Origin of the sequence: Streptomyces sp. NBC_01551, assembly GCF_026339935.1 — a bacterium.
Taxonomy (GTDB): domain Bacteria; phylum Actinomycetota; class Actinomycetes; order Streptomycetales; family Streptomycetaceae; genus Streptomyces.
The window spans coordinates 1,388,315-1,843,345 of record NZ_JAPEPX010000001.1; the positions used below are offsets into that span (position 1 = coordinate 1,388,315).

408 protein-coding genes, 2 tRNA genes, 1 other RNA gene, 3 pseudogenes and 3 riboswitches (2 of these 417 only partly in view) are annotated in these 455,031 nt (G+C 72.7%); of the genes and pseudogenes, 186 read left to right on the forward strand and 228 right to left on the reverse strand.

Annotated features, from left to right (window positions below; genetic code table 11):
* Nucleotides 1-758: the 3' portion of a GntR family transcriptional regulator gene (locus OG982_RS06200; protein ID WP_266948076.1), read on the forward strand. The gene continues 13 nt to the left of window position 1, outside the view; only the last 758 of its 771 coding nucleotides appear in the window; the start codon falls outside the window, past its left edge; its stop codon occupies nt 756-758.
* 117 nt (nt 759-875) lie between these two features.
* On the opposite strand, the gene OG982_RS06205 is transcribed toward OG982_RS06200, so the two are convergent.
* The 5 genes from OG982_RS06205 to OG982_RS06225 all read right to left on the reverse strand — a co-directional run bounded on the left by OG982_RS06205 (nt 876) and on the right by OG982_RS06225 (nt 4,593).
* Nucleotides 876-1,367 (reverse strand): hypothetical protein, encoded by a 492-nt coding sequence (locus OG982_RS06205; RefSeq protein ID WP_266948077.1) that lies wholly within the window; start codon nt 1,365-1,367, stop codon nt 876-878.
* A complete protein-coding gene (locus OG982_RS06210; RefSeq protein ID WP_266948078.1) occupies nt 1,364-2,140 on the reverse strand; it encodes a hypothetical protein in 777 nt (258 codons plus the stop codon). The genes OG982_RS06205 and OG982_RS06210 overlap by 4 nt, the downstream gene beginning before the upstream one ends.
* Before the next feature lie 171 nt (nt 2,141-2,311).
* Nucleotides 2,312-3,922 (reverse strand): hypothetical protein, encoded by a 1,611-nt coding sequence (locus tag OG982_RS06215; protein WP_266948079.1) that lies wholly within the window; start codon nt 3,920-3,922, stop codon nt 2,312-2,314.
* Between the two features lie 273 nt (nt 3,923-4,195).
* Nucleotides 4,196-4,396, reverse strand: a complete 201-nt coding sequence (locus OG982_RS06220) for a hypothetical protein (RefSeq protein ID WP_266948080.1) — start codon at nt 4,394-4,396, stop codon at nt 4,196-4,198.
* Nucleotides 4,393-4,593, reverse strand: coding sequence for a helix-turn-helix domain-containing protein (locus OG982_RS06225; protein ID WP_266948081.1), 201 nt, complete (start codon nt 4,591-4,593; stop codon nt 4,393-4,395). The genes OG982_RS06220 and OG982_RS06225 overlap by 4 nt, the downstream gene beginning before the upstream one ends.
* A gap of 129 nt (nt 4,594-4,722) precedes the next feature.
* On the opposite strand from OG982_RS06225, the gene OG982_RS06230 reads away from it, so the two are divergent.
* The gene (locus OG982_RS06230; RefSeq protein WP_266948082.1) at nt 4,723-5,232 is read left to right on the forward strand and encodes a hypothetical protein; all 510 of its coding nucleotides are present in this window, start codon (nt 4,723-4,725) and stop codon (nt 5,230-5,232) included.
* Nucleotides 5,233-5,362: 130 nt separating this feature from the next.
* Here the strand turns inward: OG982_RS06230 and OG982_RS06235 are convergent, their stop codons facing one another.
* Nucleotides 5,363-6,865, reverse strand: a complete 1,503-nt coding sequence (locus OG982_RS06235; protein ID WP_266948083.1) for a recombinase family protein — start codon at nt 6,863-6,865, stop codon at nt 5,363-5,365.
* A gap of 18 nt (nt 6,866-6,883) precedes the next feature.
* On the opposite strand from OG982_RS06235, the pseudogene OG982_RS06240 reads away from it, so the two are divergent.
* Both OG982_RS06240 and OG982_RS06245 read left to right on the forward strand, forming a co-directional pair.
* Nucleotides 6,884-7,069 (forward strand): annotated as a pseudogene (locus OG982_RS06240) (MBL fold metallo-hydrolase); the annotation flags it as partial.
* A gap of 169 nt (nt 7,070-7,238) precedes the next feature.
* Nucleotides 7,239-8,546 carry an MFS transporter gene (locus tag OG982_RS06245; protein ID WP_266949861.1) on the forward strand — a complete coding sequence of 436 codons (1,308 nt, stop codon included), beginning with the start codon at nt 7,239-7,241 and terminating at the stop codon, nt 8,544-8,546.
* Between the two features lie 16 nt (nt 8,547-8,562).
* Here the strand turns inward: OG982_RS06245 and OG982_RS06250 are convergent, their stop codons facing one another.
* The 4 genes from OG982_RS06250 to uvrB form a co-directional block, all read right to left on the reverse strand.
* On the reverse strand, nt 8,563-9,549 hold the full coding sequence (locus OG982_RS06250) for a TerC family protein (RefSeq protein WP_266948085.1): 987 nt from the start codon (nt 9,547-9,549) through the stop codon (nt 8,563-8,565).
* Nucleotides 9,550-9,845: 296 nt separating this feature from the next.
* Nucleotides 9,846-11,813: a TerD family protein gene (locus OG982_RS06255; protein WP_266948086.1), complete on the reverse strand. Its 1,968-nt coding sequence runs from the start codon at nt 11,811-11,813 to the stop codon at nt 9,846-9,848.
* Nucleotides 11,814-11,859: 46 nt separating this feature from the next.
* Entirely contained in the window at nt 11,860-12,438 is a 579-nt protein-coding gene (locus tag OG982_RS06260; protein WP_266789031.1) for a TerD family protein, read from the reverse strand.
* 84 nt (nt 12,439-12,522) lie between these two features.
* Nucleotides 12,523-14,676: an excinuclease ABC subunit UvrB gene (uvrB, locus tag OG982_RS06265; RefSeq protein WP_266789029.1), complete on the reverse strand. Its 2,154-nt coding sequence runs from the start codon at nt 14,674-14,676 to the stop codon at nt 12,523-12,525.
* Between the two features lie 272 nt (nt 14,677-14,948).
* Here uvrB and OG982_RS06270 point away from each other — a divergent pair, with 272 nt between their 5' ends.
* The 3 genes from OG982_RS06270 to OG982_RS06280 all read left to right on the forward strand — a co-directional run bounded on the left by OG982_RS06270 (nt 14,949) and on the right by OG982_RS06280 (nt 18,177).
* A complete protein-coding gene (locus OG982_RS06270; RefSeq protein ID WP_266789027.1) occupies nt 14,949-15,863 on the forward strand; it encodes a glycerophosphodiester phosphodiesterase family protein in 915 nt (304 codons plus the stop codon).
* Between the two features lie 75 nt (nt 15,864-15,938).
* Nucleotides 15,939-16,502, forward strand: coding sequence for a methylated-DNA--[protein]-cysteine S-methyltransferase (locus OG982_RS06275; protein WP_266948087.1), 564 nt, complete (start codon nt 15,939-15,941; stop codon nt 16,500-16,502).
* Between the two features lie 388 nt (nt 16,503-16,890).
* Nucleotides 16,891-18,177 carry an MFS transporter gene (locus OG982_RS06280; RefSeq protein ID WP_266789023.1) on the forward strand — a complete coding sequence of 429 codons (1,287 nt, stop codon included), beginning with the start codon at nt 16,891-16,893 and terminating at the stop codon, nt 18,175-18,177.
* Nucleotides 18,178-18,192: 15 nt separating this feature from the next.
* On the opposite strand, the gene OG982_RS06285 is transcribed toward OG982_RS06280, so the two are convergent.
* On the reverse strand, nt 18,193-18,579 hold the full coding sequence (locus OG982_RS06285) for a cupin domain-containing protein (RefSeq protein WP_266789021.1): 387 nt from the start codon (nt 18,577-18,579) through the stop codon (nt 18,193-18,195).
* An 11-nt stretch (nt 18,580-18,590) separates the two neighbouring features.
* Entirely contained in the window at nt 18,591-19,316 is a 726-nt protein-coding gene (locus OG982_RS06290) for a methyltransferase domain-containing protein (protein ID WP_323139231.1), read from the reverse strand.
* On the opposite strand from OG982_RS06290, the gene OG982_RS06295 reads away from it, so the two are divergent.
* Nucleotides 19,305-20,249, forward strand: a complete 945-nt coding sequence (locus OG982_RS06295; RefSeq protein WP_266789020.1) for a pseudouridine-5'-phosphate glycosidase — start codon at nt 19,305-19,307, stop codon at nt 20,247-20,249. The two genes, OG982_RS06290 and OG982_RS06295, sit on opposite strands and share 12 nt — an antisense overlap.
* Nucleotides 20,246-21,157 (forward strand): carbohydrate kinase family protein, encoded by a 912-nt coding sequence (locus tag OG982_RS06300; RefSeq protein ID WP_266789018.1) that lies wholly within the window; start codon nt 20,246-20,248, stop codon nt 21,155-21,157. The genes OG982_RS06295 and OG982_RS06300 overlap by 4 nt, the downstream gene beginning before the upstream one ends.
* A 33-nt stretch (nt 21,158-21,190) precedes the next feature.
* Here OG982_RS06300 and OG982_RS06305 read toward each other — a convergent pair whose 3' ends face one another.
* Nucleotides 21,191-21,865, reverse strand: coding sequence for a hypothetical protein (locus OG982_RS06305; protein WP_266789016.1), 675 nt, complete (start codon nt 21,863-21,865; stop codon nt 21,191-21,193).
* 195 nt (nt 21,866-22,060) lie between these two features.
* Complete coding sequence (locus OG982_RS06310) at nt 22,061-22,705, reverse strand: uridine kinase (RefSeq protein WP_266789014.1); 645 nt, start codon at nt 22,703-22,705, stop codon at nt 22,061-22,063.
* Nucleotides 22,706-22,797: 92 nt separating this feature from the next.
* Here OG982_RS06310 and OG982_RS06315 point away from each other — a divergent pair, with 92 nt between their 5' ends.
* Nucleotides 22,798-24,243, forward strand: a complete 1,446-nt coding sequence (locus OG982_RS06315) for a WGR domain-containing protein (RefSeq protein WP_266789012.1) — start codon at nt 22,798-22,800, stop codon at nt 24,241-24,243.
* 46 nt (nt 24,244-24,289) lie between these two features.
* Here the strand turns inward: OG982_RS06315 and OG982_RS06320 are convergent.
* A pseudogene (locus OG982_RS06320) lies at nt 24,290-24,619 on the reverse strand (cupin domain-containing protein); the annotation flags it as partial.
* A 182-nt stretch (nt 24,620-24,801) separates the two neighbouring features.
* Here OG982_RS06320 and OG982_RS06325 point away from each other — a divergent pair.
* Complete coding sequence (locus tag OG982_RS06325) at nt 24,802-25,464, forward strand: DUF2293 domain-containing protein (protein ID WP_266789011.1); 663 nt, start codon at nt 24,802-24,804, stop codon at nt 25,462-25,464.
* On the opposite strand, the gene OG982_RS30950 is transcribed toward OG982_RS06325, so the two are convergent.
* The 4 genes from OG982_RS30950 to OG982_RS06350 all read right to left on the reverse strand — a co-directional run bounded on the left by OG982_RS30950 (nt 25,461) and on the right by OG982_RS06350 (nt 31,751).
* Nucleotides 25,461-26,147 carry a chaplin family protein gene (locus OG982_RS30950; RefSeq protein ID WP_323139232.1) on the reverse strand — a complete coding sequence of 229 codons (687 nt, stop codon included), beginning with the start codon at nt 26,145-26,147 and terminating at the stop codon, nt 25,461-25,463. The two genes, OG982_RS06325 and OG982_RS30950, sit on opposite strands and share 4 nt — an antisense overlap.
* Before the next feature lie 143 nt (nt 26,148-26,290).
* Nucleotides 26,291-27,496 (reverse strand): SWIM zinc finger family protein, encoded by a 1,206-nt coding sequence (locus OG982_RS06340; RefSeq protein WP_323139233.1) that lies wholly within the window; start codon nt 27,494-27,496, stop codon nt 26,291-26,293.
* A complete protein-coding gene (locus tag OG982_RS06345) occupies nt 27,493-30,315 on the reverse strand; it encodes a DEAD/DEAH box helicase (RefSeq protein ID WP_266789009.1) in 2,823 nt (940 codons plus the stop codon). Before OG982_RS06345 ends, OG982_RS06340 begins: the two co-directional genes overlap by 4 nt.
* A gap of 131 nt (nt 30,316-30,446) precedes the next feature.
* Nucleotides 30,447-31,751, reverse strand: a complete 1,305-nt coding sequence (locus OG982_RS06350) for a transcriptional regulator (protein ID WP_266789007.1) — start codon at nt 31,749-31,751, stop codon at nt 30,447-30,449.
* A gap of 143 nt (nt 31,752-31,894) precedes the next feature.
* On the opposite strand from OG982_RS06350, the gene OG982_RS06355 reads away from it, so the two are divergent.
* Nucleotides 31,895-32,518, forward strand: coding sequence for a hypothetical protein (locus OG982_RS06355; RefSeq protein WP_266789005.1), 624 nt, complete (start codon nt 31,895-31,897; stop codon nt 32,516-32,518).
* A gap of 68 nt (nt 32,519-32,586) precedes the next feature.
* The gene (locus OG982_RS06360; protein WP_266948089.1) at nt 32,587-32,847 is read left to right on the forward strand and encodes a DUF6343 family protein; all 261 of its coding nucleotides are present in this window, start codon (nt 32,587-32,589) and stop codon (nt 32,845-32,847) included.
* A 64-nt stretch (nt 32,848-32,911) separates the two neighbouring features.
* Here OG982_RS06360 and OG982_RS06365 read toward each other — a convergent pair whose 3' ends face one another.
* The 4 genes from OG982_RS06365 to rpsA form a co-directional block, all read right to left on the reverse strand.
* Nucleotides 32,912-33,319: a tetratricopeptide repeat protein gene (locus tag OG982_RS06365; protein ID WP_266789001.1), complete on the reverse strand. Its 408-nt coding sequence runs from the start codon at nt 33,317-33,319 to the stop codon at nt 32,912-32,914.
* 69 nt (nt 33,320-33,388) lie between these two features.
* Nucleotides 33,389-33,997: a dephospho-CoA kinase gene (gene coaE, locus OG982_RS06370; protein WP_266788999.1), complete on the reverse strand. Its 609-nt coding sequence runs from the start codon at nt 33,995-33,997 to the stop codon at nt 33,389-33,391.
* 81 nt (nt 33,998-34,078) lie between these two features.
* Entirely contained in the window at nt 34,079-35,017 is a 939-nt protein-coding gene (locus tag OG982_RS06375; RefSeq protein ID WP_266788997.1) for a PAC2 family protein, read from the reverse strand.
* A gap of 233 nt (nt 35,018-35,250) precedes the next feature.
* Nucleotides 35,251-36,759, reverse strand: coding sequence for a 30S ribosomal protein S1 (gene rpsA / locus OG982_RS06380; protein WP_266788996.1), 1,509 nt, complete (start codon nt 36,757-36,759; stop codon nt 35,251-35,253).
* Nucleotides 36,760-37,128: 369 nt separating this feature from the next.
* On the opposite strand from rpsA, the gene OG982_RS06385 reads away from it, so the two are divergent.
* Complete coding sequence (locus tag OG982_RS06385; RefSeq protein WP_266788994.1) at nt 37,129-37,977, forward strand: class I SAM-dependent methyltransferase; 849 nt, start codon at nt 37,129-37,131, stop codon at nt 37,975-37,977.
* A gap of 7 nt (nt 37,978-37,984) precedes the next feature.
* Nucleotides 37,985-40,741, forward strand: a complete 2,757-nt coding sequence (locus OG982_RS06390) for an ATP-dependent RNA helicase (protein WP_266788992.1) — start codon at nt 37,985-37,987, stop codon at nt 40,739-40,741.
* Here the strand turns inward: OG982_RS06390 and OG982_RS06395 are convergent.
* The 3 genes from OG982_RS06395 to OG982_RS06405 all read right to left on the reverse strand — a co-directional run bounded on the left by OG982_RS06395 (nt 40,731) and on the right by OG982_RS06405 (nt 43,328).
* Entirely contained in the window at nt 40,731-41,756 is a 1,026-nt protein-coding gene (locus tag OG982_RS06395; RefSeq protein WP_266788990.1) for a DUF3068 domain-containing protein, read from the reverse strand. The genes OG982_RS06390 and OG982_RS06395 overlap by 11 nt on opposite strands.
* A 13-nt stretch (nt 41,757-41,769) precedes the next feature.
* Nucleotides 41,770-41,910: an SPW_0924 family protein gene (locus OG982_RS06400; RefSeq protein WP_266788988.1), complete on the reverse strand. Its 141-nt coding sequence runs from the start codon at nt 41,908-41,910 to the stop codon at nt 41,770-41,772.
* A gap of 230 nt (nt 41,911-42,140) precedes the next feature.
* Nucleotides 42,141-43,328: a lytic transglycosylase domain-containing protein gene (locus OG982_RS06405; protein ID WP_266788986.1), complete on the reverse strand. Its 1,188-nt coding sequence runs from the start codon at nt 43,326-43,328 to the stop codon at nt 42,141-42,143.
* 302 nt (nt 43,329-43,630) lie between these two features.
* On the opposite strand from OG982_RS06405, the gene OG982_RS06410 reads away from it, so the two are divergent.
* The gene (locus tag OG982_RS06410; protein ID WP_266788985.1) at nt 43,631-44,497 is read left to right on the forward strand and encodes a DUF4184 family protein; all 867 of its coding nucleotides are present in this window, start codon (nt 43,631-43,633) and stop codon (nt 44,495-44,497) included.
* A 38-nt stretch (nt 44,498-44,535) separates the two neighbouring features.
* Here the strand turns inward: OG982_RS06410 and polA are convergent, their stop codons facing one another.
* Nucleotides 44,536-47,256: a DNA polymerase I gene (polA, locus tag OG982_RS06415; RefSeq protein ID WP_266948091.1), complete on the reverse strand. Its 2,721-nt coding sequence runs from the start codon at nt 47,254-47,256 to the stop codon at nt 44,536-44,538.
* 136 nt (nt 47,257-47,392) lie between these two features.
* On the opposite strand from polA, the gene OG982_RS06420 reads away from it, so the two are divergent.
* The 8 genes from OG982_RS06420 (at nt 47,393) to OG982_RS06455 (ending at nt 57,090) form a co-directional block, all read left to right on the forward strand.
* The gene (locus OG982_RS06420; protein ID WP_266788981.1) at nt 47,393-49,663 is read left to right on the forward strand and encodes an FdhF/YdeP family oxidoreductase; all 2,271 of its coding nucleotides are present in this window, start codon (nt 47,393-47,395) and stop codon (nt 49,661-49,663) included.
* A gap of 55 nt (nt 49,664-49,718) precedes the next feature.
* Nucleotides 49,719-50,198 (forward strand): PaaI family thioesterase, encoded by a 480-nt coding sequence (locus tag OG982_RS06425; RefSeq protein ID WP_266788979.1) that lies wholly within the window; start codon nt 49,719-49,721, stop codon nt 50,196-50,198.
* A gap of 323 nt (nt 50,199-50,521) precedes the next feature.
* Nucleotides 50,522-50,764: a hypothetical protein gene (locus tag OG982_RS06430; protein ID WP_266948092.1), complete on the forward strand. Its 243-nt coding sequence runs from the start codon at nt 50,522-50,524 to the stop codon at nt 50,762-50,764.
* 546 nt (nt 50,765-51,310) lie between these two features.
* Nucleotides 51,311-52,546 carry a branched-chain amino acid ABC transporter substrate-binding protein gene (locus OG982_RS06435; protein WP_266788975.1) on the forward strand — a complete coding sequence of 412 codons (1,236 nt, stop codon included), beginning with the start codon at nt 51,311-51,313 and terminating at the stop codon, nt 52,544-52,546.
* Between the two features lie 110 nt (nt 52,547-52,656).
* Entirely contained in the window at nt 52,657-53,589 is a 933-nt protein-coding gene (locus OG982_RS06440; RefSeq protein WP_266788973.1) for a branched-chain amino acid ABC transporter permease, read from the forward strand.
* A gap of 5 nt (nt 53,590-53,594) precedes the next feature.
* Complete coding sequence (locus OG982_RS06445; RefSeq protein ID WP_266788971.1) at nt 53,595-55,319, forward strand: branched-chain amino acid ABC transporter permease; 1,725 nt, start codon at nt 53,595-53,597, stop codon at nt 55,317-55,319.
* A gap of 5 nt (nt 55,320-55,324) precedes the next feature.
* Entirely contained in the window at nt 55,325-56,377 is a 1,053-nt protein-coding gene (locus OG982_RS06450; RefSeq protein ID WP_266948094.1) for an ABC transporter ATP-binding protein, read from the forward strand.
* On the forward strand, nt 56,374-57,090 hold the full coding sequence (locus OG982_RS06455) for an ABC transporter ATP-binding protein (protein ID WP_266788969.1): 717 nt from the start codon (nt 56,374-56,376) through the stop codon (nt 57,088-57,090). The genes OG982_RS06450 and OG982_RS06455 overlap by 4 nt, the downstream gene beginning before the upstream one ends.
* Before the next feature lie 68 nt (nt 57,091-57,158).
* Here OG982_RS06455 and OG982_RS06460 read toward each other — a convergent pair whose 3' ends face one another.
* Nucleotides 57,159-57,812, reverse strand: a complete 654-nt coding sequence (locus tag OG982_RS06460) for an ANTAR domain-containing response regulator (RefSeq protein WP_266948096.1) — start codon at nt 57,810-57,812, stop codon at nt 57,159-57,161.
* Between the two features lie 98 nt (nt 57,813-57,910).
* Here OG982_RS06460 and OG982_RS06465 point away from each other — a divergent pair.
* The 3 genes from OG982_RS06465 (at nt 57,911) to OG982_RS06475 (ending at nt 59,382) form a co-directional block, all read left to right on the forward strand.
* Nucleotides 57,911-57,985 (forward strand) — tRNA-Leu (locus OG982_RS06465).
* A 109-nt stretch (nt 57,986-58,094) separates the two neighbouring features.
* Nucleotides 58,095-58,844 (forward strand): helix-turn-helix domain-containing protein, encoded by a 750-nt coding sequence (locus tag OG982_RS06470; protein WP_266948098.1) that lies wholly within the window; start codon nt 58,095-58,097, stop codon nt 58,842-58,844.
* 16 nt (nt 58,845-58,860) lie between these two features.
* A complete protein-coding gene (locus OG982_RS06475) occupies nt 58,861-59,382 on the forward strand; it encodes a GNAT family N-acetyltransferase (protein ID WP_266948100.1) in 522 nt (173 codons plus the stop codon).
* A 102-nt stretch (nt 59,383-59,484) separates the two neighbouring features.
* Here OG982_RS06475 and OG982_RS06480 read toward each other — a convergent pair whose 3' ends face one another.
* The 3 genes from OG982_RS06480 to OG982_RS06490 all read right to left on the reverse strand — a co-directional run bounded on the left by OG982_RS06480 (nt 59,485) and on the right by OG982_RS06490 (nt 62,333).
* Nucleotides 59,485-59,940 (reverse strand): MarR family transcriptional regulator, encoded by a 456-nt coding sequence (locus OG982_RS06480; protein ID WP_266948102.1) that lies wholly within the window; start codon nt 59,938-59,940, stop codon nt 59,485-59,487.
* 115 nt (nt 59,941-60,055) lie between these two features.
* Nucleotides 60,056-61,483 (reverse strand): pyruvate kinase, encoded by a 1,428-nt coding sequence (gene pyk, locus OG982_RS06485; protein ID WP_266788961.1) that lies wholly within the window; start codon nt 61,481-61,483, stop codon nt 60,056-60,058.
* A 145-nt stretch (nt 61,484-61,628) separates the two neighbouring features.
* Nucleotides 61,629-62,333: an SIMPL domain-containing protein gene (locus OG982_RS06490; RefSeq protein WP_266788959.1), complete on the reverse strand. Its 705-nt coding sequence runs from the start codon at nt 62,331-62,333 to the stop codon at nt 61,629-61,631.
* Nucleotides 62,334-62,501: 168 nt separating this feature from the next.
* On the opposite strand from OG982_RS06490, the gene OG982_RS06495 reads away from it, so the two are divergent.
* Nucleotides 62,502-64,292, forward strand: coding sequence for a bifunctional UDP-sugar hydrolase/5'-nucleotidase (locus OG982_RS06495; protein ID WP_266948104.1), 1,791 nt, complete (start codon nt 62,502-62,504; stop codon nt 64,290-64,292).
* Between the two features lie 115 nt (nt 64,293-64,407).
* Here the strand turns inward: OG982_RS06495 and OG982_RS06500 are convergent, their stop codons facing one another.
* The 7 genes and pseudogenes from OG982_RS06500 to OG982_RS06530 form a co-directional block, all read right to left on the reverse strand.
* Entirely contained in the window at nt 64,408-65,817 is a 1,410-nt protein-coding gene (locus tag OG982_RS06500; RefSeq protein ID WP_266788957.1) for a lysine N(6)-hydroxylase/L-ornithine N(5)-oxygenase family protein, read from the reverse strand.
* The gene (locus OG982_RS06505) at nt 65,814-67,229 is read right to left on the reverse strand and encodes an aminotransferase class V-fold PLP-dependent enzyme (RefSeq protein WP_266948106.1); all 1,416 of its coding nucleotides are present in this window, start codon (nt 67,227-67,229) and stop codon (nt 65,814-65,816) included. The genes OG982_RS06500 and OG982_RS06505 overlap by 4 nt, the downstream gene beginning before the upstream one ends.
* A 372-nt stretch (nt 67,230-67,601) precedes the next feature.
* Nucleotides 67,602-70,115, reverse strand: coding sequence for an aminopeptidase N (pepN, locus tag OG982_RS06510; protein ID WP_266948108.1), 2,514 nt, complete (start codon nt 70,113-70,115; stop codon nt 67,602-67,604).
* 43 nt (nt 70,116-70,158) lie between these two features.
* Nucleotides 70,159-70,479 (reverse strand): chorismate mutase, encoded by a 321-nt coding sequence (locus tag OG982_RS06515; protein WP_266788951.1) that lies wholly within the window; start codon nt 70,477-70,479, stop codon nt 70,159-70,161.
* Nucleotides 70,480-70,589: 110 nt separating this feature from the next.
* Nucleotides 70,590-70,712 (reverse strand): annotated as a pseudogene (locus OG982_RS06520) (two-component sensor histidine kinase); the annotation flags it as partial.
* Between the two features lie 49 nt (nt 70,713-70,761).
* On the reverse strand, nt 70,762-71,430 hold the full coding sequence (locus OG982_RS06525; RefSeq protein WP_266948110.1) for a response regulator transcription factor: 669 nt from the start codon (nt 71,428-71,430) through the stop codon (nt 70,762-70,764).
* 208 nt (nt 71,431-71,638) lie between these two features.
* Nucleotides 71,639-72,457 carry a serine protease gene (locus OG982_RS06530; RefSeq protein WP_266788949.1) on the reverse strand — a complete coding sequence of 273 codons (819 nt, stop codon included), beginning with the start codon at nt 72,455-72,457 and terminating at the stop codon, nt 71,639-71,641.
* 86 nt (nt 72,458-72,543) lie between these two features.
* On the opposite strand from OG982_RS06530, the gene OG982_RS06535 reads away from it, so the two are divergent.
* Nucleotides 72,544-73,431 carry a hypothetical protein gene (locus OG982_RS06535; protein WP_266948112.1) on the forward strand — a complete coding sequence of 296 codons (888 nt, stop codon included), beginning with the start codon at nt 72,544-72,546 and terminating at the stop codon, nt 73,429-73,431.
* Nucleotides 73,432-73,561: 130 nt separating this feature from the next.
* Here the strand turns inward: OG982_RS06535 and OG982_RS06540 are convergent, their stop codons facing one another.
* Together OG982_RS06540 and OG982_RS06545 are read right to left on the reverse strand one after the other, a co-directional pair.
* Complete coding sequence (locus tag OG982_RS06540) at nt 73,562-74,473, reverse strand: SDR family oxidoreductase (protein ID WP_266788947.1); 912 nt, start codon at nt 74,471-74,473, stop codon at nt 73,562-73,564.
* 1 nt (nt 74,474) lies between these two features.
* Nucleotides 74,475-75,332, reverse strand: coding sequence for an SDR family oxidoreductase (locus OG982_RS06545; RefSeq protein ID WP_266788946.1), 858 nt, complete (start codon nt 75,330-75,332; stop codon nt 74,475-74,477).
* Nucleotides 75,333-75,388: 56 nt separating this feature from the next.
* Between OG982_RS06545 and OG982_RS06550 the strand changes: the two genes are divergently transcribed.
* The 5 genes from OG982_RS06550 to OG982_RS06570 are packed head-to-tail and all read left to right on the forward strand — an operon-like array spanning nt 75,389 to nt 79,830.
* Nucleotides 75,389-76,153 (forward strand): enoyl-CoA hydratase family protein, encoded by a 765-nt coding sequence (locus OG982_RS06550; RefSeq protein ID WP_266788944.1) that lies wholly within the window; start codon nt 75,389-75,391, stop codon nt 76,151-76,153.
* Nucleotides 76,150-77,001: a CoA transferase subunit A gene (locus OG982_RS06555; RefSeq protein ID WP_266948114.1), complete on the forward strand. Its 852-nt coding sequence runs from the start codon at nt 76,150-76,152 to the stop codon at nt 76,999-77,001. Before OG982_RS06550 ends, OG982_RS06555 begins: the two co-directional genes overlap by 4 nt.
* Nucleotides 76,998-77,759: a CoA-transferase subunit beta gene (locus tag OG982_RS06560; protein WP_266788941.1), complete on the forward strand. Its 762-nt coding sequence runs from the start codon at nt 76,998-77,000 to the stop codon at nt 77,757-77,759. Before OG982_RS06555 ends, OG982_RS06560 begins: the two co-directional genes overlap by 4 nt.
* 4 nt (nt 77,760-77,763) lie before the next feature.
* Nucleotides 77,764-78,867 (forward strand): nitronate monooxygenase family protein, encoded by a 1,104-nt coding sequence (locus OG982_RS06565; protein WP_266948116.1) that lies wholly within the window; start codon nt 77,764-77,766, stop codon nt 78,865-78,867.
* A gap of 30 nt (nt 78,868-78,897) precedes the next feature.
* Nucleotides 78,898-79,830: a tyrosine-protein phosphatase gene (locus OG982_RS06570; protein WP_266948118.1), complete on the forward strand. Its 933-nt coding sequence runs from the start codon at nt 78,898-78,900 to the stop codon at nt 79,828-79,830.
* A gap of 79 nt (nt 79,831-79,909) precedes the next feature.
* Here the strand turns inward: OG982_RS06570 and OG982_RS06575 are convergent, their stop codons facing one another.
* The 5 genes from OG982_RS06575 to OG982_RS06595 all read right to left on the reverse strand — a co-directional run bounded on the left by OG982_RS06575 (nt 79,910) and on the right by OG982_RS06595 (nt 84,710).
* Nucleotides 79,910-81,592, reverse strand: a complete 1,683-nt coding sequence (locus OG982_RS06575) for a DEAD/DEAH box helicase (protein WP_266788937.1) — start codon at nt 81,590-81,592, stop codon at nt 79,910-79,912.
* A 109-nt stretch (nt 81,593-81,701) separates the two neighbouring features.
* Nucleotides 81,702-81,905, reverse strand: a complete 204-nt coding sequence (locus OG982_RS06580; RefSeq protein ID WP_052872633.1) for a cold-shock protein — start codon at nt 81,903-81,905, stop codon at nt 81,702-81,704.
* A gap of 211 nt (nt 81,906-82,116) precedes the next feature.
* On the reverse strand, nt 82,117-83,274 hold the full coding sequence (locus tag OG982_RS06585) for an acetyl-CoA C-acetyltransferase (RefSeq protein WP_266788935.1): 1,158 nt from the start codon (nt 83,272-83,274) through the stop codon (nt 82,117-82,119).
* A gap of 23 nt (nt 83,275-83,297) precedes the next feature.
* Nucleotides 83,298-83,912, reverse strand: coding sequence for a TetR/AcrR family transcriptional regulator (locus tag OG982_RS06590; RefSeq protein WP_266788933.1), 615 nt, complete (start codon nt 83,910-83,912; stop codon nt 83,298-83,300).
* A gap of 15 nt (nt 83,913-83,927) precedes the next feature.
* Nucleotides 83,928-84,710: an SDR family oxidoreductase gene (locus OG982_RS06595; protein ID WP_266792163.1), complete on the reverse strand. Its 783-nt coding sequence runs from the start codon at nt 84,708-84,710 to the stop codon at nt 83,928-83,930.
* 93 nt (nt 84,711-84,803) lie between these two features.
* On the opposite strand from OG982_RS06595, the gene OG982_RS06600 reads away from it, so the two are divergent.
* Nucleotides 84,804-85,949, forward strand: a complete 1,146-nt coding sequence (locus OG982_RS06600) for an acyl-CoA dehydrogenase family protein (RefSeq protein WP_266948120.1) — start codon at nt 84,804-84,806, stop codon at nt 85,947-85,949.
* Entirely contained in the window at nt 85,949-86,932 is a 984-nt protein-coding gene (locus OG982_RS06605; protein ID WP_266948122.1) for an acyl-CoA dehydrogenase family protein, read from the forward strand. The genes OG982_RS06600 and OG982_RS06605 overlap by 1 nt, the downstream gene beginning before the upstream one ends.
* 9 nt (nt 86,933-86,941) lie before the next feature.
* Here the strand turns inward: OG982_RS06605 and OG982_RS06610 are convergent, their stop codons facing one another.
* The 4 genes from OG982_RS06610 to OG982_RS06625 all read right to left on the reverse strand — a co-directional run bounded on the left by OG982_RS06610 (nt 86,942) and on the right by OG982_RS06625 (nt 89,106).
* Nucleotides 86,942-87,688 carry a class I SAM-dependent methyltransferase gene (locus OG982_RS06610; protein ID WP_266788927.1) on the reverse strand — a complete coding sequence of 249 codons (747 nt, stop codon included), beginning with the start codon at nt 87,686-87,688 and terminating at the stop codon, nt 86,942-86,944.
* A gap of 58 nt (nt 87,689-87,746) precedes the next feature.
* The gene (locus OG982_RS06615) at nt 87,747-87,926 is read right to left on the reverse strand and encodes a hypothetical protein (RefSeq protein ID WP_266948124.1); all 180 of its coding nucleotides are present in this window, start codon (nt 87,924-87,926) and stop codon (nt 87,747-87,749) included.
* A gap of 9 nt (nt 87,927-87,935) precedes the next feature.
* Entirely contained in the window at nt 87,936-88,241 is a 306-nt protein-coding gene (locus tag OG982_RS06620; protein ID WP_266788925.1) for a hypothetical protein, read from the reverse strand.
* 136 nt (nt 88,242-88,377) lie between these two features.
* Nucleotides 88,378-89,106 carry an SDR family NAD(P)-dependent oxidoreductase gene (locus OG982_RS06625; protein WP_266788923.1) on the reverse strand — a complete coding sequence of 243 codons (729 nt, stop codon included), beginning with the start codon at nt 89,104-89,106 and terminating at the stop codon, nt 88,378-88,380.
* A gap of 106 nt (nt 89,107-89,212) precedes the next feature.
* Here OG982_RS06625 and OG982_RS06630 point away from each other — a divergent pair, with 106 nt between their 5' ends.
* From OG982_RS06630 to OG982_RS06640, 3 genes are read left to right on the forward strand one after another with little or no spacing between them, the layout of a single operon-like run.
* Entirely contained in the window at nt 89,213-89,818 is a 606-nt protein-coding gene (locus OG982_RS06630) for a PadR family transcriptional regulator (protein WP_266948126.1), read from the forward strand.
* 14 nt (nt 89,819-89,832) lie between these two features.
* Nucleotides 89,833-90,561, forward strand: a complete 729-nt coding sequence (locus OG982_RS06635; protein WP_266788920.1) for a VWA domain-containing protein — start codon at nt 89,833-89,835, stop codon at nt 90,559-90,561.
* Nucleotides 90,562-90,597: 36 nt separating this feature from the next.
* Complete coding sequence (locus OG982_RS06640; RefSeq protein WP_266788918.1) at nt 90,598-91,110, forward strand: pyridoxamine 5'-phosphate oxidase family protein; 513 nt, start codon at nt 90,598-90,600, stop codon at nt 91,108-91,110.
* 10 nt (nt 91,111-91,120) lie between these two features.
* Here the strand turns inward: OG982_RS06640 and OG982_RS06645 are convergent, their stop codons facing one another.
* Nucleotides 91,121-92,392 carry a DUF1906 domain-containing protein gene (locus OG982_RS06645; protein ID WP_266948128.1) on the reverse strand — a complete coding sequence of 424 codons (1,272 nt, stop codon included), beginning with the start codon at nt 92,390-92,392 and terminating at the stop codon, nt 91,121-91,123.
* Nucleotides 92,393-92,624: 232 nt separating this feature from the next.
* Nucleotides 92,625-93,311: a hypothetical protein gene (locus OG982_RS06650; RefSeq protein WP_266788914.1), complete on the reverse strand. Its 687-nt coding sequence runs from the start codon at nt 93,309-93,311 to the stop codon at nt 92,625-92,627.
* Nucleotides 93,312-93,440: 129 nt separating this feature from the next.
* Here OG982_RS06650 and OG982_RS06655 point away from each other — a divergent pair, with 129 nt between their 5' ends.
* Nucleotides 93,441-96,452: a LuxR family transcriptional regulator gene (locus OG982_RS06655; RefSeq protein ID WP_266948130.1), complete on the forward strand. Its 3,012-nt coding sequence runs from the start codon at nt 93,441-93,443 to the stop codon at nt 96,450-96,452.
* A 70-nt stretch (nt 96,453-96,522) separates the two neighbouring features.
* Here the strand turns inward: OG982_RS06655 and OG982_RS06660 are convergent, their stop codons facing one another.
* Nucleotides 96,523-96,912, reverse strand: a complete 390-nt coding sequence (locus tag OG982_RS06660; RefSeq protein ID WP_266948132.1) for an ATP-binding protein — start codon at nt 96,910-96,912, stop codon at nt 96,523-96,525.
* A 146-nt stretch (nt 96,913-97,058) separates the two neighbouring features.
* Between OG982_RS06660 and OG982_RS06665 the strand changes: the two genes are divergently transcribed.
* Nucleotides 97,059-97,601: a GntR family transcriptional regulator gene (locus tag OG982_RS06665; RefSeq protein WP_266788909.1), complete on the forward strand. Its 543-nt coding sequence runs from the start codon at nt 97,059-97,061 to the stop codon at nt 97,599-97,601.
* Entirely contained in the window at nt 97,598-98,380 is a 783-nt protein-coding gene (locus OG982_RS06670; RefSeq protein ID WP_266788907.1) for a GntR family transcriptional regulator, read from the forward strand. The genes OG982_RS06665 and OG982_RS06670 overlap by 4 nt, the downstream gene beginning before the upstream one ends.
* Before the next feature lie 132 nt (nt 98,381-98,512).
* Here OG982_RS06670 and OG982_RS06675 read toward each other — a convergent pair whose 3' ends face one another.
* The 3 genes from OG982_RS06675 to OG982_RS06685 form a co-directional block, all read right to left on the reverse strand.
* A complete protein-coding gene (locus OG982_RS06675; protein WP_266788905.1) occupies nt 98,513-99,973 on the reverse strand; it encodes a glutamate synthase subunit beta in 1,461 nt (486 codons plus the stop codon).
* Nucleotides 99,966-104,573, reverse strand: coding sequence for a glutamate synthase large subunit (gltB, locus tag OG982_RS06680; protein ID WP_266948134.1), 4,608 nt, complete (start codon nt 104,571-104,573; stop codon nt 99,966-99,968). Before gltB ends, OG982_RS06675 begins: the two co-directional genes overlap by 8 nt.
* Nucleotides 104,574-104,935: 362 nt before the next feature.
* Entirely contained in the window at nt 104,936-105,667 is a 732-nt protein-coding gene (locus OG982_RS06685; RefSeq protein ID WP_266788901.1) for a VIT1/CCC1 transporter family protein, read from the reverse strand.
* 247 nt (nt 105,668-105,914) lie between these two features.
* On the opposite strand from OG982_RS06685, the gene OG982_RS06690 reads away from it, so the two are divergent.
* The 8 genes from OG982_RS06690 to OG982_RS06725 all read left to right on the forward strand — a co-directional run bounded on the left by OG982_RS06690 (nt 105,915) and on the right by OG982_RS06725 (nt 115,063).
* Nucleotides 105,915-106,901, forward strand: a complete 987-nt coding sequence (locus OG982_RS06690; RefSeq protein ID WP_266788899.1) for an ADP-ribosylglycohydrolase family protein — start codon at nt 105,915-105,917, stop codon at nt 106,899-106,901.
* Between the two features lie 446 nt (nt 106,902-107,347).
* Complete coding sequence (locus OG982_RS06695; RefSeq protein ID WP_323139234.1) at nt 107,348-108,586, forward strand: ADP-ribosylglycohydrolase family protein; 1,239 nt, start codon at nt 107,348-107,350, stop codon at nt 108,584-108,586.
* Nucleotides 108,583-109,737 (forward strand): ADP-ribosylglycohydrolase family protein, encoded by a 1,155-nt coding sequence (locus OG982_RS06700; RefSeq protein WP_266788897.1) that lies wholly within the window; start codon nt 108,583-108,585, stop codon nt 109,735-109,737. The genes OG982_RS06695 and OG982_RS06700 overlap by 4 nt, the downstream gene beginning before the upstream one ends.
* On the forward strand, nt 109,734-111,239 hold the full coding sequence (locus OG982_RS06705; protein ID WP_266948136.1) for an ADP-ribosylglycohydrolase family protein: 1,506 nt from the start codon (nt 109,734-109,736) through the stop codon (nt 111,237-111,239). Before OG982_RS06700 ends, OG982_RS06705 begins: the two co-directional genes overlap by 4 nt.
* Complete coding sequence (gene rbsK, locus OG982_RS06710) at nt 111,236-112,204, forward strand: ribokinase (protein ID WP_266948138.1); 969 nt, start codon at nt 111,236-111,238, stop codon at nt 112,202-112,204. The genes OG982_RS06705 and rbsK overlap by 4 nt, the downstream gene beginning before the upstream one ends.
* A gap of 32 nt (nt 112,205-112,236) precedes the next feature.
* A complete protein-coding gene (locus OG982_RS06715; RefSeq protein WP_266948140.1) occupies nt 112,237-113,448 on the forward strand; it encodes a CaiB/BaiF CoA-transferase family protein in 1,212 nt (403 codons plus the stop codon).
* On the forward strand, nt 113,445-114,263 hold the full coding sequence (locus OG982_RS06720) for a CoA ester lyase (protein WP_266788891.1): 819 nt from the start codon (nt 113,445-113,447) through the stop codon (nt 114,261-114,263). The genes OG982_RS06715 and OG982_RS06720 overlap by 4 nt, the downstream gene beginning before the upstream one ends.
* Before the next feature lie 257 nt (nt 114,264-114,520).
* Entirely contained in the window at nt 114,521-115,063 is a 543-nt protein-coding gene (locus OG982_RS06725; protein ID WP_266788890.1) for a hypothetical protein, read from the forward strand.
* A 63-nt stretch (nt 115,064-115,126) separates the two neighbouring features.
* Here the strand turns inward: OG982_RS06725 and lgt are convergent, their stop codons facing one another.
* The 11 genes from lgt to hisI form a co-directional block, all read right to left on the reverse strand.
* Nucleotides 115,127-116,197, reverse strand: coding sequence for a prolipoprotein diacylglyceryl transferase (gene lgt / locus OG982_RS06730; RefSeq protein WP_266788888.1), 1,071 nt, complete (start codon nt 116,195-116,197; stop codon nt 115,127-115,129).
* A 78-nt stretch (nt 116,198-116,275) separates the two neighbouring features.
* Nucleotides 116,276-117,196, reverse strand: coding sequence for a thioredoxin domain-containing protein (locus OG982_RS06735; protein ID WP_266788886.1), 921 nt, complete (start codon nt 117,194-117,196; stop codon nt 116,276-116,278).
* A 95-nt stretch (nt 117,197-117,291) separates the two neighbouring features.
* Nucleotides 117,292-118,131: a tryptophan synthase subunit alpha gene (trpA, locus tag OG982_RS06740; protein ID WP_266788885.1), complete on the reverse strand. Its 840-nt coding sequence runs from the start codon at nt 118,129-118,131 to the stop codon at nt 117,292-117,294.
* A complete protein-coding gene (gene trpB / locus OG982_RS06745; protein ID WP_266948142.1) occupies nt 118,128-119,372 on the reverse strand; it encodes a tryptophan synthase subunit beta in 1,245 nt (414 codons plus the stop codon). Before trpB ends, trpA begins: the two co-directional genes overlap by 4 nt.
* 202 nt (nt 119,373-119,574) lie before the next feature.
* Nucleotides 119,575-119,784, reverse strand: coding sequence for a tryptophan biosynthesis modulator TrpM (gene trpM, locus OG982_RS06750; protein WP_266788881.1), 210 nt, complete (start codon nt 119,782-119,784; stop codon nt 119,575-119,577).
* An 8-nt stretch (nt 119,785-119,792) separates the two neighbouring features.
* Nucleotides 119,793-120,602, reverse strand: a complete 810-nt coding sequence (gene trpC, locus OG982_RS06755) for an indole-3-glycerol phosphate synthase TrpC (protein WP_266788879.1) — start codon at nt 120,600-120,602, stop codon at nt 119,793-119,795.
* A gap of 175 nt (nt 120,603-120,777) precedes the next feature.
* Entirely contained in the window at nt 120,778-121,296 is a 519-nt protein-coding gene (locus OG982_RS06760; RefSeq protein ID WP_266788877.1) for a DUF2752 domain-containing protein, read from the reverse strand.
* Nucleotides 121,297-121,341: 45 nt separating this feature from the next.
* On the reverse strand, nt 121,342-121,593 hold the full coding sequence (locus OG982_RS06765; protein ID WP_266788876.1) for an HGxxPAAW family protein: 252 nt from the start codon (nt 121,591-121,593) through the stop codon (nt 121,342-121,344).
* A 99-nt stretch (nt 121,594-121,692) separates the two neighbouring features.
* Nucleotides 121,693-122,376, reverse strand: a complete 684-nt coding sequence (locus OG982_RS06770; protein WP_266788874.1) for a TIGR02234 family membrane protein — start codon at nt 122,374-122,376, stop codon at nt 121,693-121,695.
* A gap of 23 nt (nt 122,377-122,399) precedes the next feature.
* Nucleotides 122,400-123,890 carry an anthranilate synthase component I gene (locus OG982_RS06775; RefSeq protein WP_266948144.1) on the reverse strand — a complete coding sequence of 497 codons (1,491 nt, stop codon included), beginning with the start codon at nt 123,888-123,890 and terminating at the stop codon, nt 122,400-122,402.
* Nucleotides 123,891-123,904: 14 nt separating this feature from the next.
* Entirely contained in the window at nt 123,905-124,270 is a 366-nt protein-coding gene (gene hisI / locus OG982_RS06780) for a phosphoribosyl-AMP cyclohydrolase (protein WP_266948145.1), read from the reverse strand.
* Between the two features lie 84 nt (nt 124,271-124,354).
* Here hisI and OG982_RS06785 point away from each other — a divergent pair, with 84 nt between their 5' ends.
* Entirely contained in the window at nt 124,355-124,987 is a 633-nt protein-coding gene (locus tag OG982_RS06785; RefSeq protein WP_266788869.1) for a TIGR03085 family metal-binding protein, read from the forward strand.
* A gap of 163 nt (nt 124,988-125,150) precedes the next feature.
* Here the strand turns inward: OG982_RS06785 and hisF are convergent, their stop codons facing one another.
* From hisF to hisD, 8 genes are read right to left on the reverse strand one after another with little or no spacing between them, the layout of a single operon-like run.
* On the reverse strand, nt 125,151-125,906 hold the full coding sequence (gene hisF, locus OG982_RS06790; RefSeq protein ID WP_266948147.1) for an imidazole glycerol phosphate synthase subunit HisF: 756 nt from the start codon (nt 125,904-125,906) through the stop codon (nt 125,151-125,153).
* A complete protein-coding gene (locus OG982_RS06795) occupies nt 125,906-126,310 on the reverse strand; it encodes a RidA family protein (RefSeq protein ID WP_266788866.1) in 405 nt (134 codons plus the stop codon). Before OG982_RS06795 ends, hisF begins: the two co-directional genes overlap by 1 nt.
* The gene (gene priA, locus OG982_RS06800) at nt 126,307-127,038 is read right to left on the reverse strand and encodes a bifunctional 1-(5-phosphoribosyl)-5-((5-phosphoribosylamino)methylideneamino)imidazole-4-carboxamide isomerase/phosphoribosylanthranilate isomerase PriA (protein ID WP_266948149.1); all 732 of its coding nucleotides are present in this window, start codon (nt 127,036-127,038) and stop codon (nt 126,307-126,309) included. The genes OG982_RS06795 and priA overlap by 4 nt, the downstream gene beginning before the upstream one ends.
* Entirely contained in the window at nt 127,038-127,688 is a 651-nt protein-coding gene (hisH, locus tag OG982_RS06805) for an imidazole glycerol phosphate synthase subunit HisH (RefSeq protein WP_266788862.1), read from the reverse strand. The genes priA and hisH overlap by 1 nt, the downstream gene beginning before the upstream one ends.
* Nucleotides 127,685-127,852 carry a hypothetical protein gene (locus tag OG982_RS06810; protein WP_037791482.1) on the reverse strand — a complete coding sequence of 56 codons (168 nt, stop codon included), beginning with the start codon at nt 127,850-127,852 and terminating at the stop codon, nt 127,685-127,687. The genes hisH and OG982_RS06810 overlap by 4 nt, the downstream gene beginning before the upstream one ends.
* Before the next feature lie 2 nt (nt 127,853-127,854).
* Nucleotides 127,855-128,448, reverse strand: coding sequence for an imidazoleglycerol-phosphate dehydratase HisB (gene hisB / locus OG982_RS06815; RefSeq protein WP_008738630.1), 594 nt, complete (start codon nt 128,446-128,448; stop codon nt 127,855-127,857).
* On the reverse strand, nt 128,445-129,563 hold the full coding sequence (locus OG982_RS06820) for a histidinol-phosphate transaminase (RefSeq protein WP_266788857.1): 1,119 nt from the start codon (nt 129,561-129,563) through the stop codon (nt 128,445-128,447). Before OG982_RS06820 ends, hisB begins: the two co-directional genes overlap by 4 nt.
* A complete protein-coding gene (gene hisD / locus OG982_RS06825; protein ID WP_266788855.1) occupies nt 129,560-130,882 on the reverse strand; it encodes a histidinol dehydrogenase in 1,323 nt (440 codons plus the stop codon). The genes OG982_RS06820 and hisD overlap by 4 nt, the downstream gene beginning before the upstream one ends.
* A 125-nt stretch (nt 130,883-131,007) precedes the next feature.
* Between hisD and OG982_RS06830 the strand changes: the two genes are divergently transcribed.
* From OG982_RS06830 to ybaK, 3 genes are read left to right on the forward strand one after another with little or no spacing between them, the layout of a single operon-like run.
* A complete protein-coding gene (locus OG982_RS06830) occupies nt 131,008-132,642 on the forward strand; it encodes an oxidoreductase (RefSeq protein WP_266788853.1) in 1,635 nt (544 codons plus the stop codon).
* 34 nt (nt 132,643-132,676) lie between these two features.
* Nucleotides 132,677-133,417, forward strand: a complete 741-nt coding sequence (locus OG982_RS06835) for an LON peptidase substrate-binding domain-containing protein (RefSeq protein ID WP_266788851.1) — start codon at nt 132,677-132,679, stop codon at nt 133,415-133,417.
* Between the two features lie 16 nt (nt 133,418-133,433).
* On the forward strand, nt 133,434-133,922 hold the full coding sequence (gene ybaK, locus OG982_RS06840) for a Cys-tRNA(Pro) deacylase (protein WP_266788849.1): 489 nt from the start codon (nt 133,434-133,436) through the stop codon (nt 133,920-133,922).
* Between the two features lie 136 nt (nt 133,923-134,058).
* On the opposite strand, the gene OG982_RS06845 is transcribed toward ybaK, so the two are convergent.
* The 4 genes from OG982_RS06845 to OG982_RS06860 all read right to left on the reverse strand — a co-directional run bounded on the left by OG982_RS06845 (nt 134,059) and on the right by OG982_RS06860 (nt 137,893).
* Nucleotides 134,059-134,709 carry a hypothetical protein gene (locus OG982_RS06845; RefSeq protein WP_266948150.1) on the reverse strand — a complete coding sequence of 217 codons (651 nt, stop codon included), beginning with the start codon at nt 134,707-134,709 and terminating at the stop codon, nt 134,059-134,061.
* Nucleotides 134,710-134,758: 49 nt separating this feature from the next.
* Nucleotides 134,759-135,544, reverse strand: a complete 786-nt coding sequence (locus OG982_RS06850) for an ABC transporter permease (RefSeq protein WP_266788845.1) — start codon at nt 135,542-135,544, stop codon at nt 134,759-134,761.
* Nucleotides 135,541-136,512, reverse strand: a complete 972-nt coding sequence (locus tag OG982_RS06855; RefSeq protein WP_266792158.1) for an ABC transporter ATP-binding protein — start codon at nt 136,510-136,512, stop codon at nt 135,541-135,543. The genes OG982_RS06850 and OG982_RS06855 overlap by 4 nt, the downstream gene beginning before the upstream one ends.
* A gap of 94 nt (nt 136,513-136,606) precedes the next feature.
* Nucleotides 136,607-137,893, reverse strand: coding sequence for an NYN domain-containing protein (locus OG982_RS06860; RefSeq protein ID WP_266788843.1), 1,287 nt, complete (start codon nt 137,891-137,893; stop codon nt 136,607-136,609).
* A 213-nt stretch (nt 137,894-138,106) separates the two neighbouring features.
* On the opposite strand from OG982_RS06860, the gene OG982_RS06865 reads away from it, so the two are divergent.
* A complete protein-coding gene (locus tag OG982_RS06865; RefSeq protein ID WP_266788842.1) occupies nt 138,107-138,271 on the forward strand; it encodes a hypothetical protein in 165 nt (54 codons plus the stop codon).
* 66 nt (nt 138,272-138,337) lie between these two features.
* On the opposite strand, the gene dnaE is transcribed toward OG982_RS06865, so the two are convergent.
* Nucleotides 138,338-141,880, reverse strand: a complete 3,543-nt coding sequence (dnaE, locus tag OG982_RS06870) for a DNA polymerase III subunit alpha (protein WP_266788840.1) — start codon at nt 141,878-141,880, stop codon at nt 138,338-138,340.
* 168 nt (nt 141,881-142,048) lie between these two features.
* Here dnaE and OG982_RS06875 point away from each other — a divergent pair, with 168 nt between their 5' ends.
* The 5 genes from OG982_RS06875 (at nt 142,049) to OG982_RS06895 (ending at nt 147,960) form a co-directional block, all read left to right on the forward strand.
* Nucleotides 142,049-143,404, forward strand: a complete 1,356-nt coding sequence (locus OG982_RS06875; RefSeq protein WP_266788838.1) for a DUF2252 domain-containing protein — start codon at nt 142,049-142,051, stop codon at nt 143,402-143,404.
* A 61-nt stretch (nt 143,405-143,465) separates the two neighbouring features.
* Entirely contained in the window at nt 143,466-144,146 is a 681-nt protein-coding gene (locus OG982_RS06880; RefSeq protein WP_266948151.1) for a hypothetical protein, read from the forward strand.
* Between the two features lie 48 nt (nt 144,147-144,194).
* Complete coding sequence (locus tag OG982_RS06885; RefSeq protein ID WP_266948153.1) at nt 144,195-144,989, forward strand: DsbA family protein; 795 nt, start codon at nt 144,195-144,197, stop codon at nt 144,987-144,989.
* A gap of 138 nt (nt 144,990-145,127) precedes the next feature.
* Nucleotides 145,128-146,795, forward strand: a complete 1,668-nt coding sequence (locus tag OG982_RS06890) for an alkaline phosphatase (protein WP_266948154.1) — start codon at nt 145,128-145,130, stop codon at nt 146,793-146,795.
* 223 nt (nt 146,796-147,018) lie between these two features.
* The gene (locus tag OG982_RS06895) at nt 147,019-147,960 is read left to right on the forward strand and encodes a zinc metalloprotease (protein ID WP_266792156.1); all 942 of its coding nucleotides are present in this window, start codon (nt 147,019-147,021) and stop codon (nt 147,958-147,960) included.
* 121 nt (nt 147,961-148,081) lie between these two features.
* On the opposite strand, the gene OG982_RS06900 is transcribed toward OG982_RS06895, so the two are convergent.
* A complete protein-coding gene (locus OG982_RS06900) occupies nt 148,082-148,651 on the reverse strand; it encodes a dienelactone hydrolase family protein (protein ID WP_266788830.1) in 570 nt (189 codons plus the stop codon).
* Between the two features lie 56 nt (nt 148,652-148,707).
* Between OG982_RS06900 and OG982_RS06905 the strand changes: the two genes are divergently transcribed.
* Nucleotides 148,708-149,757 carry a mechanosensitive ion channel family protein gene (locus OG982_RS06905; RefSeq protein WP_266792154.1) on the forward strand — a complete coding sequence of 350 codons (1,050 nt, stop codon included), beginning with the start codon at nt 148,708-148,710 and terminating at the stop codon, nt 149,755-149,757.
* 10 nt (nt 149,758-149,767) lie between these two features.
* Here OG982_RS06905 and OG982_RS06910 read toward each other — a convergent pair whose 3' ends face one another.
* The 5 genes from OG982_RS06910 to OG982_RS06930 all read right to left on the reverse strand — a co-directional run bounded on the left by OG982_RS06910 (nt 149,768) and on the right by OG982_RS06930 (nt 154,444).
* The gene (locus OG982_RS06910; RefSeq protein ID WP_266788828.1) at nt 149,768-151,357 is read right to left on the reverse strand and encodes a Na+/H+ antiporter; all 1,590 of its coding nucleotides are present in this window, start codon (nt 151,355-151,357) and stop codon (nt 149,768-149,770) included.
* A gap of 95 nt (nt 151,358-151,452) precedes the next feature.
* Nucleotides 151,453-151,875 carry a GNAT family N-acetyltransferase gene (locus tag OG982_RS06915; protein ID WP_266792152.1) on the reverse strand — a complete coding sequence of 141 codons (423 nt, stop codon included), beginning with the start codon at nt 151,873-151,875 and terminating at the stop codon, nt 151,453-151,455.
* A gap of 65 nt (nt 151,876-151,940) precedes the next feature.
* Nucleotides 151,941-152,882 carry an RluA family pseudouridine synthase gene (locus OG982_RS06920; protein WP_266788827.1) on the reverse strand — a complete coding sequence of 314 codons (942 nt, stop codon included), beginning with the start codon at nt 152,880-152,882 and terminating at the stop codon, nt 151,941-151,943.
* Nucleotides 152,883-152,934: 52 nt separating this feature from the next.
* Nucleotides 152,935-153,501: a signal peptidase II gene (gene lspA / locus OG982_RS06925; protein ID WP_266788826.1), complete on the reverse strand. Its 567-nt coding sequence runs from the start codon at nt 153,499-153,501 to the stop codon at nt 152,935-152,937.
* 142 nt (nt 153,502-153,643) lie between these two features.
* Complete coding sequence (locus tag OG982_RS06930; protein WP_323139235.1) at nt 153,644-154,444, reverse strand: TraR/DksA family transcriptional regulator; 801 nt, start codon at nt 154,442-154,444, stop codon at nt 153,644-153,646.
* 696 nt (nt 154,445-155,140) lie between these two features.
* On the opposite strand from OG982_RS06930, the gene ileS reads away from it, so the two are divergent.
* The gene (gene ileS, locus OG982_RS06935; RefSeq protein WP_266788823.1) at nt 155,141-158,293 is read left to right on the forward strand and encodes an isoleucine--tRNA ligase; all 3,153 of its coding nucleotides are present in this window, start codon (nt 155,141-155,143) and stop codon (nt 158,291-158,293) included.
* A 278-nt stretch (nt 158,294-158,571) separates the two neighbouring features.
* Here ileS and OG982_RS06940 read toward each other — a convergent pair whose 3' ends face one another.
* From OG982_RS06940 to rsmH, 16 genes are all read right to left on the reverse strand, one after another.
* Nucleotides 158,572-159,777 carry a DivIVA domain-containing protein gene (locus tag OG982_RS06940; protein WP_266788821.1) on the reverse strand — a complete coding sequence of 402 codons (1,206 nt, stop codon included), beginning with the start codon at nt 159,775-159,777 and terminating at the stop codon, nt 158,572-158,574.
* Nucleotides 159,778-159,859: 82 nt separating this feature from the next.
* Nucleotides 159,860-160,156 carry a YggT family protein gene (locus tag OG982_RS06945; RefSeq protein ID WP_073774433.1) on the reverse strand — a complete coding sequence of 99 codons (297 nt, stop codon included), beginning with the start codon at nt 160,154-160,156 and terminating at the stop codon, nt 159,860-159,862.
* Nucleotides 160,157-160,216: 60 nt separating this feature from the next.
* Nucleotides 160,217-160,825, reverse strand: coding sequence for a cell division protein SepF (locus tag OG982_RS06950; RefSeq protein WP_266788817.1), 609 nt, complete (start codon nt 160,823-160,825; stop codon nt 160,217-160,219).
* Nucleotides 160,826-160,976: 151 nt separating this feature from the next.
* The gene (locus OG982_RS06955) at nt 160,977-161,696 is read right to left on the reverse strand and encodes a YggS family pyridoxal phosphate-dependent enzyme (RefSeq protein WP_266788815.1); all 720 of its coding nucleotides are present in this window, start codon (nt 161,694-161,696) and stop codon (nt 160,977-160,979) included.
* A 3-nt stretch (nt 161,697-161,699) separates the two neighbouring features.
* Nucleotides 161,700-162,431 (reverse strand): peptidoglycan editing factor PgeF, encoded by a 732-nt coding sequence (gene pgeF, locus OG982_RS06960; protein ID WP_266788813.1) that lies wholly within the window; start codon nt 162,429-162,431, stop codon nt 161,700-161,702.
* Nucleotides 162,428-163,636 carry a cell division protein FtsZ gene (gene ftsZ / locus OG982_RS06965; RefSeq protein ID WP_266788811.1) on the reverse strand — a complete coding sequence of 403 codons (1,209 nt, stop codon included), beginning with the start codon at nt 163,634-163,636 and terminating at the stop codon, nt 162,428-162,430. Before ftsZ ends, pgeF begins: the two co-directional genes overlap by 4 nt.
* A gap of 279 nt (nt 163,637-163,915) precedes the next feature.
* Entirely contained in the window at nt 163,916-164,737 is an 822-nt protein-coding gene (locus OG982_RS06970) for an FtsQ-type POTRA domain-containing protein (RefSeq protein WP_323139236.1), read from the reverse strand.
* Between the two features lie 16 nt (nt 164,738-164,753).
* Nucleotides 164,754-165,848: an undecaprenyldiphospho-muramoylpentapeptide beta-N-acetylglucosaminyltransferase gene (gene murG / locus OG982_RS06975; protein ID WP_266788809.1), complete on the reverse strand. Its 1,095-nt coding sequence runs from the start codon at nt 165,846-165,848 to the stop codon at nt 164,754-164,756.
* Between the two features lie 6 nt (nt 165,849-165,854).
* A complete protein-coding gene (gene ftsW / locus OG982_RS06980) occupies nt 165,855-167,216 on the reverse strand; it encodes a putative lipid II flippase FtsW (RefSeq protein ID WP_266788808.1) in 1,362 nt (453 codons plus the stop codon).
* A gap of 70 nt (nt 167,217-167,286) precedes the next feature.
* Nucleotides 167,287-168,714 (reverse strand): UDP-N-acetylmuramoyl-L-alanine--D-glutamate ligase, encoded by a 1,428-nt coding sequence (murD, locus tag OG982_RS06985; protein WP_266788806.1) that lies wholly within the window; start codon nt 168,712-168,714, stop codon nt 167,287-167,289.
* Complete coding sequence (gene mraY / locus OG982_RS06990; RefSeq protein ID WP_266788804.1) at nt 168,696-169,766, reverse strand: phospho-N-acetylmuramoyl-pentapeptide-transferase; 1,071 nt, start codon at nt 169,764-169,766, stop codon at nt 168,696-168,698. Before mraY ends, murD begins: the two co-directional genes overlap by 19 nt.
* The gene (murF, locus tag OG982_RS06995; RefSeq protein WP_266788803.1) at nt 169,763-171,187 is read right to left on the reverse strand and encodes a UDP-N-acetylmuramoyl-tripeptide--D-alanyl-D-alanine ligase; all 1,425 of its coding nucleotides are present in this window, start codon (nt 171,185-171,187) and stop codon (nt 169,763-169,765) included. The genes mraY and murF overlap by 4 nt, the downstream gene beginning before the upstream one ends.
* Nucleotides 171,184-172,887, reverse strand: a complete 1,704-nt coding sequence (locus OG982_RS07000; protein WP_266788801.1) for a UDP-N-acetylmuramoyl-L-alanyl-D-glutamate--2,6-diaminopimelate ligase — start codon at nt 172,885-172,887, stop codon at nt 171,184-171,186. The genes murF and OG982_RS07000 overlap by 4 nt, the downstream gene beginning before the upstream one ends.
* A gap of 60 nt (nt 172,888-172,947) precedes the next feature.
* On the reverse strand, nt 172,948-174,870 hold the full coding sequence (locus tag OG982_RS07005; RefSeq protein WP_266788800.1) for a penicillin-binding protein 2: 1,923 nt from the start codon (nt 174,868-174,870) through the stop codon (nt 172,948-172,950).
* 186 nt (nt 174,871-175,056) lie between these two features.
* The gene (locus OG982_RS07010; protein WP_266948156.1) at nt 175,057-175,449 is read right to left on the reverse strand and encodes a hypothetical protein; all 393 of its coding nucleotides are present in this window, start codon (nt 175,447-175,449) and stop codon (nt 175,057-175,059) included.
* 53 nt (nt 175,450-175,502) lie between these two features.
* Nucleotides 175,503-176,462 carry a 16S rRNA (cytosine(1402)-N(4))-methyltransferase RsmH gene (gene rsmH / locus OG982_RS07015; protein ID WP_266788796.1) on the reverse strand — a complete coding sequence of 320 codons (960 nt, stop codon included), beginning with the start codon at nt 176,460-176,462 and terminating at the stop codon, nt 175,503-175,505.
* Nucleotides 176,463-176,780: 318 nt separating this feature from the next.
* Here rsmH and OG982_RS07020 point away from each other — a divergent pair, with 318 nt between their 5' ends.
* The 4 genes from OG982_RS07020 to OG982_RS07035 all read left to right on the forward strand — a co-directional run bounded on the left by OG982_RS07020 (nt 176,781) and on the right by OG982_RS07035 (nt 182,286).
* Nucleotides 176,781-177,332 carry a carbonic anhydrase gene (locus tag OG982_RS07020; protein ID WP_266788794.1) on the forward strand — a complete coding sequence of 184 codons (552 nt, stop codon included), beginning with the start codon at nt 176,781-176,783 and terminating at the stop codon, nt 177,330-177,332.
* Between the two features lie 147 nt (nt 177,333-177,479).
* Entirely contained in the window at nt 177,480-178,490 is a 1,011-nt protein-coding gene (locus OG982_RS07025) for a MoxR family ATPase (protein ID WP_266948158.1), read from the forward strand.
* A complete protein-coding gene (locus OG982_RS07030; protein ID WP_266948159.1) occupies nt 178,490-179,866 on the forward strand; it encodes a DUF58 domain-containing protein in 1,377 nt (458 codons plus the stop codon). The genes OG982_RS07025 and OG982_RS07030 overlap by 1 nt, the downstream gene beginning before the upstream one ends.
* On the forward strand, nt 179,863-182,286 hold the full coding sequence (locus tag OG982_RS07035; RefSeq protein WP_266948160.1) for a DUF3488 and transglutaminase-like domain-containing protein: 2,424 nt from the start codon (nt 179,863-179,865) through the stop codon (nt 182,284-182,286). The genes OG982_RS07030 and OG982_RS07035 overlap by 4 nt, the downstream gene beginning before the upstream one ends.
* A 350-nt stretch (nt 182,287-182,636) precedes the next feature.
* Here the strand turns inward: OG982_RS07035 and OG982_RS07040 are convergent, their stop codons facing one another.
* Genes OG982_RS07040 through OG982_RS07050 form a run of 3 tightly spaced genes read right to left on the reverse strand, consistent with a single transcriptional unit; the run spans nt 182,637 to nt 186,296 of the window.
* On the reverse strand, nt 182,637-183,269 hold the full coding sequence (locus OG982_RS07040) for a TetR/AcrR family transcriptional regulator (protein WP_266788787.1): 633 nt from the start codon (nt 183,267-183,269) through the stop codon (nt 182,637-182,639).
* Between the two features lie 29 nt (nt 183,270-183,298).
* Nucleotides 183,299-185,389 (reverse strand): YhgE/Pip domain-containing protein, encoded by a 2,091-nt coding sequence (locus tag OG982_RS07045; RefSeq protein ID WP_266788785.1) that lies wholly within the window; start codon nt 185,387-185,389, stop codon nt 183,299-183,301.
* Entirely contained in the window at nt 185,361-186,296 is a 936-nt protein-coding gene (locus tag OG982_RS07050; protein WP_266948161.1) for an ATP-binding cassette domain-containing protein, read from the reverse strand. Before OG982_RS07050 ends, OG982_RS07045 begins: the two co-directional genes overlap by 29 nt.
* Before the next feature lie 215 nt (nt 186,297-186,511).
* On the opposite strand from OG982_RS07050, the gene OG982_RS07055 reads away from it, so the two are divergent.
* The 5 genes from OG982_RS07055 (at nt 186,512) to OG982_RS07075 (ending at nt 190,844) form a co-directional block, all read left to right on the forward strand.
* The gene (locus OG982_RS07055; protein WP_266788781.1) at nt 186,512-186,997 is read left to right on the forward strand and encodes an SAV_6107 family HEPN domain-containing protein; all 486 of its coding nucleotides are present in this window, start codon (nt 186,512-186,514) and stop codon (nt 186,995-186,997) included.
* Between the two features lie 127 nt (nt 186,998-187,124).
* Nucleotides 187,125-187,883 carry a methyltransferase gene (locus OG982_RS07060; RefSeq protein WP_266788779.1) on the forward strand — a complete coding sequence of 253 codons (759 nt, stop codon included), beginning with the start codon at nt 187,125-187,127 and terminating at the stop codon, nt 187,881-187,883.
* Nucleotides 187,884-188,148: 265 nt separating this feature from the next.
* On the forward strand, nt 188,149-188,550 hold the full coding sequence (locus OG982_RS07065) for a DUF3040 domain-containing protein (RefSeq protein ID WP_266948163.1): 402 nt from the start codon (nt 188,149-188,151) through the stop codon (nt 188,548-188,550).
* 121 nt (nt 188,551-188,671) lie between these two features.
* On the forward strand, nt 188,672-189,307 hold the full coding sequence (locus OG982_RS07070; protein ID WP_266788775.1) for a DUF4126 domain-containing protein: 636 nt from the start codon (nt 188,672-188,674) through the stop codon (nt 189,305-189,307).
* A gap of 43 nt (nt 189,308-189,350) precedes the next feature.
* Nucleotides 189,351-190,844: an NAD(P)/FAD-dependent oxidoreductase gene (locus tag OG982_RS07075; RefSeq protein WP_266788773.1), complete on the forward strand. Its 1,494-nt coding sequence runs from the start codon at nt 189,351-189,353 to the stop codon at nt 190,842-190,844.
* Between the two features lie 71 nt (nt 190,845-190,915).
* Here the strand turns inward: OG982_RS07075 and OG982_RS07080 are convergent, their stop codons facing one another.
* The 5 genes from OG982_RS07080 to OG982_RS07100 form a co-directional block, all read right to left on the reverse strand.
* Complete coding sequence (locus tag OG982_RS07080) at nt 190,916-191,869, reverse strand: hypothetical protein (RefSeq protein WP_266788771.1); 954 nt, start codon at nt 191,867-191,869, stop codon at nt 190,916-190,918.
* 51 nt (nt 191,870-191,920) lie between these two features.
* Entirely contained in the window at nt 191,921-192,835 is a 915-nt protein-coding gene (gene metF / locus OG982_RS07085; RefSeq protein WP_266788769.1) for a methylenetetrahydrofolate reductase [NAD(P)H], read from the reverse strand.
* A 94-nt stretch (nt 192,836-192,929) separates the two neighbouring features.
* Entirely contained in the window at nt 192,930-193,568 is a 639-nt protein-coding gene (gene thiE, locus OG982_RS07090) for a thiamine phosphate synthase (RefSeq protein ID WP_266788767.1), read from the reverse strand.
* Between the two features lie 80 nt (nt 193,569-193,648).
* Nucleotides 193,649-194,014 (reverse strand): Rv2175c family DNA-binding protein, encoded by a 366-nt coding sequence (locus tag OG982_RS07095; RefSeq protein ID WP_266788765.1) that lies wholly within the window; start codon nt 194,012-194,014, stop codon nt 193,649-193,651.
* Between the two features lie 148 nt (nt 194,015-194,162).
* A complete protein-coding gene (locus tag OG982_RS07100) occupies nt 194,163-195,383 on the reverse strand; it encodes an NAD(P)/FAD-dependent oxidoreductase (RefSeq protein WP_266948165.1) in 1,221 nt (406 codons plus the stop codon).
* Between the two features lie 92 nt (nt 195,384-195,475).
* A riboswitch (TPP riboswitch) is annotated at nt 195,476-195,588 on the forward strand.
* Here OG982_RS07100 and thiO point away from each other — a divergent pair.
* The 6 genes from thiO (at nt 195,586) to OG982_RS07130 (ending at nt 201,378) form a co-directional block, all read left to right on the forward strand.
* Nucleotides 195,586-196,767 carry a glycine oxidase ThiO gene (gene thiO, locus OG982_RS07105; protein ID WP_266788761.1) on the forward strand — a complete coding sequence of 394 codons (1,182 nt, stop codon included), beginning with the start codon at nt 195,586-195,588 and terminating at the stop codon, nt 196,765-196,767. (Overlaps the previous riboswitch by 3 nt.)
* A complete protein-coding gene (thiS, locus tag OG982_RS07110) occupies nt 196,764-196,964 on the forward strand; it encodes a sulfur carrier protein ThiS (protein ID WP_266788759.1) in 201 nt (66 codons plus the stop codon). Before thiO ends, thiS begins: the two co-directional genes overlap by 4 nt.
* A 5-nt stretch (nt 196,965-196,969) precedes the next feature.
* A complete protein-coding gene (locus tag OG982_RS07115; RefSeq protein WP_266948167.1) occupies nt 196,970-197,764 on the forward strand; it encodes a thiazole synthase in 795 nt (264 codons plus the stop codon).
* 184 nt (nt 197,765-197,948) lie between these two features.
* Nucleotides 197,949-199,871, forward strand: coding sequence for a Stk1 family PASTA domain-containing Ser/Thr kinase (gene pknB, locus OG982_RS07120; protein ID WP_266788755.1), 1,923 nt, complete (start codon nt 197,949-197,951; stop codon nt 199,869-199,871).
* A gap of 6 nt (nt 199,872-199,877) precedes the next feature.
* A complete protein-coding gene (locus OG982_RS07125; protein ID WP_266948169.1) occupies nt 199,878-200,765 on the forward strand; it encodes a deoxyribonuclease IV in 888 nt (295 codons plus the stop codon).
* A 79-nt stretch (nt 200,766-200,844) separates the two neighbouring features.
* The gene (locus OG982_RS07130) at nt 200,845-201,378 is read left to right on the forward strand and encodes a DUF4396 domain-containing protein (protein WP_266948170.1); all 534 of its coding nucleotides are present in this window, start codon (nt 200,845-200,847) and stop codon (nt 201,376-201,378) included.
* 21 nt (nt 201,379-201,399) lie between these two features.
* Here OG982_RS07130 and OG982_RS07135 read toward each other — a convergent pair whose 3' ends face one another.
* Nucleotides 201,400-202,032, reverse strand: coding sequence for a sulfite oxidase-like oxidoreductase (locus OG982_RS07135; RefSeq protein WP_266788750.1), 633 nt, complete (start codon nt 202,030-202,032; stop codon nt 201,400-201,402).
* Between the two features lie 173 nt (nt 202,033-202,205).
* Between OG982_RS07135 and bfr the strand changes: the two genes are divergently transcribed.
* On the forward strand, nt 202,206-202,682 hold the full coding sequence (bfr, locus tag OG982_RS07140; protein WP_266788748.1) for a bacterioferritin: 477 nt from the start codon (nt 202,206-202,208) through the stop codon (nt 202,680-202,682).
* Nucleotides 202,683-202,717: 35 nt separating this feature from the next.
* Here the strand turns inward: bfr and OG982_RS07145 are convergent, their stop codons facing one another.
* Complete coding sequence (locus OG982_RS07145) at nt 202,718-202,957, reverse strand: bacterioferritin-associated ferredoxin (RefSeq protein WP_266788746.1); 240 nt, start codon at nt 202,955-202,957, stop codon at nt 202,718-202,720.
* A gap of 170 nt (nt 202,958-203,127) precedes the next feature.
* Nucleotides 203,128-204,483: a class II 3-deoxy-7-phosphoheptulonate synthase gene (locus tag OG982_RS07150; protein WP_266788744.1), complete on the reverse strand. Its 1,356-nt coding sequence runs from the start codon at nt 204,481-204,483 to the stop codon at nt 203,128-203,130.
* 313 nt (nt 204,484-204,796) lie between these two features.
* Between OG982_RS07150 and OG982_RS07155 the strand changes: the two genes are divergently transcribed.
* Entirely contained in the window at nt 204,797-206,680 is a 1,884-nt protein-coding gene (locus OG982_RS07155) for a chorismate-binding protein (protein WP_266948172.1), read from the forward strand.
* Nucleotides 206,681-206,766: 86 nt separating this feature from the next.
* Here the strand turns inward: OG982_RS07155 and OG982_RS07160 are convergent, their stop codons facing one another.
* From OG982_RS07160 to OG982_RS07180, 5 genes are all read right to left on the reverse strand, one after another.
* Complete coding sequence (locus tag OG982_RS07160) at nt 206,767-207,054, reverse strand: hypothetical protein (protein WP_266788741.1); 288 nt, start codon at nt 207,052-207,054, stop codon at nt 206,767-206,769.
* A 193-nt stretch (nt 207,055-207,247) separates the two neighbouring features.
* A complete protein-coding gene (locus OG982_RS07165; RefSeq protein WP_266788739.1) occupies nt 207,248-208,276 on the reverse strand; it encodes a 6-phosphofructokinase in 1,029 nt (342 codons plus the stop codon).
* A 185-nt stretch (nt 208,277-208,461) separates the two neighbouring features.
* A complete protein-coding gene (locus OG982_RS07170) occupies nt 208,462-209,106 on the reverse strand; it encodes a response regulator transcription factor (RefSeq protein ID WP_266792149.1) in 645 nt (214 codons plus the stop codon).
* A 59-nt stretch (nt 209,107-209,165) separates the two neighbouring features.
* The gene (locus OG982_RS07175) at nt 209,166-210,377 is read right to left on the reverse strand and encodes a MacS family sensor histidine kinase (protein WP_266948174.1); all 1,212 of its coding nucleotides are present in this window, start codon (nt 210,375-210,377) and stop codon (nt 209,166-209,168) included.
* A 33-nt stretch (nt 210,378-210,410) separates the two neighbouring features.
* Nucleotides 210,411-211,154: a 1-acyl-sn-glycerol-3-phosphate acyltransferase gene (locus OG982_RS07180; protein ID WP_266792147.1), complete on the reverse strand. Its 744-nt coding sequence runs from the start codon at nt 211,152-211,154 to the stop codon at nt 210,411-210,413.
* Nucleotides 211,155-211,316: 162 nt separating this feature from the next.
* Here OG982_RS07180 and OG982_RS07185 point away from each other — a divergent pair, with 162 nt between their 5' ends.
* A complete protein-coding gene (locus OG982_RS07185; protein WP_266788735.1) occupies nt 211,317-212,096 on the forward strand; it encodes a carboxylesterase in 780 nt (259 codons plus the stop codon).
* Nucleotides 212,089-212,652 carry a hypothetical protein gene (locus OG982_RS07190; RefSeq protein ID WP_266788733.1) on the forward strand — a complete coding sequence of 188 codons (564 nt, stop codon included), beginning with the start codon at nt 212,089-212,091 and terminating at the stop codon, nt 212,650-212,652. Before OG982_RS07185 ends, OG982_RS07190 begins: the two co-directional genes overlap by 8 nt.
* A gap of 676 nt (nt 212,653-213,328) precedes the next feature.
* Here the strand turns inward: OG982_RS07190 and OG982_RS07195 are convergent.
* The 6 genes from OG982_RS07195 to OG982_RS07220 form a co-directional block, all read right to left on the reverse strand.
* Entirely contained in the window at nt 213,329-214,090 is a 762-nt protein-coding gene (locus tag OG982_RS07195; RefSeq protein ID WP_266788731.1) for an endonuclease/exonuclease/phosphatase family protein, read from the reverse strand.
* 74 nt (nt 214,091-214,164) lie between these two features.
* On the reverse strand, nt 214,165-215,106 hold the full coding sequence (locus OG982_RS07200) for an ROK family glucokinase (protein ID WP_266948176.1): 942 nt from the start codon (nt 215,104-215,106) through the stop codon (nt 214,165-214,167).
* 61 nt (nt 215,107-215,167) lie between these two features.
* On the reverse strand, nt 215,168-215,665 hold the full coding sequence (locus OG982_RS07205) for a DUF5304 domain-containing protein (protein ID WP_266948179.1): 498 nt from the start codon (nt 215,663-215,665) through the stop codon (nt 215,168-215,170).
* A gap of 76 nt (nt 215,666-215,741) precedes the next feature.
* A complete protein-coding gene (locus OG982_RS07210; protein WP_266948181.1) occupies nt 215,742-216,956 on the reverse strand; it encodes an ArsA family ATPase in 1,215 nt (404 codons plus the stop codon).
* 259 nt (nt 216,957-217,215) lie between these two features.
* The gene (locus tag OG982_RS07215) at nt 217,216-217,659 is read right to left on the reverse strand and encodes an SRPBCC family protein (protein ID WP_266788723.1); all 444 of its coding nucleotides are present in this window, start codon (nt 217,657-217,659) and stop codon (nt 217,216-217,218) included.
* Nucleotides 217,660-217,821: 162 nt separating this feature from the next.
* Nucleotides 217,822-218,613: a metallophosphoesterase gene (locus OG982_RS07220; protein ID WP_266788721.1), complete on the reverse strand. Its 792-nt coding sequence runs from the start codon at nt 218,611-218,613 to the stop codon at nt 217,822-217,824.
* Between the two features lie 229 nt (nt 218,614-218,842).
* Between OG982_RS07220 and OG982_RS07225 the strand changes: the two genes are divergently transcribed.
* Entirely contained in the window at nt 218,843-220,639 is a 1,797-nt protein-coding gene (locus tag OG982_RS07225) for a long-chain fatty acid--CoA ligase (RefSeq protein ID WP_266788719.1), read from the forward strand.
* Nucleotides 220,640-220,706: 67 nt separating this feature from the next.
* On the opposite strand, the gene OG982_RS07230 is transcribed toward OG982_RS07225, so the two are convergent.
* From OG982_RS07230 to OG982_RS07260, 7 genes are all read right to left on the reverse strand, one after another.
* Complete coding sequence (locus tag OG982_RS07230) at nt 220,707-222,323, reverse strand: GMC oxidoreductase (RefSeq protein ID WP_266948183.1); 1,617 nt, start codon at nt 222,321-222,323, stop codon at nt 220,707-220,709.
* A 246-nt stretch (nt 222,324-222,569) separates the two neighbouring features.
* Nucleotides 222,570-223,712, reverse strand: a complete 1,143-nt coding sequence (locus tag OG982_RS07235) for a glycosyltransferase family 4 protein (RefSeq protein WP_266788715.1) — start codon at nt 223,710-223,712, stop codon at nt 222,570-222,572.
* Nucleotides 223,713-223,869: 157 nt separating this feature from the next.
* Complete coding sequence (locus tag OG982_RS07240) at nt 223,870-225,012, reverse strand: hypothetical protein (protein ID WP_266948185.1); 1,143 nt, start codon at nt 225,010-225,012, stop codon at nt 223,870-223,872.
* A 28-nt stretch (nt 225,013-225,040) separates the two neighbouring features.
* Nucleotides 225,041-226,090 carry an NlpC/P60 family protein gene (locus OG982_RS07245; RefSeq protein ID WP_266788711.1) on the reverse strand — a complete coding sequence of 350 codons (1,050 nt, stop codon included), beginning with the start codon at nt 226,088-226,090 and terminating at the stop codon, nt 225,041-225,043.
* Nucleotides 226,091-226,368: 278 nt separating this feature from the next.
* Complete coding sequence (locus OG982_RS07250) at nt 226,369-227,409, reverse strand: C40 family peptidase (protein ID WP_266788710.1); 1,041 nt, start codon at nt 227,407-227,409, stop codon at nt 226,369-226,371.
* 265 nt (nt 227,410-227,674) lie between these two features.
* Nucleotides 227,675-229,039 (reverse strand): NYN domain-containing protein, encoded by a 1,365-nt coding sequence (locus OG982_RS07255; protein ID WP_266792145.1) that lies wholly within the window; start codon nt 229,037-229,039, stop codon nt 227,675-227,677.
* Nucleotides 229,040-229,078: 39 nt separating this feature from the next.
* A complete protein-coding gene (locus OG982_RS07260; RefSeq protein WP_030036330.1) occupies nt 229,079-229,318 on the reverse strand; it encodes a hypothetical protein in 240 nt (79 codons plus the stop codon).
* Between the two features lie 137 nt (nt 229,319-229,455).
* Here OG982_RS07260 and OG982_RS07265 point away from each other — a divergent pair, with 137 nt between their 5' ends.
* Both OG982_RS07265 and OG982_RS07270 read left to right on the forward strand, forming a co-directional pair.
* Nucleotides 229,456-230,178: a rhomboid family intramembrane serine protease gene (locus tag OG982_RS07265; protein ID WP_266788708.1), complete on the forward strand. Its 723-nt coding sequence runs from the start codon at nt 229,456-229,458 to the stop codon at nt 230,176-230,178.
* Entirely contained in the window at nt 230,175-230,456 is a 282-nt protein-coding gene (locus OG982_RS07270; RefSeq protein WP_008738815.1) for an Lrp/AsnC family transcriptional regulator, read from the forward strand. The genes OG982_RS07265 and OG982_RS07270 overlap by 4 nt, the downstream gene beginning before the upstream one ends.
* A 32-nt stretch (nt 230,457-230,488) precedes the next feature.
* On the opposite strand, the gene OG982_RS07275 is transcribed toward OG982_RS07270, so the two are convergent.
* From OG982_RS07275 to OG982_RS07305, 7 genes are all read right to left on the reverse strand, one after another.
* A complete protein-coding gene (locus tag OG982_RS07275) occupies nt 230,489-231,064 on the reverse strand; it encodes a ferredoxin (RefSeq protein ID WP_266788707.1) in 576 nt (191 codons plus the stop codon).
* Nucleotides 231,065-231,076: 12 nt separating this feature from the next.
* Entirely contained in the window at nt 231,077-232,474 is a 1,398-nt protein-coding gene (locus OG982_RS07280; RefSeq protein WP_266948187.1) for an aminotransferase class V-fold PLP-dependent enzyme, read from the reverse strand.
* Between the two features lie 217 nt (nt 232,475-232,691).
* A riboswitch (SAM riboswitch) is annotated at nt 232,692-232,808 on the reverse strand.
* A 110-nt stretch (nt 232,809-232,918) separates the two neighbouring features.
* Nucleotides 232,919-233,983: an anthranilate phosphoribosyltransferase gene (gene trpD, locus OG982_RS07285; protein ID WP_266788703.1), complete on the reverse strand. Its 1,065-nt coding sequence runs from the start codon at nt 233,981-233,983 to the stop codon at nt 232,919-232,921.
* Between the two features lie 156 nt (nt 233,984-234,139).
* A complete protein-coding gene (locus tag OG982_RS07290; RefSeq protein ID WP_266788701.1) occupies nt 234,140-235,768 on the reverse strand; it encodes a cytochrome bc complex cytochrome b subunit in 1,629 nt (542 codons plus the stop codon).
* Nucleotides 235,765-236,823, reverse strand: a complete 1,059-nt coding sequence (locus tag OG982_RS07295) for a ubiquinol-cytochrome c reductase iron-sulfur subunit (RefSeq protein ID WP_266788699.1) — start codon at nt 236,821-236,823, stop codon at nt 235,765-235,767. Before OG982_RS07295 ends, OG982_RS07290 begins: the two co-directional genes overlap by 4 nt.
* Nucleotides 236,820-237,629, reverse strand: coding sequence for a c-type cytochrome (locus tag OG982_RS07300; protein ID WP_266788697.1), 810 nt, complete (start codon nt 237,627-237,629; stop codon nt 236,820-236,822). Before OG982_RS07300 ends, OG982_RS07295 begins: the two co-directional genes overlap by 4 nt.
* 76 nt (nt 237,630-237,705) lie before the next feature.
* Nucleotides 237,706-238,326, reverse strand: a complete 621-nt coding sequence (locus OG982_RS07305) for a heme-copper oxidase subunit III (protein ID WP_008738823.1) — start codon at nt 238,324-238,326, stop codon at nt 237,706-237,708.
* A 187-nt stretch (nt 238,327-238,513) separates the two neighbouring features.
* On the opposite strand from OG982_RS07305, the gene OG982_RS07310 reads away from it, so the two are divergent.
* Complete coding sequence (locus OG982_RS07310; RefSeq protein ID WP_266788694.1) at nt 238,514-238,918, forward strand: hypothetical protein; 405 nt, start codon at nt 238,514-238,516, stop codon at nt 238,916-238,918.
* A gap of 160 nt (nt 238,919-239,078) precedes the next feature.
* On the opposite strand, the gene OG982_RS07315 is transcribed toward OG982_RS07310, so the two are convergent.
* The 4 genes from OG982_RS07315 to coxB form a co-directional block, all read right to left on the reverse strand.
* The gene (locus OG982_RS07315; protein WP_266788692.1) at nt 239,079-240,326 is read right to left on the reverse strand and encodes an Ig-like domain-containing protein; all 1,248 of its coding nucleotides are present in this window, start codon (nt 240,324-240,326) and stop codon (nt 239,079-239,081) included.
* A 123-nt stretch (nt 240,327-240,449) separates the two neighbouring features.
* Entirely contained in the window at nt 240,450-240,848 is a 399-nt protein-coding gene (locus OG982_RS07320; RefSeq protein ID WP_266788690.1) for a cytochrome c oxidase subunit 4, read from the reverse strand.
* Nucleotides 240,845-242,575, reverse strand: coding sequence for a cytochrome c oxidase subunit I (ctaD, locus tag OG982_RS07325; RefSeq protein ID WP_266788688.1), 1,731 nt, complete (start codon nt 242,573-242,575; stop codon nt 240,845-240,847). The genes OG982_RS07320 and ctaD overlap by 4 nt, the downstream gene beginning before the upstream one ends.
* Entirely contained in the window at nt 242,572-243,546 is a 975-nt protein-coding gene (coxB, locus tag OG982_RS07330; RefSeq protein WP_266788687.1) for a cytochrome c oxidase subunit II, read from the reverse strand. The genes ctaD and coxB overlap by 4 nt, the downstream gene beginning before the upstream one ends.
* A 283-nt stretch (nt 243,547-243,829) precedes the next feature.
* Between coxB and OG982_RS07335 the strand changes: the two genes are divergently transcribed.
* Entirely contained in the window at nt 243,830-245,209 is a 1,380-nt protein-coding gene (locus tag OG982_RS07335) for a cysteine desulfurase/sulfurtransferase TusA family protein (RefSeq protein WP_266788685.1), read from the forward strand.
* A gap of 94 nt (nt 245,210-245,303) precedes the next feature.
* On the opposite strand, the gene OG982_RS07340 is transcribed toward OG982_RS07335, so the two are convergent.
* A complete protein-coding gene (locus OG982_RS07340) occupies nt 245,304-246,278 on the reverse strand; it encodes a carbohydrate kinase family protein (protein WP_266948189.1) in 975 nt (324 codons plus the stop codon).
* Between the two features lie 133 nt (nt 246,279-246,411).
* On the opposite strand from OG982_RS07340, the gene OG982_RS07345 reads away from it, so the two are divergent.
* Entirely contained in the window at nt 246,412-246,639 is a 228-nt protein-coding gene (locus tag OG982_RS07345; protein ID WP_266788681.1) for a hypothetical protein, read from the forward strand.
* Nucleotides 246,640-246,728: 89 nt separating this feature from the next.
* Nucleotides 246,729-248,192: a hypothetical protein gene (locus OG982_RS07350; protein ID WP_266948191.1), complete on the forward strand. Its 1,464-nt coding sequence runs from the start codon at nt 246,729-246,731 to the stop codon at nt 248,190-248,192.
* Nucleotides 248,193-248,298: 106 nt separating this feature from the next.
* Here OG982_RS07350 and erpA read toward each other — a convergent pair whose 3' ends face one another.
* Nucleotides 248,299-248,655 (reverse strand): iron-sulfur cluster insertion protein ErpA, encoded by a 357-nt coding sequence (erpA, locus tag OG982_RS07355; RefSeq protein WP_008738845.1) that lies wholly within the window; start codon nt 248,653-248,655, stop codon nt 248,299-248,301.
* Nucleotides 248,656-248,959: 304 nt separating this feature from the next.
* On the opposite strand from erpA, the gene nadA reads away from it, so the two are divergent.
* Complete coding sequence (gene nadA / locus OG982_RS07360; RefSeq protein WP_266948193.1) at nt 248,960-250,147, forward strand: quinolinate synthase NadA; 1,188 nt, start codon at nt 248,960-248,962, stop codon at nt 250,145-250,147.
* Nucleotides 250,148-250,235: 88 nt separating this feature from the next.
* On the opposite strand, the gene OG982_RS07365 is transcribed toward nadA, so the two are convergent.
* The 3 genes from OG982_RS07365 to OG982_RS07375 form a co-directional block, all read right to left on the reverse strand.
* Nucleotides 250,236-253,364 (reverse strand): efflux RND transporter permease subunit, encoded by a 3,129-nt coding sequence (locus OG982_RS07365; protein WP_266788675.1) that lies wholly within the window; start codon nt 253,362-253,364, stop codon nt 250,236-250,238.
* Nucleotides 253,365-253,486: 122 nt separating this feature from the next.
* Nucleotides 253,487-254,188 (reverse strand): response regulator transcription factor, encoded by a 702-nt coding sequence (locus OG982_RS07370; protein ID WP_266788673.1) that lies wholly within the window; start codon nt 254,186-254,188, stop codon nt 253,487-253,489.
* 46 nt (nt 254,189-254,234) lie between these two features.
* Nucleotides 254,235-255,056 (reverse strand): adenosylcobinamide-GDP ribazoletransferase, encoded by an 822-nt coding sequence (locus OG982_RS07375; RefSeq protein ID WP_266948195.1) that lies wholly within the window; start codon nt 255,054-255,056, stop codon nt 254,235-254,237.
* An 85-nt stretch (nt 255,057-255,141) separates the two neighbouring features.
* Between OG982_RS07375 and OG982_RS07380 the strand changes: the two genes are divergently transcribed.
* Complete coding sequence (locus OG982_RS07380) at nt 255,142-255,939, forward strand: hypothetical protein (RefSeq protein ID WP_266788670.1); 798 nt, start codon at nt 255,142-255,144, stop codon at nt 255,937-255,939.
* Nucleotides 255,940-256,023: 84 nt separating this feature from the next.
* On the opposite strand, the gene OG982_RS07385 is transcribed toward OG982_RS07380, so the two are convergent.
* Together OG982_RS07385 and OG982_RS07390 are read right to left on the reverse strand one after the other, a co-directional pair.
* Nucleotides 256,024-256,302 carry a hypothetical protein gene (locus OG982_RS07385; protein ID WP_266788668.1) on the reverse strand — a complete coding sequence of 93 codons (279 nt, stop codon included), beginning with the start codon at nt 256,300-256,302 and terminating at the stop codon, nt 256,024-256,026.
* A gap of 13 nt (nt 256,303-256,315) precedes the next feature.
* Nucleotides 256,316-257,110, reverse strand: coding sequence for a PspA/IM30 family protein (locus OG982_RS07390; RefSeq protein WP_266788666.1), 795 nt, complete (start codon nt 257,108-257,110; stop codon nt 256,316-256,318).
* A gap of 314 nt (nt 257,111-257,424) precedes the next feature.
* Between OG982_RS07390 and OG982_RS07395 the strand changes: the two genes are divergently transcribed.
* Nucleotides 257,425-258,033 (forward strand): DUF3043 domain-containing protein, encoded by a 609-nt coding sequence (locus OG982_RS07395; protein ID WP_266788664.1) that lies wholly within the window; start codon nt 257,425-257,427, stop codon nt 258,031-258,033.
* 113 nt (nt 258,034-258,146) lie between these two features.
* A complete protein-coding gene (locus tag OG982_RS07400) occupies nt 258,147-258,857 on the forward strand; it encodes a bifunctional 2-polyprenyl-6-hydroxyphenol methylase/3-demethylubiquinol 3-O-methyltransferase UbiG (protein WP_266788662.1) in 711 nt (236 codons plus the stop codon).
* A 176-nt stretch (nt 258,858-259,033) separates the two neighbouring features.
* Here OG982_RS07400 and OG982_RS07405 read toward each other — a convergent pair whose 3' ends face one another.
* Nucleotides 259,034-259,246, reverse strand: coding sequence for a hypothetical protein (locus OG982_RS07405; protein WP_266788660.1), 213 nt, complete (start codon nt 259,244-259,246; stop codon nt 259,034-259,036).
* Between the two features lie 116 nt (nt 259,247-259,362).
* Between OG982_RS07405 and OG982_RS07410 the strand changes: the two genes are divergently transcribed.
* From OG982_RS07410 to OG982_RS07430, 5 genes are all read left to right on the forward strand, one after another.
* The gene (locus OG982_RS07410; RefSeq protein WP_266788658.1) at nt 259,363-260,568 is read left to right on the forward strand and encodes a bifunctional adenosylcobinamide kinase/adenosylcobinamide-phosphate guanylyltransferase; all 1,206 of its coding nucleotides are present in this window, start codon (nt 259,363-259,365) and stop codon (nt 260,566-260,568) included.
* A 141-nt stretch (nt 260,569-260,709) separates the two neighbouring features.
* Nucleotides 260,710-261,774, forward strand: coding sequence for a nicotinate-nucleotide--dimethylbenzimidazole phosphoribosyltransferase (gene cobT / locus OG982_RS07415; RefSeq protein ID WP_266788657.1), 1,065 nt, complete (start codon nt 260,710-260,712; stop codon nt 261,772-261,774).
* Between the two features lie 150 nt (nt 261,775-261,924).
* Nucleotides 261,925-263,718: a phosphatidylglycerol lysyltransferase domain-containing protein gene (locus OG982_RS07420; RefSeq protein ID WP_266792143.1), complete on the forward strand. Its 1,794-nt coding sequence runs from the start codon at nt 261,925-261,927 to the stop codon at nt 263,716-263,718.
* Nucleotides 263,715-264,446 (forward strand): hypothetical protein, encoded by a 732-nt coding sequence (locus tag OG982_RS07425; RefSeq protein ID WP_266788655.1) that lies wholly within the window; start codon nt 263,715-263,717, stop codon nt 264,444-264,446. Before OG982_RS07420 ends, OG982_RS07425 begins: the two co-directional genes overlap by 4 nt.
* Before the next feature lie 41 nt (nt 264,447-264,487).
* Nucleotides 264,488-265,675, forward strand: coding sequence for a sensor histidine kinase (locus OG982_RS07430; RefSeq protein WP_266792141.1), 1,188 nt, complete (start codon nt 264,488-264,490; stop codon nt 265,673-265,675).
* Nucleotides 265,676-265,684: 9 nt separating this feature from the next.
* Here the strand turns inward: OG982_RS07430 and OG982_RS07435 are convergent, their stop codons facing one another.
* The 5 genes from OG982_RS07435 to OG982_RS07455 all read right to left on the reverse strand — a co-directional run bounded on the left by OG982_RS07435 (nt 265,685) and on the right by OG982_RS07455 (nt 272,393).
* Nucleotides 265,685-266,509, reverse strand: coding sequence for an endo alpha-1,4 polygalactosaminidase (locus OG982_RS07435; RefSeq protein WP_266788653.1), 825 nt, complete (start codon nt 266,507-266,509; stop codon nt 265,685-265,687).
* Nucleotides 266,506-267,186 carry a spherulation-specific family 4 protein gene (locus OG982_RS07440; protein WP_266788651.1) on the reverse strand — a complete coding sequence of 227 codons (681 nt, stop codon included), beginning with the start codon at nt 267,184-267,186 and terminating at the stop codon, nt 266,506-266,508. The genes OG982_RS07435 and OG982_RS07440 overlap by 4 nt, the downstream gene beginning before the upstream one ends.
* 16 nt (nt 267,187-267,202) lie before the next feature.
* Complete coding sequence (locus OG982_RS07445; protein WP_266788649.1) at nt 267,203-268,744, reverse strand: hypothetical protein; 1,542 nt, start codon at nt 268,742-268,744, stop codon at nt 267,203-267,205.
* Nucleotides 268,741-270,255, reverse strand: coding sequence for a GT4 family glycosyltransferase PelF (gene pelF / locus OG982_RS07450; RefSeq protein ID WP_266788648.1), 1,515 nt, complete (start codon nt 270,253-270,255; stop codon nt 268,741-268,743). Before pelF ends, OG982_RS07445 begins: the two co-directional genes overlap by 4 nt.
* Before the next feature lie 107 nt (nt 270,256-270,362).
* Nucleotides 270,363-272,393 (reverse strand): hypothetical protein, encoded by a 2,031-nt coding sequence (locus OG982_RS07455; protein WP_266788646.1) that lies wholly within the window; start codon nt 272,391-272,393, stop codon nt 270,363-270,365.
* A 359-nt stretch (nt 272,394-272,752) separates the two neighbouring features.
* On the opposite strand from OG982_RS07455, the gene OG982_RS07460 reads away from it, so the two are divergent.
* The 6 genes from OG982_RS07460 to OG982_RS07485 all read left to right on the forward strand — a co-directional run bounded on the left by OG982_RS07460 (nt 272,753) and on the right by OG982_RS07485 (nt 282,217).
* The gene (locus OG982_RS07460) at nt 272,753-274,303 is read left to right on the forward strand and encodes a leucyl aminopeptidase (RefSeq protein WP_266788645.1); all 1,551 of its coding nucleotides are present in this window, start codon (nt 272,753-272,755) and stop codon (nt 274,301-274,303) included.
* A gap of 296 nt (nt 274,304-274,599) precedes the next feature.
* Nucleotides 274,600-275,988 (forward strand): dihydrolipoyl dehydrogenase, encoded by a 1,389-nt coding sequence (lpdA, locus tag OG982_RS07465; protein ID WP_266788643.1) that lies wholly within the window; start codon nt 274,600-274,602, stop codon nt 275,986-275,988.
* Nucleotides 275,989-276,042: 54 nt separating this feature from the next.
* Nucleotides 276,043-277,803: a 2-oxoglutarate dehydrogenase, E2 component, dihydrolipoamide succinyltransferase gene (gene sucB, locus OG982_RS07470; protein ID WP_266788641.1), complete on the forward strand. Its 1,761-nt coding sequence runs from the start codon at nt 276,043-276,045 to the stop codon at nt 277,801-277,803.
* A gap of 232 nt (nt 277,804-278,035) precedes the next feature.
* On the forward strand, nt 278,036-278,659 hold the full coding sequence (locus tag OG982_RS07475) for a GntR family transcriptional regulator (RefSeq protein ID WP_266792139.1): 624 nt from the start codon (nt 278,036-278,038) through the stop codon (nt 278,657-278,659).
* Between the two features lie 231 nt (nt 278,660-278,890).
* On the forward strand, nt 278,891-281,575 hold the full coding sequence (aceE, locus tag OG982_RS07480; protein ID WP_266788639.1) for a pyruvate dehydrogenase (acetyl-transferring), homodimeric type: 2,685 nt from the start codon (nt 278,891-278,893) through the stop codon (nt 281,573-281,575).
* A gap of 123 nt (nt 281,576-281,698) precedes the next feature.
* Nucleotides 281,699-282,217, forward strand: a complete 519-nt coding sequence (locus tag OG982_RS07485; RefSeq protein ID WP_266788637.1) for a DUF4240 domain-containing protein — start codon at nt 281,699-281,701, stop codon at nt 282,215-282,217.
* Nucleotides 282,218-282,229: 12 nt separating this feature from the next.
* Here the strand turns inward: OG982_RS07485 and OG982_RS07490 are convergent, their stop codons facing one another.
* The gene (locus OG982_RS07490; RefSeq protein ID WP_266788635.1) at nt 282,230-283,000 is read right to left on the reverse strand and encodes an SDR family NAD(P)-dependent oxidoreductase; all 771 of its coding nucleotides are present in this window, start codon (nt 282,998-283,000) and stop codon (nt 282,230-282,232) included.
* An 85-nt stretch (nt 283,001-283,085) separates the two neighbouring features.
* Here OG982_RS07490 and OG982_RS07495 point away from each other — a divergent pair, with 85 nt between their 5' ends.
* Nucleotides 283,086-283,748 carry a TetR/AcrR family transcriptional regulator gene (locus OG982_RS07495; RefSeq protein WP_266788633.1) on the forward strand — a complete coding sequence of 221 codons (663 nt, stop codon included), beginning with the start codon at nt 283,086-283,088 and terminating at the stop codon, nt 283,746-283,748.
* A gap of 2 nt (nt 283,749-283,750) precedes the next feature.
* Here the strand turns inward: OG982_RS07495 and OG982_RS07500 are convergent, their stop codons facing one another.
* The gene (locus tag OG982_RS07500; RefSeq protein ID WP_266788631.1) at nt 283,751-284,068 is read right to left on the reverse strand and encodes a MazG-like family protein; all 318 of its coding nucleotides are present in this window, start codon (nt 284,066-284,068) and stop codon (nt 283,751-283,753) included.
* A gap of 107 nt (nt 284,069-284,175) precedes the next feature.
* The gene (gene glnA / locus OG982_RS07505; protein WP_266788629.1) at nt 284,176-285,585 is read right to left on the reverse strand and encodes a type I glutamate--ammonia ligase; all 1,410 of its coding nucleotides are present in this window, start codon (nt 285,583-285,585) and stop codon (nt 284,176-284,178) included.
* A gap of 184 nt (nt 285,586-285,769) precedes the next feature.
* On the opposite strand from glnA, the gene OG982_RS07510 reads away from it, so the two are divergent.
* Nucleotides 285,770-286,237, forward strand: coding sequence for an RDD family protein (locus tag OG982_RS07510; protein WP_266788628.1), 468 nt, complete (start codon nt 285,770-285,772; stop codon nt 286,235-286,237).
* A gap of 123 nt (nt 286,238-286,360) precedes the next feature.
* Here the strand turns inward: OG982_RS07510 and OG982_RS07515 are convergent, their stop codons facing one another.
* The 5 genes from OG982_RS07515 to OG982_RS07535 form a co-directional block, all read right to left on the reverse strand.
* The gene (locus OG982_RS07515; RefSeq protein WP_266788626.1) at nt 286,361-287,059 is read right to left on the reverse strand and encodes a DUF4191 domain-containing protein; all 699 of its coding nucleotides are present in this window, start codon (nt 287,057-287,059) and stop codon (nt 286,361-286,363) included.
* A gap of 10 nt (nt 287,060-287,069) precedes the next feature.
* Entirely contained in the window at nt 287,070-287,267 is a 198-nt protein-coding gene (locus tag OG982_RS07520; protein ID WP_214937012.1) for a hypothetical protein, read from the reverse strand.
* A gap of 265 nt (nt 287,268-287,532) precedes the next feature.
* Nucleotides 287,533-288,480, reverse strand: a complete 948-nt coding sequence (gene lipA, locus OG982_RS07525) for a lipoyl synthase (protein ID WP_266788621.1) — start codon at nt 288,478-288,480, stop codon at nt 287,533-287,535.
* 110 nt (nt 288,481-288,590) lie between these two features.
* Entirely contained in the window at nt 288,591-289,388 is a 798-nt protein-coding gene (gene lipB, locus OG982_RS07530; protein ID WP_266788620.1) for a lipoyl(octanoyl) transferase LipB, read from the reverse strand.
* A 77-nt stretch (nt 289,389-289,465) separates the two neighbouring features.
* The gene (locus OG982_RS07535; RefSeq protein ID WP_266788618.1) at nt 289,466-289,777 is read right to left on the reverse strand and encodes a hypothetical protein; all 312 of its coding nucleotides are present in this window, start codon (nt 289,775-289,777) and stop codon (nt 289,466-289,468) included.
* Between the two features lie 173 nt (nt 289,778-289,950).
* Here OG982_RS07535 and OG982_RS07540 point away from each other — a divergent pair, with 173 nt between their 5' ends.
* On the forward strand, nt 289,951-291,390 hold the full coding sequence (locus OG982_RS07540) for a regulator (protein ID WP_266788616.1): 1,440 nt from the start codon (nt 289,951-289,953) through the stop codon (nt 291,388-291,390).
* Between the two features lie 111 nt (nt 291,391-291,501).
* Here the strand turns inward: OG982_RS07540 and OG982_RS07545 are convergent, their stop codons facing one another.
* The 3 genes from OG982_RS07545 to OG982_RS07555 form a co-directional block, all read right to left on the reverse strand.
* Nucleotides 291,502-292,764: an NAD(P)/FAD-dependent oxidoreductase gene (locus OG982_RS07545; RefSeq protein ID WP_266788614.1), complete on the reverse strand. Its 1,263-nt coding sequence runs from the start codon at nt 292,762-292,764 to the stop codon at nt 291,502-291,504.
* Between the two features lie 157 nt (nt 292,765-292,921).
* Nucleotides 292,922-293,842, reverse strand: a complete 921-nt coding sequence (locus OG982_RS07550; RefSeq protein WP_266788613.1) for a TIGR01777 family oxidoreductase — start codon at nt 293,840-293,842, stop codon at nt 292,922-292,924.
* 124 nt (nt 293,843-293,966) lie between these two features.
* Nucleotides 293,967-294,671 carry a VIT family protein gene (locus OG982_RS07555; protein ID WP_266788611.1) on the reverse strand — a complete coding sequence of 235 codons (705 nt, stop codon included), beginning with the start codon at nt 294,669-294,671 and terminating at the stop codon, nt 293,967-293,969.
* A gap of 157 nt (nt 294,672-294,828) precedes the next feature.
* Here OG982_RS07555 and OG982_RS07560 point away from each other — a divergent pair, with 157 nt between their 5' ends.
* Nucleotides 294,829-295,866, forward strand: coding sequence for a PP2C family protein-serine/threonine phosphatase (locus OG982_RS07560; RefSeq protein ID WP_266792137.1), 1,038 nt, complete (start codon nt 294,829-294,831; stop codon nt 295,864-295,866).
* A 74-nt stretch (nt 295,867-295,940) separates the two neighbouring features.
* Here the strand turns inward: OG982_RS07560 and OG982_RS07565 are convergent, their stop codons facing one another.
* Nucleotides 295,941-296,201 carry a hypothetical protein gene (locus OG982_RS07565; protein ID WP_266788609.1) on the reverse strand — a complete coding sequence of 87 codons (261 nt, stop codon included), beginning with the start codon at nt 296,199-296,201 and terminating at the stop codon, nt 295,941-295,943.
* Between the two features lie 143 nt (nt 296,202-296,344).
* On the opposite strand from OG982_RS07565, the gene OG982_RS07570 reads away from it, so the two are divergent.
* Both OG982_RS07570 and OG982_RS07575 read left to right on the forward strand, forming a co-directional pair.
* Nucleotides 296,345-296,716, forward strand: coding sequence for an ArsC/Spx/MgsR family protein (locus OG982_RS07570; RefSeq protein ID WP_266788608.1), 372 nt, complete (start codon nt 296,345-296,347; stop codon nt 296,714-296,716).
* Nucleotides 296,717-296,833: 117 nt separating this feature from the next.
* Nucleotides 296,834-297,379 carry a hypothetical protein gene (locus OG982_RS07575; protein WP_266788606.1) on the forward strand — a complete coding sequence of 182 codons (546 nt, stop codon included), beginning with the start codon at nt 296,834-296,836 and terminating at the stop codon, nt 297,377-297,379.
* Between the two features lie 97 nt (nt 297,380-297,476).
* Here OG982_RS07575 and OG982_RS07580 read toward each other — a convergent pair whose 3' ends face one another.
* Nucleotides 297,477-298,421: a Gfo/Idh/MocA family protein gene (locus OG982_RS07580; RefSeq protein WP_266792135.1), complete on the reverse strand. Its 945-nt coding sequence runs from the start codon at nt 298,419-298,421 to the stop codon at nt 297,477-297,479.
* Between the two features lie 226 nt (nt 298,422-298,647).
* On the opposite strand from OG982_RS07580, the gene glnII reads away from it, so the two are divergent.
* Together glnII and OG982_RS07590 are read left to right on the forward strand one after the other, a co-directional pair.
* Nucleotides 298,648-299,667, forward strand: coding sequence for a glutamine synthetase (gene glnII / locus OG982_RS07585; RefSeq protein ID WP_266788604.1), 1,020 nt, complete (start codon nt 298,648-298,650; stop codon nt 299,665-299,667).
* A gap of 535 nt (nt 299,668-300,202) precedes the next feature.
* The gene (locus OG982_RS07590; protein ID WP_266788603.1) at nt 300,203-300,796 is read left to right on the forward strand and encodes a winged helix-turn-helix domain-containing protein; all 594 of its coding nucleotides are present in this window, start codon (nt 300,203-300,205) and stop codon (nt 300,794-300,796) included.
* A 55-nt stretch (nt 300,797-300,851) separates the two neighbouring features.
* Here the strand turns inward: OG982_RS07590 and OG982_RS07595 are convergent, their stop codons facing one another.
* Nucleotides 300,852-302,369 (reverse strand): PepSY domain-containing protein, encoded by a 1,518-nt coding sequence (locus OG982_RS07595; RefSeq protein ID WP_266788601.1) that lies wholly within the window; start codon nt 302,367-302,369, stop codon nt 300,852-300,854.
* 81 nt (nt 302,370-302,450) lie between these two features.
* On the reverse strand, nt 302,451-303,401 hold the full coding sequence (locus tag OG982_RS07600) for a hypothetical protein (protein WP_266788600.1): 951 nt from the start codon (nt 303,399-303,401) through the stop codon (nt 302,451-302,453).
* 66 nt (nt 303,402-303,467) lie between these two features.
* Between OG982_RS07600 and OG982_RS07605 the strand changes: the two genes are divergently transcribed.
* The 8 genes from OG982_RS07605 (at nt 303,468) to OG982_RS07640 (ending at nt 311,047) form a co-directional block, all read left to right on the forward strand.
* Entirely contained in the window at nt 303,468-304,076 is a 609-nt protein-coding gene (locus OG982_RS07605; protein ID WP_266788598.1) for a rhomboid-like protein, read from the forward strand.
* Between the two features lie 39 nt (nt 304,077-304,115).
* Nucleotides 304,116-304,910 (forward strand): tyrosine-protein phosphatase, encoded by a 795-nt coding sequence (locus OG982_RS07610; RefSeq protein WP_266792133.1) that lies wholly within the window; start codon nt 304,116-304,118, stop codon nt 304,908-304,910.
* Nucleotides 304,911-304,980: 70 nt separating this feature from the next.
* Nucleotides 304,981-306,915: a hypothetical protein gene (locus tag OG982_RS07615; protein ID WP_266792131.1), complete on the forward strand. Its 1,935-nt coding sequence runs from the start codon at nt 304,981-304,983 to the stop codon at nt 306,913-306,915.
* Between the two features lie 93 nt (nt 306,916-307,008).
* The gene (locus tag OG982_RS07620; RefSeq protein WP_266948198.1) at nt 307,009-307,905 is read left to right on the forward strand and encodes a metal-dependent hydrolase; all 897 of its coding nucleotides are present in this window, start codon (nt 307,009-307,011) and stop codon (nt 307,903-307,905) included.
* Nucleotides 307,902-308,948, forward strand: coding sequence for a PDR/VanB family oxidoreductase (locus OG982_RS07625; RefSeq protein ID WP_266788594.1), 1,047 nt, complete (start codon nt 307,902-307,904; stop codon nt 308,946-308,948). Before OG982_RS07620 ends, OG982_RS07625 begins: the two co-directional genes overlap by 4 nt.
* A 74-nt stretch (nt 308,949-309,022) precedes the next feature.
* Nucleotides 309,023-309,721 (forward strand): TetR/AcrR family transcriptional regulator, encoded by a 699-nt coding sequence (locus OG982_RS07630; protein ID WP_266788593.1) that lies wholly within the window; start codon nt 309,023-309,025, stop codon nt 309,719-309,721.
* Nucleotides 309,722-309,745: 24 nt separating this feature from the next.
* Entirely contained in the window at nt 309,746-310,270 is a 525-nt protein-coding gene (locus tag OG982_RS07635; RefSeq protein WP_266788592.1) for a GNAT family N-acetyltransferase, read from the forward strand.
* 156 nt (nt 310,271-310,426) lie between these two features.
* Nucleotides 310,427-311,047, forward strand: coding sequence for a polysaccharide deacetylase (locus tag OG982_RS07640; RefSeq protein WP_266948200.1), 621 nt, complete (start codon nt 310,427-310,429; stop codon nt 311,045-311,047).
* 102 nt (nt 311,048-311,149) lie between these two features.
* Here the strand turns inward: OG982_RS07640 and pulA are convergent, their stop codons facing one another.
* The 7 genes from pulA to OG982_RS07675 all read right to left on the reverse strand — a co-directional run bounded on the left by pulA (nt 311,150) and on the right by OG982_RS07675 (nt 325,701).
* On the reverse strand, nt 311,150-316,516 hold the full coding sequence (gene pulA, locus OG982_RS07645) for a pullulanase-type alpha-1,6-glucosidase (protein WP_266788588.1): 5,367 nt from the start codon (nt 316,514-316,516) through the stop codon (nt 311,150-311,152).
* A 103-nt stretch (nt 316,517-316,619) separates the two neighbouring features.
* Nucleotides 316,620-318,323 carry a carbohydrate-binding module family 20 domain-containing protein gene (locus tag OG982_RS07650; protein WP_266788586.1) on the reverse strand — a complete coding sequence of 568 codons (1,704 nt, stop codon included), beginning with the start codon at nt 318,321-318,323 and terminating at the stop codon, nt 316,620-316,622.
* 1,442 nt (nt 318,324-319,765) lie between these two features.
* A complete protein-coding gene (locus OG982_RS07655; protein ID WP_266788584.1) occupies nt 319,766-320,785 on the reverse strand; it encodes a LacI family DNA-binding transcriptional regulator in 1,020 nt (339 codons plus the stop codon).
* Nucleotides 320,773-322,401 carry a glycoside hydrolase family 13 protein gene (locus tag OG982_RS07660; protein ID WP_266788582.1) on the reverse strand — a complete coding sequence of 543 codons (1,629 nt, stop codon included), beginning with the start codon at nt 322,399-322,401 and terminating at the stop codon, nt 320,773-320,775. The genes OG982_RS07655 and OG982_RS07660 overlap by 13 nt, the downstream gene beginning before the upstream one ends.
* Before the next feature lie 75 nt (nt 322,402-322,476).
* Complete coding sequence (locus OG982_RS07665) at nt 322,477-323,385, reverse strand: sugar ABC transporter permease (RefSeq protein WP_266788580.1); 909 nt, start codon at nt 323,383-323,385, stop codon at nt 322,477-322,479.
* Entirely contained in the window at nt 323,382-324,419 is a 1,038-nt protein-coding gene (locus OG982_RS07670) for a carbohydrate ABC transporter permease (protein WP_266788578.1), read from the reverse strand. Before OG982_RS07670 ends, OG982_RS07665 begins: the two co-directional genes overlap by 4 nt.
* 7 nt (nt 324,420-324,426) lie before the next feature.
* Complete coding sequence (locus tag OG982_RS07675; protein WP_266788576.1) at nt 324,427-325,701, reverse strand: extracellular solute-binding protein; 1,275 nt, start codon at nt 325,699-325,701, stop codon at nt 324,427-324,429.
* A 222-nt stretch (nt 325,702-325,923) separates the two neighbouring features.
* On the opposite strand from OG982_RS07675, the gene OG982_RS07680 reads away from it, so the two are divergent.
* From OG982_RS07680 to OG982_RS07690, 3 genes are all read left to right on the forward strand, one after another.
* Entirely contained in the window at nt 325,924-327,546 is a 1,623-nt protein-coding gene (locus tag OG982_RS07680; protein WP_266792129.1) for a glycoside hydrolase family 13 protein, read from the forward strand.
* A 26-nt stretch (nt 327,547-327,572) separates the two neighbouring features.
* On the forward strand, nt 327,573-328,604 hold the full coding sequence (locus OG982_RS07685) for a LacI family DNA-binding transcriptional regulator (protein WP_266788574.1): 1,032 nt from the start codon (nt 327,573-327,575) through the stop codon (nt 328,602-328,604).
* 94 nt (nt 328,605-328,698) lie between these two features.
* The gene (locus OG982_RS07690) at nt 328,699-329,595 is read left to right on the forward strand and encodes a phosphatase PAP2 family protein (RefSeq protein WP_266788573.1); all 897 of its coding nucleotides are present in this window, start codon (nt 328,699-328,701) and stop codon (nt 329,593-329,595) included.
* A 35-nt stretch (nt 329,596-329,630) separates the two neighbouring features.
* Here the strand turns inward: OG982_RS07690 and OG982_RS07695 are convergent, their stop codons facing one another.
* Both OG982_RS07695 and OG982_RS07700 read right to left on the reverse strand, forming a co-directional pair.
* Nucleotides 329,631-331,211: an amidohydrolase gene (locus OG982_RS07695; protein ID WP_266788571.1), complete on the reverse strand. Its 1,581-nt coding sequence runs from the start codon at nt 331,209-331,211 to the stop codon at nt 329,631-329,633.
* A complete protein-coding gene (locus OG982_RS07700; protein ID WP_266788569.1) occupies nt 331,133-332,752 on the reverse strand; it encodes an amino acid permease in 1,620 nt (539 codons plus the stop codon). The genes OG982_RS07695 and OG982_RS07700 overlap by 79 nt, the downstream gene beginning before the upstream one ends.
* 120 nt (nt 332,753-332,872) lie before the next feature.
* Here OG982_RS07700 and OG982_RS07705 point away from each other — a divergent pair, with 120 nt between their 5' ends.
* Nucleotides 332,873-333,472, forward strand: coding sequence for a TetR/AcrR family transcriptional regulator (locus OG982_RS07705; protein WP_266788568.1), 600 nt, complete (start codon nt 332,873-332,875; stop codon nt 333,470-333,472).
* Nucleotides 333,473-333,659: 187 nt separating this feature from the next.
* Nucleotides 333,660-334,331, forward strand: a complete 672-nt coding sequence (locus OG982_RS07710) for a TetR/AcrR family transcriptional regulator (protein WP_266788566.1) — start codon at nt 333,660-333,662, stop codon at nt 334,329-334,331.
* A gap of 63 nt (nt 334,332-334,394) precedes the next feature.
* On the opposite strand, the gene OG982_RS07715 is transcribed toward OG982_RS07710, so the two are convergent.
* Nucleotides 334,395-337,382, reverse strand: coding sequence for a bifunctional [glutamine synthetase] adenylyltransferase/[glutamine synthetase]-adenylyl-L-tyrosine phosphorylase (locus tag OG982_RS07715; protein WP_266788564.1), 2,988 nt, complete (start codon nt 337,380-337,382; stop codon nt 334,395-334,397).
* Between the two features lie 244 nt (nt 337,383-337,626).
* On the opposite strand from OG982_RS07715, the gene OG982_RS07720 reads away from it, so the two are divergent.
* From OG982_RS07720 to OG982_RS07735, 4 genes are all read left to right on the forward strand, one after another.
* Nucleotides 337,627-339,855, forward strand: a complete 2,229-nt coding sequence (locus OG982_RS07720; protein ID WP_266788562.1) for a PIG-L family deacetylase — start codon at nt 337,627-337,629, stop codon at nt 339,853-339,855.
* A gap of 259 nt (nt 339,856-340,114) precedes the next feature.
* On the forward strand, nt 340,115-342,184 hold the full coding sequence (locus OG982_RS07725) for a PIG-L family deacetylase (protein ID WP_266788560.1): 2,070 nt from the start codon (nt 340,115-340,117) through the stop codon (nt 342,182-342,184).
* Nucleotides 342,185-342,286: 102 nt separating this feature from the next.
* Nucleotides 342,287-342,949 carry a response regulator gene (locus OG982_RS07730; protein WP_266788558.1) on the forward strand — a complete coding sequence of 221 codons (663 nt, stop codon included), beginning with the start codon at nt 342,287-342,289 and terminating at the stop codon, nt 342,947-342,949.
* A gap of 37 nt (nt 342,950-342,986) precedes the next feature.
* Nucleotides 342,987-344,114, forward strand: coding sequence for a tetratricopeptide repeat protein (locus OG982_RS07735; RefSeq protein ID WP_266788556.1), 1,128 nt, complete (start codon nt 342,987-342,989; stop codon nt 344,112-344,114).
* A gap of 70 nt (nt 344,115-344,184) precedes the next feature.
* On the opposite strand, the gene OG982_RS07740 is transcribed toward OG982_RS07735, so the two are convergent.
* Nucleotides 344,185-345,546 carry a glutamine synthetase family protein gene (locus OG982_RS07740; RefSeq protein ID WP_266788554.1) on the reverse strand — a complete coding sequence of 454 codons (1,362 nt, stop codon included), beginning with the start codon at nt 345,544-345,546 and terminating at the stop codon, nt 344,185-344,187.
* 172 nt (nt 345,547-345,718) lie between these two features.
* On the opposite strand from OG982_RS07740, the gene OG982_RS07745 reads away from it, so the two are divergent.
* The 4 genes from OG982_RS07745 to OG982_RS07760 all read left to right on the forward strand — a co-directional run bounded on the left by OG982_RS07745 (nt 345,719) and on the right by OG982_RS07760 (nt 348,142).
* Nucleotides 345,719-346,108 (forward strand): hypothetical protein, encoded by a 390-nt coding sequence (locus OG982_RS07745; protein ID WP_266788553.1) that lies wholly within the window; start codon nt 345,719-345,721, stop codon nt 346,106-346,108.
* Between the two features lie 71 nt (nt 346,109-346,179).
* Entirely contained in the window at nt 346,180-346,830 is a 651-nt protein-coding gene (locus tag OG982_RS07750) for a DUF3105 domain-containing protein (protein WP_266788551.1), read from the forward strand.
* Nucleotides 346,831-346,928: 98 nt separating this feature from the next.
* Nucleotides 346,929-347,594, forward strand: coding sequence for a DUF305 domain-containing protein (locus tag OG982_RS07755; protein ID WP_266792127.1), 666 nt, complete (start codon nt 346,929-346,931; stop codon nt 347,592-347,594).
* Nucleotides 347,595-347,722: 128 nt separating this feature from the next.
* Nucleotides 347,723-348,142 (forward strand): CBS domain-containing protein, encoded by a 420-nt coding sequence (locus OG982_RS07760; RefSeq protein ID WP_266788550.1) that lies wholly within the window; start codon nt 347,723-347,725, stop codon nt 348,140-348,142.
* Here OG982_RS07760 and OG982_RS07765 read toward each other — a convergent pair.
* Together OG982_RS07765 and OG982_RS07770 are read right to left on the reverse strand one after the other, a co-directional pair.
* Complete coding sequence (locus tag OG982_RS07765; RefSeq protein WP_266788548.1) at nt 348,127-349,080, reverse strand: alpha/beta fold hydrolase; 954 nt, start codon at nt 349,078-349,080, stop codon at nt 348,127-348,129. The two genes, OG982_RS07760 and OG982_RS07765, sit on opposite strands and share 16 nt — an antisense overlap.
* Nucleotides 349,077-349,730, reverse strand: coding sequence for a DUF998 domain-containing protein (locus OG982_RS07770; protein ID WP_266792125.1), 654 nt, complete (start codon nt 349,728-349,730; stop codon nt 349,077-349,079). Before OG982_RS07770 ends, OG982_RS07765 begins: the two co-directional genes overlap by 4 nt.
* 156 nt (nt 349,731-349,886) lie before the next feature.
* On the opposite strand from OG982_RS07770, the gene OG982_RS07775 reads away from it, so the two are divergent.
* The 4 genes from OG982_RS07775 to OG982_RS07790 all read left to right on the forward strand — a co-directional run bounded on the left by OG982_RS07775 (nt 349,887) and on the right by OG982_RS07790 (nt 355,356).
* Nucleotides 349,887-350,363 (forward strand): hypothetical protein, encoded by a 477-nt coding sequence (locus OG982_RS07775; RefSeq protein WP_266788547.1) that lies wholly within the window; start codon nt 349,887-349,889, stop codon nt 350,361-350,363.
* 148 nt (nt 350,364-350,511) lie between these two features.
* A complete protein-coding gene (locus OG982_RS07780; RefSeq protein ID WP_266788545.1) occupies nt 350,512-352,137 on the forward strand; it encodes a multicopper oxidase family protein in 1,626 nt (541 codons plus the stop codon).
* A 146-nt stretch (nt 352,138-352,283) separates the two neighbouring features.
* A complete protein-coding gene (locus OG982_RS07785) occupies nt 352,284-353,525 on the forward strand; it encodes a DUF4352 domain-containing protein (protein WP_266788543.1) in 1,242 nt (413 codons plus the stop codon).
* A 76-nt stretch (nt 353,526-353,601) separates the two neighbouring features.
* Nucleotides 353,602-355,356, forward strand: a complete 1,755-nt coding sequence (locus tag OG982_RS07790; protein ID WP_266788541.1) for an NAD+ synthase — start codon at nt 353,602-353,604, stop codon at nt 355,354-355,356.
* Nucleotides 355,357-355,431: 75 nt separating this feature from the next.
* Here OG982_RS07790 and OG982_RS07795 read toward each other — a convergent pair whose 3' ends face one another.
* The gene (locus tag OG982_RS07795; protein WP_266788539.1) at nt 355,432-356,460 is read right to left on the reverse strand and encodes an endonuclease/exonuclease/phosphatase family protein; all 1,029 of its coding nucleotides are present in this window, start codon (nt 356,458-356,460) and stop codon (nt 355,432-355,434) included.
* Between the two features lie 296 nt (nt 356,461-356,756).
* Here OG982_RS07795 and panB point away from each other — a divergent pair, with 296 nt between their 5' ends.
* The 3 genes from panB (at nt 356,757) to OG982_RS07810 (ending at nt 359,646) form a co-directional block, all read left to right on the forward strand.
* Nucleotides 356,757-357,617 carry a 3-methyl-2-oxobutanoate hydroxymethyltransferase gene (gene panB, locus OG982_RS07800; RefSeq protein ID WP_266788537.1) on the forward strand — a complete coding sequence of 287 codons (861 nt, stop codon included), beginning with the start codon at nt 356,757-356,759 and terminating at the stop codon, nt 357,615-357,617.
* Between the two features lie 164 nt (nt 357,618-357,781).
* Nucleotides 357,782-358,795: an ATP-binding cassette domain-containing protein gene (locus OG982_RS07805; RefSeq protein WP_266788535.1), complete on the forward strand. Its 1,014-nt coding sequence runs from the start codon at nt 357,782-357,784 to the stop codon at nt 358,793-358,795.
* Nucleotides 358,792-359,646: an ABC transporter permease gene (locus tag OG982_RS07810; RefSeq protein WP_266788533.1), complete on the forward strand. Its 855-nt coding sequence runs from the start codon at nt 358,792-358,794 to the stop codon at nt 359,644-359,646. Before OG982_RS07805 ends, OG982_RS07810 begins: the two co-directional genes overlap by 4 nt.
* Nucleotides 359,647-359,706: 60 nt before the next feature.
* Here OG982_RS07810 and OG982_RS07815 read toward each other — a convergent pair whose 3' ends face one another.
* Nucleotides 359,707-363,141, reverse strand: a complete 3,435-nt coding sequence (locus tag OG982_RS07815; RefSeq protein WP_266788531.1) for a BTAD domain-containing putative transcriptional regulator — start codon at nt 363,139-363,141, stop codon at nt 359,707-359,709.
* 61 nt (nt 363,142-363,202) lie between these two features.
* On the opposite strand from OG982_RS07815, the gene OG982_RS07820 reads away from it, so the two are divergent.
* A complete protein-coding gene (locus OG982_RS07820; protein ID WP_266788529.1) occupies nt 363,203-364,006 on the forward strand; it encodes a site-2 protease family protein in 804 nt (267 codons plus the stop codon).
* A 238-nt stretch (nt 364,007-364,244) separates the two neighbouring features.
* A complete protein-coding gene (locus OG982_RS07825; RefSeq protein ID WP_266788527.1) occupies nt 364,245-364,904 on the forward strand; it encodes a hypothetical protein in 660 nt (219 codons plus the stop codon).
* Here the strand turns inward: OG982_RS07825 and OG982_RS07830 are convergent.
* A complete protein-coding gene (locus tag OG982_RS07830) occupies nt 364,901-365,095 on the reverse strand; it encodes a hypothetical protein (protein WP_266788525.1) in 195 nt (64 codons plus the stop codon). The genes OG982_RS07825 and OG982_RS07830 overlap by 4 nt on opposite strands.
* Before the next feature lie 205 nt (nt 365,096-365,300).
* Here OG982_RS07830 and OG982_RS07835 point away from each other — a divergent pair, with 205 nt between their 5' ends.
* Nucleotides 365,301-367,451: a TerD family protein gene (locus OG982_RS07835; protein ID WP_266948202.1), complete on the forward strand. Its 2,151-nt coding sequence runs from the start codon at nt 365,301-365,303 to the stop codon at nt 367,449-367,451.
* 34 nt (nt 367,452-367,485) lie between these two features.
* Here OG982_RS07835 and npdG read toward each other — a convergent pair whose 3' ends face one another.
* Complete coding sequence (gene npdG, locus OG982_RS07840) at nt 367,486-368,205, reverse strand: NADPH-dependent F420 reductase (protein ID WP_266788521.1); 720 nt, start codon at nt 368,203-368,205, stop codon at nt 367,486-367,488.
* 96 nt (nt 368,206-368,301) lie between these two features.
* Here npdG and OG982_RS07845 point away from each other — a divergent pair, with 96 nt between their 5' ends.
* Nucleotides 368,302-368,910 (forward strand): hypothetical protein, encoded by a 609-nt coding sequence (locus OG982_RS07845; RefSeq protein ID WP_266788520.1) that lies wholly within the window; start codon nt 368,302-368,304, stop codon nt 368,908-368,910.
* A 57-nt stretch (nt 368,911-368,967) separates the two neighbouring features.
* Here the strand turns inward: OG982_RS07845 and OG982_RS07850 are convergent, their stop codons facing one another.
* Entirely contained in the window at nt 368,968-369,219 is a 252-nt protein-coding gene (locus OG982_RS07850) for a hypothetical protein (RefSeq protein WP_266788519.1), read from the reverse strand.
* A gap of 73 nt (nt 369,220-369,292) precedes the next feature.
* Here OG982_RS07850 and map point away from each other — a divergent pair, with 73 nt between their 5' ends.
* Nucleotides 369,293-370,150 (forward strand): type I methionyl aminopeptidase, encoded by an 858-nt coding sequence (gene map / locus OG982_RS07855; RefSeq protein ID WP_266788518.1) that lies wholly within the window; start codon nt 369,293-369,295, stop codon nt 370,148-370,150.
* 149 nt (nt 370,151-370,299) lie between these two features.
* The gene (locus OG982_RS07860) at nt 370,300-370,947 is read left to right on the forward strand and encodes a heme oxygenase (biliverdin-producing) (protein ID WP_266788517.1); all 648 of its coding nucleotides are present in this window, start codon (nt 370,300-370,302) and stop codon (nt 370,945-370,947) included.
* Nucleotides 370,948-371,020: 73 nt separating this feature from the next.
* Here OG982_RS07860 and OG982_RS07865 read toward each other — a convergent pair whose 3' ends face one another.
* The 3 genes from OG982_RS07865 to OG982_RS07875 are packed head-to-tail and all read right to left on the reverse strand — an operon-like array spanning nt 371,021 to nt 374,772.
* The gene (locus tag OG982_RS07865; protein ID WP_266788515.1) at nt 371,021-371,671 is read right to left on the reverse strand and encodes a PhzF family phenazine biosynthesis protein; all 651 of its coding nucleotides are present in this window, start codon (nt 371,669-371,671) and stop codon (nt 371,021-371,023) included.
* Between the two features lie 19 nt (nt 371,672-371,690).
* A complete protein-coding gene (locus tag OG982_RS07870; RefSeq protein WP_266788514.1) occupies nt 371,691-373,160 on the reverse strand; it encodes an HtaA domain-containing protein in 1,470 nt (489 codons plus the stop codon).
* A 58-nt stretch (nt 373,161-373,218) separates the two neighbouring features.
* Nucleotides 373,219-374,772, reverse strand: coding sequence for an HtaA domain-containing protein (locus OG982_RS07875; RefSeq protein ID WP_266788513.1), 1,554 nt, complete (start codon nt 374,770-374,772; stop codon nt 373,219-373,221).
* A 177-nt stretch (nt 374,773-374,949) separates the two neighbouring features.
* On the opposite strand from OG982_RS07875, the gene OG982_RS07880 reads away from it, so the two are divergent.
* The 6 genes from OG982_RS07880 (at nt 374,950) to efeU (ending at nt 381,448) form a co-directional block, all read left to right on the forward strand.
* The gene (locus tag OG982_RS07880; protein WP_266788512.1) at nt 374,950-375,972 is read left to right on the forward strand and encodes a hemin ABC transporter substrate-binding protein; all 1,023 of its coding nucleotides are present in this window, start codon (nt 374,950-374,952) and stop codon (nt 375,970-375,972) included.
* Nucleotides 375,973-376,063: 91 nt separating this feature from the next.
* Nucleotides 376,064-377,074 (forward strand): iron ABC transporter permease, encoded by a 1,011-nt coding sequence (locus OG982_RS07885; protein WP_266792124.1) that lies wholly within the window; start codon nt 376,064-376,066, stop codon nt 377,072-377,074.
* Nucleotides 377,071-377,898 carry a heme ABC transporter ATP-binding protein gene (locus tag OG982_RS07890; RefSeq protein WP_266788510.1) on the forward strand — a complete coding sequence of 276 codons (828 nt, stop codon included), beginning with the start codon at nt 377,071-377,073 and terminating at the stop codon, nt 377,896-377,898. The genes OG982_RS07885 and OG982_RS07890 overlap by 4 nt, the downstream gene beginning before the upstream one ends.
* A 187-nt stretch (nt 377,899-378,085) precedes the next feature.
* A complete protein-coding gene (gene efeO / locus OG982_RS07895; protein ID WP_266788508.1) occupies nt 378,086-379,240 on the forward strand; it encodes an iron uptake system protein EfeO in 1,155 nt (384 codons plus the stop codon).
* A gap of 30 nt (nt 379,241-379,270) precedes the next feature.
* Nucleotides 379,271-380,566: an iron uptake transporter deferrochelatase/peroxidase subunit gene (gene efeB, locus OG982_RS07900; RefSeq protein WP_266788506.1), complete on the forward strand. Its 1,296-nt coding sequence runs from the start codon at nt 379,271-379,273 to the stop codon at nt 380,564-380,566.
* A 21-nt stretch (nt 380,567-380,587) separates the two neighbouring features.
* Complete coding sequence (gene efeU, locus OG982_RS07905) at nt 380,588-381,448, forward strand: iron uptake transporter permease EfeU (RefSeq protein ID WP_266788504.1); 861 nt, start codon at nt 380,588-380,590, stop codon at nt 381,446-381,448.
* 82 nt (nt 381,449-381,530) lie between these two features.
* Here efeU and OG982_RS07910 read toward each other — a convergent pair whose 3' ends face one another.
* The 3 genes from OG982_RS07910 to OG982_RS07920 form a co-directional block, all read right to left on the reverse strand.
* Entirely contained in the window at nt 381,531-382,154 is a 624-nt protein-coding gene (locus OG982_RS07910) for a GNAT family N-acetyltransferase (RefSeq protein ID WP_266788502.1), read from the reverse strand.
* Nucleotides 382,151-383,011, reverse strand: coding sequence for a PhzF family phenazine biosynthesis protein (locus OG982_RS07915; protein ID WP_266788500.1), 861 nt, complete (start codon nt 383,009-383,011; stop codon nt 382,151-382,153). Before OG982_RS07915 ends, OG982_RS07910 begins: the two co-directional genes overlap by 4 nt.
* A 76-nt stretch (nt 383,012-383,087) precedes the next feature.
* Entirely contained in the window at nt 383,088-383,849 is a 762-nt protein-coding gene (locus tag OG982_RS07920) for an SDR family oxidoreductase (RefSeq protein ID WP_266788498.1), read from the reverse strand.
* A 105-nt stretch (nt 383,850-383,954) separates the two neighbouring features.
* On the opposite strand from OG982_RS07920, the gene OG982_RS07925 reads away from it, so the two are divergent.
* Both OG982_RS07925 and OG982_RS07930 read left to right on the forward strand, forming a co-directional pair.
* The gene (locus OG982_RS07925) at nt 383,955-385,259 is read left to right on the forward strand and encodes a Bcr/CflA family multidrug efflux MFS transporter (protein ID WP_266788496.1); all 1,305 of its coding nucleotides are present in this window, start codon (nt 383,955-383,957) and stop codon (nt 385,257-385,259) included.
* Between the two features lie 32 nt (nt 385,260-385,291).
* Complete coding sequence (locus tag OG982_RS07930) at nt 385,292-386,317, forward strand: small ribosomal subunit Rsm22 family protein (RefSeq protein WP_266788494.1); 1,026 nt, start codon at nt 385,292-385,294, stop codon at nt 386,315-386,317.
* A 3-nt stretch (nt 386,318-386,320) separates the two neighbouring features.
* On the opposite strand, the gene ddaH is transcribed toward OG982_RS07930, so the two are convergent.
* On the reverse strand, nt 386,321-387,130 hold the full coding sequence (gene ddaH, locus OG982_RS07935) for a dimethylargininase (protein ID WP_266788492.1): 810 nt from the start codon (nt 387,128-387,130) through the stop codon (nt 386,321-386,323).
* A 131-nt stretch (nt 387,131-387,261) separates the two neighbouring features.
* Here ddaH and OG982_RS07940 point away from each other — a divergent pair, with 131 nt between their 5' ends.
* A complete protein-coding gene (locus OG982_RS07940) occupies nt 387,262-387,912 on the forward strand; it encodes a TetR/AcrR family transcriptional regulator (protein WP_266788490.1) in 651 nt (216 codons plus the stop codon).
* A 195-nt stretch (nt 387,913-388,107) separates the two neighbouring features.
* Nucleotides 388,108-388,851: a bifunctional DNA primase/polymerase gene (locus OG982_RS07945; RefSeq protein ID WP_266788488.1), complete on the forward strand. Its 744-nt coding sequence runs from the start codon at nt 388,108-388,110 to the stop codon at nt 388,849-388,851.
* Nucleotides 388,852-388,918: 67 nt separating this feature from the next.
* Here OG982_RS07945 and yaaA read toward each other — a convergent pair whose 3' ends face one another.
* Nucleotides 388,919-389,719 carry a peroxide stress protein YaaA gene (gene yaaA, locus OG982_RS07950; RefSeq protein ID WP_266788486.1) on the reverse strand — a complete coding sequence of 267 codons (801 nt, stop codon included), beginning with the start codon at nt 389,717-389,719 and terminating at the stop codon, nt 388,919-388,921.
* Between the two features lie 103 nt (nt 389,720-389,822).
* Here yaaA and OG982_RS07955 point away from each other — a divergent pair, with 103 nt between their 5' ends.
* Nucleotides 389,823-391,265 carry an RNB domain-containing ribonuclease gene (locus OG982_RS07955; protein ID WP_266948204.1) on the forward strand — a complete coding sequence of 481 codons (1,443 nt, stop codon included), beginning with the start codon at nt 389,823-389,825 and terminating at the stop codon, nt 391,263-391,265.
* A gap of 174 nt (nt 391,266-391,439) precedes the next feature.
* Nucleotides 391,440-392,363 carry an AraC family transcriptional regulator gene (locus OG982_RS07960; protein ID WP_266788482.1) on the forward strand — a complete coding sequence of 308 codons (924 nt, stop codon included), beginning with the start codon at nt 391,440-391,442 and terminating at the stop codon, nt 392,361-392,363.
* A gap of 86 nt (nt 392,364-392,449) precedes the next feature.
* Here the strand turns inward: OG982_RS07960 and OG982_RS07965 are convergent, their stop codons facing one another.
* Both OG982_RS07965 and OG982_RS07970 read right to left on the reverse strand, forming a co-directional pair.
* Nucleotides 392,450-393,091 (reverse strand): hypothetical protein, encoded by a 642-nt coding sequence (locus tag OG982_RS07965; protein ID WP_266788480.1) that lies wholly within the window; start codon nt 393,089-393,091, stop codon nt 392,450-392,452.
* Nucleotides 393,088-393,828, reverse strand: coding sequence for a MerR family transcriptional regulator (locus OG982_RS07970; protein ID WP_266788478.1), 741 nt, complete (start codon nt 393,826-393,828; stop codon nt 393,088-393,090). The genes OG982_RS07965 and OG982_RS07970 overlap by 4 nt, the downstream gene beginning before the upstream one ends.
* Nucleotides 393,829-393,905: 77 nt before the next feature.
* On the opposite strand from OG982_RS07970, the gene rnpB reads away from it, so the two are divergent.
* Nucleotides 393,906-394,307, forward strand: an RNA gene (gene rnpB / locus OG982_RS07975) — RNase P RNA component class A.
* 73 nt (nt 394,308-394,380) lie between these two features.
* Here rnpB and OG982_RS07980 read toward each other — a convergent pair.
* Genes OG982_RS07980 through OG982_RS07990 form a run of 3 tightly spaced genes read right to left on the reverse strand, consistent with a single transcriptional unit; the run spans nt 394,381 to nt 397,336 of the window.
* Nucleotides 394,381-395,730 (reverse strand): bifunctional RNase H/acid phosphatase, encoded by a 1,350-nt coding sequence (locus tag OG982_RS07980; protein WP_266788476.1) that lies wholly within the window; start codon nt 395,728-395,730, stop codon nt 394,381-394,383.
* Nucleotides 395,730-396,473 carry a zinc ribbon domain-containing protein gene (locus OG982_RS07985; RefSeq protein WP_266792122.1) on the reverse strand — a complete coding sequence of 248 codons (744 nt, stop codon included), beginning with the start codon at nt 396,471-396,473 and terminating at the stop codon, nt 395,730-395,732. The genes OG982_RS07980 and OG982_RS07985 overlap by 1 nt, the downstream gene beginning before the upstream one ends.
* Nucleotides 396,470-397,336, reverse strand: a complete 867-nt coding sequence (locus OG982_RS07990; protein WP_266788474.1) for a Nif3-like dinuclear metal center hexameric protein — start codon at nt 397,334-397,336, stop codon at nt 396,470-396,472. Before OG982_RS07990 ends, OG982_RS07985 begins: the two co-directional genes overlap by 4 nt.
* Before the next feature lie 208 nt (nt 397,337-397,544).
* Here OG982_RS07990 and OG982_RS07995 point away from each other — a divergent pair, with 208 nt between their 5' ends.
* Nucleotides 397,545-398,702: a hypothetical protein gene (locus tag OG982_RS07995; RefSeq protein WP_266788472.1), complete on the forward strand. Its 1,158-nt coding sequence runs from the start codon at nt 397,545-397,547 to the stop codon at nt 398,700-398,702.
* A gap of 4 nt (nt 398,703-398,706) precedes the next feature.
* On the opposite strand, the gene OG982_RS08000 is transcribed toward OG982_RS07995, so the two are convergent.
* Genes OG982_RS08000 through OG982_RS08010 form a run of 3 tightly spaced genes read right to left on the reverse strand, consistent with a single transcriptional unit; the run spans nt 398,707 to nt 401,626 of the window.
* Nucleotides 398,707-399,648, reverse strand: coding sequence for a 3-oxoacyl-ACP reductase (locus OG982_RS08000; protein ID WP_266788470.1), 942 nt, complete (start codon nt 399,646-399,648; stop codon nt 398,707-398,709).
* A gap of 14 nt (nt 399,649-399,662) precedes the next feature.
* Nucleotides 399,663-400,739, reverse strand: a complete 1,077-nt coding sequence (locus tag OG982_RS08005; protein WP_266788468.1) for a Zn-dependent alcohol dehydrogenase — start codon at nt 400,737-400,739, stop codon at nt 399,663-399,665.
* A gap of 32 nt (nt 400,740-400,771) precedes the next feature.
* Nucleotides 400,772-401,626: a MaoC/PaaZ C-terminal domain-containing protein gene (locus OG982_RS08010; RefSeq protein ID WP_266788466.1), complete on the reverse strand. Its 855-nt coding sequence runs from the start codon at nt 401,624-401,626 to the stop codon at nt 400,772-400,774.
* A gap of 232 nt (nt 401,627-401,858) precedes the next feature.
* Between OG982_RS08010 and OG982_RS08015 the strand changes: the two genes are divergently transcribed.
* Nucleotides 401,859-402,218 carry a DNA-binding response regulator gene (locus OG982_RS08015; RefSeq protein WP_266792120.1) on the forward strand — a complete coding sequence of 120 codons (360 nt, stop codon included), beginning with the start codon at nt 401,859-401,861 and terminating at the stop codon, nt 402,216-402,218.
* Between the two features lie 76 nt (nt 402,219-402,294).
* Here OG982_RS08015 and OG982_RS08020 read toward each other — a convergent pair whose 3' ends face one another.
* Both OG982_RS08020 and OG982_RS08025 read right to left on the reverse strand, forming a co-directional pair.
* Entirely contained in the window at nt 402,295-403,482 is a 1,188-nt protein-coding gene (locus OG982_RS08020) for a lipid-transfer protein (RefSeq protein WP_266792118.1), read from the reverse strand.
* Nucleotides 403,483-403,503: 21 nt separating this feature from the next.
* On the reverse strand, nt 403,504-405,636 hold the full coding sequence (locus OG982_RS08025; RefSeq protein WP_266788464.1) for an acyl-CoA dehydrogenase: 2,133 nt from the start codon (nt 405,634-405,636) through the stop codon (nt 403,504-403,506).
* Between the two features lie 345 nt (nt 405,637-405,981).
* Here OG982_RS08025 and OG982_RS08030 point away from each other — a divergent pair, with 345 nt between their 5' ends.
* The 5 genes from OG982_RS08030 to OG982_RS08050 all read left to right on the forward strand — a co-directional run bounded on the left by OG982_RS08030 (nt 405,982) and on the right by OG982_RS08050 (nt 410,870).
* Nucleotides 405,982-406,926 carry a polyprenyl synthetase family protein gene (locus OG982_RS08030; protein ID WP_266788462.1) on the forward strand — a complete coding sequence of 315 codons (945 nt, stop codon included), beginning with the start codon at nt 405,982-405,984 and terminating at the stop codon, nt 406,924-406,926.
* A 115-nt stretch (nt 406,927-407,041) separates the two neighbouring features.
* Nucleotides 407,042-407,689, forward strand: a complete 648-nt coding sequence (locus OG982_RS08035; RefSeq protein WP_266788460.1) for a class I SAM-dependent methyltransferase — start codon at nt 407,042-407,044, stop codon at nt 407,687-407,689.
* Between the two features lie 115 nt (nt 407,690-407,804).
* Nucleotides 407,805-408,800 (forward strand): N-acetylmuramoyl-L-alanine amidase, encoded by a 996-nt coding sequence (locus OG982_RS08040; protein WP_266788458.1) that lies wholly within the window; start codon nt 407,805-407,807, stop codon nt 408,798-408,800.
* 136 nt (nt 408,801-408,936) lie between these two features.
* Complete coding sequence (locus OG982_RS08045; protein WP_266788456.1) at nt 408,937-409,749, forward strand: DUF5336 domain-containing protein; 813 nt, start codon at nt 408,937-408,939, stop codon at nt 409,747-409,749.
* Between the two features lie 110 nt (nt 409,750-409,859).
* Nucleotides 409,860-410,870: an LLM class F420-dependent oxidoreductase gene (locus tag OG982_RS08050; RefSeq protein WP_266788454.1), complete on the forward strand. Its 1,011-nt coding sequence runs from the start codon at nt 409,860-409,862 to the stop codon at nt 410,868-410,870.
* Nucleotides 410,871-410,905: 35 nt separating this feature from the next.
* Here OG982_RS08050 and OG982_RS08055 read toward each other — a convergent pair whose 3' ends face one another.
* The 5 genes from OG982_RS08055 to OG982_RS08075 form a co-directional block, all read right to left on the reverse strand.
* The gene (locus OG982_RS08055) at nt 410,906-411,310 is read right to left on the reverse strand and encodes a hypothetical protein (RefSeq protein WP_266788452.1); all 405 of its coding nucleotides are present in this window, start codon (nt 411,308-411,310) and stop codon (nt 410,906-410,908) included.
* Between the two features lie 34 nt (nt 411,311-411,344).
* Entirely contained in the window at nt 411,345-411,995 is a 651-nt protein-coding gene (locus OG982_RS08060) for a hypothetical protein (protein ID WP_266792116.1), read from the reverse strand.
* A gap of 172 nt (nt 411,996-412,167) precedes the next feature.
* Nucleotides 412,168-413,250: a prenyltransferase gene (locus tag OG982_RS08065; protein ID WP_266788450.1), complete on the reverse strand. Its 1,083-nt coding sequence runs from the start codon at nt 413,248-413,250 to the stop codon at nt 412,168-412,170.
* Nucleotides 413,247-413,984: a class I SAM-dependent methyltransferase gene (locus tag OG982_RS08070; RefSeq protein ID WP_266788448.1), complete on the reverse strand. Its 738-nt coding sequence runs from the start codon at nt 413,982-413,984 to the stop codon at nt 413,247-413,249. The genes OG982_RS08065 and OG982_RS08070 overlap by 4 nt, the downstream gene beginning before the upstream one ends.
* Before the next feature lie 73 nt (nt 413,985-414,057).
* Nucleotides 414,058-415,371: a glycosyltransferase family 4 protein gene (locus OG982_RS08075; protein ID WP_266788447.1), complete on the reverse strand. Its 1,314-nt coding sequence runs from the start codon at nt 415,369-415,371 to the stop codon at nt 414,058-414,060.
* A 241-nt stretch (nt 415,372-415,612) separates the two neighbouring features.
* Between OG982_RS08075 and OG982_RS08080 the strand changes: the two genes are divergently transcribed.
* Complete coding sequence (locus OG982_RS08080; protein ID WP_266788445.1) at nt 415,613-416,266, forward strand: TetR family transcriptional regulator; 654 nt, start codon at nt 415,613-415,615, stop codon at nt 416,264-416,266.
* Between the two features lie 47 nt (nt 416,267-416,313).
* Here OG982_RS08080 and OG982_RS08085 read toward each other — a convergent pair whose 3' ends face one another.
* The 3 genes from OG982_RS08085 to OG982_RS08095 form a co-directional block, all read right to left on the reverse strand.
* Nucleotides 416,314-416,715 carry a hypothetical protein gene (locus tag OG982_RS08085; RefSeq protein WP_266788443.1) on the reverse strand — a complete coding sequence of 134 codons (402 nt, stop codon included), beginning with the start codon at nt 416,713-416,715 and terminating at the stop codon, nt 416,314-416,316.
* Nucleotides 416,716-416,882: 167 nt separating this feature from the next.
* Nucleotides 416,883-417,116, reverse strand: a complete 234-nt coding sequence (locus OG982_RS08090) for a ferredoxin (protein ID WP_266788441.1) — start codon at nt 417,114-417,116, stop codon at nt 416,883-416,885.
* Nucleotides 417,116-418,588, reverse strand: a complete 1,473-nt coding sequence (locus OG982_RS08095; protein ID WP_266788439.1) for an aldehyde dehydrogenase — start codon at nt 418,586-418,588, stop codon at nt 417,116-417,118. Before OG982_RS08095 ends, OG982_RS08090 begins: the two co-directional genes overlap by 1 nt.
* Nucleotides 418,589-418,783: 195 nt before the next feature.
* On the opposite strand from OG982_RS08095, the gene OG982_RS08100 reads away from it, so the two are divergent.
* From OG982_RS08100 to OG982_RS08130, 7 genes are all read left to right on the forward strand, one after another.
* A complete protein-coding gene (locus OG982_RS08100; protein ID WP_266788437.1) occupies nt 418,784-419,857 on the forward strand; it encodes an MBL fold metallo-hydrolase in 1,074 nt (357 codons plus the stop codon).
* A 98-nt stretch (nt 419,858-419,955) separates the two neighbouring features.
* A riboswitch (cobalamin riboswitch) is annotated at nt 419,956-420,036 on the forward strand.
* Nucleotides 420,037-420,167: 131 nt separating this feature from the next.
* Complete coding sequence (locus tag OG982_RS08105; protein WP_266788435.1) at nt 420,168-421,415, forward strand: prenyltransferase/squalene oxidase repeat-containing protein; 1,248 nt, start codon at nt 420,168-420,170, stop codon at nt 421,413-421,415.
* Nucleotides 421,415-422,104, forward strand: coding sequence for an SCO2322 family protein (locus tag OG982_RS08110; protein WP_266948207.1), 690 nt, complete (start codon nt 421,415-421,417; stop codon nt 422,102-422,104). The genes OG982_RS08105 and OG982_RS08110 overlap by 1 nt, the downstream gene beginning before the upstream one ends.
* The gene (locus OG982_RS08115) at nt 422,101-423,435 is read left to right on the forward strand and encodes an energy-coupling factor transporter transmembrane component T (protein WP_266792114.1); all 1,335 of its coding nucleotides are present in this window, start codon (nt 422,101-422,103) and stop codon (nt 423,433-423,435) included. Before OG982_RS08110 ends, OG982_RS08115 begins: the two co-directional genes overlap by 4 nt.
* Nucleotides 423,432-425,543, forward strand: a complete 2,112-nt coding sequence (locus OG982_RS08120; protein WP_266948209.1) for an ABC transporter ATP-binding protein — start codon at nt 423,432-423,434, stop codon at nt 425,541-425,543. The genes OG982_RS08115 and OG982_RS08120 overlap by 4 nt, the downstream gene beginning before the upstream one ends.
* Nucleotides 425,540-426,400 carry an ECF transporter S component gene (locus OG982_RS08125; RefSeq protein WP_266788431.1) on the forward strand — a complete coding sequence of 287 codons (861 nt, stop codon included), beginning with the start codon at nt 425,540-425,542 and terminating at the stop codon, nt 426,398-426,400. Before OG982_RS08120 ends, OG982_RS08125 begins: the two co-directional genes overlap by 4 nt.
* Nucleotides 426,401-426,688: 288 nt before the next feature.
* Nucleotides 426,689-427,132, forward strand: a complete 444-nt coding sequence (locus tag OG982_RS08130; RefSeq protein ID WP_266788429.1) for a transglycosylase SLT domain-containing protein — start codon at nt 426,689-426,691, stop codon at nt 427,130-427,132.
* Between the two features lie 194 nt (nt 427,133-427,326).
* Here the strand turns inward: OG982_RS08130 and OG982_RS08135 are convergent, their stop codons facing one another.
* Nucleotides 427,327-428,496: a steroid 3-ketoacyl-CoA thiolase gene (locus OG982_RS08135; protein ID WP_266788427.1), complete on the reverse strand. Its 1,170-nt coding sequence runs from the start codon at nt 428,494-428,496 to the stop codon at nt 427,327-427,329.
* Between the two features lie 245 nt (nt 428,497-428,741).
* Here OG982_RS08135 and OG982_RS08140 point away from each other — a divergent pair, with 245 nt between their 5' ends.
* Nucleotides 428,742-429,986: a cytochrome P450 gene (locus OG982_RS08140; protein WP_266788425.1), complete on the forward strand. Its 1,245-nt coding sequence runs from the start codon at nt 428,742-428,744 to the stop codon at nt 429,984-429,986.
* A gap of 84 nt (nt 429,987-430,070) precedes the next feature.
* Here the strand turns inward: OG982_RS08140 and OG982_RS08145 are convergent, their stop codons facing one another.
* Nucleotides 430,071-430,931 (reverse strand): hypothetical protein, encoded by an 861-nt coding sequence (locus tag OG982_RS08145; protein WP_266788423.1) that lies wholly within the window; start codon nt 430,929-430,931, stop codon nt 430,071-430,073.
* A gap of 148 nt (nt 430,932-431,079) precedes the next feature.
* The gene (locus tag OG982_RS08150) at nt 431,080-433,113 is read right to left on the reverse strand and encodes a bifunctional glycosyltransferase 87/phosphatase PAP2 family protein (protein WP_266788421.1); all 2,034 of its coding nucleotides are present in this window, start codon (nt 433,111-433,113) and stop codon (nt 431,080-431,082) included.
* Nucleotides 433,114-433,233: 120 nt separating this feature from the next.
* Between OG982_RS08150 and OG982_RS08155 the strand changes: the two genes are divergently transcribed.
* Nucleotides 433,234-433,566, forward strand: a complete 333-nt coding sequence (locus tag OG982_RS08155; protein ID WP_266948211.1) for an antibiotic biosynthesis monooxygenase — start codon at nt 433,234-433,236, stop codon at nt 433,564-433,566.
* A gap of 85 nt (nt 433,567-433,651) precedes the next feature.
* Here the strand turns inward: OG982_RS08155 and OG982_RS08160 are convergent, their stop codons facing one another.
* Nucleotides 433,652-434,047, reverse strand: coding sequence for a nuclear transport factor 2 family protein (locus OG982_RS08160; protein ID WP_266788411.1), 396 nt, complete (start codon nt 434,045-434,047; stop codon nt 433,652-433,654).
* Between the two features lie 107 nt (nt 434,048-434,154).
* Between OG982_RS08160 and OG982_RS08165 the strand changes: the two genes are divergently transcribed.
* Nucleotides 434,155-434,697, forward strand: coding sequence for a GNAT family N-acetyltransferase (locus OG982_RS08165; RefSeq protein WP_266948213.1), 543 nt, complete (start codon nt 434,155-434,157; stop codon nt 434,695-434,697).
* A 61-nt stretch (nt 434,698-434,758) separates the two neighbouring features.
* Here the strand turns inward: OG982_RS08165 and OG982_RS08170 are convergent, their stop codons facing one another.
* Nucleotides 434,759-436,828 (reverse strand): MDR family MFS transporter, encoded by a 2,070-nt coding sequence (locus OG982_RS08170; RefSeq protein WP_266948215.1) that lies wholly within the window; start codon nt 436,826-436,828, stop codon nt 434,759-434,761.
* A gap of 482 nt (nt 436,829-437,310) precedes the next feature.
* Nucleotides 437,311-437,754, reverse strand: coding sequence for a hypothetical protein (locus tag OG982_RS08175; RefSeq protein ID WP_266948217.1), 444 nt, complete (start codon nt 437,752-437,754; stop codon nt 437,311-437,313).
* Here OG982_RS08175 and OG982_RS08180 point away from each other — a divergent pair.
* Complete coding sequence (locus tag OG982_RS08180) at nt 437,744-437,992, forward strand: peptidoglycan-binding protein (RefSeq protein ID WP_266788404.1); 249 nt, start codon at nt 437,744-437,746, stop codon at nt 437,990-437,992. The two genes, OG982_RS08175 and OG982_RS08180, sit on opposite strands and share 11 nt — an antisense overlap.
* A 168-nt stretch (nt 437,993-438,160) precedes the next feature.
* Entirely contained in the window at nt 438,161-438,847 is a 687-nt protein-coding gene (locus OG982_RS08185; RefSeq protein ID WP_266788402.1) for an HAD-IA family hydrolase, read from the forward strand.
* A 340-nt stretch (nt 438,848-439,187) separates the two neighbouring features.
* Here OG982_RS08185 and OG982_RS08190 read toward each other — a convergent pair whose 3' ends face one another.
* Nucleotides 439,188-439,709 (reverse strand): DinB family protein, encoded by a 522-nt coding sequence (locus OG982_RS08190; protein WP_266792110.1) that lies wholly within the window; start codon nt 439,707-439,709, stop codon nt 439,188-439,190.
* Between the two features lie 141 nt (nt 439,710-439,850).
* A complete protein-coding gene (locus tag OG982_RS08195; RefSeq protein WP_266788400.1) occupies nt 439,851-440,432 on the reverse strand; it encodes a TMEM165/GDT1 family protein in 582 nt (193 codons plus the stop codon).
* A 531-nt stretch (nt 440,433-440,963) separates the two neighbouring features.
* On the opposite strand from OG982_RS08195, the gene OG982_RS08200 reads away from it, so the two are divergent.
* The 4 genes from OG982_RS08200 to OG982_RS08215 all read left to right on the forward strand — a co-directional run bounded on the left by OG982_RS08200 (nt 440,964) and on the right by OG982_RS08215 (nt 444,904).
* The gene (locus OG982_RS08200; protein WP_266949862.1) at nt 440,964-441,608 is read left to right on the forward strand and encodes an HNH endonuclease family protein; all 645 of its coding nucleotides are present in this window, start codon (nt 440,964-440,966) and stop codon (nt 441,606-441,608) included.
* A 109-nt stretch (nt 441,609-441,717) separates the two neighbouring features.
* The gene (locus OG982_RS08205; RefSeq protein WP_266788399.1) at nt 441,718-443,376 is read left to right on the forward strand and encodes an alkaline phosphatase D family protein; all 1,659 of its coding nucleotides are present in this window, start codon (nt 441,718-441,720) and stop codon (nt 443,374-443,376) included.
* A 209-nt stretch (nt 443,377-443,585) separates the two neighbouring features.
* A complete protein-coding gene (locus OG982_RS08210; RefSeq protein ID WP_266788397.1) occupies nt 443,586-444,215 on the forward strand; it encodes a DedA family protein in 630 nt (209 codons plus the stop codon).
* A 194-nt stretch (nt 444,216-444,409) separates the two neighbouring features.
* Nucleotides 444,410-444,904 carry a hypothetical protein gene (locus OG982_RS08215; protein WP_266788395.1) on the forward strand — a complete coding sequence of 165 codons (495 nt, stop codon included), beginning with the start codon at nt 444,410-444,412 and terminating at the stop codon, nt 444,902-444,904.
* Here OG982_RS08215 and OG982_RS08220 read toward each other — a convergent pair.
* Complete coding sequence (locus OG982_RS08220) at nt 444,901-445,149, reverse strand: DUF2277 domain-containing protein (RefSeq protein ID WP_266788393.1); 249 nt, start codon at nt 445,147-445,149, stop codon at nt 444,901-444,903. The genes OG982_RS08215 and OG982_RS08220 overlap by 4 nt on opposite strands.
* Nucleotides 445,150-445,164: 15 nt before the next feature.
* Nucleotides 445,165-445,557: a hypothetical protein gene (locus tag OG982_RS08225; RefSeq protein ID WP_266788391.1), complete on the reverse strand. Its 393-nt coding sequence runs from the start codon at nt 445,555-445,557 to the stop codon at nt 445,165-445,167.
* Nucleotides 445,558-446,072: 515 nt separating this feature from the next.
* On the opposite strand from OG982_RS08225, the gene OG982_RS08230 reads away from it, so the two are divergent.
* Nucleotides 446,073-446,786 (forward strand): hypothetical protein, encoded by a 714-nt coding sequence (locus tag OG982_RS08230; RefSeq protein WP_323139237.1) that lies wholly within the window; start codon nt 446,073-446,075, stop codon nt 446,784-446,786.
* A gap of 436 nt (nt 446,787-447,222) precedes the next feature.
* On the opposite strand, the gene OG982_RS08235 is transcribed toward OG982_RS08230, so the two are convergent.
* On the reverse strand, nt 447,223-447,996 hold the full coding sequence (locus tag OG982_RS08235; RefSeq protein ID WP_266948219.1) for a DUF6193 family natural product biosynthesis protein: 774 nt from the start codon (nt 447,994-447,996) through the stop codon (nt 447,223-447,225).
* Between the two features lie 484 nt (nt 447,997-448,480).
* Nucleotides 448,481-448,555: transfer RNA gene (locus OG982_RS08240), tRNA-Val, on the reverse strand.
* Nucleotides 448,556-448,660: 105 nt separating this feature from the next.
* Here OG982_RS08240 and OG982_RS08245 point away from each other — a divergent pair.
* The 3 genes from OG982_RS08245 to OG982_RS08255 all read left to right on the forward strand — a co-directional run bounded on the left by OG982_RS08245 (nt 448,661) and on the right by OG982_RS08255 (nt 451,233).
* Nucleotides 448,661-449,905 carry a hypothetical protein gene (locus OG982_RS08245; protein ID WP_266948221.1) on the forward strand — a complete coding sequence of 415 codons (1,245 nt, stop codon included), beginning with the start codon at nt 448,661-448,663 and terminating at the stop codon, nt 449,903-449,905.
* 406 nt (nt 449,906-450,311) lie between these two features.
* On the forward strand, nt 450,312-451,022 hold the full coding sequence (locus OG982_RS08250) for a DUF4383 domain-containing protein (protein WP_266788247.1): 711 nt from the start codon (nt 450,312-450,314) through the stop codon (nt 451,020-451,022).
* 10 nt (nt 451,023-451,032) lie between these two features.
* Complete coding sequence (locus OG982_RS08255; RefSeq protein WP_266788246.1) at nt 451,033-451,233, forward strand: zinc ribbon domain-containing protein; 201 nt, start codon at nt 451,033-451,035, stop codon at nt 451,231-451,233.
* Nucleotides 451,234-451,307: 74 nt separating this feature from the next.
* Here the strand turns inward: OG982_RS08255 and OG982_RS08260 are convergent, their stop codons facing one another.
* The 3 genes in view from OG982_RS08260 to OG982_RS08270 are tightly spaced (at most 17 nt apart) and all read right to left on the reverse strand, a layout consistent with a single transcriptional unit that may run on beyond the window.
* Nucleotides 451,308-451,967: an O-methyltransferase gene (locus OG982_RS08260; protein ID WP_266788245.1), complete on the reverse strand. Its 660-nt coding sequence runs from the start codon at nt 451,965-451,967 to the stop codon at nt 451,308-451,310.
* A gap of 17 nt (nt 451,968-451,984) precedes the next feature.
* Nucleotides 451,985-452,806: an HAD family hydrolase gene (locus OG982_RS08265; protein ID WP_266788244.1), complete on the reverse strand. Its 822-nt coding sequence runs from the start codon at nt 452,804-452,806 to the stop codon at nt 451,985-451,987.
* Nucleotides 452,803-455,031: the 3' portion of a phosphoribosyltransferase gene (locus OG982_RS08270; protein WP_266949863.1), read on the reverse strand. 312 nt of this gene lie beyond the right edge of the window; the window shows 2,229 of its 2,541 coding nt (coding positions 313-2,541); its start codon lies off the right edge, out of view; the stop codon is at nt 452,803-452,805. Before OG982_RS08270 ends, OG982_RS08265 begins: the two co-directional genes overlap by 4 nt.

Here is a 455,031-nt window from a genome sequence, read left to right on the forward strand (position 1 = left end):
AGCGGCCGACCACGAACGGGATCGCGGCCGCGATCCGGGAAGGGATCAGCGCCGGCCGCTACCCGTACGGGAGCAGGCTGCCGAGCGTGAAGGACGGGGCGGCCGAGTGGGGTTGCTCGCAGCAGACCGTTGCGTCGGCGTACTCGCAGCTCCAGGGGCTCGGCCTGGTCCGCATCGACCGAGGTAACGGCACGATCGTGACGGCCGGCCGTCAGGCTGACGCCCACCTGGGCACCTACTCGCCTCCGCACCTCGCCGAGGCGGTGCCGTGGAAGGCGACCGGCGGCGGCGTCGAGACCTCGGAGACCACCCTGGTTCGTCAGCTGACGGCCACGAAGGTGATGACCGCGTGGGGCATCCCGGACGGGGAGGACGTGATCGAGCGGACGCGGATCCGTCGGCTCGACGGCGTGCCGGTGCAGCACAAGCTGACGGTGATCCCGTACGCGCTGGCGTCGCGCATGCCGGAGGGTCACCAGGGCACGCCGCCGATGATGACTCCGGTCGGCGCGCCGGACATCACGCCCCCGGAGGGGGTCCGCGTCGCGGACTGGCTCGGGTGGGAGGTGATCGGTACGCAGTGCGCGATCACGGCGGAGCCGATGGACGCGGCCGCCGCCGAGGCCCTCGGCGTCCCGGAGGGCACGCCCGGGTTCCGGGTGGTCGCCATCGCGAGGGACTCTGAGAACCGCGTCGTGTCCGCGACGGTGACGACCGCTCCCCTGCACCACCGGATCACGCTCGACATCATCGGGTGACCCCCGCGCCAGCGGCCCGACAGATGGCCCCTGCCTCACCGCGTCGGCCCCGGGCAGCACAGCGCCCCCCGTCCCAGGCCAGGGACGGGGGGCGCTGTCGTGCGTCCGCTCCGGTAGTCACCACTCCTGATAGGGCGGCAGGTTCTGCACCGCCCGGGCCTCGACGTCCCGCAGGGCGTCCGTGATGTCCTCGCCCCGGGCGAACCGCCCCACCAGGGCCGCCACCCCCGCCAACGGGTTGTAGAGCAGCACCTCCACCGCATCGGCGGCGGGCAGCGGGTCCGGGAAGGAGCACAGGTTCACCGTGGACAGGGGCCGGCCTCCCATCGCGGCCCGCACCTCCCCGGCCGCCACGGCGAGGAAGCCGTTCCCCTCGTACGAGACCCGCCGCATCAGGTCCACGGAGGGGATCCCGGAGTCGGGGCGCGGCCCGGCCGCGCCCTGGTGGAGCGGGAACGAGTACCGGTACTGGAGGATCCCGGCGGCGGCCGCGAGCTCGGCGGCCCGGCCTCCTTCCGCGGCGTGGACGGCGGCGAGGGACTGGACTGCCCACAGCACGTCTGCGCTGTCCATGTCCCGGTACTGGGCCCGCATGTCAGGAGTCGTCATCGCTGCGCCCCCGGCTGATGGCCGGTGAGGGCCGTCAGGGCCGCCGTCCTGTACGCGGTGACGTGCCCGCACGGCCACGGGTCCCACCGGTGGGACGCCGGGGCCGGGGACACCTCCGCCCTGTACTCGCCGCCGCCCGTGACGCGCCCCTCCGCCGCGGCCTGGTGCTCCGGGCATGCGTAGATCACACCGTGGAGCGTCCCGAGGCGGCCGGGCCCGGGCGTCGTCGCTTCCACGTGCAGTGAGGCGCCCGCCGTGCACTCCCATCCGGTGTGTCCGTCGCTGGAGGCGGTGCCGGGGTTCGCCCGGAGTTCCTCGGCGTACCGCGCAGCCTCGGGCCGCACGACCGGCGCGGGGACGGAGGCCGGCCCCGGCCGCGCCGTGCCGGTGCACTTCGCCGCCCCGTGGCAGTCCAGCGCGCAGTTGTCGCCCTCCTCCTCGGCGTCCAGGGCGGGGCGTACGGTCGCGCGGAGGCACCCGCGCACCAACCCGTCCACCCCTCCCTTCCACCCGGCGTACAGGTGCTGGACGCCGTCCGCGTCGGTACGGGTGTCCACCTCGGCGGCGAGGTGTGCCGCCCACCCGCGCACGGCCTCCTGCTGCTCGGCGGCGCTGTAACTCAGGCTGTCCGCCTCGCCGGTCACGGCCCCGCTGGTGGCGAGCGTCCAGACCAGCGGCGGGAGGTCGAGGCGGCGGCCGGCGGCGAGGAGGTCGCCGAGGAATGCGTACGCGCGGGCCTGCCAGCGGTGCAGGTCGGCGGTGGGTGTGGTCACGTGCTGCTCCTTCGTTGTGCGGCCGTGTGCGGGCCGCGTAGGGGTGGGTGGGTGTTCGGGGGGCCGGGTGGACCCGGTAGGGCCGCGTACGGCCCGTGTGCGGCCGCGTTCGGGCAGTGACGGCCGGAGGGTGCCCGGCACCCCGTGGTCGAGGTGCCGGGCGAGGTGGGGCTAGAACGGGGCGTCGACCAGGACGGCGGCGGCCCTGCGCTCCATCTCCGCGTCGATCCGGCACCGGAGGCACAGGCCGAGGACGGTCCCGGGCTGCGCCCGGCCGTCGCACGGTTCACCCCTGCGGCCGGGGCACTTGCCGTCATCGGTCGGCGGCGCGGTGACTCCGGCGGCGGCCCATGCCGCCGCGCAGGTGTCGCACATCTCGCCCTCGTCCGGGGCGCGGCGGCCGCAACCGGTAGCGCAGTCCGGCAGCTCGGCGCAGTCCTCGCACAGGTCGAACCCGGGGATGGGCTCACGGGAGCACACGGTGCACTCGTAGTGCACGCGGTGGTTCTTGGCTTCCTCGACGGTGCGGCCGGCCACGGCGGTGCTGGAGTGGTCGACGGGGCTGTACTCCTCCGCCCGGGCCTGTGCCGGGACGGGGCCCCACGTGGCCGTGGGCGACGGCGGCGGGTTCTTCGCGGCCTCCTTGAGACGGGCGGAGACGATCGCGCCGACGGTGCGGGTCAGCGGTTCCGGGAGCGGCCGCCCCACGATGACCTGACGGAGGGTCGACTCCTTCCAGCCGATGGCGAGCATGCCGGTCACCATCCGGCCCTGATCGGTAAAGGTCTTGCCGGTCAGGAGGAACTCCGGGTGCCATGCGCCGATCTCCCGGAGCAGCCGCTCCCCGGGGGTGTCCGACGCCGGCGGGCTGTCAGCGGCCGGACCTCCGCCCGGGGTGGCCTCCGCTGCTGCTGCGCTGTTGTCCGGCGCGGCGTCAGCCGCCGCCGGTCCCCGGAGGCCGGCCTGCGGCTGCTCGGGCACCTGCTCCTCCTCGACCTCGCCGCCTCCGTCCGTCCGTCCATCCGTGTCGTTCGCGCGCACGCCACTACCTACAGATACGGACGGACGGACGGGGGGCTCGTTCTCGGATGGTGACTGAGAGGGTCCCTCGGAAGGTGACTCAGAAGGTTGTGGGACTTCAAGTCCCCGGGGTGGGGACTTCAAGTCCCCGGGGGTAGGGACTTCAAGTCCGGGGGGTGGGGATTTGAAGTCTCTGGGGGTGGGGATTTGAAGTCCCTGGGGGTGGGGACTTGAAGTCCCCGGGGTGGCGCCCTCGGTGTCCGTTTCGCCCTGGGGACTCGAAGTTCCTGGGGCGGCGGCCGGTGCGGTGCTCGCGGCCTTCCTCGGGCGCTTTGAGCCCTTGTCCACCCGGGCCTTCTTCGGCGGCGCGGGCGCCAGCGGAGGCCTGTTCTCCGGCGTGATCGGCGGCCGGCCGAGGTTCGCCCGCTGCTCGTTGATGCTCTTCAACTGTTCCGCGCTCCACCACTCAGCGGGGATCATCACCTCCCAGATGACGGGCCGCATCTCCTCGTGGATCCTCAGCCACACCGCCGACTGGTGCGAGGTCTGGCGGCGCAGGATGCCGCGCGACTCCATCGCGCGGCACTTGACCCCGGCCGTCTTCTTGTCGATCCGGGCGGCGTTGCCGAGGGTGGTGTACGACCGGAAGCAGTTCATTCCGTCGAAGTCGCCTTTGACGACGAGGGCCACCAGGACAGCGCGCTCCTCGGCGTCGGCGATGGGGGCGTGGTCGATGGCCCACAGGACCGGGTACAGGCTCATCGGGCACCCCCGGCAGCCAGGAGGCCAGCGTGCGCGGCTGCGGGACGGGGAGCGGGCAGGGACGGCATCATGGCCTCCGTGGTGAGGCCGCCCGGCGTGCTCGCGGCACAGTGCCGGGCGGTGTGCGTACCGGCGGCCCAGAACCAGCCCGGGTAGTTGGCGCGGGCTGCGGGGCCCGCTAGGGTGTGGCGCATTGCAGGCGCTCCTGAGGAGTGCTGAGAGAGGCCCGGCGACTGTGAGAGGGAGCCGGGCCTTTCGCATGTCTGGGGACGGTTAGGCGGCATCCGTGCTCGTCTCGGTGAGCCGGTCCGCGGCCTCCGCCATGACCTTCGCCACGGCCGGCCGGAAGATGGCGCGCAGTTCGGCGATCTCCGCGCCGGTGAGCGGGGCCCGCGACTCGACGAACTCGTCCAGAAACGCGTCGATGTTCTGTCCGGGGGACGGCCTGCACCGTCCGCGCGCGTCGACGATCACTTCTTGTGCTCCAGCACGTAGGGCGCCAGCTCGCGCTCCAGCGCCTCAAGACCGATGGCCTTAGCCAGCCGGTACAGCGCGGGGAGGCTCACGTGCTCCTGACCGCGCTCGAAGCGCGAGAGCGCTCCGGTGTCGACGCCAGCCATCGCGGCGGCGTCCTTGAGCATGAGTCCGCGTGCGAGTCGTGCCTCACGCATCGGCGTCATGGTTCCCTCCCGGGTGCATCGTCATCGCTGAACGATCCTTAAAGTTCCATGGTGGAACTTGAGTGATCCGCAACGTACACATCGGTTGAGCGTTCCGCAAGTGATCAATAGGGTTCCCTCATGGAACACGAGGCATCTCCCCCAGATGGACCAGTCGCGACCGTCGCTCGCCGCGTCCGCGAGGTGCGCAAGCGCCGCGACCTCACCGCCGAGCAGCTCGCGCAGCGGCTCCAGGCCGTCGGATTGCCCTGGGAGCGGGGGACCGTGGTCAAGCTCGAAGCTGGCTACCGGCAGAACGTCGGCGTCGCCGAGGTGTTCGCCCTCGCGGTCGCACTCGACATGAGCCCGCTGCACCTACTGGTCCCGCTCGATGACCGGCCGTGCCAGGTCACACCGAACCGAGTCGAGTCCGCGAACACCGTTCGCGCGTGGGTCCGCGGTGAGGAGCCGCTGCCTGGCATGGACGCCCACGCCTACGGAACTGAGGTCTCGGTTCAGGACATGCGTCGGCAGGTCCTTGGGCGCCGCGGCCACCTCGCAGAGCGCAGCGAGGACGAGCAGAGCGCCGCCAATGAGGCATTCGCCGCGCAGCTCGAAGAGATGGCCCGCCGGATGCGCGGGCAGTTCTGACCACCCCGCCGCCTATATCGCCGCCGGTGCGGGCAGGCCCCACGCGCCCTCTGCGGCCCCGACAACGCCGAAGCGGCCCCGGGGATACCCCCGGAGCCGCTTCCGCCCGCGTGTCACACCCTGTCGGCCGTCACGACCACTCCAGGTCGATGGTGGTCTCATCGAACCCCGGACCGCGCCGCGCGACCGGTTGCACCGTCAGGCGCAGCCCGAGGCCGTCCAGGACCCGCCGCTTCTGAGGCACCAGGAGTGCCTTCCACGCCTCCTCGGATCCAGGCCCCACAAGCCCTTTGAACGCGTCGAGGTCGAAGGCCGGCCGCAACCTGCGCGCCTCGTTCTGCGCGTCCGTGATCTGCTTCGCCAGCTTCGCCGTGATCCGTCGTAGCTGCTCGCGGGTAATGATCCCGTCCGCGTAGTCGTCCGCCGCCGCCTCCTGCCGGGCCTTCAACCCCTCCGCCCGTTCCAGGGCCGCCAAAGCCGCCGAGTCGTCACCGCGGAACACGTCAGCCGCCGCAGGCTTCGACAGCAGCTTCACCACCACCGTGCCGACGTACCTGTCGAGGGCTTCCTCATTCCGGCCGACGCATCCGCTCGCGTCGCAGACGTACGTCGACTGCTTCCGGCCGCGCGTCGCGTTCCCCTTCAGGGCGACCCGGAGGACCGACCCGCACGGCCCGCACGTCGCGACCTCGCCCCACGTCAGCAGGTGTTTCCGCGCCCCTGGCAGCTCACGCACGACGGCCCGCTCCGCGAACAGGTTCCGGAGCTGCGCGTACTGCTCGTCCGTGATGAGCGCCGGCCATGCCGCTTTGTACTCCACGCCCTGGTGGACGCGGAGCCCCACGTTCGCCGGGCGCAGCGCGAGCTTCTTGACGCTGGTCTTGTTCCACAGCGACCCGTCAGCGTTCTGTCCGACCGCCCGCCGCTTGAGTCGCATCCCCGCACCGGGCGCCGGCACCCCGCGCTCGTTCAGGTCGGCCGTGATGCTGATGAGGCTGGCTCCGGACAGCAGGCGGGTGACGATGTCGCGGACGACGGCGGCCTGTTCGGGGTCCTCGACGTCATGGAACCCGTCGACCTGGCCGCGGGCGTCGTACTCGTACTGGCGCCTCCACCCGTACGCCACGGGCCCGTTCGCCCGGCCCTCCTGTGCGCGCTCCAGGGCTGCGCGGGCGACGCGTTCCGACTTCACCTCGGACTCGGCGGTGTCGGACTCGCCGAGGTTGGCGAGCTGCGACCGGTCCGACGCCTTCGCCATGTTGAACAGGCCGCCCGACTCGAACGCCACCCAGCACTTCGCGTGCCTCAGGTCCTCGATGGCCTGCGCCCGCTCGACACGGCGCCGCCAGACGCGGGACGGGTGGTATCCGACCACGATGACGCGCACCCCCGGCTCTTGAGCGGCCTCGATGGCGTCGGCCATCAGCCGGTCGTACTCGGGGCGCTCCTCCCCCGAGTGGGCGGAGACGTCGTTCTCGATGTACTCCCCGCCGACCTCCCAATCGTTCTCCTCGGAGAACGTGCGCAGGTCGCTCATCTGCCGGTTGACGCCCCGTCGCCGGTCGCGCGGGTCCTCGGAGATCCGGGCGTACAGGAAGGCGACGGTACGGCGCGGCAGCGTCTTAGTGTTCACGGGACAGGACCCTAGGGCTTCCCGGGCGGCGTCGGCAACACCTGGGGCGACCCCAAGGCCTTCGAGCGGCTGATCGACGACGTCGAGCAGAAGCTCTTCGAGCGGCTTCCCGACGAGACCTGGGTCTACCCGGGCCACGGCGACGACACCACGCTCGGCGCCGAGCGGCCGCATCTGGCCGAGTGGCGCGAACGCGGCTGGTAGGTCCCGGCGGTTCCCGGTCAACCCATCGGTCAACGCCCTGAAGGGATGAACTCCTTCCGGTCGAGCCTGACCGAACGCACGTCCTGGGGGTGCGGGGCGGGGTAATTGCTGCACCATGCAACAAGACCCCTCCCTGCCCTCCCCGTCCTCCCCGTCCCGCTCCCCCTCGATGCTGCGGCTCGCCTCGGCCTCCCTCGCCGGCACCGCCATCGAGTTCTACGACTTCTTCGTCTACGGCACGGCCGCCGCCCTGGTGCTCGGCCCGCTGTTCTTCCCGTCCTTCTCCCCGCTCGCCGGCACCCTCGCCGCCTTCGCGACCTTCGGCGTCGGCTTCCTCGCCCGCCCCCTCGGCTCGGCCGTCTTCGGCCACATCGGCGACCGCTACGGACGGCGCCCGGTGCTGCTGGGCTCCCTGCTGCTCACCGGCCTGGCCACCGTCGCGGTGGGCTGCGTGCCCTCGTACGCCTCGATCGGGGTGGCCGCGCCCCTCCTGCTGCTCCTGCTCCGCTTCCTGCAGGGGCTCGGCCTCGGCGGCGAATGGGGCGGCGCGGTGCTGCTGACCGCCGAGCACGCCCCCGAGGGCCGGCGCGGGCTGTGGTCCAGCTTCCCGCAGGCCGGCCCGGCGGTGGGCTTCCTGCTGGCCAACGGGCTGATGCTGGGCCTGTCCGCGTCCCTGACCGACGCGCAGTTCACCGCCTGGGGCTGGCGGGTGCCGTTCTGGGCCGCCGGACTGCTGGCCCTGGCCGGGCTGTGGCTGCGGCGATCGGTCGAGGAGACCCCCGAGTTCCGGGCGCTCGCCGAGACCGGCCGGCGCGCCGAGGCACCCCTGGCCGAGGTGGTACGGGGCCACTGGCGGCTGCTCCTGCTGACCGGCGGGGCCCTCGCCGTCGGATACGCCGTCTTCTACGCGGTCACCACCTGGTCCCTCGCCTACGCGACCGAGCACCTGCGGGTGGAGCGCACCGTGATGCTCGCCTGCGTCATGGCGGCCGTCGCCCTAAAGGGCCTGGCGACCCCGCTGATGGCGCTGCTCGGCGACCGCTACGGGCGGCGGCCGGTGTCCCTGGCGGGGTGCACGGCCTGCGCCCTGTGGATGTTCCCCTTCGTGGCGCTGCTGCGCACGGCGGACCCGCTGCTGATGACGCTGGGCTGCGTCGGGGCGCTGCTGGGCATGGTGGCGATGTTCGCGGTGGTGGGCGCGTACCTCCCGGAGCTGTACGCCCCTCGGATCCGCTGTACGGGCGCGGCCGTCGGCTACAACCTCGGCGGGGTGCTGGGCGGGGCGCTGACCCCGATCGTGGCGACGGCGCTGGCGGACGGCTCGGGTCCGCCGTGGGGCGTCGCGGTGTACCTGACCGGCGTGGCCCTGGTCAGCCTGGTGTGCTTCGCGCTGCTGCCGGAGACGAACCCGGTGCTGGTACGGGCGAAGGCGCCGGGCACGGAAACGGGGGCGGCCGAAGCGGCCGCCCCCGCGTAGTCCCCGAGGGACCGCGTTACGCGTCGATGCTCTCCTGGCGGGCGGCCTCCGCCTCGGCGGCTGCCTGCTTCTTCGAGGCGATCAGGCTGGTGATGGTGGTGATCACCAGGACACCGCAGATGACACCCAGCGAGACCGGGATGGAGATCTGCGGGACGTGCACCCCGGACTCGTGCAGGGCGTGCAGCACCAGCTTGATCCCGATGAAGCCGAGGATGACGGACAGGCCGTAGCTGAGGTGGACCAGCTTCTTGAGCAGGCCGCCGATGAGGAAGTACAGCTGGCGCAGACCCATCAGGGCGAAGGCGTTGGCGGTGAAGACGATGTACGGGTCCTGGGTGAGGCCGAAGATCGCGGGGATCGAGTCCAGGGCGAACAGCACGTCGGTGGTGCCGATGGCCAGCATCACGATCATCAGCGGGGTCAGGATCCGCTTGCCGTTGTTCCGGATGAAGAGCTTGGTGCCGTGGTACTGGTCGGCGACGCCGAACTTCTTCTCGATCGACTTCAGCAGACGGTTCTCCTCGAACTCGTCTTCCTCTTCGTCCTGGCGCGCCTCCTGGATGAGCTTCCAGGCGGTGTAGATCAGGAACGCGCCGAAGATGTAGAAGACCCACGAGAAGTTGGTGATGATCGCGGCGCCGGCGGCGATGAAGATCGCGCGGAGCACCAGGGCGATCAGCACGCCCACGAGCAGCACGCGCTGCTGGAGCTGGGAGGGCACCGCGAACTTCGCCATGATCAGGACGAAGACGAACAGGTTGTCCACGCTCAGGGACTTCTCGGTGATGAAGCCGGCGAAGAACTCCTGGGAGGCCTGGCCGTGACCGAAGAACATCAGGCCGAGGCCGAAGAGCACGGCGAGGACGATCCAGACGACCGTCCAGATGCCGGCTTCCTTCACCGACACGTCATGGGGTTTGCGGCCGATGAAGAAATCGGCGCCGATCAGGATGCCCAGACCGAGAATGGTCAGCACCCAGAGGTACAACGAAACGTCCACTGTTTTCACGCCTCCGGCAGATGGCTCAGCACTTCGTCAGCGTCATCGCTGCCGGAGGTCTCTTCCACCCGTGCGGCCTGGAGACCGTGGGCCGACGCCCCGGGACCGACCGCGTTCGTACAGCCGCAGTGGTGGTCCGTATTGACGGGCACGCCGTAGCAGGAAAGCAGGAATACTCCCCTCCGCGGTCACCAGGGTACCGGCAAGGGAGTGAAAAGGTAAAGGGAACCCCAAGGACTGGTCAGCGGCAGGTCAGTGAACGGTCATCGACCGGCCAGGACCCGCCGCCGCCGTCATCAGGGGCGGGACCCGCGCCGGGCCGCCGCGATCCGGTCGAGTGCCTGGTCCAGGACCTGACTGCCCCGCGGCGGCAGATCCGGCTCGAAGGTCCAGTGGTGCCCGACCCAGGGGTCGGCGAGGTGGTTGTCCGGGACCGGCGACAGCCGCATGAGCGAGCGCCAGAGCGGATCCAGCAGCGGCCCGTACGCCGAGGCCTCGTCCCGGTCCGCGACCATCAGCAGGTGCACGCCGACCGCCGGGCCCTCGTCGGCCAGGTACCGCAGCCGGGTGACCGCGCGGTCGTCGAACCCGTGCGGGAAGTCGTGGACGATCAGCAGCTGCCCGGCCGTGTCCACGTCCGGCGGCAGGTCCTCCGGCGCCCCGGCCCGCAGCGCCATCTGTACGAGGTCCACCCGTCGGGTCAGCGCCTCCAGCGTCCGGGTCACTCCCTCGGCCCCGGCGGCGGGCGGCCCGGCCAGCACCCCGGAGCGCACCAGCGGGGCCAGCGAGGCCGCGCCGGCCCCGGCCGCGTCGATGACGTGGACGGAGAGCTTGTCGCAGGGGTGGACCGCGAGCAGCCGCACGGCGTGCGCGACGGCCATGTCCATGGCGGCCCGGCGCAGCCGGTCGGTGTCCATGGCCATGGCGGCCTCGGAACCGGTGCGGCCGTTGTCGATCCAGATCCCGCGCTCCAGCGGGAGCCGCATCAGCATCGGGATGCGCAGGCCGGGCCGCTCGGGCAGGTGCAGGTCGCCGAGGCGCAGGGCCAGCGGGTTCTCCTCGGGCAGCCCGGCGGAGCGGCCGCCGTGCCAGACGGGGTTGTCCCAGCGGGCGTACGGGGCCGGCAGCGCGGGCTCGACCACCTCGGTCTCCGCGACCAGCTGGGCGAGGTCCCGGTCGAGCACGGCCTGGGCCCGCTCGACCAGCTCGTCGCGGCGCCCGCGCGCGGCGTCCCGGGCGGCGTCGCCGGCCCCTCCGATGCGGTGCCGGGGGTCGGACAGGGCCTCGTCGAGCTCCCGGTCCATCCGGGAGTCGGCGAACTCGACGGCGCCGCGGTAGGCGGCGACCGTGCGGGCCAGGTCCTCGAACATGCCCCAGACCTGGTTGTAGAGCCGCTCCTCCATGGACCACCCCGCCGCGTCCCCGGCGACGGGGCGGGGCGGCTCGCCGGGCTGCGGCGGCTCGGCCCGCGGCGGCGCCGGCTCGGGCGGTTCGGTGCTGGTCCGGCGGCGGCGCGGGTGCGCGTAGCTGATGGTGGGCGGCCCGTCGGCGGAGTCCGCCGGCGCGGGGCCCGGCGTACCGGGGTAGGGGACCGCGGAGACGGGGATCGGCTCCGGCGCCTCGGGCGCGGGACCGGCGGGAACGGCCGGAGCGGCGGACGAAGGCGCGGCCTCCTGCGGGGCCCGCGGACCCCGCGTCACGGCGGGCGAGGGCTCGGCGGGCGCCGCGACTCCCACGACCTCCGCGGCCAGCGCGACGGCGGCGGGACCGGCCAGCCCGGCGTCGGCCAGCAGCGCGCCGAGCCCGTCGGCGTACCCCTGGCCCACGGCGCGGACCTTCCAGGCGCCCTGGCGCCGGTAGAGCTCCAGGGCCACGACGGCGCTCTCGGAGTCCAGCCCGGTCAGGGTGTACCCGGCGATCTCGGCGCCCCCGGGTTCGGCCACCGCCACGTAGGACGCGGGGACCGCGCCGAAGCGCACCGGGCCGCCGGCCGGCAGGACGAGCAGCAGCCCGACCCGGTGCACGGCCGGCCCGACGGCGTCGAGGTCGACGGTGAACCGGTGTGCGCCGGACACCGCCCCGGGGACCTCCAGTCCGGCGAGGGCGCGGGCACCGGGGTGGGCCACCGCCCCGGGGCCGGCCAGCCGGCCCTCGTCGTCGGCGGCGGAAGCCAGGGCCAGCACGGGCGTACCCGCCGAAACCCTGATCTCCACCCGGCTCTGGGACAGGGGGTGATTCTGCCCCCGGACCAGTTCGGCCGTCATCGTGCAGCCCTCCCCCGTGCCCTTTGTGCTGTTGTCGCCTTGTGCTTTACAGGTGCGGCAGGATCGCCGGCATCAGGTCCTGGAACGTCCGGCCGTTGGCCGGGTTGCCGAGGGCCGTCATCTGCCAGCCCGCGCCGACACGGGACACCTTCGCCATGATCTGCGCGGTGTACTGGCCGCCGCCGTCGAGGGTGTAGCGGGCCAGCTCCTGGCCGTTGGTCTCGTCGACGATGCGGCAGAACGCGTTCTGCACTTCCTGGAAGGTCTGGCCGGTGAACGAGTTCACCGTGAAGACGATCTGGTCGATGTGCACCGGCACCCGCTGGAGGTCGACGAGGATCGACTCGTCGTCCCCGCCCTGGCCGGCGCCGCCGACGAGGTTGTCACCCGTGTGCCGGACCGAGCCGTCGTCGCTCTGCAGGTGCCGGAAGAACACGACGTCCACGGGCTGCTTGTCGGCGAAGAGAACCGCCGACGCGTCCAGGTCGATCTCCCGGGTCCGCGAACCGAACAGTCCGCGGCGCTTGGCCGCCTGCCAGCCGAGGCCCATCCGGACCGCGGTCAGCGTGCCTCCGTCCGCCTTCTGCAGACTGATGGCCTGACCCTTGGTCATGTTGACCGTCACGCGTGTCCCCTCTCCTTGCCCGCCCCATTGTGGGCCGCAGGGTCTGCCTGCGGCCGTGTGCCAACCCTACTGACCACCCACGGGTCAGGCGAGGCCCGCTTCCTTCATCTGTCGCAGCTCCTTCTTCAGCTCGCCCACCTCGTCCCGGATCCGGGCGGCCACCTCGAACTGGAGCTCGGCCGCGGCGGCCCGCATCCGCTCGGTCATCTGCTCGATGAGCGATGCCAGTTCCTCGGCCGGCCGGTCGGTGAGCACCTCGGCGCCCTTGGCCCCCTTGCCGCCCTTGGCTCCCTTGCCCGCCTTCGCCTGGGTGGCCTTGCCGCCGAGCGCGGGCACCGCGGCCTTGGGGCCCTTGCCGTCCTTGCCCTGCCGGTACCCGGTCCCGAGCAGCTGCTCGGTGTCGAGCTCCTCGCGGGCGATGGTGGCCACGATGTCGTTGATCTTCTTGCGCAGCGGCTGCGGGTCGATCCCGTTGGCCGTGTTGTACGCGATCTGCTTCTCGCGGCGCCGATTGGTCTCGTCGATGGCCTTCTCCATCGCCGGGGTCATCTTGTCCGCATACATGTGGACCTGGCCGGAGACGTTGCGCGCCGCGCGGCCGATGGTCTGGATCAGCGAGGTCCCGGAGCGCAGGAAGCCTTCCTTGTCCGCGTCGAGGATGGCCACCAGCGACACCTCGGGCAGGTCGAGGCCCTCGCGCAGCAGGTTGATGCCGACCAGGACGTCGTACTCGCCGGCCCGCAGCTCGCGCAGCAGCTCGATGCGGCGCAGGGTGTCCACGTCGCTGTGCAGGTAGCGGACCTGGATGCCGAGCTCCAGGAAGTAGTCGGTGAGGTCCTCGGCCATCTTCTTGGTGAGGGTGGTGACCAGGACCCGCTCGTCCTTCTCGACCCGCGCGCGGATCTCGTGCACCAGGTCGTCGATCTGACCCTCGGTCGGCTTGACCACGACCTCGGGGTCGACGAGCCCGGTCGGGCGGATGATCTGCTCGACGAAACCGTCGCCGCGCGAGAGCTCGTACTTGCCGGGGGTGGCCGACAGATAGACCGTCTGGCCGATCCGCTCCTGGAACTCCTCCCACTTCAGCGGCCGGTTGTCGAGCGCCGACGGCAGCCGGAAGCCGTGGTCGACCAGGGTCCGCTTGCGCGAGGCGTCTCCCTCGTACATCGCGCCGATCTGCGGAACGGTGACATGCGACTCGTCGATGACTAGGAGGAAGTCCTCGGGGAAGTAGTCGATGAGGGTGTTGGGCGCGGAGCCCCGCTCACGGTCGTCCATGTGCAGCGAGTAGTTCTCGATACCGGAGCAGGAGCCGATCTGACGCATCATCTCCAGGTCGTACGTGGTGCGCATGCGCAGCCGCTGCGCCTCCAGCATCTTGCCCTGCTTCTCCAGCTCGGCCAGGCGCTCCGCCAGCTCGGCCTCGATGCCGGCGACCGCCTTCTCCATGCGCTCGGGGCCGGCGACGTAGTGGCTGGCGGGGAAGACGTACAGCTCGCGGTCCTCGCTGATGACCTCGCCGGTCAGCGGGTGCAGGGTGGAGAGGGCCTCGATCTCGTCGCCGAACATCTCGATGCGGACGGCCAGTTCCTCGTAGACCGGGAAGATCTCGATGGTGTCGCCGCGCACGCGGAAGGTGCCCCGGGTGAAGGCCACGTCGTTGCGGGTGTACTGGATGTCGACGAAGCGGCGCAGCAGCTGGTCGCGGTCGATCTCCTCGCCCACCTTGAGGGCGACCATCCGGTCGACGTACTCCTGCGGGGTGCCGAGGCCGTAGATGCAGGACACGGACGCGACGACGATGACGTCCCGCCGGGTCAGCAGCGAGTTGGTGGCGGAGTGGCGCAGCCGCTCCACCTCCTCGTTGATCGAGGAGTCCTTCTCGATGTAGGTGTCCGACTGCGGTACGTAGGCCTCGGGCTGGTAGTAGTCGTAGTACGAGACGAAGTACTCGACGGCGTTGTTCGGCAGCAGCTCGCGGAACTCGTTCGCCAGCTGGGCGGCGAGGGTCTTGTTCGGAGCCATCACCAGCGTGGGCCGCTGGAGCTTCTCGATCATCCACGCCGTGGTCGCCGACTTGCCGGTGCCGGTCGCACCCAGCAGTACGACGTCCTTCTCACCTGCACGGATGCGCTTCTCCAGCTCGGCGATGGCCGTCGGCTGGTCACCGCTGGGCTGGTAGGGGCTGACGACCTCGAAAGGCGCCACCGTGCGTTCGATCTTCGATACGGGCCGCATGACTCAACCGTACGACCCCCCACTGACACTCACGCATCCCCGCCGCTCCCCGCGGGTCCCCGGGGTCCGCGCGCAACGCCACGCCGACGGTCCGGTTCGCGGAGCCATGGTCCGTTTGTCGTAGTTCGGTGGCGGCTCGGTGATCTTCAACCCCATGATCGCCATGAGATATCCGCATGAAGTACGCCCCGTGAAAGTGCATCGCCGCAACGTCTGCCGTTCCGCGCCCGCTTGGGGCGGGGAACAGGGCTCACGACCCGAGGAGAACGCACATGTACGTCCGACCCGCCGCCGCGGCCGCAGCCGCGTTCCTGGGCTTCACCCTCACCGTGCTGGGCGGGACGGCCTCGTGCGCCGCCTCCGGTCCGGCCCCCGGTCCGCGCGCCGCCCCCGGTCCGGTGGGGTTCTCGACCCCCGTCGTGTACGCCCACCGGGGGGCTTCGGCGTACGCCCCGGAGAACACCCTGGAGGCGATCGACCTCGCGATGCGGCTCGGCTTCGACTGGGTCGAGAACGACGTCCAGCGCACCCGGGACGGCGTGCTGGTGGTGGTCCACGACGACACCCTCAACCGTACGACCGACGTCGAGCAGCGCTACCCGAACCGCAAGCCCTGGAAGGTCAAGGACTTCACGGCGGAGGAGATCGCCGGGCTGGACGCGGGCAGCTGGTTCTCCGAGGAGTTCGCGGGCGCCCGCATCCCGACGCTGCGGGAGTACCTCGCCCGGGTGCAGCGCAACCAGCAGCGGCTGCTGCTGGAGATCAAGAAGCCCGAGCTCTACCCCGGGATCGAGCGCGAGACCCTGAAGGTGCTGGACGAGACCGGCTGGCTCGACGAGCGCCACGTGGCGAGCCGGCTGGTCGTGCAGAGCTTCAGCGCCGATTCCGTACGGATCGTGCACGACCTGCGCCCGGACCTCGTGACGGCGTTCCTCGGCACCCCGACGGTGGCCGACCTCCCGCAGTACGCCCGCTTCACGGACCGGATCAACCCCTGGCACACCACCATCTCGGCCGACTACGTCGCCGCGGTGCACAACCTGCTGGGCGCCCACGGCAAGGCCATGGAGGTGGACACCTGGATCGTGGACGACCCGGCGACCGCGCGGAAGGTTCAGGAGATGGGGGTCGACGGAATCATCAGCAACGCCCCGGACGTCGTACGGGAGGCGATCGGCGGGTACTGAGCGCCGGGCGACCGGGCGCGCCGGCGCGGGGGTGGGCGGGCGGGTGATGTCAGTGGGGCGCCGTACCGTGGAGGCGTGGACAGCACCGAGCGGCCCCGCGGGCCGCGCCTCGAATGGACCGTCGTCGCCAGCGACATCGGTCCCCTGCTCCTGGCCGCGACCCCCGAGGGCCTGGTCCGGGTCGAGTTCCATGCCGCCCCGGACCGGGTCGACAAGATGATCGGCTCGCTCGTCTCCCGGCTCGGCGCCGACGCCTGGCGGCCGCCGCCGGGCGAGGAGGTGCTGCTGGCCGAGCCGATACGTCAGCTGACCGCGTACTTCGCCGGATCGCTGCGCCGTTTCGACCTGCCCCTGGACTGGCGGCTCAGCTCCGGCTTCAACCGCCAGGTACTCCTGGAGCTGGACCGCTCCGTGCCCTACGGCGCGGTCGTCGGGTACGGGGAGCTGGCCGCCCGCGTCGGTCAGCCCGGCGCGGCCCAGGCGGTGGGCAACGCCATGGGGTCGAACCCGCTGCCGTTGGTGGTCGCCTGCCACCGGGTCGTGGAGAACGACGGCGGCATCGGGGGCTTCGGCGGCGGCGTCGAGACCAAACGCCGGCTACTGGCGCTGGAGGGCGTCCTCCCCGAGCCCCTGTTCTGACCTCCGACGGGACACTCGCCGCCACCGCGACCCGCGGCGGACATCGGGTGCTGCCGCAGCACATGGGGGCGCCACCTTGCCGCTCCGCTCCGAGGCGCCCACCCCGGTCCCCCACGGCATGCGGCGGCGCCACCGCGACGGCTCGGCCCGGGTCCGACACCCGGCTCCGCCGCGGCATGCGGGGGCGCCACCGCGCCGGCTCGGTCCGGGGCCGACACCCGGTTCCGCCGCGGCATGCGGGGCGGCACCGCGTCGCTTCGGTCCGGGGTGGATACCCGGTTCCGCCGTGCGGTGCGGGGTGCGACACTGCGCCGGTGACCACTCCTGCCGCCCCTCACGGCGCCACCGCGTCCGCACCCCGCCTCCCGCTCCGGCCAGGAGCCCGGGCGTGACCGCCACGCCGGGCACCGACCGCCCGGTTCCGCCGGTCGACCGGGCGGCGCTGCCGCGGCTCCAGCGGCGCACCACCACGGTGCTGATCGCCAGCCAGATGCTGGGCGGCCTCGGCGTGCCCATCAGCATCGCCCTCGCCCCGGTCCTGGCGACCGAGGTCAGCGGCACCGAGGCACTGTCCGGCTTCGCCTCCACCGCCGCGGTGATCGGCACCGCCCTGGTCTCGCTGCCGCTGGCCGCGCTGATGACCGCGCGCGGGCGCCGGCCCGGGCTGGTCGTGGCCTACGCGATCGGCGCGGCGGGCGCCGCCATGGTCGTCCTCGCCGCCGCGATCAAGAGCTTCCCGCTGCTGATGCTCGGCATGGCCTGCTTCGGAGCCGCCTCCTCCGCCAACCTCCAGGCCCGGTTCGCGGCCGCCGACCTCGCCGCCCCGGACCGCCGGGCCCGGGCGATCTCGGTCGTCGTCTGGGCCTCCACCATCGGCGCGGTGCTCGGCCCGAACCTCTCCGCCCCCGCCAGCCGCAGCTTCGCCGGCACCTCCATACCCGAGACGGCGGGCCCCTTCGTCTGGGCCGGAGCCGTCTTCGTCCTCACCGGCACGCTGCTCGGCGTACTCCTGCGCCCGGACCCGCTGCTGACGGCCCGGGCGCTGGCCGCGCCCGAGGAGCAGACCCGCGCGGGCCGTTCGCTGCGCGCCGGGTTCGCCGCCGTCAAGGCCTCGCCGCGGGCCCGGCTGGCACTGGTCACCGTCGCGGTGTCCCACACCGCCATGGTCTCGATCATGGTGATGACCCCGGTGGACCTCAGCCACCACGGCGCCGGGCTTGAGCTCATCGGCCTGGTGATCAGCGGTCACATCGCCGGCATGTTCGCCTTCTCCCCGGTCATGGGGTGGCTCGCCGACCGCCTCGGCCGCCTGTCGGTGATCGGCCTGGCCGCCGGGCTGCTGTCTGTCGCCGCCCTGCTCGCCGGCACCGCCGGAGCGAGCCACGGCCAGAGCGCACTCGGCCTGTTCCTGCTCGGCCTGGGCTGGTCCGCCGGCATGGTCTCCGGTTCGGCGCTGCTGACCGACTCGGTGCCGCAGCCCGCGCGGGCCGCCGTACAGGGCCTGAGCGACCTCACGATGAACACGGCGGCGGGCGTGGGCGGCGCGGCCGCCGGCCTGGTCATGTCCCAGGCGGGGTACGGCTGGCTGAACGCCATCGGGGCGGCCCTGCTGCTGCCGATGGCCGCGCTCGCCCTGTTCACCGCGCGCCGGCACCCGGCGCCCGCGAAGGCGTAGGCGTAGGACCGGTCGTCAGTAGCTGATGTGATAGGCCTTGCGGAGCGTCTCGTGGACGGTCCAGGTGGTCTTGTCGCCCTCGCGGAGCACGCACGCGGAGCCGGGGCCGACCTCCAGCGTCGGGCCGCCCTCCACCTCGATGGTGGCGCGGCCGCTGACGACCACGAACAGCTCGTTGGCCTCGGTGTCGGTGACCACGCCCGGGGTGATCTGCCAGATCCCGCGCACCTGCGAGCCGTCCTCGGCCTCCCACAGCACCTTGCCCGTCACCACGGGATCGCCGGAGACGATCTGCGCCGGGTCGAGCTCCTCGACCTCCAGGTCCGTGTCCGGGACGTCCGGTACCGAGACGGCGAAGGAGGCGGGGGCGGAGGCGGACGCGGTGTGATCACTGGTGCTCATGGCGCGCCAGCCTAATCCGGCCGGGCCGCCCGGCGCGGTGACCAGAGCGTCCAGGTTCGGCCGGGCGGACGAGTCACCTTGTCCAGCCCTCCCCGCCCGAGGCGGCGGGCGCCGAGGACCGGCTGGTGGAACCCGGTGTCCGAGGAGGGGTGCCAGCGCGTCGCCTCGAACCCGGCCTGCCGGGCGTACTCCGCCGTCTCCTCCTCGGGCAGCGCCCGGTAGGTGGCGCGTGACGTCGTCGTCCGCCACGTGTCCCCCGTGGGCAGCAGCTGGAAGAGCTCCAGGTCGTAGCGCTCGCCGTCCTCGTGCCCCAGCTGGAAGGTGATGGTCCGCCCGTCCGGGCCGGTGCGCACGTGCGGGGCTTCGCTCCGCGGCCGGGCCCGGCGCAGTTCTCCGTACGGGCGGGTGGAGATCAGCAGTACGCCGCCGGGGCGCAGCACCCGCCGGGTTTCGGCCAGCGCGGCGCGGACGTCCTCGGCGGTCAGGAGGTGCGGGAGGGCGTTGTCGGCGCAGACGACGGCGTCGAAGGCCTCGTCCCGGAAAGGCAGGGCCCGCATGTCCGCCGCCCCGGCCGGCAGTCCCAGTCCGCGTACATGAGGTCGTACCGGTCTGCCAGCCCGTCGTAGAAGCCCTGCGTGTTCATGGGGGAACGGTACTCGGACAGGTTGTGACGGGTGGGGCTGGAGGGAGTTTGGGGGCGTGAATTCCGTGCCATGGATGGGGACATGCCACAGCACACAGCATCCGAGCCCCTGTCCGAAGTGCCGGTCCTGTCAGAGGAGGTGCGCGAGGCGCTCGCCCGGAACCGGCCCGTCGTGGCCCTGGAGTCGACGATCATCGCGCACGGCCTGCCGCGTCCCCGGAATCTGGCGGTGGGCCTGGAACTGGAGGCGCTGGTCCGGTCGGAAGGCGCCGTTCCGGCGACGATCGCTGTCGTGGACGGGGTCGCGTACGCGGGCCTCGACAAGGAGCAGCTGGAGCGGATCGCGGGCGGCGAGGGCGTACGCAAGCTCGGCCACCGGGACCTGGCGCCCGCGCTCGCGACCGGCGCGACCGGCGCGACGACGGTGTCCGCGACGGCGTTCCTGGCCGCGCGGGCGGGGCTGCGGGTGTTCGCGACGGGCGGGCTGGGCGGCGTACACCGGGAGTACGCGCACACGCAGGACGAGTCGGCGGATCTGGCGCTGCTGGCGCGGACGCGGATCACGGTGGTGTGCGCGGGGGTGAAGTCGATCCTGGACGTGCCGGCCACGCTGCAGCGGCTGGAGACGCTGGGGGTCGGCGTGCTGGGCTACGGGACGGAACGTTTCCCCGGGTTCTACCTGGCCAGTTCCGGCGAGCCGGTGGACTGGACCGTGCACCGCCCGGAGGAGGTCGCGGCGGTGATGGCCGCCCAGGACGCGCTGGGCGGAGGGGAGTCGGCGCTGCTGGTGGCCAATCCGGTCGCGGAGGCGGAGCAGTTGAATCCGGAGCTGCACGACCGGGTACTGGCCGAGGCCCTGGCCGAGTGCCACGAGCGCGGGATCGCGGGACAGGCGGTGACCCCGTTCCTGCTGGGGTACCTGGTACGGGCGACCGGCGGGGCCTCGCTGGAGGCCAACCTGGCGGCGGTACGGGGCAACGTGCGGCTCGGGGCCCGGATCGCGGGGGCCTGGACGGCCCGGCTGTGACGGGGGCGGGGGCCGGGGCGGGGGCGCTGCTCGTCGTCGGGGACGTGGTGACCGATGTGGTGGCGGTGCACCCGGAGCCGCTGGCCCCGGCCACCGACACGGCGGCCCGGATCCGCACCCTGCCCGGCGGCGCGGGGGCCAACGCGGCCTGCTGGGCGGCGTGCGCGGGCGCGCCGGAGGTACGCCTCCTCGCGCGGGTGGGTGCCGAATCGGCCCGGTGGCACGAGCGGGCCCTGGTGGACGCGGGGGTGCGGCCCCGGCTGGTGATCGACCCGGTCGAGCCGACGGGGACGGTGGTGGCGCTGGTCGGCAAGGACACGGAGCGGACGTTCCTGACCGACAGCGGGGCCGCGCTGCGGCTGTGCCCCGACGACTGGGCGCCGGCCCTGCTGGACGGGGCGGCCCATCTGCACCTGTCCGGCTACCTGTTCTTCGCCGACACCAGCCGGGAGCTGGCCCTGGTGGCGCTGCGGGCGGCGCGGGCCCGGGGGGTGCCGGTGAGCGTGGATCCGGCCTCGGCCGGGTTCCTGCTCACGCTGGGGCCGCGGCGGTTCCTCGATGCCGTGGCGGGGGTCGACGTACTGCTGCCCAACGAGGACGAGGCCCGGCTGCTGGCCGGGCTGCCCGAGCGGTCCGGTGCGGCCAGGGCGGCGGTGGAGCTGAGCCGGCGGGTGCCGCTGGTGGTGGTCACGCTGGGCGCGGCCGGGGCGCTGGTGGCCGAGGCGGGGCGGATCACCGCCGAGGTCGCCGGGGAGGCGGTGCGGGCGGTGGACTCCACGGGCGCGGGCGACGCGTTCACCGGCGGGTTCCTCGCGGCCCGGCTCGCGGGCGCGGACCCGGCGCAGGCCGCCCGGGCGGGCTGCCGGACGGCCGCGATGGCGGTCACCCGGCTGGGCGGGCGACCGTAGCGGCCGTACCGGGGCCGGAGGCGACGGGCGGGCTCAGAGCGTGTACTCCTCCTGGTCGAGGGTGGTGATCACGCCCTTGCCGTCGAGGTGGTAGCGGAAGACCAGGCCCTTGTTCGGGTGGCTTTCCAGCCACGAGGTGAGCTCGTGCAGGGTGATCGGCTTGCTCACCGGGCTCGCGACGATCGGGGTGACCGCGGTGATCTTGGCGTCCTCGGCGATCGGGAGGAAGGTCTCGACGCCGACCGTCTCGAAGGGGGTGGCGCCGCCCGCGACGGCGCAGCCCCAGTTGCCGTGCTTGACGATCAGGCTGTGGAAGCCGCCTTCGGGGGTGTAGCGGTAGACGGCGATCTCGTCGGGCGAGATCGGCATCTTGTGGTCGCAGGTGGGGCCGGGCGCGGGCGGCTTCGGCTTGCCCGGCGTCGCGGCGGTCGGGGTGGCCGTCGGGGCCGGCTTCTTCGTGGCGGTCGCCGACCCGGAGGGCGTCGCTGCGGCGGCGGGCGCCGAGGGGGCGGCCGAGGCCGCCGGGGTGGCCGGGCTCCCGCCGGGGCTCGCACCCGCGGCTCCAGCGCCGCCGCCGTTGCCGGTGCCGTCCCCGTCCCCGTTGCAGGCCGTGAGGGCCAGGGCCCCGCACAGCGCCAGCGCGGCGGCGCAAGCCTGCCGCCGCCGCAAGCGTCTGCGACCCCGAACCGACGTGCCGTCTGCGCGCATTGCCGTCTCCCTCTGCCAAGGCGCCACCGGTGGCCGCCGTCGAAGCGTGGCCTCAACGTAGCGCCGGGTATCGGCCACGACGATGGCCGGATCCGGTTCGTCACCGAGCCGGGATGCCGCTGTTGCGGATCCCGGACGTCCGTGACCCGGCGGGGGTTCGAGGGGGCGGCCGGGCAGGCCCGTCCAGGCCGGGGTTCAGCCGGGCAGGCCCGTCCAGGCCGGGTGGCGGGGGTCGTCCGCCCTGACGACGACGTCGGCCCGGGCCGCCGGGTCGGTCTCGTCCTCGTAGCGCGCGAAGGCGGGCAGCGTCCACCGCTCGGACGGCTCGGTGCGGCGGGCCAGCGCCCCCGGGGAGAGCCGGATGTGCACGGCGAGGTCGAAGGGGAACCAGTGGCCCAGCAGCAGCGGGCCGTGCACGATCAGCACGCCGCCCGCCGGGAGTTCGGCGTACGGGCTGCGGGTCGCCCGGTCGGTCGCCGGGTCCCAGAGGTCGGGCAGCACCCGCCCTGTGCCGCCGGGGTCGGTCGGGCCGAAGACCTCCCGCCAGAGCGCGGCCGTGTCGTACCAGCCGTCGAGGTACGCGTCCACGTCCTCGCGGCCGAACTCGAAGCGGAGCGACGCCGGCCGCAGGAAGCCGCCGGCCGGGACCACCAGCGCCGGGCGGCCCCGTGCGCGCAGCGCGTCCGCGAGGTGACCGGCGAGCACCCCGGTGTCGGCCGCTGGTGCGCCGTCGATGCCCACCCGCTGCCAGACCGCCTGGCCGGAGGGGGCCTCGCGGGGGTCGAGGTGACCGGCGAGCCGCTCGGCCATCCGCTGCCATGTGATCGCTTCCAGCTGCACAACCCCATTGTCAGTGGTGCCCCTTAGCTTTTTTCACGAGGGATCACCGCCGCTACGGGAGCCGGTGGCCCAACCGTGGGGAGGGGTCTGTCATGGCTCGGGAGACGACGTATCTGGAGCTGTCGCAGGACGGCGGCGGGGCGCACAAGTTCTACGAGGTGACCGTGGACGGCACGGCCGTCTCGGTGCGGTACGGGCGCATCGGCGCGGACGGCCAGCTGCAGAACTCCTCCTTCCCGACGGCCGAGAAGGCGCGCGCGGCCGCCGCGAAGAAGATCGGCGAGAAGGTCCGCAAGGGGTACGCCCCGGCGGTGCGGGGGCAGCGCGCGGCGCGGGCCGTGACGCGCCGCCAGGTGACCTCGGCGCCGTCGACCGCGCGCTCGGTGGCCCCCGTGCTGTGGCGCTTCCGTACCGGCTCCTCGGCCTTCGGGATCCACGTGGACGAGGACCGCTGCTGGGTCGGCAACCAGGCGGGCGACGTCTACACGCTGAGCCACGGCGGCGAGGTGCTGGCCCGCTACTCCCTGCCGGACGGGGTGAAGTGCCTGGTCGCGGACGAGTTCTGGATATACGCGGGCTGCGACGACGGCACGGTGTACGACCTGTCGTCGAAGGTCCCGTTCGGGGCTTACGACATCGCGGCGGACGTGGACATCTACTGGCTCGACATCCACGAGGGCGTGCTGAACGTGTCGGACGCGGGCGGTGGCCTGACGGTCATCGACCACGAGGACGAGTTCCAGTGGTCCCGCAAGTCCGCGGGGAGCGGCGCCTGGATGGTCCGCGCCGACGAGCGGGCGGTCTACCACGGGCACAGCGCTGGTGTGACGGCGTACGCCTCGAACGGCAGCGGCGAGCTGTGGCACACGCCGACCAACGGCTCGGTGCTGTTCGGCTGGCAGGAGGAGCACGCGGTGTACGCGGGCACGGGCCGCAAGGTCGTGCAGCGGCTGTCGAAGGCGACGGGCGCCGTCGAGGTCTCCTACCGGTGCGACGCGGCGGTGTACTCCTGCGCGACCTCGCCGGACGGGCGGTACGTCTTCGCCGGGGACTCGTCGTCCTCCGTGTACTGCTTCGACGCCGACGGGCGGCGGCTGTGGAAGCTGGGCACCGGCGGCGGGTCCGCGCTGTCCATGCAGTACCTGGAGGAGCGGCTGTACCTGGTCACCACGGACGGCTCTCTGGTGTGCGTGGACGCGAGCGAGGCGGCGATCACCGCCGCCCAGCAGGGTTCGGTGCCGGTGGCGGTGGACGTGAAGTCGGCGGCCGCCCTGCCGGTGTTCACCCCGGCGGCCTCGGCCGCGGCGGTGGCGACAGTCTCGGTGGCGGCGGCTCCGGCGGGCGCCGTGGTGGTGGAGTGCGTGCAGCAGGGCGGCCGGATGCGCGTCCAGGTGGTGTCCGGGGGGTTCGAGCCCTCGTGGAACGTGCAGTTCCCGCGCGGCATCCGGGAGGCCGGCGCCCGGTACGTGGTGGACGGGCTGCACGCGGCCTCGGGCGGCTTCTACCGGGTGCGCGGGGAGATACGCCGCCTGGTGTGACGGCACGGCCGCCGCGGCGCGGGATCCCCCGTGGCCGCCGGCCGGTTCACAGGGCGGGTCCGGAGCAGGCGCAGGTCGTGCCCCCGGGCGGGGCCGGGGTGGGTATCGAGAAGGCGGCGCCCTCGGGGAGCGCTTCGCAGGTCACGTACAGCACGACCGGTTCGGTGCCGAGGTTGCGTCCGAGGTGGATGTGCCGGATGCCGGCGGGCTCTATGAAGCTGGTCCCGGCCCGGTGCACCACCACCGAGTTGTCGTGCAGGATCCGGGTCAGCGTCCCGGACTTGACCACCGCGATCAGTCGCACGCGGTGGTAGTGCCAGCCGGTGCAGCCTCCGGGGGGTATGACGATCTCGCGGCCTTCAAGGTCGGCATGGCCCGCCGCTCCCGGGCGCCGCGCCGTTGCCTGCCGTCCGCTCATGTGCTCCCCCTCCGCGACCTCCGGCCGCAGTCCATGCGACACGGTAGGAGGACATCCTCTATTCCAGCGAGGATCCGTGAAACCCCAACATCCCAGCCGCACAAGGTGATATGGGGCCGGCGCGGCGGTATCAATCCGGCATGAGTCTCGTCGTGTTCGAGTCCGTGAAACACATCCATTGCGCGGAGTGCCGGCGGGGCCCGATCCGGCACGTGGTCCGCGAGGCCGGCGTGCCCCGCTGCCTGGACTGCGCCGACCTGGGGCACCTGGTCTACCTGCCGCGCGGCGACGCGGCGCTCACCCGCCGGGCCCGGGAGGCCAGTTCACTCTCGGCCGTCGTGGTCCGCCGCCACAAACGCCGCCGCCGCTACGAACGCCAGGGGCTGCTCGTCGAGGACGCCGCCCTGGCCCGCGCGGAGCGCGCCTGCCTCGCGGACGCCGAGGCGCGGGCCCGCCGCCGGGAGCGCGACCGGCTGCGCCGCGCCGCCGAGGACACCCGGTTCACGGCCGCGTTCGCCGCCGAGATACGGCGGCTGTTCCCCGGCTGCCCCGCCGACCGCGCCCAGGCCATCGCCGCGCACGCCTCGCTGCGCGGCAGCGGCCGGGTGGGCCGGACCGCCGCCGGCCGGGCCCTGGACGAGCAGGCGGTGTCGATGGCGGTGCGGGCCGCCGTACGCCACCTCGACACGGAGTACGACGCCCTGCTGATGTCCGGCATCCCCCGCTTCGCGGCCCGGGCCCGGCTGGCGCCGCGGATCGACGCGATCCTGGACGGGTGGCGTACGGGCGCGCCCGCGGGCTAGCCGACCCGGAACCGGCGGTAGAGCAGCACCCCGCCGAGGAGCAGCGCGCCGCCGCCGGGCAGCAGGTAGCCGACGGCGTCGGCGCCGGTGTGGGCGAGCGCCGCGCTGTGCCGGGGCGGCTCGGGCGCGACGGGTGCCGGCGCGACGGGCGGCGTCAGGGGCCGGGTGACGGTGGGCGGCTGGGCGGGCTTGCCGCCGCTGGGCTGCTCGCCGTTGACCGAGGTGTTGCCGCTGGAGCCGTTGCCGACGCCGACGACGCTGACCCCGTTGCCGCTGATGTTCAGCGGCAACTCGACGGGCAGCTGGATCCCGTTGCCGGAGAGCAGCCCCGGCGAATCCTTTCCGCGCCCTTCGGCACTGGCCCCGCCGCCGTTGCCGGCTCCCGGTTTGGACGGATGCGAGGGCCTGGGCCCGGAATTGCCGTGGTGCTCGGGCTCCGCGTTGACGCACCGGTTCCCGGCGGCCGAGTTGAGCACCCCGACCACGCTCACGGTGTTGCCGCACACGTTCACCGGCACGTGGACCGGCAGCTGCACCAGATTCCCCGACAGCAGCCCCGGAGAGCGCTCGACCTTCCCGCCCGCGTCCGCATCGGCGTAGGCGAGGCCGCCCACCCCCGCGACGGCCAGTCCACCACCCGCGACCACCGCCGCGATCAAGCCATTCCGACGACTGTGACGCATCAGCTTTCCTGCCTTCCGGAAGGTTCACGGACACTGCGCCCGCACCGGACACAACGCCGGTCAACCCATTCGGGTTATAGAGCCGGTAGGCATTTCACTCCATCGTGTACTCGGCCCTCCCTACTTCACGACAGTCCTCCAGGTCAGGCCCGGAGGGCTTTGGCCGGGTCCGGGGAGGGGGTGCCGGTGGGCCACCAGTCGTTGTCGCCCTGACGGCTCTCGTAGGCGTACCAGAGGCCCTCGCGGCTCAGGCGGAGCTGGCGGTTCAGCAGGGTGAGGCGGTTGCGGTCGGGGCGGAAGGCGCCCAGGCCGGCGGCGAGGAGGGCCGGGCGGGCCCGGTCGAAGGGGCCGGCCGGGGGGTCCCAGGGCTCGTCGAGGGCCTCGAGGGCGGGCAGGCCGCCCTGGCGCCAGGCCGCGGCGCCCCGGGCCAGGTCCGTGGTCGTACGGCCGGTGGCGCGGGCCAGGTCGCGGTAGAGGGTCCGGGCGGAGCCGGTGAGCCCGGCCGTGGGGTGCGCGGAGGCCAGCCGGACGGCGTCCTGCCAGAGCGTGAGGCCGGCGATGGGGTCCTCGCCGGTGGTGAGCAGGGCGAGGGCCCTGGCGGCGGCGTCGGTGGCGAGCTGGTCCAGGGCCAGGGGGTCCGGGGCCGCGGGATCGGCCGGGTAGGCGGGCGGCAGGCCCACGGCGGCGGGCGCGGCGAGCGGGGCGGGCAGCGGCGGCAGGACGGCGCGGGCCAGCGCCGCGCGCGCCGGGACCCCGGGGAAGTCCGGTTCCGCGTCGGGCTGTTCGCGCGCGGCGTGGGCGGCGTTGCGGCGGGTCAGCTCGTCCAGCAGCTCCCGCTCGCCCCGGCCGCGCAGGAGAAGCAGCACGAACGGGTCCTCGTCGAGCAGCCGGGCCGCCCGGTAGCAGAGGGCCGCCGCGTGCTTGCACGGCGGACGCGCGACGTCCGGGCAGGAGCAGCGCGGCACGAGCTCGCCCGCGCCGGGCAGGATCGACTCTGCCAGCGACTGCGGAACCTCCCGCTCCAGCAGCGCGGCGAGAGCCGCCGGGTCGGCCGCCACCGCCTCCAGGAGCTCCGCCCACTCGGCGTCGGCGAAGGCGGTCAGCGCCAGCTCGGTGCGGTAGGGGCGCGGCCGGCTGCCCCGCACGTACGCGACGATCCGGCCCGGGGTGATCGTGACCGCGTCGACGTGGCCCTCAGCCGCGTACGCGCGACCGCGCACCAGGCGGGCCGCGTCGCGGGCGCGCTCCTCCAGGGCCGCCACCCAGGCTTGGCCCCACCAGGTCACGGCCTCCACGCCGGCGGGCACGGTCTCGAAGGTGCGGCGGCGGTCGTCGCGGGCGGTGATCACGCGGGCCTCCGCAGGGAGACGAGGTCGGCGAGCTCGCGGTCGGTCAGCTCGGTCAGCGCCGACTCGCCGGAGCCGAGGACGGCGTCGGCCAGGGCCCGCTTCGCCTCCAGCATCTCCGCGATCCGGTCCTCGACCGTGCCCTCCGCGATGATCCGGTGGACCTGCACCGGCTGCGTCTGGCCGATCCGGTACGCGCGGTCGGTGGCCTGCTCCTCGACGGCCGGGTTCCACCAGCGGTCGAAGTGGATGACGTGCCCCGCCCGGGTCAGGTTCAGCCCCGTCCCGGCCGCCTTCAGCGACAGCAGGAACACCGGCACCTCGCCCGCCTGGAACCGGTCCACCAGCTCCTCCCGGCGCGGCACCGGCGTCCCGCCGTGCAGCAGCTGGGTGGAGACGCCCCGCGCGGCGAGGTGCCGCTCGATGAGCCGGGCCATCGTCACGTACTGGGTGAAGACCAGCACCGAGCCGTCCTCGGCGAGGATCGTGTCCAGCAGTTCGTCCAGCAGCGCCAGCTTGCCCGAGCGGTGCGCGATGCGGGGCTGCTCCTCCTTCAGGTACTGCGCCGGGTGGTTGCAGATCTGCTTGAGCGAGGCCAGCAGCTTCATGATCATGCCGCGCCGCTCCATGCCCTCGCTCGCCTCGATCACGGCCATCGCCTCGTCCACCGCCGCCTGGTACAGCGAGACCTGCTCGCGCGTCAGCGACACCGGATGGTCGGTCTCCGTCTTGGGCGGGAGTTCGGGCGCGATCCCGGGATCGGACTTCTTGCGCCGCAGCAGGAACGGCCGTACCAGCGCGGCCAGCCGGGCGACGGCCGCCTCGTTCCCGCCGTCCTCCTCCTGCTGGTGCTCCACCGGTCGGGCATGGCGCGCCCGGAACGTGGTGAGCGGCCCCAGCAGACCGGGCGTCGTCCAGTCGAGCAGCGCCCACAGCTCGGAGAGGTTGTTCTCCACCGGGGTACCGGTCAGCGCCACCCGGGCGGGCGCCGGGATCGTGCGCAGCGCCTTCGCCGTCGCCGACAGCGGGTTCTTGACGTGCTGGGCCTCATCGGCGACGACCATGCCCCAGCTCTGCTCGGCCAGCCGGGCGGCGCCGGCGCGCATCGTCCCGTACGTGGTGAGCACGAAGCCGCCGTCGAGCCCGTCCAGACTGCGGCCGGCCCCGTGGAAGCGGCGCACGGGCGTGCCCGGCGCGAACTTCTCGATCTCCCGCTGCCAGTTGCCCAGCAGCGACGCCGGGCACACGACGAGCGTCGGCTCGGGTCTGTCCCGGTGCAGGTGCAGCGCGATCAGCGTGACCGTCTTGCCCAGGCCCATGTCATCGGCGAGGCAGCCGCCGAGGCCGAGCGAGGTCATCAGGTCCAGCCAGGCCAGACCGCGCGCCTGGTAGTCGCGCAGGGTGGCCTTGAGCGCGGTCGGCTGCGGCAGCGGGGCCAGCTCCCCGGTCAGCCGCTCCCGCAGGGCGGCCAGCGCCCCCACCGGAACCGCCGCGACCGGCTCGCCGTCCACCTCGGCCGTCCCCGTCAGTACGGTGGCCAGCGCGTCCACCGGGTCCAGCAGGCCCAGCTCCCGCTTGCGCGCCTTGCGCACCAGCTCCGGATCGACCCGCACCCACTGGTCCCGCAGCCGCACCACGGGCCGGTGCGCCTGCGCGAGCGCGTCCATCTCCCCCGGGGTGAGCCGGTCGCCGCCCAGCGCGAGCTCCCAGGAGAAGGCGAACAGGTGCTGCGCGTCGAAGAACGCGGTGCCGTCGGTGGCGGAACCGGGCGCCGTCGACCGTACGACGGCGCTCGCGGACAGGGTACGGGCCAGCTCGCGCGGCCAGTGCACCACGACCCCGGCGGCGGCCAGCCGGGGCGCGGCAGCGCCCAGCAGGTCTTCGAGCTCGGGGTCGGACAGGGCCAGCGCATCGGGGACGGGCTGGTCCAGCAGCCGCAGCAGCGGCGGCCACACCCGGGCGGCCCGGCGCAGCGCGAGCACGGCGTCGATGCGGGCACGCGGCCCGAACCCGGCGGCCGCCGTCCCCGCCCACAGCGTCGCGGCGTCGGCGACGAGGGTGGGGTCGGCAAGGCTGTGCACCTGGACGACGGCCGCGCCCGCGCGCCGGACGTCCCCGGGCTCGGCCTCGTCGAAGAGGCGGAACGAGGACAGGTCCAGCCGCAGCGAGATCCCCACCCCGGTATCGGCGCCGGCCGCGACCTGGGCCGCCCAGTCCTGTATCCCCGGCACCCGCTGCGGCTCCCACGCGGCGAACGGCCGCCCGGCCGCGACGGGCGCGGCCGGGGTACGGGGCAGGCTGTCCGCGACGGCATCGAGGAACGCCCGCACCAGGGCCTCCGGTTCGGGCAGTTGCAGCGGCCGACGACCGGCCAGCGGGGTGGCGTACGCCTCGTGGGGCAGGGCGGCGGCGATCGCCCTCAGGTGCCCGATGTCCCCGGCGTCGAGCGGCCCGGCACGCCAGGCGTCGACGCCGTCAGGGGTGAGCCCGGGAAGCACCCGCCCCCGGGCGACGAGGGTGAGCGCCTGCACGGCCGCGGTGCCCCAGGCGCGGGTGGCGGGATGCGCGGCGCCGCTGCGCGCGGCCCGGGCCAGCAACGGCAGCGCGGCGGTGACGGACAGTGCGAGCCCGGGCACGATGCGCGTGCGTACCCCGTCGCCCGACGGCCGGACGACCGTGAGCGGAGCCGTCTCGCCGGGCAGGGAGTCCTCGCTGGGCAGGGAGTCCCCGTCGGGCGCCCAGAAAACGACCCGCCCCTCACGCGGCACGGACGCGGGAAGAAAGACGGCAGCGTGCCGCAGCAATGCCACGACCAATGCCATGACCATCCCCCTCCCACCTCGGTCTCCGGCCGCGAAGCCACTCGCAACGAGTCTAGGCGTGACCACTGACAACGCCCCTGACCTGCCCGTACGCAGCCGCTGGGCAGGACGGCCAGGACGGGCAGGACGTTTCAGCGCGACCAGCGGGACTGCTCGTGCGCGTAGCCGTAGGTCGGGCGGGCCGTCGCCGCGCTGGTGCGCCACGGGCGGCCGTTGTCGTCCAGGCGGAGGGTGCCCGAGCCGGCGGGGCCGGTCCAACGGAGGTCGAGCGACCAGTCGCAGTCGCACCCCGTGGCAGTGGCCTCCACCCGCAACACGACCGGCTCGGCCGCCGACACCCGCAGCGGGAACGCGGGCGCCGCGAGCCGCACCCCCGCGTCGTTCCCGGCCGCCGGGCGGGCCAGCGGGCGCGGGGCGTCCAGGTTGACGGCGAACCCGGCCGGGGTGAGCCCGCCGCCGCAGCCCTGGGACATCTGGTACACGTTCCACGCCGGCGGCGTGCGCCGCGCGGTGACCCGTACCTCCAGGTCCTCCAGGACCACCGCCTCCGTACCCGGACCCACGCCGTGCAGGGTCACCTCCACGATCTGCGACCCGGCGTGCACCGCCCGCCCCGCGTCCGCCCAGGCCGGCGCGTCCGCCTCGACCGGGGGCGGGGGCATGCTGCCCGGGCCCCGCTCGGCCAGGTAGGCGTGATCACAACCCCCCGCCCAGACGTGCGACCGCACGGCCGCCCGAAGCGGCGCCTTGGCAGCAGGAGTGGGAGAAGGCGAGGAAGAGGGAAGCACCGCCGACCCCGCCGGGGCCCGCCCCGTAGGCGCCAGAACGAACGCGCTCCCCGCCACCACCGCCACGACCCCGGCGACAGCCAGCCCCAGCCCCCAACGACGCCGGTACCACGGCCCCGAAGCCGGTGCCGAACCCGAAGCCGGCCCCGCCGGCGCCACCGGCACGGACCCCGAGCCCGAGGCCGACTCCGCCACCGGTACCGGCACCGGCACGGACCCCGCACCCGACTCCGCCTCCGCCACCGGAGCCGGCCCGCGCACCGGACCCTGGACCGCCACCGGAGCCGGAGCCTCCACCGGCACCGCCCCGGACACCGGCCCCTGAACCGCCCCCAGACCCGGCGGACCCCCGGCCGCCCCCGCGGCCGCCGCCCTGCGCCGGGCGTCCGCCAGGAGCCACGCCCGGTGGAGTTCCACCGCCTCCTCCCCCGTCGCCCCGCACGCCCGCGCGAAGCGGTCCACCACCGCGAACTCCGCCGGTACCGCGTCCCCGGTGCAGTACCGATGCAGCGTCGACGTACTCGTGTGCAGCCGCCGCGCCAGCGACCCGTAACTCAGTCCCGCCCGCTCCTTCAGCTCCCGCATCAGCCGCGCGAACCGCACCGCCTCGTCCACGACGCCCCCGTCCGTCCCGTGACTTCGTTCCATGCAGGGGGTGTTCCCCCAGGTGACAGCCCGTATCGCCGTTCCAGTGTCCCGAATCCGCCGTGTCCCGTGGCCCGGCACCCCGCGGTGGGTAAGGCTCAGCACACAGACCGTCAGCACACCGCTCGCAACGGGGAGATCCGACCATGTCCCGACGTACACGACGTACGACCACCGCCACCGCGTTCACCGCCGCGGCGGCCGCGGCCGCCGCGCTGCTCCTCACCACCTCCACCACCGCCGCGGCCGCCACCGCCCCCGGCTTCATCAAGGGCACCGACCTCCCGAAGCACCCCGGCTCCGCGTGGTCCACCGGCGCGGTCGTCAAGGGCCTCCCCGAGGACGCGCCGTTCTGCCTGGACGGCGTGCTCCCTGCGGCCGGCAGCTGGCACCGCTCCTTCGGCACCGAGTTCGACACCAGCGCCGTGCAGATCTCCGTGCGCGCCGCCTCCACCGACGCCGCGGTCAAGCTCACCGCCGCCCTGGAGCGCAAGGTCGCGGCCTGCGCCGCCGACTGGCTGCGCACCACCCCGGGCGGGACGGCCTCCTGGCAGGACTACGGCAAGATCAACGTCGAGGAGGGCGCGCACGTCTACGGCGTGCACACCTCGATCCCGGACTCCGAGCCCGGTGTGCACCTCTACGGGATCGGTCGCGACGGCTCCACCGTCACCGTCGTGAAGTGGGGCCAGATGGGCAACCTCGGCGACGCCCCCGTCCCGGCCTTCAAGAACACGACGACCACCGCCGTGAACAAGCTGAACCCGTAGCCAGGACATCAGCCCCCGGCGCGCCTCCCAGTGGGACCATGGACGGACAGGGAAGCGAGGCGATGGCCATGCGTTCCGGAAACGAACCGGTGACCGCCCGCAGTCCGCTGCGGCTGCGGTTCTGGCTGAGCCTGTGGGGACTGATCTGGGCCGCCGCCGGGGCGGCCGCGTTCTCGCTGGTCGGCCGCCCCGGGTGGGCGGCTGCCTGCGCGGTGGTCGCGGTACTGGCGGCAGTGGACCTGGCCGTGGTGATCCACCACATCCACCAGGGTCCGCACTACCAGCCGGGCCCGGACATCCCGCCGTACGAGCCTCCGCGCCGCCGCTGAAGCGCGGACCGGAAACGCCGCGGCGGAACCGCGGTCGAACCGCGGCCGCCGGACACCACGGCCGTCAGTCCTCGAAGCGGGCCGCCGCCAGATAGTCCGGCTGCGGATCGAGGGCGGCGGCCAGCCGGAAGTGCTTGCGCGCCTGCTCGGGCCGCCCGGAGCGCTCATGGGTGCGGGCCAGCGCGAAGTGCGCGAACGCGTTGTCGGGCTCGCGCTCCAGCACCAGCTCGAACTCAAGCGTCGCCGGGCGGAGTTGGGCCGCCGCGAAGAAGGCCCGGGCACGCAGCAACCGGGCCGCCGTGTTCTCCGGGTGGGCGGCTATGACCGAGTCGAGGAGCTTGACCGCGCCGCGCGGGTCGCGCGCGGCAAGGAGCTGCTCGGCGGCCCGGAAGTCGATGACATGCGTCTCCGGGCTGCCGGCCCCGGAAGAGGACGGCTGCGACGGACGCGACGGCGGCCTGGTCTCGGACACGATCAGATCCTTCCCTCTGCGGCGCGTTCCACGCCCCGCCCACACCCTGCCAGCTCTTCCATGCACACGTCAGGCCCCGGACACCGCCGCCCGCGCCGTGAGTTCCTCCCACACCTTGCGCACCTGCGGCTCCAGCGCCTCCAGCGGCCCGTCGTTGTCGATCACGAGCGTCGCGACCGCCAGCCGCTGCTCCCGCGTCGCCTGCGCGGCCATCCGGGCCCGCGCCTCCTCCTCGGCCATCCCCCGCAGCCCGACCAGCCGGGCCAACTGCGTCTCGGGCGCGGCGTCCACCACGACCACCAGGTCGTACAGCGGCGCCAGCCCGTTCTCCGCGAGCAGCGGTACGTCGTGCACCACGATCGCGTCGGCCCCCGCGGCCGCCTCCAGCTCGGCGGACCGGGCCCCGACCAGCGGGTGCACGATCGAGTTCAGGGTCTGGAGCTTCGCCGGGTCGGCGAACACCACCGAGCCCAGCTTCGGCCGGTCCAGCCTGCCCTCCGGCGTCAGTACGGACTCCCCGAACGCCGCGACGACGGCCGCGAGCCCGGGCGTACCGGGTTCCACGACCTCCCGCGCGATGCGGTCGGCGTCCACGATGACCGCCCCGTACCCCGCCAGCAGCCGCGAGACCTCGCTCTTGCCGGCTCCGATTCCGCCCGTCAGGCCAATCTTCAGCATGCCCGGCACACTAGCCCCCGCGCCCTGCCCCTCGTACAGCCCCCCGACGTACAGCCCCCGGCGCTCCCGGACCGGGAGCGCTCAGCCCTCGCCCTCGCGCTCCGCCAGGAACCGCTCGAACTCGCGCCCGATCTCGTCCGCTGACGGGATCTCGGTGGGCTCGGCGAGCATGTTCCCCCGCGTCTCCGCGCCGGCCGCCGCGTCGTACTGGTGCTCCAGCCCCTGGACCAGGCTGACGAGTTCCTCGTCGCCCTCCCGGATCTGGCGGTCGATCTCCGTCTGCGTGCGGTGCGCCTCGGTCCGCAGGGCGTGCGCCACGGCCGGCAGGACCAGCCCCGTCGCCGCGGTGATCGCCTCCAGCGCCGTCAGCGCCGCGTCCGGGTACGGGGAGCGGGCCACGTAGTGCGGGACGTGCGCGGCGACACCCAGGACGTCGTGCCCGGCCTGCCCGAGGCGGAACTCGACCAGCGACTCCGCGCTGCCCGGCACCTGCGCCTCGTCGAACGGGCTGCGGTGGCCCGGCATCAGGTCGGTCCGGTTGCCGTGCGGGGTGATGCCGACGGGCCGCGTGTGCGGGACGCCCATCGGGATGCCGTGGAAGTTGACCGAGAGCCGGACGCCGAGGCGCTCGACGATCTGCCGGACGGCGACGGCGAAGCGCTCCCACTCCACATCCGGCTCCGGGCCGGAGAGCAGCAGGAACGGCGCGCCCGTGGCGTCCTGTACGAGGCGCACCTCCAGGCGGGGCTCCTCGAACTCGGACCAGTGGTCGCGCTGGAACGTCAGCAGCGGGCGCCGGGCCCGGTAGTCCACCAGGCGGTCCGCGTCGAAGCTGGCCACCAGCTGGTGGGGCAGGGTGTCGAGGACGCGCTCGACGATCTGCTCGCCCGCCTCACCCGCGTCGATGTAGCCCTCGAAGTGGTAGAGCATGACCAGCCCGGCCGAGTCCTGGGCGAGCGCCAGGTCCGCCACCGCCAGGCCCTTGGCGTCCCATTCGTACAAACCTTGTGGATCAAGCACCGTCACCACTCCTCCTCGCCGCGTTCTCTGCGAAGAACGTCCAAGGCGGCGCGACCATTCCCCAGTTGGGCCCTTTCACGGGAACGCAACGAAAGACGCCGGGCGGGGACGCGTTCCCGCCCGGCGCGGCTCCGCGAACGCGACAAGGCCCGCCCCCCGGAGGGGACGGGCCTTGTCTCTCAGCTCAGCTGCTCACACCCGCGCCGGGGCGCGGAGCGTGGTGCGCGCTGCGATCAGCTCTGGCCGCCGGCCAGCTTCTCGCGGAGCGCGGCCAGGGCCTCGTCGGAGGCCAGGGCGCCCGAGGTCTCGTCCGACTCCGAGGAGTACGAACCACCCGAGATGCCCGCACCGGCGTTGCCACCGGCGGCCGGGGCGGCAGCGCCCTCGGCAGCGGCGGCCTCGTCGGCCTCGCGGCTCTTGATGACCTGCGCCTGGTGCTGCTCGAAGCGCTGCTGCGCCTCGGCGTACTGGCGCTCCCACGTCTCGCGCTGGGCGTCGAAGCCCTCGAGCCAGTCGTTGGTCTCGGGGTCGAAGCCCTCGGGGTAGATGTAGTTGCCCTGGTCGTCGTAAGACGCGGCCATGCCGTACAGGGTCGGGTCGAACTCGACCGACGCCGGGTCGGCACCGAAGGACTCGTTGGCCTGCTTCAGCGACAGCGAGATCCGGCGACGCTCAAGGTCGATGTCGATGACCTTGACGAAGATCTCGTCGTTGACCTGGACGACCTGCTCCGGGATCTCCACGTGGCGCTCGGCCAGCTCGGAGATGTGGACCAGGCCCTCGATGCCCTCGTCCACGCGGACGAACGCACCGAACGGAACCAGCTTGGTGACCTTACCCGGGACGACCTGACCGATCTGGTGGGTCCGGGCGAACTGCTGCCACGGGTCTTCCTGCGTCGCCTTCAGCGACAGGGAGACACGCTCGCGGTCCATGTCGACGTCGAGGACCTCGACGGTGACTTCCTGGCCGACCTCGACAACCTCGGACGGGTGGTCGATGTGCTTCCAGGACAGCTCGGAGACGTGGACGAGACCGTCGACGCCACCCAGGTCCACGAAGGCACCGAAGTTGACGATCGAGGAAACGACGCCGGAGCGGACCTGACCCTTCTGCAGGGTGGTGAGGAACGTCTGGCGAACCTCGGACTGGGTCTGCTCGAGCCAGGCGCGGCGGGACAGGACCACGTTGTTGCGGTTCTTGTCCAGCTCGATGATCTTCGCCTCGAGCTCCTTGCCCACGTAGGGCTGGAGGTCGCGGACGCGGCGCATCTCGACGAGGGAGGCCGGCAGGAAGCCGCGGAGGCCGATGTCGAGGATGAGACCACCCTTGACGACCTCGATGACGGTACCGGTGACGATGCCGTCTTCTTCCTTGATCTTCTCGATCGTGCCCCAGGCACGCTCGTACTGAGCGCGCTTCTTGGACAGGATCAGGCGGCCTTCCTTGTCCTCCTTCTGGAGAACCAGGGCCTCGATCTCGTCGCCGACCTTGACGACCTCGTTCGGGTCGACGTCGTGCTTGATCGAGAGCTCACGGCTCGGGATCACGCCTTCGGTCTTGTAACCGATGTCGAGCAGGACCTCGTCCCGGTCGACCTTCACGATGACGCCGTCGACGATGTCGCCGTCGTTGAAGTACTTGATCGTCTCGTCGATCGCGGCGAGGAAGGCTTCCTCGTTACCGATGTCGTTGACCGCTACCTGCGGGGTGGTAGAGGTGGTCTCGGTGCTGCTCGTCATGTGGGAAAGGGCTCCGGTTACGGACAGAAAGTCGTAGGTACTGCTACGCCGGGAGCCCTTATCGGCATCTGCCGAAGAAGCCGGACAGCCAAGGAAGCCCATACTCCGCATGAAGCGGCACGGGCCTCGAGAACCGAGGGGACATCAACAGATGCAAGCGCAGCCTGCTAGGTCTGAGGAGCACAGGCTCGCAGCGCAACTTGTAGCATACGGGGGCAGCCGGACAGGGTCAATGCGCGAAGGCGCACACCCCGGGCGGATCACCGCATAACCGGCACAATTCGTGGGCGGGCGGGCGCCGATGGCCCTTCCCGAACACTTTCCGACCTCTTTCCGACCCTGCTTCCGCAGACTACGACGACGGGCCCCATGAACCAAGAGGACTACGCCCCCGAAGAAGCGTACGAAGCCGACGATGCCTCCGGCGACGACTCCGAGGCCACGCGGCGTGACGCGGACGACGCGGAGAGCAGCCGGGCGAGCCGCGGCTGGTGGGACCGCAACGCCGACGAGTACCAGAGCGAGCACGGGGCGTTCCTCGGCGACGACCGCTTCGTCTGGGGGCCCGAGGGCCTGGACGAGGCGGAGGCCGCGCTGCTCGGCCCGGCGGCCTCCCTCAAGGGCAAGGACGTCCTGGAGATCGGCGCCGGCGCCGCGCAGTGCTCGCGCTGGCTGGCCGCCCAGGGCGCCCGCCCGGTGGCCCTGGACCTCTCGCACCGCCAGCTCCAGCACGCCCTGCGCATCGGCGACGACGTCCCGCTGGTCGAGGCCGACGCCGGGAGGCTGCCGTTCCGCGACGGCTCCTTCGACCTGGCCTGCTCCGCGTACGGGGCCGTCCCCTTCGTCGCGGACCCCGTCAACGTGATGCGCGAGGTGCGCCGCGTCCTGCGCCCCGGCGGCCGCTGGGTCTTCTCCGTGACCCACCCCGTCCGCTGGGCCTTCCCCGACGAGCCCGGCCCCGAGGGGCTGTCCGTCGCCGCGTCCTACTTCGACCGGACCCCGTACGTGGAGCAGGACGAGCAGGGCCGCGCCGTGTACGTGGAGCACCACCGCACCCTGGGCGACCGGGTGCGCGACGTGGTGGCGGGCGGGTTCCGCCTGGTGGACCTGGTCGAGCCGGAGTGGCCCGCCTGGAACACCCAGGAGTGGGGCGGCTGGTCCCCGCTGCGCGGCAACCTGATCCCCGGTACCGCGATCTTCGTCTGCGAGAGGGACTGACCCCACCGTGACCGCGATCCGCCAGGCCGACCTCGACGCCCTTCCCGTACGGGAGGCCGTGCCCGCGCTGGTCTCGGCGCTGGACTCCCACGGCACGGCGGTGCTGTGCGCGCCGCCCGGCACCGGCAAGACCACGCTGGTGCCGCTGGTGCTGGCCGGGCTGGTGGGCGGCGGGCCCATCCGCCGGGTCGTGGTCGCCGAGCCCCGGCGGATCGCCGCCCGGGCGGCGGCGCGGCGGATGGCCTGGCTGCTGGGCGAGGCCGTCGGCGGTTCGGTGGGCTTCACGGTGCGCGGGGAGCGGGTGGCGGGGCCGGGGACGGTGGTCGAGGTGGTGACCACCGGGGTGCTGCTCCAGCGGTTGCAGCGCGACCAGGAGCTGTCCGGCGTCGACCTGGTGGTCCTGGACGAGTGCCACGAGCGGCACCTCGACGCCGATGCGGTCGCCGCGTTCCTCCTGGACGTACGGGAAACCCTGCGCCCTGAGCTGCGGCTGGTGGCGGCGTCGGCGACGACCGACGCGGCCGGCTGGGCCCGGGTGCTCGGCGGGGCGCCGGTGGTGGAGGCCGCCGGGGTCTCGTACCCGGTGGAGACGGTGTGGGCGCCGCCGGCCCGGCCGGTGCGGCCGCCGCACGGGATGCGGGTGGATCCGGCGCAGCTGACGCACGTGGCCTCGGTGGTGCGGCGGGCGCTGGCGGAACGCCGCGGCGATGTCCTGTGCTTCCTGCCCGGCGTGGGCGAGCTCGCCCGCGTCGCGGGGCAGCTGGGCGCGGTCGACGCGGAGGTGCTCCAGATCCACGGCCGGGCCCCGGCGGCCGTCCAGGAAGCGGCGCTGTCCGTGGCCGGGCACCGCAGGGTGATCCTGTCCACCGCGGTCGCGGAGTCGAGCCTGACCGTGCCGGGGGTACGGGTGGTGGTGGACTCGGGGCTGGCCCGGGAACCCCGGGTGGACCACGCGCGGGGTCTGGGCGCGCTGGCGACCGTACGGGCATCGCGCGCGGCCGGGCGCCAGCGGGCCGGGCGGGCGGGGCGCGAGGCGCCGGGGGCGGTGTACCGCTGCTGGTCGGAAGCGGAGGACGGCCGCCTGCCGGCGTTCCCGTCCCCCGAGATCCGGATCGCGGACCTGGCGCAGTTCGCGCTCCAGGCGGCGTGCTGGGGCGACCCGGACGCGGCCGGGCTGGCGCTGCTGGATCCGCCGCCCGCCGGGGCGATGGCCGCGGCGCGGGAGGTGCTGGTCGCGGTGGGCGCGGTCGCGCCTGACGGCCGGGTCACCCCGCGGGGTGTGGCCATGGCCCGCCTCGGCCTGCATCCGCGCCTGGCCCGGGCGCTGCTGGACGGAGCCGCGGCCGTGGGCCCCCGGCGGGCGGCGGAGCTGGTGGCCCTGCTGAGCGAGGAGCCGCCGCGGGAGTACGGCGACGACCTGGCCGCCGCGTGGCGGCGGGCGCGGGCGGGCGGCGACGCGTATGCCGCCCGCTGGCGCACGGAAGCCGCTCGCCTGCGCCGGGCCGCCTCCGCCGGCCCTGCGGGGCCCTCCTCCGAACCCGGGGCCGCGCCCCCGGTGGGGGCCGCGCCTCCGGTGGGGGCCGCGCCTCCGGTGGGGGCCGCTCCCCCACACCCGCGCGCCTCGAACGCCGGCGGGGCCGAACCGGCGCCGCGCACCGGCCGGCCCGCCGGCGACACCGGCGACACACTCGACGGCGCACAGGGACCGGCCTCGCCCCGTGCCCTCTCCGACGCGGCCGTACAGGCGACCGACGGGCGGGCGTCCGGGGGCGCAGCGCCCGGCGATGACGCCGCCGCCGGATTGGTGGCCGCGCTGGCGTTTCCCGAGCGGGTGGCGAAGGCCAAGGGGGAAGGGGCGTTCCTGATGGCCTCCGGGACCGCGGCCGAGCTCGGCGACGGGTCGCGGCTGCGCAGCGCGCCCTGGCTGGCCGTCGCCGTCGCGGACCGGGGCCCGCACGCCGCGTCCGCCCGGGTCCGCCTCGGCGCCGTCGTCGACGAGGACACCGCCCGCGAAGCCGCCGCGCACCTGCTCAGCGCGGCCGAAGAGGTCCGCTGGGAGGACGGCGACCTCGTCGCCCGCGCGGCGCAGCGGCTCGGGGCGATCGAGCTCTCCGTACGCCCGCTGAGGAACCCCGACCCGGACCTCGTCCGCTCCGCCCTCCTGGACGGCCTCCGCCGTGACGGCCTCGGCCTGCTGCGGTGGACCGCCGACGCGGGGGCGCTCCGGGCCCGGCTCGGCTTCCTGCACCGGACGCTCGGCGGCGCGTGGCCCGACGTAGCGGACGACGGGGCGCTGCTGGCGCGGGCCGACGACTGGCTGGAGCCCGAGCTGTCCCGGGCCCGCCGCCGCGCGGACCTCGCCCGGATCGACGCCGGGCAGGCCCTGAACCGGCTGCTGCCCTGGGCCACCGGCGAGGCCGCCCGGCTCGACGAGCTGGCCCCCGAACGGATCGAGGTGCCCAGCGGTTCCCGGATCCGGGTGGACTACTCGGCCGAGCACGGGCAGCCCGTACTGGCCGTGAAGCTCCAGGAGCTGTTCGGGCTGGCCGAGACCCCGAAGGTGGCCGGGGTGCCGGTCCTGGTGCACCTGCTGTCCCCGGCCGGGCGACCCGCCGCCGTCACCGCCGACCTGGCCTCCTTCTGGCAGGGCGGCTACCGCGCCGTCCGCGCCGAGCTGCGCGGCCGCTACCCCAAGCACCCGTGGCCCGAGGACCCGGCGACCGCCGAGCCCACCCGGCACACCAACGCCCGCCTCAGGCGGTGAGCCCCTCCCCGGAACCGGATCCGGAACCCGGCCCGGAACCGGCACCGGCGCCGGCACCCGCCTCGCCCCGGCGGCCCCGCGCCTCCAGCCACAGCGCCAGCCCGAACAGCGCGAGCCCGCCGGCCGCGAGGCCGATCGGCGCGTACGTGTGCAGCGCGAGCACCTTCGTACGGTTCGACCTGACCAGGTCGAGGGTGTACTCGGCGTAGTCCGCCCGCATCTTCACGTGCCCGGCGAAGACGGTGAGCTTGCCGTCGGGCGCGCCGGCCGCGATGCCGCCGCGCATCTCCTGCTCGATGACCTGCTCGGCGTTGACGGGCGCGCCGGTCACCGGGTCGACCCAGAACATGGCCTTGACCTGGTACCAGAGGCTGGTGCCGGTGCTCTGCTCGAAGGTCGCCGGGTCGATGCCCTCGATCGGCATCTTCTTCGGCAGCGAGACCTTCGTCCAGGGCACGGTCTGCTCGTAGTAGTAGACCTCCATCCCCTTGTACGTGCGCGGGCCGACGTAGTGGATCGGCGAGGAGGTGCGGGTCTGCGCGTCGAAGTAGAGGTAGTCGCGCGGCTCGGTGAAGAACGGCCACTTGAACTCGATGCCCTCGCGCTTGACCGGGTCGCCGTCGACCATCTCGCCCGTGGCGTGCACCGGGTCCTGGGTGTGGGCGTCGAAGATGTAGCGCTCGGGGATCTGGGAGACCATCTTCCCGTCCGGCCCGATGATGTGGGAGAGCGTGTCCCAGACGACGACGTCCTTTCCGGCGCTCGCCTCTATCTCCTTCGACGCCTCCACGTTGCCCTTGAGGGTCTGGACGATCGTGACCTTGTCCACCTTCTTGGGCTGCATGCCGGCGGTGTAGTCGAGGAGGGTCGCGTCCTTCGCCTCCAGGACCATCTCCTGGTACTGGCTCGGCGGGATCTTGGCGAGCCTGGGGTACGCGTACCAGCGCAGCAGCGGCGCGAGGGCGGCGAGGAACACGGCGAAGGCGAGCAGGACGAGGCTGGCGGTGCGTCTCAAGGCCGGGCCTCCTCTACTGTCCGGGCGCGCTGGGCGCGGTGGTGAGCAGGGGCTTGGGCGAGGTCTTGCCTTCGGGCGCCCCGAGCGCCGCGACGGCGAACACGAGGGCCAGCGCGGCGGCAAGCCCGATGGCGGCGGCGATGAATGCGCGCATGCCGGGGCCTCCGGAATCTGATTGGGCGTCAGGGCGGAGCCGCACCGTAGCAACGCGGGGCGGAGATGAGAACCGTCTGCGCCCCCGATCACGGGGAACCGGCGCTGACCTGCGGTGCGGACCACGGGCGCGGGGCTCGGGGCGCCGGGACCGGCACCCGCGGGCCCCGGGACCACGACGGCCCGCCGGTTCTTCGGCGGGCCGTTGGGCTGCTCGATGGGCTCCCCCCGCTACGGGGCCTTGGTCGCGCCGGTGGGCGTGGGGGACGCGGACGGCTTGCGGGTGGCCGTGGGGCTCGGGGCGGACGTGGGAGTCGGCCGCGCGCTCGCCGTCGGCGAGGGCGTCGCCGTCGCCGTGGGACTCGGAGTCGGCGTGGGGGTGGGCGTCGGGGTCGGGGTCGGAGTCGGCTTCGGATCCGGCGTCGGCGTGGGCTTCGGGGTGGGCTTCGGGGTGGGCTTCGGGTCCGGCGTCGGGGTCGGCTTCGGGTCCGGAGTCGAGGTCGGCTTCGGGGTGGGTGTGGGCACCGGCGTCGGCGTCGGGCTCGGGGACGGCTTGGAGCTCGGGGACGGCTTCGGCGCCGGCTTCGGCGCCTCCGGGGCGGAGCCGCCCGGGCTGTTCGGGACCTCGTACGCGCCCTTGAGGTAGTACGTGAACCAGGACCGCACCGTCCTCAGGTACTCCCCGGACCGGTTGTACGACAGCACAGCCCGGTCCAGGTCGGCGCCCACCCGCAGGTCCCGGCTCCCCGCGCACAGGTAGCGCCCGGCCGCGAGGGCCGCGTCGTGGACGTTGTTCGGGTTGCGCCGGCCGTCGCCGTCCGCGTCCTGGCCCCACGCCGCCCACGTGGACGGGATGAACTGCATCGGCCCGACCGCCCGGTCGTACACCGGGTCCCCGTCGTACGCCCCGCCGTCCGTGTCCCGGATGTTCGCGAAGCCGTTGCCGTCGAGTACGGGTCCCAGGATCGGCCGCAGGGTGGTTCCGGCGGCGTCCACCCGGCCGCCGCGCGCCTGCCCGGACTCGACCTTGCCGATCGCGGCGAGCAGCTGCCAGCGCAGCCCGCATCCGGGGTCGCTCCCCCCGACCGCCTTCTCCGCGCCCCGGTACGCGGCCAGCACGGTGGCCGGTATCCCCTGCGCGCCCTCCCCGGCGCCCGTGACCACCACCTCGTCGGCCGGCCGTTCCCGCTCCACCGCCGGGACCGGCCGAGTCGGCGCCACCGACGGCTGCGTCGACTGCGTCGTCGACGGGGCGGGGCTCACCGGCGGGAGTTCCGCGAGGTAGCTGCCGTCCCCGCCCGCCCCACCGGCTCCTTCGGGCGGCGCGGCCTGTGCCTGGGCCGCCGCGACGAGGTCCGCGCGGCCGGCGGCCGGGCCCTGCGAGGCGGTCACCGCGGCCACCACCAGCGCGGAGATCACGGCGGCGGACCCGCCCCTGCGCAGCCTGCGTACGTACCGAGCCGAAAGACGAGCCGAACCACGAGCCGAAACACGAGCCGCACCGCGAGCCGATATCCGAGCCGGCATGGGCCGGACCCCCTCCCTCTCGACGTCCGCGTGACCCTACGTCAACTCCCTGTGCACAGCACGCATTCGTCCGCGGATTTCACGACTTCCCCACGTCTCGCGCAGGTCACGCATACTGTCCGGACCCGTTCGAGACGCAATGGGCCGAAGTAGGGAACGCCTGAAGAAGGCCCCGGACAGCCAGGAGAGGCGCCATGCCGTTCACCCTCAGCCATGCGGCCGCCGTGCTGCCGGCGATCCGCCGGACCGGCCGCGCGCGCGGGCCGCTGGTCGCCTCGGCGCTCGTCCTCGGCTCCTTCGCGCCGGACACGTTCTACTTCCTGGACGCCGTCGTCGAGGGCGTCATGGGGTACGGCGAATTCACGCACTCCCTCACCGGCGTGGTGACGGCGGACGCCGCGCTCACCGCCGCCCTCGTGGCGTGCTGGCTGCTGCTGCGCGAGCCGCTGGTCGCGCTGCTGCCGCCCGCCTGGCGGGGCAGGGTGCACACCCTCGTGCGCGGCGAGGACTGGCGCACCCGCCGACTGCCCTCGCTGGCGCTCTGGTTCTACCTCTCGGCGGTCATCGGCTCGCTGACGCACGTCATATGGGACAGCTTCACGCACCTGGACCGGTGGGGCACCAACGCCCTGCCCGACCTCGGCCGGCCGCTCGCCTTCGGCCTGCCCCTCTACACGTTCCTCCAGTACGGCAGTTCGGCGCTGGCCGCCTGCGCCCTGGCCTGGTTCGCGGGGACGGCGCTGCGCCGGCTGCCGCGCTCGTCGGCGGCCGCGTCCGTGCCGGTGCTCGGCCGTACGGAAACCCTTGCCGCGATCGCCCTGCTGCTGGTGTGCGTGGGGGCGGGCGTGACGATGCGCGTGATCCGCTTCTTCACGTTCTTCGACCGCATCCGCACCCCGCTCGACATCGTCCCGACGGTCTGCTTCGGCGCGGGCGCCGGTCTCGCCGTGGGCCTGCTGCTCTACGGGACCCTCGTCCGCCTCCGCCACCGCCGCCGCCACGGCGATCACGGGAGCGACCGCGAGGCCGACGACACGCGAACGCCCGTCCCCACCGCATAGCGGGGACGGGCGCTGCCACTGCCGAAGCGGTACGGGGATCAGTGCGCGGCGGACTCCCAGTCGGGCCCGACGCCCACGGACACGTCCAGCGGGGCACGGAGCTCGACGGCGGCGCCCATCTCGCGGCGCACCAGCTCCTCCACCTTCTTCCGCTCGCCCGGGGCGATCTCCAGCACGATTTCGTCGTGGACCTGGAGCAGCATCCGCGACGTCAGCCCGGCCTCGGTGATCGCCTTGTCCACGCGCAGCATCGCGACCTTCACGATGTCGGCGGCGGTGCCCTGGATCGGGGCGTTCAGCGCCATCCGCTCGGCGGCCTCGCGGCGCAGCCGGTTGTCGCTGTTGAGGTCGGGCAGGTAGCGGCGGCGGCCGAGCACGGTCTCGGTGTAGCCGGTGGCTCGGGCCTCCTCCACGACGCGCTGGAGGTAGTCCCGCACGCCGCCGAAGCGCTCGAAGAACGTCTCCATCAGACCGCGCGCCTCGCCCGGGTCGATGTTCAGCTGCTGGGAGAGACCGAACGCGGACAGCCCGTACGCCAGGCCGTACGACATGGCCTTGATCTTGCGGCGCATCTCGGCGTCGACCTCGGAGCGCTCCACACCGAACACCTGGGAGGCGACGGTGGTGTGCAGGTCCTCGCCGGACAGGAACGCCTCGATCAGGCCCTCGTCCTCGGAGAGGTGGGCCATGACGCGCAGCTCGATCTGGCTGTAGTCGGCGGTCATCAGGGACTCGAAGCCCTCGCCGACGACGAAGCCGCGGCGGATCGCCCGGCCCTCGTCGGTGCGCACCGGCACGTTCTGCAGGTTGGGGTCGGTGGACGACAGCCGGCCGGTCGCGGCGACGATCTGGCTGAAGCTGGTGTGCACCCGGCCGTCGGCGCCGATCGTCTTGACCAGGCCCTCGACGGTGACGCGCAGCTTGGCCTGCTCCCGGTGCCGCAGCATGATCACCGGCAGTTCGTGGTCGGTCTGCGTGGCCAGCCAGGCCAGCGCGTCCGCGTCCGTGGTGTAACCGGTCTTCGTCTTCTTCGTCTTCGGCAGGTCCAGCTCGCCGAAGAACACCTCCTGGAGCTGCTTGGGCGAGCCGAGGTTGAACTCGTGCCCGACCGCCGCGTGCGCCTCCTTCACCGCCTGCTGCACGGCTCCGGCGAACTGCTGCTCCATGGCCTCCAGATGGTCGCGGTCGGCGGCGATGCCGGCCCGCTCCATCCGCGCGAGCAGCTCGGAGGTGGGCAGCTCCATGTCGTGGAGCAGCTCGGCCGCGCCGACCTCGGCGAGCCGGCCGTTGAAGGCCTCGCCCAGGTCCAGGACCGCGCGGGCCTGCGCCATCAGCGCCTCCGCCTCGGCCGTGTCATCGGCGCCGAACGCCAGCTGGCCGTCCTGCGCGGCGGGCTGCAGCTCACGGTGCAGGTACTCCATGGACAGCACGTCCAGCGCGAAGGAGCGGCGGCCCGGCTTGACCAGGTACGCGGCGAGCGCCGTGTCCATGGCGACACCGGCCAGCGTCCAGCCGTGCTCCGGGAAGACCCGCATCAGGCCCTTGGCGTTGTGCACCACCTTCGGCTTCGACGCGTCCGCCGCCCAGGCCGCGAAAGCCCGCTCGTCGGCCTCGTCCAGCCCCGACGGCTCGAACCAGGCGGCGGCCCCGCCGGCCGAGGCCAGCGCGATCTCGCTGACGTTGCCCTGGCCCAGCGCCCAGCTGTCCACGGTGGAGATGCCGAGCGGCGCACCCGCGTGGGCCTGGAGCCACGGCGCGAGCTCGCCCGCGCCCAGCACCGACCCGTCCAGCTCCACACCCGCCACCGGAGCGGGCGCCTCCTCCTCGGCCGCGCCCGGGTCCACGGCCAGCAGCCGCTCCCGCAGCGAGGCGTTGCGGATCTCCAGCACATCCAGCACACCGGTGACGGCCGAGCGGTCGTAGGGGGCGCGCAGCAGATCGGCTGGCGTCTTGTCCAGCTCCACGTCCTTGACCATCTCGGTCAGGACCCGGTTCAGCTTCACGGCCTCCAGGTGGTCGCGGAAGTTCTGCCCGGCCTTGCCCTTGACCTCCTCGGCGCGCTCCACCAGCTCCGCGAACGACCCGAACTGGGTGATCCACTTGGCCGCCGTCTTCTCGCCGACGCCCGGGATGCCCGGCAGGTTGTCCGACGGGTCGCCGCGCAGCGCCGCGAAGTCCGGGTACTGCTGCGGGGTGAGCCCGTACTTCTCCTCGACCTTCTGCGGCGTGAACCGGGTCAGCTCGGAGACGCCCTTGGTCGGGTACAGCACGGTGGTGTGCTCGGAGACGAGCTGGAAGGAGTCCCGGTCACCCGTGACGATCAGCACGTCGAAACCGAGCGCCTCCGCCTGCGTGGCCAGCGTCGCGATCACGTCGTCGGCCTCGAAGCCGTCGACCGCGAACCGCGGCACGCTCATCGCGTCGAGGAGCTCGCCGATCAGCTCGACCTGCCCCTTGAACTCGTCAGGGGTCTTCGAACGGTTCGCCTTGTACTCGGGGAACTCCGTCGAACGCCACGTCTTGCGGGACACGTCGAACGCCACCGCGAAGTGCGTGGGCGCCTCGTCGCGCAGCGTGTTCGCCAGCATCGACGCGAAGCCGTAGATGGCGTTCGTCGGCTGGCCGCCCGCGGTCGTGAAGTTCTCCGCGGGCAGCGCGAAGAACGCCCGGTACGCCAGGGAGTGCCCGTCCATGAGCATCAGGCGGGGGCGGTCCGCTGCGGTCGTCTGGTCGGTCTTCTTCGATGCTTTCTCTGCCACGCCCCCGATCCTAGGCGGCCCCACCGACAATTCCGGCGTCGGAGATCTCCGCAGGGCGTGACAGGATCGTCGGACGCGTACGCGAAGACGCGCGGCGGCCGCCGCTGCGATGCTCGACTGCTCGAAGGGGAGCGACATGGCCACCAAGCCGCCCGCAGGTGATCCCGTACAGGACGCGCCGCAGGTCGCGCCCCCCAAGCAGGCCGCCGCCGGCCTGCCCGCGATCGGGCACACCCTGCGGATCGCGCAGCAGCAGATGGGCGTCTCCCGCACCGCGCGCACCCTGCTCAAGGTCAACCAGAAGGACGGCTTCGACTGCCCGGGCTGCGCCTGGCCCGAAGGAGACAAGCGGCACACCGCCGAGTTCTGCGAGAACGGCGCCAAGGCCGTCGCCGAGGAGGCCACGCTGCGCCGCGTCACCCCGGAGTTCTTCGCCGAGCACCCCCTGGCCGACCTCGCCGGCCGCTCCGGCTACTGGCTCGGCCAGCAGGGCCGCATCACCCGGCCCATGTACCTCGCCGAGGGCTCCGAGCGGTACGAGGCCGTCCCCTGGGAGCGGGCCTTCGAGATCATCGCCGAGGAGCTGACCGCCCTCGACTCCCCCGACGAGGCCCTCTTCTACACCTCGGGCCGCACCAGCAACGAGGCCGCGTTCCTCTTCCAGCTCTTCGCCCGCGAGTTCGGCACCAACAACCTGCCGGACTGCTCCAACATGTGCCACGAGTCCTCGGGCTCCGCGCTGACCGAGACCATCGGCATCGGCAAGGGCAGCGTCTCCCTCGAAGACCTCCACCAGGCCGACCTGATCATCGTCGCCGGACAGAACCCGGGCACCAACCACCCGCGCATGCTCTCCGCCCTGGAGAAGGCCAAGACCGCCGGTGCGAAGATCATCTCGGTGAATCCGCTGCCCGAGGCCGGCCTGGAACGGTTCAAGAACCCCCAGACCCCCCTCGGCATGCTCAAGGGCACCGCCCTCAACGACCTCTTCCTCCAGATCCGCATCGGCGGCGACCAGGCCCTCTTCCGCCTCCTCAACAAGCTCGTCATCGCGACCGAGGGCGCCACCGACGAGGCCTTCATCCGCGAGCACACCCACGGGTACGAGGACCTCGTCGCCGCCGCCAAGGACACCGACTGGGACGAGACCCTCACCGCCACCGGCCTCACCCGCCCCGACATCGAGCGCGCGCTGGCCATGATCCTGGCCTCCAAGCGCACCATCGTCTGCTGGGCCATGGGCCTCACCCAGCACAAGCACTCCGTCGCCACCATCCGCGAGGTCGTCAACCTCCTCCTGCTGCGCGGCGACATCGGCCGCCCCGGCGCCGGCGTCTGCCCCGTCCGCGGCCACTCCAACGTCCAGGGCGACCGCACCATGGGGATCTTCGAACGCCCCGCGCCCGCCTTCCTCGACGCCCTCGACAAGGAATTCGGCATCACCTCGCCGCGCGGCCACGGCTACGACGTCGTCCGCTCCATCGAGGCCCTGCGCGACGGCAAGGCCAAGGTCCTGTTCGCCATGGGCGGCAACTTCGTCGGCGCCACCCCCGACACCCACGTCACCGAGGCCGCGATCCGCCGCGCCCGCCTGACCGTCCACGTCTCCACCAAGCTCAACCGCTCCCACGCGGTCACCGGCCGGCGCGCCCTGATCCTGCCCACCCTCGGCCGCACCGACAAGGACGTCCAGGCCTGCGGCAAGCAGTTCGTCACCGTCGAGGACTCCATGGGCATGGTCCACGCCTCCCGCGGCAACCTCGCCCCCGCCTCCCCGCACCTGCTCTCCGAGCCCGCGATCGTCGCCCGCATGGCCCGCGCCGTCCTCGGCGCCGCCTCCACCACTCCGTGGGAGGAGTTCGAGCGCGACTACGCCACCATCCGCGACCGGATCTCCCGCGTCGTCCCCGGCTTCGAGGACTTCAACGCCCGCGCCGCCCGCCCTGAGGGCTTCCGCCTCCCGCACGCCCCGCGCGACGAGCGCCGCTTCCCCACCAAGACCGGCAAGGCCAACTTCACCGGCGCGCCCGTCGAGTACCCGCGCGTCCCGGAAGGCCGGCTGCTCCTGCAGACCCTGCGCAGCCACGACCAGTACAACACCACCATCTACGGCCTCGACGACCGCTACCGCGGCATCACCGGCGGCCGCCGTGTCGTCATGGTCAACCCCGAGGACGCCGCCGAGCTCGGCCTCGCCGACGGCTCGTACACCGACCTCGTCAGCGAATGGCGCGACGGCGTCGAGCGCCGCGCGCCCGGCTTCCGCGTCGTGCACTACCCCACCGCGCGCGGCTGCGCGGCCGCCTACTACCCGGAGACCAACGTGCTGGTCCCCCTCGACTCGACCGCGGACACCAGCAACACCCCCGCGAGCAAGTCCGTCGTCGTGCGCTTCGAACCGGCCTGATAGAACGACCCCAGGACAAGATGGTTAACGAACGTTGACGAACGGAGCCGGCCCCATGGGCGAGCAGCACACTGTGAAGTTCCCGCAGGAGATCCTCGACGAGTACGCGGCCCTGGGCATCGACCTGCCCAAGCTCTTCTCCGCCGGCCACCTCGGCGAGCGCATGGACATCCGCATCCTGGAGGCCTCGCCCCAGCGCCTGGTCGCCACCATGCCCGTCGAGGGCAACACCCAGCCCTACGGACTGCTGCACGGCGGCGCCTCCGCGGTCCTCGCCGAGACCCTCGGCTCCGTCGGCGCGATGCTGCACGGCGGCATCAACAAGATCGCCGTCGGCGTCGACCTGAACTGCACCCACCACCGGGGCGCCCGCTCCGGCCTGGTCACCGGCGTCGCCACCCCGCTCCACCTGGGCCGCTCCACCGCCAGCTACGAGGTCGTCATCAGCGACGAGCAGGACCGCCGCATCTGCACCGCCCGCCTGACCTGCCTGCTGCGCGACGCCGACGGCGCCGGCGCGCCCTCCGGCGCCTGAGCCGCCGCCCCCGCACCCCGCAAGGCCCGCAGGCCCGGATCCGCCCCCGCGCGGCTCCGGGCCCGCGCCGTTCCCGAACCCGGGAACCGCCCGGAATCCGCCAGTCCGGGCAGATTCCGGCGGAGGCTGTTGTGTCACCGATGGTGACGGCCTACCGTCCCCTCATGGGGACCCCGCCGCCCGCCACACCACGTCGCGCGGTCGCCGCCCTCCTCGCGGCGCTCGCCCTGTCCGGATGCTCCACTTCCGCCCCCTCCGCGCCACCCGCGACCCCAACGCCCGCACCCGGCACTTCCTCACCGGCACAGGTCTGCACAAGTCTGGTGTCCTACTGGGCGAAGGAGACCCTCAAGGGCACCTACTGGTCCGGTCTCGACTGGGAGCAGAAGGGCCTCTCCAACCAGCAGTACGAGATCCACGAGGAAGCGGTCGCCGCGGCCCGTACCGAGGAACGAACTGCCGGACAGGACAAGGCACTTGAGCTGATCGACCGGCTCGTGGCGCAGCGCTGCGCCGAGCGGGACGGCGCCACCTGGAGCTCGGAGAACTGGCGGCCCCCGACCTGAGGGGGGTGACCGGATTCCCGTACGCGCTGTCCGCCTTCCGGGCACGTGCCCCTCGGTGCCGAACCGCAGGTCGCGGGCGCTCCGGGTGTCCGAACAAGATCCATCCGCCCGGAGTGGATCAACGCATTCCATTACGCTCCGTAATGCCCACGCCCTACGGAATCGCCCTTTTTCCCCTGCCGAATACCACCCGCTGGTCACTTTCGGACACACGCAGCGACATTCGGCCGAATTTGATCAATGACAGGACCATGAAGGCCTCAAGCCCCTTAGGGAAACGGGGAATTCTCAGCATGTGGTCACCCCCAGGCGCCATTAAAAGTCCGTTTTGTCCACACTCCCGCCACACATTCTTGGCCTTGGCATAACAAGAGCGTCACATCCTCCTTTCTCCGCTCCCCGCATTCACCACCTCGGGCCTAGAGTCACGGCCAGTCACCGCGCCGCAAAGGCGCGGATCAGCACGGCCGTGGACATCCCAGTGCGGCCCGGCGACCAATCGGCACCTCTACACATGAGGCGGCCGCGCCAGGGAAAGGAAGAATCGTGCGACACCGTTCTTTGCTCGTCCTCACCACCGTGATCACCACGGGAGCACTGACCCTCACCGCCTGCGGTTCGCGCGATGAGGCGAAGACCGGGGACAAGTCCGACGGCAAGAAGACCGTCGTCGTCATCGGCGTGGACGCCCCCCTCACCGGCTCGCTCTCCGCGCTCGGCCAGGGCATCAAGAACTCGGTCGACCTCGCGGCCAAGACGGCCAACAAGAACAACGAGGTCCCCGGCATCGAGTTCAAGGTCGAGGCCCTCGACGACCAGGCGGTCCCCGCCTCCGGCCAGGCCAACGCCACCAAGCTCGTCGGCAACAAGGACGTCCTCGGCGTCGTCGGCCCGCTGAACTCCGGCGTCGCCCAGCAGATGCAGGGAGTCTTCGCCTCCGCCAACCTGGCGCAGGTCTCCCCCGCCAACACCAACCCCGCGCTCAGCCAGGGCGACAACTGGGGCAAGGGCGAGTACAAGCGCCCCTTCAAGACCTACTTCCGCACCGCCGCCACCGACGTGGTCCAGGGCAAGTTCGCCGCCCAGTACCTCTTCAAGGACGCCGGCAAGAAGAAGGTCTTCGTCGTCGACGACAAGCAGACCTACGGCGCCGGCCTCGCCGCGATCTTCTCCGACGAGTTCAAGAAGCTCGGCGGCGAGGTCGTCGGCACCGACCACGTCACCGTGAAGGAGACCGACTTCTCCTCCACCGCCGACAAGGTCAAGTCCTCCGGCGCCGACTCCGTCTACTTCGGCGGCCAGTACCCCGAGGGCGGCCTGCTCGCCGACCAGATCAAGAAGACCGGCGCCAACATCCCGCTCATGGGCGGCGACGGCATCCAGGACCCCGCCTTCATCACCGCCTCCGGCGAGGCCAACGAGGGCGACCTCTCCACCTCCATCGGCTACCCGGTCGAGAAGCTCCCCACCGCCAAGACCTTCATCGCCGACTACGCGGCCGGCGGCTACAAGGACCCCTACGCGGCTTACGGCGGCTACTCCTACGACGCCGGCTGGGCCGTCGTCCAGGCCGTCAAGAACGTCGTCGCCGCCAACGGTGGCAAGCTCCCCACCGACGCCCGCGCCAAGGTCGTCGAGGCCCTCGCCAAGGTGTCCTTCGAGGGCGTGACCGGCAAGGTCGCCTTCGACGAGTTCGGCGACACCACCAACAAGCAGCTCACGGTCTACAAGGTCGAGGGCGGCAAGTGGATCGACGTCAAGAGCGACACGTTCAACCAGTAATCCCGTAGAACCCAGCACCACCAGCCCCACCTGAACCACACCACCGCGCGAGGGCGCAAACAGCGCCCTCGCGCGGAGTCTTATCCGACACGCTCATCGGAGGCCCTGCGGTGCACGAACTGCCGCAACAGCTGGCCAACGGCCTTGCCCTCGGTGCCCTTTATGGCCTCATCGCCATCGGGTACACCATGGTCTACGGCATCGTCCAGCTCATCAACTTCGCCCACGGCGAGATCTTCATGATCGGCGGCTTCGGCGCGCTCACCGCCTACACCGCCCTCCCGACCGGCACCTCCCTGCTGATCGCGATACCCGTCATGATCGTCGGAGGCGCACTGACCTCCGTCGCCGTAGCCGCCGCAGCCGAACGCTTCGCGTACCGTCCCCTGCGCAGCGCCCCCCGGCTCGCCCCCCTCATCACCGCAATCGGCCTCTCGATCGCGCTCCAGCAGCTCGTCTGGCAGTTCTACCCGGACGCCAAGAAGGCCGTCAGCTTCCCCGAGTTCAAGGGCGAAGCCTTCAAGATCACCGACAGCCTCGCCATCCAGCGCGCGGACGCGTTCGTCCTCATCCTCGCCCCGCTCTGCATGCTCGCCCTCGGCGTCTTCGTCCAGAAGAGCCGCAGCGGCCGCGCCATGCAGGCCACCGCGCAGGACCCCGACACCGCGAAGCTGATGGGCATCAACACCGACCGCATCATCGTCATGGCCTTCGCCATCGGTGCCGCGTTCGCAGCCGTCGCCGCCGTCGCCTACGGCCTCGACAAGGGCCAGATCAACTTCGAAATGGGCTTCATCCTCGGCCTCAAGGCGTTCACCGCGGCCGTCCTCGGCGGCATCGGCAACATCTACGGAGCCATGGTCGGCGGCGTCGTCCTCGGCCTCGCCGAAGCCCTGTCGATCGCCTACATCGAAGACATCCCCGGCATGTCGCAGCTCGGCGGTGGAGCCTGGTCCAACGTCTGGGCGTTCGTACTCCTCATCGTCGTCCTCCTCGTGCGGCCACAAGGCCTGCTCGGTGAGCGCGTCGCGGATCGGGCGTGAGAACCATGACCAACGAAGCAACCCTCCCGCTCGAGGCCGAGGCCACCGGCGCCGTCTCCCGCACCGCACTCCTCTACGCGGTCATCGGCGGAAGCCTGCTGACCATCATCAGCGCCTTCCTCGCCTGGACCTGGACCGACGAGTTCCCCGGTGACCTCACCTACTACGGCAGCCCGGCCCCCATCCAGTTCCTGAGCCTCGCCGGCGCCCTCCTCACCGCCGCCTTCGCGCTCTCCGCGCTCGGCGTCAAGGGCCTGCGCTGGCTCACCCCCACCGGCGCCCGCAAGCCCGTGTGGATCCTCTCGCTCGGCACCCTCGCCGGCACCTGGTTCACCGTCCTCGCCATCGTGTGGGTCCTCGGCGGCGTCGTCCACCTGGAGCCCGGCGCCTACGTCGCCCTCGTCGGCTCGCTCGTCCCGGCCCTCGCCGCGCACAAGCTCACCGACGACAGCCACAAGGCCGCCCCCGCGAAGAAGCTGCCCAACTGGGCCGAGATCGTCATCATCGCGGCCGCCTTCGCCGTCGGCCTCTTCGTGATCACCTTCGGCATCGACACCGACGACAAGGAGCCCCAGCTCTTCGTCACGTACCTGATCATCGTCGGGTTCGCGGCCGTCGCCCTGCTCAAGTCCGGCCTCCTCGACCGGTTCAGCACCATCACCGCGAACAACCGCCAGGTCACCCTCGTCGGAACCGCGGCCGCCGCGATCGCCTTCCCCTTCATCCAGCAGAGCGGCGACACCTACACGCTCATCGCGGTCAACATCCTGATCTTCGCGACCGTCGCCCTCGGCCTCAACGTCGTCGTCGGCCTCGCCGGTCTCCTCGACCTCGGATACGTCGCCTTCCTCGGCGTCGGCGCCTACGCCGCCGCCCTGGTCTCCGGAAGCACCGCCTCCGCCTTCGGCTTCCAGCTCCCCTTCTGGGCAGCGGTCATCGTCGGCGCCCTCGCCTCGCTCATCTTCGGCGTGGTCATCGGAGCACCCACGCTCCGCCTGCGCGGCGACTACCTCGCCATCGTCACCCTCGGCTTCGGAGAAATCTTCCGCATCGCCATGGGCAACCTCGACGGCACCTCCGGCCCCGACATCACCAACGGCCCCAACGGCATCCCCAACATCCCCCACCTCGAACTCTTCGGGTGGAACTTCGGGGAATCCCACGTCGTCGGCGGCATCACCCTCGGCGCCTACGCCAACTACTACTTCCTGATGCTGCTCGTGATGGCACTCGTCATCCTGGTCTTCGCCCGAGCCGGCAACAGCCGCATCGGCCGCGCCTGGGTCGCCATCCGCGAAGACGAGACCGCCGCCGAAGCCATGGGCATCAACGGCTTCAAGGTCAAGCTCATCGCCTTCGCCCTCGGCGCCACCCTCGCCGGCCTCGCCGGCACCGTCCAGGCACACGTCAACAGCACGGTCGTCCCCGAGAACTACGTCTTCGCCGGGCCCGTCCCGCCGAACTCCGCGTTCCTCCTCGCCGCCGTCATCCTCGGCGGCATGGGCACCATCCGCGGCCCCATCCTCGGCGCCGCACTGCTCTTCCTGATCCCCGCGAAGCTGGCCTTCCTCCAGGACTACCAGCTCCTCGCGTTCGGCATCGCCCTCATCCTGCTCATGCGCTTCCGCCCCGAAGGCCTCATCGCCAACAAGCGCGCGCAGCTCGAGTACCACGACGACACCGCTGACCAGGCCCCCACGGACCTGGCCACCGCCAAGGCGGGGGCGTGAACACCATGACCACCACAGACACCACCACGACGACCACCGTCCTCGAAGCCAGCGGCGTCACCATGCGCTTCGGCGGCCTCACCGCCGTCAAGAGCGTCGACCTCAAGGTCAACGCGGGCGAGATCGTCGGACTCATCGGCCCCAACGGCGCCGGCAAGACCACCTTCTTCAACTGCCTCACCGGGCTGTACGTCCCCACCGAGGGAACCGTCAGCTACAAGGGCACGGTCCTGCCGCCCAAGCCCCACCTGGTCACCAACGCCGGCATCGCCCGCACCTTCCAGAACATCCGGCTCTTCCACAACATGACCGTGCTGGAAAACGTCCTCGTCGGACGCCACACCCGCACCAAGGAAGGCCTCTGGTCCGCCCTCCTGCGCGGCCCCGGCTTCAAGAAGGCCGAAGCCGCCAGCGAAGCACGGGCCATGGAACTCCTGGAGTTCATCGGCCTCCAGCACAAGGCCGGGCACCTCGCCAAGAACCTCCCCTACGGCGAACAGCGCAAGCTCGAAATCGCCCGCGCCCTCGCCAGCGACCCCGGACTCATCCTCCTCGACGAGCCCACCGCCGGCATGAACCCGCAGGAAACCCGCGCCGCCGAAGAACTCATCTTCGCGATCCGGGACATGGGCATCGCCGTCCTCGTCATCGAGCACGACATGCGCTTCATCTTCAACCTGTGCGACCGCGTCGCCTGCCTCGTCCAGGGCGAGAAGCTCATCGAAGGCACCGCCTCCGAAGTCCAGGGCGACGAGCGCGTCATCGCCGCCTACCTCGGCGAACCCTTCGAGGGCGACCCGGGCGCGACCGAAGACGCCGCGGTCGAAGCGGCCGAGGAGAACGCCGCCGCGGCCGCCGAGGCGGAAACCGCCCCGGAACCGGAGCCGGAGCCGGAGACCGCCGCCGAGGCGGAGCCGGAGCCCGAGGCCGCCGAAGCCGACACGGCCGACGAAGCCCCGGCCGAGGAAGCCGCCCCGGCCGCGGCGGAGCCGGAAGAAAGCACCACCGGCACCACCAGCACGACCAGCACCACCAGCACGGAAGGAGAGGCCAAATGACCGCACTGCTCAAGGTCGAAGACCTCAAGGTCGCCTACGGCAAGATCGAAGCCGTCAAGGGAATCTCCTTCGAAGTCAACGAAGGCGAAATCGTCTGCCTCGTCGGCACCAACGGCGCCGGCAAGACCACCACCCTGCGGACCCTCTCCGGACTCCTCAAGCCCGTCAGCGGCACCGTCACCTTCGACGGCATGCCCCTCGGACAGGTCCCCGCCCACAAGATCGTCTCCCTGGGCCTCGCCCACTCCCCCGAGGGACGCCACATCTTCCCCCGGCTGACGATCGCCGAAAACCTCCAGCTCGGCGCCTTCCTGCGCACCGACAAGGACGGCATCGAGCAGGACGTCCAGCGCGCCTACGAGATGTTCCCCATCCTGGGCGAACGCCGCAAGCAGGCCGCCGGCACCCTCTCGGGCGGCGAACAGCAGATGCTCGCCATGGGCCGGGCCCTCATGTCCCGCCCCAAGCTGCTCATGCTGGACGAGCCCTCCATGGGCCTCTCCCCCCTCATGATGCACAAGATCATGGCGACCATCGCCGAACTCAAGTCCACGGGCACCACCATCCTGCTCGTCGAGCAGAACGCCCAGGCGGCGCTCTCCCTCGCCGACCAGGCCCACGTGATGGAGATCGGCAAGATCGTCCTCTCCGGCACCGGCCAGGAGCTCCTCCACAACGAGGACGTCCGCAAGGCCTACCTCGGCGAAGACTGACCCGTACGACACGTGAGGCCCGCCACCGGAACCCGGTGGCGGGCCTCACGCGCGTTTCAGGGGCCTGCTCAGCCCTTCGCCGCGTTCTTCTTCTCCTCGGCGTCCTCGATGACCGCCTCGGCGACCTGCTGCATCGACATGCGCCGGTCCATCGACGTCTTCTGGATCCAGCGGAACGCCGCCGGCTCCGTCAGCCCGTACTGGGTCTGCAGAATGCTCTTCGCCCGGTCCACCAGCTTGCGGGTCTCCAGCCGCAGCGAAAGGTCCGCGACCTCCTTCTCCAGCGCCTTCAGCTCCGCGAACCGCGACACCGCCATCTCGATGGCCGGCACGACGTCGCTCTTGCTGAACGGCTTCACCAGGTACGCCATGGCCCCGGCGTCCCGCGCCCGCTCGACCAGGTCGCGCTGCGAGAACGCGGTCAGCATCAGAACGGGGGCGATGGACTCCTCCGCGATCTTCTCAGCGGCGGAGATCCCGTCCAGGACGGGCATCTTCACGTCCAGGATCACCAGGTCCGGGCGGTGCTCCCGGGCCAGCTCGACGGCCGTCTGCCCGTCTCCGGCCTCGCCGACGACGGAGTAGCCCTCCTCTTCGAGCATCTCCTTGAGATCAAGACGGATGAGCGCCTCGTCCTCGGCGATGACGACGCGGGTCGTCAGCGGCGGAACGTGCGACTGGTCGGCGTCGGGCGTGGGCGTCGACTCGTGCTCGGCGGTCACGGATGGCTCCTCGTTGCGGGGCATTACAGCTCCCCTGAGCCTACCTAGCTCCTGTAAGGTAGTGTCCCGCAGGGCTCCCCTGAGCCTTTGTTTCTTAGGCCCCAGTACTCCAACTGGTCAGAGAGGCCGCTCTCAAACAGCGGACAGTGTGGGTTCGAATCCCACCTGGGGCACTTTGCTTCGATTCCATGGTCACGCGACAACCGCGTGGCCATCACTCTTTTCAGCGAAGCTCCCCGAAATGCGCCACGTGAGCGAATTTCACGCGGCAGCGTCGATCGCATGTACGACTTGGCCACTCGCGCCCACGCCCTGGACTTGCTCGCCGAGGGGCGCAGCATGAACTCCGTCAGCAAGGAGACCGGGATATCCCGCTCTGCCATCCGAGCGTGGCGATCCCGGCTCCAGCCCCTCCCCCGCCTGCTCAATCAAGCCGAACCATGCGCGGCACCCGCCGACGGAGCCTCGTACGCGTACCTCCTGGGCCTCTACCTCGGCGACGGCTGCATCAGCCCACACCCCCGGGGTGGGCATCACCTCCGGATCGCCTGCGCGGACGCCTGGCCCGGCCTCATCGAGCAGTGCCGCGCCGCGATCACCGCCGTCCGGCCTCACGACAAGGTCTACCTGCTGCAGAAGCAGGGCTGCGTCGCCGTCACCAGCTACGGGCGGCACTGGACCTGCCTGTTCCCGCAGCACGGGCCGGGCAGAAAGCACGAGCGGCGGATCGTTCTCGAAAGCTGGCAGCAGGAGATCGTGGACGCGCACCCCTGGGAGTTCGTCCGGGGGCTGATCCACTCCGACGGGTGTCGGATCACCAACTGGACCGTCCGCAACGGCAAGCGCTACGAGTACCCGCGGTACTTCTTCACCAACAAGTCCGACGACATCCGGAAGCTGTGTACGGACACGCTCACCAAGGTCGGCGTCGAGTGGACCGTGCTCGCGCGCGGCAGTGACCCCTTCAACGTGTCCATCGCCCGCAAGGCGTCGGTCGCGTTGATGGACGTGCACATCGGGCCGAAGTACTAGCGCGTAGCCTGCCCGGATGAGCAGCGAGAGCGGCGGTGTCCTGGTCCGGCGTCGTACGGGGGCCGACCTCGGGGGGTGTGTCGAGGTGCTGGGCGAGGTCCATCGGCGGGACGGGTATCCGGTGAACTGGCCGGAGCAGCCGGACGGCTGGCTTGCGACGCCGGGGTTGTTGGCGGCGTGGGTGGCCGAGGTGGACGGGCGGGTCGTCGGGCATGTGGGGCTGTCCCGGGCGGAGTCTGGTGATGCGGCTCCGGTGCTGTGGGGTGGCGGTCCGGCGGTGGCGGTGGTGAGCCGTCTGTTCGTGGGGCCGGGTGCGCGGGGCCGTGGGGTCGGGGCGCTGCTGATGGCGCGGGCGGTGCGGGAGGCGGTGGGGCGGGGTCTGCATCCGGTGCTGGATGTGGTGGCCTCGGACGCTGCGGCTGTGGCGCTGTACGAGCGTCTGGGCTGGGTGCTGTTGGGCACGGTGGAGCAGCGGTGGGGTGTGGAGCAGACGGTGTTGGTGCGGTGTTATGCGGCGCCGGTCGTTGCGGGTGTGTGATCGGCGGGTGTGTGATCGGCGGGTGCGGTCTGGCCTGTGTCCGGTTGGCCGTGTGGGTAGGAGGCGGTCGGGGTGGTGTGCCTGGGGCGCCCGGGGTGGGTGTCAGGGGAGTTCGCTGTTGCCGCCGAGGTTGGCGGTGAGGCGGCGGAGGGTGTTGATGGTGGCGGCGTAGGTGGTGTCGTCGATGCCTTCGCGCATGCGGGTGTGGACTTTGGCGTTGCGGGTGTGGGCGCGTTGGCGGCCGGCTTCGCCTGCTTCGGTGAGGGTGAGGGCGCCGTTGGTTTCGGTGAGCCAGCCGCGGGTGGTGAGGTCGTCGTAGACGGCGTTGAAGTCGGTGTTCTGGTCGTCGTAGGGGGCGAGTTTTTCGGTGAGGGTGGTGCGTTGCCATGTGTCGGGGGATGCGGCGATGTGGTTGAGGATCCACCAGTGGGGTTGGGTGAGGTTTTCTTCGGCGAGGGCGGTGCGGAGGGCGCCGATGACGAGGTTGGCGGTTTCGCGGGTCCAGTAGCCGATGGGCTGGGCGGCGATGCGGTCTTGGGGGTGGTGGGTGATCGTCATGGCTGTGACGGTAGGACCTCCAGTGGGGTTGAGGTCAAGGGTGGTGGCGGGGGTGGCGGTGGCCGCGTCGGGCGGGGGGTGGTGCCCGACGCGGTGGGGTGGTGCCTGTGGGCGTTCAGCGGACGGGGTCGCCGATGTGGTGGACGCGGACGAGGTTGGTGGAGCCGGTGACGCCGGGGGGTGAGCCGGCGGTGATGACGACGGTGTCGCCGGGGACGCAGCGGCCGATGCGCAGGAGTTCTTCTTCGACTTGGGCGACCATGGCGTCGGTGGAGTCGACGTGGGGTCCGAGGAAGGTTTCGACGCCCCAGGTGAGGTTGAGTTGGGAGCGGGTGGCGGGGTCGGGGGTGAAGGCGAGGAGGGGGATGGGTGAGCGGTAGCGGGAGAGTCGGCGGACGGTGTCTCCGCTCTGGGTGAAGGCGATGAGGTATTTGGCGTCGAGGAAGTCGCCCATTTCGGCGGCGGCTCGGGCGACGGCTCCGCCTTGGGTGCGGGGTTTGTTGCGGTCGGTGAGTGGGGGGAGGCCCTTGGCGAGGATGTCTTCTTCGGCGGCTTCGACGATGCGGGACATGGTTTTGACGGTTTCGACGGGGTATTTGCCGACGCTGGTTTCGCCGGAGAGCATGACGGCGTCGGTGCCGTCGATGATGGCGTTGGCGACGTCGGATGCTTCGGCTCGGGTGGGGCGGGAGTTTTCGATCATCGAGTCGAGCATCTGGGTGGCGACGATGACGGGTTTGGCGTTGCGCTTGGCGAGTTTGACGGCTCGCTTTTGGACGATGGGGACTTGTTCGAGGGGCATTTCGACGCCGAGGTCGCCGCGGGCGACCATGATGCCGTCGAATGCGGCGACGATTTCGTCGATGTTTTCGACGGCTTGGGGTTTTTCGATTTTGGCGATGACGGGGAGGCGTCGGCCTTCTTCGTCCATGATGCGGTGGACGTCTTCGATGTCGCGGCCGCTGCGGACGAAGGAGAGGGCGATGACGTCGGCGCCGGTGCGCAGGGCCCAGCGGAGGTCTTCGATGTCCTTGTCGGAGAGGGCGGGGACGGAGACGGCGACTCCGGGGAGGTTGAGTCCCTTGTGGTCGGAGACCATGCCGCCTTCGATGACGGTGGTGCGGACGTGGGGGCCTTCTACGGCGGTGACTTGGAGGGTGACGCGGCCGTCGTCGACGAGGATGCGTTCGCCGGTGGTGACGTCGGTGGCGAGGCCTTTGTAGGTGGTGCCGCAGGTGTGGCGGTCGCCTTCGTGGTGTTCGGTGGTGATGGTGAACTCGTCGCCGCGTTCAAGGAGTACGGGCCCTTCGCGGAAGCGGCCGAGTCGGATCTTCGGGCCTTGAAGGTCGGCGAGGATGCCGACGCTGTGGCCGGTTTCGTCGGATGCCTTGCGTACGCGCTGGTAGCGCTCCTCGTGTTCGGCGTAGGTGCCGTGGCTGAGGTTGAGGCGGGCGATGTCCATTCCGGCTTCGACCAGGGCTTTGATCTGGTCGTATGAGTCGGTGGCGGGGCCCAGGGTACATACGATTTTCGCTCGGCGCATGGGGCGAGGGTATGCCCCTACCAGGCAGTAGGAAATTGGTTCCGGGTGTCCACTCAACAACCTTTGAGCAAAAGGTTGTTGACAATTGTTGAATGTGCGCGGGGGTGCTCTGATGAGCACCCCCGCGGCAGGTTTTGTGTGGTTTTCAGAGTTGCGGCGGGGTCATCGTGAAACGGGCGTTGACCTGGGCGAATACGGTCTGCCGCTGGGGTTCGAGATCGAGGGGCGGGGCGCCGGCGTCCTCGGCTCCGCCGTAGGCCATGGAGCGCATCGTGCCGCCGGGGGCGGCGGCGCTGAGGGCGATGGCGTTCTCGGCGCCGAGGTCGGCGAGTTCGACGAGGGCGGCGAGGCGGGCGCCGAGGGCTTCGGCGTATTCGCGGGCGCGCTGGACGGCTTCGAGTACGGCCTGGCGGCGGGCCTGGCCGTGGGCGGGTGAGGTGGGGCGCAGGGCCCACCAGGGTCCGTCGACGCGGGTGAGTTCGAGGTCGGCGAGGCGGGTGGTGAGTTCACCCAGAGCGGTGAAGTCGTTGAGCTCGGCGGTGATGTGCACTCGTCCGTGGTAGGCGCGGACGCGTTCGGCGCGGCCGTGGCGGGTGAGTTCGGGGGTGATGGAGAAGGCGCCGGTTTCGAGTTTTTCGACGGGTTCGCCGTAGCTCTTGATGAGGTCGAGTACGGAGTTGTTGCGTCGGGTGAGGTCTTCGAGGGCGGTGCGGCGGTCGGTGCCGCGGGCGCTGACGGTGATCCCGATGCGGGCGATCTCGGGGTCGACTTCGAGCCGGGCTTCGCCCCGGACTGCGACGCGGGGGACTTCGGGGGTTCCGTAGGGCTGGTGGGCTGCGTCCTGAGTCATGGTTCCACTGTCGCACCGACGCCTGTTCGGGTGTGGTCATCGGATCGAGACCCGGGTGGGGTGTTGCTGCTTGTTACCCGTGGGTCAGAATCTACGCGCGTTGTTCAGGCGCATTGTTCAGGCGCGTTGTTCAGGCGCGTTGTTTCACGCCTCACAAGGGGAGATGGCATGGCGTTCGACCGCAGGACGTTTCTGGGGACCACGGCCGCGACGGGTGCGGCCGTGGCGTTGGCGGGGGCCGCGAGCACCCCGGCCGCCGCGCATTCCGGGTCGCGGCCGCGGACGTACTCGTTCACGGTGATGGGTACGACCGATCTGCACGGGAATGTCTTCAACTGGGACTATTTCACGGACAAGGAGTTCGACGACAAGGCGCACAACGACGTCGGTCTGGCGAAGATCTCGACGCTGGTGAACCAGGTGCGGGCGCAGAAGGGGCGGCGCAACACGCTGCTGATCGATGCCGGTGACACGATCCAGGGCACGCAGCTGTCGTACTACTACGCGAAGGTGGATCCGATCACCGCGCGGCGGGGTCCGGTGCACCCGATGGCGCAGGCGATGAACGCGATCGGCTACGACGCGGCGGCGCTGGGCAACCACGAGTTCAATTACGGCATTCCGGTGCTGCGGAAGTTCGAGGAGCAGTGTGATTTCCCGCTGCTGGGGGCGAACGCGCTGGACGCGAAGACGCTGCGGCCGGCGTTCCCTCCGTACAGCATGCACTGTCTGCGGACGCCGTTCGGGCGGGACGTGAAGGTGGCGGTGCTGGGGCTGACGAACCCGGGGATCGCGATCTGGGACAAGGCGAACGTGCAGGGGAAGATGACGTTCCCCGGTCTTGAGGAGCAGGCGGCGAAGTACGTGCCGCGGCTGCGGGCGCTGGGTGCGGACGTGGTGATCGTGTCGGCGCATTCGGGGTCGAGCGGTACGTCGAGTTACGGGGACCAGCTGCCGTACGTCGAGAACGCGGCGGGGCTGGTGGCGGAGCAGGTGCCGGGGATCGACGCGATCCTGGTGGGGCACGCGCACACGGAGATCCCGGAGTACCGGGTGAAGAACAAGGCGACCGGCAAGGACGTGGTGCTGTCGGAGCCGCTGAAGTGGGGGCAGCGGCTGACGCTGTTCGACTTCGAGCTGACGTGGTCGAAGGGCTGCTGGTCGGTGGCGAAGGTGTCGGCGCAGGTGCTGAACTCGAACACGGTCGCCGAGGACCCGAAGATAGTCCGGCTGTTGCGGGACGAGCACGGGAAGGTCGTCTCGTACGTCAACCAGGTGATCGGGACGTCGACGCAGGCGATGAGCTCGGCGGAGGGTCCGGTCAAGGACGTGGCGATCATCGACCTGATCAACCACGTGCAGGCGGAGACGGTGAAGGGGGCGCTCGCCGGGACGGAGTGGGCGGCGCTGCCGGTGCTGTCGCAGGCGTCGTGCTTCTCGCGGACGGCGGCGATCCCGGCGGGCCAGGTGACGATCAAGGACGCGGCGGGGCTGTACCCGTTCGAGAACACCCTTGAGGCGCGGCTGCTGACGGGTGCGCAGCTGAAGGACTACCTGGAGTACTCGGCCCGGTATTACGTGCAGACCGCGGTGGGCGCGCCGGTGGATCCGGCGGCGCTGACGAACGCGGAGGGTATTCCGGACTACAACTACGACGCGGTGTACGGGCTTTCGTACGACGTCGACATCGCGCAGCCGAAGGGTTCGCGGATCACGGGGTTGTCTTTCGAGGGCAAGGCGGTGGATCCGGCGGCGCGGTTCGTGCTGGCGGTGAACAACTACCGGGCGTCGGGTGGCGGGGCGTTCCCGCACGTGCCGCAGGCGAAGCAGTTGTGGGCGAATTCGGACGAGATCCGCAACACGATCATCCAGTGGGTGAAGGCGAAGGGGGCGGTGGATCCGGCGCGGTTCGCTTCGGTGGACTGGCGTCTGACGCGGGCGGGTGTGCCGGTGTTCTAGGCGCTGCTCGCCGGTGTGGGGCCGGGGTCCGCGGCGGCGGGTCCCGGCCCCGTGTGCGTTCAGGGGGTGGTGTGCGGATGCGGTTGCCGGGGCGGGGTGGTTCGCGGGGTGGCTCCTACGGGTGTTCGACGAGGGGGAGGAGTTCGCCGGCGGGGCGGGGGCGGGCGTGTTCGCGCTGGTCGAGGCCGAAGGTGGTGAAGGCGGTGCGGGTGGGCTGGGGGTAGGGGTCTTTGCCGGTGAGGGTGTTGAGGATGGCGGCGCTGCGCCAGGCGGCGAGGCCGAGGTCGGGGGCGCCGACGCCGTGGCTGTGGCGTTCGCCGTTCTGTACGAAGACGCTGCCGGTGACGGCGGGGTCGAGGACCATGCGGTAGCGGTCGTCGATGCGGGGGCGGCCGGTGGAGTCCTTGCGGAGGTAGGGGTCGAGTCCGGCGAGGAGGCTGCTGAGGGGGCGTTCGCGGTAGCCGGTGGCGAGGATGACGGCGTCGGTGGTGAGGCGGGTGCGGGTGCCCTGTTCGACGTGTTCGAGGTGGAGTTCGACTTTGGTGGTGGCGACGCGGCCGGCGGTGCGGACGGTGACTCCGGGGGTGAGGACGGTGTCGGGCCAGCCGCCGTGGAGGGTGCGGCGGTAGAGCTCTTCGTGGATGGCGGCGATGGTGCCGGCGTCGATGCCTTTGTGGAGTTGCCATTGGGCGGGGACGAGGCGGTTGCGGACGGGTTCGGGCAGGGAGTGGAAGTAGCGGCTGTAGTCGGGGGTGAAGTGTTCGAGGCCGAGCTTGGAGTACTCCATGGGGGCGAAGGAGGGGGTGCGGGCGAGCCAGGTGAGGCGTTCGCGGCCGGCGGGGCGGGTGCGGAGCAGGTCGAGGAAGACCTCGGCGCCGGACTGGCCGGATCCGATGATGGTGACGTGTTCGGCGCCGAGGACGCGGTCGCGGTTGTCGAGGTAGTCGGCGGAGTGGATGACGGGGACGGTGGGGGCTTCGGCGAGGGGGCGCAGGGGTTCGGGGATGTGGGGGGCGGTGCCGATGCCGAGGGCGAGGTTGCGGGTGTAGGTGCGGCCGAGGGCTTCGGCTTCGCCGTCGGTGTCGATCTGGGTGAAGTCGACTTCGAAGAGATCGCGTTCGGGGTTCCAGCGGACGGCGTCGACCTGGTGGCCGAAGTGGAGTCCGGGCAGGCGGCCGGCGACCCAGCGGCAGTAGGAGTCGTATTCGGCGCGCTGGATGTGGAACTGCTCGGCGAAGTAGAAGGGGAAGAGGCGTTCCTTGTGCTTGAGGTAGCTGAGGAAGCTCCAGGGGCTGGCGGGGTCGGCGAGGGTGACGAGGTCGGCGAGGAAGGGGACTTGGAGGGTGGCGCCTTCGATGAGGAGTCCGGGGTGCCAGCGGAAGTCGCGGCGCTGGTCGTAGAAGGCGGTGGCGAGTTCGCCGGCGCCTTGGTGGGGCAGGCCGTGGGCGAGGGCGGCGAGGGAGAGGTTGAAGGGGCCGATGCCGATTCCGACGAGGTCGTGGGGGGCGTCGAGCTGGGCGGTCATGGCTGGGTGCTGCCTTCCAGGAGGGTGACGAGGGTGTCCAGGTCGCCGGCCGTGGTGTGGGGGTTGAGGAGGGTGGTTTTGAGCCAGAGCCGGCCGTCGGCGGTGGCGCGGCCGAGTACGGCGCTTCCGTCGAGGAGGAGGGTGCGGCGCAGGGTGGCGAGCTGGTCGTCGTCCGTGGGGGTGGGGCGGAAGAGGACTGTGGTGATGGTGGGGGCCGAGTGGAGTTCGAAGCGGGGGTGGGCGTCGAGGAGTTCGGCGAGGTGGTGGGCGGCGGCGCAGGTGTGGTCGATGAGGCGGGCGAGGCCGTCGCGGCCGAGGGAGCGCAGGGTGGCGGCGATCTTGAGGGCGTCGGGGCGTCGTGTGGTGCGCAGGGAGCGGCCGAGGAGGTCGGGGAGGCCGGCTTCGGTGTCGTCGGTGGCGTTGAGGTAGTCGGCCTGGTGGGCGAGGGGGGCCAGCAGGGCGGTGTCGGGGACGGCGATCAGGCCTGCGGCGACGGGTTGCCAGCCGAGTTTGTGCAGGTCGAGGGTGACGGAGTGGGCTCGGTGCAGGCCGCGGAGCTTGTGGCGGTGGCGGGGGCTGAGGGCGAGGAGTCCGCCGTAGGCGGCGTCGATGTGGAGGTCGGCGCCGTGGTGGTCGCAGAGGTCGGCGATGGCTTCGAGGGGGTCGATGAGTCCGGCGTCGGTGGTTCCGGCGGTGGCGGTGACGAGGACGGGGCCGGGGGTGCGGGCGAGGGCCTCGTGGAGGCGGGCGGGGTCGAGGGTGCCGGTGGGGGTGGGGAGGGCGCGGGCGGGGGGCAGGCCGAGGAGCCAGGCGGCGCGGGGGACGGAGTGGTGGGCGCCTGCTCCGTGGAGGACGGTGAGGTGGGGGCCGTGGCGCTCGCGGGCGAGGAGGAGGGCGAGTTGGTTGGCTTCGGTGCCGCCGGTGGTGACGAGGGCGTCGGGGTGAGGCGTGTCGTAGAGCTCGGCGGCGAGGGTGCGGGTGAGGAGGGCCTCGATGGCGGAGGCGGCGGGGGCCTGGTCCCAGGAGTCGAGTGAGGGGTTGAGGGCGCTGACGGCGAGGTCGGCGGCGGCCGCGACGGCGAGGGGCGGGCAGTGCAGGTGGGCCGCGCACAGCGGGTCGGCGGGGTCGGCGGCGCCGGCGGCGAGGGTGTGGACGAGGGTCCGGAGCGCCTCGTGATCGCCGGTCCCGTGCTCGGGCAGTACGTCGCCCAGCGCGGCGGCGACACGGGCGGCGACGGCGTCGGGGCCGCCGGCGGGAAGGGGCCCGCGGCGGGCGGCGGCGCCGGTGCGCAGGGCGTCGAGGACGGTGCCGAGGAGCGGTCGCAGCGCGTCGGGGCCGCCGGGCCCGCCGGAGAGCGGCGGCAGGGCGGGGCCGTCGCCGGGTGTGCCGGGGCTGCCGGGGGGCGCTGTCATGCGGGGTCCTCACGGGAACGGGTCGGCGGTGCCGTGTGGGTGTCCGGTGGCCGGTGCGGTTCCGTGCGGCGGCGACGGGGCCGGGCTCCCGAGCGGTACAACGATCAGACCCGAATGGGGTAACCGCCGGGGTTTGTCCGTGATCTCCTCGGGGCGTGTCCGGCACCCCCGAAGCCCCCGCGCGTGACCCGAACCCCTGGCCGGCCGAAGCCCCCGCCCAAGCCCGCCCGGCCGGCTGGGGCCGCGGGGCGCGTGCCGCAGTGCCGGGTGGGCCGGGGCCCCCGCCGGGGCGGGGGCCTTGGCGGGTGTGTGCCTCCGGCGGTGGGGGTGGACGGTGGCCCCGCCGGTGGTGGGTGGAGCGCCGCGTGGGTGTCAGGTGGTGCGGACGCTGAGGGCGCGGGTCAGGTCGTCGAGTTGGTCGATGAGCTTGCGGCGCAGGGTGGGGAGGATGTCCGGGTCCTCCAGGCAGGCGCGGCCCGCTTCGAGGGTGTCCGCGTCGACCGCGTAGGCGGGGAAGGCCCAGAAGCCGGCGGCTTCGCCGATGGCGGGGCCGCGGCGGGCTCCGAGGGCGACGGCGTCCGCGAAGTAGCGCGGGACGTAGTCCCGTACGAGTTCGGCCTGTTCGGGCTGCCAGAAGCCCTGGGCGACGGCCTTGAAGAGGTAGTTGGACAGGGTGTCGTCGTGGAACATGCGCTGCCACGCGGCGGCCTTGGCCTCGGCGGTGGGCAGGGCGGCCCGGCAGCGGGCGGCGCCTTCCTCGCCGGTGGCGCTGGGGTCGGCGGCGAGCGCGGCGTCGATCTCGCTCTCGCCGACGGCGCCGAGTACGGACAGCCGGGCGAGGATGCGCCAGCGCAGTTCGGGGTCGAGTTCGGGGCCGCCGGGCACGGTGTCGTCCTCCAGCCAGGCGGCGAGGGTGTCGGGCTGGGTGGCGGCGTCGACGAGGGCGCGTACGGCGGCCAGCCGCAGCCCGGGGTCGGAGCCGTCCTCGGTGCGCCGCAGCAGGGCGCGGGCGATCGCGGTGAGGGTGGCGAGGGCGTCGGTGCGCCGGCCGGGGGCGACGTAGCGCAGGGCGACGTGTTCGCGGGCGAAGGCGAGGACGCCCTGGACGATGGCGAGGTCGTCCTCGTCGGGCAGGTGGGCCTCGGCGGCGGCGAGGTAGGTCGCGGGGTCGAGTTCGCCGTCGCGGACCATGTCGCGCAGGGAGGTCCACACGACGGCGCGGGTGAGCGGGTCGGGGATGTGGGCGAGGCCGCGCAGGGCGGTGTTCACGGAGGCGTCGTCGAGGCGGACCTTGGCGTAGGTGAGGTCGCCGTCGTTGAGGACGAGGAGGGCGGGGCGGGGGCCTGCGACGGAGACGACCTCGTCGGTCGGCAGGTCGAGGGTGAAGGGCTCGCGGCCTTCGAGGGTGTCGTCGGGGTGCCGGTCGTAGACGCCGACGGCGATGTGGTGGGGGCGGCTGCCGGCGTGGTCGACGGTGAGGGTCCAGCCGGCCGGGCCGTCGGTGCTCTCCTCGACGCGCGGGGTGAGGGTGTCGGCGCCGGTGGTGCGCAGCCAGCGCTCGGCCCAGGCGTGGACGTCGCGGTCGGTGTGGGCGGCGAGGGAGTCGACGAAGTCGGCGAGGGAGGCGTTGGCGAACTTGTGGCGGGTGAAGTGGGTGTTGATGCCGGCGAGGAAGTCCTTCTCGCCGAGCCAGGCGACGAGCTGGCGCAGGGCGGAGGCGCCCTTGGCGTAGGAGATGCCGTCGAAGTTGAGGAGCGCGGAGGCGGTGTCGGGGACGGCGGCGGCGTCGGGGGCGATGGGGTGGGTGGAGGGCCGCTGGTCGGCGTCGTAGCCCCAGGGCTTTCGTTCCATGCCGAACTGGGTCCAGGTGCCGGTGAAGCGGGTGGCTTCGGTGAGGGTCTGGTAGCCCATGTACTCGGCGAAGGACTCGTTGAGCCAGATGTCGTCCCACCAGCGCAGGGTGACGAGGTCGCCGAACCACATGTGGGCCATTTCGTGGGCGATGACCATCGCGCGGCGCTGGCGTTCGGTGTCGGTGACGGCGGAGCGGAAGACGAACTCGTCGCGGAAGGTGACCAGGCCGGGGTTCTCCATGGCGCCGGCGTTGAACTCGGGGACGAAGGCCTGGTCGTAGGAGTCGAAGGGGTAGGGCTCGGAGAACTTCTCGTGGTAGCGGTCGTAGCAGTCGGTGGTGATGGAGAGGATTTCCGCGGCGTCGGCGTCGAGGTGGGGGGCGAGGGAGCGGCGGCAGTGGATGGCGAAGGGGAGTCCGGCGTGCCGGGTGCGGATGCTGTGCCAGGGGCCCGCGGCGACGGCGGCGAGGTAGGTGGCGATCACGGGCGTCGGGGCGGACTGCCAGATTCCGGCGCCGTCGCCGTCGCGTTGGCCGGTGCGTTCGGTGATGCCGTTGGCGAGGACCGTCCAGTGCGCGGGGGCGGTGACGGTGAACTCGAAGACGGCTTTGAGGTCGGGCTGGTCGAAGGCCGCGAAGACACGCTGGACGTCGTCCAGGAACATCTGGGAGTAGACGTACGTCTCCCCGTCCGCGGGGTCGGTGAAGCGGTGCAGGCCTTCGCCGGTGCGGGAGTAGCGCATCCGGGCGTCGACGCGCAGTTCGTGGTCGCCTTCGCCGAGCCCGGTGAGGGGGAGGCGGTTGCCGTTGAGGGCGGCGGGGTCGAGGGGGGCGCCGTCGAGTGTGGCGGAGCGCAGTTCGTCCGGTTTCAGCTCCACGAAGGTGTCGGTGGCGTCGGCGTGGACGCGGAACCGGATGACGACGGTGGAGTCGAAGGTGTCGTCGCCGACGGTGAGGTCGAGGGCGACGGCGTAGTGGTGGACGTCGAGGGCCTGGGCTCGGAGCTGCGCTTCGGTGCGTGTCAGTGCGGACATGGGGCCCATGCTGCCGCAAAGCGGTGCCGGGCCCCAGGCTCGCTCAGTCTTCGCCTGCGGCGATCGTCTCGTGGTGGCGGATGACCTCGGCGATGATGAAGTTGAGGAGTTTCTCCGCGAAGGCGGGGTCGAGTTTGGCGCTTTCGGCGAGTTCGCGCAGGCGGGCGATCTGGCTGGCCTCGCGGGTGGGGTCGGCCGGCGGCAGCTGGTGCTTGGCCTTGAGGTGGCCGACCTGCTGGGTGCACTTGAAGCGCTCGGCGAGCATGTGGACCACCGCCGCGTCGATGTTGTCGATGCTGTCCCGCAGGCGGGCCAGTTCGGCGGAGACGTTCTCGTCGGTCTGGTCGGTGTCGCTGCTGTTCATGGTTCCCGAGAATACGTGGCGCGGGTGATCTCTTCGTCGGGCAGTCGGCCCTTGAGACGCGCTGGTGGGACGGGGTCGGCAGGGGGGCGCCAGGGGGGCGCGCGGGCTGGTCACAGGGGCAGGGTGGCGGTGACGAGCCAGCCGCCTTCGGGGGCGGGGCCGGCGCTGAGGGTGCCGCCGAGGGCCTCGGCGCGCTCGGCCATTCCGGCGAGGCCGTGGCCCCCGCCGCGGGCGTTGTGGAGGGCGGGGGTGCGCCGGATGGGCCGGACGGCATGGGCATCGTCACGTCGCTGGGGTCGACGCCAGGCCCGATTCCCAGGCCCAGGCGGCGATCTCGACGCGGTTGCGGGCGTCGAGTTCGGCCTGGACGTTGGCCAGGTGGGTCTTGACGGTGGACAGCGAGACGTACAGCTCGCCCGCGATCTCGGCGCTGGTCAGGCCGCGCGCGACGCACCGTACGACGTCCCGCTCCCGGTCCGTGAGGGGTTCGGCGGGGCGGCGGGCCGCCTGGGCGGCGGCCGGGGTGGGCGGGGCCATCTCGCGCAGCAGCCGCACGGTGATGGCGGGCGAGACCAGCGCGTCGCCGGCGGCGGCCGCGCGGACAGCCTCAACCAGCATGGCCGGGCTCGCGTCTTTCAGGAGGAAGCCGGACGCTCCGCCGTGGAGCGCCGCGTGGACGTACTCGTCGAGGTCGAAGGTGGTGACGATGACGATGCGCGGCTTGTCGGTGTCCCGGGCGGTCAGTCGCCGGATGACTTCGAGGCCGTCGAGTTTCGGCATTCGGATGTCGAGGAGCAGGACGTCCGGCCGGTGCTCCGCGACCGCGGCGAGCGCGGCCTCGCCGTCCTCGGCGTCGGCGACGACTTCCAGGTCGGGCTGGCTTTCGAGGATCATCCGGAATCCGGTTCTGACCATGTCCTGGTCGTCCGCGATGACCACTCTGATCGTCATGCGCTGCCTGCCCCACTGTCTCCCGCTGCCGATGCGTCCCTTCCAGGGGACCGGGGCGCGCGTCGGCCCGCAACCGAGCGGCGGGCCGTCGGGAGGACGCCGGCCTCGCGGCGCTTCCTCAGACGTTGCGTACGTGCGGGGCGCCGTGCCTCGTCCTTCCGGCCGGTTCGCGCTCGGCCGGAAGGACGAGGGGTCCTCGGGGTGCGGGTCAGAGGGTCGCGGCGGCGTTCTTGATGGCCGTGGCGAAGGTGGAGACCTCGGTGTAGACGCCGGGGAAGTTGGGCCGGGCGCAGCCCTCGCCCCAGCTGACTATGCCGACCTGGATCCAGGCGTTGTTGTTGTCGCGGCGGAACATGGGGCCGCCGGAGTCGCCCTGACAGGTGTCGACGCCGCCCTGGGGCAGGCCGGCGCAGATCTCCTCGCCGGGTACCAGGTCGCTGCCGTAGGCGCTCTGGCAGCTCGCGTCGGAGACGAACGGCACGGTGGCCTTCATCAGGTACCGCTGCTGGCCGCCGCCCTCGCGGGTGGCGCCCCAGCCGGCGACGGTGAAGGTGCCGTTGTCGTAGGCCTTGGTGTCGGCGATCTTGAGGGTGGGCAGGTTGATGGGCTTGGCGAGTTTGATGAGGGCCCAGTCCTTGCCCTTGCCGTTGTAGCCGGGGGCCTGGAGGACCTTGGTGGACTTGACCTTGACGGCGCTGGAGCTGTTGAGGTCGACGACCCCGGCGGTGGCGGTGATGGAGGTGTTGTTGCCGGAGCCGTTCACGCAGTGGGCGGCGGTGAGCACGATCTGCTGGGTGTAGAGGGCGCCGCCGCAGCCCATGGAGAGCCGGACCATGAAGGGGAACTCGCCCTGGGCGGCGCGGGTGCCGCCGACGACGGGCGCGGGCGCGGCGCCGGCGTTGGCGGGCTGGAGGCTGACGGCCGCGAGGGCGACAGCGCCGACGGCGAGGGTGCGCTTGATGGTTCGGGCAAGGGTGGACACAGTCAACACACTGCCTTTCGTGGGGGGTTGGGCCGTGCGCGTCATCGGGTGAATGACACGTCCATGACACAGCGGACGTATGTCCGGCATCAAGAACGTGTTTTTGGCCAACTTCCGGCGAGAGGGTCGCGATGACGGAGAACGGCGGCCGGAACCGGCCGGTCGAACACGGATTTCCGCATCTGGACACCGTCCGCCGCTCGATCACGGCCCTCTTGCGGCGGCTCTCGTACGACGGTTTCCGCGCCTACGACACCCCCTTCGCCCCTGCCGACGCGGCCTTCGGCGCCGAGGACGACCTCTACCTCGGCGCCCAGCGGGTGGCCTCCGCGATGGTGCGCGCCCTGCGGCTGCCCGACGCCCGGATGCTGATCGGCTTCCGGTCCATGGAGCACGCGGCGACCGTCGAACTGACCGCGGGCCCGGAGTACTTCATCGAGGTTAACGACCGCTTCCGCACCCACCGCCGCGATCTGGCGGCGGCCCTCGCCCACGAGGTCACCCACGTCCTGCTGCACCGCCTGGACCTGCGCTTCCCGGCCACCGCGGAGAACGAGATCCTCACCGACACCGCCGCCGCCTGCCTCGGGCCCGGCTGGCTGCTCCTCGACGCCTACCGCGAGGACGCCCTGACCCACCAGAAGCTCGGCTACCTCACCCCCGAGGAGTTCGGCTACGTCCTCGCCAAGCGCGCCGGCCTGCTCGGCGAGGACCTCTCCGCCTGGTTCACCAGCCCCCAGGCGTACGAGGCCTACGTGCGCGGCCGCGCCCGGGCCGCCCAGGACCACCGCCGGGCCCCCCTGGCGGCCGCGGGCTGGGCGGAGCGCCGCCGCTACGCGGCCGCCCGCCGGACCGGCGCGGCCGCGCCCGGATCCTCGTACCGCTTCACCCGCCACGACGGCGGGCTCCGGGTGGAGTTCCCCTGCCCGGCCTGCGCGCAGCGGCTGCGCCTGCCCGTCCGGGGACGGCTCACCGCCCGCTGCGGGCTGTGCCGCACGACGCTCGACTGCGACACCTGACAACCCGATGCGGCCGAGGCGGTTCAGAGCGGTGCGGTGGTGGGTACAGATACCCCACGCACAAGTGCAGGATCCGGGCCCGACCCCTCGCCAGGGGGCCGGGCCCGGATCCTTTCGCGGCCGGTCGCGACTACTGCGCCCCGTACACCGGATGCGGCGCCTGCGCCCGCGAGAGCAGCTTGACCGCCGTCTCGCCCGCCTCCGACGGGGTCCAGCGCGCGCCGCGGTCGGCGGTGGGGCCCGGCCGCCAGCCCTCCATCACGGTGATCCGGCCCCCCTCCGCCTCGAAGACGCGCCCCGTCACCCCCTCCGACGCGTCCGAGCCGAGCCAGACCACCAGCGGCGACACGTTCTCCGGGGCCATCGCGTCGAACGCGCCCTCCCCCGGGTCCGCCATCGTCTCGGCGAACGTCTGCTCGGTCATCCGGGTCCGCGCCGCCGGCGCGATCGCGTTGACCTGCACCCCGTACCGCCCCATCTCCGCCGCCGCGACCAGCGTCATCCCCAGGATCCCCGCCTTGGCCGCGCTGTAGTTGCCCTGCCCCACCGAGCCCAACAGCCCGGCCCCCGAGGAGGTGTTGACCACCCGCGCGGCCACCGCGCGCCCCGCCTTCGCCTCCGCCCGCCAGTGCGCGGCGGCGTACTTGAGCGGCAGGAAGTGCCCCTTCAGGTGCACCCGCATGACCGCGTCCCAGTCCGCCTCCTCCAGGTTCACCAGCATCCGGTCCCGCAGGAACCCGGCGTTGTTGACCAGCGTGTCCAGCCGCCCGAACGCCGAGAGGGCCGCCCGGACCAGCGAGGCAGCGCCCTGCGGCGAGGCGATGTCCTCGCCGTGCGCGACCGCCTCGCCGCCCAGCGCCCGGATCTCCGCGACCACCTGTCCGGCCGGGCTGTCCTCCCCCGGCTGGCCGTCCAGGCCCACGCCGAGGTCGTTGACCACGACCTTCGCCCCCTCCGCCGCGAACGCCAGCGCGTGGGCCCGGCCCAGCCCCCGCCCCGCACCCGTGACGATGACCACGCGACCATCGGCGATTCCCGCCATCTCAACTCTCCTTCGCCTTGTTCACCTTCGCGTCGTTCACATTCGCGTCGTTCGCATTCACATTCGCTTCGTTCACGTTGGCGTTCGCGTCGTTCGCGTTCGCCTTGTTCACATTCGCCGCGTCCAAGAACGCCGGCCGTTCCCCGCCCCCGTGCACCAGCAGGCTCGCCCCACTGACGTACCCGGCCCGGCCGGAGGCCAGGAAGACCGCCGCCTCCCCCACGTCCGAGGGCTCCGCCAGCCGCCCCAGCGGTACCGTCGCCCCCACCGCCGCGATCCCCGCCTCGTCCCCGTAGTGCAGGTGCGCCAGCTCGGTCCTCACCATGCCCAGCACCAGCGAGTTGACCCGTACCTCCGGCGCCCATTCCACGGCCATCGACCGGGCCAGGCTCTCCAGCCCCGCCTTCGCCGCCCCGTACGCCGCCGTGCCGGGCGAGGGGCGGGTCCCGCTGACGCTGCCGATCATCACGACCGAGCCCCGGCTCTCGCGCAGCCACGGGTACGCGGCCAGCGAGGCCGTCATCGGCGCCACCAGGTTCAGCTCGACGACCCGCGCGTGCCGCTCCGCGCCGCCCTCCCCCAGCAGCCGGTACGGGGTCCCGCCGGCGTTGTTGACCAGGCAGTCGAGCCGCCCGTACCGGCCCGCGACCACCGCGAAGAACTCCCCGACGGCGCCCGGATCGCGCAGGTCCAGCGCCGTGAACGACGCGGCCCGCCCCGCCGCGGCGACCGGTTCCCGCGGCGGCCGCCGCGCGCAGACGACGACCTGCGCCCCCGCCGCGAGGAACGACCGGGCGATCCCGGCGCCGACGCCCCGGGTTCCGCCGGTGACGACGACAACCCTCCCGTTGAGCTCCATCGGCTGCTACCTTCCTCACCTAACAAATGTTTGGTGGAAAGGTAGCTGATCCGCTCATGGGTGTCTCCACCTCAAGCCCGGGCAAGGGCTTGGCACTTGTCACAGTCGACTTCCCACCCGTCAACGCGCTCCCCGTTCAGGGCTGGTACGAACTCGCCGACGCCCTGCGCTCCGCCGGCCGCGACCCCGAGACCCGCTGCGTGGTCCTCGCCGCCGAGGGTCGCGGCTTCAACGCCGGCGTCGACATCAAGGAGATGCAGCGCGACACCGGGCACGCCTCGCTCATCGGCGCCAACCGCGGCTGCTACGAGGCGTTCGCGGCCGTCTACGAGTGCGAGGTCCCGGTCGTCGCGGCCGTGCACGGCTTCTGCCTGGGCGGCGGCATCGGCCTCGTCGGCAACGCCGACGCGATCGTGGCCTGCGACGACGCCACCTTCGGGCTGCCCGAGCTCGACCGGGGCGCGCTCGGCGCCGCCACCCACCTGGCCCGGCTCGTCCCCCAGCACCTGATGCGCGCCCTGTACTACACCTCGCGCACCGCCACCGCCGCCGAACTGCACGCGCACGGCTCGGTCTGGAAGGTGGTGCCGCGCGCGGAGCTGCGGGCCGCCGCCCTGGAGCTGGCCGCCGAGATCGCGCGGAAGGACGGCTACCTGATCCGGCTCGCCAAGGCGGCCATCAACGGCATCGACCCCGTGGACGTGCGCCGCAGCTACCGCTTCGAGCAGGGCTTCACCTTCGAGGCCAACCTCAGCGGCGTCGCCGACCGGATCCGCGACACCTTCGCACAGGCCGCCCCCGGGGAGAAGGAGCGCTCATGACCGACAAGTCCATGACCCCCGAAGACGTGGTCGGGCAGCTGCGCAGCGGGATGACCCTCGGCATCGGCGGCTGGGGCTCCCGGCGCAAGCCGATGGCCCTGGTCAGAGCGCTGCTCCGGTCCGAGATCACCGATCTGACCGTGATCTCGTACGGCGGCCCCGACGTGGGCCTGCTGGCCGCGGCGGGCCGGATCCGACAGCTCGTCGCCCCCTTCGCCACCCTCGACTCGATCCCGCTGGAGCCGCACTTCCGGGCCGCCCGCGAAAGCGGCGCGATCGCCCTCACCGAGCTGGACGAGGCCATGTTCATGTGGGGCCTGCACGCCGCCGCGAACCGGCTGCCCTTCCTCCCCGTCCGCGCGGGCCTCGGCTCCGACGTCATGCGGGTCAACCCGCAGCTGCGCACCGTCACCTCCCCGTACGAGGACGGCGAGGAGCTCGTCGCCGTCCCCGCGCTGCGGATGGACGCCGCGCTCGTCCACCTCAACCGGGCCGACCGGCTCGGCAACGCCCAGTACCTGGGCCCCGACCCGTACTTCGACGACCTGTTCTGCGAGGCCGCCGACGCCGCCTACGTCTCCTGCGAGCAGCTCGTGGAGACCGCCGAGCTGTCCAAGGCGGGCCCGCCGCAGTCGCTGCTGGTGAGCCGGCATTCGGTCACCGGGGTGGTGGAGTGCCCGAACGGCGCGCACTTCACCTCCTGCGTCCCCGACTACGACCGCGACGAGGCGTTCCAGAAGCTGTACGCGACCACCCCCTGGCCACAGTTCGCCGCCCGCTTCCTCTCCGGCGGGAGCGAACACGACTACCAGTCGGCCGTCCGGGCCTGGCAGGAGGAGCAGCAGTGAGCAGCAGCACCAGTACCGCGAGCACGGCGGGGACCGGCGTCAGCCGCGCCGAGTACTGCGTGATCGCCTGCGCCGAGGCCTGGCGGGACAACGGGGAGGTGCTCGCCAGCCCGATGGGCCTGATCCCCTCGTTCGGGGCGCGGCTGGCGAAGCGGACGTTCTCCCCCGACCTGCTGCTGACGGACGGCGAGGCGATGCTGGTCGGCCTGGACGGGGCGGCCGAGGGCTGGCTCCCGTATCGCCGTCACCTCACGATGGTCACGGGCGGCCGGCGGCACGTGATGATGGGCGCGAGCCAGATCGACCGGTTCGGCAACCAGAACATCTCCTGCATCGGGGACTGGGAGCGGCCCTCGCGCCAGCTGCTCGGGGTCCGCGGCGCTCCCGTCAACACCCTCAACAACCCCGTGAGTTACTGGGTGCCCCGGCATTCCACCCGGGTCTTCGTCGAGCGGGTCGACATGGTCAGCGGGGTGGGCTACGACCGTGCCGAGGCGGCGGGGGTGACCCGCTTCCACCGGCTGCCCCGGGTGGTCAGCGATCTCGGCGTCTTCGATTTCACCGGCCCCGGTCACAGCATGCGGCTGGCCTCCCTGCACCCGGGGGTCACCGTCGAGCAGGTTCGGGCGGCGACCGGGTTCGAGCTGGCCGTGACCGCCGAGGTCCCGTACACCCGCGAGCCGACGGCCCGGGAGCTGGCGCTGATCCGCGAGGTGATCGACCCCAAGGGCCTGCGCGAGCGGGAAGTGCGGGTCTGAGGCGATGGAGACGGCCTTCACGAAGCTGGTCGGTGTCGAGCACCCGATCGTGCAGACGGGCATGGGCTGGGTCGCCGGACCCCGCCTGGTGTCGGCGGCGGCGAACGCGGGCGCCCTGGGGATCCTGGCCTCGGCGACGATGACCCTGGAGCAGCTGCGCTCCGCGGTACGGGAGGTCGCGTCCCGTACGGACGCCCCGTTCGGGGTGAACCTGCGCGCGGACGCCGGGGACGCGGCCGAGCGGGCCCGGCTGATCGTCGACGAGGGCGTACGGGTGGCCTCGTTCGCGCTGGCCCCGTCGAAGGAGCTGATCGCGCGGCTGAAGGACGCCGGCGTGGTGGTCATCCCGTCGGTCGGGGCGCGCCGGCACGCCGAGAAGGTCGCGGCGTGGGGCGCGGACGCGGTGATCGTGCAGGGCGGCGAGGGCGGCGGGCACACCGGGGACGTCGCCACGACGGTGCTGGTGCCGCAGGTGGTCGACGCCGTGGACGTCCCCGTGATCGCGGCGGGCGGCTTCCACGACGGCCGGGGCCTGGTCGCGGCGCTCTCGTACGGGGCGGCCGGCATCGCGATGGGCACGCGGTTCCTGCTGACCTCCGATTCCACCGTCCCGGACGCGGTGAAGGCCGAGTACCTGAAGGCGGGCGTCCGGGACGTCACGGTGACGACGGCGGTCGACGGGCTGCCGCACCGGATGCTGCGCAGCGAGCTGGTCGCCTCCCTGGAGCGGGCGGGCCGCGCCCGCGCGCTGGTCCGGGCGGTGCGGCACGCGGCCGGGTTCCGGAAGCTGTCGGGGCTGTCCTGGTCGCGGATGGTGCGCGACGGCCTCGCGATGAAACACGGCAAGGAGCTGTCCTGGAGCCAGGTCCTGCTCGCCGCGAACACCCCGATGCTCCTCAAGGCGTCCATGGTCGAGGGCCGTACGGACCTCGGCGTCATGGCATCAGGCCAGGTCGCCGGTGTGATCGAGGATCTTCCGTCCTGTGCGGAGCTCGTCAGCCGGGTCATGGCCGAGGCACACACCGTGCTGGACCGATTGCACCACCTGGGCCCCCCACACCCGCTCGACCCTCCGCACCCGCCCGGCACCCTGCCACCACCAGGGTGATCTCCCCTCTCCTCCACAGGAGTCGCACAGATGAGCCGTGCCCGAATCCGCCTGGCGACCGCGGTGCTCACCTGCGCCCTCGCCATGGCGGGCCTGCCCGCCACCGCGTTCGCGCACCCGCACCCGCACCCGCACCAGTCGGCGTACCCGCGGGTGCACCCGCAAGCCGAAACGATTCGCCAGATCCCGCTCCAAGGCGCCGTCAACGTCCGCGACCTGGGCGGCTACCGCACCTGGACGGGCGGCAAGGTCCGTCAGGGGCTGGTCTACCGCTCCGACGCGCTGAGCAAGCTGACCGCTGCCGACGTCACCACCGTCGCCGGTCTGGGCCTCACGAAGGTCGTCGACTTCCGCATCCCCATGGAGCTCCAGTACGACGGCGCCGACCGGCTGCCCGCCGGACTCACCGCCACCTCGCGCCCGGTCAGCGACCTCGGCCTGTACGGGACCCTGGTCGGGGCGATCTCCAGCGGCGATCCCGTCCGGCAGGAGCAGATGCTCGGCGGCGGCCGCGCCGAGGCGTACATGCGCGACATCTACCGGACGTTCGTGACGAGCCCCGAGAACCGGGCGCAGTTCGGCGCGACGCTGCGGGAGATCGCGGACGGCGGCCAGGGGCCGCTGCTCTACCACTGCACCTCGGGCAAGGACCGTACGGGCTGGCTGAGTTACGTACTGCTGCGCGCCCTGGCCGTGCCCGAGGACACCGCCGAGCGCGACTACCTGGCCTCCAACACGTTCCGGGGCGCGTACGACGCGCAGGTCCGCGCGGGCCTGAAGCAGTCGGGGCGGATGCAGAACCCGGACCTGCTGATCCCGCTCCAGGAGGTCCGCGCGGACTACCTGGACTCCGCGACCGCCCAGATGGAGGCCGACTTCGGCGGCTTCTACGGCTACCTGACGGACGGTCTCGGCCTGGACCTGCGGACGCTGGCGAAGCTCCAGTCCAAGCTGGTCGGGTAACGGGCCCGGACAGCGGTACGCCGGGCAGCGCAGGTGGCGCTGCCCGGCGTACCGGCGTGTGCTCTCAAGCCGTCAGGCGTCAGGAACTGGCGCGCCCCGCGGCGGAGCGGCCGCCACCGGAGCGACGGCGGGCCGCCGCCGGAGCGCCGCCGGAGCGGGCCCCGCCCTGGGCGCCGCCCTGGCCGCGGGCGCCGGACTGGCCGCCCTGGCCGCGCGCACCGCTCTGGCCGCCGCCGCCCTGACCGCCGGCGGAGCGGGCCCGGCGCGGCCGGCCCTCGCCCGTACCGGCGGAAGCGGCCGCGCCGCCCTGGGCGCCGCCCTGGCCGCCACCGGAGCGACGGCGGGCGCCGCCGGAACCGGAGCCGGACCGGCCGGAGCCGGAACCGGAGCGCGCCTTGGGCTGCGTCGGCTGCGGGACCTCCAGCACGACCGGGATGCCCGAGGGCTCCTTGGCGCCGGTGAGGCGGGACAGCTCCTCGTCGGAGGACTTGATCTGCGCGGTGCGCGGGGAGATGCCGGCGTCCGACATCAGGCGGGTCATCTCGCGGCGCTGGTCGGGCAGGACCAGGGTGACCACGCTGCCGGACTCGCCGGCGCGGGCGGTGCGGCCGCCGCGGTGCAGGTAGTCCTTGTGGTCGGTCGGCGGGTCCACGTTGACGACGAGGTCGAGGTCGTCGATGTGGATGCCGCGCGCGGCCACGTTGGTGGCGATCAGCGCGGTGACCTCGCCCGTCTTGAACCAGTCCAGGGTCCGGTTGCGCTGCGGCTGGGAGCGCCCGCCGTGCAGGCCGGAGGCGCGGACGCCGTCCGCGAGGAGCTTCTTGACCATGCGGTCGACGCCGCGCTTGGTGTCGACGAACATGATCACCCGGCCGTCGCGAGCGGCTATGCGCGTGGCCACGGCCTTCTTGTCGGTCTCGTCCATGACGTACAGGACGTGGTGCTCCATGGTGGTGACCGCGCCGGCCGACGGGTCGACGGAGTGGCCGACCGGGTCGTGCAGGAACATCTTGACGAGCTTGTCGATGTTCTTGTCGAGGGTCGCCGAGAACAGCATGGTCTGGCCCTCGGGCCGGACCTGCTTGAGCAGGGCGGTGACCTGCGGCATGAAGCCCATGTCGGTCATCTGGTCGGCCTCGTCGAGGACCGTGATGGCGACCTGCGAGAGGTCGGCGTCACCGCGGTCGATGAGGTCCTTGAGGCGGCCGGGGGTGGCGACGAGCACCTCGGCGCCGCGGCGCAGGGCCCCGGACTGCCGGTTGATCGACATGCCGCCGACGACGGTCGCGATGCGCAGGTTGACGGCCGTGGCGTACGGGGCGAGGGCGTCGGTGACCTGCTGCGCGAGTTCGCGCGTCGGTACGAGGACCAGCGCGAGCGGCTGCTTGGGCTGGGCGCGGTGCCCGGCGGTGCGGGCCAGCAGGGCCAGGCCGAAGGCCAGGGTCTTGCCGGAGCCGGTGCGGCCGCGGCCGAGCAGGTCACGGCCGGCGAGCGAGTTCGGCAGCGTGGCGGCCTGGATCGGGAACGGCTCGGTGACGCCCTGGGCGGCGAGGGTCTTCAGCAGCGCCTCGGGCATGTCCATGTCCTCGAACGCGGCGACCGGCGGGAGCGCCGGGGTCAGCGGTTCGGGCATGGTGAATTCCTGGGGCCGGGCAACGGGCGCGGACTTCTGCCGTCCCGCGCCAGTCTTCGGACGCCCCTGGGCCGCACCTCGACCCCGGGTGGGGCGGCGGCTGGGTCGTGCGGAGCTGGAGCTGGTCATGCGAGAAAGCCCTCCTGAAACCGGCAGGTAAAACAAAGCAAAGCAAGTCGGAACAGCAGACAAGCCGGGGCCCGCACCTCGCGGTGCGGACCCCGGCATGCTGAAGAAATTAGGCGGGGACGATGTTCTCCGCCTGGGGGCCCTTCTGGCCCTGCGTCACGTCGAAGGACACGCGCTGGCCCTCCTGGAGCTCACGGAAGCCCTGGGTGGCGATGTTCGAGTAGTGGGCGAACACGTCCGGACCGCCACCGTCCTGCTCGATGAAGCCGAAGCCCTTTTCCGAGTTGAACCACTTCACGGTGCCAAGTGCCATTTTGAATCTCCTGAATAGGCGGCAAGGGCCCCATCCGGAGACTCCGGTAAAAACAATTAAAGCGCCTGTCGGAGCATTCCCGTCAGGCGCACATAAAGTTCATGGGTACCACAACTGCAACTCCCCAAAGCTAGCACACACCCGTCCGGCGTGCCGCCCCGCCCGTGTGACCTGCGTCCCCCGGGCGGGGCGGGCCCCGGCCGGACGCCGCCTAGAGCCGTTCGATGATCGTCACGTTGGCCTGGCCGCCGCCCTCGCACATGGTCTGGAGGCCGTAGCGCCCGCCCGTGCGCTCCAGCTCGTGCAGCAGGGTGGTCATCAGCTTGACGCCGGTCGCTCCCAGGGGGTGGCCCAGGGCGATGGCGCCGCCGTTGACGTTGACCCGCTCCGGGTCCGCGCCCGTCTCCTTCAGCCAGGCCAGGACGACCGGGGCGAACGCCTCGTTGATCTCGACGAGGTCGATGTCGGCCAGGGACATGCCGGTCTTCTTCAGGGCGTACGCCGTCGCGGGGATCGGCGCGGACAGCATCCGGATCGGGTCCTCGCCCCGTACCGACAGGTGGTGGATGCGGGCCCTGGGGGTCAGCCCGTGCTCCCGTACCGCCCGCTCGGAGGCGATCAGCATCGCCGCCGCCCCGTCGGAGACCTGCGAGGAGACGGCCGCGGTGATGGTGCCGCCCTCCACGACGGGCCGCAGGCCCGCCATCTTCTCCAGGGTCGTGTCCCGGCGGGGCCCCTCGTCGACGGTCACGTCCCCGTACGCGACGGTCTCGCGGCCGAAACGGCCCTCGTCGATCGCCCTGACCGCCCTCTGGTGCGAGCGCAGCGCGAACTCCTCCATGTCGCGCCGGCTGATGCCCCACTTCGCGGCGATGAGCTGCGCGCCGTGGAACTGGTTGACGGGCGCGTCCCCGTAGCGGGCGCGCCAGCCCTCGGATCCGGCGTAGGGCCCCTCGGTGAGGCCGAGCGGCTCGGCCGCCTGCCGGGAGGCGAAGGCGATCGGGATCATCGACATGTTCTGCGTCCCGCCCGCGACGACCAGGTCCTGCGTCCCGGAGAGGACGCCCTGGGCGGCGAAGTGCACGGCCTGCTGGGAGGAGCCGCACTGCCGGTCGACGGTGACTCCCGGCACCTCCTCGGGCAGCCCGGCCGCCAGCCACGCGGTGCGCGCGATGTCGCCGGCCTGCGGGCCGACGGTGTCCAGGCAGCCGAAGACGACGTCCTCCACCGCGGCCGGGTCCACCCCGGAGCGGGCGACGAGGGCTCCCAGGACGTGTGCCCCGAGGTCGGCGGGGTGGACGCGGGACAGGCCGCCGCCCCGGCGGCCCACGGGGGTGCGTACCGCGTCGACTATGTAGGCCTCGGGCATCGGGACTCCTCAGATCGGTCGGGTCAGCTGCGTACGGCGATCCCGTCCAGCACCATCGACAGGTACTGCCGGGCGATCTCCTCGGGGCTGTGCTGTCCGCCCGGCCGGTACCAGGACGCCGCGACCCACACCGTGTCGCGCACGAAGCGGTAGGTGAGGCGGATGTCCAGGTCGGCCCGGAAGACCTTGGCGGCGACCCCCCGCTCCAGCGTCCCCAGCCAGGCCTTCTCGAACTTCTGCTGCGAGTCGGAGAGGTAGTGGAAGCGGGGCTGCGCGGACAGGTGCCGGGACTCCTTCTGGTAGATCGCGACGGCGGCGCGGTGCCGGTCGATCTCCCGGAACGATTCGGTGACGAGGGCCTCGATGGTCTCCCGGGGGCCGAGACCGGCGGCGAGGACGGTGTCGTACCCCTCCCACAGCTCGGTCAGGAAGGCCGAGAGGATCTCGTCGAGCATCGATTCCTTGGAATCGAAGTGGTAGTACAGGCTGCCGGCGAGCATCCCGGCGGCGTCGGCGATCTTGCGGACGGTGGTGGCGTTGTAGCCCTGCGCGGCGAAGACCTCGGCGGCGACGGCAAGGAGTTCGCGGCGGCGCTCGGGGGAGGCCGTCACCTGGGTTTTCTTCTTGTTCGTTGGCACGCGCCCATTCTGTGCCTACGCGTGCTGGCTGCTGACCGAAACGGTCTCGCCCGTCATGTACGACGAGTAGCCGCTGGCCAGGAACACGATGACGTTGGCGACCTCCCAGGGCTCGGCGTACCGGCCGAAGGCCTCGCGGGCCGTCAGCTCGGCCAGCAGCTCCTCGCTGGTGACCTTCACCAGGTGCGGGTGCATGGCCAGGCTCGGGGCGACCGCGTTGATCCGTACGCCGAACCCGGCGGCCTCCAGTGCCGCGCAGCGGGTCAGGGCCATCACCCCGGCCTTGGCGGCGGCGTAGTGGGCCTGGCCCGTCTGGGCGCGCCAGCCGACGACGGAGGCGTTGTTGACGACGACGCCGCGGCGGCCGGTGGCGTGGAAGGACCGCAGGGCGGCGCGGGTGCAGCGGAAGGTGCCGTTCAGGGTGACGTCGAGGACCCGGCCCCACTGCTCGTCGGTCATGTCGACGAGGGCGGCGGTGCCGCCGAGTCCGGCGTTGTTGACGACGACGTCCAGGCCGCCGTGGGTCTGCTCGGCGCGCGCGAACAGGGCCCGGACCTGCTCCTCGTCCGTCACGTCGCAGGGCAGGGAGGAGATCCGCCGCGCCCCGAACTCGGCGGCGAGGGCCTCCTCGCTCTCCTTCAGCCGGCGGGCGTGCGCATCGCTGATCAGGATGCGGGCGCCCTCCTCCAGGAAGCGGCGGGCGGTGGCCCCGCCGATGCCGGCTCCGGCGGCGGCGGTGATGACGGCGGTGCGGCCTTGGAGCAGCCCGTGGCCCGGCACGTAGTCGGGGGTGTTCATGCCCATGGCGGTACGTTAACCTACCAAACACTTGTTAGGGAACACCTGCCGGGGAACCCGCGAGAGGGCCCCCGCGACGGAGGCGAGCGGCTGATGGACCTGACCCACGCACCGGAGGTGGAGGCCTTCCGAGCCGAGGCGCGCGCCTGGCTCGCCGGCCACGTCCCGGCTGCTCCCCTCCCCTCCCTGGAGACGGCCGAGGGCTTCGCGGCGCACCGGGAGTGGGAGGCGCTGCTGCACGCGGACCGCTGGTCGGCGGTGTCCTGGCCCGAGGAGTACGGGGGCCGGGGCGCGGACATCGAGCGCTGGCTGGTCTTCGAGGAGGAGTACTGGGCGGCGGGCGCGCCCGGACGGGTCTCGCAGAACGGCATCAGCCTGCTGGCCCCGACCCTGTTCGACCACGCGACGCCTCAGCAGCGGGCGCTGGTGCTGCCGTCGATGGCGAGCGGCGAGGTGATCTGGGCGCAGGCCTGGTCGGAGCCGGAGTCGGGGTCGGACCTGGCCTCGCTGGCGTCGCGGGCGGTGCGCACGGAGGGCGGCTGGCTGCTGTCCGGGCAGAAGACCTGGTCCTCGCGGGCGGCGTTCGCGGACCGGGCCTTCGGGATCTTCCGCACGGACCCGGCGGCCGCGAAGCCGCACCAGGGGCTGACGTACCTGATGTTCGACCTGCGGGCGCCGGGGGTGACGGTGCGGCCCATCGGGCGCCTCGACGGGAAGCCGGCCTTCGCGGAGCTGTTCCTGGACGAGGTCTTCGTACCGGACGAGGACGTCATCGGGGAGCCGGGGCAGGGCTGGCGGATCGCGATGTCGACGACGGGCAACGAGCGGGGGCTGACGCTCCGCTCGCCGGGGCGGTTCCTGGCGGCCGCGGACCGGCTGGTCGCGCTGTGGCGGTCGGCCGGGGATCCGGCGGACACCGCGCTGCGCGACCGGGTGGCGGACGCGGTGGTGGGGGCGCGCGCGTACGAGCTGTTCACCTGGGCGAACGCGTCCCGGTTCGCGGCGGGCGAGAGCATCGGCGCGGAGTCCAGCCTGAACAAGGTGTTCTGGTCGCAGTACGACATCGCGCTGCACGAGACGGCGCTGGACCTGCTGGGCGCGGACGCGGAGCTGGCGGAGGGCGCCTGGGCGGAGCCGTGGGTGTTCTCGCTGGCCGGGCCGATCTACGCGGGCACGAACGAGATCCAGCGCGACATCATCGCCGAGCGGCTGCTCGGCCTGCCGAAGGGGCGCCGCTGATGCGATTCCTGCTGACGGAGGAGCAGTGCGACTTCGCGCGGAGCGTGCGGGGGCTGCTGGCGGCGGCGCAGGTGCCGGCGGCGGTACGGGCCTGGTCGGCCGGGGACCACGGGCCGGGGCGGGCGGTGTGGGGGCGGCTGGCGCGGACGGGCCTGTTCGCGCTCGCGGCCGACGAGGCGTACGGGGGCGCGGGGCCGGGTCCGCTCCCGGTGGAGCTGGCGGTCGCGTTCGTGGAGCTGGGGCGGGCGGGGATGCCGGGGCCGGTGGTGGAGACGGCGGCGGCGTGCGTGCTGCTGGGGCGGCTGGGGGACGAGGAGGCGGCGAAACGCTTCGTGCCGGGGCTGGCGGTCGGCGAGGCGGTGGCCACGCTGACGCTGCCGGGCGGGAGTCCGTACGCGCTCGACGCGGACGCGGCGACGTACTGCCTGACGGTGTCGGAGGCCGGGGAGCTGCGGTTGGCGCAGGCCGGCGCGGTGATCGCCTCCCTGGACCCGGCGCGCCGGCTGTCCGCTCCGTCGGCTACGGGCCCCGCGCTGGCGGCGGGCCCGGCGGTCTCGGCGGCGGCGCGGACGGCACTCGGCTGGGCCCGGCTCCTGACGGCGGCGCAGTGCCTCGGCACCGGGGAGGCGCTGCTGGCGCGAACGGTGGCGTACGCGAAGCAGCGCACCCAGTTCGGCACCCCGATCGGCTCCTTCCAGGCGGTCAAGCACCGCCTGGCGGACACGCTCCTCGCGCTGGAGTTCGCCCGCCCCCTGCTCTTCGCCGCGGCCCTGTCCCTGGACCCGGGCGAGATCGCGGCCGCGAAGCTCGCGACGGGCGAGGCGGCGTACGCGGCGGCCCTGACCGCGCTCCAGCTGCACGGCGCGGTCGGCTACACGGAGGAACTGGACCTCTCGCTGTGGCTGCGCAAGGCCCGCCCGCTCCGGGACGCGTGGGGCACCCCGGCGGCCTGCCGGGCCGCGGTGCTGGCGGCTCGGCGGTAGCGCCGTTGCCTAGGGGACGGCGACGTGGAGGGAGACGACGTAGGGCTCCTCGACCGTCCCGTCGGGGAAGAGGGGGGCCAGGCGGGCCCGCTCGGCCCGGAGGAAGGCGCTGGTGCCGGGCTCGCCGAGGAGGAGGAAGGCGGAGTGGCTGGCGAGGTTGGCGAGGTGGTCGTCGAGGGGGATGCGGCGGGACCAGGCGACGGTGCGGGTGGTGAAGCCGGAGCCGATGCCCTGGGGAAGGGTACGGAAACCGACTCCGTCGGCCGGGTCGTCGAAGAGGGCCCGGAGCCGGGCGTCCTGATCGGCGACCCAGCCGACGGACGCGTCGATGTCGTTCCACCAGATGGCGAGCGCGCCGCCGGGACGCAGCACGCGGCGGGCCTCGGGGACCGAGCGGGCGGGGTCGGTCCAGTGCCAGGCCTGGGCGTACGTGAGGAGGTCGAACCCGCCGGTGACGAGCGGCAGCCGGTCTCCGTCACCGCGGACGAGCGGGATCCGGGGGTGCGCCCGGCGGAACTCGGCGGCCATCCCGTCGCCCGGCTCGACGGCGACCACCCGCGCCCCCCGGGCGTGCAACGGCCCGGTCGCGATCCCGGTCCCCGCCCCCACGTCCGCGACCCGCGCCCCGTCGAGCGGCCGCCCGGTGAGCTCCTCGACGGCGTCGAACAGCCCGTCGGGGTACCCGGGCCGATACGCGGCGTACAACGCGGCTGCGGAATCGAAGGACCGCGCCCGTGCGCGGGGAGTAGAGGTCACGCCGCCATTCTTTTCGATCACGGGGCGGGATCCAACGGTTCGGGGGCCCCTCTCCACGTCAGGGGTGGAACTCCCGGACCACTTCGATGCGGCCCACGATGTGGGCGTTGAACTCGGGCAGTTCCTCCGCCGGGACCCACAGCTCAAGGATCGTCTCCCCACCCGCCTGCTGGACCAGCTCCAGTTCCACCGGCCCCGTCGGGCGCCACAGCGTCGTCGTCATGGGAGTTGCGGGCATGGGGAGACCCTAGCCGCCCCGCGAGTGCCGGATCAGGGTGCCCGTCTGGATCACCAGCAGGGCCACGACACCCGCCGCCGGCACGGAATCGGTCGCGTCCCAGGCCATCGCGCCCAGCCACGCCACGCCCACCGCCGCGAACGCGACCAGGAAGCGCGGCACGAACTCGGCGTCCGTGCCGTGCAGTACGCCCGAGCCGACGACGAAGACGGCCAGCAGGACCGGGATCCAGGGCGCCGGGTCCGGGCTCCGCAGGAGGTACGCGGCGCCGGACTCCACCGCCAGGACGAGGAGGTTGCGGAGCAACATGGACATGAGCACATCATGCCCGGCACGCCCTGGGCTTGATCACAAGGGTGGGGTCGTAGCACAGAGGCAGTGCGCCTACACAGCATGGAGGAGGACGCCGGTTCGAATCCGGCCGCCCACCCCCTTGAGCCCGGCCGCACCGCTAGCGCGCCGTCATCCCCCCGTCGACCGCGAACTCCGCCCCCGTCACGTACGCGGACGCGTCGGCGCACAGGAACAGCACCAGCTGCCCCACCTCCTCCGGCCGCCCCATCCGCCCCAGCGGCACGTGCGACCAGTCCCGTCCCGCGACCGCCTCCGCGACCATCGGGGTGTCGATCGCGCCCGGGTGCACCGAGTTCACCCGGATCCCGTCGCCCGCCAGGTCCAGCGCCGCCGAGCGGGTCAGGCCGCGCAGGGCGAACTTGGTGGAGCCGTACGCCGCGTGGCCCGGGATGCCGACCAGCCCGGCCGTGGAGGAGATGTTGACGATCGAGCCGCCTCCGCCGGCCCTCAGCACCGGGGCCACCGCCTGGATGCCGAGGAACGGCCCGAGCAGGTTGACCCGTAGCAGCGCCTCGAAGTCCTCGGCCGTCTGCTCCTCCACGTGCGCCGTCCGCCACAGCGCCGCGTTGTTGACCAGTGCCGAGACCGTGCCGAAGGCCGACACCGCCTCCCGCACCACCCCGGCCCAGCTCCGCGCGTCCGCCACGTCGTGCCGTACGTACACACCCTGCGCGCCGAGTTCGGCCGCGACCGCCCGGCCCTCCTCCTCCCGGATGTCGGTGACGACGACCCGCGCGCCGGCCTCCGCGCACAGCCGGGCCTCGGCCGCGCCCTGGCCGCGCCCGGCTCCGGTGATGACGACGACTTTTCCGTCCAGTGAGATCACGCTCAGACCTCCGGGGTTGTTTTGAACAGGAATATTTCTAGCAGTCATATCCGGAGGAAGGGAACGGCGCCTCGGCGGCCGGTCGGCCGGTCGTAGACTGCGCTGCGTGGCAGACGAGACGAACAGGCGCACGCTCCCGGCGACCAGCTGGGCGGTGCTCGGACTGCTCTCCTTCGGGGAGGAGCTCTCCGGCTACGACCTGAAGAAGTGGTCGGACTGGTCGCTGCGCTTCTTCTACTGGAGCCCCTCCTTCAGCCAGATCTACAGCGAGCTCAAGCGCCTGGAGAAGGCCGGCTACGCCTCCTCGCGGATGGTCGCCCAGGAGAGCGGCGCCCGCGACAAGCGGGTCTACCGGATAACCGACCCGGGTCTGGCCGCCGTACGGGAATGGGCCCGCGAGACCCCGGTCGACCCGCCCGTACTCAAGCACGGGCCGATGCTGCGGCTGTGGCTCGGGCACCTGCTGGAGCCGGAGCAGATGCGCGAAGTCCTCACCCGGCAGCAGGAGTTCGCGGAGGACATGCGCCGCCAGGCGGTGGCCGACACGGAGGGCGTGAAGGACGAGGCGTCCTGGGCGTACCCGGCCGTCACCCTCAAGTGGGCCGAGCGGTACTACGCCTGCGAGCGCGACCTCGCGGCGGCCATGCTCGACGACCTCGCCGCCCTGGAGGGTCAGAGCCGCGCGAACGACGGCGGCGCCGACGAGGGCTGACGTACCCTCGGCCCATGACGGGCAGCGCGATGGACCTCCGCAAGGTGGAAGAGACGGCTCCGGCGCTGGTGAGCCTCTACAAGAGCGCCGGGGTCTCCCTGCGAAAGTACGGCCTGGAGGGCGGCCGCGCGGCGGTCTACCTGGTGCTGGACTACTCCGGGTCGATGCGGCCGTACTACCAGGACGGCAGCGTGCAGGCCCTCGCCGACCAGGTGCTGGGCCTGTCCGCGCACCTGGACGACGACGGCCGCGTACCGGTGGTGTTCTTCTCCACCGAGGTCGACGCGGTGGAGGAGGTCTCCCTCGCCGGGCACGCGGGACGGGTCACCGAGATCGCCTCCCGGCTGGGCCACATGGGCAAGACGGCCTACCACGCGGCGATGGACGCGGTCATCGACCACTACCTCGATTCGGGCACGACCGACCCGGCCCTCGTCGTCTTTCAGACCGACGGCGGCCCCGTCAACAAGCTCGCGGCGCAGAAGTACCTCTGCAAGGCGGCCCGGCTGCCGCTGTTCTGGCAGTTCGTCGGCTTCGGCAACACCCGCAGCTCCCAGTTCGACTTCCTGCGCCGCCTGGACGAACTGCCCGTACCGGGCGAACGGGTGGTGGACAACGCGGGCTACTTCCACGCCGGGCAGGACCCGCGCAGCGTCCCGGACGGCGAGCTGTACGACCGCCTGGTCTCGGAGTTCCCGTCGTGGCTGGCGGCCGCGCGCGGGGCGGGCGTCGTGCGCGCCTGACCGGCCGGGGCCGGTGCCACGCGCTTTGATGGACGTATGACGCACACCAGCTGGGCCGTCTTCGAGAAGGCGGAACCGGAGTTCGCCGCGGCCGTCCAGGCCCGTTTCGCGCAGTACCCGCACCAGGTCCTCGCCACCCTGCGCAAGGACGGCTCGCCCCGGGTCACCGGCCTGAACGTCGACATCCGCGGCGGGGAGCTGTGGCTCGGCATGATGCAGGGCTCGATGAAGGCGCGGGACCTGCAGCGCGACCCGCGCTTCGCGCTGCACACCAACCCGGGCGAGGGCGAGGAGATGCCGGACGGGGACGTACGGATCTCCGGTCGCGCGGTGGAGATCGTGGATCCGCCCGAGCTGCACCGGTACGCGGAGGAGACGGACTCCCCGCATCCGTTCCACCTCTTCTACGCCGACCTGACCGAGGTCGTCCGTATCGGGATCGACGGCGACGACCTGGTGGTGCGCTCGTGGACCCCGGCGGGCGGCGTGCGCACGCTGCGCCGGGGCAATGACGACGAGCCGCCGCGCGAGGAGCCGGCCGGCGGCTGAGCGGCGCGGGCTAGCCGATCGGGCCGGGCCCGCCCGGCACGGTGAGGACGGTGGGGTCCACGTCCAGCCAGCTGCGGTCGATGTTGAGCGTGACGTCGCCGTACGTGGCGTGGTGGTCGCCGCGGTACTGGTGGGCCCGGCGCCGCCCGGCCCACTGCTTCGTCCCCGCGGGCAGCCCCATGTCCGTGTCGGCGACCGAGGACCGGCCGTTCCAGACCGCCACCCACAGCACGTCGGGCATGGCGTCCGGGGCCTGGTGGTGGTGGGCGCTCAGCGCCTTGGCGCCCGAGCTCGCCGCGACGTAGGCGGCGGAGCGGAAGCCGAGCTCGTGCAGCCGCACCGTCCAGGCGGTGAGGTAGGCGACGACCGGGGCGTCCCAGGTGGCGCGGTCGCTGTAGTTCTCCAGGTCGTTGTAGAGCAGCGTGCCCTCGGCCAGGCCCAGGGAACGGGCGGCCGAGACGGCGCCCTCGGCCGCCTCCTTGCCCTGCTCGTTGGCCTCGGAGGGATCGGTGGACAGGCCGGTGGCGGCGTTGTGCCAGGGCTGCGGACCCACCCAGATCGGCATCAGGTGCCAGCCGTTGGCGACCTGGCGGCGGACCCAGTTCGCCGTGAGCCGGGGCTGGGCGCAGGCGCGGGCGCGGCCGCCGATGTAGATGCCGACCGCCCCGAAGGGGGAGGCGCCGCGCCAGGTGTCCATGGCGCGCTGGGTGGGGGCGGTGCAGGTGTCGAAGCCCTGGCCGGTGAAGGACTCCTGGGCGCTACGGGGACCCGCGAGCGCCGCGGTCACGGCGGCGGCCGGGGACGGCCCGGCGGGGGCGGCTACGGTGCTGCGGGCCCGCGCGAGCAGGTCCCGCACGGCGTCGGGGCCGGCCCCGTAGGAGAGCGTGGCCATCACCCCGGAGCGGCGCAGGGCGTAGCGCATCTCGTGGCTGTCGCCCCGGGCGCCGGGCAGCGCGCGCAGGTCGTCCACGGTGACGGTCGGGATGTCGGCGCGCGGCGGGGCGTCGTCGAGGGGCTCCAGGTGCAGGGTGTCGGCCCGGGTGCGGACGGCGCGGCCGGTGCACTCGGCCTGGGTGCCGGCGTGCCCGAGGTACAGGGAGGGCAGATCGAGGCGCAGGCAGGCGTCGGGGTGGCGGTCGAGGTCGACGACGCGCCACCCGTCGGGCACCGTGAGCCGCAGCCCCCGGTAGTCGACGGTCCGCCCGTCGGCGACGGCGGCGGGCACGGCGGGCGCCAGCAAGGCGGCGCCCAGCAAACAGGAGAGCAACGTTCGGGAGGGCATGTGACCCACTGTTACCAGACGGTCACGCCCCTCAACTGTGGCGCGATGCACCGCAGATGGGCCGTACGGCCCAGGGAACGCCCGGCCGGCCCCGCGGGATCGGGGAACCTCCGGGCCCACATCACCCGTACGAGCGAGGCGGCCCCCGGCCCGGTCGCGGCGGGCGGCCGCGCCGCCGGGTCCGGCGGGCGGTGCGCTCCCCCACGGGGCACCGGCCGCCGGTCCCGCCCGGTCAGCAGGAGGAGGCCCCCGCGGGCGGCTTGAAGACGGCGCTCAGGACCCGTTCCGCGTCGAGCTCCACCAGCGTCCAGTCCAGGGTGGACGAGGCGCTCGGCATGTTCAGTCCTTCCGGCAGGTCCTCCTCAGTGATCTCCTCGCCGACGTAGACCACGGAGAGCGTCCCGGAGCAGCCCTTCGGCGGCGGGGGCACGCTGCCGACGACGCGGCCGTCGCGCGGTCCGGCCGAGAGGGTGGTGGACTCGATCGGCGCGTAGGTGAAGGAGTAGCGGGCCGTCGAACCGGCCCCGGCGCGGGTCATCTCCACCCGGAACCAGCTGAGCTGGAAGCGGACCGCCTCACAGGGTCGCTGCGTCTCCTTGGCGAGGAGGTACACCCCGGAGTCGGTCATGAAGAACGCGGGGGAGGCGCCGTGGTCGCTGTCGCTCAGGTCCTTGAAGTAGGCGAGTCTGTCGGCCGTGGTCATGCCCGTCGTGGGCACGCACAGCCGGTTGCGCGTGCTGCCGGGCGAGGGCGCGGGGGGCGGTGACGAGGCGGGCGCGGGGTCCGGCGACGGGGATACCGGGCTCGGCGAGGCGGGCGCGGACGGTGCGGTCCGTACCTGGCCCGCGCCCCCGCAGCCGGCGAGGGCGAGCACGGGAAGGGTCAGGAACGGGACGATCAGCCCACGTAATCGGCGCATGCGGCCTCCTCTTCGGGCAGTGCCTGGACTGCTTCCGATGCTGGCAGCCCGGCTCCGGCAGCGGCATCCGTAGAACCGCCTACGTATCCCCGGCGCCGGTTGCGGGTACCGGACAGCTGGGGAGGGGCCATGACGGACAGGACTCCACTGGTCGGCCGGGAGGCGGAACTGGACCGGCTGGACGCGGTACTCGACGGGCCGGGAGGCCCGCCGGGCGTCGTCGACCTGACCGGCGCGGCGGGCATCGGCAAGAGCCGGCTGCTGACCGAGGTGTGCGGGCGGGCCGGGGAGCGCGGGCTTACCGTGTTGCGCGGGCGGGCCACCGAGTACGAACGGCACATCCCGTTCCGGGTGTTCGCCGACGCGTTCGCGGACCTGGACCCGGAGCTGCTGCGCGACCTCGGCGCGGCGGACGCGTGGGCGGCATGGGCGGCGGGCGCGGGGGACGCGGGGGCCGGGGACGCGGGGGCCGGGGACGCTGGGGCCGGGGACGCGGGGGCCGGGGACGCGGGGGCCGGGGACGCTGGGGCCGGGGACGCTGGGGCCGGGGCGGGCCCCGCCGGCCCGGCGGACCCCGCCTACCCCGTCGGCCCCGCCGGCCCCGGGGCGGCGGGGCCGGCGGACCGGTTCGCGGCGCATCGCGCGACCGCCCGGCTGCTCACCGCGCTCGGTGGGCGCACGGGGGCCGGGCTGCTGATCGCCCTCGACGATCTGCACTGGGCGGATCCGGCCTCGCTGGAGCTCCTCGACCATCTCGTACGCCACCCCCTGCACGCCCCGGTGGTCATCGTCGCGGCCCGGCGCGACCGGCAGACCTCGCCGTCGCTCTCCGCCGCGCTCACCCGGGGGGTGGACACGGGCGCCGTGCTGCGCCTGGACCTCGGGCCGCTGACCGAGCGGGCCTGCGTCGAGCGGCTCGCGCCCGGGCTGCCGCCCCGCCGGGCCGCCAGGCTGTACGCGGCCAGCGAGGGCAACCCGCTGTACTTCCTGACGCTGGTCCAGGGCCAGAGCGGCCCGGCCCTCCCGCCGGGCGGGCTCGACGCCCTGCTGCTCGACGAACTGACGCCGCTGAGCGCCGCTGAGCGGCGTACCGCCGAGGCCGTCGCGGTCCTCGGCGACCAGGCCACGCCGCCGCTGCTGCTGGCGCTCACCGAGCCCGCGCCCGAGACCGCGCCCGAGTCGGGACCCGAGGCCGGCCCCGGCGCGGGGCCGTGCGGCCCGGAGCGGCTCGAAGCGGACCTCGGCACCCTGGCCCGGCGCGACCTGATCCGGCCGCTGCCGGGCGGGGGCTGGTCGCTGCGCCACCCGGTGCTGCGGGCCGTCGTGTACGAGAACACCGGGCCCGGGCAGCGCGTCGCGCTGCACCGGCGGGCGGCCGCCGCGCTGGCCGAGGCGGGCGCGCCCGCGACCGTACGGGCCCACCACGTGGAGCGGGCGCTGACCGGCTGGGAGCCGGAGCCGGCGGCCGTACTGCTGGAGGCGGCCGGGCAGTCCGAGACGACGGCCCCGGCGAGCTGCGCCCACTGGCTGGAGGTGGTGCTGCGGGTGCTGCCGGACGCCCCCGGCCACGCGGCGCGCCGCCGGGACCTGATGCTGAAGCGGGCGCGGGCGCTGAGCGTGTGCGGCGAGTTGCGGGCGAGCCGGGACCTGCTGCACGAGGTGATCGCCGGGCTCCCCGCCGACGGTGACAGCGGGGTGCGGGCGGCCGCCGTCACGCTGTGCGCGTCGATGGAGCGCCACCTCGGCCAGTACCGGGCCTCGGCCGCGCTGCTGCGCCGGGAGCTGTCGCGTCGGCCCGCTCCCGCTCCGGCCGACGCGGTCGCCCTGGGCCTGGAGTTGGGCTCGTCCGCGCCGCACGCCGCGCCCTATCCGGCGGTACGCGCGGACGTGCTGCGCACGTTCGAGCTGGCCCGGGCGCTGGGGAACGAGCCGGCCGCGGCGGGGGCCCTGGCGGTGTCGGCGCTCGGGGAGGCGTACGAGGGGAACACGGCTGCGGCGCGGGAGCTGACGGACCGGGCGGCCGCGTGCGTGGACGCGCTGGCGGACCGGGATCTGGCGGACCAGTGCGAGCCGCTGGCCCGGCTGGGGTGGGCGGAGTTCTACCTGGAGCGCTACGAGGACGCCGAGCGGCATGCCGATCGGGGGCTGGCCATCGCCCGTCGCGGCGGTCCGCTGCACCTGCTGCCGCACCTGCTGATGTGCAAGGCGATCGTCCACACGCACGCGTGCCGGCTACCCTCGGCCCTGGAGCTGGTGGACGAGGCGGAGAGCATCGCGCGGGGCATCGGCAGCGACGAACTGCTCGGGCTGGTCCTCGCGAACAAGGCGCAGGTGCTGATCGCGGCCCGGCCTCCGGGGGACGTCGGCGCGCTGGCCGTGGCGGAGGAGGCGGTCGCGGCAGCCGGGGCGCGGACCAGTTGGTGGACGTCCCTGGTGTGGTGCGTCATGAGCTTCGCCGCCTTGCACGGCGGCGATCCGCTGCGGGCCAGGTCGGCGATGCTGCGGGCCGGCGGCCCGGACCTTGCGGGGCTCCAGCCGTCCATGCGGCCGCTGTTCCTGGAGGCCCTGGTCACCGCCGCCGTCACGACGGGGGACCTGGCCGAGGCCGAGGAGTGGGCCGCCCTCGCCGGGCGGGACGCGGAGCGGCTCGGCCTGCCCGTCCAGCGGGCGGCGGCGCTGCGGTGCGCGGGGCAGGTACTGGCGGGCTCGGGCCGCCCGGCCGCGGCGGCGGAGCGGTTCGCGCGGGCGGCCGACGAGGCGGGCCGCTCGGGCGCGGCCCTGTGGGAGGCGCAGTCCCTGCTGATCGGCGCGTCCCTGACGGCGGAGGCGGGCGACTCCGCGACGGCGGCCACCATGTGGCGGCGCGGCCGCCGCCTGGCCGAAACGGGCGGCGCCCTGCTCCTGACGGGCCTCGCGGACCTCCTCCTCCCGCCCGCTCCCCCGCCCCGCGTACCGGGCCTCACCCCGCGCGAGCACGAGATCGCGGCCCTGGTCGCCGAGGGCCTCACCACCCCGGCCATCGCGGCCCGCCTCTACCTGAGCCCGCGCACGGTCGACACCCACCTGTCCCACATCTTCCGCAAGACGGGCGTCACCACCCGCTCCGCCCTGGCCGCCCTGACGGCCCGCCACCTGCCGTGACACGCCACAGTGCCCGTCATCCCTGGTCGGGGACATGACGGGCGCTGTGCGCGGCGCGGGGGGCTTCCCCTCAGGCCCCCGCCACCTTGAACCGCGCCCACACCGTCTTGCCCACCGCTTCGTCCCGGACCCCGAACTCGTCTGCCAGTTCCTTGACCAGCCACAGGCCCCGACCGCAGAACTCTTCGGGCCCGGGCCGACGTTCCTTCGGCATGTCAGGACCTGTGTCCCGGACTTCGATGCTCACGGCACCTGCTGCCCGAACGAGCCGGACCGAGAACTCCCGGCCCAGCGGGGCCCCGTGCAACACGGCGTTCGCCGCGAGCTCCGAGGCGCACAGGCGTATGTCGTCCCGGCGGTCGCCGGACCCCCACTCCCCGAGTGTGTCGCCGACGAACTGACGGGCCGCACGTACGGAGACGCGCGCCCGGGGAAACCGCTGTTGCCGAGACAGGGACATGACGCCCCACCGCCTTGACGCTGAGCTTCCGATGCCGCACAGACCGTATCGCTATTCGGAAAAACCAGCAAGGTTAGGGACTGGGGACCAGGCGCCCCGTCGCATACCGTTGGACCCGACACCAACCAGCGGCACGGGAGGACGACATGGGCAGCGGCGAGTGGACCAGCACGTCGATGCCCTACCTGACGCCCCGCGCCACGGGGGAGTCCGACGCGTGGACCAGCGAGACCAGGGCTCGCGGCCGCAGCGGCGGGCAGCGGATTCTGTACGCGGGCGAGCGAGCCGCCTCGGCCGAAGTCGCGCAGATGCTGCGGACAGCGGTCGGCGAGAGCGTCGTCGTCCGCCGACGGGTCATCGAACTCGACGACATTCCGGTGGAGTTGACGGACACCTACTACCCCTCCTCGATCGCCTCCGGCACCCGCCTCGCGGCGACCGGCAAGATCCGCGGTGGCGCGGTGACCCTCCTGGCCGAGCTCGGCCACGTCGGCGTGCGGGCGGTCGAGAAGGTGGCGGCCCGCATGCCATCGGCGGACGAGCGCGATCAGCTGCGCACCGGGCCGGGCGAACCCGTCCTGGAGATCTCCCGTGTCACCCTGGACGAGGAAGACCGTCCCATCCAGGCGGACGTGATGGTCATGCCGGCGGCACGCCAGCAGTTGCGGTACGAGATCAGGATCGGATGACCGTGCCGACCACGGACGACTCCATGCCCGACCGCCGGTCGCTGCACGCGCGCATCGCCGCCGACCTGCGGGACGAGATCATGAGCGGTGACCTCGCACCGGGCGCGAAGCTCCCCTCCACCACGCACCTGAAGGCCAGGTTCGACGCGTCGAGCGCAACCGTGCAGAAGGCGTTGCAGCTCCTCAAGGACGAGCGGCTCGTCATCGGGCGCGCGGGTGCGGCCGTGACCGTCCGCGAGAACCGGCAGCGGACCATCGCACCGGCGGGCTCCCTCACAGCGGCGCCCACCGGTGCGGCGTACCCCTGGCTGGCGAACGCGGCCGGTCACGGCACCACGGCTCACAGCGCCCTGCTGGAAGTGGGCGAGGTGGCTCCACCCGCCGATGTGGCCGCGGCGCTCGGCCTCCACGAGGCGGAGCCCGCGCTGCTGCGCCGACAGCTCCTGCGCATCGACGACGAACCCGCCGAACTCGTCTGCTCCTACTACCCGCTGGCGATCGCCCGCGGTACGGCCCTGGCCGAGGCCCGGAGGATCAAGGGCGGCACGCCCACCCTCCTCACGGAACTGGGTTTCCCTCCCCGGCTGAGCGTCGACCGGGTCTCCGCCCGTGTCCCGACGCAGGAGCAGTGCCAGGCGCTGCGGCTGCCCAGCGACCTGCCGGTCCTGCGCACGCTCCGTACGGTGTTCACCGACGCCGGGCGCCCCGTCGAGGCCACCGTCATGGTCAAGGCCGGGCACCTCTACGAGCTGCGGTACGAGTTCACGCCCGAGACCTGACCCCACACACGCCACAACGCCCGTCATCCCTGGTCGGGGACATGACGGGCGCTGTGTCGGAGTGCCGCACACCGTTGTGCGGACCGCATGAGGGGTCTCCCGCCGCCGTGGGGGCGGCGGGAGGGGCGACGGTTACACCATCAGGGAGCGGTCCGTCGGCTTGACCGGGTACGGGAGGGCACTGGTGCCGGTCAGGAAGCGGTCCACGCCGCGGGCGGCCGAGCGGCCTTCCGCGATGGCCCAGACGATGAGCGACTGGCCGCGGCCCGCGTCGCCGGCGACGAAGACGCCGTCCACGTTGGTCGCGTACGACGCGTCGCGGTCGATGTTGCCGCGCGCGTCCAGCTCCAGGCCGAACTGCTCCACCAGGCCGTTGGCCTGGTCGGTGCCGGTGAAGCCCATCGCCAGGGTGACCAGCTGGGCCGGGAGGACCCGCTCGGTGCCGGGCTTCTGGACCAGCTTGCCGTCCTCGAAGGCGACCTCGACCAGGTGCAGGGCCTGGACGTTGCCGTCCTCGTCGCCCTCGAAGTGGGTGGTGGAGACGGAGTAGATCCGCTCGCCGCCCTCCTCGTGGGCCGAGGTGACCTTGTACAGCATGGGGAACGTCGGCCAGGGCTGGCCGGCGGGCCGGTCCTCCGACGGGCGGGGCATGATCTCCAGCTGCGTGACCGAGGCCGCGCCCTGGCGGTGGGCGGTGCCCACGCAGTCCGCGCCGGTGTCGCCGCCGCCGATGACGACCACGTGCTTGCCCTCCGCCGTGATCGGCGGGGTCATGAAGTCGCCTTCCTGGACCTTGTTGGCCAGGGGCAGGTACTCCATCGCGAAGTGGATGCCGCCCAGGTCGCGGCCCGGGACCGGCAGGTCGCGGGAGACCGTGGCGCCGGCCGCGATGACGACCGCGTCGAACCGCTTGCGCAGGTCGGTCGCGGACAGGTCACGGCCGATCTCGATGCCGGTGCGGAACTTGGTGCCCTCCGCGCGCATCTGCTCGATGCGGCGGTTGATGTGCACCTTCTCCATCTTGAACTCGGGGATGCCGTAGCGCAGCAGACCGCCGATGCGGTCGGCGCGCTCGTACACCACCACGGTGTGGCCGGCCCGGGTCAGCTGCTGGGCGGCGGCCAGACCGGCCGGGCCCGAGCCGATGACGGCGGCCGTCTTGCCGGACAGCCGCTCCGGCGGCTGCGGGGTGACGTTGCCGTTGTCCCAGGCCTTGTCGATGATCGAGACTTCGACGTTCTTGATCGTGACGGCCGGCTGGTTGATGCCGAGCACGCACGCCGACTCACAGGGAGCCGGGCACAGCCGCCCGGTGAACTCCGGGAAGTTGTTCGTCGCGTGCAGGCGCTCGGAGGCCGCGGACCAGTCCTCGCGGTACGCGAAGTCGTTCCACTCCGGGATCAGGTTCCCGAGCGGGCACCCGTTGTGGCAGAACGGGATGCCGCAGTCCATGCAGCGGCCGGCCTGCTTGCTGATGATCGGGAGCAGCGAGCCCGGAACGTAGACCTCGTTCCAGTCCCCCAGCCGCTCGGCGACCGGACGGGAGCAGGCGGTCTCGCGCTGGGTGGTGAGGAAGCCCTTCGGGTCAGCCATGGGTCGCCGCCTCCATCATCTTCTCCGTGGTCTCGGACTCGGAGAGTCCGGCCAGCTCGGCGGCGTCCTTGGCGGCGAGCACTGCCTTGTACGTGGTCGGGATGATCTTGCTGAAGCGGTCCACCGAGACGGACCAGTCAGCCAGGAGCTTCGCGGCCACGGTCGAGCCGGTCTCCTCCTCGTGGCGGCGCACCACATCGTGCAGCCACTGCTTGTCGGTGTCGGAGAGGGCTTCGACGGCCCCCGCGTTGCCGACGTTGACCTGGCGCGGGTCGAGGTCGATGACGTACGCGACGCCACCCGACATGCCGGCCGCGAAGTTGCGGCCCGTCTCGCCCAGGACGACCGCCTGGCCACCGGTCATGTACTCGCAGCCGTGGTCGCCCACGCCCTCCGAGACGACCAGCGCGCCGGAGTTGCGGACGCAGAAGCGCTCGCCGGTGCGGCCGCGCAGGAACATCTCGCCGCCGGTCGCGCCGTAGCCGATGGTGTTGCCGGCGATGGTGGAGTATTCGGCGAGGTGGTCGGCTCCGCGGTCCGGGCGGACCACGATGCGGCCACCGGAGAGGCCCTTGCCGACGTAGTCGTTGGCGTCGCCCTCCAGGCGCAGCGTGATGCCGCGCGGCAGGAAGGCGCCGAAGGACTGGCCGGCGCTGCCCGTGAAGGTCAGGTCGATGGTGTTGGCGGGCAGGCCCGCGCCGCCGAACTTCTTCGTGACCTGGTGGCCGAGCATGGTGCCGACGGTCCGGTTGATGTTCCGGATGGCGACCTGGGCGCGGACCGGCTGGGCCGTCTCGGCGGAGTCGGCGTTCAGCGCGTCGGCGGCGAGCTCGATGAGCTCGTTGTCGAGCGCCTTCTCCAGGCCGTGGTCCTGCTCGATGAGGGCGTGGCGGACCGCACCCTCGGGCAGCTCGGGCACGTAGAAGAGGGGCTCCAGGTCGAGGCCCTGCGCCTTCCAGTGCGTGACGGCCTTGCTGGTGTCGAGGAGCTCGGCGTGGCCGACGGCCTCCTCGATCGTACGGAAGCCCAGCTCGGCGAGGATCTCGCGGACCTCCTCCGCGATGAACTCGAAGAAGTTCACGACGAACTCGGGCTCGCCGGAGAACCGCTCGCGCAGCACCGGGTTCTGGGTGGCGATGCCGACCGGGCAGGTGTCCAGGTGGCAGACGCGCATCATGACGCAGCCGGAGACGACGAGCGGCGCGGTCGCGAAACCGAACTCCTCGGCGCCGAGCAGCGCGGCGATGACGACGTCGCGGCCGGTCTTGAGCTGGCCGTCCGTCTGGACCACGATGCGGTCGCGCAACCCGTTGAGCAGCAGGGTCTGCTGGGTCTCGGCGAGGCCGAGCTCCCAGGGACCGCCGGCGTGCTTGAGCGAGGTCAGCGGGGAGGCGCCCGTACCGCCGTCGTGGCCGGAGATGAGGACGACGTCCGCGTGGGCCTTGGAGACACCGGCGGCGACCGTGCCGACGCCGACCTCGGAGACCAGCTTCACGTGGATGCGGGCGACCGGGTTGGCGTTCTTGAGGTCGTGGATCAGCTGAGCCAGGTCCTCGATGGAGTAGATGTCGTGGTGCGGCGGCGGGGAGATCAGGCCGACGCCCGGGGTGGAGTGCCGGGTCTTGGCGACCCACGGGTAGACCTTGTGGCCGGGCAGCTGGCCGCCCTCGCCGGGCTTGGCGCCCTGCGCCATCTTGATCTGGATGTCGTCCGCGTTGACCAGGTACTCGCTCGTCACGCCGAAGCGGCCGGAAGCGACCTGCTTGATGGAGGAGCGGCGCGCCGGGTCGTAGAGGCGGTCCGGGTCCTCGCCGCCCTCACCGGTGTTGGACTTGCCGCCCAGCTGGTTCATGGCGATGGCGAGGGTCTCGTGCGCCTCGCGCGAGATGGAGCCGTACGACATGGCGCCGGTGGAGAAGCGCTTGACGATGTCGGCGACCGACTCGACCTCGTCGACGGAGATCGACGGGCGGCCACCCTCCTCGGCACCCTTGAAGCCGAACAGGCCGCGGAGCGTCATCAGGCGCTCGGACTGCTCGTTCACCCGCTCGGTGTACTTCTTGAAGATGTCGTACCGGCGGTTGCGGGTGGCGTGCTGGAGGCGGAAGACCGTCTCCGGGTCGAACAGGTGCGGCTCGCCCTCGCGGCGCCACTGGTACTCGCCGCCGATCTCCAGCGCGCGGTGCGTGGCCGCGATGCCGGAGGCCGGGTACGCCTTGGCGTGGCGGGCGGCCACCTCCTTGGCGATGACGTCCAGGCCGGCGCCGCCGATCTTGGTGGCGGTGCCCTCGAAGTACGAGGCGACGAACTCCTCGTTCAGGCCGACGGCCTCGAAGACCTGGGCGCCGCGGTAGGAGGCGACGGTGGAGATGCCCATCTTGGACATGACCTTCAGGACGCCCTTGCCGAGCGCGTAGATCAGGTTCTTGATGGCCTGCTCCGGCTCCAGGCCGGACAGGAAGGTACCGGCGCGCAGCAGGTCCTCGACGGACTCCATGGCGAGGTACGGGTTGACCGCGGCGGCGCCGTAGCCGATGAGCAGCGCGACGTGGTGGACCTCGCGGACGTCGCCGGCCTCGACGAGCAGGCCCACCTGGGTGCGCTGCTTGGTGGCGATGAGGTGGTGGTGCACGGCGGAGGTGAGCAGCAGCGACGGGATCGGCGCGTGCTCGGCGTCCGAGTGGCGGTCCGAGAGGACGATGAGGTGGGCGCCGTTGGCGATGGCCGCGTCGACCTCGCCGCGGATCTCCTCCAGGCGGGCGGCCAGCGACTCGCCGCCGCCGGAGACCCGGTAGAGGCCCGAGAGGGTGGCGGCCTTCATGCCCGGCATGTCGCCGTCGGCGTTGACGTGGATGAGCTTGGCGAGCTCGTCGTTGTCGATCACCGGGAAGGGCAGGGTGACGCTGCGGCAGGACGCGGCGGTCGGCTCCAGCAGGTTGCCCTGCGGGCCCAGCGAGGACAGCAGCGAGGTGACGAGCTCCTCGCGGATGGCGTCCAGCGGCGGGTTGGTGACCTGCGCGAACAGCTGCGTGAAGTAGTCGAAGAGCAGCCGGGGGCGCTCGGAGAGGGCCGCGATCGGGGAGTCCGTGCCCATGGAGCCGAGCGGCTCGCCGCCGGTACGGGCCATCGGCGCGAGGATGACGCGCAGCTCTTCCTCGGTGTAGCCGAAGGTCTGCTGGCGGCGGGTGACCGAGGCGTGGGTGTGCACGATGTGCTCGCGCTCGGGCAGGTCCGTCAGCTCGATCTCGCCCGTCTCCAGCCATTCGGCGTACGGGGCGGCCGCGGCGAGGCCGGCCTTGATCTCGTCGTCCTCGACGATCCGCTTCTGGGCGGTGTCGACGAGGAACATCTTGCCGGGCTGGAGGCGGCCCTTGCGGACGACCTTGGCCGGGTCGATGTCGAGCACGCCGACCTCGGAGCCGAGGACGACGAGGCCGTCGTCGGTGACCCAGTAGCGGCCGGGGCGCAGACCGTTGCGGTCGAGGACCGCGCCGACCTGGGTGCCGTCGGTGAAGGTGACGCAGGCCGGGCCGTCCCAGGGCTCCATCAGCGTGGAGTGGTACTGGTAGAAGGCGCGCAGGGCCGGGTCCATGGAGGTGTGGTTCTCCCACGCCTCCGGGATCATCATCAGCACGCTGTGCGGGAGCGAGCGGCCGCCGAGGTGGAGCAGCTCCAGGACCTCGTCGAAGGAGGCCGAGTCGGAGGCGTCCGGGGTGCAGATCGGGAAGATCCGGTCCAGGGAGCCCTCGCCGAAGACGCCGGAGGCCAGCTGGGACTCGCGGGCCTTCATCCAGTTCCGGTTGCCCTTGACCGTGTTGATCTCGCCGTTGTGCGCGACGAAGCGGTACGGGTGGGCGAGCGGCCAGGACGGGAAGGTGTTCGTCGAGAACCGGGAGTGGACCAGCGCGAGCGTCGAGGCGAAGCGGCGGTCGGAGAGGTCCGGGAAGAAGGGCTCCAGCTGGCCGGTGGTCAGCATGCCCTTGTAGACGATGGTGCGCGCGGAGAGCGACGGGAAGTAGACGCCGGCCTCGCGCTCGGCGCGCTTGCGCAGCACGAACGCCTTGCGGTCCAGCTCGATGCCGGTGCTGCCGTTGCTCACGAAGAGCTGCGAGAAGGCCGGCATGGTGGCGCGGGCGCCGTTGCCGAGCAGGTCCGGGCTGACCGGGACCTCGCGCCAGCCGAGGACCGTGAGGTCCTCCTCGGCGGCGATGGCCTCGATCTGCTCCACGGCGACGGCCTGTGCGGTGCCGTCGGCGGGGAGGAAGGCGATGCCGACGGCGTACGCGCCGGCCTCGGGGAGCTCGAATCCGGCGACCTCGCGCAGGAACGCGTCCGGGACCTGGGACAGGATTCCGGCGCCGTCGCCCGAGTCGGGCTCGGATCCGGTGGCGCCGCGGTGCTCGAGGTTCCGCAATACGGTCAGCGCCTGCTCGACCAGCGTGTGGCTGGCCTCGCCGCTGAGGTTGGCCACAAAGCCGACGCCGCAGGCGTCGTGCTCGTTGCGCGGGTCGTACATGCCCTGGGGGGCGGGGCGACCGTCCATGGGCGACCAGGCGGTGGTGCTGAGGCCGGTCGCGGAGTGCGTGGATGCGGAACGCATCGGCTCTCCCGTCGTCGTAGCGGCATATGTGCATTGCCGAGGGACGACGTTGGCCCTCTGCGAAATTTCGTGCAGGTTACATGATGACGGCAATCCCGAGAAGCGGATATGTCATTCCAGCATGCGGACACTGCGCGAAGCGGAAACGGGACCTTCGCTGCCGTTTTACGGTCGTCAGCGATCGAAAAAAGGGGGGCAAAGGACCCGGAAAGGTGCTGGACGGGCCTCATTGCCCGCAGGGGGTACCTCCCCGGCGAGAGTCGGGAGGGCCCTGGTCTGATGCCCGGCGGTGACACGGTCGAAACCGCCGGGTAACGAACTACTTATGTTGCGCTCTGCATAGTGTCTCACTCCTGCGCCGGTTAGCCTACGGCGCCGCCGATCCAGGTTCCCAGGATGTACGTCACACCGGCGGCCGCGCCACCCAGGACGAGCTGGCGCAGTCCGCTGTACCACCACGACCGGGCGGTGACCCGGGCGACGACCGCCCCGCAGGCGAAGAGGCCGACCAGCGCCAGCAGCACCGCGGGCCACAGGGCGGTCGCGCCCAGCAGGTACGGCAGTACGGGGAGCAGCGCGCCCAGCGCGAACGAGGTGAACGACGACGCGGCGGCGACGAGCGGCGAGGGCAGGTCGTCGGGGTCGATCCCCAGCTCCTCGCGGGCGTGGATCTCCAGCGCCTGCTCGGGGTCGCGCGACAGCTGCATCGCGACCTCGCGGGCGAGGGCCGGCTCGACGCCGCGCGATACGTACAGCTCGGCCAGCTCCTCCATCTCGTCGACGGGGTGCTTGCGCAACTGCTGGCGCTCCACGTCGAGTTCGGCGAGGACGAGCTCGCGCTGCGAGGCGACGGAGGTGTATTCGCCGGCCGCCATCGAGAAGGCGCCGGCGGCCAGGCCGGCGAGGCCGGTGATGACGATGGTCTGCGGGGCGACGGCGCCGCCGGCGACACCGGTCATCAGGGCGATGTTGGAGACGAGGCCGTCCATGGCGCCGAACACCGCCGGGCGCAGCCAGCCGCCGTTGACGTCACGGTGGCTGTGATTGTCACGGTGGGCGGTGTGCAGCGGTGCTGCGGTGTCGATTATGGACATGCGAGCTTTCTCCCCTTTTGCGTGAACGGGCCCCGTGAGGCGTCCCGCTCCCCCTGAACACCTCGAAACTACGCACGATTTCTGCCGCCCGCCAGCAAGGTAGGCCGTACTTACCTGGGGTTTTGGGGGTCGGCGACCGGGTGACGGGGGTGCGGGCGGGGTGTTTCGCGACGAGCGACAAACCTCATGCCATGGCACAAATCCCCCAAGGGCTCAATATGAGTCCCATCAAGTGGAGAGGCGCGCCATGGAGCTGATTGCATGCAATCCGCAGGTCCTCCTCGAACGGGCCAGGGGCGCTCTTCTGGGCCTGGCGGTGGGTGACGCGCTGGGCGCCCCCGCGGAGAACATGAAGCCGTCGCAGATCCGGGCCCGCTGGGGCCGGATCGAGGGCTTCGTCTCGGACGATCCGGCCGGCACGGACGACACGGAGTACGCGATCTTCTCGGGCCTGCTGCTGGCCCGGCACGGGTCGGCGCTGACGGTGTCCCACGTGGAGCGGGCGTGGCACCACTGGATCGCGGACCTGGACGAGGGTCCGTTCCGGGGAGCCGGTTTCAGCGAACGCGGCACCCTGGAGAACCTGCGCCGCGGCCTCGCCGCCCCCATCTCGGCGCAGCACCGGCACGCGTGGTCGGACGGGCTGGCCATGCGGGCGGCGCCGTTCGGCGTCTTCGCGGCGGGCCGCCCGGCGGAGGCGGCGCGGCTCGTCGCCATCGACGGCTCGGTCAGCCACGACGGCGAGGGCATCTACGGCGGCCAGGCGGTCGCGGCGGGCGTCGCGGCGGCGATGGCGGGCGGCTCGCCGGCGTCGGTCGTCTCGGCGGCGCTGTCCGTCATCCCCTCGGACTCCTGGACGGCCCGCTCCCTGCGCCGGGCGGTGACGGCCGCGCCGCGCGGCGAACGGGCGGTCCGCTCGGCGGTCGTCATCGGCGGCTACCCCTGGACGGACCTGGCCCCGGAGGCGGTGGGCCTCGCCTTCGGCGCCTTCGCCGCGTCCGGGGGCGACTTCCCGGCCTCGGTCCTGACGGCCGTCAACATGGGCCGCGACGCGGACACCACGGCCGCCGTCGCCGGCGCCCTGTCCGGCGCCCTCTCCGGCGCCGCGGCGATCCCCGCCGCCTGGTCCTCGGCCATCGGCCCGGTCCGGGGCAGTTGCCTCCCCTCGATGCGGGGCTACCACGTCCTGGACATCGCGGACCTCCTCACCCCGGAATACGAGACCCCCCGATGACCCCGCCCGTGAACCCCGCCGCGCCGCCCCCGGAGCCCCTCACGACCCGATCCCCCGGAACCCCGCCCCCGGACGGCCGCCCGAACCCCGCCACACCACTCCCGCCGGCGGCCCTGCGAGCCGGGACCCCAGCCCCGGACCGCCCGCCCGGCCGCGAGCCCGCACCCCAGGCGGTGGCGACCCTGGGAGCCGGGGGCACAGACCCCGACAGCCCACCCGGCCACGGGCCCCAGGCGGTGGCGGCCCTGCGGGTCGGGGGTGCGGCCCCGGACCGTACGCCCGGCCGCGGGTTTGCGCCGCAGGTGGTGACGGCCCTGGGGGCCGGGGGCTTGCCCCCGGTTTCGGGAAGGGGCGGGGTGGGGGAGATCTCCGCCCTCCGGCGCCCCCCGGCCGGCGAGGGCGACGCCCCGCGCGCGGAGGTCCGTACCGCAAGGGGGGCCGCGCCCGTGGCAATCCGTACGGCCCCGGGAACGGGCGGCGCACCGGCCGGCACCCGGGCCACCCGTACCGGTCCGGGGGCGGCCGTCGCGCCCCCCGACGGCGACCTCGGGCCGCGGCGGATCGAGGGGATTCTGCTCGGGCTCGCCGCGGGCGACGCGGCCGGGTGGCCGGCGGCACGCCACCGGGCGATCCGGATGCCCGAGTGGACCCGCCGCCTCACCCGCGAGCTCGACACCTTCGCCGAGCAGAACGCCACCACCACCCTCCCCGTCCCCATCGCCCTCAACCAGCCCCCCGAACCCCTCCGCCTCGGGCCCTCCGACGACGCCGAGTGGGCCGCCTTCGCCGCCGAGTCCGTCCTCACCGCCGCCGGCGTGCTGCTCAGCGACCTCTCCCGGTCCAGAAGGATGCGCGCCGCCATCGACCTCGCGTGGAACGCCCTGGCCTCCGAAGTCGCCGCGGCAGCGGAACGCGCGCCCGAGGTGGAGTCGGCCGTGCTCCCCCTGCGCGCACGGATCTCCGTCCGCGCCGGCCTCGGCAACCTCGCCACCGGCCTGCGCCCGCCGGCCACCGGCCACGACAACCCCCACTACTTCGACGACGCCGCCTGCGTCCGCGCCTGCGTCCTGGCCGTCGTACACCCCGGCGACCCGCGAGCGGCCGCGGACCTCGCCGAATTCGACGCCCGCTACACCCAGGACGGCGACGGCGTCCACGGCGCCCGCGCCATGGCCGCCGCCATCGCCACCGCCCTCACCGACCCCGACACCGACGCCGCCGTCGAGGCCGCGCTCGCCCAGCTCCCCGCCGCCACCGAGATCGGCCGCAACGCCCGCCACGCCGTCAAACTCGCCCGAACGCAGGAGAACGGCGGCGCCTTCGCCCTCGTCCCCCTCCTCGAACATCAAATCGTCGACCACGTCTACAGCTACGGGATCGCCGCCGCCGAAACCGTGCCCGTCGCCCTCGCCCTCGCCACCGCCGCCCGCGGCCGCGTCGCCGAGGCCGTCCCCGCCGCCGCCTGCCTCTCCCGCGTCGCGGACTCCGCGCCCGCCCTGGCCGGCGCCCTCACCGGCGCCCTCGGCGGCGGCGACTCGATCCCCGCCACCTGGCGCGAGGCCTGCCGCACGCTCTCCGGCTGCGCGCTGCCGCGCCTCGCCGGCACCGACCTCGTCGAACTCGCCGCACTGCTCTCCCGTACGGAACTCACCTCACCCAAGACCCAAGGGATGATTCGGACATGAGCCTCACCCCCCTCTCCCTCGACGACCGGGCGGCCGGCTGCCTGATCGGGGCCGCCGTCGGCGACGCGCTCGGCGGCCCGGTGGAGGGCTGGACCCCGGACCAGATCGTGGAACGGCACGGCGGCCGCGTGCACGGCATCGTCGGCCCGTGGCACGAGGACTGGCGCACCGCCCGCCCCATCGCCCCGTACCACAAGGGCGACGGGCACGTCACCGACGACACCCTCATGACCCACGCGCTGGTACGGGTCTACGAGGCCGTACGGGACCACCTGGACGCGTACGCGGTCGCGGACCACCTGGTCCCCGACCTCATGACGAACCCGCGCTGGATCCCGGAACTGGAGGCCGAGGCCCTCCCCCTCCAGCGGATCTTCCTCGCCGAGAAGTGGATCGTGACCCGGCTGCACTACGCGCACGCGGACCCGCGCGAGGCCGGCAACGGCAACATCGTCAACTGCGGTGCGTCGATGTACATGGCGCCGGTCGGCATCGTCAACGCGGGCAACCCGGCCGGGGCGTACGCGGAGGCGATCGACATCGCCGGCGCGCACCAGTCCTCGTACGGGCGCGAGGCGGCGGGCGTGTTCGCCGCGGCGGTGGCGGCGGCGTGCGTGCCGGGGGCGACGGCGGATTCGGTCGTCGAGACGGCGCTCGCGCTGGCGAAGGACGGCACCCGGGAGGCGATCGCGGCGGTACGGGACGTCGCGCTCGGGCAGCGGGACTTCGAGTCGGCGCTCGCCCCGCTGCGGGCGGCCGTGGCGCCGTACGACTCGGTCGGCCCCGACTACCGCACACCGTCGCTGGGGGCGCGCCGCCCGTCCCGCCTCCACTCGATCGAGGAACTCCCGATCGCGCTCGGCATGCTGCTCGTCGCGGGCGGGGCGTACGAGACCTCGGTGCTCGGCGCCGTCAACTACGGCCGGGACTGCGACTCCATCGCCACCATGGCGGGGGCGATCGCGGGCGCGCTGGGCGGCGAGGCCGTGGTGCCCGCCGCCTGGGCCAAGCAGGTCGCCGAGGCCAGCCGCCTCGACCTGCACGCCCCGGCGGCGGCGCTGACGGCGGTCGCCCGGGAGGTCTTCGCCCGCGACCACACCCGCCGCCGCACCCACGAGTCGGCATTCACCACGATCGCGACCCCCCGATGACGACACCCGACGCCACGACCGGCCCCACCACCCACGGCCGTGCGACCGCCTCGGCGGACGGGGCCCGGGCCGTGCGGCTGACCTGGGTCCAGCCGGAGGATCTGCTCGGTCACGAGTTCCGCCAGGCGGCGGAGGACGGCCGCGACCCGGAGCCGCCCCGCCGCGTCTGGCGGGCGGCGGGCGGGCAGGAGGCGCCCGCCCGCGCCGGCGCCTCCCCCGCCCCGGCCCCACCGCACCTGCGCACCCTGGCCACCCGCCTGCTCACGGAACTCGCCGCGCAGCCCTCCCCCTTGGCCCCGCGGGAGCCCGACTCCTGGCCCGCCATCACCGCCACCTGGGCCACCCCGCCCCGCCCCGGAGCCCCGGCCGCCCCAGGCCGAAACGGGGGCCCATCCCGCCCCGGGAACCCGAACCCCGCGGCGCGCCCCGGCGCGGCGGGCGGCCACGGGCTGCGGGAGCGGCTGGAGCGTGCCTGGGTGGGGCGGGCCGTGGGGTGCGTGCTCGGCAAGCCCGTCGAGAAGGTGCCGCTCGACGGGATCCGGGCCCTCGCCCGGGCCGCCGGGAACTGGCCGCTGGACGACTGGTTCACCGAACGCGGCGTCCCGGCGGAGCTCCTGGCCGCGTACCCCTGGAACCGCCGCTCCGCGCCCACCTCCCTCGCCGAGAACATCGACGGCACCCCCGAGGACGACGACCTCAACTACCCGCTCCTCGGGCTGCTCCTGCTCCAGCGCCACGGCAAGGGCTTCACCCCCGCCGACGTCGGACGCCTCTGGCTCGACGAGCTCCCCGCCGGGCGGACCTTCACCGCCGAGCGGGTCGCGTACCGCAACCTCCTCCAGGGCCTGGAGCCCCCCGCCACCGCCGCCCACCACAACCCGTTCCGAGAGTGGATCGGCGCCCTCATCCGCGCCGACGTGCACGGCTGGACCAACCCCGGCGACCCGGCCGCCGCCGCGGCCCAGGCGTACCGGGACGCCACCCTCACCCACACCGGCAACGGCGTCTACGCCGCGCTCTTCACCGCCGCCGCGATCGCCGAGGCGGCCGGCGGCCGGGCCGACGTCCACGCCGCCCTCGCGGCCGGGCTGGCCGTCGTACCGCCCCGCTCGCGCCTCGCCGAGGCCGTCGGCTTCGGCATCCGCAGCGCCCGCGCCGCCCGGGAAGCCGACTTCGACCGGGTCGTCGACCGGCTCCACGAGCGCTACGGCCACTACCACTGGGTACACGCCGTCCCGAACACCGCCCTGATCGCGGCCGCCCTCACCCACGCCGACGGGGACTTCACCCGCTCCGTCTGCCGCGCCGTGTCCGGCGGCTGGGACACCGACTCCAACGGCGCGACCGCCGGCTCCCTCGCCGCCCTCGTCGACCCGGACGGCATCCCGCACCGCTGGTCCGCGCCCCTCAAGAACCGCCTCGCCACCACCGTCCCCGGCTTCGACGGCATCGGCTTCGACACCCTCGCCCACCTCACCGCACAGGAGGCAGCCCGCCCATGACGGCCATCGCCGTGCTCGGCAGTACCAACATGGACCTCGTGGCCTACGTCCCCAAGGCCCCCCGCCTCGGGGAGACCGTCACCGGCCGCGCGTTCCGCACCGTCCCCGGCGGCAAGGGGGCCAACCAAGCCGTCGCCGCCGCCCGCCTCGGCGCGGAGGTGGTGATGATCGGCGCGGTCGGGGCCGACGAGTTCGGCGTACGGCTGCGCTCCGCGCTCACCTCCGCCGGGGTCGAGACCGCCGCGCTGCGCACCGTCGAGGGCGCCAGCGGCACGGCCCACATCACCGTCGACGACGAGGGCGCCAACAGCATCATCGTCATCCCCGGCGCAAACGCCCACGTCACCGGCCTGGAGGCGGGCGACGACTCCCGCATCGGCTCCGCCGACTCCCTCCTGCTCCAGCTCGAACTCCCGCTGCCCGCCGTCCTCGCCGGCGCCCTCGCCGCCCGCGCCCACGGCGTCCGTACGGTCCTCACCCCGGCTCCCGCGCAGCCGCTGCCCGCCGGACTCCTCGCCGCCGTCGACCTGCTGCTCCCGAACGAGCACGAGGCCGCCGCGCTCACCGGCCTCACCGACCCCCGCCAGGCCGCCGAGGCCCTGCTGCGGGACGTGCCCGAGGTGGTGATCACCCTCGGCGCGGCCGGGGCGCTGTACGCCGCGCGCGGCCGGGAGCCGCTGACGGTGGCCGCGCCCGCGGTCCGGGCCGTGGACACGACCGCCGCCGGGGACACCTTCGCCGGGGCGCTCGCGGTCGCCCTCGGGGAAGGCCTCCCGATGCCGCAGGCCCTGGCCTGGGCCTCGTCGGCGGCCGCGCTCTCCGTCCAGCGGCCGGGCGCCCAGGACTCGATGCCGACCCGCGCCGAGACGGACGCCTTCGCGTCGACCGGCCCCGCACCGGCCCCGCCGCCCGAGCGCGGGTCCGCGGCCACCCGACGGGACGGCCGTCCCGGAGGACACTCTTGAACCCCGCCGCCCCCGCATCCGAGCCCGCGTCCGTGCCCGGGGCCGCGGCCGCCGCCCCGTGCGGCCCCCTGCAAGGGCTCCGCGTCCTCGACCTCGCCACCCTCTTCGCCGGCCCCCTCACCGCCACCCTGCTCGGGGACTTCGGCGCCGAGGTGGTCAAGGTCGAGCACCCCGGCCTCCCCGACCCCTCGCGCGGCCACGGCCCCGCCAAGGACGGCGTCGGCCTGTGGTGGAAGCTGCTCGGCCGCAACAAGCGGACCATGACCCTCGACCTGTCCACCCCGGGCGGCCGGGACACCCTGCTGCGGCTGGCCGCCACCGCCGACGTGGTCGTCGAGAACTTCCGCCCCGGCACCCTGGAGAAATGGGGTCTGGGCTGGCCCGAACTCCGCGCCGCCAACCCGCGGCTGATCCTGGCCCGCGTCACCGCGTTCGGCCAGCAAGGCCCGTACGCCCGGCGCCCCGGCTTCGGCACCCTCGCCGAGGCGATGAGCGGGTTCGCCGCGATCACCGGGGAGCCGGACGGGCCACCGACCCTGCCGCCGTTCGGGCTCGCGGACTCGATCGCCGCGCTGACCTGCGCGTACGCCGTGATGACCGCGCTCGCCGGACGCGACCGCTCCGGGCACGGGCAGGTCGTCGACCTGGCCATCATCGAGCCGATCCTCACCGTGCTCGGCCCGCACCCGCTCTGGTACGACCAGCTCGGCTACGTCCAGCCCCGCACCGGCAACCGCTCCACCAACAACGCCCCCCGCAACACCTACCGCAGCGCGGACGGGCGCTGGCTGGCCGTCTCCACCTCCGCCCAGTCCATCGCCGAGCGCGTGCTGCGCCTCGTCGGCCGGCCCGAACTGATCGACGAGCCCTGGTTCGCGAGCGGCTCCGGCCGGGCCGCCCACGCACCCGTGCTCGACGAGGCGGTCGGCGGCTGGATCGCCCGGCACAAGGCCGAGGAGGTGGTCGCCGCGTTCGAGGACGCCGAGGCTGCCGTCGCCTTGGTCTACGACGTGCGCGACGTGATGGCGGACCCGCAGTTCGCCGCCCTGGACACGGTCACCGAGGTCGAGGACCCCGAACTCGGCCCGATCCGCATGCAGAACGTCCTCTTCAGGCTGTCCGAGACTCCCGGCGCGATCCGCTGGGCCGGACGGCCGCACGGCGCGGACACCGACGCCGTCCTGACCGAACTCGGCCTGACCCGGGCCGAGATCGCCGCGCTCCGCACCGAGGGGGCCCTGTGATCCTCACCTGGCTGTACGTACCCGGCGACCGCCCCGAAGTGGTCGCCAAGGCGCTGCGGTCCGGCGCCGACGCCGTCATCGTGGACCTGGAGGACGCCGTGTCGGCGTCCCGCAAGGAATACGCCCGCGCCGCCACCGCCGAACTGCTCACCGAGCGGCAGCCGGTCCCGGTCCACGTCCGCGTCAACGCCCTGGACTCTCCCTGGGCCGGCGCCGACCTCACCGCCCTGGCCAAGCTGCACGGCCTCGCCGGGCTGCGGCTGCCCAAGGTCAGCGCGGCCGAACAGATCGCCGCCGTCGCCGACCGGACCGGCGGGGTGTCGCTGTACGCCCTGCTGGAGTCCGCGCTGGGCGTGGAGCGCGCCTACGAGATCGCCCGCGCGCACCCGGCCCTGCGCGGGCTCTCGCTCGGCGAGGCGGACCTGCGGGCCGACCTGGGCGTCACCGCCGAGGCGGGGCTGGACTGGCCGCGCTCGCGGGTGGTGGTCGCGGCCCGCGCGGCCGGACTGGCTCCCCCGGCGCAGTCGGTCTTCCCGGACATCCGGGACCTGGAGGCGCTGGCCGTGTCCTGCGCCCGGGGGCGGGCGCTGGGGTTCCTGGGCCGGGCGGCGATCCATCCGCGCCAACTCCCGGTGATCGAGCGGGCCTACCTGCCGGGCCCGGAGGAGGTCACGGCGGCCGAGGAGATCGTGACGGCGGCCCGGGCCACGCCGGGCGCCCTGGCACTCCCCGACGGCCGCTTCGTGGACCCGGCCGTCGTGGCGGCGGCGCACCGCACCCTGGCGCTGTCGCAGCGCAGCGTGGTCACGCGGTGAGAGGGCTTTCCCTGTCGGCCATGGCGCACCGGTAGGACTGCCCGACTCGCGGAGGACCGCACGAGCGCGGTCGCGGGCCCGTGCGCGGCCGCGTGTGCCTCACCCGGCGTTCACTCCTGTCCACCGGTCGATTGACAGCCGGATCCATCGGTCGGTTGTCCACGTCCGCACCCCCCGCTCCCTAACGTTTCAGGTGGAAGATCCGGGAGAGCCGTAAAGCGACCCCCGAACTCATCGATATGAGGGGGACTTGCCCCATGAGCCCGTTCTTGACCGCATTGATCGCCAGCGGGGTGATCCTGACCATCATCCTGTCCACCGACCTGGGTACCCGCAAAGTCACCAACATGCGGTTGGTGCGCTCGATCATCGCTGTCGCGATCGTGATCGCGCTCTTCGTCCACTCGCTCCCACTGGGCGGGAACGACCCCTGGCTCCAGCTGGCGGGTATCGGCGTGGGAGTCGTCTTCGGCCTGATCGCCGCGGCCCTGCTGCCCGCCCACCGGGGCTCCGACGGTGAGATCTACACCAAGGGCGGCATCACCTATGCGGCCGTCTGGACCTTGATGTCCGCCTCCCGCGTGCTGTTCGCCTACGGTTCCGAGCACTGGTTCGCGAAGGACATCATCCTGTTCAGCATCGACAACAAGTTGAGTGGGCAGGACGTCTACTCGAACGCCTTCGTCTTCATGGCCCTGGCCATGGTCCTCGCGCGCACGGGCGTTCTGCTCGGCAAGCGCCGCCGGCTGCGTGGCGCCCAGGACCCGGTTCCCGATCAAGCTGTCGATCGGGCTGCGTGAGAACGTCGTTTTGCGCCGGAGGGGGCGCCGCGGTGTGCGGCGCCCCCTCCGGGGAGTTCTTCGTCAGGCCTTGTCGGCGCCCGGGGCCTGGTCCTCGGTCGCCGCGGTGTCGGCCGCCTCGGACTTGCGCAGGTCGGTCTTGACGGCGCCCTTCGGCTCCGCCGCCTCGGCGGCGGACTTCCCGGCCTCGCCGGATGCGGCATCGACCGGGGCCTTGGCGGGCTCGTCGGCCTTCGAGGCCTTGGCAGCCCCGTCGCCCTTGGCACCCTTGGCGGCGTCGTCCGTCTTGGCGGCGCCGTCGACCTTGGCGTCCCCGCCGGAGGTGTCCGGTTCCACGACCGTCTCGCGGCCCGGCCGCAGCTTCGCCGACAGCACCAGGTAGGTCACCGCCAGCAGGAAGACCACGATCGAGGTCCACACGTTGAGGCGGACGCCCAGGATGTGGTGCGCCTCGTCGACCCGCATGTACTCGATCCAGCCGCGGCCCACGCAGTACGCGGCGACGTACAGCGCGAAGGCCCGCCCGTGGCCGAGCTTGAACCGTCGGTCGGCCCAGATCACCAGCGCGGCGACGCCGAGGCACCACAGCGACTCGTACAGGAACGTCGGGTGGTAGGTCCCGGCGATCCGGTTCGGGCCCTCGCTGATCTTCACCGCCCACGGCAGGTCGGTGGCGCGGCCGTACAGCTCCTGGTTGAACCAGTTGCCCCAGCGCCCGCAGGCCTGGGCCAGCGCGATTCCCGGAGCCAGGGCGTCCGCCCAGGCGGGCAGCGGGATGCCGCGCAGCCGGCAGCCGATCCAGGCGCCGACCGCGCCGAGCGCGATCGCGCCCCAGATGCCGAGGCCGCCTTCCCAGATCTTGAAGGCGTCGACCCAGTTGCGGCCCTCGCCGAAGTAGAGCTGGTAGTCGGTGATCACGTGGTAGAGGCGACCGCCGACGAGGCCGAACGGCACCGCCCACACGGCGATGTCCGCGACCGTGCCCGGCTTTCCGCCGCGCGCGATCCATCGCCTGTTGCCGAGCCAGACGGCGACGAAGACGCCGATGATGATGCAGAACGCGTAGCCGCGCAGCGGGATCGGTCCGAGATGGATCACGCCGGTCGACGGGCTGGGAATGTAAGCAAGGTCCATGGCAGACCCGACGCTACCTTGCCGGGCGGTACGGACCGCAACCCGCCCGGCAACCTGGCGTCAAATCGACACCTGGCCTCAGTTGCCCGAGGCTCCCCGGGCGCCCGTCGCCGAGGAGGCCTTGGAACCGGAGGCGGCCGACGCCGACGGGGTGGCGGAAGCGGCCGGCGAGGCCTTGCCCGTCCCCTTGGGGGCGGAGGCGCCGGAGCCCTTCGCCGCGGCCTCGACCTTCTCCTTCAGCTTCTGCGGGGTCAGCGCGTTGGCCTGGTCGCCGAAGATGTCCTTGCCGTCGAGCAGCACCGTCGGGGTGCCCCGGAACTTCCCGGCGGCGAACGCCTCGTAGGACTTGCCCACCCAGCTGTTGTGCTTGCCCTCCTCCACGCAGGCGCGGAACTCGGGGGTGTCCAGCCCCTCCACCTTGCCCGCCAGCTCCACCAGCCTGGCGTTCTTGCCGTAGGCGTCGTCGGTCTCCGGCGGCTGGTTCTGGAAGAGCACGTCGTGGTACGCGGGGAACTTGCCGGCGTCCTGCGCGCAGGCGGCCGCGTTCGCGCCCTTGAGGGAGCCGCTGCCGCCCATGTTCCCGTCGATCAGGGTGACCAGGTGGTAGTCGACCTTGAGCAGGCCCTTGTCCTCCAGCTCGTGGATGGTGGCCCGGTAGTTGTCCTCGAAGGCCTTGCAGGCCGGGCAGCGGAAGTCCTCCCACACGGTCAGGGTGGACTTGGCCGCGTCCTTGCCCGTGCGGATCGCCAGCGCGTCCTTGCCGCTGGCCCCCGAGGGCGCGACCACGGGCCCGGCCTTGTCGGTGCCGTCCTTGCCGGCGTTGGCCGCGATCAGGCCGACGACGGCCGCCAGGCCGAGGACGCCGACCACCGCCGCCGACACGAGGAGGGTCCGCCGGCGCTTGTCCCGGGACTTCTCCCGCTCGCGCTCCTCCTGGAGTCGCTCCCGGGCCGATCGTTTCGTCGCATCGCGGTTCGCACCGTCGTTCTTCTCGCTCACGTTCGGCCAAACGAAGCGGGGAGGCACTCGCGTGCCTCCCCGCCCCCACTTCCACCCGATCGGGCTACAGAACCCGTACGCGGGTGCGCATCGGGTCAGCTCCTGCGTACGCCTTCCGCAAGCTCGCCCGCCAGCGCCCGTACGGCGGCCAGCCCGGCCGGCAGGTCCGGCGCGTCCAGCAGCAGCTTCACGAAGGCCGAGCCGACGATCACCCCGTCGGCGAAGCCCGCGACCTCCTTGGCCTGGACGGCGTTGGAGACGCCGAGGCCGACGCAGACGGGGAGGCCACGGCGGGCACCGGCCGTGGCGCGGGTGCGGCGCACCAGGTCCTGGGCCTGGTTGCCGACCGACTCGCGGGTGCCGGTGACGCCCATCAGCGAGGCGGCGTAGACGAAGCCGGAGCCGGCCTCCGTGATGGTGGCGAGCCGCTCGTCCTTGCTGCTGGGGGCCACGACGAAGACGGTCGCGAGGCCGTGCTTCGCCGCGTGCTCGCGCCACAGCGCGGACTCCTGGACCGGCAGGTCGGGCAGGATGCAGCCCGCGCCGCCCGCCGCCGCCAGCTCGGCGGTGAACCGCTCGACGCCGTAGCGGTCGATCGGGTTCCAGTACGTCATGACCAGGATCGGGGCCCCGGTGGCCTCGTGGGCCTCCCGTACGGTGCGCAGCACGTCGGCGATCTTGACACCGCCGCGCAGGGCGATGTCGTCGGCGGTCTGGATGATCGCGCCGTCCAGGACCGGGTCGCTGTGCGGGAGGCCGATCTCGACGACGTCCGCGCCGCCCGCGACGACGGCCTTGACCGCCTCGATGGCCCCGTCCACGGTGGGGAAGCCCGCCGGGAGGTAGGCGACGAGGGCCGCGCGGTCCTCGGACTTCGCCTTGGCGAGGGTGTCGCTCAGCAGCTGGATGTTCCCCTTGGCGGTGTCCGTGCTCACTTCGACTCCCCCTCGCCGTCGTACAGCCCGAAGTAGCGGGCCGCCGTGTCCATGTCCTTGTCGCCGCGACCGGACAGGTTGACGACCAGCAGGCCGTCCTTGCCGAGCTCCTTGCCCAGGTCGAGGGCGCCCGCGAGGGCGTGCGCCGACTCGATGGCCGGGATGATGCCCTCGGTGCGCGAGAGCAGGCGCAGGGCCTGCATCGCCGCGTCGTCGGTGACCGCGCGGTACTCGCCGCGGCCGGAGTCCTTGAGGTAGGAGTGCTCCGGGCCGATGCCGGGGTAGTCCAGGCCGGCCGAGATGGAGTACGGCTCGGTGATCTGGCCCTCCTCGTCCTGGAGGACGTAACTGCGGGAGCCGTGCAGGATGCCCGGCTCGCCGGCGGTCAGCGTGGCCGCGTGCTCGCCGGTCTCGACGCCGTGTCCGGCGGGCTCGAAGCCGACCAGGCGGACGTCGGCGTCCGGGATGAAGGCGTGGAAGAGGCCGATGGCGTTGGAGCCGCCGCCGACGCAGGCCGCCACGGCGTCGGGCAGCCGGCCGGCGCGCTCCAGGATCTGGCGGCGGGCCTCGACGCCGATGACCCGGTGGAAGTCGCGGACCATGGCCGGGAAGGGGTGCGGGCCGGCGACGGTGCCGAAGAGGTAGTGGGTCCGGTCCACGTTGGCGACCCAGTCGCGGAACGCCTCGTTGATGGCGTCCTTGAGCGTGCGGGAGCCGGACTTCACCGCGATGACCTCGGCGCCCAGCATGCGCATGCGGGCCACGTTCAGGGCCTGGCGCTGGGTGTCGATCTCGCCCATGTAGATGGTGCAGTCGAGGCCGAAGAGGGCGCAGGCGGTGGCGGTGGCCACGCCGTGCTGGCCGGCGCCGGTCTCGGCGATGACGCGGGTCTTGCCCATGCGCTTGGTGAGCAGCGCCTGGCCCAGCACGTTGTTGATCTTGTGCGAGCCGGTGTGGTTGAGGTCCTCGCGCTTGAGGAAGATCCGCGCGCCGCCGGCGTGCTCGGCGAAGCGGGGCACCTCGGTGAGGGCGCTGGGCCGGCCCGTGTAGTTGACCATCAGGTCGTTGAGCTCGGCCGCGAAGGCAGGGTCGGCCTTGGCCTTCTCGTACTCGACGGCGACCTCGTCCACCGCGGCGACGAGCGCCTCCGGGATGAACTTGCCGCCGAAGTCGCCGAAGTAACCCTCGGCGTTCGGGGTGTGACCCTCCGGGTCCGGGATGAAGAACGAGTTGCTGGACATGGCCAGTACTCCTACGGGTGCGATGGGATGGATGCACCGTATTGCGCCGCCGGTCCGCGGTCCGCGCACCCCGCTGCGGGAGCGGGCGTACGCGTACGGGAGTGGCGGTCCGCACCCGGAGCCGACGGCTCGGGGTCGGACCGTGCGGGAGCGCCGCGCGGCGCGGTGCGTCAGACGACGTACCGGGCCGGGACAGCCCTCGTCACAGCGCTTCGGAGGTGCGCCATCGCATGCCGTTGACCTGACCGGGCTCGGAGCCGATCACGTACCGGACCCGCCGCCCGTGGACGCGCCGGGCCGGGGCGCGGCAGCCGCGGGGGCGGCAGCCGCGCGCCAGGGGCGCGTGCGCCGTCGGCACTCCGGCCGGGCCGTGGCCCGGTCGGGTGCGGACGGAGGGGCGGTTGGGGGTCATGGGACGGGTCAGCTCCGCCCGTGGCGCAGGGCGGGGTGGGCGCCGGCGGCGACGAGGTCGGCCACGGCCGCCTTCGGGTCGCGTCCGGTGACCAGGGACTCCCCGACGAGGACGGCGTCGGCGCCCTCGTTCGCGTAGGCGATGAGGTCGTGCGGACCGCGGATGCCGGATTCGGCGATCTTGACGATGTGGTCCGGGATCTCGGGGGCGACGCGCTCGAAGGTGGAGCGGTCGACCTTGAGGTCCTTGAGGTTGCGCGCGTTGACGCCGATGATCTTGGCGCCTGCGGCGACGGCGCGCTCGACCTCGTCCTCGTCGTGGACCTCGACGAGCGGGGTCAGGCCGATGGACTCGGCCCGCTCGATGAGGGAGACGAGGGCCTCCTGCTCCAGGGCCGCGACGATCAGCAGCGCGAGGTCGGCGCCGTAGGCGCGGGCCTCCCACAGCTGGTACGCCGTGACGATGAAGTCCTTGCGCAGGATCGGGATGTCCACGCGGGCGCGGACGGCCTCCAGGTCGGCCAGCGAGCCGCCGAAGCGGCGCTGCTCGGTCAGGACGGAGATGACCGCCGCCCCGCCCGCCTCGTAGTCGGCGGCAAGCCCGGCCGGGTCCGCGATGGCGGCCAGCGCGCCCTTGGAGGGGCTGGAGCGCTTGACCTCGCAGATCACCTTGACGCTGTCGCCGCGCAGGGCCGCGACACCGTCCTTGGCCTGGGGCGCCTTGGCGGCACGCTCCTTGAGCTCGTCGAGGCTGACGCGGGCCTGCCGTTCGGCAAGGTCTTCGCGGACCCCTTCGATGATCTCGTCGAGCACACTCACGCGAGCGGCCCCCTTCCGGGTCGATGACGGTCGGCCGCCTTGCAGACACGTACCACTGCAAGGTCAGCACTCAAATGGTATCCGCAGGTCGCTGCGGCCTCCGCACGGACGTGTCGGTGTCCCAGTGGCTGGACAGGCGCGGCCCGCTCCCCGTCCGGGTCTCCCGCCCGGGGCCTCAGGGCGCCAGGGCGGAGCCGAAGGGCAGATTCCGGATGACGCAGAAGACGAGGGCCACCACTGCGACCGCCCACCAGTACCGCGGTTTCAGGGTGAACCTGGGGGTGGGTCCGCCGCGGTAGGCGCGCGCGAGCCACAGGATCATGAACGCGGCGAATCCGAAGTAGCCGATCACGGCCATGGCGTTCGCCCCGAGGGCGGTGACGAGATCGCCGTGGGCGAACGCGTGGGCGCTGCGCAGTCCGCCGCAGCCGGGACACAGGATCCCGGTGAGCCGGAACAGCGGACAGACCGGGTAGTGGCCCGGTTCGTTGGGGTCCACGGTGCCCACGTACGCGAAGGCGGCCGCGACCGAGGCCAGCGTGAGCGCCGGGACGGCCAGCCTGCGCACCCGGGAGGCCGGTACGACGGGCACGGGCGCGGGCACGAGCGGCGCGGGCAGCACCGGCGCGGGCGGCACCGGCGCGCGGTCGGGGGTGCGAGGGGAGGCGTCCACCAGCTGATTCTCTCCGGTCATGACAAAAGGCGCAGCCCGACGGGGCCGCGCCTTTCGAATGCGCGCTCAGACCTTGGCGGCGGCCTTGTTGGCGGCGATGACCACGGCCAGGTCCTCGTGGGCGGACTTCGGCGCGCCCATGCCCGCGGCCTTCATGGCCATGCCCACGACACCGCCGAGTGCGACGACGACCAGGCCGGCCCAGAAGCCGACCGGGTTCGCGAGCACCATGAAGGCACCGGAGATGCAGAAACCGATGAAGGCGATGATGACACCGGTCCAGGCGGCCGGGGTGTGTCCGTGGCTAGTGCCCGCCATGAGTTGCTCCTCGTTGATCTGTCGCACGTGCTGTGTCGAACGCTCGGTGTCATTGTCCCGTACGGGGCGGGGTCGCCGTCCACGGGGGTGGCGGACGGCTCAGTCGCCGTCCGGCCGGTGCGTGGGGTCCTCGCCCCGGTCCAGAGCCTTCCACAAGTCCTCCGGCCGGTCCGGGTCCACCGCGACCGGTTTGCGCGTCCGCGGGCTCCCGTCGCGCTCGTAGCGGCCGCCCATCGCGGGCCAGCCGCTGCCGTACCGCAGGGCGAGCAGGCCCGCGAGCAGGATCAGGACGGCTCCGGAGGCGGTGATGTACGGCCACACCGTATGGCTCAGTCCCATCACCTGCGCGGCTGTGTCCGCGGTGGTACGGGCGGCCTCGGCGTCCAGCGCCTCGCGGTCCTCCGCGCCGGCCACCGCGGCCAGGGCGGCGCCCAGGCCGCTCAGCGCGAGCAGTCCGGAGACCAGCAGCCGGCCCCTGCCGCGTACGGCGAACACCGCGACCAGGGCGGCGAGGCCGACGATGGCCAGGGCCGCCGGGAGCCCGGTGACGGCCCGTCCGTCCGCGGCCAGCGGGAGCGAGCCGTCCGCGACGGCGGCGCTGCCCCGGGCCCAGACCCGGCCGGAGGCGAGCAGGACGACGGTGGCGCCGAGCGCGCCGCACAGCAGGGCGACGGCCACGCTGCGGCGGCCGGCGCGACCGGCCGGGCTTTCCGCGGCCTCGGCCTCGGACGCGGGGTCCGGCTCGGGCGCGGGATCGTTTCGGGGCGGGGGTACGGCACTCACGTACCCCACTATCCCTTACGGCCTCAGGCGCCGTGGAGGCGGTTGGCCGCTCCGACCGCGCGGAGCACCGCGGCGGCCTTGTTGCGGCACTCCAGGTCCTCCAGCTCGGGCACCGAGTCGGCGACGACCCCGGCGCCGGCCTGGACGTACGCCGTCCCGTCGCGCAGCAGCGCGGTGCGGATGGCGATGGCCGTGTCGGAGTCCCCGGCGAAGTCGAGGTACCCGACGCAGCCCCCGTACAGGCCGCGGCGGGAGGGCTCCAGCTCCTCGATGATCTGCATGGCGCGCGGCTTGGGCGCGCCGGAGAGGGTGCCGGCCGGGAAGCAGGCGGTGAGCACGTCGAAGGCGGTCTTGCCCTCGGCGACCCGTCCGGTGACGGTGGAGACGATGTGCATCACGTGGGAGTAGCGCTCGATCGACATGAAGTCGACGACCTCCACCGACCCCGGCTCGCAGACCCGGCCGAGGTCGTTGCGGCCCAGGTCGACGAGCATGAGGTGCTCGGCGCGCTCCTTGGGATCGGCCATCAGCTCCTCGGCGAGGTCGTGGTCCTCCTGCGGTGTGGCGCCGCGGTGCCGGGTGCCCGCGATCGGGTGGACCATGGCGGTGCCGTCCTCGACCTTGACCAGCGCCTCGGGGCTGGAGCCGACGACGTCGAAGCCGTTCTCGAAGCGGAACAGGTACATGTACGGGGACGGGTTGGTGGCCCGCAGCACCCGGTAGACGTCCAGCGCGGAGGCCTGGCAGGGGGTCTCGAACCGCTGCGAGGGCACCACCTGGAAGGCCTCGCCGGCGCGGATGCGCTCCTTCACGTCCTCGACGGCGGCCTGGTACTTCGCGCCGCCCCACAGCGCCGAGAACTCCGGGAGCTCGGAGGCGGGCAGCGGGGTGGGCGCGTAGGGCGCGGGCCGCGCGAGGTCGGCCTCCATGGCGTCGAGCCGCGCCACCGCGTCGGCGTACGCCTCGTCCACGCCGGTGTCGAGGTCGTTGTGGTTGATGGCGTTGGCGATGAGCTGGACGGTGCCGTCCCAGTGGTCGAGGACCGCCAGGTCGGAGGTGAGCAGCATGGTCAGCTCGGGCAGCTTGAGGTCGTCCTCGGTGTGCTCGCCGATGCGCTCCAGGCGGCGCACGATGTCGTAGCCGAGGTAGCCGACCATGCCGCCGGTGAAGGGCGGCATGCCGGCCGCGAGGTCGCGGGGCGTGTGCAGGGCCTGGACGGTGGCGCGCAGGGCGTCGAGCGGGTCGCCGTCGGTGGGTACGCCGACGGGCGCGGCCCCGATCCAGTGCGCCTGTCCTTCGCGGACGGTCAAGGTCGCGTCCGAGCGCACGCCGACGAAGGAGTAGCGGGACCAGGAGCGGCCGTTCTCCGCGGACTCCAGCAGGAAGGTGCCGGGCCGTTCGGCGGCCAGCTTGCGGTAGAGACCCACGGGGGTGTCCCCGTCCGCCAGCAGCTTGCGGCTGACGGGGATGACGCGGCGGTCGACCGCGAGCTTGCGGAACGTCTCAAGATCCATGTGCGGGTCCCTGGCTAGTCGGCGGCGCGGAGGAGGACATCGGCGTCGAAGCAGGTGCGGGCGCCGGTGTGGCAGGCGGCTCCGACCTGGTCGACCTTGACGAGCACGGTATCGGCGTCGCAGTCGAGGGCCACCGACTTCACGTGCTGGAAGTGGCCGGACGTGTCCCCCTTGACCCAGTACTCCTGGCGGCTTCGCGACCAGTACGTGCAGCGGCCGGTGGTCAGCGTGCGGTGCAGGGCCTCGTCGTCCATCCAGCCGAGCATCAGCACCTCACCGGTGTCGTACTGCTGGGCGATGGCGGGGATCAGACCGTCCGCGGAGCGCTTGAGGCGGGCCGCGATGGCGGGGTCGAGGGAGGACGTACTCATGGAGGACATTGTGCCGCGCGACGGGAGCGGTCACGGATCTCCGTCCGCCTGATGGGAAGGCGTCGGGCGGCTTCCGGCCGTAGGCTGGCCCGCATGTCTACCCATGCGAAGCGTGAACGCCTGCTGCTGGCGGACCTGTTGGAGGCGGCGGGCCCACAGGCGCCGACGCTGTGCGAGGGCTGGCGCGCGCGGGAGCTGGCGGCGCACGTGGTCGTCCGCGAGCGCCGGCCGGACGCGGCGGGCGGTCTGCTGCTGAACGTGCTGAAGGCGCGCCTGGACAAGGCGATGGAGGAGTACACGGCCAAGCCGTACGAGGAACTGATCCAGCTGATCAGGACCGGCCCGCCGAAGATGTCGGTGTACTCGCTGAAGCAGATCGACGAGGCGGCGAACGCGGTGGAGTTCTACGTCCACGCCGAGGACGTCCGGCGCGCCCAGCCGGACTGGTCGCCGCGGGAGCTGGACCCGGTGTTCTCGGATGCGCTGTGGTCCCGCCTGGAGAGGCTGGCCCGCCTGACGGGCCGCCGCTCCCCGGTGGGCCTGGTGCTGCGCCGCCCGAACGGCCAGACGTCGGTGGCGCACAAGGGCACCCCGGTGGTGACGGTCACGGGCGAGCCGGGCGAGCTGACGCTGTTCTGCTTCGGCCGCCAGGACGCCGCCGCCGTGGAACTGGACGGCCCGAAGGAGGCCATCGCCAAGCTGACGGTGGCCAAGCTCGGCATCTGAGCGCCCAGCGGGTCCGTCCCGGACACGCTCGAACGCCGCGCGGGGCCGGAACGTGCCGCTGAGCGGCAATTCCAGCCCCGCGGGCGTGTGAGGCTCGGGGGCTCGGGGCGGAGCGCCCGCGGCGGCGCCGCACCCCCACCCGGCCACCCGGCCCGGAACGCGGTCAGCGAACGGCGTGGCCCGCGTCCCGAAGCGCGTCCTTGACCTGGCCGATCCGCAGGTCGCCGAAGTGGAACACCGACGCCGCGAGCACCGCGTCGGCACCCGCCGCGATGGCCGGCGGGAAGTGGTCCAGCCGGCCCGCGCCGCCCGACGCGATCACCGGGACCGTGACGTGCTTGCGCACGGCCGCGATCATCTCGGTGTCGTACCCGTCCTTCGTGCCGTCCGCGTCCATCGAGTTCAGCAGGATCTCCCCGGCGCCCAGCTCCGCCGCCCGGTGCGCCCACTCCACGGCGTCGATGCCGGCGCTCTGCCGGCCGCCGTGCGTGGTGACCTCGAACGAGCCCGAGGCGGTGCGCCGCGCGTCCACCGACAGCACCAGCACCTGCCGGCCGAACCGCTCCGCGACCTCCTGGATCAGCTCGGGCCTCGCGATGGCGGCGGTGTTCACGCCGACCTTGTCCGCGCCCGCCCGCAGCAGCCGGTCCACGTCGTCGGCGGTGCGGACGCCGCCGCCCACGGTCAGCGGGATGAAGACCTGCTCGGCGGTCCGCCGCACCACGTCGTACGTGGTCTCCCGGTTCCCGGAGGACGCGGTGATGTCGAGGAAGGTCAGCTCGTCGGCGCCCTCGGCGTCGTACAGCTTGGCCATCTCCACCGGGTCGCCCGCGTCGCGCAGGTTCTGGAAGTTGACGCCCTTGACGACGCGTCCGTTGTCCACGTCCAGGCAGGGGATCACCCGTACGGCCAGCGACATCAGGACTCTCCTCGGAAGGCTTCGACCTCGACCTCGACGACCATGCCGGGGTCGACGAAACCGGACACGATGATCATGGACGCGGCCGGGCGGACCGCGTCGAACAGCTCCTTGTGGGCGCGGCCGACATCGTCGACGTCCCGGGCGTGCGTGAGGTACATCCGGGTGCGCACCACGTGCTCGGGGCCGAGCCCGGCCTGCTCCAGGGCCTTGAACGCGACGCCGAAGGCCGTGATCGTCTGGTCGTACGGGCCGCCGCCGTCGGCCGCGGTGCAGCCGGAGACGAGGACCAGGCCGTTGGAGAGCTGGACGGCGCGCGAGTAGCCGATGACGTCCTCGTACGGGCCGCCCGACGAGATGCGCCGCACGTCGGTCCGGCCGCCCGGGTTCTGGGGGGTGCTCATGCGGACACCACCCGCAGGGCCTCTTCCAGGGTGAAGGCCTTGGCGTACAGGGCCTTGCCGACGATGGCGCCCTCGACGCCCTGCGGCACCAGCCCGGCCAGCGCCCGCAGGTCGTCCAGCGAGGAGATGCCGCCGGAGGCGACGACGGGCCGGTCGGTGGCGGCGCAGACGTTCTTCAGCAGCTCCAGGTTGGGGCCGGTCAGCGTGCCGTCCTTGCCGATGTCGGTGACGACGTACCGGGCGCAGCCCTCGGAGTCCAGGCGCGCCAGGATCTCGTACAGGTCCCCGCCCTCGCTGGTCCAGCCGCGGCCCTTGAGCGTGGTGCCGCGTACGTCGAGTCCGACCGCGATCTTGTCGCCGTGCTCGGCGATGGCCTTGGCGGCCCACTCGGGGGTCTCCAGGGCGGCGGTGCCGAGGTTGACGCGGGTGCAGCCGGTGGCGAGGGCCGCGGCGAGCGAGGCGTCGTCGCGGATGCCGCCGGACAGCTCGACCTTGATGTCCATGGCGCCGGTGATCTCGGCGACCAGGGCACGGTTGTCGCCGGTGCCGAAGGCGGCGTCCAGGTCGACGAGGTGCAGCCACTGCGCACCGGAAGCCTGCCAGGCGAGGGCGGCCTCCAGCGGGGATCCGTAGGAGGTCTCGCTGCCGGACACCCCGTGCACGAGGCGGACGGCCTGCCCGTCGCGGACGTCGACCGCGGGGAGGAGTTCCAGCTTGTTGACGGGCATCAGAGGGTCTCGATCCAGTTGGTGAGGAGCTGGGCTCCGGCGTCGCCGGACTTCTCGGGGTGGAACTGGGTGGCCCACAGTGCCCCGTTCTCCACCGCCGCCACGAACGGCTCGCCGTGCGTGGCCCAGGTGACCTTGGGCGCGCGGATCACCGGGTTGGTGACCTCCAGGCTCCAGTCGCGCACGGCGTACGAGTGCACGAAGTAGAACCGGGAGTCGGCGTCCAGCCCCTTGAAGGCCTGGCTGTCGGCCGGGGCGTCCACGGTGTTCCAGCCCATGTGCGGGACGATCGGGGCGCGCAGCGGCTCGACCGTGCCGGGCCACTCGTCGAGGCCCTCGGTCTCGACGCCGTGCTCGATGCCGCGCTCGAAGAGGATCTGCATGCCCACGCAGATGCCCATGACCGGGCGCCCGCCGGAGAGCCGGCGGCCGATGATCCAGTCGCCGCGGGCGTCCTTGAGGCCCCGCATGCAGGCGGAGAAGGCACCGACGCCGGGGACGAGGAGCCCGTCGGCGTCCATGGCCTTGTCGTAGTCCCGGGTGATCTCGACGTCCGCGCCGGCCCGCGCGAGGGCGCGCTCGGCGGAGCGGACGTTTCCGAAGCCGTAGTCGAAGACCACGACCGTCTTGGTGGGGCGTGCTGCGCTCATTCCCAGATTCCTTGGATTCGCAGGACTCCGGCGGCGAGGCACATCGCGGAGCCGATGGCGAGCAGGATGACGACCGATTTCGGCATCTGCTGCTTCTGGAAGGAGTAGACGCCGCCGGCCAGGAACAGGCCGACGACGATCAGGATGGTGTTGAGGCCGTTCACGACTAGAGGGCGCCCTTCGTGGAGGGCAGGATCCCGGCCGCGCGCGGGTCGAACTCGGCGGCGTAGCGCAGAGCCCGGGCGAGGGCCTTGAACTGGCACTCCACGATGTGGTGGGCGTTGCGGCCGTACGGGACGTGGATGTGCAGGGCGATCTGGGCCTGCGCCACGAAGGACTCGAAGATGTGCCGGGTCATCGTCGTGTCGTACGAGCCGATCATCGGCGCCATGTTCTCGGGCTCGGTGTGCACGAGGTAGGGGCGGCCGGAGAGGTCCACGGTCACCTGGGCGAGGGACTCGTCCAGCGGGACGGTGCAGTTGCCGAAGCGGTAGATGCCCACCTTGTCGCCGAGGGCCTGGCGGAAGGCGGCGCCCAGCGCGAGGGCGGTGTCCTCGATGGTGTGGTGGGTGTCGATGTGCAGGTCGCCGTCCGTCTTGACCGTGAGGTCGAAGAGGCCGTGGCGGCCGAGCTGGTCGAGCATGTGGTCGTAGAAGCCGACGCCCGTGGACACGTCGACCTTGCCGGTGCCGTCGAGGTTTATCTCGACGACGACCGAGGTCTCCTTCGTGGTGCGCTCGACCCGTCCGATGCGGCTCATGCCTGCTGCTCCTTCTTCAGTGCGCGAACCGCTTCCAGGAACGCGTCGTTCTCGGCCGGCGTGCCCGCGGTGACCCGCAGCCAGCCGGGTACTCCGTTGTCACGGACCAGGACACCCCGGTCGAGGATCTTCTGCCAGGCGGTGTGCGCGTCCTCGAACGTCCCGAACTGGATGAAGTTCGCGTCGGACTCGGTGACGTCGTAGCCGATGGCCCGCAGCTCGACGACGAGGCGGTCGCGCTCGGCCTTGAGCTGCTCCACGTAGCCGAGCAGGGTGTCGGTGTGCTCCAGGGCGGCCAGCGCGGTCGCCTGGGTGACGGCCGACAGGTGGTACGGCAGGCGCACCAGCTGGACGGCGTCGACCACGGCGGGGTGCGCGGCCAGGTAGCCCAGGCGCAGGCCGGCGGCGCCGAAGGCCTTGGACATGGTCCGGGTGATCACCAGGTTGGGGCGGCCCTCGATCAGCGGAAGGAGGGAGTCCCGGTGGCTGAACTCGACGTACGCCTCGTCCACGATGACCAGGGAGGGCCTGGCGGCCTGCGCGGCGTCGTAGAGGGCGAGGACCGTCTCCGCCTCGACGGCGGTGCCCGTGGGGTTGTTGGGCGAGGCGACGAAGACAACGTCGGGCGCGTTCTCGGCGATGGCCTGCTCGGCGGCGGCCACGTCGATGGTGAAGTCGCCCCGGCGCGGGCCGGAGATCCAGCCCGTGCCGGTGCCGCGCGAGATCAGCGCGTGCATCGAGTACGAGGGCTCGAAGCCGATCGCGGTGCGGCCGGGCCCGCCGAAGGTCTGGAGCAGCTGCTGGATGATCTCGTTGGAGCCGTTGGCGGCCCAGACGTTCTCCAGCGCCACCGGGTGCTTGCCGGTTCGGGTGAGGTAGGCGGCCAGCTCGGTCCGCAGCTCGACCGCGTCCCGGTCGGGGTAGCGGTTGAGGGTGCGGGCCGCTTCGGCGACGCGCTCGGCGATCCGCCGTACGAGCGGTTCCGGCAGCTCGTACGGGTTCTCGTTGGTGTTCAGCTGGACGGGCACGTCGAGCTGCGGGGCGCCGTAGGGGGTCTTGCCGCGCAGCTCGTCCCGGATGGGGAGGTCGTCGATCCCGAAGGTTCCGGAGGTCACTGGGTGGGCACCTTCCATCCGAAGCGCGCCTTGAGGGCGGCGCCGTGCGCGGGCAGGTCCTCGGCCTCGGCCAGCGTCACCACGTGGTGGGTGACCTCGGCGAGCGCGTCGCGCGTGTAGTCGACGATGTGGATGCCGCGCAGGAAGGACTGCACGGACAGGCCGGACGAGTGGCAGGCGCAGCCGCCGGTGGGCAGCACGTGGTTCGACCCGGCGCAGTAGTCGCCGAGCGAGACCGGGGCCCACGGGCCGACGAAGATCGCACCGGCGTTGCGCACGCGGGCCGCCCAGGCGGACGCGTCGGCGGTCTGGATCTCCAGGTGCTCGGCGCCGTACGCGTCGACGACCTTGAGGCCGTCCTCCAGGCTGTCGACCAGCACGATCGCGGACTGCTTGCCCGCGAGCGCCGGCTTGATCCGGTCCTCGACGTGCTTGGTGGCCGCGACCTGCGGCTCCAGCTCCTTCTCGACGGCGTCCGCGAGCTCGGCGCAGTCCGTGACGAGGACGGCGGCGGCCAGCGGGTCGTGCTCGGCCTGGCTGATCAGGTCGGCGGCGACGTGCACCGGGTCGGCCGTGGAGTCCGCGAGGACCGCGATCTCGGTGGGGCCGGCTTCGGTGTCGATGCCGATCTTCCCGGTGAAGTAGCGCTTGGCGGCGGCGACCCAGATGTTGCCGGGGCCGGTCACCATGTTGACGGGCAGGCAGTCCTGCGTGCCGTACGCGAACATCGCCACGGCCACGGCCCCGCCGGCCGCGTACACCTCGTCGACGCCGAGCAGCGCGCACGCGGCGAGGATCGTCGGGTGCGGCAGACCGCCGAACTCCTTCTGCGGCGGGGAGGCGAGCGCGATCGACTCGACGCCCGCCTCCTGCGCCGGGACGACGTTCATGACGACGGAGGACGGGTACACGGAACGGCCGCCCGGGGCGTACAGCCCCACGCGCTCGACCGGAACCCACTTCTCGGTCACGGTTCCGCCGGGGACCACCTGGGTGGTGTGCTCGGTGCGGCGCTGCTCGCGGTGCACGATCCGGGCGCGCCGGATCGACTCCTCCAGTGCCGCGCGGACGGCCGGGTCCAGCTCGTCGAGAGCGGCCTTGAGCGCCTCGGCGGGCACCCTGACCTGCTCCAACGTGACACCGTCGAACTTCTGCGCGTACTCGATCAACGCCGCCGTGCCACGATGATGGACGTCCTCGCAGATGGGCCGCACCTTCTCCAGGGCGGCTTCCACGTCGAACTCGGCACGGGGCAGCAGATCGCGCAGGGCGCCGCCCTCGGGGAGGGCGTCACCGCGCAGGTCGATACGAGAGATCACCTCCCAATTCTCTCAGACCGTCTCCCGCCACCGTCCGCCCGTATCACTGGCTGATACACGCCCCGGATGTCACCGGCGCCCACTAGCGTTCCCCGTACACCTATGCGCAGCGGAGGGGGACCGCCATGGCGGAGGCGCGGCCGGGCGAGGAACCCGCGGATCTCACCGATCCCGAACGCCGCATGTGGGAGGCGTACCGGACGGGCAGCGTCTGCGACCTCAGCGCCCGGGAGCGGGAGCGCGGCGGCGCGGCGGACGCCGACCGGAGCCCGGGGGCCGACGACCCGCACGGGGCGCGGGTCTGGGGGCCCGAGCGCGGTGTCCGTGCCCGTGTGGTGGCGCTGCTGCTGCTCCACGGCCCGCCGCCGGTGCCGGGCCGGGTGGCGTCCCTGAAGCTGCGCGGGGCGCGGATCACCGGGCGGCTCGACCTGTCCGGCGGAGCGGTCCTGCCGTACGTGGAGTTCCAGTCCTGCCGCTTCGACAGCGAGATCCAGCTGTCCGAGACCCGGTTCGGGACGCTGCGCATGGTCAACTGCGCGATACCCCGGCTGGAGGCGGCCCGGCTGCACACCGAGGGCGATCTGCACCTGCCGCGCTGCCGGGTGGCGCGCGGGATCCGGCTGACCGACGCGCAGATCGGCACCGACCTGCTGGTCAGCCAGGCCCTGGTGCGCCAGGACAGCAAGGGGCGGGCGATCGCCGCCGACGGGCTGTCGGTCGCGCAGGACTTCCAGGGCGAGCTGCTGGAGGCGTACGGGGAGGTCAGCCTGCGCGGGGCGCACGTCGGCGTGTCGATGAACCTGCGCGGCGCGCGGCTGCGCAACCCGTACGGGCGTCGGGCGCTGAACGCCCCGCAGCTGACCGTCGGGCGGACCCTGTACCTGACCTCCATCGCCATGGACTACGTACCCGGCGGCTCGGGCTCCTCCACTCCCCCGTACGGGATCACCCAGACGCCGGCGCCGGGGCAGCGGGCGCAGCGGTTCGAGTGCCGGGGCGGGCTGCGGCTGGACGACGGCCGGTTCGGCGACGCGGTCGACTTCTACGGGGCGCGGTTCACGCTGACCGAGGAGCAGGAGGTGTCGCTGCGCCGGATCCAGACGCCGGAGCTGCGGTTCGTGGGCGAGCGGCCGGAGCGGGGGCGGGTGGTGCTGTCCGGGGCGAAGGTGGTCAAGCTGGTGGACTCCTCCACGAGCTGGCCGGGCCCGGGCGGGGTCTCGATCGAGGGATTCGCCTACGAGAACCTCGCGCCCCGGGGGCACTTCCCGCTCTCCCGCCGGCTGGAGTGGGTGGAGGCGGCCACCGCGGAGTACTCGCCGGAACCGTACGAGCGGCTGGCGGCGGTGCTGCGGGCCAGCGGGGAGGACGCGGACGCCCGCGAGGTGCTGCTCGCCAAGCAGCGCCGGCGGCGGGCGACGCTGCCTCCGGCGGCGAAGGCGTGGGGCCACCTCCAGGACTGGACGGTGGTGTACGGCTATCGCCCCGGGCGGGCCGCGCTGTGGATGGCGGTGCTGTGGGCGGCGGGCTCACTGCTGTTCTCCCAGCACGACCCGCCGCCGATCAAGGCGGACGAGCACCCGCAGTGGAGCGCGGCGCTGTTCGCGCTGGACCTGCTGCTGCCGGTGATCGATCTCGGGCAGCAGGGCCAGTGGCGGCTGGAGGGCGGCTGGCAGTGGGGCGCGGCGGCCCTGGTCATGCTGGGGTGGATCCTGGCCACGACGGTGGCGGCGGGAGCGTCACGGCTGCTGAGGCGGGGGTGACGGGCGGCCGGTCCTGGCCATTACCCTGTGCCTCGTGACCACCGTTCGTCTGCCCCTCTTCCCGCTGAACCAGGTGCTGTTCCCGGGCCTCGTGCTGCCGCTGAACATCTTCGAGGAGCGTTATCGCGCCATGATGCGCGACCTGCTGAAGACGGGCGAGGACGAGCCGCGGCGTTTCGCGGTCGTCGCCATCCGTGACGGCCGCGAGGTCGCGCCGACCGCGCCCGGTCTGCCGGACCAGACGGCGCTGCCCGAACGCGGGCCGGCGGCGGGCTTCGGCGCCGACCCGATCCAGGCCTTCCACCGGGTGGGCTGCGTCGCGGACGTGGCGGCGATCCGGGAGCGGGAGGACGGCAGCTTCGAGGTGATGTCGACGGGGACGACGCGGGTGCGCCTGCTGTCCGTGGACGCGTCGGGGCCGTACCTGGTCGCGGAGCTGGAGGAACTCCCCGAGGATGCGGGCGAGGGGGCGGGGGCGCTGGCCGAGGGGGTGCTGCGGGCGTTCCGCAACTACCAGAAGCGCCTCGCGGGGGCCCGGGAGCGGTCCCTGGCGTCGGGCGCCGACCTGCCCGACGAGCCGTCGGTGGTCTCGTACCTGGTCGCGGCGGCGGCGGTGCTGGACATCCCGGCGAAGCAGCGCCTGCTGCAGGCCCCGGACACGGCGACCCGCCTGGCGGAGGAGCTGAAGCTGCTCCGCACGGAGACGGCGGTCATCCGCCACCTCCCCTCCCTCCCGGCGGTGGACCTCACCCGCGCTCCGACGAGCCCGAACTGATGGCGAACGGGAACTGATGGCGAAGAAGAAGCCCGCGGGCACCCCGGCGATCGTGGCGTTGACCGCCGCCGCGGCGGAGTTCACGGTGCACGCGTACGAGCACGACCCGGCGCATCCCTCGTACGGCGAGGAGGCCGCGCAGGCGATGGGCGTCTCCCCGGAGCGGGTCTTCAAGACGCTGATCGCGGAGGTGGACGGCGCCCTGGTGGTGGCGGTGGTCCCGGTGTCGGGCAGCCTCGACCTGAAGGCGCTGGCGACCGCGGTCGCCGGGAAGCGGGCCTCGATGGCCGACCCGGCCCTGGCGGAACGCACGACGGGCTACGTCCGGGGCGGCATCTCCCCGCTGGGCCAGCGCAAGCCGCTCCGCACGGTCGTGGACGCCTCGGCGGCGACGCACCCCACCATCTGCGTCTCGGCGGGCCGCCGGGGCCTGGAGGTCGAACTCGCCCCCACCACCCTGACCACCCTGACCTCGGCGACCCTCTCCCCGATCGCCCGCCCTTAGCCGAGCCGGCCGGAGCCCCGCACGATCCAGCGCCGCCGGTGTTCGAGGCGCGGGTCCGGGCAGAGCCCGGGAAACGGGGAAAGGGCGGGGCGGGGAGCAGTTCCGCGCAGCGACCGGGCCTCGGCGGGCCCGCCGGTCAGGCCTGCGGGGGCGGTGGCGGGAGGAGGCCGTCCGGGGTCGTGTACGGGTCCGGCCAGGCGGCGGGGGCCGGGTCGCGGGGGCCCCAGACGGCCGTCAGGGCCAGGTGGACCAGGATCGCGACCATCGGCCACGCCAGCAGCACCCCGTACGCCAGCAACTGCATCGGCGCCTCGAACGCCACGCCCTTGCCCGCCTTCGCGGCGGCCGCCGCCAGGTCGGAGGTCGGTCCGAGCCACAGCCCGAGCCGCCACCCCACCAGCGCGGCGAAGCAAGAGCCCAGCCCCAGTCCGATGACCAGCGGCACACCCCCGCGCCGGCGCCACAGGAACGTGGCCACCGAGCTCAGCGCACCCAGCCCCGCCGACAGCAGCAGGAACGTCCCGTCGGACCCGATCCGCCCCTCGCTCTCGGTGTTCCGCAGGAAGACGGCCTCCCCGTTGGAGACGTACTGCACCCGCGGCGCGAGCCACACCCACAGCAGCCCGAGGAGCACCCCGGCCACACCCACCACCAGGGTCACGGCGGCCCCGTCCCGGACGTCCGCGGCGGTGATCGCGCTCTCGGGAGCGCCGCCCGGCTTCTCGGGCGGGAACGCCTGCGGCGGTTCGGACGGAGAAGGGGAGGGCGGGGTCACGGCTTCGGTCACTCCCACATCGTGCCAGGTCTCGAACCGGCCAGGTCGCCCGGCACCGGCCTCAGCGGACCGCCGCCCGCCGGTAGGCCCACGTCGCGGCGGCCAGGGACAGCGCCCCCACCGCCCCGCAGACGCCGAGGTCGACGGCGACCGCCGTCCAGTCCGGATGCGGCGCGAAGGTCCGCGCGAACGCCTCCACCCCGTACGTGGACGGCAGCAGGTCCCGCGCCCACACGATCACCTCCGGCATCCGCTCCGGCGGCAGCACACCCAGCAGCAGCGCCGCCGACATGCCCAGCTGCCCGGCCAGCGTCGCCAGCTCCTGCCGCGGCGCCAGCAGGCCCAGCGCCGCGCCCAGCCCGGCCAGCGCGGCCCCCGCCAGCGGCACCACGGCGGCCAGGATCCACAGCCCGCTGAGCGGCAGCCCGAACAGCACGCACCCGAAGACGGCCGTCACCAGCGTCCCCGGCAGCGTGAAGGAGGCGTACGCGGCGGCCGCGCCCAGCACCACCGACGCGGGCGGCACCGGCAGCGTGGCGTAGTGGTCCAGCCCCCCGCTCGCCCGCAGCTGCCCGAAGTACTGCGCGAGCAGGTTCAGCGCGACGAAGGCGACGACCAGGACGGACGAACCCGCGACGACGGCCCGCGCCTCCGAGCCCCCGTCCACCACGCCCCGCATCAGGACCATGATCCCGACAGACTGGAAGGTCGCCACGAACAGCAGCGGGATCCGCGCCACTCGCGCCCGGGACAGCTGCGCCCGGTACACGGCCGCCAGCGCGGGGAAGAACCGCGCCCGCGGGGCCAACTCCGCCGCGGCGGGTACGGCAACGGCACCGGCGCTCACGCCTTCACCAGCCCCTTCATCCGCCCGCCGAGCGCGAGGTACACGTCCTCCAGGCTCGGCGTGGCCAACGTGAAATCGTCGAGCGCGGCGAACGCCGGGCCCCCGGTGACGGCGGCCACCGCCGCCCGCGCCTCGTCCGGCGCGAGCCGCAGCACCCACCGGCGCCCCGACTCGACGGCCAGCGGGGCCAGCGCCGCGACCTCCGGCACCTCCCGGGGCGCGCCGGTCCGCCACACCAGCTCCAGCCGGACCTCGTCGGAGACCTTGGCCTTGAGCCCGGCCGGGGTGTCGCAGGCGATGACCTTGCCCTGGTCGATGACGGCGACCCGGTCGAGGACGGTCTCGGCCTCGATGACGTTGTGGGTGACCAGCAGGACCGTGGCCCCGTGCCGCTCGCGCCGGCGGTCCACCGCCGACCAGACGGCGCGCCGGGCGACGGGGTCCATGCCGGTCGTGGGCTCGTCGAGGACCAGCACCGGCCGCTCCCCCACCAGCGCGGCGGCGAAGCAGGCCAGCCGCCGCTGCCCGCCGGAAAGTTTCTTCAGGGGCCGCCCGGCGATCCCGCTCAGCCCGAGCTCCTCCAGTACGGCGTCCCGCGCGGCCCGCGCCTCCCGGACGCCCAGCCCGCGCAGCCGTCCCGTGGTCTCGGCGGCGAGCGCCACCGTGAGCTCGTCCAGGGCGGTGGACTCCTGCCCCAGGTAGGCGAGCAGCCGGGCCGCCCGCTCGGGGTGGCGTACGAGGTCGTGGCCGAGCAGGGTCACGGAGCCCGCGTCGGGCCGCAGCAGTCCGGTGAGCTGGCGGACCAGGGTGGACTTGCCGGCGCCGTTGGGGCCGAGCAGTCCGAAGATCTCGCCGCGCCGCACGTCCAGGGAGATCCCGTCGGTGGCGCGGACCTCGGGCAGGGCCGGGGCCCCGCGCCGGCCCCGTACGGCGGGATACGTCTTGACCAGGTCACGTACCGCGCAGATCACGTCCTTGGCCGCTTGCGCGTCCGCTGCCGTGTGTTGTTCCGCTGGTGCTGTGCCCGTACTCACGAGGGAGCAGCCTACGCGTCATCCGCCCCTACTCGGCCGCCGGGGTCACCGGCGCCCCGGGCGCGGCAGCCGGTGCGCCGCCCACGTGCTCGGCCGCGGCCCGGACGTCGATCTCCCGCCAGAACCCGGCGCGGATGGCGTAGCGGTCGTGTTCGTCGATCTGGTCGTCCTTGTGCGCGAGCAGCCCGAACCGGGCCGCGTAGCGCAGCAGCTCCCCGTCGATGCGGTGCGGGATCCGCGGGTACATGGTGGCCAGTTTCTGGAGGTGCACGGTCTCCGGGAGCCGTTCCATCCAGCGCCGCGCGAACACTTGTCCGACCTCGAACGGGTCGCCGCCGACGGTGGTGATGTCCTCCTCCCGGTCGGCCCAGCGCTGCTCGGCGCTGGTGAGCTGGGCGAGGGTGGGCAGCGACGCGGTCTCGGCGGGTTCGCCCAGCGGCCCGGCCCGGTCGATCCAGCCCTTGTCGGAGGACCAGCGCAGGGCGCTGCTGCCGGCCGGGGCGTGCGAGGTCTGCGCCGGGGTGAGCTGCTGCCCGGGGGCGCGCAGGGTGGCGAGGTCCTTGGGCGTGGGGACCGGCTTGGCCCCCTCGCTCGCGGGGGCCGGTACGGGCGCCCCGTGCTCGGGGGCCTGCGGCTCGGACGGGGCGGAGGAGCCGTTGCGGGCGGCCTCGGCCAGCGCGGCCTCGGGGAGCGGGGCGGAGAGGATCGCGGCGATCTCGGGGCGGGGCGCGGGCGGCGGCGGGCAGAGCCCGGCGAGGTCCTTGGCGCGGACGGCCCGGGTGATCCAGGCCCGGTCCAGGACCCGGCGCTCGTCGGCCTCGGCGACGAGGTCCTCGGACTGGTTGTAGTCCCCGTCGGCGGCCTGGACGGCCCAGAGGTGGACGGCGACCCCGTGTTCCTTGGCGGACATAAGCCCGGGCAGCAGGTCCCCGTCGCCCGTGACGAGGACGACGTCGGAGCAGGCGCGGTTGCGGGCCAGTTCGGTGAGCTCGGCGTGCATCGCGGCGTCGACGCCCTTCTGCGCCCAGCGGCCGTCGCTGCGGGTGAGGGCGCCGAGCCGGACGGTGACGCGGGACATGACGCGCAGCCGCCGGTGCTCGGGCTGCGGAACCCGGTCGGGCGCGCCGTCGAACCAGTAGATCCGCAGCAGCGGCTGCTCGGTGTCGGCCTCGGCCCGCTCGCGCAGGCCCTGGATGAGGGCGGCATGGTCGACGGTGATGCGGGAGCGTGAGGGCTCCCCTGCGAGAAGGCTGGCGGCGGCGCCCAGCAGATAGCCGGCGTCCACCAGGACGACGCAGCGGTCCACGCGTTCCACCCTCTTCCGTGGGGGTCCTCTGGCGTTTTCCCCGAGTCTGCCCGACCGCAAGGGTGTTGACGGCCGGAACTCGATCATCGGCGTGGCGGATCTCACGGAGCAGCGGGGACGAGCCGTGCGGCTACGCGGAGTAATGATCCAAAATGCGCCGTTTCTGGTGCTGTGTGAGTGTGAAGGCGGTCCTGGCCCCTAGACCCTCACGGAGGCTCCACCATGGCCAAGAACAAGAACCGCCAGCAGCCCGCGAAGCAGCAGCCCCGCTCCGCACAGGAGCCGGCCAAGGGCACGTCGGAAACCGAGTCGATGTCCACGTCGCCGTCGCCGAGTCCGATGGACATGGCGCACAAGCGCAAGGAAAAGAAGTTCGGCCACAACTGACGGGCCTCCGCACGGACGCGGAAGGGCGCACCCGGGACCGGGTGCGCCCTTCCCTCGCGTATGGGCCTATCCGGCCAGGCAGGACGGCCCGAGGAGCACCTTCAGGTCGCCGAACAGCGCCGGGTCGGGCTGTACCCGGTGCCGGTCGAGCCGCAGCACGGTCGTGGTCCGCGGCCCCTGGAGCTTGATCCGCACCTCGGTGTTGCCCTTGTGGTGGCGCAGGATCTCGCCCAGACGGGTCACCATCGGCGGAGTGACCTTGACGGTCGGGATGGTGAGCACCACCGGGGCGTTCGTACCGGCCGACGAGAGGTCGGGGACCATCATCTCCATGGCGACCAGCCGGGGCACGTCCTCGCGCTTGTCGAGGCGGCCCTTGACGAACACGACGGTGTCCTCGACCAGCTGCGTCGAGACGAGCTGGTAGGTCGCCGGGAAGAACATGCACTCGATGGAACCGGCCAGGTCCTCGACGGTGGCGATGGCCCAGGCGTTGCCCTGCTTGGTCATCTTGCGCTGGAGGCCGGAGATGATGCCGCCGATGGTGACGACCGCACCGTCGGAGTGCTCGCCTCCGGTGAGCTGGGAGATGCCGGCGTCCGTCTTGTCGGAGAGCACGTGCTCCAGGCCGAACAGCGGGTGGTCGGAGACGTACAGGCCGAGCATCTCGCGCTCCTGGGCGAGCAGGTAGGACTTCTCCCACTCCACGTCCGAGAACTCGACGTCGAGCCCGAAGCCCGGCTCGTCACCGCCGCCCTCGTCGCCCATGCCGCCGAAGAGGTCGAACTGTCCCTCGGCCTCCTTGCGCTTGACCGCGACCACGTTGTCGATCATCGGCTCGTGGTGGGCGACCAGGCCCTTGCGGGTGTGGCCCATCTCGTCGAAGGCGCCGGCCTTGATCAGCGACTCGACGGTCCGCTTGTTGCAGACCACGGCCTCGACCTTGTCGAGGAAGTCGGGGAAGGTGGAGTACTTCCCCTTGGCCTTCCTCGTCTTGATGATCGAGTCCACGACGTTCGCGCCGACGTTGCGGACGGCGGTGAGGCCGAAGAGGATCACGTCGTCGCCCTGGGCGGCGAAGTTCGGCTCCGACTCGTTCACGTTCGGCGGGAGCACCTTGATGCCCATGCGGCGGCACTCGTTCAGGTAGATCGCGGACTTGTCCTTGTCGTCCTTGACCGAGGTGAGCAGCCCCGCCATGTACTCGGCGGGGAAGTTCGCCTTGAGGTACGCCGTCCAGTACGAGACCAGGCCGTACGCGGCCGAGTGCGCCTTGTTGAAGGCGTAGCCGGCGAAGGGGACCAGGACGTCCCACAGGGCCTGGATGGCCTGGTCGGTGTACCCGTTCTTGCGGGCACCCTCCTGGAAGATGGTGAAGTTCTTCGCCAGCTCCTCGGGCTTCTTCTTGCCCATCACGCGGCGCAGGATGTCGGCCTCGCCGAGCGAGTACCCGGCGATGATCTGGGCGGCCTTCTGCACCTGCTCCTGGTACACGATCAGGCCGTAGGTGACCGCGAGCACCTCTTCGAGGGGCTTCTCCAGATCCGGGTGGATCGGGGTGATCTCCTGCTGCTTGTTCTTGCGCAGGGCGTAGTTCGTGTGCGAGTTCATGCCCATCGGGCCCGGCCGGTACAGGGCCGAGACGGCGGAGATGTCCTCGAAGTTGTCGGGCTTCATCAGGCGCAGCAGGGAGCGCATGGGCCCGCCGTCGAACTGGAAGACGCCGAGGGTGTCGCCGCGGCCGAGCAGTTCGAAGGTCTTGGGGTCGTCGAGCGGGAGGGCGAGGAGATCGATGTCGATCCCCTTGTTCGCCTTCACCATCTTGACGGCGTCGTCCATGATCGTGAGGTTGCGCAGGCCCAGGAAGTCCATCTTCAGCAGGCCGAGCGACTCGCAGCTCGGGTAGTCCCACTGCGTGATGGTCACCTGGTCCGTGTGCCGGACCCAGACGGGCACGTGGTCGGTGATCGTCTCGCTGGACATGATCACGCCGGCGGCGTGCACGCCCATCTGGCGGACCAGGCCCTCGACGCCGCGGGCGGTGTCGATGACCTTCTTGACGTCCGGCTCGTTCTCGTACATCCCGCGGATCTCGCCGGCCTCGCCGTAGCGGGGGTGCTGCGGGTCGAGGATGCCGGAGAGCGGGATGCCCTTGCCGAGGACGTCGGCGGGCATGGCCTTGGTGAGCCGGTCGCCCATGGCGTACGGGTAGCCCAGGACGCGGGCGGAGTCCTTGATCGCGTTCTTGGCCTTGATGGTGCCGTAGGTGCCGATCATGGCCACCTTGTCCTGGCCGTACTTCTCGGTGACGTACCGGATCACCTCGACGCGCCGACGCTCGTCGAAGTCGATGTCGACATCGGGCATGGAGACGCGCTCGGGGTTCAGGAACCGCTCGAAGATCAGGCCGTGGGTGAGCGGGTCTAGGTCGGTGATGCCCATGGCGTAGGCGACGATCGAGCCGGCCGCGGAGCCTCGGCCGGGGCCGACCGCGATGCCCTGGTTCTTGGCCCACATGATGAAGTCGGCGACCACGAGGAAGTAGCCGGGGAAGCCCATCGAGATGATCGTGTCCATCTCGTACTCGGCCTGCTTCATCCGGTCGTCCGGGATGCCCCCGGGGTAGCGGCGGTGCATGCCGCGCATGGTCTCCTCGCGGAACCAGCTGACCTCGGTGTGACCCTCCGGGATGTCGAACTTCGGCATCAGGTTCCGGAACTTGAACATGCCCTCGGTGTCGATCTGGTCCGCGACCAGCTTCGTGTTGGCGCAGCCCTCCTGCCAGGCGTCCGAGGAGTCGATGGCGTACATCTCGTCCGTGGACTTCAGGTAGTAGCCGGTGCCGTCGAAGCGGAAGCGGTCCGGGTCCGAGAGGTTCTTGCCGGTCTGGATGCAGAGCAGGGCGTCGTGGGCGGTGGCCTCGCTCGCGTAGGTGTAGTGCGAGTCGTTGGTCACCAGCGGCGGGATGCCGAGCTTCTTGCCGATCTCCAGCAGCCCGTCGCGGACCCGGCGCTCGATCTCGATGCCGTGGTCCATCAGCTCCAGGAAGTACCGGTCCTTGCCGAAGATGTCCTGGTACTCGGAGGCCGATTTCAGGGCCTCGTCGAACTGGCCGAGGCGCAGCCTGGTCTGGAGCTCGCCGGAGGGGCAGCCGGTGGAGGCGATGAGCCCCTCGGACCACTGGCTGATGGTCTCCTTGTCCATGCGCGGCCACTTCGTGAGCCAGCCCTCGGCATACGCGTCGGAGGACAGCCGGAAGAGGTTGTGCAGGCCGGTGGCGTTCGCCGCCCAGATCGTCTTGTGCGTGTAACCGCCGGAGCCGGAGACGTCGTCCCGCTTCTGGTGGGGCTGGCCCCACTGGATGCGCCGCTTGTTGCGCCGGGACTCGGGGGCGACGTACGCCTCGATGCCGATGATCGGCGTGACGCCCGACTTCTGGGCGGTGTGGAAGAAGTCATAGGCGCCGTGCAGGTTGCCGTGGTCGGACATGGCGATGTGCGTCATGCCCATCTCGTTGCACGCGTTGAACATGTCCTTCAGCCGCGCGGCACCGTCCAGCAGCGAGTACTGGGTGTGGACGTGCAGGTGCGTGAACGGCGTCTTGGTCACGGTGGGAGTCCTCCGGCGGGGAGAGAGGGGGGCAGCCCCGAAGTCTACGTCTCCCGACTGACAGAAACCGGGCACGGACGGGTACGGTCAACCGTTGCAGACCCAAGGACACCTGTCCGGAAACCGGTCAGCCAGAGATCCAGCCAGCGCCACCAGGAGGCACCCGCCATGGCGGTTCCCGAGACGTCGAACGAGCAGCGCGCCGAACAGATACTCGATGTGTTCAGCACCGCTTTCGGTGAGCTGTTCGCCGCCGACCCCGCTGCCTTCCAGGTCAAATTCCGGAAGATGGCGGCCTCCGCGTTCGCCTTCTACCGGGGTACGGCCTGCCTGTTCTACGCCGACCTGGAGCACGACCGGCACGGCGGCCCCTACCTGGACGAGCGGACCGGCCGGGTCTGGATCCACGGCGATCTGCACGCCGAGAACTTCGGCACGTACATGGACTCCAACGGCCGGCTGATCTTCAACGTCAACGACTTCGACGAGGCCTACGTCGGCCCCTTCACCTGGGACCTCAAGCGCTTCGCCGCGTCGGTCGCCCTGATCGGCTACACCAAGGCCCTCAGCGACGAGCAGATCAGCGAGCTCGTGCGGATCTACGCGGGCGCCTACCGGGAGCGGATCCACGCCCTGGCGACCGGCGCCAAGCACGAGGAGGTGCCCTCCTTCACCCTGGACACCGCCGAGGGCCCGCTGCTGACGGCCCTGCGCTCCGCGCGCTCGCGCACCCGCTTCAGCCTCCTGGACTCGATGACGGAGATACGGGACTACGAGCGCCGCTTCGCGTCCGGTGGCGGCGCCATCGAGCTGGACGCGGCGACCCGCTACAAGGTGCTGGCCGCCTTCGACGGCTACCTGGAGACCCTGCCCGAGGAGTCGCTGGTGCGCCCCGACTCGTACCGGGTCAAGGACGTGGTGGGCCGCCGGGGCATCGGGATCGGCTCGGCCGGCCTGCCCTCGTACAACATCCTGCTGGAGGGGCACAGCGACGCCCTGGAGAACGACGTCGTGATCTACCTCAAGCAGGCGCAGACCCCGGCGGTGTCCCGGCACATCACCGACCGGGCGGTGCGCGAGTACTTCCAGCACGAGGGACACCGCACGGTGATCTCCCAGCGGGCCCTGCAGGCGCACGCGGACCCGTGGCTGGGCTGGACGGAGCTGGACGGCTCCGGGCAGCTGGTGGCCGAGGTCTCCCCGTACGCGGTGGACCTGGACTGGTCGGATCTGGACGACCCCGAGGAGATAGCGGCCGTGGTCGCGGACCTGGGCCGGGCGACGGCGACGATGCACGGCGCGGCCGACGCGGCGGAGAGCGGCCAGACCCTGGTCCCGTTCTCCACCGAGCGGGCCATCGACGCGGCGATCGCGGCCGACGAGGAGGGCTTCGCGGAGCTGCTCGTGGACTTCGCCCACGCCTACGGGGCCCGGGCGCGCGCCGACCACCAGATCTTCGTGGACCTGTTCCGCAACGGTCGCATCATGAACGAGCGGGGCGTGAACGAGCGGGCCATGGCGTAAATCCATGGCCGTCCGGGCCCCAGGGCCCGGATTCACAGGGAGTCATGGCACACTCGCGGCGATGGACATATCAGCTGTAGGGCTTCGAGGGCTGCGGGCCGCGCTGTTCAGCGCGCTCGTCGTGCTGCTCTCGGCCGGCTCCCACGTGCTGATGTCACGGGCCCCGCTGCCGCCCTCGCTGGTGGCCGGGGCCTTCGCCGGGGTGTTCCTGATCGCCTACGCCCTGGCGGGCCGGGAGCGGGGCTTCGCCCCGATCGCCGGGTTGCTGGTGCCGCTGGAGCTGGCGGCCGACACCGTCTTCACCGCCGGGCAGCACCTCTGCTACGGCCCCGCGGGCGGTCCGGTCTCCGGCCCGCTGCGCGCCCTGGGCCTGGAGGAGCTGTGCGGCGGGACCCCACTGGGCGGCCCGCTGACGGCGCGGGCGGGCGGACCGGCGGCCGCGCTGGCGGTCGAGCCCGGGCCGTGGACCCCCTGGCTGCTGCTGGGGGCGCACGTCTCGGTCGGCCTGCTCGCCGCGGTGTGGCTGCGGCACGGGGAGCGCGCGCTGGGCCGGCTGGTGCGGGCGGTCGCCGCCTTCGCCTTCCGGCCGCTGCTGCTGGTGGCCGCCTCGGCGGCGGTCGTGGGGCCGGCGCGGCGGGCGCCGCGGCCGGTCCGCTCGGGCGCGGGGGCCCGTACCCGGTTCCCCGCGCACTCCGTGGGACGGCGGGGACCTCCCGTACGCGGCGCTCTCGCGAGCGCCTGAGACGCGTACGTACGGCAGTCCCCCCTCTTTCACTTCACGGAGATCAGCATGAGTTCACGCAACAGCCAGGCGAACAAGGCGGCGGCCCGCGAGAAGCTGCGCGCCGAGCGCGAGCGGCAGGCCAAGAAGGACCGGGTGCGCCGCCAGGTCGTCGTGGCCGGCGCGGGCGTCCTCCTCCTGGCCGTGGTCGGCGGCATCGCCTACTTCGTCAAGCAGGCCAACGAGCCCACCTACTGGGAGAAGGCCGCGAAGGCCGAGCTGGTCAAGCCGAAGAACACCACGGGCGACGACGGCACCACCGTCGTGATCGGCAAGGCCGACGCGAAGAAGACCCTGGAGCTGTACGAGGACTCGCGCTGCCCGGCGTGCGCGGGCTTCGAGCAGGCGGTGGGCGAGCAGGTCAAGAAGGACGTCGGCGAGGGCAAGTACAAGCTCCAGTACGTCGGCGCGACCTTCATCGACAACGCCGCCAAGGGCGAGGGCTCGAAGAACGCGCTGAGCGCGCTGGGCGCGGCGCTGAACGTCAGCCCGGAGGCCTTCCTCGAATACAAGGCCGCCCTGTACTCCAAGGAGCTGCACCCCGAGGAGACGGTCGACAGCTTCGCCAAGGACGACTACCTCATCAAGGTCGCGGACACCGTCCCGGCGCTGAAGGGGAACGCCGAGTTCAAGAAGGCCGTCGAGGACGGCACGTACGACCGGTGGGCGATGGAGATGTCGAAGGCCTTCGAGAAGTCCGGGGTGACGGGCACTCCGACGCTGAAGATGGACGGCAAGAAGATCGAGACCCCGTCGAGCGCGCAGGACTACACGGCGAAGCTCGACGCGGCCCTCAAGGGCTGACCGGATCCGGATCCTGACGGTCCGCCAAGGACCGTCTTCCGGCCACCGCTTCACGGGCGGGCGAACTCTCAGAGTTCGCCCGCCCGTTGCTTTCCAGGGATATACCCGCGGTTATACCCGGCAGTAATATCATCGCCCGTGACCAGTCATCTCTCCTCTGTTTCGGCCACCGCGGCAACTCCGCGCCGCCGTACGGTCGTCCTGGCCGCCGCGGCCACGGCCGCCCTGGCCCCGCTCTCCGCACTGGGCGCCTCGGCCGCCCACGCGGCGGACGCCACCGCCCCCGCCTTCCTGCACGGCGTCGCCTCCGGCGACCCGCTGCCCGACGGAATCCTGCTGTGGACCCGCGTCACCCCGGTCCCGGAGGCCGCGCCCGGCTCCGGCCTCGGCCCGGACACCGAGGTGACCTGGGAGATATCCGAGGACAAGGCCTTCTCCCGGGTCGTCGCACGCGGTTCGGTGACCGCGACCGCGGCCGCCGACCACACGGTCAAGGCGGACGTGCGCGGGCTGCGCCCGCAGACCCCGTACTGGTACCGGTTCACCGCGGGCGCCACCGTCTCCCCGGCCGGGCGCACCCTGACCGCCCCGGCCCACGACGTGAGCACCGCCGGGATCCGGTTCGGCGTGGTCTCCTGCGCCAACTGGGAGGCCGGCTACTTCTCCGCCTACCGCCACCTCGCCGCGCGCGGCGACCTGACCGCGATCCTGCACCTGGGCGACTACATCTACGAGTACCAGAGCGGGGGTTACCCGGAGGCGAAGTACGTCGTACGCCAGCACGAGCCGAAGCACGAGATCGTCTCGCTGGCCGACTACCGCACGCGCCACGGCAAGTACAAGACGGACGCCGACCTCCAGGCGGTGCACGCGGCCCATCCCGTCATCGCCATCTGGGACGACCACGAGTTCGCCAACGACACCTGGGCGGGCGGGGCGGAGAACCACACCCCGGGCGCCGAGGGCGAGTGGGCGGCCCGCGCGGCCGCCGCCAAGCAGGCGTACTTCGAGTGGATGCCGGTCCGCCCCTCCGTCGCCGGCACCGTCTACCGGCGGCTGCGCTTCGGCACCCTCGCCGACCTGCACCTGCTGGACCTGCGCAGCTTCCGCTCGCAGCAGGTCAAGGTCGGCAGCGGCTCGGTGGACGACCCGGAGCGCACCATCACCGGGCGCGCCCAGCTGGACTGGCTCAAGTCGGGCCTCGCGAGCTCGAACGCGACCTGGAAGCTGGTCGGCACCTCGGTGATGATCTCGCCGGTGGCGTTCGGCTCGCTGCCCGCGCACCTGCTGGGTCCGCTGGCCAAGCTGCTCGGGCTGCCGGAGGGCGGCATCGCGATCAACGTGGACCAGTGGGACGGGTACACGGACGACCGCAAGGAGCTGCTGGGCCACCTGAAGGACCGGAACATCAAGAACACGGTGTTCCTGACGGGTGACATCCACATGGCGTGGGCCAACGAGGTCCCGATGAACATGGCGACGTACCCGGGCTCGGGCACGGCGGCGACCGAATTCGTCGTCACGTCGGTGACCTCCGACAACATCGACGACATGCTGCACGTGCCGGCGGACACCGTCTCACTGGTGGCCGAAACGGCCATCAAGGCCGCGAACTGGCACGTGAAGTGGCTCGACATGGACGCCCACGGATACGGCGTCCTGGACGTCACGGCCGAGCGCTCGCAGATGGACTACTACGTGGTCTCGGACAAGCGCCGACCGGACGCCACGGCCGCCTGGACGCGCTCGTACCGCACGCTCAACGGCACGCAGAAGGTGGAGCGGGTGACTCAGCCGGTCCGCTGACGCACCGTCAATCCTGCGGTTCGAAGGGGTGCTTGGTTCATACCAGGCGCCCCTTCAGCCGCTTCGGCAACAAATCTTTTACAAACGGGATCTTGCCAACCGGCTGACATGCACACGTAAGCTTCGCGCCAGCGTGAGGAAAACCCTCACCCCCCACCACGCTTCGCAAGGAGTCCACGTGCGCGCTTCCGCCCGCATATCCCCCCTGCTCCGCCGCCGCCTCATGGGTACGGCCGTTCTGGCCGGAACCCTGGCGTTCGCCCCGATCACGGTCCCCACGACCGTGGCCGCGGCCAAGACCCCCGCCGAGGTCTGTAACGAACAGGCCGCCGAGACCTCCGCCAACGCGCGCGTCGCCCGCCCCAAGGACACCAAGGCGGCCGACCCCAACGAGGTGACGGACGCCCAGGTGAAGGCCATGGACGCCGACCTGAGCAAGAAGCTCGGCCAGATCGGGCCGCAGAGACTCATGCGCGCCGGCGAGAGCACCGCCGCCACGAGCATCCCCGTGTACTTCCACGTCATCCACTCCGGCTCCACCGGCAAGCTGACGGCGACCGACATCAGCAAGCAGATCGCGGTCCTCAACGCGGCCTACGGCGGCCAGGGCACCGGCAACGTCAACACCGGCTTCCAGTTCACCCTGGCCGGCACGGACTACACCGACAACGCCACCTGGTACAACGTCTCCGACGGCACCACCGCCGAGAAGAACATGAAGAACGCCCTGCGCAAGGGCGGCAAGAACGCGCTGAACATCTACAGCGCCAACCTCGGCGGGGGACTGCTCGGCTGGGCGACCTTCCCGAGCTCCTACGCGTCGCAGCCCAAGATGGACGGCGTGGTCCTGCTCAACACCTCGCTGCCGGGCGGCTCCGCCGCCAACTACAACGAGGGTGACACCGGCACGCACGAGGTCGGCCACTGGCTCGGGCTCTACCACACCTTCCAGGGCGGCTGCTCGGGCAGCGGTGACTCCGTCTCCGACACCCCGGCCGAGAAGAGCGCGGCCTTCGAGTGCCCGACGGGCCGCGACACCTGCACCGCGAGCGGCGCGGACCCGATCCACAACTTCATGGACTACACGTACGACTCCTGCATGTACCAGTTCACGGCCGGCCAGGTCTCCCGCATGACGAGCATGTGGAGCGCCTACCGCGCCTGATCAGCGCACGAGCACATCAGCGCATGAAGGAAGAGCGCGTGAACGCATGAACGCGTGAGCGCATGAAGAACGGGCGCGGTCCGGCGGGTTCGCCGGGCCGCGCCCTCATCTCGTTCGCGGGCTACAGCGTGTCGAGGAACCCGAGGGCGACCTTCCAGGTCTGCTCGGCGGCCTCCGCGTCGTAGTCGTCGAGCTCCGGGTCCGTGAACAGGTGACCGGCGCCCGGGTAGCTGTGCACCTCGACGTCCGCCCCGGCCCGCCGCATCCGCAGGTACCAGGCCGTCAGCCAGTCGTGCGGCTCGAACTGGTCCGGGTCCGCGATGTGCAGCTGCACCGGCAGCCCGTCGGCCGAGGCGCCGTCCTCCAGGTCCGAGGTGCCGTGCAGGAGCAGCAGCCCGCGCGCCTTGTCGTCGTGCAGGGCCAGGTGCTGCGCGACGGACGCGCCGAAGGAGAAGCCCGCGTAGACCAGGCCCTGGTCCGAGTACGGGGCCGAGGCCAGCACCGCGCGCTTGAGCAGCTCGTCGCGGCCGATCTCCTCCTGGTGGGCCATGCCCTCCTCGACGGTGTCGAAAGTACGCCCCTCGAAGAGATCCGGGACCTGGACCTGGTGCCCGGCCGCGCGCAGCCGGTCGGCTGCCGCCCGCACCGCGGGGCGCAGTCCGTACGTCGAGTGGAAAAGCATGATGTTCATGGATCCATCGTGCCAGTTTCCGGGGGCCCCTTCCGGTTACGTTCATACCCATGGAGATGGAGAGCGTCTTGCGCCCGCTGGCCGTCATCGGCGGTACGGTCGTCGTCACCCTGCTCGCGGGGTGGCTGCTGGACCTGCTGCTGCGCCGCGCCGACGCCCGGCACAGCGAGACCCCGCTGTGGGGGCTGCTGCGCCGGTGCCGCCTGCCGTTCCAGGTCACCCTGGGCGCGTTCCTGCTGAGAGGCTCGTACCGCCAGGCGCGCGTGCTGCCCGAACACCCGGTCGGCGTCGGCCGGGCGCTGACCCTCGTGCTGATCGCCGGGACGGCCTGGCTGCTGGTGCGGATCGCGACGGCCGTCGTGGATTCCATGTACGCCCGCTACGCCGCCGGAGCCCTCGACGACGCCCGGGTCCGCCGGGTCCGCACCCAGATCACGCTGATCCAGCGGGCGGTCACGGCCGCCGTGGTCGTGGTGGCCGCGGCCTCGATGCTGCTGGTCTTCCCGCCGATGCGGGCGGTCGGCGCCTCGATGCTGGCCTCCGCCGGTGTCCTCGGCATCGTGGCGGGCATCGCCGCCCAGTCCTCGCTCAGCAACCTGTTCGCCGGGCTCCAGATCGCCTTCGGCGACACCGTCCGGATCGGCGACACGGTGGTCGTCGACAAGGAGTGGGGCAAGGTCGAGGAGATCACCCTGACCTTCCTGATCGTCCGCACCTGGGACGAGCGCCGCATCACGATGCCTGTGTCGTATTTCACAAGCAAGCCGTACGAAAACTGGTCGCGCGGCGGCTCCGAGATGACCGGCACCGTCTTCCTGCACCTGGACCACTCGGCGCCGGTCCCACTGCTGAGGGACTGGCTGACGGACTTCCTGAAGGAGACCCCGGAATGGGACGGCCGCGGCGCCGGCCTGGTCGTGACGGACACCACACCGAACACCATCCAGATCCGCGCGACGGTCACCGCCAAGGACGCCGACGACCTGTGGACCGTGCGCTGCGCGGTCCGTGAGCGCATGATCGCCTGGCTGGTGGAACACCACCCCTACGCCCTCCCCCGCGTCACCACCACCGAGGCGACCCGCCCCCCGCAGGACACCCCCTGACAAGGCACGGCTAGCTGCGCAGGCTGCGCACGTCCAGGTGGCGCAGGACCCGGTCCACGATCTCCGGGTCCGCGCCGGGCTCGCTGCGCGCCGACAGGATCTCGTGGCGGGCGGCGGACATCATCTCCCGCTGGACGCGCTGGACGTCGCGGATCCGCTCCACCCGCTTCGCGTACGCCTCCCGGCGCTCCTCGTCGACCATGTCGGGGCTGATCCGCGCCCCCACGTCGTACGCGCGCCGGTACAGGATCTCGACCAGGTCCTCCGGGAGGTCCTCCACCTCCTCGATCTCCTTCAGCCGCCGCTTCGCGGCCTTGGCGGCGCGGACCGCGAGCTGCCGCTCGATCTCCCGCTCCTCGTCCACGTCGGCCTCGACGCCGAGCCGCTTCACCAGCCAGGGCAGGGTCAGCCCCTGGCACACCAGCGTCACCATGATCACGGCGAAGGCGATGAACACCATCTGGTCGCGCCCGGGAAACGGCTCCCCGCTGTCGGTCCGGATCGGGATGGCCAGCGCCAGCGCCACCGAGGCGACACCGCGCATCCCCGCCCACCACATGACCACCGACTCCCGCCAGCTCAGCGGGATCTCCTCGTCGTAGTCGCGCCGGTCGTGCAGCTTCTTCGCCAGCCAGCCGGCGGGCAGCAGCCACACCAGCCGTACGCCGACCACCACCGCGATCACGATCGCGGCCCAGCCGGCCATCTCCCCCACGCGCCCGCGCGCGACGCCGAAGACGTGGTGCAGCTCCAGCCCGATGAGGCCGAACGCGACGCCGGTGACCAGCATGTCGACGACCTCCCAGAAGGTGTGCCCGGCCAGCCGCCCGAGGACGTCGTCGGCGTCGTTGGCGTACTCGGCGAGGAAGAGGGCGGTCGTCAGCACGGCCAGCACCCCCGACCCCTGGAGCTCCTCCGCCACCACGTAGGCCACGAACGGCACGAGCAGCGTCAGCCCGATCTGCAGCGTCGCGTCGCCGAGCCGCCCCATGAGCCGGTTCGCCACCCAGCCGAGGGCGAGCCCGACCGCCACGGCGACCACGGCGGACAGCACGAACTCCTCCAGGGCGTGCGGCCAGGAGAAGGTGCCGCTGACGGCGGCGGCGATGGCCACGTGGTAGAGCACGATCGCGGTGACGTCGTTGAAGAGCCCCTCGCCCTCCAGGATGGACACCATCCGGCGGGGTAGCCCGAGCGATCCGGCGACGGCCGTGGCCGCGACGGGGTCGGGCGGCGCGACCAGTGCCCCGAGCGCGACGGCGGCGGCCACCGGCAGCCCGGGCACGACGGCGTTCGCGGCGAAGGCGACGGCGGCGGTGGTCACGAAGACGAGCGCCACGGCCAGGAGCAGGATCGGCCGGACGTTCGCCGCGAACTGCCGCCAGGAGGTGCGCTGCACGGAGGCGTACAGCAGCGGGGGCAGCACGAGCGGGAGGATGTACTCGGGCGGGACGTCGACGTTCGGCACCACCGGGATGAGCGCCAGCACCACCCCGCCGAGGGTCATGAGCACGGGCGCGGGCAGCCCGAGCCGGTCCCCGAGCGGAACGGTGACGACGGCCCCGAGCAGCAGCACGAACAGCAGAGCAAGCTGATCCACTCCACCACCCTGCCGCATCCGCCGGCGCAAGCCGGACAGCCACGACCGCGCCGCCTCCGCGCAAGCGCCCCGGGGGACCGGCCCCGCGGGGACGGTTACGGCAGCGCGCGCCGCATGGAGCGGTGGGGGATGCCCGCGTCCTGGAACTCCGGGCCGTAGGCCTCGTAGCCGAGGCGCTCGTAGAAGCCCAGCGCATGCGTCTGCGCGCCGAGGTCAACGGCGGTCAGGCCCCGCCGAACGGCCTCCGCCTCGATCGCCCGGACCAGCGCCACACCCACGCCCGACCCCCGAGCGGCCCGCGCCACGGCCAGCCGGCCGAGCGAGCCGACGTCCAAGGACCCCGTCTTGCCCAGGGCCGAAGGCCCGTACAGCAGGCGCCCGGTCCCCAGCGGCACCCCGTCCGGCCCCTCGGCCAGCACGTGCACCGCCACCGCGTCGTACGCGTCGTACTCGATCGACTCCGGCACCGACTGCTCGACCACGAACACCTCGGTCCGCACCGCGAAGCACGCCGCCATGTCCGCCTCGGAGACCGCCACCCGGACGGTGAAGGCGGTGGAGCCGGCGGAGGAGGCCGAGGCCGTCACTCGCTCTCGGCCCGGATCACATCCAGCGCGTGCTGGAGGTCGGCCGGGTAGGTGCTCTCGAACTCCACCCACTCGCCGTTCGCGGGGTGCTCGAAGCCCAGCCGGACCGCGTGCAGCCACTGGCGGGTGAGGCCGAGCCGCTTGGCGACGGTCGGGTCGGCGCCGTAGGTCAGGTCGCCGACGCAGGGGTGCCGGTGCGCGGACATGTGCACGCGGATCTGGTGCGTACGCCCGGTCTCCAGCTTGATGTCCAGCAGCGAGGCCGCGCGGAACGCCTCGATCAGGTCGTAGTGGGTGACCGACGCCTTGCCGTCCTGGGTGACCGCCCACTTGTAGTCCGCGCTCGGGTGCCGCCCGATCGGCGCGTCGATCGTGCCGCTCATCGGGTCCGGGTGCCCCTGCACCAGCGCGTGGTAGCGCTTGTCCACGACCCGCTCGCGGAACTGGTTCTTCAGCGAGGTGTACGCGCGCTCCGACTTGGCGACCGCCATCAGACCGGACGTACCGACGTCGAGGCGGTGTACGACGCCCTGGCGCTCGGAGGCGCCGGAGGTGGAGATCCGGTAGCCGGCGGCGGCCAGGCCGCCGATGACGGTGGTGCCGGTCCAGCCGGGGCTCGGGTGGGCGGCGACGCCCACCGGCTTCATGATGACGACGACGTCGTCGTCATCGTGGATGATCTCCATGCCGGGAACGGGCTCGGCGACGAGCTCGACCGGCCGCGGCGGCGCGGGCATCTCGACTTCGAGCCAGGCGCCGCCGTGCACGCGCTCGGACTTCCCGACGACACTGCCGTCGACCGACACCTTCCCCGCGGCCGCGAGTTCGGCCGCCTTCGTCCGGGAAAATCCGAACATACGGGCGATGGCGGCGTCGACGCGCTCGCCTTCGAGGCCATCGGGAACGGGCAGGGTGCGGATCTCGGGAATCGTACTCACCTGTCGAGTATGCAGGACTCGGCGAAGGAGCCCTCCCGCCCGATGCCGGCGATCAGTCCTTGTGGACGGTGCCGTCCGGGTCCAGGCCCCTGAACGACAGCAGCACGATCAGGATGCCGCCGCACACGATCGCCGAGTCCGCGAGGTTGAACACGGCGAAGTGGGCCGGCGCGATGAAGTCCACGACCGCGCCCCGGAACACGCCCGGCGAACGGAAGATCCGGTCGGTCAGATTGCCCAGCGCCCCGCCCAGCAGGAGGCCCAGCGCGATCGCCCACGGCAGGCTGTACAGCTTGCGGGCCAGCCGGACGATCACCACGATCACACCGGCCGCGATGCAGGTGAAGATGATCGTGAAGGCCTCGCCGAACCCGAAGGCGGCGCCGGGGTTGCGGACCGCCTCGAACTTCAGCACGTCCCCGATGATCTCGATCGGCGCCTGGTGCTCCAGCTTCGCGACGACCAGCATCTTGCTGCCGAGGTCCAGCAGGTACGCGAGGACCGCCACCACCAGCAGCGCCACGATCCGCCGCCGCCCCTTGGGCAGCGCGGGCTCCGGCTCCGGCTGGGTGTCGTCCCCGACCTCGGGCGTACCGATGATGCGCTCCGCCTCTGCCACGTGAGTCCCTCGAACTAGCTCGAACCAGGTTGTCGAAGACAGCCCTGCCAGGTTCCTGGACCCTGACGAGACACGAGAGTACGTCAGGCCGCCCGCCCGCCGCCTGCCCAGTACCCCGCCGATACCGCGCCCGGCGGCGCCGCTAGTGCCGCCGCTCCTGCTTCTGCTTGCAGTCCACGCACAGCGTGGCCCGGGGGAAGGCCTGCATCCTGGCCTTGCCGATGGGCTGCCCGCAGTTCTCGCAGAGCCCGTACGTGCCCGCTTCCAGCCGCTCCAGGGCCCGCTCGGTCTGCTCCAGCATCTGCGTCGCGTTCGCGGCGAGGGCCAGCTCGGACTCCCGGGTGATGTTCTTGGTGCCCGTATCGGCCTGGTCGTCGCCCGCGCCGTCGCCCGAGTCCCGCATCAGGCCGGCGATGGCCTGCTCCGAGGCGTCCAGCTCGGCGCGCAGCCGCAGCACCTCGCTGGACAGCTCGTCACGGGCCTCCGCGACCTCCGCCGGGGTCCAGGGGTCCTCCCCGGGCCGTACGGCGAGCTCGCCGGGCTCCAGGCCCGCCGCCGCGCCCTGAGCCTTGCCGTGCGTCTTGGGCAGCCCGCTGGTGGCCGTCGCGGCCGTCTTCCTGGCCGTGCCCGTGCTCTTCTTGGCAACCACTTTCCCGGCTCCCGTCTTGTGCGCGGCCTGCGCCGCCCCCTCGGCCGCGGCCGCCTTGGCCGTGACCTTCCCCGCGGTCGTCCTGCCGACGGCGGTCGCCTTCTTCGCGGCCGGCGTCTTCTTCGCCGGGACCTTCTTCACGGCGGCCGCCGTCTTGGCGGGCGCCGCCTTCCCGGCCGCGACCTTCCCGGCCACGCCCTTTCCGGCCGGGGCCTTCTTCGCCGGGGCCTTCTTCGCAGCCCTCTTCGGCGCGGCCCGCTTCGCCGCGGCCTCCTGCGCCACGATCTCCTTCACCACGGCCTCCTTCGCCGCGGCCGGGACCCCGGCGGGCTCCCCGTCACTCTTCCCGACGGCCTTCCTGGCAGTCCTCCCGGCAGTACTCCCGGCGGTCTTCTTCGCCACCATGGCCGCGGCCCCTTCACATACTGTGATCTTGCACGCGAATCGTGCCGGAACGATAAATCGCCTCCGGCCCAGCGGCAACGGGGCACGCGTCCCTCACCACCAACCTGCATCCGTTGTGCCCAGCGGGGAGCCCGGTAACCCGCCCCACCCGCCCCGCCGGATCCCGTACCGGCCCGTCGGCCCATTCGGGTCACCCCGCGGCCCTTGGCCACGCCGCGGCCACGCCGCGCCCTCGCCACGCCCGCGGCGCCCGTAAACCGGTCTGCCGAGCGGCGCCCCGGCCCGTACACTGGGCCCAGCGAAAGGCATGGATGGGGACGAGTAGCGTCGGACGCAGCCAGGAGCGACCCGGGGACGGTGAGAGCCCGGGGGCGAGCGCGACGTGAAGGATCACCCCGGAGCCGCCGGAAGAAAGCCCGCACGGATTCCGCACGGAGTCCCGCAGGGCGAGTAGAACCGGCTCGCGCCCCAATGAGGGGGCCCCCGGACCCGTCCGGAGGCCAAGGAGGGTGGTACCGCGGGAGCCGTCAGCGCTCTCGTCCCTCCGGACGGAATGACACCCCGCCGGAGGAAGAGTTCAGCCTCATGACCACACCGCCGCAGTACCGCCCGGTACCCGCCCAGGTCGACCTGCCTGCCCTTGAGCACGCCGTCCTCGACTTCTGGCGCGAGAGCAAGACCTTCGCCAAGACCCTGGAGCAGTCCGAGGGACGCCCCGAGTGGGTCTTCTACGAGGGCCCGCCGACCGCGAACGGCATGCCCGGCGCCCACCACATCGAGGCCCGCGTCTTCAAGGACGTCTTCCCCCGGTTCCGCACCATGCGCGGCTACCACGTCGCCCGCAAGGCCGGCTGGGACTGCCACGGCCTGCCCGTCGAGCTCGCCGTCGAGAAGGAGCTCGGCTTCAACGGCAAGCAGGACATCGAGGCGTACGGCATCGCCGAGTTCAACGCCAAGTGCCGCGAGTCCGTGACCCGCCACACCGACGCGTTCACCGAGCTCACGACCCGGATGGGCTACTGGGTCGACCTGGACGACGCGTACCGGACCATGGACCCCGAGTACGTCGAGTCCGTGTGGTGGTCGCTGAAGGAGATCTTCAACAAGGGCCTGCTCACCCAGGACCACCGCGTCGCCCCCTGGTGCCCCCGCTGCGGCACCGGCCTCTCGGACCACGAGCTGGCGCAGGGCTACGAGACGGTCGTCGACCCCTCCGTCTACGTCCGCTTCCCGCTGACCTCCGGCCCGCTGGCCGGCGAGGCGGCGCTGCTGGTCTGGACGACGACCCCGTGGACCCTGGTGTCCAACACCGCGGTCGCCGCGCACCCCGAGGTCACCTACGTGGTCGCCACGAACGGTGAGGAGAAGCTGGTCGTCGCCCAGCCGCTGCTGGAGAAGTCCCTGGGCGAGGGCTGGGAGGCCACCGGCCAGACCTTCACGGGCAAGGAGATGGAGCGCTGGACGTACCAGCGTCCCTTCGACCTGGTGGAGTTCCCCGCTCCGGCCCACTACGTCGTGAACGCCGAGTACGTCACGACCGAGGACGGCACCGGTCTGGTCCACCAGTCCCCCGCCTTCGGCGCCGACGACCTCGCGGTCTGCCGCGCGTACGGCCTGCCCGTCGTGAACCCGGTCCGCCCCGACGGCACCTTCGAGGAGGAGGTCCCGCTCGTCGGCGGCGTCTTCTTCAAGAAGGCCGACGAGAAGCTGACCGCCGACCTCGACGCGCGCGGCCTGCTCTTCAAGCACATCGCCTACGAGCACAGCTACCCGCACTGCTGGCGCTGCCACACGGCCCTGCTCTACTACGCGCAGCCGTCCTGGTACATCCGCACCACCGCCGTCAAGGACGCGATGCTGCGGGAGAACGAGAAGACCAACTGGTTCCCGGACTCGGTCAAGCAGGGCCGCTTCGGCGACTGGCTGAACAACAACATCGACTGGGCGCTGTCCCGCAACCGCTACTGGGGCACCCCGCTGCCGATCTGGCGCTGCGAGGAGAACCACCTCACCTGCGTCGGCTCCCGCGCGGAGCTGGGCGAGCTGTCGGGCCGGGACCAGTCGGCCCTGGACCCGCACCGCCCGTACATCGACGACGTGACCTTCACCTGCACCGCCGAGGGCTGCTCCCTCGAAGCGGTCCGCGTGCCGGAGGTCATCGACGCCTGGTACGACTCGGGCTCGATGCCGTTCGCGCAGTGGGGCTACCCGCACAAGAACAAGGAGATCTTCGAGAAGCGCTACCCGGCGCAGTTCATCTCGGAGGCGATCGACCAGACGCGCGGGTGGTTCTACACGCTGATGGCGGTCGGCACCCTGGTCTTCGACAAGTCCTCCTACGAGAACGTGGTCTGCCTGGGCCACATCCTCGCCGAGGACGGCCGCAAGATGTCCAAGCACCTGGGCAACACCCTCGAGCCGATCCAGCTTATGGATCAGCACGGCGCGGACGCGGTCCGCTGGTTCATGGCGGCCGGCGGCTCCCCGTGGGCGGCGCGGCGCGTGGGCCACGGCACGATCCAGGAGGTGGTCCGCAAGACCCTCCTCACGTACTGGAACACGGTCGCCTTCCAGGCGCTGTACGCCCGTACGTCGAACTGGGCCCCCTCCGCGGCCGACCCGGCCCCGGCGGACCGCACGGTCCTGGACCGCTGGCTCCTGTCCGAGCTCCACACCCTGGTGGCCGAGGTCACCGAGGCGATGGAGTCGTACGACACCCAGCGCGCCGGCAAGCTCCTGTCCTCCTTCGTGGACGACCTCTCCAACTGGTACGTCCGCCGTTCGCGGCGCCGGTTCTGGCAGGGCGACGCCTCGGCGCTGCGCACGCTGCACGACGTGGTCGAGACGGTGACCCGCCTCATGGCCCCGCTCACCCCCTTCATCACGGAGCGGGTCTGGCAGGACATGATCGTCCCGGTGACCCCGGACGTCCCGGAGTCGGTGCACCTGTCGTCGTGGCCGGAGTCGGACGCCTCGGCGATCGACCCGACCCTCTCGCAGCAGATGCTGCTGGTACGCCGCCTCGTGGAGCTGGGCCGCGCCACCCGCGCGGAGTCGGGCGTGAAGACCCGCCAGCCGCTCTCCCGGGCCCTGGTCGGCGCGACGGGCTTCGACGCGTTGTCGGCGGACCTCCAGGCCCAGATCACGGAGGAGCTGAACGTGTCCTCCCTGGCCTCGCTCTCCGAGGTCGGCGGGTCCCTGGTGGACACGACGGCGAAGGCGAACTTCCGGGCGCTGGGCAAGCGGTTCGGCAAGGGCGTGCAGGACGTCGCCAAGGCTGTGGCCGCGGCCGACGCGGCGGCGCTCTCCCTGGCCCTGCGGTCCGGCTCGGCCGAGGTGCTGGTGGACGGCTCGCCGGTCACCCTCACCCCGGAGGAGGTCATCATCACGGAGACCCCGCGCGAGGGCTGGTCGGTGGCGTCCGACTCGGGCGCGACGGTGGCCCTGGACCTGGAGATCACCCCGGAGCTGCGGCTGGCGGGCCTGGCGCGTGACGCGATCCGGCTGATCCAGGAGGCCCGGAAGAACTCCGGCCTGGACGTCGCGGACCGGATCGCCCTGCGCTGGTCCGCGTCGGACCCGGAGCTGGTGACGGCCCTGACGGACCACGCGGCGCTGATCGCGGACGAGGTCCTGGCGACCGACTTCGCCGCCGGCGACGCGGACGCGGACGCCGGCTACGGCGACCCCTTCACGGACGCCCCGCTGGGCCTGACCTTCCGCCTCCGCAAGGCGTAGCCCCGATCCCTGTGGCCCGGCCCCTCCCCTCAGGGGGGTGCCGGGCCACAGCCGTGTCTGCTCCCCGCCCCGCCCTTCCTCCGTTCCCCGGGCTCCGCCCGGACCCGCGCCTCACACACCGGCGGGGCTGGACTTGCCGGCGTTCGAGGCGCGGGGGTCCGGGGACAGAGCCCCGGCGAAGGCGCCGTACCGGGTACGGAAACGGGCCGGGCCCGGTGCCCCCGTGGGGGAACCGGGCCCGGCCCGAAGTGCTGCTGCCGCCGACTGGCGAGCGGCGCTTAGTTGTCGTCCTCGTCGATCAGGAAGCCCCGCATCGGCGAGGGCGCCTGCATCGGCTGCGGCGCGGCCGGCCGGACCGGAGCCATCGGCTGGGTCATCGCCGGGGACATCTGCTGCTGGCCACCGTAGGAGGGACCGGCGCCCATCGGCGACGGGCCACCCATCGGGGACGGACCACCCATCGGCGACGGGCCGCCCATGGAGTGCCCCATCGCACCGGCCGGAGCCATCGACGGGGTCGGCGACGGCGGCAGCGCCGGGCCGGCCGGGTTCCGCGGCGGGGCCAGGGAGTCGTCGGCCTGGGTCTCCAGCTGACGCAGCTGCGACTCCAGGTAGGACTTCAGACGCGTACGGTACTCACGCTCGAAGCCCCGCAGGTCCTCGACCTTGCGCTCCAGCGTGGCGCGGGCGGACTCCAGCGAGCCCATCGCGACGCGGTGCTTCTCCTGCGCGTCCCGCTCCAGCGCGTCGGCCTTGGCGCGGGCGTCCCGCTCCAGACCCTCGGCACGGCTGCGCGCCTCGCCGACGATCTTGTTGGCCTCGGAACGGGCCTCCGCGATCGCCTGGTCGGCGGTCTGCTGCGCGAGCGACAGGACGCGGGCGGCGCTGTCGCCACCGGGGCCCTGCTGCGGGAGCTGCGGCTGCTGCATCTGCTGCTGCATGGGCTGGCCCATGGGCTGCATCTGCTGCCCCATCGGCTGCATCTGCTGGCCCATCGGCTGGCCGAGCTGGTTCTGGCCGCCCATGGACTGCTGCGGCATGCCCTGCTGCGGCATCCCCTGCTGCATACCGGGCTGGCCGCCCATGGTGTGCTGCTGCATGGGGCCACCCATCGGGCCCGGACCCTGCGGTCCGTGTCCGCCGGGGCCGGCGGGAAGCTGCGGCTGGCCGCCGGGCAGCTGGGGCGGGCCCATCTGCGGCTGCTGCTGCTGCGGCGGGCCGGATATGGCCGCGGGCACGGGGGCGCCGGGGCCGCGCTGGTCCTGGGGTTCCGGCTTGCGCATGCCCTGCTGCTGCTGGTTCTGCGCGGCGGCGCGCGTGGCGGCCGCCAGCTTGGCGCGCAGGTCCTCGTTCTCGCGCAGCAGGCGCGTCAGTTCGGACTCGACCTCGTCGAGGAAGGCATCGACCTCGTCCTCGTCATAGCCTTCTCGAAGGCGGACGGTCGTGAACTGCTTGTTCCGCACGTCCTCGGGAGTCAGCGGCATGTCTTCTTCACCTCTACGTAGTCGTCGGCAGTCGGCAAGACCGTATCGGGACTGTCCCCGCGCGCGCGGAGAAGCTCATCGTTCACACGCTTCTCGCAGCGGTGCTCACGAAACTGATGAGGATGTAAACGATGATCATCAGAACGAAGAAGGACAGGTCGAGTGCCACGCCCCCGAGACGCAACGGCGGGATGAACCGCCGGAGAAGCTTGAGCGGTGGATCGGTAAGAGTGTAGGTGGCCTCCAGAACGACCACCATCGCCTTGCCGGGTGTCCATGAACGTGCGAACTGGAACACGTAGTCCATGACCAGTCGGAAGATCAGCACGATGAGGAAGCACATCAGCGCGATGTAGACGACCTGCAGTGCGACACCCATCCCGCGCTTCCCTCTCCCCTGTCCTCGCTCTGTTCCCGGTCCCGTATCTGACGGATCGGTCTAGCTTTGGTTGAAGAACCCGCCCTCCGCGATGCGGGCCTTGTCCTCCGCCGTGACATCGACGTTAGCAGGCGACAGCAGGAACACCTTCTGTGTCACGCGTTCAATGCTGCCGTGCAGGCCGAACACGAGGCCGGCGGCGAAGTCGACAAGACGCTTCGCGTCAGTGTCGTCCATCTCCGTGAGATTCATGATCACCGGAGTGCCCTCACGGAAGTGTTCCCCGATGGTACGGGCCTCGTTGTACGTCCGCGGGTGCAGCGTCGTGATGCGGTACGGCTCCCGCTCGGAGACGACCTTGGGCATGATCACGGGGGCGTTCTTCTCCAGGTTGGTGCGGTCAGGTGTGATGGATGCCACGGGGGCGATTCGTGCCGGACGTCCGCTTTCCACCGGCATCGGGGTGGGTTCCCGTTGCGCGGGGGGCTGTGCGACTCGTACCGGTTCGTCCGATACGGGCGATTGGTGCACGGGCTGCTGTCGCCGGCGATCCCGCTCCGGTTCCGGCTCGGGCTCGAACTCGTCGTCGGGGTCGTACCCCGGGTTGTCGTACCGGTCGTCCTCCACGAGGCCGAGGTAGACCGCCATCTTGCGCATCGCGCCGGCCATTCTCCGAGTCCTCCGCTCTGTGGTGGATCGCCCTGTCGCAGGTGTGTCGCTGTGTCACCAAAGTCACCAACTGCCCGCGATCCACGCGGTCTGCCCGCTCATAGACGGGAATGACCATATTTTCTGCTGTGGTCCGACTTTCTTCGCGACGTTACCCGAGCCGGGGTCTCGCGCCGAGTACCGCAGTGCCGACGCGTACATGTGTCGCACCGGCCGCAACGGCCTGTTCCAGGTCTGCGCTCATCCCTGCCGACACCATCGTGGCAGCCGGATGGTCCGCGCGCAGGCGGGATGACAATTCCACCAGCCGCTCGAAAGCGGCCTGTTCGCGGCCCGCGTACGGACCGGCCAGCGGGGCGACGGTCATCACGCCGTCGATCCGCAGTCCCGGGGCCGCGGCCACGAGGTCCGCCAGCTCCGGGAGCTGCTCGGGCGCCGCGCCCCCGCGGGTCCCGCGCTCGCCCGACTCGGCGTCGAGCGCGATCTGCACGAGGCAGCCGAGTTCGCGCCCGGCTCCCTCCGCGGCCGCCGAGAGCGCGGTGACGAGCCGGGGCCGGTCCACGGACTGCACCACATGCGCGTATCCCGCCACGGAACGGACTTTGTTCGTCTGCAACTGGCCCACGAAGTGCCAGCTGAGCGGCAGATCCGCGCAGGCCGCGGCCTTGGGGGCGGCATCCTGGTCGCGATTTTCCGCAACATGACGGACACCCAGCTCCGCCAGCAGTCGTACGTCGCTCGCGGGGTAGGTCTTGGTGACCACGATGAGGGTCACCTCCTCCCGTTCGCGTCCCGCGGCCGCGCAGGCGGACGAGATGCGTTCCTCCACCCGCGCCAGGTTCTCCGCGAGTTCCGACTTACGATCCGTCATTACCTAGTCCAACCAGACATATCCGGCAAGCCGCCCGGTCACCCGGTCACGGCGGTACGAGAAGTGGTCCCGCGACTCCAGTGTGCAGACCGGGGAGCGGTGCGTGTGCGCCACCCCCGCCTCCGCGAGCTGGGCGTGCACCCCGGCGACCACGTCGACGGCCGGTGTCCCCCAACTGGTCTCGGAGTACGCGGCCGGTACCACCTCCGCCACCGCGTCCCGCATACCGGCGGGAACTTCGTAGCAGCGTCCGCAGACGGCCGGGCCGGTACGGGCGGTCATCCGCCCGGGTTCGGCCCCGAGGCCGACCATCGCCTCGACCACCGCGGGAACCACTCCGGCGACCAGCCCGGGCCGCCCGGCGTGGGCGGCGCCCACGACCCCGGCGACGGGGTCGACCAGCAGGACCGGGGTGCAGTCCGCGGTGAGCACCGCGAGGGCGAGCCCCCGACGCGTGGTCACCACGGCGTCCACGGAGGGGATCGGCCGGTCCGCCCCCCAGGGTCCGTCGACCACCGCGACGTCCCGCCCGTGCACCTGGTTCATCCAGACCACCCGGTCCGGGTCGATGCCCAGCCCTTCGGCCGCGGCCGCCCGGTTCGCGAGAACGGCGGCCGGGTCGTCTCCGACCGCGCCGCCGAGATTGAGCTCCTCGTACGGAACGGCGCTCACCCCGCCCCACCGGTCGGTGAAGGCGAAGTGGGCGCCGTTCTCGATGTGCTGCCCCAGTGTCACTTCAAGAAGTCCGGAACATCCAGCTCTTCGGCCGGGCTGTCCTGGTACGGACGGGCCGTCGGGACCTGCGGGGCCGCCGGCATCGCGGACTCGGCCGGGGCCGGCTCGACCGGGACCTGGATGTCCTCGCGCGGGGTGACCGTGCCGAGTCCGCCGAAGGCCGGGCGGACCGGCTCGGGAGCGCGGACCGGCGCCGGGGCCGGCTCCTCGCGCTTGGTGGACGCGGCGCCGATGACGTTGTCCCGGCGGGCCGGGGGCTGTCCGCCGTCGAACCCGGCCGCGATGACGGTGACCCGCACCTCGTCGCCGAGCGCGTCGTCGATGACGGCGCCGAAGATGATGTTCGCCTCGGGGTGCGCGGCCTCGCTGACCAGCTGCGCGGCCTCGTTGATCTCGAAGAGACCGAGGTCCGAGCCACCGGAGATGGAGAGCAGCACGCCGCGGGCGCCGTCGATGGACGCCTCCAGCAGCGGCGAGGAGATCGCCATCTCGGCGGCGGCCACCGCGCGGTCGTCGCCGCGGGCCGAGCCGATGCCCATCAGGGCCGAGCCGGCCTCGGACATCACGGACTTGACGTCGGCGAAGTCGAGGTTGATCAGACCCGGGGTCGTGATGAGGTCGGTGATGCCCTGGACGCCCGAGAGCAGGACCTGGTCGGCCGACTTGAAGGCGTCGAGCACGCTGACCTGGCGGTCCGAGATGGACAGCAGCCGGTCGTTGGGGATGACGATGAGGGTGTCGACCTCTTCGCGGAGCTCGGCGATGCCGTCCTCCGCCTGGTTCGCGCGGCGCCGGCCCTCGAAGGTGAACGGCCGGGTGACCACACCGATCGTCAGGGCGCCCAGCGAGCGCGCGATGTTGGCGACGACAGGTGCGCCGCCCGTTCCGGTGCCGCCGCCCTCACCGGCGGTGACGAAGACCATGTCGGCCCCCTTGAGGACCTCCTCGATCTCCTCGCGGTGGTCCTCTGCCGCCTTGCGACCGACGGCCGGGTTGGCTCCGGCGCCGAGGCCCCGGGTGAGTTCGCGGCCGACGTCGAGCTTGACGTCGGCGTCGCTCATCAACAGCGCCTGGGCGTCGGTGTTGATGGCGATGAACTCGACGCCCTTGAGACCGACCTCGATCATTCGGTTGATGGCATTGACACCACCGCCGCCGACACCGATGACCTTGATGACTGCGAGGTAGTTCTGCGGTGCTGCCACGTCGAAGGCCTCTCGCCTCGAGTTACGTGTCGCCGCCTCGCGGGCCTGCGTTGCGACGACTGATGCCGAAATAGGGACGGTCCGAACGCGCCGACCCGAACCCTAACCCTGAAGTTTAGGGTTAAGACTGTGTCTGTTCCTTGGACTCTTCCGAACAGGACACTAAGTCGACAAGTAGCGCGTGTTCAACGAACACGCCGAACCTCCCGTTTTTCTTTTCACCCTATGTGATCACCCGTATCGCTGGCCAACCAGGGTGCTTCGGTGTTGGATCCGACGTCAACTCCCGGACACCGCCGGGGCGGTGGGGACGCTCACGTCAAAGTGGTCAGCCTTGGGCGCGGCTTTCAGCAGGGCGGTGAGCGCACGGCCTTTGGCCTCACCCAGTTCGCCGCTGCCCCACACCACGGTGCGGCCCTTGGTGAGCTCCAGAACGACCGAATCGTAGGACCGCACCTTGACCTGCACGGTTTCCCGCCTGACCGCCGCCGGGAGGCCGCCGGCGATGCCGACGGCCTCGTGCAGCAGCCGCTCCTCGTCGAAGCGGCGGCCGCTCGGTGACCGCTCGGCGTCCAATTCGAGGACCGGAACGCCCCCGGGTGCTTTCGCAACCGTGTCGAATCGCACACCGGTCGCGTCCACTTCGACGAACTCGGTGCCCTTCTTGATGAGAAGGACGGGTTTGCGCTCCGTCACCTTCAGCCCGATCCCGTGCGGCCAGGCCCGCACCACGTCGACCGAATCGATGCGGGGCAGCCGGCCGCGCAGCCGGGCCGCGATCTCGTCGGTGTCGACGCTCACCAGCGGGGCCCCCAGCGGTACGGCCGCCGCGGCCACCACCTGTTCGGAGGTGAGCACCTCGGTGCCGCTCGCGCCGACCTTCTCGACGCGCAGCCAGGAGGAGCCGTAGAGCACCCAGCCGACCGCCGCGCCGAGCAGCAGCACGACGACGGCGAGCAGGGCCAGCGCGGGGCCCCGGCGCAGGCGTACGCCGGGGCCCCGCGGGCCGGATCCCTTCGACGACTTCGGGGGCTTGGCGGAGCCGGAGCCCTTGCGGGCAGCCCCGGGTCCGCCGCGCTGCGCTGTCGTCGCTCCGGCCACTCCTGTGCCTCCTGGATTAGCGGTTCCTGTGGGCCGCGATCGCCTCGTACACCAGGCCGACGAGAAGGTCGTCGGCGTCCCGGCGGCCGAACTCGGCGGCGGCGCGGGACATCTCGTACAGACGGTGCGGGTCGGCGAGCACCGGGAGGACCTGGCCGAGCACCCAGTCGGGCGTCAGTTCCGCGTCGTCCACGAGCAGGCCGCCGCCGGCCTTGACCACCGGCTGGGCGTTGAGCCGCTGTTCGCCGTTGCCGATCGGCAACGGTACGTACGCGGCGGGCAGCCCGACGGCGGAGAGTTCGGCGACGGTCATCGCGCCCGCGCGGCACAGCATCATGTCGGCGGCGGCGTACGCGAGGTCCATCCGGTCCACGTACGGTACCGGCACATACGGCGGCATCCCGGGCATGTTGTCGACACGCGGCAGTTCGTTCTTCGGCCCGACGGCGTGCAGGATCTGGATCCCGGAGCGCTGGAGGGTCGGAGCGACCTGCTGGATGACCTCGTTGAGGCGCCGGGCGCCCTGAGAGCCGCCGGAGACCAGCAGCGTCGGCAGGTTGGGGTCCAGGCCGAACGCGGCGCGCGCCTCCGGGCGGACCGCGGCCCGGTCCAGGGTCGAGATCGAGCGCCGCAGCGGGATGCCCACGTAGCGGGCGCCGCGCAGCTTGCTGTCGGGGGTGGAGACCGCGACGGCGTGCGCGTACCGCGAGCCGATCTTGTTGGCCAGGCCGGGCCGGGCGTTGGCCTCGTGGACGATGATCGGCACCCCGAGCCGCTTGGCGGCCAGGTAGCCGGGCAGCGCCACGTAGCCGCCGAAGCCGACGACACAGTCAGCCTTGGTACGCGTGAGGATCTCCTCGGCCGCCTTGATCGTGCCGCGCAGCCGTCCGGGGACGGTGATCAGCTCCGGGGTCGGCTTACGGGGCAGCGGCACGGCGGGGATCAGACCCAGCTCGTAGCCGCGCTCCGGCACCAGACGTGTTTCCAGCCCGCGCTCCGTGCCGAGGGCGGTGATGCCCACGGAAGGGTCCTGCCTGCGCAGGGCGTCCGCGAGGGCGAGCGCCGGCTCGATGTGGCCGGCGGTCCCCCCACCGGCGAGTACGACATGCACCGAAATTCACCGCTCTCCGGACGGACGCTTCTTGACGCGCCGTCTCATCGACTTCCATATCGGCCCGGTCCGCTTCCAGCCGGATTTCGGCTGTCGCATCGCGAGCGCCGCTCGCGCCGCCGGCTCCTCACGCGCGAAGGCGATGAGCAGTCCGACCGCGAACATGGTCGGCAGCAGGGCCGACCCTCCGTAGGAGAACAGCGGGAGCGGGACCCCGGCGATCGGCAGCAGACCGAGCACCGCACCGATGTTGATCACGGCTTGCGCCGTGATCCAGGTGGTCACGCCTCCCGCGGCATACCGTACGAAGGAGTCCTCCGTGCGTCCGGCCACGCGGATACCCGCATAGCCTAGAGCCGCGAACAGGGCGAGCACCGACAGCGTCCCCGCCAGCCCCAGTTCCTCCCCGGTGATGGCGAAGATGAAGTCGGTGTGGGCTTCTGGCAGTTGGCCCCATTTTTCCACACTCGCACCCAGGCCCGAACCAAACCATCCGCCGGACGCGAGGGCGTAGATCCCGTGCACGGCCTGCCAGCACAGGTCGTTCTTGCCCGGCTCGGTGGCCCCGAGGCAGGCCAGCCGGTCCATGCGGTGCGGGCTCGTCTTGATCAGCAGTGCGACGATCACACCCGCGAACGCCAACACTGCCACGAACATCCGCGTCGGGGCACCCGCCAGCCACAACAAGCCGAAGAGAATGGCACCCAGGATCATCGCGGTGCCCATGTCCCCGCCGAGCATGATCAGCCCGAGGAGCAGGAACGCCACCGGGACCAGCGGCACCAGGAGGTGCTTCCACTGGCTCAGCAGGCCCTTGTCGCCCTTGCGGGCCAGCAGGTCGGCGCCCCACAGGATCAGGGCCAGTTTGCCGAACTCGCTGGGCTGCAACATGAACGGACCACCAAGGGAGATCCAATTCTGGTTGCCGTTGATCGCGACCCCTATCCCGGGGACCTGCACCAGGACCATCAGGAACAGGGTGCCGGCGAGCACCGGGTAGGACAGCGCCCGGTGCAGCTTCACCGGCATCCGGGAGGCCACCAGCAGCAGTCCGGCGCCGATCAGGGCCGCCAGGAACTGCTTCTTGAAGAAGTACGCGTCCCCGAGGCCCAGCTGGAGCGCCTTGATCATGGACGCCGAGTAGACCATCACCAGACCGAGCACGGTGATGAGCAACGAGCTGCCGAAAATCAGGTAATACGCGGTCAGCGGCCGGTCCCAGGCCTTGCGCAACCGCAGTTGGGTACGCCGGAGCCCGGTCAGCGGCCCGCGCCGGGCGGGCCGCTTCGCAGTCGCCGCGGGGCGCCCCCGGCCCTGTGCCTTCACGGCAGGTGGGCGCCGCCCCGGCAGCACTTGTCTGGCCGGCATCTGTGATCATCCCCTCCACTCGTGCGAGGCGAGCAGCCGGCCGTCCGGCCGGAGGGAGCCCAGCCTGGACCTAGGCGCTCTCGGCGGCCAGTTCGCGCACCGCGTCGGCGAATGCGTCCCCACGCTTGTTGTAGTTCGCGAACATGTCCATCGAGGCGCAGGCGGGTGCCAGCAGGACCGTGTCGCCGGGCTCGGCGAGCCGGGCCGCTTCCCGGACCGCCGCGAGCATCGCCCCAGTGTCGGTCCGTTCGAGGTCGACCACAGGGACCTCGGGCGCGTGTCGCGCCAGCGCCTCGGCGATGAGCGCCCGGTCGGCGCCGATCAGCACCACGCCGCGCAGCGCCTTCGCGGACTTCTGTACGAGCTCGTCGAAGGTCGCGCCCTTGGCGAGGCCCCCGGCGATCCAGACGACCGTCTCGAAGGCCGCCAGGGAGGCTTCCGCGGCGTGCGTGTTGGTGGCCTTGGAGTCGTCGATGTAGACGACCTCGGCGACCTCGTCCACGTACGCGACGCGGTGCGCGTCCGGGCGGAAGTTGCGCAGCCCGTCGCGGACCGCGCGCGGCTCCACGCCGAAGGCGCGGGCCAGGGCCGCCGCCGCGAGGGCGTTGGCGATGTTGTGCGGGGCCGGCGGGTTGACGTCCTTGACCTCGGCGAGTTCCTGGGCGTTCTTCTGCCGGTTCTCGACGAAGGCGCGGTCCACGAGGATGCCGTCGACCACGCCGAGCATGGAGGGACCGGGGGCGCCGAGGGTGAAGCCGATCGCCCGGCAGCCCTCCTCGACGTCCGCCTCGACGACCAGGGCCTCGGTGGCCGGGTCGGCGACGTTGTAGACGCAGGCGACGGTGTTGCCCTCGTAGATGCGGCCCTTGTCGGCGGCGTACGCCTCCATCGAGCCGTGCCAGTCGAGGTGGTCCGGGGCCAGGTTCAGGACGGCCGCCGAGTGGGCGCGCAGCGAGGGCGCCCAGTGCAGCTGGTAGCTGGAGAGCTCGACGGCGAGTACGTCGTACTTCTCCTCGCCGAGCACCACGTCGACGATGGGGGTGCCGATGTTCCCGACGGCCGCGGTCTTCAGGCCGGCGGCCTTGAGGATCGAGGCGAGCATCTGGGTGGTGGTGGTCTTGCCGTTCGTACCGGTGATCGCGAGCCAGGGGGCCGCGTCGGGCCCGCGCAGCTGCCAGGCGATCTCGACGTCGCCCACGACCTCGACCCCGGCCGCCGCGGCGGCCTCGAACAGCGGGCTGTCGGGCTGCCAGCCCGGCGAGGTGACGACCAGTTCGGTGCCCTCGGGGAGGGTCCGCGCGTCGCCGAGCCGTACGGAGATGCCCAGTTCGCCGAGTTCGGCGGCCCGGGCCCGGTGGCCCTCGCTGTCGCCGCCGTCCACGACGGTCACCGATGCGCCGAGGCCGGCCAGGGCGCGGGCGGCACTGATGCCGCTCACGCCGAGGCCGGCGACGGTGATGTTCTTGCCGTGCCAGGAGGTCACTTGTCGGCTGCCCATCCCGCGTAGAAGAGACCGAGACCCACGATCACGCACATGCCCTGGATGATCCAGAAGCGGACCACCACAAGGACTTCGGACCACCCCTTGAGTTCGAAGTGGTGTTGCAGCGGGGCCATGCGGAAGACGCGCTTCCCGGTCAGCTTGAAGGAGCCGACCTGGATGACCACCGACATGGTGATGAGGACGAAGAGGCCGCCGAGGAGCGCGATGAGGAACTCCGTGCGGGAGCAGATCGCGAGGCCGGCGAGCGCGCCGCCGAGCGCGAGCGAGCCGGTGTCACCCATGAAGATCTTGGCGGGCGAGGTGTTCCACCACAGGAAGCCGAAGCAGGCGCCCATCAGGGCGGAGGCGACGACCGCGAGGTCCAGCGGGTCGCGCACCTCGAAGCACGCGTTGGGGTTCGTCAGCGTCATCGCGTTGGCGCAGGACTCCTGGTGCTGCCAGACGCCGATGAACGTGTAGGCGCCGAACACCATGACCGCGGCGCCGGTGGCGAGGCCGTCCAGACCGTCGGTCAGGTTCACGCCGTTGGACATCGCCAGGATCATGAACAGCGCCCAGACCACGAACAGCACCGGGCCGATCGACCAGCCGAAGTCCGTGACGAACGACAGCCTGGTGGAGGCCGGGGTCAGTTCGCGCGAGTCCGAGAACTGGAGCGCGAGCACCGCGAAGGCGATGCCGACGATCAGCTGGCCGGCCATCTTGGCCTTGGCCCGCAGACCGAGCGAGCGCCGCTTGACGATCTTGATGTAGTCGTCCAGGTAGCCGACCAGGCCCATGCCCGCCATCAGGAACAGGACGAGCAGACCCGAGATGGTCGGCTCGCTGGACGTGATCACCTTGGTCAGGGCGTACGCGACGAGCGTCGCGAGGATGAAGGAGATGCCGCCCATGGTGGGCGTGCCCTTCTTGCCCGCGTGGCCGCGGGGGCCGTCGTCGCGGATGAACTGGCCGTAGCCCTTGCGGGCCAGCAGCTTGATCAGCAGCGGCGTGCCGATGACCGTCAGGAACATGCCGATGACACCGGCAACCAGGATCTGCCTCATCGGTCGGCGACACCGCCCTCGCGCTCAAGGAGCGCCAGCGCGACCCGCTCCAGGCCGATCGACCTGGAAGCCTTCACCAGCACGACGTCCCCCGGACGCAGTTCACTGCGCAACAGGTCGACCGCCGCCTGCGCGTCGGACACGAGCACCGACTCCTCACCCCACGAACCCTCGTTATATGCGCCCAGTTGCAGCCAGGACGCTTCCCTGCCCCCGACTGCGACGAGCTTGCTCACGTTGAGCCGGACGGCAAGCCGTCCCACCGCGTCGTGCTCCGCCAGCGACGCGTCACCGAGCTCGGCCATGGGGCCCAGCACCGCCCACGTACGTCCCCCGTTCGCCCTGGCGGCGCCGCCCATCGCGACTAGCGCGCGCAGGGCGGCCCGCATGGACTCGGGATTCGCGTTGTAGGCGTCGTTGACGATCGTCACGCCGTCCGCACGCTCGGTGACCTCCATCCGCCACCGGGAGAGCGTTCCCGCCCCGGAGAGCGCGGTGGCGATCTCCATGGCGGACATGCCCAGGACATGGGCGACGGCGGCCGCGGCGAGCGCGTTCGACACGTGGTGCTCACCGTACAGCCGCAAGGTCACATCACTGCACCCGGTCGGTGTGTGGAGTGTGAAGGCGGGCTGTCCCCCCGGGGTCATGCGCACCTCGGTGGCCCGTACGTCGGCGTCCTCGGCCTCGCCGAAGAGCACCGTACGGGCCTTCGTGCGGGCGGACATGGCGCGTACGAGCAGGTCGTCGGCGTTGAGTACGGCGACTCCGCCGTCGGCCTCGGCGGGGAGGGCCTCGACCAGCTCCCCCTTGGCGCGCGCGATCTGCTCGCGGCCGCCGAACTCCCCGATGTGGGCGGTGCCGACGTTGAGGACGAGTCCGATGCGCGGCGGGGTGAGGCCGGTGAGGTACTCGATGTGGCCGATGCCGCGGGCGCCCATCTCCAGGACCAGGTGGCGGGTTTCCGCGGTGGCCTGGAGGGCGGTGAGCGGCAGGCCGATCTCGTTGTTGAGGGAGCCGGGGGTCCACACCGTGGGCGCGTGGGTCTGCAGGACCTGCGCGATGAGGTCCTTGGTGGAGGTCTTCCCGGCCGAGCCGGTCAGGGCCACCACGTCGGTGCCGAGGCGTTCGACGACGGCCCGGGCGAGGGCGCCGAGCGCCTTCTCCACGTCCGGGACGACGATCGCGGGTACGCCGACGGGCCGGGCCGCGAGGATGGCCGCGGCTCCCGCCGCCACCGCGCGCTCCGCGTAGTCGTGGCCGTCGACGTGCTCGCCGGCGAAGGCGGCGAACAGGCTGCCGGCCTCCACCTTGCGGGAGTCGATGACCACGGGCCCGCTGATCCGCACCGACGGATCCGGTATGTCGTGGGGCCGCCCGCCGGTGATGTCGGCGATCTCGGCGAGGGAAAGGGCGATCACTGGTTCACCTCGGCCTGTCGGGCATGGTGCTGCCGGGTCTCGATGGCCGCGCGGAGCACCGCGCGGTCGTCGAAGGGACGTACGACGCCTGCCGTGTCCTGGCCCTGCTCGTGGCCCTTGCCCGCCACCAGCACGGTGTCACCGGGCTCGGCGCGGGCGACGGCGGCGGCGATGGCCGCCGCGCGGTCGGCGTCGACGAGGACGGTGCCCCGCTCGGCGGGCGGCACGGACGCGGCGCCTTCGAACATCGCGGCGAGGATCGCGAGGGGGTCCTCGGAGCGCGGGTTGTCGGAGGTCAGGACGGCGGTGTCGGCGAAGCGGGCCGCCGCGGCGCCCATCGGGGCGCGCTTGGTGGTGTCGCGGTCGCCGCCGCAGCCGAGGACGATGTGCAGCTTGCCGGTGGTGACCTCGCGCAGGGCGCGCAGCACCGACTCGACGGCGTCCGTCTTGTGCGCGTAGTCGACGACGGCCAGGTACGGCTGTCCCGCGTCCACCCGCTCCAGTCGGCCGGGCACCCCGGGGACCGCGGCGACGCCGTCGGCGGCGGTCTGCGGGTCGAGGCCGGCGGCGGCGAGGGTGACGATCGCGGCGACGGTGTTGGCGACGTTGAACGGGCCGGGCAGCGGGGCGGTGGCCCGTACGCGCTGTCCCTCGGGGCCCACCAGGGTCAGGGTGGAGTCCATGTGGCCGGTGACCACGTCCTCGGCGCGCCAGTCGGCGGCCGGGTCGCCGGCGGCGGAGAAGGTGACGACCGGGATCGACGACTCCTTGGCCAGACGGCGGCCGTACTCGTCGTCGAAGTTGACCACGCCGAGGCGGGCGCGGCGCTCGGTGAAGAGCTGCGCCTTGGCCTGGAAGTAGTCCTCCATGTCGGAGTGGAACTCCATGTGCTCCGGGCTCAGGTTGTTGAAGACGGCGACGTCGAAGACGCAGCCGTCGACCCGGCCGAGCACGAGGGCGTGGCTGGAGACCTCCATGGCCACGGCCTCGACCCCGCGCTCGCGCATGACCGCGAAGAGGGCCTGGAGGTCGGTGGCCTCGGGGGTGGTGCGCTCCGACTTGATGCGCTCGTCGCCGATGCGCATCTCGACGGTGCCGACCAGTCCGGTGCGCCGGCCCGCGCCGCGCAGGCCGCCCTCGACGAGGTACGCCGTGGTCGTCTTGCCGGAGGTGCCGGTGATGCCGAGCTGGAGCAGGCCCTCGCCGGGCCGGCCGTAGATCTCGGCGGCGAGCTCGCCCATCCGGCGGCGCGGGTCGGCGACGGCCAGGACCGGGAGCCCGGTCGCGGCCGCGCGCTCGGCGCCCGTCGGATCGGTCAGCACGGCGGCGGCGCCGTTCGCGGCCGCCTGGGCGGCGAAGTCCGCGCCGTGCAGCTTGGCGCCGGGCAGGGCCGCGTACAGGTCGCCGGGGCGCACGGCACGGGAGTCGTGCGTGATGCCGGTGATCTGCGGTGCGGCCGCGTCGCCCGCGGCTTCGAGACCGGCCAGGGCCGCGAGCTCGGGCAGCGGCACCGGTCGCACGGACGCGGGTCGCGGCGCTCCCGGCGGCGTCGCCGGGGCGTCTTTCTGGGTGGTTCTGGGCTGATCAGCGTGGGGCACGGCGGTGAGCGTACCGGGCGCGGCGGGCCGGTTGCGAAGCGAGGGCCCGGCCGCCGGGTCCGCGGCGGTCCGGTTCCCGGGTTCGGGGGTGATCGTTGTCACTGATGGTGCCTCACGGTTTTCCGGCGGGCCCGCCGGGGGGTCGGGTGGCTGGGCGGGCCGCTAGCGGCCCTGTTCGTAGGTGACGGGCAGCCCGGCGGGGGCGGTTCCGGTGGGGGCGACCTGGAGGGTCTTGAGGGCGAACTCCATGACCTTCTTGTAGATGGGGCCGCAGATCTGGCCGCCGAAGTAGCTGCCCTTGGTGGGGTTCTGGATGGCGCAGTAGACGGTGACGCGGGGGTTGTCGGCGGGCGCGAACCCGGCGAAGGAGGCGGTGTACCCCTTGTAGCGGCCGGTGGCCGGATCCACCCGGTTGGAGGTGCCGGTCTTGCCGCCGACCCGGTAGCCGGGGATGCGGGCCTTCGTGCCGGTGCCCTCCTGGTCGTCGACCACGGATTCGAGCATTCCGGCGAGGCTCTTCGCGGTTGCCTCGCTGACCACGCGGTTCTTGTCCGGCGCGGGGGCCGGGGTGAAGCGGCCGTCGGGGCCCCTGCTCCCGCGGACCAGGGTCGGCTCGATCCGGACGCCGCCGTTGGCGATGGTGGAGTACACGGAGGCGGCCTGCATGGCGTTGAGGGACAGGCCCTGGCCGAAGGGGATCGTGTACTGCTGCGAGGTGGACCAGGCCTCGGGCTTGGCGAGGATGCCGCGGGACTCGCCGGGGTAGCCGAGGCCGGTGGGCTGCCCGATGCCGAACTTGGTCAGGTACGAGTACAGGACCCGGTTGGCCTCGGACTGGGTGGCGCCGAGCTGGCCGGTGGCCAGGATGGTGCCGATGTTGGAGGACTTGGCGAGGACCCCGTTGAGGGTCAGGTACCAGGTCGGGTGGTCGATGTCGTCCTTGAAGAGGCGGTCGCCGCGGTGCAGCCGGTTGGGGACCTCGACATGGGTGTCGGGGGTGGCCTTCTTCTCCTCCAGTACGGCGGCCATCGACATCACCTTGGCGGTGGAGCCGGGCTCGTACACGTCCTGGAGGGCGGCGTTGCCCATGGCGGCGGAGCTGGCCTTGGAGAGGTCGTTGGGGTCGAAGCCGGGGGCGTTGGCCATGGCGAGGATCTCGCCGGTGCGGGTGTCCTGGACGATGACGTAGCCGCGGTCGGCCCCGGACTTCTCGACCTGCTCGGTGATGGCGCTCTGCGCCGCCCACTGGATGTCGCGGTCGATGGTGAGCTCGATGTCCTCGCCGGGCACGGCGGGCTTCTCGCTGGAGCCGGCCGTGGGGACGCGGCGGCCGCCGGACTGGGCGTAGGTCAGCTCGCCGTCCTTGCCGGCCAGCTTCTTGTCGAGGGCGGACTCCAGGCCGCCGCCGCCCTTGCCGTCGGCGTTGACGTAACCCAGTATCCCGGCGGCCAGGTTGCCGTTCGGGTACACGCGCTTGCTGCTGTCGTCCTTGAACACGCCGGCGATGACGTTGGCGCCGGGGCCGTTGTTCTTGCGGTCGGCGGCGGCCTTCTCGGCGAAGACCCGCTGGAGGTCCTTGATCTGGTTCCAGACCTGGGGGGTCTGGCGGCGGGCCAGGATCACGTAGCGGGTGTTCTTGCTCTTGAGGAGCTTGGTGAGCGCCTTGGCGTCCTTGCCCAGGATGGGTGCGAGGAGGGCGGCGGCCTGCTCGGGGGCGTCGGGGGCCTTGCTCTCCTGCGGGGTGAACATCTTGGGGTCGGCCGTGATGTCGTACGCGTCGACGCTGGTGGCGAGGGCGACGCCCTTGCGGTCGGTGATCTCCCCGCGTTCGGCGGCCAGGGTGTGGCTGGCGAAGCGGTTCTCGGAGGCCTTGGCGGAGTACGCGGACGCGTCGACGGCCTGGACCTGGAGGAGCCGGACGACGAAGGCGAGCATGACGAGGGTCAGGCCGACGCTGACGAGGCGCAGGCGGGGCTTGGGGTTGCCGAGCCGGATCGTCTGCGGGGTCCGCGCGGGGGCGGGCCTGCGGGGCGCCACCGCCTTCCGCGCCGGCCCCGGCACCCGCCGCGGCCGCTCCCCGCTCACGCCGCCACCGCCGTGCCGGCGGGCGCTGTCGCTTTCGGGATGCCGCCCCGGCCGGCGTTCCCGGATCGCCCGGAGGGCGCTTCCGGCCCCGCCGGCGTTCGCGGCGCGGGGGCTGGGGCTGAGGCCCAGGGGCGGGCTGCGCCCGGGGTCCCGGGGGAGATCGAGGCGCGGAGGCGGGTCACGGCGTCACCTTCCGGGGGTCTGGCTGGGGGTGGGGCTCGGGGCCGGCGTGGAGGCGACCGGCGAGCCCGGCGGAGACGGCGGGGCGGACGGCGGGGCCGACGGCGGCGGGGGCTCCGACGCGGTCGCCGCCGCGCCGGCGACCTTGCCGTCCGGGCCGATGAAGACCGGGCTGCCACCGGGGACCAGGCCCAGCTCGTGCGCCCGCCGCTGCAACGCGTCCGGCGCCGAGTATCCGTCCACGTCCCGCTGGAGCGCCTGCTCCTCGTCCGTCAGCGCGGTGGTCTCCTTCTTCAGGTTCGACAGCTGGAAGGAGCCCTCGTTCAGCGCGGAGTTCAGCAGCAGCAGGCTGATCAGCCCGCCGCCCAGCAGCGCCACCACCAGCAGGACGAACGGCATCCGGGCAGCCTGCCCGGCAGTCGCCGCCTTCCCCGGCCGACCCCCGCGTTTGGTCACAGCCGCGCCTCCCGGATGCGCTCGACACCGCGGAACCGGGCCGGGGCGGCCCGCCGGTTCTCGGCGATCTCCTCCTCCGTCGGCAGCTCCGCGCCGCGCGTAAGCAGCTTCAGCTTCGGCTGGTACTTCTCCGGGACCACCGGCAGCCCCGGCGGAGCCGTCGAGGCCGCGCCCGCCGCGAAGACCTGCTTGACCAGCCTGTCCTCCAGCGAGTGGTAGGACAGCACCGCGATCCGCCCGCCCACCGCGATCCGGTCCACGGCGGCCGGAATGGCCCGCTCCAGGCCCGACAGCTCGCCGTTGACCTCGATCCGCAGCGCCTGGAAGGTCCGCTTGGCCGGGTTGCCGCCCGTCCGCTTCGCCGCCTGCGGCAGCGCGTCCCGGATCAGTTCCACCAGCCGGGCGCTGTTGCTGAAGGGCTCCTTCTCCCGCTCGCGGACGACCGCCGACACGATCCGCTTGGCCTGCTTCTCCTCGCCGTACTGGCGCAGGATGCGGACGAGCTCGCCCGGGGCGTACGTGTTGAGGACCTCCGCGGCGCTGATGCCGGTCGTCTGGTCCATCCGCATGTCCAGCGGCGCGTCCTGCGCGTACGCGAACCCGCGGTCGGCCTCGTCCAGCTGCATGGAGGAGACGCCCAGGTCGAAGAGGATGCCCTGGACGGCCGGGATGCCCAGGCCGTCGAGCACCTCGGCGAGGTCGGCGTAGATCGCGTGGACCAGGGTGGCCCGGTCGCCGAAGGGCGCGAGCCGCTCGCCGGAGAGCCGCAGGGCCTCCTTGTCGCGGTCGAGGCCGATCAGGTGGGCCTCGGGGAACCGGGTGAGCAGGGCCTCGCTGTGGCCGCCGAGGCCGAGGGTGCAGTCGACGACGACGGCCCCCGGCTTCTGCAGCGCCGGGGCCAACAGGTCCAGGCACCGCTGGAGCATCACCGGGACATGTCGGGACTCGCTAGTCAAAGCGCCCTCTCAGATAACGGCGCGGCAGGCGTACGCCGCGCCGCGCACGCGGAGTTTTACCAGGATTTCCAAGGGCCGGACGGCCGGTAGGGCCGGGCTCCGGCCGGTTCGCGCCACTTTAGTGCAACGGTCGCCGCGGTCAACGAACCGCCCCGCGTGCCGTGCGGCGCTCTCCCCGGGAACCCACAAATGCCGCGAATCACCCGATCGGGCGCCCCCGCCTCACTCCTGTGGGTTAGCTCACAACAAAGCCGGTTGACCTTCTTTGTCCACCCTCACTCCGTGCCCGAACGAGCCGTGACCATTAACGTCGTACCCATGACGACCTCCGCATCCCTGCCCGCCGACTCCGCTCCCCTGGCATCCAGCGGCCGTACCGTCACGGACCGACTGGTCGAGGCCAACCGGCAGTACGCCGCGGAATTCGCCGATCCGGGCATGGACGCCCGGCCGGTCCTGCACGTCGCCGTCGTGGCCTGCATGGACGCCCGGCTCGACCTGCACGCCGCCCTCGGCCTGGAACTCGGCGACTGCCACACCATCCGCAACGCCGGCGGAGTCGTCACCGACGACACCATCCGCTCGCTCACCATCAGCCAGCGCGCCCTCGGCACCCGCGCGGTGATACTCATCCACCACACCGGCTGCGGACTCGAACGCCTGACCGAGGACTTCCGGCACGAGCTGGAGGACGAGGTCGGCCAGCGCCCCGCCTGGGCCGTGGAGGCCTTCCGCGACGTTGACCAGGACGTTCGCCAGTCCATGCAGCGCGTGCGCACCAACCCCTTCCTCCCCCACACGGACGATGTGCGAGGCTTCGTCTTCGACGTGCACACCGGGCTCCTGCGGGAGATCGATCCGGCCTCCTGAGTGACACGGGCCCCGGGCGCCGTCAAGAATGCGCAGAGACGTCACCCGGACAGCCTCCGGGGCGGCGTCCGCGTTCGTAGAGGTGTTTGGGGTGGGCCGTGCACGCGCCGAGGGCGTCGGCCCTGAGAAAGGGCCGAGGAGAACCAGGTGACGACGTATGACGACCGAGCGAGCCTCGCGGATCTGACCAGCACGGCGGAGCGGGTCCGCCGCTCGGTCGAGAGCGTGATCGAGGGCAAGCCCGAGGTCGTCCGCCTGGCGCTGACCGTGCTGCTCGCCGAGGGACACCTGCTCATCGAGGACGTCCCCGGCGTCGGCAAGACCATGCTCGCCAAGACCCTCGCCAAGTCCATCGACTGTTCCGTGCAGCGCATCCAGTTCACCCCGGACCTGCTGCCCTCCGACATCACCGGCGTCAGCATCTACGACCAGCAGCGCCGCGAGTTCGAGTTCAAGCCGGGCGCGATCTTCGCTCAGATCGTCATCGGCGACGAGATCAACCGCGCCTCCCCCAAGACCCAGTCCGCGCTGCTGGAGTCGATGGAGGAGCGCCAGGTCACCATCGACGGCACCACGTACACGCTGCCGAGCCCGTTCATGGTGGTCGCCACCCAGAACCCGGTGGAGATGGAGGGCACCTACCCCCTCCCCGAGGCCCAGCGCGACCGCTTCATGGCCCGCGTCTCCGTCGGCTACCCGAGCCCCGAGGCCGAGCTCCAGATGCTCGACGTGCACGGCGGGCTCTCCCCGCTCGACGACCTCACCGCCGTCGCGCACGCCCACGACATCGTCAAGCTCATCGAGGCCGTCCGCGAGGTGTACGTCGCCGAGCCCGTCCGGCGCTACGTCGTCGACCTGGTCTCCGCCACCCGCAGCCACCCGGACCTGCGCCTGGGCGCCTCGCCCCGCGCCACCCTGCACCTGCTGCGCGCGGTGAAGGCCTCCGCCGCCCTCTCCGGCCGCGAGTACGTGCTGCCCGACGACGTCCAGGCGCTGGCCGCGCCCGTGCTCGCGCACCGGCTGCTGCCCACCGCGCAGGCCCAGCTGAACCGGCGCACCGCCGAGCAGGTCGTCCAAGACATCCTCCAGCGCACTCCCGTCCCGGCCGCGCACGTCCGCGGCGAGATGCCGCCCGGCGCGGGCACCCGGGGCTTCTGATGAGCGCCGGTGCCCCGCGCGGCGCCGGTGGCGGGGGCCGGCCCACCGGCGGGCTGCGCTCGTCGTTGTCCGGGCTGACCACGCGCGGCCGCTCCTTCGTGGCCGCCGGGATCGCCGCCGCCGTGTGCGCGTACGTCCTCGGCCAGGAGGAACTGCTGCGGGTCGGGCTGCTGCTCGCGGCGCTGCCGCTGATCTGCGTCCTCGCCCTGCACCGCACCCGCCACCGGGTCACCGGCAGCCGCCGGCTGACCCCGATGCGGGTGTCGGCGGGCGGCGAGGCCCGGGTGCAGCTGCGGATGGACAACACCTCGCGGGTGCCGACCGGCCTGCTGATGCTCCAGGACCGGGTGCCCTACGTCCTCGGTCCCCGGCCCCGCTTCGTGCTGGACCGGGTCGAGCCGGGCGGACGCCGCGAGGTGTCCTACCGGGTCCGCTCCGACCTGCGCGGGCGCTATCCGCTGGGCCCGCTCCAGCTGCGGCTGAGCGACCCCTTCGGCCTGGTCGAGCTGACCCGCTCCTTCAGCACGTACGACACCCTCACCGTCATCCCGCGCACCGAGGAGCTGGCCCCGGTCCGGCTGGCCGGCGATTCCTCCGGCTACGGGGACGGCAGCCGCCGCTCGCTGGCGCTGGCCGGCGACGACGACGTGATCCCGCGCGGCTACCGGCGCGGCGACGACCTGCGCCGGGTGCACTGGCGCTCCACCGCCCGCTACGGCGAGCTGATGGTGCGCCGCGAGGAGCAGCCCCAGCGCAGCCGGGCCACCGTCCTGCTCGACACCCGCCGGCTCGCCTTCGAGGGAGCCGGGCCGGATTCCGCGTTCGAATGGGCCGTCTCCGGCGCCGCCTCCACGCTGACGCACCTGCTGGAACAGGGCTTCTCGGTGCGGCTGCTGACCGACACCGGCGATTCGGTGCCCGGCGACGGCGGCGGCGGCTTCTCCGCCGGCGGGCAGGAGTCCGCCGTGGCGGCGGGGCTGATGATGGACACCCTGGCTGTGGTCGGCCACTCCGACGGAGCCGGGCTGTCGCGGGCCTACGACGCGGTCCGCGGGGCGGGCGGAGCGCTCGGGGGAGCCGGCTCCGACGGGCTCCTCATCGGCTTCTTCGGCGATCTGGACGACGTACAGACGGAGCTCGCGGCGAAGATGCGCCAGCGGGCGGGCGGTGCGGTGGCCTTCGTACTGGACTCCGCGACCTGGTCCGGGCGGCCCGCGCAGGAGCACGCGCTGCCCCCGCTGGAGGAACGGCTGCGCAGGCTGCGCGACGCCGGCTGGACGGCGCTGGCCGCCCCGCCCGGGGTCGCCTTCGGCGAGCTGTGGCGGCAGGCCGGGAACGCTCCGCTCGGCACGGGTACTTCCGGAGGTTGGGGATGAGCGGGCGCGCGAGACTGACGCTTTTCGCGGCGCTGGCGACGCTGCTGACCTCCTGGTCGCTGGCCGGGCTGGTCGAGTCGAACACGTGGATCGCGCAGGCGGCGCTGCTGCTGGCCGTGCAGGCCGCGGTGGGCGCCGGGGCCCGGCGGGTGCCGCTGGCGCGGTCGCTGACCGTGGCCGCGCAGCTGCTGGTGTCGCTGCTGCTCCTCGTCTTCCTGTTCGCGGGGAAGGGCGAGTCCACCGGGAGCGGGCCGCTGGCCTATCTGGTGACCGACTTCGGCGCGCTGTTCGGCCGGGGCGTCCAGGACGTCGGCGAGTACGCGATACCGGCTCCCCTGACGGACGGCATCAAGCTGCTGCTGCTGGCCGGGGTGCTGCTGATCGGGCTGCTCGTGGACCTGCTGGCGGTGACGCTGCGCACGGCCGCCGCGGCCGGGCTGCCCCTGCTCGCGCTCTACTCGGTGGCCGCCGGTCTGGCCGCCGACCACGACGGCTCCTGGTTCTCGTTCCTGCTGGCGGGCACCGGCTACCTGTTGCTGCTGCTGGCGGAGGGCCGCGACCGGCTCGCCCAGTGGGGCCGGGTCTTCGGTGCTGCCCCGCGCGACCGGGTGTCGGCCGCCTCCGGCTACGGGGGCGGCGCGGGCGGCGGCGGCCAGGCCGTGGCGCCCGTACGCACCGGGCGGCGGATCGGCGTGCTGGCCCTGGGCCTGGCGCTGGCCGTGCCGCTGGCGCTGCCGGCGCTCGGCGACGGCCTGCTCGGCGGCCGGGGCTCGGGCGAGGCCGGCGGCAACGGCTCGGGCGGCGGGACCATCTCGGCGGTCAACCCGCTGGTCTCGCTGCAGAGCAGCCTGAACGCGCAGGACAACCGGGTGGTGCTGAAGTACCGCACGGACAGCGGCCAGGTCGCGGACCAGTACGTGCGGATCCTGGCGCTCGACGAGTTCAACGGGGTCAAGTGGGAGGCCTCCGGGCGGCCGCTGAGCGACGTCCCGGAGCGGCTGCCGAACCCGCCGGGGCTGGGCGATCAGGTACGGGCCTCCGCGACCGAGGTGCGCACCACCTTCTCGGCGTCGGACACCTACGTACAGCGCTACCTGCCGATGCCGTACCCGGCGACCGGGGTGGACATCGGCGGGAAGTGGCGCTTCGAGCAGGCTGGCCGGACCCTGGTCGGGGACCAGCTCGGCAAGGACAAGTTCCAGAACGTGCAGGGCGCGCAGTACACGGTGCGCAGCATGCTGCTGCGGCCGACGGTGCGCCAGCTCCAGAGCGCGCCGGCGGCGAGCGACACGATCCGCGCCGAGTACACGAAGCTGCCGGACAACCTGCCGCCGGTCGTCGCGGACACGGCCCGCAAGGTCGTACGGGGCGCGAAGGACGACTACACGCGGGCGGTGAAGCTGCAGGACTACTTCGCCGTGAGCGGTGGGTTCCGCTACAACACGCGGACCGCCTCGGGTACGGGGTCGCAGGCCGTGGCCCGGTTCCTGGAGGACAAGGAGGGCTTCTGCATCCACTTCGCGTTCTCGATGGCGGCGATGTCGCGTGCGCTGGGGATCCCGGCCCGGGTCGCGGTCGGGTTCACGCCGGGCGAGCGACAGTCGGACGGCACCTGGAACGTGTCGATGCGGGACGCGCACGCCTGGCCGGAGCTGTACTTCGAGGGCGTGGGCTGGACCCGGTTCGAGCCGACGCCGCGCTCCGGGATCTCGATCCCGGACTACACGCGGGAGCAGGCTCCGTCGAGCCGGCCGTCGGCGCCGGCGGCGCTGCCGTCGGCGAGTGCGTCGGAGCCGAACGCGGCGCCGTCGAAGGCGGACGACTGCCCGCCGGAGCTGAAGAAGCTCGGCGAGTGCGGGGGGCCGGCGCTGTCGCAGCAGGCCGGTCCGGGCGCGGGCGGGCCTTCGGTGCTCGCGGTGCTGGGCTGGGTCGCGGGCGGGGTCGCCCTGCTGGGGCTGCCGCTGCTGCCGTTGCTGTGGCGGACGCGGGTACGGGGGCGGCGGCTGGCCGCGGGGTCGGTGCTGGAGGCCTGGCGCGAGCTGGGGGATGCGGCGTGGGACGTGGGCATCGCGCCCGACGAGTCGCTGTCGCCCCGGGGTGCGGCGGCGCGGGTCGTGGAGCTGGGCCTGCTGGACGCGGAGGCCGGGGCCGCGGTGCACCGGGTCGCGGGGGCCGTGGAGCGGACGCTGTACGCCCCGGCCGGGGCGGACGCCTCCTACCCGGGCCTGGCGGACGACGTCCTGCTGACCCGGGGGGCCCTCCTCGCGGCCCTCTCCCGGCCGGCGCGCCTGCGCGCGCGGCTGTTCCCCCGCTCGACGGCGCGAGTCGCCTGGGCGGCCTCGGCCCGCTGGTCCGCGGTCACGACGGCGACCGCGACCCGCCTGTCCGCCCTCCGCCTCCCCCTGCGGAGCCGCGGCTGACCCGGGACCCCGTCGGGACCCGGTCTTCGAAAACGCCAAACGGGGCTGGATCTTCCAGCCCCGTTTGGCGTTTGAGGCGGGGAAACGCGAACGCCGGGCGGCGCGGCTCGTTCCCCCTGGAGCCTCGTCGCCCGGCGTTGTCCTCCCCGGCGAGGGACGAGGCCCCGGCCCGCTCCGCGGCCCCGTGTCCGCGGTGCGGGCCGAAGGCCCCTGTCCGTCGTCCCCCAGTCTGGCGTTCCCGCAGGTGGGAGCCCATCCGTACGCGTACTCATTTCCGCGCCTAGGTACGGATACTCAGTTCCCAGTTCTATCCGGCCCGGCCGCCCCGCGGCACCGCCGACCGGGGTACGTCAGCGGCTCCCGCTCACCCTCCCCCGCAGCAGCAGCGACAGCGCCGAGTGCACGTCGTCCAGCGAGCGCTCGCTCTGGAACGACTGCCAGTCCAGCGCCGCCACCAGCACCATCCCCACCATCGCGGCAGCGGTCAGCGGCACGTCGATCTCCGCGCTGAGCTCACCCCGCTCGACCCCCTCCCGCAGCACGGTCTCCACGACCGCCACCGCCTCCCGCCGGACCACCATCAGCGTGGACTGCCACGCCCGGTTGGTGCGCCACAGCTCGGCGACGTACAGCTGCGTGAAGGCCGGGTACCGGTCGATGAAGACGAGCCCCGCCCGGATCATCGCGTCCAGCGCCTCGACCCGGGTCCCGCCCCGCGCCTCCGTCTCCTGCGCCGCCGTGCGCAGCGACTCGGTCAGCAGACCGACCCCGTGCCGCAGCAGCTCCTCGAAGAGGTCGGTCTTGCTGGCGAAGTTGTAGTACACCGTCCCTTTGGCGACCCCGGCCCGCTCGGCGATCTCGTCGACCGTGGTGGCCGAGAAGCCCTGCTCCGCGATGAGGGTGACAGCCGCTTCGTAGAGCTTCTGCCGGGTGGCCTGCCGTCGGCCGCTGCCGGTACCCGTACCGGTGCTGCTGCTTTCCATGGCGCTGATTCTCACAGGTCAACGCCTCCTTACAGACTCAGTTCCGGGTGCAGTCGGTCCATCGTCCACACCTGCTTGCCGCGAGCGGCCAGCGCGGTGAGGGCGAGGGCGCCCAACGTGAAGGCCAGCAGGACCGCGCTGCCCTGCCAGACGGGGGCGAGGTCGCCGCCGGTGATGAGCCGGCGCAGGCTCTCGACGATGTACGACATCGGCAGGTACGGGTGGATCGCGTTGAAGAAGTCCGGGCTGGTCTCCACGGGGTACGTACCGCCCGCCGAAGTCAGCTGGAGCATCAGGACGGCGAGGACCAGGATCCGCCCGGCCGCGCCGAACTTGGCGTTCAGCCACTGCACGATCGCCGCGAAGCAGCCGGTGACCAGCATCAGGAAGCCGATGGTGAGCGCCGGGTGCGCCATCTGCAGGCCGAGGCCCGGGGCCCAGTGCAGTACGGACATCAGCATGGCGACCTGCGCGACGCCGAGGCCGGCGACCGGCAGCCAGCCCGCGAGGGCGATCCGCCAGGGCGAGGCGCCGGCGGCCAGGGCCCGCTTGTTCATCGGGGCGATCAGCATGTAGGCGACCATCGCGCCGACCCAGAGGGAGAGCGGGATGAAGTACGGGGCGAACCCGGTGCCGTAGTTGGGCGCCTTGTGCAGGGACTGGTTGGCGAGCTTGACCGGGTCGGCCATGACCTCGGTGCGGGTGTCGCGCTGCTTCTCGTCGTAGTCCGGGATCTGGCCGACTCCGTCGTGCAGGCCGTCGGCGAGGTCGCCGCTGCCGTCGACGAGCTTGTACATGCCGCCGTGCAGGGTGTGCGCACCGTCGTCGAGCTTGCCGACGCCCTCGCCGAGCTTGCCGGAGCCGCTGGTGGCGGTGCCGAGGCCGGTGTGGAGCTGGGCCATGCCGGAGGCGACCTTGTGGGCGCCGTCGTTGAGCGTCTTGACCTGGCTGACGGCGGCGGCCAGGTCGGAGTTGAGGGCGGGGGCCTTCACGGCGAGCGCGCGGGCCTCCTTCTCCAGTTCGGTCAGCTGCTTGCGGAGCTTGTCGAGGTCGCCGTTCGAGTCCTTGACCAGCTTGCTGACGTCACCGCTGAGCAGCGCGGCCTCGGCGGCGAGGTCCTTGGTCTTCTTCAGCCGGTCGCAGGCCTCGGGGGTCAGCTTGGTCCCGGGGGCGCACAGGTCGTTGTAATCCGCGGCGGTCCGGGTCGCGAGGAGCTGCGAGACGCGGGCGGCGCCGGGCGCCTTCTCGGCGAACTTGTCGAGGTGGTTCCTGGTGACCTTGGCGGTGTCGGCGACCAGTACGGCGGTGTCGGCGAGCTGCTTGGGGTCCTCGATGAAGGGGCGGGCCTTGCCGGCGACGCCGTCGATCTTGTCGGCGAGCTTCTGCGTGCCGTCGGCGATGGTCCGGGAACCGGTCTTCAGCTGTCCGGCGGCCGAGTTGAGCTGCTTCAGCCCGCTGGTGAGCTCGCCGGACTTCTGCTTGGCCGTGTCGAGGCCCTCGGCGAGGTCCTTGGCGCCCTTCTGGGCCTTTCCGGCCCCGTCCTTGATCTGGTCGGCGCCGTCGGCGGCCTCGGCCGTCTTGTCGTGCAGGTCGGAGAAGGACACGAAGATCTTGTCGAGGAAGTTGCGGGAGGCGTTGGTGGACGCCGCCGAGCGGACCTCGGAGAAGACGGTGCGGGAGATCGAGCCGACGACGTAGTTGTTCGCGTCGTTGGTGCGGACCTGGAGCGCGCTGGTGGTGGGGTCCTCGCCGGAGCTGGAGGCGATCTTCTCGCTGAAGTCGGCGGGCATGGTGAGGGAGAGGTAGAACTTCCCGTCCTCCAGGCCCTTGGCCGCCTCGGCGGCGCTGACCTCGCGCCAGTCGAAGGTACGGCTGTCGCGCAGCTTCTTGGTGATGTCGTCGCCGGCGTCGATGCGCTTGCCGTCCACGGTGACGCCCTTGTCGGCGTTGACGAGGGCGACGGGCACCTTGTCGAGGCGGCCGTAGGGGTCCCAGAAGGACCAGAGGTACAGCGCGCCGTAGAGCAGCGGCAGCAGGAGCAGCGCGACGAGGGCGGCCCGGGGGAGCTTTCCCCGCCCGAACCGCTTCAGCTCAAGCGCGGCGAGCTTCGGCGAGCGCATCGTCCGTCCCCTTCGTGTTCTTGATCGGCTTCGTTTGCGTGTCGGCTTCGGCTTCGGCTTCGGCTTCGGCTTCGGCTTCGGCTTCGGCTTCGGGTGCAGTTTCGGCCTTGGCTTCGTCGGCCTCGGGTCCGGTTTCGGCTTCGGGTTCGGCCTCGGCGCGCTCCGGCTCGGCGGTGGGTGCGGGGGCCGACGTGGGCGGCTCGGTCTTGGCCGGGGGGCCGGTGCGCAGCACGGTGGCGTCCTGCGGGGCCTCGCTGCACACCGCGATGACGGTGGTCCCGCGTGCGGCGATCTCGCGGAGCAGGGTCCAGGCCTCGGCGCGCTCGGCGTCCGAGAGCTTGAGGTCCAGGTCGTCGAGGGCCAGCAGGCGCGGGTTGCCGAGCAGTGCGATGGCCACGTGCAGGCGTACGGATTCCAGCCGCTCCAGGTCGCGTACGGAGGTACGGGGCCCCTTGGGCAGGGTCGCGAGGTCCAGGCCGGCGATGGCCAGGGCCTCCTCGATCCGGGCGGCGGTGGAGGTGCGGCGCTCGCCGCGCGGCCGGAGCAGGGCGCGGACCGGGCCGTCGTAGCGGCGCTGGAGCAGGGCGCCCTCGCGCAGCTGCTCGGCGACGGTGAGGGCCTGGTCGAGGTCGTTGACCCCGGGGACCGGGCCGAGGGCGGTGACGCGGCGGACCGCGGCCATCTTCTTCGGCAGGCGGTGGCGGCCGACCTCGGCGTGGCCGGCGGTGGCCTTCATCCGGCCGGTGAGGGCCAGGAGCAGGCAGGTCCGGCCGCTGCCCGAGGGACCTTCGACCGCGATGAGCGAGCCTGGCGCCGCGTCGATCCCGACGTTCCGGAACACCCAGCCGCGCGGGCCCTTGAGTCCGAAGTCCTCGGCTTTGACTGCCGCGCCGTGCGGGCTGTCCACGCCGACCCCTCCCTTTTGAACTGACTGGTCAGTTCAAAAACTAGCACCTTCGGACGCACTTGCCGCGCCCCGGGGGGAAGTTACTCGGACAGACAGGGCGAAACCGCAGGTCAGAGCGATTGTCAGTGGGGCACGTCACGATGGATCCACGCAACACGGCACAACGCACCACACAAGGCATCGCGACAGCACCACGCATCGACAGGAGGTTCGTCATGGCCACACCGTCCCCGTCCCCTGTCCACCCCGTCCCGCGGAAGTCGGCGGCCCCGCCGGCTGCCCTCGATCTGCTCGCCAAGGCCCGCGGCGGCCTGGCCGAGGCGGCGGAACTGCCCGGTTCCAACGAGCGGTACGCCACCGCGCACCTCGCGGCGCTGCGCGCCGCCGCCGCCGTGCTGGCCGCGCGCGGGCGGCCCGAGCCGGTCAACCCGCGGCGGCGGCCCCGGATCCGGCCCGCCTGGGAGGTACTGCCGGAGATAGCACCGGAGCTGACGGAGTGGAGCGCGCTGTTCGCGTCCGGCGCGGCCCGCCGGGCCCGGGCCGAAGCGGGCATACCGGGTGCGGCGACCGCGCGGGAGGCCGACGACCTGGTGCGCGAAGTCGCGATGTTCGTGCGGCTGGTGGAGCGGATGCTCGCCCTGCGCCCGCCGGCCGCCCCGGCCTTGCCGATCCCGCGTCCGGAGCGCCCCAGCGCGGGGTGAGAGGGCCGAAGGCGCGCAGGTGCCGTGCCGGTCGGGCCGCGACCCCGGCGTGACCGGCATGGCAGCCCCAAGGGAATAGGGTGGGGCCCGGACCGCTCACCCTTACCGCGCCGAGGAGCCATCAGCCGTGTCGGACACTTCCCGCCCCCGCGCCTCCCTTCGCACCGCTGTGGTGTGGGAGGTCCTCAAGGAGGCCCTCGACCGCCGGGTGAAGGCGACCGGGCGGGACGTGCTCGACGTACTGGACACCGGTGGCGGCACCGGCAAGTTCGCCGTCCCGGTGGCCCGGCTGGGCCACCGCGTCACCGTGGTCGACCCCAGCCCGAACGCGCTGTTCGGACTGGAGCGCCGGGTCTCCGAGGCCGGCGTCGCCGACCTGGTCCGCGGTGTGCAGGGCGACGCGCAGGGCCTGCTGGACGTCGTCGAGCGCGACGCGTACGACGTGGTGCTCTGCCACGGCGTGCTGGAGTACGTGGACGACCCGGCCGAGGGCGTCGCCAACGCGTACGCGGCCCTGCGCCCCGGAGGCATCCTCAGCCTGCTCGGCGCCGGTGTCGGCGGGGCCGTGCTGGCCCGCGCGCTGGCCGGCCACTTCACCGAGGCCCGCACGGCGCTGACCGACCCGGCCGGCCGCTGGGGCTCCGGCGATCCGGTGCCCCGGCGCTTCACCGCCGAGCAGCTCGCCGAGCTGGTCGGCGGCGCCGGCCTGGAGGTCGGCGCGGTGCACGGCGTCCGGATCTTCGCCGACCTGGTTCCGGGGGTCCTGGTGGACACCGAGCCCGGCGCGGTCGAGGCGCTGCTGCGTCTGGAGGAGGCCGCCGCCGAGCTGCCCGCCTTCCACGCGGTCGCGACGCAACTGCACGTCCTTGGCGAGAAGCCCGCCTGATCTGCGACGCTGCACCGCACCGAGTCGGCCGTACACCCTCCGCTCCGCCGGTCGGACCCGTATGATCGGGGACACCGACCGGCATGGCGGCCGGGTCATTGGGGAATAACCGCCTCAGTGACCGCGCCTTTCGGCGGTACGGATCGTCGCGGTGCTTTTTCAGAACGTGGCGTAGAGGGCGGGTGTCACGGGGGCGATTCCCCGCCTATCCTGAAGGGGACCCCTGGTCGCTACCCCCCGCGACCGACGGATGAGGAGGACTCCCGTGCCGCTCTCGGAGCACGAGCAGCGAATGCTCGAGCAGATGGAGCGAGCGCTGTACGCCGAAGATCCCAAGTTCGCGACAGCGCTTGAGGGAAGCGGGCTGCGCACGTACACCCGGCGACGGGTCTACATGGCAGTCGCAGGCATTGTGGTGGGTATCGCGCTCCTCATGACCGGTGTGATCTGGCAGAGCGTGCTCTGGGTCAGCGTGGTGGGATTCCTCGTCATGCTGGGCTGCACGGCTCTCGTGGTCACTGGTTGGCGCAAGGCACCCAAGCCCGGCGAACAGCCCGTCTCCGGCAGTTCAAGCGGTTCGGCCCACGGGCACAACCGGCAGCGTCGGTCGATGATGACCCGGATCGAGGAACGGTGGCAGCGCCGCCGCGATGAACACGGGCAGTAGGCCCTGCGGATTTCGGTGAGGGGACGGCTGCCGGGCGGCGGCCGTCCCCTCACGCGCTTCTTCCGGCCCGCTTCCCGTCGTACGTCTGCCTGATCCCCGCCTTCTGCGGCATGATGATCAGGTGAGTGTGCTCCCCCTGGTCTTCACCAGCGGCTGGGCCAGTGGGATCAACGCATACGCCGTGGTCCTCCTGCTCGGCATCTTCGGCGCGACCGGACTGTCCGACGACGTCCCGGCATCGCTGCAACGTACCGACGTGCTGATCGTCGCGGCCGTCCTGTTCCTCTGCGAGGCGGTGGCCGACAAGGTCCCGTACGTCGACTCGATATGGGACGCGGTCCACACCGTCGTCCGGCCGCTGGCCGGTGCGGTGATCGGCGCGCTGCTGGCCGGGCAGAGCGGCTCGCTCTCCGACATCGCGGCCGGGGCGATCGGCGGCTCCACCGCGCTGGCCAGCCATTTCGTCAAGGCCGGTACCAGGATGGCGATCAACACGTCTCCGGAGCCGTTCACCAACGTGGGGATGAGCATCGCCGAGGACCTCGGCGTGGCCGGGCTCGTGACGTTCGCGATGTTCAACCCACAGGTCGCCGCGATCATCGCGGCCGTGCTGCTGGCCCTCGGCATCACCGCGCTGGTCTTCCTGTGGACCCGGATCCGGCGCTTCCTGCGCCGCCGGGCCCAGCGCCGCGAGGAGAGACACCTGGCGGCCGAAGCCCGCGAGCCCACCGGGACCACCGGGTGGCCACCCCACTGACCTGGGTCGTTCCCGGCCCGCCCCGCTCGATAGGCTCGGCCGCATGGCACGAATTGCGGTGATCGGCGCCGGCATGGGCGCGATGGCGACGGCGGCCCGGCTGGCCGTGGCGGGCCACCAGGTGACGGTGTACGAGCGCGGGAGCACCTACGGCGGCTCGGTCGGGCGGTACGAGCGCGAGGGCTTCGCCTTCGACACGGGCCCCGGGCTGCTGCACCTGCCCGCCGTCTACCGCGACCTCTTCGTGAAGACCGGCAAGCGGCCCCTGGAGGAGTGCGTCGAGCTGGTCCAGGTGGATCCCGCCGTACGGCACCTGCTGCCCGACGGCACCGTGGTCACCCTGCCCAACGTCTCGCGCGGCGGCGCGGCCGCCGTCATCGACGAGGCCTTCGGCGCGGGCGCCGGCGAGCGCTGGAGCGCGGTCCTGGGCCGGGCCCGCGACGCCTGGGACGCCACCCGCCGCCCGCTGCTGGAGGAGCCGCTGCGCCCCGACTGGCAGGTGCTGGGCGGCGATCCGTACCCCGCGCTCCGCAAGAGCGGCCTGCTGCGCCGCCGCCCGCCGACGCTTGCCGAGGTGGCCGAGCGCGAGCTGGGCGGGGAACTCGCGGGCCTGCTGGAGAGCCCGGTGCTCGCCCACGGCCTGGCCCCCGACGCCACCCCGGCCGCCGCGACCGTCGTTCCGTACATGGAGCAGACCTTCGGCAGCTGGTACGTCCGCGGCGGCATGCGCGCGCTGGCCACCGCCGTCCACGAGCGCTGCCTGGAGCGGAAGGTCGCCTTCGAGTTCAACGGCGCGGTACGGGACGTGCTGGTCCGCGACGGCCGGGCGGCCGGGCTGCTGCTGGCCGACGGCTCCGAGGTCGCCGCCGACTTCGTGGTCTGCGGGATCGACCCGAGGCAGCTGCCGCCCGGCACCGTGCCGCGGCCGGCCGACGCCGTCCCCGCCCGGGGACCCGGCGTGCCCAGCCGGATCACCCTCTTCCTCGCCCTGCGCGGCGCCCGCCCCGCCGACGCCGCGCACCGCACCGTCGTCCACTCCCCGAGCCTCGCCGCCGAGGCCCGGGCCGCCTTCGCCGGGGAGCACGCCGAGCACCCGACGGTGACGGTGCTGCGGCCCGACGACCCGGCGACCCGGCCCGACGCGGACCACGAGGCCGTCACGGTGAGCGCCGTGTGCGCCCCCCAGGGGGTGCTGGACTGGTCGGACACCGCGCTGGTGGGCCGCTACACCGAGGAGCTGCTCGCCGCCGCCGGGCGGGCCGTGCCCGGGCTGCGCGGGCGGCTGCTGTGGCAGGAGCTCCGCACCCCCGCCGATGTCGCGCGGGCCACGGGCGCGGTAGGCGGCGCGGTGCCCCCGCCCGCCGTCGCGGGGGCCGGGGGCCGGCTGCTGCACCAGGGGAACGCCACCGCCCTGCCCGGGCTGTTCCTGGCGGGCGGCTGGGCGCACCCGGGCGGCGGGCTCGCGCACGCCGGGATGACCGGGGCGCTGGTGGCGGGGCTGATCGTGGAGGGCGCGGACTTCCGCGGCTCGCAGTGACCTCGGGGGGCCGGGGCCCGGGTCCCGGGGCCCCGCCGATCCCGGCGGGGCCCCGGTGAGGTGAGGGCCGCTCAGTAGCGGTACTGCTCGTACTCCCCCGTGCCGCCCTGGTACGGGTAGCCCTGCGGCTGCTCCTGGGGGTACGCGGACGGGTCCTGCTCCTGGCCGCCCGGGTAGGGCTGCGCGGCGTCCCGCTGCTGCGGCACCCAGATCCCGCCGGGCGGGGTGTCCATGGAGTACTGCTGCTGGGCGCCGGCGTACGGGTCCGGGGCCTGGCCCGCGTACGGGGCGTACCCGCCGTCGTAGTAGGGCTGCTGCGGGGCGACACCGCCGCCGGTGCCGATGTACGGGTCCGAGTAGGCGGCGTAGACCTGCTGGCCGTCCGCCGGGTAGCCGTTGCCGTAGCCGTAACCGCCCTGGTTCTGCTGGTCGTAGTAGGCGGCGTACTGGTGGGCGTCCTGCTCGGCCGTGGTGAACGGCGAGGCGAACGCGGCCGTCTGCCCGGCGTCGGCGGTCGGGGCGAAGCTCTGTATCCCGTACGAACCGGTGTCCTCGGGCAGCGGCTGCGGGCTGTAGACCTCGTCGGCGTCCGGGGCCTTCGCGCCCTTGGCGGCCTTGCCGGCCCTGAACACGTCCTCGGCGGCGTCGTCCGCGTCCGGGTCGGCGGAGCCGGCGTCGGGCCCGTACTCCAGCGCGGTGACCTCCAGCGCGGGCTCCGGGCGGGCCGCGCCTCCGGCCCGGCGGCGTCCGGTCTGCCGTACGGGCTCACCGCCGCGGCGCAGCGCCCAGCCGGCCACGAAGCCCTTGCGGAAGGACAGCGTCACCAGGGTCTGGCCGACGGCGAACGCGGCCGCGCCGACCGCGATGACCAGCACGGACGGCAGCACCACGCCGGCAACCACACCGAGGAAGCCGGCGAAGGCGAGCAGGCGCCAGCGCAGCCGGGCCTTGTACTGCATCAGGACCTCGGCAAGCAGCCACAACGCGACGAAACCGAACGCGATGTAGAGGACCGTCATTCCCATGCGTGGCCCCTCTCGGTACGGCCGTCGACACGGGAATTGGGGGACGGCCGATCAGGCCCGCTGGTGCAGGCCCAGGTTCTCGTAGATCTCGAGAGTCGCCGTGGAATTGTTCAGCGTGATGAAGTGCAGTCCCGGGACACCCTCGGACAGCAGCCGCGCGCAGAACTCCGTGGCGAACTCGATGCCAATGGAGCGTACAGCGGCCGCGTCGTCCTTGACCGCGAGCATGCGCTCTTTCACGGCGTCGGGGAAGACCGCGGTGCTCAGTTGGGGCAGCCGGTCGAGCTGCTTGATTCCCACAACAGGCATGACCTCGGGGATGATCGGGGTCTCGCAGCCCGCCTTCTCGACGCTGTCGCGCAGCCGCAGATAATTCTCCGGATGGAAGAACATCTGGGTGATCGCGTAGTCGGCGCCCGCGCGGCACTTGTCCACGAAGTGCCGGATGTCCGTGTCCCAGTCCTGCGAACGCGGGTGCATCTCGGGGAAGGCGGCGACGCCGACGCAGAAGTCGCCGGACTCCTTGAGGAGGCGGACCAGGTCGGCGGCGTAGTCCACGCCCTCGGGGTGCTTCACCCAGGGCGCCATGGGGTCGCCCGGCGGGTCCCCGCGCAGCGCGAGCATGTTGCGGATGCCGGCGTCGGCGAACTGGCCGATGACGTGGCGCAGCTCGGCGACGGAGTGGTCGACGGCGGTGAGGTGAGCGACCGGGGTCAGCGTGGTGTCCGCGGCGATCTGCTCGGTGGCGCGGACGGTGCCGCCGCGGGTGGAGCCGCCGGCTCCGTACGTGACGGAGACGAAGCTCGGGGCGACCGCCTCGATCCGGCGGAGCGCTTCCCAGAGGTTGCGCTCGCCCTTCTCGGTCTTGGGGGCCCAGAACTCGAACGAGTACGAGCTCCCGGACGCGAGGAGATCGCGGACCGTGTGTGCACGGTCCGACCAGGTGGAAGCGGTACCAAGGGCCATACCGGCAGGTTAGACGCGGCCCGGCGCACGCCGAAGCGACGTCCACCCATTGGACACGTTTTTGGACACCTACGGGGAGCCGGGCGGGCGGGTCCTACGGGAGGCGGGCGCGGACCCGCTTGGCCAGGTCGGCGGCGGCGGCGCCGGGGTCGGAGGCCTCGGTGACGGCGCGTACGACGACGACGCGAGTGGCGCCCGCGTCGAGGACCTCGTCCAGATTCGTGCCGTCGATGCCGCCGATCGCGAACCAGGGCCGGTCCTGGGCGAGCGCCGCGGTGTACCGGACGAGGTCGAGGCCGGGGGCGTGGCGGCCGGGCTTGGTGGGGGTGGGCCAGCAGGGGCCGGTGCAGAAGTAGTCCACGCCGGGCTCGGCGACGGCGGCGTCGACCTCGGATTCCGCGTGGCAGGAGCGTCCGATGAGGACGGCCCCGGGGAGGATCGCGCGGGCGGCCGGCACCGGGATGTCGCCCTGGCCGAGGTGCAGGACGTCGGAGCCGATGGCGTGCGCGACGTCGGCGCGGTCGTTGACGGCGAGCAGCTTGCCGTGGCGGCGGGCCGCGTCGGCGAAGACCCGGAGGTGTTCGAGCTCCTCGCCGGCCTCCATGCCCTTGTCGCGGAGCTGGACGATGTCCACTCCGCCGGCGAGGACGGCGTCGAGGAACTCGGGGAGGTCACCCTGCCGCTTGCGGGCGTCCGTGCAGAGGTAGAGCCGGGCGTCGGACAGCTGCTGCATGGGTTACCCCCCGTGGTGGTGGCGGCGTACGGGCCCGCGCGCTCGGCCCGTACACCGCGGTGGAGCGGATGCGGATCAGGTCAGAGGGCGAGCGCCTGAGCGCGGCGCTTCACCTCCGTGCCGCGATTCTCGCTCAGCGCCTGCGCGGGGGTGCCGGGCAGGGTGGGGTCCGGGGTGAACATCCACTCCAGGATCTCCTCGTCGGAGAAGCCGTCGTCGCGGAGCACGGTCAGCAGGCCGGTCAGGCCCTTGACGATCTTGTCGCCGTCGATGAAGGGGGCGGGCACCTGGAGCGAACGGTTCTCGCCCCGTCGTACGGCGAGCAGCTGACCTTCCTTGACCAGCTGGCGGACCCGTGTCACCTCGATGTCGAGCATCTCGGCGATGTCGGGGAGGTACAGCCAGTCGGGGACAAGGGCATCGATCTTTGCGTCAATCTCGGTCACGGACCCAAGCCTGCCACCTCGGACTCGCCGCCGGTACCTGGACCACCCCGTCCGGGGTCCGGGCCCCGCCCCAGGCCCCGGACCGGGTGCCCGCCCGCGGCGTCGGCGGGGCCGGGTCTTCCGGCCCCGTGGGCTCAGCCCGGGCGGGTCAGAGGGTGGCGGATTTGACGGGGGTGGACGGGTCCGACAGGGCGGCCGGGGAGACGGGCGTGGCCGATTCGATCAGGCGGCGGGCCTGGGCCAGGTCGCGGGGGCGGCCCACCGCGAGGATCGCCACCAGGGCTCCGCCCCGGAGCCAGCACACCGACCAGGCGGGGTCGGCCGGGTCGCCGCGCCAGATCAGCTCGTCCGCCCCGCCGTGGTACCCGGCGTACTGCACGAAACGGCCGAACTGCTCCGACCAGAAGTACGGCACCGGGTCGTAGACCTGGGCCGGCTCCCCCGCCAGGATGTTCGCCGCGACGGAGCGAGGGCCCTGAAGGGCGTTGTCCCAGTGGTGGACCAGGAGGCGCTCCCCGTAGCGGGCCGACGGGAACGAGGCGCAGTCGCCCACCGCCCAGACCCCCGGCAGGGACGTCCGCAGGTACGCGTCCGCCGTGACCGAGCCGTCCGGGCCCAGCTCGACGCCCGAGCCCGCGAGCCAGCGCGTCGCGGGGCGGGCCCCGATGCCGACGACCACCGCGCCCGCCTCCAGCGAGCGCCCGTCGGCCAGCGCGACCCGGCCCGCCTCCACCGAGGCCACCCGCGCGCCGGTCAGCAGCGAGGCCCCCGCCTCCTCGTACCACCGCGCCATCGGAGCCGCGACCTCCGCCGGCAGCGCGCCCGCGAGCACCCGGTCCGCCGCCTCGACGACCGTCACCTCGCAGCCCGCCTCCCGCGCGGCCGTGGCGAACTCCGCCCCGATCCAGCCGGCCCCCACGACCACGGTCGCCGGCGCCGCCGCCAGCACCGGCCGCAGCCGCGCCGCGTCGTCCAGCGTGCGCAGCAGGTGCACGCCGGGGATCCCCTCCGACCCGGGCAGCGTCAGCGGCTCCGCGCCCGTCGCCAGCACGAGCACCTCGTACGGGACCGGGCCCGCCTCGGTGTCCAGCTCGCGCTCGGCGGCCCGCAGCCCGGTGACCTCCACGCCGAGCCGCAGCTCGATGCCGAGGCCCTCGAAGTCCACGTCGAACGCGGAATCCTCGGCCTTGCCGAGCAGCACCGCCTTCGACAGCGGCGGTCGGTCGTACGGCTGGTGCGGCTCGGCGCCCAGCAGGGTCACGGGGCCGGTCCATCCCCGCTCCCGCAGTGCGACGGCCGTCTGCACCCCGGCCATTCCGGCACCGACGATGACGACACCGCTCTGAGTCTGTTCCGTCTGCTCGCTCATCCAGCCCACCCTAATCATCTGACACTCCGTCAGGAATAGTGGCCGGGGAAGGCAGCCTTACCCGGCACCGACGCCGGGGTTAGTCTGGCCACCGTACCTATCGCGGGAGTCCGGGCGCACCGGACTGAGAGGGAGGCTGGACGGCCTCCGACCGTACGAACCTGATCCGGGTCATGCCGGCGAAGGGAGGGGCTGGACGCCCATGCACTCATCTCGGAACAAATCCGACACGGGATCCGACGTCCTCGTCATCGGGGGCGGCATCATCGGCCTGGTCACAGCCTGGCAGGCGGCCCGGCGCGGGCTGCGCACCGCACTCGTCGACCCGGCACCCGGCGGCGGCGCCGCCCAGGTCGCGGCCGGCATGCTCGCCGCCGTCACCGAACTGCACTACGGCGAGGAGACCCTGCTCGGGCTGAACCTCGCCTCCGCCGCCCGCTACCCGGAGTTCGCCGCCGAACTGGCCGACGCCAGCGGCGGGATGGACATCGGCTACCGCGCCTGCGGCACCCTCGCCGTGGCCCTCGACGCCGACGACCGGCTCCACCTGCGCGAGCTGCACGCGCTCCAGCGCCGCTGCGGCCTGGAGTCCGAGTGGCTCACCGGCCGCGAGTGCCGCCGCCTGGAGCCGATGCTGGCCCCGGGCGTCCGCGGCGGCCTGCGCGTGGACGGCGACCACCAGGTCGACCCGCGCCGGCTGGCGGCCGCGCTGCTGGCGGCCTGCGAGCGCGCCGGGGTGGAGATCCGCCGGGCGAGCGCGGAGCGGCTGCTCACCGCCGCCGACCGGGCCGTCGGGGTACGGCTCGACGACGGTACGGAACCGCGCGCCGACCAGGTGGTGCTGGCCGCGGGGTCGCTCAGCGGCCGGCTGGCCGGCGTACCGCCGGAGGTGGCGGCTCCGGTAAGGCCGGTGAAGGGGCAGGTGCTGCGGCTGACCGTGCCGCCCGGGTACGGGCCGTTCCTGTCCCGGACCGTACGGGCCGTCGTGCGCGGCAGCCACGTGTACCTGGTCCCGCGCGAGAACGGCGAACTCGTCGTCGGCGCCACCAGCGAGGAACTCGGCTGGGACACGACGGTCACCGCGGGCGGGGTGTACGAGCTGCTGCGCGACGCCCACGAGTTGGTTCCCGGCATCACCGAACTCCCGCTGACCGAGACCCGCGCCGGGCTCCGTCCCGGTTCTCCCGACAACGCCCCGCTGCTCGGGCCGACCGATCTGCCCGGTCTGCACCTGGCCACCGGGCACTACCGCAACGGGGTGCTGCTGACCCCGATCACCGGCGAGGTGATGGCGGAGCTGCTGACCACCGGCGTCGTACCGGAGATCGCCCGCCCCTTCACCCCGCGTCGTTTCACCCCGGCACGTCAGGAGTCGTACGCATGACCATCTCCGTCAACGGCGAGCCGCGCGAGGTCGCGGCCGGCACCACCCTGGACGCGGTGGTCGCCACCCTGACCGCGGCGCCGGCCGGTGTCGCGGCCGCGCTGAACGAGACCGTCGTCCCGCGCGGCCAGTGGCCGGCCACCCCGGTCGGCGAGGGCGACCGGGTCGAGATCCTGACCGCCGTGCAGGGAGGCTGAGCGTGATGGCCGACGACGTCTTCGAGCTGGGCGGCCGGAGCTTCTCCTCCCGTCTGATCATGGGGACCGGCGGGGCGCCGAGCCTCGACGTCCTGGAGCGCGCACTGGTGGCCTCCGGGACGGAGCTGACGACGGTCGCGATGCGCCGGCTGGACCCGACAGTGCAGGGCTCGGTCCTGTCGGTCCTGACCCGGCTCGGCATCGCGGTCCTGCCCAACACGGCGGGCTGCTTCACGGCGGGCGAGGCGGTGCTGACGGCGCGGCTCGCGCGGGAGGCGCTGGGCACGGACTGGGTCAAGCTGGAGGTGGTCGCCGACGAGCGGACCCTCCTTCCCGACGGCGTGGAGCTGCTGGACGCGGCGGAGACGCTGGTGGACGAGGGCTTCACCGTCCTCCCGTACACGAACGACGACCCCGTGCTCGCGCGCAGGCTGGAGGACGTGGGCTGCGCGGCGATCATGCCGCTGGGGTCGCCGATCGGGTCGGGGATGGGGATCCGCAACCCCCACAACTTCGAGCTGATCTGCGAGCGGGCCGGGGTCCCGGTGGTCCTGGACGCGGGGGCGGGCACGGCTTCCGACGCCGCCCTCGCCATGGAGCTGGGGTGCTCGGCGGTGATGCTGGCCTCGGCGGTGACGCGGGCGCAGGCGCCGGTGCTGATGGCGGCGGCCATGCGGGACGCCGTGTCGGCGGGGCGGCTGGCGTACCGGGCGGGGCGCATCCCGCAACGCCGGTTCGCTGCCGCGTCCTCCCCCACCGAGGGCCGCGCCGCCCTGGACCCGGAACGCCCTGCCTTCTGACCTCGGCGGGGCTGGATCACCAGGCGCCGCCCGGACCCGGTCCTCAAACGCCGCCGGGGCTGGATCTCCCAGCCCCGGCGGCGCCTCAAGCGCGGGCTCCCGGAGGGGAGGGGTGCGTCACAGGTGCGCTGCAACGGGGCGGGATGCTGGTGGGGAGGGTTGCGGGCGCTCGTAGAATCGCCGGGTGGATACGACCTTGGATGACCCCATCGTCGGGCGCGTGCTCGACGGCCGCTACCGCGTCGACGCCCGCATCGCGGCCGGCGGCATGGCCACGGTCTACCGCGCCCTCGACACCCGACTCGACCGCGTCCTGGCCCTGAAGGTGATGCACCCGGCGCTCGCCGCCGACGCCGGCTTCGTCGACCGCTTCATCCGTGAGGCCAAGTCCGTCGCCCGCCTCGCGCACCCCAACGTCGTCGGCGTCTTCGACCAGGGCACGGACGGCCCGTACACGTACCTCGCCATGGAGTACGTCTCCGGCTGCACCCTGCGCGACGTGCTCCGCGAGCGCGGCGCGCTCCAGCCCCGGGCCGCGCTCGACATCCTGGAGCCCGTCCTGGCCGCCCTCGGCGCCGCGCACCGGGCCGGGTTCGTGCACCGTGACATGAAGCCGGAGAACGTCCTGATCGGCGAGGACGGCCGGGTCAAGGTCGCGGACTTCGGGCTCGTCCGCTCCATCGACTCCGTGACGAGCACCACCGGATCCGTCCTCGGCACCGTCTCCTACCTCGCCCCCGAGCAGATCGAGAACGGCGTCGCCGACACCCGCGTGGACGTCTACGCCTGCGGCGTCGTCCTCTACGAGATGCTCACCGGGGCCAAGCCCCACACCGGCGGCAGCCCCGCCCAGGTGATCTTCCAGCACCTCAACGAGGACGTCCCGCCCCCGTCGGCCACCGTTCCCGGGCTCCCGGTCGTCCTCGACGAGCTCGTCGCGCAGGCCACCGCCCGCAACCCCGAGCTGCGCCCGTACGACGCCGCGTCCCTGCTGGGTCTGACCCTCGACGCCCGCGCCCGGATCAGCGACGGCGAGCTGGACGCCGTACCGCCGCAGGCGCGCGCCGAGGCGCACGACCCGACCGAGGACCGCACCAGTGTGATCCCCCGGCCGGTCGCCCCGCCCGAGCCCATGAACCAGACCTCGCGGCTGTTGCTCCCGCCGACCTCCCCGGCGCAGGCGCAGGAGACGACCGCGGCCCCGGCGCCCCGGGCCGCCCGCCGCCGCGGCGTGTTCCTCGTCGTCGCCGCGGTGCTGGTCGCGCTCGGCATCGGCACCGGCGTCTGGTACATCAGCTCCGGCCAGTTCACCAAGGTCCCGAACCTGCTCGGCAAGACCGAGGCACAGGCCAAGTCCGAGCTGTCGGCGGCCGGTCTCGGCGTGAAGGGGATCGACCGGAAGTTCAGCGAGGCCTTCGACCGCGGGACCGTGATGGACACCGACCCCGCCGGCGGCAAGCGGATCCGCGGCAACGGCGCGGTGACGCTGACCGTCTCGCGCGGCCCGGAGGTCGTCGCGGTACCCAACCTCAAGGGCCGTCCGTTGGAGGAGGCCAAGGCCGAGCTGACGAAGACGGGCCTGGAGCCCGGCGTCGTCTCGCAGGCGTTCAGCCAGGACGTCGCGCAGGGCTCGGTGATCAGCACCGACCCGGCGGGCGGCGAGAAGCGGGCGCCCGACACGGCGGTGTCCCTGCTCGTCAGCAAGGGCCGCCCGGTGCAGGTCCCGACGGTGACCGGCGCCCCCCTCGACCAGGCCCGCGCCGCCCTCCAGGGCCTCGGCCTCAAGGTGGAGACGGCCGCCGAGCAGGTCAACTCCCCCTTCCCGGCGGGTACGGTCGCCGCCCAGTCGGCGGCCGCCGGATCCCAGGCCGCGGCCGGCGACACGGTGACGCTCACCGTCTCCAAGGGCCCCCGGCAGATCCCGGTGCCGAACGTGACCGGCCAGGACGCGGACACGGCGCGCAAGGCGCTGGAGGCCCTGGGCTTCAAGGTGAAGGTGGAGAAGCCGTTCATCTCCTTCAGCAACACCATCGACGCGCAGTCGGTGCCCGGCGGCCAGAGCGCCCCCGAGGGCAGCACGATCGTGATCCGGACCAAGGGGCTGTAGTCGTACGTGGAACACCTGGTGCATGGGGATCCGGCGCGCCGCAATCCCGTCGGCGGGCACGTCCCCGTCGCGGGCGGGCTGGCCTCGGTCGGGCTGACGTACGCCCGGGAGATGGGCGCCGAGGCCGTTCAGGTCTTCGTCGCGAATCCGCGCGGCTGGGCCACCCCGGTCGGCAACCCGGCGCAGGACGAGCTGTTCCGCGCCCAGTGCGCGCAGGAGTCGATCCCGGCGTACGTCCACGCTCCGTACCTGATCAACTTCGGCTCCCACACGGAGGCGACGGTCGAGAAGTCGGTGGAGTCGCTGCGGCACTCGCTGCGCCGGGGTCGCGAGATCGGCGCGCTCGGGGTGGTCGTGCACACCGGCTCGGCGACCGGCGGCCGCCCGCGCGAGGAGGCGTACGCGCAGGTCAGGGAGCACATGCTGCCGCTGCTGGACGAGCTGACGCATGACGACGACCCGTTCCTGCTGCTGGAGTCCACGGCCGGGCAGGGCTACTCGCTGTGCTCGCGGACCTGGGACTTCGGTCCGTACTTCGAGGCGCTCGACCACCACCCGAAGCTCGGCATCTGCCTGGACACCTGCCACATCTTCGCGGCGGGGCACGACCTGGCCGAGCCCGGCGGCACGAAGCGGACGCTGGACCTGCTGGTGGACACGGTCGGCGAGGGCCGGCTGAAGCTGATCCACGCGAACGACTCCAAGGAGGGCGTGGGCGCCCACAAGGACCGGCACGCCAACATCGGCCAGGGCCACATCGGCCGCGAGGCGTTCGCCGAGCTGTTCTCGCACCCCGCGACGGAGGGCGTCCCGCTGATCATCGAGACCCCGGGCGGCAAGGAAGGGCACGCGGCCGACGTGGCGCTGCTGAAGGAGCTCCGGGAGCTGCACTGATTCCTTGAGGAATACCCTAGGGGGGTATACGGTTCTGCTGATCGGCAGAACCGTACTCAGGCGTTCCCAGGGGGTTCCGATGGATCACGCACACGACCACGAGCACGCAGATGCGCATGGGCACGAACACGGGCACGAACACGGGCATGCGCACGGGCACGGGCACGGGCACCCCAGGGCCACGTGGGCCATGGCCGCCCGGGCCACCCTCCACTGCCTCACCGGATGCGCCATCGGCGAGGTGCTCGGCATGGTCATCGGCACCGCCCTCGGCTGGGGCAACGTGGCGACGATGGTCCTGGCGATCGTCCTCGCGTTCTTCTTCGGCTACGCGCTCACCCTGCGCGGCATCCTCTCGGCGGGTGTCGACCTGCGCACGGCCGTCCGGGTGGCGCTGGCGGCGGACACTCTTTCGATCGCCGTCATGGAGCTGATCGACAACGGCGTCATCGCCCTGTGGCCGGGCGCCATGGACGCGCACCTCTCGGAGCCGCTGTTCTGGATCGTGCTCGCGATCTCACTCGCGGTGGCGTTCGTCGTGACGACCCCGGTCAACAAGTGGCTGATCGGCCGCGGCAAGGGGCACGCCGTCGTCCACCAGTACCACCACTGAGACCGCCGGGACCGCCGGAGCCTAGAGCTCGGGGCCTTCGCCCGGCTCCTCCTGGTACGAGTAGCGCTGCTCGCGCCAGGGGTCGCCGACGTTGTGGTAGCCGCGCTCCTCCCAGAAGCCGCGCCGGTCGGCGGTCATGTACTCGACGCCGCGCACCCACTTGGGGCCCTTCCAGGCGTACAGGTGCGGGACGACCAGCCGAAGCGGGAACCCGTGCTCGGCGGTGAGCAGTTCGCCGCCCTGGTGGGTGGCGAAAACGGTCCGCTCGGAGGCGAAGTCGGCCAGCCGCATGTTGGAGCTGAAGCCGTACTCGGCCCACACCATCACGTGCGTGACCTGCGGTGCCGGCGGGGCCAGTTCGAGCACGGTGCGCGCGAGCACCCCGCCCCATTCGGCCCCGAGCATGCTGAACTTGGTCACGCAGTGCAGATCGGCCACGACCGATTCGAACGGCAGCGCCGCGAACTCCTCGTGGTTCCAGCAGTGCTTCTCGCCGTCGGCCGTCGCGCCGAAGACGCGGAACTCCCAGCGGTCCGGCTTGAACTTGGGTACGGGCCCGTAATGGGTGACCGGCCAGCCCCTCTGCAACCGCTGCCCCGGAGGGAGCTCAAGCTGCTCTGCTCCCGGAGATTCCCGGCTTTCCGGCTGACCCATGACTCCATGGTGACAGACTGCCCGGGGTGGTCGTGACCAGGTCTGGGCCGATTCGGGCAAGTCAGGGTAACTCCCACTAAGGAGGCACTTACTGGACGACCCCAGGCGGCGGTGCAAGGATGCGCGCAACTGCCCCGTCACATAGCTGACATTGCCTGGAAGGAGCCTCTGCAATGCACGGCGACCCCGAGGTCCTTGAGTTTCTGAACGAGCAGCTGACCGGCGAGCTGACGGCCATCAACCAGTACTGGCTGCACTACCGCATCCAGGACAACAAGGGCTGGACCAAGCTCGCCAAGTACACGCGTGAAGAGTCCATCGACGAGATGAAGCACGCGGACAAGCTCACCGAGCGCATCCTGATGCTCGACGGCCTGCCGAATTACCAGCGCCTCTTCCACGTGCGCGTCGGACAGACGGTCACGGAGATGTTCAAGGCGGACCGCCAGGTGGAGGTGGAGGCGATCGACCGCCTCAGGCGCGGGATCGAGGTCATGCGCGGCAAGGGAGACGTCACCTCCGCGCGGATCTTCGAGGAGATCCTCGAAGACGAGGAGCACCACATCGACTACCTGGACACCCAGCTGGAACTGATCAAGACCCTCGGTGAGGCGAACTACCTCTCCCAGCAGATCGAGCAGCCGAGCTGACCGACCGCACCAGAGCCGGTCGCGCGCAGGACGGGCTAGGCGGCTTCGGCGAGGCGCGGGGCGGCCGCGAGCACGGCGTCGGTCTCGCCCTTCTCCAGCAGTTCCCGGCGGGGGCACGCGCCGCGGCCGAGGATGCCCTGGATGGTCCGGACGCAGGAGCCGCAGTCGGTTCCGGCCTTGGTGGCCGAGGCGATCTGGCGGGGGGTGCAGGCCCCGGCAGCCGCATGTTCCTTGACCTGCTTGTCGGTGACCCCGAAGCAAGAGCAGACGTACACGCGGTTCACCTCCCTGACCGGAATGGTTCGGCGAGCCATCCCCGATTCGGTGAGGCTTACCTAACCGTACCCAAAGTTAGGGTCACCTAAAAGCCCCGGGCACGACAGTGGGGCGCGGATCACATCGATCCGCGCCCCACTGTCATAGGAAGCTACATCCCGGAGATCGCCTACTGGTCGCGGTACATCTCGGCGACCAGGAACGCCAGGTCCAGGGACTGGCTGCGGTTGAGCCGGGGGTCGCAGGCCGTCTCGTAGCGCTGGTGCAGGTCGTCGACGAAGATCTCGTCGCCGCCGCCCACGCACTCCGTGACGTCGTCACCGGTGAGCTCGACGTGGATGCCGCCCGGGTGCGTGCCCAGCGCCTTGTGGACCTCGAAGAAGCCCTTGACCTCGTCGAGCACGTCGTCGAAACGGCGCGTCTTGTGGCCGGAGGCCGCCTCGAAGGTGTTGCCGTGCATCGGGTCGGTGACCCAGGCGACGGTCGCGCCGGAGGCGGTGACCTTCTCGACGAGCTCGGGGAGCTTGTCGCGGACCTTGTCGGCGCCCATGCGGACGACGAAGGTCAGCCGGCCCGGCTCGCGCTCGGGGTCCAGGCGGTCGATGTACGTCAGCGCCTCGTCCACCGTGGTGGTCGGGCCGAGCTTGATGCCGATCGGGTTGGCGATCCGCGAGCAGAACTCGATGTGCGCGTGGTCCAGCTGGCGGGTGCGCTCACCGACCCAGACCATGTGGCCCGAGGTGTCGTACAGCTTGCCGGTCCGCGAGTCCGTACGGGTCAGGGCGCCCTCGTAGTCGAGCAGCAGCGCCTCGTGCGAGGAGTAGAACTCCACCGCCTTGAACTCGGCCGGGTCGGTGCCGCACGCCTTCATGAAGTTCAGCGCGTTGTCGATCTCCCGCGCGAGCTGCTCGTAGCGCTGCCCGGACGGGGAGGACTTCACGAAGTCCTGGTTCCAGGCGTGCACCTGGCGCAGGTCGGCGTAGCCACCGGTGGTGAAGGCGCGCACCAGGTTCAGCGTCGACGCGGACGCGTGGTACATGCGCTTCAGCCGCTCGGGGTCCGGGATCCGGGCCTCTTCGGTGAAGGCGAAGCCGTTGACGGAGTCGCCGCGGTAGGTCGGCAGGGTGACGCCGTCGCGGGTCTCGGTGTCCTTGGAGCGCGGCTTGGAGTACTGGCCGGCGATGCGGCCGACCTTGACCACGGGCACGGAGGCCGCGTAGGTCAGGACGGCGCTCATCTGGAGCAGCGTCTTCAGCTTGGCGCGGATGTGGTCGGCGGACACGGCGTCGAAAGCCTCGGCGCAGTCGCCACCCTGGAGGAGGAACGCCTCGCCCTTGGCGACGGCTCCCAGACGGGCGCGCAGCTGGTCGCACTCACCCGCGAACACGAGGGGAGGATACGACTCGAGGTCCGCGACGACAGCGCGCAGAGCCTCGGCATCGGGGTACGAAGGCTGCTGCGCCGCGGGAAGGTCTCGCCAGGTCGCCTTGGCGGCGGGGGCTTGGATGTCAGCGTTCACGGTCACCTCATACACATTACGTCGTCACACGGCGCGTCCACCCCGCTGCCCACTACGTGAGACAGATGTCTTTTATCCGCAATCCACGGCCCGGCGGAGCGGCTTCGCCCGGGCCTCGGTGGTGGGCTATGGTCTGCGGCATGTACGCGCACTCCAACCAGAACTGGTGGTGGCCCGCTTCCGGCGGCCCACTGCTTTCGCGTACCTGACCACCACGCGAACGACGCACAGGCCGCCTCCGGGCGGCCTTTTCTGTTTTCCGGGCCGCCCTTCCCCCTTTCCTCTTCCTCGTCTCCTCCCTGGAAGGACGCCCCGCCCCATGGAACTCAGCCGACTGCTCGACGACTCCTGCCCTCCGTTCGCCCTGCTGCGCCGCCGCACGCCCGGCCGTGACCACGACACCGTCGAGGTGCTGATCGGCGCGGTCCACGAGGCCGAGCGGCTGGCCGACCTGCCCGTCGGGGAGCTGCCCACCCTCGCGCTGGTGCCGTTCCGGCAGATCCGGGAGCGCGGGTTCGACGTACGCGACGACGGGACGCCGCTGAGCGTGCTGGTCGCCGAGGAGGCGTACGAGCTCCCGCTCGCCGAGGCCCTGGCGGGGCTCCCGGCGCACGAGGTGCACGTCGAGGGCGGCGGCTTCGACGTCCCCGACGAGGAGTACGCGGCCACCGTCGAGCGGGTCATCCGGGACGAGATCGGGCGCGGCGAGGGCGCGAACTTCGTCATCCGGCGCACCTACGAGGGCCGGATCGACGGCTTCGGCCGGGCCGACGCGCTCGCGCTGTTCCGGCGGCTGCTGCTTGGTGAGCGGGGCGCGTACTGGACGTACGTCGTCCACACCGGGGACCGCACGCTGGTCGGGGCCAGCCCGGAGGTCCACGTACGGATGTCCGGCGGCACGGTCGTCATGAACCCGATCAGCGGAACGTACCGCTACCCCGTGTCCGGGGCGACGGCCGAGTCGCTGCTGGCGTTCCTCGGCGACCGCAAGGAGACCGAGGAGCTGTCCATGGTGGTGGACGAGGAACTCAAGATGATGTGCACCGTCGGCGACATGGGCGGGGTCGTCGTCGGACCGCGGCTGAAGGAGATGGCGCACCTCGCGCACACCGAGTACGAGCTGCGCGGCCGGTCCTCGCTGGACGCGCGGGAGGTGCTGCGGGAGACGATGTTCGCGGCGACGGTGACGGGCTCGCCGGTGCAGAACGCCTGCCGGGTCATCGAGCGGTACGAGAGCGGGGGCCGGGGCTACTACGCGGGCGCGCTGGCGCTGCTGGGGGTGGACGCGGCCGGGGCCCAGACGCTGGACTCGCCCATCCTGATCCGGACCGCCGACATCGCGGCGGACGGCGCCCTGCGCGTCCCGGTCGGCGCCACGCTGGTACGGCACTCCGACCCGGCGGGCGAGGTCGCGGAGACGCACGCGAAGGCCGCGGGGGTGCTGGCGGCGCTGGGGGTCCGGCCGGGCGCACCCCGGCCGGCGGTCACGGGCGCGGGGGGCCTGGCCGCCGATCCGCGGGTGCAGGCGGCCCTCGCCGCGCGGCGCCAGGACCTGGCGCCGTTCTGGCTGCGGATGCAGGACCGGCCGGCGGCGCCGGCGGGCCACGCGCTGGTGATCGACGGGGAGGACACCTTCACCGCGATGCTGGCGCACCTGGTGCGGATGAGCGGGCTGGAGGTGACCGTGCGCCGCTACGACGAACCGGGGCTGCGGGCGGCGGCCCTGGCCTGGGGCGGTCCGGTCGTACTGGGCCCCGGGCCGGGGAACCCGGCGGATGTGGCGGACCCGAAGATCCGGCTGCTGCGCGGGCTGGCGCGGGACCTGCTGGCCTCCCACCGGGGCGGGCTGCTGGCGGTGTGCCTGGGGCACCAGCTGCTGTCGGCGGAGCTGGGGCTGCCGCTGGTGCGCAAGGCGGAGCCGGCGCAGGGGGCGCAGACGCGGATCTCGCTGTTCGGGGGTGAGGAGGTGGTGGGGTTCTACAACGCGTATGCGGCGCGCTGCGACGACTCGGCGGCGGGGGCGCTGGCGGGCCGGGGCGTCGAGGTCTCCCGTGACCTCGAAACGGGCGAGGTGCACGCGCTCCGCTCCCCCAGGGGCGGTTTCGCAGGCGTCCAGTTCCACCCGGAGTCGGTCCTCACCCTCCGCGGCGCGGACCTCCTGCGCGACCTCCTCACCACGATCCGCACCCCGGCCTCCGCGTAGCCCGGAGCCTCCGCGTAGCCCTGCGGGGCGGGAAGCTCTCCCCGCCCCGCCCTTTCACCGTTTCCCGTGCTCCGCCCGGGGAGCGGTCAGGCGGTCGGGGCCGGCTTGGAGCGGCGGGACGTGATGGTTCGGATCAGCTGCCAGGTGAGGACCGGGCCGAGCAGGGCCATCCCGCACAGGAACAGCGTCCAGTTGCCGAAGGCCAGGGCCAGGGTCACCGGGATCCCGGCCGCGGGATCGGCGAACGCCAGCCACGCGTCCACCCGCTCCCCGGCCTGGGCCGATAGCGCGGGCCGCAAGGCCCGGACGGCGTACACGAGCTGTACGGCGGCGCAGGCCGCCATGATCCACCGGATCACCGAAGGTATGTCCACGTGGCCGAATCTAGCCCCCGCCCGGGCCCGCCGGCATGGCCGTCCGGCCAACCCCCGGTGAATTCGCCGCCCACCGCGCCGGGGACAGCGTGTTCCGCGATCTCCGCCCGGTCGGGCTCCCCGAGTCGGACCGCGGGTCGCTTTGTCGCCGTACGACCCACGATCCGCCCTCGCGCCCCGGCTCGGCGCGGGGTCAGCCGAAGAACACCCCGACCTCCTCGTACAGCGCCGGGTCGACCGTCTTGAGCTTCGCCGTGGCCTCCTGGATCGGCACCCGGACGATGTCCGTCCCCTTCAGCGCGACCATCTTCCCGAAGTCGCCCTCCCGCACCGCGTCGACCGCGTGCAGCCCGAACCGGGTGGCCAGCCACCGGTCGTACGCGCTCGGCGTGCCGCCCCGCTGGATGTGCCCGAGCACGGTCGTGCGGGCCTCCTTGCCGGTCCGCGCCTCGATCTCCTTGGCCAGCCACTCGCCCACGCCCGAGAGCCGGACGTGCCCGAAGGAGTCCGTGGTGGCGTCCTTGAGCACCAGCTCCCCGTCCTTCGGCATCGCGCCCTCCGCGACGACCACGATCGGCGCGTAGCTCGCCTTGAACCGGGAGGTCACCCAGGCGCACACCTTGTCCAGGTCGAAGCGCTGCTCCGGGATGAGGATGACGTTGGCGCCGCCCGCGAGTCCCGAGTGCAGGGCGATCCAGCCGGCGTGCCGGCCCATGACCTCGACGACCAGCACCCGCATGTGCGACTCGGCTGTGGTGTGCAGCCGGTCGATGGCCTCGGTGGCGATGCCGACGGCGGTGTCGAAGCCGAAGGTGTAGTCCGTGCCCGACAGGTCGTTGTCGATGGTCTTGGGGACGCCGACGCAGGGGATGCCGTACTCCTCGTACAGCCGGGCCGCGACGCCCAGGGTGTCCTCGCCGCCGATCGCGACGAGCGCCTCGACCTCGTACTTGGCGAGGTTCTCCTTGATCTGCCGGACCCCGTTCTCCTGCTTGAAGGGGTTCGTGCGCGAGGAGCCGAGGATCGTTCCGCCGCGCGGCAGGATCCCGCGGACGTTGGGGATGCCGAGCGGGACGGTGTCGCCCTCGATCGCGCCGCGCCAGCCGTCCTTGAAGCCGACGAACTCGTACGCGTACTCCTGTACGCCCTTGCGCACGACGGCCCGGATCACCGCGTTGAGCCCGGGGCAGTCGCCGCCGCCCGTCAGCACTCCGACCTTCATGGAATCTCCCTTCGCCACAGGGCCCGCTGAGCCCGCATGACGGCCACGCTAGTGGTGACCCAGGTCACATCAAGGTGCTGGGTTTGGTCAATTCCGGTGGAATCGCGGGGCGTTGCGTACTCCCGTTCACTCGTACGAGGACGTAAGTACGACGTACGACACCGCTTGCGCGGGGCCGTACGGCCCTACGCGTCGTCGAGGCCGCGCTCTATGGCGTACCGGACGAGCTCCACCCGGTTGTGCAACTGGAGCTTGCCCAGGGTGTTCTGGACGTGGTTCTGGACCGTGCGGTGGGAGATGACCAGCCGCTCCGCGATCTGCTTGTACGAGAGCCCCTTGGCCACCAGGCGCAGCACCTCGGTCTCGCGGTCGGTCAGCTGCGGCGCCTTCGGCTCGTCGGGCGCGGCGGGCGCCGGGTCGGTGGCCAGGCGCCGGTACTCGCCGAGAACCAGCCCGGCCAGGCCCGGGGTGAACACCGGGTCGCCCGCGGCGGTGCGGCGGACCGCGTCGATCAGCTCCTGCGCGCCGGCGGACTTCAGGAGGTAGCCGGTCGCGCCGGACTTGACCGCCTCCAGGACGTCGGCGTGCTCCCCGCTCGCGGAGAGGACGAGGACCCGCAGCGCCGGGTTGGCGCCGACCAGCTCCTTGCAGACCTGGACGCCGGGCATGCCGGGCAGGTTGAGGTCGAGGACCAGCACGTGCGGGGCGGCGGCGCGGGCCCGGCGGACCGCCTCGGGGCCGTCGCCGGCGGTGGCGACCACGTCGAAGCCGGCGGCGGCCAGGTCGCGGGCGACCGCGTCCCGCCACATCGGGTGGTCGTCGACGACCATCACCTTGATGTCGCTCAGCCCGTTCGGCTCGCTCGGCACACTCGACTGGCTCGGCACGCTCACTGGGTCCTCCCCCTCGGTACTTTCAGTTCCACTTCGGTGCCCTGTCCGGGGACGGACACCAGCTCGGCGGTGCCGCCGAGGTCACGCAGCCGGCCGCGGATGGACAGGGCCACTCCCATCCGGCCCTCGCCCTCCGCCTGGTCGAGGCGCCCGGCCGGGATGCCCGGGCCGTCGTCCCGGACGGTCACGATCACCTCGTCGCCCCAGTCCTCGACCAGGATCCAGGCCCGGGCACCCTCCCCGGCGTGCTTGCGCACGTTGTCCAGGGCCGCGCCCACCGCCGCGGCCAGCTCCTTCGCCGCGGGCACCGGCAGCGGCACCGGGGTGCCCGGCTCGGCGAAGCTCACCCGCGACCCGGCGTGCGGGGCGAGCAGCGTCCGCAGGTCCAGCTCGCCCTCGTCGGCGCCGGGCTCGTCCACCTCGTACGCGTCGACCAGCGCGCCGAGCGACTCGTCGCGGGAGATCCGGGAGGTGTGCACGAGCCCGCTGGAGACCAGGGTGCGCAGCGCCACCTCCTGCTCCCCCGCCATCCGGCCGAGCTCCGCGGCCTCGCCGCCCAGCTCGGTGCCGCGCCGCTGGACCATGGCGAGGACCTGGAGGACCCCGTCGTGGATGTCGCGGGCGAGGCGCTCGCGCTCGCGGGTGGCGGCCTCGATCTCCAGGGCGCGGGCGAGGGTCGCCTCGCTGGCCCGGGCGACCTCGACGACGTACCCGATGGCTATGGAGGCCACCCAGACCAGCAGCACGTTGTGCAGGGTGTCCCGGGTGGGGTCGCCGCCGTGGACGACGATGTTGGCCACGGCCACGAAGGTGGAGGCGAACCCGGCCCAGCGCCAGCCGCCCTTGATGGCGAAGGCGAGGACCGCGCCGGCCGTCCAGATGCTGGGCAGGGTGGGACCGCCCGCCACGATCCGCTCGTGGGTGTCCGCGATCGGGGTCAGCAGGATGCCGACGATCGCGACGGTGAGGTCGGCGACGAGGAACCGCCTGGTGCAGCTGGCGGCGTTGGCGACCTTGGAGTAGGTCGCCAGGGTCCACACGGTCAGGCACGCGAGGTAGCCGACCGCGACCCAGGGATGGTCGAAGCGCTTGTACGCGGACCCGAACAGCAGGATCGCGTAGACCATGGTGAGCAGCCGGTAGGCCGTCAGGGCCCGCCACAGCGGCTGCTCGACCGACATGCGCACGACGCGCTCGCGTTTCGCCATCTCCCCCACCCCTTGCGGGCGGTGCCGCCCGTCCTACTCCGCGCTCTTGTCGGCCTTCTCGGCCTTCTCGGCCTTGTCCGCCTTGTCGGCGGCCTTGGCGGCCTTCTCGGCGTCGGCGATCTGGCGCTTGGCCGCCGTCGCGTAGATGTCGACGTACTCCTGGCCGGAAAGCTTCATGATCTCGTACATGACCTCGTCGGTCACCGAGCGCAGGATGAAGCGGTCTCCGTCCATGCCCTGGTAGCGGCTGAAGTCCAGCGGCTTGCCGATCCGGATGCCCGGGCGCATCAGCTTCGGGACCACCTTGCCGGGCGGCTGGATCTTCTCGGTGTCGATCATCGCGACGGGGATCACCGGGGCGCCGGTGGCCAGGGCCACGCGGGCCAGGCCGCCGGGCTTGCCGCGGTAGAGGCGACCGTCGGGTGAACGCGTCCCCTCGGGGTAAATACCGAACAGCTCCCCGCGTTCGATGACCTCGATGCCGCTCTTGATGGCGGCCTCGCCGGCCCCGCGGGCGCCGGAGCGGTCCACCGGGAGCTGGCCGACGCCCTTGAAGAAGGCGGCCGTCAGCTTGCCCTTGACGCCGGGGGAGGTGAAGTACTCCGCCTTCGCGATGAAGGTGACCTTCCGGTCCAGCACGGCCGGCAGGAAGAAGGAGTCGGAGAACGAAAGGTGGTTGCTCGCGAGGATCGCCGGCCCCTCCGCGGGAATGTTCTCGAGGCCCTCCACCCAGGGCCTGAAGGCGAGCTTCAGGGACCCGCCGATGGAGAACTTCATTGCGCCGTAGATCAACTCGAATGCCTTCCTGTGTCTGTCGAACAGACCTTATCCCCTGGGTCGGCCCCAGCGGCCCGACGACCCTGGTCGGTGTCACCCCGGTCGCGTACGGTGAAGTCACACAGCGCTACGTACCCCCCACCCCTTCCTAAGGAGACCCTGGTGCCCGTCCTCCCTGGAGCAGAGCCGTTCCGCCACGAGGGCGGAGAGGTCGGCGTGCTTCTCTGCCACGGCTTCACCGGTTCCCCGCAGTCGCTGCGCCCCTGGGCCGAGTATCTGGCCGAGCGGGGTCTGTCGGTGTCGCTGCCGCTGCTGCCCGGGCACGGGACGCGCTGGCAGGACATGCAGCTCACGGGCTGGCAGGACTGGTACGCGGAGGTGGACCGCGCGCTGCGGGAGCTGCTGGACCGGTGCGAGCGGGTGTTCGTCTTCGGGCTGTCGATGGGCGGGGCGCTGACACTGCGGCTGGCGGCGAAGCACGGGGACGCGATCAGCGGCATCGTGCTGGTCAACCCGGCCAACAAGGTGCACGACCCGCTGGCCTTCGCGCTGCCGGTGGCCCAGCACTTCGTCCGGTCGACGCCGGGGATCGCGAGCGACATCGCGAAGCCGGGGTCCGACGAGGTCGGCTACGACCGGGTGCCGACGCGGGCCGCGCACTCCCTGCGGCAGTTCCTCCGGCTCGTGGACACGGAGCTGCCGCAGGTCACGCAGCCGGTGCTGCTGCTGCACAGCCCGCAGGACCATGTCGTGCCGCCGGTGGACTCGGCGCGGGTCCTCGCCAGGATCTCCTCGACGGACGTCACCGAGACCCTGCTGGAACAGAGCTACCACGTCGCGACGTTGGACTACGACGCGGAGCGGATCTTCGCGGACAGCTTCGCGTTCGTCGGGCGGCTCACGGAGAGCGTCAGCAGGGAGGGGGCGGCCAGCGGTGGCTGAGCACGAGGAATCACCAGGGGGTGTGCCCCCGCTGGACGAGGAGGCGGCGTGGGCGGCGATCGTCGCCGGGTACGGGCAGGAACCGCCGGACCCGCCGGGGGCGCGACCGTTCAGACCGATCGAGAACCTGATGCTGCCGGAGGAAGACGTCAAGCCGGAGCCGTCGGCGTCTGAGCCGGATCCGGAGCCTCCGGCGCTGGGCAGCTCGGTGGTCTTCGCCCCGGGCGTGGGCATCGCGGGCCCGGGCCCCCGGGACCACTCGCCGGCGGAGCCGGCGGACTCGGACACGCCTGAGGCCGAAGCCGGGGAGGAGGGACACTTCGTCCAGCCGGAGCCGGAGCTGCCGCAGGCCGACACGACGACGAAGTTCGCGTGGCTGGCGGTGGTGGGCGGCCCGGTCCTGTTGCTGCTGGCGGTGCTGCTCCAGTGGGACATGACCTGGTGGCTCACGACGCTGGGCATCGGCGGCTTCCTGGGCGGCTTCGCCACCCTGGTGGGCCGGATGTCGCAGGGCGACGACGACGATGACGACCCGGGCCGCGGCGCGGTCGTCTGACCCTCCCGACGCGCCACTCGCGCGGCTCGGCCCCTGGGGGGCCTTCCCGGCTTCGCGCCGCTTCGCCGGACTCCGTCCGGCGGGGGCCCGGGGCGGCCGCCCGGGCGGGCGCGGGACGGACCAGGTGCGGGACTCCATCGCCGAACCCGGGCCGCTGGATGCGGCGGGCCGGGTGCGGCGCCGCCTTGCAAGCGCCCCCGGGCTGCGCCCGGGCCCCTGGGGCTCCGCCCCAGACCCCGCGCCTCAAACGCCGGCGAGGCTGTATCGGCCCGGCCCGACAGGTGCGGCGAAGCCGGGATTGGCCCAGACCGGCCTGACGGGTGCGGCGAGGCCGGGGTTGGCCCGGACAGGCCTGACGGGTGCGGCGGGGCTGGGGTTGCCATCCGGGCAAGCCAGTCCGCCGGGCGGGGTGCCGGGCGAAGCCCGGGCACCCGCAGCGCCCGCCGCACCATCCAGCCCCGCCGGCGTTTGAGGCGCGGGGGTCCGGGGGCTGGTCCCCGGCAACGGCGCCGCAGACACACGACCACGGGTGCCGCACGACCCGGCCCCGCCCCACATCCAACCGCGCCAACCCAACCCCGGCTTCGACGACCCCATCCAGTCCCGCCGGGGCGGGGGCTGGCCGGGGCTGGTTCACCGGAGTGGTGTCGGCGGCGCGGGAGCGGCGGGCGGTGTGTCAGGGGGCCGGAAGGCGGAGGGTGGCCAGGACTGGGAGGTGGTCCGTGGCCGTGTGGAGGTCGGAGGCGGTGACGCCCGGAAGGGCGGTGGGGACGCCGCAGGCCAGGACTTCCACGCCCCGGGAGGCGAAGATCGCGTCGATTCGGCGGGACGGCGTCGGGGCGGGGAAGGTGTGCTCCCCGCCCCAGGGGGCGACCGTGCGGCAGTCCTGGAGGCAGGCGGCGACACGGGCGAAGGCCTGGCCCTGCGGGGGCTCGTTGAAGTCGCCCGCCACGATCTTGTACGGGGTGTCCATCCCCTCCAGCCGCTCCAGCAGCAGCCCCGCCTGGGCGAGCCGCTCGCCGGGGTCCAGCGAGAGGTGCGCGCTCAGCACCCCCACCCGCGCCGCTCCGAGCCGTACGACGGCGGTCGCGAAGCCTCGCCGGTGCAAGCCGCGCGTCATCGGCAGCAGCACGTCTTCGGTGCTTTCCACGAAGGCTCGTAGGGAACACAACAGCAGCGGCCCGGCCGCCGTCGCACCCCCGCTCAGCACCACCAGCTCGCTCTTCGCCGCCAGCCGCGCCGCGTGCTTGCGCCAGCGGAAGAACCGCGGGGCCTCCTGGACGAAGACCAGGTCGGGGGCGCACGCGCGGATCACCCTCGCCAGCGCGTCCTCGTCGTCGCGCAGCGAGCGGATGTTGTAGCTGAGCACCCGGATCACGGCAGAACCGTCGGGCTCCGTATGGGACTTCGGCAGCGAAGGCAGCACAGGCAGGTCCATGCCCCGCAAGATACGCAGCTGCCCGCCGCTCCCCCAGAGGGCGCGGCGGGCAGGACGGGGAACAGCCGGTGTCGTCAGCCCTGGCGGGCCAGGTCCGCCGCGCCGACGAGCCCGGCCTTGCCGCCGAGCTGCGCGGCCAGCACCTGCGCGTGCGGACGCCACGCGCCGCCGATCAGCCAGCGCTTGAAGGACTTGCGGATCGGGTCGAGGACGAGGTCGCCCTCGTCGGAGACCCCGCCGCCGACGATGAACGCCGACGGGTCGAAGAGAGAGGCCAGGTCCGCGAGACCCGCGCCCGCCCAGCGGGCCAGCTCGCGGAAGGAGTCGATGGCCACCAGGTCACCGGCCCGCGCGGCCTCGCTGATGTGCTTGCCCTCGATGCCCTCGGGGGTGCCGTCGCCGAGGGCGAGCAGCGTCGCCGCGTTCTCGGGGGTGGCGTTCGCGCGCTGCTTCGCGTACCGGACGAGCGCGCGCCCGGAGGCGTACTGCTCCCAGCAGCCCTGGCTGCCGCAGCCGCACAGCAGGCCGTCCGGGACGACCCGGATGTGCCCGAATTCGGCGGCGACGCCGAAGCGCCCGCGCCGCAGCTTGTTGCCGATGATGATGCCGCCGCCGAGGCCGGTGCCGAGGGTGATGCAGATGACGTCCTCGTGGCCCTGACCGGCGCCGAAGCGGTATTCGCCCCAGGCCGCGCAGTTCGCGTCGTTCTCGACGACGACCGGCAGGCCGATGCGCTGCTCGACCTTGTCCTTCAGCGGCTCGTGCCGCCAGTTGATGTTGGGCGCGAAGAGTACGGTCGCGCGCTTGTCGTCCACGTAGCCGGCGGCGCCGATGCCGACGGCCTCGATGGTGTGGTTGCTGCTGACCTCGGACACGGCGGAGCAGATCGCGTCCGTCACTCCGTCCGCGGTCGGCGGGGTGGGCACCTTGTACGTCTCAAGGATGGTGCCCTCTTCGTCGACCACGCCGGCCGCGATCTTCGTGCCGCCGATGTCGACGCCGATGGTGAGTCCCATTAGTCCCTCGGTTTCCGGTCAAACCCCGCCACGGCCAACGGTACCCGAGGGCGGAGGCGCCTCAGTCGAGATCGATCCGCCCGCTGGGGCCGTCGTCCTCGGGGCCCTCACCGTCGTCGCGGGGGTCGCGGGCGTCCCGGGGGTCGCCCTCGTCGGCCGCTGCCCGGCGCGGGGCGGGCGGCTCGTCCTGGGTCCAGCGGCGCTCGTGGCCCTCCACGGCCGAGCGGTAGGCGGCCAGCAGCTCCGAGCCGGCGGCCGCGAGGTGGTCGAACACCTCGGGGTTGCGCTCGATGACGGGCTTGGCCGCGGTCTTGGCCTGGTTGACGAACTGCCGCACCGCGCCTTGGGCGGCGCCGCCCAGCAGCGGGTTGTTCAGCGCGGAGACCTTGTCGGCGACGGCCTCGAACAGCTTGAACAGCTCCTCGGCGGCGGTCCCGGTGGCCCCGCCGGCGCCGGCGCCCTGTTCCGCCCGGCGGCGGGCCCTCTCGGCGGCGAGGTCCTCGGCGCAGGCCTTGGCCCAGGCGTCGTCGTCGGTGGGGCGGTCGGTGGCCTCGCTCATGGCGGACTCTCCTGCGGCGGCTGCGGGACGTGCGGTACGGGCTACCTTCGACGTTACCCGAATGGGGGTACGGGCTTCAGCGCTCGCGGGGCCAGAGCCCCGGGTCGGGGGTGAAGCGGATGCGGAGCGCGCCGTCGGCGAGGGCGGCGCCGGAGACGGTGCAGCGGCGCAGCGCGGCGGGCAGCGGAACGATCCTGCGGTACGGGCCGACCGTGAGCAGGAGCTCGTCGCCGCGCCGGATCAGGTCGAGGTCGCGCTTCTCGGCGCGGGGCAGCGGAACCACCCAGACGAGCACCCCGTCCTCGGCGAGGCGGTCCTCGACGGGCCACTCGGGACGGGGCCCGGGGGCGGCGGCCGGGGCCGGCGGGGCGGTGTCCGGGAGGGCGGCGAGCGCCGCGAGGTCGTCGGGGCCCTGGGGGTCGCGGCCGAGGTGCGCGAGCGGGAGCACGGGCAGGTCGGCGGCCCACTGGGCGGTGTGCTTCTCCTGCTGGGCGGCGAGCCCGGCGAGCCACGGGTCCGCGGAGCCCCGGGGCAGGATCCGGTTGGCGACGACGTCGGCGACGCGCAGGCGCTGGAGGGCGAGCCCGAGCCGCCCGGTCCGCAGGGCGGCGTCGGCGGCCGGACCCGGCTCGGCGACGAGCCGTACCTCGGTGGTGTCGGCCTCGATGACGGCCTGGACGGCGGCCAGCTCCTCGTCCCAGCGCGCGGCGGCCTCGTACAGCCACTGCGCCGGCATGGGCACGCCGGCCAGCTGGGCGAGTACGGGGCGCAGGGCGCGGGCCGCCTGGCGCTCCGCGGGGAGCAGCCGGGCGAGGTAGCGGCGCAGCTGGGCGGGGAGGGCGAGGGTGGCGGCTGCCTGGTGCAGCGGGGGCATGTCCACGACGACGAGGTCGACGCCGGGGGCGGTGGCGGCCCGGCGCAGGGCCCTGAGCAGCGCGAACTGTTCGGCGCCGGGCAGCTCGGTGAGCTCCTCGGCGCCGAGGGCGCGGCCGCCGAGCATGCCGAGCACGGCGGCTCCGCGTTCCTGGAGCGCGACGAGCTCGGCCCGGAACTCCTCTCCGGAGTCGATCCGGCCGACGAGCACCCCGCCGGTCACGGGCACGGCCCGCATTCCGGGCGCGATGTCTTCGGGCGGCCCGTCGGCCGGCCCGACCAGCGCGGCCATCGGGTCCCCCGGATCACCGGACAGCAGCAGCACGCGCCGCCCCGCGCGGGCCGCGGCCAGCGCGGTCACGGCGGCGGTGGTGGTCCGCCCGGCCCCGCCGGGGCCGGTGACGAGCAGGGTGTGCATGGTGCGGTGCTCCTTGAACGCGGTGCCGCCTCGGGCTCCGCCCGGACGATGTGTGACTGGCTCGGCCGCCGACGCGCCTGGGCGGGGGCCCGTGGGGGGCTGTTCCCCTACCCGCCCTTCCACCGTTCCCCGAGCTCCGCCCGGCCCCGGTCCTCAAGCGCCGGACGGGCTGCCCCGGCCTCGAAAGCCGGACGGGCCGGAGGGGCCGGGCAGGCAGCCGCGTCCCGGCCCCGCCGGGCGGGGCCGCGGCGGGGTCCGGTCAGGCGGTGGCTTCGACGCGCTTCTTCAGGCCCGCCAGCGCGCGGTCGATGATGACCTTCTCCGCCTTGCGCTTGATCATGCCCAGCATCGGGATCTTGACGTCCACGGTCAGCTGGTAGGTGACCTCGGTGCGCTTGCCGCCCTCCAGCGGGGCCAGCGAGTACGAGCCGTCCAGCTGCCGCAGCATCTGGGACTTGTCCAGGGTCCAGCTGACCTCGTTCGCACCCTTCCAGGTGTAGGCCAGCGTGTGGTCGTCCTTGATCGCGCCCGCGTCCAGCAGCAGGCGGACCGTCGACGCGCGGCCCTCGGCGTCAGTGGCCAGCACCTCGGCCTCCTTCACCTCGCCGGTCCACTCGGGGTAGCGGGCGAAGTCGGCGATCACGGCCATGACGTCGGCCGGCGCCGCCTCGATCGTGATGCTCGAGCTGGTGTGTTCCGCCATCGCGGTCGCTCCTCCGTGGAGTGTTCGAGGAAGTGTGCGGGCGGCCCCCGGCCGCCGCGTGAAGGCTACCGCGCGTGCGGACCCCGCCACTCCAGCGGACCCCACGACTCCGTCAGATCCCCCCTGCCGCGGCTGAATCCAACGCCACCGCTCACCACTCGCTCACCACTCCAGCACCCACGGCCGCCCCGTCGACGCGAAGTGCCCGACGTTCACGCACTCCGTCCCCCCGATCCGCATCCGTCGCGCCAGCGGCTGGTGCACGTGCCCGAACAGCGCGTACCGCGGCCTGCTCCGCCGGATCGCGGCCAGCAGCGCCTCGCTGCCCCGCTCGAACCGCCGCGCCACCGTGTCGTAGCAGAGCTCCGGCACCTCCGGCGGGATGTGCGAGCACAGCACGTCCACCTCCCCCAGTGCCTCCACCTTCGCCGCGTACTCCTCCTCGGAGATCTCGTACGGCGTCCGCATCGGCGAGGGCAGGCCACCGCCGACGAACCCGAAGACGCGGCCGCCGATCTCCACCCGCTGCCCGTCCAGAACGGTGGTGCCGGGTCCGGCGTACTCCCGCCACAGGCCCGGGATGTCGACATTGCCGTACGTGGCGTACGTCGGGGAGGGCAGGGCCGCGAACATCTGCGCGTACTGCCGCCGGACCGCGCCCTCGATCAGCCGCTCCCGGTCGAGCCCGGCCCACAGCTGCCGCCCGAAGTCCCTGGCCTCCGCGAACCGGCGCGCCGTCCGCAGCTCCACGATCCGGTCGGCGTTCTCGACGCCGAACAGGTCGGGGAAGATGCCGCGCGAATGGTCGGCGTAGTCGAGGAAGAGGACGAGGTCACCGAGGCAGATCAGCGCGTCGGCGCCGTCTCCGGCCCGCGCGAGCGCCTCGGTGTTGCCATGGACGTCGCTGACGACGTGCACCCGCGTGCCGGCCCGGCCGGTTTTGCTGCCACCCATGCCCGCCACCCTAGGGGCGCCTGGGGAGTGGGGGTAGTGGGAGTCGTACAGGCAGCCGGACCTGCGGTTACTTCCGCGTCCCGAACGGGGTCGACTAGTGTCGGTACGGCACGGCCGCGTCATGTGACGCACGGAACATCTGGCCGGTTCCCTCTATCCGGAACCCACTACCGGTGGGTAACGTCCGGTCGGTCCACACGTGGCGATGGCGCCCAGAGGAGCAGCAGTCTTGCGCGAGTTCAGCCTTCCGGCCCTGTACGAGGTCCCGTCGGACGGGAACCTGACGGATCTCATCCGCCGCAATGCCGCTCAGCATCCAGACACCGCCGTCATGAGCCGCAAGGTCGACGGCCGGTGGCAGGACGTGACCGCGACCGAGTTCCTGGCCGAGGTCCGCACGGCGGCCAAGGGCCTGATCGCCTCGGGCATCCGGCCCGGCGACCGGGTCGCCCTGATTTCCCGCACCCGTTACGAGTGGGTCCTGTTCGACTTCGCGATCTGGAGCGCCGGCGGCATCACCGTCCCGGTGTACGAGACCAGCTCGCCCGAGCAGATCCAGTGGATCCTCGGTGACTCCGGCGCGGTCGCCGTCATCGCCGAGAGCCCCGCGCACAGCGAGGCCGTTGCCTCCCTGCGCGACCGGCTGCCGGAGCTGCGGGACGTCTGGGAGATCGAGGCGGGCGCCCTGGAGACGCTGGCCGTCGCCGGCGCCGGTGTCACCGACGCCGAGGTCGACGAGCGCAGCAACCTGGCCAACGCGGACGACCCGGCCACCATCGTCTACACCTCGGGCACCACCGGCCGCCCCAAGGGCTGCGTGCTGACCCACCGCAACTTCTTCGCGGAGTGCGGCAACGCGGTGGAGCGCCTGAGCCCGCTGTTCAAGACCGGCGAGTGCTCGGTGCTGCTGTTCCTGCCGGCCGCGCACGTCTTCGGGCGCCTGGTCGAGGTGGCAGCCGTTCTGGCGCCGATCCGGCTGGGCTGCGTACCGGACATCAAGAACCTCACCGACGAGCTGCAGTCCTTCCGGCCCACGCTGATCCTCGGCGTCCCGCGCGTCTTCGAGAAGGTCTACAACTCGGCGCGCGCCAAGGCGCAGGCCGACGGCAAGGGGAAGATCTTCGACGCGGCGGCCGACACGGCGATCGCGTACAGCCGCGCGCTGGACACCCCGCGCGGCCCGTCCTTCGGCCTGAAGCTGAAGCACAAGATCTTCACGAAGCTGGTCTACAGCAAGCTGCACGCCGTCCTCGGCGGGCGCGGCGAGTACGCGATCTCCGGCGGCGCCCCGCTGGGCGAGCGGCTCGGGCACTTCTTCCGCGGCATCGGCTTCACGGTGCTGGAGGGCTACGGCCTGACCGAGTCCTGCGCGGCCACCACCTTCAACCCGTGGGACAAGCAGAAGATCGGTACGGTCGGCCAGCCCATGCCGGGTTCCGTGGTGCGCATCGCGGACGACGGCGAGGTGCTGCTGCACGGCGAGCAGATCTTCAGCGGGTACTGGAAGAACGAGACCGCGACGGCGGAAGCGCTGGCCGACGGCTGGTTCCACACCGGCGACGTCGGCACGCTCGACGAGGACGGCTACCTCACCATCACCGGGCGCAAGAAGGAGCTCATCGTCACGGCGGGCGGCAAGAACGTGGCCCCCGCGGTGATCGAGGACCGGATCCGGGCACACGCGCTGGTCGCGGAGTGCATGGTGGTCGGTGACGCGAGGCCGTTCGTGGCCGCGCTGGTCACGATCGACGAGGAGTTCCTCGGCCGCTGGGCGGCGGAGAACGGCAAGCCGGCCGGCGTCACGGCGGCGGAACTGCGCGAGGACGCGGACCTCATCGCCGCCGTCCAGAAGGCCGTGGACGACGGCAACGCGGCGGTTTCCAAGGCGGAATCGGTGCGGAAATTCCGCATTCTGCCCTCCCAGTTCACGGAGGAGTCGGGCCACATCACGCCGTCGCTGAAGCTGAAGCGGAACGTGGTGGCGAAGGACTTCGCGGACGAGATCGAGGCGCTGTACCGCGGCTGATCAGGGCCGCCCGGCCCGCCTGGTCAGGGCCTGACCAGGGCCCGTTCAGGACCTGTTCGGTGCATGATCAGCGCGGGTCCTGGGCCAGGATCCGCGCCATGTTCCGCTCGGCGAGGGCCGTGATCGTGACGAACGGGTTCACGCCGAGCGAGCCGGGGATCAGGGAGCTGTCGACCACGTACAGCCCCTGGTAGCCCTTCGCGCGGCCGTAGTCGTCGGTGGCCTCGCCGAGGACGCAGCCGCCGAGCGGGTGGTACGTGAAGTTGTCGGCGAAGTTCTTGTTGCCGCCGAAGAGGTCGTACCGGTAGATCGTGAAGTTGGCCCGGTTGATGCGGTCGAAGAGGTTCCTGGCGGCCTGGACGGACGGGGTGTTCTGGTCCCGGCGCCACTGGAGCCGCGCCGAGTCGCTCGCCGCGTCGTAGGTGAAGTGGCCGCGCTCCGGGTTCTTGGTGATGGCCAGGTACATCGAGATCCAGTGCTCGATCCCCATGGGCAGCGGGGCGATCTCGGCGAAGACCGGGTTGGCCGCGTTGTCCCAGTCGTCGATGCCCATCGCCGGCATGGTGGCCTGGTTGCAGCCGACCGTGTCCCACAGGTGGTTGGCGCGGGCGGTCATGACGTTGCCGTTGTGGCCCCAGCCGAGCCCGACCTTGTCGCTGAGCGCGGGCAGCGTGCCCGTCTCGCGGGCGCGCAGCAGGATCTCGGTGGTGCCGAGGCTGCCGGCGCCCAGGAAGAGCTGCCCGCAGCCGAGTTCGCGCACCTGGGTGACGCGTCCGGTGACGTCGCTGGTCCGGACGGTCAACACGTATCCCCCGGCCGGGTCCTGCCGTACGCCGACCACCCGCTGCATCGTCTCGATGGTGACGTTGCCGGTGCCGATCGCGGCCGCGAGGTAGGTCTTGTCGACGCTCTTCTTGCCGTGGTTGTTGCCGTAGATGACCTCCCCGGCGAGCGCCGAGCGGGTGGCGGTGCCGGCCGCCTCGCGCTTCATGTACTCGAAGTCGTAGACGTTGGGGACGAAGACGGTCTTCAGCCCGGTCTTCTGGGCGTGCTTGCGGGAGATCCGGGCGAAGCGGTACCACTCCGTGGACTCGAACCAGGCCGGGTCGATGTCGCCCACGCCGAGCATGGCGCGGGCGCGCGGGTAGTAGGTGCCGTACATCTCGTCGGCGTCGACCCGGGGCAGCACCTCGGAGAAGTACGAGCGGCGGGGCGTCGGCGCCATGCCGCCGTTGACGAGGGAGCCGCCGCCGACGCCCCGGCCCACGTAGACGGACATGTCCCCGTAGTTCACCCGGTCCAGGACGCCCGGGTAAGGGCTGATGTCGCGGTTGACCACGTCGAGCCAGAGGAACTGGGCGAGCGGGGCCTCCGTGCGGGTGCGGAACCACATGGAGCGCTGGTCGGGCGCGGAGGTGGAGGGGAAGACCTTCCCGTCGGGCCCGGGGGTGTCCCAGAGCCGGCCCATTTCGAGGACGACGGTACGGACGCCGGCCTGGCCCAGGCGCAGGGCGGCGACGGCGGCTCCGTATCCGGAGCCGACGACCATGGCGGGGGCGTACTGCGCGGCTGGGGGCTCGACGGCCGCGGCGGAGGCCGCGCCGATCCGTGTGAAGCCGAGGGCGGCGGCGGTCGAGAGAGTGCCGAGCCCCAGCATTTGACGGCGCGTCAGGTTGGATGTCATGGCCGCATCATGAGCGGATTCACGCCGTCCGCCCATATGCGGTATTGACAGACATCTGAGGGACAGTCAGGCATGGCGGAGGATCATACGACTCACACGACCTGCTCGGTCGGGCGTACCACCAGCTCCGCCAGGGCCACCCGCCTCGGCCGCATCCCTTCCGCGTACGGCGGGGGCCGCGCGGACGGGAGGCGGACACGCCGCCGTCGGCCCAATCGCAGCAGGGGCGGGACCCCGGGGGCCGCTTCAGAGCAGCTCGCGCAGCCGGTCGGCCAGGAGGTCCCAGCGCCACTTCTCCTCGACCCAGGCACGGCCGCGCTCGCCCATCCGGCGGCGCAGCTCCGGGTCCTGGAGCAGGGTGACGATCCGGTCGGCCGCGTCCTCGGGCGAGCCGCCCTTGACCACCCAGCCCGTCTCGCCGTCGAGCACCGCGTCCGGCGCCCCGCCCGAGTCGCCCGCGACCACGGGCAGGCCCGTCGCCGAGGCCTCCAGGTAGACGATGCCGAGCCCCTCGACGTCCAGGCCGCCGCGCCGGGTCCGGCACGGCATCGCGAACACGTCCCCCGCGCCGTAGTGGGCGGGGAGCTCGGCCCACGGCACCGCCCCCGTGAACACCACGGAGCGGGCCACGCCGGTGGACTCGGCGAGGGCCCGCAGGTCCCCTTCGTAGGGGCCGCCGCCGACGATGAGCAGCGCCGCGTCCGGGACCTTCGCGAGGATCCGCGGCATGGCCTCGATCAGGGTGTCCTGGCCCTTGCGGGGCACCAGGCGCGAGACGCACACCACCACCGGGCGGTCGGCCAGCCCCAGCCGGGCCCGGACCTCGTCGCCGCCGGAGCCCGGGTGGAAGGTCTTCTCGTCGACGCCCGGCGGGAGCTGCGTCATCCGCGCCGCCGCCCGGTCGGTCACCGCCGAGGCGATCCGCGAGCGCGTGTACTCCCCCAGGTACGTCAGGGTGTCCGTGCCCTCGCCGATCCGCCGCAGCAGCTGCCGCGCGGCAGGGAGCTGCGCCCAGCCCGCCTCGTGCCCGTGGGTGGTCGCGACCAGCCGGCGCGCGCCCGCCCGGCGCAGTGCCGGACCCATCAGCCCGAGCGGGGCCGCCGCCCCGAACCACACCGACTCGCAGCCGTGTTCGCGCAGCAGGCCGACCGCCCGCCGGGTCACGCGCGGCGTCGGCAGCAGCATCGTTGTGCGGTCGCGGACGACTTGGAACGGCTGCTCGGCGTCGAAGGCGGCGGTCGCCTCGCGGCCCTCCTCGCCGTGCTTCCAGGTGGAGGCGTAGACGACGATCCGGTCGGGATCCAGCCTCAGCGCCATGTTGTGCAGGAAGGCCTGGATGCCGCCCGGGCGCGGCGGGAAGTCGTTGGTCACGATCAGCGTCTTGTGCATCGCCAGCCAAAGTACCCGAAGCCCCGGCGCGCGCCGCCGGACGGCCTCGCGGGAGTGTCCTGCCGGTCGGGCCGGGTCACGGAGCGGCGTCCGGAGCGTGTCTGGCGGACGGCGTGAGCGGCGCGACCCGCGCCCGGCGCCCGATCGGCGCCCACCTCTAAGGCCCCAGCTCCTCCCGCAGGTACGCCTGCCAGGCCCGGGTGAGTTCCGGGAGGTCGAGGCCCAGGGTCCCGGCCAGCGCCGTGGGCAGCGGCTCGCGCCCGGCCTTCCCGTACAGCCGCACCAGCGCCGCGTCGCCCCACTTCGCCGCGATGAGGCGGCAGGCGAGCCAGGCGCCCTCGTAGGCGCGCGCGACCGCCTCGGGGTCGCCGCCGAAGCCGAACGCCTCGTCCGCGGGCAGCGCGCCCGGCAGTTCGCCGCGCCGCACAGCCCGGGCCAGCTCGGGCGCGGCCCCGGGGACCGCCCCGCCCGTCCCCCGGTACGCCGCCCAGTCCGCGAAGCCCTCCGAGAGCCACAGCGGGGTCCGCTCCGAGGTCGCGGCGCGGGTGGCGACGTGCGTGACCTCGTGGGTCAGGACGATCCGCCGGCCCTCCCCCGTGAGCTCCGCGTACCCCTCGGGGTTGACGACGACCCGGTCCGCGGGGTGGGGTCCGGCGCCCACCCGGCCCGTGGTGACGGCGCCCAGGCCCCGGTACTCGGAGGCGGGCCGGCCGAGCAGCGCCGCCATGGCGTCCAGCGTGCCCGGGACCAGCACGACCACCCGCCCGGCCCACCGCTGCGGCCAGGCGGCGCGGACCGCGGGCACCGCCCGGTCGGCCTCGGCCGCGATCGCGGACAGCTCCTGCGGGGGCCGGCCCGCGCCCAGCACCAGGGAGTGCGCCCCGCGGGCCACCGTCACGGGGCCCTGGTCCCACAGCTGCGGAGGCGCGCCGGGCGCGGGCCGGTCGCCGGTGACCCGCCAGGCCGCGCCGTCCCGGACCAGCTCCACCTCGCGCGCCGACCCCGCCGGGGCCGTGTCGTATCCGGCGAGGCGGTAGCGCAGCTCCGCCCGCGCGAAGGCCCGTACGCCGTCCCGCCGGACCGAGGTGACCTCGTAGGCCCAGTCCTCCAGCGGGATCCCGGCGAGCCGCCCGGGCGGCGCCGCGGACCACCGGGCCACCGCCCGCCGGATGTCGCCCTCGGCCGTGTCGGCGGTGCCGGCGGGCGCCCCGCACGCGGCGAGCGGCGCGCACAGCAGCAGCGGCAGTACGCGGAGCACGGCACGGCGGGCGGGAGGCACGGCACGGCGGGCGGGGGGCACCCGCCGATCGTACGCAGCCCCGCGAGCCCTACGGCCGCGTCACCGACGACACCGGCATCATCCCGACCGGGTCGTACCGCACCCGAGCTCCCGGGTACGGGGCGTGCACCACCTGGCCGTTGCCCACGTACATGCCGACGTGGCTGGCGTCCGAGCGGTACGTCACCAGGTCGCCCGGACGCGCCTCCGACAGCGGGACCTGCCGTCCGGCGTGCCGCTGGGCCTGCGAGGTGCGCGGCAGGGCGACGCCGGCCTGCCGGTACGACCACACCATCAGCCCGGAGCAGTCGAAGCCGGACGGGCCGGTGGAACCCCATACGTACGGGCGCCCGACGGCGGCCCGGGCGGCCATCACGGCGGCCGCGGCGCGCCCCGAGGCGGGGCCGAAGGAGGGCAGGTCGGGCAGGGCCTCGGAGCGTCCGCCGGAGCGCGAGGAGCGCTCGAAGTCGGCGCGTTCCTGCGAGGGCATCGCGTCCAGCAGCCGGCGCGCGGCGGCGAGCTTCGCCGTGATGGACCGCTTGTCGCGGGCCGCCTCGGTGCGCAGGGTCTCCAGTTCGGCGAGTTTGCGGGAGGCCTCGTGGCGTTCCTGGCCGAGCCGGCGCTGTTCCTCGCGCAGGGCGTCGAGCTGGCGGGCCTGGCTGCCCGTCAGCCGGTCCAGGGCGGCGGCCCGCTCCAGGTAGTCGTCCGGGTTGTCGGACAGCATCAGCTCCACGGCGGGGTCGATGCCGCCGGAGCGGTACTGGGCCCCCGCGAACTGGCCGAGGAGGCCCCGCATGGTGTTGATGCGGTCCTGGCCGCGGGCCACCGCGTCCCGGGCCCGGCCGACCTCGGCGCGGAGCTTCGCGGCGCGCTCGCCGGTCCGGTTGAAGCGTTCGGTGGCCTGCTCGGCCTCCTCGAAGAGCCGGTCGACCTGGGCGCGGGAGCCCGCAGGCTCCTGCGGGCGGCCGGGGGCGGCGCTCGCTGACGCCCCGGTCATGGCGACCGCGGCGGTGGCCGCCGCTGCGGTGAAGACGGTGACCTTCGTGTTCCGGTCGAGGCCGGTGAGGCCACTGAGGCCGGGCCGGCGATGGGACGCCACGTGAAACCGCTCCCTTCCGCTGCGCGGGACCCGGGTCCGCCCCCCGTGGACGGCCGTGTGCCGGGTTTCCGCGCTGGCAGACAGTAGCGGCGTGATCACGCACCGGCCAACGACCGCCGGAGGGCACACACAGTGACGCCCCGCCTCAGACGCAGGTCACCGGCGGGGCGTGTGGTCAGAGCGGGGCCTCGTAATTCGCCCGGATGGGCGGTGTACGGCGCGCCCGACACTCAGCCCGCACGGACGATCAGCCCGTGCGGTTCGGCCGACGCGGACGATCAGCCGACGCGGACGCCGAACTGGAACGGCATGTTGTCCATCGACTCGTACTTGACGCCGCCGCGCGGGTTCGAGGCGTGCAGCGTCATGTTGTTGCCCGCGTACAGGCCGACGTGGTGCAGGTCTCCGTAGAAGAAGACCAGGTCGCCCGGCTGGAGCTGGCTGCGGCCGATGCGCGTGCCGTCGTTGACCTGCGTGAAGGTCGTGCGGCTGATGTTGACGCCGGCCTGCTTGTACGCCCACTGCGTCAGCCCGGAGCAGTCGAAGGCGGTGGGGCCCTCGTAGCCGGATATGTACGCGCTGCCCAGCTTGGTCTTGGCGGCGGCGAGCGCGGCGCCCGCGCGACCGGAGGGCTTCACGTCGCCGAGGTCGGGGGCGCGCTCGCCCTCGCTGCGGCTGGCGCGGCTGGACTTGGCCTCGTCGTCCTTGAGCTGTGCGCGCTCCTGCGCCGTCAGGGTGTTGAGGAGGGCCTGGGCCTCGGCGAGCTTGTCCGCCGTGACCTTCTTCTTCTCGCCGAGCTCCTTGCGGGTGGCGTCGAGGTCGGCGAGCTTGCCGGCGGCCTCCTGGCGCTCCTGCGCGAGGCTGCGCTGCTTGGCCTGGATCTTCGTGACCGATTCGACCTGCTTGCCCGTCAACTGGTCGAGCGTGGCGGCCTTGTCGAGGTAGTCGTCCGGGTCGGCGGAGAGGAAGAGGGCGATGGACTGGTCCACGCCGCCGCTGCGGTACTGGGCGCTGGCCATCGAACCGAGCGTGTTGCGAAGCTGGTTGAGCTCGTCCTGGCCGCGGGCGACCCGGTCCTGGAGCTGCCCGATCTCCTTTTCGAGCTTCTCCTGGCGCTCCTTGGCCCCGTTGAACTTCTCGGTGGCCTGCTCCGCCTCTTCGTAGAGGGCGTCGACCTTGGCCTTGACCTCGTCCTTGCTCGGCTTCGCCGGGGCGGCGCTGGCGCCGTGGGCCGAGAGGGCGACCGCCGCCGCCGCCGTGGCGGTGAGGAAGGTCACACGGGCGCGGTTCGGCTGCTTGGGTCGACGGTGGGACGCCACGAAGGCGAGCTCCTTCTTCCTCTGGCCGCCGAACGGCGCGCGCAACGATGCGCACTCGGCAGCACCTCCGCCGGCACCCCGAATGAGTGACCTACCGCACGAAGGTTTGACCAGACCCTAGTGACCCGCCTGTGATCAGTTCAAATCCTGGCGGGCAAAAAATCGGTCCCCGACCAGCTTCTTTACCTTCAGCGCACGCTCTGTGCCGGGCACTTGACGGTACGTCCTCCACAGGACGGGCCAATTCGGGCATTCAGCCTGGCGGTTACGAAACGCGCGAAAGCCGCTTCAGCAACAAGGCGGACGTCACCGGACGGGCCCCGGCCTTCGCCACGCCGTCGGCGACCTCGCGGTCCGTGGAGACCACGACCACCGGCCGCCCCGCCGGCTCGGCGCGCACCAGCTGGCGGATCAGCTCGTCCGCCGTCACCCCGGCCTTGGAGAACAGCACCCGCACCCCGCGCGGCGGCGCGAGCAGCACCGGGGCCGCCAGTTCCGCCCCGTCGAAGACGCAGGTCATCTCCGCGCCCGTCTGCGCGGCCAGCATCGACAGCCCGCCCAGCAGCCGCAGCCGCTGCTTCTCCAGCGGCATCGTCGGATAGCCCGTCTTCGTCACGTTGTAGCCGTCGACCACCAGATGCGCCTGGGGCAGCGCCAGCAGCTGGTCCAGCAGCGCCGGGTCGGTCTCCGAAAGGGCCCGCGCCGCGATGTCCTTCGGGGTCATCCGGCCCGGCTCCACCGCGTCGACGGTGTCCGCGGGCCGCGTCGACACCGGCGGCAGCGCCAGCTCGCGGCGCAGCCCGGCGGCCGCGTCGAGCACGGTGTCGAGCAGCAGCCGCAGCCGCATGTCCTCGATGCTGCGCCCCTCGCGGGTGGCCCGGCGGGAGGTCTCCAGCGCCGTCTCCACCTCCGCCAGGCGGGACTTGAGCCGCCGGCTCTCGCTCTCGGCGGCCGCCACCTGCGCGGCGGCCTCCGCCCGGAAGCCGTCGATCTCGGCGGTGACCTTGCGCAGCGCGGCCTCGCCCCGCTTGACGTCGCTGAGGGCGCTGCGCAGTTTGCGCTGAAGCGATTCCGCTTCCCGGCGCGCCGCGTCCAGCTCGGCGCGCACCTGCTCACCGCCGGTGCGCTGCAGCTCCCGTACGTGGGCCAGTTCCTCGCGGAGCCGGTCCAGTTCGCGCCTGCTCTCCTCGTCGGCCCGCTCGGCGTCGGCCCGCTGGGCCTCCTCGCCTGCGGCGGCCACCAGCTTGACCCAGCCGGCCGGGCGCAGGACGTACGCGGCGGCCGCCACGTCCAGGGGGTCGGCGGCGGCGGGCGGGGCGCCGGACTCCAGCGCGGTGGCCAGTTCCGCCTGGGCCTCGCGCAGCTTCTCGGCGACGCGGCCGCGGAAGACGGCGTCCGTCTCCACCGCCGCCGCCATCGCGTTCCCGGCGAACTTGGCGCGCCGGGTCGGGGTGAAGCGGGCGTACTGGCGCAGCTGCGCCGGGAGGTCCGCGACCGTCAGTCCGCCGAACGCGTCCGAGACGAGCGCGATGACCCGGCGCCGCACCCCTTCGGGCAGCGGGCGGTCGAGCGCGTCGGCGGCGTCGCCGGCCGCGTCGGCCGGCTCAGCGCCGCTTGCTGGCTCCACGATCCGTCACCCCTACCGTGATCTACTGTGGGCCCGGCTCCTTCAGGAGTCCGCGCCCGGCCTGTCCACGAGCTCGATCTGGTCCACCGCGTTGCACCAGCGGCAGCGCACCGACTCGATGGTCTCATTGACCACCTCGCGCTCCTCGACCTTGGGCTCCCCGGCGAGGTCGAGGTGGATGTACTCGACGACCTTCGACGAACGGGTGACGTCGAACCGCGTGAGGTTGCCGCACAGGGTGCAGCGCCACCGGGTGGTGTCGGTCGGCAGGGGAACCGTCATCAGGCCGCTCTCTCCTTCGTAGCTCATTCAATTAAAGCCGTCGCCCGGCCGGTCCGCGCAGGTGTCGGCGCACGCAGCTCGTAACCCTACGGCCTGCCACCGCTCCGGGTGGGTCCGGTTGCGTCATGCTCGGTCGCATGATCGTAAGGTGGCGGGCCGTCCGTGAGGCCGCGCGGGGCCCGGTGATCACCCACGCCCTGATCGCGACGTGCTGCGTGGTGTTCCTGATGGGCCCGGCCTCGGGCCTGAACCCGTCATACGGGACGGGCGACCAGCTGCTGGCGACGGGGACGGCCTACTTCCGGCGCTGGGGCGTGGTCCCGGACGAGCTCTTCGCGGGCTCCGCGCGGGCCCTGCTGACCCCGCTGACCGCGCTGTTCGTCCACGGCAGCTGGCTGCACCTGCTCGGGAACATGCTGTTCCTCTACGTCTTCGGCGCGATGACGGAGGAGCGGATGGGCCGACCGGAGTTCCTCTGCTTCACCGTCTGTACGGGCTACCTCGCCCTCGCGGCGTACGCGGCGGCCAACGCCTCCTCGGACCAGACCCTGGTCGGGGCGTCCGGGGCGATCTCGGCGGTGCTGGGCGCGTTCCTGTGCCTGTTCCCGCGGGCGCGGGTGACGAGCCTGTTCCCGTTCCTGCTCTTCCTGCCGCTCCGGTTCCCGGCGTGGCTCGTGCTGCTGTTCTGGTTCGCCCTCCAGTGGCTGGCGGCGCACCGCGCGGAGAGCGGCCCCGGGGTCGCCTACCTCGCCCACCTGGTGGGCTTCTCGCTGGGCTTCCTCTACGCGTGGGTGCGCTACCGGCGTGCGACTAGAGTGAGGCGACCAGCGACGGCCACCGAGGGAGACAGCCAACCGTGATCACCGCGATCGTGCTCATCAAGACCAGCGTGGACCGCATCCCCGAGATCGCCGAGTCCATCGCCGCGCTGGACAGCGTCAGCGAGGTCTACTCCGTCACCGGTACGTACGACCTCATCGCCCTGGTCCGCGTGGCCCGCCACGAGAACCTGGCGGACATCATCCCGGGCCGCATCAGCAAGATCCCGGGCGTCGAGGCGACGGACACCCACGTCGCGTTCCGCACGTACTCCCAGCACGACCTGGAAGCTGCCTTCGCCATCGGCCTGGACGCGTAGCCTCCGCGGGGCGCGCGCCGGACCCCCCGGGCTCAGAGCCCGGGCAGCCCCTCGCCGACCCGGGCCGGGCGACCCTCCCGGAGCCGGAAGAGGTACCCGCGCAGGTACTCCCCGAGGTCCCCGTCGATGTGGGCCACGTACGCCCGTGCTCCGCCGGCGGCATCGTTCATCCAGTCGCTCGGGGCGGTCGCCCAGGGACCCCACCCGACCCCCACGGCCCACTCGCGCACCCGTGCCCGGTTCCGCCACCAGTCCCGGACGGACTCCGGCGTCCAGTGCGCGTCGCCGTCACCGCCGTACGAGCCGAACGGTTCACATTCGGCGGCGCAGGTCAGCGCATGCACCTCCGCGGGCGTCCGGGGCTGGCGGTACACGAACTCGCTCCCGTGGTCGTCGTACGTGACGTGGTCGGGCGCGCACTGCCGTCCGGTGAGGCAGTTGTCGGAGTTGGCCGCATAGAACGGACCCGGAACGCCGCGCCAGTCCCGCTGCTCCCAACCGTCGGGGGCCGGTCCGGACCAGTCGCGGCTCACCCGGTCGCCCCGCCACAGCGGATGCGGACGGCCCACCAGCGCCCGGACGGTCGGTATCGGATCCCAGTACGTCATGGACGAACGATGTCAGACGGCCGGCACGCAGCGGCCTTCCTCCGTGCGGTACTGCCACTTGGCGCCGTCCGCGACGAGTTCCCGCACCGCGCGGACGAAGCGGTCGACGTGCTCGTCGGGGGTGCCGGCGCCGAAGCTGACGCGGATGGCGTTGAGGGAGCGCTCGCCCGGGGCCGCCTCGGGGGCACCGCATTCGCCCTGGGCCTGCGGCTCGCTGCCCAGCAGCGTGCGCACCAGCGGGTGCGCGCAGAACAGGCCGTCGCGGACGCCGATCCCGTACTCCGCGGACAGCGCGGCGGCGAAGTGGGAGCTGTTCCAGCCGTCCACCACGAACGAGATGACGCCGACGCGCGGCGCGTCGTCCCCGAAGAGGGACAGGACCCGCACCGCCGGAACCTCCGCCAGGCCCTCGCGGACCTTCGCGATGAGGTGGCGCTCCCGCTCGACGAGGCTCTCGAACCCGGCTTCCGTCAGGGCCTTGCACGCCGAGGCGATCGAGTAGACGCCGATCACGTTCGGGGAGCCGGCCTCGTGGCGGGCGGCCGTGGTGTGCCACTCGACGTCGACGCCGCCGTCCTCGCGGCGGGCCACCTTCCGCGAGGCGCCGCCGCCCGCGAGGTACGGCTCGGCTTCCTGGAGCCAGTCCGCCCGGCCGGCCAGCACGCCCGAGCCGAACGGCGCGTACAGCTTGTGCCCCGAGAAGGCGACCCAGTCCACGTCCAGCTCCCGCACCGAGACGGGGTGGTGCGGGGCCAGCTGGGCGGCGTCGAGCACGATCCGCGCCCCGTGGGCGTGCGCGGCGGCGGCGAGCTCCCTGACCGGCCACAGCTCACCGGTGACGTTGGACGCGCCGGTCACGCAGACCAGCGCCGGGCCGTACGGGTCGCGGTCGGCGAGGGCCCGCTCCAGCGTCGCGACGGCCTCGGCCGGGGTGCGCGGCGCGTTGAGGTAGGTGACCCGGGCGTTCGTCCACGGCAGCAGCGAGGCGTGGTGCTCGGTCTCGAAGACGAAGACCTGGCAGTCGGCCGGCAGCACGGCGGCGAGCAGGTTCAGGGAGTCGGTGGTGGACCGGGTGAAGACCACCTGGTCGGACGGACGGCAGTCGAGGAACTCGGCGACGGTGACCCGGCTCTGCTCGAAGAGGTCCGTGGACAGCTGGGAGAGGTAGCCCGCACCGCGGTGCACGCTGCCGTAGTACGGGGCGTACGCGGCCACGTCGTCCCAGACCCGCTGGAGCGCGGGGGCACTGGCCGCGTAGTCGAGGGCGGCGTAGGTGACCTCGCCGCCGGTGACGAGCGGGACGGTGACGTCGCGGCCGAGGACGGCGAGCGGCTCGGTGGCACAGCCGGGCTCGCAAGCGGAGGCGGCGACGGTGGCGGCGGTGGCGGCGGCGTTCAGGGATGCGGACATGGCGGTATCTCCCGGCAGGCAGGGCTGAATGGCTTCGGTGTGCCCGTACGCGGGTACGGCTCGGCAGCCGTCCGGGGTACGGGAAGGACCTCGGAATGAACGGGGGTACACGGAAGTGACCCTGTTCCGAGGGGTGAAGAAGGGGCGGATTCGCCCTATCGCATTCGCTTGCTCACGGAAAACGCTCCTCGAGAGACCAGGACCCCTGGTGTCGAGGGATCCGCGCTTGCCGTAGGCCTTGCTGCCTACGACCTGGTCATCACCCGGGGCACCCCGCCACGGAAGGAGGGTTGCCGGACAGCAAGCCGGGGCCTAAACGCTGTCACTCGTGACCTGGTCAGCATCCTGCCACAAGATCCCGCACGCGCAAGACCCCGGTCCGCATCGTGGACCGGGGTCTGCGCTTTCACGCCGTTCTCGCACCGCTCGGCCGCGGCCGGACCTCTACGCGTTGCTCGCCGCCACCCAGCGCTCCAGCGCGGCCCGCGCCGCACCCGAGTCGATGGACTCGGCCGCACGGGCGATCCCGGCGGCGATCTGCTCTTCCAGCGACGCCGCCGACGGGTCCAGCGCCACCAGCGCCGCCGCCGAGTTCAGCAGCACCGCGTCGCGCACCGGGCCCGTCTCCCCGGCCAGCAGCCGGCGGGCGACGTCCGCGTTGTACGAGGCGTCCGCGCCCCGCAGCTCCGCGACGTCGACCAGGGCGATCCCCACGTCGCGCGGGTCGAACGGCCGCTCCTGCACCCCGCCGTCGCGGACCCACCACACCCGGGAGGTCGCGGTCGTCGTCAGCTCGTCGAGGCCGTCGTCGCCGCGGAAGACCAGCGCGGAGGAGCCCCGCTCGGCGAGCACGCCCGCGACGATGGGCGCGACCCGCGGGTCGGCCACCCCGGTCGCCTGGGCCCGTACCCGCGCCGGGTTGGTCAGCGGGCCGAGGAAGTTGAACAGGGTCCGGATGCCCAGCTCCTTGCGGGCGGCGGCCACGTGCCGCAGCGCCGGGTGGAACTTCACGGCGAAGCAGAACGTGATCCCGGCCTCCTCTGCCACCCGCACCACCCCGGCGGGGGTCAGGTCCAGGTTGACGCCGAGCTTCTCCAGGACGTCCGAGGACCCGCTCGCGGAGGACGCGGCCCGGTTGCCGTGCTTGACGACCTTGGCGCCCGTGCCGGCCACGACGATCGCCGACATCGTGGAGATGTTCACCGTCTTGGCCCCGTCGCCGCCGGTACCGACGATGTCCACCGTCCGGCCCGGCACCTCGATCAGGTTGGCGTGTTCGTACATGCTCCCGACGAGGCCGCTGATCTCCTCGACGGTCTCCCCCTTGGCGCGCAGCGCGACCACGAAGCCCGCGATCTGGGCGTCGGTGGCCTCCCCGCGCATGATCCGGTCCATGGCCCAGGCCGTGTCGTCCGCGCCGAGGTCGTGGCCGGTCAGCAGGGCGTCGAGGAGGCCCGGCCAGCCGCGGGCCGCCACGCTGTCGCCGCCTGCCGGGGTCACAACGTTCATGGTCCGCTCCTGATGGTCCACGTGGAAATGGGAAGGGGTTCAGCCTATCCAGCCCCGGAGGACGGCAAAGAGCCCCGTCCAGACACTGGACGGGGCTCTCGCCGTGGCGACACCGGGACTGGCCGTAATCAGTCCCTCAAACGGTGGTGCGGGGGATCAGTGGTGGCCGTGGCCGCTCTGGATCTCCTTGTACTCCTCGACCGTGGGCTTGGGGATGAAGTTGTCTTCCCCGTAGTAGCCCTTGCTGAGCTTGGCGCGCAGCTTCTCGGTCAGCTTCACCTTGCGCTCGACACCGTTCTCGTCGACCGTCGGGCCGATCTCGACCGGCTTGTACTGCTCGTGCGCGGTGAGGGTGTGCAGCTTGCTCTGCGAGAGCGGCTCGTGCACCTCGACGAACTCACCGTGCGGCAGGCGCTTGATGATGCCGGTCTCGCGACCGTGCAGCACCTTGTCCGCGTCCCGGCGCTGGAGGCCGAGGCAGATCCGCTTGGTGATGATGAAGGCGATGACCGGGCCGACGAAGAACGCGATGCGGGCGAACCAGGTGATCGCGTTGATCGACAGGTGGAAGTACTGCGCGAACATGTCGTTTCCACCGGCGATCAGCAGGATGACGTACCACGTCAGCCATGCCACACCGAAGCCCGTACGGGTCGGGACGTTGCGCGGGCGGTCCAGGATGTGGTGCTCGCGCTTGTCCCCGGTGACCCAGGACTCGATGAACGGGTACACCGCGATCGCGGCCAGGACCAGCGGGAAGATCACCAGCGGGACGAACACGCCCAGGACGAGCGTGTGGCCCCAGAGGTTGATCTCCCAGCCGGGCATGGCACGGATGAGGCCCTCGGAGAAGCCCATGTACCAGTCGGGCTGCGCACCGGTGGACACGTGGTCCGGGCGGTACGGGCCGAGCGCCCAGATCGGGTTGATCGAGGCGATCGCCGCGATGGCCGCGATGACACCGAAGACCAGGAAGAAGAAGCCTCCGGCCTTGGCCATGTAGACCGGCAGCAGCGGCATGCCGACGACGTTGTTGTTCGTCTTGCCGGGACCCGCGAACTGGGTGTGCTTGTGGTAGAAGACCAGGATCAGGTGGGCCACCAGCAGGCCCATCATGATGCCGGGCAGCAGCAGGATGTGGATCGAGTAGAACCGCGCGACGAAGTCGCCGCCCGGGAACTCTCCGCCGAAGAGGAAGAACGACAGGTACGTGCCGACGATCGGCACGGACAGGATCGCGCCCTCCATGAAGCGGACACCGGTGCCCGAGAGCAGGTCGTCCGGCAGCGAGTAACCGGTGAAACCGGTGAACATGCCGAGGACCAGCAGCAGGAAACCGAAGACCCAGTTGACCTCACGCGGCTTGCGGAACGCGCCGGTGAAGAACACGCGCATCATGTGCACGAGCATGGCGGCGACGAAGATCAGGGCCGCCCAGTGGTGGATCTGCCGGATGAGCAGACCACCGCGGACGTCGAAGCTGATGTCCAGGGTCGAGGCGAACGCCTCGGACATCGTGACGCCCTGCATCGGCACGTACGAGCCGTGGTACACGACCTCGTTCATGCTCGGGTGGAAGAACAGCGTCAGGTACACACCCGTGAGGATGATGATGATGAAGCTGTAGAGGCAGATCTCGCCGAGCATGAAGGACCAGTGGTCCGGGAAGATCTTGCGCATGTTCGACTTCGCGAGCGAGTAGATGCCCAGGCGGCCGTCCGCCCAGTCAGCTACGCGTTCGCCGGCCGGCGCTTTGCGTGCCTTGGTGTCAGTGGCAGTGCTCATCCGCGCTCCCAGAATGCAGGACCGACGGGCTCTTCGAAGTCGCCGAGCGCCTCGAGGAAACCTTCGTCATTGACGCCGATCCGCAGCTGCGGAAGCGCGTGACCAGCCGGGCCGAAGATGACTCGGGCGCCGTCGGAGAGGTCGAAGGTGGACTGGTGGCACGGGCAGAGCACGTGGTGCGTCTGCTGCTCGTACAGGCTGATCGGGCAGCCGACGTGGGTACAGATCTTGGAGTAGGCCACGATCCCGTCGTGGGACCACTCCAGTTCCTTCTTGTCCTTGATGTTCTCCGGCTGGATACGGACGATCATCAGGGCGGCCTTGGCGATCTGGACCTGGAAGTCGTGCTGCTCCTCCTCCAGGCCTTCCGGCATGGCGAAGGTCAGCGAACCGACGGCCACGTCCTCGGGACGCAGCGGCTCCATCGTGTTCTGGTTGATGAGCAGCTTGCCCTTGGCCCAGACCGTCTTGCGGAGCTTGACCTCGGGCAGCGGGCCCAGGTCGCGCAGGATCACGACGGCGGACAGCGGCAGCATGGCCAGCGCGCCGAGCATCGTGTTGCGGATCAGCGGGCGACGGCCGATGCCGGACTCGTTCGCACCGTCGGCGAAGTCCTGGAGGACCTTCGCCTTGACCTCCGCCGGCGCCGCGATCGCGTGGCGCTCGTCGGCGACCTCCACGTCGGACATCAGGGTGCGGGCCCAGTGGACCGCGCCCGCGCCGATGCAGAAGAGGGCCGTGCCCAGGGTCATGCCCAGGGCGAAGTTGAGCGCGCTCACCTTCCCGATGGGGAAGATGAAAACGATCTTGTCGACCGGGAGGGTCACGTAGGAGGCGATGAAGCCGATCGTGGCGAGCATCGACAGCGTGAACAGCATGGCCACGGTGCGCTCGGAGCGCTTCGCGGCCCGCTCGTCGATGTCCTGGATGCGCGGCTTGTGGACCGGCAGGCCCGGGTCGGCGAACGGGTCGTCCGCCACCGCGACACCACCGTGGTGCGCGTCGCCCTGCTCGCTCGGCAGGTGCTTCTCTTCGGGAATGTCTTGGCTACTCATGACTTCTTGGCCTTAGCGGTGTGGGCCGCGACCCAGACGGCGACAGCGATCAGCGCACCCAGACCGAAGATCCAGCCGAACAGACCCTCGGAGACGGGGCCGAGGCCACCGAGCTTCAGGCCACCGGGGCTGGTCGACTTCTCGCCGTTCACGTTCTGGAGGTACGCGATGATGTCCTTCTTCTGCTTCTCCGGCATGGTGCTGTCCGGGAAGGAGGGCATGTTCTGCGGGCCGGTGAGCATGGCCTCGTAGATGTGCTTCGGCGAGACGTCCTCAAGGTTGGGGGCGTACTTGCCGTTCGTCAGTGCGCCGCCCTCGCCGGTGAAGTTGTGGCACTGCGCGCAGTTGTTGCGGAACAGCTCACCACCCTTGGCGATGTCGGCACCCGCCGGGTCGTACTGCTTCTCGGTCGGCGTGCTGGGGCCGGCGCCGAGGGAGGCGATGTAGGCGGCCAGCTGGTCCGTCTGGGCCTGGGTGTAGATGACGGGCTTCTTCGGCACCTGGGCGCCGGGCTGCTGGGCGGGCATGCGGCCCGTGCTCACCTGGAAGTCGACGGCCGCAGCGCCGACGCCGACCAGGCTCGGGCCGTCAGAGGAACCCTGACCGCCGGTTCCGTGGCAGCTTGCGCAACCCACGGCGTAGAGCTTCTTGCCCTCCTCGATGGCGAGGGACTGGGCGGTTTCGTCGGCCTGCGCATTGCCCGCGGGCGCGAAGGCGGCGTACAGCCCCCCAGTGACCGCCAGCGCGAAGAGTAGAACGACGACCGCCGCCAGCGGATGGCGTCGTCGTGCGGAGAGCTTTTTCACGGATTACCCCGGTGTCAGGATCTTCTGCGTCGGTGTTTCTGGATGGAGTACCGGGCCGGGCCCGGTGACGTATTCGCTACTTGATCAGGTAGATCGTGGCGAAGAGGCCGATCCAGACGACATCGACGAAGTGCCAGTAGTAGGACACGACGATGGCCGACGTGGCCTGTTCGTGGGTGAACCTCTTGGCCGCGTACGTCCGGCCGAGGACCAGCAGGAAGGCGATGAGACCGCCCGTCACGTGCAGACCGTGGAAGCCGGTGGTCAGGTAGAACACCGAGCCGTACGGACCGGACGAGAGGCTCATGCCCTCGTGCTTGACCAGCTCGGTGTACTCGAACACCTGGCCGCCAATGAAGATCGCACCCATGACGAACGTGATGATGAACCACGTCCGGAGCTTCTTCACGTCACCGCGCTCGGCGGCGAACACGCCGAGCTGGCAGGTGAGCGAGGAGAGCACCAGGATCGTGGTGTTCGTCGCCGAGAAGGGCAGATTCAAGGCCGAGGCCTGCTCTGTCCAGTACTCGGCGCCCGTCACGGATCGCAGGGTGAAGTACATCGCGAAGAGGGCCGCGAAGAACATCAGCTCGGAACTCAACCAGATGATGGTTCCGACGCTGACGAGGTTCGGCCGGTTGACCGTCGGGTGCGCGTGCCCGGTATCTACTGTCGTTGCTGTCGCCACGACCGACATTATGTCGGTCGCTTATCCCGCCCTCACCCCGGGGGGTGCCGTTCGGAGTGTCCAGGGCGTGTGCAAGGCCCGAACGGCCCATCAGATCGTCGATCGCGAGGCTGTCCGAACCGATGTTGACACCGGGTCGGACGGAGTAGCATCCCGCGCAACATCAACGTGGTTCACGTGACGTGTGGAGGACGAAATGCGGGCGACTGCGCGGGTTCTGGTCTACAGCGACGACGCGGGTACCCGGGAGCAGGTGCGGATGGCGGCCGGGCGCAGGCCGGCGGCGGACCTGCCGCCCGTGGAGTTCGTGGAGTGCGCGACGCTTCCGGCGGTCCTGAGCGAACTGGACGCGGGCGGTGTCGACGTCTGCGTGTTGGACGGCGAGGCGGTCCCGGCCGGGGGCATGGGCGTGTGCCGCCAGATCAAGGACGAGATCTTCCGCTGCCCGCCGGTGCTGCTGCTCATGGGGCGCCCGCAGGACGCCTGGCTGGCCACGTGGAGCCGCGCGGACGCCGCGGTGACCCTTCCGGTGGACCCCGTGGAGTTCGCGGACGCCCTGGCGGGGCTGTTGCGGGCGCGGCTGTCCTCCAACGCGGCCTGAGGCGGGCGCGACCGGCGCGCGGGGGCCGTGAGGCTCCGCGCGCACCGGTGGTGGACGTACCGCCCCGCGAGGCCCGCAAGGGCCCTGGCCAGGCCTTATGGGGCCTGCGGGGTCCAGGAGGGGCTTGCGGGGCGCCGACCGGGGCGCCGGCGCGCGGGGGTCAGACCTGCGGGCGCAGGCGCGCCTGGTCGAGCGCGCTGCGGCCTTCCTCGGTGCCCTTGAGCAGCACGCTGCCCTCGCGCCAGTCCTTCCAGTCCAGGTTCCAGTCGCCGTAGCCGTTGCCGAAGTTGTCCATGTCGTCGCCGATGCTGTTGATCACCTTGACGATGTCGCCCTCGGTGATGTTCTCGTAGAACCAGGCGGCGTTCCCGGTGCTCATGCCGGTGCAGCCGTGGCTGACGTTCTCGTAGCCCTGGGAGCCGACGGACCACGGCGCGGCGTGCACGTATTCACCGCTCCATGTCACCCGGGTGGCGTAGTACACCGGCAGGTTGTAGTACTCGCTGCCGCCGATGCCGACGGTGTCGCCGCGCATCTGGACGAAGTACTGCTTGCCGAGGACCACCTTGACCCCGTTGCGGGTGGAGAAGCCGGGCTTGCCGGTGGTCACCGGAATGGTGTTGATCACTTCTCCGTTGCGCTTGAACTCCAGGTAGTGCGAGGAGGCGTCGGTGGTGACCTCGACGCGGTCGCCGATCTCCAGCGTCACCGGCTTGGCCGCGGCGCCGTAGAGCTCGTCGGTGACCTTGATGCCCTCCAGATTGCTCCGTACGGAGACAGTGCTGTGCGCGGGCCAGTAGTCCTTCGGGCGATAGTGCAGCGTCTTGTCGTCCACCCAGTACCAGTTGCCGACGACTCCGGGCGGCGCGTCGACGATCAGGCCGCGTTCCACGATCGCGCGGGCGGCCTTGTCCTTGACGGGCTCGTTGAGTTCGGCGGTGAGCGGCTGTCCGACGCCGTATTTGCCCTCCTCCGGGCCGAATTCGACCTTGAGGACCCCCTTGGCCGGGGTGGTGTCGAACGTGAGCGTGCGCTGCCCTGGAGCGCCGCGTTCGTCCTCCGTGCCCACGATGACGGTGTAGCGGACACCGGCGGCCATCGGGACGGTGCTGTGCCAGCGGTCCCCGGTGGCGGACAGCTCGCCCGCCAGGCGGCGGCCGTGGGTGTCCACGGCGGTGACGTCGGTGATCCGGCCGCCACCGCTCTTGGCGGTGACCTCCAGGGGCCGGCTGTGGTCCACGGGGCGGGTGCCGGCGACCTGGTTGAAGGCGATCTTGTCGCCCGCGTCGTACGGGCGGGCGGACAGCGGGTTGTCGGCGGACGACCCGCATGCGGTGGCGCCGGCCCCGAGGGACGCGACCAGCAGGGAGCAGCTGAGTACCGTCCAAAGACGCGGTGAGTGCTTCATGGAGCCAACGCTATGAAGATATGAGAAATCCGGCGCGCGGGATGACTGCAAACGAGGGGCCCGGGTACCTCTGTTCGAGGTACCCGGGCCCCACGTGGTGGTGCTGCCTACGTGCCGCAGGTGCTACTGGTTCTGGTTCTCACCGCGGTAGTACTCGTACACCCAGCCCCACAGACCGACCAGGATGACCGGGGCCGAGAAGTACATGAGCCACCAGCCGAAGACGACGCCCATGAAGGCGAGTGCGCCACCGATGGCCAGCGAGAGCGGCTGCCAGCTGTGCGGGGAGAAGAACCCCAGCTCGCCCGCCTCGTCCGCGACGTCGGCCTCCAGGTTGTCCTGGGCCATCTCGTCCACGCGCTTGGCCGTGAAGGCCAGGTAGTAGCCGATCATGACGCTCAGGCCGAAGGCCAGGAAGAGCGCGGTGGTGCCTACGGGCTCCTTCGACCACACGCCGTACACGACGGCCATGATCAGGATGAAGAAGGAGAGCCAGAGGAACATCTTGCCCTGGATCTTCACTTGCCGGCCTCCTTGCCACCGGTGACTGCCTTGGTGGGCACGCTGTGGTCCTCGAGGTGATCGAGGGCCGCGATCTCCGGGTGGTGCAGGTCGAACGCCGGGGATTCGGAACGGATCCGCGGCAGGGTGAGGAAGTTGTGCCGCGGCGGCGGGCAGGACGTCGCCCACTCCAGCGAACGGCCGTAGCCCCACGGGTCGTCGACCTCGATCTTCTTGCCGTACTTGGCCGTCTTCCAGACGTTGTACATGAACGGCAGCATCGACAGGCCCAGCAGGAACGAGCTGATCGTCGAGATCGTGTTCAGCGTGGTGAAGCCGTCGGCGGCGAGGTAGTCCGCGTAACGACGCGGCATGCCCTCGGCACCCAGCCAGTGCTGCACCAGGAACGTGCCGTGGAAGCCGATGAACAGCGTCCAGAAGGTGATCTTGCCGAGGCGCTCGTCCAGCATCTTGCCCGTGAACTTCGGCCACCAGAAGTGGAAGCCGGCGAACATCGCGAAGACCACGGTGCCGAAGACGACGTAGTGGAAGTGCGCGACGACGAAGTACGAGTCGGAGACGTGGAAGTCCATCGGGGGCGAGGCCAGGATGACGCCGGTCAGACCACCGAAGGTGAAGGTGACCAGGAAGCCGATCGTCCAGAGCATCGGGGTCTCGAAGGACAGCGAGCCCTTCCACATGGTGCCGATCCAGTTGAAGAACTTCACACCGGTCGGGACCGCGATCAGGAAGGTCATGAAGGAGAAGAACGGCAGGAGCACACCGCCGGTGACGTACATGTGGTGGGCCCACACGGTCACGGAGAGGCCGGCGATCGCGATCGTCGCACCGATCAGACCGATGTAACCGAACATCGGCTTGCGGGAGAAGACCGGGATGATCTCGGAAACGATTCCGAAGAACGGCAGCGCGATGATGTACACCTCTGGGTGTCCGAAGAACCAGAAGAGGTGTTGCCAGAGCAATGCCCCGCCGTTCGAGGCGTCGAACACGTGCGCACCGAACTTGCGGTCGGCCTCCAGCGCGAAGAGCGCGGCGGCGAGCACCGGGAAGGCGAGCAGGACCAGGACACCGGTCAGCAGGACGTTCCAGGTGAAGATCGGCATGCGGAACATCGTCATGCCGGGGGCGCGCATGCAGATGATCGTGGTGATGAAGTTGACCGAGCCGAGGATCGTGCCGAAGCCGGAGAAGGCCAGACCCATGATCCACATGTCGGCGCCGATGCCCGGCGAGCGGACGGCGTCCGACAGCGGGGAGTAGGCGAACCAGCCGAAGTCGGCGGCGCCGTTCGGCGTGACGAAGCCGGCCACCGCGATGGTCGAGCCGAAGAGGTACAGCCAGTACGCGAACATGTTCAGCCGCGGGAACGCCACGTCGGGCGCGCCGATCTGCAGCGGCATGATCCAGTTCGCGAAGCCCGCGAAGAGCGGGGTGGCGAACATCAGCAGCATGATCGTGCCATGCATGGTGAACGCCTGGTTGAACTGCTCGTTCGACATGATCTGCGTGCCCGGACGGGCCAGCTCGGCGCGCATGAAGAGCGCCAGGAGACCGCCGATGAGGAAGAACACGAACGACGTGACCAGGTACATCGTGCCGATGGTCTTGTGGTCGGTCGTGGTCAGCCACTTCACGATCACGTTGCCCGGCTGCTTGCGCCGCACCGGCAGCTCGTTCTCATACGAGTCGGCGGCGGCACCCTGGGATTCGTTGAGGATGCTCACAGTTTGTTCACTTCCGCATTCCGGGCCGGGTCGGTCTGCTTGATGCCGGCGGGGAGGAAGCCGGTCTGGCCCTTCTCCGCCAGTTCCTTCAGGTGCGCCCGGTACTCCTCCGGCGAGACGACCTTCACGTTGAAGAGCATCCGGGAGTGGTCGACACCGCACAGCTCGGCGCACTTGCCGACGAAGGTGCCTTCCTGGCTGGGCGTGACCTCGAAGACGTTGGTGTGGCCCGGGATGACGTCCTGCTTGAACAGGAAGGGCACCACCCAGAAGGAGTGGATGACGTCGTTCGACGACAGGATGAAGCGGACCTTCTCACCCTTGGGCAGGTAGAGGGTCGGGCCCGGGTTGTTGGTGTCCGGGTTGCGCTCGCCGGGGACGCCCTGGGTGTAGACACCCTCGGCGCCCGCCGGGAAGTCCTTGGTGAAGCGGTCCGGGATGGAGGCGAGCTCCTTGGGAACCTCGCCCGCCTTCGGGGTCGCGGCGTCACCGTCGACGTTCTCGATGTAGTTGAAGCCCCAGCTCCACTGGTAGCCGATCACGTTGATCGTGTGCGCCGGCTTGGGGGTGAGGGCGAGGAGCTTCGACTCGTCACGCGCGGTGAAGTAGAAGAGCACCGAGACGATGATGAGCGGGACCACGGTGTACAGCGCCTCGATGGGCATGTTGTACCGGGTCTGCGGAGGGACCTCCACCTTCGTCCGGCTGCGCCGGTGGAAGATGACGCTCCAGATGATCAGGCCCCAGACCAGGATGCCCGTGATGAGGGCAGCTGCCCACGACCCCTGCCACAGGGACAGGATGCGAGGCGCCTCCTCCGTGACCGGATAGGGCATTCCGAGGCGGGGGAAGTCTTGCCAGTTGTACGAGCAACCAGTGGCGGTCGCCAGGACCGCGCCCGCAGTCAGCGCCTGGAGCAGCTTCCGCCGCATCGGGCGCCGCGGCGAGCGGTCGGAGCCGTAGGGACTCACGTAGCGCCTTCCCGAGAGTCTCGGCCCGCGCGGCCGGGCGCGGCCGTATTCGGGTCGGTCGCCGGCCCTGACGCAGGCAGGGGTTTGGATGTTTATGCGGACCAAACCCTACTGGACGCTATTTGGGGTCGCGCGGGGAGGGTGCCCAACGCGCCGCTACTGCCCCCGAAGGGATGGATCCGCCGTCCGGGGGACGGTCCATCCGGCCCTGAATGGTGGGCTCCGGACGACATCTGACGGCCCCTGACCTCGGTCGCTCCCGGCCTCCGGTTAGCGTGGCGGGATGCCCTACTTCGACACCGCGTCCGCCGCCCCGATGCATCCCGTGGCCCGTCAGGCGCTGCTGGCCGCCCTGGACGAGGGGTGGTCGGACCCGGCCCGGCTCTACCGGGAGGGGCGGCGGGCCAGACTGCTGCTGGACGCCGCGCGGGAGGCGGCCGCCGAGGCGGTGGGCGCTCGCCCCGACGAGCTCGTGTTCACTCCTTCGGGGACGCACGCGGTTCACTCGGGCATCGCGGGGGCGCTCGCGGGGCGGCGCCGCGTCGGCGGGCATCTCGTCGTATCGGCGGTCGAGCACAGTTCCGTACTGCACGCGGCCGAGACCCACGCGGCGGCCGGCGGCACGGTCACGGAGGTCCCGGTCGGCCGGACCGGCGCGGTCGCGGCCGACGGGTACGCGGCCGCGCTGACGGCGACGACGGCGCTGGCGTGCCTGCAGTCCGCCAACCACGAGGTGGGCACGGTGCAGCCGGTGGCCGAGGTGGCGGAGGTCTGCGGGGCGGCCGGGGTGCCGCTGCTCGTGGACGCGGCGCAGTCGCTGGGGTGGGGGCCGGTGGCAGGGGCCTGGTCGATCCTGACGGGCAGCGCGCACAAGTGGGGCGGCCCGCCCGGGGTCGGCCTGCTGGTGGTGCGCAAGGGGGTGCGCTTCTCGCCCCAAGGCCCGGCGGACGAGCGGGAGTCGGGGCGCTCCCCCGGCTTCGCGAACCTCCCGGCGATCGTCGCGGCGGCGGCGTCGCTGCGGGCCGTACGGGCGGAGGCGGACGCGGAGGCGGCCCGGCTGCGGGTGCTGGTGGACCGGATCCGGCGGCGGGTGGCGCGGCTGGTGCCGGACGTGGAGGTGGTGGGCGACGCGGAGCGGCGGCTGCCGCACCTGGTCACCTTCTCCTGCCTGTACGTGGACGGCGAGACCCTGTTGCACGAGCTGGACCGGGCGGGGTACTCGGTGTCCTCGGGGTCCTCGTGCACCAGCTCGACCCTGACCCCGAGTCATGTGCTGCGGGCGATGGGGGTGCTGTCGGAGGGGAACGTCCGGGTCTCGCTGCCGGCCGGGACCACGGCGGAGGAGGTCAACGGCTTCCTGGAGGTGCTGCCGGGGGTGGTGGCGGGGGTGCGGGCGGAGCTGGGGGTGGCGGAGCCGGAGCCGGCGGCGCCGGTGGCGGAGTCCGTGGAGCTGGACGCGCTGGGGCTGCGGTGCCCCCAGCCGGTGATCGAGCTGGCCCGGGCCATCGGCACGGTCCCGGTGGGCGGGACCGTGACCGTCCTGTCGGACGACGAGGTCGCGCGGCTGGACATCCCGGCGTGGTGCGCGATGCGGGGCCACGCGTACCTGGGGGAATCCCCCCGCCCCGAGGGCGTGGCGTACGCCGTCCGCCGCCTGCTGTGACGGCCGGGCCCGCCCGGACCCGGCCCTCGAACGCCGACCGATCCGACCTCGCCGGCGTTCGAGGCGCTGGGGGTCCGGGGCGGAGCCCCAAGGGTTACGACAGGTGGGCGCGGACCTCGGAGGCGGCGGGCTCGCCGTAGGCCTTGGTGAAGCGCTCCATGAAGTGGGCGCGGGCCAGGGTGTACTCCTGGGTGCCCAGGGTCTCGATGACCAGCGTCGCCAGCATGCAGCCCAGCTGCGCCGCCCGCTCCAGGCCGACGCCCCAGCCCAGCCCCGTCAGGAACCCGGCGCGGAACGCGTCGCCGACACCCGTCGGGTCGACCTTCGCGGTCTCCTCCGGGCAGCCGACCACGATCGGCTCTTCGCCGACCCGCTCGATCCGCACGCCCCGCGAGCCCAGCGTGGTCACGCGGGTGCCGACCTTCGCCAGGATCTGCTCGTCGCTCCAGCCGGACTTCGACTCGATGAGCCCCTTCTCGTACTCGTTCGAGAAGAGGTACGTCGCGCCCTCCATCAGGGTGCGGATGTTGTCGCCGTCCATCCGCGCGATCTGCTGCGAGAAGTCGGCCGCGAAGGGGATCCCCCGGGTCCGGCACTCCTCGGTGTGGCGCAGCATCGCCTCGGGGTCGTCCGCGCCGATCAGGACGAGGTCCAGCCCGCCCACCCGGTCGGCGACGGCCTTCAGCTCGATCAGCCGGGCCTCGCTCATCGCGCCCGTGTAGAAGGAGCCGATCTGGTTGTGGTCGGAGTCCGTGGTGCACACGAAGCGCGCGGTGTGCAGAACCTCGGAGATCCGCACCGACTCGGTGTCGACGCCGTGCCGGTCCAGCCAGGCCCGGTACTCGTCGAAGTCGTAGCCCGCGGCACCGACGAGGATCGGGCGGCTGCCGAGCTGTCCCATGCCGAAGCAGATGTTCGGGCCCACACCGCCCCTGCGGACGTCGAGGTTGTCGACAAGGAAGGAGAGGGAGACCGTGTGCAGCTGGTCCGCGACCAGCTGGTCGGCGAAACGGCCGGGGAAGGTCATGAGGTGGTCGGTGGCGATGGAGCCGGTGACTGCGATACGCACGGCGTGGACGCTCCTGCGAAGGAAGGCAAGCTGACAGTCAAAACTACCTGGTACCAGCAAGGGAAGCCGACCATACGAAACTACCCCGTAGTAGCTCTTTCTTCGTCGCCCGCGGGGTGCCTACGGTGCCCCCATGACCTACACGGATGACTTCGGTTACACCGAGTACACCGAGTACGTGCCCGACGGGCGCCCCGGCTTCGCGCGGCTGCTGGGCGACTGCGCCCGGATGGCCCCGCACTGGGCGGTCCCGGCCGGGCCCCGGCCGGACCCGGTGGCGCCCTCGCAGATCCACGGGATCAGCGTCCCGCCCGCCTCGGCCCGCCTGATCGCCGCGACGGCGGCGTACGGGGACGTCTAGCGGCGGGCAGGGAACCAGGAGCGCTCCCGTTCCGTCACACCCGCATCAAGCCCGAAGCGAACCAGCGGGACAGGCGAAGGAGCGATGCGGTGACCAGCGAAGAACCCGACACATCACGCGGCGCACGACGGCGGCCGGCCTGGGCCATCGGCTCGATCGCCGCCGCCGTCCTGATCGCGGGCGGCGGTACGGCGTACTGGGCGTCCACGGCCTACGGGGACGGCGGGGGCGGTGGCCGTACGGGGGACAGCTCGGCCTCCGCGCCCCGTGTCGCGCCGAGCCCCTCAGGCCCCGGCATCGCCCCCGGCGAGCCGGACCCGAACGGGGCCGGGGTGACGTACCGGGCGGAGGTCAAGCTGCCGGAGGCGCCGGACACCGCGCCCGCCTTCGCCGCGTCCGGCGAGGTCACCTCGCAGGAGGTGGCCCGGCTGGCGGCGGCCCTCGGCATCGAGGGCGCCCCGCGGCTGGCGGGCGAGACGTGGCAGGCCGGGGAGAGCGGCGACGGCTCGGGCCCCCGGCTGACGGTGAACCTCAAGGCTCCGGGCACCTGGAACTTCAGCCGCTACCAGCCGGGCAACGGCGCCGGGGACGACTGCGTGCGCGGCAAGGACACCTGCGGCCCCGGCACGCTCCCACTGGAGGCGGGACCCGGCAAGGCGGCGCAGGGCAGTCCGGCGCAGGGCGAGACGGCGCAGGGCAAACCGGTCAGCGAGGAGGCCGCGAAGGCCGCCGCGGCCCCGGTGCTCGCGGCCGCCGGCCAGGACGGAGCCAGGCTGGACGCCCGCCTCACGGAGGGCTCGGCCCGGTCCGTCACCGCGGACCCGGTGATCGGCGGCCTGCCCACGCAGGGCTGGGCCACGAAGATCAGCGTCGGCCCCGGCTCCGAGGTGCTGGCGGGCAGCGGCGAGCTGAAGGCCCCCGTGCGCGCCGGCGAGCAGAAGCTGGTCGGGGCCGTCGAGGCGCTGGCCCGGCTGAACGAGAAGGGGAAGGGCCCGGACGGCACCGGCCCCGGCCCGAGCGGCTGCGCGACCTCGGTCCCGCTGGAGCCGGACACCCCGGTCGGGCCCGGTGACCCGCTGCCCTGCAACCCGGAGCCCCGGCCGATGAAGCCGCCGCGGACCGAGACCGTCAAGGCGGCCGTGCTCGGACTGGCGCCCGGGACGGTCGACGGCGCGCGGGGTCTGGTGCCGGCCTGGCTGTTCGAGGTGGCCGGCAAGGACGGCGCCCCGAGCCACACGGTGGTCCAGCCGGCGGCGGCCGACGACGCCACCGCGGCCCCCGGGAACGGACGTACCGTGCCCGGATACTCGTACGCGCAGGCCGACCGGAAGCTGACGGTGAACTTCTGGGGCAGCGTGTGCAGCACGTACGCCCTGGAGGCGCGGGAGCAGCCCGAGTCGGTCCTGGTCAAGATCATCGACACCCCGAACCAGCCGGGGAAGGCCTGCATCATGCTCGCGCAGGAGATGACCGTCACGGCCACGCTCCGGGAGCCGCTGGGTGACCGGAAGGTCGTCGACGCGACCTCGGGCAAGCCGCTCCCCCGCCAGTAGGCACCCGGTACGCGCGGGAACGCGAGAGGGCCCGGCCACCAGACGGTGGCCGGGCCCTCTCGTTCGCCCGGGCTCGGCGCGCAACGCTCCGCCCGGACGGGTGTGGTTAGCTGAACGAGTCGCCGCAGGCGCAGGAGCCGGTGGCGTTCGGGTTGTCGATCGTGAAGCCCTGCTTCTCGATGGTGTCGACGAAGTCGATCGAGGCACCGTGCAGGTACGGGGAGCTCATCCGGTCCGTGACGACCTTCACGCCGTCGAAGTCCTTCACGACGTCGCCGTCGAGGGAGCGCTCGTCGAAGAAGAGCTGGTACCGCAGGCCGGAGCAGCCGCCGGGCTGGACGGCGACGCGCAGCGCCAGGTCCTCACGGCCTTCCTGCTCCAGCAGGGTCCTGACCTTCTCGGCGGCGGCGTCGGACAGGAGGATGCCGTCGCTCACGGTGGTCTTGTCGTCCTGTACGGACATCTGCATTCACTCCCGAAGTGGGCGGCTCCCCGCCGGAAGCAGGGAAACGTCGGACTCTTGCCGTCGATGGCAACGAGCGGGGCCGCGGATTCATTCCTGACCCGACGCTTGTTTCAGATATTCATGCTCGCACACCGGCGCGGACGAGTGGACCCGATGGACGGGCGGCTGTCGACGCGCCCGAATTCGTCACATGGACACTATGGCCATCGTCAAAGTGACGTGAAGCGGTTATGATAGATAGCGTCAAATAGACGAGAAGTCGAAGCGAACTTCAGAAGTCCCTAGTCGCAGAACAGAAAGGGTGCGTGTCGTGACCACCGCCCAGCCCTTGGACGTCCAGCCGACGCCCCTTGCCCTGCTGCTGCTCGGCCGCGAGGCCGACCCGAAGAGCGAGCGCGGGGTGGAATGCCCCGGCGACCTGCCCTCGCCGTCGGACCCGGACCTGGTGGCGCGGGCCCGCGCCGCCAAGGAGAAGCTCGGCGACAAGGTCTTCATCCTCGGCCACCACTACCAGCGTGACGAGGTCATCGAGTTCGCGGACGTCACCGGCGACTCCTTCAAGCTGGCCAAGGACGCGGCCGCGAAGCCGGAGGCCGAGTACATCGTCTTCTGCGGCGTGCACTTCATGGCCGAGTCCGCGGACATCCTGACCTCGGACGACCAGAAGGTGGTCCTGCCCGACCTGGCCGCCGGCTGCTCGATGGCCGACATGGCCACCGCCGAGCAGGTCGCGGAGTGCTGGGACGTGCTGGCCGAGGCCGGCATCACCGACGTGACGGTGCCCGTCTCGTACATGAACTCCTCCGCCGACATCAAGGCGTTCACCGGCAAGCACGGCGGCACGATCTGTACGTCGTCCAACGCGAAGAAGGCCCTGGAGTGGGCCTTCGAGCAGGGCGAGAAGGTGCTCTTCCTCCCGGACCAGCACCTGGGCCGCAACACCGCTGTGCGGGACATGGGCATGTCGCTGGACGACTGTGTGCTCTACAACCCGCACAAACCGAACGGCGGCCTGACGGTCGAGCAGCTGCGCGACGCCAAGATAATCCTGTGGCGCGGCCACTGCTCGGTCCACGGCCGCTTCTCGGTGGACTCGGTCAACGACGTGCGCGCCCGCATCCCCGGCGTGAACGTCCTGGTCCACCCCGAGTGCAAGCACGAGGTCGTGGCCGCCGCGGACCACGTCGGCTCGACGGAGTACATCATCAAGGCGCTGGAGGCGGCCCCGGCCGGCTCCAAGTGGGCCATCGGCACCGAGCTGAACCTCGTCCGCCGCCTGGCGAACCGGTTCGCCGCCGAGGACAAGGAAGTCGTCTTCCTCGACAAGACGGTCTGCTTCTGCTCGACGATGAACCGCATCGACCTCCCGCACCTGGTGTGGACCCTGGAGTCCCTGGCCGAGGGCAACCTCGTCAACCAGATCCGGGTGGACAAGGAAACGGAGAGCTTCGCGAAGCTCGCCCTGGAGCGCATGCTCGCGCTGCCGTAGGACCCGTGGCGACCACCGGGTCGCCGGACACGGCCGAAGGGCCGCCCCTCGACGTGAGGGGCGGCCCTTCGGTGCGTACGGGACGGGGTCAGGCCTTGGCCGGGACCTCGTCTTCCTTGGCCGCGGGGGCCGGGACGACCGTGAGGCGGGACGTCTTCTTCGCGCGGCGGCGTTCCTTGCGGAGTTCGACCATCGTGTAGAGGGTCGGCACCAGGAGGAGCGTCAGCAGGGTCGAGCTGATCAGGCCGCCGATGACCACGACCGCGAGCGGCTGCGAGATGAAGCCGCCCTCGCCGGTGACGCCCAGGGCCATCGGAAGCAGGGCGAAGATCGTCGCCAGGGCCGTCATCAGGATCGGGCGGAGCCGGTGACGGCCGCCCTCGACGACCGCCTCGACGACGCCGAGGCCCTGTCGGCGGTACTGGTTGACCAGGTCGATCAGGACGATCGCGTTGGTCACCACGATGCCGATGAGCATCAGCATGCCGATCATCGCGGGGACGCCCATCGGGGTGCCGGTCACGATGAGCAGGCCGAGCGCGCCGGTGGCCGCGAAGGGGATCGAGACCAGCAGGATCAGCGGCTGGACCAGCGAGCGGAACGTCGCGACCAGCAGCATGAACACGATCGCGATGGCCGCGAACATGGCCAGGAACAGCGAGGCGAAGGCCTCGTCCTGGTCCTCGGAGACACCGCCGATGGTGGCCGTGGCCCCGTCGGGCAGGTCCAGCGCCTTGAGCTTCGTCTGGAGCGTGGCGCTGACGGCTCCGGTGTTGTCGCCGGTCGGCCGGGCGGTGATGGTGGCGGCGCGGGCGCCGTCGATCCGGGTCATCGCGACCGGGCCGGGGACCTCCTTGACCTCGGCGATGTCGCCGAGCTTGACCGGCCCGACGGGCAGCGCCCGGAGTTCGGCCAGGGTGGTGGCCGGCTGGGCGGAGCGGATGACGATGTCCCGCTCGGTGTCGTCCAGTACGGCCTTGCCCGCCGGGTTGCCCCGTACGGCCTGCGCGACGATCGCGCCGAGCGCGGCCTGGTTCAGGCCCGCCTCGGCGGCCTTGGGCGTGGCGGTCACCGAGATCCGGGGCACGGACTGCGACAGGTCGCTCTGCACGTCGGCGACGTCCTTGAGCTTGGCGACCTCCGTGCGGACCTCCTCGGCGGCCTCGGCGAGCACCTTGGCGTCACCGGCCTTGACGACCACGCTGAGGTTCTGGTTGCCGAAGCCGTCGCCGGCCACGATGCGGGTCTCGCCGATGCCGTCGAGGCCGGCCAGCTTGCCCTCGATCTCCTTCTTGACGGCGTCCGCCTTGCCGGCGTCCGCCAGGGTGACCTGGTACGAGGCCTGGTTGGAGCCCGTACCGCCGCCGAAGGCCGCGAGGAAGCCGGAGGAACCGACGGTGACCTGGTAGTCCTTGACGCCCTTGACCGAGCCCAGCACCTTCTCGATCTTGCGGCTCGCCTCGTCGCTGGCGGCGAGGGAGGTGCCGGGGGCCAGCTCCTGCTTGACCGTCAGGACTTCCTGCTCGCCCTGGTCGAAGAAGTTCGTCTTCAGCAGCGGGGTCATCCCGAAGGTGCCGAACAGGACGACGACGGCGATGGCCACACTGGTGAGCCGGCGCCGGGTCGCGAAGCGCAGGACCCGGACGTAGAAGCGCTGGAGGCGGCTGCGCGCCTCCTTCTCCTCCGCCTCGCGGCGCGCCTTGGCGGCGCTCTCGGCATCGCCGGCCGTCACGCCCTTGGGGGCGCTCAGGAACCAGTACGACAGCACCGGTACGACGGTCAGCGACACGAGCAGCGAGGCCAGCAGGGCCGCGGTGACCGTGAGCGAGAAGGAGCCGAACAGCTCGCCGATCATGCCGCCGGTCAGGCCGATCGGCAGGAAGACGGCGACGGTGGTCAGCGTGGAGGAGGTGACCGCGCCGGCGACCTCCTTGACCGCGGTGATGATCGCGGCTTCGCGCTCCTCGCCGTAGCCGAGGTGGCGCTTGATGTTCTCCAGGACCACGATCGAGTCGTCGACGACGCGGCCGATGGCGATGGTGAGCGCGCCCAGCGTCAGCATGTTCAGCGACAGGTCGCGGGTCCACAGCACGATCAGCGCGAGGACGACGGACAGCGGGATGGAGACCGCCGTGACCAGCGTCGAGCGCAACGAGGCCAGGAACACCAGGATCACGATCACCGCGAAGAGCAGGCCGAGCATGCCCTCGGTGGTGAGGCTGGAGATGGACTTGGCGACGGCCGGGCCCTGGTCGCTGACGACGGTCAGGGCGGCGCCGGAGCCGAGCGTGGAACGCAGCTCGGGGAGCTTGTCCTTGACGGCGTCGGAGATGGCGACCGCGCTGCCGTCCTTGTCCATGGTGAGGACGAGGGCGAGGCTGGGCTTGCCGTTGGTACGGGTGATGGAGACGGCCTTGGCGGTCTCCTGCTTCACCGTGGCGACGTCGCCGAGGCGGACGGCCTGCTTCCCCGGGCCGGGGCTCAGGCGGAGGTCCTCCAGCTGGGAGAGGGAGGTGAAGCCCCCGCCGACGCGGACGGTCCGGTTCTTGCCGCCCTCGTCGAAGGCGCCGGCGGGGACGGTCGCGCCGCCCGCCTGGATGCCCTGGGCGAGCGAGGCGCCGTCGAGGCCGGCGGCCGCGAGCTTGGCGTCGTCCGGGGTGATGGTGACCTGGAGGTCCTGGACGCCGTCGACGCTGACCTGCGCGACGCCGTCGACGTCCTCCAGGACGGGGACGACGGAGCTCTCCAGCTGGTCGGCGAGCGCCTGCTGGTCCTTGTCGGAGGTGACGGCGAGGATCACGGTCGGGATGTCGTCCGTGGAGCCGGCGACCACCTGGGGGTCGACGTCGGCGGGCAGCCGCACGCGGGCCCGGTTGACGGCCTGCTGGACGTCGGCGACGAGCTGCTTGGTGCCGCTGTCGCCGTAGTCGAAGCTGGCCATGATGAGGGCGTTGCCCTCGCTGGCGGTCGAGGTGATGCCGGTGAGGCCGTCAACACCCTTGAGGGTGGCCTCGATCGGCTCGATGACCTGCTTCTCGACCACGTCGGGCGAGGCGCCCTGGTACGGGGCGAGCACGGACACCATCGGGAGTTCGATGGACGGCAGCAGCTGCTGTTTGAGCTGCGGGATGGCTATGGCGCCGAAGACGAGCGCGACGATCGACACGAGGCCGATCAACGCCCGCTGGGCAAGGCTGAAGCGGGACAGCCAGGACATGGTCGGGGATCTCTCTGCAGTGACGAACGCGAGGGCCTTCAGCCTCGCTCACGCCGGGACGCCACGGCGTCGCTCCCAGGTCCTGTCCTTATCTGGCGCATACCGCGTCCGCAGTACGCGCGCTACTCCGCCCGAGGCCTGACAAGTCCCGATTCGTACGCGATGACCACCAATTGGGCCCGGTCGCGGGCGCCGAGCTTGGCCATCGCCCGGTTCACGTGCGTCTTGACGGTGAGCGGGCTGACCTCCAGCCGGCCGGCGATCCCGTCGTTGGAGAGACCGGCGGCGACGTGCACGAGGACCTCGCGCTCGCGCACGGTCAGCGCGGCGAGCCGTTCGGCGTGGGCGCCGGTGGCGGTGGTGGCGTCGTCGCGGCCGCCCTGGGCCAGGAAGGTGGCGATCAGGCCCTTGGTGGCGGCCGGGGAGAGCAGCGCCTCGCCGGCGGCGGCGACGCGGATGGCGTTGAGCAGCTCGTCGGGCTCGGCGCCCTTGCCGAGGAAGCCGGAGGCGCCGGCGCGCAGCGACTGGACCACGTACTCGTCGACCTCGAAGGTCGTCAGCATCACGACGCGGACGTCGGCGAGTTCGGGGTCGGCGCTGATCATGCGGGTGGCGGCGAGCCCGTCGGTGCCGGGCATCCGGATGTCCATGAGCACGACGTCGGCGCGGCGTTCGCGGGCGAGCGCGTAGGCCTGCGCCCCGTCGGAGGCCTCCCCCACGACCTCCATGTCGGGCTCGGAGTCGACGAGCACCTTGAAGGCGCTGCGCAGCAGGGCCTGGTCGTCGGCGAGCAGCACCCTGATGGTCGTCGGCGTCTCTTCCACGGGGCCGACCCTACCTGCCGCCCCCGGCGGCCCCGGGCGGATCCGCTCAGCCGAGGGCGAGGACGACCAGCGCCGTCGTCGCCGCGACCTCGGCGAGGGCGCCGAACACGTCGCCCGTGACGCCGTCGAAGCGGCGGACGCAGCGGCGCAGCAGGAGCTCCGCCGCCCCGAGCGCGGCGAGGACGGCGGCCGGGTACTGGACGACGGCGGGCAGGCCGAGCGGGAGGGCGGCGGCCGCGGCGGCCACCAGCGTCAGCGCGGCGACGACGGCGGCCGACCGGCGCGGCACCACGCCCGCGACCGCCGCGCCCAGGCCCTCGGGGCGGGCCGCCGGAACTCCGTCGCGGGAGGCCAGCGTCATGACGAGCCGGGCGGTGACGGCGGCCAGGACGGCGGCGAGGGCGCCGCGGACCCAGCTGTCGCCGTACGCGTCGGCCAGGGCGGCGACCTGGATGAGCAGCACGAGCAGCAGCGTCACCACCCCGAAGGGGCCGATGTCGGACTGCTTCATGATCCGCAGCGCCTCGTCGGCGGGCTTCGCGCTGCCCAGTCCGTCGGCGGTGTCGGCCAGACCGTCCAGGTGCAGCCCGCGGGTCAGAGCGGCCGGCACGGCCACGGTCACCGCCGCCGCGAGCAGCGGGCCGCCGCCGCCCGCCAGCAGCAGCGCGCCCGGCACGGCCGCGAGCAGCCCGACGGCCAGTCCGGCGACGGGGGCGCAGGCCATGCCGGTCCGGGCGGCGGGGCGGTCCCAGCGGGTGATGCGGGCCGGGAGCACGGTGAGGGTGCCGAACGCGAAGCGGAGCCCGTCGGCCAGCGAGGCGCGTTCCGAGGGCGGGACCTGCGGCGGATCTTCGAACGAATCTGTCATCGGCGAGAACGGTACCCGTTGGCCCCGGACGGTAAATTACCCATTACGTACCAAAGGGGAGCCGCCACAGCAGGGGAGCCGGCGCATGGGTCACTGGTGGTATCGGAACATCGTCGAACCGGAGAAGCTGCCGCTCCTGCTGGCCCTGCTCTCGTTCGTGACGTCGTTCCTGGTCACCCGTGTCATCACCCGGCTGATCCGGGCCGGCCGGGGCCCCTTCAAGAACATCACCCCGGGCGGGATGCACGTCCACCACGTGGTGCCGGGCGTGATCCTCGTGATCATCGGCGGCTTCGGCGCCATCGGCAGCGGCCGGCACAGCTTCGGCGGACTGCTCTCCGCCGTGATCTTCGGGCTCGGCGCGGGCCTGGTACTGGACGAGTTCGCGCTGATCCTGCACCTCGACGACGTCTACTGGAGCGAGCAGGGCCGCAAGAGCGTGGAGATCGTGGTGCTGACCGCCGCCCTGGTGGCGCTGGTGCTCGGCGGCTTCCTGCCCTTCGGGGTCAACGACCTCACCACCGAGGAACGCCAGAGCCGCGGGCTCGTCGTCATGAACATGGCCACGAACTTCTTCCTGGCCCTGATCGCCCTGTGGAAAGGGAAGGCCCGCACCGCGTTCTTCGGGACGGTCATCCCGTTCGTCGCGCTGATCGGCGCGATCCGGCTGGCCCGGCCCGGCTCCCCGTACGCGAAGCGCTTCTACGCCAACCGCCCCCGGGCCCGCGCCAAGGCCGGGTTGCGCGCGTTCCACCACGACCGGCGCTGGGCGGCCCCGCGCCGCAAGTTCGAGAACTTCATCGGCGGGACGCCCGATCCGGCCGTCGCCCCGGACCCGCCCGCCGTCGAGAAGAGTCCCACCGAGAAGAAGCCGGGGCCGTGAGCCCGCGCGACGGGCCCGCCCCCGGGAAGGGGCGGGCCCGTCGCACTGTCACGCGTTGGTGTCCTGTTCGTCCCGCCGCAGGGCTCAGCCCGGGATCAGCCCGTCGTCGCTGAGCAGCTCCTTGACCTCGTCGAGGCTCGCGTCCTGCGCGGGGAGGATCAGCTCCGACGGCTCCAGGGCGGCGTCCGGGAGCGGCGTGCCGAGCCGCCGCACGGCGTCGAGCAGCGCGCCCAGCGTCCGCCGGAAGCCTTCCTCGTCACCGGACTCCATCTCCGCGAGGAGTTCGTCGTCCAGCGTGTTGAGCTCGGCGAGGTGGCCGTCGGCCACCTTCAGCTGCCCTTCCCCCATGATGCGGACAATCATGACGGGCCCCGTCCTACTGCTTGTCGAACCGGTGCTGGGTCTGCGACGGCTGGGCGGCGCCCGGGGCGCCACCCTCGATGGCCTGCTGCTGGGCGGACGGGCCACCCGCCAGCTCGGCCTTCATGCGCTGGAGCTCCAGCTCCACGTCCGTCCCGCCGGAGAGGCGGTCCAGCTCGGCCTGGATGTCGTCCTTGGAACCGAGCCCGCTCTGGTCGTCGAGCGCGCCGGAGGCCAGCAGCTCGTCGATCGCGCCGGCGCGGGCCTGCAGCTGGGCGGTCTTGTCCTCGGCCCGCTGGATGGCCAGGCCGACGTCGCTCATCTCCTCGGAGATGCCGGAGAAGGACTCCGCGATCCGCGTCTGCGCCTGGGCGGCCGTGTACGTGGCCTTGATGGTCTCCTTCTTGGTGCGGAAGGCGTCGACCTTGGCCTGGAGCCGCTGGGAGGCGAGGGTCAGCTTCTCCTCCTCGCCCTGCAGGGTCTGGTGCTGCACCTCAAGGTCGCTGACCTGCTGCTGGAGCGAGGCGCGGCGGGAGAGGGCCTCGCGGGCCAGGTCCTCGCGGCCCAGGGCGAGGGCCTTGCGGCCCTGGTCCTCCAGCTTGGCGGACTGCCCCTGGAGCTGGTTCAGCTGGAGCTCCAGACGCTTGCGGGAGGTCGCCACGTCGGCGACGCCGCGGCGCACCTTCTGAAGCAGCTCCAGCTGCTTCTGGTACGAGTAGTCGAGGGTCTCGCGCGGGTCCTCGGCCCGGTCAAGGGCCTTGTTCGCCTTCGCGCGGAAGATCATCCCCATACGCTTCATGACACCGCTCATGGGCTTCGCGCGCCCCCTTCTAGACGGACTGTGCTCCAGGTCACCAACAGAACCCACAGTACGGGCCCTGCTTCCATTACCGCACTGTTCGAGTACGGATGCGCTCCTCCTCCAGGACGACTGATCCTGCGCCGTGTCAGGCGTAAGGAGTAGGTGGCCCCCCGACCCGGTCCGGGTGCGCACCGGGGTGGGCGGCCTCGCGCGAGAACCTCGCGGCCCTCACGAGAACCTCACGGCCCTCACAAAGGGAAGACGCCCGCCGTTGCCGGATCGTTCCCCACCGGGGTGGGGCCCGTGCCCGCAACCACGTAGGCTTGGGTTTTGTGTTTGGTAGCCGCTCCTCCAAGGAAGAGAAGGCCGCCGCCACCGACAAGGTGAGCGCCGACCTCTCGCAGCCCCGTGACCCGCAGGCCCCGAAGGGCCGCCCTACGCCGAAGCGTGCTGTGGCCCAGTCGCAGCGCAAGGCCGTGGTGGCCTCGACCGGCAACCGCAAGGAGGATGCCAAGCGAGCCCGTGAGCGCCGTCGCGTAGAGATGGCCAAGCAGCGCGAGGCGCTGGCCAGCGGCGACGAGCGCTACCTGCCCGCCCGTGACAAGGGGCCGGTGCGCAAGTACGTCCGCGACTTCGTGGACTCCCGCTTCTCCGTCGCCGAGATGTTCCTGCCGCTCGCGGTGATCATCCTGGTGCTCAGCATGGTGCGGGTGCCGTCGATCCAGAACATCGCGCTGATCCTGTGGCTCGCCGTGATCGCGCTGATCATCGTCGACTCCATCGGCCTGCTGTTCCGTCTGCGCAAGGCCCTGGCCGCGCGCTTCCCGGACGAGCCGAGGCGCGGCGCCGTCGCGTACGGCCTGATGCGCACCCTCCAAATGCGCCGGCTTCGCCTGCCGAAGCCGCAGGTCAAGCGCGGGGAACGGCCCTGAGCGGAGGGACGCCCGGAGCGTCGGGGGGCAATTCCAAAGGCTGGGCCTCGGGGGGCGCCAGGCTGTGGCTCGAGGGTCTGGGCGGACTGCGCAACGCCGTCCGCCAGGAACTCGTGGGCCGGCAGGTCGACGAGCAGATCGCGCAGCGCTTCCCGGTCGGGCAGCGGCTGCGCGTCCTCGACGTCGGCATGGGCCAGGGCACCCAGGCACTGCGCCTCGCACGCGCCGGGCACAAGGTCACCGGCCTGGAGAAGGATCCGGCCATGCTGGACGTCGCCCGTGAGGCGCTGGCCGGCGAGCCCGCCGGGATCCAGGACCGCGTCGAGCTGATCGAGGGCGACGGCCGCGAGACCGGCGCGCACTTCCTGCCGGGCAGCTTCGACGTCGTGCTCTGCCACGGCGTGCTGATGTACGTACCGGAGCCGGACGCGATGCTCGCCGGGCTGGCCCGGATGCTGGCGCCGGGCGGTCTGCTGTCCCTGCTGGTGCGCAACGGCGACGCGCTCGCCATGCGGCCCGGGCTGGACGGCGACTGGGCGGGCGCGCTGGCCGCGTTCGACACCACCGACTACACGAACCGGCTCGGCCTGGACGTGCGCGCCGACCGGCTGGCCGGGCTGACCGCCACGCTGTCCGGGATCGGGGCGCCGCTCCAGTCCTGGTACGGCGTACGCGTGTTCACCGACGGCACCGAGGCCGGGGAGAAGCTCCCGCCGGAGGACGAGCTGGAGCGGCTGCTGACCGCCGAGGAGCGCGCCGGGCGGATCGATCCGTACCGCGGCGTCGCCGCGCTGCTGCACCTGTGCGGTGTCCGGGGCGGCTAGCCCGCCGACTGGAACGGGGCCTCCGGGCCCCGGCCTCGCGGCCCCGCCCGAGCGGGACCGCGAGGCCGGTGGGGCCGCAACGGGGCGGGCCCCGTTCGTCGTCGGCCAGAGGACGGGCCAAACCCGTTCACCCGCGGCCAGGGGCCGAGCCGGCCCCTTTCACCCCCGGGCGGGGATCAGGCGTCCAGCGCCTCGCGCAGGCTCATCGTGTAGAGCTCCGCGCCGTTGTCGTCGGACAGCTTCACCTTCTCGGTGCCGCCCTCCAGCAGGTCCTTCCAGTACTCGCCGATCCAGGACTCCGCGTCCCCCTGCGTGGTGAACTCCTCGGGAACCACCGACGGGGTCGTCTCGCTGCCGTCGGCCTTCTCGAACCGCCACGTCCACGCCATGTCCGCCTCCGTTGCTCGTCCGCTGCTCGCGCGATGGTCGTCCGTCGCTCGCCATGAGTCTGCCCCGCAGAGTAGCCGGGCGAGCACCAGTCGCGGCGACGCGGGAGGATCATCCCGTGGAACTCACTCTGCTCGGTACCGGAACACCCGAAGGACTGCCCCGCCCCGGCTGTCCCTGCGCGGCCTGCGCGGTCTCCGTGGGCCCCCGGGCCCGGGCCGCGACCGCCGTCCTGGTCGACGGGGCGCTGCTGCTCGACCTGACCCCCGGCGCGGTGCTGGCGGGCGCCCGGGCCGGGCATTCGCTGGCCGGCGTACGGCAGGTCCTGCTGACGCACCCGCACGACGGGCCGGCCGTGGAACTGCCGCCCGGGCTGCCGGCGGCGGGCCGGGTGCCGGACGGTCGGGAGCTCGCGGTGATCAGCGGGCACCGGGTCCGGGCGGTGGCGATGGACGCCCCGGGAACGGGGTACGAGGTGACCGGGCCGGACGGCGCCCGGCTGCTGTACCTGCCGCCGGGCGGGGCGCCCGCGGGGACGAACGGGACGCTCGCGCAGCGCCCGTACGACATGGTCCTCGCGGACGTACTCGGACGGCCGGAGGCGGTGGCCCGGCTGCGCGCGAGCGGCGCGGTGGGCCCGGCCACGGACGTGATCGCCGTGCACCTGGACCACGACACCCCGCCGGGCCGGGAGCTGGAGCGCCGGTGCGCGGCCGCAGGGGCCCGGGCGGTGCCGGACGGCACCACGGTGGTGGTCGGCGAGTACCACGCGGCGGCGGACCCGCCGCGCCGCACGCTGGTGCTGGGCGGGGCGCGCTCGGGCAAGTCGTACGAGGCGGAGCGCCGGATGGCCGGGTTCCCGGAGGTCGTGTACGTGGCCACCGGCGGCTCCCGCGACGGTGACGCGGAGTGGGCGGCGCGAGTGGGGCTGCACCGGGAGCGGCGGCCGGCGTCCTGGCGGACCGTGGAGACCTGCGAGCTGGCCCCGCTGCTGGCGGAGGGAGGGCCGCCGCTGCTGATCGACTGTCTGGCGCTGTGGCTGACGGACGCCATGGACCGGGCCGGGGCCTGGGACGACGCCGTCTGGGCGGCGACGGGCCGCAAGGACTTGGCCGAGCGGGTCGCGGAGCTGGTGGCGGCGGTCCGCGCGACGCGGCGGACGGTGGTGGCGGTGAGCAACGAGGTGGGCTCCGGGGTCGTCCCCGCGACGGCCTCGGGCCGCCGCTTCCGCGACGAGCTGGGCCGCCTGAACAACGCGGTGGCCGCCGAGTGCGAGCACGTGCTGCTGGTGGTGGCGGGGCAGTCGCTGGTCTTGAAGGACTGACCGGCCGCCGGCTCCCGCGGGGGCTGGTGCGGCGCCCCGCGGGAGCCGGCCCCGACCCCCCGCGCCGCGAACGCCGGGAGGGCCGGGCGCAGGCCGCCGGCGGGGCTTGGGGAGGGCCTCACCGGCTGTACGCTCTGGCAGATGACCACGCTGAATCTCGACGACTTCTCCGATCTGATCGAGCGCCCCGACGGGGGCGTTCGGCGTGACGCCGAGGACCGGCGTGAGCGGCTGGCCGTGCCGCCCGGGGCACTCGGGCGGCTGGACGAGCTCGCCGAGTGGCTCGCCGCCGCGCAGGGGCAGGTCCCCGTCAAGCCGATCGAGCGGCCGCGCGTCGTGCTGTTCGCCGCCGACCACGGCATCGCCGCCGAGGGCGTGTCCGGGCGGGCCGCCGGCACCGCCCACGAGCTGGTGCGCTCCGTACTGGACGGGCTGAGCCCCGTCTCGATCCTGGCCGGGCGGCTCGGCGCGACCGTACGGATCGTCGACGCGGGCCTGGACTGCGACCCGGAGCTGCTCCCCGCCGACGTCGTCCGCGACCGGGTGCGGCGCGGCAGCGGCCGCATCGACGTCGAGGACGCGCTGACGGCCGAGGAGGCCGAGGCGGCGCTGCGGCTCGGGATGCGGATCGCCGACGAGGAGGCCGACTCCGGCACCGACCTGGTGGTCCTCGGCGACCTGAGCGTCGGCGGCACCACCGTCGCGGCGACGCTGGTCGCCGCGCTCTGCGGAACCGATGCCTCGGTCGTCACCGGCCGCGGCGGGACGCCCATCGACGACCTCGCCTGGATGCGCAAGTGCGCCGCGATCCGCGACGCGCTGCGCCGGGCCCGTCCCGTGCTCGGGGACCAGGTCGCGCTGCTGGCGGCCGTCGGCGGCGCGGACGTCGCCGCGATCACCGGGTTCCTGCTCCAGTGCGCGGTGCGCCGTACGCCCGTCATCCTCGACGGCGTCGTCTCCGCGGCCTGTGGCCTGGTGGCCCAGCGGGCCGCGTTCCGGGCGCCGGACTGGTGGCTGGCCGGCCAGGCCAGCGGCGAGCCGGGGCAGGCGAAGGCGCTGGACCGGATGGCACTCAACCCTGTGCTCGACCACGGCGTCACTGTGGGAGAAGGAACCGGGGCCTTGCTGGCACTCCCCCTGGTCCAGGCGGCTGCCGCGCTCGCGGCGGAACTCCCGGAGCGGGCCGTGGAGCAGCCGACGGAATGAGGCGAACGGGCGCCGCGGACCCGACCAGTCCGCGGCGCTTGGGCCGCCCGCGGACGGTGATGCCCCATATCATCGCTTTTCATGGGAGAGGTCCGCTTGACCAGCGCAGACACCGACCGGGGAGCCGTACCGGCACCCGGGAGGAACAGGATCGAGACCGGCGGGGAAGCGGCCGGCAAGCAGGGGGGCGGCCGGGAGACCGGCAGGGGAAGCACCCGGTCGCGGCGCGCCGCCGCGTTCGCGGTCTGGTACCTGCGCGCCGTCACGTTCGTCAACTTCCTCAGCGCGGTGTGGGTTTCGTTCGGGCAGGATCTGCGCCGGCACAACACCGCCGACTTCTACACCCCTTACCTGCTGACGGCCGGCTTCGCCTCCGCGCTGTTCTCGCTGCTGCTCGCGGTCACCATGGGCCGCCGCAAGCGGGCCGCCTGGATCCTGAACCTGGTGGTGGGCGGGCTGCTGCTGCTGGCCTTCGCCGTGTCGGCGTTCACCGGCTACTACCCCGAGTTCCGTGAGCACGCCCAGAACTGGGTCTCGCTGGCCCTGACCGCGGCCTTCGTCGGCGCGCTGGTGCTGGGCCGCCACGAGTTCTACGCCAAGGGCGACCGTTCCAACCCCAAGCTGGCCGTGGCCGTCGCCGCCGTCGGCCTGCTGGTCACCTCGCTGGTCGCGGCGCTGCTCGTGGGCGCCGCCAACACCGACCCGGACGCCTCCGAGGCCTCGTTCCTGGCCCGCTGGAAGTACGGCGTGCTGCGGCTGATCACGCTGGCCCCGAACGACGTGGACTTCAAGGCGATCACCACCCCCGGCTGGGTGGACGTCACCGTCAACGTCATGTCGATGGTGCTGCTGCTCGCCGTGCTGTTCGCGGCGTTCCGCTCGCGCCGCGCCGTCGACCCGCTCACCGAGGAGGACGAGGACAGGCTCCGCGCCCTGCTCGCCAAGCAGGGCGACCGCGACTCGCTCGGCTACTTCGCGCTGCGCCGCGAGAAGTCCGTCATCTGGTCCCCCACCGGCAAGGCCGCCGTGACCTACCGCGTGGTCGGCGGGGTCTCGCTCGCCTCCGGCGACCCGATCGGCGACCCCGAGGCCTGGCCCGGCGCGATCGAGCCGTGGCTGGCCGAGGCCCGCGAGCACGGCTGGGTGCCCGCCGTGATGGGGGCGAGCGAGGAGGCTGGGCAGATCTACGCCCGGCACGGCCTGGACGCGCTGGAGCTGGGTGACGAGGCGATCGTCGAGACCGCCGAGTTCACCCTGGAGGGCCGCGCCATGCGGACCGTCCGGCAGGCGTTCAACCGGGTCAAGCGGGCCGGCTACACCGTCCGGATCCGCCGCCACGCGGACATCCCGGCCGAGGAGATGGACGAGCTGGTGCGCCGCGCCGACGACTGGCGCGACGGCGCGACCGAGCGCGGCTTCTCGATGGCACTGGGCCGGCTGGGGGACCCCGCCGACGGCCAGTGCGTGATGCTGGAGTGCACGGACGGCAACGGCGAGCTGCGCGCCGTGCTGTCCTTCGTGCCGTGGGGCCCCAAGGGCCTGTCGCTGGACCTGATGCGCCGTGACCGCGATTCCGAGAACGGCCTGATGGAGTTCATGGTCATCGAACTCCTGGAACGCTCCAAGGAGATCGGCGTCACACAGGTCTCGCTGAACTTCGCGATGTTCCGTTCCGTCTTCGAGCGCGGGTCGAAGCTCGGCGCGGGTCCGGTGCTGCGGATGTGGCGCTCGCTGCTGAGCTTCTTCTCGCGCTGGTGGCAGATCGAGTCCCTCTACCGGGCCAACGCCAAATACCGGCCGATCTGGGAACCGCGGTTCATGCTCTTCGAGAAGAGTTCGGACCTGCTGCGGATCGGTGTCGCGGCGGGACGGGCCGAGGGCTTCCTGGAAGCCCCCGGCCTGCCGAAGTGGCTGCACCGCAGACATCTGGAGACCCGTCGTTGACAGCGTGGACCGACTCCTCACCGCGGCGGTTCGCCCGCCGCGAGTGGGGGCCCCTGCTATGGACGGTCCGCGGCGCGCTCGTCCGTGACAGGTGGCGGGCGATCCCGATGACCATCGGCGCGGTCTGCCTGACCTCGGTCTTCCAGATCGTCCAGAACACGTCCTGGGGCTTCCAGCCGGTCCAGAACCTCGGCTCCGTCAAGGCCGTCGACCCGCTGTGGCTGGCGGTGCTGCGGACCCCGCTGTCCCTGTTCGTGCCCGCGCTCGACCTGCCGGTGTGGGGCGCGCTGGCGCAGATCCTGCTGGTCTTCGGGATCTCGGAGATCTGCGTCGGCTGGTGGCGCACCCTGGTCGTCGGCTACGTCGCCACCCTCGCCGGGACCACGTACGCGCGGATCGGGCTCGCGCTCGGCCCCGACCATCCCCTCGGCCTGCCGGTGTCCGACCGCATCGTCAACGACACCGGGCCCTCGGCGGCGGTGGTCGGGCTGGCGATCTACGTGTGCTGGCGCTACCGGGCGTACCTCACCGGGGCGCTGGTGGTCCTGGTGATGATCGGCGAGGTGCTCGTCAAGGACAACCTCGCGGGCAAGGAGCACCTGGCGGCCATCGCGGCCGTCATGGTGATGTGCCTCGTGCGGGCGAAATGGGGTCCGGAGCGCTCGCGGCGGGAGGGGCCGCCACGGCGCGGCCCCGGGCGCGGGGCAGGCCGTACCGTATCGGGGTGACGACTCACCTCGGGCAGCCCTTCGCCCCCACGCGGCAGTGGATGCGGGCCCATCCGCTCGCCACCGACGCCGTACTCGCGCTCGGGGCGCTGATCTGCATGGTCGTCGGGTCCTTCGCCGATCCCCACGGGCCGCACGGCCCGACCTTCGGCACCCGGACCCCCGAGGCGTTCTCGCTCCTGCTGATGCTGCTGGGCGCGGCGACGCTGGTGTGGCGGCGCCGCCGGCCCCGCGCGGTGCTGGCCGTGACCGCCGGGCTCTCGCTGCTGGAGCTGACCACCGGGGAGCCCCGGGCGCCCGTCGCCATGAGCGCGGTGATCGCCCTGTTCACGGTGGCCGCGGTCACCGACCGGCCCACGACCTGGCGGATCGGGCTGCTCACCATGACGGGGCTGACGGGCGTGGCCATGCTGGTCGGCCCGCTGCCCTGGTACGCGCAGGAGAACATCGGCATCTTCGCCTGGACCGGCATGGCCGCGGCCGCCGGGGACGCGGTGCGCAGCCGCCGGGCGTTCGTGGACGCGATCCGGGAGCGCGCCGAGCGGGCCGAGCGGACCCGCGAGGAGGAGGCCCGGCGGCGGGTCGCGGAGGAGCGGCTGCGGATCGCCCGGGACCTCCACGACGTGGTGGCGCATCACATCGCCCTGGTCAACGTGCAGGCGGGGGTGGCCGCGCACGTCATGGACAAGCGGCCCGACCAGGCCAAGGAGGCCCTCGCCCACGTGCGCGACGCCAGCCGCTCGGCGCTGAACGAGCTGCGGGCCACGGTCGGGCTGCTGCGGCAGACCGGAGACCCGGAGGCGCCGACCGAGCCCGCGCCGGGGCTGGCAGTACTGGACGACCTGACGGCCACGTTCCAGCACGCCGGGCTGCCGGTGCGGGTGATGGTCCAGCTGGGCCGGGACCGGGACCCGCTGCCGTCGGCCGTGGACCTGGCGGCGTACCGGGTGATCCAGGAGGCCCTGACCAACGTGCGCAAGCACGCGGGCCCGGGGGCCCGGGCCGAGGTCAGCGTGGTGCGGGTCGGGGCCTCGGTGGAGGTGACCGTACTGGACGACGGGGGCGCGGGCCCCGAGGCGCTGCCCGCGCAGGCCGCGCAGGCCGAGGAGGGCGGCGGGCACGGGCTGCTCGGCATGCGCGAGCGGGCCACCGCGCTGGGCGGCTCCTGCTTCGCCGGACCCCGCTACGGGGGCGGCTACCGAGTGCACGCCATCCTTCCCGTGGCCTAGCCGGCCGGGCTACGGGCGGGGGCAGGCCTTGCGCCAGGGGCCCAGTTCGAGCTTCTTCTCCAGCGAGCTGAGCTTCAGCTTGCGCGTCCCGGCGCAGAACCGGCTCGTGGGAAGCTCGTACTCGACGTGGAAGACGGCCTTGTCGGCCTCGATGAACGGGGTCAGCAGCTCGCACTCCTCGTACTGGGCGCACTGCTCGTTGACCGCGAAGTCGAAGTCGCCGACCAGCTGCGGGATCTGGTCCAGGTCGTTCTTGAGCCCGACCGACAGGCCCCGGTCGTGGGCCATCTTCGCGATCAGCCGGTTGAACCTCAGCTGGTCCTCGGCGGTGACCGGGAAGCCCGACTCGTTGCGGTAGGCGTCCATGTTGTCCGGCTCCACCGCGTCGAAGCCCTTGTCCCGGCACATGTCGAACCGCTTGCCCATCAGCCGCTCCAGCTCGTCGAGCCGCCGGATGTCGAGCCAGCGCTCGCCCTCCCAGCCGTTGCCCTTGCCGAGCATCGACTCCGGGAACGCGTCGGCGTCCGGCCGGAAGTCCTCCCAGGCGCCGGTGGAGATGTAGCAGATCGTCTTGCGGCCCGCCTTGCGGAGCCCGGCGACCTGCTCCTTGGTGGTGTGGAACCCGTCGACGTCGTACACCGGCACCTTCACCGAGGTGTCGAGTTTGCCGGTGAGCTGCCACTGCCAGGCCGTCCCGGGCCTGGGCAGCCAGCGCTCCCCCGGCGCCGGGTCCGGGCCCGGGTCCTCGTCCTCGGCGGGCACGGCGGTACAGGCCGCGAGCCCGCCGAGGACGACGAGCAGCGCCCCGGCGAGCAGGACGGAGAAACGCTTCATCCGGTGGCCTCCAGGGCGTACGGGAGGGTCCCCCACGGGTGCGCGCCGGACCCGGGGACCGCACAGTGCACCCCCGCGCCCCGTTCCGTCGCCAGCTGCTCGGCCAGCTCGGCGGCCGACGCGCCCGGCGGCACGGCGTACACGAGGTGGCAGAACCGCCGGGCGGGGTGCTCGGCGGTCCACGGCGGTACGGCGGCCGCGTCCCGGTACGCGTCCCAGGGGCCCTCGAAGGTGACGAGCAGATCGGCGAGTTCGGCGTAGCCAGGGTGCGGGTGCACCCCGTGGTTGAGGACGAGGGTACGGGCGCCCGCCGCCCGGGCGGCGACGGTGAGCCGGCCGTAGTGCGGCAGCAGTTCGGGGCCGGAGGCGGCCTGGTCGAGGAAGGTGCCGTCGGTCGCGTACCAGTCGCGGTGGCGCAGCAGGTCCTGGACGACGGCGGCGTGCGGGCGGCGCCCGTAGTCGGTGTCGACGTACCCCAGGACGGGCACCCCGGCGTCCCGGAGCCGCCCGGCGACGGCGGCGAACCGCTCGTCGGGGGCGTCCCCGGGCCCGCTGGCGGGGTTGAGCACGACCGAGTGGAGCCGGCCCGCCGAGCGGATCAGCAGCTCCCAGGCCTCGGGCCGGTCGGCGGGGTGCTCGTAGAGGGGCACCAGCAGCATGTGGTCCTTCTTCTCCATGAGGTACGTGAACGCGTCAGCGGTGTGCCGTCGCGCGGCCCAGCAGCAGGCAGACCAGCGTGGCCAGCGCCGCGGCGGCCGTGCCCGCGACCAGCAGCTGGACCACCCGCGGCTGCCCCAGCCCGGTCAGCAGCGCCAGGCTCTGGGCGAGGGCCGCCGAGGCGCAGACGGCGGCGGCCGGCCGGACCGCCCCGAAGGACTGGAGCAGCAGCCCGGTCCACATCACCGAGCCGAGCAGCAGCAGGGTCGCGGCCCGGACCCCGGTGAGGCCGGGGGCGCCCGGCCAGAGCAGGGTGCCGACCAGGCCGAGGGCCAGCAGCACCGCCAGGTACACGGCGACGCACCGGGTCAGCGCGGCGAGCATCCGGCGCCGGAACGCCCGGGGCGAGCGGGCCGCCCGGAGCCCGGCGAGGCTGCCGCTGCGGAAGCGGTGCAGCAGCCATTCGGCGGGCCCCATGCTGAGGGTGAGGGCGACCGCCGACGGGGCGGCGACCGCTTCGGCGGGACCGCCGGCGAGCACCTCCCCGAGGGCGGCGTACAGCACGAGCAGACCGGTGCCGAGGCCGAACACCCCGTACGGGACGGAGTCCCCGATCCGGGGCCCGCGCGGGGTGAACTCCTCCTCGGCGCCGCGCAGCATCCGCCAGCGCACCGGGCCCTCGCCGGGCCGGCGCCGCGACCAGCCGCGGATCCGGCGGGCGGCGGCGCGTACCCCTTCGGCGAGCGGCAGTTCCCGTACCGCGAGGGAGCAGGCGGCCAGCAGGGACAGCACCAGCAGGGTCACCCGTACCGGCACGGGCAGGTCCACGAACAGCGTCAGCACCGCGCCCGCGGCCATCGGGGCGAGCGCGGCCAGGAGCTTGCGCTCCCGCCCGAGGACCAGCAGGACGGTCGCGGCGCCGACGTAGAAGGCCTGCCCGGCGGCGAAGGCGTACGAGAACGGCGGCCCGCCGGGTACCGCCGACGCGGCGACGGTACCCAGCAGGGCCCCCGCGGGGGCTCCGACGAGCAGGGTCCGCCCGGCGGCGGCCCGGTCGCCGAGGCCGAGCCAGGAGTAGGCGCGGTGGGACAGGGTCTGGTCCCAGACCCAGCCGATGAGCGCCCCGGCGAGCAGGGTCAGGGTCCCGGCGGGCAGTCCGAGCCGGTCCGGCGGGCCCTCCAGCAGGGGCGCGCCGAGCAGGTAGGCCAGGCCCGGCAGCGCGAAGATGACCCCGCGCAGCAGGCAGGCGGTGAGGGAGACCTTCCAGGGGTCGGGGGCGCCTTCCGGCTCCGGGAAGGAGCGGGGCACCCGGGCGTAGAGCTCCTCGGCGAGTCCGAAGGAGTCGTGGCGGCCGTAGGTGAGCCGGATGTACTCGTCGGTCATCCCGTCGGATTCGAGGATGGCGGCGATCTCGTCCGGGTGGACGGCGGCGGCGATGAACACGTCGAGGCGCTCGGCGAGTTCGTCCATCGGGTCGGCGGCGGTACCCGTGGCCGCGGCCGGGCCGGTGCGGCGGGGGCGCGGGACGGCGGGCAGCGTGTTGCCGCCCGGCACCTTCAGCCAGAGGGATCCGCTCACCACAGGCTCCCGTCGGCCGCGAGCTCGCGGTACCAGGGGTCGGCGAGCCGCTGGGTCCACTCGTCGCCGGCGTGGACGGACAGGACGGGCTGGCCGGCCAGCTCCCGGTAGATGTGCCGGAAGCCGTCGACGGACCGGTGGAGGGTGAACTTCTCCACGACCCGCCTGCGGGCGGCCCGGCCGAGTTCGGCGCGGCGTTCGTCGTCGCGGAGCAGGGCGAGGGTGGCGCGGGCCATGGTCTCGGGCTCGCGGGGCGGGACGACGAGGCCGGTGTCCCCGACGGCCTCGCGGACCCCGCCGACGTCGGTGGAGACGGTGGTGCGGCCGCAGGACATGGCCTCGATGATGCTGAAGGGGAAGCCCTCGCTGATGGAGGAGAGCATCACGACGCTGCCGGCGGCGTAGGCCCCGGCGACGTCCTCGACGCGGCCCTCGTAGGTGATGCCGTCGGTGACGCCGAGTTCGGCGGCGAGCTTCTCCAGGTCGAGCCGGTAGTCCTCGCAGCCCGCCGGGACCGGCCCGAACAGCCGCAGCCGCAGGGCGGGCAGCTCCACGCGCATGAACGCGTAGGCCCGGATGAGGGTTTCGAGGTCCTTGATGGGGTCGATGCGGCCGCACCAGCTGAGGGTGGGCACCTCGGGTTCCGGTCCGGCCTCGGGGAAGGCGTGCGTGTCGACGCCGTTGTAGACGGTGCGGATCCGCTCGGAGTCGGCGCCTCCGCGCTCCTCCCAGCGGCGGTTGTACTGGTTGCAGGGGGTGATCAGGTCGGCCTGCCGGTAGCCCTCGGAGTTGAGCTCGCGGTAGAAGCCGAGCAGCAGCGCCTTGACGGGCCAGCGCTGTTCGGCGGTGCGGTAGCCGAGGTAGCGCTCGCGCAGGTAGATGCCGTGTTCGGTGAGGAGGAACGGCACCCCGTCGAGGTACTTGGCGGCGAGGGCCGGGAGGGTGGCGAGACCGCTGCTGACGGCGTGCGCGACGCAGTCGGGCGGGATCCGCACCGAGAGCGGGCGCAGGGCGTGTTCCAGCAGGTCGGTGGCGGTCAGCGCGTCGTGGATGGTCGGCGCGGCGGCGGCGGTGGCCAGGCCCGGGCGGGTCCACACGTCCATCAGGAGGCGCAGGACCGACTCGGAGCGCAGGGCCGGGGCGAGTTTGCCCGCCCGGGCCAGGACGGCCAGTTCGCGCAGGGCCTCGGAGAAGCCCCCTCGGCCGGGTTCGAGCAGGGAGAGCAGGAAGCCCTCGTAGGTCTCGGTGAAGCGGCGGTGGGCCCTGCCGCGCAGGGCCTTGCGGCGGCTGCGGCCCGGCGGCGGGCCCCAGAGCGGCACGGCGGTGTGCCGGTACACGTTGCGCGGCAGGTCCCAGGTGACCGGCTCGCGTCCGGAGCCGGTCAGGGCTATGACGTTGAAGTCGACCTCCGGCATACCGCGTACCAGTTGGTCGCACCAGGTGCTGACGCCCCCGTGGACGTGTGGATAGGTGCCTTCGGTGAGCATGGTGACATGACGCCCATGGCTCATGCGGTGAGTCCCCCCAGGACGGAAAAGGGGCCGGCGCCCATGGGTTGCGTGGAGCGCCGGCTCTGGGTGTCGCGTGTGGCGGCTTGACTGGCTGGGTGGAGCGGGGATCAGCTGGGCAGCCTCAGGGTGACCGCGGACTGCAGCAGGTCGGGCGAGGTCCAGGCGGAGCGGTTGCCGGCGTACGCGGTGCCGAAGTCCGCGGTGCCGAGCAGGAGCTGCTTCTTGGTTCCGTTGGGGGCGGTGACCGGGGCCACCACGCCGGAGGGCGCCTTGACGGTGACGGTGGTGCCGACGCGGTAGGCGGTGACCTGGTTGGCGCTCACGGCCTTGTCCCAGGCGGCGCGGCGGCTGAGTTCGACGCCGGTGTCCTTCATGCTCTGGTTCACGATCGGCGCGCTGGGCGCGTAGAGCGTGCGGTACGTGTCGAGGACCTGGTTGAGCACCGGGTAGAGGGTGCGGTCCTCGGCGAGGTTGGACTGGTGGACGTAGTGCGGCTTCGGGTCGTTGGCGAGCACGTGCCGCAGGGCGATGCGGGCCTCGGCCGGGACGATGTAGTCCAGGTAGCCGGTGTTGACGTCGATCGGGTCCGGCAGGCAGGTGGAGGTCGCCGGGTTGTCCTCGCAGACACCGCTGCCGCCGTCGGCGCGGCTGGTGTAGATCCAGTTGTACTCGTCGGCCATCTCCGCGTTGGTGCCCGTGTTGTAGTACACGTTCATCGGGTAGCGCGGGACGGTCAGGGCGGCGCCGACCGCCCGCTGCACGGGCTCACGGGAGTTGTCGCTGCCCGCCCACTTGACGCCGTTGTCGGCGAGCGCGCCGGCCAGGTTGGGGTTGTCCTGGGGCTGCTGCGGGAGGGTCTTGAGGCCCGAGTGCTCGCCGGTGACGAGCTCGGTGCGGTCGGTGGCGATGCCCTTGGAGGCCGCCCAGTTGTTGTTGTCGCGGATCTGCGCGGAGATCTCCGCGCGGCTCATGTAGTTGACGGCGCCGTTGGTGTTCTTCGTGCAGGTCCACGGCGTGGTGCTGGTGTCCTGGACGCAGCCGAGGAAGGGGTGCGTGTACGTGTGGTTCATCCAGCGGAACTTGGCCCGGTCCGCGATCAGTTGCGCGGTGAGGGCGTCGGTGCCGCCGTTCTCGGTCTTCCACTCCTCCCCGGCGCCCGCGTTGAAGAGCATGTCGAGCTTGAAGCCCTTGTTCTGCTGCCACTGCACCGCGTACTGCGCGTCCGCGGCGGTCATCCGGATGGTGCTCTCCTTGCCCTCGCCGCCCGCGCAGGCGTAGTCGCCGGGCGTGCAGTTGAGCTCCTTGCTCCAGCGGGCGTCCGGGGCGAAGACGTCGTCGACGTGGACCGCGAAGTAGTTGCGGCTCTGGCCGAGGTGGACCCCCTGGGTGAGCCAGTCGACGATGCCTCGGGCCAGCAGCCGGAACTGCTGCTGGTACTGGTTGTAGCCGAAGGTGACGACCAGTTCGCTGCGGCCGTCGTGGGCGTACTCGCCGACCAGCGAGGCCCGGCCGCCGCCGGCCGGGGCGTCGACGTAACTGGTGTAGCCCGGGCGCGGCTTGCCCATGAACCCGTAGCTCTCGGGGATGAGGGCGGAGTTGTCCTCGAAGGTGACCTGGCCGCCGAGGTACCCGAAGGGCCCCGCCTTGCCGGCCGCGGTGACGGCCGCCTGGGTGCCGTCGAGCTGACCGCTGTACCCCCCGTTGTCGGTGTACTCCAGACCCACGCCCGGGTGGGCCCAGGTGTAGGCGTCGACCTGGCGGATCCCGTACGTCGTCTCGTACGCGGCGAGCGCGGCCATCTCGGCCGAGCCCTCGCCGAACGGGTTCTCGTTCGGCAGGACCACGCCCTGGAACTTGGCGCGCGGCCGGCCGTCGACGGTGTCGCTGAGGAATCCGGCGTTGATCACCGGGCGGCTGCCGCTGCCCAGGACGACGCGGGTGAACGGGACTCCGGTGTCCCGGAGCTCCGCGGTGATGGCCTCGACCGAGCTGCCGCCGTCGTCGACGACGAGCACCTTCAGGTCGATGCGCGGTGTCACGGCCGCCGCCTCGGCGGCCGCGGCGGGTACTGCTACGGACATCAAGGCGGCCGCGGCCATGGCGGCGGCGACCCTGTTCATCCGGTTCTTGTTGACCATTTCGGCCTTTCCCCCCGCAGGCGCCCCCCGGCGGTGGCCACTGGCGGTGCGGCCGGGCCGGGGAGGCTCTGTGGAAATCATGCAAAGGGACCCCGCGTCCCCTTGCGAGAGTGGCTCGAGTCTCTAGGACTGCGTCAGGTCTACGGGGCAAACCTGGAACACAGGCCACAGATGGGTGAACCTGATGCCCGGAAGATCGAACAACTTGCCAAACCTTCGAGTGACGTACGGATGAGCGGCGGCGCGTAGGCTCGTTTCCGGCGGCCGCCGGGCCCGAATTACGATCGCTGCGGAGCGGCCGGCGACCCCGACGCGACCGAAGCGACCACAAACACAAACGGAAGCGAGACTTCACCACCGTGACTGCTCTGACTCTCAGCACTGCCGGCGCCGCGACGCTGCGCGCCGACGCCCTCGTCGTCGGCGTCTCGAAGGGCCCCAAGGGCCCCGTCGTCGCCGCCGGAGCCGAGGCCGTGGACAAGGCGTACGACGGAAAGCTCGCCGCCGTGCTCGAAGCGCTCGGTGCCTCGGGCGCCGAAGGCGAGACGACCAAGCTGCCGGCCCCGGCCGGCCTGAAGGTCCCGGTCGTGCTGGCGGTCGGGCTGGGCTCCGTACCGGAGAAGGACGAGTCCTACGACGAGGAGGCGCTGCGCCGCGCCGCCGGCGCCGCCGCCCGCGCGCTGCACGGCACCAAGAAGGCCGCCTTCGCCCTCCCCCTGGACGACGCCTCCGCCGTCACCGCCGTCGCCGAGGGCGCGCTGCTCGGCGCGTACGCCTTCACCGCCTACCAGGGCGGCGAGACGACGAACGCCAAGAACGCCAAGAACGCGGACAAGAACGGCGGCCCGAAGCAGCCGCTCGCCGAGGTGGCCCTGCTCGGCGCCAAGCCGCGCGACAAGGAGCACAAGGCCGCGATCGAGCGCGCCACGGTCGTCGCGACCGAGGTCAACATCGCCCGCGACCTGGTCAACACCCCGCCGAACGACCTCACCCCCGAGGCCTTCGCAGCCGTCGCGTCCGCGACCGCGAAGGAGAACGGCGTCAAGGTCCAGGTCCTGGACGAGAAGGCCCTGGTCAAGGGCGGCTTCGGCGGCATCATGGGCGTCGGCAAGGGTTCCGAGAACCCGCCGCGCCTGGTGAAGCTGTCCTACACGCACCCCAAGGCGGAGAAGACCCTCGCCTTCGTCGGCAAGGGCATCACGTACGACTCGGGCGGCATCTCCCTGAAGCCGGCCGGCCACAACGAGACGATGAAGTGCGACATGGCCGGCGCCGCCGCCGTCTTCGCCTCCGTCATCGCCGCCGCCAAGCTGGGCCTCCAGGTCAACGTGACCGGCTGGCTCGCCCTCGCCGAGAACATGCCGTCCGGCTCCGCCACCCGTCCCGGTGACGTGCTGCGCATGTACAGCGGCAAGACCGTCGAGGTCCTCAACACGGACGCCGAGGGCCGCCTGGTCCTCGGTGACGCGCTGACCAAGGCCTCCGAGGAGAACCCGGACGCGATCGTCGACGTCGCCACCCTGACCGGCGCCATGGTGCTGGCCCTGGGCGACCGGACCTTCGGCGTCATGTCGAACGACGACGCGTTCCGCACCTCGGTCCACGAGATCGCCGAGGAGGTCGGCGAGGCCTCCTGGCCGATGCCGCTCCCCCAGGACCTGCGCAAGACGATGGACTCCCCCACCGCCGACATCGCCAACATGGGTGTCCGGATGGGCGGCGGCCTGGTGGCCGGCCTCTTCCTCCAGGAGTTCGTCGGCGAGGGCATCACCTGGGCCCACCTCGACATCGCGGGTCCGGCCTTCCACGAGGGCGCCCCGTACGGCTACACCCCCAAGGGCGGCACCGGCTCGGCCGTCCGCACCCTGGTCCGGCTGGCCGAGCGCACGGCCACGGGCGACCTGGGCTGACACCCTCGAATGTGACGTGCCGCACCCCGGGAACCCGACCGAGTTCCCGGGGTGCGTTCAGCTCACAACGAAATACCGGGATCCCGTACGTTTCTACGCGGCGGTAACCGTTTCTTCGGGCAGAACGACCTGTCACAGTCCGGGCCCGGCGTCCCGCGTTCCCCCGACAAATGCGAAGATGGGTTCTCGGCAGGACAGGGCCCCCACCACAGGGCCGAAGAAACAAGCGGCCGATTACCAGCCGCCGCCCGGTCACAGAGGACCGGTGCCCGGCGCACATGCATGGAGGACGTGACGTGGCGAACGACGCCAGCACCGTTTTCGACCTAGTGATCCTCGGCGGTGGCAGTGGCGGTTACGCCGCGGCTCTGCGCGCATCCCAGCTGGGTCTGGACGTTGCCCTGATCGAGAAGAACAAGCTCGGCGGCACCTGCCTGCACAACGGCTGCATCCCCACGAAGGCACTGCTGCACGCCGGCGAGATCGCGGACCAGGCTCGCGAAGCCGCCCAGTTCGGTGTCAAGACCTCGTTCGAGGGCATCGACATCGCGGGTGTCCACAAGTACAAGGACGAGGTCATCTCGGGCCTGTACAAGGGTCTGCAGGGCCTGGTCGCCTCCCGCAAGGTGACCTACATCGAGGGTGAGGGCCGCCTTTCCTCGCCGACCTCCGTCGACGTGAACGGCCAGCGCGTCCAGGGCCGCCACATCCTGCTGGCGACCGGCTCCGTGCCGAAGTCCCTGCCGGGTCTGGAGATCGACGGCAACCGCATCATCTCCTCGGACCACGCCCTGGTCCTGGACCGCGTCCCCGAGTCCGCCATCGTCCTGGGCGGCGGCGTCATCGGCGTCGAGTTCGCCTCGGCGTGGAAGTCCTTCGGCTCCGACATCACCGTGATCGAGGGCCTCAAGCACCTCGTCCCGGTCGAGGACGAGAACAGCTCCAAGCTGCTGGAGCGCGCGTTCCGCAAGCGCGGCATCAAGTTCAACCTCGGCACCTTCTTCGACAAGGCCGAGTACACCGAGACCGGCGTGCGCGTCACGCTGGCCGACGGCAAGACCTTCGAGGCCGAGGTGCTGCTGGTCGCCGTCGGCCGCGGCCCGGTCTCGCAGGGCCTCGGTTACGAGGAGCAGGGCGTCGCGATGGACCGCGGCTACGTCCTGGTCGACGAGTACATGCAGACCAACGTGCCGACCATCTCGGCCGTCGGTGACCTCGTCCCGACCCTGCAGCTCGCGCACGTCGGCTTCGCCGAGGGCATCCTGGTCGCGGAGCGTCTGGCCGGTCTGAAGACCGTCCCGATCGACTACGACGGCGTTCCGCGCGTCACGTACTGCCACCCCGAGGTCGCCTCCGTCGGCATCACCGAGGCCAAGGCCAAGGAGATCTACGGCGCGGACAAGGTCGTGGCCCTGAAGTACAACCTGGCTGGCAACGGCAAGAGCAAGATCCTGAAGACCGCGGGCGAGATCAAGCTCGTCCAGGTCAAGGACGGTGCCGTGGTCGGCGTCCACATGGTCGGTGACCGGATGGGCGAGCAGGTCGGCGAGGCCCAGCTGATCTACAACTGGGAGGCTCTGCCGGCCGAGGTCGCGCAGCTCATCCACGCGCACCCGACCCAGAACGAAGCGATGGGCGAGGCCCACCTGGCCCTGGCCGGCAAGCCGCTTCACTCCCACGACTAATTCGTCACGGGCGCGACGACCACTTCCGCACTTTCGTTAGGAGCAACTGAAACCATGTCGGTTTCCGTAACCCTTCCGGCGCTCGGTGAGAGCGTCACCGAGGGCACTGTCACCCGCTGGCTGAAGGCCGAGGGCGAGCGCGTCGAGGCCGACGAGCCGCTGCTCGAGGTCTCGACCGACAAGGTCGACACCGAGATCCCGTCCCCCGTGTCGGGCATCCTGGCCTCCATCAAGGTCGCCGAGGACGAGACCGTCGAGGTCGGCGCCGAGCTGGCCGTCATCGACGACGGCTCGGGCGCGCCGGCCGAGGCCGCGGCTCCGGCCGCCGCCGAGGCTCCGGCCGCCGAGGCCCCGGCCGCCGAGGCCCCCGCGGCCCCGGCCCCGGTCGCCGAGGCTCCCGCCGCCGCTGCCGCCCCCGCCGCCTCCGGCACGGACGTCGTTCTCCCCGCCCTGGGCGAGAGCGTCACCGAGGGCACCGTCACCCGCTGGCTGAAGCAGGTCGGCGAGAGCGTCGAGGCCGACGAGCCGCTGCTCGAGGTCTCCACGGACAAGGTCGACACCGAGATCCCGGCGCCGGTCTCCGGCACGCTGCTGGAGATCCTGGTCAACGAGGACGAGGCGGCCGAGGTCGGCGCCCGTCTGGCCGTCATCGGTGTCGCCGGTGCCGCCCCCGCGGCCGCCCCGGCCGCCCCGGCCGCCGCCCCGGCTCCCGTGGCCGCTCCGGCTGCCCCGGCTCCGGTCGCCGCCCCGGCCCCGGTCGCTGCCGCCCCGGCCCCGGTCGCTGCCGCCCCGGCCCCGGTCGCTGCCGCTCCGGCCCCCGTGGCCGCTCCGGCCCCGGTCGCCCCCGCGGCTCCCGTCGCCCCCGCCGCCCCGGTCTCGGCCGGTGACGAGGGCGCGTACGTGACCCCGCTGGTGCGCAAGCTCGCCTCGGAGTCCGGCGTCAACCTGTCCGAGGTCTCGGGCACCGGCGTCGGTGGCCGTATCCGCAAGCAGGACGTCCTGGCCGCCGCCGAGGCCGCCAAGGCCGCCGCTGCCGCCCCGGCTCCGGCTGCCGCCGCCCCGGCCGCGAAGGCCCCGGCCGCCGCGGTCTCGGAGCTGCGCGGTCAGACCGTCAAGATGACCCGCATGCGCAAGGTCATCGGCGACAACATGATGAAGGCCCTGCACTCGCAGGCTCAGCTCAGCTCCGTGGTCGAGGTGGACATCACCAAGATCATGAAGCTGCGCGAGAAGGCCAAGGCCTCCTTCCTGGCCCGCGAGGGCGTCAAGCTCTCGCCGATGCCGTTCTTCGTCAAGGCCGCTGCCCAGGCGCTGAAGGCCCACGCGGTCGTCAACGCCCGGATCAACGAGGACGAGGGCACCATCACCTACTTCGACTCGGAGAACATCGGCATCGCCGTGGACTCCGAGAAGGGCCTGATGACCCCGGTCATCAAGGGTGCGGGCGACCTCAACCTGGCGGGCATCTCCAAGGCGACCGCCGACCTGGCCGCCAAGGTCCGCGGCAACAAGATCACGCCGGACGAGCTGTCGGGCGCGACCTTCACCATCAGCAACACCGGCTCGCGCGGTGCGCTGTTCGACACGGTCATCGTGCCCCCGAACCAGGTCGCCATCCTGGGCATCGGTGCCACGGTGAAGCGCCCGGTGGTCATCGAGACCGCCGAGGGCACGAACATCGGCATCCGCGACATGACGTACCTGACCCTGTCCTACGACCACCGCCTGGTGGACGGCGCGGACGCGGCCCGGTACCTCACGGCCGTCAAGGCGATCCTCGAGGCCGGCGAGTTCGAGGTCGAGCTCGGCCTGTAAGGCTCACGCCCCCGCGGCAGCCGCCTCGTCACGGCCCCCTCGTCCGGAACCACTCCGGACGAGGGGGCCGTCGTCATGGTCCGGGCGCCCCTGGTTCCGGTTCGCAGAAAAGCCCCGCCTGTAACCAGCCTCACCCCGGCGGCGCCTGTCAGGAACACTTCGCTCGGGCCTACTCCGCCGTATTGTCTACGCATCACCCCCCTGCGTGCCCACAGGAGATGAACCGCCGATGATCACCCCACCCGTCGTGCACTCGCTGCGCGAGCAGATCCGCGAGCACATCGTGGAGGGGATCGTCAGCGGGCGCTGGAAGCCCGGCGAGCGCATCGTCGAGCGGCGGATCGCCGTGGAGCTGGAGGTCAGCCAGACGCCGGTGCGCGAGGCGCTGCGGGAGCTGGAGACGCTCCGGCTGATCGAGTCGGCGCCGAACAAGGGCGTGCGCGTACGGAACCTGTCGGCGGCCGACCTGGAGGAGATCTACCCCGTCCGGGCGGGTCTGGAGCAGATCGCCGCCGAGCTGGCCGCGCCGCGCCTGGCGGCGGACTGTTCGGCGCTGGAGCCGCACGTCGCGGCGCTGTGGGAGGCGGACCGGACCGAGGACGGCACCGCGCAGGTGCGGCACACGGTCGGGTTCCACCGGGAGCTGGTGCGCGCGGCCGGGAACAGCGTGCTGCTGCACACGTGGGAGAGCCTGGGCATCGAGGTCTTCACGGCCCTGTCCATCCGCTGGCTCGGGACCGTGCAGAAGTCGTACGCGGAGGAGCACGCGGCCCTCGTCGAGGCGTTCCGCAGCCAGGATCCGGAGATCGGGCTGCTCGTGAAGCGGCACGTCCTGGGGTGCGCTCCCCGCGCCTGAACGTCGCCGGCCCGCCCGTCTTGCCCTGATTTACCCGGCACCGGGTGCCTGTTTCCCTGGCACCCGGTGCCGACTTTCGTCAGATGGACGTTTATTCGTCACATTTATTTGATCGATCATCGATCAGCGATTTACAGTCGTCGGCGGGCCCCAATCGGGCCCACCGACCCTGTCCTGCCCGTCAGGGATTTTTTCACCACCTCTCCTTTGTCCGGAAGGCGGCGCACACCGATGTCCGACCCCGTAGGAAAGCTTCCGAGCGAGCTCGACCAGCTCCCGGACCGCGACACGGAGGAGACCGCCGAATGGGCGGCCTCCCTCGATGCCGTCGCCAAGGCCGCCGGTACGCGCCGCGCCGAATACCTGCTCCGCCGCACGCTCCAGCACGCCGAGGCCGCCGGCCTCGCGCTGCCGAAGCTGCTGGAGACGGACTACGTCAACACCATCCCCACCTCCGCCGAGCCCGAGTTCCCGGGCGACGAGGAGATGGAAGCCAAGATCACCGCCTGGAACCGCTGGAACGCGGCCGCCATGGTGACCCGCGGCTCCAAGTACGGCGTCGGCGGCCACATCGCCACCTTCGCGTCGGCGGCCTGGCTCTACGAGACCGGCTTCCAGCACTTCTTCCGCGGGAAGGAGGCCGACGGATCGGGCGACCAGCTCTACATCCAGGGCCACGCCTCCCCCGGCATCTACGCCCGCGCCTTCCTCGACGGGCGCATCTCCGAGCAGCAGCTCGACAACTTCCGCCAGGAGTCCGGCGGCAACGGCCTGCCGTCCTACCCGCACCCGCGGCGCCTGCCGTGGCTGTGGGAGTTCCCGACGGTGTCCATGGGCCTCGGCCCGCTGTCCGCGATCTACCAGGCGCGCTTCAACCGCTACCTGCAGAACCGCAGCATCAAGGACACCGCCAACTCGCACGTCTGGGCCTTCCTGGGCGACGGCGAGATGGACGAGCCCGAGTCGACCGCCGCCCTGGCCCTCGCCTCCCGCGAGCAGCTCGACAACCTGACCTTCGTCATCAACTGCAACCTGCAGCGCCTCGACGGTCCGGTTCGCGCCAACTTCCGCGTGGTCCAGGAGCTGGAGGCCCAGTTCCGCGGCGCCGGCTGGAACGTCATCAAGTCGCTGTGGGGCTCCGCCTGGGACGAGCTGTTCCAGCTCGACACCACGGGCGCCCTGGTGCGCCGCCTGCGCGAGGTACCGGACGCTCAGTTCCAGACGTACGCGACCCGCGACGTGGCCTACATCCGCCAGCACTTCTTCGGCGCCAACGCCGAGCTCGTGCGGCTGGCCGGCGTGCTCTCCGACGCGAAGATCGCCGAGTGCTTCCACAGCTCCCGCGGCGGCCACGAGCCCCGCAAGGTCTACGCCGCGTACAAGGCCGCCCTGGAGCACAAGGGCGCGCCGACGGTCATCCTCGCGCAGACCGTCAAGGGCTACACGCTGGGCGCCGGGTTCGAGTCGAAGAACGCGAACCACCAGATGAAGAAGCTGACGACCGACGAGTTCAAGGACATGCGCGACCTCCTTGGCCTCCCGATCCCGGACAGCGCCTTCGTCGACGGCAAGGTCCCGTACGGCCACCCGGGCGCGAACAGCCCCGAGGTGCAGTACCTGAACGAGCGCCGCGCGGCCCTCGGCGGCCCGGCCCCGGCCCGCAAGGTCCACCACGTGGCCCTGCCCGCCCCGGCCGAGCGCTCCTTCGCCCCGCTGCTCAAGGGCTCCGGCAAGCAGGAGATGGCCACGACCATGGCCTTCGTCCGGCTCGTCAAGGACCTGATGCGGGACAAGGAGACCGGCAAGCGCTGGGTGCCGATCGTCCCCGACGAGGCCCGGACCTTCGGTATGGAGTCCCTCTTCCCGTCGGCCGGCATCTACTCGCCGCTGGGCCAGACGTACGAGCCGGTCGACCGCGACCAGCTCATGTACTACAAGGAAGCCAAGGACGGCCAGATCCTCAACGAGGGGATCACCGAGGCCGGCGCCATGGCCGACTTCATCGCCGCCTGCACGTCGTACGCGACGCACGGCGAGCCGATGATCCCGTTCTACATCTTCTACTCGATGTTCGGCTGGCAGCGCACCGCCGACCAGATGTGGCAGCTCGCCGACCAGCTCGGCAAGGGCTTCATCGTCGGCGCCACCGCCGGCCGCACCACGCTGACCGGTGAGGGCCTGCAGCACGCGGACGGCCACTCGCACCTGATCGCGTCCACGAACCCGGCGTCGCTCAACTACGACCCGGCCTTCGCGTACGAGATCGCGGTGATCGTCAAGGACGGCCTGCGCCGGATGTACGGCGAGAAGCCCGAGGACGTCTTCTACTACCTGACGGTCTACAACGAGCCGAAGCCGCAGCCCGCGATGCCCGAGGGCGTCGAGGAGGGCATCCTCAAGGGTCTCTACCGCTTCAACACGGCGGCGGACCTGGCGGAGGCGGCCCCGGCCGCCGACGCCCCGAAGATCCAGCTGATGGCCTCCGGCACGGCGATCCACTGGATCCTGGAGGCGCAGAAGCTCCTCGCCGCCGAATGGAACGTGGCCGCCGACGTCTGGTCCGCCACCTCCTGGGGCGAGCTGCGGCGCGACGCGCTGGAGTGCGACGAGGCGCTGCTGCGCGGCGAGCTGCGCACCCCGTACGTCACCCGCGCGCTGGAGGGCGTCACGAGCCCGGTGCTGGCCGTCTCCGACTGGATGCGTCAGGTCCCGGACCAGATCAGCCAGTGGGTCGAGCAGGACTACACCTCGCTGGGCACGGACGGCTTCGGTCTGTCCGACACCCGTGAGGGCGCCCGCCGCCACTTCGGTGTCGACGCCCAGTCGATCGTCGTGGCCGCGCTGGCCCAGCTCGCCCGCCGCGGCGAGGTCCCCGCGTCCTCCGTCAAGGAGGCCCGGGAGCGCTACGGCCTGTAAGGCCCCGCGCCCGCGCACAGCACACCGGAGGCCGGTGTCCGCCCCGTAACGGGGGTCGGACACCGGCCTTTGGCCGTATGCGCGGTGGCGGCGCGGGGGTGGACCCGTGATGCTGGAGCGGTGATGGACGAGACGGAGTTCTGGGAGATCGTCGACCGTACCCGCGAGGCCGCCGAGGGCGACCCCGAGGAGCATGCCGAGCTGCTCGTGGAGCGGCTGGCGCAGCTCGATCCCGACTCCGTACTGGACTTCGCCCGGCACTTCGAGTCCCGGTACAACCGGGCGTACACCTGGGACCTGTGGGGTGCGGCGTGGGTGCTGCTCGACGGGGCGAGCGACGACGCGTTCGACTACTTCCGGTGCTGGCTGATCGGCCAGGGGCGGGAGGTCTTCGAGGGCGGGGTGCACGACCCGGACCAGCTGGCCGAGCTCCTGGGCGAGTTCGACGAGGAGATCGACGGGGACGGCGAGGAGCTGGGGTACGCGGCGGACGAGGCGTACGAGCAGCTGACGGGGGCCGTGGCGCCGGATCTGGGGGTCGCGCTCCAGCCGGCGGAGCCGGAGGGCGCCCCGCTGGACTTCGAGAACGAAGCCGTGCTCGCGGAGCGCTTCCCCCGGCTGTGGGACCGCTTCAGAGGCTGAGCGCGACGCCGCCTAGCAGTGCGTGCCGCCGTCGATGCGGATCTCCGTACCGGTGATGAAGGCGCCGTCCTCGGAGCCCAGCATCGCGACGACGCCGGCGACCGTCTCCGGGCCGGCGAAGCCCTGGCCGAGGGCGGGGGCGAGCTTGGCGAACAGGCTCCAGTCGGTGTCCTCGGGCAGGCCGGGGCCGTTGCCGGTGGTCATGCCTGACTCGATGGAGCCGGGCGCGACGGCGACGAAGCGCAGGCCCTGCTTGCTGTACTCGGCGGCGAGCGCGTGGGTCATGGACTGGATGCCGCCCTTGCTGGCCGCGTAGGCGGACATGTAGGGGTGGGCGAAGCTCGCCGAGGTGGAGCTGAAGTTCACGACGACCGGCTGGTCGCCCTCCAGCAGCGCCGGGAGCGACTCGCGGATGACCAGGAAGGTGCCGGTCAGGTTGACCGAGATGACCTGGTTCCAGAGGTCGAGGGTGGTCTGGTGGGTGTGCGCGGAGCGCAGGATGCCCGCCGCGTTGACCAGCACGTCCAGCCCGCCGAGCGTCTGGACGGCGGCGGCGACTGCGCCCCGCACGGCCGCCTCGTCGGATATGTCGAGCACGGCGGTGGTCAGGCGGCCGGCGTGACCGTCGGCGAGCGCCTTGTCGGCGGTCCCCTTCAGGCCGGCCTCGCTGATGTCCACGGCGTGGACGCGGCCGCCCTCGGAGAGGATGCGGTGGACGGTGGCCCGGCCGATGCCGGAGCCGCCGCCGGTGATGAGGACGCGTCGTCCTTCGTAACGGTTCATGGGGCGAGCGTACCGAGCAGGTGGCACGTTTTGCCAGAGTGTCAAAGCATGCAATCGCTCACGCCCCGGGCGGTACGCTTCACTCGTGAGATCCCCTCGTCCGTACTCCCCCCAGGCCGGCCCCGGAGCCCCGTCGCTGACCGAGCGCCGCAAGGCCGCCACCCAGCTCGACATCGCCCGCGCAGCCTGCGAACTCTTCGCCGAACACGGCCCCGACGGCACGACCGCCGAGGACATCGCCCAGCGCGCGGGCGTGGCACTGCGCACGTTCTACCGCTACTTCCGCAACAAACAGGAGGCCGTCGCCCCGCTGCTCGCGGGCGGCGGCGACGCGTGGCGCGCCCTGCTCGCCGAGGAGGACCCCGGCACCCCGCTCGCCGAGGCGCTGGAACGCGCGGTCACCCGCTCCCTCAGCGACCTCCAGGCGATCGAGGAGGGCTTGGAGGTGACCCGCGGCCTGCTGCGCGCGGCAGCCTCCGACGAGGCGCTGCGCGCCGTCTGGTACCGGGTGAACCAGGACTCCGAGGAGCGCCTGGTCCCGGTGATCGCCCGGCTGGCGGGCGAGGACGCCGACCCGATGGACATCCGGCTGCTCGCGGCGGCGGCCACGGACGCGATCCGCATCGCCCTGGAACTCTGGTCGACCACGGACGCCCCGGTCTCGGGCCCGGGTTCCCCGCCCGAACTGGCGGTCCGGTGCCTCCACGCCCTGACGGGCTCGATGCCACTGCTGAAGCCGTCCGCCTGAGGTCACAGGAACCGCCGGGACTTCTCCTCCAGGTGCTCGGCGAAGAAGGCGGGGGCGTCGGGCCGCATCCGGGCCAGGGCCACCATGGCCGTGACGATGACGTCGGCGACCTCCGCCTCCACGTCGCCCCAGGTGTGCGAGTTCCCCTTCCGGGGATTGGTGCCCTTGGCCCCGATCACGGCCTGCGCGGCCTCGCCGAACTCCTCGCCGATCTTCAGGATCTGCAGCGTGACGCTCTCCTCGTGCGCGACCCCCCGCTCCCGGTCGTGCGCGTCGAACCGCGCCACGAGCGCCCCGATGGTCTTCCACGGATCATCCATGCCCCGAAGCTAGCCCGCCCGGCCGGGCGTCATGCGGGAAACGACGAAGCCCCGCCCCTCCGTGGTGAGAGGGGCGGGGCTTCGGTGGATCACCGGGCCGCTACGGCTTAGATGTCGAAGTACATCTCGAACTCGTGCGGGTGCGGGCGCAGGGCGATCGGGGCGATCTCGTGCGTGCGCTTGTAGTCGATCCAGGTCTCGATCAGGTCCGGGGTGAAGACACCGCCGGCCAGGAGGTACTCGTGGTCCTCCTCCAGGGCCTTGAGGACGTCCTCCAGGCTGGTCGGGACCTGCGGGACGCTCGCGTGCTCGTCGGGCGAGAGCTCGTAGAGGTCCTTGTCGATCGGCTCCATCGGCTCGATCTTGTTCTTGACGCCGTCGAGGCCGGCCAGCAGGAGGGCCGCGAACGCCAGGTACGGGTTCGAGGACGGGTCCGGGGCGCGGAACTCGACGCGCTTCGCCTTCGGGTTCGAGCCCGTGATCGGGATGCGCATGGCGGCGGAGCGGTTGCGCTGCGAGTACACCATGTTGACCGGCGCCTCGAAGCCCGGGACCAGGCGGTGGTACGAGTTCACCGTCGGGTTGGTGAAGGCGAGCAGCGACGGGGCGTGCTTGAGGATGCCGCCGATGTAGTAGCGGGCGGTGTCAGACAGGCCCGCGTAGCCGGCCTCGTCGTAGAACAGCGGCTCGCCGCCGGCCCACAGGGACTGGTGGACGTGCATGCCCGAGCCGTTGTCACCGAAGATCGGCTTCGGCATGAAGGTCGCGGTCTTGCCGTTGCGCCAGGCGACGTTCTTCACGATGTACTTGAAGAGCATCAGGTCGTCGGCCGCGGCCAGCAGCGTGTTGAACTTGTAGTTGATCTCGGCCTGGCCGCCGGTGCCGACCTCGTGGTGCTGGCGCTCGACCTGGAGGCCCTGGGCGTCCAGTTCGAGGGAGATCTCGGCGCGCAGGTCGGCGAAGTGGTCGACCGGGGCTACGGGGAAGTAACCACCCTTGTAGCGGACCTTGTAGCCGCGGTTGTTCTCCTCGGAACCGGTGTTCCAGGCGCCGGCCTCGGAGTCGATGTGGTAGAAGCCCTCGTTCGCGGAGGTCGCGAAGCGCACGCTGTCGAACACGTAGAACTCGGCCTCGGGGCCGAAGTACGCGGTGTCGGCGATGCCGGTGGAGGCGAGGTACGCCTCGGCCTTCTTCGCGATGTTGCGCGGGTCGCGGCTGTAGGCCTCGCCCGTGATCGGGTCGTGGATGAAGAAGTTGACGTTGAGCGTCTTGTCCTTGCGGAACGGGTCCAGGCGCGCGGTGGTGATGTCGGCACGCAGCGCCATGTCGGACTCGTGGATCGCCTGGAAGCCGCGGATCGAGGAGCCGTCGAAGGCGAGCTCCTCCGCCGGGTCGAATGCCCGAGCCGGGATGGTGAAGTGCTGCATCACACCAGGCAGGTCGCAGAAGCGGACGTCGACGAACTTGACGTCGTTCTCCTCGATGTACTGCTTCACTTCGTCGGCGTTCTGGAACATCCAACTCCTCCTACTCCCGACCCCGGGGCAGGGCGGGCTTTATAGCTCGTGGTGCGTCAGTGCGGTGCCGCACGCTGACCCGACCATAAGCACACGGGATTTCTCAAGCATGACCCATTTGTTTCGCACAAGTTAACCAGGGTCCCGCCGGAGCGCCGGGAGGCAGCACCGGTACCGTGTTCGGGTGGACAACAGGCAAGCAATCGGATCCTGGCTCTCCGGCCCCCGCGCGACCGCGGAGGAGATGGGCGCCGACTTCGGATACCCGGGCCAGCGGCTGGGTCTGCCCCAGCAGGGCCCCGGCTCGGTGGCCCGCTTCGGGCGCCGCCTGGGCGGGGTGGCGATCGACTGGATCGGCTGCCAGCTCATCGCGTACGGGCTGATCACAGGCGGAAACCTGGAAGCGGCCGGCAACTGGACGCTGGCGCTCTTCGTGGCCCTCAGCATCCTGACGGTCACCACCGTGGGCTCCACGCCCGGCAAGCGCATCGTGGGCCTGCGGGTGGTCGCGCAGGACGGCGGCCGCCTCGGGTTCTTCCGCGTGGTGGTCCGCACCCTGCTGCTGGCCCTGGTCGTCCCGGCGCTGATCTGGGACCGCGACGGCCGCGGCCTGCACGACCGGCTGGCCCGCGCCGTACAGGTGCGGATCTAGGCGGCAGCGCCGGACACGCGACACCGGCAGACACAGGGGCGCCCCCGAGCCTGATGGCTTCGGGGGCGCCCCTGTGTCTGGTAAGCGTCGTATACGAAAAGCGGGTAACCCGTCAGACGGGGGTCAGCGCATCTTCCCGCCGCGCGGCATCCGCATGCCCTTGGGCATCGGGCCCTTCGGCAGCGGCATGTTGCTCATGAGGTCACCCATGGCGCGCAGCTTGTCGTTGACCTGGGTGATCTGCGGGCCGGACAGCACGCGCGGCAGCTTGAGCAGCGTCGTGCGGACCTTCTTGAGCGGAACCTCGCCCTCGCCCGTGCCGACGATGAAGTCGTGCACCGGGACGTCCGGCATGATCCGGGCCAGCTTCTTCTTCTCGGCCGCGAGCAGGGTCTTCACCCGGTTGGGGTTGCCCTCCGCGATCAGCACCACGCCCGCCTTGCCGACGGCGCGGTGGACGATGTCCTGGTTCCGGTTCATCGCGACGGCGGGGGTGGTCGTCCAGCCCCGGCCCACGTTGTCCAGTACCGCCGCGGCGGCGCCCGGCTGTCCCTCCATCTGCCCGAAGGCAGCCCGCTCGGCCCGTCGCCCGAAGACGACCGCCATCGCGAGGAAAGCCACCAGGAAGCCCAGGATGCCCAGGTAGACCGGGTGGTCGATCAGGAAGCCGATCGCAAGAAAGACACCGAAGGTGACGATTCCCACGCCCGCGACGATCAGAGCGACCTTCGGGTCGGCCTTGCGCGTCATCTTGTACGTGAGGGCGATCTGCTTCAGTCGCCCGGGGTTCGCAGCAGTCTCTGCGTTTGACTTCCTCGCCATAAGGCGAAGTTTACGTGGCCTGCGGGGTACGGGTCGCCGCGGCCTCGAGTACGTGCTCGGTTTCGACCCGGTCCTTGGCTCTGCGGCGGTCTTCGAGGACCGCGGTCCAGGCATTGCGCCGGGCACCGCTCATGAGCAGGGATTCGATGCCGCGGAAGGCGTCGGTGAAGGACGGGATGGCGATGGCGCGAACGGGCGCGGCCTGCATAAGTCGATCCCTCTCTCGGTGCTCGCGTCGGCGAAGTGTGTGCGCTGCGTGGACCCAGCGTCACTGACTGGTGTTACCAGGGCATGACCGGCCGGTCAAACGTGATGAAATATTGACGCGGCCCGCCGGGCTCCTCTTCCCTCGAAGAGCCTAGGGGCCGCGTCGATGCGGTGTTACCCACTGGTAAGACTTTGTGCGTGACTTCACGGACTCCACTGTGTAGTCCGCGTCACACGCCGCGTCACACGTCGCGCCGCACTCCGCTTCACACGGTCGCGCGCTTCTCCATCGCCTGCTGGTAGAGGCGCCCGGCGCGGTACGAGGAACGGACCAGCGGGCCCGACATCACACCGGAGAAGCCGATCTCCTCGGCCTCCTTCGCCAGCTCGACGAACTCGGCCGGCTTCACCCAGCGCTCGACGGGGTGGTGCCGCGGCGAGGGCCGCAGGTACTGGGTGATGGTGATGAGCTCGCAGCCGGCCTCGTGCAGCTCCTTGAGGGCCTGCGAGACCTCCTCGCGCTCCTCGCCCATGCCCAGGATCAGGTTCGACTTGGTGACCAGGCCGTAGGCGCGGGCCTGCCGGATCACGTCGAGCGAGCGCTCGTAGCGGAAGCCGGGGCGGATCCGCTTGAAGATGCGGGGCACGGTCTCGACGTTGTGCGCGAAGACCTCGGGGCGGGAGGCGAAGACCTCCTCCAGCAGCTCCGGGACCGCGTTGAAGTCGGGGGCCAGCAGCTCGACCTTGGTGTGGCCGGCCTCGCGGCCCGCCGTCTGCTGGTGGATCTGGCGGACGGTCTCCGCGTACAGCCAGGCACCGCCGTCGGCCAGGTCGTCGCGCGCGACGCCTGTGATGGTGGCGTAGTTCAGGTCCATCGTGACCACGGACTCGCCGACACGGCGCGGCTCGTCCCGGTCCAGGGCCTCGGGCTTGCCCGTGTCGATCTGGCAGAAGTCACAGCGCCGGGTGCACTGGTCGCCACCGATGAGGAAGGTGGCCTCGCGGTCCTCCCAGCACTCGTAGATGTTGGGACAGCCGGCCTCCTGGCACACCGTGTGCAGTCCTTCGCCCTTCACCAGGGCCTGCATCTTCGTGTACTCGGGACCCATCTTCGCGCGGGTCTTGATCCACTCGGGCTTGCGCTCGATGGGGGTCTGGCTGTTACGGACCTCCAGGCGCAGCATCTTGCGTCCGTCGGGTGCGACTGCGGACACGACCGGCTCCCTGTGACTTCGATTCTTCGGCGCCCACCAGGGTACGCCCGTAATTTCATACGCTCTTACGTCCGCCAACCTGGGGGCGGGCGGACGCATTCCCCCGGCTGTCAGCCGGCGGCCGACTCGATCACCCGGGGCCGCGGCTCGGCCTGCTCCAGTACGTCCTTCAGGTGCTTTTCGACGACCGGGACCACCTCGGCGATGGTGATCTCCCGGCCCAGTTCGTACGAGAGCGAGGTCACACCGGCGTCCCGGATCCCGCAGGGGATGATCCGGTCGAACCAGGTGCTGTCCGGGTTCACGTTGAGCGCGAAGCCGTGCATGGTGACGCCCTTGGCGACGCGGATGCCGATGGCGGCGAGCTTGCGGTCCTCGCGGCGCTGGCCGGCGTTGGAGGGGGCGTACTCGGGGCCGTTCAGGCGCGGGTCGAACTCCTCGTCCGTCAGCCGCGGGTCGAAGTCGAGGGCGAGGCCGCCGATCCTCGGGCGCTCCTCGACCGGGTCGCCGAGCACCCAGACCCCGGAGCGGCCCTCCACCCGGGTGGTCTCCAGGCCGAACTCGGCGGCGGTGCGGATCAGCGCCTCCTCCAGGCGGCGGACGTGCGCGACGACGTCCACCGGCCGGGGCAGCTTCATGATCGGGTAGCCGACCAGCTGGCCCGGGCCGTGCCAGGTGATCTTGCCGCCGCGATCCACGTCGATGACGGGCGTGCCGTCCAGCGGGCGCTCGGCGGGGTCGGTGCGGCGCCCCGCCGTGTACACGGGCGGGTGCTCCAGCAGCAGGCAGGTGTCGGCCGTCTCGTCGGCGAAGCGGGCGGCGTGCACGCGCCGCTGCTCGTCCCAGGCCTGGGTGTACTCGACGGATTCCGGCCCGAAGCCCAGATGGACAAACCGAAGCTCAGACACCGCGGCGCCTCCTCGTTGAACCTGCTGTGTGCACGTATCGCACCCAGCCAAGAGTACGGCGGCCCGCGCGAGCCCCCTCAGGCGCCCGGCGCGGACCCTGGCGGCGGGCCCGGCAGCGGCCCGGGACCGGGCTCCGGCGGGGGCCCCGGCAGCTGACGGGGGCGGCGCCTGCCCCTGGCGGGCCGGTCCGGGTCCTCGTCGGCCCTCGGCAGCCGGCGGTGGCCCTCCGAGTGGTCGTTCACCCAGCCGCACACCCCGCACGCGTACCGCCCGTCGAGCCCCGCGATGTACGTGCCGCACCGCCGGCACTCGGCTTCGGTCAGCTCGGGCGCGGTCAGCGGGGTGGTGGACTCGCGAGGGGGGTCCGGCCTGGTGGGCCATCGGGTCATGGCCCGCAGCGTACGCGGACGGAAGGGGTCGATCCGTAAAGAGCCCTACCGGTTCTGCACACGATCGGATGAATGTGGGGCAGAGCGGGCGGTATGAACGAAGTTCGCCGCTACATTCACGCCGTTCACAGGGCCGGGACTCCGGTCCGTCACGTCAGGAAACCGTGGAGCCGATGACGGAACGACCTGCCCAGCGCGTCCCCAACCGGCAGCTCGCGGCGCTGATCGCGGAAGCCGGGTTCTCCAACGCCGGGCTCGCCCGCCGCGTCGACCAGCTCGGCCTGGAACACGGTCTCGACCTGCGCTACGACAAGACATCCGTGACCCGCTGGCTGCGCGGGCAGCAGCCGCGCGGGACCACCCCCGCGCTGATCGCCGAGGTCTTCACCCGGCGCCTCGGGCGCCGACTGTCGGCGCAGGACCTGGGCCTGGACGCGTGCGCCCCCGTGTACGCGGGTCTGGAGTTCGCTGCCACCCCGGAGGAGGCCGTGGACATCGCGAGCGGGCTGTGGCGCAAGGACTCCGGCTCCCACGCCGAGCTGCGGAAGATCGCCTTCACCCCGGCCGGGCTGGTCGTGCCCAGCCGGGACTGGCTGATCGGGCGGGCCGACGAACGCGTCGGACGCGGCGCCGATCCGGCCGCCGCCCGGGTCCCGGTGCAGGGCCGCGCCTCCGTGCCCCGCCAGCGGCAGATCGACCGGGGCCCCGGCCAGCGGGTGACCGGCGGCGACATCGCAGCGCTGCGGTCGGTGAGCGAGCTGTTCCGGACCCTGGACCACGCGTACGGCGGCGGGCACGCGAGGCAGGCCCTGGTGCGGTACCTGGAGCACGAGGCGGAGCCGATGCTCCGCGGGACCTACGGGGAGACCACCGGGCGGCGGCTGTTCGCGGCCGCCGCCGACCTGACCCGGCTCGCGGGCTGGACCTCGTACGACATCGCCGCGCACGGGCTGGCCCAGCGGTACTTCGTCCAGGCGCTGCGCCTCGCCCAGGCCGCCGGGGACCGGCCGTACGGGTCGTACGTGCTGGTCACGATGAGCCGCCAGGCGGTCTACCTCGGCCACGGCCGGGAGGCGGTGCAGCTCGCCCGGGTGGCCCAGCAGGGCGTCGGCTCCGGCCCGCCGCCGGTCGTACAGGCGCTGCTGCACTCGGCGGAGGCCCGGGGGCACGCGGTGCTGGGCGAGGTACGGGCGGCCACGGCCTCGCTGGTGCGGGCCGAGCGGTCGCTGGGCGCGGCCCGGCCGGGGGACGACGTACCGCACTGGGCGAAGGCCTTCGACGAGGCGCAGCTGGCGGACGAGTTCGGGCACTGCCACCGGGACCTCCAGCAGTACCGGGCCGCGGCGCAGCACGCGGAGCGCTCGCTCCAGCTGCGGGCCCCGGGGTACGCGCGGTCGAGGCTGTTCTGCCGGGTGGTGCTGGCCACGGCCCGGCTGGGGCTGGGCGAGCTGGACCAGGCGTGCGCGCTGGGCGCGGAGGCGGCGCAGCAGGCGATGGAGATGCGGTCGGTGCGCGCGGTGGAGTACGTGCGGGACTTCGAGCGGCGGCTGGAGCCGTACCGGGACGCCTCGGCGGTACGGACCTACCGGGACCGGGTCTCGGCACTGTCGTGACGGCGTTGTCGTGACGGCGCCGTCACGACGAAGGCGCCGTCCTGAAGACGGCGCCGTCATGAAGAACGGGGTCCGGTTCCTCTCGGGACCGGACCCCGGACGTGGTGGTTCTCAGGCCGCCACCGGAAGGGCGGGCTCCGCGGTGACCGGGAGCGGGATGCCGAAGTCGCGCAGGGCGGCGGTGGCGGCGCGCCGGGCCGAGTGCAGTGCGCCCTGGACGGTGTTGCTGTCGCGGTGGTCGCCGCACACGTACAGCCCGGCCAGGACCCGTACGGGCCGCCGCAGGTCGTAGGGCGGGGGCATGGCCGGGACGGCCTCCGGGGTGTGGTGGACGGCCAGCGCCTCCCAGTCCCGGGTCGAGGTGTCGTAGAGCCGGGCCAGGCGCGAGGCGACGGTGCGCGCCGGGGGCGGCGGGCCGAGCACGGTGGTGGTGACCAGAGAGCGGCCGGCCGGGGCCCGCGTCGGGTCGACCGCGCTCATCACGGTGGTGTGGGCGACGGGCCACTTGGGGTCGCCGTCCAGCAGCAGCGAGCCGTCCCACGGAAGCGGGCCGGCGGTGGCGTGGTGCAGGACGGTGACCTCGTGGAAGCGGGGCACGCGCAGCCCGGGCAGCAGCTCGGCGGCGGCGCGGGCGCCGGTGGCCAGGAGCACGGAGCGGCAGCTGAAGTCACCGTGCTCCTCGGTGGTGACCAGGTTGGTCGCCACCGAGCGGACCCGGACCCCGGTGCGCACGGTGCCGGGCGGCAGGGCGGCGGCGAGGAGCCCGGGCAGGGTGGCCGCGCCGCCCTCGGGCACGGCCAGCCGGCCGCGGGCGAAGGTGCGCAGGGCCAGGTCGGCGACGCGGCTGGAGGTGGCGAGCTCCGGGTCGCAGAGCAGGGTGGCGAGCAGGGGGCGCAGGGTCGCGCCGAGACCGAGGCCGCGGGAGCGCAGGGCGGCCGCGGCGGTGCGTTCCGGGCGGGCCAGGACCCGCTCGACGGGCAGGGCGGCGAGCCGGCCGAGGACGGCGCTGAGCCGGGCCTGGTCGAAGGAGCCGCTGGCCAGGGCGCGGGCCGGCGTGCGGGCTCCGGCCCGGTGCTGTTTGCCGTCGCTGTGGACCAGAACGCCGGGCGCGAAGGTCCGCAGCGTGAGGGCCTCCAGGCCGGGGGTGCGTTCGAGCTCCGTGTACGCGGTGTTGAGCGGTCGGCCGATCCGGTCCAGCCGGAACCCGTCGACCTGCTCGGTGGCCATCCGTCCGCCGGGGCCGTCGGCGGCCTCCAGGACGGTGACGGTGACCCCTGCGGCGATCAGGTGCTGTGCGGCCGCGAGTCCTGAGACTCCGGCTCCTACGATGACGACGTCCGCATGGTGCGCGGCATGGTGTGAGCTGGTGAGCACGTGCCCCTCCCCGAGGTCGGCGCGGCTGTGTGGGGATCCTCCTTCCCCCAACGGGCTCCACCAGAACCCGAGTTCGGTCAGCTATTACGGACAACTCCGGTCGCACGGCGGTCGCATACGGGTCACGAACGGTCGCACGGCGGTCGGGCGTGCGCTGTCAGTCGGACCCGGAGCGGGACCGGGCCCGGTCGGCGAGCGCGGCGCGGATGGCCTCGTCGATGCCGGGGTACGTGAACGCGAACCCGGACTCCAGCAGCCGGGCGGGCCGCGCGCGCTGACTGCCCAGCACGTCCTGCGAGAACTCGCCGAGTACGAGGCGCAGCGCGAACGCCGGTGCCGGGAACGGGGTCGGGCGGTGCAGTACGCGGCCCATCGCGGCGGTGATCTCGCGGTTGGTCAGGGGCTCGGGGGCGGTCAGGTTCACCGGACCGGAGAGTTCCGGGGTGTCGATCAGGTGCCGCAGGGCGGCGATGTGGTCGTGCAGGGCGATGTACGGCCAGTACTGGCGGCCGTCTCCGAGGCGGCCGCCGAGGCCGGCGCGGAAGAGGGGGAACATCTTTCCCCAGGCGCCGCCCTCGGGGGCGATGACCAGTCCGGTGCGGGCCAGCACGGTCCGCACGCCGGCCGCGGCGGCGGGGCGGGTGGCGGCCTCCCAGTCGACGCAGACGGAGGGCAGGAACCCCTGCCCGGCCGGGGCCCGCTCGTCGAGCGGGCGGTCCCCGGCGTCCCCGTAGTAGCCGACGGCGGAGCCGCTGACGAGCACGCCGGGCGGGGTGTCGAGCGCGGCGAGCGCGCGGGCGACGGCCGCGGTGCCGAGCACCCGGCTGTCGCGGATCTCCCGCTTGTAGGCGGCGGTCCACCGGTGGTCGCCGACCCCGGCCCCGGCCAGGTGCACGACGGCCGCGCAGCCGGCGAGCCCGGCGGGGTCGACGTACCCGCGCCGGGGGTCCCAGTACGCCTCGTCGCCGGCGGCGGGCTCCCGGCGCACGAACCGCACGACGTCGTGCCCGTCGGCGCGCAGGCTCCGCACGAGCGCCGACCCGATGAGGCCACTGGCCCCGGTGACCGCGATACGCATCCCCCCATCCTGCCGGGTCGCCGCGCGGCGGCACACGACCCCGCGCCGCAGCGCCGCCCCCCGGCCCCACCACGCACCGCCCGGACGGGGCAGCGGCCGGGGCAAGGTCAGGCCGTCCCCAGCCTCAGGCCGTCCCCAGCCAGGTGCCCACGCCGTACGTGACCGCCATCGCCAGGGTGCCGCCGCCGACATTGCGCAGGACGGCCGTGCGGCGGGCCGCGCCGCCCAGGCGGGCGCTGACGACGCCGCACACCGTCAGGGCCGCGACCACCGCCGCCACCGTCACCGGCACCCGCCAGGACGGCTCCGGCAGGACGACCGCCAGCAGCGGCAGCACCGCCCCCACCGTGAAGGCGACCAGGCTCGCGAACGCCGCGTGCCACGGGTTCGCCAGCTCGTCCGGGTTGATCCCCAGCTCCACCCGCGCGTGCGCCCGCAGCGCGTCCCGCTCCGTCAGCTGGACGGCCGCCTCCCGCGCCACCTCCCGGCTCAGCCCCCGCCCCTCCAGCAGCCCCGTCAGCTCCTCCAGCTCCGCGTCCGGATCCTCGGCGAGCTCCCGCCGCTCCACCTCCAGCGCCGCCCGCTCCGAGTCCCGCTGGGAGCTCACCGAGACGTACTCCCCCGCCGCCATCGACAGCGATCCCGCCAGCAGCCCCGCCACCCCGGCCGTCAGGATCGCCGCCCGCGAGGTCGTGGCCCCGGCCACGCCCACCACCAGGCCGGCGGTGGAGATGATCCCGTCGTTGGCGCCGAGCACCCCCGCGCGCAGCCAGTTCAGCCGGGTGCTGATCTCGGCGCTCTGGGCGCCCCGCGGCGCGTCGTCCGTCACGCCCCCACTGTCGTGCCCTACGGCGTACGGGGCCACCCGGCGTGCGCGCCCCGGATCCCGGCACCAGGGTGGAGGGGTGAGACGCGTACGCGAGGAGCCGGGCTGGCTGCGCGGTGAGCCGCCGCCGCGCTGGGCCCGGATCGCGCCCGCGGTGGCCATGGTGGTGCTGTGCCTCGCCCAGTGGCTCACCCCCGGCAACGTCGAGCTGGGCTACTTCCTGGCCGGGCTCCCGCCCGTCGCCGCGTTCTCGTACGGCGCCACCGGCACGGCCGTCTTCGCCACGCTGGTCCTGCTCCTGCTCGGCGTCCCCCAGCTCGGCGTCGCGCACGCCCGCGGCACCGACCTGGCGACGGTGGCGGTGGTCGGGCTGCTCAGCGTGGTCATCGCCTGGGTGCGCCACCGCCGGGACGCCCAGCTGGTCAGCGTCCGCACGGCGGCCGAGGCGGCGCAGCTGGCCGTCCTGCCGCCGGTACCGGAACAGGTGGGTCCGGTGCGCTGCGCCGGGCTCTACCGGGCGGCCCAGCAGGGCACCCTGGTCGGCGGCGACCTGTACGACGTACGGATAGGGCCCTACGGGGTACGGGCGGTGGTCGGGGACGTCCAGGGCCACGGCCTGGCGGCCGTCGGCACCGTGGCGGCGCTGCTCGGCGCGTTCCGCGAGGGGGTGCTGGACGACGCGGAGCTGGTGGCGGTGGCCACTCGGCTGGACCGGCGGCTGCTGGCGGACGCGGCAGACGGCCCGCTGGAGCATCCGGAGCTGTTCGCGACGGCGGTGCTGCTGGAGTTCCCGCCGGGGCGGGACGTCGTACGGATCGTGTCGTGCGGGCACCCGCCGGTGCTGCTGCTGCGCGGGCACTCCGTCGCGGAGGTGGCGGCGGAACCCGGACCCCCGCTCGGCCTGGGACTCGCCGGGCCGGCCCTGCCCGCGGCGACCGAGCTCCCGCTGCTCGCGGGCGACCGGCTGCTCGCGCACACAGACGGCGTCACCGAGGCCCGGGACGCGGCGGGCCACTTCTATCCGCTGTCCCTGCGGATCCCGTCCCTCACCACCGACCCGGCGGGGCTGACCACGGCGGTCTGGCGCGACCTGGTCGCCTTCTCCGACGGCGGCCCCCGCGACGACGTGGCCCTGCTGGTGCTCTCCCTCCCGGGCCCCACCCCGGGCCTCGACCCCGGACCCGGACCGGCCCCCTGACCGGCCGGCCGGGACCCTCGGGAAGCCGCGGCTGCGGCCTCCCGAGGGGTGATACCGCGCGGCGAGCCGAGGACTCAGCTCCCGTTGCCCTCGCGGATGAACGAACGCACCATCTTGCAGGTGAGGTTGGAGGGCCGGTGGATCCCCACTCGGACGGCCATCGTCCGGATCTTCCGGTTGGTGGCGCGCTTGGGGTCGTACGTCCCGGTGTCGAGCAGGGATATCGCCAACCGCATCGCCTTCAGACGGCGGTTGTGGCTCTCGTACCACTCCCGGGGCAGCCCCGGCGGCAGCGGCTTCTTCTTCGGCATCACAATGACAGCGGCAGCGGCCATCTACAGCCTCCCAAACGGTAGTTGGCTTCCTGTCGTTCTCCCTCGATTTTACCGGCGGCCACTGACAATCGCCCCTGGCCAGACCCACTTCGGGCCGTTCCCGCCAGCCCCGTCCGTCACGCCTTCTGGCTACCCTGGGCGCCATGGAGATCTGGATCAACCCCGCCTGTTCGAAGTGCCGCAGCGCGCTGACCCTGCTGGACGCGGAAGGCGCCGAGTACACCGTGCGCCGCTACCTGGAGGACGTCCCCTCCGAGGCCGAGATCCGCGAGGTGCTGGGCCGCCTGGGGCTGGAGCCGTGGGACATCACCCGCACCTCGGACCCGCTGGCCAAGGAGACCGGCGTACGGGGGCTGCCGCGCGAGGAGACCGAGGAGGCGCGGGGCCGCTGGATCGCCCACCTGGCCGCGCACCCGAAGCTGATCCAGCGCCCGATCATCACCGCCGAGGACGGCACGGCCGTGGTCGCCCGCTCCGAGGAGGCCGTCCGCGACGCCCTCTCCCGCAAGGGCTAGGCCGGGGCCTCCGCCCCCGGGCGGGGCGGTCTTGATCCGGCCCCCACCCGGCACCTCGTAGGGTGACTCCACCACCAAAGGGGATAAACCACCCGAAAAGGCCAGGACGGATCCACCGTGAACGACACTCCGCAGCCGCAGCCCACCCCGCCGCCCCTTCCGAGCGGACGCCCGTTCCCTCCGCCCCGGCGCGGCGCGGACTGGATGTTCGGCGGGGTGTACGGGACCGTGCTCGCCAGCGGCCTGCTGGCCGCGCTGGACCAGAAGGGCGGTGAGTACACCCCCTTCTACGACGCCAGCTGGGTCCTGGTGACGGCGGCCGCGGCCGCTGCCGCGCACGGCTACTCGCACCACATGACCAGCCATCAGGCGGGCTCCGCCGCGTACCGCTGGCACGTATTGGTACGGGCGCTGTGGAACGAGTGGCCGATGATCGTGGCCACCCTTCCCACCGTCCTGCTCCTGGTCGCCGCCGGGATCACCGACTGGGACTCGTACGGGGTGACGGCCGTCGGGCTCGGCCTGAACACCGCGCTGCTGTTCGCGTGGGGCTCCTTCGTGGCGCTCCGGGTCGGCTACCGGGTCGGCTCGTCCCTGCTGATCGGCCTCGCGGACGCCACGATCGGGCTCGCCATCATCGTGGCGAACGCCCTCATCAAATAGGCCGGCCGGCTCGGCCCCCGGCCGGCCGGCTCCACCCTCAGTCGGCCGGCTCCACCCTCAGTCGGCCGCCTCCGCCCTCAGTCGGCCGCCTCCGCCCTCAGTCGGCCAGCTGCCCCTCCGCCGCCGCCAGGATCTCCGTCAGCCGGGCCCCGAACTCCGCCCCGCGCGGATCCGGCACCCCGGTGCGGGCGGAGTCGAGCAGGGCGTCCAGGGCCCGCCCGTACGCCCCCGGTACGTCGCTCCAGCCGGGCAGCGAGAACACCCCGTCCGCCCCGCGCAGCTCCAGGCCCACCCCGGCGGCGGCGCTCGGAGCACCCAGGCTGAGCACGGCGGTGCTGGCGGCGCCGGAGCTGTGCCGCAGGGCCAGCTGCACCAGGTCGGAGGGGCCCCGGGTCGCACTGACCTCGGTGACGTCGCCGAGCACCGCGATCAGGACGGAGAGCGCGTGCGGGCCGACGTCCCACAGCCCGCCCTTGGCCTTGCGCCAGGGCGAGTCGGCGTACGCGCTGGGCGCCCCGTCGGGCGGGAAGACGGCGCCGAGCCACTGGGCCGAGGCCGTGAACCACCCGGTCCGGCCCGCCTGTTCCTCGACCCAGCCGGCGGTCGGCTCGGCGAAGCGGAGGGTGAGGAAGACGACGGACGCGACCCGGTGGCGGGCCACCGCGTCGGCGACGGCCCGGGCGTCCGCGACGGTCGTCGCGACGGGTTTGTCGAGCAGGACATGCCGGCCCGCGGCGGCCGCGCGCACGGCGAGGGGGGCCTGTACGTCGGGCGGCAGGGCGAAGGCCACGACGTCACAGTCCGCGAACAGCGCGTCGGGGTCTTCGTACACCTTCACGCCGTACGCCGCCGCCAGCTCGGCGGCGGCTTCGGGCCGTCGGCCCCAGACTCCGGCGAAGTCGGAGCCGGCGTGCGCGGCGAGGGCGGGGGCGTGCGCGCGCTGGGCCCAGGGACCGGTCCCCAGCAGCCCGACCCTGGGGCGGGCGGGCACGGCGGCCGGTTCACCGGCCGAACCATCGGAAGGGTTCAAATCATACGAAATGCTCACGGGTTCAGTCTGCCCCACCCGGACGGGCGCGCCGCCGTCGACCCGCACAACGGGCCCCACCTGCGGCGTAAACGTCGGTAACACGGGGTTCACACCCGGGCAACGGAAGGGAAATCGCGGGCGGGCACGCTGCGGTCATCACCGCAGCACGCAATCGCGGCACCGCAGCCGCAGCACCCGCAGAGTCTGCGCCGGAGCGACGCACCGAAGGATGGGGCCCGTGAGCTACAAGGCTGAGTACATCTGGATCGACGGCACCGAGCCGACGGCGAAGCTTCGCTCCAAGACGAAGATCCTCGGCGACGGCGACGCGCTGCCGATCTGGGGCTTCGACGGGTCCAGCACCAACCAGGCCGAGGGCCACGCCTCCGACCGCGTGCTGCAGCCGGTGTTCTCCTGCCCGGACCCGATCCGCGGCGGCGACAACGTCCTCGTACTGTGCGAGGTCCTGAACATCGACATGACCCCGCACGAGTCGAACACCCGCGCGCTGCTGCGTCCGGTCGCCGAGAAGTTCGCCGGCCAGGAGCCGATCTTCGGCATCGAGCAGGAGTACACCTTCTTCGACGGCGCCCGCCCGCTCGGCTTCCCGGTGAACGGCTTCCCGGCCGCGCAGGGCGGCTACTACTGCGGCGTCGGCTCGGACGAGATCTTCGGCCGCGACATCGTCGAGAAGCACCTGGACCACTGCCTCGCGGCGGGCCTGAGCATCTCCGGCATCAACGCCGAGGTCATGCCCGGCCAGTGGGAGTTCCAGGTCGGCCCCGTCAGCCCGCTGGAGGTCTCCGACCAGCTGTGGATCGCGCGCTGGCTGCTGTACCGCACGGCCGAGGACTTCAACGTCTCGGCGACGCTGAACCCGAAGCCGGTCAAGGGCGACTGGAACGGCGCGGGCGCGCACACCAACTTCTCCACGAAGGCGATGCGCGAGGACTACCGCGCGATCATCTCCGCGTGCGAGGCGCTGGGCGAGGGCAGCAAGCCGCTGGACCACGTCAAGAACTACGGCGCCGGCATCGACGAGCGCCTGACGGGCCTGCACGAGACGGCCCCGTGGAACGAGTTCAGCTACGGCGTCTCGGACCGCGGCGCGTCGGTCCGCATCCCCTGGCAGGTGGAGAAGGACGGCAAGGGCTACATCGAGGACCGCCGCCCGAACGCGAACGTCGACCCGTACGTGGTGACCCGCCTGATCGTGGACACCTGCTGCACCGGCCTGGAGAAGGACGGCCTGGTCTGAGCCCTCCCTCCGACACCCGACGGCGCCCGCCGAGCCCCCGTGGCCGGCGGGCGCCGTTGTCGGTGGGGGCGGCGGCCGGTGCGGGGGTGGGGCCGGTGCGGGGGTGGGACGGAAGTGCCCGGCATGCGATACGGGGGAGCGGCACGGGCCGACGGGAGCGGTTGAACGGCTGGGGAAATGCCGGGTTCGTCCTGGGCAAATAGCGGGCCACGAGCGGAATTTGAGATTCCGCTCCATAAAGTGAGACGCGCCCTGCCCAGGGTGACCGGCATCTGCTTCAATGGGCGCATGGCCAGCCACCCGCATCACACCTCGTCAGGTCGCAGCGACCTCGAGCCGTTCTGGCCGTCCCGGCAGCATCACGACTTCGACCGGGTGTGTTGCCGCGCGAAGAACGCGCCGGCCCTCTAAAGCCTTCCGGGACCTGCACCAGACCTGCCCCGGGGCCTTCGGTCTGCGCGGAACGACATCGACGACCTACGACGCCATGCGTACGTCTCCTGCCGACCTCTCCGCGTGAAAGAGCTGACCACTCATGACCACCCACACCCGCTCGCTCGCCTCCGCCGCCTCCGCCGCGACCACCCCCCTGCCCTTCCCCTCCGGTCATCCGCGCCACCGGCTGCGCGCCGTGGACCGGGACGAGGTGGCCCGGGTCGTGGACCTGCTCCCGCCCGGTGCCACCTGGCTCCCCGCGCCGCAGCACAGCCTGCCGACGCTGCCGGGGCAGCCGCCGATGGTCGGCTACCTGGTCCTCGTACCCGCCGACCAGCAGCCGCCGCTCCACCACCGCGCCCCGCAGGCCGTCGCCGCTCCCCCGGCTCCCGTCGAGGGCGCGGCCGCCGGCGACGCCCTCGTCCGGATCGACACCGCGCGCCGCACCGCCGAGGTCGACGGCGAGCTCCTCGACCTGACGTACCTGGAGTTCGAGCTCCTGGCCCACCTGGTGGCGCACCCGCACCGGGTGCACAGCCGGGACCAGCTGGTGACCACGGTGTGGGGCTACGGCCACGTCGGCGACGGCCGGACCGTGGACGTCCACATCGCCCGGCTGCGCCGCAAGCTGGGCGCGGCCCACCGCGACGCGATCCAGACCGTGCGCCGGGTGGGGTACAAGTACGCGCCGTGAGAAACGCCGGTGGGCCCGCACCCCGTGAACGGGAGTGCGGGCCCACCGTCCCGTTCTAGGCCCTGGCCGCGCGGCGTCCCGCCACGAAGCCCAGCAGCACGTCGACCGCCAGGAACGCGACCAGGCTGATCCCGAGCAGCGGTACGAACCACCCCACCAGCGCCGTCACGGCGGCGATCGGCAGCAGCAGGGTTGCCGGCGCCTTGCGCCAGGCCCCGCGCGGCTGCGGACGGCCGAAGGAGAGCGCGCGGTCCTTGGTGGGCCGGCGCAGCCACCACATCCGGTAGCCCCAGAAGACCAGGAACATCAACGCGACGGCGAGCGCGGCCAGCGCGAGCTGGTTGACGATCCCGAAGGTCTTGCCCATGTGCAGGTCGATGCCGTAGCGCGTCAGCTTGGCCAGGACGGGGTAGTCGGCGAAGCGCAGCTCGTCCATGACCTTGCCGTCGGCCGGGTCCACGGCGACGGCGTCCAGGTGCACCGGCACCTGCTTGTCCTGCTCCTTGACGACGTAGCCCTTGCCCTTGGCGGGCAGGGTCACGCGGAGGGTGTCGGTGACCCCGGCGGCCCGGGCGGCCTCGACGGCCCGGTCGATGCCGATGTCGGCGGTGGGCTGCGGCGGGGGCATCTCCATGCCCTCGGTCATCTGGTGCCCGGCGTGCTCGTCGGCCCCGCCGGAGCCCGCGCCGCCGGCGAGGGTGGCGGAGACGGCGGGGGTGGCCCCGCCGAGGCCGTCCTGGAGCTGCCCGATGTTCTCACCGGCGTACTTCGACCAGGTCAGGCCGGTCGCGGACAGCGCGACGAGGCCGGCGACGGCCCACAGGCCGACGGCCCCGTGCCAGGACAGGGTCTTGCGCCGGCCGGTGGCCGTGCGGTCGGGCAGGACCAGCTGCGCGCGGCGGGAGCGGCGCCGGCCGATCCACAGGGCGAGGCCGCCGAGGGCGACGACCCACAGCCAGCTGGCGGCGAGTTCGCTGTAGTTCCGGCCGAACTCGCCGAGCTGGAGGCTGGAGTGGAACTCGCTCAGCCAGGCCCGCAGCGGCAGCGCGTCGCCCGCGGTGGTGAGCTGCCCGCGCACGTCGGCCGTATACGGGTCGACGAAGACGGTGAGGGTCTCGCCTTCCGCGAGCCCCTTCTTCTCCATGATCACCCGGGTGGTGTCCTCGGCCTCGGGCGCGGGCCATACGCCGATCACCTTGCCGGTGGGGGCGGCTTCCTGGGCGGCCCGGACCTGCGTGCTGAGCGGCACGGCGCGGTCGCCGACGCGGGCGACGGTCAGTTCGTCGGAGTAGACGATGCTCTCGGCCTGCCAGGAGAGGGCGTAGAGCAGGCCGGTGGTGGCGGCGATGAACAGGAGCGGGGCTATGAGCAGCCCGGCGTAGAAGTGCATGCGCAGCACGAGCGGCCGCAGGGCGGCCCACCCGCCGCTGCGCTGGCCGCCGGTGCGCTGGCCGCTGGTACCAGGGGTGTCGGTGCGGGTGTCGGTGCGGGCGTCGGTGCGCGGGGCGTCGGTGTCGGGCCGGGGGGTGTCGGTGTCCGCGGTGCGGACGGCCTGACTCTCGTCAAGGGACATGCGGGTCCTCAGGGTTGGCGTAGACATGGGTGATGAGCCCCGGGTCTCGCCTCCCCCTCGCCGTGACGGGAGGTGCGCCGGTCAGGCGCGGGCGGGCAGCGGGCCGGGGGCCGTGGCTCGGGTGACACGGCACCCGGGCGGACCCCGTCGCACGACGGCATGGGCGTGCACGGCTCCGCGCAGCCGGCGCGGCCGTTCAAGTCGCCGGCGGAACACCGGCCGGGGAGGTACGGGGGCCGGCCGGGTCCGTACCAGCGCGAGCGCGCGGGCCAGCGGCCGGGCGGCGAGCAGCGCGGTCGCGCCGAGGGCCCGGGCCAGCCGGAAGACGGCGGACTCGCCCCAGGCGAGCCAGCCGGCGCAGAACAGGGCGGCGAGCAGGTGCGCGACGACCATCCCGAGGCCCCCGTGCCCGGCCATGGCGGCCATACCGTCCATCACGCCCGCGCCGTCGAAGCCGGGCAACCCGGCCAAGCCATCCACGCCGGGCACGTGTGGCATCCCCGCCGCGACGTCCATCCCCGACGCGGCATCCGTGCCGGGCATTGCCGCCGCGCCGCCCACGCCGTGCATCCCCGCCAAGCCGTCCACGCCGGGCACGTGTGGCATCCCCGCCACGGCGTCCGTCCCCGGCGCCTCCGCCGCGCCCGGCAGGCTCGGGACGTGGTGCATCCCGGCCATGTCATGCGCACCGGCCGTGCTCGACGCGTCCCGCGTCCCGGAAGGCTCCGCCGGGCCGTTCGTCCCGGCCAGGGGGCCCGGCGCGTGCTGGTGCCCGGCCGTCTGGCTTCCGGAGAAGACGAGGTGCAGGACTCCCTGGACGACCAGGAGCGAGGCCGTGATCCCGTACGGACCGCGGCGGCGGCCGGCGCCGAGCCAGGCGAGGACCCCGATCACCCCAAAGGCGTACACAAGCCCTGCGATCGGAATATCCGTGCCGGACATGTACGAATGCCCCGTCGCAGCCAAAGCGACACACACCGCCGCGAACATCGCGGCCCGCGTGGCGCGCATCGGCGCGAAGGTGTCAGGCATGGCCGGATCATGCTCCCACGGGGGCCCGGCGCCACCCACACGTGGGCCGTATCTCATCATGATCGGATGAATTCATTGCCATGGTCGCCCTGGGCGCCCCCGCTGGGCGCGGTGTACGCGGGCGGGGTCCAGTTCGGCGCGTTCGCCCTGGAGCGGCTCGGGCCGGCCGGGCGGGACCGGGTGCTGCGCGGCTGCTCGACCAACGTGGACAACCTCGCCGCCGGGCGCTGGGAGACCCTGCTGAGCAGTGCCTTCGTCGTCGAGGAGCCGATGCCGCTGCCGTACGCGCTGCTACTGGTCGCGGTCCTCGGCTACGCCGAGTACGCGTACGGGGCCTGGTGGACCGCGGCGGTGTTCCTCTTCGGCCACGCCGCCGCCTCGCTCCTCGTGTACGGCGCCCTGCGCGGGACGACCGACGCGCCGACCCGGCGGGCCCTGGACGTGGGCAGCAGCTACGGGTTCAACGCGGTCCTCGGCGCGCTGACCTCGGCGCTGCCGCGCGGGGCGGTGCGCACCACCGCGCGGGCCGGGCTGCTGGCGCTCGCGGCCGTCCCGGTTCTGCGGCGGGACCGGACCTTCACGGACGCGGGCCACCTGGTGGCGCTGGGGCTCGGGGTGGGCCTCTCGGTGGCCCTCGATTGCCTTTCCCGAGCGAAACATCCGAAAATCATATAGATGACACGCGTCACCCCGCACACCGCTGGAGCTGCCACGATGACCGCCACCCCCTCGACCACCGTCGCCAACTTCCGCGACCTCGGCGGCACCCCCCTCGCGGGCGGCCGCACCGTGCGCCCCGGTCTCGTCCTGCGTTCCGGCCAGCTCGACCGGCTCGACCTCGACGCCGACCCGGCGGTGGCCGCCCTGGGGATCCGTACCGTCATCGACTTCCGCACCGCCGTGGAGCGCGCCGACCACCCCGACCGGGTGCCGGCCGGCGCCCGCCTGCTGATCGCCGACGTCCTCGCCGACACGATGGGCTCGGGCAAGACGCCCGCCGCCGCGCAGCTCAAGGACCTGCTGTCCGACCCCGCGGTCGCCGAGGAGCACCTGGGCGGCGGCAAGGCGCAGGCGATGTTCGGCGACATCTACCGGTCCTTCGTGCGCTCCGGCTCCGCGCAGGCCGCGTACCGCACGCTGCTCACCGAGGCGGCCGACCCGCGGTCCGGCCCGCTGCTCTTCCACTGCACTGCCGGCAAGGACCGTACGGGCTGGGCCGCGACCGTCGTCCTGTCGCTGCTCGGCGCCGACGACGAGACCCTGATGGCCGAATACCTCTCGGTCAATCCGGCGGTCCGGCAGGCCTTCGCCCCGATGATCGAGGGCTTCACGGCGGCCGGCGGCGACCCGGAGCTCGCGCTGGCGCTGATCGGGGTGTTCCCCTCGTACCTGGAGGCGGCGCTCGACGAGGTCGCCGCGCGGTACGGCTCCGTGGAGAAGTACGTACGCGAGGGCCTGGGCGTGTCCGACGAGACGGTCGAGGCGCTGCGCACCCGCCTGGTGGTCTGAGCCCCCGGGGCGGGACTCCCCCGGACGCCCCCCCGCCTGGGACGGGTGACCATCCGACGATTCGCTCGTTCTGCTGAACGTGACTGCGCCGGATACCGCCACCCGCCCCTCCTCCCCCGTGCCGCCCGACGTCGAGCAGGCCGAGGCCGCCATTGTCGAGCACTACCCGCGGCTGGTGCGGCTCGCCTATCTGGTGCTGCCGCCCGCCCTCGGCCGCAACCGGCGGGTGCTCACCGCCCATTCGCTGACCCAGCGCGCCCTGCCGCGCGGGCGGCGGGCCGCCGGGCCCGCGCCCGTGCGGGGCGGGGTCCCGGCACAGCGCGGCGAGGCGGAGGAGTCCGGGTACGCGTACGTACGGCTGCGGGTGCTGCGCGCCGCCCTGGAGGCGGGGGTCCCGCTGACGTTCCGGGCGTTGCCGCTGCGCGGGCAGCTGCCGCCGCTGCTCCCCCAGGTGTGGGGGCTGCGGCTGTTCCCGCGCGCGGGCGGGGCCGAGGAGCTGGCGCTGGACCAGTGGCTGGCCACCCTCTCCGGACCCGGCCGGGCCGCCTGTGTGCTGCGCGCGCTGGAGCGGCTGCCGGAGCCGGAGGTGCTGCGGGTCCTGACGCGGGCCGGGGTCGCGGACCCCGCGGCGGCCGTCGCGGAGTCCGGGGACGCGGCGAACGACGCCCTGTTCGCCTCCCCCGAGTTCGACCCGTGCGTGCTCCAGGCCCGGCCCACCGATCTGCTGCGGCGGCGCCGCTTCGTACGGGCCGGGCTGGCGGCCGCGGCGGCGCTCGCCGTGTGCGGGGCGCTGCTCGCGCTGCCCGGCGGGGGCTGGGGGTCGGACGGGGCCGCGGCCCCGCCGTACGCGCTGAACGCCGCGGCCGAGGCGGCCCTGGACCCCGGGAAGCTGACGCGGGTCTCGCCCCGGCTCTGGCGCACCTCCTCCCGTACCGGCTTCTCCGCGTGGCCGGCCCGCGGCGACCGGGCCGAGGATGCCGAACTGCTGCGCCGGGCGCTGGCCGCGTGGGCCCGGCCCGGCGCGTCGGTGGTCGTCTCGGCCACCCCGGGCACCCCGTCGGGCCCGCCGATGGGACCGCCGCAGCTGCTGTTCGCGGGCGTCGTCGACCAGGCCGTCGTGGTCCTGCTGCACGACGGGCTGCGCGTGGTCAGGTACGCCGAACCGCTGACCGGGACCGGCCTCGTCGGCCTCGACTTCGCCCGGACCGACGGGGCGTCCGCGGACACCGCGACCGCGCTGGTGCTCAGCCGGGTCGACGGCAACGTGCGCTACCTGACGGCGCCCTGGGTGACGGGCGCGGCCCTGCGGGACCTGATCAAGCCCGGCGAGGCCCCTACGGCGCTGAAGCTGACGCCGGACGGGGTCACTCCGCCGGTGGTGAGCCCCGCCCCGGCGGGCAGCTGTACGGCCTGGAACGCGCTGGCCCTGACCGGCGACGGGGCGACCCGGCTGGTCACGGACCTCGGCGAACTGACCCCGGCGCGGCTGACGTCGGGGGCTCCGGGTGCGGAGCGCGACGTAACGGAGGCGGCGGAGCTCGGCGAGTGGTCGCGTACCGCGTGCCTGCTGCCGTCGGTGCGCTCGCACGGGGTCCGTTCGGTCAACGCCTGGACGTACGCGAAGCAGCCGCTGCCCGAGGGCGACGGCACCGCGACCTGGCTGTGCTCCCGGGCGGAGACCTGGCAGGGCACGGCGGACCGGGTGCAGGCGCAGTTCCTGGCGCCGGGCGCGCCGCTGGCGGCGCAGGCCGCGAAGGCGGAGGGCTCGCCGGCGTGCGGGCCGCGGGAGCCCCGGGTGCTGGCGGGTGTGCTGTGGAAGTCGCGGGCCGGCCAGTGGTACGTGCTCGCGGCGGGCAGCGCGCAGTTCGCCTCGCTGACGGTGTCGGGCGGCGGGGTCAGCGGGGCGGCGAACGGCAACCGGCTGGCGGTGAAGGCGCCGGAGGGCGCGCAGGTGGACCTGACGGGCAAGCTGACGGACGGCTCGAAGGCGGGGGTGCTGCGGTAGTTCCCCGGCGCGGGGGCGGTGTCGGTGTCGGCGCCGCCAGGAAGTGGGCGCCGAGGGGTTTTCCTTGCCCCTACCCATCAGTACATTGACGCCATGTCTAATACGCCGTCGGCGCCCGCTCCCTTGGCGTCGGAACACATGGACCTCAACGCCCGGAACGTGTCCTTCGACTGGGAAGACACCCCGCTCCACTGGCTGCCCTCCGATCCCTTCGCCGGGCACACCATCAACGTGCTGCACCTGCTGCTGCCCGCCGGCGAGCGCTGGTTCGTGCACGTCTACAAGCAGGTCCTCCCGTACATCACGGACGAGCGGCTGCGGGCGGACGTCATCGGGTTCATCGGCCAGGAGGCGATGCACGCCGCCGCGCACGACGACGTGCTCCCGCACCTGAAGCGGCTGGGCCTGGACCCGACCCCGTACACGGCGCAGGTGGACTGGCTGTTCGAGAAGCTGCTCGGCGACCGGACGCTGCCGCCGGGCAAGGCGCGCCGGTGGTGGCTGATGGAGCGGGTCGCGATGATCGCGGCCATCGAGCACTACACGGCGTTCCTGGGCGACTGGGTGCTGAACGCGGACGAGCTGGACCGGCGGGGCGCGGACCCGATGATGCTGGACCTGCTGCGCTGGCACGGCGCGGAGGAGGTGGAGCACCGCTCGGTGGCGTTCGACCTGTTCATGCACGTGGACGGCAACTACCGGCGCCGGGCGCGGACCTGGGCGACCGCGTTCGCGGCGCTGGTCTTCCTGTGGCAGCGCGGGGCGCGGTTCTTCATGGAGAACGACCCCGAACCGCCCGCCGCCAAGGCCTCGCTGGGCCAGTTCTTCCGGGCGGGGCAGCAGGGCGTGCTCCCCTCCGCGGGGGCGATGCTGCGCTCGATCCCGACGTACCTCTCCCGTACGTACCACCCCTCGCAGGAGGGCTCGACGGCCCAGGCGGTGGCCTACCTGGCCGCCTCGCCGGGCGCCAACGCGGGGGTGCGGCGATGAGGCGGGCGCTGACCGTGACGGCGGTGGCGGGCGCCGCGTTCCTGACCCGGCGCGCCCTGCGCGCGCGCATCGGGCGCTCGCCGCTGTGGCCGCTCCCGGCGCTGGAGAACCCGGTCTCCGGCCACTCCCCGCGGCGGCGGCTGCGGGCGCTGATCGTGTCCCGTACGCAGCCGGCCGAGGGGGTGCTGCGGCTGGTGCTGGAGGCGGCGGACCTGCCCGGGTGGTCCCCGGGCGCGCATGTGGACGTCGTTCTCCCGTCGGGGCTGGTACGGCAGTACTCGCTGTGCGGGGACCCGTCGGAGGCGGGCCGGTACACGATCGCGATCCGTCTGGTCGAGGACGGCCGCGGCGGCTCCCGCGAGGCGCACGCGCAGCTGGTGGAGGGCGCGGCACTCGAACTCCGTCCACCGCGCAACCGCTTCGCCCTGGTCCCGGCCGCGTCGTACGTCTTCGTGGCGGGCGGCATCGGCATCACCCCGCTCCTCCCGATGCTCCGGGCGGCCACGGCGGCGGGCGCGGACTGGTCCCTGCTGTACGGGGGCCGCAGCCGCGCCTCGATGCCGTTCCTCGACGAACTCGCTTGCTACGGCGACCGGGTCACCGTTCTCCCGCAGGACGAGACGGGCCTCCCGGACCTGACCCCGCTCGCCGCGGCCGCGCCGGGCACCCTGGTCTACTGCTGCGGCCCCGAACCGCTCATGGCGGCGGTGCTGGCGGCGGCCGCCGACCCGTCGGCGGTCCGCCTGGAACGCTTCGGCCCGACGGCGGCGGCCGGTCCCGCCCGCCCGTTCACGGTGACCCTGCACCGCTCGGGCCGCACCGTCGAGGTCGGCGCGGACGAATCGGCCCTGGCCGCCGTCCGCCGGGAGCTCCCGAACACCCCGTACAGCTGTGAACAGGGCTTCTGCGGAACCTGCCAACACCGCGTCCTGGCGGGCGAGGTGGACCACCGCGACGAACTCCTGACGGACGCGGAACGCGAGGACTCCATGCTGCTGTGCGTCTCCCGCGCCGCGTCGGACGGCCTGACCCTGGACCTGTAACGGCTCCGCCACCGACGGCTCCCGGCGGGCGGAGCCCTGGTCAGAGGTGGGGAGGGGCGAAGTAGGGTGTCCGCATGACAACCGGGGTGCGACGCAGGATGGGTGTCGAGGAGCGGCGGCAGCAGCTGATCGGGGTGGCCCTGGAGCTGTTCAGCCACCGGTCGCCCGACGATGTGTCCATCGACGAGATCGCGGCGGCGGCCGGGATATCCAGGCCGCTCGTCTACCACTACTTTCCGGGCAAGCTCAGCCTGTACGAGGCCGCGCTGCGCCGCGCCGCCGACGAGCTGGCGCAGCGGTTCGTCGAGCCCCACGAGGGGCCGCTCGGATCGCGGCTGTTGCGGGTCATGGGGCGGTTCTTCGCGTTCGTCGACGACCACGGCCCCGGCTTCTCGGCGCTGATGCGCGGCGGGCCGGCCGCCGGGAGCAGCCGGGCCAACGCGATGATCGACGAGGTCCGGCAGGCGGCGTACGAGCAGATCCTCAAGCACCTCGGCATCGAGCGGCCGCCCGCGCGGCTCGCGCTCGTCGTGAAGTCCTGGGTGTCGCTCGCCGAGTCCACCGCGCTGATCTGGCTCGACGGTCGGCAGATCCCGCGGGCCGAGCTGGAGTTGCAGCTCGTCCACGACTTCGCCGCGCTGGCCGCCGTGAGCGCCGCGTACGACGAGGAGATGGCCGGGATCCTGGTGCGGATCCTCGCCGACGAGCCCGCGGACGGGCCCTTCGGGGTGCTGGTCGGGCGGCTGGCGGTGCTCGTTCCCGGGCCCGCGTGACCATGCCCACGCGATAATGCCCGCGTGATCATTGACGACGGGATGTTGTTCCGGCAGGCCGTGGAGAAGGACGCCGGCACGCTGGTGAAGCTGTACGACCAGGCCGCCCGCTGGATGCGGGCGAACGGCATCGACCAGTGGAAGCCGGGCGGGAAGGACACCGCGCACTTCCGCGCGCGGATGCGCGACGGCGAGGTGTGGCTCGCGGAGGACGCCGACGGGCGGGTCGTGGGCGCGTACGAACTCTGGTGGTCCGACGAGGACGCCTGGGGCGTGCAGCCGCCCGTCGCGGGCTACGTGCACCGGCTGATGGTGGAGCGCGAGGCCGCGCCCGCCGGTGCGGGGCGGCGGATACTCGACCACGCCGAATGGCGGATCGCCCGCACCGGGCGGGAGCGGGCACGCCTGGACTGCGTCTCCTCCAACCCGCGGCTGCTCGCGTACTACCAGGGCGCGGGCTACCGGGTCGTCGGAGAATTTCCGTCCAAGAAGGGCCAGGACGGGAAGGTCTACGGCGTGATCCTGCTGGAGCGGCGTCTCGACGGCTGAACGTCCGCCGCACGCACAGATGCCGCAGCGCGCGCAACCACCCGGCGCACGCCATGTCGGGGCCCCTCTCGGCCGTGCCGCACCCAATCTGTTGCCCCGCGCTCCGGGGCGCCGGTACAGATGGGCGCGACCAGTCGGTACCAGGAGGGGAACAACGTGAAGAAGTCCATGAGCAAGGCAGCGGGCGCCGTCTTAGGGCTGGCGCTGGCGGGTGTGCTGGGGGCCACCGGAGTGGCGCAGGCCCAGGTTCAGCCGTCGGCGCCGGCCCCCGCCCCGGCGGGCGGCAAGACGATCGCGGGAGCCTCCGCGGTACAGGCGCCGGCCTCGGTGATCGCCGAGGTGGAGGCGGCGACGGCGAGGCAGCGCACGCTCGCGCCGAGCGCCCGCGTTGTCTGTTATTCCGCGCACGTGCAGGACATCGGCTGGCAGTCGGCGGTGTGCGACGGCCAGATCGCCGGAACGACCGGGCAGAGCCGGCGGATGGAGGCCGTCGTGATCGCGACGCGCGGCGTCGGCGGCATCTGCGCCAACGCCCACCTCGCCGACGTCGGCTGGCAGGGCTGGGCCTGCGCCGGCGAGGGCGCGGCCGTGACGGTCGGCACCACGGGCCAGTCGCGGCGGATGGAAGCCCTCGGCCTCCAGGTCGGCTCGGGCGCCGTGGCCGCGCAGGCGCACGTCGCGGACCACGGCTGGCTGATCTCGGCGGCCGGGAACCCGGTGTACGTCGGGACCACCGGCCAGTCGCGCCGGATGGAAGCCGTCCGTATCTGGGTCTGACCCGATGCCTGATGCCCCACCTGGCGAGGGCATGAGGCGATGGGACGACCCATGACGAAGCGGCGGCGGCGGACCAAGGCCGCCGCCGCTCCGCCCCTCACATCAGGACCGCTTGAACACCGCGACCGTCCGGGCCGGGGTCGTGAACTCCCCCGTCCTCGCGTCGTACGCGGACCGCTTCACCGCCGCGTCCGCGCCGGCGGCCTGGACCGGGTGCAGGGCGTAGGCCCGGCCCGCGAGGTCCGCCACGCGCTGGTGCCGGGTGTCGGGAGTGGAGTTGAAGACCACCACCAGGTCCCCCAGCGTCATGGTGATCACACCCGGGGTCTCCTCCTTGCCCGACAGCGGGAAGGCCAGGTTCGCCTGGACCGCCTGCGCCGTGGTGAGGCCGAAGGAGGGCTCCGTCGTACGGATCCGGAGCAGGTCCCGGTAGGCCGCCGAGGCGCCGGTGATGTCGGCGCAGGCGGGTGCCGGTCCGGTCAGCAGGGGCTTCGCGTACGGCCACTTGGCCCGGTTGTCGGCCGCCGGCGGCAGGCCCCGGCCGAAGCCGTTGCCGGCGCCGTCGCCGCAGTCCCAGTGGATGGCGTTGAACCAGTCCCCGCTGTCGAACGAGTTGCGGTCCAGCGACTTCGAGCGCAGCAGGTCGGTGCCCGCCTGGGACAGGGCCGGTCCCTGCGAGAGCGTGCCGACCGCCATCGCGAGCACCTGCATGCGGGCCTTGTCGGCCTCCGGCGTACCCTGCGGCAGCTTGTACGTCAGGGCGTCGTAGAGGGACTCGTTGTCGTGCGCGTCGGCGTAGGCGAGGGCGTCGCCGGGAGCCGCCGCGTATCCGGCCGGGGCGCCGTTGTAGTCCACCTCGGAACCCTTGGTCCGGCGGCCGGAGGTGTCCGTGAAGACGTACGAGGCGAGGTTCCCGGACAGCCCGACCTTGATCAGGTCCTGGGCGTGCAGCAGCCGGGCCCGCTGCTGCTCCGGCGTGCCGTTCGCGGGTGACGCGTTCGGGGCCGTGAACAGGCCGGAGGCGAAACCCTGGACGCGCGGGTCCTCGTCGAAGGGGCCGCCGCCGCGCACCGCGTCGCGGGCCCGGTCGGAGAAGGTGGCGATGCCGGTGCCCGCCATGTTCTTCTGCGTGGCCTGGACGAAGCGGGCGTCGTCGGCGACCTCGCCGAAGTTCCAGCCCTCCCCGTAGAGGACGATCTTCTTGCCGTCCACCCCGTCCTTCTGGAGGGTGAGGGCGTCCAGGGCCGCGCGCACGGCCAGGATGTTGTCCTTCGGGTGGTGTCCCATCAGGTCGAAGCGGAAGCCGTCGACCTTGTACTCCTTCGCCCAGGTGACGATCGAGTCCACGACGAGCCGGCCCATCATGGCGTTCTCGGGCGCGGTGTTGGAGCAGCAGGTGGAGGTGGCCACGCTGCCGTCGGCCAGCAGCCGCTGGTAGTAGCCGGGCACGATGCGGTCCAGGACCGACTTGTCCGACTGGCCCGAGGCCACGGTGTGGTTGTAGACCACGTCCATGACGGACCGCAGGCCCGCGCCGTTCAGCGACTGGACCATCTTGCGGAACTCGACGGTGCGGGCGGTGCCGTTCGGGTCGCTCGCGTACGAGCCCTCGGGAACGGTGTAGTGCAACGGGTCGTAGCCCCAGTTGTAAGCGTCCTTCGCCGCGGCGGCGGCCACGCAGGCCTGCTGCTCCTGCGAGTCCGGGGCGTACACCTTGAGGTCGCAGGCCGGTTCGGTGCGGTCCGAGGGCTTCTCCGGGATGGTGCCGATGTCGAAGGCCGGCAGGAGGTGGACGTAGGAGGTGCCGGAGGCGGCCAGCGCGCGCAGGTGCTTCATGCCCGCCGAGTCCGCGTCGGTGAAGGCCAGGTACTGGCCGGGGTGCCGGCTCGTGCGGTCCGCTACCGAGAAGTCGCGGATGTGCAGCTCCTGGATCTGCGCCGAGGCGAACGGGACGGCCGCGGGCTTGCGCAGGCCGCGCCAGCCGGGCGGGGCGAGCTTCGGGTCGGCCAGGTCCACGGCCAGGCTGTGGGTGGAGTCCGTGGTCAGGGCGGTGGAGTACGGGTCGGTGACCAGGTTGCGGACGATCTGCCCGGTGCTCGGGGCCCAGACGGTGACGGCGTAGCGGTAGGGCTTGCCGGTCCAGGAGCGTTCGCCGCGCACCGACCAGACGCCGGTGGCGTCGTCGCGGCGCATGGCGACGGTGCGGCCGTCGAGTTCGAGGGCGACCTGCTGGGCCGTGGGGGCCCAGACGGAGAGGGTGGGGCGGCCGTCGTCGAAGACCGGGCCGAGGCGGGCGTTCGTCGCGTACAGGTCGTCGAGGACGCCGGCGAGCTGGACGCCGGTGGCGGCGAGGACGGCGCCGTTCGCGGCGCGGGCGCTCGCGACGAGCTGGCCGCGCAGGGCCTCGCGGACGCGGCCGCGGTCGCGGGGGTCGACGGTGTAGGCGGTGTACGAGGCCAGGTGCGGGAACTTCCGCTTCTGCGCCTCGGTGAGCCCGGACTTGGCCAGGCGCAGCCACCGGGCGGTGTCGGCGCCGGTCAGGGCGCCGTTCGCGGCCTTGACCGAGCCCTCGCGGGAGGCGAGGAGCTGGACGGAGGCGGCGGCCGCGGGGGCGTTCCAGGCGAGGGTGTCGCGGTCGATCCAGACGGCCTGGGCCTTGGTGAGGTCCAGGGCGGCGGAGGAGCCGGCGGGCTGCGGGAGGAGGAGGTTCGCCTGGCCGCCCAGCATCCAGACCTCGTGGCCGGTGGCCAGCAGGTCGAGGGACTGGTCGGAGGGGAGGTCCTTCTCGTCGCCCTTGTGGAGGATGTAGCTGAGGCTGGTGGCTCCGGCGGCGAGGGGGACCTCGTAGACCGCGCCGTAGGAGTCGGTGCGGGTGGGCATCAGCGGCTTGGACCAGTCGGTGGGGTTCGCGGCGCCGGTCCAGACGTGCAGGCCCCAGCCGTCGTAGGCGCCGTCGGCGCGCCGGTGGTGCAGGACGGCCTTGGTCTGGTCCGCCGGAGGGGAGTCGGGGCGGTCGGTGCGGGCGGGTTCCTTGCCCTGCTCCAGCCAGATCTCGCCGGTCCGGGTGACGTCGATGGCGCGGTCGGCGGCGACGTCCTTGGTGCCGTCCTTGTCGATGACGAGGTAGCCGACGGAGGAGGCGCCGGGCTTGAGCTTGACGTAGGCGAAAGCGCCGTACGCGTCGCGGCCGGTGAAGGGGTGCCCCTCGGGCCAGGGCGTGGCTTCGCCGTCGGCGATGTCGCCCCAGGCGTGGAGCCGCCAGTCGCTGTAGTCGCCGTCGGGGCGGTTGTAGTGGACGACGGCGTAGTCGCGCTGGGTGGCGGTGGGGACGGGGGTGGGCGGGGTCTGGCCGGCGACGGACCCGGCGAGGGCGCTCGCGGTGCGGCCGGAGGCGTCGATGACGACGGCCTTGTAGCGCAGGGCGGTGCCGGCCGGGGCCGTGATGTGCTGGGTGACCTTGTACGGGGCGTGGTCGGCGGAACCGAGCACCTGCCAGGCGTCGTTGCCGGTCTGGGCGGCGAAGACCACCCGGCCCGGGCCGCCTCCGGTGACGTCGGCGGAGAGCTCGACCGTGCCGGTGGCGCCGGGGGCCGGGGCCTTCAGGGTCAGGGCGGGCTTGGTGGCGGGGGCGGCGAGCGGGGCGACGCCCTGGAGGACGACCGAGCCGAGGGCGGGGACGACGACGGTGAGCTTGCCGGCCGCGGAGGCGCGGATCAGGGCGGTGCCGCCGTACAGGGTGCGGTACTGGGCGCCGGCCGGGGCGTCGATCTCGACGGTCCGGGACTCGGCGGCGTTGTTGGCGGCGACGAGGTACTCGGTGCGGGAGCGTGCGTTCGCGCGGATGTCCGTCCGGGCGAAGGCGTAGACGGAACCGTCGGAGAAACGTTCGCTCTGGACGCCGTCGCGCAGGGCCGGGTGGTCCTTGGTCAGCTTCGAGAGAGCACTGATCTGCTTGTAGAGCGGGTGTCCCGGATCGTAGGCATCGCTCGCATGGGTGCGCGCCGTGCCCAGCTGGTCGTCGTCCAGGTAGTCGGCGACCCGGGAGGCGAACAGCGGTTGCCGGGCGTCCTTGTCGCCGCCCGCGCCGGTGAAGCCCTGCTCGTCACCGGAGTAGATCACCGGGTTGCCCCGGGAGAGGAACATCAGCTCGTTGGCGAGCCGGTAGCGGTCCAGCAGCTCCTGCTCCCCCGCCCCCGGACGGTCCTGCTTCAGGAAGGTGCCGAAGCGGCCCATGTCGTGGTTGCCGAGGAAGGTGACCTGCTCGTACGCGTTGGCCTTGTCGGTGGTGTACCGGTAGTCGTCGGCCAGCACCGAGCCCAGCCGGGAGGCCGCCGCGCCCTGGGAGGCGTACGCGCGGATCGCGTCCTGGAGCGGGAAGTCGAGGGTCGCGTCGAGGCGCCCGCGCGTCACGTACGGGGAGGTGACGGCGGTGTCGGCGGAGTAGACCTCGCCGAACATGAAGAAGTCCTCGCGGCCGCGCCGGGCGGCGTACTTGTCGAGGGCGGTCGCCCACTGCGTCCAGAACCCGGTGTTGACGTGCTTGACCGTGTCGATCCGGAAGCCGTCGATGTCGAAGTCCTCGACCCACTTCTCGTAGATCTTCTCCATCCCGCTCACGACCTCGGGACGCTCGGTCCACAGGTCGTCGAGCCCGACGAAGTCGCCCTGCTCGGAGGACTCACCCGCGAAGGTGGAATCACCCCGGTTGTGGTACATCGCCGGGTCGTTGAGCCAGGCCGGGGACTTCAGGTTCTTCTTCGCCTCGGGGACGAAGGGGGTGCGCGGGAAGGTGCCGGCGCCGGTCTTCGGGAACCCCCGCTTCCCGTCGGCGTAGTCGGAGTCCTCGAAGGGCACGCCGTCCTTCGTCAGATAGGGGAAGGCGCCCTTGGAGAGGTACGAGTAGGAGGCCTCGCGGTAGTCGACGACATCGGCGGTGTGGTTGGTGATGACGTCGAAGAAGACCTTCATCCCCTTCTTGTGCGCCTTGTCGATCAGCCGCTCCAGGTCGGCGTTGGTGCCGAAGTGCGGATCGACCTGCGTGAAGTCGGTGATCCAGTAACCGTGGTACCCGGCGGAGGCGTCGGCCCCCTTCCCCTGCACCGGCTGGTTCTTGAAGATCGGCGCCATCCAGATGGCGGTGGTGCCGAGCCCCTTGATGTAGTCGAGCCGGTCGGTCAGGCCCTTGAGGTCGCCGCCCTGGTAGAAGCCCTTGTCCGTCGGGTCCAGACCCGTCTCCAGCCGGGTGCCGGTCAGCCCGCCCCGGTCGTTGCGCGGGTCGCCGTTCGCGAACCGGTCCGGGAGGACGAAGTAGAACTGCTCCCGGGTCAGATCGTGCCGCGCCGGCTCGGCGGCCAGTTTCGCGTCCGAGGGCGGGGCCGGCGGCCGGGGTGCGGCGGCCGCGGCGGGGAGGGCGGGCAGGAGCGTCACGGCCAGGGCGGCGGCGAGCACTCCTGCGGCGGGGCGTATCAAGGCGGTTCTCCTTGGTTACGTGTCGCGTGGATGAGGGCCGCCCGGCGGTGGCGGGGTCGTGATGTGCCGGGCGGCCCTGGTCTGTGGGGCGGTCGGCCGCGGGTCAGCTCCGCCAGGTGTCGGACAGCAGGGCCGTGCCGCTCGCCGGGACGGTGGCGGCGCGGTTGGCGCCGCTCTCCCAGGTGACGTTCCCGGCGGCGTCCTTGCGGACGTACTTGTACGAGAAGGCGGTGCCCGGCGGGAGCGTCACGTCGAGCTTCCAGACGGGGTAGGCCGCCGGGTCGAGCTTGAGGGCGCCGGCGGTGTTCCAGTTGCCGAGGGCGCTCTGGTCACCGGTGACGTAGATGTTCTGCCCCGGGGCGGTGGTGGCGTTGACGGCGAAGGAGGCGCCGGCGCCGACCGGCGTACCACTGCCGCCGCCGCAGGTACGGGCGTTCACGTGCAGCGCGACGACGGTTCCGGCGCCGAGGGTGGCGGTGAACTGGCCGGAGGAGCCGACGGTGACGGTGCGACCGCTCTGGACGTCGCAGTAGTTCCCGGCCGGCAGGGAGGTCTGGAAGGTGCGGGTCAGGGCCGAGCCCTCGTGGTTGATGGCCACGTACGCCTTGGCACCGCGCCCGAAGGCGATCTGGTCGCCGCCGTTGTCCCACCAGTTGGTGACGCCCTCGCCGCGGGCCGCGTTGCGGAAGCCGACCATGGAGGAGATCTCCCGCCAGGCGTGCTGGCACTTCCAGCCGTCGGAGTAACAGGCGCTCACCGCGCCGCCGTTCGGCGGCCCGGCGTCCTTGTCGCTCCACTCGTACCCGGAGTGCACGTCCGGGGAGCCGTAGGGCCAGGCCAGCATGAACACGCTGGCGAGGGTGTAGGCCGAGCCGTCCTTGTAGTTCAGGGTGTCGCCGACCCGCTCGGTGTCGTGGTTGTCGACGAAGACGGCGGACCGGCCGCTCGCCATGTACCCCCACGCCTCACCGAAGTTCTTCAGGTAGGCGAGGTTCTCGCTCTGGAAGACCCGCTTCAGATCCCGGGCGTACCGGAACTCCTGCACGTCACCGCTGCCGAGGTACTCGGACGGCGAGACGGCCTCACCGGCCCCGGATATCGCCTCCTGCTTCCAGTAGACGGAAGGATTCGTCAGCCGCGACTTGATGTTGGCGAGGTCGGCGGCCGGCATGTGCTTGGCGGCGTCGATCCGGAACCCGTCGACGCCCAGCGACAGCAGGTCGTTCAGGTACCCGGCGATCCGGCCGCGCACGTACTCCTCACCGGTGTCCAGGTCGGCGAGCTGCACGAGCTCGCAGTTCTGCACGTTGGCGCGGTCCTGGTAGTTGGAAATGGTGACGCGGCAGTCGTCCATGTCGGCCCCGGAGTAGAGCCCGGGGTAGCCGTACTTCGTGTACGAAGACCCCCCGGTCCCCACCCCGTCACCCGCGGCCATGTGGTTGATGACGGAGTCGGCGACGACCTTCACCCCGGCGGCGTGGCAGGTGTCGACCATCGCCTTGAAGGCGGCCCGGTCACCGAGCCGCCCGGCGATCTTGTAGCTGACGGGCTGGTACGAAGTCCACCACTGGGGACCCTGGATGTGCTCCTGGGGCGGCGAAACCTGCACGTACCCGTACCCGGCGGGCCCGAGCGAATCCGTACAGGCCCGGGCGACGGACTCGAAGCGCCACTCGAACAGCACGGCGGTGACGTCCTTGCCCCCGGGCGCGGCGGCGACGGCGACGGGCGCCTGCGCGCCGAGGCCGGTGGCGGCAAGTGCGGTGACGGCGAAAAGAGTTGCAGCTCTGACGGCTCTGGCAGGCATGCGGGGGGCCTCCTGGCGGGAGAGGTGGGGATGGCTGCGACCGTAGGGGCCAGGTAAGAGCCCTGCAAGAGTTTGCGCAAGAGATTGCAGAATTGTTTCCGAGGCGTGTCCTGCCGTCCAGGTTGATCCGGTACCAGCCCGCAGGGTCAGGCACGATTGACCGCCGGGGGGTCTGACGGGAGTTCAGCTGGGGGCGAGAGAAGGGGAGGGGCGGGGAGGGGCGGGGTCGGCTTGTCCGGTATCCAGGTCGGGCGGAATGGGACAGGGTTGGGGACTTCCCGCCAGTCTCACTGTCCTTCCGGTTCGGTCCGGCCCGTCAAGGGCGCTCACTGCGTTCGCGTCGCTTCGCGATGGCCTTCGGCCACCCTTGACCGACCGGCCCGAACCGGAATGCCAAAGACTGTCGGGAACCCCCCAAAGAAACGGTCAGGGGGAACCTTTCCAACCCCTCGGGAGCGAGACGCCTGAACGGGGGCCCTGCCTCCCGGCAACGCCGCCCTCCGGGCGGAACCCCCTCCGAACCCACCCACAACCGCACCCAAATGACAAGGAAGGGCAGGGCGCGTCAGATCGCTACGCGCTCCTCGCCTCACGCGTCTGCGACCCGTCTGTGGCCGGACATAAGCCGCCCACGATCGCTACACAGCGCGGACCGGCCCGCGACCGCAGGTCGTCGTGGGCTGATGGGCTGAGATGGAGGCCTTCCGGAGCGAAAAGGCGAGGAAATCAACCTGCATTGCAGTCAGGACCAATTCCACCCCACAGACATCCCCCAAACCGTCCGAATACGGACACTTTCTGGCCTTCCGAAGACTCGACGCCCTCCAACCTGCACGAAAAGACGAAATCGAGCTCCTGGCACCCCACCACACCCCGCCGACAGCCCCATCGGCCACCAGCAGGCCATATCGAGCACCGTCAGGCCGCAGACGCCCACCGCGACCGCCCATTCACATCTCGGGCGGCCTATGTCCGGCCACAGACGGGCCGCACACGCGTGAGGCGAGGAGCACGTAGCGATCTGGGGCGGCTTATGAACAGCCACAGGCGGGCCGCAGACGCCAAGCCGAGCGGAGCGCGTAGCGATCCGACGCGCCTGGCCCCCCTTTGGTACTTGGATGCGGCTGGGGGCGGGTCCGGAGGGGGTTCCGCCCGGAGGGCGGCGTTGCCGGGAGGCAGGGCCCCCGTTCAGGCGTCTCGCTCCCGAGGGGTTGGAAAGGTTCCCCCTGACCGTTTCTTTGGGGGGTTCCCGACAGTCTTTGGCATTCCGGTTCGGGCCGGTCGGTCAAGGGTGGCCGAAGGCCATCGCGAAGCGACGCGAACGCAGTGAGCGCCCTTGACGGGCCGGACCGAACCGGAAGGACAGTGAGACTGGCGGGAAGTCCCCAACCCTGTCCCATTCCGCCCGACCTGGATACCGGACAGCAGACCCCGCCCAGGCGTCAGGAATCCGCCGGGGCCTGGGCGGTGGAGCCGCGGACTACCAGTTCCGGTTGGAAGATGTACTCCGTGCGTTGGACCGGGGTGCCGCCCACCGATTCGAGGAGGGCGCCCACCGCCGCCGTGGCCATGGCGCGGACCGGTTGGCGGACCGTGGTGAGCGGGGGGTCCGTGAAGGCGATCAGCGGGGAGTCGTCGAAGCCGACCACCGAGACGTCCTCGGGGACGCGCAGGCCGCGTTCGCGGGCCGCGCGGATGACGCCGAGGGCCATGGGGTCGCTGCCGCAGACAATGCCCGTGCAGCCGCGGTCCAGGAGGGCGCCGCCCGCCGCGTGGCCGCCTTCGACCGTGAACAGGGTGCGCTGGATGCGGCCCTCCGCCTCGGCCGACGGCAGCGCCGCCTTGAAGGCCGCCTCCTTGCGGGCCGAGGGGACGTACCGCGTCGGCCCGATGGCCAGGCCGATCCGCCGGTGGCCCAGGTCCGCCAGGTGACGTACCGCCATGTCCGCCGCCGCCCGGTCGTCCGGGGAGATGAACGGGGCGTTGACCTGCTCGTTGAAGCCGTTGATCAGGACGAAGGGGATGCCCCGGGAGGCGAGCCGCTGGTAGCGCGACGGGTCCGCCGCCGCGTCCGCGTGCAGGCCCGACAGGAACATGATCCCGGTGACGCCCCGCTCCACCAGCTGCTCCACCAGCTCGTCCTCGGTGGCCCCGCCCGGCGTCTGCGTGCACAGCACCGGCGTGTAGCCGTGGCCCGCCAGCGCCTGCTCTATGACCTGCGCGAACGCCGGGAAGATGGGGTTGGTGAGCTCCGGGATCAGCAGGCCCACCAGGCCGTTGCTGCGGCGGCGCAGCCGTACCGGCCGTTCGTAGCCCAGCACGTCGAGCGCGGCCAGCACCTTGTGCCGGGTGCCGGCCGCGACGCCCGATTTCCCGTTGAGCACGCGGCTGACGGTCGCCTCGCTGACCTGGGCCTGCGCGGCGATGTCCGTCAGCCGGAGAGGGGAAGTCACCCCTGCCACCACACCGCCGTGTCCGCCCCGAGGAGCCCGGGGTCGGCCGGGTCGGCCGGGTCGGCGCTGGTGAGGAGCACCGTGCCCGGCGGGGTCATGCGGACGGCCTCGCCCGTCGCGTTGACGGTGCAGACGAAGCCGCCGCGACGGAACGCAAGTACGCCCGCGGGCGCCTGAAGCCACTCCACCGCGTCGCCCGCGCCCAGGTCCGCCCGCTCGCGGCGGATCCGCAGCGCGGCCCGGTACAGCTCCAGGGTGGAGGCCGGGTCGCCCGTCTGGGCCTCGACGCTCAGCGATGCCCACTGCTCCGGCTGCGGCAGCCAGCTGCCGCCGTCGCCGAAGCCGTACGGGGCCTCGGTCCCGGACCAGGGCAGCGGCACGCGGCAGCCGTCGCGCAGTCCGTCCTGGCCGTTCTCCTTGAAGAAGGAGGGGTCCTGGCGCACCTCGTCGGGGAGGTCGGTGACCTCGGGCAGGCCGAGTTCCTCGCCCTGGTAGACGTACGCCGAACCGGGCAGCGCCAGCATCAGCAGCGCCGCCGCCCGCGCCCGGGCCAGGCCCTGCTCGCCACCCCCGTACCGGGTGACGTGACGTACCACGTCGTGGTTGGACAGCACCCACGTCGTCGGAGCACCGACGGGGCGCATCGCGTCCAGGGAGTCGTCGATCGCCGCGCGCAGCGCCTCGGCGTCCCAGCCGGTGCCCAGGTAGTGGAAGTTGAAGGCCTGGTGCAGCTCGTCGGGGCGCAGGTAGAGCGCGGTGCGGTCGGCGCTCGGCGTCCAGGCCTCGGCGACGCCGATGCGGTCGCCGGCGTACTCGTCGAGGACCTTGCGCCAGGAGCGGTAGATCTCGTGGACGCCGTCCTGGTCGAAGAAGGGCAGCACCTGGTTGCCGAGCAGCTTGAGCTGCTCGTCGCGGCCGAGGTCGGGCAGGCCGGGGGCCTTGACGAGGCCGTGGGCGACGTCGATGCGGAAGCCGTCGGTGCCGAGGTCGAGCCAGAAGCGCAGGATGGAGCGGAACTCGTCCTGGACGGCGGGGTGTTCCCAGTTGAAGTCGGGCTGCTCGGGCGCGAACAGGTGCAGGTACCACTCGCCGTCCGCGACGCGGGTCCAGGCGGGTCCGCCGAAGATGGACTCCCAGTCGTTGGGCGGCTCGGTGCCGTCGGCGCCCCGGCCCGGGCGGAAGTGGAAGCGTTCCCGCAGCGGGGTGCCGGGGCCTTCGCGCAGCGCCTGCTTGAACCATTCGTGCTGGTCGGAGCAGTGGTTGGGAACGAGGTCGACGATGATGCGCAGGCCCAGGGCGTGGGCTTCGCGGATCACGGCGTCGGCGTCGTGCAGGGTGCCGAACATGGGGTCGATGGCCCGGTAGTCGGCGACGTCGTAGCCGGCGTCGGCCTGCGGGGAGGCGTAGAAGGGGCTGAGCCAGACGGCGTCGACGCCCAGTTCCTTGAGGTAGGGCAGCCGGCGCCGGATCCCTTCGAGGTCCCCCATACCGTCCCCGTTGCTGTCGGCGAAGCTGCGCGGATAGACCTGGTAGATCACCGCTTCTCTCCACCAGCCGGGCCGGGTGCCGGTGGTGGTGGGAAGGCCACTGTCCGAAGTCAGTGCGTCGGCGAGGTGCTGGGTCATGTCGTCCTTGGAGAGATCGGGCCGGGGGTGAGAGGGGGCAGGCAGGGGGGTCAGCCCTGGATCGCGGAAGGGGGGTCAGCCCTTGGTCGCGCCTGCCGTCATCCCGGCGACGAGGTGACGCTGGGCGAAGAGGAAGAAGAACGCCGCGGGGATGGCGATGAGGACCGAGGCGGCCGTCATCGGGCCCCAGTTGGCGGTGTACTGGGTCACGAAGGTCTGCAGGCCGCCGGCCAGGGTGAGGTTCTCGTCGCCGACCATGAAGGCGGAGGCGTACGCGACCTCGCCCCAGGCGGTGATGAACGAGTAGAAGCCGGTGACCGCGAGGCCGGGCTTGGCCAGCGGCAGGATGAGGCGCCAGAAGGTGCCGAAGGGGTTGAGCCCGTCGACCCGCCCGGATTCGTCGATCTCGACCGGGATGGTGTCGAAGAACCCCTTCATCATCCAGGCGCAGAACGGCACGGCGATGGTGAGGTACGTGATGATCAGGCCGAGCGGCTGGTTGAGCAGCCCCATCTGTCCCATGAGGTTGTAGAGCGGGACGATGAGGATGGCCATGGGGAACATCTGCGTGATGAGCAGGGTCCACATCAGCGGCTTCATGCCGGGGAACTTGAACCGGCTGACGGCGTATCCGGTGGTGGCGGCGATGAAGACACCGAGGACGGTGGTGATGCCGGCGACCAGGACGGAGTTGCCGAACCAGGTGAAGAAGGAGGTCTCCTCCACCAGGTAGCGGTAGTTGTCGAAGGTGGGTTCCTTGACGAAGTCCGTGGTGATGGCGTGCTTCGCGGGCTTGAGCGAGGTCAGTACGACCCACAGCACCGGGAAGACGGCGATCACGGAGGCCACGATCAGGGTGGCGTGCAGGCCGACGGAGGCCAGCGGGGAGCGCTTGCCGCGCGCGGGGGCCGCCGTGCGGGAGGCCGCCGGACGGGCGGGCGTACGGGCCGACGTGGCCGCGGACGTATCGGAGGTCACGGTCACCACACCTCTCCCTGCTTGCGCAGCGAGCGCCGGTAGACCAGCGCGAAGATCATGAGCAGGGCGAGGATCAGCACGCCCCAGGTGGCGGAGCCGGCGAAGTCGCGCGGGCTCGACACGAAGGCCTCCTTGAAGGCCTGGGTCACCAGGATCTCGGTGGCGTCGCCCGGACCGCCCCGGGTGAGCAGGAAGATCACCGGGAACATGTTGAAGGTCCAGATGGTGGAGAGCAGGATCACCGTCATGCTGACCGAGCGCAGTCCGGGCAGCGTGATGTGCCGGAACCGCTGCCAGGCGGAGGCCCCGTCCATCTCGGCGGCCTCGTAGAGCTCGCCGGGGATCGACTGGAGGCCGCCGAGCAGGGCGACCATCATGAAGGGGATGCCGAGCCAGACGTTGACGCTGATGACGGCGACCTTGGCCCAGGTCGGGTCGTCGAGCCACGGGATGGCGGAGATGCCTCCGCCGTCGAGGAGCTTGTTGAGGATGCCGTTGTCGCGGTTGAAGAGGAACCGCCAGGCGAAGACGGAGACGAAGCCGGGGACGGCCCAGGGCAGGATGAGCGCCATCCGGTAGGCGGCGCGGCCGCGGAACTCCCGGTTGAGCATGTTGGCCAGGACCAGGCCGAGCGTGAAGGTGATCGACACGCACAGCACGGTCCAGGTGACGGTCCACACCAGCCGCTGCAGGAACACCGGGTCGGCGAGGACGGCGGCGTAGTTGTCGAGGCCGACGAACTCGTACGTGGCGTCGATGTGGTTGGCGCCGATCGTGCGGGCGACGTTGCGCTCGTTGGCGTCGGTCAGCGACAGGTAGACGCCGCGGACGAGCGGCCAGCCGATGATCACGCCGAGGACGAGCACGACCGGGGCGACCATGGCCCAGGCGTACCAGTGGGTGGCGAGGGCGCGCCTCAGTCCACCGCGGTTCCCGCCGGAGGCCCTGCTGTCAGTCCAGCGGCTCCGGCCGCGGGCGTCGTCGGTGTGCTCGACGTCGCCCGCGGCCTTCGCCACAGACTGGCTGGTGTGAGCAGCCATCTTCTCGTTACTTCCAGCCCTTGAGGATCTTGCGGAACTCGGTGCCGACCGCCTTGGCCGCGTCCTCCGGGCTCGACGCCCCGGTGACCGCCTTGGTCCACTCGATCTTCAGCGGCTCGAAGAGGGAGCCGTTCTCCGGGATCCAGGCGCGCTCGACGGCCTTGTCCACGGCCGGCTTGAAGAACTGGACCATCTCGCTGGACTTGACGTCCGGCTGCTCGTAGGCGGCGGTCCGGGTCGGGAGCAGGCTCAGCTCCTTGGCGGACTGCACCTGCACGTCCTGCGAGGTCATGTACTCGACGAAGGCGTGCGCGGCGGCGCGGTTCTTGGAACCGGCGTAGACGGCGAGGTCGTGGCCGCCCTGCGGGGAGCCCGCCTTGACGGAGCCGGCCGGGACGGCGGCGACGCCGAGGTTGGCCTTGTCCTTGAACTGGTCGCCGGCGTAGGTGTCGGCGACGGCCCAGGGGCCGTTGATCATCATGGCGACCTCGCCGGACTTGAAGGCCGTCTGCATGTTGTTCCAGCCGTCGGTGGCGTTGGTGATCGCCGCCCCGGAGGTGACCAGGTCGCGGGCGGCCTTGAAGGCCTTGACGCCCGCCTCGTTGTCGACGGTGACCGTCTTGGTCTTGGCGTCGACCAGGTCGCCGCCCTCGCCGTAGATGAACGGCAGCGACCAGTAGGAGTCGTCGCCCCGCAGGTAGTAGCCGGCCTTGCCGGTCTTCGCCTTGATCGCGGCGGAGGCGGTCTTCAGCTCCTCCAGGTTGGTGGGGGGCTTGACGCCGGCGTCCGCGAGCATCTTCTTGTTGTAGAAGAGGCCGAGGGCGTCGATAACCTGCGGGACCGCGTAGGTCTTGCCCTCGAACTTGCCGCTGGCCGCGGCCTGCGCCAGGAACTCGGCGTCGACCTTCTTCGCGGTGTCGGCCGGGACCTCGTCGAGGTAACCGAGCGAGGCGAAGTCGGCGACCCAGCCGACGTCGGCGCGGATCACGTCGGGGGCGTCGGAACCGCTGTTGAAGGCGTTCTTGGCCTTGTTCTGGGCGTCACCGTACGGAATGTTCACGTACTTGACGGTGACCTTCGGGTGCTTCGCGGTGAACGCCTCGGCGATCTTCTGGAAGCTGGCCTTCTCGGCGTCGCCCGAGGTGTCCCACCACGTGACCGTGCCGGAGAGCTCTCCGCCGGCCTTGGTCTCGCCGCTGTCGCCCTTGGTGTCACCGCCGCAAGCCGTCGCCGCGAGCGCCAGGGTCGCGACCAGCGCGGTGGCCGCTATGCCACGCCGCATATGAACTCCTTCGATGATCCCGGCCGCGCCCTCGCGGTCCCGAGTTGCCAGGAACGTAACAAGCCTGAAAGCCGACCGAAAGACCTTGCGGCAATTTTCTGCAAGCACCGCTGATCGTTACATCCGCGTGTCCGTACGGTTGCCGCAGCTTGCTGTTAGTTCGAATGCCCTTCGACCCGTCAGGCCCGCAACCAGGGGGCATGCATGCGCGTTGACCCCGATATGACCCATGAGCTGACCGCGTCCCGGCTTGCAAGCGCTTCCAGCAACGTGTCGGCGAGCGGCGGCTGGTGGCGTGATGCCGTCATCTATCAGGTGTACGTCCGCTCCTTCGCGGACAGCGACGGAGACGGCGTCGGCGACCTGCGCGGGGTGCGCGGCCGCCTGCCGCACCTGGCCCGGCTCGGGGTCGACGCCGTGTGGCTGACCCCCTTCTACGTCTCCCCGCAGGCCGACGGCGGCTACGACGTCGCCGACTACCGGGCCGTCGATCCCCTCTTCGGGGACCTCGCCGACGCCGACGACCTCGTCCGGGCCGCGCACGCGCTGGGGCTGCGGGTGATCGTGGACGTGGTGCCGAACCACACCTCCGAGGAGCACGTCTGGTTCCGCGCCGCCCTCGCCGGGGAGCCCGGGGCGCGGGAGCGCTACTGGTTCCGCCCGGGGCGCGGCGCCGACGGGGCCGAGCCGCCCAACGACTGGGAGTCGGTCTTCGGCGGCCCCGCCTGGACCCGGGTGCCCGACGGCGACTGGTACCTGCACCTGTTCGCCCCCGAGCAGCCCGACCTGAACTGGGACCACCCCGAGGTCGCCGCGGAATTCGCCTCGGTCCTGCGGTTCTGGCTCGACCTGGGCGTGGACGGCTTCCGGGTGGACGTGGCCCACGGCATGGTCAAGGCCCCGGGCCTGCCCGACATCGGCCGCGGCGCCCAGGCCACCCTGATCGGCACCGAGCCGCTCCCCTTCTTCGACCAGGACGGGGTCCACGAGATCCACCGCTCCTGGCGGCGGCTCCTCGACTCCTACGGGGACGGGCGGATCGGGGTCGCCGAGGCCTGGGCCCCGACCTCGGAGCGGCTCGCCCTGTACGTGCGGCCCGACGAGCTGCACCAGGCCTTCAACTTCCGGTTCCTGAACTGCCCCTGGGACCCGGCCGCGATGCGCACCGTCATCGACGAGTCCCTCGCCGCCACCGCCTCGGTCGGTGCTCCGACGACATGGGTGCTGTCCAACCACGACGTGGTACGTCACGTCACCCGGTACGGGGGTGGCGAGCAGGGCCTGGCCCGGGCGCGGGCGGCGGCGCTGCTGATGCTGGCGCTGCCCGGTTCGGCGTACGTCTACCAGGGCGAGGAACTCGGCCTGCCCGAGGTCACCGACCTCCCCGACGAGGCCCGCCAGGACCCCGCGTTCCACCGCACCGCCGGGCAGGACGGGCTGCGCGACGGCTGCCGGATCCCCCTGCCCTGGTCCGGCACCGAGGCCCCGTACGGCTTCGGCGACGGCGGCAGCTGGCTCCCGCAGCCCGCCGGCTGGGGCGCGCTCAGCGTCGCCGCGCAGACCGGCGACCCTCACTCCACGCTGGAGCTGTACCGGGCCGCGCTGGAGCTGCGCCGGGCCCTGCCCGGCCTCGGCTCCCCCGACGCGGGCCCTCTGACCTGGCTCTCCGCGCCCGAGGGGGTGCTCCTCTTCTCCCGCCCCGGCTTCGCCTGCACCCTCAACACCCGGGGGGTCGCGGTGGAACTCCCCTCCCCTGGGCGTCCGGTCCTTTCCAGCGCCCCCGTGGAGACCGACGGCCGCACCGTCCGGCTGCCCGCGGATTCGTGCACGTGGTGGGCTTTCTGAGGCGGCTACCGGTACAGTCCAATCCCGTGACCGCACGGCTAGCCGACATCGCAGCCCAGGCGGGGGTCAGCGAAGCCACAGTCAGCCGCGTGCTCAACGGCAAGCCCGGTGTGGCCGCAGGCACCCGCGAATCGGTGCTGGCCGCCCTCGACGTGCTCGGCTACGAGCGCCCCGTGAAACTGCGCCAGCGCAGCGCGGGGCTCGTCGGCCTGATAACCCCCGAACTGGACAACCCCATCTTCCCGGCGCTCGCCCAGGTCATCGGCCAGGCGCTGACCCGGCAGGGGTACACCCCGGTGCTCGCCACGCAGACCCCCGGCGGGTCCACGGAGGACGAGCTGACCGAGATGTTGGTCGACCGCGGGGTCTCCGGGATCATCTTCGTGTCCGGGCTGCACGCCGACACCACGGCCGACATGGGCCGCTACGACCAACTCCGCGGGCAGGGCGTCCCGTACGTCCTGATCAACGGCTTCTCCGACAAGGTGCAGGCCCCCTTCGTCTCCCCCGACGACCGGGCCGCGATGCAGCTCGCGGTGACCCACCTGACCGCGCTCGGGCACACCCGGATCGGGCTCGCGGTCGGACCCAAGCGGTTCGTGCCGGTACTGCGCAAGATCGAGGGCTTCCGGCTCGGGATGAAGGAGCGGCTCGGGCTCGACGAGGCCGAGACCGAGGAGCTCATCCAGCACTCCCTCTACTCCCTGGAGGGCGGGCAGGCCGCGGCGACCGCGCTCATCGCGCGGGGCTGCACGGCCGTCGTGTGCGCGAGCGACATGATGGCGCTCGGCGCGATCCGGGCGGCCCGGCAGCAGGGACTGCGGGTGCCGCAGGACGTGTCCGTCGTCGGCTTCGACGACTCCCCTCTCATAGCGTTCACCGATCCGCCGCTGACCACCATCCGCCAGCCCGTGCTGGCGATGGGGCAGGCGGCGGTGCGCACGCTGCTGGAGGAGATCGGCGGTACGCCGGCGCCGCACTGCGAGTTCGTCTTCCTGCCCGAGCTGGTGGTGCGCGGCTCCACCGCGTCCGGGCCCGCCCAGCGGCGTACGCCTTAGGGGACAAGGGTCCTCCGCAAGGCGGACCGGCTGCGCCGAAGACCGTCCCGGGGGATGATCGGAGGCGAGAGCGCATCTGGCAGACTCTTGGCCCATGGGTGAAGCGAGCGTGAAGACACTGGAAACCAGGACGGACCTCTCGTCGCCCCAGGTGACCGAGCCGGAGGCCCTGCCTGGCGGCCAGCGCACCCTCGTCGCGCGGCTGCGCGTCCCGCGGCGGCCGCGGATCTGGTTCGAGATCCTGCTCATCGCGGTCAGCTACTGGACGTACTCGCTCATCCGCAACGCCGTACCCGAGCAGAAGGCGTCCGCCCTCGCGAACGCCGACTGGCTGTGGAGCGTCGAACGCACCCTGGGCATCGCCGTGGAGCAGTCGGTCAACCATGCCGTCGACTCGGTGACGTGGCTGATCGTCGGGATGAACTACTACTACGCCACCCTCCACTTCGTGGTGACCATCGGCGTGCTCGTCTGGATCTACCGTTTCCATCCCGGGCGCTATGCCGCCACCCGCCTCGTCCTGTTCGCCACCACCGGTGTGGCGCTGGTCGGCTACTACCTCTACCCGCTCGCGCCGCCCCGGCTGATGAACGGGCAGCAGTTCATCGACACCGTGCTGAAGCACCACACCTGGGGCTCCATGGCCTCGGGCAACCTCAAGCAGATGTCGAACCAGTACGCCGCGATGCCGTCCATGCACATAGGGTGGTCGCTCTGGTGCGGGCTGACGATCTTCGCGGTGGCCTCCGCCCCGTGGGCCCGGATCCTGGGCCTGCTCTACCCGACGGCCACGCTGGTCGTCATCGTCGCCACCGCCAACCACTTCTGGCTGGACGCCGTGGGCGGCATGCTCTGCCTGGCCTTCGGGTACACCGTCTCGCGGGCCTGGTTCGGGTCGCTGCCGCACCGGCTGCCCCGCCACCCCGAACCGGCGGGCCCGCACCCGGTGACGGCCCTGCTGAACGGAAACCTGAACCGCTTCCGGCGCTAGTTCCGGCGCTGGGTTCCGGCGGCGGCCCTCGTCGGCTACACCTCCCGGTGGGTGATCCGGCCGCCCGAGACGGTGAGCCGGACCGGGGCCTCGGCCAGTTCGTCCGGCGGGGTGTCCACCGGGTCTAGGGCGAACGCCGTCAGGTCGGCCCGGTATCCGGGGGCGATCCGGCCCGCCACCCTTTCTTCCCCGGCCGCGAGCGCGGCGTGCGAGGTCATGCCCTCCAGGGCCATCAGCCCCGTCAGCGCGCGCCCGGCCGCGGCGGCGCCGAGCGGGCTGCGGGCGGTGGCCAGCACCTGGCGGGCGTCGTGATGGGCGATCGGCCAGTCCGAGCCCAGTGCCAGCACCGCGCCGGCGTCGCGCAGGTCCCGACAGCGCCAGGCCCGGGCGGCCCGGTCCTCGCCCAGCCGCTTCGACCACTCGTCGCTGTGGTCGGCCCGCGTGTACGCGGTGTGCGGCGGCTGCATCGAGGCGATCACCCCCAGTTCCGCGAACCGCTTCAGCTGGTCGTCGGGGACGGTCTCGATGTGCTCGATCCGGTGGCGCATGCGCGCTTGCCCGCCGAGGCCGGACACCGTGTCGAGGACGTGCCGGACGGCGGCGTCGCCGATGGCGTGGGTCGCGGTGCGCACCCCGGCGGCGTCGAGGACCCGTACCGCCTCGGAGTAGGCCTGCGGGTCGGGCCAGAAGGCGTCGGTGCCCTGACCGTGGCAGTCGGCGTGCTCCAGCCAGGCGGTGCCGCCCTCGACGGTGCCGTCCATGAAGAACTTCACGCCGCCGACCTGCCAGTGGCGGCCGCCGAGCCGCTGGAGGTCGATCAGGGCGGCGAGCTCGTCGGGGCCGGCGCCGGGCATGCACCAGGGGGCCAGCCGGAGCCGCAGCGGCAGCTCGCCCTCGTACTCGACGGTGGCGAGGAGGGCGGGTACGTCGCCGTCGCCGAGGTCCATGACGTGCGCGCCGGTGAGGCCGGTGGCGGCCATGTCGCGGAGCAGGGCGACCAGTCGCGAGCGCCGTTCGGCGGACGAGGGCTTGGGGGCCAGGGCGCCCACCAGGTCCATGGCGGCGTGCTCGACGAGGTGGCCGGTGGGGGCGCCATCGGGGTCGCAGACGATCTCGGAGCGCTGGGCGAAGGCGCGCGGGCCGGTGATGCCCGCGGCGGTGAGGGCCGCGCCGGAGGCGAGGGCGGAGTGGCCGTCGTAGAGGCGCAGGAAGGCGGGGGCGCCGGCCAGCGCCTCCTCGATCCGGGCCTTGTCGACGGGGCGGCCGCCGAAGGCGTTGTGGTCGAGGCCGTATCCGAGGACCCAGCCCCGGGAGCGGGGAGCGGCGAGCAGGGCGGCGCGCAGCTGGTCGAGGTCGCGGACGCCGGAGAGGTCGGTTCCGGTGGCCATCTCGACCCCCCAGACGGGGTGGCTGTGGGCGTCGGTGAGACCGGGGGTGAGGGTGGCGCCGCCGAGGTCGAGCACCTCGGTGGCGGGGCCGCGCCAGTCGCGTACGTCGCGCTCGTCGCCGACGGCCACGATCTCGCCGTCGCGCAGGGCTACCGCGCGGGCCTCGGGGCGGGCGGGGTCGAGGGTACGGACGCGGGCTCCGGTGAGGACGGTGTCGGCAGCGGGCACGGCGTTTCTCCTTCGGCATCGGGTACGTCGGACGCGGGTGCGGGCGCGGGCGCGTGGTCGGGCTCGGGCTCATGGTCGGGCTCGGGCGCATGGTCGGGCTCGGGCTCGGCGGCGAAGCGGGCGTAGGTCTCGGGGCGGCGGGTCTTCAGGCGCTGGGCGAGTCCGAGGCCGCCCAGGAAGACGGCGGGGACCAGGGCGACGAGGACGGTGTTGACGGTGGTGGAGGCCATGGTGAACAGGCCGACCTTGGAGACGACGAGGAAGATCGCGACGGCCAGCAGGGCGGCGGCGGTGACGGGCGCGACCACGGTCCGCCAGCGGCCCTCGTCGTGCGCGACGCGCCGGAAGTAGACGGGTACGGCGATCGCGGCGAGCAGCATCAGTGCCATCAGGCCGATCATGCCGGGGGTGTTCACCCAGAGCAGCAGCTGCTGGTACGGGTCGGCGCCGGCCAGCGCGAAGGCGAGCACGATGACGGCGCCGAGGGCGCTCTGGGCGAGGCCGGCGACGTACGGGGAGCGGTGGCGCGGGTGGACGCGGCCGAGGACGGCGGGCAGCACGCCCTCTTCGGCGAGGGCGAGGGCGTAGCGGTTGATGGCGTTGTGGAAGGCGAGGAGGGAGGCGATGACGCTGGTGACGATGAACAGGTGCATCAGATCGGCCGCCCAGGGGCCGACGTAGGTGGTGATCGCGGCGAAGAAGAGACCGCCGGGGTCCTCGGTGGCGGCCGCGACGACCTCCTCGGCGCCGAAGGCCTGGATGACGGTCCAGACGATGAAGGCGTAGAAGAGGCCGAGGAAGGCGACGGCGGTGTAGGTGGCGCGCGGGATGGTGCGGTCCGGGTCGCGGGCCTCGCGGCGGTAGATGACGGTGGACTCGAAGCCGGTGAATGCGGCGAAGGCGAAGGCCAGGACGGCGGCGGTGCCGGGGACGAGGACCGCGCCGGGGGCGAAGGAGCCGGCGGAGAGCCCGTGGGCGCCGCCCTCGATCAGGACTCCGACCGCGAGCAGGACGAGTATCCCGGTCTCGGCGACGAGCAGGACGCCGAGCACCTTGGCGCCGAAGTCGATGGAGCGGAAGCCGCCGTACCAGACGAGGGCGAGGCCGGCGAGGGAGACGGGCAGCCAGGGGACGTCGAGGCCGCCGAGGGCGTGGGCGGTGTCGGCGGTGGTGGTGCCGAGGAGGCCGTAGACGCCGATCTCCATGCCGTTGTAGCCGACGAGGGCGAGCAGGGCGGCGCCGATGCCGACGCGCTTGCCGAGGCCGCGGGCGATGTAGGCGTAGAAGGCGCCGGCGCTGCGGACGTGGCGGCTCATGGTGGTGAAGCCGACGGCGAAGACGGCGAGGGTGAGGCCGGCGAGGAGGTACCCGGCGGGGGCGCCGATGCCGCCGAGCAGGATCGCGACGGGGGCGACGCCGGCCATGACGGTGAGCGGGGCGGCGGCGGAGATGACGAAGAAGGAGATGTCGGCGGTGCCGAGCGCTGCGCGGCGGAGCGCGGGTCGCTCCGCGGGGTGGGGCGGCTGCGGCGTTTCGGGCATGCGGGAGCACCCTTCTGCGAACGGCGGGCGTCGGGAGGCCGAAAATCTAAAGGCTTTCGGTTCGCGGCAATGTAGCCTCCGGTTTTGGCGTACGGGAAGACCTGACAGTGGGAGAAATCGATGGGACGGCCGCGGACTCCACTCCTGGACCGGGAGCGGATCGCCGCGACCGCGCTGCAACTGGTCGCGGAGCAGGGTGAGTTCAGCGTTCCGCAGATCGCCCGGGCGCTGGGGGTGCAGACGGCTTCCGTATATCACCACGTGGACGGCCGGGCGGGCGTGGTGGAGCTGGTACGGGAGCGGGTGAGCGCCGGTATCGCCGACGAGGCGCTGGCGCTGGAGCCGTGGGACCGGGCGCTGGAGGCGTGGGCGCGGTCCTACCGCGCGGCGTTCGCCGCGTACCCGCGGGCCATCCCGCTGCTGATGACCACACCGGTGCGGGCACCGAAGGTGCTGGCGCACTACGAGCGGGCGGTCGGGATGCTGCTGGCGGCGGGGTTCCGTACGGAGTCGGTGATGCCGCTGCTGACGGGCCTGGAGAACCTGGTCCTGGGCTCGGCCCTCGACCTGGCGGCCCCGGAGGCGATGTGGGAGCCGTCGGAGCGAACCCCGCAGCTGGCCCGAGCCCTGGCCACGGTCGGCCCGGCCCGCGCGGACGAAGCCTTCGACCTGGGCCTCGCGGCGTTCCTGGCGTACGCGCGGGGGCTGTTGCCGGCCTGAGCGGCGGCGGTCGGGGCCGCGGCCCAGCCGGGGGCGCCCGGCTGGGGGCGCCCGGCTGGGGGCGCCCGGGCGGGGGCGCCCGGGCGGGGTCCGACGGCCTCGGGGAGTGCTCCCCGCTCGCGGGGATGGCGATAGCATCAGTATCGGGGAATATTCCCCGGTACTTCGCGGGAGTGGGGATCCAGGCATGACGGTCGAGAAGACGCCCGGTGAGCGGCCCGCCCCGGTACGGCGCGACGCGCGGCGCAACCGCGACCTGCTCGTCGCGGCGGCCCGCGAGGCCTTCGCCGCCCAGGGCCTGGACGCCCCGCTCGACGACATCGCCCGCCGGGCCGGCGTCGGCAACGCCACCCTCTACCGGCACTTCCCCGGCCGCGCGGCGCTGGTGAACGCGGTGTTCGAGGGCGCGCTGGCCGGCACGATGAGCGCCGGGGAACAGGCGCGGGCCGCCGAGGACGCCTGGACCGGCCTGACCGGCTACCTCGGCGCGGTCTTCGCGGTCCTGGCCGCCGACCGCGGCACCAACGACCTGATGACCACCGGCCTCGAAGGGGTGCGCGCGCTGGACGACGTCCACGCGCACAACCGGGAGACCATGGAGCTGCTGCTCGCCCGGGCCCGGGAACAGGGCGCGGTCCGGGCCGACGTCACCACCGAGGACCTGCTGCTCGCCCTGGCCGTGCTCGGCCGCGCCGTCCCCGCCCTGACGACCACCGGCCCGGACGGCTGGCGCCGGAGCCTGGCACTGCTGCTCGACGGGCTGCGCGCCGCCGGACCGGCCGCCGCGCTGCCCGGCCCGGCCCCTTCCCCCGACGAACTCGGCGAGGTCCTGCGCGCCATGGGTCCGCACGGGCGTTAGGGCCGCCCGGGCATCGGGGCGCCCGGGCGGGGGCGCGGGGTCGGGGCGGCGGGAGCGGGGGGCCTACGCCCCGTAGAACAGCTCGTCCACGACCGCCCGGGCGCGCCGCGTGATGCGCCGGTAGTCGTCCAGCAGCTCGCCGACCGTGCCCTCCGCGTAGCCCAGGTACCGTCCGACGGCGGCCAGTTCGCGGGCCTCGGAGGGGAAGGTGTCCCCGGCCCGGCCCCGGACCAGCATCACCGCGTTGCGGACGCGGGTGGCGAGCACCCACGCCTCGTCCAGGATCTGCGCCTCCTCGGTCGGGATCAGCTCGGCCCGGTGCGCGGCGGCCAGCGCCTCGCGGGTCCGCGTGGTGCGCAGGCCGGGTTCCGCCCAGGCGTGCCGCATCTGCATCAGCTGGACGGTCCACTCGACGTCGCTGAGCCCGCCCCGGCCGAGCTTGGTGTGCAGGGTCGGGTCGGCGCCGCGCGGCAGCCGCTCCGCCTCCATCCGGGCCTTGAGCCGGCGGATCTCCCGTACGGCGTCCTCGCCGAGCCCCTCCGCCGGGTAGCGCAGCGGGTCGATGAGCTCGATGAAGCGGCGGCCCAGCTCCTCGTCCCCGGCGACCGGTTCGGCGCGCAGCAGGGCCTGGCTCTCCCAGGTCAGGGACCAGCGCCGGTAGTACGCGGCGTACGAGGCGAGGGTCCGCACCAGCGGGCCGGAACGCCCCTCGGGCCGCAGGTCGGCGTCGATGAGCAGCGGCGGGTCGGTGCTGGGGAGCTGGAGCAGCCGGCGCATCTCGGCGATGACGGCCTGCGCGGCCTTGGCGGCCTCCTGCTCGTCGACGCCCTCGCGGGGTTCGTGGACGAAGAGCACGTCGGCGTCGGAGCCGTAGCCGAGTTCGTGCCCGCCGAAGCGGCCGACGCCGATGACCGCGAAGCGGGTGGGCAGGGTCTCGCCCCAGTGGCTGCGGACGGCGGCGCGCAGCGCTCCGGCGACGGTGGCGGCGGTGAGGTCGGAGACGGCGCTGCCGACCCGGTCGACGAGTGCCCCGGGGTCCTCGACGGCCGGGCTGTCCTCCGTGCCGTACGAGCCGATGATGTCGGCGGCGGTGGTACGGAACAGCTCGCGGCGGCGCACCCCGCGGGCGACGGCGACGGCGGTCTCGGGGTCCTCGGCGCGTCCGACGGCGGCCAGCACCTCCTGTTCGAGGGCCTCGTGGGTCCGGGGCAGCAGGCCTTCGGGGTCGCCGAGCAGGGCGACGGCCTCGGGGGCGCGCAACAGCAGGTCCGGGGCGAGCCGTCCGGCGGACAGGACGCGGGCCAGGTTCTCGGCGGCGGCGCCCTCGTCGCGCAGCAGCCGCAGGTACCAGGGGGTCTTGCCGAGGGCGTCGGAGACCTTGCGGAAGTTGAGCAGGCCGGCGTCCGGGTCGGCGGAGTCGGCGAACCAGCCGAGCAGCACGGGCAGCAGGGTGCGCTGGATGGCGGCCTTGCGGCTGACGCCGGAGGTGAGGGCCTCCAGGTGGCGCAGGGCGGCGCCCGGGTCGGCGTACCCGAGGGCTTCGAGGCGCTGGCCGGCCGCGCGCGGGGAGAGCCGGGTCTCGCCGGGGGTGAGCTGGGCGACCGCGTCGAGGAGCGGGCGGTAGAAGAGCTTCTCGTGCAGGCGCCGGACCACGGAGGCGTGCCGGCGCCAGGCCTTGTTGAGCTCGGCGACGGGTTCGGTGCGCAGGCCCAGGGAGCGGCCGAGGCGGCGCAGGTCGGCCTCGTCCTCGGGGACGAGGTGGGTGCGGCGCAGCCGGTAGAGCTGGATGCGGTGTTCCATGGCGCGCAGGAACCGGTAGGCGTCGTGCAGCTGGGCGGCGTCGGCGCGGCCGACGTAGCCGCCGGCGGCGAGGGCGTGCAGGGCGTCGAGCGTGCTGCCGGAGTGCAGGGTGGCGTCGCTGCGGCCGTGCACGAGCTGGAGCAGCTGGACGGCGAACTCGACGTCGCGCAGGCCGCCGGGGCCGAGTTTGAGTTCGCGGTCGACCTGGGCGGCGGGGATGTTGTCGACGACGCGGCGGCGCATCTTCTGGACGTCGGGGACGAAGTTCTCGCGTTCGGCGGCCTGCCAGACGAGCGGGCTTATGGCCGCGATGTACTCGGCGCCGAGCGCCTCGTCCCCGGCGACGGCGCGGGCCTTGAGGAGGGCCTGGAACTCCCAGGTCTTGGCCCAGCGCTGGTAGTAGGCGAGGTGGGAGGCGAGGGTGCGGACCAGGGGGCCGTTGCGGCCCTCGGGGCGGAGGTTGGCGTCGACGGGCCAGATGGTGCCCTCGACGGTGGTCTCGGAGCAGATCCGCATGAGGTGGGAGGCGAGCCGGGTGGCGGCCTGGACCGCTTTGGCCTCGTCGGTGCCGTTGGTCGCGTCCCCGACGAAGATGACGTCGACGTCGGAGACGTAGTTCAGCTCGTTGCCGCCGCACTTGCCCATGGCGATGACGGCGAGCCGGCAGGCGGCGGCGTCCTCGGGGGCGGCCGCGCTCGCGATCCGCAGGGCCGCGCGCAGGGTGGCGGTGGCGAGGTCGGCGAGTTCGGCGGCGGTCTGGGCGACGTCGATGGTGCCGCAGACGTCGCGGGCGGCGATGGAGAGCAGGCAGCGGCGGTAGTCGACGCGCAGCGAGACGGGGTCGTGGGCGTCGGCCAGCCCGCGTTCGAACTCGGCGAGTCCGGGGTGCAGGTCGGCGGCCTCGTAGGTGACGAGGGTCTGCCAGTCCCGCGGATGGCGGGCGAGGTGGTCGGCGAGGGCCTCGGAGGCGCCGAGCACGCCGAGCAGCCGGTCGCGCAGCGGCTTGGCGCTGACGAGGGTGTCGAGGAGCACGGGAAGTTGTTCGGGGGCCTGCGCCTCGGCGATCCGGACGAGCCCGCGCAGGGCGAGGTCGGGATCGGCGGTCCCGCCGAGGGCGTCGAGGAGCACCGGGTCGGTGCGTACGGCGGCCAGCGCGTCGGAGTCGAGCAGCCGGGCGGCGGCCGACGGGTCGGTGAAGCCGCTGCGGAGCAGCCGGATGAAGGTGCTGCTCCTGCGTCCCGGGACTGTCATCCCGCCGCCTCCCGCGTCCGTCGGTGCCAGTGGCGCGGCCTGCCCTGACATGCCCTGGGCCGAGCCTAGGCCATGTGTTTGGCGGAGGCAGGGGACACCGGCGTGGCGCGGATCTCACCGCTCCGGGCGGGTGTTCGATCACCGAACGCGCTTATCATGGGCCGACTTATTGGACTATCGGAAGATTTGGGGGCCTTTCGATCTTGTGGGGCACGCTCCCCGTCTGACGGCCCGGAGGAGCCCCATGCCCGACGCACGCGCCCGCGCGGGCTCCCACGATGCCGACGGGGACCCCCAGCCCCAGCGGCGCCCCCAGCCCCACGAGCACCGTCACCCCCACTTGAACCGGCGCCACCACCCGCATCGGCACCCCCACCTGCACCGCTACTGGCACCGGCTGGTCAAGATCGTCGCCTTCTGCGCCGCCACCGCCGCCGGCAGCATGCTCATACTCCGGGGGAACGAGGCCCTGGCCGGGCTCGACTCCCCCGCCTTCCCCGACACCGGGCCGCCGGCCGCCGCGGCCGCCCCGCCCGAGGCCCCGGACCCCGGCCGGGTCCTCCAGATCGTCGCCCACCCCGACGACGACCTCTACTTCATGAACCCGGACCTGCGGTACTCCATATCCGCCGGCCACCCCGTGACCTCGGTCTACCTGACCTCCGGCGAGGCCGACGGCATCAACGCCGGCGCCGCCGGGAAGTCCTCCACCGCACCGGACAAGCCCGCCTACGCCGAGGCCCGCCAGAACGGCATCCGCGCCGCCTACGCCAAGATGGCCACCGGCGACCGCACCAGCGCCTGGAAGCGCACCGTCATCCCGACCGACGGCGGCGGCCTCGCCGAGCTCGACGTCCTCGTCGCCCGGCCCGAGGTCAACCTGGTCTGGCTCCAGATGCGCGAGGCGGGCAACGTCTACGCCGACCGGCCCGACAGCCTGCACGGCCTGTGGGACGGCCGGGTGGAGCGCCTGGAGTCGATGCTCGCCTCCGGCACCCCGGTCCGGCGGCCGTACACGTACAGCAAGGAGCAGGTCGTACGGACCCTGCTCGGCGTCCTGGAGCGGTACCGGCCCACGACGGTGCGGATGCAGGACCCGTCCCCCGGGCGCGATCCCGCCACCAAGCGGTACACCGACCACCAGGACCACTTCTACGGGGCCCGGTTCGCCCAGGCGGCGCTCGCCGCGTACGCGAAGGACGTGGCCGCCGGGGACCGCCCGCACTTCGCGGTGCAGAACTACCTCGGGTACCTCAACGGCTCGCTGCCCAGCTCCCTGGACCCGGCCGAGGCCGGGGAGAAGCTGGACATCCTGGACACCTACGCCTGGCTCGACCGGAGCGACCACTGCGGCAGCGAGGCCGGCTGCGGCGACCTCAAGGTGGCCGACCACCCTGCGGGCAACAACTGGGCCCAGTCCATCAACTACGCCCGCGGCACCAGCACCTCCTGGCTGACCTCCGACGGGGAGCACGGCCTGTGGGCGTTCAAGGTGCTCGACGGCCAGGTCGCGCTCTGGCACCGGGCCGGCCTGATCGGCGCCTGGAGCGGACCCCGGCTGCTGCCCGGCACCGGCATGGACCCGGGCATCTCCACCGTGACCCTGCCGGACGGCAGGATCGCCGCCTTCGGCACCCGCACCTCCTTCGGCGAGCGGCCCGCGGACTACGGGCGCGAGGTCGTGTACGCCGTGCAGCGGGCGCCCGGCTCCGAGGAGTTCGGGGCGTGGCAGTCGCTGGGCACACCCGAGACCTCCGACGACGAGTGGACCTCCGACATCAGCGCCCCGGCCGTCTCGGTCGACGGCACCGGGCAGCCGGCCGTGTACGTCCGCGACGGCGCTCACACCCTGCGCGGGCGGGTCCGGGCGGCCGACGGCGGCTGGGGCCCGTGGCAGCGGCACGGCGGCGCCGGCCTGGCCGGCAACCCGGTCACGGCCGTGGACGGCGCCGGGCGGCGCATGGTGTTCGCCAGTACGGCCAAGACGGTGGTGGGCTGGGTCCAGCCGGCGCCGGGCGCCCCGCTGGGCCCGGTCACCGCGACCGGGCTGCCGGACGCCGCGCTCCCGCTCACGGCGCAGGGCCGCGAGGGCGGGGTGCGGCTGTGGCTGCGCAAGCCGGGCTCGGGCAACGTCCGCACCGCCCTGGTGACGGGCGACGGCGGGCTGAAGGCCGGCGGCCTCACCGACCTCGGCGGGCTCTCCGGCTTCGGCGCGGTGACGGCCAGCGGGCACCTGCTCGCGGGGCGTGCGGCGGGCGGCCGGCTGGGCGCCGAGGTGGGCCCGGGCCGCCCGTGGGAGCGCTCGCCGCTGATGTTCGTCGGCTCGCCCTCCAGCACCATGACCGGGCCGAACACGGTGAGCCTGGCGGTGGTCGGGCTCGACGCGCGGCTGTACGTGACCTCGTCCCAGGAAGCCCCGGACGCGCATCTGGCGCCGTGGCAGCCGGTGGGACCGCCCAACACGGGGTCGTAAAAGCCGCTAACTCCGCCGATTCCCTTAGATTCCGGTCAACCGCCCATTTCGGTACGGCGGTTCGACTGCCTGCGCGTGATCGCCGGCTGTTTCCCGGGCGTACACCTGAAGCCAAACCGCACACGGCACCATCACATCCGGTCGCTTTCGGAAGCAGCGGAGTCATCGGACCCATCGGTGAACCAAGTTCCCCGTATTGGCCTCTCTCTGACTGCACGGCGGTCTCGACCGCCCGGAACGAGCCCCGGAGGCACGACCGATGCCCGTAGCCCGCCGCCACGTCCTCGCGGCTCTGCTCACCGTGCTGACCGCGGGCGCCACGGGCGTACTCGCCGTCGCGGGCGGCCGGCAGACGGCGGCCGAAGCCGGGGAGAGGGACCGCCCGGTCACCGTCGGCCCCATCAGCACCACGGCCGGGTCCATCGTCCAGATCGTCGCGCACCCGGACGACGACCTGTTCTTCATGAACCCCGACCTCAGCCGCTCCCTGGGAGCCGGCACCACGCTCACCACCACCTACCTCACCTCCGGCGAGTCCGACGGCCGCAACGAGGCCCGCGGCGCCTCCGCCAAGGACCCGGCGCAGCCAGCCGACCGCTCGCACTACGCGGAGGCCCGGCAGAACGGCATCCGCGCCGCCTACGCCCAGATGGCCACCGGCGACCGGACGAGCCCGTGGCGGCGCACCGTCATACCCACCGCCGGCGGCGCGTGGGCCGAGCTCGACGTCCTCATCGCCAAGCCGGAGATCAACCTGGTCTTCTTCCAGCTGCGCGAGGCCCGCAGTCCGGCCGGGGACAACAAGGACAGCCTGCACGGGCTGTGGGACGGCCGGATACCCGCGCTCGGCGCCCAGCTGACCGCCGGAACCCCGGTCAAGCAGCAGTTCACGTACACCAAGGACCAGCTGACGGCCGCGATAGCCGGGGTCCTGGAGCGGTACAAGCCGACGACGATACGGATGCAGGACCCCACGCCGGGGCGCTACGAGAACACCGGCAAGTACACCGACCACCAGGACCACATGTACGGCGCCCGCTTCGTACAGGCCGCCACCGCGCGCTACGCCGCGCAGGTCAAGGACCGGCCGCGGTTCTCCGTACAGAACTACCTCGGCTACCACAACGGCACCCTGCCGCACGCGCTCGACCCGCAGACGGCCGAGGCGAAGGTCGGCGTCCTGAAGACGTACGCCTGGCAGGACCACCAGGACTACTGCGGCAGCCCCTCCGGCTGCGGCGACCGCAAGGTGGCCGGCAGCCCCACCGGGCGCAACTGGGCCCAGTCGCTGCGCTACGCGCGCGCCGACGGCACCTCCTGGCTGGCGGAGGGCCTCGACGGCCGGCTGTGGGCGTTCGCCGCCCTCGACGGCCGGATGGCCGTGTGGGAGCGCGAGCGGGACCGCTGGACGGGCCCGGCCCTCCTGCCCGGCACCGGCATCGACCCGGGCGCCACCACCGCCCGCTACCCCGACGGCCGCCTCGCGGTGCTCGCCACCCGCACCGTCCTCGGCGACCGGCCGCAGGACTACCGGCGCGAGGTCGTGTACGCGGTGCAGTCCGCGCCCGGCGGCGCGTTCGGGCCGTGGCAGTCGCTCGGCAGCCCCGAGCGGGAGGACGAGCACAGCACCTCTGCGATCAGCGGGCCCTCGGCCGCCGTCGACCAGGAAGGCCGCCTGACGGTCTACGTCCGCGACGCGCGCCGCACCCTGCGCGCCCGGGTCCAGGAGCCGTCGGGCCGGTTCACCGACTGGCAGCGGCTCGGCGGCTGGGACCTGCAGAGCGACCCGGTGACGGTGGTCGACGCGGCCGGGCGGCGCCACGTGTACGCCACCAACACCCGTTCGGTGCTGGCCTGGATCCAGCCCCGTCCGGGCGCGCCCGTCCAGGGGCCGTTCCCGACGCACCTCCCGGCGACGACGGTCCCGCTCTCGGCCGCCCGGGACGGCGCGGGCGTCCGGCTCTGGTTCCGCCGCCCCGACTCGGGCGTGGTGCGCACCGCCCTGGTCACGGCGGGTTCCGGCAAGCCGACGGTGTCCCGGGTCAACGAGGTGGGCGGCCGGGCCGGCTACGGCGCGGTCGGCGTCGCGGGCCGGCTCGTCGTGGGCCGCGCCGACAGCGGCACGGTCAGCACGGCGTCCCTCGCCGGCGCGCCCGCGTGGACCCAGTCCGGGATGCTGTACGCCGGGGCGCCGGCGGCGATCCTCGACCCGGCGGGCGTCACCACGACGGCGGTCCTCGGCCTGGACGCCGAGCTCCACGTCACCACGACCCCGCCGGCGGGCACCGACCGGCCGGCCTGGCACATGGCGGTCCCGCGGCTGCCCTGACCACGCCCCTTCCCTTCCCGGCGCGCGCCGCGGCGCCCCCGGGCCGCCGCGGATGGGACGATCCCCCTGACACCGACACCTCCGGGCCTGGCAGGGGGCGCGATGAAGGACGCCGCGGACCTGATCGACGCGCTGACCGCCCTGGCGTGGCCGCTCATCGCGGGGCTGGCGCTGTGGCGGCTCTTCCCGGTCGTCAAAGAGGTCCTGCGCTCCCGGGGCTTCACGGTGAAGGTCGGCGCCGCGGAGCTGACGGTCCAGGAGATCTCGGACCAGCTGCTGCGGACGACGGCCGACATGCAGGGCAAGCTGGCGTCGGTCACGCCGTCCCCGCTCGCACTGGAATCCCTGCCGGGGCGCACCCTGCGCAGCGTCCTGTGGGTGGACGACGCCCCGCGCAACAACGCCTACGAGGCGGCCCAGCTCCGGGCCCTGGGCGTGAGCGTCGTACAGGTCTCCTCGACCCGGGAGGCGGTCACGGCCCTCTCCTCGGCCACGCCCCCGTTCGACGCCCTGATCTCGGACCTGGCCCGCACCGAGGACGGCACCCTCCACCCCACGGCGGGCCTGGACCTGACCCGCGAACTGCGCGCCCGGGGGGAGCGGGTCCCCGTGTTCGTGTACACCTCCCGCCCGGGATCCGCCCGCGAGGGCGACATCCTGGCGGCCGGCGCCAACGGCGTCGCCACCGCGCCGACGGAGCTGTTCGAGCTGCTCCACGAGGTCGGCGGCTTCCCCCGCGAGCAGGGCGCCGGGACACCGGCGTGAACTTGCGGGCCCGGCGAAGGCTCGTAGCGTGGGTGTCATGCCCTCACCCACGGGGAAGGCGCGGCGCCCCTTCGGCGCGGGCCGCGAGATCCTGATCTGGTCCGCGGCGGCGTTCGGGACCTACGCGATCGGAGTCGCCGCCTACCTCGGCCAGTTCCCCTGGTCCAAGGCCTGGGGCGTGCTGGGCTCCACCGCGGTCATCGGCACGGCCACGCTCGCCGTCGGCCTCCTGCTGGGCTTCCTGTTCGGCCTTCCGCGCACGGTCGAGGACTCCGGCGCACCCCCCGCGACGGGGGACGCGCGTACCGGCGACCCGTGGCCGGTCTACCGCTCCAACACCAACCTGGAGCAGATATCGGACTGGCTGACCAAGATCCTCGTCGGCGTCGGCCTCATCCAACTGGTCAGGATCCCCGAAGCGGCACGATCGCTCGCCCACTGGCTCACCCCGTCCCTCGGGTCCGTCCCGAGCAGCGGCGCCTTCGCGATGGGCATCGTCGTCTACAACCTCGTCGCGGGCTTCCTCATCGGGTACCTGGTCACCCGGCTGCGGATGGCGCGCGCCCTGAGCTCGGCGGACGCGGAGATCCGCGACGAGAAGATCGCCCTGCAAGACGCCATCTGGTCCCTCGCGCCCGAACCCGAAGGAACGCGCGGCTTCGGCGTCATGGGCGCACCCGAACGTCGCAAGGTCGTCGAGCTGGACTCACGAGTGCGCCGGCTCGAAGGCGCCGGCGGCCAACTCGACGCCGACACGTACCGCCTCCTCGCCGAGCACCTCGAACGCGCCGGCCGGTACGAGGACGCGGAGACCACCTACCTGAAGGCCGCCGAAGCGGAGCCCGACGACCCGGCCCCCCTGAACTCCGCGGGCGCCCTCCGCAGCACCCACCTGAGCGACTACGACGGCGCGGAGGCCCTCTTCCGCAAGGCGGCCGTCCTGGACCCGGCGTACACCCCGGCCCTCTACAACCTGGCCCGCAACGAACAACGCCGCGGCCGCACGGCGCAGGCCATGACCTACCTGGCCACCGCCATCGCGGCGGACCCCGCCACGTACGCCCCGACGGCCCGCTCGGACGAACTCTTCCGCGACCTCCGCACGGACCCGCTGTTCCGCCGCATCACGCGAAGCACCGGCGACCAGCCCGGCTCCGACTCCTGACGGCGACGGCTCACTCGACCTGCCGGCACCGGACGACCGGGCGGCCGGCAGGCCGCGTGTCAGCCCGCGGTCAGAGGACCGGAAGGTTCTTGCGGAGTTCGAAGGCCGTGACCTCCGAGCGGTACTCCTCCCACTCCTGCTTCTTGTTGCGCAGGAAGAAGTCGAAGACGTGCTCGCCGAGGGTTTCGGCGACGAGTTCGCTGCGTTCCATCAGGGAGATGGCCTCGCCGAGGTTCTGCGGGAGGGGTTCGATGCCCATCGCGCGGCGTTCGGCGTCGGAGAGGGCCCAGACGTCGTCGTCGGCGCCGGCCGGGAGTTCGTAGCCCTCCTCGATGCCCTTGAGGCCCGCCGCGAGGAGGACGGCGTAGGTGAGGTAGGGGTTGGCGCCCGAGTCGATCGAGCGGACCTCGACGCGCGAGGAGCCCGTCTTGCCCGGCTTGTACATCGGGACGCGGATCAGGGCCGAGCGGTTGTTGTGGCCCCAGCAGATGTACGAGGGGGCCTCGCCGCCGGAGCCGGCCGTGCGGGAGGAGCCGCCCCAGATGCGCTTGTAGGAGTTGACCCACTGGTTCGTGACCGCGGCCGTCTCCGCCGCATGGCGCAGAAGGCCCGCGATGAAGGAGCGGCCGACCTTGGAGAGCTGGTACTCGGCGCCCGACTCGTAGAAGGCGTTGCGGTCGCCCTCGAAGAGGGAGAGGTGCGTGTGCATGCCCGAGCCGGGGTACTCGGAGAACGGCTTCGGCATGAAGGTGGCCTGGACGCCCTGCTCCAGGGCCACCTGCTTCATGACGAGGCGGAAGGTCATGATGTTGTCCGCCGTCGAGAGGGCGTCGGCGTAGCGGAGGTCGATCTCCTGCTGGCCGGGGGCGCCCTCGTGGTGGCTGAACTCGACCGAGATGCCCATCGATTCGAGCATGGTGATCGCCTGGCGGCGGAAATCCATGCCGACGTTCTGCGGGGTGTGGTCGAAGTAGCCGGAGTTGTCCGCCGGCACCGGGCGGGTCCCGTCCAGCGGCTTGTCCTTCAGCAGGAAGAACTCGATCTCGGGGTGGGTGTAGAAGGTGAAGCCCAGGTCGGAGGTCTTGTTCAGGATGCGCTTGAGCACGTACCGCGGGTCCGCGAAGGAGGGGGAGCCGTCCGGCATCAGGATGTCGCAGAACATCCGGGCGGTCCCGGGGGCCTCGGCGCGCCACGGCAGTATCTGGAAGGTGCTCGGGTCCGGCTTGGCGATCATGTCGGACTCGTAGACCCGCGCGAAGCCCTCGATGGCCGAGCCGTCGAAGCCGATGCCCTCGTCGAAGGCCTGCTCCAGCTCCGCCGGGGCGACCGCGACGGACTTCAGGAAGCCCAGTACGTCGGTGAACCACAGGCGCACGAAGCGGATGTCGCGCTCCTCGAGCGTCCGGAGGACGAATTCCTGCTGCTTGTCCATGCCTTCATCCTCGCAGTTCAGACGGCCTGTGCACCACCGCCCCGGGGCTCGGGGGCACCATGGGACGCCCCCAGTATCGCCAGCCGTGGTTTCCGCCACATTACGCACCCGGGAAAGCTCGTGGCACCCCGCACTGACCTCGGGTCGGTCATGAGCATTACCATCTGCGCCCATGGGGGGCTGGGAGCGTACGAAGAGCGGGGGCCGAGGGCGCCCCGCCGCTCGGGCGTGCCCCCGGCGCGCCGCGCTGCTGCTGGCCTTCGGGGTGCTCCTCGGCGCGCTGTTCCTGTGCGCGCGGCCCGGTGAGACCCACGCCCCGGTCCGGGCCGCCCCCGCGGCCCACGCGCCGCACGCCGTCTGCGACTCCCCGTACGACCTGCCGGGCTGCTCGTCGCGTACGCACGTGACCCCGGCGGTGCTGCCCGCCCCGACGCCCGCCGTGACCGTGGCGGACGCCGGTCCGGCGCGGCCCGCCCGCCCGGCGCGCACCGGGACGGCCCGCCCGCCCGGGACGCTCGCCCGCGCCCCCGACCTGCACGCCCTGCAAGTCCTGCGGACCTGACGGGTCCGGCGCCGTACCGCGCTCCACCGGATCCATCCCTCCACCCCCCTCAGCAGAAGGAACACGGGCACATGGCCAGCAGGACTCCCCAGGACACCTCCCGTCAGGCGCGCATAGCCGAGATGCGCCGCGCCGAAAAGGCACGCGACCGGCGTAACAAGATCCTCGCGATCACGGTCTCGTCGGCCGTCGTCGCCGGTCTGGTCGGCTTCGGCGCGTGGGTGCTGATCGACCAGAAGCAGCAGGAGAAGGACGCCGAGGCGGCCCGCAAGGCGCCGGTCAACGGCGAGCAGACGTGGGAGGCCAAGAACCTGGGCCGCAACCACGTCGAGACCCCGGTCAAGTACGAGATGAACCCGCCGGTCGGCGGGGACCACCACCCCCGCTGGATGAACTGCGACGGCGACGTCTACAAGAACCCGATCCCCGAGGTGAACGCCGTGCACTCGCTGGAGCACGGCGCGGTCTGGGTGACGTACAACGAGAAGGCCGCCAAGGGCGACCTGGACAAGCTCGCCGAGACGGTCGGCAAGACCCCGTACACGCTGATGAGCCCGGTCAAGGAGCAGACCGGCGCGATCATGCTCAGCGCCTGGGGCAAGCAGCTGACGGTGGACAACGCCTCCGACCCGCGCGTGGCGCAGTTCTTCACCAAGTACGTGCAGGGCCCGCAGACCCCGGAGCCGGGCGCCGCCTGCACGAACGGGCTGGCCGACAAGTGACCGGGGAGCAGGACCGGCCCGACGAGCCGGACCGCCCCGAGCGTCCCGGCCGGTCCACCCGTACGTACTGGGTCGCGGGCTCCGCCGTCGCGCTCGCGCTGCTGTTCGCGGTGGGGGCCACGGTCGCCGCCGCGAGCGACAGCGGTGCGGGCGCCGGCTCCGGTACGTCGTCGCGCGCGCCGGGGCGCTACTCCCCGGACGCCGGCTTCGCCCGGGACATGTCGGTGCACCACCAGCAGGCGGTGGAGATGTCCTTCATCGTCCGGGACCGCACCAAGGACGAGGCGGTACGGAGCCTGGCGTACGACATCGCCAACACCCAGGCCAACCAGCGGGGCATGATGCTCGGCTGGCTGGACCTGTGGGGGCTGCCGAAGGTGATCGCGGACGAGCCCCCGATGTCCTGGATGGCGTCCTCGGGCGGCGGAACCGGCGAGGGTCATCAGGGGCACGACATGGGCGAGCACGGGATGGGCGGGCACGACATGGGCGCGGCCAAGCCCGGCGCGCTGATGCCCGGCATGGCCACCAAGGAGGAGCTCGCCCGGCTCGGCGCCGCCGAGGGCCGGGACGCGGAGGTGCTCTACCTCCAGCTGATGACCGACCACCACAAGGGCGGGGTCGCGATGGCCCAGGGCTGCGCGCGCCAGTGCGTGACCCCGGCCGAGCGGGCGCTGGCCCAGGGCATGGTCGAGGCGCAGCAGTCGGAGCTCACCCTGATGGCGGACATGCTGAAGCAGCGCGGAGCCGCACCGCGCGGCTGACGGGACACGCTCGTACGGTGGGGGGAGGCGCCCTCTCACCCGTACGGGCGTGTGCTCCGCCGTGTGGGGACCGCCGCGCCGGGCGCGTCCGCGTCCGGCGGTGAACGGCCTGCTCAGGAGGTTCAACGATGACGACCGCCGCAGACATCATGCACCCCGGGGCCCAGTGGATCCCCGCTACCGAGACCCTCGACCGGGCCGCGCAGCTGATGGCGCAGCTGGGCGTGGGGGCCCTGCCCATCAGCGACGCCGCGGAGCGGCTGTGCGGCATCATCACCGACCGCGACATCGTCGTGAACTGTGTGGCCAAGGGACACGACCCTGCGAAGATCACGTGCGGTGACATGGCCCAGGGCACCCCGCGCTGGATCGACGCGGGCGCGGACGTCACCGACGTGCTGGAGGAGATGCAGAGCCACCAGATCCGCCGGCTGCCCGTGATCCGGAACAAGAAGCTGGTGGGCATGATCAGCGAGGCCGACCTCGCCCACCACCTCTCCGAGGACCAGATGGCGACCTTCGTGGAGAAGATCTACGCCCGGGCCTGACCGGCCCCGGCCGCTGCCAGGACCGCCCGCGCCACCTGGTCCGGGCGGTCCAGCATGACCAGGTGTCCCGCCGGTTCGGCGACCTCGAAGCGGGCCCCGATCCGGTCGGCCAGGTCCGCCTGGCGGGCGAGCCAGCGCAGGGCGCGGGGCCGCGCGGAGCCGTCGTAGGCGGCCAGGACGGTGGCGGGCGCGCTCAGCCGGTGCCGGTGTCCGCGGCGCAGCGCGACCACCTCGGCGGCCATGTCGAGGTAGCGGGAGTTCTCCAGCAGGGCGCCCCGCCAGACGCGGCCGGTGCGGTAGCAGCGGCGTACGAGGTCGGGCGCGGCCGGGTCCCCCGCCCCGCCGGTCCGGGAGGCCCGTACGGCGGCCCGCCGGGCCGAGGGCCCGAGCGCGGCGGGGAGGCCCGCGGCGCTCACGGCGCGGCCGAGGGCGCGGGCGGCGCCGGTGCGCAGCGCGGCGGGCAGGACCGTACGGGGTGCCTCCTCCACGCTGGAGTCGACCAGCACCAGGGCCGCGGTGCGCGCCGGGTACAGGCGGGCGAAGGCCTCGGCGTGGAACCCGGCGATGGAGTGCCCGACGACGGTGACGGGGCCGGGCAGGCCCAGCGCGTCCAGCAGCCCGGCGATCGCGCGGGCCTCCCCGGCGGCGCTCGGCGGGCCCGGCGCGGGGCCGCTCAGGCCGTGCCCGGGGCGGTCGAAGCGGACGACGGTGCGGCCCCGGGCCGCGAGCAGCGCGGCGACGGGGTCCCAGTCGAACCAGGCCATGGCAAGCCCGGCGCTGAGCACGACGGGCGGCCCGGCGCCCTCCACCACCACGTGCACCGGGACCCCGCCGACGCGGACGAACCGGCCGGGACGGGTTCCGTCGGGACGGGCCTCGCCGGGACGGACCTCGCCGGGACGGGTTCCGCCGGGACGGCTTCCGCCGCGCCCGCTCATGTGCGGCGTTCCTTGTGCACGGAGTACGCCAGCAGCCCCAGCCAGACCGCGACGAGCAGTACCTGGAGCCGCTGCCCGGCGCCCAGCGCCCAGGTCCCGCGCCCGGCGGTGAACAGGGCGATGGCGGTCAGGGTCCAGACGGTGGCGAGCAGTTCCAGCGCGACGAGCGCGGGCCCGTAGCGGGCGAGCGGGGCGAACCAGCCGTAGCGGCGGGCGGCGACGGTGAGGGCCACGATCCCGGTGAGGGCGCCGGTCATGGCGAGGCTGCTGCTGACGGCGTGGGCCTGATGGGTGGCCGGGACCAGTCCGGCGGTCTCCAGCGCGGCGCATTCGGGGTCCTGGGTGGGGGTGCAGCTGAGCGGCAGCCAGGCGTCGGCGGCGGTGGCCGCGCCGAACAGGGTGATCCCGGCCCAGCCGGCGACGGCCCACGGGCGCCGGCAGGCGGCGTAGCGGGCGAGCCGGACGAGGGCCAGCAGGCCGCCGGCGAGGACGAGCAGGCCGGCGGTGAAGTCGGTGGCCCGGAAGAGGCCGCCGAGCGGCTGGTCCTGGGCGGCGAGCTCGCTGACGTAGGTCTCGATGGGGTTGAGGCCCGTGGAGAGGACGACTTCGAGCACCCACGCGGTGTACGCGGCGGCGCCGAGCCCGATCAGGGCGGCGACACGCCACGCGTGGCGCGCGGACGGAGTAGGCCCCGCGGAGGGTTCACTCCGGGCAGACAAGCCTTTTATGGGCATAGTGCAACTAATCCTAAGCAACTCCGGGGTCGGTCCTTCGATCGGATACCCACCCCGGGTAGGGTTCCGCCCATGACGCGCAGTGCCCAGCGAGCCGCCCGGTGGAGCCGGTTGCTGCTGCTCGGCGCGCTGCTGCTGGGGATCGTCACGATGCACACGCTGGGCCATCCGAGCGAGTCCCACGCCATGGAAGACGTGCCGGCGGCCCACAGCGTTGCCCGCGAACACACGATTGCGGCGCAGCGGCCGGCTCCGGTGCACGCGCTCCCCCACGCGGCGCAGCCCGCGCACGCCGCGCACGTCACGGCCGGCGCGCCCGTCACGGCCGTCGCCCCGGCGGTCCACGCGCCCGTCGGCCCCGCCATGGACCCCATGTCCGTGTGCCTGGCCGTGCTCGCCGGGCTGGTGCTGCTCGCCCTCGGCCGGGCGCTCGTCCGGTACGACGGCGACCGGGCCACCGGCGGCCGCGTCCCCGGCGCCGTCCCCGGCGGCCCCGATCCGCCCGGGCCCCGGGAACTCCTCACCCGGCTGGCGGTCCTGCGCGTATAGGCGGACTCCGCCGTCGCCCCGCGTGCCCGCACGCGCTGTTCCGCATGCGCTCACTCCGGCATGCGCTCACTCCCGCGTGCCCCCGGGCCCGCTCGGCGACGGCAGACGGCGTCCCTCCACCCGTACCGCCCCACCCAGAGGTGCACCCATGCGCTCCCTTCCCACCCGTCGCGCCGTACTCGGCGCCTCCGCCGCCCTCGCCGGCTCCGGGCTGCTCGCCGCCTGCTCCGGCGGCAGCGGCAACAGCGGCCCCGCCGCCGGCCACGGCTCCGCGGGCCACGGCTCCATGCGGCACGGCGGTTCGGCCGCCGACACCCCGCCCGGCTACGTCGACCCGGCCGGGCCGGAGGTCAAGGCCGCCGAGGCCGCCCGCAAGGCCACCGGCCCGCTCAGCGAGGTCAAGCTCACCGCCACCGCCACCCCCCTCGACCTGGGCGGCGGGGTCTCCGTCCGCTCCTGGGCGTACGGGGACACGCTGCCCGGCAAGGAGGTACGGGCCACCGCGGGCGGCACCCTCGCCCTGACCCTGGCCAACAACCTCCCCGAGGCCACGTCCCTGCACTGGCACGGGCTGGCCCTGCGCAACGACATGGACGGCGTCCCCGGGCTCACCCAGCGGGACATCGTCCCGGGCGGCTCCTTCTCGTACAAGTTCGCCGTCCCGACCCCGGGGACGTACTGGTTCCACCCGCACACCGGGGTCCAGCAGGACCGCGGCCTGTACGCCCCGCTGATCATCGAGGACCCCAAGGAGCCCCTCTCCTACGACAAGGAGTGGGTGGTCGTCCTGGACGACTGGCTCGACGGGGTGGACGGCTCCACCCCGGACGCCGTGCTCGCCTCGCTCCGCAAGGGCATGGCAGCGAACCACGCCGCGCACGGCGCCCCCGCCGGCCAGGCGACGCCCAGTGCGCGCGCGAGCGCGAGCGCCGGCGGCCCCGACCGGCTGCTGGTGGGCAGCGAGAGCGACATCCTCGGCAAGGAGGCCGGCGATGTGGCGTACCCGTACTACCTGATCAACGGCCGCGTGGCGGACGACCCGTCGGTGTTCACGGCCCGCCCCGGCGACCGGATCCGGCTGCGCATCATCAACGCGGGCGGGGACACCGCCTTCCGCATCGCCCTCGGCGGCCACGAGCTGACGGTCACGCACACGGACGGCTTCCCCGTCGAGCCCGCCACGACCGACTGCCTGCTGCTGGGCATGGGCGAGCGGTACGACGTGCTGGTCACCGCCGGGGACGGGGTGTTCCCGCTCACCGCGCTGGCCGAGGGCAAGGGGCAGGCGGCCCTCGCCGTGCTGCGCACCGGGACGGGGACGGCGCCGACCGCCGCGACCCGGCCCGCCGAGCTGGAGTCGCGGCCGCTGCCGGCGGACGAGCTCAAGGCCGCCGAGTCGGTGGCGCTCGACGGCCGCGAGCCGGACCGCACGCTCCAGATGCGGCTGACCGGGAGCATGGAGCGGTACAACTGGGCGTTCGACAACGCGCCCTACACCCCGGACCAGCGGCGGCCGGTGAAGGCGGGCGAGCGGGTCCGGATCGAGTTCGCCAACGCGACGCCGATGTGGCACCCGTTGCACCTGCACGGGCACACCTTCGCGCTGGGCACCGGCGGGCAGGGCGGCGCCCGCAAGGACACCACGATCATCCTGCCGGGGCAGCGGCTGACGGTGGAGTTCAACGCGGACAACCCCGGGCTGTGGATGGCGCATTGCCACAACGTCTACCACTCGGAGTCGGGGATGATGACGGTCCTCGGCTACCAGCTCTAGCGGTGGGTTACGGGTCCGGCGCGCACCCCGCGCCGGACCCGGGCGAAAGGGCGGGCACGATGTCCGGCGGGCATGGCAATCTGGTGATCTCCGCGCGCCGGTCACCGCAGGTCGGCCGTGCCACGACATAAGGATTCGCCGCCGGCATGAGTACCCCCGCCACCCCGCCCAGCAACCCGACCGACCCGCCGGCGGAGCCCGCGGACACGGACACCCCCATACCCGAGGCGGCGGCCGAAACGCCGCTTCCGCTGTCGCTGCGGAAGACCCCGTCCGCCGAGCCGGCCCCGGAACCGGAACCGGAAGCCGCCCCGGCGCCGGCCCAGGAGGCGGCCCCGGCCCCCGCCCCGGAGCCCACGCCGGTTCCCGCCCCGGCCCCGGAGCCCACGCCGACCCCCGCCCCCGCCCCGGAGCCCACGCCGGTTCCCGCGGCTCCCGCCGCGGACGCGGCCCCGGAACCGACCCCGGAGCCCGCCCCGGCCCCGCAGGCGGCCTCCGCGTTCGCCGCGCCCGGGCCGACGCCGCCGACCGCCCCGCCCGGCGCACCCGCCCCCAACCCCTGGGGCGCGCCCGGCGGCTACGGAGCCACCCCCGGCAACCCGTGGGCCGTCCCCGCCGAGCCGACCAACGGCCTGGCCATCGCCGCCCTCGTCATCGGCATCGTCGGCATCGCGATCGGCCTGGTCCCGTTCTTCTTCTGGGCCGGCGGCATCATGGCCATCGTCGCCCTCGGCCTGGGCATCGGCGGCATCGTCCGCGCCGCCGAGGGCGCCCCGCGCAGGGTGATGGCGATCGTCGGCACCGTCCTCGGCCTGCTCGGCCTCGGCGCCTCCGTCGGCGGCTACGTCCTGACCGGCGTCGTCTCGGACAAGTTCACCGACCGCATCGAGCACGAGATCGAGGCCGACGAGGACTGGGAGGACTGGGAGGGACCGGACGGCCTCGGCCCCGTCATGCCGCCGCCGCCGAAGCCCTCGCCGTCGCCCACCGACATCCCCGGCATCACCACCCCGCTCGCGTTCGGCGAGACGTACACGTACCCGAACGGCGTCAAGGTGAGCCTCTCGAAGCCGAAGAAGTACGTGACGAAGAACAAGTACTCCGACCTCGGCAACGCGGTGGTGCTGACCCTCACCATCACCAACGGCTCGACCGAGCCCCACAACGTCATCTACGCGATGCCCAACGTCCGCGACGAGAACGGCATGACCGCCAAGCTCGCCTTCGACGGCGACGTCCCCAAGATGATCCGGGGCGACATCCTGCCGGGCCAGTCCGCCAGCGGGGTCGCGGCCTTCGAGGTTCCCGAGGGCACCGAGCGGATCACCGCCGACATCTCCCCCGGAATCAAGCTGCCCAACGCCCAGTTCAGCGGCCGGATCGGCTGACCGGAGGCCGTTTCCCGGCACATCCGAGGGGCGGGGCCCAGGACATCGCGTCAGAAAGACGATTAGACTGGGCCCCGTGCCTCAACTACGCCTCGCTCTGAATCAGATCGACTCGCAGGTCGGCAACATCGCCGCCAACGCCGACTCGGTCGTCCACTGGACCCGGCACTCCGCCGAGCAGGGCGCCCACCTGGTGGCGTTCCCGGAGATGATGCTGACCGGGTACCCCGTCGAGGACCTCGCCCTGCGCGGCTCCTTCGTCGAGGCCTCCCGCACCGCGCTGCGCGCACTCGCGGAGCGGCTGGCGGCCGAGGGCTTCGGCGGGCTGCCGGTCATCGTCGGCTACCTCGACCGTACGGAGAAGGCCGCGCCCCGGCTCGGCCGTCCGGCCGGCTCCCCGGAGAACGCGGCCGCCGTGCTGTACGGCGGGAAGGTCGCCCTCCGGTTCGCCAAGCACCACCTCCCCAACTACGGCGTGTTCGACGAGTTCCGGTACTTCGTGCCGGGCGACACGCAGCCGGTGATCCGGGTGCGCGGGGTGGACGTGGCCCTGGCCATCTGCGAGGACCTCTGGCAGGAGGGCGGCCGGGTCCCGGCCACCCGCTCCGCCGGGGCCGGGCTGCTGATCTCCGTCAACGCCTCCCCGTACGAGCGCAACAAGGACGACCTGCGCCTCGAACTCGTGCGCAAGCGGGCCGAGGAGGCCGGCTGCACCCTCGCCTACCTGGCGATGATCGGCGGCCAGGACGAGCTCGTCTTCGACGGGGACTCGATCGTCGTGGACGGCGCCGGCGAGGTCATCGCCCGCGCCCCGCAGTTCTCCGAGGGCTGCGTGCTGGTCGACCTGGACCTGCCGGCCGCCCGCGCCGACGCCCCCGAGGGCGTGGTCGACGACGGCCTGCGCATCGACCGCGTGATCCTGTCCGAGGAGCCGGTCGAGCCGTACGAGCCGGTCGTGCCCGGCGGTTACGCCGACCGCCTGGAGGACGACGAGGAGATCTACGACGCCCTGGTCGTGGGCCTGCGCGCGTACGTCCGGAAGAACGGTTTCCGCTCGGTCCTGGTCGGGCTCTCCGGCGGTATCGACTCCGCGCTCGTCGCCGCCGTCGCCTGCGACGCGATCGGCGCGCAGAACGTGTACGGCATCTCGATGCCCTCGAAGTACTCCTCGGCCCACTCGAAGGGCGACGCGGCCGACCTGGCCGCGCGGACCGGGCTGAACTTCCGGACCGTGTCGATCGAGCCGATGTTCGACGCGTACATGGGCTCGCTGGGCCTGACCGGCCTGGCGGAGGAGAACCTCCAGTCCCGGCTGCGCGGCACGACGCTGATGGCGGTGTCCAACCAGGAGGGCCACCTCGTGCTGGCCCCGGGCAACAAGTCGGAGCTGGCGGTCGGCTACTCCACCCTGTACGGGGACTCGGTGGGCGCGTACGGCCCGATCAAGGACGTCTACAAGACGGACGTCTTCCGCCTCGCCGAGTACCGCAACCGGGCGGCGGCCGAGCGCGGCGAGACCCCGCCGATCCCGGAGAACTCCATCGTGAAGCCGCCGAGCGCCGAGCTGCGGCCGGGCCAGGTGGACACGGACTCGCTGCCGGACTACCCGGTGCTCGACGCGATCCTGGCGATGTACGTGGACCGGGACCAGGGCCTGGAGGAGATCGTCGCGGCCGGCTTCGACGGCGAGCTCGTCGCGAAGACCCTGCGGATGGTGGACACGGCGGAGTACAAGCGCCGCCAGTACCCGCCGGGCACCAAGATCTCCGCGAAGGGCTTCGGCAAGGACCGCCGGCTGCCCATCACGAACGGCTGGCGCGAGCAGGCGTAGGAGCAGACCCCGCACGGACGCGAGGGCCCCGGCCGCCCGACGGCGGGCCGGGGCCCTCGCGTCCGTGGACCCCTCTTACGGCTTGACGGTGACCCGGGCCGCGACCGGGAGGTGGTCGCTGCTGGTGCGCGGCAGGGTCCAGGAGGCCTCCGGCTGGATGCCGCGCACCATGATCTGGTCGATCCGGGCCATCGGGAACTGGGCGGGCCAGGTGAAGCCGAAGCCGTCGCCGGCGGCGCCCTGCGTGGAACGCATCTGCGAGGTGACCTCGGACAGGGCCCGGTCGTTCATGGTGCCGTTGAGGTCGCCGAGCAGGATGACCCTCTTCAGCGGCTCGGCGGCGAGCGCGGCGCCCAGCGCGTCGGCGCTGTTGTCGCGCTGGTTGGCGGTGAAACCGGCGTTCAGCTTCACCCGGACCGAGGGCAGGTGGGCCACGAAGACCGCGAGGGGGCCCTGCGGGCCGGTCACGGTGGCGCGCATGGCGCGGGTCCAGCCCAGCCTGATGTCCACGGCCTGACTGGCGGTGATCGGGTACTTGCTCCACACCCCGACCGTGCCCTCGACGGAGTGGTACTTGTAGGCGCCCGCGAGGTACTTCTCGTAGGTCGGGACGGCCCCGGCCTTCAGCTCGGTGAGGGCCAGCACGTCGGAGCCGGACTTCGCCAGCGATTCGGCGGTGCCCTTCGGGTCGGCGTTGTCGGCGTCGACGTTGTGCGTGGCGACCACCAGGTTGCCGCCGGATCCCGACTTGTCGGTGACGAGGCCACCGAACAGGTTCACCCAGACCACGGCGGTCAGCAGTATCGCGATCAGCGCGGTCGCGGACTTGCGGACCACCGCTGCGACCAGGAGCAGCGGCACCGCCACGCCCAGCCAGGGCAGGAAGGTCTCCGTGAGGCTGCCGAGGTTGCCCACGTCGTTGGGCAGGCTGGCGTGGAAGAGCATCACGAGGGAGATCAGCGCCGCCAGCGCGGCGGTCACGATCCCGCGCCGCCAGATGCCCGGGTCTCTGCGCAGCTCGGCCAGTCGGCGTCGGAGGCCGGATCCGGAGGGCTCGGGCTCCGAGCCGCCGTTTCCCGTCTCCGTCATGTACGCCTGTGCCATGCCGCTGCCCTCACTGCCGTGCTCGCGCTCCGTCCCCGCCCCTTGACCCTAGGCGATGAACGGAGCCATCCGTGCCGTTTGTCCGGCCGTACGTCCGGGAGGACGAACGGCCATGCGGAACAGGTTCCGGTTGTCACGAAACGCGCACATTGGGTCCCGTACGCGGGAATCGCGGCCCGGGGTGTGACGGACCGGGCATTGTGGCACTACCGCCTCGGGCCCGGCTGGTGCCACCATGGTGGGTGAGTCCGGGGACACCGTAAGGGTGCCTCGAGATGACACAAGGAGCAGTTGCAATGACGCATGCCGTTTCGCCTGCCCGCGAGAGTGCCGGCCCCACCCTGTACGGGGGCACGCGCACCCGGCGCACCACGGTCCGCGACCTCACGCTCGCCAAGGAGCGCGGCGAGAAGTGGCCCATGCTCACCGCCTACGACGCGATGACCGCCTCCGTGTTCGACGAGGCCGGCATCCCGGTCATCCTCGTCGGTGACTCGATGGGCAACTGTCACCTGGGGTACGAGACCACCGTCCCCGTGACGATGGACGAGATGACCCTGCTGTCGGCGGCCGTGGTGCGGGGCACCAGCCGGGCGCTGGTCGTCGGCGACCTGCCGTTCGGCTCGTACCAGGAAGGCGCCGTGCAGGCGCTGCGCAGTGCCACCCGCCTGGTCAAGGAGGCCGGGGTCGGGGCGGTCAAGCTGGAGGGCGGCGAGCGGTCGCTGGCCCAGACCGAGCTGATCGTGCAGTCCGGCATCCCGGTCATGTCGCACCTGGGCCTGACCCCGCAGTCCGTGAACGCCATGGGCTACCGGGTGCAGGGCCGCGGCGACGAGGCGGCGCACCGGCTGCTGCGCGACGCGAAGGCGGCGCAGGACGCGGGCGCGTTCGCGGTGGTCCTGGAGCTGGTCCCGGCCGAGCTGGCCGCCGAGGTCACCAAGTCCCTGCACATCCCGACCGTCGGCATCGGCGCCGGATCGGAGTGCGACGCCCAGGTGCTGGTGTGGACGGACATGATGGGCCTGACCGGCGGGAAGATGCCGAAGTTCGTCAAGCAGTACGCGAACCTCCGCCAGACCATGGGCGACGCGGCGAAGGCCTTCGCCGAGGACGTGGTCGGCGGATCGTTCCCCCTGGAAGAGCACGCCTTCCACTGAGCGGCGTAGCGCGAACCGACGGCCCGCCGGCACCGATGCCGGCGGGCCGTCGGCCGTCCTCCGGCTGCCGCTGCCGGTGGGCGGTGGGCGGTGGGCGGTCCGTCGGCGGGATGTCAGCCGGCTGTCGGCGGCTTGTCGGTGCGTTGTCGGTGGCGGGTGATCCCATGGTGGACATGACGCGAACCGACAACAATCCGCTGAAGGGCCCGCACGCCGTGGAGGTGCGGGGGCTGGTCAAGCACTACGGCGAGACCAAGGCCCTGGACGGCGTGGACCTGGACGTCCGTGAGGGCACGGTCCTCGGGGTCCTCGGCCCCAACGGCGCCGGCAAGACCACCCTCGTCCGCTGCCTCTCCACCCTGATCACCCCCGACGCCGGCACGGCCGTCGTCGCCGGATACGACGTGGTGCGCCAGCCCCGGCAGCTGCGCCGCACCATAGGCCTGACCGGCCAGTACGCCTCGGTCGACGAGAAGCTCTCCGGCTGGGAGAACCTCTACATGATCGGCCGGCTGCTCGACCTGTCCCGCAAGGACGCCCGGTCCCGCGCCGACGAACTGCTGGAGCGGTTCTCCCTCACCGAGGCCGCCAAGAAGGCCGCCATGAACTACTCGGGAGGCATGCGCCGCCGGCTCGACCTGGCCGCCTCGCTGATCGGCAACCCTGCCGTCCTCTACCTGGACGAGCCGACCACCGGCCTGGACCCCCGTACCCGCAACGAGGTGTGGGACGAGGTGCAGCGGCTGGTCGCCGAGGGCGCCACCGTCCTGCTCACCACCCAGTACATGGAGGAGGCCGAGCAGCTCGCCAGCGAGCTGACGGTCATCGACCGCGGCAAGGTCATCGCCAACGGCAAGGTCGACGAGCTGAAGGCCCGGGTCGGCGGCCGCACGCTGAGGATCCGCCCCGCGGACCCCGCCGACCTGCCGGGCATGGCCCGCTCGCTGGCCGAGGCCGGCCTCGACGGCGTGGCCGGTTCGCAGGCCGTGCCGGACGAGGGCGTCCTGCTGGTCCCGATCCTGAGCGACGAGCAGCTGACCGCCGTCGTCGGCCTGCTGGCCGCCCGCGGGTACGCGATCGCCGACCTCGGCACCTACCTGCCCAGCCTGGACGAGGTGTTCCTGTCCATCACCGGCCAGAAGCCCGCCATCGAGATGACCGAGGAGGTCGCGGCATGAGCACCGCCACCACGACGAAGCAGTCGGCCGAGAGCGCGCCCGCCCGGGCCGCCGCGACTGCTCTCCCCGGCGAGGGCCGGATCAGCCTGCGGGCCAACCTGCGGCACATCGGGGCCCTGGTGCGCCGCAACGCCCTGCAGATCAAGCAGGACCCCGAGTCGATGTTCGACGTCCTGTTCATGCCGATCATCTTCACGCTGCTGTTCGTGTACGTCTTCGGCGGCGCGATCGCGGGCAAGGGCAACCAGGGCGACTACGTCAACTACCTGGTGCCCGGCCTGATGGCGATGATGGGCATGAACATCGCCATGGCCGTCGGCACGGGGGTCAACGACGACTTCAAGAAGGGCGTGATGGACCGCTTCCGGTCCATGCCCATCGCCCGCTCCTCGGTGCTCATCGCGAAGATCGTGGTGGAGCTCGGCCGGATGATGATCGCCATCGGCATCCTGCTGATCATGGGCTTCATCCTGGGCATGTCGATCAAGACCTCGGTGCTGGACCTGTTCCTCGCCATCGGGCTGTCGGCGGTGTTCGGCGCCTCGCTGATGTGGATCTTCATCCTGCTCGGCCTCACCCTGAGCTCGGCGCAGGCCGTCCAGGGCATGGCGATGGTGGTGCTGATGCCGCTGCAGTTCGGCAGCTCGATCTTCGCCATGCCGACGACCATGCCGGGCTGGCTGCAGACCTTCACCGACTACAACCCGCTGTCCAACCTGGCCGACGCGGCACGCGGCCTGATGAACGGCGGCCCGGTCGGCCACTCGGTGACGATGACCCTGATCTGGTCGGTCGCCATCACCGCGGTCACCATGCCGCTCGCGGTCCGCAAGTTCCGCCAGAAGACCTGATCCGAGCCGGCCGGTCCGTTCCGGATCGCGTCCCGGACGGACCCCGGACGGGGGACCGGGTCAGATGAGGGCGGTGGCCTCCTCCAGGGTGAGGCCACCGCCTTCGGCGTACGCCGCCTCGTACCCGGCGTCACCCAGCGCCGCCCTCGCCAGCTCCTCGGCGCGGGCGGCGTCCGCGCGTTCGGTGGTGACCGGGAAATGGCCGGGCGGCAGGTGGGTCCGGTACGCGCCGACCAGCCGGGCGGCGTCCCGCGGCCGCTGGGGGCCGCCGGGCGAGGCGAGGGCGACGGCCGCCGTCAGCAGGAACACGGCGGACAGGTAGGGGGCGACCATCACCGCGAGCGGGTCGCGGGCGCCGTCCGCGGCGCCGCGGACCACCGCCAGCGCGTCCTCGTACTTGCCTTCCGCGTTGTCCAGCCAGGCCACGGTGGCGACCAGGAACACGTCGAAGACGGCGTACGCGCCGAACGTGAACTCCTCGCGCAGCGCCTTGATCTGGGCGCGGGCCTCGGTGAACCGCCCGCTGCGGCCGAGGATGCCCGCGAGGAACATCCGGGCGGCGGGCATGGCCTCGTTGCCGAAGCTCTGCAACTTGCCGATGATCTCGGTGAGGATCTCCTCGGCCGCCTCCACCTCACCGATCTCGGTGAGGGTGCCGGCCATCCGCACGCGGAGCACCGCCACCTGCGCCTTGGCGCCGAGGTGCTCGGCATGCTCGATCGCCTCGCGGAAGTCCTGGGCGGCCAAGGCGTACTCGCCGCGCTTCTCGCGGGACTCGGCGCGGGCGGAGAGGGCCTCGGCGCAGCCCCAGTCGTCGCCGAGCTCGCGGAAGAGGGCCAGGCTCTCCTCGGCATCACGGGACGCGTCGCCGGCCCAGTCGGCGCGGTTGGCCAGGATGTTGGCGCGCAGTTGGAGGGCCGAGGCGAGCTCCCAGCGGTAGCCGAGGGCCCGGGCGGTCTCGACGCTCTCGTGCACGACCCGCTGGAGCAGCCCGGTGTCGCCGGAGATCATCACGGCGTAGACCCACAGGCCGGCCGGGGGCCGGCAGGTCTGCGGGAGCCCGGGCCGGTACACGCCGGTCATGGCCGCGATCTGGTCGCGGACCTCCGGGGTGCTCCAGTCGGCGCTGTTCTGGTCGCGGGCGGCCAGCCGGATCAGCTGGATGCCGCGCCAGCCCTCGGTGAGCAGTTCGCCGGCGTACGGCGGCGGCACGTCGACGATCCGCTCCAGGACGGGCACGGCGGGGGCGGCGGGCGGTGCGAAGGGGTCGGGGCCGAGGGCGGCGGCGGCCTCGGCCCAGTGCCGTGACTCGGTGCGCAGGTCCTGCATGATCCAGTACCAGACCAGGGAGTGGACCAGGCACAGCACCTCGTCGGCGTCGCGGAGCGCGACGGCCCGGCGCAGGGCGGTACGCAGGTTCTCGTACTCGGTGGTGAGCCGTTCGACGGCGGCGCGCTGGCCGTGGCCGCGCAGCAGCGGCTCGGTGGTGCGGGCGAGTTCGCGGTAGTACGAGAGGTGGCGCCGCTCGGTGTCCTCGCGGTCCCCGGCGGCCGCGGCCAGCCGGTCGGCGGCGTACTCGGCGACGGTCTCCAGGAGCCGGTAGCGCATCTCACCGCCGCCCTGGCCGGGGGCGGCGACGACGAGGGACTTGTCGACGAGGGAGCCGAGGGTGTCGGCGACGTCCAGGGCGCGGTTGCCGTCGGCGTTGGCGTTGGCGTCGGCGTTGGCGTTGGCGTCGGCGCAGACGGCTTCGGCGGCGGCCAGGTCGCAGCCGCCCGCGAAGACCGAGAGGCGGCGCAGGACGGCGCGTTCGGGCTCGTCCAGCAGGTCCCAGGACCAGTCGACGACCGCGCGCAGGGTCTGCTGGCGGGGCAGGACGGTGCGCGAGCCGCTGGTCAGGAGCCGGAACCGGTCGTCGAGGCGGTCGGCGATCTGGCGCGGGGTGAGCAGCCGCAGCCGGGCGGCGGCCAGCTCGATGGCGAGCGGGAGCCCGTCGAGGCGCCGGCAGATCTCCGCGGCGGAGCCGGGATCGTCCGCGACGCTGAACCCGGGCCGGGCGGCGGCGCCGCGGTCGGCGAGCAGCCGCAGCGCGACGGGGTCGGGGAGCGGCTCGACGGGGCGGAGGTTCTCGCCCGGGACGCCGAGGGGTTCGCGGCTGGTGGCGAGGACCCGGACGCCGGGGCAGTGGGTCAGGAGGCGCTCGGCGAGTTCGGCGGCGGCGCCGATGACGTGCTCGCAGTTGTCCAGGAGCAGCAGGAGCCGGCGCCGGGCGCAGTGGTCGACGAGCCGGTCGAGCGGGGTGTCGCCGCCGCGGCCCGTGAGCGCCCGCAGTTCCTCGGCGGCGGCGCCGCGCAGCTTGGTCTCCCGCGCCCCGAGCGCGGCGAGTACGGCCTCGGCGACGTCCTCCGGGTCGTCCACGGGCGCCAGTTCGGCGATCCACACCCCGTCGGGCCAGCTGCCGGGATCCTGCGCCTCGGCGGCCTCCTGCGAGAGCCGGGTCTTCCCGGCCCCACCGGGCCCGAGCAGCGTCACGAGCCGGGCCCGCACCAGATCCTCCCCGATGACCCGGATGTCCTCCTCCCGCCCGACGAAGGTGGTGAGCCGCGCCCGCAGATTCCCCTGACCGCTGCCCTGGCCGGGCGGTACGGCCCCATCGCCCCCACTGCCCTGGCCGGTGTCGCCCTCCTCGGCCGCCGCACCGCCGGGCTGCCGCACCCCGGCCGACCGCGCGGGCCGGTCCCCGTCGCCCGCGTGGCCGGGGGCGCCGTAGGGCCGGGGAGCCGGGGGCGGGGTCAGGAGGTGGGCGTGGAGGGTGCGCAGGGCGGGGCCCGGGGTGGTGCCCAGGCGGGTGGAGAGGTCGCGGCGGAGGGCTTCGTAGGCGGCCAGGGCTTCCGCCGGGCGGCCGGTGTCGCGCAGGGCGCGGATGCGCAGGGCGTGGAGCGGCTCGTCCAGCGGGTGTGCGGCGCACAGCGCGGTCAGTTCCGGGAGCGCGGATTCCGCCTGCCCGAGGTCGAGGGCGACGGCGACCCGGCCCCGGCGCGCCTGGAGCCGTACCGCCTCCCAGCGCGCGGACTCGGCCGCCGGGTCCGGGAGGGAGGCCAGCGCGGGCCCGCGCCACAGGGCGAGGGCCTCGTCGTACAGGGCGGCGGTCTCCGCCGGGTCGGCGGCCGCGGCGGCCTCCCGGGCGAGGCGCTCGAAGCGGAACAGGTCAACGTCGTCCCGGGCGGCGGCCAGGACGTACCCGCCCTCCGCGGAGCGCACGGCCGCGTGCCCCAGCGCCCGCCGCAGCCGGGCCACCAGCGCCTGCAGCGCGGCCACGGCGTCGGTCGGCGGATCCCCGTCCCACACCTCGGCGACCAGCGCGTGCACCGGGACCGCCCGCCCCGGCCGCAGCGCGAGCGCGGTCAGCAGCGCCCGCAGGCGCGCTCCGCCGACGGCGACGGGGGTCCCGTCGTCGCGGATGGCCTGGGTGGTGCCGAGAATCGCGTAGCGCACCGGCCCATTCTCTCCGGACCCGGCCCCCTGCCCGCGCCGCGCCCGGGATAGGTTTCGCCGCATGGGTCATCAGGGCAGCCGCGGCGAGCGGCGCATCAGTTCGGTATTCCTCGGCATCGTCGCGGTGATGGCGGTCACCGGCTGGGCCGTGTGGACGGGCTACGCGGCCAGCCCGGGCCTCGCGGTGTTCCTGTTCGTGACGTCCGCCTGGGTCGTCTCGCTCTGCCTGCACGAGTACGCGCACGCCCGCACCGCCCTGCACGGCGGCGACCTCACCGTCGGCGCCAAGGGCTACCTGACGCTCAATCCGCTCAAGTACACGCACGCGCTGCTCAGCATCGTGCTGCCGGTGCTCTTTGTGATCATGGGCGGGATCGGCCTGCCCGGTGGCGCCGTGTACATCGAGCGCGACCGGATCGCGGGCCGCTGGAAGCACAGCCTCATCTCGGCGGCGGGCCCGCTGGCCAACGTCGCGTTCGCGGTCGTGTGCACGGCCCCGTTCTGGCTGGACGCGCTGGACGGGGTGCCGGTGACGTTCCGCTTCGCGCTGGCGTTCCTGGCCCTGCTCCAGGTCTCGGCGGCGATCTTGAACTTCCTGCCGGTGCCGGGTCTGGACGGCTACGGGGTCATCGAGCCCTGGCTCTCGCACCGGGTGCGCCGCGAGCTGGCGCCGATCGCGCCGTTCGGTCTGATCGCCCTGTTCGCGCTGCTGTGGATCCCGGAGGTCAACCAGTTCTTCTTCGGCGTGGTGGACGGCGTGCTGTCCGCGCTGGGCGTGAACGAGCAGGAGACCTACTGCGGCCACAACCTCTACCGGTTCTGGCAGGAGACCGACGGGTACTTCTGCGCCGCCCCGGCGGACTAGGCGGGACGCCGCGCCCCGAAGGCTTGATTACCCTGGTGTCGCAGGTGAACACCGACGCGAACAGGGGGACTTGAGGGTGACGGCACCACAGGGACAGGCGGATCGGACGCCTCCGCCACCGCCACCGTCGTATCCGCCCTCGCCCCCGGGGCCGCCGTCGCAGCCGGGTGCCACGCCGCCGCGGTGGGCCTGGTGGGTCGGGGGGATCGCGATCCCGCTGCTGGGCATCGTGGTCAGCGTGATCGTGAGCGGCGGCCGTGACGCCTCACCCGCCTCCACACCCGCTCCGGCCGCCTCCACACCCGCTCCGGCCGCCGCCGGCCCGCAGACGGCCGCCGCCACGCCGCCGCGTACGGACGCCACCTCCCCCGCTCCCGGCCGCAGCGCGTCCGCCGCCCCGCCGGCGGAGATCGACCTCACTCCCCCGGCCGGGCACGGCCCGGTGCGCAAGGCGACCTGGGGTCTGGCGCCCGCGCCGTGCACGCAGCACGAACAGCAGCTGGTGGACCTCGACACCGGCGAGAGCCGCGTCGAGCGGGAGCGCGACGGGGCGGTGGAGAACCCCGGCGGGGCCGAGCTGCTGTACTGGCCGGACACCTGCACGGGCATCGGGGACTACGTGCTGCGGGGCCTGCCGAACACCCGCGTGGGCCTGCTGCGGGCCGACGCTCCCCGCACCGCCGAGGCGTGCCGGGCGGCCGCGGGCACCGGCTTCGGGCCGCTGCCCCTGTTCGACACGACGCGGACCAAGCAGCGCGGCTTCGCCGTCGGCGCCGCCGTCTGCGCGGTGACCGCCGAGGGCGCCGTGTCCATGGCCACGATCGAGCACCTGAGCGGCGGATCGACGACGGACGTGTCCGTCAGCGGCAGCCTCTACGTGTGGCCGAAGGCCGGTTAGCTCGCGGGGCGGGCGGCCTCGGCCGCCTTGGCCGCCTTCGCCTTGCGCACGTAGAACCAGGCCATGTTGGACGTGACGCCGGCCAGCAGCACCCACACGATGCCGAGGAAGCTGCCCTCCACGAAGGCGACGACGGCCGCGGCCACGGACAGGGCGCAGACGACTACGGCGAACACGGCAAGGCGGGGCATGGGGAACAGCTCCTCGGCGACACGGGACGGGGTCGAGCCCCTCCAGTGTCCCCCATGCCCTGCCGTGCTCCCGTAAAGGCTCCCCCGACACCGTCCGACCCGTCCGCCCGCGTTTTTCGCCATTTGCCTGATCTTCCACCCGGGGCGCCGCTACGGTCGCCGGGTGCGGCGGTGGTGTGCGCGCACGGGCATCGGGGGGAAAGACATGCGGGAGATCTCCAAAGGCGCGAACGTGAGCCTGACCGCCCTCAGCGAGGACGCCGGTTCGGTCGTGGTGAGCCTGGGCTGGAGCAGCGCGTCGGGGGCCGGAGACGCCGACGTCTCCGTCCTCCTCGTCGGCGAGGACGGCAAGGTCCGCAGCGAGAACGACTTCTACTTCTACAACAACCCCGCCGCCGCGGACGGCAGCGTGCAGCTGCTGGGCAAGACGCCCACGGACAGCGGCGACGAGGACCGGATCGGGGTGGACCTGACCGCGGTCCCCGAGGGGGTCGCCCGGATCGTGGTGGCGGCCAGCCAGTACGGCGGCACGTGCTTCGGCGACCTGGACGGCCTGCGGATGACGGTCGCGGACCGGTCGGGCGAACCGCTGGTCGGGTTCTCCATCGAGGACGCGAGCGTGGAGACGGCGTTCATCTTCGGCGAGCTGTACCGGCGCGGGGAGGAGTGGAAGTTCCGCGCCGTCGGGCAGGGCTACGAGACCGGCCTGGCGGGCCTCGCCACGGACTTCGGCATCACCGTCGAGGAGTCGGAGGAGGCCGGGGAGGCCGGCGACGCCGGGGAGGAGGGAGAGCCGGCGCAGGCCGCGCCGCCCGCCGAGGCTCCGGCCGCGCCGGCGTCCGTACCCGATGCCGATGCCGGGACCGGGACCGCCCAGGCTCCGGCCGCGCCGGCCATCGCGCCCGGTGCCGGGGCCGCCGAGGGCGCGGTCGCGGCGATCGCCGGGCCCGCGGTCGTGACCGCCGCGCCGCCGGACCCGGCAGCCGGCCCGGCCGCCCCGGAGGCCGGCGCCGCCGTGCCCGCCCAGACCCGGGGGCGAGCGGCCACGCGGACGACCCGGAAGAAGGTGACGCTGCCCAAGGCCCCCGGCAAGTCGCTCGCCGAGAACGACTCCTGGCGCCCGGCCCGGCTGTTCCCCGTACCGACGCTGAAGAGCGACAAGGAGCGGGAAGTACGCGCGACCTCGGTCCTGCTGTCCGTCATGGCGCAGGTCCCGGAGTTCGGCCGCCGTCTCACCGCGGCCTTCGGCGCCCCCGCCGGACGGATGCAGACCTTCACCGAGGTGTCCCTCCCGCACGGCGACACCCCGCGCCGCCCGGACGGGGTGATCCGGGTCGAGCGCGCCGGGAAGCTGTGGACGGCGCTGGTCGAGACGAAGACCAACGGCAACCCGCTCAAGCCCGAGCAGGTGCAGCAGTACATGGACATCGCGGCCCGCCGGGGCTACGAGTCCGTGATCACGCTCTCCAACGACGTGGCCCTCGAAGGCACCGCCATGGTGGACGTCAAGATCGACGGGCGGCGCAAGCACAAGGTCGGGCTCTGGCACCTGTCCTGGGCCGAAGTCGCCCACCAGGCCCAGCTGCTGATCCGGCACGAGGGCGTGGGCAACGCCGCGCACGCCTGGCTGCTGCAGGAGCTGCTGGCGTACCTCCAGCACGAGCAGTCGGGCTGCCACGGGTTCCAGAACATGGGCCCCGCCTGGGTCCCCGTGCGCAACGGCATCGAGGACGAGACCCTCGGTCTCGGCGACCCCCGCGCCACCGAGGTCGTCGAGAGCTGGGAGCGGCTGATCCGCCAGGTCTGCCTGCGGCTCGGCGGGGAACTCGGCCAGAAGGCGCTCCCGGTGCAGCGGGTGCGGCGCGGCAGCGATCCGGGCACCCGGCGGGCGGCCGCCGCGGAGCGGCTGTGCCTGGACGGCCGGCTCTCGGCCGAGCTGCGCGTCGAGGGGACGAGCAGTGTCATCGCGGTGACCGCCGATCTGCGGACGGGGAAGGTCCGCACCTCCGTGGAGGTACCGGCGCCGGAGGGCTCGTACCCGCTGGTTTCGGTGAAGCGGCTGGTGCGGCTGCTGGCCGAGGCCCCGGCGGACCTGCACGTGGAGAGCCTCGTCGAGGGCGAGAACGGGCCGCGCGGCACGCTGGAGCGGCTGCGGCCGGAGCCCGGTGACCTGCTGCCCAGGAGCGGCGCTCCCGTCACCGGGTTCCGGCTGACGCTGATCAAGGGCATGGGCAACACCCGCGGCAACACCGAGTCCGGTTTCATCCGCAGCGTCGACGAGGCCGTGGACCGTTTCCACCAGGCGGTGGTGGCCCGCCTCGGGCCCCTGGAGGCGCGTACGGGCCGCCGCGGCTGACCCCGCCGGCGGCCCGGCCGACGGCCCGCGGTGCTCAGACGTCCGTGACGCGCAGGCCCGCGTGGGCCTTGTAGCGGCGGTTGGTGGAGATCAGGTTGGCGACGAGCGCCTCGACCTGGTGCGCGCCCCGCAGCCGCCCCGCGAAGACGCCGCGCATGCCCGGGATGCGGGCGGTGAGGGCCTGGACGATGTCGGTGTCGGCGCGGGATTCGCCGAGGACCATCACGTCGGTGTCGATCTCCTCGACCGTCTCGTCCTGGAGCAGGACCGCCGAGAGGTGGTGGAAGGCCGCCGTCACCCGGGAGTCGGGGAGCAGGGCCGCGGCCTGCTGCGCCGCGCTGCCCTCCTCGACCTGGAGGGCGTACGCGCCCTGCTTGTCGAAGCCGAGCGGGTTGACGCAGTCCACCACGAGCTTGCCGGCGAGGTCCTCGCGCAGCGCTTCGAGGGTCCTGGCGTGGCCCTCCCACGGCACCGCGATGATGACGACGTCGCTGCGGCGCGCGCACTCCGCGTTGTCCGCGCCCTCGACGCCGAGGCCGAGTTCCTCGGCGGCGGTCCGCGCGCGGTCGGCGGCGCGCGAGCCGATGATCACCTTCTGGCCGGCCCGGGCGAACCGGTAGGCGAGGCCCCGGCCCTGGTCGCCGGTGCCGCCGAGGACGCCGACGACGAGGCCGGACACGTCCGGGAGGTCCCACGGGTCCTTGGCCGGCGGCTTCTGCGGCTGCGGTGCCTGCGTGCTGTCTGTGGAAGTCATGGGGGCGAGCGTACTGCCGAGTATGCGAAAGCCGAACGGGTGGGAGCCTGCGGACAACCCCCTCCCGAGGCCCTTCGGATGGTGCAGGATGCCGCCATGGACACCGTGAGGGTCGCGCTGCTTCGCGAGGTGCTCGCCGGTACGCGGTGGCCGGGCGCCGCCCGGCAGTTCGCCGGGGCGCTGCGGCGCTCGCTCGTCCCGGCCGGCGGCCCGCTGCTGCTGGTGGGGACCGAGCGGTACGAGCCCTGGCATCTGGCCGCGCACCTGGTGGACGAGGCGGCCTGGTCGGGCCGGCCGGAGCTGGCGCCCACGCTGGTGCGCCATCACGTGCGGCCGAATGAGCCGCCGCACCTCTCGGTGGGGCTGGGCCGGCTGGCGGTGGCGCGGCGCGGGCACACCTTGCTGGTGGTGGCCCCGGAGCGGCCCGGCGGCGGGTTGCTGGAGCGGGTGCACGACGCCCGGCGGGCGGGGGCGACCGTACTGTCCCTGGACGGCGGGGATCCGGATCTGGCCGCGCTCGCGCACGAGGGGCTGTCGGTGCCGCGGGACGGTACGGCCGGGCTGGACCTGGACACCGTGCAGCACCTGGTCAGCGCGGCGGCCGGGGAGAACGGCCTGCCGGCGCGGCGCGGGCCGGGCCGGTTTCGGGACCGGCTCGCCCGGCTGGCCGAGCAGCTGACCGCGCCGCCGCCGAGCCGCTGGTAGCGCCCAAGTCGTCCGGCGGCGTCAGGGAGAGGCAGGGGCGTCAGGGGGCAGGGGGCGTCAGGGGGTCGCCGTGCCCTCGCCGTCGCCTTCGGCGCCCTCGCGGGTCTTGTCGTTCCACTTCGGGTCGTTCTGCCATTCGAGGTTCCGCTCCTGGGCGGTCTCCATGGCGTGGCTCGCCTCCTCGGGCGTGTCGTACGGCCCGAACCGGTCCTTGGCCGGGCATTCCGGGCCTTCCTCGACCTTCTGGTGGACCAGGCAGTAATACCACTCACCGGGTTTGCCCACCTGACGCTTCTTGAACAGGGCCATCGTCCTCGGGCTCCTCTCGTCACCGTTCCTCTGCCGCCATGCTGCCCCATCCCTGCTGGATACACTCGCTTGCATGTCTGGCCAGTCGCTGCTCGTACCCGGCGAGCTCTCCCCCGCCCGTTCCGTCCCCGGCAACATCCGCCGGCCCGAGTACGTGGGCAAGCCCGCGCCCACTCCGTACACCGGACCGGAGGTGCAGTCGGCCGAGACCATCGAGGCCATGCGCATCGCCGGCCGGATCGCCGCCCAGGCGATGGAAGAGGCCGCCAAGCTCGTCGCCCCGGGGGTGACCACCGATGAGCTGGACCGGGTCGCCCACGAGTACATGTGCGACCACGGCGCCTACCCCTCGACGCTGGGCTACCGGGGCTTCCCCAAGTCCCTTTGCTCCTCGGTCAACGAGGTCATCTGCCACGGGATCCCCGACTCGACCGTCCTGCGGGACGGCGACATCGTGAACCTCGACGTGACCGCGTACATCGGCGGCGTGCACGGCGACAACAACGCCACCTACCTGTGCGGCGAGGTGGACGAGGAGTCGCGGCTGCTGGTGGAGCGCACCCGCGAGTCGCTGAACCGGGCCGTCAAGGCCGTGAAGCCGGGCCGCCAGATCAACATCATCGGCCGGGTCATCGAGTCGTACGCGAAGCGCTTCGGCTACGGCGTGGTCCGGGACTTCACCGGCCACGGCATCAACTCGTCGTTCCACTCCGGCCTGATCATCCCGCACTACGACAGCCCGCACGCCACGACCACGATCGTGCCCGGCATGACCTTCACGATCGAGCCGATGCTGACGCTGGGCACGCACGAGTACGACATGTGGGACGACGGCTGGACGGTCGTCACGAAGGACCGCAAGCGCACCGCGCAGTTCGAGCACACCCTCGTGGTGACCGAGTCGGGGGCGGAGATCCTGACGCTGCCGTAGGGCGGAGCGCGCGGTTCGGCGCGGCGGATGTTTTTACCGACAAGGCGTCGGGAACACATTGACTTAGGTAAACCTAAGTAGGAGGATCGGGTGTGGCGGCGGTGCCGCCACGCCTGCTCCTCGCTTTCTGGACTCCCCGGAGGTACGCCTTGGACGCCTTCTCGACGGTCATCCGCGTCGCGTCGCACGAGCAGCACACCGAGGCGGAGACCTCGACGTTCATGAGCGACCTGCTGGGCGGCCGGCTCGGCGTGGACGCCTACACGCGCTACACCGAGCAGCTGTGGTTCGTCTACCGGGCCCTGGAGGACGCGGCCGAGTCCCTCAAGGACGACGTGGTCGCCGGGCCCTTCATCCGGCCCGAGCTGATGCGCGTCGCCGAGATCGAGCGGGACCTAGCGCACCTGCGCGGACCGGGGTGGCGCGAGTCGCTGGTGGCGCTGCCCGCCACCGAGGCGTACGCGGCCCGGGTCGCCGAGTGCGCGGCCGGCTGGCCGGGCGGGTACGTCGCCCACCACTACACCCGGTACCTGGGCGACCTCTCCGGCGGCCAGATCATCCGGGACAAGGCCGAGCGCACCTGGGGCTTCGAGCGCAAGGGCGACGGCGTGCGGTTCTACGTCTTCGCGGACATCTCCAACCCGGCGGCCTTCAAGCGGACCTACCGCGAGCTGCTGGACGCGATCGCCGCCGACGACCTGGAGAAGCAGCGCATCATCGACGAGTGCAAGCGCGCCTTCGACTTCAACGGGGCGGTCTTCAACCAGCTGGGCGAGCAGTTCCGCCTGAGCGCGTAGCCGCCGCGGCGGACCGGGGAGGGCGCGGGCCTGCGGGCCCGCGCCCTTGTGCCGTCGGGCCCCGCGGCCCGGCTCAGTTCGCGAAGCGGACGCGGCCGCCTATCTCGACCGTGCCGTCCGGGCCGGGGGCGGTGAGGATCTGGGATCCGGCGCCCTGGGTGATGTTGAGGGCGCGGTTCAGCTCGGCGGTCAGCAAGATCGCCGCCGAACCGGTGGCCTCGTCCTCGACGATGGCCCCGTCGGGCCGGCGCGGGAAGCCCCGGGCCCGCACGCGCCCCGCCGTCTCGTCCTCCCAGGCCCAGGCGTACAGCCAGCCCTCTCCCGGTGGCGGGGCCGGCAGCGCCTCGACCTCGGCGGCGCTCGCGTACTGCTCGGTGCGCTTGCCCTCGACCCACTCCGGGCGGGCGGTGATCCAGGTGAACTCGCCGTCGTCGCGCGCCCATACGGATCCGGCGGGCGGTTGGAGCTCCTCGATGTCCAGCAGCCAGGCGACCCCGACCAGCGGGTGGCCCGCGAAGGTCATCCGGGTGCCGGGCGTGCGGATGTCGACGACCCCGCGTTCGGGGTCGTCGACGAACACCGTCTCGCTGTAGCCGAGTTCGGCGGCCAGCGCCTGCCGGGACGCGTCGTCCGGGCAGGTCCGGCCGTCGCGTACGACTCCGAGCAGGTTGCCGAACCGGCCGTCACCCGCGCAGAAGACCTTGATCACGTCCAGATCGTTCACGCGGGAATTCAAGCACGGCTCAGTTTCCGGCCGTACGCCGCCTGCGCGCGAGGTACACCGCGCCGGCGCCGGCGGCGATCACCGTGCCGGACGCGCCGAGCAGGGCCCCGGCGGGGATCTCGGCGCCGGTGGCGGCCAGGTTCCCGCCGACGCTGCCGCCACCGCCGACCGTGCCGCCGCCGCCCACGGTGCCACCCGTGGAGCCGGTGGAGCCGGTGGAGCCGGTCGTGGTGCCCGACGTCGGCGTGCCCGTCGACGTCGTCTTGGTGGGCGTGGCGGTCGGCAGGACGACGTCCTTCTCCACGGCCACGGCGAGGTTGACGTCGTCGATCCGGTCGCCCGCCTTGTACATGGAGCCGTTGGTGTCGTTGGTGAAGGCGGCCGCGCCCTCGGCCGTCAGGGCGGTCGGGACCCCGCCCAGGGAGAGCAGGCCTCCCTTCGTCTTGTAGTCGGCTTTCGTGAGGTCGAGGGTGGCGAAGGGGACGGCCGTCTTGGTGCCGGAGGCGTTCTTCACGTCCAGGAGCAGCGTGCCCTTGGCGCCCTCGGCGTTCACCTTGATGTTGCCGAAGGTCATGTCGATGCCGTGGGCCGCGAACTGGAAGCGCAGGTTGCCCTCGAACGCGGCGTTCAGCTTCCGCTTCTTGACGTCGAGTTCGCCCTTGCCGGCCACGAAGGAGAACGTGTCGCCGCTCTTGGCCGCGCCGCCCGCCGGGGTGATGGTGCCGCCCGCGCCCTGCACGTACGTGCGGAAGGACTCCTTGATGCCCCAGGTCAGCTTGCCGCTCAGGACGGGCTGCGGGCCGTCGGCCGGCGGGGCCGAGGCGGTCGTCGTCGGGGACTTCGTGGGCGCCGGGGAGGACGAGGCGGAGGTCGAGCCGGACGGGCCGGGCTCGGGCGCCGCGAACTCCAGCGCCGACGTCAGCGGGTCGCCCTTCAGGCCCGCGTACTGCGGGGCGCCGAGCTGGTCGGCGGCGTCCTTGGTGAGGGTGGTCTCCAGCTTGGTCATCACCGGGCCGGCGAAGGCCGCGTCCGCGAGCGGCACGTTCGGGGTGAGCACCCCGTTCTTGGTGATGTCGCCGGTGACCTTCTTCGTCCCGGTGTCGAAACGGAGGTTGCCGAGCTTCACGACGAACCCGTGGGCGGAGGCGTCGAAGACGACGGTGCCCTTGAAGGCGGCGGTCACGACGCGGGTGCCCTCGTCGTACTGGCCGGTGGCCGAGGCGAAGCGGAAGGTTCCGTCCGCGTTCCTCGTGGCGCCGTCCGTGGTGGTGATCGTGCCCTTGGCGGTCTTCTCTATGTACGTGCGGTACCGCTCCAGCAGGCCCCAGTCGAGGGTGCCGCCGACGATCGGCCTCGGCGCGGCGGCAGCGGCAGCGGCGGCCGGGGCCCCGCCGTTCGCCGTCGCGGGCAGGATGAAGGCGGTGGCGCCGAGGGCGGCCAGGGTGGCGATGGCGGCCGCGAGGGCGACGGAGCGGCGCTGGGACGACATGGCTGAGTACTCCTGGGGGCGGGGGACGGAGGGAGGGGGGTGGGGTGAGCGCCGGCCGTCAGGACCGGGGGGTGTCCGTGGGCCCCGGCTCGGGCGAGGAAGAGGAGGTCGAGGAGCCGTCCGCCGAGGCGGCGTCCGGGGACTCGGCTTCCGGGGCGGCGGAAGACGAACCCTCGGAGGCGGAGTCCTCCGGAGCCGGGGCAGAGGCCGGCGCCGGTTCGCGGCGCTTGCGGAGCGTCAGGAAGGCGACGCCGCCGGCCAGGACCAGGACGGCCACGCCGACGGCGATGTACGTCCCGGTGTCCGAGGACCCGTCGGCCGCATTCCGCGCCGGGGCCGGCGCGGCGGCGGACGCCGAGGAGGAGGAGGCCGTGGAGCCGAGGTCGGGAAGGGCCGGCAGGCGCGCGCCGGCGTCCAGCGCGACGGCGAGCGAGACGGGGTCCATCTCGGTGCCCGCCTTGTACATGGAGTTGAAGGCCCGGGAGCCGTCCTCGGTGAGGGTGGCGGGGGCCTCGGTGAGGGTGGCGAGGCCGCCCTCGGTCTTGAGGCCCTTGGCGTCGAACTCGACCAGCGGGACGGCGCTCTTCGTCGCGCCCGCGGTGGTGACGTCCGCGCTCAGGACGCCCCTGCCGCCTTGGACCTTGGCGGTCACCGCGCCGAGCTTCAGGTCGAGGTGGGCGCCGGTGAAGTGGACGGTGCCGGCGAACGCGGCGTCCAGGGCGCCCTTCTCGCCGTCGAACGAGCCCTTGCCCTGCCCGAAGCGGAACAGAGCGCCGCCGTCCCGGGCGCCGTCGGCGAGGGTCCACTTGCCCTGGCCGATGGAGCCGGTGACGTACTCGCGGAAGGTGCGCCGCACGCCCCAGTCGACGGCTGCGTCGACGAAGGCCCCCGGCGCCCGGCTGCCCTGCGGGGACGCGCTCCCGCTCGGCTGCGCGCTCGGCGACGACCCGGCGGGCGCCGAGGACTGCCCGCCCTCCGGCGCGGCCTTGACGTCGGCGGAGAGCGAGATCGGGTCGAGCTGCGCGCCGGCCGTGTAGTAGCCGGCGAAGGACTTGGCGCCCTGGGCGGTGAGGGTGACCGGGATGTTGGTCAGGGCGATCGGGCTGCCGCCGCCCGCCATGTTGACGCCGCCCAGGCCGAGCGAGGCGAAGGGCACCTGGGACTCGGTGGTGACCACGCCGGTGTCCTTGGCCTTGCTGGAGACATCCGCGTAGAGGGTGCCGCTGCCGCCGTTGATCTTGATGGTGGGGCGGCTGACGCTGAGGTCCAGTTCGTACGCGCCGTCCGGCTTCTGGTGGCCCTGGAATTGGACTCCGCCGCTGAACGAGGCCTCGAAGGCGCCGGTGTCGGGGTCGTAGGAGCCGGTGGCCGAGTGGAAGCGGAAGAGGCTGCCGCCGACCGTGGCGGCTCCGTTCTTCAGCTTGAAACCGCCTTTCGCGACAGGACCGGTGACGTAACTCTGGAATGACGATTTGATGCCCCAGTCGAGCCGACCCCCCTGAACGGTACGGCTCGCGGCGTGCGCGGCGGTGGCCGGAACCAGGGCCGTCAGCAAGGCCGCCAGGGTCGCCAGCAGGGCGACGGCGATAGCACGGGCGGGTCTTGCGGACATGAATGCCCCCTCCAGGGTCTGGCTAATAAGGTTAGGCTAACCTAAGCTAAACCAGTTGAGTGAGGAACCCCCGGGACCCCGAAACCTCGGCCGGAACCGGAGCCCGCTCCACCACCCCCGCAGCCCAGCCGGCCCACCCAGCCCAGCCCTCAGCCGGACGATCAGGACGGTGCCCTCGTGCCTACGCCCGCCGCGTCACCCCGCTTCCCCCGTCTCGCCGCCGCCCTCGCGGGCCTGGCGCTGGCACTGGCCGTGACCGGCTGCGGAGGTGCGGCCACCCAGGCGAACTCCCCCGCCCCCACCGCCTCGTCGATCCCGGACCGGGTCGAGCCGCTCACCCCGGCCCCCGCACCCGCCCTGCCGGTGACGGTGGCCTCGGCGGACGGCACCCGGGTGAGCGTCACCTCGGCGGACCGGGTGATCCCGCTGACCGGCAGCCTGAACGAGATCGTCCACACCCTGGGGCTCGGCGAGCGGGTCGTGGCCCGCGACATCACCGCCACCTTCGAACAGGCGGCGGGGCTCCCGGTCGTGACCCGGGGCCACGACGTCTCGGCGGAGAGCGTGCTCTCGCTGCGCCCGACCCTGGTCCTCGCCGAGACCACCTCCGGCCCCGCCGAGGCGATCCGGCAGATCCGCGACGCGGGCATCCCGCTGCTCGTGGTCTCCCCGGCCAAGTCCCTGGACGACGTACCGAAGCGCATCGAGACCGTGGCCGGCGCACTGGGCGTCAAGGACGCGGGGGCGCGGCTGAACGAGCGCACCGCCGAGCGGATCGCCGCCGCCCGCAAGGACATTCCGGCCGCCGCCTCCGGCAAGAAGCCCCGCGTCGCCTTCCTCTACCTGCGCGGCACCGCCTCCGTCTACCTGCTGGGCGGCTCCGACTCGGGCGCGGCCTCACTGCTGGAGGCCGCGGGCGCGGTCGACACCGGCAAGGCATCGGGGCTCGGCAAGGACTTCACGCCGATCACCAGCGAGGCCCTGGCGGCCGCCGCGCCCGACGCGATCCTCGTCATGACCAAGGGCCTGGAGTCCGTGGGCGGCCTGGACGGCCTCGTGAGGATCCCGGGCGTCGCGCAGACCCCGGCGGGCATGGACCGCCGCGTGGTCGCGGTGGACGACGGCGTCCTCCTCAACTACGGCCCGCGCACCGACCAGGTGCTGACCTCGCTGATCGACCAGCTCTACGGCAAGGCCTGACGTGACCCTCCCCAACACCGTCGGCCTGGCCGGCCGGAACACGGAGCTGCCGCCCGCGCGGCCGCCCGTCCGCAAGCGGCGCGGCGCCGCGCTGCTCACCGCCGCCCTCGCGGGCACCCTGCTCGTCGTCGCGCTGCTGTCCGCGGGCATCGGCGCGTACGAGATCCCCACCGGGGACGTACTCGCCTCCGTGCAGCACCGGTTGGGCCTCGGCGGGGCCGCCCTCGACCGGGTCGGGGAGAGCGTGCTGTGGAACGTACGGCTGCCGCGCGTGGTGCTCGCGCTGCTCGTCGGGTCGAGCCTCGGCTGCGCGGGCGCCCTGATGCAGGGGGTGTTCGGCAATCCGCTCGCCGAGCCGGGTGTCATCGGCATCTCGGCCGGCGCGGCCGTCGGCGCGGTCGCCGCGATCGGTCTCGGCCTCAGCTTCCTCGGCAACTGGACCATCACCGCGTGCGCGTTCGTCTCCGGCCTGGTGACGGTGGGCTCGGTGTACGTGCTGTCGCGCAACGGCGGCAAGACCGAGGTCGTCACGCTGATCCTCACGGGCATCGCGGTGAACGCCTTCGCCGGCGCCCTGATCGGCCTGTTCGTGTTCTTCGCGGACAGCGGTCAGGTCAACCAGATCACCTTCTGGCAGCTCGGCTCCCTCGCCCAGGCCACCTGGCCCAAGGTGCTCGCCGTGCTGCCCTGCGCCCTCGCCGGCCTGCTGATCGCCCCTCTCTACGCGCGCAAGCTGGACCTGCTCGCCCTCGGCGAGCGCCCCGCCCGCCATCTCGGCATCGACGTCGAGCGGCTGCGGCTCGCCCTGATCCTGGTGGTCGCGCTGCTCACGGCGGCCGCCGTCGCCGTCGCCGGAGTGATCACCTTCGTCGGGCTGCTGGTGCCGCACCTGCTGCGGATGGCCAACGGCCCCGGGCACCGCTTCCTGGTGCCGGGCAGCGCCCTGGCCGGCGCCGTGGTCCTGCTCGCGGGCGATCTGGCCGCGCGGACGATCGCCGCGCCGGCCGAGCTGCCGCTCGGTGTGCTGACCGCGCTGATCGGCAGCCCCTTCTTCTTCTGGCTGCTGCGTCGGACCCGCCGCAAGCAAGGGGGCTGGGCGTGAACGTCCTGTTCAGGAGGAACAAGCGGACGGTCCCGGCCCGGCCCGCGCCCGGCGCGCCGCTCGCGCAGGCCGCGGACCTCCACGTACGGCTCGGGCAGCGCGAGGTGCTGGCCGGCATCGAACTGACGGCCCGGGCCGGCGAGGTGCTGGCCCTGGTCGGGCCGAACGGCGCGGGCAAGTCCACGCTGCTGGCCGCGCTCGCCGCGGACCTTCCGGCGGCTTCCGGGGTGGTACGGATCGACGGGCGCCCGGTGGGCGACTGGTCGGCCCCGGACCTCGCGCTGCGCCGATCGGTGCTCCCCCAGTCGGCCGCGCTGTCGTTCCCCTTCCCCGTGGCGGACGTCGTGCGGATGGGCCGCGCCCCGTGGGCGGGCACCCCGTACGCCGACGCCGACGAGGAGGCGATCGCCGCCGCGATGGCCGCGACCGAGGTGACCGGCTTCGCCGAGCGCCCCTTCTCGGCGCTCTCCGGAGGCGAACGCGCCCGGGTCGCGCTGGCCCGTGTGCTCGCCCAGGGGGCCCCGCTGCTGCTGCTCGACGAACCCACCGCCGCCCTCGACCTGCGCCACCAGGAGCTGGTCCTGCGGATCTGCCGGGAGCGGGCCGCGGCCGGGGACGCGGTGATCGTCGTCCTGCACGACCTGGGCCTGGCTGCCGCGTACGCGGACCGGGCCGCCGTCCTGCACGACGGCCGGATCGCGGCGGACGGCCCGCCGGCCGAGGTGTTCGAGGACGCGCTGCTGAGCCGCGTGTACCGGCAGCCGGTGGAAGTCCTTCCGCACCCCCGGACGGGCGCCCCGCTGGTGGTCCCGGTCCGGGCTTGACCTCCGCTTGACCCTGCCATGGGGTCGTCATGAGGGCTCCGTGACGGCCCCGTGTCCGCCCTTCGACTGTGTGCGCTGAATCACTGGACGCGGCGGTATGGGTCAGGTAAGCCTCGGTTAAGTTAGGTCCGCCTCACTGGCCACTCCCCTCCGGGAAGGCCCCACGTCCGAAGCCCAGGAGCTCCCTATGCGCCCCGCCCGCCTCTCCGTTCTCACCGCGGCCGCCGTCGCGGCCGCGCTCACCGCCGTCACCGGCTGCGCCGAGAAGAGCGACTCCGCCGGCGGCGACGGCGCGATCCACGTGAGCGCCACCGACTCCGCGTGCGAGGTCTCCAAGAAGGAGTTCCCGGCGGGCAAGGCGACCATCGAGGTCGAGAACAAGGGCTCCAAGGTCACCGAGGTGTACGTCCTCTTCCCTGACGGCCGCATCGTCACCGAGCGCGAGAACATCGGCCCGGGCACCAAGGCCTCCATCACCGCCGAGATCAAGGCCGGCGACTACGAGATCGCCTGCAAGCCCGGCATGACGGGCGACGGCATCAAGCAGCAGGTCAAGGCCACCGGCAAGGGCTCCACCGAGAAGCGCGACCCCGCACTGGACGCCGCGGTCGCCGCGTACCGCACGTACGTCCAGCAGCAGGCCGACGAGACCCTCCCCAAGGCGCAGGCCTTCGTGGACGCCGTCAAGGCCGGTGACGTCGAGGCCGCCAAGAAGGCGTACGCGCCGTCCCGCATCGGCTGGGAGCGCACCGAGCCGGTCGCCGAGTCCTTCGGTGACATCGACCCGAAGATCGACGTCCGCGAGGACGGCCTGGAGGCGGGCCAGGACCCGGCGAAGGACTGGACCGGCTGGCACCGCCTGGAGAAGTCCCTGTGGGCCGACAACAAGATCGGTGACACCGAGAAGAAGCTCGCCGACACCCTGATGGCCGACCTCACCGACTGGACGAAGAAGATCGGCACGGCGGAGATCACCCCGACCTCGATGGCCAACGGCGCCAAGGAGCTCCTCGACGAGGTCGCCAGCGGCAAGGTCACCGGTGAGGAAGAGCGCTACAGCCGCACCGACCTGGTCGACTTCAAGGCCAACATCGAGGGCGCGCAGAAGGCGTACGAGCTGCTCAAGCCGGTCGCCGCGAAGAACGACCCGGCCCTGGCCGGCGAGCTCGACAAGCAGTTCGCCGCGATGACCACGCTGCTCGACAAGTACCGGGCCGACAAGTCGGGCTACGACTTCCAGTCGTACGACACGGTCAAGGACGACCAGCGCAAGGAGCTGTCGGACGCCGTCAGCGCCCTCGGGGAGCCGCTGTCCAAGCTGGCCGCCGCCGTCGTCAAGTAGCCCGCACCACCGGCATCAGAGGTGTCCGTCATGTCAGACGAAACCAACAGCAGCACCAGCCCCGGCCCCGAGGGCGACGGGAACACCACCGGCGCGCCCTCCCGTCGGGCCGTGCTCGGCTGGGGCGGCGCCGGGCTCGCGCTCGGCGCCGCCGCGGCGGGCGGCACCGTGGCCGCGCTCACCAGCGGCACCGGCACCGTCCCGGCCGGGATGACCGGCGAGGCGGTGCCGTTCCACGGCGCGCACCAGGCCGGTATCGCCAGCGCCGTCCAGGACCGGCTGCACTTCGCGGCGTTCGACGTGAAGACGAAGGACCGCGCCGAACTCGTCCGGCTCCTCCAGGACTGGACCCGGGCGGCCGAGCGGATGACCGCCGGCCTCCCGGTCGGGGAGGGCGCCGTCGGCGGCCTCCCCGAGGCCCCGCCGGACGACACCGGCGAGGCCCTCGGCCTCAAGCCGAACCGGCTGACGCTGACCGTCGGCTTCGGCCCCTCGCTGTTCGCCAAGGGCCGGTTCGGTCTGGAGGACAGGCGCCCCGAGGCCCTGATCGACCTGGAGCTGTTCCCCGGCGACAACCTGGACCCGGTGCGCAGCGGCGGCGACCTCTGCGTGCAGGCCTGCGCGGACGACCCGCAGGTCGCGGTGCACGCGATCCGCCAGCTCGCCCGGATCGGCTTCGGCAAGACCGTGATGCGCTGGTCGCAGCTCGGCTTCGGCAAGACCTCCTCGACCACCCCCGAGGAGCAGACGCCGCGCAACATGATGGGCTTCAAGGACGGCACCCGGAACATCTCGGGCACCGACACCGCGGCCCTGGACAAGCACGTGTGGGTGTCCGCCACGGACGCCCCGGGCGCCTCGTCCTGGATGGTCGGCGGCTCGTACCTGGTCGCCCGCCGGATCCGGATGAACATCGAGATCTGGGACCGCACCCCGCTCCAGGAGCAGGAGGACATCTTCGGCCGCGACAAGGCCGAGGGTGCCCCGGTCGGCAAGTCCAAGGAGCGCGACGAGCCGTTCCTGAAGGCGATGAAGCCGGAGGCGCACGTGCGCCTCGCCCACCCGGACACCAACGACGGCGCGACGATCCTGCGCCGCGGCTACTCCTTCACGGACGGCACGGACGGGCTGGGCCGCCTCGACGCGGGCCTGTTCTTCCTGGCCTACCAGCGGGACGTCCGCAAGGGCTTCGTGCCGATCCAGCGCAACCTGGCGAAGTCCGACGTACTCAACGAATACATCCAGCACGTGGGTTCGGCCGTCTTCGCCGTCCCGCCGGGCGTCCGCGACGCGGACGACTGGTGGGGCCGGGCGCTGTTGTCGTAGTCGCGGACAAGGGGAAACCACGTGTTCAGCAATTATCTGATCGGTCTGCGCGAGGGGCTGGAGGCCAGCCTGGTCGTCTGCATCCTCGTCGCCTACCTGGTCAAGACCGGGCACAAGGACAAGCTGGCCCCGCTGTGGGCCGGTGTGGGCCTGGCGGCGGCGCTGAGCCTGGCGTTCGGCGCGGCGCTGGAATTCGGCACGCAGGAGCTCACGTTCCAGGCGCAGGAGGCGATCGGCGGCTCGCTGTCGATCATCGCCGTGGGTCTGGTGACCTGGATGGTCTTCTGGATGAAGCGCACCGCGCGGCACCTGAAGGCCGAACTGCACGGGAAGCTGGACGCGGCCCTCGCGATGGGCACCGGCGCGCTGGTCACCACCGCGTTCCTGGCCGTCGGCCGGGAGGGCCTGGAGACCTCGCTGTTCGTGTGGCGCTCGGTGAAGGCGGCCGGTGACGGCGCGGGCCCGCTGACGGGCGTGCTGCTGGGCATCGCGTCGGCGATCGTGCTGGGCTGGCTGTTCTACCGGGGCGCCCTGAAGATCAACCTGGCCAAGTTCTTCAAGTGGACCGGCGGGATGCTCGTCGTGGTCGCGGCGGGCGTGCTCGCGTACGGGGTCCACGACCTCCAGGAGGCGGACTTCGTGCCCGGCCTGACGAACAAGGCCTTCGACATCAGCGCCACGATCCCGCCGGACAGCTGGTACGGGACGCTGCTGAAGGGCACGTTCAACTTCCAGCCGGATCCGACCTGGCTCCAGGTCGCGGTGTGGGTGGCCTACCTGGTCCCGACGCTGTTCCTGTTCCTCGCGCCGGGTCTGACCCGGCGTCCGGCCGCGCCCGCGCCGGCCGCCCCGCAGGACACCGGGGCCGGGCGCGAGGCGTAAGTCTCGCCGCCGGTCGTGGCGGATGCCCGACGGGGCCCGGACCAGCTCGGTCCGGGCCCCGTCGGCGTGTGCGGGCCCGCCGTCACCACAAACGGTCGACGGGCCCCGGGTACAGGGCGATGCGGGTCCCCTCGAACGCGGCGGCCCCGGCGTCCGGGGCGAGGAACTCCGCCAGGACCTCCTTGTCGAAGCCGGGCTCGTCCGTGGCCAGGGGGTCCGCGGGCGTTCCGCCCACCAGGACGGCCCCCGGCAGCCGGGTGAACCCGGCGGCCTCGTAGAACGGCGCCAGCGGCCGGTCGCAGCTGAACAGCACCAGGTCCAGCCCCGGTACGGCGGCCAGTTCGCGGCGCGCGGCCGCGACGAGCAGGGCGCCGTGGCCCCGGCCGCGCAGCGCCTTCCGGGTGACCACGGCGCTCAGCCCGGCCGCGCGGTACGTCCGTCCCGCGTGCCGGACCTCCTTGAACAGCAGCGCCAGCGAGGCGGCCACGGTGCCGTCGGCCGCGACGAGCAGCAGCGCGCGCGGGGCGAGGGCCGGGTCGTGCCCGGGTGTGGCGCCGGGCCAGGCCTCGCCCTCCAGGGCCGCGACCTGCCCGGCGAGCCCGGCGGGCACCTCGGCCTCGGCGAAGACGAGGACCTCCATGGCGGGGCCCTGCGCCGGAGCGGGGCCCGGCGGTCCGGGAGGCGGCGGCTCGGGAGGCGGCGTCATGCGATCCTCGTGCCCGCGCCGCCGACGCGGACGCGCGGGTCCCCGGACCGCAGCTCCACCGTCAGCACCCCGGGGCGGCCCATGTCCTCGCCCTGGTGGAGGGTGAGCACCGCGTCGGCCGGGACCAGGCCCCGATCGCGGGCGTACGCCCCGAACGCGGCCGCCGCGGCCCCGGTGGCGGGGTCCTCGACGACGCCGCCGACGGGGAACGGGTTCCGTACGTGGAACAGCGCCGGGCCCTCGCGGTACACCAGCTGGACCGTGGTCAGGTCCAGGCGCCGCATCAGCGCCTCCAGCCGGGTGAAGTCGTAGGCGAGGTCCGCGAGCCGGGCCCGGGTGCCGGCGCCGAGCACCAGGTGCCGGGCCCCCGCGTAGGCGATCCGGGGCTGGATCGCCGGGTCCAGGTCGGCGGCCGGCCAGTCCAGCGCGGCCAGTGCCTCGGCGAGGTCCGCCGGGGAGATCTCCTCGACGTGCGGCGCCACGCTGGTCAGCACCGCGCGCGGCGCGCCGCCGGCCGTCTCGACCGACACCGGCACCGTCCCGGCGCGGGTCGCGAACACCAGCTCGCCGGGGCCGATCCGCTCGGCCAGCGCCACGGCGGTGGCCACGGTGGCGTGCCCGCAGAAGGGGACCTCCGCCTTCGGGCTGAAGTAGCGCACGGTGAAGGCCCGCCCGGGCGCCGCGGCCAACCCGTCCGGGGGCGCGGTCAGGAAGGCGGTCTCGCTGTAGCCCAGCTCGGCGGCGATCCCCAGCATCGCGGCGTCGTCGAGCCCGGACGCGTCGAGGACGACCCCGGCGGGGTTGCCGCCGGCCGGGTCGTCGGAGAAGGCGGTGTAGCGCAGTACCTCGGTCGTCATGATCGGCTCAACCGCCCCACCGGGGCAGGCATTCCCGCCGCCGCGCGAACCCGCGCGGCGGCCCCGCGGACACCCGCTAGCCCCGCCCGATGTACGGCATCGCCGTCGCCATCACCGTCGCGAACTGCACGTTCGCCTCCAGCGGCAGCTCCGCCATGTGCAGCACCGTCCGCGCCACGTCGGCCGCGTCCATCACCGGCTCCACCGCCAGCTGCCCGTTGGCCTGGAGGATCCCGCTCTGCATCCGCTCGGTCATCTCGGTCGCCGCGTTGCCGATGTCGATCTGCCCGCACGCGATCCGGTACGGCCGCCCGTCCAGCGACAGCGACTTCGTCAGCCCGGTCATCGCGTGCTTGGTCGCCGTGTAGGCGATCGAGTTCGGCCGGGGCACGTGCGCCGAGATCGAGCCGTTGTTGATGATGCGGCCGCCCTGCGGATCCTGCGCCTTCATCACCCGGAAGGCCGCCTGCGCGCAGAGGAAAGCCCCCGTCAGGTTGACGTCCACGACCGAGCGCCAGTCCTCGTAGGCGATGTCCTCCAGCGCGACCCCGGCCGGGCCGAAGGTGCCCGCGTTGTTGAAGAGCAGGTCGAGGCGCCCGTACCGGTCCCGTACCGCCGAGAAGAGCGCGGCCACGTCACCCGGATCGCTCACGTCCGCCCGTACGCACAGCACGTCCGCGCCGTCCCCGGCCGCCGCGGCGGTCGCCTCCAGCGGCTCGGTCCGGCGGCCGGCCACGGCCACCGACCAGCCCGCGGCGGCCAGGGTGAGCGCCACGGAGCGCCCGATTCCGGAGCCGGCCCCGGTGACTACAGCGATCTTCTTCCCAGCTTCGTCCATGGGGCCGCAGGCTACGTCACACCGGGCATCCGGCCCTGGACGTTCCGATAGCTGAGAACATGGGTCGGTCAGGGGTGCGAAAAACACGATGAGAGTGGAGTCCGCATGTCGGAGAGAGCCCCCGCGACGGCGTCACAGCAGCCGTCGCCCGAGACGCCCTCTGCCCCCGTTCCCACCCCCCTGGCGAAGGCACGCCGTACCGGGCTGCTCGTCACCTTCGTGCTCGGCGGGCTCACCGCGCTGCCGCCGCTGTCCATGGACATGTACCTGCCGGCACTGCCGGAGGTCGCCAACGCCCTGCACAGCCCGGCCGCGACCATCCAGCTCACCCTGACGGCCTGCCTGGCCGGCATGGCGCTGGGCCAGTTGGTCATCGGCCCGATGAGCGACAAGTGGGGCCGCCGCCGGCCGCTGCTCACCGGCATGGTGGTCTACGTCCTGGCCACCGCGCTCTGCGCCCTCGCCCCGACCGCCGAGGTGCTGATCGCCTTCCGGCTGCTCCAGGGCCTGTCCGGCGCCGCCGCGATCGTCATCGCCCGGGCCGTCGTCCGCGACCTGTACGACGGTGACGAGATGGCCCGGTTCTTCTCCACCCTGATGCTCATATCCGGGACGGCCCCGATCATCGCCCCGCTCATCGGCGGCCAGGTGATGCGCTTCTCCGACTGGCGGGGGGTCTTCGCCGTCCTCACCGCCGTCGGCCTCGGGCTCACCGTGCTGGTGTGGCGCGGGCTCGGCGAGACCCTGCCGGCCGAACGCCGCCAGACCGGCGGCGTGGGCGCCGCGCTGCGGACCATGCGCGGGCTCCTCGCCGACCGGGTGTTCGCCGGGTACATGCTGGCCGGCGGGTTCGCGTTCGCGGTCCTCTTCTCGTACATCTCCGCCTCCCCCTTCGTGGTGCAGGAGATCTACGGTGCTTCCCCGCAGGCGTTCAGCCTGCTGTTCGGCCTCAACTCGGTCGGCCTGATCACCGCCGGCCAGATCAACGGCAAGCTGCTCGTCGGCCGGGTCAGCCTGGACAAGGTGCTGGCCTGCGGGCTCAGCGTCATCACCGCCGCGTCGGTGGCGCTGCTGCTGATGTCCACCGGGGTGTTCGGCGAGGTCGGGCTGGTCCCGATCGCGGCCGCGCTGTTCGTGCTGATGTCGGCGATGGGCCTGGTGCTGCCGAACACCAACGCGCAGGCGCTGATGCGCACCCCGCACGCCGCCGGAACGGCCTCGGCCCTGCTGGGCACCTCGTCGTTCCTGGTCGGGGCGATCGCCACCCCGCTGGTCGGGATCGCCGGCGAGGGCACGGCGGTGCCGATGGCGGTGGTCCAGGTGGTCTGCGCCCTGGTGTCGGCGGGCTGCTTCCTCGGGATGTGCCGGCCCTGGCGGGCCCGGGAGAGCGCGGCGGTCCCCACGGCGTGATGCGGCTGCCCGGCGCGCCGTAAACTTCGCAGGTGAACGCCTCCGCCTCCGCCCCCGCCACCACCGCCGAAACCCTCCGTTCCGCGCTGGGCGGGCTGCTCGACGGGTTGCCGCCCAAGCAGGCCTCGGCCGCCGTCGAGCGGCTGATCGCGAACTACCGGGGCACCACCCCGACCGACACCCCCGTCCTGCGCGACCGCTCCGACGTCGCCGCGTACGCGGCGTACCGGATGCCGGCCACCTTCGAGGCCGTCCGGTCCGCGCTGGACGGGCTGGCCGAGGCGGCCCCGCGGTGGGCGCCGGGCTCGCACGTGGACGTGGGCGGCGGCACCGGCGCCGCGACCTGGGCGGTGGACGCCACCTGGGACGGCCCGCGCGGAACCACCGTGCTCGACTGGGCCGAGCCGGCGCTGACCCTGGGCAAGGAGCTGGCGGCGGCCTCCGGATCCCCGGTGCTGCGCGGCGCCGACTGGCGGCGGGCCGTCATCGGCGCCGGTCTGGTGCTGCCCGAGGCGGACCTGGTGACGGTGTCGTACGTACTCGGCGAGCTGACGCCGGAGGCCCGCCGGGCCGTGGTCGCCGAAGCGGCGCGCGCCGGGCAGGCGGTGGTGCTGATCGAGCCGGGCACGCCGGACGGGTACCTGCGGATCCGCGAGGCGCGCGACCAGCTGATCGGGGCCGGGCTGCGGGTCGCCGCGCCCTGCCCGCACGACGGGACCTGCCCGATCGAGGTCGGTCAGGACTGGTGCCACTTCTCGGCCCGGGTCAGCCGGTCCTCCCTGCACCGGAAGGTCAAGGGCGGCTCCCTCCCGTACGAGGACGAGAAGTTCAGCTACGTGGCCGCGACCCGCTTCCCGGTGACGCCCGCCGCCGCCCGGATCACGCGGAAGCCGCAGATCCGCAAGGGGCTCGTCCTGCTGGACCTGTGCGGTCCCGAGGGCGGTGACGCGCCGGGGCTGACCCGGGCCACCGTGACCAAGCGCCACGGTGACCTCTACAAGGCGGCGCGGGACGCCGACTGGGGCCAGGAGTGGCCGCCGCCGGCGCCCGCTCCGTAGCGGCTACATCCGCAGCTCCTGGGTGCAGCACTTCACGCTGCCGCCGCCCTTGAGGAGTTCCCCGAGGTCCATGGGGATCGGCTCGAAGCCGCGGTCGCGCAGCGGCGCCAGCAGCCCGGTCGCCGCCTGCGGGAGCAGGACGTGCCGCCCGTCCGAAACGGCGTTGAGCCCGAGGGCCGCCGCGTCCTCGCCGTCGGCGATCAGGGCGTCCGGGAACAGCCGCCGCAGCACGGCCCGGCTGCCGGGCGAGAAGGCGGGCGGGTAGTACATGACCTCGTCGCCGTCGAGGACGCTGAGCGCCGTGTCCAGGTGGTAGTAGCGCGGGTCCACCAGGTCGAGGCCGATGACCGGCCGCCCGAAGAACTCCTGGGCCTCGTCGTGCGAGAGCGGGCTGGAGCGGAAGCCCCGCCCGGCCAGGATGTAGCTGGCGGTGACGGCGAAGTCGCCCTCGCCCTCGTTGACGTGGGACGGCTCGTGAACGTCCTGGAAGCCGTGGGTGCGGAACCAGTCGAGGTGGATCTCCGCCTCGGCGGCGCGCTCCGGGTAGGCGAACCGGGCTCCGAGCACCCGGCCGTCGACGACGAGGGCGCCGTTCGCCGCGAAGACCATGTCCGGCAGGGCGGGATCCGGGGTGAGGGTCTCCACGGTGTGGCCGAGGGCGCGGTAGCGGTCCCTCAGGTCCTCCCACTGGGCGTTCGCGATGGGCAGGTCCACCGGTTTCGTGGGATCCATCCAGGGGTTGATGGAGTAGGTCACCTTGAAATGTGCGGGTGCGCACATCAGGTAGCGCCGGGGTGTGGCGTCTCTGCGCAAAGAAGGCTCCTCACGACTCACGAAGCTGTGGAGAGAATCGTCTCTCCTCAAAGGGGACCGCGCAGTGAACTGACCGGGTGGTTTAAGGAATGACTCGAAGACGAGACGTCTCGGGTTGGTAGCGTGGCCGAATGAGCACCAAACCCCCGGCCACCAAGGCCACGAAGGCGCCGGACGCCGGACGCCGCAGCGACCGTTCCCGCCGCGCGATCCTCGACGCGGCGCTCGCGCTGCTCGGGGAGGTCGGATACAACAAGCTGACCATCGAGGCCATCGCGTCCCGGGCGGGGGTCGGGAAGCAGACCATCTACCGGTGGTGGCCGTCGAAGGCGGCGGTGCTGCTGGAGGCCTCGCTGACGCTGTTCGGGGACGCGGAGACCGAGGCCGAGTGGGCCGGCTTCCCCGACACCGGTGATCTCGCGGCCGACCTGAAGTCCGTCCTGCGGGCGACGGTGGACCAGTTCAACGACGAGAAGTACGCGGCCCCCACGCGCGCCCTGACGGCGGCCGGGGCCACGGATCCCGAACTCGGGGCCAGCTTCACCGAGCAGCTGCTGGAACCCCAGCTCGCCCTGTACGAGGCCCGGTTGCGCGCGGCGCGGGAGGCCGGGCAGCTCGCGCAGGAGACGGATCTGCGGCTGACGGTGGAGATGCTGCTCGGCCCGCTGACGTACCGCTGGCTGCTGCGGACGGGGCCGCTCACGCACGCGTTCACGGACGCGCTGGTGGACCGGGTGCTGGGCGGCGTCGCGGCCGGCGGCGTGGGGAAAGTCACCGGCTGACAGTTGACGGCTCATGCCGCCATTGGGGGCTCGTCGCGGCTTCCGGCCGGGAACTTATGGCCGATTTCTTATGATTTGTTGTGATGTCAGAGCGGCTGTCCGTGGGGCCCCGGTTGAGGAGTGCGGTCATCCGGGGCGCAGGATGGTGGGAGCATGTGAAGGTCTGCCGGGGCCAACGTTCAGGTGAGGGGATAGATGGGGTCTGAGTCCGGCCGCGTCAAACGCGGCGAGCAGAGCAGGATTTCGCAGTGGCTTCGCCTGCGGTCCAAACCCTCGGCCGAAGACCCCGGACGAGAACGCGAGGCCCTCCTCCTGGCCGTCGCCGCGGCGGGACTGCCGCTCGCCCCCGCCGCCCATCCGGCCGGCTACCGGTGTTCGTGCGACCGCATCGGCTGCCCCACTCCCGCGCGACACCCCGTCTCCTTCGCCTGGCAGACCCAGTCGACCACCGACCGCGCGCAGGTCGAACGCTGGGCGCGCAACGAGCCCCAGGCCAACTTCATCACCGCGACGGGCATGGTCCACGACGTCCTCGACGTCCCGCTCGAAGCCGGCCGCAGCGCGCTTGAGCGGCTGCTGGCCGCCGGCGTGGAGGTCGGCCCCGTCGCCGAGTCCGCCGGTACGGGCGACCAGGCCCGGATGCTCTTCTTCACCGCGACGCGCGGGACCCCCGAGGACGAGGACGAGTGGTGGCCGTGCGCGCTGGACTGCCACCCCGAGACGATGGACGAGCACCCGGGCCTGCGGTGGCACTGCCGCGGCAGCTACGTGCTGGTGCCGCCGGCGGCGTTGCCGGGCGACCACGCGGTGGCCTGGGTCCGCGGCATCGAACACCCCCTCCCGGACCCGCTCACCCTCCTGGAAACCCTGACGGACGCCTGCGCCACCTACGCCGACTCCAACACCCCGGCCACGGTCGCCTGGCCCTTGGGCCGCTGAACCCGCCACCCGACCCGGCCCCGCCGCCACGATCCAGCCTCGCCGGCGGGTCCGGGTTCTGCCCACGTCAGTGGATCTGGGTCACGACCACGTCGAGGGACCATGCCTTGGCCGCCTTCGCGGGCGGTTCGGCCTCGACCGCGTAGCCCAGGTCCCGCAGCGCCGCCACCAGCTCCGCCGGCGTCGCCGGAACGGCGCCCGCCACCAGCAGGTCCCGTACCAGCCGCCCCTTCGTCGCCTTGTTGAAGTGGCTGACCACCGACCGCTTCTCCACGCCGTCCACGATCTGCGAGTGCAGCACCCGCACCGTCGCCGCCCGCGCCGCCACCTCGCCCTTCGGCTTCCAGGCGGCCGCGTACGCCGAGGACCGCAGGTCCAGCACCAGCCCCTCCCCCGCCGCCTCCGGCATGACCTGCGCCATCGGCGCCCGCCAGTACGCGCCCAGCGCGCCCAGCCCCGGCAGCTTCACCCCCATCGAGCACCGGTACGAGGGGATCCGGTCCGTCACCCGTACCGCGCCCCACAGCCCGGAGAACACCATCAGGGAGTCGTCCGCCAGCGCCCGCGCGGCCTGCGGCAGGGAGGACAGCCCGAGCGCGTCGTACAGCACACCGGTGTAGATCTCCCCCGCCGGCCGCGCCACCGCGTCCCGCAGGCCGGCGTTCTTCGCGACCTCGCCCCGCAGCCCCTCGCTCAGGCCCAGCACCTCACGCGCCTTGAGCTCGTCGCCCGCGCACAGCTCGACCAGTTCCTCCAGCACCGCCGCCCGCGCCCCGGCCAGCCCCGGCAACGACAGCGACCCCGGCTCCAGCGGTGCGCCGGACCCGCCGGCGGCCTTTCCCTCGGAAGGCGGCAGCAGCACGAGCACGGTGGTTCTCCTTCACTACAAACACGGCGCAGGGGGTGCGGCCCCCGAGCCAGGGTAGACCGCTCGCCGCGCCGCCACCGCCGTCCCGCCCTACGCTCGACCCATGCCACGCCGTCATATGCACATGACCGGCGCAGACGGGGCTGCCCTGCGGGCCGCGCTGCGCGAACTGCGGACGACACTGCACGTGCCCGGCGAATTCCCGGCCCCCGTGCTCGCCGAGGCCGAGCGGGCCGCCCGCGAGCCCCGGCTCCCGGACCTCGACGCCACCGACATCCCGCTCTTCACCATCGACCCGCCGGAATCCCGCGACCTGGACCAGGCCATGCACCTGGCGAAGCGCCCGGCCGGCGGCTACCGGGTGCACTACGCCATCGCCGACGTCGCCGCGTTCGTCACCCCGGGCGGGGCCCTCGACGCCGAGGCGCACCGGCGCGTCAACACCCTCTACTTCCCCGACACCAAGGTCCCCCTGCACCCGGCGGTGCTCTCCGAGGGCGCGGCCAGCCTGCTGCCCGGCCAGACCTGCCCGGCGCTGCTGTGGACGTTCGACCTGGACGGCGCCGGGCGCGTGGAGAGCACCGAGGTCCGCCGGGCGCTGGTGCGCAGCCGGGCCAAGCTGGACTACGACGGCGTCCAGCAGGCCATCGACTCCGGGACCGCCGACGAGTCCCTCGCGCTCCTCAAGGACGTCGGCCGGCTGCGCGAGGCCCTGGAGCGGGAGCGGGGCGGCGTCTCCCTCAACGTCCCCCAGCAGGAGATCGTCGCGCGGGACGGCTCGTTCAGCCTGGTCTACCGGGCCCCGCTCCCGGCGGACGGCTGGAACGCCCAGATCTCCCTGATGGCGGGCATGGCCGCCGCCCAGCTGATGCTGGACACGGGCGCGGGCATCCTGCGTACCCTCCCCAACGCCCCCGACGGGGCGGTCGCCCGGCTCCGGCTGACGGCGAAGGCCCTGCGGATCGACTGGCCGCACCACGTGTCGTACGCGGAACTCGTGCGCTCCCTCGACCCGCACCTCCCGGCGCACGCCGCGTTCCTCCAGGAGGCCACGACCCTGCTGCGCGGCGCCGGGTACACGGTGTTCACCGACGACCGGATCCCCGATCCCGTGGTCCACGCCGCCGTGGCGGCCCCGTACGCGCACTGCACCGCGCCGCTGCGCAGGCTCGTCGACCGGTACGGCGGTGAGCTGTGCGTGGCGGCGGTGGCGGGGGCCGAGCCCCCGCAGTGGGCGGTGTCGGCGCTGGAGGCGCTGCCGGGGCGGATGGCGGAGGGCGGCAAGCTGGCCGCCAAGGCGGAGCGGGAGTGCGTGGACCTCGTCGAGGCGGCCGTGCTCAAGGACCGCGTCGGGGAGACCTTCGACGCGACGGTGATCGACATCGAGGACGGCGAACCGCTCGTCGGCACCGTGCACCTGGAGGAGCCGGCGGTGGTCGGCCGCGTGAAGTCGCCGTCCGCGAAGCTGCCGCTGGGCGAGCTCATCCGGGTCCGGCTGACGCAGGCGAACCCCGGTACCGCGAAGATCCTCTTCGCCCCGGCCTGACGCGCGTCGGCCGGGGTCCCGCGCCCCGGCCGTCCCGGTCCCCGGCCGTCCCGGTCCCGCGGGCCCGCCGGCTCTGGTCCCGGGCCGCGCCGCCTGTCATCATCTGCGCACCGCGCGCGGTGGGGACCGGCCGCGCAACAGCCGGCCGCGCAACAGCCCGGGGAGGGAGCCGAGATGGGTGCCACCGGCCCGCCCGCGAGCCCGGCCGCCGTACGAAGGCCCGCGCACCCGGTGTCGCCCGCGACCTCCGCCGCGGGCGCCCGGCGCCGGCCCGCCGCCGCGCTGCGGCCGCACATCGTCAACTACACCGGGTTCCGCACGCGGTTCCCCGCGCCGCGGCACCGGCTGGAGCTGCCCACCGGGTACGTGACGCTCGTCTTCAGCTTCGGTGAGGGCCTGTGGGTCACCCGCACCGGCGGCCCGGCCGCCACCCGGCTGCGGCCCGCCTCGGGCGCCATGCTCAGCGGCCCGCGCACGGGCGCGGCGCTCGGGGTGCACGCGGGCGCCGTCCACGGGCTGGAGGTGAACATGAGCCCGCTCGGCGCGTACCGGCTGTTCGGGATCCCGGTGGCGCAGTTCGAGGACGCCCACGTGGACCTGGCCGAGGTGCTCGGCCCGGCCGGCCGTCATCTCACCGAGCGGCTGCACTCCCTCGGCTCCTGGGAGGCCCGCTTCCGGCTGCTCGACGACCTGTTCACCGCGCGCCTGGAGCGGGGCCCAACCGCCTCCCCCGAGGTGCGCGCGGCGCTGACCCGGCTGTGGGAGGACAGCGGCTCGCTGGCCCGGGCGACCGCCGAGACCGGATGGAGCGCCCGGCACCTGCGCGCCCGGTTCCGCGAGCAGGTCGGCCTGTCGCCCAAGGGTGTCGCCCGGGTGTTCCGGCTCCAGCACGCGCTGCGGCTGCTGGCCGCCGGGACGGCCCCGGCCCGGGTCGCGGCGGCCTGCGGCTACCACGACCAGGCGCATCTGGGCCGAGAGGTGAAGGCGCTGACCGGGCTGGCGCCGTCCCGGTTCACCGCCCTGCGCGCGGGCCTGCCGCCGGGCTCGGTCCTGGACCGGGTGCCGGGCCGGATCACGAGCGTCCTGCTGTCGGGCTGACACCCCGGCGCATCGCGGGTCAGCGCCGTTTTTGACAAGACAGGGCCGCCGGGACTTGCCACCCTCTGCGTAGCTGCGGCAGCCCGTCACGGGGGTGCGGGTTGCCGCAGTGCGGTGACCAGGGCGCGCGGGTCGTCGGCGTGGAAGCGGATGGTGCGGGCGGCCGCGCGGGCGCCGAGGGGCCGGGTGAAGGGGAGCGGGCGGGTCAGCTCCAGCGTCACCGTGGTCTGGCTGCCGACGATCAGGTCGAGCACCCCGTCCTCGGACAGGGACACCGGCCGGCCCTGCGGGTAGCGGCGGTCGACGCGGACCGAGGCCACCGCGTCGGGCGGGACGGTGAGGTCGAAGAGCGCCCCGTACCGGATGCGCAGCGAGCCGTCCGGCCGGACCACGTGCGGCCGGGTGACGCAGGCGGCGTGCATCGCGAGCACGAACACGATCCCGTACACGTCGAGGACCAGCAGCACCCTGTGCACGGCGGGCCAGGGGATCAGCAGGGCCAGCGCGACGGTCTCGATCACCGACACGAAGAGCAGCCCGTACATCATGGCGGTCTGCGGTCCGGTGTACCGGGCGGCGAGGTCGCCCGGGCCGACCCCGTGCGGGGGCCTGCGCAGGGCCCACCGCCCCAGCGCGCCGGTGGCCCGCAGCTCGTGCAGCAGCAGCCGGCGCACCGGCGCGGGCACGGCCCGCCGGACCGCCGCCCGCGCTGCCCGTATCGCGGTCATTTCCCTCCCCTTTCCGTGAACGCCTCCATGACCCGGCGTACGACCTCCGCCTGCGCGGGGGCGTACTCGGCGAGCAGGGCCCGCGCGAACCCCTCGCCGACGGCGGGCCGGCCGTCGGCCGGGATCGCCGCGAACACCTCGTCGGGGACGGCCGCCACCAGGGCGGCGGCGAGCGCCGGGATGCGCGGGTCGTCGACCGGGGCGTCGGCCAGCTCGTCCAGCCGCTCGTACAGCGCGAGGACGGCCGGGTCGGCCGCCAGCGGGGCGAGGGCGGCGTAGAACTCCTCGCCCGCGGTGCCGGACGCGTCGAGCAGCGTCAGGTGCTCCCGGTCCATCGCGGCGCTCGGCGAGGCCGTGTCCGGCGCCCTGGCGAGCAGCACGGCGAGCGCGGGCGAGACCGGTTCGCCCTCCCCGGGCGGCGCGGCCAGCAGCACGGCGAGCCGGCGCCGGCGCTCGGCGAGTTCGGCCTGCTGACGGGCCAGGTCGGCGTCGAGTTCCGCCAGTACGTCGGCCAGCTCGCGCCCCGCGTCGTCCGCGAGCACGTCGCGCACCTCGTCCAGGCTGAGGCCGAGCTCGGTCAGCCGCCGCACCCGGGCCAGCAGCACGGCGTCGCGCACGGTGTAGGCCCGGTATCCGTTGGGGCGCCGCTCCGGTTCCGGGAGCAGCCCGACATGGTGGTAGTGCCGGATGGCCCGGGTGGTGAGCCCGACCAGCGCGGCGATCTCTCCGATCCGCATGCGCCCAGTAGAAACCCTGCCGCCGCGTCAAGGTCAAGCGGCGACGGCACAGCCGGTAGCATGGTCGCCACGACAGACGAGTCGGCCGGGCGGCCGCGTCGGGGCCGCGAGGTCCCGCCGAGGAACGTCCGGGCTCCACAGGGCAGGGTGGTGGGTAACGCCCACCCGGGGTGACCCGCGGGACAGTGCCACAGAAAACAGACCGCCGGGGGCTTCGGCCCTCGGTAAGGGTGAAACGGTGGTGTAAGAGACCACCAGCGCCTGAGGTGACTCAGGCGGCTAGGTAAACCCCACCCGGAGCAAGGTCAAGAGGGGCCGTCTTCGGACGGCCCTGCGCGAACGCTTGAGGGCTGCCCGCCCGAGTTCGCGGGTAGACCGCACGAGGCCGGTGGCAACGCCGGTCCTAGATGGATGGCCGTCTCCCCGGCGACCGCGAGGTCACCGGGAGACAGAACCCGGCGTACAGGCCGGCTCGTCTGTCGTTCTCCGACTGCGAAGGAACCCCCGCCACATGGTGGCGGGGGTTCCTTGTCGTGCGTCGGCGCGGCGCCGTCAGCGCAGGTGCGAGGTGTCGTTCAGGAGGCGCAGCGAGGCGTTGCCGTCCGCGTAGTAGGCCACCGCCGAGAGGGAGGCCGCGGAGAGTTCCATGCGGAACAGGGATTCCGGCGGGGCGCCCAGGGCGAGGCGGACCAGCGTCTTGACCGGGGTCACGTGCGTGACCACCAGCACGGTGCGGCCCGCGTACGCGGCGAGGAGCCGGTCACGGGTGGCCGAGACACGGCGGGTGACCGCGCTGAAGCTCTCGCCGCCGCCCGTGGGGGCCGCCTTCGGGGAGTCCAGCCAGGCCTGGAGGTCGTCCGGGAAGCGCTCGCGCACCTCGCCGAACGTCAGGCCCTCCCAGGCGCCGAAGTCCGTCTCGCGCAGGCCGTCTTCGACGACGACCTCCAGCCCGAGGCGGTCCGCCACTGCCTGGGCGGTCTCCCGGCAGCGCCGCAGCGGGGAGCTGACCACCGCCTGGACGGTGCCGCGCGCGGCCAGGGCCTCGGCGACGGCGGCGGCCTGGCGGCGGCCGGCCGGGGACAGCTCCGGGTCGGTGCCGCCGCTGCCGGAGAAGCGCTTCTGCGGGGTGAGGGCGGTCTCCCCGTGGCGCAGCAGCACGAAGGTGGCGGGGGTGCCCATGTCGGGGCCCCAGCCGCTGGTGGGCGCCGCCGTCGCGGTGGGGGCGGCCTGGCCGGGGGGCGACGCCGGGGAGGGGGTGGTCTCGGGCCGGCCGGGGCCGGGCTCCGCGAACAGGGTGTCGGCCCCTGCCGTGGCGGACGCCGCCGCGGTGGCCGACGTACCGGAAACCGAGGCGAGGGCGGCCCGTACGGCTGCCGCTCCGGCCGCGGCGTCTCCCGGCGGGCCCGAGGGCGGCGGGGTCGCCAGGGCGCGCGCGGCGCCCCGGTCGAAGACGGCCGTGGACGCGGAGGGCTCCCACTGCCTGCCGTGCTTGCCCGCGTCCATCGCCTCGTTGGCGAGCCGGTCCGCGTGCTTGTTCTGCTCGCGCGGGATCCACTGGTACGTCACCTGGGAGCGCGGCAGGATCGTCGCCGCCTCGGCCGCCAGCGGCTTCATGTCCGGGTGCTTGATCTTCCAGCGGCCCGACATCTGCTCGACGACGAGCTTGGAGTCCATGCGTACGAGGACCTGCGCGTCCGGGGCCAGCTCGCGGGCGGCCTTGAGGCCCGCGATCAGCCCCTTGTACTCGGCCACGTTGTTCGTCGCGACGCCGATGTACTCGGCGCGCTCGGCCAGCGTCTCGCCCGTCGCCGGGTCGAGGACGACCGAGCCGTAGCCGGCGGGCCCCGGGTTGCCCCGGGAACCGCCGTCCGCCTCCACGACCAACCCGACAGGGCTCTGCATCAGATGCCCGAGTCCGCCGTACGGACCAGGATGCGGCCGCAGTTGTCGTGCCGGACGACCTGGTTGGCGGCCGCGGCCTTGATCTCGTTGACCTCGGCCATGTCGAGCTCCAGGCGGCAGCCCTCGCAGCGGCGCTGGTACAGGCGCGCGGCGCCGACGCCGCCCTGCTTGACGCGGATCTTCTCGTACAGGGCGATCAGGTCGGCCGGGACGGAGGCCACGATCAGCTCGCGGTCCTTGGTGACCTTGGCGGCGTCGGCGTCGATCTCGGCGGTGGCGGCGTCGCGGCGCGCGGTGGCGTCCGTCAGCTTGGTCTCCAGGGCGGAGACGCGCTCGGTGATCTCGGTGACGCGCTCCTGCGCGGCCTCCAGGCGCTCCATGACCTCCAGGACCACGTCCTCCAGGTCGCCCTGCCGCTTGGCGAGGGAGACGACCTCGCTCTGCAGGTTCGCCAGGTCGCGGGCCGAGATGCCGACGCCGGAGTCGAGCCGCTGCTGGTCGCGGGCCGCGCGCTGGCGCACCTGGTCGACGTCCTGCTCGGCCTTGGTCTGCTCGCGGGCGGCGTCGCTCGCCTGGGTCTGGGCGGCGACGAGCAGGTCGCGCTGCTGGGTGAGGTCCTTGGTCAGGGAGTCGACCTCGGCGTGCTCCGGCAGCGACTTGCGCTTGTGGGCGAGCTGAGACAGCCGGACGTCCAGGGCCTGGACGTCGAGAAGTCGGATCTGGTCGGCGGGCTCGGCGTTCAGTTGGGGGCTCCTGAGATAGAAGAGGGGGATGACGGAACGTCGGACGGCGCGTGCGCCGTCCACGGGTCGGTGACCGTGCGCGAGACGTGGGTTCGCAGACCCCAGCCGTGGCGCTCGGAAATCGCGTCGAGCTGCGCGGCGGCCTGCTCGCACCAGGGCCACTCGGTGGCCCAGTGGGCGGCGTCGACCAGGGCGAGCGGGCTCTGCTCGCGCGCCTCCGACGCGGGGTGGTGGCGCAGGTCGGCGGTGAGGAAGGCGTCCACGCCGGCCGCGCGCACGTCGGCGAACAGGCTGTCGCCGGAGCCGCCGCTGACGGCGACGGTGCGGATGAGGGCGTCCGGGTCGCCGGCCGCGCGGATGCCCTGCGCGGTGCGCGGGAGCCGGGCGGCGGCGCGGGCGGCGAACTCGCGCAGGGTCTCGGGGTGGTCCAGCTCGCAGATCCGGCCGAGGCCTCGGCGGCCTTCGGGGTCGCTCGGGTCGGGCACGAGCGGGCCGGTGACGCGCAGGTCGAGGGCGCCGGCGAGGGCGTCGGAGACGCCGGGGTCGGCGGTGTCGGCGTTGGTGTGGGCGACGTGCAGCGCGATGTCGTTCTTGATCAGCGTGTGCACGACACGGCCCTTGAAGGTGCCGGCCTCGACGGTGGTGGTCCCGCGGAGGTAGAGGGGGTGGTGGGTGACGATCAGGTCGGCGCCCAGCTTGACCGCCTCGTCGGCGATCTCCTGGACGGGGTCCACGGCGAAGAGGACCCGGGAGACCTCTGCGTCGGGATCACCACAGACGGTGCCGACGGCGTCCCACTGCTCGGCCCGGGAAGGGGGCCACAGGGCGTCCAGCGCGGCGATGACTTCGGAGAGACGGGGCACGGGCCAAGGCTACCGTCCGCCGCGACCCGCCCGCCGACCCCCGGCCGGGGGTGCGGGCCGCGGCCGCCTCGCGGGGCGGGCGCCAGCACAATCGCGCCGTTCCTCACAGTCGAACCGGCGCCCGGCCACCCGTATGTGTGAAGCGGGGTAGGTGGTGTTGTTCGGCAGGAAGTGCGAAAACTAGCTTCCTCCCCGGAGGTGAGGCACGGTGACTGTCTGTGCCACAGAGACGACGACCACGGCCCCGTTCACCATCGCCGCGGACGGGTCGTACGCGGCCCGGCTGGCCGGGGACGGCGAGGCGCGCTATCCGGAGCGCTGGACCCTGGCCGGGCCCGAGCCGTACGCGGTGCCGTTGCCGCTCGCGCAGCCCGAGGAGGCCGACAGCGAGGTGCTGCCGCTGGCCGACGGGCGGGTGCTGATCCACCGCCGCGTCGCGGAGCGGCACGCGTTCGCCCTGCTGTATCCGACGGGCGGCGGCTGCGCCGCCACCGGGCCGCGGACCGGGGAACTCCCGCTGGGCGCGGTCGATCCCGAGGAGGCGGACGGTACGGAGGTACGGATCCGCCTGCTGCCGCCGTCCCCGGACGGGCGCGGGGCCTTCGCACTGGCGGTGGGTACGGACGAGAGCACCGTCTGGCAGATCACCGGCAGCGGCTTCGGGCCCGAGCGGGTCGCCCGGGTCCCCGGCCGCTGCTCCGGCGGGGTCTGGCTGGACCGGGCGGGCCGGCTGCTGGCACTGGACCGCGAACTCGACGGGCGCACCAAGGCCGTCGCGGTGGACCTGGGCCGGGGCGGCGAGGTCTCCCCGCTCCTGCAGATCGCGGAGGCCAGCGACGACCGGCTGCTGCTGGCCGACCCGGACAGCGGGCTGCTGCTGATCCGCTCGGACGCCCCGGGCGAACCGCGGCTCGGCTGGGGGGTGCTCGGCAGCTCGCTGCCGGTCCGCTTCCCGGAATGCCTGCGGGGCGCGGGGGCGGGCACGGGCGACGGGCCGGGCGGGGCCGCAGGGGCGGGGCCGGGGCGGGGGCCGGACGCGGGCTCGACGCCGTTCGCCGTGCAGCCGGGCCAGGCCCTGATGCCCGAGACCTGCGCGGTCGCGCTCCGGCTGGAGGGCGGCGACCTCGGCCTGTGGCGCCCCGCCGACCGGCACGTCTTCCGGCTGCCCGCGCCGGCGGGCTGGCTCGGCGGCGCGGGCCTGTGGACGCGGGAGGGCCGGCTGCACCTCCCGTACGCCACCGCGGACCTGCCCTGCGGCATCCTGACCCTGGGGATGCCCCAGGCCCCGCCGCCCCCGGTCCGCCTCGACCCGCCCCCGCCTCCCGCGCCGCGCCCCGTCCCGCTCCAGCAGGCGCCGCTGCGCTGACGCGCTAGTCGTGCTTGAGGCCCAGGACCTCCGCCGCGGCGAAGGTCTCGTTCGCCGGGCGGGACTCGTAGTGCGGGGTGAGCAGGCCGTCCAGTTCCTCGTAGGAGAAGGCCTCCTTGGCGGTGTCGAACTTGGCCGCCACCCGGGGGCGTTCCATCACGACCACGATCCCGCCGTGCACGACGAACAGCTGCCCGTTGGCCCGGGCCGAGGCCGGCGAGGCGAGGTAGCCGACCAGCGGGGCGACGTGTTCGGGGGCGAGGGCGTCGAGCTTGCCCTCCTGCGGGACCTGGAAGCCCGCGAAGACGTCCTCGGTCATCCGGGTCCGGGCGCGCGGGCAGATGGCGTTGGCCGTGACCCCGTACTTGGCCAGGGCGAGGGCGGTCGAGGTGGTGAGGCCGACGATGCCGCCCTTGGCCGCCGCGTAGTTCGGCTGGCCGGCCGAACCGCCGAGGAAGGCCTCCGAGGAGGTGTTGACGATCCGTCCGTAGACCGGGCCGCCCGCCGCCTTGGACCGCTCCCGCCAGTGCGCGGAGGCGAAGTGGGTGGTGTTGAAGTGGCCCTTGAGGTGGACGCGGATGACCGAATCCCACTCCTCCTCCGACATCGAGAAGATCATCCGGTCGCGCAGGATGCCCGCGTTGTTGACCAGGACGTCCAGCTTGCCGAAGCGGGCGACCGCCAGCTCGACCAGCTCCCGCGCCTGCGCGAAGTCGGCCACGTCACCGAGGTGCGCCACCGCCTGGCCGCCCGCCGCGCGGATCTCCGCGGCCACCTCCTCGGCCGGGGCGGCCGAGGCCTCCCCGGAGCCGTCGCGGCCGCTCTGGCCGAAGTCGTTGACGACCACGCTCGCGCCGAGCCGCGCGAGCTCGATCGCCTCGGCCCGGCCGAGCCCGCGGCCCGCGCCCGTGACGATGGCGCTGAGCCCCTCAAGTGGCAGTGACATCTACCGGATTCCTCTCAGAGTTCGATGCAGGTGCGCAGGGCCACACCCGTACGCATCTGGTCGAGGGCGTCGTTGATCTCGGCGAGGTGCACCCGATGGGTGATCAGGCCCGCCAGGTCCACCCGGCCGGCCCGCCACAGCGCGATGGTGCGCTCGTAGGAGCGGAGCACGTCACCGCCCCCGTACATCGACGGCAGGATCTTCTTCTCGTCGAAGAACAGCGAGAACATGTTGATCGAGTAGTTGTCGTCGAGGGCGCCCGCGCCGACCACGACGACCGAGCCGCCGCGCCGCGTCATCTCGTACGCGGTCTGCGTGGTCGCGGACTTGCCGACGACCTCGAAGACGTAGTCGAAGCCCTCGCCGGCGGTGATCCGGTTCTTGGCGTCGGCGAACGCGTCCGGCGCGACCGCCTCGGTGGCGCCGAAGCGGAGCGCCGCCTCGCGCCGGGAGGCGACCGGGTCGACGGCGATGATCTGCGCAGCGCCCTGCACCTTGGCGCCCTGGATGACGGAGATGCCGACGCCGCCGCAGCCGATGACGGCGACCGAGGAACCGGCCTCCACCTTGGCCGTGTTGATGGCTGCGCCGAGTCCGGTGGTGACCCCGCAGCCGATCAGCGCGGCGATGTCGTACGGGAGGTCGTCGGGGATCGGGACGGCGCAGGCCGCCGGGACCACCATCTCCTCGGCGAAGGTTCCCGTACCGGCGAAGCCGAAGATGTCGGTGCCCGTGCGGCGGAAGTTGGGGGTGGCGACGTTCCCGAAGGCCTCCAGGCACAGGTGGCCCTGGCCGCGCTTGCAGGCGGGGCAGTGGCCGCAGGGCGGCAGCCAGCAGACGAGGACGCGGTCGCCGATCCTGTGGGTGTCGACCCCGTCGCCGACGTCCACGATCTCGCCGGAGCCCTCGTGGCCGGGGATGAAGGGGGCGGGCTGCGGCAGTACGCCGCTCATCGCGGAGAGGTCGGAGTGGCACAGGCCGGTGGCCTTGATGCGGATCCTCACCTTGCCCGGGCCGAAGCCGACGGCCTCCATGTCGTCGACGACCTCTAGCTTGTCCTGGCCTATCTCGCTCTGCAGTGCTGCGCGCACGATGCGGCTCCTTGGCTCCGTGGCTACTGGGACTACGCGTGTTCGACGACGGTGTCGGCGAGGACCGGCGCGTCGTCCCGTTCGACGGCGGTCACCGAGACCCGGACGAGGCCGGGCTCCTGCCACATCCGGATGCGCAGGGTCTCGCCGGGGAAGACGATTCCGGCGAAGCGCGTGCGGTAGGCGCGGACGCGGGAGACGTCCCCGCCGAGGGCGGTGTCGACGACGGCCTTGAGGGTCATGCCGTACGAGCACAGGCCGTGCAGGATCGGCCGGTCGAAGCCGGCGAGCTTGGCGAACTCGGGGTCGGCGTGGAGCGGGTTCCAGTCCCCGGAGAGGCGGTAGAGCAGCGCCTGCTCCTCGCGGATGTGGCGTTCCTCGACCCTGTCGGGGGCGCGCTCGGGCTGCTCGCTCCTGACGGACGGCCCGCGCTCGCCGCCGAAGCCGCCCTCCCCCTTGACGAAGATCTGCGCGTCGGAGGTCCACAGCGGCCCGTCCGTGTCGGCGACTTCGGTGCGCAGGACGATGACGGCCGCCTTGCCCTTGTCGTAGACGGCGGCGACCTTGGCGGAGGAGGTGGCCTTCCCCTTGACGGGGATCGGCCGGTGCAGCTCGATGGACTGGCCGCCGTGCAGGACGGCGGCGAGGTTCACGTCGATCCCCGGGGCGGCCAGGCCGCCGAGCATGGCCATGCCGGCGCCGGCGACGGTCGCGAAGCTGGGCAGGACGTGGAGCTTGGACTCCAGGGTGTAGCGCAGCTCGTCGGGGTCGGTGGCGGGGCGGCCCGCGCCGAGACCGAGGTGGTAGAGCTGGATGTCCTTGTGGTCCCAGGCGATGTCCCCCTGGCGGGGGGCGGCGGCGAGGGCCTTGGCGGCATCGATCGGCATTGAGGATGCTGCTCCTTGTTCTGGGAAGACCTCGGTGCGGCCGTCCGCACCGTCGGCCGCACCGAGGTCGTATGCGGGACCGGCCGTCTTCTAGAACGCGTTCTAGGTTGGACCGGTGAGGGAATGTATAACGCACGCCCCACCACTTGGGAAGACAGCGGGGAAGACTCCTGACGTCACGTCAGATCGGGCTGGAAGTCCCCCGACCCCCTACCCTGATCGGGTGGACGAAATGCCCGTTGCGCACCGTACCGCCCGATCCCTGCGGGTACTGCTGCACCCGCCGAACCCGCCGCTGGCGGTCCGCCTCGGCCTCCAGCCGGACCTGGAGGTGGTCGACTCGCCGATGGCCCGGCCGGCGGTGGCCCTGGTCGAGGAACTCGCGGCGGTGGCGCCGGTCCTGGCGGACGACCCGGAATGCCGGGTCCTGCTCCTGACGGGCTCGGCCCACCCGGGCCTGGCGGCCGCCGCCCTCGCCGCGGGCGCGTCGGGCCTGATCCTCCGGGACGGCCCGATCGAGGACCTGGCCGACGCGATCCGGCGGGCCGCCAGGGGCGAACAGGTGGTCGACCCCGCCCTCACGACGCCGTGACGAGTCCGGCCCCGCCGGCGTGTGAGGCGCGGGAGCCGGGGCGGAGCCCCCGGCAGCGACGGGTCAGCCGGACGGGTCAGCGGCGCAGGAGGGTGACGACCGCCGCGCCGCCCAGGCCTATGTTGTGGGCCAGGGCCACGCGGGCGTTCGGGACCTGGCGGGGGCCGGCTTCGCCGCGCAGCTGCCAGGTCAGTTCCGCGGCCTGCGCCAGGCCGGTCGCGCCCAGCGGGTGGCCCTTGGAGATCAGCCCGCCCGAGGGGTTGACCACCCACCGCCCGCCGTACGTCGTGGCCCCGCTCTCCACCAGCTTCCCGGCGGCGCCGTCCTCGCACATGCCCAGCGCCTCGTACGTCAGCAGCTCGTTGATCGAGAAGCAGTCGTGCAGCTCGATCACGTCCACGTCCTCGATGCCGAGCCCCGAGGAGGAGAAGACCGCCCGCGCCGCCGCCGCCGTCATCGGCTTGCCGACCACGTCGATGCACGAGCCGGAGTCGAACGACGCCGCCGTGTCCGTCGTCATCGCCTGGGCGACGATCTCCACCGCCTTGTCGTGCAGACCGTGCCGCACCACGAACCGCTCCGACACCACCACCGCGGCCGCCGCCCCGTCCGACGTCGGCGAGCACTGGAGTTTGGTCAGCGGGGCGTGGATCTCCTTCGCCGCCAGGATCTCCTCCACCGTGTACACGTCCTGGAACTGCGCGTTCGGGTTGTTCGCCGAGTGCCAGTGGTTCTTGGCGCCCACCGCCGCCAGCTGCGCGGCCGTCGTCCCGTACCGCTCCATGTGCTCGCGCGCCGCGTTCCCGAAGATCTGCGCGGTCGGCGGCGACATCTCGAAGCCGTGGCCGGCCGCCATGATCCCGTAGTGCCGCGCGACCGGCGAGGTCGCGAAGTCCCCTCCGTCCGCCCCGCCCCCCAGCGCGCCCCGCTTCATCTTCTCGAAGCCCAGCGCGAGCACGCAGTCGCTGATCCCGCCCTCCACGAACTGCCGCGCCATCATCAGCGCCGTCGAACCCGTCGCGCAGTTGTTGTTCACGTTGTAGACGGGGACCCCGGTCAGCCCCAGCTCGTACGCCGCCCGCTGCCCGGCGGTGGACGCCTGGAAGCAGTACCCCACCGGCACCTGCTCGACCTGGTCGTACGAGATCCCCGCGTCGGCCAGCGCCGCGGTCCCGGCCTCCTTGGCCATGTCCCAGTACTGCCAGTCCCGCGACTCCGGCTTCTCGAACTTCGTCATGCCGACGCCCACGACGTACGACTTCATGCCCTTCATGCCTGATGACTCCTAGTCCCTGGGAAGGCCGAGAATCCGCTCGGCGACGACGTTGAGCTGGACTTGGGTGGTGCCCCCGGCGATGGTCAGGCAGCGGGACATGAGCAGCCCGTGCACCGCCCGCTCCCCCGCCCCCTCCCGCACCGCGCCCGCCGGTCCCAGCAGTTCGAGCGCGAGCTCCGCGGTCCGCTGCTGGTGCGGGGTCTGGACGAGCTTGCGCACGGAAGCGCCCGCGCCCGGCTCCAGCCCCGACACCTGCGAGAGCGTGGTGCGCAGCCCGATGCAGGCCAGCGCGTGCGCCTCGGCGGCCAGCGCCCCGATCCGCGCGCGCCCGGCCCCGTCCAGATCGGCGGAGCGGGCGATCAGCGCCTCCAGCCCCGTGTCGAAGGTCATCTGGTCGGCCATGTGGACCCGCTCGTTGCCGAGGGTGTTCCGCGCGACCTGCCAGCCGCTGTCGGCCGCCCCCACCAGCGCGTCCGCGGGGAGCAGCACGTCGTCGAAGTAGACCTCGTTGAAGAGGGCCTCGCCGGTGATCTCCTTCAGCGGCCGGATGTCGATCCCGGGGGTCCGCTTCATGTCGACGACGAAGTACCCGAGCCCCTTGTGCTTCGGCGCGGCCGGGTCCGTCCGGGCGAGCAGGATCCCGAGGTCGGCGGTGTGCGCGGAACTCGTCCACACCTTCTGCCCGTTGATCCGCCAGCCGCCCTCCGCGGTCCGCTCCGCCCTGGTCCGCAGCGAGGCCAGGTCGGAGCCCGCGCCCGGCTCCGAGAAGAGCTGGCACCAGGTCAGCTCCCCGCGCAGGGTGGGGAGTACGTAGGCCTCGCGCTGGGCCGGCGTCCCGTAGGCGAGCAGCGAGGGGACCACCCAGGTGGCGATCCCGAGGTCGGCGACCTTGACCCCCGCCGCCCGCAGCTCCTGCTGGACGACGAGCTGCTCGACGGGTCCGGCGCCGAGGCCGTACGGGGGCGGCAGGTACGGGGCCGCGTACCCGGTCGGGGCGAGGACGCGGCGCGCGGCCGCCGGGTCGAGGCCCCGGGCGTCCTCGATGGCGGCGCGCGCCTTCGCCCGGTACGCCTCGGCCCGCGCGGGGAGTTCGAGCCTGAGCTCGCGGCGGGCGCCGGCCGCCGCGAGCCGGACGGCCCGCAGCCGGTGTCCGTCGCCGGAGCCGAGGAGCTGGCGTGCGACGAGGGCCCGGCGCAGGTAGACGTGGGCGTCGTGCTCCCAGGTGAAGCCGATGCCGCCGAGGATCTGGATGCAGTCCTTGGCGCAGGAGTACGCGGCGTCGAGCGCGGTGCCGGCGGCGAGCGCGGCGACGAGCGAGCGGACGTCCGGGGCCTCGTCCATGCTGTTGGCCGCGTCCCAGGCGAGCGCCCGGGCCTGCTCCAGGCGGACCAGCATGTCGGCGCACAGGTGCTTGACGCCCTGGAAGCGCCCGATGGGCCGGCCGAACTGCTCGCGCACCTTGGCGTACTCGGCGGCGGTGTGCAGCGCCCAGGCGGCGGTGCCGCAGGCGTCGGCGGCGAAGAGGGCGCAGGCCAGGTCGCGGACCAGGGCGGCGTCCAGTTCGAGGAGCCGGCCGGGTGCGACGACGACGCCCCGGGCCCGCACCTCGGCGGTGGGCCGTGTCGGGTCGGCGCCCTCGTGCGTGCGGATGTCCAGCGCGGCGGCGTCCACCGCGAACCAGCGGGTGCCGTGCGCGGCTTCGGCGGCGAGCAGCACCAGGTCGGCCTCGCCCGCGCCGAGCACGGGCGGCGCGGCGCCGTCGAGGAGGTGTCCGCCGCCTTCGACGGCGACGGCGCTCATGCTGCCGGGCCCGAGGGCGACGGCGCCGACCCGCCCGCCGAGCGGCCGGGCCCCGGCCCGGTCCAGGAGTACGGAGGCCAGCGCGCTCGGCAGGTACGCCCCGGGCAGCGCCGCCCGGGCGGCCTCCTCGACGACCACGGCCAGGTCGAGCAGGGTGCCGCCCTCCAGGTGCGGGGCGAGCAGCCCGGACGCGGCGAGCGCGTCCCAGTAGGCGGGGCGCGCCCCGGTCTGCGGCGGGGTGTCGAGCAGCTTGCGCACCTCCTCGGGCGGTACGACCCGCGCCACCCAGCCGCGTACCGCGTCGGCCAGTTCCCGCTGCTCCTGCGTGATTCCGATGCCCATACGGATGCCTGCCGCCTTCTCGGTGCCCGCCCGGTCGCCGGTCAGACTAGAACACGTTCCATTCTGACGGAAGGTCAGATCGCAGGCGGGGTTCACCGCCGGGCGGCGCCGCCGCACGGGCCGGGCGGGACCGCACCAAGGGGCCCGGCGCGACCCGGGGATAACGTGAGAACGGCAGCCTGAATTAGGACATGGCCGAAAATCGCCTGGCTCCGCTTCGGGCAGAATGATCGAATCGGTGACGCACCGTCGCCGCCAATTCACTCTCAGAATGGAAGTCGACACGTGAGTGCCCTGACATTTGTGGACCTTCACAGACAAGTCTCCACGGATATCGACGCGGAGATGGAACTCGCTCTCGATCGACTCGGCCCGGCGTCGGTCGCGGTCAAGGCCGCGGTCACCAAACTCCTACGCCATCAGAAGCTGCGTCATCCGCTGTCCGTACTGCCCATGCTGGTGCACGCGGTGGAGACAGGCACCCCCCGCCCGGCCACCCCCATATCCGCCGTGCACGTGCTGTGGTGGACTTCGGCCTGCTTCCTCGACGACCTCGCGGACGGGCACGGCAGTTCACTGTCCGCCGGACTCACCGAGAACGAGGCGCTGCTCGCCTCCGTCATCAGCGGAACGATCCTGCCCATCCGGATCATCCAGTCGCTGCCGGCCCCCGCGCCGGTCCACAGCGCCCTGACGGCGGAGATCGCCACCGGCTGGACCGTCGGCACCGAAGGCCAGCTGCGCGACATCGGTGGCGAGGCGGACAGCGCGACCCGGAAATCGGTGATCGAGGCTTATCGCGGGAAATCCGGCGGGCCGTTCTCGATGATCACGGCAATGGCGGCGATATTGTCCGGAGCCCTGCCCGAGGACATAGCGAAGTGGCGTGAGTTCGGTTATGTCTTCGGAATCCTGTGGCAGATGTTCAACGACCAGGAGGACATTCTCTCCGGTCGCGGCGAGGACCTCCTGAACGGCACCGTCACCTATCTGCTCACCTGCGCCCTCGACGACGCCCCACCCGGCTCCCGGGCGCACATCCTGAACCTGCACACCGCGGCGCGCGACTGCGCGCGGTCGAGGTCCGAACTCACCGGCCTCCTGCTCGACCCCGCGGTGCTCGACCAGTTCCGCGAGGACCTCGACGGGTTCCGCGACGAGGCGTCCCGCATTCTCGACGAGCTCGGCGGCGACCCCGTGTACGCGGGCATCCTGCGCCGCCTCGTCGACCACTCGGCCCGGATGCTCCTGGAGCCGGTCCCCGCCCCCGCCGTGGCGGTCTCCGCGTAGGAACGCCGCAGGACCGCCCGCGACCCCAGGAGCGGGGGCCCTCCGGGACCCGGACGTGACGCCCTACCGGCCGGTAGGGCACCATGGCCCCCACCCGCAGCCCAGGAGGAACCCCATGGCCCCCGCCACCCCCAAGCCGGAGACCCTCGCCGCCTTCGAGGCCGCCAAGGGCTTCATGCCGGTACGCGAGGGCCTCGCCCTGTACGCGGCCGCCGCCGATGCCGCGTCCCTCGGGCTGCCCCTCCTGGAGGTCGGCACCTACTGCGGGCGCTCCACCCTGCTGCTCGCCGACGCCGCCCGCGAGGCCGGCGTCGCCGCGATCACCGTCGACCACCACCGGGGCAGCGAGGAGCAGCAGCCCGGCTGGGAGTACCACGACCCGTCCGTCGTGGACCCCGAGGTCGGCCTGATGGACACCCTGCCCACCTTCCGCCGCACCCTCCACAAGGCGGGCCTGGAAGACCACGTCATCGCGATCGTCGGCCGCTCCCCGCAGGTCGCCGCCACCTGGGGCGGCCCGCTCGGCTTCGTCTTCGTCGACGGCGGCCACACCGACGAGCACGCCACCGGCGACTACGAGGGCTGGGCCCCGCACCTCGCCGAGGGCGGGACGCTCGTCATCCACGACGTGTTCCCCGACCCGGCCGACGGCGGCCAGGCCCCGTACCGGATCTACCTGCGCGCCCTGTCCTCCGGCGCCTTCGAGGAGATCTCCGTCACGGACTCGCTCCGCGTGCTGCGCCGCACCGGCCCCGGCATCTGAGGCGGCCCCTGACCGGCCTCCGGCCGCTTCCGGGCACATGATCGGACCATCACACCACGCCCTCGGATGGCCCACGGTCCGGATTCCCGGCGGGCGGCCGGTCTAGCATCGCGAGGTGCGCTACGACGACAGCCCCCCGCCCCCCGAGTCCGCCGCCTCGGTCAGCCCGGACCGGCCCTGGTACACCCGGCGCTCCACCCTCGCCGTCGCGGTGGCCGCCCTCGCCCCGACCGCTTTGGCCGGGTGGGTGCTCACCCAGGTCCTGACCGGCTCCGGGCCGGACGGCCCACCGGCGCCGAAGGCGCTGCCCGCCTCCCACACCGCCGGGGCGACCGCCCACGGCGCCGGGGACGCGAAGGCGAGTACGGCCACGCCCACCCCGGCCGCATCGGCTTCGGCATCCGCCTCCGCCCCGGCCCCGGCGGCGCCCGCCAAGGGCGCGCTGGCCGGCCGGACCGTGGTCATCGACCCCGGCCACAACACCGGCAACTTCAAGCACACCTCCGAGATCAACGAGCAGGTGGACATCGGCACCAACCGCAAGGAGTGCGACACCACCGGCACCACCACCAACTCCGGCTACATGGAAGCCGAGTTCACCCTCGACGTGTCGCGCCGGACGCGCGCCCTCCTGGAGGCCAAGGGCGCCAAGGTGGTCTTCACCCACGACGCCGACCGCCCCTGGGGCCCTTGCATCGACGAGCGGGCCCGGATCGGCAACGAGGCGAAGGCGGACGCGGTGGTCTCCGTCCACGCGGACGGCGTCTCCGCCGGGAACCGCGGCTTCCACATCATCCTCCCGGCCACGGTCAAGGGCGGCGCCGCGGACACCTCGAAGATCGTCGGCCCCTCCCGTGACCTGGGCGAGCGGATCGCGGGCAACTTCGCCCGCAGCACCGGATCCGCCCCCGCCAACTACCTGGGCAACGGTACCGGGTTGGTGGTCCGGGACGATCTCGGCGGGCTCAATCTCTCGACCAGGCCCAAGGTGTTCATCGAATGCGGCAACATGCGTGACGCCAAGGACGCGGCGCAGCTGACGAGTCCGCAGTGGCGGCAGAAGGCAGCGGAAGGCATCGCGAACGGCATCGTCGGGTTCCTCGGCGGGTAGTCCCCCGGGGACCGCCCGCCGCCCCGATCCCTCAGGTCGCGGCAGACGTCCGTACCATGGTGCCGCCCGCCCCGCTCCAGGCAAGACGCGACTGCGGCACCACGAGACGACCGAGACCGAGAAGGACACCGACGAAGTGAATATCCGCTCCCTCACTCGAGGAGACGGCGTGGTGATCGGAGCAGCGGTGCTGCTGTTCATCGCCTCGTTGCTCGACTTCTACTCCGCCGACGGCGTCGACATGCCCAGCGTCTGGGACACCGACGTCTACCACCTGGCCCTCCCCACGGTCGTCCTGGCCGCGTTCGTCGCGGCCGGCCTGATCGTCGGCTCCCGCTTCCTGCCGGAGGGCCGCAAGCTCGCGGGCATCCCGCTGCAGGCGTGGGGCACCGTGCTCGCCGTCACCTCGCTGTGGGCCGCCCTCTGGACGCTGATCACCTGCCCCAGCACGTTCGACCTGGGTGCCGGCGCCATCATCTCCTTCCTCTCCACCCTGGCGATCGCCGGTGTGGCCGTCGCGGGCCCGAAGGTCCCGGCGCTCGCCGGTCAGCTGATCCCGGACCCGGCGCCCGCCGCCCCGGTCCCGGCCTTCGGCACCCAGCCCCAGCCGGGCGCCGGCTACGGCTACCCGGGCGGCCAGCAGCCGCAGCCGTACGGGGCGACCCCCCAGCCGGTCCCGCCGTACGGCGGCCAGCCCGCCGGCCCGGAGCCGACCCCGGCGCCGGCCGCCCACGAGGCGCCCGCGGCCGACTTCACCCCGTTCTGGTTCGCGGTGCCGGTGGCCCGCCCGCTCTTCGCCGAGGACGGCTCGTCCACCCCGATCGCCGAACTCGCCCCGGGTACCTGGTACCTGGCCGTGGAGCAGCGCGGCGCGGCCACACTGATCGCCCAGACCCAGGACGGCCGCCGCGGCGTCCTGAACGACACCTCGGGCATCCAGCGCGGCTGACGCCGACCCGTCCCGCACGGCCGACGGCCCCCCGCCCTTCCGGGCGGGGGGCCGTTGCCCTAGAGTCACCTGACGCATCGTCAGATACGGCTTCGCGGAGGGGACCGTACATGCGCCTCGGACTCGCACTCGGTTACTGGGGCCGCGGCCCCGGTACGGACCACCTCGACCTCGCCACCGAGGCCGAGAACCTCGGCTACCACTCGGTGTGGACGGCCGAGGCCTGGGGCTCGGACGCCTTCACCCCGCTGACCTGGATCGCCGCCCACACCACGCGGATCCGGCTCGGCACCGCCATCGCGCAGATGGCCGCCCGCACCCCGACCGCCACCGCCATGCACGCCCTCACCCTGGACCACCTCTCCGGCGGTCGGATGATGCTCGGCCTCGGCCTGTCCGGGCCGCAGGTGGTGGAGGGCTGGTACGGGCGTCCCTTCCCCTCCAGCCCGCTCACCGCGACCCGCGAGTACGTGGACGTCATCCGCCAGGTGCTGCGCCGCGAGGCCCCGGTCGCCCTGGACGGCCGCTTCCACCAGCACCCGTACCGCGGCGACGACGGCACCGGCATCGGCAAGCCGCTGAGGCCCATCACCCACCCGCTGCGGGCGGACCTGCCGGTCCTGCTCGGCGCGGAGGGCCCGAAGAACATCGCCCAGACCACCCGGATCGCGGACGGCTGGCTCCCCCTGTACTGGTCGCCGACCCGCACCGACGTCTACCAGGCCGCGCTGACCGACCTCCCAGAGGGGTTCATGATCGCCCCGATGGCCCGGGCCAAGGTCTGCGACGACGTCGCCGAGGGGCTGCTCCCCGTCAAGGCGATGCTCGGCTTCTACATCGGCGGCATGGGCCACGCGGCCCGCAACTTCCACGCCGACCTGATGGCCCGAATGGGGTACGAGGAGGAGGCCCGCCGGATCCAGGAACTGTTCCTCGCCGGCCGCAAGGAGGAGGCGGTGCTCGCCGTCCCGGACGCGTTCGCGGACGAGATCTCCCTGATCGGCCCGCGCGAACGGATCGCGGAACGCCTCGACCTGTGGCGCAAGGGCCCGGTCACGGACCTCCTGCTGACGGCCCCGGACCCGCACACCCTCCGCGTCCTGGCGGACCTCAACACCTAGGGCACGGCACCGGGGCCTGTCGTCAAAGTGGCGACCTAGGGCCGCTCCGTCGGCCCGCCTTCCAGCAGCTCCATGAGCTCCCGCAGGTCCAGCGCCATGACGGCGATCTCGATCGTCGCGCCCTCGGTCGCGCAGGTCACGATCCGCGAGCCGGGGTTGATGGACATGCCCTCCCGCACCGACGGCGCCCGGACCCCGCCGGCCTGGACGGCGCCGAGCGGGACGGCGCCCCCGCGCCGGGACTCGAAGCGGGGCGCGCCGGGCACGGCGTGCACCCGGCCGGGGCGCCAGCGGCCCTCCCCGGCCGGACGGCGCGCCATGCAGGGGATGCCGGCCGCCGGCCCGGCGGCCGCACGGCGGGCGCGGGCCCGCCGCAGGAACCAGCCCGCCGCGGCGGCCCCGGCCAGGGCCACCACGGCGGTGAGGATGTCGTCGATCACCCGGCCATTGAAACAGGCCGGGCCGCGCGGGCGGCTAGCCGCCCAGCTGGGAGAGGCTCGGGACCTGGTCGGTGACCGGGGCCCCGGCGCTCTTGCCCGCGTCCTTGACGCCGGTGAGGACGTTCTGGAGGGAGCTGAGGTCGGCGTCGCTCGCGTTGCCCTTGCGGAGCTTGGAGCCGAGGCCCTTGAGGGATTCGATGCCCGCCGTCAGCGGGGCCACGGCCTTCGACAGCAGCGGGTCGCCCTTGGCGTTGTCCACCGCCGCCTTCAGGCGGTTGTACGCGAAGGCGCCCGCGAGGCCCGCCTTGATCAGGGCGAAGGTGCGGCCCTTGGCGCCCTTCTTGAACTTGCCCTCGCGGTACGGCTTGATGATCCACTGGTACGTCGCCCCGGCCGCGAGGCCCGCGTTGGCGACGAACCGCGTCTTGGCGAACTTCTGCCGCTCGGCGGAGGTGGTGGGCGTGGGCTCGGCCGCGGCCGGGTCCACGGCGGCCGGGTCCACGGCGGCCTCGGCCGCGAGCGGTGCCAGGGCGGCCGCCTCGGCGGCGGCGACGGCCTCGGCGGAGACGTCCCCGCTCTGGGTCCTGCCGCCCCCGCCGCTGCCGCAGGCGGTGGCTCCGGTGAGCAGCGCGGTGGACAGGACCAGCGCCGTGACGGCGCGGCGGAATCGGGCGGTGCTGGGTATGGACACGGTTTCCTCCGGGGAGTGAGGTGTCCCCCGCAGCGTCACCCGGGTGCCCGGAGCGCGCCACTCGGACAACCCGTCCGGGTCCCCCGGGTGGCGCGGCGGGCGGCGTGCCCGCATCATCCGTCCCGCACGGCGGCGCGGCCGGCCGCGACCGGCCGCCGGACGGGGCTCAGTCGCAGCAGTCGGGCTCCAGGCCCGCGGGGAGTTCCAGGCCCCCGAACACCGCGGTGGTGGCCTCGTCCCCGCCGAGGGCGGCGACGGCCAGCAGCAGCGAGCCGGCCGTCCAAGTCGTCTGCTCGACCGGCCAGACGGCCTTGTCCTCGAACACGTACCCCGTCCAGTACATGCCGTTCTCGGCCCGCAGGTGCCCGATCGAGCGCAGGATCTCCAGCGCCCGGTCCGACTCCCCCATCGCCCACAGCGCGAGCGCCAGCTCGCAGGACTCCCCGCCGGTCACCCACGGGTTGGGCAGGACGCAGCGCACCCCGAGGTCCGCGACGACGAACTCGTCCCAGCGCTCCTCGATGCGCGCCTTGGCCTCCGGCCCGGTCAGCGCCCCGCCCAGGACCGGGTAGTACCAGTCCATCGAGTAGTGCGACTTGTCGAGGAACCGCTCCGGGTGGCGGCGGATCGCGTGCCCGAGGGCGCCCGCCGCCAGCTCCCAGTCCGGCTGCGGCTCCTCCCGGTGATCGGCGATGGCCAACGCGCAGCGCAGCGCCTGGTGGATGGAGGAGGACCCGGTCAGCAGCGCGTCGGTGACGGGCGCGCCGTCCGGCTCGCGCTTCCAGCCGATCTCGCCGCCGGGCTGCTGGAGCCCCAGCACGAACTCGACCGCCGCGTACACGGCGGGCCACATCCGGTCGAGGAAGGTGTCGTCACCGGTCGCGAGGTAGTGGTGCCAGACCCCGACCGCGATGTACGCGACGAAGTTGCTCTCCCGGCTCGCGTCCTGCGGCTCGGCGGTGTCCACGCCGTCCGGCCGGTCGGCGTAGGCCGCGTACCAGGAGCCGTCGCCGTTCTGGTGCCGCGCGAGCCACTCGTAGGCGCGCGCGGCCGCCTCGTGCTCGCCCGCGACGTCGAGGGCCATCGCGGCCTCGGTGTGGTCCCACGGGTCCAGGTGGTGGCCGCGGAACCACGGTATGGCCCCGTCCGGCCGCTGCGCGGCGAGGATCCCCGCCACCGTCTGCGCCGCCTGCTCGGCGGTCAGTACGCCGTCCAGGACCAGGTGTTCCGTACGCCCCGGCGAGGTCACTGGGCGGCCGCGCTGACCGGGAGGTGGGGCTTCGTCGCGTACGCCACGAAGCTCTTGCCGATGACCGGGTTAAGGGCCTGCTCGGCGAGCCGCGTGGCCAGGGGCTTCTTCATGATGTCCCAGACCAGGAGCTTGTGGTACGCCTTGACGGGCAGCGCCTTGTCGTTGTCGACGCCGAAGGCGCACTTGAGCCACCAGTACGGGGAGTGCAGCCCGTGCGCGTGGTGCGTGCCGTACGTCTTGAGGCCCGCGGCGGCCATCTTGCCGAGCAGCTCGTCCGCCTTGTAGATGCGGATGTGGCCGCCCTCGACCTCGTGGTAGGCGTCGCTGAGCGCCCAGCAGATCTTCTCCGGGCCGTAGCGCGGCACGGTGATGGCGATCCGCCCGCCGGGCTTCAGGACGCGCACCATCTCGGCGAGCACGCCCTTGTCGTCGGGAATGTGCTCCATCACCTCGGAGATGATGACGACGTCGAAGGACTCGTCGGGGAAGGGCAGCGCCAGCGCGTCGCCCTCCATGGCGGTGGCGGTGGCGCCCGCCGGGGCCTCACCGGCCTCCTTCATGGCGGCGAACCACTTGGCGACCTCGCGGATCTCCTCGCCGTTGCGGTCGACGGCGACCACCTGGGCGCCTCTCCGGTAGCACTCGAAGGCGTGGCGGCCCGCGCCACAGCCCAGATCGAGTACACGGTCGCCGGCGGCGAGCGGGAACCGGGAGAAATCGACGGTCAGCACGGGGTCCTGCCTTCGCGGTCGCGGGGGGTGTACGGGGTGGCGTGTGGAACGGAGGGGCGCACGGGACGGGACGTCACCGCGCGCGGCGGGTACGGGCGGCCCGCTCGATCGCGGCCCGGTAGTGCGCGGCGGTGCCCTCGGCGGCCCGCGCCCAGGTGAAGCGGGCCAGGACCCGCTCGCGGCCGGCCGCGCCGAGGCGGGCCCGCAGTTCCTGGTCGCCCAGCATCCGGCCCAGCGCGGCGGCGAGCGCGCCCGCGTCGCCGGGCGGCACCGCGAGACAGGTCTCCCCGTCGGGGCCCGCGACCTCGGGGATCGCGCCGCCGGTGGTGGCGACCAGCGGGGTGCCGGTGGCCATGGCCTCGGCGGCCGGGAGCGAGAAGCCTTCGTAGAGGGAGGGCACGCAGGAGACCTGCGCGCTGCGCACCAGGTCGACGAGTTCGGCGTCGGTGATGCCCTTGACGAACCGGACCGCGTCCTGGAGGCCGTGCGTCTCGATGGCGCGGGCGACGGGGCCGCGCTCGGCGCGCTTGCCGACGACGACGAGGTGCGCGTCGGGCCGCTCCGTACGGAGCTTCGCGAGCGCCTCGACGAGGTGCACGAGGCCCTTGAGCGGCACGTCGGCGCTGGAGGTCGTCACGATCCTCCCCGGCACCTCGGCCACGGACGGGTCGGGCGACCACAGGTCGGTGTCGGCGCCGATGTGCACCACGTGGATGCGCTCGTCGCTGACGCCCAGGTGCTGGACGATCTCCTGCTTGGAGGTCCCGGAGACGGTCAGTACGGAGGGCAGCCGGCGGGCGACGCGCTCCTGCATGCGCGTGAAGGCGTACCAGCGCCGCACCGAGAGCCGCTTCTTGAGGTCCCGCGCGGCGTCCAGCTCCAGCCGCCGGTCCACGGTGATCGGGTGGTGGATGGTGGTGACCAGCGGTGCGCCCAGCTGTCCCAGCAGTCCGTAGCCGAGGGTCTGGTTGTCGTGGATGACGTCGAACTCGCCTGCGCGGGCGGCCAGGTGGCGCCGGGCGCGCAGCGAGAAGGTCAGCGGCTCGGGGAATCCACCGGTCCACATGGTGGCGACCTCGACGGCGTCGATCCAGTCCCGGTACTCGTCGCGCTTCGGCGTGCGGAACGGGTCGGGGCTGCGGTACAGGTCCAGGCTCGGCAGCTCGGTCAGCGTGGCGCCGGTGTCCAGCACCGGGTACGGCTGCGCGCCGATGACCTCGACGGAGTGCCCGAGGCGGACGAGCTCGCGCGAAAGGTGCCGGACGTAGACGCCCTGGCCCCCGCAGAACGGGTTCCCCTTATAGGTGAGGAGCGCGATGCGCAGCGGGCGGTCGCCGTGCGTGGCGGAATCCTCGAAAGGGCTCGTCACCATGGCCTCAGCGGTCACTCTCGGCCCCCTTCTCCCTGCACTTTCGCCGGAGCGTAACCGCTCGGATAATGTAGAACAAGTTTCAGACTTGATCCGTTGAAGAGCATTGAATCTACCGGCCGGAAACCTCACCGTAAGAGGCGGAGCAGGTGATTCGCGCCACGGATCCGGCGCCTGACATGCTGGCTCCGGATCCAGTGTGGATCAGTACCCGCGCAGCACCACCGAGGACGCCACGGAACGCCATGGAACGGGACACATGACAGCGGAAGCGAAGGCCGTCAGCACGCCGGCGTCCCCTCCCCTGACGGAGCGCCAGGAGGCGCGCCGCCGCCGGATCCTGCACGCCAGCGCGCAGCTGGCCAGCCGGGGCGGCTTCGACGCCGTCCAGATGCGGGAGGTCGCGGAGGCGGCGGGCGTGGCGCTGGGCACCCTGTACCGCTACTTCCCCTCCAAGGTGCACCTGCTCGTCGCCACCATGCAGGACCAGCTCCAGCACATGCACACCACGCTGCGAAAGCGCCCGCCGGCGGGCGAGGAGCCGGCGGCGCGGGTCGCGGAGACCCTGATGCGGGCCTTCCGGGCGCTGCAGCGGGAGCCGCACCTGGCGGACGCGATGGTGCGCGCGCTGACGTTCGCGGACCGCAGCGTGAGCCCCGAGGTGGACACCGTGTCCCGGCTGACCACGGCGATCATCCTGGACGCAATGGGCCTGGACGGCCCGCCGACGGCGGAGCAGCTGTCGGCGGTCCGGGTCATCGAGCACACCTGGCACTCGGCGCTGATCACCTGGCTCTCGGGGCGGGCGTCGATCGCCCAGGTGAAGATCGACATCGAGACGGTCTGCCGCCTCATCGACCTCACGGCGCCGGGCGCGGAGCCGGGCGCCGCGTCGGCTCCGCGAAAGTCCTGAACCCGCCGTAGGGCGAGGCGCGGGGCGGGCCCGCGCGGCCGCCGTCCCTACACGCTCGGGTGGTTGTCGGCCTCCGCCTTCTTGAACTCCTCGTCCTTCTTGAACTCCTCGTCGCAGGCCGGACCGCTGCGGAGCGCGAGGAGCGAGAGGTGCTCGGGGGCCCCGGTCGCCCCGGTCGGCTTCTCGTGGGCGAGGACGCGGGTCCAGGTGCCCTTGGTCAGCGTCACCGCCACCGCGGGTTCGGTCCGGCGGTGCGTGACCCGCCAGCCCCGACCCGTCAGACCGGTGACGAGCGCGGCGGTCCGGGTGTCGTCCACGTCCCCGAAGGAGTCCCAGGACGCCGCGCAGTCGACCGCGCCGGCGAGCGCCGGGCTCGCCGTCCGCGTGCCGGGCCCCAGCCGCGCGGCGCCGGTCGCGGCGTCGAAGTCCGCCAGCACCACGTCCTTCACGGGGCCGGGGCCGCGGTCCCGACGCCGGCCGGGACATCGGCCGCGGTCCCGGCCGGAGGCTCCGGCGCTTTTCCTGCTGCGGTCTCGGGCCCGCCCATGCACTCCCACCCCTTGCGACGCCGCCGAGCGCAACGGCCCGGCGGATGTCGCAGGAGTTTCACACACGGCTACTCCTCCGGAGGGAACACGGCCTCTCCGCTGCCCAGCAGGGTGATCACGATGGCCTCCACCGGGCAGCCCTCCGCCGCCGTCAGGACCGGCTCACTGGCGTCCGTCTCCGCGGCCACCGGGTGCGACTGCCGCGCCGAGTCCAGGGCGAAGCCCGCCGGCGCGTGGTTCACGCACATGCCCGAGCCGATGCAGACCCCGCGGTCCACTTCGACGTGCCACCGGTCACCCATCACGCACCGGCCCCGGGGGCCTGGTACCCCGCCGGGAGGTGGATCATCTTGTGCTCCAGGTACTCGCTCAGCCCCTCCGGCCCGAACTCGCGCCCGACGCCGCTGTTCTTGTAGCCGCCGAACGGGCCGAGCATGTCCAGGCTGAAGGTGTTCACGTTGAAGGTGCCCGTCCGCACCCGCCGCGCGAAGTCGACGCCGTGTTCTACGTCCCCGGTCCAGACGCTGCCGCTCAGGCCGAACTCCGAGTCGTTGGCGACCCGTACCGCCTCCGCCTCGTCCCCGTACGGGATCAGGCAGACGACCGGGCCGAAGATCTCCTCGCGGGCGATCCGCATCGAGTTGTCGACGTCGCCGAAGAGGGTCGGCTCCACGTACCAGCCCCGCTCCAGGGCCGCCGGGCGGCTGCCGCCGGTGAGGACCTTCGCGCCCTCCTCCTGCCCGATCCGGATGTAGTCGAGCGAGCGCCGCTGCTGCCGCTCGGCCACCAGCGGCCCGAGCTGCGTCGCCGGGTCGAGCGGGTCGCCGACCACCAGCGCCCCGGCCGCCGCCGCGAGGGCCTCGGCGATCTCCTCGTACCGGCCGCGCGGCGCGAGCACCCGGGTCTGGGCCACGCAGGCCTGCCCGTTGTTCATCCAGGCCGCGGGGACGATCCCGGCGATGGTGGTCTCCAGGTCGGCGTCCGGGAGGATGACGGCGGCCGACTTGCCGCCGAGTTCGAGGGTGACGCGGGTCAGATTGCGGGAGGCGACCTCCATGACGCGCCGGCCGGCCGCGACCGAGCCGGTGAAGGCCACCTTGTCGATGCCGGGGTGGCCGACCAGGTACTCGCTGACCTCCCGGTCGGCGGGCAGGATCGACAGCACGCCCTCCGGAAGCCCGGCCTCCTTGGCGATGTCGGCCAGGATGTAGGAGTCCAGCGGCGACTCCGGCGAGGGCTTCAGGATGACCGTCGAGCCGGACAGCAGCGCGGGCGCGAGCTTGGCGGCCGCCACGAACTGCGGGACGTTCCACGGGATGACGGCGGCGACGACGCCCACCGGCTCCCGGCACACCAGGATCGGCCCGAGCACGCCCTGGCGGTACTCCTCGTACGGATAGGCGCGCGCGACCGTGATCGCGGCGTCGTAGACCATCATCGGGCCGAGCGCCTGGGCGAGCACGCTCCATGAGTACGGGGACCCGTTCTGGGAGCTGATCGAGCGGGCGATCTCCTCGTGGCGGACGGCGATCGCGTCCTTGATCCGGGTGACGACGGCGATCCGCTCGTCCAGGGACATCCGGGGCCAGGGCCCCTCGTCGAAGGCCTTGCGGGCAACGGCGACGGCCCGGTCCACATCGCCCTTCGAGGCGTGCGGGACGCTGCCGATGACCTGCTCGGTGTGCGGGGAGACGACCCGGATGGTGTCGGTGCCCAGCGGATCCGTCCACTCCCCGCCGATGAACAGCTGTCCGTGTTCCACGAGCTCGGTCATGGCTGATGCCTCCTGCGGCCTGAGCGGATACCCGATCACCCTGACGGTGTTTCAGAACTGATACCAGTTCTAGTTCCAGGAGTCCACGGCCCGGACGGAACGGCCCGGAAGATCCAACGACTAGCCAGAAACCCGCGGAGATGGTCGACTTGGGCGACTACTGCAACATGTTCTCGTCAGAGCAGGGAGTCCCTCATGTCAGAGGACGCGCCACAGCTGCAGCACGACGTGACCCCGCACGTCACCGACCACGGCGGAGGCGTGTGGGGCATCAAGGTCCCCATCCCCGACAACCCGCTCGGGCACACCCTCGTCCACGTCCTCGACACCGGGCGCGGCCCCGTCCTCGTCGACACCGGCTGGGACGACCCCGAGTCCTGGGACACCCTCGTCGCCGGCCTCGGCGCCCTCGGCCTCGCCGTCGCCGACGTCCACGGCGTGGTCATCACCCACCACCACCCCGACCACCACGGCCTGTCGGGACAGGTCCGCGAGGCCTCCGGCGCCTGGATCGCCATGCACGCAGCCGACACCGAGGTCGTCGTGCGGACCCGCTCCGCCGAGCCCGGCGTCTGGTTCGACTACATGGGCGACAAGCTCACCGCCGCCGGAGCCCCCGAGGCCCATGTCGCACGCCTGCGCGCCGCCCGGGCGAGCGGCCGCCTGCGCACCCTGCCCGGGCTGCGGGCCGCCGTCCCCGACCGGGAGATCGTCCCCGGCGAGCTGCTCCCCCTCGCCGGGCGCCGGCTGCGGGCGATCTGGACCCCGGGCCACACCCCCGGCCACGTCTGCCTGCACCTGGAGGAGGAGCACCCGGCGAACCTGCCCGGCAACGGCCGCCTCTTCTCCGGGGACCACCTGCTGCCCGGGATCTCCCCGCACATCGGCCTGTACGAGGACCCGTCGTCCGAGCTGGTCACCGACCCCCTCGGCGACTACCTCGACTCCCTCGAACGGATCGGCCGCCTCGATCCCGCGGAGGTGCTCCCGGCCCACCAGTACGCGTTCACCGACGCCCCGGCGCGGGTACGGGAGCTGCTGGCCCACCACGAGGAGCGGCTGACCGGGCTGTGGGAGCTGCTGGCCGAGCCGCTCACGCCATGGGCGCTGGCGGAGCGGATGGAGTGGAACCGGCCCTGGGAGCAGATCCCGTACGGCTCCCGGAACATCGCCGTCTCCGAAGCGGAAGCCCACCTGCGGCGGCTGGTGAAACAGGGCCGGGCGGAGGCGGTGCCGGGCAGCGACCCGGTGGAGTACCGCGCGCTGTAGTGGCGTGCCGCACGCGGTAAGGGGTGCGGTACGCCGGCGCCCCGGGCCCGGGAACTACGGGCCGGTAGAGTGAACCCGTCGTCCACACTCCCGTACGGGGGGAAGCCGGTGCGAATCCGGCGCTGACCCGCAACCGTGACCCGGCCCGCACCCGCTGCGGCCGGGTAGCCGGAATGCCCCGTACCGAAGTGCGCGGCTCGTGCCGCCGGGTCCTCCGGCGGCCGGCACCGTCGAGGTAAACGGAGCCGGAGCCCGGTGCCTGCGCGTGCCTGCCTCCCCGCTCCCCAGCACGAGAGGCACCCGCCCCGCCATGAACGTCCGCCGCAGCGCAGCCGCGCTCGCCGCCTCCGCCGTGCTCTGCGTGGGCGCCGCCCCCGCAGCCCTCGCCGCGCCCTCCCCCTCGCCGGCCCCGGTCATCCCCTCCGGGCTCTACGGCAAGAACGACCCCACCTACGACGGTGTGTGGCGGCAGTCCTTCGCGCTGCTGGCCCAGGACACCGTGGGCCTGCGACCCGCCAAGGAGGCCGTCGACTGGCTCGTCGGCCAGCAGTGCGCCGAGGGCGGCTTCGCCGCGTTCCGCGCGGACGCGACGGCGGCCTGCGACGCGAAGACCATGCTCGACACCAACGCCACCGCGGCGGCCGTCCAGGCGCTGACGGCGCTCGGCGGCCAGGACGCGGCTGTGAAGAAGGGCGTGGCCTGGCTGAAGTCCGTCCAGAACGAGGACGGCGGCTGGTCCTACGTCCCCGGCACCCCGAGCGAGGCCAGCTCCACCTCCGTGGTGATCAGCGCGCTCGCGCAGGCGGGCGAGAAGCCGGCCGACGTGAAGTCGAAGGCGGGCAAGTCCGCGTACGACGGCCTGCTCGCCTTCCAGCTGGGCTGCTCCGCCGAGCCGGCCGCCGACCGGGGCGCCTTCGGGTACCAGCCGGCCGACGGCAAGCTGCCGGCCAACGCCGACGCGACGGCCGCCGCGGCCCTGGCCGCCCTAGGCAAGGGCGCGGTCGTCCCCGCCCCGTCCACGGACACCCCCGCCACCGCGCTGGCCTGCCCGGCCGCCTCTCCCGCCGACCCGGCGGCCGCCGCCCAGGGCGCGGCCGGCTACCTGGCCGAGGCCCTCAAGAAGGACGGCCACCTCACGGCCGTCACCCCGGGCGCGGACCAGCCGACCCCGGACATCGGCAACACCGCCGACGCGGTGATCGCCCTGGCCGCGGCCGGGCACAAGCAGTCGGCGACGGGCGCGCTGGAGTGGCTGAAGGCCAACTCCGCCGAGTGGTCCAAGGGCAACCCGGCCGCCCTCGCCACCCTGATCCTCGCCTCGCACGCGACGGGCACCAACCCGGTGGAGTTCGGCGGCACCGACCTGGTCGCCGCGCTGAACGCGACGGGCCCGGCGCCGCAGACGCCGGCGACCGGCGGGATGACGAAGGACGAGAAGAAGAAGGACGAGGAGTCCAGCAGCAGCCAGAGCGTCTGGTGGATCGTCGGGGCGGGCGCCGCGGCCGGCATCGGCTTCGGCATCCTGCTGAGCGGCCGCCGGAAGAAGAACCAGCTCTGATGCGCCGGCTGACCCCTCTGATCCTGGCGTTCGGGATCCTGCTCACCCTGGTCGCGGCCGGCCCGGCGCTCGCGTCGAGCTACCGCTACTGGTCGTTCTGGGACGGCTCGCGCGGCCAGTGGGCGTACGCCTCGCTCGGCCCGTCGACGGCCCGCCCCGCCGACGGCTCGGCCTGGGGATTCCGCTTCGCGGTGAGCAAGGACGCCGGGGACGAGGCGGCTCAGCCGCGCGCGAAGGCGGACTTCGGGGCGATCTGCGCATCGACCCCGGCGGCCGAGGGCAAGAAGCGGGTGGCCGTCGTCGTCGACTTCGGCGTCCCCGCGGACGCCCCGGCCGGCGAGACCCCGCCGCAGGACACCCCGCGCACGGCCTGCGCCCAGGTCGCCCCGGACGCCACGGCGGCCGAGGCGCTGGCGTCCGTCGCCAAGCCGCTGCGCTACAACAGCGCGGCGCTGCTGTGCGCGGTGTCGGGGTACCCGAAGCAGGGCTGCGGCGAACCGCTGCCGGCAGGGCCGGACGCGGGGTCGGCCGCCAAGCCGTCGGCGTCGGCCTCCGCACCGGCGTCGGCCTCCGGCTCCGGCGCCAGCTCCGGGTCCGGCCCCTCGGCGGGTCTGCTCGCCGGTGTCGCGGCGGTGGCCGCCCTGGCCGCGGCCGCGGTCTGGCAGTCCCGCCGCCGCCGCACCCGATGACCCCCGGCCCCGAAGACCGGCCCGGCGGCGACCCCTCAGTCGCCGAACCGGGCTCCGGGCGCAGCCGGGTGTCCGCCCGCGCGGGTGGGTATCCGGCCCGGCCGGCGGTCGGGCGGGCGACCCGCGGGCCCGCGGACGACGTCGCGACCCCGGCCGGGGGAGACGGCTCGCGGCCGGGGAACGCCCCGCGCCGGCCGACGTACGAAAAACACGGCGCTCCCGAGGCCCGGCGTGGCAACGCCCTGCACGCCGGTGCCTGGTGGCTGTGGGCCCTCGGGCTCGCGACGGCCGCCTCCCGCACCACCAATCCCCTCCTCCTCGGCCTGATCATCGGCGTCGCCGGATACGTCGTCGCCGCGCGCCGCACCGACGCCCCATGGGCCCGTTCGTACGGCGCGTTCATCAAGCTCGGCCTCGTCGTCATCGGCCTGCGCCTGGTGTTCTCCGCGCTGCTCGGCTCCCCCATCCCCGGCGCGCACACCCTCTTCACGCTCCCCGAGGTCCCGCTCCCCGACTGGGCGCAGGGCATCCGCTTCGGCGGCCGGGTCACCGCCGAGCAACTGGTCTTCGCCTTCTACGACGGCGCCAAGCTGGCCACCCTGCTCATCTGCGTCGGCGCCGCCAACGCCCTCGCCAACCCGGCCCGGCTCCTCAAATCGCTCCCGGCGGCCCTGTACGAGGCGGGGGTGGCCGTCATCGTGGCCATGACCTTCGCGCCGAACATGGTCGCCGACGTGATGCGCCTGCGCACCGCGCGCCGGCTGCGCGGCCGCCCCACCGGTGGGGTGAAGGCCATCCTCCAGATCGGCCTGCCCGTCCTGGAGGGCGCCCTGGAACGTTCCGTCGCCGTCGCCGCCTCCATGGACGCGCGCGGCTACGGCCGGACCGCGCAGGTCCCGCCCGCCGTCCGGCACACCACCAACGCCCTCACCCTCGGCGGCCTCCTCGGCATGTGCGCCGGGACGTACGGACTGCTCGCCGCCGAGGGCGCCGCATACGGGCTCCCGGTGCTCGGCATCGGCCTCGCCCTGGCCCTGGCCGGCCTGCGCCTCGGCGGGCGCCGCAGCATCCGCACCCGCTACCGGCCCGACCGGTGGGGGGCGCGCGCCTGGCTGGTCTCCGGTTCGGGGGCGGCCGTCGCGGCCCTGATGATCTACGCGGGCACGGCGGATCCCGAGGCCCTGCTGCCGGGCGTGGTCCCTCTGGTCACCCCCGAACTCCCCCTCTGGCCGGCGGCCGCGATCCTCATCGGCCTGCTTCCCGCCTTCGTGGCACCCGTACCGCCCGTACCGTCCGTACCGCCCGTGCCGTCCAAGGAGGCGTCGCAGTGATCCGCTTCGAGCAGGTGTCGGTGACGTACGACGGCGCCCCCGCGCCCGCCCTCCGCGACGCGGACTTCACCCTCCCGGAGGGCGAGCTGACCCTCCTCGTCGGCCCGTCGGGCGTGGGCAAGTCCACGCTGCTCGGCGCGGTGTCGGGCCTGGTCCCGCACTTCACCGGGGGCACCCTCAAGGGCCGGGTCACGGTCGCGGGCCGCGACACCCGCACCCACAAGCCGCGCGAACTCGCCGATGTCGTCGGCACGGTCGGCCAGGACCCGCTGGCGCACTTCGTGACGGACGTGGTCGAGGACGAGCTGGCGTACGGCATGGAGTCCCTGGGCCTGGCACCCGCCGTCATGCGGCGCCGCGTCGAGGAGACCCTGGACCTGCTGGGCCTGAACGAACTGCGCGACCGCCCCATCGCCACCCTGTCCGGGGGCCAGCAGCAGCGGGTCGCGATCGGCTCGGTCCTGACCCCGCACCCGAAGGTGCTGGTCCTGGACGAACCCACCTCGGCCCTGGACCCAGCGGCGGCCGAGGAGGTCCTGGCGGTCCTCCAACGCCTGGTCCACGACCTCGGCACCACCGTCCTGATGGCGGAACACCGCCTGGAACGCGTGGTCCAGTACGCCGACCAAGTCCTCCTCCTCCCGTCCCCGGGCGCACCCCCGCTGCTGGGCCCGCCATCCCCCCTGATGGAGATCTCCCCGGTCCACCCCCCGGTGGTGGCCCTGGGCCGCCTCGCAGGCTGGACCCCCCTCCCCCTCTCCATCCGCGACGCCCGCCGCCAGTCCGCCACACTCCACTCCCGCCTCTCCACCCCCACCACGCAAACCCCGGCCCAGGACCCCGAGCCCACCCTGAGCTCCGCCTGCCGGGCCTCCGCAAATCCCAACCCGTCCGCGCCCGCCCCGCAGAGCTCCGCCCCGCGCCCCGCACCTAAAACCCCGGCGGGCCCGAATGAGCCCTCCGGACACGGCAACCCGCCCTCTCCAGCCTCGCCGCGCGGCTTCGCCGATCCCAACCCGTCCGCGCCCACCCGCAGCGCCGCCCCGCACCCCGCACCTCAAACCCCGGCGGGCCCGGATGAGCCCTCCGGACACGGCAACCCGCCCTCTCCAGCCTCGCCGGCGTTTGAGGCGCGGGGGTCCGGGGGCGGAGCCCACGGTTTCGGGAAGGGGCGGGGTGGGGAAAGCCGCCCGCAGGGCCCCGGCCTGCTCGCCCGCCTGCTCCGCCGAGGCAACCCGGCCCCGCAAGCGGCACCGGCGGCGACCCCCGCCACAACCCCGGCGGCAGTCCCGGCCCCGGCCCCGGCAACCCCGGCACCAGCAGCGGCAGCGCCCCCGGCACCGGCCGCCCCGGTGACCCGCGTCACCAACCTCTCGGTCCGGCGCGGCCGCGCAGAGGTGCTGCACGGCATCACCCTCACCGTCACCCCCGGCGAAACCCTCGCCCTCATGGGCCGCAACGGCGCCGGCAAGTCCACCCTCCTCAACACCCTCGTCGGCACCCTCGCCCCCACCACCGGCCAGGTGACCGTCTCCGGCCGCACCCCCCACCGCACGCCGCCCCCCGAGATGATCCGCCACGTCGGCCTCGTCCCCCAGGACCCCCGCGACCTCCTCTACGCCGACACCGTCGCCGCCGAGTGCGACGCCGCCGACCGCGACGCGCAGCGTCCCCCCGGCACCTGCCGGGACCTGGTCAGCTCCCTGCTGCCCGGCGTCCCCGACGACACCCACCCCCGCGACCTCTCCGAGGGCCAGCGCCTCGCCCTCGCCCTGGCGCTCGTCCTCACCGGCCGCCCCGGCCTCCTCCTCCTCGACGAACCCACCCGCGGCCTGGACTACGCCGCCAAGGCCCGTCTGATCGAGATCCTGCGCGCGCTCGCCGCCGACGGCCACGCCATCGTCCTCGCCACCCACGACGTGGAACTCGCCGCCGAGCTGGCGCACCGCGTCGTCATCCTGGCCGGCGGCGAGATCGTCGCGGACGGCCCGACCGCCGAGGTCGTCGTGTCGTCACCCGCCTTCGCCCCGCAGGTCGCCAAGATCCTGGCCCCGGGCCACTGGCTCACGGTGTCCCAGGTCGCCGAGGCCCTGAAGAGCACGCCATGACCACCCCCGGCCCCACCTCCCGCCCCCGCCCCATCCGCATAGGCCCCCGCGGCGCCGTCGCCCTGGCCCTCGTCACCCTCATCGGCATCGCCGCCTTCGGCTGGCCGCTCCTCGCCGACCGCCAGTCCGGTCTCGCGCACTCCCAGGACGCCCCCTGGCTCTTCGCGGCGCTGCTGCCGCTCCTCGTCGCCGTGGTCGTCGCGACCCTCGCGGACGACGGAATGGACTCCAAGGCGGTGGCCATGCTCGGTGTGCTCGCCGCCGTCGGGGCCGCCCTCAGACCCCTCGGCGCCGGGACCGCCGGGCTGGAGCCCATGTTCTTCCTGATGGTGCTGAGCGGTCGCGTCCTCGGTCCCGGGTTCGGCTTCGTCCTCGGCTCCGTCACGATGTTCGCCTCCGCCCTGCTGACCGGCGGCGTCGGGCCGTGGATGCCGTTCCAGATGCTGGCCATGGGCTGGTTCTCGCTGGGGGCGGGGCTGCTGCCCGGCCCTGACCGGATCCGCGGCCGGGCCGAGCTCGCGATGCTCGCGCTCTACGGGTTCCTCGGCTCCTTCGCGTACGGCACGATCATGAACCTCCAGGGCTGGGTGATCCTGCAGGGCATGGGCCAGGGCGTTTCCTTCCACCCGGGCGATCCGGTCGCGGCGAACCTCGCGCGCTTCGTCGCGTACTGCCTGGCGACCTCGGTGGGCTGGGACCTGGGCCGGGCCGCGCTGACCGTCGTACTGACCCTCGCGCTCGGCACCACCCTGCTGAAGGCACTGCGCCGGGCGACTCGGAAAGCGGCGTTCGATGCCCCGGTTTCCTTCGATTCGGCGACGGAAGTGGCCCAGCACACACCCCAAAAACAGGTATGAACAACCACGGAAGGTGACATCCGGGGCCGCCCCCGGTGAGGCGCCCCACAGGACCCACGTCACATCCGAACCGGGGTAGTAGCCCCCACACCACCCCTCTCGACCCTCGCGTGGCGGTTTCGGCGGGGGCCCGCGGCCCCCCGGCTGCGATCGCGGCTAGTACCGGGGGTCGTTGCCAGGCTGTCGGGGGGCTGGCTAACTGGTTGATGTCGCCGGGCGGCCCGGGTGCTTCACCCGCCGCCCACGAACCCCTCTCCTCCGCGTGAGTGGCTCACGCATGTCTTCGGCATGCCGCGACCGTCCTTGTCCCCTTCGGAAGGTTCGTCCGTGTCCAACGCCGTCATCCGCCGCATCGCCGCTTCGAAGAAGACCCTCGCCGGCAGCATCGTCGCCCTGGGCGTCGCCGGCACCATGCTCGCCACGGTTCCCGCTCAGGCGGCTCCGATGGACGCGAAGGCGATCGCGCACCAGATGATCAAGGACCCGGCCCAGTTCGCCGCCTTCGACAAGATCATCTCCCACGAGAGCGGCTGGGACCACACCGCCACGAACGCCTCCTCGGGCGCCTACGGCCTGGTCCAGGCCCTCCCGGCCTCGAAGATGTCCTCCGCGGGCTCCGACTGGAAGACCAACCCCGCCACCCAGATCAAGTGGGGCCTGGACTACATGAACGACCGCTACGGCAGCCCCGTCGGCGCCTGGAACTTCTGGCAGGCCAACCACTGGTACTAAACCACCGGTGACAGCGAGCAGTAGCGCGACGGCAGCAGCGGTAGTGGCAGCGGTAGCGCCACCGCCGGCAGAGCAGTACGCATGCGAAGGCCCCGGCGGCCGACCTCCCCAGGTCCGGCCACCGGGGCCTTCTGCTTCCCATCCCACAGGGTTCGAGGGCGCTGCGGGGCCCGGCGGGGCGCCGCGGCGCGCGGTTACAGCCGCTGGATGATCGTGCCGGTCGCCAGCGCGCCGCCCGCGCACATGCTGATCAGCGCGAACTCCTTGTCGCGCCGCTCCAGCTCGTGCAGCGCGGTGGTGATCAGCCGGGCGCCGGTGGCGCCGACGGGGTGGCCGAGCGCGATGCCGCCGCCGTTGACGTTGACCTTCTCCAGGTCCTGGTCGAAGACCTGGGCCCAGCTGAGGACGACGGAGGCGAAGGCCTCGTTGATCTCGACGAGGTCGATGTCCTTGAGGGACATGCCGGCCTTGCCCAGCACGGCCCGCGTCGCGTCGATCGGCCCGTCCAGGTGGTAGTGCGGGTCGGCGCCGACGAGCGTCTGGGCGACGATCCGGGCGCGCGGCTTGAGCTTGAGCGCGCGGGCCATCTTGCGCGAGGCCCACATCACGGCGGCGGCCCCGTCGGATATCTGCGAGGAGTTCCCGGCGGTGTGCACGGCGGTCGGCATGACCGGCTTGAGCCGGGCCAGGCCCTCCATCGAGGTGTCGCGCAGGCCCTCGTCCCGGTCGACCAGCCGCCACATGCCCTGCCCGGCGGCCTGCTCCGCCTCGGTGGTCGGCACCTGGACGGCGAAGGTCTCGCGCTTGAAGCGCTCCTCCGCCCACGCGGTCGCCGCCCGCTCCTGGGACAGCACCCCCAGCCGGTCGACGTCCTCGCGGGTCAGGCCCCGGTGGCGGGCGATCCGCTCGGCGGCCTCGAACTGGTTGGGGAGGTCGACGTTCCACTCGTCCGGGAACGGCTTGCCCGGGCCGTGCTTGGAGCCGGAGCCGAGCGGGACGCGGCTCATCGCCTCGACGCCGCAGGCGATGCCGATGTCCATGACGCCGCCGGAGATCATGTTGGCGACCATGTGATTGGCCTGCTGCGAGCTGCCGCACTGGCAGTCCACGGTGGTCGCGGCCGTCTCGTAGGGCAGGCCCATGGCGAGCCAGGCGTTGCGGGCGGGGTTCATGGACTGCTCGCCGGCGTGGGTGACGGTGCCGCCGACGATCTGCTCGACGCAGTCCGGCTGGATTCCGGTACGGGCGAGGAGCTCCCGGTAGGTCTCACCGAGGAGGTAGGCGGGGTGGAGGTTGGCAAGCGAGCCCCCGCGCTTCCCGATGGGCGTGCGTACGGCTTCGACGATGACGGGTTCCGCGGCCATGAGCTCGTCCTCTCCTGCATGCACAGTGCCTGCGCGGCGGGCCGTCCCGGCGCCCCGCCCGAACTAGTACGCGTTCTAGTTCTCCCCGCAGTCTTATGACCTGGAACCCCGGCACGCAAGGGTCTTGCACGTGCCTTACACCGATTCCACACGCAACAGTTGGCGCGAGGACCCTTGTCACTTCTGGAACTCGTTACTACCTTCAAGCCAACTTCTGATGGGCCGTCAGACTTTGGAGTCGCCCGATGCACTGTCCCGCGCTGCCCGAAGGCTTCGACGCCACCGACCCCGACCTCCTCCAGGACCGGGTGCCCTTCCCCGAGTTCGCGCGGCTGCGGCAGACCGCGCCGGTGTGGTGGTGCCCGCAGCGGCGCGGCGTCACCGGCTTCGACGACGAGGGCTACTGGGCCGTCACCCGGCACGCGGACGTCAAGTACGTCTCGACGCACCCGGAACTCTTCTCCTCCACGACGAACACGGCGATCATCCGCTTCAACGAGCACATCCAGCGCGAGCAGATAGATGCCCAGCGTCTGATCATGCTGAACATGGATCCGCCGGAACACACGCGCGTACGCCAGATCGTGCAGCGGGGGTTCACGCCGCGGGCCATCCGCGGGCTGGAGGCGGCCCTGCGCGACCGCGCCCGGAAGATCGTCGCGGAGGCGCTCACGGCGTCCCGGGACGGCAGCTTCGACTTCGTCACCCAGGTCGCCTGCGAACTCCCGCTCCAGGCCATCGCGGAACTGATCGGCGTGCCGCAGGAGGACCGGCTCCGGATCTTCGACTGGTCGAACAAGATGATCGCCTACGACGACCCCGAGTACGCGATCACGGAGGAAGTCGGCGCGAACGCGGCGGTGGAGCTCATCGGTTACGCCATGAACCTCTCCGCCGCGCGCAAGGAGTGTCCGGCCAAGGACATCGTCACGCAACTGGTCGCGGCGGAGGGGCAGGGCAACCTCGGCTCCGACGAGTTCGGCTTCTTCGTGCTGCTGCTGGCGGTCGCGGGCAACGAGACCACGCGCAACGCCATCAGCCACGGCATGCACGCCTTCCTCACCCACCCCGAGCAGTGGGAGCTGTACAAGGCGACGCGGCCGGCCACGGCGGCGGAGGAGATCGTGCGCTGGGCGACCCCGGTGGTGTCCTTCCAGCGCACCGCCACCCAGGACACCGAACTGGGCGGGCAGAAGATCAAGGCGGGCGACCGGGTGGGGCTGTTCTACTCCTCCGCGAACCACGACCCCGAGGTCTTCACCGACCCCGACCGCTTCGACATCACCCGCGACCCGAACCCCCACCTCGGCTTCGGTGGCGGCGGACCGCACTTCTGCCTCGGCAAGTCGCTGGCCATCATGGAGATCGACCTGATCTTCAACGCGCTGGCCGACGCCCTGCCGGACCTCCGCCTCGCCGGGCCGGGCCCGCGGCGGCTGCGGGCGGCGTGGCTGAACGGCATCAAGGAACTCCGGGTCACCCACGCCTGACCCATCACGACCCGGCAGGGGCCACCCCACCCACGCCCGGCCCCTGCCGCTTGCCACGACGCCGCGCCCGGATCGGTTTCCCGGTTACGCCCGGTCAGGGGCGGAGGCGGGGGCGGGGGCAGGAGCGAGGGTCCAGGTGCGGGTCGGCAGGTCGAGGGTGGCCAGGTGGTCTGCCGTCGGCGGCGGTTGTTGGCCCAGGCGCCAGCAGGCCGGGATCGCCGACAGGCCGATGGTCACCGAGTCGGTGGATGCCGCGGCGATGCCGCCGATCCAGTGCGCGCTCGCCGCGATGAGCTCCGCCATCGCGCCCGGGTCCGGTTCCGGTACCCGGACCGGATCGGGTCGCCCGTCGGCCAACTCCGCGCCCGCCAGCAGCGCCAGCAGTCGCCCGAAGACCGCGCCCGGAAGAGCGGGATCCGTCGACTCGATCGCCACGTAGCAGTCGTCGTGCCCGGAGAACCGCAGTCGCGACCCCTCGAAGCACGGCAGGACCGGCTCGTCCAGGTGCGCGGCGCCGAGCAGCAGCACCGCGTCGTCGATCCCGTCCGGCGTCGGAAGGTCGAGCAGCGAGAGCTCGTACGGTGACCAGCCGTCGGCCAGGAACCTCGGCAACGAGTCCCGGTCCAGCACGAGGACTTCCTCGTCGTCATCCGGCGCCCCGCCGCGATGGACCTCGTACGCCACGCCCTGATCCGCCGCGATGCGCGACATCGGCCACTGCCGGAACTCCTCGTCCATGAAGGAGTTCGTCGCCAGCTCCGCGACGAGGATCGTCTCGTTCGCCGTCCGGACCAGGAGGTCCACCAGTTCCGCCGCCCGCGCCGCCGCCCCGCTGACCAGCCACGACCCGCCGGCCTCGACGGCGCTGAAGCTCAGCGGGAACGGCAGCCGCTCCAACCCCACGCAGTTGACGCTGAACGCGCCGTCCTGCCCGACCTCGATCACTGCCGCATCCCCTCGTTCCCCGTTCCCACCCGATGTGCCCCGCTCTCGCCCGAGTGGCGCGATCCGCCCGCCGGGCGGATCCTGACAACACGCGGCGATCCACCGAAGGGGTGCCGGAGCGGTGAGAGCCCGCCCCGGCATCCCTTCGTCAAGACCGCGCCCGTGCCCCCGCGCCCGCCCCCACCCGCTCCGGCGCCCGCGGCCTCGGTACGCCGGCCCCCGCCGGCGGAGCCGAACCCCGCGGCCCGGACAGGACGTACACCAGCCCGAACCCGGCCCCGACGACGAGCGCGCCGCCGACCGCGTCGAGCACCCAGTGGTTGGCGGTGGCGACGATCGCGCACACCGTGGTCAGCGGGTGCAGCATCCCGAGGGCCTTCTGCCACCACTTCGGCGCGAGGACGGCGACCACGATCCCGCACCACAGCGACCACCCGAAGTGCAGCGACGGCATCGCCGCGTACTGGTTGGAGATCGCGGTCATCGCCCCGTACTGCGGATTGGCCAGGTCCTGCACCCCGTGCACGGTGTCGACGAAGCCGAGGCCGGGCATCAGGCGCGGCGGCGCCAGCGGGTAGAGCCAGAACCCTATGAGCGCGAGGACGGTGGCCAGACCGAGGGAGGCGCGGGCCCAGCGGTAGTCCGCGGGGCGGCGCCAGTACAGCAGCGCCAGGATCGACAGCGGCACCACGAAGTGGAACGACGTGTAGTAGAAGTTGAAGAACGCCTCCAGCCAAGGCGTGTTCACCACGGCGTGGTTGACGGCGTACTCGATGTCGAGGCCCAGCGCCCGCTCGATCCCGTGGATCTGGCTCCCGTGCCCCTCCGCGAGACCCCGGCTGGTGGGGGCGGCGGCGCGGATGTGCGAGTAGAGCGAGTAGCCGACCCGTATCAGCAGCAGTTCCAGCAGCAGGTTGGGGCGCGACAGCACGCGCCGCCAGAACGGCATCAGCGGCACCCGCGACCAGCGGGCGGCGGCGGGCCGCCCGTACGCGGTCGGGACGGGCTCGCGCCAGTACTCCGACGAGCGCGGCAGGAACGGCACGGCGCAGGCGGCCGCGAGCGCGGTCAGCAGCAGCACGTTGTCCCGCAGCGGCGCCAGCGCGACCAGGTTCGGCATCAGCACGCTGCTGGGCAGGGTCATGACGAGGACCACGGCCACCGGCCACACGGGCCGGTCGGCGGCCCGCTTGCCGACCTTGCCGGCCATCGCGAGCAGCACCCACAGCATCTGGTGGCGCCACCCGGTCGGGCACACGGCGACGGCCACACAGCCGGTGATGGCGACGGCGAGCAGCAGCTGCCCGTCGCGGGCGTAGTGCGCGGCGCGGCGCAGGCCGATCCAGACGATGCCGGCGGCGAGGGCCGCGTAGAGCAGGATCTCGCCTGGTCCGGTCAGGCCGAGCCGCAGCAGCGCGCCGTGCACGGACTGGTTCGCGAGGCTGTCGGGGGCGCCGCCGAGGCCGGTTCCGGCGAGGTGCTCGACCCAGTACGTCCACGAGTCGCGGGGCAGGGCCGCCCAGGACAGGGCGGTGGCGAGGGCGAAGGTCACGCCGGCGGCGCGCGCGGTCGGGCGGCGCCCGGCCAGCCACAGCAGCGGCGCGAAGAGCAGCAGCGAGGGCTGGAGCGCGGCGGCGAGGCCCACCAGGAAGCCGGCCGCGCGCTCGCCGGGGACCCGGAAGACGGCCAGGAGCACCAGCAGGACCGGCAGGACGGCGGTCTGGCCGGGCGAGGCGGCCTCGCGGACGGGCAGCGAGACCATCATCAGGGCGACCAGCACGGGCGCGGCAAGCAGCGCGGTGCGGCGCGGCACGGGGTCGGGCAGGCCGCGCGCGGCGACGAGCCCGACGGCGGCGACGAGCAGCAGCGTGACCGAGGTCCAGGCCACTTCCAGCGACGGGGCGGCGAGGGCGACCAGCGGCTTGAGGACCAGCCCGGAGAAGGGGGTGCCGGTGAACTTGCCGCCGTCGTAGAGGGAGCCGAGCAGGCTGCCGGGGCTGCCCGGGAGGTGGAACCCGCTGAGCCACTCGCCGGGGGGCACGCGCAGGACCGCGGCGGCCTGTCTGAGGGCGAGGACGCCCGCGAGCGCCCACAGGAGGAGGCGTACGGCACCGAGCCTGCCGTTCCCGCCTATGACCCCGGCATGTCCGTTCGCCCCGCTGTGCTCCGCCGCGTTAGCCACGCCTCGCCGGCCTCCCGCCCTGTTGAACGCAACCCCGACTTCGCCTGGCTGCCGCGCTTCATGCACCACTGCATTACCTCGGACGACGATATCCCCCACGGGATACCTAGGATGGCGGGCATGAGCATCGTGAAGATCAACGCGCTGACCGTCCCCGCCGAGCAGCGGGAGGTGCTGGAGCAGCGCTTCGCCTCGCGGGCGGGCGCCGTGGAGGGTTCGGACGGGTTCGAGTGGTTCGAGCTGCTGCGGCCCGTCGAGGGCACCGACCAGTACCTCGTGTACACGCGGTGGCGGTCCGAGGAGGACTTCCAGGCGTGGATGGAGGGGCCGATGAAGGCCGCGCACCAGGGCGGTGGCGGCGCGGCGGGCGGGGAGCGGCCGAAGCCTGCGGCGACGGGCTCGACGGTGTGGTCGTTCGAGGTCGTGCAGCAGACGGGGCCGAAGCAGGGCTGAGCACGTCCGGTCACGAGTGACACGGGTGGGGCCCGGGGCTTTGAAGCCCCGGGCCCCACCCGTGCGTTGGCGGCGGTCCGGTCGGTCAGCTCCAGAACGCGTCGCCCTCGTCGATGTCCGCGATGCACCCGTCGATGTCGGTGATCTTTCCGCCGACGATGGTGAAGAAGAGGCCCTCGCCGATCTCGATCCCGCGGTCGCCCCGGTCGGCGAACGCGGTGTGGAAGCTCATCACGTGGCCGCGGCCGTCCACCATGACCGATTCCAGCCTGACCCGGAAGGTCCCCTTCGTCTCCTCGCCCAGGCGGCGGTAGAGGTCCATGACCGCCTCCCGCCCCTTGTGGTGCCCCGAGAGCGGGTTGTTGCCGGGCACGTGGTGGATGACGTCGGCCGTCATCATCGAGCCCAGCTTCTCCATGTCGCCCTTGCCGAACGCCTCGTAGCAGCGGCGGACGAGGGCACAGTCCGGATGCTCCGACATGACGGTTCCCACCCTTTCGTGTGCATGGATTGTCCTTTTTCCTATCATCGGTCCGTGCCTGTGGATATTCCACGCGGGCGTCGGCGCGGGAGATCCAGAATGAGGTCATGACCAGCCACGCGATCACCACATCAGCCCCCGCCACGGCCACCTCGACCGCCGCGCCGATCACGGCGTGGACGGTCGTTCCCGAGTCCTTCGACACCCCGGACGCCACCGCCCTGCGCCGCGCGTACTACGCGGAGGTCGCCGGCCGGTACTGGCGCCGGCCCGCCACCGAAGCGGAGGTCGACCAGGGCCTGGCGGACGACCCGGACGACGCCCTCGTCCCGCCGACGGGCCAGTTCGTGGTCGGCCGGCTCGGCGGCGAGGCCCTGGCCTGCGGTGGCATACGGGTACTCGACCCGCTCACCGTAGAGCTCACCCGGGTGTACGTGGACCAGCGGGCCCGCGGCACCGGCGGCGGGGCCGCGCTGCTCGCCGCCCTGGAGGAGGCGGGCCGCGCCCTGGGCGCCGAGCGGGTCCGCCTGGACACCCGGTCCGACCTGGTGGAGGCCCGCGCGCTGTACGCGCGGCACGGGTACCGGGAAATACCGGCGTACAACTCCGGCCCGTACGCCGAGCACTGGTTCGAGAAGCCCCTGGTCTGAGCGGCTCCCGGAGCCGGCGCCCCGGAAACCGGCGCCCAGGAAACCGGCGCCCCGCCGCCGGTCAGGGGGCGGCGTGGTCCCGGCGCGCCAGGGTGTCGTAGGGCTCCTCGGCGTCGGATCCGCAGAGCTCCGCGTTGATCTCTTCGACCAGCTTCACCAGGTCGGTCGGACGCTCGGGGCCCCACCAATCGCCGAGCAGCTCGGCGAGCGACTCCTGCCGGGCGTCCGCCAGCTTGTCGGCGGCGACGCGTCCGCGGTCGGTCAGGACCAGGTCCAGCCCGTCGCGGGAGACGAACCCCCGCTCCTCGACCTGGCGGGCCGCGTCCGTGATGACCCGCAGCGGTACGGAGGTGCGGTCCGCGAGGACCGCCGGCTCGACCGAGCCGTACTTCTTGGTCCGCAGCAGCATCCAGCTGGAGGCGGGGAGCAGGTCGTAGCCGGCCTTCGCGGTGATCTTCTCGTAGACGTGGTGGCGGCCTTCGCGGGTGCCGAGCACCGACAGCGCGCGGGCGACTTCTTCGCGGGAGGTGCGCTGGACGGGGTTGGAGGCGAGCGTCTCGGTCACATCGGGTGCGGTGACCGAGCCGCGGAGCTTGTCCTCCTTGAGGAACCAGGCGACGACGAAGGCGACCAGCACCACGGGCACCGCGTAGAGGAAGACGTCGGTGATCGCCGTCGAGTACGCGTCGAGCACCCGGGGCTGCAGGTCGGCGGGCAGCTCGGCGATGGACCGGGGATCGGCCTCCAGCCGCGCGGCGCTCGCGCCGGACGGCAGCGGGACGCCGGCGAGGGAGGCGGTCAGCTTGTCGCCGAGCCTGTTGTTGAAGACCGTGCCGAAGATGGCCACGCCGAAGGAGGCGCCGATGGAGCGGAAGAAGGTGGCACCGGAGGTGGCGACTCCGAGGTCGGCGTAACTGACCGCGTTCTGCACCGCCAGGACGAGCACCTGCATGACCAGGCCGAGCCCGAATCCGAAGACGAAGAAGTACGCGCTCATCTCCAGGTCACTGCTCTCCCGGTGCAGCTGGTGCAGCAGGAGCAGCCCGACGGCGGTCACGCCCGTGCCGGCGATCGGGAAGACCTTCCAGTGCCCGGTGCGGCTGACGATCTGGCCGGAGCCGGTGGAGGCGATGAGCATGCCGAACACCATCGGCAGCATGTGGACACCGGACATGGTCGGTGAGACGCCGCGCACGATCTGGAGGAAGGTCGGCAGGTAGACCATCGCCCCGAACATCGCGAAACCGACGACGAAGCTGATCACCGAGCAGAGCGTGAAGGTGCGCCGGCCGAACAGGCTGAGCGGCAGGACGGGTTCGACGGCCCGACGCTCCACGAAGAGGAAGGCGACGAGGAGCACGGCGCCGAGGACAGCGAGGCCGACGATCCGGGCCGAGCCCCAGCCCCAGGTGCCGCCGAGGGAGGCGACGAGCACGAGGCAGGTGGTGACGCAGGCGATGAGGAAGGTGCCGAGGTAGTCGATGGTGTGCTTCTCGGAGCGCGCGGGGATGCGCAGCGCGGCGGCGATGACGACGAGTGCGACGAGACCGATGGGGAGGTTGATGTAGAAGACCCAGCGCCAGGAGAGGTGGTCCACGAACAGGCCGCCGAGCAGCGGGCCGAGCACGCTGCTCGCGCCGAACACGGCGCCGAAGAGGCCCTGGTACCTGCCGCGTTCGCGGGGCGGGACGATGTCGCCGACGATCGCCATCGACAGCACGATCAGCCCGCCGCCGCCCAGGCCCTGCAGCGCGCGGAAGCCGATGAGCTGCGCCATGTCCTGGGCTATGCCGCAGAGGGCCGAGCCGATGAGGAAGATGACGATGGCGTACTGGAACAGCCTCTTGCGGCCGTACTGGTCACCGAGCTTGCCCCACAGCGGTGTGGCGGCGGTGGAGGCGAGTATGTAGGCGGTGACCACCCAGGACAGGTGGTCCATCCCGCCCAGGTCGCTGACGATCGTCGGGAGGGCGGTGGAGACGATGGTCTGGTCGAGCGCGGCGATCAGCAGGCCGAGCAGGAGCGCGCCGATGGAAACGAGTACCTCGCGGGAGGCGTGTTCGGCGGCGGGTCCGGAGTTCCGCGGGCCGGGACCGGGGCCCACGGACGACGCGGTCAGATCCTGAGCCATCGAGTACCTCCTCTGGCCTAATCAACATCTCCATCCTGAGCGGTGTGTCCGGTTATGGCCTCTCGGGCGGTCGCCGGACGGCTGCCGGGCGGTTGGGCGGGCTGGCGCGGGTCTGCATAATCGCAGGCAAGTGGCCCAGGGAGGGTTTCAGTGAGCGCTGAGCGCTGTCCAAATTGCGACGCCGTGGGCGTCGGCTGCGGGTGTGCGCCCAGAGCGGGCTTCGACCCCCTGCGCATCCGCCCGTACGTGACGCTGCCCGACCCGGGCCAGACGGAGGATCCGACGCCCCGCCGGCCGGTACACGGCGCGGTGGCTCCGGGGCCGGTTGCGGTCCTGGGTCCGGGTGCGGTTCCGGGCGACAGCGAGGCGACGGCCGTGCTGCCGCCGGTTCCGCCCGCGCCCAGGTCGGCTTCGGATTCCGTTCCCGTTTCGGCTGGGGAGGAGACGCCGGCTTACGGCATACCCGCACCGCCTCCGCCGTCTCATCCGGCATGGCCGGACGAGACCGTGCCGCTCAGGGCCGTCCCGCCGGCGCCGATGCCGACGCCCGTGCTGCCGCAGTCCTCGCCGCCGTCGCACGACGGCGGCGGCGGTTCCCGGCGGCGCCTGCTGCCCCTGCTGCTCGGCGCGGCCGCGGTGGTCGCCCTGGGGTCGGGGGCCCTGGCGATGGGCGCGTTCGGGGATTCCGGGGCAAGTGACGCCGCACTGAGCAGCCCGCAGCCGTCCGCGCCCGCGGCGAGCGCGGCCCCGGCCGCCCCGTCGAAGGCGGCCTCGACGAGCCCGACGCGCAGCCCGTCCGCGTCCGCGTCCCGTTCGACGTCGCCGTCCCCGACGTCGAGCGCCTCCCGCTCGGCCTCGCCCTCCGCCTCCGCGAGCGCCTCGCGCTCCTCGGCCCCACCCTCCCCGACGGCGTCGGTGAGCCGCACCCCCAGCTCCCAGGCGCCGCCGCCCGCCTCCCGCAGCCTGCAGTACGGCGACGCGGGGCCGGAGGTGGAGCGGCTCCAGCGCCTGCTGGCGTCGGCGCACGTGTACCGGGGCAAGTTCAACGGCAAGTTCGACGACCGCACGGAGAACGCGGTGTCGACCTTCCAGTGGGAGCACGACATCGACGAAGACCCTTGGGGCGTCTACGGCCCGGCGACCCGTAAAGCCCTGGAGGGGTAGCGGCGGAGGGCCGGAGCCGCCCCCGGAACGACCCCGCGTGACCCCCGGGGTGGCGCGCACCCCTCCGCGTTTTGTATCGTGTGGGAACAAAGTGGTTCCGTCCTCAATCCCTGACCGGTGGACGGAACCGCTTGTTCTCTTTTCCCGCCCCGTCTGGAGCACCTGCCGATGTCGGCCAGCACCGCCACCGCCCCCGTCGTCCTGACCGCCAAGGCCCTGCTCCTGGACATGGACGGCACGATCGTCAACTCCGACGCGGTGGTCGAGCGCTGCTGGCGCGACTGGGCGGTGTCCCACGGGCTGGACCCCGAGGCGGCCCTCAAGGTGGTCCACGGCCGCCAGGGCTACGCCACCATGGCGATCCTGCTCCCCGAACGCCCCATGGAGCAGAACCACGCCGAGAACGCGGTGATGCTCGCCCGTGAGACCGCCGACACCGACGGGGTGATCCCGGTCGGCGGCGCCCCGGAGTTCATGACGGCGATCGAAGGGCTGCCGCACGCCCTGGTCACCTCCGCCGACGCCGCCCTGGCCACGGCCCGGATGTCGGCCGCCGGCCTGCCGATGCCGGGTGTACGGGTGACCGCCGAGTCCGTCTCGGCCAGCAAGCCCGACCCGGAGGGCTTCCTCAAGGGCGCGGCCGAGCTGGGCGTGGACCCGGCGGAGTGCGTCGTCTTCGAGGACTCGGGCGCGGGCATAGCGGCGGGCAAGGCCGCCGGCATGCGCGTGATCGGCATCGGTCCCCGCGCCGCCGCCCACACCCCGACGGCCCACGTCCCGGACCTGGCGTCGATCCGCGTCCACTCCACCCCGGACGGCTCGATCCACCTCACGCTGACCCCCGCAGCGGCCTGACGGGGCGCGGCCGACCCGAAACGCCAAAGACTGCCACCTGCCAGCCTCGCCGGCGTTTGAGGCGCGGGGTCTGGGGCGGAACCCCGGAACGCCCGGGCGCGGCGAGGCCCCCCACGACGCGACACGCCCCTACGCGGTTCTCGCCCCTGGCGACTGCGACCCGCCGGTGGTCGACATATCGACACAGTGGGTGTCGGGGACACAAGGACACGGACCCAGCAGCACATCCTCGGCGCGGAAACGCAGCCGACCACTGCGACCGGCACCGCACACGGCCGGGCCGCTCCGCCGCCCGCCGCCGGCGGCGGCTCGGCAACCGGCTGCGCCGAGCGGCGATGGGCTACTGCCCCACCCGCCCGTCGATCCGCTCCCGCAGGAAATCCGCATGGCCGTTGTGGCGGGCGTACTCCTCGATCATGTGCACCAGCACCTCGCGGAGCGGCATCCGCTCGCCGTCCGCGTCCCCCGCGACGTCCAGGTCCGGCGCGTCCGCGACCAGCCGTTCCGCGAAGGCGACCTCCGCCCGCCAGGTGGCCCAGGCTTCGGCGACCACCGCCGGGTCGGCCACCGCGCCGGTGAACTCCCCCTCGCGGTCGTCCTGCGAGCGGTAGTGCCGACGTATCTCCTGGCCCGCCATCACCTCGCGGAACCACTTCTGCTCCACGCCCGCGAGGTGGCGTACGAGGCCCAGCAGGGACAGGTCGGACGGCTCCACCGAGCGCCGCGCCAGCGCCTCGGCGTCGAGGCCGGCGCACTTCAGCTCCAGCGTGAGGCGCTGGTCGCGGAGGTAGCCGACGAGCGTGGCCCGTTCGCCCTGGAAGCCGCCGTCGGTGCGGGCGTCCTCGTCGGGGCGGACGAACATGTTGGCCCAGCCGAAGCTCCGGCCGGACTCGGAGGAGGCCGAGGAAACGGACGAGGGCGCGGAAACGGAGGCGGTGGTATCGGTCACGCCCGCGAGCGTGCCCCGCGCCCCCGCCCCCCGCAACGGGAATTCCCCGCCCGATCAGCCCGCGATCGCCTCGTACAGCGAGAAGCCGGCCAGCGCCAGCATCACCGCGGCCGCGATCTTGGTGATCAGCGCGAGCGGCACGTACTTCATCAGCGTCTTCCCGCCCACGATCCCGATGCCCGCGACCGCCCACAGCGCCAGCACCGCGCCGAGGCCGACCGAGACCGGGTTGTCGTAGCGGGCCGCGAGGTTCGCGGTCATGATCTGGGTCAGGTCACCGAACTCCGCCACCAGGATCAGCATGAAGCCGGCCCCGGAGACCTTCCAGAACGACTGGTCGGCGGGGGGCTTGACCTCCTCGTCGCCGTCGCTCTTCTTCAGCAGCAGCATCGCCGCGCCCGCGAGGAACAGGACGCCGACGACCGCCTGGACGAGCCGGTGCGGGAGCAGCGTGAGGACGCTGCCCGCGGCGATGGCGAGCGCGACGTGTACGGCGAAGGCCGCGGCGACGCCCGCGAAGACGTAGGAGGCGCGGTAGCGGGTGCCGAGCATCAGGCCGGCGAGGGCCGTCTTGTCGGGGAGTTCGGCGAGGAAGACGACGCCGAAGGCGAGCGCCGTGACGCTGAAGCTGAACACGGGGTGGAGACCTCAATCGGTAGGGCAGGACGCCATCGGTACCGAGAGACCTGGGGTGTTTCAGGGGTCGCTTCGGCTCGGCGGCGCCCTGGTGCGTCGGCGCGTGCACGTGTGTGCGTACGCCAATGCCTGAACAGGACACTGCGGCCGAAGGTCTCGCTGGCCGACCGCTGTCCGCGGCCTGCCTCCGGGCGCCGGCTGGGTGACCCAGCAGTATGTCGACGGTCCGGCGAAGAGCTACTCCCCTTCTGCTCGGTACAGAGTACGCGACACTCGCGGGCGCCCGGAATAGGTCATTGGTCCCGGCCCTGACCGTGCCGCGCCGCGCAATCGGGCCCTCTCCCGCCGGAAGCTCAACCTCCGCTTAATTGAGGCGACTTGAACACCTTGATGTGACGTGCACATGTCGGCAGGCTGTCACCTGGCGCCCATCCCCGCGACACCCGGCGCCGCCAGCATGGCCGCGCCCCTCCGGGCCGCACGCCCCGCATCCCCCACCCATGGAGACCCCTCATGGCCCTCAAGACGCTCATACCCTCCGTCTACGCGCGTCGCGTCGGCGTGCTCGCGTCAGCCGCCGCGCTCGCCGCCCTCACCTCCCTCGTGAACGCGCCGACCGCCCAGGCCGCCCCGCCCACCCCGATCAGCGCCTCGGCCGCCCGCGCCTACCTCGTCACGGTCACCCCGCAGACCGAGGGCTCCACCAGCGGCTACAGCCGGACCCTGTTCCCGCACTGGAGCACCGTCTCCGGCACCTGCAACACCCGCGAGACCGTCCTCAAGCGGGACGGCGTGAACGTCGTCCAGGACTCCGCCTGCGCGGCGGTCAGCGGAAGCTGGTACTCCGAGTACGACGGCGCCACCTGGACCGTCGCCACCGACCTCGACATCGACCACGTCGTCCCGCTGGCCGAGGCCTGGCGTTCCGGCGCCAACTCCTGGACCACCGCAAAGCGGCAGCAGTTCGCCAACGACCTCACCCGCCCGCAGCTCATCGCGGTCACCGACAACGTCAACCAGGCCAAGGGCGACCAGGACCCCGGCACGTGGCTGCCGTCGCGCACCGCCTACCGCTGTACCTACGGCCGCATGTGGGTCCAGGTCAAGCAGTACTACGGCCTGGCCATGGACTCCCGCGAGAAGACGGCCCTGGTCAACATCCTCGACGGCTGCTGATTCGCGCCCCTGAAGCGGAGTCCGATCTTTCTCCCCCGCCAGGGGGAGGCCAGGCTCCCCCTCCACGTCGTACCGTGATCGAAGGGGCTACGGAGGAGGGGGAGTTGCCATGGCCGGACTGCGTCTGGGGCCGCTGCTGCGCTACGTCGACTGGGACACGGGCGCCTCCGCCACGATCTGGGTCGAGGCGGACCGCCCGTGCACGGCCGAGGTGCGCTGCGCCGACGGGGCCGGCGGGAGCGCGCGCACCTTCCAGATAGCCGGGCACCACTACGCGCTGGTCCCGGTGACCGGCCTGACCTCGGCAAACACCACGGCGTACGAGGTGCTCCTCGACGGAGTCCGGGTCTGGCCGCTGCCCGACAGCCCGTTCCCCCCGAGCACGATCACGACGCCCGCCGTCGCCGGGCCGGCCCGGCCCGCGCCCGGCCTGCGGGTGACGTTCGGCTCCTGCCGGCAGGCCGTGCCGCCCGCCGACGGGCGCGGGCCGCACGGCCCGGACGCGCTGGACACCCTCGCGGCGCGGCTCGCCGCCGATCCGGAGGCTGTGCGCCCGGACCTCCTGCTGCTGCTCGGCGACCAGGTGTACGCCGACCACCTGTCGCGGGAGACCAAGCGGTGGATCGCGGCCCGCCGGGATCTGCGGGAGGCGCCGGGCGCGCAGGTCGCGGATTACGAGGAGTACACCCGGCTGTACTACGAGTCCTGGCTCGACCCGGAGATCCGCTGGCTCCTGTCCACCGTGCCAAGCCTGCAGATATTCGACGACCACGACGTCGTGGACGACTGGAACACCAGCGCGGCGTGGCTGGCGGAGATGCGCGCGACACCGTGGTGGCAGGAGCGGGTGCTCAGCGGGCTGATGTCGTATTGGGTGTACCAGCACCTGGGCAATCTCTCCCCGGCCGAGCTGGAGGCCGACGCGCTGTACGGGGCGGTACGCCGCGCCCCGGACGGTACGGATGAGCTACGGGCCTTCGCGTCCGCGGCGGATGCGGACCCGGGCACCGTCCGCTGGAGCTACCGGCGCGACTTCGGCCGGTCGCGGCTGCTGATGGTGGACACCCGCGCGGCGCGGGTGCTCGCCGAGGACGGGCGGGCGATGCTCGACCCGGCGGAGCAGCAGTGGCTCCGGGAGAACGCGCTGGACGGGCACGGCGGGTACGACCACCTGCTGATCGGGTCCTCCCTGCCGTGGCTGATGCCGCCGCTGATCCATGACGCCGAGGCGTGGAACGCTGCGTTGTGCCGCGGCGAGCGGGGACCTCGGTGGGCGCGGATCGGGGAGGATCTGCGGCGGCGCAGCGATCTGGAGCACTGGGCGGCGTTCCCGGCGTCGTTCGCGGCGCTCAGTGATCTGATCGAGGAGGTCGGGACGGGGCCGCGGGCGCCGGCGACGGTCTGTGTCCTGTCCGGAGACGTGCACCACGCGTATGTGGCCGAGCCGCTCATACCGAGTACGGCCCGGGTGTTCCAGCTGACGTGCTCGCCGGTGCACAACTCGATCCACACGGCGGTGAAGTTGGGGTTCCGGCTGGGCTGGTCGCGGACGGGCCGGTGGCTGGGGCGCGGGTTCTCGCGGCACGGGCGGACGGGCCGGCCGCCGGTGAGCTGGCGGCGTACGGGTGGGCCGTGGTTCGGCAACCAGCTGATGACGCTGGCCCTGGCGGGCCGGACGGCCCGGCTCCGGCTGGACCAGGCGCGCAAGGGCCGGCGGGGTGGCGAGGGAGCCCGGCTGGTGACCGTACTGGACCGGGAACTGACGTAACCGGAGCCGGAACCGGAACGAGGCCCGGAGGCGGGACTCGACGCCGGGTCGAGGTGAGGTCGAGGATCGGTCGCGCAGGGCCGCCCCGGACGTCCGGCGGGCGAACGCCGGGCGTACGCTGTGTGGCTGTTCCAGCCGCCCCTGCCGCTCCCCCGCGACGTCGCGGCGCTTCACGCTGAAGCACCTCAACCGGACTGGGGAGTCCCGCCTTGCTTGAGACTCTGGGGTCGTTGACGACGAGCCCGTGGATCTATGCCGTGGTTGCGGTGTCCGTCCTGCTCGACGTCTTCCTGCCGGTGCTCCCCAGCGGGGTGCTGGTGATCACCGCGGCGGCGGCCGCGGCCGCCGCCGGGGCAGCGGGACCGGTGCCCGTGCCGGAGCGGGTGCCGGACATCATGGCGCTGCTGGTGATCGCCACGACGGCGTCGGTGCTGGGTGACATGGCCGCGTACCGGCTGGCCCGGCGGGGCGGGGCCCGCCTGGACCGGGCCATCGCCCGCTCCCGTCGGCTGACCCGGGCCCACGAGCGCCTGGGCACGGCCCTGGCCCGGGGTGGCGGCGCTCTGGTGGTGATCGCCCGGTTCGCGCCGGCCGGCCGTTCGGTGGTCTCGCTGGGCGCGGGCAAGACGCACCGCAAGATCAAGGAGTTCCTGCCCTGGTCGGTCCTGGCCGGGATGGCCTGGGCGGGCTACAGCGTGGCGCTGGGCTACTTCGGCACCCAGTGGCTCGGCGCGACCTGGCTCGGCACCGCGGTGTCGGTCATCGCCCTCTTCGCGGCGGGCTCCGTCGCGGCCTTCCTCATCCGCCGCCCCCCGCCCTCCCCGGCCCCGGCGGGCTAGGGCCCGTCGTCAAAGTGGCGCCTGGCCCCAGGGCTCCCCGGTAGCCCAGCCGGGGCAGTCGGTCACCCGTTCACCCGGCTCCGATCGCCGCGCCGGGGCTTGGCTCCTAGCGTCCAGAAGACGGTGCGCAACCGAATCCGCGTCACATCCGTGCCCTGGCCGCGCCGTTTCGAGGAGCCCGAGGAGTTCTCTCCATGTCCCCCACGCGCAACCGGCACCGCCTCATCGCCCTCGCGGCCGCGACCCTCGTCGCCGCCGCGGCCTCCCCCGTCACCCTCGCCCACGCGGCCCCCTCGGCCAGCGTCTCCCCCACCTCCGTGGCCCCCGGCGGCCGCGTCAGCCTCAACATCACCGGCTGCGGCACCAAGACCGGCCGGGCCACCTCGCGCGCGTTCGGCGACGTCCAGCTGACCCCGGGCAACCTGGAGGCCAGCAACCTGTTCGGCGGCGCCACCGTCTACGCCAACACCCCCAACGGCTCGTACCCCGTCACCTTCGAGTGCGGCGGCGCGGGCGGCCAGAGCGTCACGGTCTCCCTGAACGTCACCTCGGGCGCCGCGCGCGGCGGCCTGGGCGGCAGCGTCGACTCGATGAGCCGGGGCCAGATCGCGGTGGGCGGCTCCCTCGTCGCGGCCGCGCTCGGCGCCGGCATCTGGGTCGTCCGCCGCCGCGGCCAGCACGCGTCCTAAGCGGAGGCGGAAACGGAAACGGACGCCGCGGCAGGGGCCCCTCTGACCTGAAGGCCCTCCAGCAGGTCCCGGGTCGCCTCGGCGATCGCGTCGACGGCCGCCGCGAACACCTCCTGGTTGTGCGCGGCGGGCGCCCGGAACCCGGACACCTTCCGTACGTACTGCAGCGCGGCGGCCCGGATCTCCTCCTCCGTGGCCTTCTCGGGGATGGCGGGCGGGCGCAGGGTCTTAATGGAGCGGCACATACCTCCACTATCCCGCTACCGGGGCAACTCCGCCCCGGTCAATTTCATGATCAACCCGGCCTGCAACCGCGCCCGCAGCCCCGCATCGGCAATGTCATCCAGCAGTTCGCCCGCCCGCCGCATCGCCTCCGTAGCCCGCCGGTCCTCCCGCAGCAGCGCGGTCTGCTCGGCCATGTACCGCAAGGCGAGATCAGCCCGCCGGTGGAACAGCTGCCCGATGACCGCCACCACCAGCCCCACGGAACTGGCCACCACCCCGACGTACATCTCGCCGCCGGTCTCGGCCTTCCACACCCCCAGGGCCACGCCACCCAACAACACGGCGGCTCCGATCCCCCCGAACCACTGACTGGTCACATAACTGCTCCGCGCCTGCGCGAGCCCATAGGCGTAGTACTCGACGAGCATCCCCGTGAACCCGTCGATTCCCACCTCAGACGCCCGCACCGCCCCCGAATCCGCATACTTCCCACCCCCCTGCGCACGGGCCTCCCCCACCTGCGCGAGCAACCGCGCCCGCTCCGCATCCCTCCTCCGCTCAAACCCCCCGCCCCACCGAAACCACCCGCCCACTACCGCTTCCTCGCCTCATGGGCCGACCGGTCCTCCTGATGCGACTGACACCGGGAGCCGCCCCTGCTCGCGAGCCGCACACCCGCCCGCCCCTTACCCGTCCGCGCCCCACACCTGGGCTGAGCCACAGCGCACCACCTCTCAGACCCCCAAATGGTCCCGCGCCCACCCCCCGCCGGAAAGGCGCAGACAAGGCACACGGAAGCGTCAACTACCAGCCCCCTCAAGCCCCATGCGGCAGGGCCCGTGCGCGGCCTGTGCTCCCGCGCCCTCTTGCGCGCCCGGCCCGCTGCCCACAACGTGGGGAAAGTGCAGCTCGGCGTTCTGATCGCGCAGGGGGAGGGCGACGCATGGTGAATTCACCGACGCAGTGGGCCACCAAGACGTTCGGTGTCGTGGCCGGCCGTCTGGCCGAGACCATCCCGGCCTGCCTGATGGAAGCCCACGCCAGGGCGCGTCACGCCCACGAAGGCGTCCACACGCAGACCCTGGAGGCGTACGGCCACGGGCTCCACGCAGCGCAGTACGAGGCACTCGCAGCCGGCCTGACACCGCTCGAAGGTGCGACCTCCCGCAGACTGCAAGGCCGCACGGTGATGCTCATCGGCAGCAACGCGATCTATCCGATCCGCTACGCGAAGAAGGACGTCCCGGTTACCGAGGCACGGCTCCGGAAGGCTGTCGGCTTCCGAGCCGACCTGATCCGCCGCCACGGCCCAGAACCGATGCAGCAGGCGTTCGACCTCGGCCTGGACGAGCTGCACGAGGAACACATGCATCCGGACGTGGCCCTTCTGCCACCCGACCTCCGCCTGATCATCGTGGCCTACGCCTGTTCGATGGAGCGCGGTGTCATGCGGGTCGAGTGGGGCTCCGCCGAGCTGCGTCGCGAGGACCGCTACCTCATCTGGCACCGCCACGAGCCGCTCCTCCCGCCGGCCACCCCTCGCGCTGCCCAGTCTCGGCGCTTGGAGGGCCGGACCCGGATGGTGAGCCGGTCCGGCTCTGGCTCGGGCTGCGCTTCGGCTGCCACGTCCACCTTGCGCGGCATGTCCGTCGGATAGAGCGGTCCGCCTGGGCGGAGGAGTTGCCTCGGGTCGAGGCCGGCCATTCTGCTGTCACTGCGAGCCACCACGTCGAGGCCATCGACGAAGAGGTACGTGTGCACGGCAGTACATACCGGCGGCCCAGGACACGCGCTGATCAGCAGTGTGCTCACCGCATGGCTTCGACGTTCGGGCACGGTGGCCCTCAGCTCGCGCGGGGATCTACGAGGCATCCGCCTGATGTGACGTCACGGGGCGATCGTAGCGGCCACTCCGCACCAGGTTGCCGTGGGTTCAAATCTCACACCCACCGCAGGTGAACGACCCTGACCAGGTGAGACGGTCGGGGGGCAGGGCCGGTCATCTGATCCGTGCTCTAGCCGGGATCGGTCAGTGACGGCCATTTCAGCCGCCACCAGGCCCCGGAGGGGCGTTCTGGTCGGCGCCGTTGATGTCACCTACAACCGGGGGCGGGGTGCGGCCAGCCTCCCTCGATGGCCGGGCCGCTGCCCGCGGGAACGTTCGCGGCGACCAACGCTGCGGCCTCGCGCGCGCTGAGGCGGGAACCGAGCACGCGTGACGGTGTCTGCGGCGACCACCGCGACCAGTGGAGAACCACGTTCCACAGACCGTCTCCGCTTGGCACTACACGCGGAACCTCCTCGTAGAACGGATCCTTGGTACTCGTGAGCAGGCTGAACGCACCGTGCGACGGAAAGGGGAAGAAGACGCGCAGGGTTGGCTGCGCATACAGCGCCTCGGCCACTTCGGCGTCGCCCAGCCTGATCACCGGCGAGCGCTCCAGAGTCAGCCGCCAAGCGGTCGACACCACCCTCCCAGGAGGTGCCGCATCCAGAGGATCCGCCGCTAGCAACGTCCATTCACGACGTAGTTGATCGATCGGCGCCCCGTCACGCCAGGCGTGCAGGACGGCGTCCACCACCGCGAGGTCATCGGTACTGCCGAACGCGCCCCAAGGCCATCCGGAGTCCGCTGAGATCTCGATACGGAACTCGCGTTCGTCGGCATTGGTGGCGTATACGGCGAACCGTGCCTCACCACGTGTGCTGCATGCGGCAACCGCGGGATCGTACCCCTCGACGGGATCCATGGGACCGGCACCGTGCCCGCGGCGAGCCGCCTCGCCGGCCAGCGCTTCCCGCAGGCCGCCTGGCACCGTCAGCTCTGGACAGAGGTCGGCCAGCACTTCCCGTGAAGGTTCGTTCATGCACGTACCGTATGCCGCGGGAACGAAGCCGGCCGTGAGTGCGGAGCGCAGGCCCGGGCGACGCGCCGCGCGCGCCGTCTCCCCCTCTGGGCACCCCTGCGAGTACGCCCGAGGAGACTCGGGCCACGGCCGTCCAGCGGCTGCTGATGCCTGGGGCAGAACGTGCGCGCCTTGTCCTTGAGTTGGAACGGCTGGATAGCGCTCTGCGGCCCCTCATCCTGGAAGCGGTTCAAGCCCGGCGTCCCGTTGCGACGGTCACGGGGACGCCTCTATGACCTGTGGGTGATCGACTCTGCGCCGGAGTGGTACGAGGAGGCTGGCGCACCTGCTACTCGCGCATGGGCGACGGCAACGAGGCCGGATACGAGCACCGCAACGAGGCGTAGCGCCGACCCAACAGACGCCCGACCCGTCAATGGTGGACGTTGCTGTCGTGTGTGGATGCCAAAGGCCCCCAACCGTGATCGGTTGGGGGCCTTTTGACTGGTGGGCGCGGACGGTTTCGAACCGCCGACATCTGCTTTGTAAGAGCAGCGCTCTACCCCTGAGCTACGCACCCGTGGATGAGTGGACAGCCTACATGGCGGGCGCACCCCCCACGCAAACCCGATGCCGTGGGGGAGAATGGAGCGGGGCATGGCGGACGCGGTACGGGAGAGGGATTGTGACGACGGCATCCCGGCGGTGGTTCGGCGGGCGGGACGAGAGTCGGCGGGCGGATGCGCAGGCGGCGAAGGATGCCGCCGCGGCCGCTTTCTACGAGCTGGACACGGCGCAGCGGGATCTGCGGATCTCGATCGAGACCATCGCCGCGGCGGACGCCTCGCCGGCGGCGCGGCAGGCGGGCGAGGGGTTCGTCGCGCTCGGCCGGCGGATCGACGAGGTCAGCCACGTGTACATCGAGGCCGTGGACGCCCATGATCTTGACCGGGTGGATCTGGAGGGCTCCGTCGCCGCGCGGGCTCGGGAGCAGCTGACGCGGGCGCGTGATGAGCTCGTACGGGTCAAGGGCGAGCTGGACCGGTTCGCTCAGGGGCTGCAGCCGTTGCTGGACAAGGCCGAGACGCAGCTGGCCCGGGTGGCGCCGGCCCGGGAGCGGGCCAAGGCCTCGCTGCTGGCGGCCAGTGAGGCGCTCGACGCGGTACGGGCCCAGGGGATGCGGGCCGACGATCTCGCGGCGCGGCTGGCGGCGCTCGGCCCCGAGCTGACCAAGCTGAACCAGGGCGCCGCCCAGCACGGGGTACAGGAGACCGTGCAGCGCGCCGACCGGATCCTGCGCGACGCGGAGGGCGTACGGGTCGAGGCGGCCCGGCTCCCGGAGCGCGCGGCGGAGATCGACCGCCGGCTGGTGAGCCTGCGGACCCGGGCTCAGGCCCTGCGCAACCGGGCGGACCGGGTGGATCCGGTGCTGAGCGAGCTGCGGCGCCGGTTCAGCGCGGCGTGCTGGCAGGACCTGCAGCACGTCCCGGAGGAGGCCGTACGGGACGTGGCCCGGGCCGAGGAGCGGTTGCGGGAGGCCTCTGCGGCGCGGGAGGAGCAGCGCTGGGCCGATGTGACGGCGCTGATCGAGGCGGTACGGGGCGCGCTCGACTCCACCGACGAGGCGGTGTCGGCGGCGCAGGACCGGCTGACCCGGCTGGAGGCGGTGGCGCGAGATCCGCAGGAGGAGGTGTCCCGGACGCGTTTCGCGATCCGGGACGCGCAGCGGCTGGCGATGGCGGGCCGCAGCGTGCCCGAGCCGCGGCACGCGCGGCCGCTGGACGAGGCGGTGGCCCGGATGGAACGGGCACTGGCCGGGCTGGAGGGGCGCCACCCCGACTACTGGCACTTCCTGCAGGAGATGGAGCAGGTCCGGCTCGCGGTGGGGCACGTCGTCTCCGACATCCGGGAGCAGCGCGGGCACGGCTGAGGTCCGGGGGCCGCGCGGGAACGCGTGGAATCGGCGGCAGCGAGGGGCGCCTGATGTCCGGGGGCAGCACGGGAACGGCATGCTCGGCGGGCAGCAGCGCAGGAACCTCTGAGCCGCCGCCCGGGGAAGGGCCGAGCTTGGCCCGCCCCTGCCCGGACCGGGCCCGACGTTGCCCCGGGCTGAGCCCCCGGCTCGGCGCCACCAAAGCCCGGCTTGTCTCCGGCTTGTCCCCAGGTCCGCCCCGGCCTGAGCCCCAGCTTGCCCCGAGCTGAGCCCGCCCCCTGCCCCAAGCCCCGCCCGCCCCGCCCCGCGCTTGTTCCCGCGTCGGCATGGGCGGATGCTGGGAGGTGGAGGACCGGAGCCAGGTCAGGCACCGGGCCCAGGGAGCGGAGCTTAGGAGGGCGGTATGGCTGCCCACGCGTCCGACGCGTTCCGGACGGCGCCTCGTGCGTCCCAGACCCACGGAGCGCACGGAACCCACACGACCGCACCGCACGCCGCCTACGGGTGCCACGCGGAGCACGATTCCTACGCCCCGTACGTGCCCCACGGGCCGATCGAACTCCCCGCGCCGCACGTCCCCTACCTGGTCCGGCGCATCGCGCATCCCGTCGGCGCCCGGCTCGACGAGCACCTGCCCGCCGATCACAAGCTCAGCCAGGTGTACCGCGTCGGCGCGGGCCTGATGGGGCTGCTGCTGGTCGCCTTCGGGATCCTCGGGCTGATCGACCGGATCGGCTTCTTCGACACCGGCGGCGCGACGGTGCTCGCGCTGAACACCAACGGCGCGCTGAGCGTCCTGTCGATCTGTATCGGCCTGCTGCTGTTCACCGGCATGGTGATCGGCGGGAACTTCGCCTCGACCCTCAACATCGTGCTGGGCCTGCTGTTCATCGCGAGCGGTTTCGTGAACCTCGCGCTGCTCGACACCGGGATGAACTTCCTGGCGTTCAAGATCCAGAACGTGCTGTTCAGCTTCGTCGTCGGCGTGATGCTGATGTGGTTCGGGATGTACGGGCGGGTGGGCAGTGCCCTGCCGCACGACAATCCGTACTGGCGCGCCCGCCACCCCGAGCAGGCGGCCAGGGAGCAGCGGGCCGCGTCCGGGAGGCTTTAGCATCAGCCGCATGCCTCGTTACGAATTCCGCTGCCGGACCTGCGACGACACCTTTGAGGTCAGCCGCCCCATGGCCGAGTCGTCCGCGCCCGCCGACTGCCCCGCCGGTCACGCCGACACCGTCAAGTTGCTCTCCGCCGTCGCCGTCGGCGGGACCAGCAGCGCCCCCGCCCCGTCCGGGGGCTGCTGTGGCGGCGGAGGCTGCTGCTAGCCGGACAGCCGGAGCAGTGCGGTCAGCGCGAGCGCGGGCAGTGCCGTCAACGCGGTCAAGCGCGAGCAGCGCGGTCAGCGCCTGCGCGACAGTGTCAGTCCGTCCGAGATCGCCAGCAGGACCGAGTCCATGCGGGCGTCCTTCGTGACGTGCTCGTTGAACGCCCGGACGCCCGCCGCCGAGCCCGTGGCGCTCTCGTCGAGCACCGAGCCGTGGAAGAGCGTGTTGTCGGTGACGATCAGCCCGCCCGGGCGCAGCCGCGGCACGAGCTCCTCCCAGTAGCGGATCTGGCTCTCCTTGTCGGCGTCCACGTAGGCCAGGTCGATGTGCGGCTCCTGCGGCATGGCGCGCAGCGTGTCCAGCGCGGCCCCGATCCGCAGCTCGATGCGGTCGGCGACCCCGGCGGCCGCCCAGGCCTCGCGGCCGTACGCCGTCCACTCCTCCGAGACGTCGCAGGTGATCAGGCGCCCGTCGGCGGGCAGGGCCTGCGCCATCGACAGGGCGGAGAAACCGGTGAAGGTGCCGACCTCCACGATGTGTCGGGCGCCCGTCAGCCGGACGAGGAACGCCAGCAGCGGGCCCTGCTCCTGCGCGGACTGCATTCCGGCGACGTCCGGGAACTTCGCGTACGTCGTCTCCACCAGCCCCCGCTGGACCGCGTCCAGCGGGGGGTTGTGGTCGAGCATGTACTGGTAGAGCTCATCGGTGATCTTGGTGCTGTTGCCCTTGGTCATGGGCCCAGTGTGCCGAGTCAGCGGCCCGCTTCACCGGCCGAACGTCCGAAAGCGCGCACGATTTCCTCGCCCGCCAGGACGCCGGCCTTCGTCAGCGCGGTCACGTTCGGTGCCGTCCAGCCCGCGTCGGCCAGTTCGCCGTGCCCGGGCCGCCACGCCCGGTCGGCGGCGAGCAGCAGGTCCGCGTCCAGCAGCGAGTCGCCGGCGGCCAGGGTCCGGGTGGCTCCCGTACGCCGGGCCACCTCGCGCATGGCCGCGCTCTTGGTCAGCGGACGCGGAACGGCGTATACCTTGCGGCCCTGGAGGGAGACCGTCCAGCCGCGCGCCTCGGACCAGTCGACGAGGGCCTTGAGCCATTCGTCGGGGACCAGGTCCCGCTCCACCACCAGGTAGGTGAACAGGTCCTCCGCCACGCGGGCCTTGCGCAGCCAGGCCGGGTCCGCCGTGGCCAGCAGGTGCGCGTGCACCTCCTCCAGCGGAGCGCATTCCTCCGCCAGCCGCGCCGCGACCTGGCGGCGCCAGTCCCGGTCGGGAACGCCGTCGACGAGGAGCTGCCCGCCGTTGGCGCAGATCGCGTACTGGGCGGGCCGCCCGGGGAAGCGGATGCGCTGGTACTGCTTGCGGGTCCGGGTGGTCGTCGGGACGAACACCACGCCCGGCTCGGCGGTCAGCTTCGCCAGCAGCCCCGCCGCCGTCTCCGTCATGTACGACAGCGGCTTGCTCTCGTGCACCTCGACGCACAGCAGCCGCGGAGCCACCGGGTCGGGCATGGTCAGGCCGAGGGCCGCCGTCGAGTAGATGAGCGTACGGTCGAGGTCACTGGCAATCAGGACGGTCACTTGGAGGCCACGGCCTTTCCGTCGGCGCCCGTGGCGCCACGCGTGAAGCGGGGGTGGATGAGTCCTACACAGGTGTACGGCAGCCCGTCGACCTCCTCGACCGGCACCCCGCGCTGCTCGGCGAGCAGCCTTACGTGGTCCAGGTCGGCTCCGGCTCCGCGCTGGGCCAGGATCTTCCAGGGCACGCGGCGCAGCAGCACGCGGGTCGTCTCGCCGACGCCGGGCTTGACGAGGTTCACGTCGTGGATGCCGTACTCCTCGCTGATCCGCTCCACCGCCGCCCAGCCTTCCCAGGTGGGGGTGCGGTCGGCCGCGAGCAGCTCCTTGACCTCGGCGTCGACGGCTTCGGCCACCTCGTCGAAACGGGCGGCGACGGTGTCGACGAAGTCGACGGAGACATCGGCTCCGGCGAGCTCGCGGTAGAACTTCGCACCGTGGAAGTCGGCGGGTCCGACCAGGTCGGACCTGAGCACCGTACGCGAGATGAGCCCGGAGACGGTGGAGTTGAGGCAGGCGGAGGGGATCAGGAAGTCCTCGCGGGTGCCGTACGTGGGCACGCACGAGCCGGGGTCGGCGAGGACCACGATCTCCGGGTTGAAGCCCTCGAACTCGGCGAGCGCGGCGGCCAGCTCCCGGGTGATCGCGCCCTTGCCGGTCCAGCCGTCGACGAAGACGATGTCGGCCGGGTCGTGGTGCGCGGCCAGCCAGCGCAGCGCGTTGGCGTCGATGCCGCGGCCGCGCACGATGGACACGGCGTAGTGCGGCAGGTCCAGGCCGTGGCGGGCGCGGGCCCAGCGGCGCATCAGCACGCCGACGGGGGTGCCCGCGCGGGCCAGGGAGACCAGGACCGGGGACGGGGTCCGCTCGGCGAGGACGGTCTCGGTGACGGTGCCGACGGCCCGGGCTATTCGGGCCGCGGAGGCGGTCAGCGCGCTCTGGTAGAGCTCCTGGTAGGCGGGGCTGGGCTGGTACTCCACGGGCAGGGACTCGGCGTAGTGCGCGCCGCCCGCCTGGATGGCCTCCTCGCGCTCCTCGGTCGGGGCCTCCAGCTCGACCTCGGAGAAGTCCTGGAGCAGCCAGCCGACGTCCTCGGGGGCGTACGAGGAGAACGCGGGCCCGCGCAGGGGCTCGGACATGATCGGCTCCTGCCGGTCGAGTACGGGTGCGAGTACGGGTACGGGCGTCGCTACGGGCGCGGGCGCGTACGACGGGACGACCGCCAGCAGCACCCGCCCGGTGTGCGGGGCGAGCCGGGCGAGGAGCCCGTCGGGGGCGTGCAGCGCACCCGTGTCGCCCTCCCCGTCGACGACGGCGACGACGGCGTCGAAGCCGGCGCCCGCGACGTTGTAGGCGTAGCGGTCGCCGGGCCCGTCGGCCGGGGCGTCGTGGGCGGGGAAGACGAGCCGGGTGCGGATGGCGTAGCCGGGGTCGTCGACGGCGAGCACGGGCGAGCGGGTGGTCGTGGAGAACCGCACCTCGCGGGCCGCCCCGGACTCCTCCAGGGCCCGCGCGAGGCGCAGCGGCGCGTACATGAGCTCCTCGTTGCCGAGTACGAGGACCCGCCCGGGCTCCGCGCCCAGCGCGTCCGCGATCCGCCCGGCCAGCGCGGGCAGCGCCGCCTCCAGCCGCTCGCGGTCGGCGGGGGTGAAGCCGTGGCGGCCGCCGTCGGGGAGCCCGGCGGGCCAGCCGAGCGCGACCCGCTCGACGAAAGCGGCGGAACCCGCGGAACCCACCGAACCCACGGAAGGCGCCGAACCCGCCGAACCCACGGCGCCGGGTGCCGCGTCCCGCGCCTCGTACTCCTCGTACTCCTCGACCAGCGCCTGCCCCTTGGCCAGCACCCCCTCGGGGAGCCGGACCGTACCCGAGGCGAGGGCGACGAGGTCGATCCGGGCGCCGAGGCCCTCGGCGAAGGCGGTGAGCCGGTCGCGGTCGGCCGGGGAGCGCATGTCCACGAGGGCGACGACGACGTAGTGCCCGCGCGGGTGGCGGGCGTGCAGGTCGGCGATGGTGTTGAGCACGGTGTTGCCGGTGGAGAACTCGTCGTCGACCAGCACCAGTGGCCCGCTGCCGGCGAGCAGCTTCGGGTCCTCGGGCAGCAGCAGGTGCGAGGTGGCGTGCGAGTGCGCCTCCTCGAAGCCGCCGGCGGGCGCCACGCCCGGCACGGGGCGGCGGGTCGAGTGCAGGTACGGGGCGAGGCCCAGGCCGTCGGCGACGCAGTGGCC

What these genes read in the sequence shown, in the direction of transcription:
- OG982_RS06205 (WP_266948077.1), bottom strand. Translation starts at nt 1,367, where the DNA reads ATGACGACTCCTGACATGCGGGCCCAGTACCGGGACATGGACAGCGCA.
- OG982_RS06215 (WP_266948079.1), bottom strand. Translation starts at nt 3,922, where the DNA reads ATGAGCCTGTACCCGGTCCTGTGGGCCATCGACCACGCCCCCATCGCC.
- OG982_RS06225 (WP_266948081.1), bottom strand. Translation starts at nt 4,593, where the DNA reads ATGCGTGAGGCACGACTCGCACGCGGACTCATGCTCAAGGACGCCGCC.
- OG982_RS06230 (WP_266948082.1), top strand. Translation starts at nt 4,723, where the DNA reads ATGGAACACGAGGCATCTCCCCCAGATGGACCAGTCGCGACCGTCGCT.
- OG982_RS06245 (WP_266949861.1), top strand. Translation starts at nt 7,239, where the DNA reads ATGCTGCGGCTCGCCTCGGCCTCCCTCGCCGGCACCGCCATCGAGTTC.
- OG982_RS06255 (WP_266948086.1), bottom strand. Translation starts at nt 11,813, where the DNA reads ATGACGGCCGAACTGGTCCGGGGGCAGAATCACCCCCTGTCCCAGAGC.
- uvrB (WP_266789029.1), bottom strand. Translation starts at nt 14,676, where the DNA reads ATGCGGCCCGTATCGAAGATCGAACGCACGGTGGCGCCTTTCGAGGTC.
- OG982_RS06270 (WP_266789027.1), top strand. Translation starts at nt 14,949, where the DNA reads ATGTACGTCCGACCCGCCGCCGCGGCCGCAGCCGCGTTCCTGGGCTTC.
- OG982_RS06285 (WP_266789021.1), bottom strand. Translation starts at nt 18,579, where the DNA reads ATGAGCACCAGTGATCACACCGCGTCCGCCTCCGCCCCCGCCTCCTTC.
- OG982_RS06295 (WP_266789020.1), top strand. Translation starts at nt 19,305, where the DNA reads ATGCCACAGCACACAGCATCCGAGCCCCTGTCCGAAGTGCCGGTCCTG.
- OG982_RS06305 (WP_266789016.1), bottom strand. Translation starts at nt 21,865, where the DNA reads ATGCGCGCAGACGGCACGTCGGTTCGGGGTCGCAGACGCTTGCGGCGG.
- OG982_RS06315 (WP_266789012.1), top strand. Translation starts at nt 22,798, where the DNA reads ATGGCTCGGGAGACGACGTATCTGGAGCTGTCGCAGGACGGCGGCGGG.
- OG982_RS06325 (WP_266789011.1), top strand. Translation starts at nt 24,802, where the DNA reads ATGAGTCTCGTCGTGTTCGAGTCCGTGAAACACATCCATTGCGCGGAG.
- OG982_RS30950 (WP_323139232.1), bottom strand. Translation starts at nt 26,147, where the DNA reads ATGCGTCACAGTCGTCGGAATGGCTTGATCGCGGCGGTGGTCGCGGGT.
- OG982_RS06345 (WP_266789009.1), bottom strand. Translation starts at nt 30,315, where the DNA reads ATGGCATTGGTCGTGGCATTGCTGCGGCACGCTGCCGTCTTTCTTCCC.
- OG982_RS06350 (WP_266789007.1), bottom strand. Translation starts at nt 31,751, where the DNA reads ATGGAACGAAGTCACGGGACGGACGGGGGCGTCGTGGACGAGGCGGTG.
- OG982_RS06355 (WP_266789005.1), top strand. Translation starts at nt 31,895, where the DNA reads ATGTCCCGACGTACACGACGTACGACCACCGCCACCGCGTTCACCGCC.
- OG982_RS06360 (WP_266948089.1), top strand. Translation starts at nt 32,587, where the DNA reads ATGCGTTCCGGAAACGAACCGGTGACCGCCCGCAGTCCGCTGCGGCTG.
- coaE (WP_266788999.1), bottom strand. Translation starts at nt 33,997, where the DNA reads ATGCTGAAGATTGGCCTGACGGGCGGAATCGGAGCCGGCAAGAGCGAG.
- rpsA (WP_266788996.1), bottom strand. Translation starts at nt 36,759, where the DNA reads ATGACGAGCAGCACCGAGACCACCTCTACCACCCCGCAGGTAGCGGTC.
- OG982_RS06385 (WP_266788994.1), top strand. Translation starts at nt 37,129, where the DNA reads ATGAACCAAGAGGACTACGCCCCCGAAGAAGCGTACGAAGCCGACGAT.
- OG982_RS06400 (WP_266788988.1), bottom strand. Translation starts at nt 41,910, where the DNA reads ATGCGCGCATTCATCGCCGCCGCCATCGGGCTTGCCGCCGCGCTGGCC.
- OG982_RS06410 (WP_266788985.1), top strand. Translation starts at nt 43,631, where the DNA reads ATGCCGTTCACCCTCAGCCATGCGGCCGCCGTGCTGCCGGCGATCCGC.
- OG982_RS06420 (WP_266788981.1), top strand. Translation starts at nt 47,393, where the DNA reads ATGGCCACCAAGCCGCCCGCAGGTGATCCCGTACAGGACGCGCCGCAG.
- OG982_RS06425 (WP_266788979.1), top strand. Translation starts at nt 49,719, where the DNA reads ATGGGCGAGCAGCACACTGTGAAGTTCCCGCAGGAGATCCTCGACGAG.
- OG982_RS06445 (WP_266788971.1), top strand. Translation starts at nt 53,595, where the DNA reads ATGACCAACGAAGCAACCCTCCCGCTCGAGGCCGAGGCCACCGGCGCC.
- OG982_RS06450 (WP_266948094.1), top strand. Translation starts at nt 55,325, where the DNA reads ATGACCACCACAGACACCACCACGACGACCACCGTCCTCGAAGCCAGC.
- OG982_RS06455 (WP_266788969.1), top strand. Translation starts at nt 56,374, where the DNA reads ATGACCGCACTGCTCAAGGTCGAAGACCTCAAGGTCGCCTACGGCAAG.
- OG982_RS06470 (WP_266948098.1), top strand. Translation starts at nt 58,095, where the DNA reads ATGTACGACTTGGCCACTCGCGCCCACGCCCTGGACTTGCTCGCCGAG.
- OG982_RS06475 (WP_266948100.1), top strand. Translation starts at nt 58,861, where the DNA reads ATGAGCAGCGAGAGCGGCGGTGTCCTGGTCCGGCGTCGTACGGGGGCC.
- OG982_RS06480 (WP_266948102.1), bottom strand. Translation starts at nt 59,940, where the DNA reads ATGACGATCACCCACCACCCCCAAGACCGCATCGCCGCCCAGCCCATC.
- pyk (WP_266788961.1), bottom strand. Translation starts at nt 61,483, where the DNA reads ATGCGCCGAGCGAAAATCGTATGTACCCTGGGCCCCGCCACCGACTCA.
- OG982_RS06490 (WP_266788959.1), bottom strand. Translation starts at nt 62,333, where the DNA reads ATGACTCAGGACGCAGCCCACCAGCCCTACGGAACCCCCGAAGTCCCC.
- OG982_RS06495 (WP_266948104.1), top strand. Translation starts at nt 62,502, where the DNA reads ATGGCGTTCGACCGCAGGACGTTTCTGGGGACCACGGCCGCGACGGGT.
- OG982_RS06500 (WP_266788957.1), bottom strand. Translation starts at nt 65,817, where the DNA reads ATGACCGCCCAGCTCGACGCCCCCCACGACCTCGTCGGAATCGGCATC.
- OG982_RS06505 (WP_266948106.1), bottom strand. Translation starts at nt 67,229, where the DNA reads ATGACAGCGCCCCCCGGCAGCCCCGGCACACCCGGCGACGGCCCCGCC.
- pepN (WP_266948108.1), bottom strand. Translation starts at nt 70,115, where the DNA reads ATGTCCGCACTGACACGCACCGAAGCGCAGCTCCGAGCCCAGGCCCTC.
- OG982_RS06515 (WP_266788951.1), bottom strand. Translation starts at nt 70,479, where the DNA reads ATGAACAGCAGCGACACCGACCAGACCGACGAGAACGTCTCCGCCGAA.
- OG982_RS06525 (WP_266948110.1), bottom strand. Translation starts at nt 71,430, where the DNA reads ATGACGATCAGAGTGGTCATCGCGGACGACCAGGACATGGTCAGAACC.
- OG982_RS06530 (WP_266788949.1), bottom strand. Translation starts at nt 72,457, where the DNA reads ATGACGCGCACGGCCCAACCCCCCACGAAAGGCAGTGTGTTGACTGTG.
- OG982_RS06535 (WP_266948112.1), top strand. Translation starts at nt 72,544, where the DNA reads ATGACGGAGAACGGCGGCCGGAACCGGCCGGTCGAACACGGATTTCCG.
- OG982_RS06540 (WP_266788947.1), bottom strand. Translation starts at nt 74,473, where the DNA reads ATGGCGGGAATCGCCGATGGTCGCGTGGTCATCGTCACGGGTGCGGGG.
- OG982_RS06545 (WP_266788946.1), bottom strand. Translation starts at nt 75,332, where the DNA reads ATGGAGCTCAACGGGAGGGTTGTCGTCGTCACCGGCGGAACCCGGGGC.
- OG982_RS06550 (WP_266788944.1), top strand. Translation starts at nt 75,389, where the DNA reads ATGGGTGTCTCCACCTCAAGCCCGGGCAAGGGCTTGGCACTTGTCACA.
- OG982_RS06555 (WP_266948114.1), top strand. Translation starts at nt 76,150, where the DNA reads ATGACCGACAAGTCCATGACCCCCGAAGACGTGGTCGGGCAGCTGCGC.
- OG982_RS06565 (WP_266948116.1), top strand. Translation starts at nt 77,764, where the DNA reads ATGGAGACGGCCTTCACGAAGCTGGTCGGTGTCGAGCACCCGATCGTG.
- OG982_RS06570 (WP_266948118.1), top strand. Translation starts at nt 78,898, where the DNA reads ATGAGCCGTGCCCGAATCCGCCTGGCGACCGCGGTGCTCACCTGCGCC.
- OG982_RS06575 (WP_266788937.1), bottom strand. Translation starts at nt 81,592, where the DNA reads ATGACCAGCTCCAGCTCCGCACGACCCAGCCGCCGCCCCACCCGGGGT.
- OG982_RS06580 (WP_052872633.1), bottom strand. Translation starts at nt 81,905, where the DNA reads ATGGCACTTGGCACCGTGAAGTGGTTCAACTCGGAAAAGGGCTTCGGC.
- OG982_RS06585 (WP_266788935.1), bottom strand. Translation starts at nt 83,274, where the DNA reads ATGCCCGAGGCCTACATAGTCGACGCGGTACGCACCCCCGTGGGCCGC.
- OG982_RS06595 (WP_266792163.1), bottom strand. Translation starts at nt 84,710, where the DNA reads ATGAACACCCCCGACTACGTGCCGGGCCACGGGCTGCTCCAAGGCCGC.
- OG982_RS06600 (WP_266948120.1), top strand. Translation starts at nt 84,804, where the DNA reads ATGGACCTGACCCACGCACCGGAGGTGGAGGCCTTCCGAGCCGAGGCG.
- OG982_RS06605 (WP_266948122.1), top strand. Translation starts at nt 85,949, where the DNA reads ATGCGATTCCTGCTGACGGAGGAGCAGTGCGACTTCGCGCGGAGCGTG.
- OG982_RS06615 (WP_266948124.1), bottom strand. Translation starts at nt 87,926, where the DNA reads ATGCCCGCAACTCCCATGACGACGACGCTGTGGCGCCCGACGGGGCCG.
- OG982_RS06620 (WP_266788925.1), bottom strand. Translation starts at nt 88,241, where the DNA reads ATGTCCATGTTGCTCCGCAACCTCCTCGTCCTGGCGGTGGAGTCCGGC.
- OG982_RS06635 (WP_266788920.1), top strand. Translation starts at nt 89,833, where the DNA reads ATGACGGGCAGCGCGATGGACCTCCGCAAGGTGGAAGAGACGGCTCCG.
- OG982_RS06640 (WP_266788918.1), top strand. Translation starts at nt 90,598, where the DNA reads ATGACGCACACCAGCTGGGCCGTCTTCGAGAAGGCGGAACCGGAGTTC.
- OG982_RS06645 (WP_266948128.1), bottom strand. Translation starts at nt 92,392, where the DNA reads ATGCCCTCCCGAACGTTGCTCTCCTGTTTGCTGGGCGCCGCCTTGCTG.
- OG982_RS06650 (WP_266788914.1), bottom strand. Translation starts at nt 93,311, where the DNA reads ATGCGCCGATTACGTGGGCTGATCGTCCCGTTCCTGACCCTTCCCGTG.
- OG982_RS06655 (WP_266948130.1), top strand. Translation starts at nt 93,441, where the DNA reads ATGACGGACAGGACTCCACTGGTCGGCCGGGAGGCGGAACTGGACCGG.
- OG982_RS06660 (WP_266948132.1), bottom strand. Translation starts at nt 96,912, where the DNA reads ATGTCCCTGTCTCGGCAACAGCGGTTTCCCCGGGCGCGCGTCTCCGTA.
- OG982_RS06665 (WP_266788909.1), top strand. Translation starts at nt 97,059, where the DNA reads ATGGGCAGCGGCGAGTGGACCAGCACGTCGATGCCCTACCTGACGCCC.
- OG982_RS06670 (WP_266788907.1), top strand. Translation starts at nt 97,598, where the DNA reads ATGACCGTGCCGACCACGGACGACTCCATGCCCGACCGCCGGTCGCTG.
- OG982_RS06675 (WP_266788905.1), bottom strand. Translation starts at nt 99,973, where the DNA reads ATGGCTGACCCGAAGGGCTTCCTCACCACCCAGCGCGAGACCGCCTGC.
- gltB (WP_266948134.1), bottom strand. Translation starts at nt 104,573, where the DNA reads ATGCGTTCCGCATCCACGCACTCCGCGACCGGCCTCAGCACCACCGCC.
- OG982_RS06685 (WP_266788901.1), bottom strand. Translation starts at nt 105,667, where the DNA reads ATGTCCATAATCGACACCGCAGCACCGCTGCACACCGCCCACCGTGAC.
- OG982_RS06690 (WP_266788899.1), top strand. Translation starts at nt 105,915, where the DNA reads ATGGAGCTGATTGCATGCAATCCGCAGGTCCTCCTCGAACGGGCCAGG.
- OG982_RS06700 (WP_266788897.1), top strand. Translation starts at nt 108,583, where the DNA reads ATGAGCCTCACCCCCCTCTCCCTCGACGACCGGGCGGCCGGCTGCCTG.
- OG982_RS06705 (WP_266948136.1), top strand. Translation starts at nt 109,734, where the DNA reads ATGACGACACCCGACGCCACGACCGGCCCCACCACCCACGGCCGTGCG.
- rbsK (WP_266948138.1), top strand. Translation starts at nt 111,236, where the DNA reads ATGACGGCCATCGCCGTGCTCGGCAGTACCAACATGGACCTCGTGGCC.
- OG982_RS06725 (WP_266788890.1), top strand. Translation starts at nt 114,521, where the DNA reads ATGAGCCCGTTCTTGACCGCATTGATCGCCAGCGGGGTGATCCTGACC.
- lgt (WP_266788888.1), bottom strand. Translation starts at nt 116,197, where the DNA reads ATGGACCTTGCTTACATTCCCAGCCCGTCGACCGGCGTGATCCATCTC.
- trpB (WP_266948142.1), bottom strand. Translation starts at nt 119,372, where the DNA reads ATGTCCAGCAACTCGTTCTTCATCCCGGACCCGGAGGGTCACACCCCG.
- trpM (WP_266788881.1), bottom strand. Translation starts at nt 119,784, where the DNA reads ATGACCCCCAACCGCCCCTCCGTCCGCACCCGACCGGGCCACGGCCCG.
- OG982_RS06760 (WP_266788877.1), bottom strand. Translation starts at nt 121,296, where the DNA reads ATGACCGGAGAGAATCAGCTGGTGGACGCCTCCCCTCGCACCCCCGAC.
- OG982_RS06765 (WP_266788876.1), bottom strand. Translation starts at nt 121,593, where the DNA reads ATGGCGGGCACTAGCCACGGACACACCCCGGCCGCCTGGACCGGTGTC.
- OG982_RS06775 (WP_266948144.1), bottom strand. Translation starts at nt 123,890, where the DNA reads ATGGATCTTGAGACGTTCCGCAAGCTCGCGGTCGACCGCCGCGTCATC.
- hisI (WP_266948145.1), bottom strand. Translation starts at nt 124,270, where the DNA reads ATGTCCTCCATGAGTACGTCCTCCCTCGACCCCGCCATCGCGGCCCGC.
- OG982_RS06785 (WP_266788869.1), top strand. Translation starts at nt 124,355, where the DNA reads ATGTCTACCCATGCGAAGCGTGAACGCCTGCTGCTGGCGGACCTGTTG.
- hisF (WP_266948147.1), bottom strand. Translation starts at nt 125,906, where the DNA reads ATGTCGCTGGCCGTACGGGTGATCCCCTGCCTGGACGTGGACAACGGA.
- OG982_RS06795 (WP_266788866.1), bottom strand. Translation starts at nt 126,310, where the DNA reads ATGAGCACCCCCCAGAACCCGGGCGGCCGGACCGACGTGCGGCGCATC.
- priA (WP_266948149.1), bottom strand. Translation starts at nt 127,038, where the DNA reads ATGCCCGTCAACAAGCTGGAACTCCTCCCCGCGGTCGACGTCCGCGAC.
- hisH (WP_266788862.1), bottom strand. Translation starts at nt 127,688, where the DNA reads ATGAGCGCAGCACGCCCCACCAAGACGGTCGTGGTCTTCGACTACGGC.
- hisB (WP_008738630.1), bottom strand. Translation starts at nt 128,448, where the DNA reads ATGAGCCGCATCGGACGGGTCGAGCGCACCACGAAGGAGACCTCGGTC.
- OG982_RS06830 (WP_266788853.1), top strand. Translation starts at nt 131,008, where the DNA reads ATGGCGGAGGCGCGGCCGGGCGAGGAACCCGCGGATCTCACCGATCCC.
- ybaK (WP_266788849.1), top strand. Translation starts at nt 133,434, where the DNA reads ATGGCGAAGAAGAAGCCCGCGGGCACCCCGGCGATCGTGGCGTTGACC.
- OG982_RS06865 (WP_266788842.1), top strand. Translation starts at nt 138,107, where the DNA reads ATGGCCAAGAACAAGAACCGCCAGCAGCCCGCGAAGCAGCAGCCCCGC.
- OG982_RS06875 (WP_266788838.1), top strand. Translation starts at nt 142,049, where the DNA reads ATGGCGGTTCCCGAGACGTCGAACGAGCAGCGCGCCGAACAGATACTC.
- OG982_RS06880 (WP_266948151.1), top strand. Translation starts at nt 143,466, where the DNA reads ATGGACATATCAGCTGTAGGGCTTCGAGGGCTGCGGGCCGCGCTGTTC.
- OG982_RS06885 (WP_266948153.1), top strand. Translation starts at nt 144,195, where the DNA reads ATGAGTTCACGCAACAGCCAGGCGAACAAGGCGGCGGCCCGCGAGAAG.
- OG982_RS06895 (WP_266792156.1), top strand. Translation starts at nt 147,019, where the DNA reads ATGGGTACGGCCGTTCTGGCCGGAACCCTGGCGTTCGCCCCGATCACG.
- OG982_RS06900 (WP_266788830.1), bottom strand. Translation starts at nt 148,651, where the DNA reads ATGAACATCATGCTTTTCCACTCGACGTACGGACTGCGCCCCGCGGTG.
- OG982_RS06905 (WP_266792154.1), top strand. Translation starts at nt 148,708, where the DNA reads ATGGAGAGCGTCTTGCGCCCGCTGGCCGTCATCGGCGGTACGGTCGTC.
- OG982_RS06915 (WP_266792152.1), bottom strand. Translation starts at nt 151,875, where the DNA reads ATGGCGGCGTGCTTCGCGGTGCGGACCGAGGTGTTCGTGGTCGAGCAG.
- ileS (WP_266788823.1), top strand. Translation starts at nt 155,141, where the DNA reads ATGACCACACCGCCGCAGTACCGCCCGGTACCCGCCCAGGTCGACCTG.
- OG982_RS06940 (WP_266788821.1), bottom strand. Translation starts at nt 159,777, where the DNA reads ATGCCGCTGACTCCCGAGGACGTGCGGAACAAGCAGTTCACGACCGTC.
- OG982_RS06945 (WP_073774433.1), bottom strand. Translation starts at nt 160,156, where the DNA reads ATGGGTGTCGCACTGCAGGTCGTCTACATCGCGCTGATGTGCTTCCTC.
- OG982_RS06950 (WP_266788817.1), bottom strand. Translation starts at nt 160,825, where the DNA reads ATGGCCGGCGCGATGCGCAAGATGGCGGTCTACCTCGGCCTCGTGGAG.
- OG982_RS06955 (WP_266788815.1), bottom strand. Translation starts at nt 161,696, where the DNA reads ATGACGGATCGTAAGTCGGAACTCGCGGAGAACCTGGCGCGGGTGGAG.
- ftsW (WP_266788808.1), bottom strand. Translation starts at nt 167,216, where the DNA reads ATGCCGGCCAGACAAGTGCTGCCGGGGCGGCGCCCACCTGCCGTGAAG.
- murD (WP_266788806.1), bottom strand. Translation starts at nt 168,714, where the DNA reads ATGGGCAGCCGACAAGTGACCTCCTGGCACGGCAAGAACATCACCGTC.
- mraY (WP_266788804.1), bottom strand. Translation starts at nt 169,766, where the DNA reads ATGAGGCAGATCCTGGTTGCCGGTGTCATCGGCATGTTCCTGACGGTC.
- OG982_RS07010 (WP_266948156.1), bottom strand. Translation starts at nt 175,449, where the DNA reads ATGCCGTTCGTCCTGCTGGTGGTGGCGCTGCTGGGCGGCGGGCTGATC.
- OG982_RS07020 (WP_266788794.1), top strand. Translation starts at nt 176,781, where the DNA reads ATGACGACCTCCGCATCCCTGCCCGCCGACTCCGCTCCCCTGGCATCC.
- OG982_RS07030 (WP_266948159.1), top strand. Translation starts at nt 178,490, where the DNA reads ATGAGCGCCGGTGCCCCGCGCGGCGCCGGTGGCGGGGGCCGGCCCACC.
- OG982_RS07035 (WP_266948160.1), top strand. Translation starts at nt 179,863, where the DNA reads ATGAGCGGGCGCGCGAGACTGACGCTTTTCGCGGCGCTGGCGACGCTG.
- OG982_RS07040 (WP_266788787.1), bottom strand. Translation starts at nt 183,269, where the DNA reads ATGGAAAGCAGCAGCACCGGTACGGGTACCGGCAGCGGCCGACGGCAG.
- OG982_RS07045 (WP_266788785.1), bottom strand. Translation starts at nt 185,389, where the DNA reads ATGCGCTCGCCGAAGCTCGCCGCGCTTGAGCTGAAGCGGTTCGGGCGG.
- OG982_RS07055 (WP_266788781.1), top strand. Translation starts at nt 186,512, where the DNA reads ATGGCCACACCGTCCCCGTCCCCTGTCCACCCCGTCCCGCGGAAGTCG.
- OG982_RS07075 (WP_266788773.1), top strand. Translation starts at nt 189,351, where the DNA reads ATGGCACGAATTGCGGTGATCGGCGCCGGCATGGGCGCGATGGCGACG.
- OG982_RS07080 (WP_266788771.1), bottom strand. Translation starts at nt 191,869, where the DNA reads ATGGGAATGACGGTCCTCTACATCGCGTTCGGTTTCGTCGCGTTGTGG.
- metF (WP_266788769.1), bottom strand. Translation starts at nt 192,835, where the DNA reads ATGGCCCTTGGTACCGCTTCCACCTGGTCGGACCGTGCACACACGGTC.
- thiE (WP_266788767.1), bottom strand. Translation starts at nt 193,568, where the DNA reads ATGCAGCAGCTGTCCGACGCCCGGCTCTACCTCTGCACGGACGCCCGC.
- OG982_RS07100 (WP_266948165.1), bottom strand. Translation starts at nt 195,383, where the DNA reads ATGAGCGAGCAGACGGAACAGACTCAGAGCGGTGTCGTCATCGTCGGT.
- thiO (WP_266788761.1), top strand. Translation starts at nt 195,586, where the DNA reads ATGCACTCATCTCGGAACAAATCCGACACGGGATCCGACGTCCTCGTC.
- thiS (WP_266788759.1), top strand. Translation starts at nt 196,764, where the DNA reads ATGACCATCTCCGTCAACGGCGAGCCGCGCGAGGTCGCGGCCGGCACC.
- OG982_RS07115 (WP_266948167.1), top strand. Translation starts at nt 196,970, where the DNA reads ATGGCCGACGACGTCTTCGAGCTGGGCGGCCGGAGCTTCTCCTCCCGT.
- OG982_RS07130 (WP_266948170.1), top strand. Translation starts at nt 200,845, where the DNA reads ATGGATCACGCACACGACCACGAGCACGCAGATGCGCATGGGCACGAA.
- OG982_RS07135 (WP_266788750.1), bottom strand. Translation starts at nt 202,032, where the DNA reads ATGGGTCAGCCGGAAAGCCGGGAATCTCCGGGAGCAGAGCAGCTTGAG.
- bfr (WP_266788748.1), top strand. Translation starts at nt 202,206, where the DNA reads ATGCACGGCGACCCCGAGGTCCTTGAGTTTCTGAACGAGCAGCTGACC.
- OG982_RS07155 (WP_266948172.1), top strand. Translation starts at nt 204,797, where the DNA reads ATGGAACTCAGCCGACTGCTCGACGACTCCTGCCCTCCGTTCGCCCTG.
- OG982_RS07165 (WP_266788739.1), bottom strand. Translation starts at nt 208,276, where the DNA reads ATGAAGGTCGGAGTGCTGACGGGCGGCGGCGACTGCCCCGGGCTCAAC.
- OG982_RS07170 (WP_266792149.1), bottom strand. Translation starts at nt 209,106, where the DNA reads ATGGTCGTCGACGACCACCCGATGTGGCGGGACGCGGTCGCCCGCGAC.
- OG982_RS07175 (WP_266948174.1), bottom strand. Translation starts at nt 210,377, where the DNA reads ATGGCGAAACGCGAGCGCGTCGTGCGCATGTCGGTCGAGCAGCCGCTG.
- OG982_RS07180 (WP_266792147.1), bottom strand. Translation starts at nt 211,154, where the DNA reads ATGAAGTTCTCCATCGGCGGGTCCCTGAAGCTCGCCTTCAGGCCCTGG.
- OG982_RS07195 (WP_266788731.1), bottom strand. Translation starts at nt 214,090, where the DNA reads ATGGACCTGCCTGTGCTGCCTTCGCTGCCGAAGTCCCATACGGAGCCC.
- OG982_RS07200 (WP_266948176.1), bottom strand. Translation starts at nt 215,106, where the DNA reads ATGGGACTCACCATCGGCGTCGACATCGGCGGCACGAAGATCGCGGCC.
- OG982_RS07205 (WP_266948179.1), bottom strand. Translation starts at nt 215,665, where the DNA reads ATGAGCGAGGCCACCGACCGCCCCACCGACGACGACGCCTGGGCCAAG.
- OG982_RS07210 (WP_266948181.1), bottom strand. Translation starts at nt 216,956, where the DNA reads ATGCACACCCTGCTCGTCACCGGCCCCGGCGGGGCCGGGCGGACCACC.
- OG982_RS07215 (WP_266788723.1), bottom strand. Translation starts at nt 217,659, where the DNA reads ATGGCGGAACACACCAGCTCGAGCATCACGATCGAGGCGGCGCCGGCC.
- OG982_RS07220 (WP_266788721.1), bottom strand. Translation starts at nt 218,613, where the DNA reads ATGGGTGGCAGCAAAACCGGCCGGGCCGGCACGCGGGTGCACGTCGTC.
- OG982_RS07230 (WP_266948183.1), bottom strand. Translation starts at nt 222,323, where the DNA reads ATGACATCCAACCTGACGCGCCGTCAAATGCTGGGGCTCGGCACTCTC.
- OG982_RS07235 (WP_266788715.1), bottom strand. Translation starts at nt 223,712, where the DNA reads ATGCACAAGACGCTGATCGTGACCAACGACTTCCCGCCGCGCCCGGGC.
- OG982_RS07260 (WP_030036330.1), bottom strand. Translation starts at nt 229,318, where the DNA reads ATGACGGTTCCCCTGCCGACCGACACCACCCGGTGGCGCTGCACCCTG.
- OG982_RS07265 (WP_266788708.1), top strand. Translation starts at nt 229,456, where the DNA reads ATGATCGTAAGGTGGCGGGCCGTCCGTGAGGCCGCGCGGGGCCCGGTG.
- OG982_RS07275 (WP_266788707.1), bottom strand. Translation starts at nt 231,064, where the DNA reads ATGACGTACTGGGATCCGATACCGACCGTCCGGGCGCTGGTGGGCCGT.
- OG982_RS07280 (WP_266948187.1), bottom strand. Translation starts at nt 232,474, where the DNA reads ATGTCCGCATCCCTGAACGCCGCCGCCACCGCCGCCACCGTCGCCGCC.
- trpD (WP_266788703.1), bottom strand. Translation starts at nt 233,983, where the DNA reads ATGAACGTTGTGACCCCGGCAGGCGGCGACAGCGTGGCGGCCCGCGGC.
- OG982_RS07290 (WP_266788701.1), bottom strand. Translation starts at nt 235,768, where the DNA reads ATGAGCACTGCCACTGACACCAAGGCACGCAAAGCGCCGGCCGGCGAA.
- OG982_RS07295 (WP_266788699.1), bottom strand. Translation starts at nt 236,823, where the DNA reads ATGAGTAGCCAAGACATTCCCGAAGAGAAGCACCTGCCGAGCGAGCAG.
- OG982_RS07305 (WP_008738823.1), bottom strand. Translation starts at nt 238,326, where the DNA reads ATGTCGGTCGTGGCGACAGCAACGACAGTAGATACCGGGCACGCGCAC.
- OG982_RS07310 (WP_266788694.1), top strand. Translation starts at nt 238,514, where the DNA reads ATGCGGGCGACTGCGCGGGTTCTGGTCTACAGCGACGACGCGGGTACC.
- OG982_RS07315 (WP_266788692.1), bottom strand. Translation starts at nt 240,326, where the DNA reads ATGAAGCACTCACCGCGTCTTTGGACGGTACTCAGCTGCTCCCTGCTG.
- OG982_RS07335 (WP_266788685.1), top strand. Translation starts at nt 243,830, where the DNA reads ATGCCCTACTTCGACACCGCGTCCGCCGCCCCGATGCATCCCGTGGCC.
- OG982_RS07345 (WP_266788681.1), top strand. Translation starts at nt 246,412, where the DNA reads ATGACCTACACGGATGACTTCGGTTACACCGAGTACACCGAGTACGTG.
- erpA (WP_008738845.1), bottom strand. Translation starts at nt 248,655, where the DNA reads ATGTCCGTACAGGACGACAAGACCACCGTGAGCGACGGCATCCTCCTG.
- OG982_RS07365 (WP_266788675.1), bottom strand. Translation starts at nt 253,364, where the DNA reads ATGTCCTGGCTGTCCCGCTTCAGCCTTGCCCAGCGGGCGTTGATCGGC.
- OG982_RS07375 (WP_266948195.1), bottom strand. Translation starts at nt 255,056, where the DNA reads ATGACAGATTCGTTCGAAGATCCGCCGCAGGTCCCGCCCTCGGAACGC.
- OG982_RS07380 (WP_266788670.1), top strand. Translation starts at nt 255,142, where the DNA reads ATGGGTCACTGGTGGTATCGGAACATCGTCGAACCGGAGAAGCTGCCG.
- OG982_RS07385 (WP_266788668.1), bottom strand. Translation starts at nt 256,302, where the DNA reads ATGATTGTCCGCATCATGGGGGAAGGGCAGCTGAAGGTGGCCGACGGC.
- OG982_RS07390 (WP_266788666.1), bottom strand. Translation starts at nt 257,110, where the DNA reads ATGAGCGGTGTCATGAAGCGTATGGGGATGATCTTCCGCGCGAAGGCG.
- OG982_RS07405 (WP_266788660.1), bottom strand. Translation starts at nt 259,246, where the DNA reads ATGGCGTGGACGTGGCGGTTCGAGAAGGCCGACGGCAGCGAGACGACC.
- cobT (WP_266788657.1), top strand. Translation starts at nt 260,710, where the DNA reads ATGACCACGCTGAATCTCGACGACTTCTCCGATCTGATCGAGCGCCCC.
- OG982_RS07430 (WP_266792141.1), top strand. Translation starts at nt 264,488, where the DNA reads ATGCGGGCCCATCCGCTCGCCACCGACGCCGTACTCGCGCTCGGGGCG.
- OG982_RS07435 (WP_266788653.1), bottom strand. Translation starts at nt 266,509, where the DNA reads ATGAAGCGTTTCTCCGTCCTGCTCGCCGGGGCGCTGCTCGTCGTCCTC.
- OG982_RS07440 (WP_266788651.1), bottom strand. Translation starts at nt 267,186, where the DNA reads ATGGAGAAGAAGGACCACATGCTGCTGGTGCCCCTCTACGAGCACCCC.
- pelF (WP_266788648.1), bottom strand. Translation starts at nt 270,255, where the DNA reads ATGAGCCATGGGCGTCATGTCACCATGCTCACCGAAGGCACCTATCCA.
- OG982_RS07455 (WP_266788646.1), bottom strand. Translation starts at nt 272,393, where the DNA reads ATGGTCAACAAGAACCGGATGAACAGGGTCGCCGCCGCCATGGCCGCG.
- sucB (WP_266788641.1), top strand. Translation starts at nt 276,043, where the DNA reads ATGTCGGTTTCCGTAACCCTTCCGGCGCTCGGTGAGAGCGTCACCGAG.
- aceE (WP_266788639.1), top strand. Translation starts at nt 278,891, where the DNA reads ATGTCCGACCCCGTAGGAAAGCTTCCGAGCGAGCTCGACCAGCTCCCG.
- OG982_RS07485 (WP_266788637.1), top strand. Translation starts at nt 281,699, where the DNA reads ATGGACGAGACGGAGTTCTGGGAGATCGTCGACCGTACCCGCGAGGCC.
- OG982_RS07490 (WP_266788635.1), bottom strand. Translation starts at nt 283,000, where the DNA reads ATGAACCGTTACGAAGGACGACGCGTCCTCATCACCGGCGGCGGCTCC.
- OG982_RS07500 (WP_266788631.1), bottom strand. Translation starts at nt 284,068, where the DNA reads ATGGATGATCCGTGGAAGACCATCGGGGCGCTCGTGGCGCGGTTCGAC.
- glnA (WP_266788629.1), bottom strand. Translation starts at nt 285,585, where the DNA reads ATGTTCCAGAACGCCGACGAAGTGAAGCAGTACATCGAGGAGAACGAC.
- OG982_RS07515 (WP_266788626.1), bottom strand. Translation starts at nt 287,059, where the DNA reads ATGGCGAGGAAGTCAAACGCAGAGACTGCTGCGAACCCCGGGCGACTG.
- OG982_RS07520 (WP_214937012.1), bottom strand. Translation starts at nt 287,267, where the DNA reads ATGCAGGCCGCGCCCGTTCGCGCCATCGCCATCCCGTCCTTCACCGAC.
- OG982_RS07535 (WP_266788618.1), bottom strand. Translation starts at nt 289,777, where the DNA reads ATGACCCGATGGCCCACCAGGCCGGACCCCCCTCGCGAGTCCACCACC.
- OG982_RS07540 (WP_266788616.1), top strand. Translation starts at nt 289,951, where the DNA reads ATGACGGAACGACCTGCCCAGCGCGTCCCCAACCGGCAGCTCGCGGCG.
- OG982_RS07550 (WP_266788613.1), bottom strand. Translation starts at nt 293,842, where the DNA reads ATGCGTATCGCGGTCACCGGGGCCAGTGGCCTCATCGGGTCGGCGCTC.
- OG982_RS07560 (WP_266792137.1), top strand. Translation starts at nt 294,829, where the DNA reads ATGGTGGTGCTGTGCCTCGCCCAGTGGCTCACCCCCGGCAACGTCGAG.
- OG982_RS07565 (WP_266788609.1), bottom strand. Translation starts at nt 296,201, where the DNA reads ATGGCCGCTGCCGCTGTCATTGTGATGCCGAAGAAGAAGCCGCTGCCG.
- OG982_RS07570 (WP_266788608.1), top strand. Translation starts at nt 296,345, where the DNA reads ATGGAGATCTGGATCAACCCCGCCTGTTCGAAGTGCCGCAGCGCGCTG.
- OG982_RS07590 (WP_266788603.1), top strand. Translation starts at nt 300,203, where the DNA reads ATGACCACCCACACCCGCTCGCTCGCCTCCGCCGCCTCCGCCGCGACC.
- OG982_RS07595 (WP_266788601.1), bottom strand. Translation starts at nt 302,369, where the DNA reads ATGTCCCTTGACGAGAGTCAGGCCGTCCGCACCGCGGACACCGACACC.
- OG982_RS07600 (WP_266788600.1), bottom strand. Translation starts at nt 303,401, where the DNA reads ATGCCTGACACCTTCGCGCCGATGCGCGCCACGCGGGCCGCGATGTTC.
- OG982_RS07605 (WP_266788598.1), top strand. Translation starts at nt 303,468, where the DNA reads ATGAATTCATTGCCATGGTCGCCCTGGGCGCCCCCGCTGGGCGCGGTG.
- OG982_RS07610 (WP_266792133.1), top strand. Translation starts at nt 304,116, where the DNA reads ATGACCGCCACCCCCTCGACCACCGTCGCCAACTTCCGCGACCTCGGC.
- OG982_RS07620 (WP_266948198.1), top strand. Translation starts at nt 307,009, where the DNA reads ATGTCTAATACGCCGTCGGCGCCCGCTCCCTTGGCGTCGGAACACATG.
- OG982_RS07625 (WP_266788594.1), top strand. Translation starts at nt 307,902, where the DNA reads ATGAGGCGGGCGCTGACCGTGACGGCGGTGGCGGGCGCCGCGTTCCTG.
- OG982_RS07630 (WP_266788593.1), top strand. Translation starts at nt 309,023, where the DNA reads ATGACAACCGGGGTGCGACGCAGGATGGGTGTCGAGGAGCGGCGGCAG.
- OG982_RS07650 (WP_266788586.1), bottom strand. Translation starts at nt 318,323, where the DNA reads ATGCCTGCCAGAGCCGTCAGAGCTGCAACTCTTTTCGCCGTCACCGCA.
- OG982_RS07660 (WP_266788582.1), bottom strand. Translation starts at nt 322,401, where the DNA reads ATGACCCAGCACCTCGCCGACGCACTGACTTCGGACAGTGGCCTTCCC.
- OG982_RS07670 (WP_266788578.1), bottom strand. Translation starts at nt 324,419, where the DNA reads ATGGCTGCTCACACCAGCCAGTCTGTGGCGAAGGCCGCGGGCGACGTC.
- OG982_RS07675 (WP_266788576.1), bottom strand. Translation starts at nt 325,701, where the DNA reads ATGCGGCGTGGCATAGCGGCCACCGCGCTGGTCGCGACCCTGGCGCTC.
- OG982_RS07680 (WP_266792129.1), top strand. Translation starts at nt 325,924, where the DNA reads ATGACCCATGAGCTGACCGCGTCCCGGCTTGCAAGCGCTTCCAGCAAC.
- OG982_RS07690 (WP_266788573.1), top strand. Translation starts at nt 328,699, where the DNA reads ATGGGTGAAGCGAGCGTGAAGACACTGGAAACCAGGACGGACCTCTCG.
- OG982_RS07700 (WP_266788569.1), bottom strand. Translation starts at nt 332,752, where the DNA reads ATGCCCGAAACGCCGCAGCCGCCCCACCCCGCGGAGCGACCCGCGCTC.
- OG982_RS07705 (WP_266788568.1), top strand. Translation starts at nt 332,873, where the DNA reads ATGGGACGGCCGCGGACTCCACTCCTGGACCGGGAGCGGATCGCCGCG.
- OG982_RS07710 (WP_266788566.1), top strand. Translation starts at nt 333,660, where the DNA reads ATGACGGTCGAGAAGACGCCCGGTGAGCGGCCCGCCCCGGTACGGCGC.
- OG982_RS07715 (WP_266788564.1), bottom strand. Translation starts at nt 337,382, where the DNA reads ATGACAGTCCCGGGACGCAGGAGCAGCACCTTCATCCGGCTGCTCCGC.
- OG982_RS07720 (WP_266788562.1), top strand. Translation starts at nt 337,627, where the DNA reads ATGCCCGACGCACGCGCCCGCGCGGGCTCCCACGATGCCGACGGGGAC.
- OG982_RS07725 (WP_266788560.1), top strand. Translation starts at nt 340,115, where the DNA reads ATGCCCGTAGCCCGCCGCCACGTCCTCGCGGCTCTGCTCACCGTGCTG.
- OG982_RS07730 (WP_266788558.1), top strand. Translation starts at nt 342,287, where the DNA reads ATGAAGGACGCCGCGGACCTGATCGACGCGCTGACCGCCCTGGCGTGG.
- OG982_RS07735 (WP_266788556.1), top strand. Translation starts at nt 342,987, where the DNA reads ATGCCCTCACCCACGGGGAAGGCGCGGCGCCCCTTCGGCGCGGGCCGC.
- OG982_RS07740 (WP_266788554.1), bottom strand. Translation starts at nt 345,546, where the DNA reads ATGGACAAGCAGCAGGAATTCGTCCTCCGGACGCTCGAGGAGCGCGAC.
- OG982_RS07745 (WP_266788553.1), top strand. Translation starts at nt 345,719, where the DNA reads ATGGGGGGCTGGGAGCGTACGAAGAGCGGGGGCCGAGGGCGCCCCGCC.
- OG982_RS07750 (WP_266788551.1), top strand. Translation starts at nt 346,180, where the DNA reads ATGGCCAGCAGGACTCCCCAGGACACCTCCCGTCAGGCGCGCATAGCC.
- OG982_RS07760 (WP_266788550.1), top strand. Translation starts at nt 347,723, where the DNA reads ATGACGACCGCCGCAGACATCATGCACCCCGGGGCCCAGTGGATCCCC.
- OG982_RS07765 (WP_266788548.1), bottom strand. Translation starts at nt 349,080, where the DNA reads ATGAGCGGGCGCGGCGGAAGCCGTCCCGGCGGAACCCGTCCCGGCGAG.
- OG982_RS07775 (WP_266788547.1), top strand. Translation starts at nt 349,887, where the DNA reads ATGACGCGCAGTGCCCAGCGAGCCGCCCGGTGGAGCCGGTTGCTGCTG.
- OG982_RS07780 (WP_266788545.1), top strand. Translation starts at nt 350,512, where the DNA reads ATGCGCTCCCTTCCCACCCGTCGCGCCGTACTCGGCGCCTCCGCCGCC.
- OG982_RS07785 (WP_266788543.1), top strand. Translation starts at nt 352,284, where the DNA reads ATGAGTACCCCCGCCACCCCGCCCAGCAACCCGACCGACCCGCCGGCG.
- OG982_RS07795 (WP_266788539.1), bottom strand. Translation starts at nt 356,460, where the DNA reads ATGGCACAGGCGTACATGACGGAGACGGGAAACGGCGGCTCGGAGCCC.
- panB (WP_266788537.1), top strand. Translation starts at nt 356,757, where the DNA reads ATGACGCATGCCGTTTCGCCTGCCCGCGAGAGTGCCGGCCCCACCCTG.
- OG982_RS07805 (WP_266788535.1), top strand. Translation starts at nt 357,782, where the DNA reads ATGGTGGACATGACGCGAACCGACAACAATCCGCTGAAGGGCCCGCAC.
- OG982_RS07810 (WP_266788533.1), top strand. Translation starts at nt 358,792, where the DNA reads ATGAGCACCGCCACCACGACGAAGCAGTCGGCCGAGAGCGCGCCCGCC.
- OG982_RS07820 (WP_266788529.1), top strand. Translation starts at nt 363,203, where the DNA reads ATGGGTCATCAGGGCAGCCGCGGCGAGCGGCGCATCAGTTCGGTATTC.
- OG982_RS07830 (WP_266788525.1), bottom strand. Translation starts at nt 365,095, where the DNA reads ATGCCCCGCCTTGCCGTGTTCGCCGTAGTCGTCTGCGCCCTGTCCGTG.
- OG982_RS07835 (WP_266948202.1), top strand. Translation starts at nt 365,301, where the DNA reads ATGCGGGAGATCTCCAAAGGCGCGAACGTGAGCCTGACCGCCCTCAGC.
- npdG (WP_266788521.1), bottom strand. Translation starts at nt 368,205, where the DNA reads ATGACTTCCACAGACAGCACGCAGGCACCGCAGCCGCAGAAGCCGCCG.
- OG982_RS07845 (WP_266788520.1), top strand. Translation starts at nt 368,302, where the DNA reads ATGGACACCGTGAGGGTCGCGCTGCTTCGCGAGGTGCTCGCCGGTACG.
- OG982_RS07850 (WP_266788519.1), bottom strand. Translation starts at nt 369,219, where the DNA reads ATGGCCCTGTTCAAGAAGCGTCAGGTGGGCAAACCCGGTGAGTGGTAT.
- map (WP_266788518.1), top strand. Translation starts at nt 369,293, where the DNA reads ATGTCTGGCCAGTCGCTGCTCGTACCCGGCGAGCTCTCCCCCGCCCGT.
- OG982_RS07870 (WP_266788514.1), bottom strand. Translation starts at nt 373,160, where the DNA reads ATGTCGTCCCAGCGCCGCTCCGTCGCCCTCGCGGCCGCCATCGCCACC.
- OG982_RS07875 (WP_266788513.1), bottom strand. Translation starts at nt 374,772, where the DNA reads ATGTCCGCAAGACCCGCCCGTGCTATCGCCGTCGCCCTGCTGGCGACC.
- efeO (WP_266788508.1), top strand. Translation starts at nt 378,086, where the DNA reads ATGCGCCCCGCCCGCCTCTCCGTTCTCACCGCGGCCGCCGTCGCGGCC.
- efeB (WP_266788506.1), top strand. Translation starts at nt 379,271, where the DNA reads ATGTCAGACGAAACCAACAGCAGCACCAGCCCCGGCCCCGAGGGCGAC.
- OG982_RS07910 (WP_266788502.1), bottom strand. Translation starts at nt 382,154, where the DNA reads ATGACGCCGCCTCCCGAGCCGCCGCCTCCCGGACCGCCGGGCCCCGCT.
- OG982_RS07915 (WP_266788500.1), bottom strand. Translation starts at nt 383,011, where the DNA reads ATGACGACCGAGGTACTGCGCTACACCGCCTTCTCCGACGACCCGGCC.
- OG982_RS07920 (WP_266788498.1), bottom strand. Translation starts at nt 383,849, where the DNA reads ATGGACGAAGCTGGGAAGAAGATCGCTGTAGTCACCGGGGCCGGCTCC.
- OG982_RS07925 (WP_266788496.1), top strand. Translation starts at nt 383,955, where the DNA reads ATGTCGGAGAGAGCCCCCGCGACGGCGTCACAGCAGCCGTCGCCCGAG.
- OG982_RS07940 (WP_266788490.1), top strand. Translation starts at nt 387,262, where the DNA reads ATGAGCACCAAACCCCCGGCCACCAAGGCCACGAAGGCGCCGGACGCC.
- OG982_RS07945 (WP_266788488.1), top strand. Translation starts at nt 388,108, where the DNA reads ATGGGGTCTGAGTCCGGCCGCGTCAAACGCGGCGAGCAGAGCAGGATT.
- OG982_RS07955 (WP_266948204.1), top strand. Translation starts at nt 389,823, where the DNA reads ATGCCACGCCGTCATATGCACATGACCGGCGCAGACGGGGCTGCCCTG.
- OG982_RS07960 (WP_266788482.1), top strand. Translation starts at nt 391,440, where the DNA reads ATGGGTGCCACCGGCCCGCCCGCGAGCCCGGCCGCCGTACGAAGGCCC.
- OG982_RS07965 (WP_266788480.1), bottom strand. Translation starts at nt 393,091, where the DNA reads ATGACCGCGATACGGGCAGCGCGGGCGGCGGTCCGGCGGGCCGTGCCC.
- OG982_RS07970 (WP_266788478.1), bottom strand. Translation starts at nt 393,828, where the DNA reads ATGCGGATCGGAGAGATCGCCGCGCTGGTCGGGCTCACCACCCGGGCC.
- OG982_RS07980 (WP_266788476.1), bottom strand. Translation starts at nt 395,730, where the DNA reads ATGCAGAGCCCTGTCGGGTTGGTCGTGGAGGCGGACGGCGGTTCCCGG.
- OG982_RS08000 (WP_266788470.1), bottom strand. Translation starts at nt 399,648, where the DNA reads ATGTCACTGCCACTTGAGGGGCTCAGCGCCATCGTCACGGGCGCGGGC.
- OG982_RS08010 (WP_266788466.1), bottom strand. Translation starts at nt 401,626, where the DNA reads ATGCCGATCGATGCCGCCAAGGCCCTCGCCGCCGCCCCCCGCCAGGGG.
- OG982_RS08015 (WP_266792120.1), top strand. Translation starts at nt 401,859, where the DNA reads ATGCCCGTTGCGCACCGTACCGCCCGATCCCTGCGGGTACTGCTGCAC.
- OG982_RS08020 (WP_266792118.1), bottom strand. Translation starts at nt 403,482, where the DNA reads ATGAAGTCGTACGTCGTGGGCGTCGGCATGACGAAGTTCGAGAAGCCG.
- OG982_RS08025 (WP_266788464.1), bottom strand. Translation starts at nt 405,636, where the DNA reads ATGGGCATCGGAATCACGCAGGAGCAGCGGGAACTGGCCGACGCGGTA.
- OG982_RS08030 (WP_266788462.1), top strand. Translation starts at nt 405,982, where the DNA reads ATGGAACTCGCTCTCGATCGACTCGGCCCGGCGTCGGTCGCGGTCAAG.
- OG982_RS08035 (WP_266788460.1), top strand. Translation starts at nt 407,042, where the DNA reads ATGGCCCCCGCCACCCCCAAGCCGGAGACCCTCGCCGCCTTCGAGGCC.
- OG982_RS08050 (WP_266788454.1), top strand. Translation starts at nt 409,860, where the DNA reads ATGCGCCTCGGACTCGCACTCGGTTACTGGGGCCGCGGCCCCGGTACG.
- OG982_RS08080 (WP_266788445.1), top strand. Translation starts at nt 415,613, where the DNA reads ATGACAGCGGAAGCGAAGGCCGTCAGCACGCCGGCGTCCCCTCCCCTG.
- OG982_RS08090 (WP_266788441.1), bottom strand. Translation starts at nt 417,116, where the DNA reads ATGGGTGACCGGTGGCACGTCGAAGTGGACCGCGGGGTCTGCATCGGC.
- OG982_RS08095 (WP_266788439.1), bottom strand. Translation starts at nt 418,588, where the DNA reads ATGACCGAGCTCGTGGAACACGGACAGCTGTTCATCGGCGGGGAGTGG.
- OG982_RS08100 (WP_266788437.1), top strand. Translation starts at nt 418,784, where the DNA reads ATGTCAGAGGACGCGCCACAGCTGCAGCACGACGTGACCCCGCACGTC.
- OG982_RS08105 (WP_266788435.1), top strand. Translation starts at nt 420,168, where the DNA reads ATGAACGTCCGCCGCAGCGCAGCCGCGCTCGCCGCCTCCGCCGTGCTC.
- OG982_RS08110 (WP_266948207.1), top strand. Translation starts at nt 421,415, where the DNA reads ATGCGCCGGCTGACCCCTCTGATCCTGGCGTTCGGGATCCTGCTCACC.
- OG982_RS08115 (WP_266792114.1), top strand. Translation starts at nt 422,101, where the DNA reads ATGACCCCCGGCCCCGAAGACCGGCCCGGCGGCGACCCCTCAGTCGCC.
- OG982_RS08125 (WP_266788431.1), top strand. Translation starts at nt 425,540, where the DNA reads ATGACCACCCCCGGCCCCACCTCCCGCCCCCGCCCCATCCGCATAGGC.
- OG982_RS08130 (WP_266788429.1), top strand. Translation starts at nt 426,689, where the DNA reads ATGCCGCGACCGTCCTTGTCCCCTTCGGAAGGTTCGTCCGTGTCCAAC.
- OG982_RS08135 (WP_266788427.1), bottom strand. Translation starts at nt 428,496, where the DNA reads ATGGCCGCGGAACCCGTCATCGTCGAAGCCGTACGCACGCCCATCGGG.
- OG982_RS08140 (WP_266788425.1), top strand. Translation starts at nt 428,742, where the DNA reads ATGCACTGTCCCGCGCTGCCCGAAGGCTTCGACGCCACCGACCCCGAC.
- OG982_RS08155 (WP_266948211.1), top strand. Translation starts at nt 433,234, where the DNA reads ATGAGCATCGTGAAGATCAACGCGCTGACCGTCCCCGCCGAGCAGCGG.
- OG982_RS08160 (WP_266788411.1), bottom strand. Translation starts at nt 434,047, where the DNA reads ATGTCGGAGCATCCGGACTGTGCCCTCGTCCGCCGCTGCTACGAGGCG.
- OG982_RS08165 (WP_266948213.1), top strand. Translation starts at nt 434,155, where the DNA reads ATGACCAGCCACGCGATCACCACATCAGCCCCCGCCACGGCCACCTCG.
- OG982_RS08170 (WP_266948215.1), bottom strand. Translation starts at nt 436,828, where the DNA reads ATGGCTCAGGATCTGACCGCGTCGTCCGTGGGCCCCGGTCCCGGCCCG.
- OG982_RS08185 (WP_266788402.1), top strand. Translation starts at nt 438,161, where the DNA reads ATGTCGGCCAGCACCGCCACCGCCCCCGTCGTCCTGACCGCCAAGGCC.
- OG982_RS08190 (WP_266792110.1), bottom strand. Translation starts at nt 439,709, where the DNA reads ATGTTCGTCCGCCCCGACGAGGACGCCCGCACCGACGGCGGCTTCCAG.
- OG982_RS08205 (WP_266788399.1), top strand. Translation starts at nt 441,718, where the DNA reads ATGGCCGGACTGCGTCTGGGGCCGCTGCTGCGCTACGTCGACTGGGAC.
- OG982_RS08215 (WP_266788395.1), top strand. Translation starts at nt 444,410, where the DNA reads ATGTCCCCCACGCGCAACCGGCACCGCCTCATCGCCCTCGCGGCCGCG.
- OG982_RS08220 (WP_266788393.1), bottom strand. Translation starts at nt 445,149, where the DNA reads ATGTGCCGCTCCATTAAGACCCTGCGCCCGCCCGCCATCCCCGAGAAG.
- OG982_RS08225 (WP_266788391.1), bottom strand. Translation starts at nt 445,557, where the DNA reads ATGCTCGTCGAGTACTACGCCTATGGGCTCGCGCAGGCGCGGAGCAGT.
- OG982_RS08230 (WP_323139237.1), top strand. Translation starts at nt 446,073, where the DNA reads ATGGTGAATTCACCGACGCAGTGGGCCACCAAGACGTTCGGTGTCGTG.
- OG982_RS08235 (WP_266948219.1), bottom strand. Translation starts at nt 447,996, where the DNA reads ATGAACGAACCTTCACGGGAAGTGCTGGCCGACCTCTGTCCAGAGCTG.
- OG982_RS08250 (WP_266788247.1), top strand. Translation starts at nt 450,312, where the DNA reads ATGGCTGCCCACGCGTCCGACGCGTTCCGGACGGCGCCTCGTGCGTCC.
- OG982_RS08255 (WP_266788246.1), top strand. Translation starts at nt 451,033, where the DNA reads ATGCCTCGTTACGAATTCCGCTGCCGGACCTGCGACGACACCTTTGAG.
- OG982_RS08260 (WP_266788245.1), bottom strand. Translation starts at nt 451,967, where the DNA reads ATGACCAAGGGCAACAGCACCAAGATCACCGATGAGCTCTACCAGTAC.